We start from the raw sequence: 454,848 nt of genomic DNA, 5'->3' as shown, positions 1-454,848 counted from the left end.
TCTTCGATCGCATTCGCGTCCCCGCACCCGCGGCGAGCACGATGACGGCGATACCCGATCTCCCGACCGGCCTGCGGCCTGCCCGCAACGGCATACGTCTCCTCTAATTCACGTACAGAGATGTCGGCTCCGCCGCTGCGCGAACAACGGCTCCGCCGCCAGGACTCGAACCTGAACTATCTGAACCAAAATCAGAGGTGCTGCCATTACACCACGGCGGATTGCCGCCCAGAGGTTACGTGCGAGCAGGTGAAAGCCCACACCAACTGAGCGCGTCGATACTCGCACGAGAGACAGGGCCACGTCGAACCACCGCGCCCAAGCCGGGTCGCTCGCAAGCTCCGCGCCCAAGCCGGGTCGCTCCGCAAGCTCCGCTCGTGCCGTCTGACAGGCTTGACCCATGACGACCGGCGACGCGGTGCCCGAACGAGCCACCCGTATTCGGATGACGGGCACGCAGCGGCGCGAGCAACTGATCGAGATCGGGCGCACGCTCTTCGCCGAGCGCGGGTACGAAGCGACATCCATCGAGGAGATCGCCCAGCGCGCCGCGGTGTCGAAACCGGTCGTGTATGAGCACTTCGGCGGCAAGGAAGGCCTCTACGCGGTGGTCGTCGACCGGGAGATGTCGACGTTGTTGGCGATGATCACCGCGTCGCTGACCGGACATCGCTCGCGGGTGCGCGTCGAAGCGGTTGCGCTGGCCCTGCTCACCTACGTCGAAGAGCGGTCCGACGGCTTCCGCATTCTGGTGCGTGACTCTCCGGTCGCCGCGCCCGACGGCACGTACTCGAGCTTGCTGAACGACGCGGTGGGTCAGGTCGGGCACATCCTGGCCGGCGATTTCGAACGGCGGGGATTGAATCCGGCGTTGTCACCCCTTTACGCCCAGGCACTCGTAGGAATGGTGTCGATGACTGCGCAATGGTGGCTCGACGACCGCACACCACCGAAGGAAGTCGTGGCCGCGCACGTCGTCAATCTGTGCTGGAACGGCCTGACCAATCTGGAAGCCGATCCGCAGCTCGGGGCCTGACGAGGGAATAGCATCGGACATCTGTACTCGGGTCCGCTGCGGGCTTTGCGTACGACACGATGCGCAAACTCTTTACCAGTTGCCCCCGCCGTCAACTGGTGCGGTGGTACCGTTCACCCGATATTGGAAGATCGGTAGTCCTTTACTCTTGAGGCGGATGGCATGGTTAGACAGGCACGCGCCGAGATCACTCGGGACACGGTACTGGCTGGCGCAGCCAATGTTTTCCTTCGTCTGGGCTACGCCAACGCCAGCCTGAGCGAGATCATTTCCCAGTCCCAGGTCACCAAGGGCGCTCTTTACTTCCACTTCGGATCGAAGGAGGAGCTCGCCCGCGCAGTCATCGACGAGGGGACCACCCGGCTCACCGCGGCGTGGACTGCGTTGGACGACGGCCGGATTCCGGCGCTCGAGGCCACCATCGGCATCTCGTACGCGACGGTCGACCTCGCAGTTGCCGATCCCATGGTGGCGGCGATGTTCCGGCTCAAGCACCAGATCGGCGACTACCGCGGGACCGACGGCAACGTCGTCGCGTCCTGGAGCGAGTCCTACCTCGACCTCGCGACGCGAGCGGTCGGCCAGGGCGACGTGTTCCCCGACGCCGACCCGGAGACCGTCGGCACGCTGTTTCTCGAAATGATCATCGGCGCGCACATGGTCGCGGTGGCCACCGACTCGACGGACGACCTGGCCCCGCGCATGGAGCGGCTCTGGTACTACCTGCTGCCGTCGTTGGTTCCGTCTCAGAAGCTTGACTACTTCCGTGAGTTCGCTGCTCGCCGGGTGTTGCGCTACGGGACCTGAGTTCTCGAGTCGCCCCTGTTCTCGAGAAGCCTGAGTACCGCGTTGTCGGCGTGACCTCCTAGACTTGGAGCCGTTCCAGCTCTCGCGTCAGGAGTACAGCCGTTGTCCCCGTCCTCCCATGCCCCGTTGATCTCGTCGCGGGCCTCGGACGTCCGCATGGCGGCTCTCGCTTCTCTTGCGCTCACCGACAGTTCGCTGCGCCAGGTGTCCGACATGGTCGGGCGCTCCTCGGCCACCCTCGTTGCGCCGGTCGCCGCTCGTAGCTTCGTTTCTGCTGCCATTGCCCAGAACGCGCCCGTGCTCGTCGTCACCGCTACCGGCCGTGAAGCCGACGACCTCACCGTCGAGCTCACCGAGATGTTCGGCGGTGCTGTCGCTCAGTTCCCGTCCTGGGAAACCCTTCCCCACGAACGTCTTTCGCCCGGCGCCGATACCGTCGGTCGACGGCTCGAAGTACTGCGCCGTCTCGCGCGACCCGACGACGCCGATTACGGTCAGCCGTTGCGCGTCATCGTGACCACGGTTCGCTCGGTGCTTCAGCCCATGGCTCGCGGTCTCGGCATGATCGAGCCGATCGCCTTGCGCGTCGGTACCGAGATCGACTTCGACGAACTGCAGCAGAAACTGGTCGAGCACGCGTACTCGCGTGTGGACATGGTGGGCAAACGCGGTGAGTTCGCCGTGCGCGGCGGTATCCTCGACGTCTTCTCGCCCACCGCCGATCATCCTGTGCGCGTTGAGTTCTGGGGCGACGAGGTCACCGAAGTGCGTGCGTTCTCCGTGGCCGATCAGCGCTCGCTCCCCGAGGTCTCGATCGACGGTGTCATCGCCCCGCCGTGCCGGGAAATGATTCTCGACGAGGAAGTGCGGGACCGCGCTGCGCGCCTGGCCGCGGACAACCCCGCCGACGCCGCGCTCGTGGAGATGCTCGAGAAGATCTCGGCCGGAATACCCGTCGAGGGTATGGAAGCGCTCCTCCCAGTATTGAAGGCGGGCGGACTCGAACTGCTCACCGACGCGTTGCCCGCCGGTGCACACGTGCTGATCTGTGACCCCGAGAAGGTACGAACCCGCGCCACCGACCTGGTGCGTACCGGGCAGGAGTTCCTCGAGGCGTCGTGGACCGCGGCATCCATCGGCGGGTTGGCACCCTTGGACACCAGCACCCTCGACACGTCCGGCGTCGGCGCTCCGGAGCTCGATCTCAGTGCGTCGGCGTACAAATCGCTGCGGCAGGTGCGTGAGAGCGCGGAGGCCGCGGGCCGTCCGTGGTGGACCGTCAGCCCGCTCGCATCGGGCAGCGACGAGGAGACTGTTCTCGACATCGACTCGGCACCCGACGTGCGCGGATCCGAGGAACTGCTCGCGGCGCTCTTCGCGATGCTGCGCGCACACGTCAAGTCCGGTGGTCGCGCGGCCATCGTCGTCGCCGGGTCCGGTACCGCGCAGCGCACCGTCGAACGCCTCCGTGAGGCCGACGTGTCCGCCGTGCACGTCGACACCGAGTCCGAGCCCATCGCCGGCTCGGTGAGCGTTCTCTGCGGCTCTCTGCACGACGGCCTGGTGCTGAAGGACGCCGGACTCGTCATCGTCACCGAGGCCGATCTGACGGGTAACCGTGTCGCCGCGACGGGCGACGGCCGCCGCCTCCCGGCCAAGCGGCGCAACCAGGTCGACCCGCTGGCGCTCACCGCCGGTGACATGGTGGTGCACGAGCAGCACGGCATCGGCCGGTTCGTCGAGATGATCGAACGTACCGTCGCAGGTGCGCGGCGCGAGTACCTCGTGATCGAGTACGCACCGAGCAAACGCGGCCACCCCGGTGACCGGTTGTTCGTGCCGATGGAGTCGCTCGATCAGCTCTCCCGGTACGTCGGCGGAGAGATGCCCAGCCTCAGCAAGCTGGGCGGGTCCGACTGGACCAACACCAAACGCAAGGCGCGCAAGGCTGTTCGCGAGATCGCGGGGGAGCTGGTGCAGCTCTACGCCGCTCGCCAGGCTGCTCCCGGCCACGCCTACGGTCCCGACACGCCCTGGCAGACGGAGATGGAAGACGCGTTCGCCTTCACCGAGACCGTCGACCAGATGACGGTCATCGCGGAGGTCAAGGCCGACATGGAGAAGGCCGTCCCGATGGACCGCGTGGTGATCGGCGACGTCGGTTACGGCAAGACCGAGATCGGCGTCCGGGCCGCGTTCAAGGCCGTGCAGGACGGCAAACAGGTGGCCGTACTGGTGCCGACGACTCTTCTTGCGCAGCAACACCTTCAGACGTTCCACGAGCGGATGGCCTCGTTTCCGGTCACCATTCGCGGGCTCTCGCGCTTCTCCGACGCGAAGGAATCCAAGGAGACCCTCGCCGGTCTCGCGGACGGCACCGTCGACATCGTCGTCGGAACGCACCGCCTCCTGCAGACGGCGGTGCGGTGGAAGGACCTCGGTCTGGTCATCGTCGACGAGGAGCAGCGGTTCGGCGTCGAGCACAAGGAGCACATCAAGGCGCTGCGCACACACGTCGATGTTCTGACCATGTCCGCGACACCGATTCCCCGCACGCTCGAGATGAGCATGGCCGGCATTCGCGAGATGTCGACCATCCTCACGCCGCCGGAGGAACGGCATCCCGTCCTCACCTACGTCGGCGCGTACCAGGACAAGCAGGTGGCCGCGGCCATCCGACGCGAGTTGCTGCGCGATGGTCAGGTGTTCTACGTCCACAACCGCGTCAGTTCCATCGACAAGGCGGCCGCACGCATCCGCGGCATGGTGCCCGAAGCTCGCGTCGTGGTCGCCCACGGGCAGATGAACGAGGACACGCTCGAGAAGACCGTGCAGGGATTCTGGGAGCGCGAGTTCGACATTCTGGTGTGCACCACCATCATCGAGACCGGCCTCGACATCTCCAACGCCAACACGCTGATCGTCGAGCGTGCCGATTCGCTCGGCCTCTCGCAGCTGCACCAGCTGCGTGGACGTGTGGGCCGCAGCCGTGATCGCGGGTACGCCTACTTCCTGTATCCGCCGGAGAAGCCGCTGACCGAGACCGCATACGACCGCCTGGCCACCATCTCGCAGAACTCCGACCTCGGCGCCGGCATGGCTGTCGCGATGAAGGACCTCGAGATCCGTGGCGCAGGAAACGTGCTCGGTGCCGAGCAGTCCGGGCACGTGGCCGGCGTCGGGTTCGATCTCTACGTTCGGTTGGTCGGTGAGGCCGTGGAGGCGTACCGCGCCGCCGCGGACGGCACGCCGATCACCACCGACGAGCCGACGAAGGAAGTGCGGATCGACCTCCCCGTCGACGCCCACATCCCGCCGGACTACGTGACCAGCGATCGCCTGCGTCTCGAGGCGTACCGAAAGCTGGCGGCGGCCTCCACCGACGCCGAGATCGCGGCGGTGATCGAGGAACTGGTCGACCGCTACGGTCCGGTTCCGGCCGAGGTCGGACGCCTGGTCGCGGTCGCGGTGCTACGCATTCTGTGTCGTCAGTACTCGCTGACCGACGTCTCGATCGCGGGCACGATGGTCAAGTTGGCGCCGATGGATCTGCCCGATTCGAAGCAGATCAGGTTGAAACGGCTCTATCCGAGTGCCCAGTATCGGGCGACAACAGGTACCGTCCAGATTCCAGTGCCGCGTGTCGCCGGGGGAGGCGTGGGTTCGGCGCGCGTTCGCGACGTGGAGCTGCTGCAGTTCGTTGCCGACGTGCTGCTGGCGCTGGACGGCAAGCCGGCCGGCTCGGTGCGCGTGGAACAACCTTTGGGGGTGTGAACGGGTGACGGTGCTCTTGCTGGATCCGCTGCGCCCCACGATGGTGCCCGTGCAGGCGGTCAAGCTGCTGGAGAACCCGATTCTGTTCACCGAGGAAGTGCCCGTCGCCATTCGCTGGCGTCTGTCCGGCATGACGACCGACGACAGCGACGGCGAGACGGTCCTGATCAGTACCACCCGCGACAACCCGGACGTGCAGGAACGGATTGCCCGCGGCGAGGACGTCGTAGAGGTGCCCGTGCCCGAAGCGGGAAACCTCGACGAGGCCGTGTTCATCATGGACCGGTTGCGGTCGCGGGGTGGATGGGAAGCCACCCAGACGCACGACTCGCTGCGCACGTACCTCCTCGAGGAGACGTACGAACTGCTCGACGCCATCGCCTCGGGCGACCCCGACAACATCCGGGAAGAACTGGGCGACCTCCTGCTCCAAGTCCTCTTCCACGCCCGGATTGCGCAGGACGCTCCGGACGGCGCGTTCGGCATCGACGACGTTGCCGCCGGTCTCGTCGCCAAGCTCACGCACCGCAGCCCGCACTTGACCGACGCGTCGACGGGGCCGATCGACATCGGGCAACAGGAACGGGCGTGGGAGGAGCGCAAGGCCGCCGAGAAGTTGCGAGCGTCGTGCATCGACGGCATCGCGATGGCGCAACCGTCGCTCGCGCTTGCCGAGAAGGTGATGGCTCGGGCGTCCAGAGCGGGCCTGCCCGACGAATTCGTACCGGACACCTTGCGCGTGGTGCGTCTCGACGTGGGCGGGGATCACGGCAGTGATTCCGCCGAGGATCGGCTGCGCAGAGACGTAAACGATTTCGTCGCGGACGTGCGCGCCGCCGAGCGAGCCGCAGCCATGGACGGTGTGGTCCCCGGAACCCTCGATGCTGTTGCGTGGAAACGCTATTGGCCGGGCGCTGAGCCGAGTGCGCACGGCCACGAGGGTCAGGCGAACAGCGTCGACCCCCAGTAGGCGTTGTCGTCACCGTCGGGCACGCCGGGCGGGCAGGCGAACAGTGCCGACCCGACGTGTGAGATGTATTCGTTCAGCAAGTCCTTGCGGGCGAGCGCTTGCTGCATCGGCACGAACTGTGTCATCGCATCACGACAGAAGGCGACGAAGAACAACCCTGCGTCGAGGTGCCCGAATCCGTCACTACCGTCGGTGAAATTGTATCCGCGCCGCAGAATCTTGATGCCGCCCAACGATTCCGACGACGCCAGTCTGATGTGTGCGTTCTTCTCGATCTGGTTCGACGACAGATCGACGGTGTCGAACTCGGCCGCCGATCCAAGCGGTGCGCCGGTGGCCTTCGATCGACCGATCACCCGTTCCTGCTCACCGAGCACGGCGCGGTCCCACGGTTCGATCTTCATACGAATGCGCCGCGCGACGAGGTAACTGCCGCCGGCCATCCAATCCGAACCGTCGGATCCGTTCGCCCACACGTAGTCGTCGACGGATGGTTGGTCCTCGGACTTGATGTTGTTCGTTCCGTCCTTGAATCCGAACAGGTTTCGCGCCGTGGCCTGAGTGGTGGACGTCGAGGACGTGCGTCCGAACCCGAGCTGCGACCAACGGATCGACGCAGTCCCGAACGCGATGCGGGCGAGGTTGCGGATGGCGTGAACCGCAACCTGAGGGTCGTCGGCGCACGCCTGGATCGCGATGTCGCCGCCGCTGCGGGCGGGGTCCAGATCGTCGGCCGGAAAACGCGGAAGTTCTTCCAGTGCAGCCGGTTTACGGTCGACGATACCGAAGCGGTCGTTGTCCGCGGTCCCGAACAGGGACGGCCCGAAGCCGATGGTGAGGGTCAGATTCGACGAATGCAACCCGTACGCCTCGCCGGTATCGCCGGGGGGCTCGTACTGACCGCCACCGACCACGCCGCCGGGTACCGATTCGGCGCCGACGGTCAGCCGTTCGGCCATCGTCGTCCACTTCTTCAGCATCGCGACGAGTTCGTCCCGCGAGTCGGTGGTCACGTCGAAGGTCGCGAAGTGCATGCGATCCTGGGCGGGGGTGACGATGCCCGACTGGTGCGCGCCGCGAAACGGCACCACGGATTCGGCTGCCGCGGCGGCGGTGTCGAGAGTCGGGGCAGTGGAGCGGCCCACCACCACGCCCGCACCGACGGCAACGGCACCCGCTCCGACGCCGCCGAAGAGTCGACGGCGCGAGAAGCGTTTTCCGCCGGTATCAGTTTCCGGCAACGACACCCTGAACCTGGCTCACTGACGCCGACAATGCGTCGATCTTCTGGGACAGTGCTTGGCGCTGCGGTTCGGTGACGGTGTCGTAGAAGACGAATCCGTCGCCCTGGCGGTATTTGCCCAGTTCGGTGTCGAGATCGGCGAAGCGTGCTTGAATCTCTTTCTCCAAGTCCGGGTTTCGCTCTGCCAGGATCGGTTGCAGCGCAGCGACCGCGGCCTGCGATCCGTCGACGTTGGCCTGGAAGTCCCACAGGTCGGTGTGCGAGAAGAAGTCTTCTTCACCGGTGATCTTGGTCTGCGCGACCTCGTCCAGCAGACCCTGAGCGCCGCCGGCCACCTGTATCGGATCGACGGTGAAGTCGGATGCCTGTACGCCCGTGGCCAATTCGTTCACGTCTGCCACCAACTGATCGGCGATCGCGTTGGTGTCGGGCTGCAGGCCCTGCGCCCACAGGTCTTTCTCGAGGCGATGGAAACCGGTCCACGACGCGCCCGGCTCGACGTCCGGTTCACGCAGATCGATGCGCGGATCGAGATCGTCCGGGAAGCTTTCGGCCACGGGTTCGATGCGCTCGTAGTAGGTACGCGCGACAGGGAACTGCGCCTTGGCGGCGTCGATGTTCCCCTCCTTGATCGACGCGGCGAACGCTCCGGTGGTCTCCTGGAGTGCGGTGATCTGGCTGAGAACGTATCTCTTGTATCCGTCTGCGGCGTCGGCCAATTGGCCGGTCTCGTCGGTCTGGACGGAGTCGCCCGAGACGACGAAGTCGGCGCGGATTCCGTCGCCGACCATGCCGGGCTTGCACGCGGTCTGGTAGGTGGCCGCTTCGGGGAGCGCGACGATCAGCTGACGGGAGACACCGGGCCCGATGTTCTCGATTTCACCCATGACGCGGTCGCCGGCGCCGTAGACGTAGAACTCGGTGGTCTTGCTGCCGTTGTTGGTGACCTGGAAGGTCGACTGTCCGGTGGTTCCGGCGGCGGCGGACACCTCGCAGGAGTCGTCGGTCGCGGTGACGGCGATGTCACCGTCGGCGGACGCCTCGGGTGTCGACTTCGCTGTGCAGGCGGCGAGGGCAACCGGAAGGGAGGCGGCTGCGATCAGGGCGCGGGTGGTGCGGCGCATCAGTGTTGCCTTTCGAGTGCGGGTTCGGCCGGCGCGGTGTTCCTCGACGGCCGCAGGAACAGAGTCAGAACGACGGCGAGATAGAGGACCCACGCCACTGCTTGCAGGAGTGTCGGATCCGGGCGGACGTTGAAAATTCCGGCGACGAGGGTGCCGTACCAGCTCGACGAGTCCCAGCTGCTGCTGATGTCGAACGCCAATGTGGATCCACCGGGCAGAACGCCGCCCGTCTGCAGGGCGCGGAGGCCGTAGGCGAGGATCCCGGCGGCGACGAAGACGAGAAGCACACCCGTGTACTTGAAGAACTTTGCGAAGTCGATGCGGATGGTCCCGAAGTAGAGCAACACGGTGAGAACCGCGGCAACGACGACACCGAGGAGCAAACCGAGCAGTGGCCAGTTACTGCCGCCGGTGTTCTCGGCGTAGCCCACCATGAGCAGCGCCGTCTCGACGCCCTCGCGCCCGACGGCCAGAAACGCGAGCAGCAGGATCGAGGCAGGTCCGAGTTCGAGAGCTTTGGCCATGCTGTTCTTCAGGTTGCCGGAGATCGATCTCGCGGCGTTGCGCATCCACAGGACCATGCCGGTGACGATCACCACGGCCAGAAGCGACGCCGCACCGGCGATCACTTCTGCGGTCAGGCCCGTGACCGTCGACGTTCCGTAGTGGATGCCGAAGAAGATGACCGCGACCATGAGGACGGCGGCGGCGACACCGGTCCACACCCACTTGAGCGCATCCCGCCGATCGGATTTGACCAGAAAGGCGACCAGGATCATGACGACGATGCCGGTCTCGAGTCCTTCGCGGACACCGATCAGGCCGCTGCCGAACATCTGCGTCGCGATCGAGGGTGCCGATGCACCTGCGGCGAGAACGGACACGTCGGGTGACTCCTGCTTCTAGGTTGGTCAGGCTGGCCTCGCCAAGGCTAGGCGACCCTCAGTTCTTTCGAGGTGAACATACCCCGGGTTCCGGGCACTCCCTATCGCGATGACCAGCACTTTTGCAAGACTTTAATGTTTTATTACCTTCGTTCTGGATGATGGACGGCGTGACCAACCGACGTCCCCGCGCCATCGTCGGGTTCGCGATGAGCGCCGCACTTCTCGTCGCCGGTTGCTCCCAGGCCGCCCGCGTCGACATTCCCGAGGGCATCCCACCCGGGGCGGGCACGCCGGTCCCGATCATCGACGTCGACGCACCCGGGCGCACCGCGGATCTGCTGAACGGTTGGGCGGCACCGCAATCCGACGCCCTGGGGATCTCGGTCACCGCACTGGAGTCCTACGGATACGCCGCACAGGTGATGGCACGCGCCCAACCGGGATGCGGCATCACCTGGACGACGCTGGCCGGTATCGGATCGATCGAGAGCAGGCACGGCACGTTCCAGGGTTCGAGCGTGGCACCGGACGGAACGGTCGACCCGCCCATCCGAGGTGTCCAGCTGGACGGAACCGCCGGCAACACCACGATCCCCGATTCGGACGGGGGCGAACTCGACGGTGACCCGGTGTTCGACCGGGCGATGGGCCCGATGCAGTTCATCCCCGAGACCTGGCGCAAGTGGGGAGTCGACGCGAACGGCGACGGCGTTGCGAGTCCCGACAACATGGACGACGCAGCGCTGAGCGCCGGCCGCTATCTGTGCGATCGCGGCGGCGACCTGACCACCGCCGAGGGGTGGCAGCGCGCGCTCAACGCCTACAACCTCTCGGGGAAGTACCTGCGGGACGTACGCGATCGTGCCGCGGCGTATTCGGTGGGCGTGAGCGGATAGGCCCTGCGCGTCCCGAGCGACGACACCCTCCCGGCGGCTACGCTGTCTCCGGGCGTGACCACGCCCACCTTCTGTTCCCGGTATTGAGGAGTGCACACGTGGCCATCATCGAACAGGTCGGAGCTCGCGAGATCCTCGACTCCCGTGGCAACCCCACGGTCGAGGTCGAGGTCGCGCTCGAAGACGGCACGTTCGCGCGTGCGGCTGTTCCGTCCGGCGCATCCACCGGTGAGCACGAGGCCGTGGAGCTGCGCGACGGTGGCGATCGCTACGGCGGCAAGGGCGTCGAGAAGGCCGTCGAAGCGGTGTTGGGCGAGCTCGCCCCCGCCGTCATCGGCATCGACGCGTCGGACCAGCGTTCCGTCGACCAGGCGCTGCTCGACGCCGACGGCACCCCCGACAAGTCCCGCCTCGGAGCCAACGCGTTGCTCGGCGTCTCGCTGGCCGTTGCCAAGGCGGCTGCCGACTCGGCCGGCCTCGACCTCTTCCGCTACATCGGTGGACCGAACGCCCACATCCTTCCGGTTCCGATGATGAACATCATCAACGGCGGAGCGCACGCGGACAGTGGCGTCGACGTCCAGGAATTCATGATCGCCCCCATCGGTGCACCCACCTTCAAGGAAGCGCTGCGCTGGGGTGCAGAGGTGTATCACTCCCTGAAGTCGGTTCTCAAGGCCAAGGGCCTGTCGACCGGTCTCGGCGACGAGGGCGGTTTCGCTCCCGACATCGCCGGCACCAAGGCGGCTCTCGAACTCATCAGCGAGGCAATCACCAAGGCCGGCTACGAGGTCGGCACCCAGATCGGGCTTGCGCTGGACGTCGCTGCGACCGAGTTCTACACCGCGGGAACGGGTTACGCGTTCGAAGGTTCGACCCGCACCGCCGAGGAGATGTCCGCGTTCTACGCCGAGATCCTGAACGACCACCCGCTCGTCTCCATCGAGGATCCGCTCGACGAGAACGACTGGGAAGGATGGGTTTCCCTGACCGAGGCCATCGGTGACCGCGTACAGATCGTCGGCGACGACCTGTTCGTCACCAACCCCGAGCGTCTCGAGAAGGGCATCATGGAGGGCGCCGCCAACGCCCTGCTGGTCAAGGTGAACCAGATCGGCACGCTCACCGAAACCCTCGACGCCGTCGACCTCGCTCACCGCAACGGATACCGCACGATGATGAGCCACCGCAGCGGCGAGACCGAGGACGTGACGATCGCCGACCTGGCCGTCGCCGTGGGCAGCGGGCAGATCAAGACCGGTGCACCCGCTCGAAGCGAGCGCGTCGCGAAGTACAACCAGTTGCTCCGCATCGAGGAAGCGCTCGGCGATGCCGCGCGCTACGCCGGAGATCTCGCGTTCCCGCGACTGGACTTCGGCAACAAGGACGCATAACCGATGACCGACCGGGACAGGCAGCGGCCGGGGCCGCGGCCGGGTAGTCGTGCGAAAAATCGCAGTGACCGCCCCGGCCGCTCGGCTCGGCGTGGCAGCGGCATTCCGCCGTCAACCGATGCTGCTGCCTCCCCGGTCGACTCGTCTTCTCTCGCGGACGATTCGGACTCGTCGCAGCGAAGGATCCGACCTCGTCGTGACAAGCGTGCGAAGAAGGAGCGGACCTTTCTGGGCTTGTCGACGGGCAAAGCCGTCATCCTGGCTGTGGTCGTCTGCGCGTTGGCGCTCACCCTCGCAGTCCCGCTCCGGACGTACATCGGACTGCAGAGTGACGCCCGCGCGGCTGCGGCCGACAGGCTCGCCCTCGAAGATCGCGTGGAGGACTTGACGATTCGCAAGAATCAGACCGACGATCCCGCTTACATCACCGCCCAGGCGCGCGAGCGGCTCGGGTTCGTGATGCCCGGCGAGACTCCTTATCAGGTCCAATTACCCGGTGCGCGTGCACGTTCCGATGCCGAGAACGACGCACCCGCAGCGGCGACCGGGCCGTGGTACAGCACCTTGTGGTCGACTGCCACGGAAGCGCGATGAGCTCAGCAGTTCCCGATGCAGACCTGCAGGCGGTGGCGCAGCAACTCGGGCGCGAACCGAGGGGGGTCCTCGCGATCGCCTACCGCACGCCGGACGGCAGACCCGCCGTGGTGAAGACCGCTCCCAAGCTGCCCGACGGAACCCCGTTCCCGACTCTCTACTACCTGACCGACCCTCGGTTGACGGCCGAGGCGAGCCGCCAGGAATCTGCCGGTGTGATGCGGGAGATGACCGAACGCCTCGGTGTCGACGAGGACCTCGCCGCCGCGTATCTGCTTGCGGCACAGTCGTACCTGGCCGAGCGGGACGCCATCGAGCCTCTCGGCACAGACTTCACCGGTGGAGGAATGCCCGACCGCGTCAAGTGTCTGCACGTCCTGATGGCTCATTCGTTGGCCAAGGGTCCCGGTGTGAATCCGCTCGGCGACGAGTCGGTGGCGCTCGCAGCAGAGGGACCGTTGCGCGGAACGGCCTTGCCCGCAGACTGGCCCACCATCGAGGAGCTACACGCGTGAAGGTTGCGGCAATCGACTGCGGGACCAACTCGATTCGGTTGCTCGTCGCCGACATCGTCGACGGGAAGCTGACCGATCTGGCGCGCGAGATGACCATCGTGCGGCTGGGCCAGGGCGTCGACGCGACGGGTGCCTTTGCTTCGGAGGCGATCGAGCGCACCCGGCTGGCGCTCGAGAAGTACGTTGCCCAGATCCTCGACCTCGGCGGAGTCGACGCCGTTCGAATGGTGGCCACGTCGGCCACCCGCGACGCGAGCAACCGCGACGTGTTCTTCGACATGACGCGCACAGTCCTGGCCCCGATCGCCGAAGGTGCTGTCGCAGAGGTCATCACGGGGGACGAAGAAGCGCGGCTGTCGTTCGCCGGCGCCGTCGGTGACCTCGACCCGTCGGCGGGGCCGTTCCTCGTCGTCGACCTCGGAGGCGGGTCGACAGAACTCGTTCTCGGTGACGCCGACGGTGTGCGGGCGGCGTTCTCGGCCGATATCGGGTGCGTGCGGTTGACCGAACGGTGTCTGCCGTCGGACCCGCCCTCGGCCGAGGAGATCTCCGACGCACGTTCGTTCGTCCTCGATCGTCTGTCGCCGGCGTTCGCGGCTGTTCCCGTCGCCGAGGCGAAGACGTGGGTCGGCGTCGCCGGAACGATGACGACGTTGTCGGCCATCGCGCAGGACCTATCGGCCTACGATCCGGATCGGATTCATTTGTCCAGCATCGGGTTCGAGCAGCTGAACGACGTCTGCGCTCGACTGGTATCGATGACCCGCGAGGAGCGAGCCGCCCTCGGTCCGATGCACCCCGGCCGCGTCGACGTCATCGGCGGCGGCGCCATCGTCACCGGTGTGCTGGCCGAGGAGATCGGCCGCGCCGCAGGAATCTCGTCGTTGATCGTCAGCGAACACGACATTCTCGACGGGATTGCGCTCAGCATCGCCTGATCGACCTCTGATCTGGGCTGATCTGCATTCCTGCACACCCGGTCTGCGGCGATTTGTCTTGCTTCGTCCGCTCTCGCCATGAAGTCTATGTGGTCGGGGCCACACGACTGTCGAAGCGAGGATTCACTTTCATGACGACGCAGGACGCCACCGCACCCAAGGAGAAGGGCCTGGCGCGCACAGCTCAGGCGCTCGCACGAGGCACCGAGAAATGGTTCCCGGACGCCTACATCTTTGCGCTCGTCGGAGTACTCGTGGTGGCCGTGGCGGCGTTCGCGAACGGTTCGTCCCCACAGAACGTCGTCGACGCATTCGGTAACGGCTTCTGGGATCTGACCGCGTTCACGCTGCAGATGGCGATGGTCGTGCTGACCGGGTACGTGGTAGCGACGTCGCCGCCTGTGGCAAAACTGATCACCCGCTTGGCGCAGATACCCAAGTCTCCGAGCACCGCAGTGAGTTTCGTTGCGCTGCTGTCGTGTTCGGTGTCGTTTCTGAACTGGGGTCTGAGCCTGGTGTTCGCCGGATTGCTCGCACGCGCCATCGCGCGACGCACCGATCTGCGCGTGGACTATCGGGCGTTGGGGGCGGCGGCCTTCATGGGACTGGGCGCAGTGTGGGCGCTGGGGATGTCGTCGTCGGCGGCGCAGCTGCAGGCCACCGCGGCGTCACTTCCGCCCGCGCTTCTCCAGATCACCGGTGTACTGGATTTCGGCACCACCATTTTCACCTGGCAGTCGCTGGTGATGCTGGTGGTCATCGTCGTGCTGACGGTCATCATCGCGCACCTGTCCGCGCCCAAGGGAGCCGCGATCAAGACTGCGGATGAGATGGACATCGACCTCGACGACACCATCGACGAGCCGGCTCCTCGAAGCCGGCCGGGGGAGTGGCTGGAATACAGCCGACTGCTCCCGATCTTCGCCGGTGCCATGACACTCGGTTGGCTTGTCTCGCAGTTGCTTACCAAGCCCGTGCTGTCGGTGGTCAGTAGCTTGAACGGTTACCTACTCGTGTTTCTGATGCTGGGATTGGTCTTGCACGGGACGCCGCGCCGCTTCCTGGACTCGGTGGCCAAGGCTGTGCCTGCAACCGCCGGCATCCTGGTCCAGTTTCCGCTCTACGCGGCGATGGCCGCCATCTTGACCAAGGCCGCCGGGCGCGGCGGAGTGACGATCTCGGAGCATCTCGCCACCTTCTTCACCAACATCGGCGGCGGCGGCGCGTTCGCCGTGGTCATCGCCGTCTACACGGTGATCCTGGGCTTGTTCGTACCCTCCGGCGGAGGCAAGTGGCTGGTCGAGGCGCCGTACGTGATGCAATCGGCGACGGACGTGCAGATGAACCTGGGCTGGACCGTGCAGATTTACAACGTGGCCGAGGCGCTGCCGAATCTGATCAACCCGTTCTTCATGCTGCCGCTCCTCGCCGTACTGGGTTTAAGGGCGCGGGATCTGATCGGATTCACGTTCCTGCAGTTCATCTTTCACTTCCCGGTCGTCCTGCTCCTGGTCTGGCTGCTGGGCATGACGTTCGAGTTCGTGCCGCCGGTGGTGTGAAGATTCTGCGGTGATCACCGCGGGGGTAGGCGATTCCCATTCGGTGTTCTACCGTGGCTGCCATGCCAGAGATTGTGATCACCGCAGCGGGGCTGTCGCAGGCACTCGAATCGTCGAACCCACCGGTTCTTCTCGACGTTCGCTGGGCACTCGGAGATCCCGATGGTCACCTGCACTATCTCGACGCCCATATCCCCGGCGCCGTGTTCGTGGATCTGGCGACGGAGTTGGCGGGTCACGGCGAGCCGACCGACGGTCGACATCCGTTGCCCCGCATCGACGATCTGCAAGAGTCCGCGCGGCGCTGGGGAATCGACGCGGGTACGGCCGTCGTCGTGTACGACGCCACCGGGAACATGGCGGCCGCACGGGCTTGGTGGCTGCTGCGGTGGGCAGGATTGGCCGACGTGACGATGCTCGACGGCGGCTTCCCGGCCTGGGAGCGAGAGGAGTTACCGGTCGCGTCGGGGGAGGAGTCGGCACGTCGGGCGGGAACGGTGACGCTGTCGGGCGGCCACCTTCCGGTGCTGTCCGCCGACGATGCCGCTGAGCTCTCGACTACCGGTGTTCTCTTGGACGCTCGTGCGGGTGAGCGGTACCGGGGGGAGGTCGAGCCGATCGATCCCCGCGCCGGACATGTTCCCGGTGCAGTCAGTGCCCCGACGTCCGAGAACCTGGTGGACGGGCTCTTCGCGAGTCCCGAGGATCTGCGAAAGCGGTTCCACACGTTGGGCGTTCACACGGGGGACACGGTGGGTGTGTACTGCGGGTCCGGAGTGACCGCTGCTCACGAAGTTGCGGCGCTGGCGCTGGCAGGCATCGACGCGGCCCTCTTTCCGGGATCATGGTCGGCCTGGTCGTCGGACCCGGCCAGGCCGGTCGCGACCGGCGTCGAAGGCTGATGGTGCGGCCGATAAAGTAGCCGTGTCAGGGACGCCCCCATAGCCCAATTGGCAGAGGCAGAGGACTTAAAATCCTTGTGTTGTCGGTTCGAGTCCGACTGGGGGCACCGAGAACCGTTGTCGCCCGCTCCTACTCGGCCACGACCGGCTGAACTGACAACTGGGTGATCGACGGGTCGTCGGTGCCGCATCCCGTCGAGACGTACGGCAGAAACACCACTTCGGTGGTATTGGGCGAGTAGACGTCGATGCCGGAGACCGATGTCGGCTGACACGCGTCCTGCGAGAAATTCTGTACTTGAGTTGCTTTCACCGCGGCGACGGCCGACTCGCCGGGTGCCACCTGCACCGGTACGACCGTCGATCCGGTTCGAACTGCAGCCTGTCCTACTTGCGGACCACCTGGATCGGAGACGTAGGAGATTCCCGGGTATCCGTCGAGTGTGCAGGTTCGGTTTCCGGTGTTCGTAAATCTGATGGGCAGTTGCCTCGAACCGGCTGCGCCCGTGGTGCTTCCGAGAGTGACCGAGAGTTCCGCTGCTGCGCAGTTTGCGTCGTTGTCCGCGGTACTTGCTGCGGTGGCCGTCGACGACGATGCAGACGACGGGGCAGCGCTGGATGTGTTCGTCCCTGCGGCACTGGCGGAGGAGGTCGGTGCAGACGTCGGAGTCGGGGAACTTGTCGACTCGGACGAGCACGCGACCAAGGATCCTACGGCGACTACTAACATTGCCTGTGCGCAGAACCCGGATCGCCTCATAGTAAGCAATGCTACCGATATCTGATGGACGGTGGCCATGGTCTCGAGGGGGGGGTTCCGAGGCCGTATCCGTGAGTGCGATCGGCGGCGCGAAATACACTGATCGACATGGCTGTCTACCGCTCGCCGGTCGCGACGATCGATCCTGTCGCCCTCTACAAGATCCTGAGACTGCGCACCGAGGTGTTCGTTCACGAACAGAGAATCGTCGACGAGCAGGAGTTGGACGGTCGCGATCTCGAAGACACCACCACGCTGTACTGGTACGAGGAGGACGGTTCGGTTCTGGCGACACTGCGCGTCCTCGACGAGGTACCTCACACTCACATCGGGCGAGTCGCGACTGCGGCGTCGGCGCGTGGCCGTGGGATAGGCGGGCGGTTGCTGACCGCCGCTCTCGAGCAGTGTTCCGGCACCGTCGACATCTCCGCGCAGGCATACCTCGAACGCTGGTACGAGGCATTCGGATTTGTGCGAGTCGGATCGAACTACACCGAAGCGGGAATCGATCATGTCGCGATGACTCGCACTGTGTGAGACCCGACGGAAGCGACGTGCATGCCCGTTCGGCGATGTCCGACGCGAAACGGGTGTCGGTCAACAGAACCATGAAATCGCTGAGCTCCCGCCCGCGTCCCGAGCTCAGTAGCCTCGAACCCAAAGACTTCGTTCGATGCAGCATAGGAAGGTGGGCATGAACACCGTTGTGGCGCTCGCACTTGCTCTCGTCGGCTTCGCCGTTGTTCTCGCCGGGTTCGTCATCATTGCGCGCTCACTTCGCGGCCGCATGCGACGCGGGCGGTTCCACGGAATCGACAGCGCCGTAGGCGGATCTGCGTTCATGGGGGCGCCGCGCGAGCATGGCATCGCACCACCGGATCATCGTCACCCGGGCGCGGACACCGGTCAGACGAAGCCGTAACCGGCGGTGGTTTCCGCTCGAACGCCTAGTCTTCGCCTGCCCCGCATCTCGCCGCTTCCGATCACTCGGGCCGAGGACTGCCACTAGTCTCGAGCGGTGACAGATCCAACGTGGGACGGGTACGTGCGAGTGCGCGGTGCCACCGAGCACAATCTGGCAGCCGTCGATGTCGACATACCCCGCAACGCATTCGTCGCGTTCACGGGCGTGTCGGGGTCTGGAAAGTCGTCCCTGGCGTTCAGCACCCTGTACGCCGAAGCGCAACGACGCTACTTCGAGTCGGTGGCCCCCTATGCCCGTCGACTGCTTCAGCAAGTGGGCGCACCCCATGTCGCGTCGATCACCGGCCTCCCTCCGGCCGTCGCGCTGCAGCAACGTCGGGGCGGGCCCAGCTCACGCTCGAGCGTCGGCACTATCACCACCATGTCCAACCTGCTGCGCATGCTCTTCTCGCGCGCCGGCGCTTATCCCGACGGCGCGTCCCTACTTGCGGCAGAAGCGTTCTCGCCCAACACTGTTGTCGGTGCCTGTCCACGATGCGGCGGGCTCGGGGACTTCCATGATGTGACGACGGAACTGCTGGTTCCCGACCCCTCGCTGAGCATTCGCGAAGGAGCGATCGCGGCGTGGCCCGGTGCCTGGCAGGGCGCCAACCTGCGCAGCATCGTCAGCGGAATGGGTATCGACATCGACGCGCCGTGGCGCACGCTGAAAAAGAAGGACCGGGAGTGGCTCCTCTTCACCGACGAGCACCCCAAGGTGTGGATCGAACCCGAAGAGGGCCGAGTCGACCACAGTTACGAAGGCAAGTTCTGGAGCGCACGCAGTCACGTCATGCATGTTCTGTCGGACTCGAACAGCGAGCGGATGCGGGAGCGCGCTTTGGCGTTCACCGAGACCGTCCGCTGCCCGACGTGCTCCGGCACCGGGCTGCGCGCCGACGCGCTGGACGTCACTGTTGCCGGGCACTCGATCGCGGAGATCAACGCGCTTTCGCTGATCGAGCTCGCGGAAGTGTTGCGCCCCATCGCAAATGAGTCGGTGGAGACCACGGAGGTGGCGGTTCGTATCACCGCCGACCTATTGGCCAGGATCGATGTGCTGCTCGAGTTGGGTTTGGGATACTTGGCCCTCGGGCGCAGCTCGACGACGCTGTCGCCCGGCGAGACACAGCGGTTACGGATTGCCACGCAGCTACGTTCCGGACTGTTCGGGGTGGTGTACGTGTTGGACGAACCCTCTGCGGGCTTGCATCCCGCCGACGCCGAGCCGCTCCTCGACGTCCTGGACCAGCTGAAGGCGTCGGGCAATTCCTTGTTCGTCGTCGAGCACGACATGGACGTCGTCCGGCGAGCCGACTGGGTGGTCGATATCGGCCCCGCGGCGGGGGAGGGCGGCGGACGGGTCCTCTATAGCGGGCCGGTCGCCGGCCTGGAGGAGATCGAGGAATCGATCACCAGCACACACCTGTTCGGGAGGGCGGAATCCCTGCACCGCGAGGCGCGTCCCACCCAAGGCTGGCTCACTCTGACCGGGGTCACTCGGCACAACCTGCGGGAGTTGACGGCGGAGTTCCCACACGCCGTGTTGACGGCGGTGACGGGTGTGTCGGGTTCCGGGAAGTCGACGCTCGTCAGCCAGGTCTTGTTCGAAGTGGCACGCCACCGACTCGAGACCGCGGCAGACGAGGATGACGACGCTGAGATCGAGGTCGACGTGGCCGACGTCTCCGGGATCGAGATGTTCACCCGACTGGTCCGGGTGGATCAACGCCCCATCGGCCGCACCCCGCGATCGACACTGGCCACCTACGTCGGAATGTTCGACATCGTTCGCAAACTGTTTGCCGCAACCGATGAGGCCAAGGCCCGCGGATGGGCACCCGGACGATTCTCCTTCAACGTCGCCGACGGACGATGCCCCACGTGCCAGGGTGACGGTTTCGTCGAGGTCGAACTCTTGTTCCTCCCCGGCACCTATGGCCCCTGCCCCACCTGCCACGGTGCCCGGTACACCCCGGAAACACTCGAAATCACCTGGCGCGACAGAACCATTGCCGAGGTGTTGAACATGTCGGTGGACGAGGCAGCGGTATTCTTCGCGGACATCGCGGGAGCTTCCCGGAGTCTGGAGACCTTGCGCGATATCGGGCTCGGCTACCTTCGGCTCGGCCAACCAGCCACCGAGCTCAGTGGCGGTGAAGCGCAGCGCATCAAGATCGCCACCGAATTGCAGCGCACCCGCCGCGGCACTGCCCTCTACCTACTCGACGAACCGACCGCCGGCCTGCACCCCTCCGACGTCGCCCTGCTCATGCGCCAGCTGCACTTGCTCGTCGACGCGGGCAACACCGTGGTGATGGTGGAACACGATTTGGATGCCGTGGCCTCAGCCGACTGGGTCATCGACCTCGGCCCCGGCGGCGGCGACAACGGTGGCACCGTGATCGCGACCGGGACACCCGCCGAAGTGGCGGCGTCCCCGGACAGCATCACGGGACCGTATCTGGCCCGGCGGCTCCGATCCTGAACTGGTGCACTCGGTTTTTCTCGATCAGGACTCGGAACTCCGGCCGTCTGCGAGCAGGGCATCCCGCATCCACGAGTACACCCGCTCGTCGTTGAGGAGGGTGAAGTGGTGAGCGCTGTTGATCGCCAGACCGTCGTCCGGTCGTAACCCGATGTTGCGCAGCTTGTTTCGGCCGCCGGCGCTGAGGGTGCGCACCAGGCCGTCGCCTACGAACACTCCGACCGGGTTCTGCGGGCTCGCGGTGACGACAGCGGACGCGTGATAGTGCCGTACCGTCTCCGGAACCGAGATGTCGCTGGGCGCACCGACATCGAACCCGTCGAGGTCTCTCGCGTGCCCGTCTTCGTGAGTGATCGAACCGTGGACCAGGTCGCGAACCCCCGCGCTCCGACGCGCCAGCAACCGTGCGAACGGCCGCGTCTCCGGTGCCACCGCCAGCGCCGCTGCGGCGACGTGAACGCCGTGTGCAATCGGCGCACCCAGATGCGGTGTCCCCAAGGTGAACACGTCGGTCATCAGGTCGACCCATCTGCGGTCGCTTTCGGCGGCTTGGTGCGCTGCACTGCGCGAGACCAGGCCGCCCATCGAATGCCCGACGAGCGTGATCCGCTTGACCCCGACCGGCCACGCCATCACCAATTGCTCGATCAGGGTGGACAAGTCGGCGCCGTTCGTCGCGATACGCCGACCAGTGTTGTAGCGCAGGAAGACTGCGGTGGTTCCGGCATCCGAGCCCAACCGTTCACCGTAGGTCGGTCGCCCACCGAGTCGCCATGCGGACTCGGTCTCGAAGAGGCCGTGCAGGAACAGCACGAGGTGGGCGCCCGCGTTCGGGAAGGCGGCAGCCAGAGCGCGGTACTTCACGGGCACCGCGCGTCCGTCGACGCGGATCGACATCGGGAACGTCAAGGTCCGGCCGGTGCGTTCCATGTCGTCGCCGATCAGTCCGTGCAGGATCGCGATGGTCTGAGCACCGCGGGCGGTCTGCGAGGGCGACGGTCGATCGTCGTCGCCGTCCGACGTGTCGCCGAAGTCTGTCTCGTCCGAGCGGGTCAGGGCGCCGACGGCTTTGCTCGCGCCGATGCAGGCGGCGGCGATGGTGGCGTAGGTTCCGGCGGCGATCGCGTCGTGCGTGAGCTGAGTCGGCGTCACGGCAGGTCCGACACCGAGCCGCACAGCTGCGAAAGTACGTCGCGCGATCGCGGAGTGCACCGCGCGTACCCCACCCGCGGCCGACGCCAACTCGGCCAATGCGAGTTCCCCGAGTTCGCCCAGTTCTTGTGTTCGTCGACTTCTCCCCACGCGCCAAGTGTACAAGTGTTCACCGAAACAGCCTGCTGATGCTCTCTCAGCTCAGGCGGTCCAACCAGTCGCCGAGCAGGGCTCGCTCGTTGTGAGACAGGCTGTTCGACTCTGCCAGACTCATCTTGAGCTGCATCGCCGCGCCGGACCGTGTCACGGCCGGTTCGATGGCCGCGTCGGTGAGGATCGCCGACAGTGCGGCCTCTCGGCCACGCTCGGACAGGCGTATGTCGCGTGCGGCGGCCGGCATCGCGACGAGCGTGAAGACCACTCCTGTTCCGATCGCGCGCAGCATCTTCACGGCGTCCGAGATCGGAACCGCCAGGTGGCCTGCGGCAGCCGCGTGTTCGATCAGCGTGCGCAGGATCGCGTCGATGGCGTCTGCGGCGGGAGAGGACCGTCCCGGGTGCGGCCCGGCGTAGGCGATCGAATAAACGTGAGGGTTCGCCACGCCCCACTCGATGTGCATGTCCCATCCGCTTCGGATTGTCTCGATGGGGTCGGCGCCCGGCACCCATCCCGTCCACGTCCCCAAGTGTGTCGTAAAGCCATGCAGGGCAACGGCATCGAGTAGACCCTGTTTGTCTCCGAAAATGCGGTAGATCGTCGGGGCTTGAATGTGCAGAGCTGACGTGACCGCCCGAGTCGACACGGCTTCTCGTCCGCCGTCGCTCAGTAAACGTAGTGCAACGTCCAGAATGCGCAGGCGCATCTCTTCCGACTTCGCCATCCGTCGATCCTAAACTGCGCAGCCGCGAGCCCTCTCGTGCTGTGTCCGGCGACTCCCGGTCACCCGACTTCGAGGGCTCGACCGACGCGGTAGAGGGTCGCCTCGTCGAAATGGCGACCGATCAGCTGCATTCCCACGGGTAGCCCGTCGACTCTGCCGCACGGGACGCTCAGTGCCGGGTGGTGGGTGATGTTGAACGGAGTCGTGTTGGCGGACATCTCGATTGCCGCCTGGATCGAGGTGCCTGCGCTCGCGGCCGGGTCGGGAAGTGGTTGCGCGGTTTGCGGTGTCGTGGGCGTGAGAAGTACGTCGAACCGTTGCAGTGCGCCGTCGTAAGCAGCACGGAGTGTACGGGCGCGATTCACTGCCTTGGCGTAGTTGAGTCGCCCTTGCTTCTGGTCGACGTAACGGCCCACCAGAGTGAAGAGCACCACGTTGGCTGGGCGCCCGCCCACGTTGTCGCGCTGCCCGAGCAGGTGTTCCATCATGTCGACCGGGTAGTAGTCGGCTCGACCGAACCCGAAGCCCTGATTGCGGAGCACGGTCTCGGCCATCCCCTCGATCGCGATCGCCGTCCAGAGAGCCGCGCCGAGAGAATGCATGGGCACCGAGACGTCCTCGACGGAGGCCCCGAGGCCCCGCAGAGATTCGGCCGCGGCTCGCACGGTGCGGTCGACGGCGGCGTCCGCGTTCTGGCTGCCGAACCCTTCCGTCAGGATCCCGACTCGCAGTCCGCGAACCCCCGAATCGAGGGTCCTGAGGTAATCACCTGAACGGATGTCCCGTTGTCGTGGGTCGATTCCGTCCGATCCCGCGAGAACGGTGAGAAGTCGAGCGTTGTCGTACACGGTTCGGGTCATCGGACCGACATGGTCGAAATACCCATCCAGAGCGGCGATCCCGGTGTACGGCACCAGACCGTAGGTGGGCTTCAAGCCGACGACGCCCGACCAGGACGCGGGCATCCTGATCGATCCCGCTTGATCTGCGCCGAGTGTCATGTCGGCATCGCCGGTCACCAGCGCGACGGCGCTCCCGCTGGATGACCCACCCGCAGAATGGCCTTTGCGGTGCGGGTTGTGCACGACACCGCTCGATGCGGTGTGACTGCCACCGGACATGCAGAAATACTCGTTCGTAGTCTTGCCCACGATTTCTGCACCGGCCTCGAGCACACGACTCACCACCGTTGCATCGTGCGCCGGTCGGTACCCGGAAAGGACGTCTGTTCCGTTGGTCATCGGCAGACCGGCGACCATGATGCTGTCCTTCACCCCGACTCGCACGCCGGCGAGCGGCCCTGTCGAAGACCCAGCGATCGACGCGCGCACTTCCCATGCGTGGTTCGGGTCTTCTTCCCGAGTGGGTACGTAGTACGAGACCGGCTCGCGGTCCGGCAGAGGTTTCGGCTCCGGGATGGCGTCGAGGGCGTCGTAGATCCCCAGCATGCCTGCGATCATCTCGGTGTACTCGTCCGCGCTGTCGGACACTGCGGTGTAGCCGAGTTCCCCAGCCAGCTGGCTGATTTCGGTCGCGGTGGGTGCGGGTACGGGCATGGTGATCCTTCCGAGTGACGGGGTCGACCACCGATCGAGCCAACCTGCTAACAAAATAAAGTTAGCACGTCATTCGTGCTTCGTCAGAGGTCGAGGGTCAGCGTCGCTGTCACTGCGCGCGAGACGCACAACATGACGTACTTCCCGTCTGCCTGTTCCTCGGTGGTCAATACCGAGTCGCGATGGTCGGGAACGCCCGCGAGAACGGTGACTTCACACGTCCCGCACGTTCCCACTCGACACGACGTCGGTACAGCGACACCGGCGTCGTCCAGGACGTCGAGAATGCTGCGGTGTGCCGGTATCCGATGGGTGGTGCCTCGGCGCTCGAGGTGGACCTCGAATTCACGGTTCGCCACGGTGCCGAACTCCTTGGGCACGAACCGTTCCACGTGCAGGGACTGCGCAGGCCAGTGTGCTGTCGCGGCGGCAACTGCATCGAGCAGAGGCGGGGGACCGCAAGCAAATATCTTGGTGGCCGGCCGGACGTCGGTCAGCAACTCGGACAGGGGGATTCGGCCGACTTGATCCTCCGGGTACAACGTCACCCTGCTCTCATGATCTGCGAGCTGGTCGACGAACGCCATCGATGCTCGAGATCGCCCACCGTAGTGCAGTTCCCACGTTGCGCCCCGATCGTTCGCTGCTGCGATCATCGGGACGATGGGCGTGATGCCGATCCCGCCCGAGACGAAGACGTAGCGATCGGCGTCGACGAGCTCGAAGTGGTTGCGAGGAAGAGAAATACCGACCTGATGACCGACCTGAAGCCTGTCGTGAACGTATGCCGAGCCTCCTCGACCGCTCGGTTCGTTCAGGACTGCTACCTGGTACCCACCGTGGCCACCAGTACTGCCGCAGAGGGAGTACGAGCGCACGAACGGACCGATGAACAGATCGATGTGGGCGCCGGCGTCCCACGTCGGCAAGTCGGCTCCCGCACCCGACAGTTCCAGCAGTACGACACCGTCGGCCATGTACTGCTTGTTCGTGACAGTCACATACAGGTCAGGGGTTGTCGTCATGACACTCCGGAACGTCGCATCACGACTGGTAGGGAGGTCAGTGCCGGAAAGATCAGGTCCGGGAATCGAACTCCTGGCTCCACCTGCTCGATCCGGTCGAAGTGCGACGCCAGGCCCTTCAAGGTTTCCTGGATCTGAATGCGCGCGATGGGTGCCCCCAGGCAGTGGTGCAGTCCGCCGCCGAACGCCTGATGCTGACCTGCGTTGTGACGGCCGAGGTCGATCGAGTCCGGATTGTCGAATGCCGCCTCGTCGCGGTTCGCCGCTGCCAGCATGAGGATCACGTGTGCGCCCACGGGAAGTTCGATGCCGTCCGACGTGGTGAACGGCTCGGTGAGATACCGCTCCCGCACGTGCAGCGGTGTTCGAAACCGCAGGAACTCCTCGGTTGCCGAATCAGCAAGGCTCGGATCGGCTTCGAGTGCGTCGAAAACCCCCGGGTGCGTCGCCAGAATCTCGACAATGTTGGAGATGGACGTGCGGGTGGTCTCGTATCCGGCGTCGAGAATGGTGTGGGTAAGCGACAACACCTCGGTCCGAGACAGGTCGCCGCGGGCCTGAGCCTCGAGCAGGAGTCGGACGTACGGACTGTGCTGCTCGGTGGGTCGGCTGTCGAGAAACTCCTCGAAGTAGTCGAGGTAGAAACGTGTTATCGCGTCGAGCGACTTCTTGCCCTGGTCGTCGAGTGGAACGGGGGAGAAGATCTGTAGGAACTCGTGCTGGTTCTCGGTGAGGCGTCCCCAATCGTCCTCGGGGATGCCAAGAAAGTGGCAGATGACTCCTCTCGGGATGTCGACTGCGAGCTCGTGTACCGCGTCGATCGCGTGTCCGTCCGGTACTCGCGTCAGCGCCCGAGCTACCGACTCCGCGGCAATCTCGCGGAACTGCGCGACGCGGCGTGGGATGAAAAGCGGACCCACCACGTTGCGCAGCCTGCTGTGATCGGGCTCGTCGACCTGAACCAGGTTGGCGCGCAATCGATCGCGTGCGGGTCCTGCGTCCATCCAGGGCGGCGCTGTCGTCCCCTCGGGCTGAACTCGGGTGCTCGTGAGGCGAACGATATCCCGTATGTCCTCGTGCCGGCTGACGACCCAGGTCGATTCCTGGTGGGGCCACGGAATGGTTCCCATATGGCGGAGGCGGCGATAGGACTCTGTCCGGTCACCGGTCAAGAACTCGGGATCGGAGAAGTCGATGGGAAACGTCGGTGTCGAAGTGGTCATGGTCGATGCTTTCCGGTGGAGGTGAGTAGGTCGGTGAGTCCGTAGACCTTCGCCGCGGTGCCTGCGAAGATCGCTTCTCGTTCCGCTTGCGAACACGTCGCTGTCAGGCGTTGATAGGCGTTGCATACGTGCCCGAACGGGCCGGAACCGTCGGTGGGAAGGTTGCTCTCGAACATGGTGCGATCGGCTCCGAACAGTTCGATCGTGGTCTCGACGTAGGGGCGCCACTCGGCGGCCAACTGCTCGGAGCTCGCGGGTGGATGGGCCAGAAACGTCGGTGAGCCGGACATGAAGGACCCGAGACCGCCCATCTTCACGGTCACGTTCTTGCACAGAGCAATTGCCCGCATGTCGGCTTCCCATTGCGGGCGCTCCTCCTCCATTCGTCCCGTGTGGCGACCGATTCCCAAGGGATGGCCCAGGTGGTCGAGAACGATGGATGTGTCGGGAAATGTCCGCGCCAGATCGACGATGTCCGGCAATTGCGGCGCGAGGACGAACGCGTCGAAGGTCAAGCCCAGGGGAGCAAGATGAGCGAACCCACGACGAAAGCTTTCGCCCAGATACATACCGGGACCGTGGTCGAAGACCCCGGCCAGGATCGACGGGTCCTCGTCCCAGAGAGCCTCTTGCCGAACACCTTTGAACCTCGCTGGCGCCGCCGCGATGTGAGCCTTCAGTGTGGAGAGTGTCGTGGGCATCGAGAGATCGATCGGCCCGACTATGCCCGCCGCCACCCTGATCCCACGGTATGAGCCACTGGCACCCATCGCCCCCAGTCCGTTGTGGAACTCGGTCTGCCCCACCGCACGCAACTCGTCCGGTCCGTCGGCGCGGTACATCGACTGCGATTCCACGACGACGGACGCGACGACGTTGTGACCGTCGTCCAGGTAGTCCGTGTACTCGTCCACGAAGAACCGTGTGCGTCGCATGACGTGTTCGACGATCGGATTCGCACGGTCGAACAGGTGATGGTGTGCATCGATGATCGGGATGTCCGAATCGATCGGTGCTTCGATTTCGGTTGCCATTGACTCTCTTTCGGAATCGGTGTACCTAGTCTTCGTCCCAGTTGCGAGGCGCGACGTATCCGGTCTGGCCTGCTTCGGTACCCAGAGCCAGAATCGGGCCGTCCATCTTCTCCTGCCACACAAGAGATTCCATACCGATATGCAGAGGATGGTCCTGCACGGTGTACGCGCTGACACCGGTTTCGCTCGGGTAGTGCGCGTGCTCGCGCCACGACGGTGCGGACAGTAAGAGGTCGCCCGGTTCCCAGTCGATACGCTGCCCGTCGACGATCGAGTAACCGGAGCCCTCGAAGTGGTAGTTGATCGCCACCGAGCTGTGCCTGTGCCCCCGGCCCTCCGGGTGAGGCGTGTGGCCGGGTGGGATCTGAGACAGTGTCACGAAGAAGCTGCTCGTCGCTCCTTGCTTGCGCCGGGTCGAGGGGTTGTACAACGCCATGATCGTGCGTTCGCCGTCACCGGGAGTCTGTGACATCAATGCCGATGTCGCGTTGTGTGGCCAGTGCAACGGCCGGTCCGGGATCGGTTCGATGTCGACGAGGTACTCGTAGCCGCGCAGCCGGGCGCCCTCGGGGGAGACGACGTGGTCCGGTGCAGTACCGGCCGCGACCGCGACGGGTTCGTCCATGTCGATCGGCCCGTCGACCGGTGCCGTGGGGATCCATTGCGCCGAGACAGCTTCGAAGTAGTGAGTGCCGAGCTGCGCCAGGAGCGGAGCGTTGGAGTAGGCCAGTCGAACCCACCGTTCGTCGGAGTCGTTGACAAAGATGAAGGGCTTCATCGACGGGATCGTGCACACGTCGTGTTCCTCGAGACGGAAGTCGACGCCGTCTGCCGACACGGATCCGTTACCGCGAATGCCGATGTGCACCTGGGTGGAGTTTCGCCGGATGCGCTGGGTCTGCTCGCCGGGAAGCAGCACTTCGACGGCCACGTCGATGCCGGGTGCGAAACCGCGGTGTGTCGACTCCGGGTGGATCAGCATCGCGGCGCGTCGTCCGTTCGCCGGCGCAGGGCCGTCGGACAGCCGGTCGACGAGAGCGTCAATCTCGTTGCGCGACACTTTGATCGGCGCCCACGGCATGGGCAGGTCGAGATCGACTCCGCTGACGTCGGCCATCCTCACACCCGACTGCGTGATTGCAGCGCGACCGCCCGATTCTGTGACCGTCATCGGTCGTCCTCCTTGTGTGGTGTACGTCTCTGATCTGAGCCGCTGTCCAGGACGCTAAGCCGATCGGTGACGAACGTCCAAGACACGTTTCGGCATCGGGGCATAAGAGATTCGCTATCCCGCAACGGAATCGCACCACAGACGTTTCGCACGGAGGGGCCGTGGTCGCCTTCGGAGAATTGTGACTACTCCCGGTGATCCCGCGGCGGCGCCATGCGGCTCAGTCCCGACCGTATCGCGCCGAGCGCGGCCTCCTGTAGCGGCGAGAAATGCTTGTCTCGACGGTGAACGAGGACGATCTGCTCTTCGATCCTGAAATCGGGCACATCGACCGGCCGCAACGGGCCGCCCGCGCCGACGGCGTATTCCGGCGCGATGATGGCCCAGTCGTGCTCGACGGCGGCCCGAACCATCGCTTCGGAATGGCCCAGCCGGATGACGAAGTGGGGTTCGTCGTGACCCAGGTTGCGCAGTTGTGCAACCAGATTGCGTTGATACACGACCTCTCTGGGAGCGCCGACCAACGGTAGCGACAAGGCCTCGCCAAGGCTGAGGGTGGCGCCGTCGGCAACCAGGTCGGTGGTGGCGTAGACCGAGAGCTGCACGCTGCTGAGAACTTCCGACGTCGTAGCGTCGGAGAACTCGCGCTCGTCCCAGTTGAGGACGGCGAAGTCGAACTCGCCGGTCTCGACTCCGCGCACCACCTCTTCGGGACGGGAGATGGACACCGTGATCTCGGCCTTGGGTCGCTCCTTGCCTACGGTCGCGAGAATCGGTGCGAGCAAATAGGTTCCGACCGCCATGCTCGATGCCACCAGGACGCGGCCGGTGTCGCCGGATGCCAGATCCCCGACATCACGGCGGACCTGTGCCGCGCCGGCGAGCACGTTCTTGGCCCACTCGTTCGTTCGCTCTCCCGCTTCCGTCAGAACCAGGCGATTTCCACGGCGAACGAACAACGTTGCGCCTACCCAGGATTCGAGCGCGCGAAGCTGCGCCGACACTGCGGGCTGCGCAACCATCAGAATTTCGGCGGCACGCGTGACGCTGCGTTCGTCCACGACGAGCCGGAACACTTCCAGCCGACGGAAGGACAGTTGACTATCCATTCTCACCCCATAAGCAACGGGTTATTCCTACATCCAGAATTCGATAATTGATTTATAGCAGAACACGCACCACTGTTGGTCACATCACACCGATGCTCAGTCCGGCCCGAGAGGTTGTCATGTCAGCACCCCCCGAGACAGCCCAAGTCTCGGTCTTCACCGACGAGCAGGTCGTCGACATCGTCGACCGCCGCGAGGCAGCCCGCGCTCTTCGCGACGTCCTCGTCTCGGCGCATCGGGGCACCGCCCACTCCATCCCGAAGACCATGGCGCAGTTCGACGACGCCAGCACCGCCCACTCGCTCGGCGCCATCGACCTCGCACAGCACATCGTTGCGTTCAAGAGCTGGGTGAACACGCCCAACGGCGCTTCTGCGATGCTGACGCTCTTCGACTCCGTCGACGGACGGACGCTCGCCGTCATGAGCGCCGGCGCCCTCGGGATGTTGCGCACAGCCGCTGCAGCCGCGGTGGCCACCGACCTCATGGCGGACCCGGCCGCGGACCGGCTCGCCATTCTCGGCACCGGGCGACAGGCATTGCATCAAGTCGCGGCAATTCACGACGTTCGGCCACTCGAAGTGGTGCGCGTGTGGAGCCCGAGGGAGAGAAGTCGCATCGAATTCGCCGAGCGAATCGAATCGACTTTGGGAGTCCGAGCCGAAGCCGCTCGATCGGCGCAATCGGCGGTCGCCGATGCTCCGATCGTCACCGCCGTCACCCGTGCGACAGAGCCGTTCCTCGAGGGCCATTGGCTCGCGCACGGGGCTCATCTGAACGCAGTGGGTGCCATCCTGCCGAGCACGGCGGAACTGATGCCGTCCGTTCTGAGGCTCAGCACCGTTACTGCCGTGGACGACATCGACAACGCACGACGCGGATCGCGTGAACTACGAGAGCATTTCGGGCCAGATTTGGGTGGTGTGATCACTCTCGGTGAGATCGTCCACCGTGCGGTGAAGCGCCCCGACAATCCGCGCCTCACCGTCTACAAGGGCCTCGGATCCGGTCTCACCGACCTCGCCGTTGCGGCAATGGTATGGCGCAACTCCACTATCACGAAGGACCTTCGATGACCTATCGCAGCGATCCGTCCCGGATCACCGGCTCCATTGCACCGCTCATCACACCCTTCACCGACGACGGCGATCTCGACGTGGACAGCTTGCGCCGACTCGTCAAGTGGCACATAGCGGCTGGGACACATGGTATTTCGATCGGCGGCTCCACCGGCGAACCGAGCGCGCAGACGGTAACCGAGCGCATCCTCGCCATCGAGACCGTCGCGGATGCGATCGGCGGGCGCGTGCCGTTCATCGCAGGCACCGGATCGGCCAAACTGGATGAAACCATCGAGTTGACGACGGCCGCCGAACGCGCCGGCGCCGATGCGGCTCTGGTCATCACGCCCTATTACGCGCGGCCCACGCAGCAGGCGCTTGTCGAGTGGTACACCCGCGTCGCTGCGTCGACGCCGAACCTTCCGATCATCATGTACAACGTCCCGTCGCGGACTGCCGTGGAACTGGCTCCCGACACCGTCGCCCGCATCTACCGTGACGTACCCAATGTCGTCGGGATAAAGGAAACCACGAAAGATTTCGAACACTTCTCACGCGTGATCGAGACAGCCGGTGACGGGCTCCTCGTCTGGTCCGGAATCGAACTGCTCTGCCTGCCGTTGCTTGCGCTCGGCGGTATCGGCTACATCAGCGCAACGTCGAACATCGCACCGCGGGCGTGCGCCGAAATGTACGAGTACTGGATGGCCGGCAAGCACGACGACGCTCGGCGCATCCACTACGCCCTGCACCCCCTGGTGGATCTTCTCTTCGTGGAAACCAACCCCACTACGGCCAAGTGGGTGCTCGAACGAGAAGGCAGGATCGCCTCCGCCCACGTCCGACCGCCCTTGATCGAGACCACGGACGCCGGAATCGCCGAAGTGCAACGACTTCTCGGCAGTGCATCCGAACTCATGGCACGCGAACGCGAAGTCGGATGAGACTCGGCACAGTGGTACGCGGCAGCCAGGCGTCGACCGTCGCCAGCGTCGACGGCGCAACCCTCCATGACATCTCGGACTACGCCGGTCCCGACGGGCTTGCGGGGTTGCTGCGATCGGTGGATGTCGACGACATCATCGGCATCGACCTGGCTCGGTACCCGGTCGTGGCCGAGGCGGCTGTCCGCTGGCTTCCTCCCGTACCAGCGCCGAGCAAGATCTTCTGCGTCGGACTCAATTTCAGCACGCATGCCGCCGAAGTACTCGCCGACGTGTCCGACCACCCGACGTTGTTCACGCGATTCTCGTCGACCTTCGTCGGGCATCGGCAACCCTTGCTTCGGCCGACCGTGTCCGACACCCTGGACTGGGAAGGTGAGGTCGCTGTCGTCATCGGGCGCGGCGGACGTAACATCCCCGCCGCGGATGCACTCGCACACGTTGCGGGGTACACGGTGATGGGGGAGAACAGCATTCGGGAGTGGCAGCTTCACTCCAAGCAAGCCACCGCGGGCAAGAACTTCGACGGCACCGGCTCGTGGGGACCGTGGATAGTCACTCGCGACGAGATCCCGGACCCCGCAGCGCTGGAAATAGTGACCGAGCTCAACGGGGTGCAAGTGCAACACGGCACGCTCGCCGATCTGGTGTTCGACGTCGGTTCGATCATCGAGTACATCAGCACTTTCACGCAACTGGCGCCCGGCGACGTCATCGCCACCGGCACACCCGCCGGGATCGGCCACCGGCAGGATCCGCCTCGTTACCTGAAGCCCGGTGACACGCTCACCATCCGGATCCCGGGTTTCGTCGAGCTGACGAACGACGTCGCCGACCCGCCCGCCTAGTTCGGCTGTGCCCCGAACAGTCCCGCCTGGTCGGGACAGAAGTTGGTGACGATCGCGACGGCCCCCGGGTCGGCAGCGAGCGGGTTGGTTTCCTTCGTGAGGGTGGGCTGCGTCGCGCTCAATCCGCACACGTCGAAGGTCGTGCCGAGGAGCAACGAGACCGGGTGGCTCGTCGAAATCGAGGCCAAGCCCGCCCGTATCTCCGGTGCCCCGTCGGTGGTGTCCGGCACGGAGGCGGCGATGGCCTGGTCGAGTCGCTGAGTCATTCCGGTGGACAGCGCCTCGTCGGTGCAGAACTGCGATGAGAGGCGTTCGAGCGCACCCCCCGGCGCCTGGTCGAGGATCGACACCTGCTGGTCGGTCAACGTCGCTTCCGTAGGAGCGGGCGACGGGTTGCCGAGTGCTGCGCTGTAACGCGCGTAGAGGGCGTTCTGATCGGCAGCCAGGGCGCTGATGTCGCTCTCGACTTCTTCTTGCGAAGGATTCGGCCCACTGAACGCGACTGGGCACGGCGAATCGGCAGCTGCGGCTGTCGAGGTCGAAGTCGAGGTCGGAGCCGCGTCTGCCGTGGTGGCCGGCTCGCTCGAGCATCCCGCGACGGTGATCGCCACGACCCACGACAGAGCAATGCAGGCAGCCGTCGAGCCAAGGTTGTTCTTCTTCACGATGTTCGGGAGTCTTTCGCTGTGACGAGAGGACACGGCCCGCTCGAAGATGGTCGTCGTACGACTGGAAGTGTGGCGTCCCGAGCCCGTACGTGTCTAACGCGATTTGCCCCGAATGTCTCGTAAAACCAACTGTGCGTTCGCCGTTCACGATTCGTTCACGTGAATGGACAAGTTCGCCGCTGCGTTTGCGGACACCGGTCAGTGGTGCTCCACCACGAGATTCATCACCGTCACAACGAGACCGATGAGGGCCGCGGCGCCCGCACCGACGACGGCTCCGAGCCATGGCCGGCGCGCGACATGCCATCCGCTGACCGCACCGACGACGAGTAGGAACAGCAGTCCGAGATCGGCGACCGTATCGAGAGTCGTTGCTGCCGACCACCATCCCGTCGCTCGGCCGATCGACAACAAGACGAGCGGAACGATGGTCAGGAGGAGAAACTGCGCGGAGTGCCAAGCGTCGTCCGCGAATTCGCCACGGGTCGGCAAGCTTCGGTGATGCTTCACGTGGCCGAGAACCGTCGCGAACAGGTGGGCCAGAGCGGAGGCGACCATGGGGCCGATCACCACACTGGCGGCGTCACCGAAGTCGTTGATGCCGTCGTCCGTGGACACGATGAACACTGTCATCAAGGTGACGGTTCCGTAGATCAGGGGCTCGAATTCGAGGCGTGGCAACCTGCGTGCTGTCGACTTGTCCATGCTATTGATCAGCCTTCCGATTCCAACGCCTCCGCCAGCATGTGCATCGCCGCCGTGGTGGACAGTGCGCGCACACTTGCACGGTCCCCGGGTAGTCGGAGCGTGCGGGCGACGGTAGCCCGCCCGGCAACTGCGATCCCGAAACACACCGTGCCGACCGGTTTGAGTTCGGTGCCGCCGCCGGGTCCCGCGATACCGCTGGTGGAGATGGCGATGTCGACGCCGACGCGGTTCAGCGCGCCTTCCGCCATCGACGCAGCCACCGGTTCACTCACCGCTCCGTGCTCGTCGATGATGTCGGCGGGGACGTCGAGCAGACCCGTCTTGGCTTCGTTCGCGTACGACACCACTGCGCCGATGACGTACGCAGACGAGCCGGCGCGATCGGTGAGACGCGCCGCGATCATTCCGCCGGTGCACGACTCGGCGGTGGCAATTCGTTTGCCGGACAGGCGTAGTGCGACGATGTCGTCGATCGTGGACCCGTCGGTCGAGAAGATCTTCGAGCCGTGTCGACGGTCGACGATGCTCGCGAGGTTATCGTAGTCGGCTGCGGCCGACTCGGCGAAACGGGTCACCATTTCGAGCTCACCGAGGCGCAGGCAGGTGGTGATCTCGAGTTCGCCGAACCCGGATACGTCTTGCTCAGCCGTACGCAACGTTGCCGCGAGGTCGGCCTCGGAAAGGCCGTACGCGCGGATCGTCTCCTGCCGGACGTCCGCTCGGCGCAACAGAACTCGGGCAATCGGTGCGCTTTCGAGAGCCTCGTGCCACATTGCCTGCAGTTCGCGAGGCGGGCCCGGCAAGATCAGGACCGTCGGCAGCGTTCCGGATTCGTTGGCCGCGATCGCGACGCCAGGGGCTGTTCCCGTGGGCGAAATGGAATACGCACCGTCCGGAACCATCGCCTGTTTGCGTATGCCCGCCCGTAACGGTTCGGAGTCGGCCGCGGAACTGAGGCGACCACGCCAACGCTGCACGATCGAGTCGATACGTCGCTCCAGCTCGGCGTCGAGACGAAGGTCGAGACCGTAGAGAGCGGCGACGGTGGCGACGGTGAGATCGTCGGCGGTCGGTCCGAGGCCTCCGGTCGTGACGATCAGGTCGACGCGCTGATCGGCGAGAAACTGCAGTTGTGCAGTCATGTCGTCCGGGCGGTCCCCGCACACCGTGATGTGCGCGACGTCGACTCCCATCTCGAGCAGTCGCTGAGATACCCACGGTCCGTTCTGGTCGGACACCCGACCGGCGAGAACCTCGGTTCCCGTGACCACCACACCCGCTCGTAACGCCATTGCTCGACCTTACTGACAACCAGGCCCCGGACTACGTCGGATTGCCGACCTGGTCGCACGGTGCCACGTGCCCGTCGTCGATGAGCTGCAGTGTCACTCGCATCTCGTCGGGTTGAATACTGCCGGCCCAGCCGGAATAGGGGTGGTCCAGGAACATGACCACCACCAGCGCAGACGCTACGAGTGCCGATACGAATGCGATCGGGATCGCTTGCACGACTGCGCTTTCGCGCTTGTCCGCCTGCACGCACATGTACGTCAGGATGGCCGATGCCCCGATGCCCAGTACGATCCACAGGGGGAACGGGACCGACGGTGTCGCCTCGGCAGCACGAGCGCGGCGACCGTCTCGGCGTTCGGCCTGCTGGTCGAACCACTGCCCGTACGCAGCCTCCTGGGACGCGCCCTGCGGCGACGTGGCAGCGAAGTCGTCGACCATCGTGTCGACCCAGTCGGTGACCACGGGGGACATCTCACCGCGGGACATGGCGGGCCACTCGTCGGAGATCACGGCGCGGCTGTAGCAGATGAGGTCACCGTGGAGGCGTTCACCATCGCGCCCTTCGAGAACTTCGGACACGCTGTGCAACTCGGTCACGGCGACGGCCTCCACGCTGGCTCCGTTCCGCGCAGCCTGATAGCTCTGGAGAGCGAAGAAGATGGTGAACGCCAACAGCACCGCGAACATGGTTCCGATTACAGTCAGCGCCCCCGCCGCGCGGGTGCTGTCGATGAACCAGCCCGGGTCGGGCGCGCGGGTACGCACTGCCAGTTTCACGGTGACGGCCATCGCCACGACGACGACCACGACAAGACCCAGTATCCAGCTCGACACCGGGCAACTGTAGGCGCGTGCGCGTCGCAGCGTGAGTGGAAACGAATCCGAATCATGTTGCGGGAGAATTACATACCGAAGGATGGCACCGAACCCCGTAACGGTGTCGAGGATTGTTTGACGTGATGTGCTGCGCCTGGTGTCGCCGCACCTTACTGTCATGCACCAGAGCAGCTACCGCTGTGTCGACCGGGCAGGGGCGGTGCTGTGATGTCGAAGGTCAGAACGTCCCTCAGGCTCGCCGGGATGCGTCCTCTCCCGACGTGGCGCGCGGGGACACCGGTGGACGTGCGGGGTAAGCGGATCCTGATCACCGGCGCATCCTCCGGAATCGGCGCCGTCGCCGCCCGCAAGCTCGCAGCAGAAGGCGCAACCGTCATTGCGGTCGCACGTCGGCAGAGTCTCCTGGACGAGGTCGTCGACCGGATCACGGCGGCGGGTGGCAACGCCGTTGCCGCCCGCGCGGACCTGTCCGACCTCGCCGAGATCGATGCACTGGTGGAGCGCGTCGGCCGCGTGGACGTCCTGATCAACAACGCGGCCAGGTCGATTCGGCGGCCGCTCTCGGATTCCCTCGAGCGCTGGCACGACATCGAGCGAGTGATGGCCCTGAACTACTACGCGCCGCTCCGGCTCGTTCGCGGACTGTCGCCCGGAATGATCGAACGCGGAGACGGGCACATCGTCAATGTCGCGACGTGGCGCGTCCTGCCGGAATCGTCGCCGATGTTCGCCGCGTACAACGCATCCAAGGCGGCGCTGAGCGCGGTCAGCCGCGTCATCGACACCGAGTGGGGATCGGCAGGCGTGCACTCCACCACGATCTACTACCCCTTGGTGTCGACACCCATGATTGCGCCCACCCGGGCCTACGACGGGATTGCTGCACTGAGCGCAGACGAGGCAGCCGACTGGATGGTGACCGCCGTGAGGACACGACCCGTTCGAATCGCGCCCCGCAAGGCCCTCGCGCTCCGAGCGCTCGACGTCGTGGCACCGCGCACGCTCAACTCCATCCTCCAACGAGAGACCGATCGTATGAACGCGAGAAGCATTGCGGCGCAATCATGAACAAGTCCCTACTCGGAGCGGCCGTCGCTGCCGTGCTGCTGCTCGCGGGTTGCTCGCAGTCCGAGCCCACCGCCGCGCCCACCGCCGAGCCGGCGGTATATCCCACGGGACCGGTCACCATGACGGCGGGAGCCACGACGGGTAGTGGGTTCGACCTCACCATCCGTTCGGTCGTCGATGCGCTGCAGAAGGAGAAGATCGTCGATGTTCCCCTCCCGGTGGAGAATCGACCCGGCGGCAGCGGAGCCGACTTCCTCGCCACGATGATCGCGGACCACCGGGGCGCCGGCGACCAGGTCGCGGTGACATCGCTGTCGATGATGGTGAATCAGTCGCGCGGCACCTCGAAGTACGGCTACGACGATGTCACGATGATCGCCCGGCTGATGACCGAGTACTACGTCGTCGTGACTCGTCCCGGTTCTCCGTTCGCCGATCTCGGCGACGTCCTGGCGTCCATGGCGTCCGATCCGTCGAGCGTGACGGTCGGGGCCGCTTTCGACGACGAGCTGCCTTTTGCTCTCCTGGTGTCCGCAGCCGGAGGCGACCCGTCCACCGTGCAGTACGTCACGCAGGAAGGCGGTGGCGACCAGAACGCGGCGCTGCTCAGCGGAGAGGCCGACGTGGCGATCGGCGGCGTCAGCGAGTTCGTCGACCAGGTGACGTCGGGAAGCCTCGACGCACTCGGCGTGCTGGCCGACAACAGGCTGCCGGGCCTCGACGTCCCGACCGCGCGGGAGCAGGGACTCGACGTCACCCTGTCCAACTGGCGGGGTCTCTACGGGCCTCCGGACATGCCGGCGAATGCCGTCGAGTATTGGCAGTCGGCGCTCGCACGGATGGTGGAGACACCCACCTGGATGCAGACCGCAGAGCGCAGCAAATTCACCACGACCTTCATGATCGGTGACGACTTCCAGAGTTTCCTGGCCGAGACGCAGGCGGCCGTCGAGACCGGATTGCGCGCGGCGCCGCGGTGACGCAATCATCGAGGGACGCAACGTCGTCCGCGCTCGGTGTGGGACACAGACCGGAGAACTTGGCACTGGGCGCAGCACTGACCACGGCGGCGTTCTTCTGCGTCTCTCTGGTCGGCGCCCTGGCGAAGCAGGGCGGTACCTACACGTCGACGGGCGTGCTGCTGCTCTTCCAGAACGCGATCGGTCTGCTCTTCGTGGTTCCGGTGGCGCTGCGCGGCGGCTGGGTTGGGGTGAGAACGCGCAGGATCGGTCTGCACGTGCTGCGGGCGGCGACGGGAACGGCGTGTTGGTACTCGTTGTTCTTCGCCATCACCGAGATTCCGCTCGCCAATGCGACTCTGCTGACGTACAGCGCGCCGCTGTGGATGCCGCTGATCGCGTGGGCGGTGACCCGGCAGCGCGTGGCGAGGCCGACGTGGATCGGTGCGGGGGTGGGCTTCGTCGGAGTGCTGCTGGTGCTGCAACCGCAAAGTCAGAGTGTCGGATTCGGCTCGCTGGCTGCGCTCGCCGGGGCGTTGTTCCTGGCGACCGCGATGATGTCGGTGCGCTGGCTCGGGGCGACCGAACCGATGATCAGGGTCCTTTTCTACTACTTCCTTCTGTCGACCGTCATCTCGATTCCGATTGCAGTAGCCGACTGGCGCCCGATTCCACCGCAGGCGTGGTGGTGGTTGGCAGCGTTGGGGTGCGCGCAGCTGGCGTCGCAGGCGCTGATCGTGCTGGCCTACCGGTACGCGCCGGCCGAGAAAGTCGGTCCGTTCATCTACTCCGTCATCGTGTTCACGGCCCTGATCGACTGGGTTGTCTGGAACCACCGGCCGACGTTGTTCGCCTGTCTCGGAATGGTTCTGGTGATCGGAGGCGGGTTGGTAGCGGTCCGCGCACGACGTTCTCTAGGTGTGCGTGATCGCCCGTGACGCGTATCGGGACGCGGCATCGCGTAGGGCGCGAGTGATGGCGTGCATACTCGGCGTGAACTTTCGTCGAGCGAGCGTCGCGATGTAGATCGACCGGGTGGGTACGGCGTCCTCGGCGCGGAACTCGACGGCGGACACGTCGGGTCGGTGATGCGCCACGGCCAACCGCGGGACCATGGCTATGCCGACTCCGGCTGCAACCATGGCCTCGATCTCACGGTAGTCGTGTGCTTCGTACACGACCTCGGGTACGAAGCCGGCCTCCTTGCAACTGCGATAGAGCACGTCCGCCGCGGGATGATCGGCACTTCGTACAATCCACCGCGCACCGCGCAGGGACGAGATGGACACGGAGTCCACGGCCAAAGCGCTCTCGGTCGGGGCCAGCAGAAGCGTCGGATCTTCCATCAGGGGATGCAGAGTCAGGGACTGGTCGGCCGACTCCGTCCAGTCGTAGCTCCACAGCAACGCCAGCTCGATTTCACTCGAGTGCAGCATCTCCAGGAGTTCGGGACGTACGGCCGACCGGGCTCGCACCTCGATTCCCGGCCATCGTGCGTGACAGTCCTTGAGGGCATCGGACAGAAGTGTCGCACTGACCGTCGGGAAGGAACCGAGCCGAACCGAACCCCGTTCCAGCCCGCTCAGAGCTTCCAGATCGCCGCGGGCGGCGCGCATCTCCCGACGGAACAGGCGCGCGCGGTCGGTCAGGACTTCTCCGGCTTCGGTCAACTTCACTCCACGGGGCAGACGGACGAGGACTGGTTGGCCGATGCTGTTCTCCAGCTTCGAGATTCGTTGCGATGCTGCCGACGGCGTCATGTTGGCCGCCTCCGCTCCCGACGTCAGTGATCCGGCATCGGCAATGTCGAGCAGCAGAAACAACGTGACCACATCGAATGTGCTCTGCACCGTGCCTCCTCGTGACTTCAGTTGAACTGAAGGGCAGCGTAGCAAATGCACATTGTCCTGAACGGAGGTTGCTTCTAGCGTGATGTGCGACACGATCGACGGTGGGATCTCCGGCCGTCACGATCGTCATCCGAATCCCTCGACCGCAGCAGAAGGACCGAAGACCATGACCTCCGTAGAAATACTTCCGCTCCTGGCACTGGTGGCGATGTTCGCCATTGCCACCATTTTCCCGATCAACATCGGGATCCTCGGCTTCGTCGGAGCCTTCGTGGTCGGTGCATTCGTCCTCGGGTACGACGACAAGGAGATTCTTGCGTCGTTCCCCGGATCGATCGTCCTGACCATCGTCGGCGTCACCTACTTCTTCGGCATGGCAAAGCAGAACGGGACCATCGACCTGCTGGTCAACGCCTGCATTCGAGCTGTGCACGGCCGGGTGGCCATCGTCCCCTGGGTGTTCTTCGGATGCGCGTCCGTCCTCACCGCACTCGGCACGTTCAGCCCTGCCGCGGTTGCGCTCATCGCTCCGGCCGCACTGGCCTTCGCCGCCAAGACGAAAATGAGCCCTCTGGTCATGGGAATCATGACGATCAACGGTGCCCACGCCGGCGCCTTCTCGCCGATCTCGGTCTCGGGCGTGCTCGTTCGAGACCTCGTCGAATCCAATGGTCTCACCATCGCGCCGTGGACACTCTTTCTCGCCAGCTACGGAATCAACACGCTTCTCTCGGTGATCACGATCGTCGTGTACTCGGTCCTCGGACGTATGCGCCCCCTGGAGTACTCCGCACTCGGTACCTCGGATCGCCCGTCGCCGGATGCATCCGGGGCAGGAGCGGACAACTCCGGATCCGGCGGAACCGGCGCCGGCGGAACGAAGACGCTCGAGCGCACCACCGTTCCCACGCTCGGGGTGATGGAGCGAGTCCAGGTCACGATGACGCAGAAGCTGACACTTGCGCTCACCGCAGTCGTTCTCGTCCTGGTGCTCGTGTTCCACCTTCCGATCAGCTTCGTCGCAATCGCCGCAGGGTGCATCCTGGCCTTCACCGACATGTCGAAGCAGAACGACGCGATCGCCGGAATCAGTTGGTCCACGGTTCTTCTCGTGGCCGGCATGATCACCTACATCTCGATGCTCGAAGAGCTCGGGACCATCGACCACCTTGCCGAAGCTGCCATCACCATCGGCGCGCCCATCATCGTCGCGGTGCTGCTCTGCTACGTCATCGGAGTCACCTCTGCGTTCGCGTCGTCGACAGCCCTCCTCGCGGCAGTCATCCCGCTGGCGATGCCGCTGCTCGAGACCGGTGCGCTCCCCGTGGTGGGCGTGGTTGCCGCCTTGGCCATCTCGGCGACCGTCGTCGACGTGTCCCCGTTCTCCACGAACGGTGCGCTCGTGCTGGCGAGCGCGCAGAACATCGAACGCCGTGCCTTCTACCGGCAGCTGCTGATCAACGCCGGCATCGTCGTGGCAATCGCACCGGCTCTGTGCTGGACGCTGCTGGTGGTCGTGCCAGAAGTCTTCTGAGTTAAGTGCAGCGAAACATCACTGCACTGATTCGTAATTGTGCTCCACGCAGGTGGGGCGCACTCTGGAAGTACCCAAGACCGCCGGTTCCCGAGCGGCGCACATTCTCTCGAAACGATTCCTAGGTGGTAGTTGTGTTCACTCTTCACGGAACTTGGATGCGGGGCGGCACCAGCAAGTGCTGGCTGTTCAACGCAGTCGATGTCGACCCCTTGATCGAGGTCGCCGGCGGGCTCGACGCCATTTTGTCGTCGGCTTTCGGATCCGGTGATCCCCGGCAGTTGGACGGAGTCGGCGGAGGCAGTTCGACAACCTCCAAAGCGGCGATCGTGCGCCGATCGTCGGAGCCCGGCGTCGACATCGAGTACCTGTTCGCTCAGGTCTCGATCGGTGCGGAAACCGTCGAGTGGGGGAGTAACTGCGGGAACTGCGCAACCGCCATCGGGTTGTACGCGGTGCAGACCGGGTTGGTGCCGGCCGGCGGTGTCAGCACCACGGTCCGCATGCGCAACACCAACACTGGCGCCCTCCTCGTAGCCGAGATCGCGACGACCGGTGGCGTGGTGCCCGCAGAAGGATCGGCCGGAGTTCCCGGCACCACGGCGCTGGGCGTTCCTGTCGCACTGACCTTCGTCGACGTTGCCGGTGGCACCGCCCTGCTGCCGACGGGGAATCCGATCGACGAACTCGAGCACGACGGGCGAACCGTGCGGGCAACTCTGGTGTCGGCGGGCGCTCCGTCCGCCTTCTTCGACGCCGATGATCTCGGGCTCACCGGTTCCGAAACCATTTCCGAACTGGCGCAACATGTTCCGGACCTGATCGGCTTGCGGCGGCAGGCTGCAATTCGAATGGGACTGTGCGGGGAGAACGACCCCGTGTCGAATGCGATCCCGAAGGTGGGCATCGTCGGATCCCCGGTCGACTACCGCACGACTGACGGGACCATGATCGCCGCCGCAGACTACGACGTGTCCGTGCGCATGCTGTCCATGATGGCTCCGCACCCGGCAATCGGACTCACCTCCGCCGTGGCGGTCGCGGCGGCGGCCAGCGTCGCCGGTAGTGGGGTGACGGCGCGTGCTCACGTCGGATGGCCCGGTTCCCTGCGCGTCGGAACGGCGGCCGGTGTGATCCACCTGGACATGGTGTGCGACGACGCGGGCAGCATCACGTCGGTGACTCTGCACCGGGCAGCGCGACGAATTGCTCAGGCCGACCTGTTCGTCACGACGCCGGCCCGTGCGCTGGCCGGGGCAGCCACGTAGCTCAGCCGTGTCCGCGACGGCGCAACACGACGAACACGCATGCGCGCGGCTTATCTTCGAACCACGCGTGCCAGCTCGTCGGCCGTCGACCGGTAGATCTCGCCCAGGTCCGCGTTCTCTCCACCATCGATGCGTTCGGCCCAGTCGTCGAAGGCGACGCGGACAGCCATTCCGGCGCCTTCGACGAGAAGCCGTGCATGAGTTCGGGATTCGGTGCCCGACAGGGCCTGTGTCACTCGGTCGGTGATGCGGCACAGCGCCATGGCTTCTGCGGCGAACGCGGCGGCGCGTAGATGTGCATCGCCGCCGATCAGCCTTCTGGTCCGCAGCAGGCGGTCCCGCGCATCGGGGGACGACGACACCCGCTCGATCGACCGGGCGTAGACCTCTTGGATTCCGGTCATCGTGATCTCCGCAGCGAGTGTCGAGTCGAGCCATCCGCCCAGATCGGACTCGAGGTGGGCGTCGATCTCGAGCACCGATTCCTCTTTCGACGGGAAGCATCGGAAGAATGTGCTGGGTGAGATGCCGGCCTCCGCGGCGATCTGGTCCACGGTGGTTGCGGACGATCCCTGTCGCTCGAAGAGATCCAGCGCAGCGCAGGCGATGTCGAACTTCGTCTCCTGCCGACGGCGCTCCCGCAAGTCCGGGGCCCGCTTCACACTCGCGGTCGATCGCTGCTCGCTCATGACCCTCCTTCCGATGCTGCCAGGTTAGCACTCGATACCAAGTTGACAGTGACTGTCAGAGTGGATGACAATATCAACAAGGCAGCCGCATGCGCTGGTGGTCCCACTTCGACGAAGGTTCACGATGCAGACACACGACACGAACGCCGACGCCCGCCCGGCCGACAGCGCACTTCCACCTGGGAGCAAGCTGCTGATCGGCGTGTTGGTCGTCGCGGCCTTCGTGATGATTCTCAACGAGACGATCATGTCTGTGGCACTGCCGAGTTTGATGGTGGACCTGTCCATCAGCGCAACCACCGCGCAATGGCTGACGACCGGCTTTCTCCTCACGATGGCCGTCGTCATTCCGACCACCGGATATCTGTTCCAGCGTTTCACGTTGCGCCAGGTATTCATCGCCGCGATGACGCTCTTCAGTCTCGGAACGCTTCTGGCCGCGTCGGCGCCGGGATTCGAGATACTTCTTGCCGGACGCGTGGTGCAGGCCGCGGGTACCGCAATCATGCTGCCGCTGTTGATGACCACCGTCCTCGGCGTCGTGCCCGCGAGTCAGCGAGGACGGATGATGGGCGTCATTTCCATCGTCATTGCTGTCGCCCCCGCCGTCGGCCCCACCATCTCCGGAATCATCCTCGACCTGTCGAACTGGCGCTGGATGTTCTGGCTGGTGCTGCCGATCGCGCTCGTCGCGTTCGGGGTCGGAGCCAAGCTCGTCGTCGACATCAACGAATCGCGCAAGGCGCCGCTGGACGCGCTGTCGGTCATGTTGTCCGCGTTCGCTTTCGGGGGCATCGTGTACGGACTGAGCACCATCGGTCACTCGTCCGGAGATTCGTCCGTCCCGGTGTGGGTTCCCCTTGCCGTCGGTGTCGCTGCGCTGGTCGTATTCGTCCTGCGGCAGCTCTCGCGCCAGGAAAGGGGCCTGGCGCTCCTCGATCTGCGTCCGTTCTCCACTCCCGCCTTCAGCATCGGGCTCGGGATGATCGCGATCTCGATGATGGCGCTGTTCGGCGCCCTGATACTCCTGCCGATGTATCTACAGAACGTTCGCGGTCTCGACACCCTGACCACCGGCCTCATGCTCCTGCCTGGTGGCCTGCTGATGGGGCTGCTCGCACCGTTCGTCGGCCGCGTGTTCGATCGCGTCGGTCCACGACCGCTGGTTGTTCCCGGCTCGGTCGTGGTCAGCGCCGCACTGTGGCTGATGACGGTCCTCGACTCGCAGAGCGCCCTCGCCCTCGTGATCGGTATCCACATGCTGCTGTCGGCGGGTTTGGCCCTGATCATGACGCCGCTGATGACGTCCTCGTTGGGATCGCTTCCAGCTGAACTGTATTCGCACGGAAGTGCCATCTTCAACACGATCCAGCAGCTGGCAGGCGCAGCGGGAACTGCGTTGTTCGTGACGGTCATGTCGAACACGGCAGCGTCGCGTCTGGCCGGTGGCGCACCCGACGTCGACGCAAGTCAGTCGGGTATCCACACCGCATTCCTGTGCGGCGGTGCGGTGTCGCTCGTTGCGGTGGCGGCGTCGCTCTTCGTTCGCACGCCGGCCGCGACCGGCGCACCGGAGCCGAAGGCGTCGGACGAGGTTCTGTCGGCGTCGTAGGCTGGCGCCCGTGTTCCTCCTCTTCGGCTTCGGTACCAAACGCAGACACATCGGCATGGGTGCCACCCGGACGTGTCCGCGATGCCACAACACGACGCAATGGGCACGTACGAAGCAGTTCAAGCAGTTCACGGTGTTCTTCGTCCCGTTGGCTCGGTGGAAGCGCGAGCAGTTCGAGCAGTGTGGGATCTGCGGGACGGCAGTGCAGGGCTAGACCCGTCGCGACGCCGGTCGTTGCCGACTCGGCCGAGGGCGTGCACTGTGGGGTCATGAGCGAACACGAAAAGGTCACTGTCGAACGCACCATCGAAGCGCCCGTCGACGCAATTTTCGACGTGCTGTCCAACCCCGAGCGACATCAGGCTCTCGACGCATCGGGCTTCGTTCGCGGAGTGGATCACGCCGATCGAATCCAGAAGGTCGGCGAGGTGTTCACGATGAACATGCAGGGCGACCACATGGGCGGCGAGTACAAGACCGACAACCATGTCTCCGGATACGCCAAGGACAAGCTTCTGGCGTGGAAGACCGCTCCTGAGGGCACCGAGCCTCCCGGATGGGAATGGCTGTGGGAGCTCGAATCACAGGGTCCGAACGAGACGTTGGTTCGTCACACGTACGACTGGTCCAAGGTCACCGACAAGGAGCTCTTGTCGCAGGTGAAGTTCCCGCTGGTCACCAAGGACCAGCTGACCGACACGCTCGGCAGACTCGCAGCAGAGGCAACCGCCTGACCTGACGCCGTCGGCGGGGTTACCCACGTCACAGACGGGTATCCGGCGCGTATGAACCTGACAGCGCTGTTCGCGCCCGCCGAGAAGGCGTCCCTGCTCGATCCGGTCAGCGATGCGGTGGCCTCGTCCCTGCGCTCCGTATTGGAGGGGTCGCCGGTCGACGGTCTCCTGCGCGGAACTTTCGTGGGCCACCCGATCCACCCCATCATGGCCTACGGCACGGTCGGATTGTGGAGCAGCGCAGTGCTTCTCGACCTCACTGGTGGAAACGACGGTGCTGCACGCCGCTTGATCGGGGCCGGGGTGCTGACCGCGCCGACAGCCTTGGCGACGGGGTGGGCCACGTGGTCGACGCTGACCGTCGAGCAGCGACGGGTGGGACTGATCCACGCCGGCACCAATGCTGTTGCGCTGGGGCTGTTCGCGGCTTCCTACCGTCGACGCGCCAAAACCCCCGACGCGCCCGCCGACGGGGCGGCCAAAGCACTGGCGGTGGCCGGGTTCGCGGTTGCGGGTGTCGGTGGTGCGCTGGGTGGTCATCTCGGCTACAACATGGGCGCTGGAGTGTCCGCTCGTGCGATTCCGGCCGGACTGTGAGTACCCCCGAAGCGTTCGCCGAGCTGAAGGTCCGCGGCGTGACTGCAGAGGGGGCCCGTTGCTTCGTCGACGGTAGTTCGGAGAACCTCGATCCCGGCGTACTGGCTGCGTTGACGGACGCGAACCTCACCGAATCACAGCTGCACGAGTACGTCGCCTGGGTCGGCGAGTGATCGGATAACCGAAACCGACGGAACGGTACTGGAGGTAACGATCCGCTAACCTGTGACGTAAGTGGCTCGTGATGCGTGGGAACGTCATGGATACTGCACGCGTGACGTCGACTCGAATGTCCCGCATCTCAGCCGTGTCGGTGGCACTGCTCGTACTCCTCGCCTCGGCACTTGCGACCCCCGCGGCCGGCAACGCGGAGCCGTCCTGGCGCTACACGATGGTCGCGTTCAGCAACGTCAGCGACCGTGACATGGACGTGTACCAGTCAGCGGACGGCACCAACTTCGAGTCGCTGCAGCGTCCGGCCTACCGACCCCCCACGGGACTGGTGCGGGATCCGAGCATCTTCCGGAACACCGACGGAATGTACTACCTCACGTACACCACGGCCGGCGGAGCGAACATAGGTTTCGCGCGCAGCAGTGACCGTGTGAACTGGACCCATCTGATGGACTACCCGGTTCCCTTCTGCTGCATCTTCATGCCGGGTACAGGCGACGGTGTCGGACTCGCACCGGGCTCGGTCGGTTCGGCCGGGTCGTCGGACGGACCGTCGCTCTCGCCGTTCGTCACCAAAGCATGGGCACCGGAATGGTTCGTCGACGGCAACTCCGTCAACGTGATCCTCTCCCTGTCGACCGGCGGTGGGTTCGTTCCCTACGTCATGACAGCCATGGACCCCTCGCTGAGCATGTTCAGCATGCCTGTACCGCTCGTAGGACTCGGCGCGGATCGCATCGACACCACGGTCGTCAAGATCGGCTCGGACTATCACGCGATCACCAAGAACGAAACCAAAAAGGTGATCGAGCACGCCATCGCCCCGACCCTCGCAGGGCCGTACCGATTCATCCCGGGCGGCGCCGACTGGGGGACGTTCCGTGAGGGCCCGTCGCTGGTCCAGCTGCCGAACGATGTGTGGCGCTTGTACTTCGACGGATACACCGATGGAAAGTACTTCTACACCGACAGTTCCGACGGTCTGCGGACGTGGACACCGGTGCAGGAGCTTCCCGGTGTGTCCGGCACCGTGAGGCACTTCGGCGTGATGCGGGAACCGTCGTAGGTGAGGATGAGACGCCGCCCTCCACTTCTCGTTGCGCTCGTCGCACTGTCGCTGGCCGTCGCCGGATGCGCCGAAGACGCTCAGCCGCCTGCGGATCCGCCACCGCCGCCGAACCCGATGATTGTGTCGTTCGACGACGGCGGGGGTCAGATCTTCGTGATGGACGCCGACGGCAGTGGCGTCCGGCAGATCACGCGCACCACCGACCCGCAGGCACCCGACGACAACTACGCCGGTTCGGCCGCCCTGTCCCCGGACGGCTCGCACCTTGCATACACCAGGGGTGGCCGTTTCATCGACGTCGTCGACCTCGAATCCGGTGACTCCACGACGGTGCACGAGGGCGGTTACGACCCCGAGTTCTCCCCGGACGGTTCGACCATCGCCTTCAGCGACGGAACCGGAATCAGCCTGATGAAGGCCGACGGCTCCGATGTGCGGACGCTCGTGAGCGAGGAACAAGCCTCCGCCGCAACGTTTTCGCCCGACGGGTCTCGAGTGCTGTACATGACGGCGGGATACATCATGGAGGTACCCGCGACGGGTGGGGAACCCACTCTCGTTCTGCGCGACCAGTTCTACAACGCCGACCCCGTGATCTCACCGGACGGTTCCACCATGGTGTTCGCCAGCAACCGCGGCGGACGCAACGGTTCCGAGATCTACGCGATGCCCGTCGGTGGTGGGGAGATCACGCCTCTCACGGATACTTACGCGGTGCACCCTACGTTCACCCCGGATGGTTCGACCATCGTCTACACCCGAGTTCGCAACGCGGCGGGCGACGTGGCACCCGACGTGTCCGACCAGGTCCGGTCGGAGCTGGCATCGATGAATTCCGATGGTACGAACCAGAAGACGCTCACGCCCCGGTCGATCACGGCGCAGATACCGAGTGTGGGTGGGGGACAGTGAGAGGAGTCCCGACGTGATCATCACTGGACTGTTCTTCGCCGAGTACGCCCGGGCGTCGTCGGACATGCTCGACGTACTGGGCGCGGTATGGGACACCTGCACCGTGCCGCGGGACTCCCGTATGCTCGAATGCCGACTCGTGGCGCTGCTGCAGACCGGACCCGACGACATCGGGAAGGACTTCCCGGCCGGTCTCGAAGTTCTCGACGCGTCCGGAAATCATGTGGTGAATCAGCGAGGGCTTCAGATCCCCGGAGCCGGTTTCACCGGCGAGAACCGATTCTGGTTTCTGCCGATGCAGATGGTGTTTCGTGACGAGGGGCGTCACAACTTCATTCTCAGCGCGGGAGGATCACAGGCGAGCGTGGGCCTGCGCGTCCTCTTCGGTTAGGAACGAATGTCGGTGCGCAGCGGACCCAGGCGTGCCAACTGGGTGACATGGCTCGGGTTCAGCTCGTCGAGCGAATTCACCTGCAGCAGTTGCATGGTGCGCGCAACTTCGCCGGACAGAATCTCGATCATGCGGTCCACCCCGGCCCGACCACCGGCCATCAGGCCGTACAGGTAGGCCCGCCCCACGAGGGTGAACGTGGCACCCATCGCGATGGACGCGACGATGTCCGATCCGTGCATGATGCCGGTGTCGATCACGATGTCGAGATCGCGCCCGACCTCACGTACGACATCCGGGAGAAGATGGAACGGGACCGGAGCGCGATCGAGCTGTCGGCCGCCGTGGTTGGACAACACGATCCCGTCGACGCCGAGGTCCGCCAGCCGCTTCGAATCCTCCACGTTCTGAACACCTTTGACGACGAGGCGCCCTGGCCAGATGTCGCGTACGACAGTCAGGTCGTCGAACGAGATCGACGGGTCCATGGCGGATCCGACGAGATCGGCGACGGTACCGCCTGTCGACGACAGCGAAGCGAATTCCAGCTTGTCGGTGGTGAGGAAATCCCACCACCACCAGGGTCGCGGAATGGCGTTCAACACCGTCGACGCGGTCAGCTGCGGAGGGATGGAGAAACCGTTGCGGTTGTCGCGTAGGCGGGCGCCCGCCACCGGGGTGTCCACGGTGAAGAGCAGCGTGTCGAATCCCGCACGCGCGGCACGCTCGACGAGCCCGAAGGAAATTTCCCGCTGTTTCATGACGTAGAGCTGAAACCAGTTGCGGCCATTCGGGTTGACGGCCTTCACGTCTTCGATGGACACGGTACCGAGGGTGGAGAGGCTGAACGGAATTCCGGCCGCTCCGGCGGCGGCCGCACCGGCGTACTCACCTTCGGCCTGCATCAGACGAGTGAAACCGGTCGGCGCGATGCCGAACGGGAGTGCCGAGGGCCCACCGAACACCGTCGTCGAGGTGTCGACGTGTGACACGTCGCGAAGTATCGACGGATGAAATTCCACGTCCTGGAATGCCTGACGCGCGCGGGCGAGCGATATCTCGGCGTCGGCGGCGCCGTCGGTGTAGTCGAACGCAGCTCGCGGCGTGCGCCGTTTGGCGATGGTGCGCAGGTCCGCAATCGTCAGCGCGGACGCCAGGCGGCGGCGACGGGCGTTGAAATCGGGCCTCTTGAACGACACCAGCTCGAGCAGTTCGGATGGTTTGGGAGCCTGCCTACGTAACGCCATGGTTCATTGTCTCTCCCGGCGGACAACGGCACCGAGCAATGGGCCACATGACATTTGTCATCGCCCACTCGTGACGCTGTCATCGCAGCTCATGCACCTGCGCACTGGTGTGTAACCGCTGCTCGCCGAACAATCGTAAGCATGAAACAACCGGACGAAGGAAACCTGTTCACCGACCTCATGGAGCTCGGGCCGGCTCCCACGATGTCACGCGAGATCGTCGTTGTCGTCATCTCGTTGGCCATTGTCGCAGTGCTCTTCGCAATCGTCGGGCCGAGCGTGCCGGCGCTGGCAGCCACGGCCGCGATCGTCGTCTTTCTGGCCGTTCGATTTGCCATCGGCCTCCGCAATTGGGGGAAGCAGTCATGAGCATCATCGACGTGTCGGGCATGACCCGCCGCTACGGATCGGGCAAGAATGCGTACGAGGCAGTCAAGAGCCTGGACCTGCAGATCGCCGAGGGTGAGCTCTTCGGGCTGCTGGGCACGAACGGCGCCGGCAAGACGTCGACCCTCGAAGTGATCCAGGGACTCTCCACGCCGAGTGCAGGGTCGGTGCGCATCATGGGCATGGACCCGGTCGCCGATCGCCGAAAAGTGCGTCCCGCACTGGGGATCATGTTGCAGAAAGGCGGCCTGCCACAGGATCTCACCGCAGAGGAGAGTCTGCGAATGTGGGCCGGTACGTGCAGCGACCCGCTTGCGGTCGACGAGGTTCTCGCGAAAGTAGATCTGTCGGACCGCGCCACGACCCGCGTGAAGTTTCTCTCCGGCGGTGAGCAGCGACGGCTCGACCTGGCGTGCGCGATCATCAGCCGTCCTCGTGTGTTGTTCCTCGACGAACCAACCACCGGACTGGACCCCGAGAGCCGACGGAACACGTGGCGTCTGATCCAGGAGCTCAAGGACTCCGGCGTGACGATCATGTTGACTACGCACTACCTCGACGAAGCCGAGTCGCTCTGTGACCGGTTGGCAATCATGCACAAGGGCAACGTCGTTCGCAGCGGAACCGTCGACGATGTTGTTGCCGACCACCCGGCCAGGATCGACTTCACGGTTCCGGGAGTGGCGTTGCCGCAGCTTCCCGGCGTCGACATCGACGTCCACGGTGACACCGTGACCATCACTACCTCGTCGGTGCAGGACACCCTCACCGAACTGCTGATGTGGGCGCGCGAGCACCGAGTGACCCTGCACGGCCTCGATGCGCGAGCGGCGTCCCTCGAAACGGTGTTCCTCTCCATCGCAGACGAATTCGACCAAAGGATCAGCGCATGAGCACCATGACAGCATTGTCGAAGGCCGAGTTCACGCTTCTGGGCCGCAACCGTGTCCTCCTGTTCAACGCCGTCGTGATGCCGTTGATCTTCCCCGTCGTGCTGCTGGTCGTCGGCAGTCGGGGCGGTAGCCTCGAGGCCGCGGGTGTCTCGGCGGCACTGGAGATCTTCGCCCTCTTCCTTCTGGTGTTCCTCGTCTATTACAACCTCCTGTCCGTCTACGCCACGAGACGAGACGAATTGGTGCTCAAACGACTTCGCACCGGCGAAAGCACCGACCTCCAAATCCTTCTCGGACCGGCGGTACCGTCGCTTCTGCTGACCGTGATCCTGACGATCGTCGTCGGTGGTGTGGTCGTCGCGCTGGGTGGAGGTGTTCCGGTCAACATCCTGCTCGTGACGGTCGCTCTCGTCGGCGGTGCTGCACTCTTCGCCGCGCTGGCGTTGATCACGTCGGCGTTCACCCGAAACGCCGAGGCTGCGCAGATCACGAGCCTTCCGGTGATCCTGTTGGCGATGGTCGGTTCGTCTCTGCTGCGCAGCGTCGTTCCCGACTCGCTTGCACGGGTAGTCGACCTGACACCGATGGCGGCAGTATCCGATCTTCTCAACCTCGGATGGTTCGGCAACACGACCGCCGGCGACGCATCCGTCGGGTTCGCGTCCACCTTCACCGAGGCCGGTATGCCGGCACTGGTCATGCTGTCGTGGGTTGTGGGAAGCCTGGTGATCGCCCGCACCCACTTCCGGTGGGAACCCCGGTCCTGACCGTACGTCTGCAAGGCTGCAGCGTATGAGACTGCGGGATTACCTCAACCCGATGCACGGCTGGAACGACAGCAGTGATGTCGACAAGGTACGCGTCTACACGCGGCAGTCGTTCCTGGTGATCGTGGTGGGTTTGGCCGTGGCCATGCTCTCGCAATCGGTCGCGGAGAAGAACACCGTGACAGCGGCGGCGGCACTCGCGGGTACTGCCGCCGCTGCCGTGATTCTGCAGCGCACCGAGAGCATGGGCGGACCATCCCGTCGCTCCCGCCGACCTCCGCTCGTCGTTCTCGTCGCAGCGAGTGCCGTGATGGTTGCCTTCGGCAGTGTCCAGAACATTCTGTGGACGTCGATTCTCATGACCACAGCGGTTGCAGCGCTTGTGACACTGCGGTGGGCAGTGGCCGCGGCCGTTGTCGTCGTCGTGATTGCCGGCCTTCTCGGCGCGGAGGCCGTTCAGATCGTCCTCCTCGGCATGTTCATCGTCCTCATGGCGTTCACGGTGCGGCTGTCGATGTGGTTGCTGCGCTTGGTGGTCGAGCTCGAGGCCACTCGCGATGCGGCCGGCGCCCTGTCCGTTGCCGAAGAGCGACTGCGCTTCTCCCGCGACCTCCACGACGTGGTGGGACGCGCGCTCTCCGCCATTGCGGTCAAGAGCGAACTGGCCGCGACCTTGGCCCGGCGCGGTGACGATCGAGCAGCGGCGCAGATGGACGAAGTCCGCGCGCTCGCACAGGAATCGATGAGCGAGGCGCGCGAGCTGGTGCGCGGATACCGGTCGGTCGACGTGGCCTCCGAACTGGTGGGCGCTCGATCGTTGTTGTCCGCCGCGGGGATTCGAACAGAGTTGATCGGGGACGTCTCTGCCGTTCCCCACCGTGTGGCCGAGCCGGCAGCCTGGGTGGTGCGAGAGGGAGTGACCAACATCTTGCGTCATTCGAGTGCGTCGTTCTGCCGAATCGAGTTCGACGTGAACACGATTCGCATCGTCAACGATGAACCGGCATTCGGGAAGTCCACGGGAGACGGCACCGGACTCAGCGGGCTGCGCGAGCGGCTGGCGGCGGTCGGTGGGGTGCTGACCGTGGAGTCGAACTCCGATACCTTTTCCGTCACAGCAACCTTTCGGACCGGGAGAGACACGTGATCAGAGTTCTGTTGGCAGACGACGAAAACCTGATCCGAACGGCATTGGCAACGATGCTCGATCTCGAAGACGACATCGACGTCGTCGCACAAGCAGACTCGGGTGAAGCTGCGGTCGTCGAAGCGGTCAAGCACGCACCCGACGTCGCCGTTCTCGACCTGCAGCTCGGCGGAATCGACGGGATCGAGGCGGCTGTGCAGATCGCGTCGGCCCTGCCGGGCTGCGCATCCATCATCGTCACCAGTCATGGCCGCCCCGGCTACCTGAAGAAGTCGCTCGCGGCGGGAGTACGGGGATTCCTCCCCAAGACGACGTCGGCCGCGACCCTCGCCGAGGTGGTGCGCACCGTCCACGGTGGTGGTCGGTACGTGGATCCAGCTCTGGCGGCGGAGGCGATCGGTGCCGGTGACTCCCCGCTGACACCCCGCGAGGCCGACGTTCTCGAATTCGCCGCAGACGGTGCGTCCATCGCCGAAATTGCTCAGCGCGCGCACCTCTCAGCTGGTACGACTCGCAACTACCTCTCTGCTGCGGCCGCAAAACTCGGAGCAGCAAATCGGCACGAGGCGTGTGCGATCGCTCGCCGACACGGCTGGATCTGAAACCGGCACGCTTGAAGTCGGGGAAGGCGGGGCATTCCGACCCGAGCACGCACGTTCCTACGAGGAGGAGTTTTCATGACCATGCCCAGCGACGCAGCCGACGCAGTCGAGTCCGCAGGCAGCAACGACGGCCCACGCGACCAGAACGTCGACACCGACACCACCGCGTACGTCGACGAGAACAACGTCCCGCATCCGGGCGACGACAACGAGACGAGCTGAGCTGCCCTACGCCGACAGGGGTGGCGTCGGAGCATCACCGATCTCGTTGATGCCGCGGACGAATTCGCTCAGCGCTTCCGCCGACGAGTAACGCGGCTCCCAGCCCAGCTCGGACCGTGCGCGCGTCGTGTCCATGACGGGGATACGGAGAACAGCGTCGAGTAGGTCCGGGCTCGTGGGGACGATACGGAGCTTCCACAGCAGCGCCAGAAGTGCGCGGACCGGGAAGACGGGTATCGGAACCACTCGGGCGTCGAGAACGTCGGCGAGGACCTGTGCCGTGACCGGCGGCTCGGCGGCAATGTTGAAGGCCCCCTGCGCTTTCGTGGTCGCTGCCTTCGAGAACGCCTCTCCCACGTCGGCCGAATGCACGGCCTGGAACACCAGACCCGGCATCGAGGGCACGAACGGAACGAACGCCGGCCGCACGATCTGCGGTGGCACGAAAGGTCCCGCGAACAAACGCCGCTGCTCGGTCGATGCTTCGTGTTTGAATACGAATCCGGGTCGCAACCGCACGACGCGCATGTCTGGATTCTCGAGTTCGAAGCTGTCGAGGGCGCGCTCGAGATAGGACTTCTCACGGGTGTACGCGGCACCGGGCCAGCCATGTGTCGGCCAATCCTCTTGCACCGGAATATCTTTCGGGCCCGGAGCATACGCTCCGACCGAAGATGCGTAGACGAGAGACGGCACCTGCGCTTTCGCGGCAGCATCGAAGACTCGCAGCGCGCCCAGAACGTTGACGTCCCACGTCCGAGACGGCTCGTAGGTGGGTTGGAACTGCCAGGCAAGGTGAATGACGACGTCGACACCGGCGAACGCGGAGACCAGGTCGTCCTCCGCGATGTCGGCTTCGACGAATGTCGTCCTGGCGGGTTGCCAAGTCGGCGCTCGGCGGGAGAGTCCGATGATCTTCGCGACGCCCGGGTTGCGGGTGAGGGCATCGACGACGCTGGTACCGAGGTTGCCGGTGGCGCCAGTGACCAGCACGGTGAGGTTGGTCGAATCGTTCACGTTCGTATCCTTCGTGCACCGTCGACGGAGAAGGAAACTGCGTGACGGTGCGGGTAGGCTCGAGTATGCGAGCAGGTCGTGATGCTCGGTTACCCTGGTTCCTACGACGCAAACAGTCTGTGCGACAACCGTTTCGGCTCTAATATGGGGTCGACCGTGCCCGAGTGTGCGCTGCCTCGTTCAGTCCCGGTTACTGTGCGGGAGCCAGAACGATGTCGAATCGAACCCGCGACCACTCTCGACCGCCGATATCTCGCCCGTCCGGTGTAGGGGTGTCGGACGGCTGCTCGACGAAGTCCTTGACCAGAGAATCCTTCACCCCGAAAACCGAATCGCGGTCGAGCAATTCGTCCCCGCGGACGAAGATGTGAGTGATCAGCGTTCGCTTGTCCGCCGCGGCCACCATGAAATGCAGGTGCGACGCGCGCATGGGGGAACGCCCGACAGCGTCCAGCATCCGACCCACCGGCCCGTCGAACGGAATGGGATAGGGCGTGGGTGTGAGCCCCCAGAAACGGAACCGACCTGCTTCGTCGGAGAACAGATGTCCACGGGCAGCCACACGGCCGTCCGGGTACTGAACGTCGTAGAACCCGTCGTCGTCTGCCTCCCACACGTCGATTCGTGCGTTCGGTATCGGGTTACCGTCGACGTCGGTCACCGATCCCTCGACCCAACACGGTTGTCCCGGAGCGCCACCGGAGATGTCGCCGCCGAGGGGGACGGCGGGTGCATCGTCGACGAAGAACGGGCCGAACACTGTCGACTCGGTTTCGCCCGCGATCGCCTCGTTGTTGACGGTCACGGTCTGCATCGAGGCCCCGAACACGTCGGACAGCAGGATGAATTCCTGGCGCTTGTCGTCGGTGATGTGCCCGACCTCGGTCAAGAACTCGATTGCGGTATTCCACTCTTCCTGCGTCAGGCGCACGTCGCGTATGAAGGCGTGCAGATGTTCGGTCAGGGAGCCGAGAACATGACGAAGTCGGGGATCGGGCGCTCCGGCGAAACTGGCCACGACCTTGTCGGTCAGCTCGCGTTCCCGTGAAGACTGCTCGTCGTGCACGGCGGTCATCGGCTGTTCTCCGATCCGGAAGTCGACCCTGCCCAGGCATCGTGAAGAAGGGAAGTGAGGGATCCGATCGTCACCGGGCGGGGATTCGACGCCGGCACCGCCGCCAGGATCAGTGAGGCGGCCTCGGGGAGGTCCGATTCCTTCAGCCCGTAGTCCCGGAGGGCTCGTGGTGCATCGAGGTCGGCTCGCAGAGCCGACAGGCCACCGACTGCGGTGTCCGCCGCGAACGCGGTGGCAATGCGCTGTTCCGCGTCGGGCGCGAAGGGTCCGTTGTATTCGAGTACGTACTGCAGGACGACGGCATGGGTCTGCGCGTGCGGCAGGTTGTACGCGCCGCCGAGAACGTGGCAGATCTTGTGGTGCAAACCCGAGCCGGCCGACGCGAAAGCGACCGCCGACAGGTACGCCCCGTACAGGGTTTGCTCGTGTCCGGCCTGGCTTGCCGAGTCGCTCTTTATCTCACGCAGTCCACCGGAGAGTGCCGTGATGGCCTCGACGGCAAGAGTGGAGTTGATCGGATCCGCTCGGGGTGCCCACATCGAGTCGACGGAGTGCGCCAGCGCATTGAGGCCGGACGCGACGCTGAGCTCCACGGGGAGCGTGAGGAGAGACAACACGTCGTAGATGACGGTGGTGGGCAGCACTCGTGCGTCGACCCCGGTCGTCTTACGGGACGCCTCGGTCATACCCCACACGTTCGTCGCCTCGGAGCCGGCGTACGTCGTGGGAACGGCCACGATGGGGATACCGGTGGTGAGCGCTATCGCTTTAGCCAAGCCTGTCGTCGATCCGCCACCGATGCTGACCACGAGGTCGATGTCGTGTTCGAGCGCAGCGGCGCGGGCCTTCTCGGCTATCTCGACCGGAACATGCGGCGCTACATCGGAATACCGCAGGCGAGGGGTGATCTCACGGGTCACTGCGTCAGCGAGGTTGCTTTCGGCGGGGCCCGCGATCACCATCACCGAGTCCGCGCCGAGTCGCTCGACCTCCGCAGCCAGATTGGAGGCGGCTTTACCCGCGCCGAACAGGACGCGCTGCGCCAATGTGTCGTGGTCGAATTCGAGCACGGAAGCCTCCTCGATGATGTGCGTGAAAGACGGTCAGGACGCCGGGCGAGGCGTCGGTTGGTACGCCAGCAGTAGCCAGGTGCCGTTCTCGCGAACCCAGACGGCGATGGAATTGTTCACCAACTCCTTGTCCTTGCCGTTCGCCGTGATGCTCGCATTCATTTCTCCGACCACGACGGCCGTGTCGCCCGCCACCAGAACGTCCTCGGTGGGGTGATCGATGCGGTGGTAGACGTAGAAGCCTGTTTCGACCTTGTTCACGTACGACGCGACCGTGTCGCGACTGCCGTCCGAGTGCGTGTAGACGAGGTTCGGGTGACAGAAGCTGCGGAACGCGTCGAGGTCACCGTCGACCACTGCCTGGTAGCGCTTCGTCTCGAGGTCGAGGATCTCCGCTTTGATTGCGTCGACGTCGAGTACCTGTGGTTCTGTCATGGGTTCTCCTGAGGTGAGTCGATCGGCCGTACGCGCGCCGGTGGTGTCGACGGTATGGAGCCGAACGACGAGTGTCAACTGTCACAGAACACCTGAGATTTGGCTTCAGGCGCCCTCGACCCTGTGACCTGCGGCTCATCGATGTGGCTCGGCGGATCAAACCTGCTGTTCAGCTGCCATCTCGGTTCTGATGATGTGTTGTAGGTTTGGGCTCCTTGACAAAGTGACACACCGCACAGTTCAATCAGGACAGGACAGCATGCGGTCTTACTGCACATGCGTGTCAACCGCATAGGCGTCATTCACCCCTTTCGCGCGATCAACGGAGAATTCTCGTGGCAACAGACGGTCAGTCGGGCACTGGTTCACCCCCCGCGGGCGCACTTCGCACCATGATGAGCGGGCGCGCGCGGGGCGCGGTCGCCATCGGAATCGCCACCGTGGCGCTGTTCGTGATCAGCGCGATCGTGGCGCCTCAAAGTGTCAGCGGCGGAGCGATTTCGGCGATGCTCCCATTTGCCGCAATTCTGGCCGTCGTCGCGATCGGACAAACGCTCGTCGTGCAGCAAGGCGGCATCGACCTGTCGGTCCCGGGTGTCTTCTCACTGTCCGTTGTCGTGGTCACCAAGCTGGCAAGCAGTGGGACCCCGGGGGCGATCTTCCTGGCTCTCGTTGCCGCGCTGCTTATCTCGGCGGCAGCCGGCGCGGTGTCCGGGTTCGTGGTTGCCCGGTTCGATGTGGCGCCCATCGTGGCGACGCTGGGTGTCAATGCACTCCTCATCGGTACCACCTGGGCGGTGTCCAGTGGAGCCGCCCGCCGCACGCCGGCGGGGTTGTCGAACATCATCGGGTCGTCCTTCGCCGGTGTGCCCGTCACGGTGATCGTCGCCGTGGTCCTGACCGTCGTCGTGGGCCTTTTCGTCCGACTCTCTCCCGCCGGACGAAAGTTCGAAGCGGTCGGAGCCAGTCCCCGCGTGGCCACCGCGGCCGGCATCCGGCCCCTGGGCTACACGCTCACCGCGTACTCAGGTGCCGCGGTGCTCTACGCCATTGCCGGAATTCTCCTGACCGGCATTGTCAACACCCCGGGAATCAATGAGGGAAACACGTATCTTCTCCCGTCGGTGGCCGCAGTGGTCCTGGGTGGGACATCGCTCCTGGGCGGTAAGGGCAGCGTGCTGGCTTCGCTGATCGCTGCCCTGTTCTTCACTCAAGTCGACCGTCTCGCATCGACTCTCGGCCTCAGCTACGGATGGCAGATCGTCATCCAGGCGCTCGCGCTCGGCCTCGGCGTCGCATTCCACAGCGGTCTCCGGCCGGGGGCCACACGCAGGCGCCGCACCATCGAAAAATCGCGTGAGCTGGTGCCGACCGAATGACACACCGGACGAGGAATCCATCCATTACCCGACGTTCAGGACACAGCGAATGACACGAACCACATATCGGACTCGGGCGTTGACCCTGCTCTGCGCCGCGTCCATGCTCGCGGGTTGCTCGGTCGGTGGTTTCGACACCGTGTCCGCCGACGAACCACGACCGGATTGGTGCGGTCCCGATCAGGCCGTCATCGGATTCGCCGACGGAAGTGGTGGAAACAGTTGGAAGCGAACCAATTTGGAGGAACTGAAGGAGGAGCTGGCGAAGTGCTCGTCGGTCACGGACTTCATCACCACCGACGCGCAGGGTGACACGCAGAAGGCGATCGCCGACATCAAGAGCCTCGGCGCCCAAGGCGTGGACGGCATGCTCGTCTTTCCCGATTCCGGCAAGGCGGTGCTGCCGGCTCTGCGCTACGAGTACAAAGCCGGCGTCGACGTCGTGCCGTACCGCGTCTCGCCCGGTGGCGCAGAAGGGTCGGAGTACACCACGTTCGTCGCAGCCGATTTCGTCGCGCTCGGCCGTATCTACGGCGAATGGCTCGTGAAGTCGCTGCCGAACGGTGAGGGCAACGTGCTCTTTCTCGGCGGACCACCCGCGAACTCCCAAGACCTGGCGGAATACCAAGGCCTGCAGGAAGTGTTGGTCGATCACCCGGGAATCAAGCTGATCGGGGACCAACCGTTCACCGTGACCAACTGGACACCCGCCGAAACTCAGCAGGCGACGTCCACCATGCTCTCGCGTTTCCCGCAGATCGACGCGGTACTGACGGACTTCGCCGCGACCAGCATTCTGACGGCATTCCAGCAGGCCGGCCGACCGTTGCCGCTGATCGCATCGGCGGATGTCAACGGATTGTCCTGCCAATACGAGCAATTGAAGGCCGCGAACCCGGGATTCCAGTTGTTGACGGTCACGTCGCAGACCTACATGGTCCGGCTGGCCGTGCAGCACGTCGTAGCCGAGGCAACCGGTGGCGTCGCGCCCGAATCGAAGGTCGACGTTCCCGTTGCGTTCGAGGACTCGATCAGCGGGACTCCGTCCGTACCCAAGTGCAATCCGGACCTTCCCGAGGATGCACTGCTCTCCAGCTCACTCGACCCGCAACGCATCGGAGAGGTTCTCCAGTGACCGACACCATTCAGCCGAACGCCGCCGCTCTCGCGACCCCGTACCTGCAGGTGCGCGGAATCGGCATGACCTTCGGACCCGTCACCGCTCTGTCCGGCGTCGACATCGACGTGGTACCTGGCCAGGTTCACGCCCTGCTCGGAGAGAACGGCGCCGGCAAGTCCACGTTGATGTCGATCATCTCCGGAACATTGACCCCCACAACAGGTTCGGTCAGCGTCGACGGTGTCGAGCACACCGGACTGACGCCGGCCCAAGCACTCGAGCTGGGGATCTCGATCGTGCATCAGACCCCGGCGCTGCTGCCGGATCTGACGGTCGCGGAGAACATGGTCCTCGCGATTCCCCGCAGTCTTCGACCGTCCGTGTTCCAGATAGGTCCCTGGGTGAGCGAGAAGTTGGCTGCCGTGGGGTGCGCAGTGCATCCGGACACGAAGTGCGGCGACTTGCCGATCGCCGAGCGTCAGCTGATCGAGATCGCCAAAGCCCTTGCCACGGACACCAAGGTGCTCATTCTCGACGAGCCGACCGCGCCTCTCGTTCAGGACAAGGTCGACCTGCTGTTCGATCGTGTCCGCAGTGTGGCCGCCGCCGGAGTGGCAGTCGTCTACATCACCCACCGCATCCCCGAGGTGCGGGAACTGGCCGACACGATGACGATTCTGCGTGACGGTCGGGTCCGCGGGTCCTATGACCCGCAGACCCTCACCGACGACGAGATCATCACGCTGATCGCCGGGCGTGACGTCGATGCAGTGTTCCCGCCCAAGGGGCACGGTCCTATCGGCGACGGGTTGGTGGTGACGTCGCTCTCGGGTACCGACTTCGACGACGTCTCGTTCTCCGTCGCTGCGGGTGAGATCGTCGGTCTCGCCGGTGTCGCGGGGAACGGGCAGGTCGCCCTGCTCCGGGCGCTGGCGGGTCTGACACCGTCGACCGGCATCGCACGTCTCGACGGCACCACGCTGAAGCTGAAGTCCTCCGCCGATGCCCACAAGGCGGGGATCGCGTTCATGCCTGCGGACCGTGCGGGTGAAGGTGTTCTGTCGGAGTTCTCGATTCGAGAGAACTCGGCCCTCGGTGCCTTCGGCCGGTTCGTCCGCAACGGAATCATCGACCGCAGCAAGGAGGCTCGACTCACCACAGAGATGTCTTCGGCGCTGACGGTCAAGGCGCCGAGTGTCGAGACCCTTGTCGGCAACCTCTCCGGCGGTAACCAGCAGAAGGTGGTCCTGGCGAGGGCGCTGCTGGCAGAGCCTAAACTCGTTCTCGCGGAGGAGCCCACCCAGGGTGTGGACGCCGGCGCACGCGCCGAGATCTACGCGCAGTTGCGGGCAGCCGCCGACGATGGCATGGCCATCGTCGTACTGTCCTCGGATGCTCTCGAACTCGAGGGGCTCTGCGACCGCGTGCTCGTGATCTCACGAGGCTCCATCGTCGAATCGCTGACCGGTGACGCAGTGACCGAACGAAACATGATGCACGCCATGGTCTCGGCCACGGGACACCGCACCGACAGGACGGATGCCGCCACCAAGACCGTCGCGAGCGCGCCGAGTCGCATTGCTCGTTCCCTTCCGAGTTACATACTGCTCGGCGCCATCGTCCTGTTGGCCCTGATCGCGACGACGCAGAACATCCGGTTCCTCGGCGAGGCCAACATCTCGTCGATCCTCCTCACCACCACGGCCCTCGGCTTCATTGCTCTGGGCCAGATGCTGGTAGTGATGACGGGCGGGATCGATCTGTCGGTCGGGCCGCTCACCGGCCTCGTCCTGGTGATCATGTCGTTCTTCTGGTACGACGGTGCATCGGTCGCCCGGCTGTTCGGCGGCATCGTGATCGCCGTCGTGGCGGCGGTTCTCGTCGGGGCCGTCAACGGCGGTTTGATTCGCGGTCTGAAGTTCACCGCTGTCGCCGCTACATTGGTGACCTACATCGGGATTCAGGGCGTGTCATTGCTGCTTCGCCCGGAGATCGACGGTTATGTCGACTTCACGATCCTCGACGTCATCAACTACAGCGTGGGTCCCGTTCCCGTCGCCACGGTCGTCGTGGTCCTCGCCGCCGTCGGACTGGGATTCGCGCTGAAGTTCGCGCGTCCCGGCATCGCGTTGCGCGCGACGGGGTCCGACGCCACGATTGCCGAGAAGTTCGGTGTGAAGACCGGACTCACCGTCACCGCGGCGTACGTCGGCTGTTCGCTGCTGACCATGTTCGGCGGAATCATGCTGGTCGGACAGGTCGGCGTCGGTGATCCCAACCAGGGAATCTCGTTCACCCTGGCCAGCATCACCGCCGTCGTCGTCGCCGGAACTCTGCTGCGCGGCGGTAGCGGTTCGCCGATCGCGGTGCTGCTCGGCGCGCTTCTGCTGCAGGTGATTCTGGCCATGGCCAACTTCCTGCGACTGGGTACCGCCTGGCAGTACTGGCTTCAGGGCGCCATCGTCATCGTCGCCGCCGTGCTCTACATCGGTCTGCAGCAGCGTCAAGCCAACCGGCACCACTGATCGCGTCACAATCGACCGACACATCGACAGGATAGGCACGTCATGAAAGCACTGAGATTCGTCGCGGAGAACACCGCCGAGGTTCAGAACATCGAGATTCCCGAGATCGCGGCCGACGAGGTCCTGATCGCGGCTCGATCGGTCGGAGTGTGTCACTCCGACATCGAACTGCTCGAAGGCCGCTACATCATTCCGTTCGAATATCCGATCATCCCGGGGCACGAATGGTCCGGCGAGGTGGCCAAGATCGGTGCCGACGTGACGGAGTTCGTGGTCGGTGACCGCGTGGTCGGTGAGTGCGTGATCGGTGACGATCACTTCGGATTCTCCATCAGCGGCGCCGCGGCAGAGTTCTTCGTCGTCAAACCCGCATGGCTGCACAAACTTCCGGACGAAGTCTCCTTCACCAGCGGTGCGTTGGTGGAGCCGTTCAGCTGTGGTTACTACGGACTGATGCGGGCCGGCAACGTCAATGCAAGCGACGTCGTCGTCGTTCTCGGCGCGGGACCCATCGGCCTCGGTGTCGTGGCAGGAGCAGCGGCACTGGGGGCCACCACGCTCGTGGTCGAACCGTCGGAGGGCCGCCGCGCTGCTGCGCTCGAACTCGGGGCGGACCGTGCGGTCGCACCGGACGACGTCGAGGCGGTTCTTCGAGACCACAGCGGGGGGCGAGGTGCCGACGTGGTGGTCGAGGCCACGGGCCGTCCCGAGGTGATGGCTTCCGCGCTCGAGCTTGCCGGGTACCGTGCACGACTGGTGTACATCGGCATCGACGTGGGCCGGTCGGCGCCCGCGAAACTCGGGTTGATCCAGTCCAAGGAACTCGACATCCGCGGTGCCATCGGTTCACCGGGTGTCTGGCCGGCGACGCTCCGCTTCATCGCCAAGAGCGGACTCGATCTGGGCCGCTTGGTAACTCGGGAGTTCGCGGCCGACGATGCGGTTACCGCACTCGCCGAGTCTCGCAAGACCGCCGAGAACATCAAAGTGCACATTCAGTTCGACGCCGAACTCTGATCGACGACTCAGTAGGGACCCGTATGCCTCGCCTGCACGACAAAGTAGCCATCGTCACCGGATCCGGAAACGGCATGGGACGCGCCATGGCCACGCTGTTCGCCGCCGAGGGCGCGGCGGTGGCCGTCACCGACGTGTCCGAAGCGGACGGACGCGACACCGTCCGAATGATCGAAAGCGAAGGGGGACAGGCGAAGTTCTGGCGCCTCGACGTCAGCAACGAGGCCGACGTCTCCGACGTCTTCGACGCAGTGCGTCGGCAGTGGGGCAAGGTCGACATCCTGGTGAACAACGCCGGGATCTCGGGTGTGGACAAGCCCACGGACGAGGTCACCGAATCCGAGTGGGACGCAGTCTTCGCCGTCGACGTCAAGGGCGTCTTCTTCTGCACCAAGCATGTGATTCGGCATCTGCGTGACAACGGCGGCGGAAGCATCGTCAACATATCGTCGATCTACGGACTCGTGGGTTCGCACGAGATGGCGCCGTATCACGCGGCAAAGGGTGCGGTGACGATCATGACCAAGAAGGACGCGGCGACGTACGGGCGCGACCACATTCGCGTGAATTCCGTTCACCCCGGCACTATCCTCACCCCGTTCGTGCGCGAGCTCGCCGAGCGCAGCGACGGTGGACTGCGGGGCTATCTCGACATCATGGAGCCCAAGCACCCGATCGGCCATGTGGGTGAGCCGGAGGACGTGGCGCAGGCTGTGCTGTTCCTGGCCAGCGACGAGGCGCGTTTCGTGCACGGCTCGGCACTGGTGGTCGACGGCGGCTACACTGCCGTCTGAAGTACCGCCACAACGTATTTCAGTGTTGTCGGCCGACCACGAACCACATCGCGACGCACGTTTCGTCGTGGGGGTTGCTCAGCCGGTGTGGGATCGAGGAATCGAAGTGCAGGCTGTCGCCCGGACCGAGTACTTGCCGAGCGAACGCCACCTGAATCTCGAGGCGACCGGACAAGATGTGGATGTATTCCTTGCCGCCGTGGTTCATCAGGTTGTCGGCCGGGCACGATTCTGTCCCCGACGGGTACGTGACCCGGAGAAACTCGACGTTCGGGTCGTCGTCCGGTGTCAAGCGCTCCCACCGGACTCCGCCGAGGTAGAGCTCGGGGCGTTCGTCGGCTCGCTGCAATCCGGGGAGTGACCCGACCTCCGGCAGTGGTACCACACGCGAGCGCTGTACTCCCCCGAGTGCGTGCGACACCCCCGTGATGTCGTCTGACGTCGAAACCGGTTCCGGCGCCGCAGTTTCCAGATCGTGGGGAGCCACGTCCTCGGCCATGAGGGAGTCGAGCGAGAGCCCGAGCTCGGTCACGATGGCGTACAGGGTGCCCACCGACGGGGCGGTGCGTCCCAATTCGACTTGCGAGATGAAGCTGGGGGAGAGGTTGACGCGTCGCGCCATCTCGCGCAACGACATTCCTGCGCCTTCGCGGGCGCCGCGCAGTCGAAGACCCATCTGTACGTTCATCTGGGCAGCCGAGTCGGTTGTCCCGACTTCGATCGCTGCTTCGCTCATCTTCCGTCCTCCCCTGCTCTTCCCCCGACACCACCGGTGTGTACGCACGTCGGTGTGTACCTACACAGTCGGCGCGTCAACTACTTCGTCGAAGTATCGCACCTCGCGGCGAGAAGTCACGGCAGAACACCACCCTCTTTCCACTGAACATGTGCAGTGATACTCTACATTGAGTTGCCTGCATCACACCTGGAGCGCATTTTAGGAGTTCTGTGTCTCACACCATGAAGGCCGCCGTGTTCCACGGTGCGCACGACATCCGTATCGAGGACGTACCGCTTCCGGAGCCGTCGGAGCACGACGTGCTCCTGCGCGTGCTGCGTTCCGGCATCTGCGGCACCGACGCATCGGAATGGGTCGCGGGGCCGAAGACGTTTCCGGTCACCCGGCGCCACCCACACAGCGGCCACATGGGCCCGTTGATCCTCGGACACGAGTTCGTCGGCGAGATCGTCGAGACGGCGGCAGGGTCGTCGTGGGCGGTCGGTGACCTCGTGGCCACCGGTGCAGGAATCTGGTGCGGCGAGTGCCGCCGCTGCCTCGAAGGCCGGACCAACCAGTGCGCGACCTACAAGACCTTGGGCCTCAACGTGAACGGCGGCATGGCCGAGTTCGCGGCGGTCCCGTCGAAGACGTTGCGCGCCATGCCGGATGGTCTCTCCGTCGACCACGCGGGCCTGGCCCAGCCGCTGGCCGTCGGAATCCACGCGGCTCGTCGATCAGGGGCACGATCGGGGGACAACGTCGTGGTGATCGGTGCGGGTGCCATCGGTTCGTTCGTCCTGTCCGGCCTGAAGTACCTCGGCGACGTGAACGTCACCGTTGTCGACTTTCCCGGTCCGCGACTCGACCGAGCGGCACGCCTAGGCGCCGACCGCACCCTGAGCCCATCCGACGATATCGCCGCCGACGTGATCGAAGCGTTGGGCGGGACGAAACCGGATGTGGTCATCGAGGCCAGTGGCGCACCGGGCCAACTGGTCTCGGCGCTGCAGATGGTTACCGACGGCGGACGCGTACTGGCGGTGGGCATTCCCAAGGAGAAGCCCGCTCTCGACATGCATTCCATCGTGTTCCGCGAAATCACGCTCGAGACCACGTTGGCCCACGTGTGCGATACCGATCTACCGGCCGCGCTGGACATCCTGGCCGCAGGGCGTCTCGGGCAGGAACTCGCCGAAGCTCCTGTCGGCCTGGCCGACCTTCCCTCGTCACTCGACCGTCTGTCCTCAGGGCAGGTCGAAGGCAAAGTCCTGATCGATCCCGCGAAATGAGTGCACCCGTGTCTCGAGAATCCACCACCCCTACCGCGCTCGTCGTCGGTGCCACCGGCATTGCGGGCCAAACGATCTCCCGTCAGCTCGTGGACGCAGGCTGGACCACCTATGGACTCTCTCGCGGAGGCTCCAACCCCGTCGAGGGAGTCGTCCCGGTTGCGGCTGACCTACTCGATCCCGAATCGCTGACGTCTGCCCTCGGCGAGGTGGACCCCGAGATCGTGTTCATCACCGCCTGGATGAAGCAGGATTCCGAAGCAGCCAACATCGAGGTCAACAGCGCCACCGTTCGCAACGTCCTCACTGCCCTGAAAGGCAAGTCCGCACTGCGTCACGTCGGACTGCTGACCGGTCTCAAGCACTACCTCGGACCGTTCGACAACTACGCCACCGGAGTCATGGCGGACACCCCCTTTCACGAGAACGAACCCAGGTTGGACAGCCCCAACTTCTACTACGCGCAGGAGGACGAACTGTTCGCCGCGGCGACGAAGCTGGGATTCACCTGGAGCGTGCATCGCGCCCACACGGTGTTCGGGTTCGCGGTCGGCAACGCCATGAACATGGTTCTGACCCTGGGCGTGTACGCCGAGATTTGCCGGGAGACCGGTGCGCCCTTCGTTTTCCCGGGGTCGCAGACCCAGTGGAACGGGCTGACCGACATCACTGACGCCGACCTCCTGGGTGAGCAGATGATCTGGGCCGCAACTCGTCCCGAGGGCGCGAACGAAGCGTTCAACATCGCCAACGGCGACGTGTTCAGGTGGCGGTGGATGTGGCCCAAGATCGCGGAGGTGTTCGGCGTCGATCCCGTCGGCTTTTCGGATACCCCGCAGCCTTTGGCGGACCGCATGGACGATGCGCCCAAGATCTGGGCAGAAATCGCGGCGAAGAACAGCCTCGCTGTGGACGACGTCGATCGTCTCGCATCCTGGTGGCACACCGACAGCGATCTGGGACGCAATATCGAGTGCCTGACCGATATGACGAAGAGTCGGCAGGCGGGGTTCCTCGGCTTCCGCTCGACCTTCGACAGTTTCGTGAACAAGACGGAGCGTTACCGCTCCGCCGGAATCCTGCCGACGCGATGACCGCGACGAGTTCGTTCGCGGGCAAAGGCGCCATCGTCACCGGTGCGGGGAGCGGAATCGGCCGCGCCGTCGCGCTGCACCTCGCTGCGGCGGGAGCGCGGGTGCTGGCGGTGGACATGAACGCGGAGAGCGCCGAGCGTGTGGCGTCGGAGGCGACTGGAGAGGTTCACCCCTTCCAGGCCGATGTTTCCCAGTATTCGCAAGTAGAAGCGTATGCAGCAGCAGCAAACTTGCTGCTCGGTGACACGCGCCTGTTCTTCAACAATGCCGGCGTCGAAGGCGTGCACAAGTCGATCGTGGAGACCACCGAGAGCGAATGGCGGTCCGTAGTGGACGTCAACCTGAACGGAATGTTCTTCGGGCTCAAGCACGTCCTGCCGCTGTTACGACGGTCCGGTGGTGGCGCCGTCGTCAACACCGGGTCGATACTGAGCCTGAAAGCTGCCCCCGATCGCTCCGATTACGTGGTGACCAAACACGGCGTGCTGGGTCTGACGCGGACGGCCGCAGCGGAATCGGCTCCGTACGGAATTCGAGTGAACTGCATTTGCCCCGGACCCGTCGATACACCGTTGATGACGAGATCCGAGACGCTCGTCAACCCCGACGACCCGGGGTTCGAGCGCGACCGGTTCATGGAGGGAACACCTCTGCGGCGTTACGGGACACCAGAGGAGGTAGCCGAACTGGTCGCATTCTTGTTACGCGAAGACGTTCTCTACCAAACAGGCTCCGCTGTCACGATCGACGGCGGCATCACCGCAGTCTGACGCCGATACCGGAGCGAAAGACATTCGAAGCACAGGAGATTGACATGCGCGCCGCTGTATTTCATGATCGCCACGACGTCCGAGTCGAGGACGTCACCGCACCGACCGTGGTGGGACCGGACGAGGTTCTTCTGCGCCCGTTCTTCTGCGGTATCTGCGGAACAGACCTGCACGAGTACGCTTTCGGGCCAATCGTCATTCCGACGCAGCCCCACGCTCTGACCGGTGCGAGCGCCCCGCAGGTGTTCGGGCACGAGTTCTCGGCGCGAGTCGTCGAACTCGGTTCCAACGTCAGTTCCGTCTCGGTGGGGGACCGCGTCTCGGTGATGCCCCTCATCACCTGCGGAAAGTGCTATTACTGCCGTCGAGGTCTGAATCACCTGTGCGTGGTGATGGCATGCACCGGCCTCAGTTGGGGCGGCGGAGGTATTGCCGAACTCGTTGTCGTGCAGGAACAGCAGGTCTCGGTGCTTCCGGATTCCGTGAGCGATGTCCAGGGCGCTCTGATCGAACCCGCTGCTGTGGCAGCGTACGGAGTCGACCAGACCGGGCTCGGTGCAGGCGACACCATCCTCATCACCGGCGCCGGCCCGATCGGGGCACTCTCTGCTCTGTATGCGCATGCGGCGGGTGCATCACGCGTCATCGTGTCCGAACCGAACGCCAAGCGGCGCGCGCTCGTCGAGGCATTCGGTATCGCAGATGTCCTCGACCCGACGGTGGTCGACGTACCAGCTGTTGTCAGGGAGATGACTGGTGGCATCGGAGTCGACGCCGCCGCCGAATGCTCGGGCAACCAACACGGTCTGACCGCCGCGCTCGCCAGCGTCCGGTCCGCAGGAACCGTCGCTCAGGTGGGTCTGCACGTGAAGCCGGCCACCATAGATCCGATGGAGCTGTCGAACAGAGATCTCACGTTGGTGGGAACCTGGTGCTACCCCGTCTTCGACTGGCCGCGGATCATCGCTCTGGTTGCGTCGGGCCGCTTTCCGGTCGAGAAGGTCGTCACGGAAATCATCGACGTCGAGAACATCGTGAGCGGCGGATTCGACCGTCTGCTGGACCCGGACGGCGACGCCCAGAAACTTTTGGTCCGAGTAGGAAGAACGTCATGAGCGATCGGGGACCACACATGCACATCGGGTTCGCAGGTATCGGACGAATGGGCGCGCACATGGTGCGCCGTCTCATCGACGACGGTCACACCGTCACTGCCTACGACTTGTATTTGAACGCGGACTCCCTTCCCGACGGTTTGGACGCGGTCTCTGTCGCCACGTCACCGGCCGATCTCGCTCGAACCGACATCTCCTTCAGCATGCTTCCGGACGCCGCCGCGACCGATGACGTGCTGTTCGGAGAGAACGGCATCGTGCCCGCCGCGTCGGCCGGTCACCTGCACGTGGTGATGGGAACGGTCGGTCCCACGGCAGTGCGCGAATTCGCCGAGCGCGCAGCAGAATCGGGCGTTGCGGTCGTGGATGCGCCGGTGTCGGGCAGCGTAAGCCTCGCGGAAACCGGGCAGATCAGCACCATGGTCGGTTCCGACGACGACCAGTTCGCCCGCCTCCAGCCCGTTCTCGCCGCCATGACCAAAGCGCAGTTCCACACCGGCACAGTGGGGACGGCGTCGGTGGCGAAGTTGGCCGTCAACTCCGTGCTCGCATCGCTCAACCAGGGTGTGGCGGAAGCGCTGCTTCTGGCCGAAGCCGACGGACTCGACGCCTCGACGCTGTACGAGGTACTGGGGTCGAGCGCTGTCGCGGCGCCGTACGTGGGCTACAAGAAGGAACATTTTCTCGATCCCGCAGGTGCCGGCGTCGCGTTCCCACTGTCGTTGTTGCACAAGGACGTCGGCCTCGGCCTCGAGTTGGCTCGCTCGCACGAGCTGGATCTGCCGCAGGCGTCGACGGTCGGTCGCGTTCTCGACGAAGCCCTCGATGCAGGGCTCGGCGCGAAGGACATGGCGGCGGTGCTGGAATACCTGGGTTCACGTTCCGCTCAGGACGGTCCTGTCGAGTGACGCCAACGACTCCTGGAGGAACGACGTGCCGACCGACGGCATCCCGCCGATCTCGGCACGGGTTTCTTCGGGGGTATCGGTCCAGTCGTAGGACAGGGTGACGACGGTGCCGGCTGTGCACGGTGTCAGGTCGTAGCGCCAGACCCAACCGCCGTAGCCGATATCGCCTGTGTCCGAACGTGATCCGGGCATCCATGCGATCGCTCGGTTCGGCAGGAACGTGGTGACGAGGTTGTGCATGACGTAGTGACCGCCCGCCGCCTCGATGAACATGTTCATGGCGAACACCTGGCCGACCGCGGTGATCGGAACGGTGTCCACCGCGTTCCGAACCCAGTCGGTCGGTTCGGTGTCCTGGTGGCGGGTGGGGTCCGTGAGGACCGCGAATATCTGCTCGGGTGCCGACTCGATGGTGCGCCGAACCACGAGTCGTTCGCGCCGACCGACGGGGGTCACGTCCACGACGAGATCGGCCGCAAGAACGACCGTGTTACCGGACGGATCGGTGAGCGTAGCGAGCCGAAACTGCCCCGACGGCACCGTGAATGCCTCCCCGGTGATGCCTCGGGTCGCCAGGTCGGACAGTGCGGCGTCGACATCGTCGACACCGATGACGATGTCGGTTCCGCCGGCGTGCTCGGCATCGTCGTAGACCTGCACCGCGGTCTCCGGGCCCAGATCCCATTCTGCCGCCGCAGGCATCGGTGTTCGCTCGGGATCTCGATCGAACAGAGTGGTGTACCACTGAACCGCTGCGTCGTGGTCTCGGACCTTCATCACCGACGTGGTTCTCGTGATGCGCAGGGCAGCTCCGGTGCTCATGCCAAGACCTCCCGCAGCTTCGCGGCGAACTCGGTCGGCTTGCCCGTTTGGCCGAACTCGCCGCCGAGAAATCCTTGATGGGCTCCGGGGAAGACGACCGGCGGGGCGCCGAGCAGTGCGGCCACGGCGTAGCCCCCACGACCGGCCATCTCGCCGTCGACCGGCCCGCCGGATTCTTCACCCACCGCCAGCACGATCTGTGTCGGCGCGGACTTCAGCGCATCGATGTCGGGCGCGAACCCTGCTCCGTTGCCACGCATGTTTGCCATCAACGGGTCGGTGCGGGAACCGTCGTCCTCGGTGGGGAGACCGAACATCGCCGGATCGGGCGCCGGTTGCGTCAGGTACGTGCTGTCGAGCTCGCCGCGATGCATCACCAGCGCGATGAACTTGGCCATGGCCGGGCCCAGTCCCGACGAGTCGTACGTGGCGACCATGTCGGCGCACACCGCGCTGAGAACCTCGCGATCGGGAAGCACGCCGCCGGCGGGCGGCTCGTGGGCCACGAGCAGCCGGGCGTCGTTCGGGTAGGCCGCCACCAGAGCGAGCGCGTTGACGGCGCCGCCACTGGAGCCGAACAGATCCACCGGACCCGTGCCGAGGGCCTGCAACACCGCGTGCAGGTCGTCCGCGTGCTGCTGAGGTGTCAGCGGCGCCGTGGCATCGTCACGCACGCTTCGGCCGGCGTTGCGGGGGTCGTAGGTCACCACCGTCCGATCTGTGAAATGCGATGCGAGAGTGCCGAACCCGCTTGCGTCCATCGGTGATCCGATGAGAACCAGGGGAACGGTATCGGGCGTCAGATCGCCGTGGACGTCGTAGGTCAGTGTCGCGCCGGTGACGGTCGCAGTGTGGGTGCTCATGGATGGACTGACCACGACGATGGCCGAAACTCACCGCAGATCGGACATGTCCAGACTGAACCGGTAGCGGACGTCGCCCCGCCCCAGCCGCTCGAGTGCGTCGTTGACGCGTGCCGACGCCATGACCTCGACGTCTGCAACGATGCCGTGCTCGCCGCAGAAGTCCAGCATTTCCTGCGTGTACGGACGGCCACCGCTGCCCGCCGAGCTGAAACTCTTGCGTCCGACGAGCAGGTCCATCGCGTCGACCTGTGTGGGGCCCAGGAACCCGACTTGGCACAGCGTTCCGTCGAGCGCGAGGCACCGTAGGTACGGGGCTGGATCATGCTGCACTGGAACGCAGTCGACGATGAAGTCGAGTGTCCCGATCTGCGCGTCCATCGCACCGTCGTCGGTGGAGACCACGACGTGATGAGCACCGAGTGCGGTCGCTGCGGCGCTCTTGTCGCTCGTGGTGGTGAACACGGTGACGTCGGCGCCCAGTGCTGCTGCGAACTTGACGGCCAGGTGTCCGAGGCCACCGATGCCGACGATGCCGACACGCGTTCCGGGTCCGACCTTCCAGCGCCGCAACGGTTCCCACACGGTGATTCCCGCGCACATCAGCGGGGCGACGGCGGCGGGGTCGAGGCCTGCCGGTCGGTGGTAGACGAAGCTGTCGCGGACGACGTACTCGTTCGAGTAGGCCCCGTGGGTCGTCGACCCGTCGCGGCGGTCCTTTCCGCCGTAGGTCAGTGTCGGAAACTCGCGGCAGAAGTTCTCCTGCCCGGCTCTACACATGTCACACACCCCGCACGAATCGACGATGTTGCCGACTGCGACGGGATCGCCGACCGCGAATTCCGTTACGGCCGAGCCGATGTCGACGACGGTGCCGACGAACTCGTGACCCGGTACGAGGGGAGTGGGATCCTGCGATTCGGGCCATGTTCGGACCGCATGCAGGTCGGTGAAACAGACCCCGCAGAAGTCGACGGCCACGACGACGTCGTCCTCGCGGGTGTCGCGTCGCTCGAAGGCCCACCGCTCGACGGCGCCCGCGGCCGTTGCCCGATATCCGACAGCTGGTCTCATGTTTGCTCCTGCTCTTTTCAACTAACTGGTTGGAAATTCGACTGTAGACATTCCCATCGAAACTTTCAACCAACCGGTTGGAAATGTATGGTCGATGCCATGGGCGATTCAGCGGCGACGAGGCAGCGACTGATCGACGCCGGTACGGCCGAGTTCGCCGAACGCGGCATAGCCGGCGCGCGGGTCGACCGTATTGCGGCCGCCGCCCAGTCGAACAAAGCGCAGATCTACACCTACTTCGGCAGCAAGGAAGCTCTGTTCGATGCCGTGTTCGAGGCGCGAGTGGCGTCGAACATGGAAACGTTGCCGCTCACCTCCGACGATCTACCCGCCTACGCGGTGAAGCTGTACGACATGTACCTTGCCGATCCGGCTCTGGTGCGCTTGTTGACGTGGCAGCGACTCGAGCGCAAGCCCGTCGGATCGTTGTTCCCGTCCGGAGCCGACGACGCGGTCGAACGGGACCTCGCCGACGCGCAATCGCGCGGCGTGCTCGTGTCCGATGTCGCACCGGCGGAGATGTGGTCCATGCTCATCGCCCTCGCGGGCAGCTGGGCTCAAGCTGCGATCGTGTATGCCGCGGGTTCGGACGAACGGCCCAGAGATCACACGCGGCGACGAAAGGCGTTGGCTCGCACGGTCGAGCGCGCCTTCTGCGCGGGTACGGAGAGCGGTGCCCGCCTCGAGCTAGCCTGACAGTGTGGACCGACGCACCGTTCTTCGTCTCGGCGCTCTCGCCACGCTCCTCACCGCCTGCGGAAAGGATCTACCCGTGCGAACACCCGACCGGCCAGGTGAGGGACGACGCACCTACGGCGACGATCCCAGTCAGTTCGGTGAACTGTATCTACCGACCGGCACGCCGCGTGGTGTCGTGGTCGTGATTCACGGTGGGTTCTGGCGAAGCCGGTACGACTACACTCTGGGCTCCCCGCTCGCGACCGATTTGTCCGAGAGGGGTTGGGCAGCACTGAATCTGGAGTACCGACGCGTCGGAAACGGAGGGGGCAGTCCGGCCACCTTCGACGATGTCGCAGCGGGCATCGACATGCTCGCCGAGACCGACCTCGACCTGTCGACCGTGGTCACACTCGGCCATTCGGCGGGTGGCCACCTTGCCACCTGGGCGGCGTCGCGAGGGCGGGAGGCTCGGTGGTCCGGCGGAGTTGCGGTCACGCACGTCATCTCGCAAGCGGGCGTGCTCGACCTTGTCACCGCCGCGCGCGACGACCTCGGTGACGGTGCGGTGCAGGCGCTTCTCGGCCGATCGCCGGGCTCATCGGATTCGATTCTCGATCCGCAGCAACAGATCCCGCTGGACGTTCCGGTGTGGTGTGTTCACGGCGACAGAGACTCCAACGTGCCGATCGGCCAGTCGACGTCGTATGTCGAGGCGGCGACGAGCGCCGGTGCGCGCGCGGAGATGGTGAGGGTGACCGGTGACCACATGATCCTCATCGACCCGACGTCGGAACCCTGGGCGCGCACGACGCAGATTCTCGATACGATCGGCTGACGTTCACGCTTCGGCGATTACGGCCCCAGGGCTCGTTTTCGGCGTCGTCGCTTTTCAACCGATCACGGCTGATGACCCGTATCGCCAGGTTTCCTCCAGCTCGTGCGAGCTTTGCGGAACGCCGAAGAAGTAACCCTGCATCATCTGGCATCCGGAGGCCTCGATGACACGCGCCTGCTCGTCGGTTTCGATTCCCTCAGCTATGACCTGAATATCGAGCGCTTTCGCCATCGCCATGATTGCCTCGACCACTCGGGCGTTGCGCTTGTTGGGAAGTCCGGTGATGAAGGATCGATCGATCTTGGCGAGAACCGCGGGGAATTCCAGAAGCCTGGACAGAGACGAGTAGCCGGTCCCGAAGTCGTCGATGGACAGCGGGTGGCCTAGATCGTGCAACTCGAGCAATCGGGCGATCTGAATCGGATCGGACAGGTCGTCCTCCACGATCTCGATGCCGATGTGTGCCGCGTCGATGCGATGCGCGGCCAACGATCTGCCGAGTGCGTAACCCAGCGTCGGATCGAGCAGTTCTCTCGCACTCAGATTGATGTACGCGGTGGTGGGACCCGTGTCGCCGAATTCGTCCATCCACGTCCGCATGGTCTTACAGACCTCGTCGATGACCCACCGACCGACGGTGTTGACGACTCCGGTGCGCACCGCGATGTCGATGAACGCGGCCGCCGGCAGCAGTCCGTCACGCGGGTGGTTCCACCGAACCAACGCCTCGACAGCCACGGTCCGGTGTGAGAGTGTGTCGACGATCGGTTGGTAGTAGACGGTGAATTCGTCGTTCAGAACAGCACGGGCGAGATCATGACCGAGTTGACGCGCGTACCCGATGTCGACCCCGGTGGAGTGATCCCGCACCACCGTTCTGCCACGACCCGACTGCTTCGCCGAATACATGGCCGTGTCCGCGTCGGCGATGAGTTCGCGCGCGGAGGGTGCGCGTTCGTCCTGCCCTGCGATCGCAATACCGATCGACGCGGTGACGACGATCTCGACCGAATCGACCTCCAGAGGCCGTGAGATCGCGGCCCCGACTCGCTGCGCCAAACTGGTGACTCGGGCGGCGAACGCGGCCCGGTCTTCGGCCACTACTCCCTCGCACACGAGGACGAACTCGTCACCGGCGAAGCGCGCGAGAGTATCCCCGGCGCGCAACGACTTTCGCATGCGAACGGCCAGCTCCGTGAGGACCGCGTCTCCCACGGAGTGGCCGAAGCTGTCGTTGACGGACTTGAAGAGGTCGATATCGACGAACACGGCAGCAGTCTGCGCACGCGTGCGGACTGCCACACTCAGAGCGTGCTCGAGGCGATCCATCAGCAAACCGCGTGTAGGAAGTCCAGTCAGATCGTCATGCATGGCCCGGTGCGCCAATTCGTCTTGCGCGAGACGAGCCTTGTCACGATCGTGGGCCATGACCAGGTAGGACACCGCGACGTCGGCCAATATTTTTGCACCCGCGACCTCGTCGACCGTCCAGGGCCGAGCCGCCACCCGATACAGATCCAGCACGCCCCAACCCTTGCCGCGGCTGAGCAGCGGTACCGCGGCTACGGCGGACAAATTCTGGTCGCGCGCCAGCGCGGTGAACGGGGGCCAGCGATCTTCGAGGCTGAGGTCGGGCACGAGTATGGGCGCTTCGTTCGCAACCGCTTCCGCACACGGACCCGACCGCATCAACTCCTGGTACACCTCGAGCGGGCGAACTTGGTCGGAGGTGGCTTGGACGAACACGTTCTGGTCGTTGCGGACGATCATCACGCCCGCGCCGTCGACGTCGAACGCTCGCACTGCGACGACGCACAACGAACCCAGAAGTGCCTCGGCCGAGAAGTTACCGGTTGCAACCTGGGCCAGTTCGGCGACGGCTTCTACGAGGATCTCAGAATTCATGAGAGGCGGCTTGGAGGGAAATGAACGAGAACATTGTCTGTTCCTGACGTGCCATTCGAGACCTGCGGGCCGTCATGGCTGACGGCGGTGCACGCACCGGCACCGAGAGAGTGCAGGGTACGTACGCGTTGCAAGCGGGAGAGTCGAGCCTGATCGCGCAACGGTCACGGCGATGTCTGCACCGGCTTGCTGGTGGGGGGTTCCCCGCGACATGACACATGAACCATGGGCCGGTGCCGCACTGGACGGGCGCGCACGATCCATGGCCGGTCGTACCGTTCACCCGTTCGAAACCAGGCTACCCGCATTCCCGTCGAACGGTCTGTTTCAGGTCGTTACTACCCGTGGGCGTGCAGCGGCCGGCCCGCCAGCGCGAGGTGCGCTTCGCCGAAGGCTTCTCCCTGAGTGGGGTGCGCGTGGACCAACGCGGCCACCTCGTCGGGGAACGCCTCCCAGTTCACGACCAGTTGCGCTTCGCCGATCGACTCGCCCACACGCTCGCCGACGATATGGACGCCGACGACCGGACCGTCGGTCACTCTGATCAGCTTGACCCCGCCGGCGGTACCGAGGATCTGGCTCTTGCCGTTGCCGGCCAGGTCGTAGACCGTGGTGCTGATGTCCGAATACTGTTCGCGTGCTTGCGCTTCGGTCAAGCCGACCGACGCCACCTCGGGGTTGCAATAGACCACGCGCGGAATGTTGTGATCCGCCACGAGCGTCGGGTGCGAACCTGCGATCTCGTCGGCCACGAAGAGGCCGTGCTGGAACCCACGGTGCGCCAGTTGCGGACCCCTCACGATGTCGCCGACCGCGTACACGCCGGAGACGCTGGTGCGCAGCCGGTCGTCCACGGCCACGAAGCCGCGTTCGTCGAGTTCGATCCCGTTGTCCGCGAACCCTGTTGCGCCCGTCCTCGGGCCGCGGCCCACGGCAACGAGCAGCACGTCCGCTTCGAGAACGTCACCGGCCTCGGTGGTGACGGTGACGGTGTTCTCGTCCTGTGTGGCGCGGGCAAACCGGGTGCCGGTCCGGACGTCGATACCCCGCTTGCGAAACGCTCGGGTGAGTTGCTTCGACGACCACTCGTCCTCGGCTGCGACGAGCCGGGGGAGTGCCTCGATGACCGCGACCTCGGCTCCGAGCGACCGCCAGATACTCGCGAACTCGACGCCGATGACACCGCCGCCCAATACGACGACCCGCTCCGGCAGTGTCGGGTACGTCAGCGCTTCGTCGCTTGTGAGGATCCGACCACCGATGTCGAGGCCGGGGATGCTCTGGACCTGCGACCCGGTGGCGAGCACCAGGGACGTGCCCGTGATCGTGCGCCCGCCGACCTCCACCGAGGTGCCCCCGACGTATCGGCCGACGCCCTGCACCAGTTCGATCCTGTGACTGCGAACGAGGCCGTGCAAGCCCTTGTAGAGGCGGTCGACGATGCCGTCCTTGTATCCGTGCACGGCGTCGAGGTCGACGCCGACCATGGTCGCCTTGATACCGACTGCAGAAGCGTGGGCGATCGTGTCGGCGACCTCGGCTGCATGCAGCAGGGCCTTCGTGGGGATGCAGCCGCGATGCAGGCAGGTTCCGCCGACCTTGTCCTGTTCGACAAGGGTGACGGTCAGTCCGAGCTGGGCCGCACGGAATGCGGTGGCGTAACCACCGGATCCACCGCCGAGGACGAGTACGTCGGGGCCGGTCATGTTCGTGGTGCTCCTCGAGAAGTAGATGTCAGCTCAGGGCGATCAAGCTGATGGGATCGGACAGAACGTCCGCGAGCGTCGCCAGGAACCGCGATCCCTGTTCGCCGTCGACCAGCCGATGATCGAAAGACAAGCTCAAGGTGGTGATCGAGCGCAGCGCGATCTCGCCCTGGTACTCCCACGGCCGCCGCCGGATAGAACCGAAAGCAAGAATCGCTGCTTCGCCCGGATTGAGAATAGGTGTGCCCGAATCGATTCCGAACACGCCGATGTTCGAGATGGTGATGGTGCCGTCCGCGAGATCACCGGGCCCGGTCTTGCCATCCTTGGCGGTCGACGTCAAAGTGGCCAACGACTGCGCCAGTTCCCGGAGCCCGAGGCTGTGAGCGTTCTTGATGTTGGGCACCATCAGCCCGCGCGGTGTGGCGGCCGCGATTCCCAGGTTGACGTATTTCTTGACGACGATCTCTTGGGCTGCTTCGTCCCAGTGGGAGTTCAGACTGGGATTGCCGCGCAGCGCAACGAGTACCGCTTTCGCGACGAGGGCCAGGGGCGTCAGCCGTAGTCCGTCGACGTTTTTGTTGGCGCGCAACCGATCCAGCAGTTCCATCGTCGGGGTGACGTCGACGTCGACGAATTCGGTGACGTGCGGGGCGGTGAATGCACTGGCGACCATGGCAGCCGCCGTGTGCTTACGGACACCCTTGATGGGTATGCGCTCTTCGTCCGGCCGCGAGATCGTCTGTGCAACAGCACTTTCCTCTGGCGACGGGCTGCTCAGGTAGTTCTCGAGGTCGGTGCGGGTGACCTGCCCGCTCGCGCCGGTGGCGGGCACCTCCGCAAGGTCGACGCCGTTCTGCTTGGCCGCGAAGCGCACGGGCGGTGCAGCTTTCGGCTTGGTGCTCACCGTCGCCGTCACAGCGGCCGGCTCCGGAACGGGTCGACGCCGACTGGCGTTCTCCTCCGCGACGCCGTACCCCACGAGAACTGGGGTCCGTTCGGCGACAACGGGCTCGGTTGTCTCCGCGGACGCCACCTCGATGTCGATGAACGCGCTTCCGACGTCGACGCTGGTTCCCTCGGCGGCGTGCAGAGTGGTGACCGTTCCGGCGTAGGGGGACGGGAGCTCCACCGACGCCTTCGCGGTTTCGACTTCGGCGATGATCTGGTTGAGCTCGACGGTGTCGCCGACCGAGACCGTCCAGGTGAGCAGCTCGGCTTCGGTGAGCCCCTCGCCGAGGTCGGGCAGGACGAAGGTCTTGATGGTGGCCATGTGGTTCGAGGTCTCCTGCTACGCGATGAAGGTGCGGTCGACGGCGTCGAGGATGCGGTCGACGTCGGGGAGGAAGAATTCCTCGAGCTTGGCCGGCGGGTACGGGATGGTGAACCCGCCGACACGACCGACGGGGGCCTCGAGGTGAAAGAAGCAACGCTCGGTGATGCGGGCGGCGATCTCGGCGCCGATGCCGAGGAACACAGGTGCTTCGTGCGTGACGACGAGACGCCCGGTGCGCGTGACCGATTCCGCGACGGTGTCGAGGTCCAGCGGCGAGATGGATCTCAGGTCGACGACCTCGATCGAACGGCCTTCCGCCGCAGCGACTTTCGCGGCCTGCAGTGCGGTCGTCACCAGCGGTCCGTAGGTCAGCAGGGTGACGTCGGTGCCCTCGGTGAGAACGCGCGCCTTGTGCAGCGGGAACTGCTCTGCCGACGTATCGAGCGTGCCCTTCTCCCAGTACCGCCGCTTGGGCTCGAAGAACAGCACCGGATCGTCGGATGCGATGGCCTGCTGGATCATGGTGTACGCGTCGGACGCGTTGCTGCAACTGACGACTCGCAGACCTGCGGTTGCCGCGAAGTAGCCTTCCGGTGATTCGGAATGGTGCTCGATCGCGCCGATTCCGCCGCCGTACGGGACGCGAATGGTGATGGGCATCTTGACGTTGCCGCCGGTGCGGTAGTGCAGTTTGGCGACCTGCGAGACGATCTGGTCGAAGGCGGGGTAGATGAAGCCGTCGAATTGAATCTCGACCACCGGGCGGTAGCCGCGCATCGCGAGACCGACTGCCGTGCCCATGATGGCGGATTCGGCCAGCGGGGTGTCGATCACGCGGGTGTCGCCGAAGTCCTTCTGCAGCCCCTCGGTGATGCGGAAGACGCCGCCGAGTGTGCCGATGTCTTCGCCCATCAGGACGACCTTGGGGTCGTTCTCGAGCGCCCGTCGCAGGCCTGCATTGATGGCCTTGCCCATCGGGAGGGTCGTGGCGGTCATCGGGTGGTTCCTTCCAGGGAGTCACGGTAGGTCACGAACTGGCGCCGTTCCTCGTCGATCAGAGGATGCTCCTCTGCGTAGACATGGTCGAACATCGACAGGGCAGTGGGCTCGACGGTGCCGAGGCATCCTTCACGCAGTGCAGCTGCGGTGCGGTCGGCCTGGCGCTGAACCTGCGCGAGGTAATCGTCGTCGAGAGCGGCGGAGGCGTCGAGAAGCCTGCGAATGCGGTCGAGTGGATCCTTGGCCTTCCATTCCTCGTCGAGCGCCGCGGGCCGGTACTTGGTCGGGTCGTCGGAGGTGGTGTGCGGTCCCATGCGGTAGGTGTATGCCTCGATCAGGGTGGGGCCGCTGCCTTCTCGTGCGCGGGCGATGGCCGCGCGCGTCACGGCCATGACGGCGAGCACGTCGTTACCGTCGACGCGCACCGACGGGATTCCGAAACCGCGGCCTCGCGCTGCGATGCTGACCGACGTCTGAAGACTGACCGGTTCGGAGATCGCCCACTGGTTGTTCTGACAGAAGAAGACCACCGGTGCGGAGAAGCTCGCCGCGAAGTTGAACGCCTCGGAGATGTCGCCCTGGCTGGTGGCTCCGTCGCCGAAATAGGTGATCGCAGCGCCGTCGACGCCGTCGAACTGCATGCCCATGGCGTAGCCGGTGGCGTGCAGAGCCTGCGCGCCGACGATGATTGCGGGCGTAGTCATGTTGTACTGCAACGGGTTCCATCCGGAGTGGGTCGACCCGCGCCAGAACCGCAACATGTGCGTCGGGTCGACGTCGCGGCAGTACGCAACTCCGTGCTCGCGGTAGCTGGCGAAGACGAAGTCCTCGGATCCGAGGGCTCGCGCGGACCCGACCTGTGCGGCTTCCTGCCCGAGAAGTGGCGCCCACAGGCCAAGTTCGCCCTGGCGCTGGAGCGCGGTGGCCTCGGCGTCGATGCGCCGGACCACTACCAAATCCTCGTACAGCCTGCGGATCGCGTCGATGTCGATGTCGGCGACCCACGGCGACCAGTCGGAATTCTCGACGCGCTCGCCCGTGGTGGACACGAGTTGGACGAGGTCGTCTCCGGCGAACATGGTTGCCTCCAAGGGCTTGTCGGTCATCAGAAGACCTTTCCGGGATTGAGGAGTCCCCACGGATCGAGTGCGCTCTTGACGGCGCGGTGCATGGCGAGCACGGTGGGGTCCAGTTCCTTGGCCAGTCCGGACATCTTGAGCAGTCCGACGCCGTGTTCACCGGTCACCGTGCCGCCGAGTTCGAGCGCGGCGTCGATGATGTCGTCGAAGGCGGCCTGCGCTCGGACGCGCGCGGCGTTGTCACCGGGTTGCGTGATGAGAAGCGGGTGCAGGTTGCCGTCCCCTGCGTGTGCGATGTTCGCGATCACGATGTCGTGGCGTCGGCCTATCTCCTCGATACGCCCCAGCATCTCCGGAACGTTCCGCTTGGGGACGCAGACATCCTCTGTCAGAACGGGTCCGAGACGTTCCATCGCCGGGTAGGCGAGTCGACGCGCATCGAACAGTGCCTCGGCCTCTGCCTCGTCGGTGGACGTGGCGGCCCAGGTGGCCCCCGCATCTTCGAAGCAGCGCTGCATCCGTTCGGCTTCGCGGTCACCGACCTCGCCGGGGGTGTCGGTGCGGCCGAGCAGGACCACGTTGGCCTCGGTCGAGATGCCCATGTTCTTCCACGCATCGACCGCTTCGAGGCACGGTCGGTCGATCAGCTCGAGGGCCGACGGGGTAAGGCCTGCCTCGGCGACCGCAGCGACCGCGCGCCCGGCGTCGACCAGAGAGTCGAAGTACCCGGCAACAGTGCGCTGCGGTGGTTGCATCGGGCGTAGTTTCACGGTGATCTCGGTGATGATGCCCAGGGTCCCCTCGGAGCCCACCATGAGGCCGGCGAGGTCGTAGCCGGCCACGCCCTTGGCGGTCTCGCGTCCGAGTCTGACGAGTTCTCCTGTGCCGGTGACGATCTGCACGCCCAGTACATAGTCCTTGGTGACGCCGTACTTGACGCAGCAGAGTCCGCCCGCGTTCGTTGCGACGTTGCCGCCGATGGTGGACCAGGGAGCGCTGGCCGGGTCCGGCGGGTACCACAGTCCCACCTCGGCGCACGCGGCACGGAGGTGATCGTTGACCACGCCGGGTTCGACGACGGCGATGCGCTCGAGGCGATCGATCCGCTTGATCGACGCCATGGCCTCCATCGACATGACGACCGAACCCTCGGTGGCGTTGGCACCCCCCGAGAGTCCGGTGCCTGCGCCGCGTGTCACCACAGGAATGCGCCGGAGTGCGCATTGCTGAACGACGGCCTGCGCCTCGTCCGCCGTCTTGGGCCGGACCACCATGAGGGGAGGGGCGAAGGGAGCCCACTCGGCCTGGTCATGGTGGTACGACGCGACGACGTCGGGATCGGTGACGAACCGATCGGCAGGGACGCGGCCGCGGAGTGCGCTGATGAGGGCGTCTGCACGAGAGACGAGAGCTGTTACTGCGTTCACCCTTCGAAAGTTACTGTGATGCGAGTCTCCTCTCTATGTAGGATCTCTCCAGAGAACGTGCGTTGTTGTGTAGATGGGATCTCCGGTGTCGAAATCCGATGAAGCGGCGGGGTGGCTGCAACTACTACTCGGCGATGCATCCTGGTCGTCGATGAACACCGAGCGCACCGCCGTGCTTCTCGACGCTCGCGGCGCGGAGCGGGTTCGCGCCGAACGTGATGCGGACGCCGCCTACGAGCTGCGAGCAAAGCTCGATCAGCGGCGCGACCGAGCCGCGGAACTGGCTGCTCTCAACGACATTGCGGTGCGGCTGACCACGGTGCGCGACCTGAATGTGCTCCTGCAGACCGTGGTGGATCAGGCCCGAAGTCTGCTGCGCGTGGACCTGTCCTACGTGGGAACGGTCGACGGCGACGACTTCACGGTGCGCGTCACCAGCGGCGCGCTGACGCCCAAGCTGCCCGGTCTGACCTTCGACAAGAACGAAGGAATGGCCGGACTGATTCTGCGCGAGCAGGCCCCGGCGTGGACAACCGACTATCAGGGTGAGCCGGCGTTCCGACACATGACCGGAGGAGACAGCGCTGCTGCCGCCGAGAACATGCGCGGTTTGCTCGGGGTTCCGTTGCAGGTGGGTGGTCAGGTGCTCGGCGCGTTGTTCGCCTGCAAACGCACCGAACGGCAGTTCACCGAATCCGAGGTCGGTCTGCTGTCGGCACTGGCGGCTCACGCGGCGGTGGCGATGGACAATGCCCGATCGTTCGAGCGCTACCACCAGGCGGTCGCCCGACTCGAGCGCGCCAACGACGAGTTGTCCACTCGAACACAGCAATTGGAGACCGCCATCGAGTGGGATCGCACGCTCGCCGGCGTCGTGTTGGACGGGGGAGGGGTACCGCGGCTGATCGCGGACGTCGGACGCCTGATGGGCAAACCCGTTCACTTGGTCACCGGAACATCGACGGGTCCGTCTGATATCGGTTCGGTGGCACAGTCGATCGTGCAGGACTTCACGAACGATTCATCGCTGCGCGACAAGCAACTCGAACGTGAGGGAGCAGGGTCACTGGTGGTGGCCCAGTGCATCCACACCTCGGATCGCGTCTTGGGCGCCGTCGTCGTCGTGACGGCCGAGAACTCCCCGCTCGGCGATGCCGATCGAATTCTGTTGGGGCGCGTGGCCCCTGCGGTCGCGCTGCTGCTTGCGGCGGACCAGTACGCCGGCGAGAGTTCACGCCGGTCTCGCGACGCGTTCGTCGTCGATCTCATCACTCGTCCCGCGAGCGCCGACGACAGCGACCGGCAGTGCAGGTTGGCCGGCGTGAACCCCGACCGCACGTATTGCGTGGCCGTCGCGGAAACTCGGGACGGCGGGGTAGATGCCCGCCGTGTGCTCGAATCTGCTTCGTTGCCAACCGGTTCGGTGGTGGCACAGCACGGGTCCCGCGCAATCGCCGTGGTCCCTACCGAACGTCCGAAGCACGTGCTCGACTCGCTCCCGTCGTCGGACACGGTGACGACGGTCGGGGTGTCCGCACCCGCTCGGGGAGCCGCGGCCCTGGCCGACGCGTACCTCGAGGCGCAGCAGACGTGCGATGTCCTCGCCACCCTCGGGCGCCCGGGGGACAAATCCGCGTCTTCGGATCTGGGTATCTACGGCGTGCTGCTCAGTCGTACCGGTCGGCAGGAGTTGGACGCGCTGACCCGTCGGCTGCTGGGACCGATGATCGACGAGGAGGCCAAGCGTGGCACACCTCTGATCGAGACGCTGTCGACCTACCTCTCCCAGGGGCGTCGTCACGCGCAGGCGGCCACCGCCCTCAACGTGCACGTCAACACGTTGTACCAACGTCTGGATTCGATCGACAGATTGATCGGAAAGCAATGGCGGGAACCTGATTCGGCTCTCGACCTCCAGGTGCTGTTGCGGCTGCGGCGAAGTGGCATGTTGCTCGCCCCGTGAGACGACGAAGAACCCCGGCGACGTGGGCCGGGGTTCTTCGGTCGAGAGGATCACGTTGCTTGATGCACCCGCGGCGCGAGGTCGGGTGAGGCGTTCTGCAGACCTTCGTCGTCACGGGTTCGACCGAGCTTGTAGACGATTGCGGCGGACAGGAGCATGAACCCGGCGACCAGGAACATGCCGGCCTTGTAGTTGCCCGTGAGGTCGTGCAGCCAGCCGGTGAGGTACGGGCCGACGAATCCGCTCAGGTTGCCGAACGAGTTGATCATTGCGATACCACCGGCCGCGGCGGTCCCGGTGAGGAAGGCGCTCGGCAGTTGCCAGAACACGGCGAGTGCGGCGAAGATGCCCGCGGCACCGACGGAGATCGCGACGACAGTGGTCGACGGCGAACCGAGGTTCATCGCCACGGCGATGCCCACTGCACCGACCACGACCGGAATTGCGGTGTGGAATCGTCGCTCGGAGGTCTTGTCCGAGTGCCATGCGTTCAGGAGCATCGCGACGGCACCGATGCCGAACGGAATTGCGGTGACGAGGCCGATCTGGAGCAGGCTGAGCTTCGAGCCGAAGCTTTCCTGGAATCCCGAGATGATCTGCGGAAGAAAGAAACTCATGGCGTAGAGGCCGTAGGTGATACCGAAGTACGTGATGGCCAACCCGACGACCCGCGAACTCGTCAGTGCGCGCTTCAGCGGCATGTGACCCCGACCCTGGACCTGCTGGGCGTCTTCGGCGTCGATGACCTGAGTGAGTTCGCTCTTCTCCTCGGCGGTGAGCCATTTCGCGTCACGGGGACGGTTGGGGAGCAGGAACAGGGTGCAGATACCGATGATGATCGGGGGGATTCCCTCGAGGAAGAACATGACCCTCCAGCTCTGCTCGAATCCGAGCCAGCCGCCGCCGTGCTGCAGCAGCAGAGAAGACACCGGGGCGCCGAAGACGGACGAGAGCGGGATGGCCAGGATGAACATGGCGGTGATCTTGGCGCGCCGAGCGCGGGGGAACCAGTAGGTGAGGAACAGGATCAGCCCGGGGAACAGCCCAGCCTCGGCTATGCCGGTGAGGAAGCGGACGAGGTAGAAGGTCTCGGAGCTGTTCACGAACGCCATGCAGGTGGCGAGAATGCCCCAGGTGATCGCGATGCGGGCGATCCAGACTCGCGCTCCCACCTTGTGCAGCATCAGGTTGCTGGGGACCTCGAAGATGAAGTAGCCGATGAAGAACAGTCCGGCGCCGAGCCCGTACGCCGCGCTGCTCAGGCCGAGGTCTTCGTTCATGCGGAGGGCGGCGTACCCGACGTTGACTCGGTCGAGGTAGTTGAAGAAGTACAGCAGGCCCATGAGCGGCAGGAGCCGCACGGTCGCCTTCTTGATCGCCCGCAGTGTTGCCGGGGAGTATGTGGTCACTATGGTCACGTCTCTTTCTGCTGGTGAGAGCCATGGGGCTCGCTGCTGAGACCATTCGACCACCCGCACTGTGACGGCAACCACGGTGGTTTTCTCTACATCGAAGTGACCTTCTGTAGAGAGAACTTCCACATCACCGGCGTCGGTCGCCCCCGCGCTTGCTGCGAAACGCGTCGACACCGTTGCGGCGCACCGTGGTGACCACCGTCCGCAGAATGGATCGATCGGGATCAGGGTCCTTGCCGGCGCCCATCAGGTGCAGCTGGTCCGTGTGCCATTGCAGATCGAGGGCGCCGTCGAGCGCCTTCACCGCGGGCGCCGACCGCAGCTTCGCGGGGAGTTTGAGCGACACCGACGGTGCGGCAAGCGTCTCCGCGCCGTCGTCGAGTAGGGCAGCTCCGGCGGTGGGTGTGATGGCAGCGGGTCGACCCAACCCGACGACGTCGCAGTCACCGGATCGGAGAGCCTCGGTCATTCCCGCGCGAGTTCGAAAACCGCCGGTCACCGCGAGCGGAACGGAGCCTGCCGCGTGACGCACCGTACGGGCGTACTCCAGAAAGTATGCCTCGCGCGCTCGGGTGCTGTCGGATGCAGTTCCCATCATGGCCGGGGATTCGTAACTGCCGCCGCTGATCTCGATCAGATCGATGTGCTCGTGGGCCAGGCGTTCGACGACGGCCTGCGATTCGTGCTCGCTGAATCCGCCCCGTTGGAAGTCCGCGGAGTTCAACTTGATGCCGACCGCGAATCCGGGGGACACGGCCGAGCGGATTGCGCGGACCACGTCGAGGAGGAATCGCATTCGGCGGTCGGCGTCACCGCCCCAGGCGTCGGTTCGTGTGTTGGACAGCGGGGAGAGGAACTGCGAGACCAGGTATCCATGTGCGCCGTGAATCTGTACGCCGTCGAATCCGGACGATTCGGCGACGACCGATGTCGCTGCGAAACGCTCGACGATGTCGTGGATCTCTGTATCGGTCAGCTCACGTGGAGAGGGCAGCCCCGGAATGTTCAGCGCGATTGCCGACGGCGCGACGGGTCGGGCCTTCGTTGCCAGCGGATTCGCTTGTCGGCCAGGATGGTTGATCTGCATCCAGATCGGGGTGCCGCCGTCGCGGGTGGCTTTCGCCCACCGCGTCAACTCGTCCCGGTGTCGGTCGTCCTCGACCACGACGTTGCCGGGCTCACCGAGGTGGTCACGGTCGACCATCACGTTGCCGGTCACCACGAGACCGAACCCGCCTGCGCCCCAACGTGAGTAGAGGCGTTCGAGGCGCGTGTCGGGCCCGTGGTCGTCGGTGGCCAGCCCTTCGCTGAGTGCCGACTTCATCAGGCGGTTGGGAAGCACCTGTCCGCACGCCAAGGCGAGGGGAGAGCTCAGTGACACGTTGGATGAGTCCACGTCGCCAATGCTACTGGCCCCTCGACTGGTCGTCGGAGCCGTTCTATGGACCCCGGCGGTAGGCTCTTGCACCGATGACCGACGTCCAGCTCTTCCCCTCGACCGTCGTCCGCATCGACGGGGCAAGAGACGTCGGTCCGTCCGAGCACGGTGGTGTGTACGCACGTCGGCTACCGGTGTGGACGCGTGCGCAGTATCCCGACGTCATGACCGATTTCGTGATGAGTGCAAGCGGCGGCATCCGGTTGGCGTTCCGAACCACGTCGACCACCCTCGCGCTGCAACTGCACACCACCGTCCTCGAAATGCGAGGGGAGACTTCGCAGTTGACCACCCAGGTGGTCGATGTCGTAGTCGACGGTGTTCACGTCCGGCGGTGTCCGGTCGGCATCGACGCCGCGATCGTCGTGGCGGAGGACGGCTCGATCGGTGCTCGCGAAGGTGGTCCCACGACGACAGTCGTCGACCACCTCGGCGACGGTGACAAACAGGTCGAGCTGTGGCTGCCCAACGGGACGGCGACCGCGGTGTTGTCGCTCTCGGCCGACGGTGAGATCCGTCCGCCTACGCCCGAGACACGCCCACGGTGGATTCACTACGGCTCGTCGCTGAGCCAGGGTTTGGAAGCGGCAGGGATCGTGTCGACGTGGCCGGTACGCGTGGCGCTGTCTCGGGGTCTGGCCATCTACGACCTGTCCTTCACCGGGAACGCGATGCTCGACCCGTTCGTGGCTCGGTCCATCGCCGCGGCTCCGGCTGATCTGATCACGCTCGAACTCGGTGCCAACATCCACAACGGAGCGAGCATGACTGCACGTACGTTCGGTCCGGCCGTCGACGGGTTTCTCGACACCGTCCGTGACGGTCACCCCACCACGCCCATCACGCTCGTCTCGCCGACGCCGTTCCCGGTCGCCGAAGATCGACCGGGGCCTGTCGTCCGCGGCGACGACGGCAACTACGTCGTCACGAGCGACGAGGCGGCCGTTCTCTTCGGCGCGCTGACGGTGCAGAACATACGAGACACGCTGCGCGACATCGTCGATCGTCGCTCTCGGGACGACCACCACCTGCAGTACATCGACGGCCGCGATCTCTTGCACGCCGACGAGGCCCCGTATCTGGTGGACGGTCTACATCCCGGCGACGCAGGACACGAGGTGATGGCCGCGCGATTCGACGCGCTGTGGACGAGAAATGGGGACTGGGAGACGGCGACGAGCCCGTCACCATGAAGCGGTACTACTCGAACGTCCGCGACATCTACGTCGAACCGCTCAGCGGCAGCCTGGTTTCCGGACAGGAGACGCCTTATCAGTACTTCGCGCGCGATCCGAAGCTCCCGGAGGTGTCGATCTTCAAGGCATCCCTGAGTCTCGACGACACCGGTCGGGCCGAACAGGTTGCCCGTGCCAAGGATTCGGCCGACAAGCTGACATGGGTGACGGTCCGTGGCCCCGTTCTCGCGGCGGCTGTCGGCGGAGTGTCTCTCGTTGTCGGGTCGGCGCTTGCCGTAGGCCGACGGAGCAGACATACGCCGACACTGCACCGCGCGCCCATGTCTGGCCAGTAGGCGTATCGGACGCGCAACACAGCAGGTGCGCGGTGGACAACTCGGTTAATCACGGTTTACTATTCGTTCAGTTACTCGCCTTTAACTGAACTGCCGAGATCGAGGTCATCGCATGGAGACAGCGTCGTACCGCGCCGACCACGAATTGCTGACCAGTCAGCTCGCCGAGCGCATCGCCCTGGCCGCGCTCGGCGGGAGCGAGAAGTCCCGCGAACGGCACATCTCCCGCGGAAAATTGCTACCGCGCGATCGCGTCGACGAACTGCTCGATCTGGGCAGCCCGTTCCTCGAGATCGCACCGCTGGCGGCCAACGGGCTGTACGACGACGAGTGCCCCGGCGCGGGCGTCATCGCGGGAATCGGACGCGTCTCGGGCCGTGAATGCGTGATCATCGCAAACGATGCGACGGTCAAGGGCGGCACGTACTACCCGATGACGGTGAAAAAACACCTACGCGCGCAGGAAATTGCACTACAGAACACGTTGCCGTGCATCTACCTCGTCGACTCGGGCGGTGCGTATCTGCCACGCCAGGACGAAGTCTTCCCCGACCGTGAGCACTTCGGCCGCATCTTCTTCAACCAGGCCACCATGAGCGCCAAGGGGATAGCTCAGATTGCGGCGGTGATGGGCTCGTGCACCGCAGGCGGCGCCTACGTTCCCGCCATGAGCGACGACGCCGTGATCGTCAAGAACCAGGGAACAATTTTCCTGGGCGGGCCACCCCTGGTGAAAGCGGCGACGGGTGAAGTCGTGACCGCGGAAGACCTCGGCGGCGGCGATTTGCACTCGAAGGTCTCCGGTGTGACGGACCATCTGGCCGACGACGACCGCGATGCCCTCGCCCGAGTGCGGAAGATCGTCTCGACACTCGGCCCCCGCACCCCGCGTCCGTGGGACGTCGTACCGACACGCGACCCGATCGCAGATCAGACGGAGCTGTACGACGTCGTCCCGATCGACCCGCGCACCCCGTACGACGTGCGCGAGGTGATCACACGGGTCGTGGACGCCGGCGAATTCGACGAATTCAAGGCGGAATACGGCAGAACTCTGGTGACCGGCTTCGCGCACCTGCACGGCCACCCCGTCGGGATCGTCGCCAACAACGGAGTGCTCTTCTCCGAATCGGCGCTCAAGGGCGCGCACTTCATCGAGTTGTGCGACAAGCGCAGCATCCCCCTCGTATTCCTCCAGAACCTGTCCGGATTCATGGTCGGACGGGATTACGAAGCCGGCGGTATCGCGAAACACGGCGCCAAGATGGTCACCGCGGTGGCCTGTGCTCGTGTCCCCAAGCTGACCGTCGTGATCGGCGGATCCTATGGCGCAGGCAACTATTCGATGTGCGGTCGCGCCTACTCGCCCCGGTTTCTTTTCATGTGGCCCAACGCCCGCATCTCGGTCATGGGCGGAGAGCAGGCCGCATCGGTCCTGGCCGCCGTCCGCGGTGAGCAGGAGGGTGAATCCTGGACGGACGAGGAGCAGGAGGCGTTCAAGGCGCCGATACGCGCCCAGTACGAGACGCAGGGCAATCCGTACTACTCGACGGCTCGGTTGTGGGACGACGGGGTCATCGATCCAGCCGACACCCGGCAGGTTCTCGGACTGGCGTTGTCGGTGTGTGCGAACGCGCCGCTCGAGCCGGTCTCCTACGGCGTCTTCAGGATGTGACAGAGATGATCGACACTGTACTGATTGCCAACCGCGGCGAAATAGCAGTTCGTGTAGCAGTGACGTTGCGGCGCATGGGGATTTGGTCGGTTGCTGTGTACAGCGACGCAGACGCCGGAGCACGCCACGTCGCCGAGGCCGACACCGCCGTCCGGCTCGGCCCGGCCAGCGCTCGTGAAAGCTACCTGTCGATCCCGAAAGTCATCGATGCCGCGAAACGCACCGGGGCGCAGGCCATTCACCCCGGCTACGGCTTCCTGTCGGAGAACTCGGAGTTCGCTGCAGCGTGCGAGGACGCGGGAATCGTGTTCCTCGGACCGCCCGTGCGTGCCATCGAAGTCATGGGCGACAAGATCGCCGCCAAGGCCGCGGTGTCGACGTTCGGTGTTCCTGTCGTACCGGGTATCTCGCGTCCGGGACTGACCGACGACGACCTGATTGCCGGCGCCGAGGACGTCGGCTTTCCGGTGCTGGTGAAGCCGTCGGCCGGCGGGGGCGGCAAAGGTATGCGGCTGGTCGAGCGTGCCCGGGATTTGCCTGCTGCCCTTGCCAGCGCACGCCGCGAGGCCGCCTCGTCGTTCGGCGACGACACGCTCTTCCTGGAACGGTTCGTGTTGCGTCCCCGGCACATCGAGGTCCAGATTCTCGCCGACACCCACGGCAACGTGATCCACCTCGGCGAACGCGAATGCAGCCTGCAACGCCGCCACCAGAAGGTCATCGAGGAGGCGCCGTCACCGTTGCTGGACGAAGCGACGCGTGCTCGTATCGGACAGGCGGCGTGCGACACCGCCCGCAGTGTCGACTACACCGGAGCCGGGACGGTCGAATTCATCGTCTCCGCCGACCGGCCGGACGAGTTCTTCTTCATGGAGATGAACACACGTTTGCAGGTCGAACACCCCGTCACCGAGATGGTCACCGGGTTGGACCTCGTGGAATGGCAGGTTCGCGTCGCCTCTGGTGAGACGTTGTCGCTGACACAGGAGGATGTCCGCATGACCGGGCATGCCATCGAGGCGCGTGTGTACGCGGAGGATCCGTCCCGCGGCTTCCTCCCCACCGGCGGAACCGTTGTCGGACTGCGGGAGCCGTCCGGCGAGGGAGTCCGCGTCGATTCCGGTCTCTCGGTGGGTACCGACGTCGGCAGCAACTACGACCCGATGCTGTCGAAGGTCATCGGCTACGGCGCAGATCGCTCCTCGGCTCTGCGGACGCTGGACCGCGCTCTGTCGGAAACTGCAGTCCTCGGTGTCGTCACCAACATCGAGTTCGCACGATTTCTGCTCGCCGACAACGACGTTCGTGCAGGCAAGTTGGACACCGGACTTCTCGACCGGCGCGTCGACGAGTTCACGGCGGCCGAGGTCAGCGACGGCGCATTGACCGCAGTGGCTGCCGTGTCGTGGATTCACGCATGGCGCCGCGCGGGTACCGATCTCTGGTCGATGCCGTCCGGGTGGCGAGTCGGCGGGCAGGCTCCCTACGTCGTCCGGCTCGTGTCCGCTGACACCGCCGTTCACGTGGCGATCACGGGCACGCCGAATTCGGCGCAGATCGTGATCGGCGATCACCCGCCCCGGTCGTTGACCGCCGACGTGCACGACGCGACCGTCACGATTGTCGTCGACGGTATCCGCGAGTCCCTGACGTTCGCGCGGGACGGGGCCCAGACCTGGGTCGCCGGTGCCGGCGGTACGTGGGAGGTACGCGAGGTGCCGGAGCCGAGCGTTCGAGCGGACGAGGCACAATCGGGTGATGCCGAGATCCTCAGCCCCATGCCCGGTTCGGTCATCGCAGTCGATGTCCGGTCCGGTGATTCGGTGACCGCCGGCGCCGCCGTCGTCGTGGTCGAAGCGATGAAGATGGAGCACACCCTGACCGCCCCGATCGACGGGACGGTAGAAGTTGCCGTGAAAGTCGGCGACCAGGTCCACGTGGACCAAGAACTCGCACGCATTGTTCCCAACGCAGAACACGAGGTTCAGCAATGACCGATTACCTGTCGTCCGCAAACTTGCCCGAGGAATACCAGCAACTGATCAAGTCGGTCGCGGACTTCACCCAATCGGTGGTGGCACCCGTCTCGGCGAAACACGACAAAGAACACTCGTTCCCGTACGAGGTCGTGGCGGGTATGGGCGAGATGGGCCTGTTCGGACTCCCGTTCCCGGAAGAGTACGGCGGCATGGGCGGAGACTACTTCGCCTTGTGCCTCGCGCTCGAGGAACTGGCCAAGGTCGACCAGAGTGTGGCCATGACGCTGGAAGCCGGTGTGTCGCTGGGCGCGATGCCGGTGTACCGGTTCGGCAACGAGGAGCAGAAGCAGCAGTGGCTGCCGAAACTCACCGCCGGGACGGCACTTGCAGCCTTCGGTCTGACCGAGCCCGGCGCCGGTAGCGATGCCGGCGGCACCAAGACCACCGCGAAGGTGGACGGCGGCGATTGGATCATCAACGGCAACAAGCAATTCATCACCAATTCCGGAACGGACATCACCGAACTGGTCACCGTGACGGCCGTGACCGGTGTCGACGAGGCGTCGGGCCGCAAACAGATTTCGTCCATCCTCGTTCCGACGGACACTCCGGGATTCGAGGCCGGGCCCGCGTACGACAAGGTCGGCTGGAACGCATCGGACACGCACCCGTTGAGCTTCACCGACGTTCGGGTACCGCGCGAGAACCTGTTGGGGGAGGAGGGCCGCGGATACGCGAACTTCCTGCACATCCTGGACGAGGGTCGCATCGCCATCGCGGCGGTTGCGGTCGGTGTTGCTCAGGGGTGTGTCGACGAAAGCGTGAAGTACGCCAAGGACCGGGTGGCCTTCGGGTCGCCCATTGCGACGAACCAGGCGATCTCCTTCAAGATCGCGCGGATGGAAGCGCGGGCACATTCCGCTCGCGCGACGTATTACGACGCCGCGGCGTTGATGTTGGCCGGCAAGCCGTTCAAGAAGGCAGCCTCGATCGCCAAGCTGGTGGCGTCCGAAGCGGCGATGGACAATGCGCGTGATGCGACGCAGATTCACGGTGGCTACGGCTTCATGAACGAATACGTCGTCGCACGGCACTACCGGGACAGCAAGATTCTCGAGATCGGCGAGGGCACCACCGAGGTGCAGTTGATGCTGATCGCGCGCGGGCTGGGAATGTGACCGAGAAGCGAGTCCGCCAGCGCGGCTTGTGGTTCGAGGAGATGGAGCTCGGCACGGTCTACGAGCACCGTCCGGGCCGTACGATCACCGAGGCGGACAACACGCTGTTCACCACGCAGACCATGAACACGCAGGCGCTGCACCTCGATGCGGCGTACAGCGAAACCACGGCGTTCGGTCAGCGACTGGTCAATTCGATGTTGACGGTCTCCACCCTCGTGGGGTTGTCCGTCGCCCAATTGACGCAGGGAACCATCGTCGCCAACCTCGGGTTCTCGGAGGTGACGTTCCCGAAGCCGTTGTTTCACGGCGACACGCTCTACGCCGAGACGGTGATCTCCGAGAAGCGGGAATCGAAGTCGAGGCCCGGCGAAGGCGTGGTGACGTTCGCCCACACCGGCCGCAATCAGCACGGTGATATCGTCGCCGTCGCCGTGCGAAAGACGTTGATACAGATGATTCCGACGGGGGAAGCGTGAAAAACGGGCAGGCCGGAGGCCGGTCGGAATCGTGGCTACCACCGGGGCCCGCGTGGTTGTTCTGCCCTGCTGATCGTCCCGAGCGGTATCAGAAAGCTGCGGACCGTTCGGACGTCGTCATTCTCGATCTCGAGGACGCCGTCGCGCCGACCGACAAGGCCGCCGCGCGGGACGCGCTGATCTCCACACCGCTCGATCCGGAGCGAACGGTGGTGCGTGTCAATGCCTTCGGTTCCGAGGATCATGCGCGAGACCTCGAAGCGGTGGAGCGGACCGAGTACCGGACGCTCATGCTGGCCAAGACCACGAGCGCTCAGCACATCGCGGAGTTGGCGCCGCGTGGCGTCATTGCACTCGTCGAGTCGGCGCTCGGCGCCGTGAATGTCTTCGAGACGCTGTCCGCCGAGAACGCAGTCGGCGCCATGTGGGGGGCCGAGGACCTGACGGCGTCCCTCGGGGGAAACGCCAGCCGTACGCTCGACGGAAAATATCGGGACGTGGCCAGACATGTGCGCTCGCAAGTATTGCTGGCAGCCAAGGCCCGAGGACTGCTTGCGCTGGACTCGGTGTACGTCGACATCGGTGATCTGGACGGTCTTCGGGTAGAGACCGATGACGCGGTGGCAGTCGGGTTCGATGCCAAGGTGGCGATTCACCCCAGCCAGGTGCCGGTGATTCGCGACGCGTACAAGCCCACGCAGAACGAAATCGACTGGGCAGAAGGTCTCCTCGCTGCCGTGTCGTCCAATCGGGGAGTCTTCACCTATCGGGGACAGATGGTGGACGAACCGGTTTTGTTACAGGCTCGTCGAATCATCGCGCGCAGCAACTGATGTGTTATGGGCCGCGTCCGCCGCCCAGCTGGAGAGAAGTCTGAGTCCGTCGTGCGACGGTGACCCGACGGCCGCGGTGAAGGCGATCAGCATCAGGCCCGGGGCCGAGTTGACGGCGAAGGCCTCGTACGTGAGGTCGAGGCTTCCGACGACCGGATGATGCACCCGTTTGATACCCGTTTCGTGTATGCGAACGTCGTGGGCCGCCCACAGTTGCCGAAACTCCTCGCTGCGCGTTGACAACTCACCGACCAAGTCGGTGAGCGCGCGGTCGTAGGGAGCGCGTCCGGCCTCCCCGCGCAGCAGGGCGACGATTTGCTCTGCCGAGTCGTCCCAGTCACGGTAGAACGGACCCGCGCTGGCGTCGAGGAAGACGTAGCGCGCGAAGTTGGGCGAGTCCTCACCGCCCCGAAACATCGGCGCGAACAACGCGCGCCCGAGAGCGTTCGCGGCCAGCAAGTCGAAGCGTCCGTTCTGCACAATCACCGGAACATCGGTCATCGAATCGATCGTCTGACGAACCGCCTCGCTGATGTGCTGCGCCGGTGTGGGTTTGCGTCGTCTGCGGGTGTTCGGTCCGTCGTTCACCGTGCGGACCATCTCGAACAGATGGGTGCGCTCGGCGTCGTCCAGCTTCAGGGCACGGCAGATTCCGTCGAGGATCGATTCCGAGATCCCGGTGGCGTTCCCGCGTTCGAGACGGATGTAGTACGCAGTGCTCATTCCCGCCAGGAGTGCCACTTCCTCACGCCGCAGGCCCGGAACGCGTCGAGCACCGCCGAACTGGGGGAGGCCCGCCGCCTCCGGAGTAACACGGGCCCGGCGGCTCGTGAGAAATTCGCGGATGTCGTCTTTGGTGCTCACGGCTCGAATCTAGAACATCGGCGGCCATTGTGGGGGTCACGGGTTTTACCCCTAAACACCGGGACTCCCCGGGTGCGAGATAGGAAACAACAATGAGCAAGGTCATTGTCGTCAAATTCAAACCAGAGCTGAAAGAGAGCAAAACCAGATGAAAACTGCACACCTCGGTGACTTGTCGGTGTCACGTATCGGCTTGGGCGCGATGACGATGGCCGGAACGTACACGACCGGAGCGGCTTTGGACGACGACGAGTCCATCCGCACCATCAACCGGGCGCTCGATCTCGGTGTCACGCACATCGATACTGCCGAGATCTATGGGCCGTACCACAGTGAAGAAGTAGTGGGTCGCGCAATCCGCGGGCGGCGCGACGAGGTCGTCGTCGCCACCAAGTACGGTCTGGTCTCGCACGCCGGGGGCGGGCCCGGCAACGTCGACAGCAGCCCGAGCAACGTCCGTACCGCCGTCGAGGGATCGTTGTCACGGTTGGGCGTCGATCACATCGACCTGTACTACCAGCATCGTGTCGATCCGAATGTCCCGATCGAGGACACCATCGGTGCGGTCGCGGAGTTGGTTGCGGCCGGGAAGGTGCGACACATCGGTTTGTCCGAAGCCAGCGCTGCCACGGTTCGGCGAGCGCACGCCGTGCACCCGATTGCAGCTTTGCAGACCGAGTTTTCGCTGTGGAGTCGTGAGCCCGAAACCGAGTTGTTTCCCACTCTCCGTGAGCTGAACATCGGTTTTGTTCCGTATTCACCGCTCGGTCATGGGTTGCTGACCGGGCAGATCCGGAGCGTCGACGACTTCGCAGACGACGACTGGCGCAAGGACAACCCCCGGTTCGTCGGGGAGAATTTCCGGCGGAACCTGGCGCTGGTCGACGAAGTGCGTCAGATCGCCGATCAAGCCGGCGCGACACCGGCGCAGGTTGCTCTCGCGTGGATTTTGCTGCAAGGCAACGACATCGCGCCGATTCCCGGTACCCGTCGCCTCGATCGAGTGGAGGAGAACACCGCCGCCGACCAGCTCGCGCTCTCGGCGGAGCAGGTGGAGCTTCTGAACAATCTCACGCCCGCCGCGGGAGCCCGTCACAACGAGGCGAATATGGCGAGGATCGACGGGTGACGTCGACCGCTCCTAGACGAGCTCGGCCCCCGTCGCGGCCAGCACGTCTTCCCGACTGACGCCCGGTGCCAGTTCTACCAGTGCGAGGGTCCCGTCGCCGACGACGTCGATGACGGCGAGGTTGGTGATGATGCGGTCGACGACGCCCTGCCCGGTGAGGGGGAGGGTGCAGGCGTCGAGGATCTTCGGGTTTCCGTCGCGGTCGGTGTGTTCCATGATCACGATGACACGGCCGGCGCCGTGCACGAGGTCCATCGCCCCGCCCATGCCTTTGACCATCTTGCCGGGGACCATCCAGTTCGCGAGGTCACCGGTGCGCGAGACCTGCATGCCGCCGAGCACTGCGGTGTCGATGTGGCCGCCGCGGATCATCCCGAACGAGAGCGAGGAATCGAAGTACGCCGCACCGGGGTTGACGGTGACGGTTTCCTTGCCGGCGTTGATGAGGTCGGGGTCGATCCTGTCCTCGGTGGGGTAGGGGCCGGTGCCGAGAATGCCGTTCTCCGAGTGCAGGGTGACGTCGATGTCGGGGGAGAGGAAACCGGGAATCAGGGTGGGCAGCCCGATTCCGAGGTTCACGTATTCTCCGTCGATCATCTCGGCGGCGGCGCGTGCCGCCATCTCCTCGCGTGACCATCCGGTCATGATGTGGCTCCCTGGGTGACGGTGCGCTTTTCAATGCGTTTGTTCTGGGGTCCGGTGTGCACGATGCGTTGGACGAACACTCCGGGCAGGTGCACGGCGGCGGGGTCGATGTCGCCGGGGTGGACCAGGTTTTCGACCTGGGCGATGGTGATGCGTCCGGCCATTGCGGCGAGCGGGTTGAAGTTCATGGCGGTTTTGTCGAAGACGAGGTTGCCGTCGGTGTCGCCGGTGTGTGCGTGCACCAGCGCGTAGTCGGCGTTGATGGCTTCTTCGAGGACGTAGCGCTTGGTGCCGAACACGCGGGTCTCTTTCGGCGGTGATGCGATGGCGACCGTGCCGTCGCCGTCGTAGCGCCACGGCATGCCTCCGTCGGCGATGGGGCTGCCGACGCCGGCGGGGGTGAAGAACGCGGGTACGCCGACACCGCCTGCGCGCAGACGCTCGGCGAGGGTGCCCTGCGGGGTGAGCTCCACTTCGAGTTCGCCGGCGAGGTATTGGCGGGCGAATTCTTTGTTCTCTCCGACGTAGGACGCGGTGACGCGCCGAATGCGGTGGGCGGAGAGCAGAATTCCGAGGCCGTGGTCGTCGACGCCGCAGTTGTTGGAGAACACTTCGAGGTCGGTGGCGTCGCCGTGGGCGATCGCGTCGATGAGGACGTCGGGGATTCCGCACAGCCCGAACCCGCCGACGGCGAGACTGGCGCCGGTACCGATGTCAGCGACTGCTTCGGCCGCCGACTGTGAGACTTGAGTAGCCACTGTCCGAGCTCCTGTTCGGTGAGTAAACGCTGCGCTCAGTCAACCTCAGCTGCGGATTCCAATATGGAAAACCGTTGAACTGCTCACGACGTGAACATCGACCGACGATACGTCCGCTCAGTGAACGCTTCTACCGAATGAACGCTACGGTCACGCCATGAGCGAAGAGTCGTCCACCGTCATCGGTCGAGTCAGCACGCTGCTGCGTGCGGTCGGGTCGTCCGAGCCGGGCGGTTCCTCCACCACGTCCCTGGCGAGAGCGACGGGGCTTGCTCGGCCCACCGCGCACCGTCTCCTCGCCGCACTCGCGGCGGAAGGTTTCGTCGACCGTGACGGAGCGTCCGGGCGATGGTTTCTGGGCCCGGAAATCTATCTGCTGGGGTCCATGTCGTCGGCTCGGTACGACGTGACGGACCACGCTCGTGACATCGTCCGTGCTTTGGCGGCCGACAGTGGTGAGAGCGCGTTCCTCTCCGCACGGCGCGGCGACGAGACGGTGTGCCTGCTGAGGGAAGACGGGAGCTTTCCGCTTCGGTCACACGTGCTGCACGAAGGTATTCGTTTCCCGCTCGGTGTTGCCTCGGCGGGTTTGGTGATACTCGCGCACCTACCCGATGCCGAGCTGGACGCGTATCTGGCGGGGACGGATCTGGTGACGCAATGGGGTGTCTCGCACTCGAACGAAGCTGTGCAACAACGTGTTCAGGCTGTTCGCCGTGAGGGTTACGCCGTCAACCCCGGCTTGCTGGTGGAAGGAAGCTGGGGCATGGGCGCTGCCGTGTTCGACCGCGCGGGCCGTCCGGCATGGGCGCTCAGCCTGACGGGCGTCGAGACTCGGTTTCGAGCAGAACGACGTCCGGAATTGGGACGGCTGCTGCTCGAACAGGCGCACGTGTTGACCAAGACGTTGGGACGTAGGAATTAGGGCGTTAGTGGGCAACCCGGGATGTAATCATGGCCGGGTTCGTCCTCCATCGCCCACAAAATCGTGAATGACTTCGACCACCGCATGTGCGTTGTCGGCCATCATGTTGTGCCCCGCATCGTCGATTCGCTCGATGCGGACTCCTGCTCCGCGTATCGTTTCGACGCTGTTCGGTGCACCGGTGAGCTCGCCGTAGATGTAGACGCATCTCGTCGTCAGCTTCAGGAGCGAATCGAGAACCGACGAGGTACACAGACCCACGGCACTCCGGTGCAAGGCACGCGGGTCGCAGATGCGTAGGGTCGCTGCCCATTCCGTGTCCACATCTGACAGCAACTCTGCGAAGCCGGTGTCGACGAAACCCTCCTCGGACTGCTGCGCGATCAGTACGCTGGCGCCTCCGTCCCACGGCTCGAGGTTGGGTTCGAGAACCGCCAGACTGCGCACGAGATCGGGTCGGCGAGCAGCCAACTCGACAGCTATCGACCCGCCCATGCTGTGCCCGACCACATCCACGTCTCGAAGGCCACTGTCGTCCAGTAGATCTGCAACGGTAACGGCGTGCGAGACCAGCGAGTAATCGAAGTCTCGCGGGCGGTCACTGAATCCGAAACCCAGAAGATCGGGTAACAGTCGAAGCCGTCCTTCGAACGCACGGTCGGTCGCGACCTCGCCGAACGCAGGAACACCGGCTGCGCCCATCCCGTGCAGGAACAGCATGGGCCGGGACCGATCTCCGGGCAAGGTGAATGCGCGAATCACACCGCAATCCCCAAGAAATTGCCCAGCGCCTCCGCCTCCCGCGCCCCCTGCGCGCGACCCGCCGTCACGGACGGTGTGCGCGTCGCGGGGTCGAGAGGATTCTCGCCGAAGGCGGCGACGGACACTTCGTCCGCGAACACGGTGTGGACCGCGGAGCCGGTCAGGCTCGCGGCTTCGTCGGCCACGGTGCCACCGAGAAGGAAATTACCCGGCGCCTCCGACGGAACGAGAACGACGATCCGCGCACACTCCTGCGCCACTCCACAATTGGTGCTGCTTCCCACTCCACCGTCCATGAAGTGGCGTCCGTCGATGGGCACCGTCGGCCAGACGCCCGGCACCGCGCAACTCGCTGCGACGGCGTCGACGAGATCGACACCGCTGTGGCGGTCGAACACCACGAGCTCTCCGGTCGCGACGTCGAGTGCGGTGATTCTGACGTCGCGGTCGGGCCAGGAATGTGACGGGAGGCGCGACGCGATGACCGCTCGGCGAACGTCCGAGCTCACTGTCGGCGCCGCCGCTGCCATGGCGCCGATAGTGCGCAGTCGTTCGGTTGCGGTGGCATCGGGGTTGGCGAATGCGGCGGTGAACGATTCGACCAATCCGGTCAGGTCCACCGCGGGGTCGATCTCGGTCGACGTGGGCGACAGTTGTTGCGCTACAAGCTCGTCGAGCGACGTACCGCTGGTGATCTGCGCGGCCACCGAGGATCCCGCCGACGTCCCCACGATCACGTCCGACGCCAGCAGAGCCTGCGCCAACTCTTCGGAACGGTCGCGGACGCCGAGCAGGAAGCCCAACTCCCATGCGATACCGGCGACGCCACCACCTGCGAGAACCAACCCCTGTGTGCTCATGATTCGCGATGCTACGCGCGGATCAGGCCAGTCCCGTCGGGTAGTGCAGCGGTAGGCCCGCCTCGCCCACGCCGAGCTCGAGGATGGCCCACTGATGCGGGTCGATCGCGAGGAGGCCGTGATTCGTCACGATCAAGGACGTGCCGCGGAACGCGACCGACGCAGGTGTCGAATACGGGATCGACCGTGTGATGCGGTCCGCCGGGGACGGCAGGGAGTCGACGACCGAACGGGTTGCCGGATCGACTACCTCGACACCGTTGTCGACGGGATTGGAGATCGGCAGGTAGATCTTGCCGCTGGCGCCGATGGCGAGACCGTCGCCCAGACCGGTCACCGCCACCTGTTCGAGTGGACCGGGGGAGCCGCCGGCGGTGACGGGTAGCCGATACACCACTCCGTGCCCGATCGTCGACGGCGTCAGCGACATCGTGACGACGAACGTCAGGCGCCCAGCGGAGTCGAACTGCATCCCGTTGACACTGTAGAGCGAGGCGAAATCGACGTTCTGGTACCAGATCTCGGCTGGTCCACCGCCCGGTGGGACCCGCCAGATCGTGGCCTGGTTCAAGTCGCTCACGTACATGGTGCCGTCGGGGGCAAAGCTCGCCCAGTTGGGCCACGCCGGTCGATCGACGGGGGACGGTTCGCATTCGGTAGCCGACGCGGACGCGCACGTAGGCAGGTCGGCGAACGTCGCATAGACGGACTGGGTTCCGGTGTCCGGATCTATTCGTACGGCCCGCGCACCGGAGTAGTCGAGGGCGTAGGCCCGCCCGTCGCCGTCGAGCGTGATGCCGTTGACTCCGTGCTCGGCCGGGACGTGGTCTGTCAGCGAGTACGTGCGCAGCAGGTGACCGGTCGCGTCCCAGTGCCACACGTCGGCCGCGGCGAAAGGCCGGTTGGATCCGGACCACAGGCTTCCGTCGACGGGGTCGACGGCCATGCCCTCGGGTTGACCGGGCAGCGGCACGACCGTGATGTCTCGCGTCTGGCCGTACCCGAGTGGCGGAAGCAGTTGCGCAGCAGCGGGTATCGAGTACAGGGCGGGTATCGAGTACAGGGCGGTGGCTGCAGCCAGTGCGGCGACCGCGAGGCGCCTGCTCACACGCCGGCCGTGATCGGCCCGAGGAACGATGTGGTCCAGATGGCCGAATTGGCCGATCCGGCAGCATCGTTCACGGGGACGAGTCCGTTGAGTGTGACCTGGCCGCCGGTCAGGCCGCGGTCGAACTGCGGCGGGAGGGTGAATCCGCACGACTGCTGCACGGTTCCCGGCTCGACGGCGAGGGGCACCCGTCGGCACTGTCCGACCGACGTCGAGGTGAGTGGGGGAGTGACCCCATTGGTCGTGATCGACAGCGAAGCGCCGAAGTCAGGCGCACCGGGGTTCTGATAACAGATCGACGCGGTGGCCGCGACGTCCGACGATGGTTCGCCGTCGACCGCGCCGGTTGCCGGATCGACCGAGATGGCGTGAATCTCCGTGCTGCGCAGGCCGCCGGGGCACGCGGACGTGCGCCTGTTCGAGACCGAATTCACCTCGCGCCCCACGCTGTACTTCACCGAACCGGTCGGTTGTGGCGAGCCGGGTCTCGGCGTGGACACCGGTGCTGTGCCCTCTCCCAGGGTGTAGAGCGTCCACAGGGAGCCGGTGCGGCCGTCGGGCAGGCGAGCCGGGTTGGCCACCGAGTTGGACGTCGCGACACCACCGGTGACGCCGGATGCGTTGGGCGCCATGGTCAGAACGCAGTCGACCGCAGCGCGCCCTGGTTGTCCGATCATGAACTCGAGTCCGCAGGGGCCGTTCATGGTCAGTGTTCCCAGACCGGGGGCGGTCAGTCGGCCCCACTGATCCAGGAGCGCCCGTCCGTCGAGTGTCGGTCCGTCGCACACGTAGATGGGACCGATGTCCTGCGCAGTGGGATCGGTCAGAAACCCAGTGGTCGAGTCGTTTTCGAACGTGTACATCCGCGCGTCGAGGCGCTCGACGACAGCAAGCGAGCGGGGCGTTCCGTAGTAGTCCTTACACGCTGCGTTGTCTGCCTCGGTGGGTCGCTGTCCACTGTCGACCGTGCGTACGACGTGGAAGGTGCCGGGTCCGTCGTCGATGGACCCGAGAACGGTGGCGGGCGCCGGAGCCGGCGCCGCGGAGGCGCTGGGTGTTCCGATCGCGCAGACCAGTGTTGCTGCGGCGAGGACCGTGAGCATGCGGTACCTGTGTTGGTTCATGTGATTCCCCCGAAAGATGTGCGCCCCGTGCGCTTAGTAGACCATAGTCTACTAGTGCGAACGGCGATATAGTCGCCCATGGCCAAGGTCGATTTCAAGCGACTCTGAGCGCCTGGTCGAAGGATCTTGCGTGCAAACGATGCATGTCGGGTCGTTCGACGACGAAGCGCCGCTTCTACATCGACTCCACCACGAATTCCTGCCGGAGCACGGACTGACTCCGACGGGACGGCACCACGAGATCTACCTGAGCGATTTTCGTCGAACGGCACCGGAGGGACGGCGAACCATTCTCCGACAGCCGGTCACCTAGTGCCGTGACGGTCGGTGTCGACGTTTTCGCTGTGCACCACCTGGTGACCACCTCGACGTTTCGCTTCGTACATCGCGGCGTCGGCGCGCGACGACAAGACGGTCAATGCGTGCCCCCCGTCGGTGGGGAGCAGTCCGGCCGGTGACACGGCCAGGCCGAGCGACGCCGTCACGGGCGTGTCGTCCTCGTCGTCGAATACCGTCGTCATTATTCGGTCGGCGCAGTCCAGACCGATTTCCTCGGAACCGCTTCCCACGACGGTGAATTCCTCTCCGCCCACTCTCGCCGAGAACGCCGTCGACGGACATGCGTGTTCGATGCGGGCTGCGGTACGCCGCAGGACGGTGTCGCCGTGGTCGTGGCCGAACCGGTCGTTGATGGACTTGAACCCGTCCAAGTCGATCACGACGCACCAGATGGACGAGGCGGCGCGATTCTGCTCGTGGAACAGGCTGCTCATCGCGTCGAGAAGACCACGCCTGTTCCGCAACCCTGTCAGCGGGTCGAAGTACGCTCCGGCGGCGTCCCGTCGGAGGTAGGAGACAAGTGCCTGCACGATGACCGATGATGTGAACAGAACCACGCCGGCCGCTCCGGCGGCAACGAGAACCGTTGTGAGCGAGAACGATCCGTCGATCGCAGCGCGGAATACGATTGTACCGAGCGTGAGGAGCACCAGGCAGTAGTGGGCGGCGAGCACGCGGGCCCCGTGAAACGATGCCGCATAGTTCCCGATGCCGGTGAATATCGTGGTCGCGAGTACCGCGAGCGGGGAGGGAATCAGGCAGAGCAGCACCGCTGCAGTTCCGATGTCGCCCGAAGCGACGAAGGCCAGTGAGGAGCGCAGGCTGTCGACACGACGTGACGCGGCGAACACCGACATGAGCCCCGCGATGACCGCGCAGGACGCGACGACCGCGTGCTCGACGGCGCCGCGCACGAGATCGGCATCGACGAGCAGTCCGAGACACAGCGCGGTGTAGAAGACGGCGTACACACTGACGAACTTCTCGGCGTGCCTCAGGAACGGGTGCGCCCGGTGATACCGCATGAGCCAGTCGTAATCGACGGTGTCGTTCCACCACTGTCGCAATCCATCCACGGTGAAGCCAGCCTTCGGGTCGAGAAGAGTCCTCTGCGCCCCCCGCCGCTGTCGAACATGTGTACCGGAGAATCATCGCTGATGAATGGACGGTAGTTGCGGCATTGAGCAGGTTTGCCTGCGTTTGTTGCCATTCACAAAGGTTTTGGGGCGACTTTTCGTCGACCGGTCGGTTTGCTCAGCGAGCGGAGCGATCGGTCAGCGCAGTTCGGCAACTTCCGAGGTAGCGCCGTAGCTCGTCACGCTCCCGATCGGACAGATCGGCCAGCATCTTCTCTTCCAGCTCTTCGATTGCAGCGTCGTACTCGTCGAGCATGGCGAGCGCCGCGGAGGTGAGGTGTGTGAGCATCCTGCGACGGTTGGTGGGATCGCTGGTCCGCGTGACCAATCCGCGCTTCTCCAACGTCGCGACCAGTTCGCCCATGGTCTGAGCGGTGACGAACGAATTGCGAGCGAGTTGGGCCGACGACAGACCGTCGCGCTGACGGAGAACGGTGAGTGCCGTGTACTGCGAGACCGTGATGTTCAGCGGCCGCAGCATCTTGTCCATACCGGCCCTGACCGCTAGTTCGACCTGTTTGATCGCGTAGAGCAGCGTGGGTCCCGCGGTGTCTGCCATGGGTAGGCGATGTTAGTCGACTGTGAACACGTCGATCTCCACCGTGGTGGGGTAACGCTCGCCGCGTGCGACGAAGAGCCTGTCGTTCATCCACGCCAGACGCGGCACGCTGGTCTCGAGCCGGACGAAGCCGCGGAAATAGACTCGGGCTGCATCGACCGTCCTGCCCTCGGCGAGCGACGCCGTGTCCTCCGCGCTTGCGACACGAATGCCTCTGTTGCGCACATACACTCGCTCACCGTCGGTTGTCAGGATGGCGTACGCGGCATCGATGTCGGTGTGGGTCTCCGTTCGTCTGATCTGTGTGTCGACCGCCCCTGGTACGACGAGCCCGCTCAGAACGGCGCCGGTTGCGCGACCGCCGACGATGGGAACGAGGCGGCGGGCTCCGTCGGGTGTGTCCGCCAAATCGATCGGATCGCCGACGTCGACGGACAGATGCGTCACGTGGGTCGTGGACAGCGGCGCAACCCCCATGGAAGGGGACCTTACACAGAAATTCGGGGCGACCGGGTCATCGCGCGGTGAATCCGCCGTCCACATTGTGGTGGCTTCCGGTCACGAAGGCGGCCCGGTCGGAGAGCAGGAACGCGATCAGTTCGGCCACTTCCGTCGCCCGGCCGATCCGTCCCACCGGGTGCAACGCGTCGAGGACAGCCCGCCCCTCGTCGTCGATGTGCGACAGAAGCGGCGTGTCCACGAATCCGGGACCGACCGAATTGATCCGAACACCGTGCTTCGCCGTCTCCAGCGCTGCAGTCTTCGTCAGTCCGATCACGGCGTGCTTGGCGGCCACGTACGCCGCCTGCCCTTTCTGCCCGACGGTACCCAGAATGGACGAGAGGTTGACGATGGCCCCGCCACCCGACGCGGTGATGGCAGGTATCTCGGCACGCAACGAATAGAAAACACCGTCGAGGTCGACGCTCAACACGCGGCGCCACACGTCGGTCGGGTACTTGCCGACGGACGCATCGGCACCCGCGATGCCCGCGTTGTTGACTGCCAAGTGCAACCCGCCCATGGTGTCGACCACCGCGCCGACGGCGGATGACACAGCGTCCTCGTCGGTGACATCGACTTCGAAAGCCTCTGCGCCCTTGCCGATCTCGTCGGCGAGGGCCCGTGCGGCGGCAACGTCGACGTCGAGAATCGCCACGCGCGCACCGCGGTCGGCGAGGAGCCGGGCGGTGGCCGCACCGATTCCGTGGCCGGCTCCGGTGATCAGCGCTGTTCTACCGTCGAACTCGGTCATTGCCCCGCCCCCGATCGTCTTCCGTGGCACCGGATCGAGACTGTATCAACGGTTGCGCCTCGATGGCCCCGCGTAGCATCACGACAGTGATGTCCGCCCAGTCCGTTGCCGACGCGGTTCGGCGCGCCGGAGTCTCGGACGTACGCGTCGACAGCACCTCGCGCGCGGCGTATTCCTCCGATGCATCCCTCTACAGGGTCACGCCGATGGCCGTGGTGTGTCCCACCGGACCGGACGACGTTGCCGCGGTTCTCGAGGTCTGTCGGGGCGAGGGTATCCCGTTGACGGCGCGCGGTGCGGGTACCTCGGTGGCCGGCAATGCCGTCGGGGCAGGCGTGATTCTCGACTTCGGTCGACACATGAATCGGATCGTCTCGCTGGACCCGCAATCGCGGACAGCGGTGGTCGAGCCGGGGGTGGTGCAGAGCGACCTCCAATCCGCGGCGGCGTCGCACGGGTTGCGGTTCGGACCGGATCCGTCGACCAGCAACCGATGCACCATCGGCGGCATGATCGGCAACAACGCCTGCGGTTCGAGGACGCTGGGGTACGGGCGCACGTCGGACAACGTCGTGGGTACGGACGTGCTGACGGGAACGGCCGAGCGTGTGCGGCTCGGTTCCACGACCACGTCGCCGATACTCGACGACCTTCGCGGCATCACCGCATCGGGCCTGGCCACCATACGGACGGAGTTCGGCCGGTTCGGTCGGCAGGTCTCGGGCTACGCGCTCGAACATCTGTTGCCGGAGAACCGATTCGACGTTGCTCGCATGCTCGTCGGCAGCGAGGGGACGCTGGCCGTGGTCACCGAGGCGACGGTCAGGTTGGTCTCGGACCCGGCGCATCGGGTGTTGGTGGTCCTCGGATACCCCGACATCGCTGCAGCCGGAGATGCCGCCCCGGTGGTTCTCGAACATTCGCCGACGGCATGCGAGGGCATCGACGCACGAATAGTCGATGTCGTGCGCGAACGACGCGGTCCGAGTTCCGTTCCACCGCTTCCGCGGGGAGCGGCCTGGCTGTTCGTGGAAGTCGTCGGAGACACGCTGGGCGACACCCTGTCTCGCGCCGAAGCAGTCGGAAGAGGGTGCGGCGCACTCGATCATCTCGTCGTCACGGATCCGGCGCGCACCGCCGCACTGTGGAGAATCAGGGCAGACGGGGCCGGTCTCGCGGGCCGCAGTCCGGCCGGACTGCCTGCGCACTCCGGATGGGAAGACGCCGCCGTGCCGCCCGCTCAGCTGGGTGACTACCTACGCGACTTCGATGCCCTCATGGACGACTTCGGATTGACGGGGCTGCCCTACGGCCACTTCGGAGACGGGTGCCTGCACGTCCGCATCGACATGCCGCTCGACAAGCCGAACGGGACCGCAGACTTTCGTCGATTTCTGGTTGCCGCAGCGACTTTGGTTGCACAGTACGGCGGTTCTCTTTCCGGGGAACATGGGGACGGGCGGGCGCGCAGCGAGCTCCTTCCCCTGATGTACTCGCAGGACGCACTGAGATTGTTCGCGGCGGTCAAGAACGCGTTCGATCCGCAGGACATCCTGAACCCCGGCGTGGTGGTCGATCCTCGACCGCTCGACGCCGATTTGCGAGTTCCCGCCGCACCGATCGTGCGCCGCAACCTTGCACTGGCGTATCACGACGACGGAGGCAACTTCACCCAAGCGCTGCACCGGTGCACGGGCGTGGGAAAGTGCCGGGCGGACAACACCTCCACGGGCGGCGTGATGTGTCCGTCGTACCTGGCGACGCGGGAGGAGAAGGATTCCACCCGCGGACGGGCTCGGGTTCTGCAGGAGATGATCAACGGAACGACCGTGACCGGAGGGTGGCGGTCACCCGAAGTGCACGACGCGCTCGATTTGTGTCTCTCGTGCAAAGGGTGTGCGTCGGACTGCCCGACGGGGGTCGACATGGCGTCCTACAAGGCCGAGGTCTTGCACCAAAGCTATTCCGGCAGGCGGCGTCCGGCGTCGCATTACTCGTTGGGCTGGCTTCCCCGTTGGGCCGCGATCGCCAGTCGGCTACCACGTATAGCAAACGCGGCGATGCGACTTCCGGGTGTGGCACCGCTTGCTCTGTCCGCCGCGGGGGTCGACCGTCGCCGGCAGATTCCGGCGTTCGCCACCCAGACGTTTCGGTCCTGGTTTGCCGACACGAAGCTCGATCGGCGCCGAGACGGCGATCCGGTCTTGCTCTTCGTCGACTCGTTCACGAACTTTTTCACGCCCGAAGTCGGCGTTGCAACCGTGGCAGTCCTCGAATCCGCCGGAATGCGAGTGGAACTCACGGACAAGCAGGTGTGTTGCGGTCTGACGTGGATCACGACGGGCCAGCTCACCGCCGCCCGGAAAATTCTCGGTCGCACGGTCGACACGCTCGATCGCGGCGTTCCGGTCGTCGGAATGGAACCGTCGTGCACCGGCGTGTTGCGTTCGGACGCAATCGAACTCGTCGACACCGACGGCGCTCGACGGGTGGCGGCCACCACCCGGACGTTGGCCGAAATACTCACCGAACGAGGATGGTCCCCGCCGTCGTTGACAGGTTCGGCGATCGTTGCGCAGCCCCACTGCCATCACCACGCGGTCATGGGGTGGGGAGCGGACGCGGCGCTGCTCGAGAAGGCCGGCGCCGACGTCGAGCGCTTGGGCGGATGTTGCGGACTGGCCGGGAATTTCGGGGTCGAGAAAGGGCACTACGAGGTTTCGGTGTCCATCGCCGAACAACAGCTACTGCCCGCAGTTGCCGCAGCGCCGCAGGACACGACCGTTCTGGCCGACGGATATTCTTGCCGCACACAGCTGTCCGACCTGAGCGATCGCCGTGGTGTGCACCTCGCCGAACTGTTGGCGGAGCGCATTCACGACGCGTGAAAGAGCATCGTCTCTGCCGTCAGGCCCGGTCCGAAGGCCATTGCGCACCCGCTTCCGGTGTCTCCGCGGTCCATCATTTCCGCAAGGACGAAAAGGACCGTGGCAGAGGACATGTTCCCGTAATTGTCCAGCACCTTGCGCGACGCCGACAGATCCTCCGGGCCCAGTTCCAACGCCCCCTCGACTGCGTCGAGGATCGACCGTCCGCCAGGATGCACGGCCCACATGTCGATGGACGACGTCTCGGCGCCCGACAGCACGATCTTCATCGTGTCCGCGTCCAAGGCACGCGCCAGTGATCCCGGGACCTTCCCCGACAGTTTCATGTCGAAGCCGACACCGCCGATGCGCCACGTGATGAGTTCGCGGGAGTCTTCGATCATCAGCGCTTGGAAGGAGTCCATCGCCAGGCCGCTCTCCTCGGCGGTCACCAGCACCGCCGCGGCGCCGTCGCCGAAGACCAGGAAGGACAGCATGGTCTCCAGATCGTCGGTCTTCTGCATGTGCAGCGAACAGAGTTCGACGCTGACCACCAGAACGCGGGCCGCCGGTTCCGATCGCACGATATGGTGCGCGAGCTTGAGGCCGTTGATGCCGGCGAAGCATCCCATGAACCCCACCTGGGTGCGTTCCACCGTCGTCGGAACTCCGCACCGTGCCATGATCTCGAAATCGATTCCCGGAGTGACGAAACCGGTACACGTCAGCACGATGAGGTGAGTGATGTCCGAAGCCGCGTCACCGAGGTCCAGGCCATCGACGGCCCGTACCGCCAAATCGGGTGCGGTGCGCTCGAATTCGCGCATCCGCGTTGCCGTGTCCACCGAATTGGGGTCGTCGCCGTAGAAGTCGGCAAGCGAGGGGAACGACGACCAGCGGTGCGAGATCTGGGCGCGGTCGGCCATCCGGCGGAACAGCAGTTGCTTGCGCCGCAGATCGAACGTGCTGTCCGCATAAGCGACGAAATCTTCGTGAACGTCGTGCTCGGGTACGACGGTCGAAATCTTGTTGATGTACGCGGTGCGCGGTGCGAAGTCGGTGCTCACAGTTGCCTCTCGAATGAATCCCCATCGAGCGGGTACCCCACCGCATGATCCTCTACTCGGAACTGCCGGCGGGACGAACGCGTCAGGTGGCGTCGGACCTGTTGATGTTGGTGTGGACCGTGGTCTGGATCCGCATCGGTGCTGCTCTCGACAATACGGTGATGGGCCTCGCTGCGCCCGGTCGCGAGATCGCGGACGCCGGTACGTCGCTGGAGAACAACCTGCGCGCTGCCGGCGACAAGGTGTCGAACATCCCGCTGGTCGGTGACGACGTGCGATCCCCGTTCGACCGTGCCGGTGGCGCCGGAGCAGCGCTGCGGGGTGCGGGGGAGGCGCAAGCGAATGCGGTCGATCTGCTGGCGACCTTCCTCGGGGTCACCATCGCTGCGATTCCGATCGTCCTGTTGCTGGGGCTGTGGTTGCCTCGGCGCGTCAGGTTCGTTCGCCGGGCCACTGCGGCGCGCAGGCTGGTTCGGTCGGATGCCGGCATGGACTTGTTCGCATTTCGTGCGCTGACCCGTCGACCGATGGCACAACTCCTCCGCGTGCACGATGATCCGGCGGGCGCGTGGCGTGACGGTGATCCTGCCGCGGTGCGCACGCTCGCCGAGCTGGAACTCGCGGCAACAGGATTGAAGCTGCCACGAGCGTGGTGATTTCACAGCTCGAATTGCACGCGCGCCACGTCGTCGCAAACCTCGACGATGCTTCTTCGGTAGACATTGTGTTCGGGGTCGAGGTCGTAGACCCGATAGCTCTCGGCGTCCTGCCAATCGTTGGTGATCGCGAATGTCCAACCGCCGCCGCGTAATCCGGCATCGAACCCGGTGTGATTGGACAACAGGCCGGGGAGCTTCAAGGCCGCGATACCGGCGAGCGCGGTCTCGAGCTGCATGCGGTCGGCTTCGTGACGGAGGCGTCCCATGACGACGTTGCGAATCATGATGTCGGTTGTACACCATGGGCCGTCAGCTCGGGACGGTGAAGTAGTGATGTCCGAGCGGGTCGGTGAGATGGAAGGTGCCGTCGGGTAGACGTGAGTGACTCCAGAGCTTGTCGGTCTTGTGGTTGTGATGGCGTCGGCACAGCGGCGCGAGGTTCGCGCGGATGGTCCACCCGCCTCGTAGCGGCGTCCTCTTGTCGAACTCGACGGTGTGGTCGAGGTCGCAGCGCTGCGACGGCACGGTGCATCCGGTGTGGATGCACGTGGGGTGGTCGGCGCGCACCAGGGCGGCGAGTGCGGCACTCGGTGCGTACGTCAGGGCTCCCGGTGGAGGGGACACGAACCCGCCGCGGCCGTCGGACGGTGGAGGTATATCGCCGTCGGCGAAGCGTCGGACCCAGTACGCGATGACGTCGGCGGCGGTGTTGTCGCGCGTAGTTGCTGTTGTTGTTGCTGTCGGCGCAGTCGGTACCGGGTGGGGCATCGTGGCCGCGGCGAGGGGTCGGCTGCGACCCAGTGTGACCGTGTCGTCGAGGTAGCCCTTGGCTTCCTCGTTCTCGGCGTGATGCGCAAGTTGCTCGATGTCGTGTTGTTGCCGCTGGTCGTCGGTGAGTGTGATTGCGGCACAACCCGGCCGGCCGCACCGGCACCGGCACGATGCGAAGGGCGATCGATCCGGTGGCGGTCCGTCGTCCCCATAGTAGGGATCACCGCCGGTGAGGGTGTCGAGGTAGCGGCGGGACGCCAGGAAGAGTGCTTGCCACGTCGCATTCGCGGCCAGGGCTCGGCAGGTGTGGGCGTCGATGGGGCCGTACCCGTCGAGTTGCGCTCCCGCAGAACCGATTCCGAGGATCAATTCGAGGTCGCAGCTGATTCGAACTTGAACGGCAGCGGGTTTCGCGTCGCACACGACCACGTCGCGGGGGTCGGTGACGGTGCCGTCGGCTGCCGCGGTGAACGGAGCCGACCTCTTCGCGGGTGCGGGGTTCCTGCAGTCGGGTCGACCGCAGTTGCAATAGAGCTGCCCGCCGCGCATGACGGCAACGAACGCCTGTGCACGCAGGTAGTTCACGGTGGTGGGGTCGGGGTTGCAGATTCGTCGAATCTGGTCGGTGACGGTCTGTCCGATGGCGGCAGCATCGACGGCGGGGACGATGGCGACGACTTTGCGAAGACCTCGCGGCATCTTCGTGATGCGGACCGAGGTCTCGGTGAGGGCGGCGCGTTCTCGGGTGCGCTTGTCCCATTCGGCGTCAGCTTCGGTCAGGAGCCTGTCGATCTCGGTACCGAGCGGTCCGGGCGCGAGTGCCTTTGCGGCGCAGACGATATCGGACTCGAGGCGATCGAGGGTGGCGGTCCGGGCGTCGGCGGTGTGGTTCTTGACGACCCGAGCGATGACCAGCGAGATGTGCCCGGCGACGAATGCTGCGCGAACGGCGGGAAGCATCGACCACCACAGGGTCAGGAGGCCGCCCACGACGGCGTCGGTGCTGTTGGTGGCAGCAGCGATCTCGGAGACGATGGACGCGTGGGTGGGGATGGAACCGCCGGGGTCGGCGTTTCGGGCGTGGTAGTAGGCGTCGAAGGTGGCGATGCGTTCCGCGTCGGCGGCATTTGCCCCGCGGTGGTGGTCGATGACGGCGGCATGCAGCAGTGATGCAGACAGGTACATCACCCCCCGGATCGATGTGATCGAACATGTGTTCGAACAAGACACATGTTAGTACGGGGTACCGACAAAAAGTTCGGAGAGAGTCAGGCCGTCAGCGATGCCGGCGGTGCTTGGGAACAACGTTCGGCGGCCGTCAGTCCGCCCCACACACCGTGCGGCTCAGCGGATCCGATCAGTCGTCCGACTCGGCCTCTTCGTCGGCAGCCAATTCCCGCGATGCCATTCCGCCGCTTCCGTTGTGGTCGGCAGGACCCGGGCGCCCACCCTTCGGCTCTGTGCTTTCGGTACCCGGATCTTCGGATGCGGTCTTGTCGCTCAACGTGTCTCCTCGGTTGCGGTAGTGACTCAAACCTAGACGTTGCCGCCCGCTATCGTGAACACTCACAAAGAGAACGCAGACTTCGACGTGAAGGACCCCAACGATGCGCCTGCTCGCCCGCACAACACTGGCCGCTGCAGTGTGCATTCCACTGTCGTTGGCCGTCCCAGCGGTGGCCTCCGCGGTAGGGCCGACCGACGTGAGCTTTGCCTTCTCGTCGGACGGGTCGACCGTGACCAACACGATCACGAACAACTCGGGCACACCGTTGACGTGCTCGACCTCGGTTGCGGCGGCTCCCGGTGGCGTCCTTCCGGCTGTCACCGAGCTCAGCACCGAGCAGCTGTACGAGTCCGGCACGGTGGCGACCGGTACCTCGACTCAGACGGTTCGGGACATTCCCGACGGCTCCTACGTCGCGCTCGGAAGCTGCGGCCGAGCGGAGTCCGACCCGGCGCTGTGGGTATCGAGCTATCCCGGGGTGAACGACGTACTCCGGCTTTACCCCTACCCGGCCTACGAAGTGCAGGAAGCATCTCCGATAGTCGTCTTGCCCGCCGGTGGGCCGGTGCAGATCGTCACCGACTTCCTGCGGCAACTGGGCGCTGCGTTCGGAAGCTGAGCGCCGCTACTTCGAGTGCTCGGCCTCGAACCTCACCGTGACGTCGTCGACCACTTTCATCGATCCCATCAGCTGAGAATACGGCTTGATTCCGTAATCCGTTTGTTTGACCGTGTTCTCGGAGCGTATGCGCCACGAACGGCCCTGGTCCTCGACCGCAACGTCGACGACGACCTTCTTGGTCTTGCCGTGAATTTCCAACGACCCGTTCAACGTGTAACCGGAGCCGGACTCGGTGACGTCGTCCGAGCGGAACTTGATCTCGGGGAATCGATCGGCGTCGAATGTCTTCAAGGCGTTCGACTTCGCCACCATCTTCTCTGGTCCGATGAGGGGCGTGACTCCACCCTCTCCGCCCAACACCTCGATGGACGGGACTTCGGCCGTCAGAGTCACCGCGGTGGGTCGACGGCCGTCCCATTCGACGGTCGCGTGCCACTTCGTCACGCCGATGGTCAAGCGATGGCCCATCTTCGACGCCCGGCCGGTGACCCCGGTTCTGATCGACAGAGTGCCGCCGCTGGAAGCGTCGAGTGCCCACACGGTCGATGTCATACATCGACTGTAGCCACCGACTCATCAGCCCCGTCCTCATCGACCCCTGTCGCGCATGAAGAAGCCGGCCTTCAAAGCTGCGGCAGCGATCAGGACGGCACCGAGAATCCAGAAGGCGACGCCGTTGATCCCTCCGTCGGACTCGGCAGGTGCCGCTGACTCCTGGCCAGTCGCCACACTCGTAGCCGCAGTTCGGGTCGGAGCCGTGTTCTGGGCTGGAGCCGTGTTCTGGGCTGGAGCCGCGACTGCGGTCAGGGTGAACAGTGTCGTGCCGGTGATGGGATGCCCGTCCGCGGACGTCACCCTGTAGCCGATCGTGTAGGCGCCGGCCGGCATCGAATCGGTCGTGGACACCACTGCGTCGGCACCGTCGGTAGTGGTGTTCGGTTCTGCGTATTGCGCGCCATCGGGACCCACGACGCTGATCGTCGCGAACGAAGTGGATATCGCTTCGCTGAACGTCAGCCGAACGGTGGTGGGTGCCGCGTCGAGAACCGCGTCAGCGCTCGGATCGGACGCAACGAGCCTGGTGTGCGCCGCGGCCGGCGCCGCTCCGAGCAGAACGATCATGATGCTCAGTGCGATCGAAGTCGCAGTACGTCTCATGTGGGCCAGTTTCTCACGGCGACTTTCGCTCACCGTGATTCGAATTGTTTCCGCATTTCAACGGCACCCTCGGAACCACAGCGTGCAAATGGTCGGTGAATCCGTGGATAAGCTCCCGCCCGACGACGAGGGAGAATTGTGAACTTGGGAAACTATCTTCAGGGGCGAGAGGGATTTCTCGCGTTCCTGACCTATCAGCATGCGTCGCTAGCCTTTCAGACCGTTCTCGTCGGCACGATACTGGCCGTCCTGGTCGCCGTCGCGGTGTATCGACTGCCGTTGTTCGCCACCCTGACGCTGACGACGAGCCGCATCGCGTTGACCATTCCGTCACTGGCATTACTGGCGCTCCTGATCGTGCCGTTCGGTCTCGGTGTGGTGCCGTCCTTCATCATGCTGGCATTCTTCGCCGCCATGCCCGTGGTCGGTAATGCAATCGTCGGCCTGAGATCGGTCCCGGAATCGGTGATCGAGTCCGCGAAGGGAATCGGTTTCTCGCAACGGCGCATTCTGGTCCAGGTCGCTCTGCCGATGGCGTGGCCGGTCATCCTGACCGGTATTCGCGTGTCGACGCAGATGGTGGTCGGTGTCGCAGCCATCGTCGCGTACGTTCTCGGCCCCGGCCTGGGCTCGCTCATCTTCAACGGTCTGTCGCGACTCGGTGGTACCAATGCCCTCGAAATGGCCGCCACCGGAACAATTCTCATCGTCGTCATCGCCTTGGTGTTCGACGCCCTGCTCGTCCTTCTCGGGCGCCTCACGATTGCCAAGGGACTCCGATGACCGCCACCACGACCTCAACCACCGAGCGCACCGTCACCGGGGCGTCGATTCGCCTCGACGGCGTCGTCAAGCAGTACCGCGGTCAGGACAAACCTGCCGTGAAGAAGCTCGACCTCGAGATCGACGCCGGGGACATCGTTGCGTTCGTCGGACCGTCCGGCTGCGGAAAGACGACCACGCTCAAGATGATCAATCGGCTGATCGAGCCGAGCGAGGGCCGCATCTTCATCGGGGACCGGGACGTCACCGGAGAGGATGCCGACAAGCTGCGTCAGTCCATCGGTTACGTCATTCAGTCCGGCGGACTGTTCCCACACTGGTCGGTCGGCAAGAACATCGGCGCCATCCCTCGCGTTCTCGGCTGGGACTCGAAGCGTATCGACGAGCGCACCGAGTACCTGCTCGACCTCGTCGGACTCGACGCTCGAACGTTCCGTGACCGACTGCCGAAAGACATGTCGGGTGGCCAGCAACAGCGTGTCGGTGTCGCGCGTGCACTCGCCGCGGATCCGCCGGTTCTGCTGATGGACGAGCCGTTCGGTGCGGTCGACCCGATCACTCGTGTTCGGCTGCAGGACAAGCTCATTGCCATTCAGCACGAGCTCGGGAAGACCATCGTCATCGTCACCCACGACTTCGAAGAGGCGACCAAGCTCGGCGACAAGGTGCTGATCCTGTCCGAGGGCGGTCATGTCGAGCAGTACGCCGCGCCGGCAGAGATTCTTGCCAACCCGGCCACACCGTTCGTCGAAGAGTTCGTCGGATCCGGCGCCACCCTGGCGCATCTCACGCTGTCGCGAGTCAAGGACGTCGACCACGACCCGGTGGTGACGGCGCGCGTCGGGGACTCGTCGCAGGAGGTGATCGCGCGAGCCAAGGCCCGCGGCGCAACGTGGATCGTCGTCGTCGACGCCGATGGGCAGGCGCGTGCCTGGCCGTCACTCGACGAGGTGGGTACCAAGGATCGCGTCTCGGACTACGTCGACTCACGACTGCCGGTGGTGGCGCCGTCCTCGACGCTCAACGACGCGCTGGACACCATGCTCGCAGCCAGCCAGGGCGGTGTTCTCGTCACCGACGGGCGCGGTGCGGTCACCGGTGCGCTGACGATCTCGACCGTGATGGCAGTGATCCGAGGCCAGCTGTCCGAGGCTCGCCCGGACGACACCACGTCGTACTCCACGCACACCGAAGGTTCCGCGTCGTGAGTAGATTCCGGAGCACGCCCATCGACGTGTGGCTCGAACCGCTCGTGGTGCTGGTGCTCGGCATCGCCTACGTTCTCTGGTACCGCTCGACCACGCTCACCTCCACCGAGCAGGCGTCGCTGGGATGGGACAACCTCCGAACCACGTTGGCGTCGCACGTGATTCTCACGTTGACGGCAACCGTCATCGTCGTCGTCATCGCAGTCCCTCTGGGCATCCTGCTGACGCGAGAGAAGGCGAAGAAGCTCAACCCGATCGTGGTCAACGTCGCCAACATCGGCCAGGCGGCTCCCGCCGTCGGCTTGATCGTGTTGCTCACCATGTGGCTCGGAACCGGATTTCGCACGGCGGTAGTGGGTCTCGTCGTCTACGCGATCCTGCCCATCCTGCAGAACACCATCGTGGGACTTCAGCAGGTCGACCAACGCACCATCGAAGCGGCACGAGGAATCGGGTTCTCCGGTGTGCGCACTCTGGTTCAGGTGGAGCTACCTCTCGCGGTTCCGGTGATCCTGAACGGAATTCGGACCGCACTGGTCATTCTGGTGGGCACCGCCACACTCAGTACGTTCATCGGGGCCACCAGCCTCGGCACGCTCATCACCACCGGCGTCACGCTGTTCCTGCCGAAGCTGCTCATCTCCGGGGCGATCCTGGTCGCACTTCTGGCACTGACCATCGACTGGCTCGGTCGCCTCGTCGAACTGGTCGCAACACCCAAGGGAGTGGCATGAACCGCCTGCGTCGCCGACTTTCCGCTTTCGTCTCGATCGGAGTGATCGCGACGACCGTCGCCGGATGCGGACTGGTCTCGTCGTCGGGAACGTTCAAGTCGGCTTCGTTGGCCGACGGTCAGCGCCCGCTCGACGGCGCGAGTCTGGTGGTCACGTCCAAGAGCTTCACCGAGGGTGTCATTCTGGGCAAGATCACGGCGACCTACCTCGCGGCCGCCGGCGCCGAGGTGTCCGACCTGACCGGCGCCCCCGGCTCTGCGTCGTCGCGGCAAGCGCAACTGAACGGTGATGCCGACATTCTGTGGGAGTACACCGGAACCGGCTGGGTGAACTATCACGCCGAGACCGAGACCATCTCCGATCCCGGCGAGTTGTGGCAGAAGGTTCACGACATCGAGAAGGCCGACCACGATCTGGAATGGTTGCCACCGGCCAACTTCAACGACACCTACGCGTTCGCGGCATCGGCCGCAACTGCGGAGCGGTTGGGCGTGACGTCGTTGTCCGACGTCGCGGCACTCCCGGTCGCCGAGCGAACCTTCTGCGTCGACGACGAGTTCTTCTCGCGAGCAGACGGATTCGTGCCCATGCTCGACAAGTACGGGATGCCGCTGAACGGTCCGAACGGGGTTCCGACCGAAAACATCACGCGTATGGACGCAGGCGTGATCTACCCGTCGACCGCACAGAGCTCGCCCTGCAACTTCGGCATGGTCTACACCACCGACGGTCGAATCAAGAATCTGGATCTCACCGTTCTCGACGACGATCGGAAGTACTTCCTGCCGTACAGCGGAACGGCCGTGCTGCGCAGCGCGATCTACGAGCAGTATCCGGCTGTCACCGAGCTGCTGGGACAGGTGTCCGAACGTCTCACCGACGACCTGATGCAGGACCTGAACGGGCGCGTCGACATCGACGGACAGGACCCGGCGAACGTTGCGTACGACTGGCTGAAGAGCGAGAACCTTATCAGCTGAGGTCTCTGCGCATGATCAGCCGCGGCATCTTCGACGCCACCGCGTCCGTGGTGCCCACCACCTCGAAACCGGCGTGGGCGAACATCTTCCGAGTCCCGACGAACGCCATCGTCAGGTCCATTCGTCCCTCGGGATCGACCGGGTACGACTCCACCGCGGGTGCGCCGTTGGACGCGGCGTAGGCGAGCGCGCCCTCCAGCATCGCCGTCGTCACGCCCTTCCTACGGTGGCCGCCCCGCACCACGACGCAGATGATGCTCCACACCGCGGTGTCGTCCAGCGGACGGATGAGACGACTCTTCACCAGACGTGGGATGTCCGATCGCGGCCCGATGCTGCACCAGCCGACAGGAATACCGTCCAGGTAGGTGACGACTCCGGGTGGACGGTTGCGTTCGGTGAGCTTGCGCATCGCGGTCTCGCGGCTACCCTCACCGAGCGATTCGATGTCTTTGACCTGCAGGCGATGCGACAGGCACCAGCAGTGCGTCGTCCGGCGGTTCGGGTTGATCACGTCGGCGAAGTCGTCGAACCGGTCCGGTGTGACCGGATGGGTTTCCCAGGTCATGGCAGGACTGTACCGGCGTGCACGGTCCTCGACCTGTCGAACGTGAGCATTGAGACCTCGGGTCGATGTGGTTAGCCTAAGCTCATGCGCGACAGAGGATTCTATTGGGCCGAAGTGCTGTCGACCGAGCAGTTGACACCCAGTTTTGTGCGCGTTCGGTTCGGCGGGCCGGATCTCGACGACTACGACGCCCACGAATCACCCGACGAATCCGTCGCCATCTACTTTCCGAATCCCGGTGAGGATCGCCCGCCGGCAATGACGAACATCGACGGTGTCTGGTGGTTCCACGACGAGTCGGACCGGCCGGAGGGGCGCAACTACACGGTGCGACGGATCGAACCGGACGGAACTCTCGTCGTCGATTTCGTTGCGCACGAAGGCGGCGTCGCGGCGTCGTGGGCGCAGTCTGCTTCTGCCGGTGACACCGTGCTGTTCTCGATGCCACGGGGGTGGTACGCCGTGCCCGAGGACACCGACTGGCAGCTGCTGGTCGCAGATCTCGCGGGCTTGCCGGCCCTCGCGCGCATCGTGGAAGGGCTGCCGAAAAGTGCTCGCGCACATGTGATCGCGGAAGTGTTCGACGAGCGGGACGTCCTGCACTTCGACACGGTCGGTGCTGTCACCGTCGACTGGCTCGTGGGCAGCGGCAACGGTCACGGACCCGGCGCCGTGGTGGACGCGGTGCGCGCGTGGCCGATCCCCGAGGGCAACGGGTACGTCTGGTTCGCGGGTGAGGCGGCCGACTCTCGGGCCGTGCGCAAGTTCGTGCGCCGGGAGCGCGGCATGGGCGCCGACCGGTTCGACATCATCGGGTACTGGCGGGTGCGGGCCGAGCAGTGGCTGGCGAGGTACGAGAAAGTCGAGTCCGTGGTCGCCGCCGCGTACACGACCGCCCTCGAGCAAGGTCGTACGGAGAAAGAAGCCGCTGAGGCCTACGACGAAATGTTGGAGAAAGTGGGGCTCTGATCGGTCCGTCGGCTACCGTCGAACCATGTCACAGCCGCTTCCCGACATCGCCACCGCCGACATCACCTCGCTGATCATGGACGACCACGAGTGGTTCCGACGCGCCTTCGCGCGCCTCGACGATGCGCAGACCGCTGAGGAACTGTCCGCCGTGTGGGGTCCGCTCGGGGAACGACTCGACACGCACGCTCAGGCCGAGGAGGAGGTCTTCTATCCGTCGCTCCTGAAGAAGGGGAGCGACGACGCAGAAGAAGAAACGGACGACGCGATCGGGGACCACAACAAGATTCGTGACGCGGTGGCGAAAGCTGCGGAATGCGAAGTGGGAAGCCATGAGTGGTACGAGGCCGTGGGTACGGCACGCGCGGAGAACTCGGAGCACCTCGCCGAGGAGGAAGACGAAGTACTACCGGACTTCCGGAAGAACGCACCTCGCGAACTGCGTGCGGAACTGGCGCAGCAGTGGATTGCGTTCTATGCCGCGCATCCGGGCGGAAAGGGTATCGACACGTCGGACCGCGATCCGCAGGAGTACATCGAGGAGCACAGCGCCTGAGTCACAGCGCCTGAGTCACAGCACCGGAATCAACGGTCGGACTTCGGTTTTCCTGCATCGAGTCGGGCGATGAACACTGCGGACACCAGTGCGCCGACGAACATGCCGACACCGATCCCGATGCTCGTGTTTCCTGCTACCGCACCGATGACGACGCCGAGGACGAGCCCGGCTACGACACCGATGAGCAGATACGTTCCCGCAACTGACGATTTCGATCGTTCGGTCATGATCGAATAGTAGTCACTCCGACGCTCACAGCTCCAGTACCAATCGAGGACTGACCGACCGAGACACGCAAATCATCATGCAGCTGTTGTCGGCCTGTTCTTCCGGCGTGAGAACAGAATCACGGTGGTCCGGTTCGCCGTCGACGACGCCGGTTTCGCATGTCCCACAAGTACCTTCACCGCATGACGACAGAACGTTCACGCCCGCCGCCTCGACGACCTCGAGTATCGTCCGGTCCGGTGGCACCGTCAGGGTGACGCCGCTGTCGGTGAGAACCACCTCGAACGAATCGGACCGAACGGGTGCACCCACGTCCTTGGGCGAGAATCGCTCCAGGTGCAGCGCACCCGACGGCCATGGCGCGCACAGCTTCTCGACGGCCACGAGCAACGGTTCGGGGCCGCAGCAGTACACCAGGGTGTCGTCACGGGGCTCGGACAACAGGCCGGGAAGGTCGATCAGACCGTGGGTGTCCTGCGGCCAGATCGTCGCCCGTGAGCCGATGTCGGAGATCTCGTCGAGGAATGCCATCGACGCCGACCGGCGTCCGCCGTAGACCAGAGTCCACTCGGCACCGGCCTTCTGGACCGCTCCGATCATGGCCAGTATCGGGGTGATGCCGATTCCGCCCGCGACGAAGAGGTATCGCGGCGACTGGTGGAGGGGGAAGTGGTTGCGGGGCCCGCGACCGGACAGCGCCGCGCCAACCTTCAGTGCGTCGTGTACCCAGACGCTGCCGCCTCGCCCGGCGGGTTCGTTCAGAACGCCGATCCGATAGACGCTCCGATCGTCGGGACTCCCGCAGAGGGAGTACTGCCGCGTTGTCCCGTCACCGACGGTGATGTCGATGTGCGCACCGGGTTCCCAGGACGGTAGTGGGTCTCCGGAGGCGTCCGCGAGCGTGAGCGACACGACATCCTCGGCGGCGTCGAGCCGTTCTACCACAACGAGATTCAGGTCCGCCTCGGTCATGCTCGTCCTCTCTGGAACGACACGGGCAGGCGATCGAGACCTGCCGCGTTGGGCGTACTCGCGTACCTACGCACGGTACCGGCGATCTCGTACTGACCGAGGCGGGGGAGCGCAACTTCCAGCGCGATCTTTGCTTCGAGCCGGGCAAGGGGGTTGCCCAGGCATCCGTGCAAGCCCTCACCGAATCCGAGGTGCCGAACCGCCGGCCTGAGCGCGTCGAATTCGTCGGCGTCCTCGAACTGGCGGTCGTCGTGGTTGGCCGCGCCGAGGACCATGGCTACCCGACTACCGCGTGGAATGGTGACGCCGTGGAGGGTGACCTCGCGGCTCGAGGTTCGGACCACCAGTTGCAGAGGCGTCTTGTACCGAAGACCTTCCTCGACTGCGTTCGGAATCCCGGACGGGTTCTCCCGGAGAGCTTTCTGCTGTTCGGGGTGCGTGCCGAGCTGGTGGAACAGCGTGGTGAGCAGGCCGGAGGTGGTTTCGATGCCCGCAAGATACAGCCCGAAGACCAGGCCGACGATCTCCGACGCCGCGTCGATCTCGCTCTCTGCCAACGGAACTCCGCCGATATCGGCCTGCACGATGTGGGTCAGCAGGTCCGCCTTGGGTTCGCGGCGACGGCGAGCCAGCATCTCGGCCAGGTAATCGCGTGACCGGGTCGTCGATTCGATGGCAACGGGCGTGAGTTCCGCGCTGTCCGGCACACGATCCTTGAGCCCGTGCGACCAGGCCTTCAACTGTTCACGATCCTCGCCGTCCGGCAACCCCAGGAAGTCGAAGAAGATCTCGTACGGGAGGGGCCAGCACAACTCGTCGGCGAGGTCCGCGGTGCCTCGATCGGCGAACGAGTCCACCAACGTGGTCACCACGGTCCGAATGTCGTCTTCGAGTTTCTTGATGCTGCGCGGCATGAACTGTCGCTGCACCACGCCGCGTATCTCGTCGTGGCGGGGATTGTCGAGAACGGGGATGTTGCCCGCGCCGCCTTGAGAATTGGTGTCGTCGAGATCGATTCCCTCGAAATTGAGGTAGGTCTCGGAATCTCGGATCGCGTCGCGCACGTCGTCGAATCGAGACAGGGCGTAGAAGTTCCATTTTTCGTTGTAGTACACCGGTGCTTCGTCGCGCATACGGCGGTAGACCGGGAAAGGATCGTCGTGAAACCGTGCATCGAACGGGTCGTAGACGACCGGGTTCGCAAAGCCGCTCATGAGTGACAACGCTCACATGACTTCTGTACATATGTCAAGACATATGCACAGGCGACATCACCCGCCGATCGTCGCGTGCATCTCCCAGACGATGACCTCGGCACCGTTCGACGTGCTCAACGTCTGTCCGCCGCCGCCGCGAACCCGCACCGCGTCGCCTTCGGCCAGTCCGCCGACCCCCTCCAGTGTCGCGTCGCCGCGTGCCACGAAGACGTGGAGGAATGGCGCGTCGGGCAACGTGACCGCGGGTGTACCGGGCTGCAGCCGCGCGACGTGCATAGCTGCGTACTTGTTCCGGATCCGGATCGCAGAATGGTCCGCGTGTGCGGGCATTCCGGAGGCAACCGGAACGAGGCCGCCCGAGAGGAGCTCGTGATCGATCTCGAGCTGCTCGTACCCGGGGGTGATCCCGGCTTCGTCCGGAAGAACCCACATCTGGACGAAGTGCACCGGTTCGGCGTGCTCACCGCCGTGTTCGGTGCCCAGACGCCAGGAGTCGTTCTTCTCCGAGTGCAGGATGCCGGTACCGGCGCTCATGCGTTGCGCGAGACCGGGATAGATGACCCCGGTGTGCCCGATCGAGTCCTGATGGACGAGCGATCCCTGAAGTACCCAGGTGACAATTTCCATGTCTCGGTGCGGGTGAGTGTCGAATCCTTGGCCGGGCACCACGATGTCGTCGTTGTTGACCATGAGCACGCCGTGATGGGTGTTGCCCGTGTCGTAGTGGTGGCCGAAGGAGAACGAGTGCTTCGAATCGAGCCACCCGATGTTGGTCTTGAACCGATCGTCGGCGCGGCGCACGTCCAGCGCTGCAGCTGCAGTCATCACAGAACCTTCTCTCCGTACATCTCGCCGAGCGGATCAGCGATCAATTCGATGCGGGCGCCGTCGGGATCCCGAAAGTACAGCGACACCTCGCTGTGTTCGACGAACTCGACTCCCGCCTCCGTCATCTTCTCTCGCAACTGCTCCCACCGCGAGGTCTCGACACTGATGGCCACATGGTGCAAGCCGCCGAGCACCTCTTGATAGGGGCCGACGTCGAGGCCGGGAAAGTCGAAGAACGCCAGCAGGTTTCCGTTGCCGATGTCGAAGAAGAAGTGGGACGAGCCCGGGTAGTCGCGGTTCTCGATCAGTTCGGTCAGCGGGAACTCCAGCAGATCCTGATAGAACCTGATCGTGGTTTCGACATCACTGCTGACGAGGGCGGTGTGGTGCAGGCCGCGCGCGGACGACGCCGGACGAGACGAAGCAGGCTTCAGGTGCTGATCTCGAATGCGGTCGCGCTGTGTAGCGAAATCGGTGGTCATGGCCGGTACCTTTCCCGATGGAGAAAAATGGTTGCGTCTTCAACTACTTGAACCGTACTCGCTTTAGTTGCTTTGTCAACTAACTGGGCTATCCTGTGTTCATGACCGACACGCGCTGGCTCGACGACGACGAGCAGGAGGCGTGGCGCGCATACCTGGACGCAACCCGATTGCTGCTGCACACGTTGGATCGTCAGCTCGCCCACGACGAAGGCATCTCCTTCACGGATTTCGAACTCCTGGTGGTGCTCTCGGAGTCTCCCGGTGGTCGGCTTCGCATGAGCGAACTTGCCGACGCGGTGACCACGACTCGCAGCGGCGTCACACGAGCCATCACACGGTTGGTCGACGCCGGCTGGGTGGTGCGGGCCGAGTGCGAGGACGACCGGCGTGGAACGCTGGCCGAACTCACGGGCGCGGGACGAGACAAACTGTCGTCCGCGAGCCCCGGGCACGTGAAAGCGGTGCGCGCCAACATGTTCGATCTCATGAAACCCGAAGATGTGATGGCGCTGAAGAACACCTACTCGGCGATGCGCGCCCACATGACGTAGGCGGTCGACGAACCGGAAACGCCCCCGCACTCACGAGGAGTGCGGGGGCGCTGCTGGTCGTGTCAGGTCACTCGACTCCGGCTGCCTCGCGGGCAATCGATGCGACGTGGGTCTGTGCTGCGGACACCACGCCCTGACGGTTCTTGTTGCGCTCTTCGTACGCCACGATGGTGCGAACGTCCTGCGTGTCGGTGAGCTCACGAATGGCGGCGACCGCGTTGTTCACGGTGAGGTCGTCGTAGCCCTCGATCGGCAGTTCGTCGGCCTCGAGCGAACCTGATGCGGCGCGTGCCTTGTGCAGTGCCTCGGCAGCGTTGCCCTTACCGGCGTCGCGAACCGTGGACTCTGCGGCTTCGAGCGCTGCATCGCGGCTCGCGGCCGCGGTACGTGCGGCAACCTCGGTGATCTCGGCGCCACGTCCGACGAGACGACGTACGGCCTCGGGGGTCTCCTGCGCAGTGTTGATGGCGCGATCGATCGCGTTGGTGGCAACCGTGATCGGTGCGTTGATGGCACCGACGACTGCTCCTGCCACCGCCTGCGTCGGCGTACGACGCAATGCTGCCGGGCCGCCCAACGCGTCCTCGGCGAGGACGGTGATGAGCCAATCAACAGTGGCGGTGTGCGCGGTGATGAGGCGCTCGGCGAGACGTTCGACGTCCTTCTGCGAGTCGCTCGTCGACAGCGCCTTCAGGTAGCGCGAGCGGTCGAGCAGCTGGTGCTCGAGCGCGAGGTCACCGAGAAGTGCCTCGTCGAACGGCTGTGCCTGCTCGGCTGCCGCCTTGAACGCCGCGGTGATGCGGCCGACAGCCGGCGCGATGACGGACGGTGCGCCGCCGAGTTCGCGGAGAACGGTCTTGATCGCTTGGGCACGATCTTCGCCGTTGGAGGCGTTCTGCTGGAGTTCCTTGCGCACGGCTTCGGTTCGTGCCTGCGCGACGCGAGTCTGCGCGACCTGAATCTCGGTGTTGGTGAGCGTGAGCAGGGCACGCAGCTGAGCGATGATCGTGGAGGTGGTGGCGGTCATGATGCTCCCTTCGTGGTTCGCGTTTTCGAGTTCGATCTCGTGTACAAAACTTCTTCGAACCCGACTTGCCATGCGGTTACCCGCAGGTAACGAGGGAAAACGTGAAGTGCGCCACGAACGCTAGGCCAGGCCTTTCAAGATCAAACGCCAATAGACGACGGGGAGCACGAAGCGGTCGAACGCCCACGCCCACCTTCTCGGTTTCAGGGCGTCCATGAACGACGGCAGCGACGACATGACGGCACCGGATCGGTCGTACTCGCCCAGGACCAACGTGTGTCGCCCCACTGCGATCGGAGCCACGGTGTACCCCTCGTAGTTCGTCGTCTGGCCGCCGGACCTGACGGCCAGCAGGTTGGACACCATGACCGACGCCTGTTTGCGGAGTCCACCGCCCGACGGGTCGGTCTCGACGGCGGCACCGTCTCCGAGTGCCCAGATGTTCGCAAAGATTTTGTGCTGCAACGTGTGTGGGTCGATGTCGACCAAGCCGTGAGCCGTCGCCAATCCGGACTCCTCGACCCAGGTGTGACCTCGATACGGAGGAACGAGGTGCAGGAAGTCGTAGTCCAACCGCTCGGTTCCGCCGTCGGCGGCCGTCACCGTGATGGCCTGCTCGCCGGGATGAAGCTCGCTCACCGCGGTGCCGCGCAGCACGCGCACACCCCACTCGCTGAGTTCGTCGAAGAGCAAGGAGTCGAGATCGGGCACGCCCAAGATCTCACGCCGGTCGACGACCAAAGTGATGTCCATTTTTCGCCCGTGCCGTTTCCAATGGTCCGCGGCGAGGAACAGCGGCTTGATCGTGGTTCCCGTACAACTGACCGGCGGGCGGGGAACGGTGAACACTGCCTTGCCGCCGTCGTGCAGCGATTGCACCGACGCCCACGTCTTCTCGGCCCGATCGAGGTAGTTGCTCGCGACGGACGACGTGGCCAGCGCGTCGTACACGCCCGGAAGGGCAGCTGTGTCCGGAACAAGGCCGGTGCCCAGGACGAGATCGTCGTAGGTGTAGACGAGACCGGAGGCGCACCTCACCTCACGCAAGCGAGCATCGACGGCGACAACGGTGTCCTCGAGCCAGGTGCAGCCCCGTGGCGTCACCGACCGCTGTGTGCGCTCGGCCGAGCGCAGCGGCGCCTCACCGGCGCCGACGTAGGGCAGAAGCGGCCGATACGTGTGCACCTTCTGGGGCTCGATGACGGCGACGTCCTTCACGCCCTGACGCATCAGCCGTCCCGCCGCGGATATGCCGGCGTTGCCGCCGCCGACGATCAACACATCGAAATGGGACTTACCGCTCATCTCTCGACGCTACGCGCGGGTGTGGATCCCGACTGCCGGCGATCAGCGCGTCGAGGTCGATCCGCACCCGACCCGACGGAGGCGGTGTGCCCAATGCGAAAGCCCGGATCACGGCCGCGACGGACGCGCCGCCGAGTGCAACGTCGCTTCCCAGTTGCGGCCAGGACGACAACGTCGTGCCGATCTCGGGCACCGACGCAAGCATGCGGGCCGTCACCTTCGTCGGGTCCAGGATCTGCGCCGCCATCGACGCCTTCTGCGCGGCAGTCATCGACGTCAGTGACGCATGGTCGATGTCGCCCAGCAGACCGTGGAACAGCGGACGCTCGGGGTCCAGATCGAAACGTTCCACGTCGAGAACGCCACCGTCGCTCGTCTCCATCACGACCGGAATTCCGCGTCGCCGCGCGTGGTCCCGAATCATGACCTTGGCGTCCATGGAGTCACACTCCTCGACCACCACGTCGAGGCCGGCCAGGAAGTCGTCGACGGTGCCGGGCGTGATTCCGTCCGTGAACGTGTGAACGGTCAGATAAGGGTCGATCTCGGCGATCCGTCGGGCAGCGAGCACGGCCTTGTTGACGCCCAGGTCGAACACGGTGGCCGGCACGCGGTTGAGGTTCGACAGGTCGAGGTCGTCGAAATCGGCCAACCGGAGTTCACCGCACAAACCTTCGAGCGCAAGAGTGTGCGCCACGGCGTGACCCACGCTGAGGCCGACCACACCCACACTCAATCGGGCAACGGAGTCCTGCTCGGCCGCCGTGATCTTGTTTCGGTTGCGATCGAGACGAAGACGGCGAAACGAAGTCGGTCCGAGCAGGTGAACCAGTGCGTGTCGCCACGGATAGTGCACCCATCTCGTCGCCTCGGCCCGCGCGTCATCGTCGAGCGGTGGGAGCAGCGCGTCGAGTGAACGCGTCTGCTCGTTCGTCGTATCCAGCACGACGGTTTTCTGATCCGATGTCAGCCGCTCGATCTCGGCGCTGTCGACAGTGATGAATCGGTCGAGAATGCGGTGTTCGGGCACGTCGTGCTCGCTTCCGTTCGCGCGGGTGGCTAGGTGAGGAACGTAGCGAATCCGGTGAAGTCCGCGCGAGGCATCCCGTAACGAAAGACCTTTTGCTGCACCGAAAGTTGTGAATCGGCACGCAATTCGGCGGTTATCAAAACGGTGGAAAGGTTTTCGTTGTGTCGTCTCACCAATTTCGGGCCGTTCGCTGTGATGAACGGTAGTCGGTGGGTGAAACGGCCGGGAGAATGGCTCGTGTTGCCGTCGGGGCGCTCAGGGCTCCGACCCTATGCGTGAAGGAGTCGACCGTGGTCGACGTATTTCAGCCGCCGACCCCCGAAGCGGTTCGACCCGGCGTCGTGCATCGCCTGCGATTCGGTACTCGTCCCACCCGCGTTTCGGAACCGTGGACCGGGCCCTGTTTCGCAGTCGACGACAGCGCCGGCGCCCTCGTGGCGGCCACCCCGTCTGCGGCACCGGATCTGTGGTCTCGCTACGTCGACGGTGCCGTCCGCACGTACGAACGCCACGGCGTGTCGATCGCAATCGACATGGACGAGTTGGCTTCGGGGGCGACGACCACGCTGTTCTTCGTCGCGCTCGACCACGACGGTCGCATGCTCGGCGGGTTGCGCGCGCAAGGCCCGTACACGCACGTCGAGCAGTCGCACGCACTCGTGGAGTGGGAACATTCCGATGGTCTCGAACTGGTGCAGAACGAAATCCGGGCCCGTCTCCCGCACGGTGTCGTCGAGATGAAGACGGCCTGGGTCGACGACGACGCACCGTCGAAAGTGGTGTCGTCGCAACTCGCGCGGGTCGCATTGCCGACCATGAACATCACCGGCGCGCGCTTCCTCCTCGCCACCGCAGCGGATCACGTTCTTCGGCAGTGGCAGTCGTCCGGCGGCCGCATCAGCGAGAGCATCCCGCCGGCCGCCTACCCAACCGACAAGTATCGGACCCGCCTGATGTGGTGGGACCACGACACCGTGGCAGAGGACGCTCGCCCCGACGTCTGGGACAAAATGTTGGCGGAGTCCGCGGACATGCAGATCAGCCGACGCGTCGCCTAGGGGGTTCGTCGGTCAGGATCTTGATGGGGATGGCGGACTCGGACTTCCACCGAAATGCCTCGGCGCGCGCCTGGACACCCCGGTCTCGGCCCTCGTTCTTCGCCGCGTACAGCGCCCGATCCGCCACTCGGATGAGTTGGTCGACGAATGCCTCGACGTCCCTCGATTCACCGTCTCCGTGCACGACGAGCGCGTGCACCGCGCCGATGCTCACGGTCACCTGGCAGTGGGTTCGGACGCGCTCCAGGATCGCGGACTGTAGGTCCGTCGGTGTGACGTGGCGACACAGTACGACGAACTCCTCGCCGCCGATGCGGGCGACCACGACGTCGTCGGCGGGCACCGAGCCGCAGACGGCTGCCGAGATTGCTTCCGCCACGGTCACGAGCACCGTGTCACCCGCAGCGTGACCGTACTCGTCGTTGACCGTCTTGAAGTGGTCGACGTCGATGACCAGGACGGTGACAGGATCGTCGGACGACGCTGCTGCATCGAGCATCGTCTCGACGCCGGTCAGCATCCCGCGGCGATTGAGCAGACCCGTCAGTGGATCGGTATAGGCAAGCGTTTCCAGTCGTTCGGTGACCGCGACGAGGGACCGGCGCATCGTGGCTATCAGCAGCACGGGAACCAGCACGATCGTGGCGGCGGCGCCGACCGCGACGAAGGTGACGGCACCGGATGTTGCGCCCATGAACGTCAGACCGGTTGCCATCGCGACCGACGCGGCCGTGAGTGACACGGTGACTTTCGGGGGCGACCCGGACGCGGCAATGGCAGGAACTACGGCAAGCATCGAGGTCACGGCTCGGGCGCCCGATGGGTCCGCGATCAGGTACGCCGAGATCGCGACTCCGATCATTCCGCCTGATCCGAGAACGGTGAACTGTGGATCGGTGAGACGACCGGCGCGCACGCTGATCAGAACGGTTACCAGGGTGAACGCGACGATGGCCGTGAGAACGGGAAGTGCACCGGCCTTGAGAAACGTCGGAGACACCACACCCAGGACGAGCAGGGGCAGCGCGCCGGACGCGCTCGCGATGACCGTTCCCGTGCGTGCGTCGAATCGGTCGACAGCGAGGAGGGAGCGAACCGATCGATTCCGCCTCTCCATCGACTCACTCTCTACTGTTTCGATCGCAGGTCGGTCTGCCCACGCTTGTCGATCACCAGGGTAGGTCACCCGACAGGCAATCGGAGTTGCCGACGACTTCGAGTTCTGCGGCCGCACCGGACCGTCGGCCGACTACGACGGCGATATCCGGCGAATGAGAGATCTTCCCGCTGCGACCACCAGTTCACGGTCGTGTGTCAGGACGAATTCGAACCGTTCACCACGACCGGACTCGCCGTCGCTGCAGTCGCGGGCTATGAGGGCGACTGCCGTGCTCGGGCCCACCACGACGATCGTCCATTCGTCGGCGAACGGATCGCTCGGGTCGATGACCGCCGAGTGCACGGCCGGGTGAGCACCGAGAACCGGCACACCAAGCAACGCGACGAACGGATGTTTTCGGGCGAGATGCGAGTACCGGTCCGTCAGCTCGGGGATCAGCACCGCAGGGGTGAGAGACGCCGCCGTCAGCACCGACAGCGGTTCCGTCGAGATGCGGGCCTGGTCTTCGAGGACCACCGAGAGTGCACTCAGGAGTTCGGCACGGGCAGTGCGCGGACGTGCGTGCGCGAACAGGTCGGACGGTAGGGCCGGAATCTGCGGGTTGGGTCGAAACTCGAGCAGGACGCCGGCCCCTACGTCCGCGACGGCGTGCGAGATGGAGTCGCGGCCCGGGTCACTTCGTGGCAGAGCCGCTGGCCTTCCGAGCAAGTATCCCTGACCGTACCGAGCGCCCAGCGACAGAGCCTGTTCGAGGTGTCGATCGGTTTCGATTCCCTCGGCGACGATCACGGCACCTGACCGTTCGACGTGTTCGAGCGCGAACTCGAGGGCGCGGGCGCCCTCGGCGGAGGGCGGGCTCTGAATCAGAGTGCGGTCGAGTTTCACGACGTCGGGGTCGATGAACGGAAGCAGTGCCAACGATTGTGGGTTCGCTCCCACGTCGTCCACCGCGATTCCGGCCCCGTCCCGGCGTGCCCATTCCACGGCGGCAAGCAGCTCTGCGGGGTCCGTCAGAAGACCGCGCTCGGTGATCTCGAGGATCACACGCAGATTGGATGACGAGTCGGCCAGAACGGTGAGCGCCGATTCCGGAGGCGGCCAGGATTGAGCACCCCCCGACGGTTCGAGATTGACGAACAGGACCATCCGCGTCCCGAGGTCGGCCTCGAGCGCCCCGCGGGCCGCGGCGATCAGACACGCCCATTCGATCTCTCTCGCGACACCGCCTGCGCGTGCTGCCGCGAACACGTCCTCGGGGCCGACAGTGCCGATTCCCGGCCAGCGGGCAAGCGCCTCGAACCCCACCACGGAACCGGAGGCGAGATCGACGATGGGTTGGTATGCGGATTGGACGGCGGAGATATCGGCAACCGTGGCGGCCACGGCAAGCTGGACGAGATCGGGGTCGTTCGACGCCACTTCGAACCCTCCCGTGTCCGCTTCTCACGCTTCTGCACTCCCAGCGTCTCGTCATTGAACCACCACTGCAGCCCCCGGTTGCCGGAGTCGGTTCACACGGTGTGAGACTCGTCAGTTACCGGCCGTCACACATACGTACTGGAGTCGCCATGCCCTCGGTCCACAACAAAGTCGTGCTCATCACCGGCGGTGCGCGGGGTATCGGCGCCGCCACCGCACGCGCGCTGTCCGCCCGCGGCGCGGAGCTCGTTCTCGTCGACGTGGACGAGGCGCCTCTGCAGGAGATCGGACGCGAACTCGACGCAGTGACCGTCACGGCGGACGTCCGACACCTCGCCGAGATGGAGGCCGCCGTCGCGGCCGGAATCGAGCGCTTCGGCCGTATCGACCTCGTCCTCGCGAACGCCGGCATCGCCAGCTACGGATCGGTCCTCGCCGTCGACCCGGAGACGTTCAAGCGCGTCGTCGACATCAACCTGCTCGGTGTGTTCCACACCGCCCGCGCGGCACTGCCCGCGCTCATCGAGAGCAAGGGTTACATCCTGGTCGTGTCCTCGCTGGCCGCGTTCGCTGCGTGCCCCGGACTGACGTCCTACAACGCCAGCAAGGCAGGCGCCGAGCACTTCGCGTCGGCGCTGCGTCTCGAAGTGGCCCACCAGGGCGTGGGTGTCGGCTCCGCCCACATGGCGTGGATCGACACACCGTTGGTGCAGGACGCCAAGGCCGACCTGTCCGCCTTCGGCGACCTGCTCGCCGTGATGCCCGGACCCCTCGGCAAGACGTCGTCGGTGCAGGCGTGCGTGGATGCGTTCGTGGCGGGACTCGAGGGCCGCAAGCGCCGAGTCAACGTCCCCGGGTGGGTGGGACCGATCGGGTGGCTCAAAGCCGTCGTGACGTCCAGGGTCGGTGACCGCCGCACACTGAAGCACGTTCCGCGAATTCTGCCGAAGATGGACCGCGAGGTGGCCGCACTGGGCCGATCCACCAGCGCCCGAAACAAGATGCAGTAGAAGGGTTCCGACACAGTATGACCGCACCACAGCAGCACCACGTCGACTTCCTCGTCATCGGAGCAGGACTGTCGGGAATCGGTGCAGCGCACCACTTCCAGGCGAAGTTTCCCGGCAAGACGTTCACGATTCTGGAAAGCCGCGGAGCGATCGGCGGTACCTGGGATCTGTTCCGCTATCCCGGTATTCGCTCGGATTCCGACATGTACACCCTCGGATACGTGTTCAAGCCGTGGAAGGGGGAGAAGTCGATCGCCGACGGTGCCTCCATCCGCGACTACATCGTCGAGGCCGCACGAGACACCGGCATCGACAGGCACATTCGCTTTCACCACAAGGTGACGTCGCTCGAGTGGTCGAGCGCCGACAATCGCTGGACGGTGCACGCGGAGCACGACGGCGCCGATGTGGCCGTGACCGCGTCGTTCGTGATGTCGTGCAGTGGGTACTACCGTTACGACGAGGGCTTCACCCCGGAGTTCGACGGCCGAGAGTCGTTCGCAGGGCAGGTGATTCATCCCCAGCACTGGCCCGAGGACCTCGACCTCACGGGCAAGAAGGTCGTGGTGATCGGAAGTGGGGCAACCGCGATCACTCTCGCTCCGAACCTGGCGGAGAAGGCCGACCACGTGACGCTGCTCCAGCGTTCGCCGAGCTACATCATGTCGCTGCCCGCGAAAGACCCCATTGCACAGAAGCTTCGCAGGTTCCTGCCCGCCAAGCTCGCGTACTCGGCGATACGGCTGAAGAACGTGTCGGTGGCCGTCGCGATGTACGAGCTGTGCCAGAAGTACCCGACGTTCATGAAGGGTCGTATCCGGAAGCTCCAGGAGGGGTGGCTGCCGAAGGGGTACGACCTCGACACCCACTTCACCCCGCGCTACGACCCGTGGGATCAGCGGCTGTGTCTGGTCCCCGACAACGACATGTTCCGGGCGATTCGCAAGGGAACGGTCTCGCTCGTGACCGATCGAATCGCGAGGTTCACCGAGTCCGGCATCAGCCTCGAGTCGGGGGAGGAGCTCGAGGCCGACGTCATCGTCACCGCGACCGGGCTCAACCTGACGGCTCTCGGTGACGCGTCGTTCCAAGTCGACGGGCGCGACATCGAGCTGTCGAAGACCATGGCGTTCAAAGGCATGATGCTCTCCGGCGTTCCGAACTTTGCCTTCATCGTCGGGTACACCAACGCGTCGTGGACTCTCAAGGCGGATCTGGTGTGCGACTACGTGTGCAGACTGCTCGAGCACATGGACACCAATCACTACGCGAAGGTCGAACTGCAACGCGATCCGTCGGTGGGCGAGGAGCCGTTCCTGGACTTCGCTGCCGGATACGTGCTTCGCGCGGTGGACAGCTTCCCGCGGCAGGGATCCGTCGCACCGTGGCGGCTGCGCATGAACTACTTCCGCGATCTGCCGATGCTCAAGTTCGGCAAGGTCGTCGACGACGCAATGGTGTTCGAGCACGCGTGACCGGGTGAACGACAGCGACGGCGCACCGAATGGTGCGCCGTCGCTGTCGTATCGGTTGTGGGGCTACTGCTTCTTCGTGACGTCCACGGTGTCCGCTGTGTCGGCTGTGCCCGCTGTGTCGATCGCGGGTTCGGTCGAGTCCTTCGGGGGCCGCTTCAGGCTCAGGACGATCGAGCCGGTGAGGACCACCACGATCACTGCCAGGGACACCAGCGACGGGATCTCGGGGATCGAGGTGCTGATGACCTTGTGGCTCGCCTGCAGCACCAGCTTCACACCGATGAACGCGAGGATGATCGCAAGGCCCTTGCCCAGGTAGTGGAACTTGTCCAGCAGACCCGACAGCAGGAAGTACAGCGCACGCAGGCCGAGGATGGCGAATGCGTTCGACGAGTACACGATGAACGGATCGTCACTGACGGCAAGCACTGCGGGGACGCTGTCGACCGCGAACACCAGGTCGGCGGCCTCGATGGCGACGACAACCGCGAGCAGCGGTGTTGCGACGCGCTTGCCGGCCTGCTTGACGAAGAACTTGGTGCCGACGTACTCGTCCTGAACCGGCACGATCTTGCGGAGCAGGCGAACGGCGATGGACTTGCTGGGGTCGTACGAATCGTCTTCGTCCTTGAGCAACTTCCAAGCGCTGTAGAGCAGGATGGCGGCGAAGACGAACAGGACCACGGTGAACTTGCTGACCACGGCGACGCCGAGCGCAAGGAAGATGCCGCGGAAGATCAGTGCGCCGACGACGCCGAAGAACAGAACGCGGTGCTGGTACTCACGCGGGACCTTGAAGTAGCCGAAGATCAGCGCGAAGACGAACAGGTTGTCGACGGACAGACTCTTCTCGAGCAGCCAGGCGGTGGTGAATTCCACGCCTGCGTTCGCTCCGAAACTGAAGCCGACGATGATGGCGAAGACGATCGAGATGCCGACCCAGATTGCGCTCCAGGTGGCAGCTTCGCGAAAGCCGATGATGTGGGCGCCGCGGTGACCGAGAAGGTCGATCAGCAGCATCACGACGATGACCGCGGCAAGGGCGGCCCACGCCCAGATGGGGACGTCGAGCATGACTTCGGGCTCCTATCGGTACGAATGGATTCTGCGGTGCCCCGTGGCTCCGCTCCTCCAGTGTGCCCTGCCGGAACTGCGCAGCTTCAGTCGTAATCCGGACAGCTTTGCGATATTTTAATTGCCGGTATCCGGCAATTACTCGCTCTCGGAAGCAGACTTCGGCCAGTCGAGGAGCTTCGCGCCGAGAACGGCGGTGTTCAACGCGAAACGACCGGCGGGATCGTCGACATCGCATCCGGTCAGCTCTCGCACTCGGGCCAACCGATACGTGACCGCCCGGACCGACAGATGCATTGCTCGCGCCGTCGACGCCGTGTTCCCGCCCGACGCGAAGTACGCGTCGAGGGTGTGCAGAAGTGGTTCGGCGCCACCGCGCGCCTCCTCCAGCGGGCGCAGCAGGGTCTCGACCAGATCGTTGATCGCATCCCGGTCGCGCAACAGGACGTGGTGGACCAGTAGATCGCGGGCGTCCACCACGCGCGCGGTCAGCTCCAGCCGAACTGCGAGGTCGAGCGCCTCGCGTGCCTGCCGGTACGAGCCGACCACACCGCTCGCGCCCGGAGCGGACCGTCCGACGCCGATCTGCCACTCGCTGCGGACGCTGTGCCGGGCAAGGTCGACCGATGCCTCGCTGGGCCGAGAACCCAGCGCGGCGCCGACGGCGTCCACCACCTGGTCGACCGCGAGACGGTCGGGAGCGGGAAAGACCACGACGAGCCGGCCGTCCTTGCTGGCCACCAAGGCCTCCGCATCACCCTTGGTTCCTGCGGTGGCTCGCTCGATGACACGGGCAACGGGGGTGCCGTCGGTGAACGGGACTTCCGCTCGCACCACGAGCACGCAATGCGGCCCGGACAGGTTCAGCCCGAATTCGGCCGCGCGAGAGGACATGTCGGCGACGTTTCCGCCACCCATCAGCAGGTCGTCGACGAATTCGCGACGGGCCGACTCCTCCATGCGAACGATGGACCGGCGGGCGAGCTGAAAACCTTCGGTCAGCTCGGCAACCACGTCATCCGCGGCGCGCAGCATCACCTCACCGGCCGCGACCACCGCGGCGACGACCACTTCGCCGCCCCGCGATTCCTTCACGACCGGCAGTTCGCGCCACATCCGCCACGTCGAGGACAGATAGAGATCGAGCAGCGCACGTAGGGCAATGCCACGTCGAGCCGCGTCGACGGCCTGCGTGCGGTAATTGCGCAGTTCGCGTCGTTCCAGCGGTTCGCCCCGCGCGACGGCGTCGGCCAGGACGGTGAGAAAGTCGCCCAGCAATTCCGCGGGAGCCCCCGCGTCGTCGGCTGCGGCCTCCGCAACTCGATCGGCATCCGACGACGGACGAGGGGAGGACGCGACCACGGCACCAGCTTTGCACGGCGACGTCGCGTCGCGGATCGGAGCGCGCATCGAGCCTGGCTTCTTCCCTATACTTCGGCGTGCGCAATTCGGCGCGGGCGGGTCCACCGAGCGGTCGGAGGTGTCGGGGTCGGTGCTGGGTGAGCTTCGTGAGCGCCGTGCGTGGTGGCGCCGGAAGGCCGTGGGCGCAGACCCCGTTCGACTGGACGTGGTGGCCGTACAGGGCATGTCCGCCGCCACCTTCATCGTTGCTGCCGCGTTCGCGTGCATGTTCGTCGTCACCGCGCAGACACCCGGTCTGCGGTTCGGGGTGTGGCCGGCGGTCTACGACCTGCTCGTTGCGGCGGTGGCGACGGCGACGTGCGTCGCCACCCACACTCGATGGGCACTGGTCCTCTATCGCAGCACCGACGCCGTCACGGTGATCGCGTCGGTCCTGATCCTGTGCAGCCCCATGATCGGCATGTGGAATCTCGGTACGGCGTATCCGGGCACCGGAATGGTTCTCGCCATCGTGGTCGCCGCGGGGTTCCTACGGCGCCGCGTGCACATGTTGGCGATCGTCGGGTCGGCCGATCTGGCCTGGATCGGGCTCGCCGCCGCAGTGGGAACCAACGGGGTGAGCGCCGCGACGTTCGCGTTCGTCGTCCTGCGGGTCAATCTGGTGGCGTTGTTGCTCAACTACATTCGTCTGCGCACGTTCGCCGAGTTGATCCGGGCCTACCGACGGCTCGAGACGGCGCACGATCGCGCGCAGACCTTCGCGGTCACGGACGAGCTGACGGGACTGGCGAATCGACGTGGGCTTATCGCGGCCGCGCGCACTGCACTGGACCGATGCGCGGCCGAGGGACGCGCTGTGTCCGTCGTCTACTTCGACGTCGACGGGCTGAAGACGATCAACGACCGTCTCGGACATGCCTCCGGTGACGACGCGCTGGCCAGGGCAGCTCGAATCCTGCGGTCCACCTTCGGTCCGGACGCCATCGTCGCCCGGATCGGGGGCGACGAATTCGTGGCCGTGCTGCCGGAGGTGACGGCCGGCCCGGCGACCGAACTCGGAACGAGGGCCGTCGACGCGTTGACCGCTGTGAACGTCGACGTGTCGGCCGGCCTGGCCGTGTGGACGCCCGGCGAGGCACTTCCCGACCTCGACGACCTCGTCGATCGGGCCGACCGAGCGATGTACGACGCGAAGACCGTGCGCCGGCACACGGGTTAGTCGACACGGGGTAATTGTCGACAGGTGTTGGCGCACCGTCCATTCGGGATACACCGGAGACCGATGACCGGACGCGACAATGCGGACATGCGCATCGTCCAGGTCGCCAATTTCTACGGCCCGCGATCGGGTGGATTGCGGACCGCCGTGGATGCACTCGGTGCGGGGTACGTCCAGCGTGGGCACGACGTCACCGTGATCGTCCCCGGGGCGGCGGCGTCGGAGCAGCTTCTCCCGTCCGGGGTTCTCCGCATCACGGTTCCGGCGACGAAGATTCCCTTCACCGGTGGGTACCGGGCGGCCGACCCTCGGTCCGTGACGGACATCGCCTCCGCCCTCCGGCCGGACGTGGTCGAGGTGTCGGACCGGCTCACTCTGCGCGGACTGGGAGCGTGGGCGGGTCGGCGCGGAATCGGCAGCGTGATGATCTCGCACGAGCGGTTGGACAGGCTGCTCGGACAGGTACTTCCTCCGGCGGTGGCTCGCGCAGCCGCGGACGTGGCGAACCGTCGGACCGCGGCCAGCTACGACGCCGTCGTCTGCACCACCCAGTTCGCCCGCGACGAGTTCGACCGAGTGGGAGCCGCCAACGTACGACGGGTACCCCTCGGGGTCGATCTGGATCTGTTCCGGCCTGTCCCGGTCGCCGCGGGCAGAACCACTCGGCTGCTGGTGCACTGCGGCCGATTGTCGGTGGAGAAGCACGTTGAGCGCAGCATCGATTCACTTGCGCACCTGCGGTCGACCGGCCACGACGTTCGGTTGGTGATCGCCGGGGACGGTCCGCGACGGGCCGTGCTCGAGCGTCGAGCCGGCGGCCTCCCGGTCGACTTCGCCGGTTTCATCAGCGACCGTGAGGAGGTTGCGGCACTTCTCGCGGACGCGGACGTCGCTCTCGCCCCCGGTCCGCACGAGACGTTCGGTCTCGCAGCGCTGGAGGCGCTTGCGGCAGGGACGCCCGTCGTGGTGTCCGGCACTTCGGCGCTCGCGGAGATCGTGACGCCCGAATGCGGCGCCGTGACGGCGAATTCGACAACCGGGTTCGCCGACGGTGTGCGTGCGGCGTTGGAGCTGCCGGGGGGAGGCCGAAGCGCGGCGCGTCGCCGAGCGGAAGGGTTCGCGTGGTCCCGGTCGGTGGACGGAATGCTGAGGGTACTGGCGGGCTAGTCGGACCGGTCGGTAGCGCGGGCGCGCCGCGCAAGTTCGACTGTGGCGGAACGCAACTCGTCGATGCTTGCTATCGGTGTCGCGTATCCCACTCGGGTGTAGGCGATCCCGCGCCCCGTCGTGACCCTGAGGTCGAGACCGTACCGATCGGCTCCGGTGCACTCGGCGCCGGTCGCGTCGGGAAAGCCCCCGAGGTGGTGCGCCATGGCGAGCAGTGACGCACTGTGGTCGTCGTTGAGATGGGTGATCGCGCCGGCGGCGTGCGGCTGGACCGGATCTTCGGCCGCCGCGGCGTAGTCCTCTGCGGTGGCGGAATCCATTCGTCCGTAGCCGCCCACCCATCGCACGCGCTGTACCCGCAGTATCCACAGTGTGAAGTCGCTGTAGTCCACGTAGTACTTCGCCGCCGGAACAGCTGCGAGATGCGCGTCTCGCGCTGCAGTCAGTTCTGCACCGGTCGGTCTGTCGACGGTCCCCGCCAACGTGATCCGGGCACTGGCGAGTGGATCCGCGTCCGCGTTCGGGGTGACGATCGCAAGGCTCGCACGGGGGTCGCCTGCCAGATTGCGTCCGTGCTCGGCCATGTGGGACACGCAGAGAACGGGTTGCCCGTCGAGCAGGCCGTAGGTGACGAACGACGCCCAGGGGTCGCCCTCGGATGTCAGGGACGCGAGCGTCGCGACGTTCGTCGTGCTCGCCAGCGTGCGGGCTTCCTCCGCGGCCGTCGGTCGGGTGGATTCCGCGATGTCGGTCAGAGGAGCGGGCACGGAGGGGGCGTCACCGGGGTCGCCGTGGTCGAGGGTGGCCATGGCCGAACGATACGCGGGTGATGATTACGGACGGGGCTCACTGGGCATTACCCGGTCATGGCCAATTATCGAGTACTCGACCCCACCGCGACCGTCGTCGCGACGAAGACGATCGACAGCGCGCAGGATGCGCACCAGTGGTTCATCGAGACGAAAGCCGACAACGATCCGCTCGGATGGCGCCTCGAGGTGCAACACGACGACGATTCGTGGAACTTCGCCAGCGACTCGGACTGATCGATCTGCCGGCCTCGACACCGAGAGAGGAGTGATTCTGTGTCCTACCTGCTGTACGACTTCCTGATGCCTTACCTCGGACAGGACGCGTCGACGTACTGGGCGACGCTGCTCGTCGTCGACCCGGTCTGACGAATCACCGGTCTGAGGAATCACCGGTCCGACGAACCCTCGACTCGCCGCCGCACTTATCGAAGTGCGGCGGCGTTCGTCGTTGTAACGTGACTCATGACACACCGCGGATCCGACAACGGAGGTCTCGTGAGCGCACTGCCCGACGTCGACGACAACGACGCCCAGGCCATGGCGGCCATGTCGTGCTGCCCCACCGGAGCGCTCGTCGTTCTGGGTCAGGTCGTCTTCGACGCGGTGTCGAGGTGGTGGTCGTCGAGGCGTAGTCGACTGTGCCGTGAGCGCGAAATCGTCATGCTGCACGACATGTGGAGTCGTTAGGTCTGCTGATTCACCGACGGCGCGACTGCGGTGACCAGCAGCTCGGAGAGCCCGCCGCTCAGCTCACGGCGTCGTCGGTCGTCATCCCGGTGGACGACAGCGCGGTCTCGATGTCGTCGTGCCGGAAGATCGACGTGATGTGATCGTGCACCACCCGAAACGAGGCCGCTTCGGTCGCGGAACCGGTCACGGCTTCCTCGACCACGACGACGCCGTCGCGGTAGTACATCTGTCCCGGCGTCAAGGTCACTTGCGGATCACTCGCCCACTCGCGCAGCGCGGCGAGTCCCTGTGAAGCGCCGTCTGCGGACGCCACCTCGATGTCGTCGCTGGCGAGCGTGAGGACGGTGTCGACGTCCGACGCGTTCAGGGCGTCGTGCCAGGCGAGGACGGTGGCAATTTCCGAGGTGCTCATAGGACGAATATAGATTGAGCCGATGGAGTCACGCCTGGGCGGATGGTTGCTCGCCGACATCACCGAGGAACCGTCCGGCCATCTCGGCCCACACCGCAAACCGACGAAGGTCGAGCACACCCATCCGTGGTGGAAAGTCATGTGTCTGACGGGTGTCGACTACTTCTCGACACTCGGCTATCAGCCGGCCATTGCCGCACTCGCGGCGGGAACGCTTGCGCCGATAGCGACGGTCGTTCTCATCGTGCTCACTTTGTTCGGTGCGCTTCCGGTCTACCGCCGCGTGGCGCGCGAGTCGCCGCGAGGTGAGGGCTCGATCGCGATGCTCGAGAAGCTCCTGCCGAAGTGGGGCGGCAAGATCTTCGTGCTCGTTCTCCTCGGATTCGCAGCGACGGACTTTCTCATCACCATCACACTGTCGGCGGCCGACGCGTCCGCGCACGTGATCGAGAACCCTTTTGCGCCTGCAGGTCTGAGCAATCAGCAGGTCGTCATCACCCTGGTCTTTCTGGCGCTGCTGACTGCGGTGTTCCTCAAGGGGTTCACCGAGGCGATCGGAATCGCGGTCACCCTGGTCACCATCTACTTGACGCTCAATTTCGTCGTGGTCGTCGCCGGGTTCGTCGAGATCGCGCAGGCACCGTCGAAGATCACCGACTGGACATCGGCGATGACGACCGAGCACGGCAATCCGCTCATGATGATCGCGATCGCCCTGGTGGTGTTTCCGAAGCTGGCGCTCGGACTGTCCGGCTTCGAGACCGGTGTGGCCGTGATGCCGCAGATCGAGGGCGATGCCGACGACACCGACAAGCGGCCGACCGGCCGCATTCGCGGGGCGCGCCGATTGCTCGCGACCGCCGCCATCATCATGTCCGGCTTTCTTCTGTGCTCCTCCGTCATCACGACCATCCTGATTCCACAGGAGGAGTTCCAGCCGGGTGGGGGCGCCAACGGCAGAGCGTTGGCGTATCTGGCGCACGAACATCTCGGCGAGATCTTCGGCACGGTGTACGACCTCAGCACCATCGCGATTCTCTGGTTCGCCGGCGCGTCGGCTCTGGCCGGATTGCTCAACCTCGTGCCGCGTTATCTTCCGCGGTACGGGATGGCCCCGGAGTGGGCCCGTGCGGTCCGACCGCTGGTTCTGGTGTTCGCCGCCATCGCGGTGACGGTCACGATCTACTTCGGCGCCAGCGTCGACGAGCAGAGCGGGGCCTACGCGACCGGTGTTCTCGTGCTCATCACGTCCGCGTCCGTCGCGGTGACACTCTCGGCGAGGCGTCACCGTCAGCGGGCACTGATGTACATGTTCGCGACCATTGCCGTCGTCTTCGTCTACACCACCATCGCAAACGTCATCGAGCGTCCCGACGGAGTGAAGGTGGCTGCGTTCTTCATCTTCTCGATCCTGTTGATCTCCTTCCTCTCGCGCGTGAACCGCGCCTTCGAACTGCGCGCGACGTCCATCGAATTCGATTCCACAGCACAGCGTTTCATCGACGAGACGTGCCGACTCGGAACCGTCGAAATCGTGGCGCACGACGCCGATCGCCTCGACGTCGACGAGTACACCGAGAAGGCGCGACAGCAACGAGCCGACAGCCACCTTTCCGATTCGGCGCCCATCCTGTTCCTCGAGGTCAACGTGGTCGACTCGTCCGATTTCTCGACCGATCTCTACGTCCACGGGCGGCAACGCGGGCCTCATCGCGTGCTGTGGGTGAACAGTCCCGCGGTGCCCAACTCGATAGCCGCTGTCTTGCTTGCCATCCGCGACGACACCGGAATCAACCCGAACGTCTATTTCGAATGGTCGGAAGGCAATCCGTTGATCAACCTGCTGCGGTTCCTGTTCATCGGAGCCGGTGAGGTGGCACCCGTGACCCGAGAGGTCCTACGCCGTGCGGAGAAGGACCTCTCGCGTCGGCCCCGCGTCCACGTCGGCTAGCCCGAGCACGGCGGCTCCGCCGCAGCCGACCATGGCCAGCACGTCACCGGCGCGGATGTCGCCGGGAAGCGTCGTCGCACCCAACGGCGTTCGTGCCGAGACGATGTCGAACAGGGCAGTGAGCCCGACCGGGTGCCGATTGCTCACGGCCGCCGCAGCAATCGGCGTCCGGCCGCTACCGCCGTCGACGAGGACCGTCGAGCCGCTGACCGCGAGCACGCGGGTCACCGTCACGGCCGGGGAAGCCCCCGATCGCAGCACCGCCACCCCGAGCGTGTCGACGACCTCCTCGAGGTCCATGCCGCCGACCCGCATCGCGCCGTGCACGCACTCCGTCGTAGGCGGCCAGAGTTCGGGGTCGAAGCGCACCGGCGCCGCGGCACGAAGGGAGGGGAGGACGTCGAGGATGCTCACGGGTCCAGAGTGCGGCCGCCGCCGGGTGAGCGTCGACGGTCTTGACGCGATGTTGACGTACCGAGGTGCCGTTCTGACGACATCAATAGAGTGACGCCGGTGAGCACCGAACCTCCTCTCGACGTCCTGGTCGTCGGCTCCCTGAACGCCGACCTGATCGTGCGCACCGAGCGATTTCCTCGCGGGGGTGAGACCGTGCACGGCGACGACCTGATCGTGGGCGCAGGCGGCAAGAGTGCCAACCAGGCGGTCGCGGCGTCGAGACTCGGGAGTCGCGTCGCGATGATCGGCGCGGTAGGGGACGACGCTCACGCCGACATCGTGCTGGCCTCGCTCGACGCCGCCGCCGTCGACATCACCCGAGTCGAGCGTATCGAGGACGCGGTCACCGGCACCGCGGTGATCACCGTCGACGCGGCGGGCGAGAACACCATCGTCGTGAGCGCAGGCGCGAACGGCCGACTCGCTCCCGCGTCGCTCGACAGACACTTGGACGCGTTCGACGGAGTGCGGGTGGTCTGCCTGTGCTTGGAGGCGCCGCTCGAGGTGGTGCGCGATGCCGCCCGCCGGGGGCGCGACGCCGGGGCGCGAATCCTCGTCAATCTGTCGCCGTTCGAGGCCGTCACCGACCTGCTCGAACCGGGTGACGTGCTGCTGGTGAACGAGCACGAACTCGAGCTGCTCGTCGACGGGCCCGTGCACGACTGGACAGATGTGGTCTCGACGCTGGCCACGCTCTCGATACGAACCGCCGTCGTCACGCGCGGCGCCCGAGGAGCGGTGGTTCTGGACGCGGACGGTGATCCCACCGTCGTGATCGTTCCGGCGCCGTCGGTCGAGCCGGTGGACACCACCGGTGCCGGAGACGCCTTCACCGGCGCGCTGGCCGCACGTCTCGCGGCAGGCGAAAGTCTCTCGGACGCAGCAACTTACGCCGCCAGGGTGGGCGCCTACGCCACTCTTCGGGTGGGCACGCAGAGCTCGTACCCCGATCTCTCGACCCTCGAAGGCTGGGCCCCGGAGGCGCCCTGACCCCGATGTGAGAATTCACAGCCGTTTCGGCATCCGTATCGTCCGCGAGCGGGGGCTGCTGGAACGACAAAAGGGGTTCACGGTGAAGACAACGGCAGACAAGCTCGCGGAACTGCGCCACAAACTCGACCTGGCCGACAACGCCGGCAGCGTGAAGGCGATCGCCAAACGTAAATCGCTCGGACTGCCCACGCCACGTGAGCGAATCGACATGATTCTCGACCGGGGCAGCTTCGTCGAGTACGGCGCCCTCGTCAAAGCCGTCGGGAGTCCCGACTACGCGTACGGCGACGGCGTCGTGACCGGCCGCGGAACCGTCGAAGGGCGTCCCGTCGTCGTGTACTCGCACGATCAGACCGTCTTCGGCGGCAGCCTCGGCGAGATGTTCGGCCGCAAGGTCTGCGCCATCATGGAACTCGCGGTGAAGATCGGGTGCCCGCTCATCGGCATCAACGACTCAGGCGGCGCCCGGGTGCAGGAATCGGTGAACTCCCTCGCGTTCTACGCCGAGATCGGGAAGCGGCAGGCCATGATCTCCGGTCTCGCGCCCCAGATCTCGATCATGCTGGGCAAATGCGCCGGCGGCGCCGCCTACTCACCTGCCTGCACCGACTTCGTCGTCGCCGTCGAGGACCAGGCGTACATGTTCGTCACCGGTCCGGAGATTCTCGAGAGCGTTACGGGCGAGAAGATCTCCATCGAAGACCTCGGCGGTGCACGCGCCCAGGCCAGTTACGGAACCGTCCACCACGTCGCCAAGACGGAGACGGACGCGTTCGAATGGGTGCGGACGTTGCTGGGCTACCTGCCGACCAACTGCCACGAGGACACCCCGCTCGTGAACCCCGGAATCGAGCCCACCGTCACCGACTCGGACCGCGGCCTGAACACCTTTCTGCCCGACTCCGACAACGCGGCCTACGACATGCACGACGTCCTGATCCGCCTCTTCGACGACGGCGAGTTTCACGAGGTCAGTTCGGAGTACGCCCCGAACGTGATCACCGGCTTCTCCCGCGTCGACGGACGCACGGTGGGCGTGATGGCGAACCAGCCGCTGTACCTCAGCGGGGCGCTCGACATCAAGAGTTCGGAGAAGGCGGCCCGCTTCCTCCTGATCTGCGACGCCTACAACATCCCGATCATCTCGGTGGTCGACATTCCGGGGTACCTGCCCGGCCTCGAACAGGAGAGCGGCGGTGTGATCTACCGCGGTGCCAAGTTGCTAGCGGCCATCATCGAGGCCACCGTTCCCAAGGTCACCGTGGTGATCCGCAAGGCGTACGGCGGCGGTTACGCGGTGATGGGGTCGAAGAACTTGGGCGCCGACATCAACTTCGCATGGCCGACGGCGCGCATTGCGGTGATGGGCGCCGAGGGTGCGGTCGCGCTGCTCAAGAAGAGGGAGATCGAAGCGGCCGGGGACCGTGGACCCGAAGTGCGGCAGGGCTTCATCGACTTCTACAACGAGTTCATCGCTACCCCGTACATGGCTGCCGAGCGTGGCTTCATCGATGCTGTCATCGAACCGGCCGACACCCGACTCGAATTGCGTCGAGCGCTGCGGCTGCTGCGCGACAAAGAGCCCCAGTACGTCCCGCCGCGGCGACGTTCGTTGCTTCGTCCCGTCTGAATCGCCCGCGCTCTCGGTAAAGTCGGCTCGTGGGTGTCGACGAACAGTGGTACCGAATTCTCTTCGAGTGCAGTCCGGTAGGAATTGCGCTCGCGGACGAGGACGGTCTGCTGGTGATGATGAACGAGGCGTATTGCACGGTCCTCGGCCGCAGCGAAGCCGAGCTTCTCGGCATGTCGTCCCGCGGGTACACCCATCCCGACGACCTCGCGCAGCACGCCGCCATGGAACAGACCATGTCCGATGCGCGGGCACGCGGCGAGCAGTTGCGCGTCGAGAAGCGCTACATCCGTCCCGACGGGTCGGTGCGGTGGGGGTGGGTCGCAGCGGAAGCCGTCGTCGGCCCGTCGGGGGAGCGGTGGACGATGGCCGTGGTCAACGACACCACCAGCCGCCGTCTCGCCGAGGACGAACTGAACACGCTGGCCTCCACCGACCCCTTGACCGGGTTGCTCAACAGGCGGGGTTGGCGTGATCGGCTGCGTCTGCTGGCGTCGACCCCTGATCGAGGACAACCGCTGACGCTCGCGGTCCTGGATCTGGACCACTTCAAGTCCTACAACGACGCCCACGGCCATCACGCCGGCGACGACCTGATCGTGGCGTTCGCCCATCGGATGCAGGAGGTAGCCGGCGCGCGAGGACTGTGCTCACGTTGGGGCGGTGAGGAATTCGTGCTAGCGCTTCCTCGGTCCGACGCACCCGTCGCTGCCGCGATCCTGGACGAGTTGGCGGCCGTCGCCGCGTCGATGCCCGGGTGGGTCACGTTCTCCGCCGGGTACTCGACGACCCGACCGGGCGAGAGCTTCTGGGAGTGCTTCGACCGCGCCGACATGTTGCTGTACCGGGCGAAGCGGGAGGGTCGAGGGCGCGCTCTCACTGATGAGGCAGTGTGATTTTCGATAGAGGCAGTGTGATCTCGAACGACGAGCCGACGTCGGGTTCGTTTCCGACACAGACGATCTCGCCGCCGTGCTGACGTACCAGCGTGCGCGCAATGGCGAGACCGAGGCCGGATCCGTCCGATGACGACCGCGCGTTGTCGAGTCTGACCATGCGGTCGAACACACGCTCGCGGTCCTCGGGCGCGATGCCGAGGCCGTTGTCGCGCACGACGATTCGAGCGCCGTGGTCGGTTCCTTCGACGGACACGGTGATGTCCGTGCCGGGTGGGTTGTGCCGGCGCGCGTTGTCGGTCAGGTTTGCGAGCACCTGCGCCATCCGCACCCGGTCGACGTTCGCGACGACCGAGTCGCCGACGACGGTCACCGCGGTCTCGGGTGCGAGCACCCGCACCCGGTCGGCATCGGCGCGCACGAGTTCCACCAAGTCGACGGGCGCCGTGGTCAGATCTGCGGTCGTCTCGATCCTCGCGGCGGCCAGGAGGTCGTCGATCAGCCGAGCCGCGTGGCGAGCCTCGCGAACCATCAACAGCTGCAACCTCTCCCGCACGTCCGCGTCGGCCTCCGGGCCGGCGCGCAACAGCGCCTCGGCGGCCGCCGCGACACCCGCCACCGGTGTGCGCAGATCGTGGGCGGCGTCGTCGAAGAATCGGCGCGTACGGGCGGCGCCGTCACGTTCGCGGACTTCCGCCCCCTCGAGTGCATCGAGCATCTCGTCGAAAGCCGCTGCCGTCTCCCCGAGTTCGGTGCGTGCGTCGTCGGGCTTCAGCCGGTGCCCCCGGTTGCCGGTGGTGATCGAGCGGGCGACAGCAGTCATCGCCCGTAACGGCCGAAGACCCCGAGAGACAGCCAGCGACAACGCAAGTGCGGCCAACGCCGCCGCGGCGAGCACCACGGGAACGAGGATCAACAGAAGCTGCCGTCGAATATCGGAGATGGCCGACGCGTCGACCGCCACTGTCAGGACCGAGCCGTCGGACAGCGTCGACGTCGACACCTGCGTTTCCGTCACCTCAGCGGGAGGTGCGGGATCAGGGGGAGTCGGCGCACCCGACGGCGTACCGGGACCACCGGAGGGGGGAGACGGCGGCTTCGGTGCGTCTGCTGCAGGACGGAGAGCGAGATTGCCGTACACCCTTCCGTCCGTCGTGATCAGCTGGGCCGCAATGTTGGGTCCGGTTGCGGCAGCGACGATTTCCGCCGGCTCGGAGCCGCGGTCGAGCATCTGCTGTGCGGTCGATGCTCGGCCCGCCAGACCGCTGGTGGCCGATGAACGGAGCTGCGCTTCGAGAAGAACGCTCGTGGCCACCACGACGACGACGAGGACGATCGCCATCACTGACATCGCCGAGAGAATCAGCCGACGTCGCAGCGATGCCGTGTGCAGGGTGGACGACTCGGTCATGCGGTGAGCACGTACCCGATGCCGCGACGCGTGTGCACCACCCGCGGACCGTGGGCCTCCAGTTTTCGTCGGAGCGCACTCACGTGAACCTCGACCAGGTTTGCGTCGTAGTTGTCGTAACCCCACACCTGCGTGAGGATCTGCGTCTTGCTCACCGTTCTCCCGCGCTGCGCGGCGAGATACGACAGGAGGCGCCACTCGGTGGTGGTCAGCTCCAGGTCGTGCCCTCCGCGCGTTGCGTCGCCGGAGTTGGTATCCAGCACGATGTCACCGACCGTGACCGCACTGGGGACGCGGCCCATCCGCCGCAGGACCGACTCGACTCGCGCCAGCAGTTCGGCCATCGCGAACGGCTTCACCACGTAGTCGTCGGCACCGGCGGCGAGCCCGTGAACGCGGTCCTCCACGGCGTCACGCGCGGTCAGCAGGATGACTCCGGCGCTGCTGGTCCCGCGGACCACCTTCATCAGTTCGATCCCGTCCCGCCCCGGAAGCATGATGTCCAGGATCACCAGGTCGGGCCGAAACGAGTCCAGGAGCTTCTCGAGCTCGCGGCCGTCGGAGCATTCGTGGACCAGAGCTCCCGAGGCATCGACGTCCGCCGCCACCGCAACGCGAATGGACTCGTTGTCCTCGACGACCAGGACGCGCGGACGGGGTGGGCTCACGGACACCATCATGCGGGTCGGGCCTGAAGAGTTTCTGAAGACCACGCCCTCTTCAGGTCGGCTTCAGGTTTCCTGCCAATGCTCGGGTCAGTCGGTTCCGCACCAGTCGGAGCCGGAAACGTCACGAGGAGGAATTTTCATGAACGGACTATCGACTGCCCGCCGGACTCGCGTCCTGATCGGGGGCGGCGTGCTCGCCCTGGGTATCGCCTGCGGCGGATCGGCCGTCGCCCTCGCCGATGGGGGTGGCGGCAGCAGTGCCCCCTCCACGACGGAGAGCCAGGCGCCGAGCAGTGACGCGCCCCAGGCAGATTGCCCCACTCCGCCCGCACCGCCCGCCGGTGGTCCTGCGGGAGGACCCGCCGCAGGAGGGCCAGCGGCTCCGCCTGCACCGCCTGCTGATGGATCGACGCCGCCGGCTCCGCCTGCTCCGGCGGATGGTTCGACGCCGCCGGCTCCGCCTGCTCCGGCGGATGGTTGCCGCCGGCTCCGCCTGCTCCGGCGGATGGTTCGACGCCGCCGGCTCCGCCTGCTCCGGCGGATGGTTCGACGCCGCCGGCTCCGCCTGCTCCGGCGGATGGTTCGACGCCGCCGGCTCCGCCTGCACCTCCGGCTGCCGGGTGCACCCCGCCGGCACCGCCCGCAGGATGCACGCCGTAGGACCCATCGAGTAGAGCGCACACGGGTTTCGTCGACCGCACACACCCTGCAGTCGACTGGAACCCGTGTGCGGTCGCCACAACCGGTGTGCGCTCCAGCGAATCGTTCGGACGGCGCGCGTACTTCGAGTCTCGATCGTGTGTAGAAAAGAAGGGTGCCAGAACTTCCCGAAGTCGAGAACGCCCGACAGGTCGTCGAGAAGGGTCTGCATCGAGTCATCACCGACATCGACGACCGCGACACCTACGAGTGCCGCCCGCACCGGCCAGGAGAGATCGCCGACGCCCTCGTCGGCGGGCAACTGGTGCAGGCCAACCGCCGTGGCAAAGCGATGTGGTGCGACACGGTCACGGCCGACGGTTCCGCCGGGCCGACACTCGGCATGCACCTCGGGATGGGCGGCCGGATCATCGTCACTGCACCCGAAGGGGATCAGCAGTCCTCCTACGGCGGTGGCGATCCGCACGTCGGCGTCCGCGACACCGACAAGCCGGAGTGGACTCGATTCACGATGACCTTCGACGACGGTGGCCAGCTGCGGTTGTTCGACAAGCGCCGTCTCGGGCGGGTGCGGCTCGAGCCCGACATCGACGCACTCGGTCCGGACGCCGCAGAGATCGACCGCGATCAGTTCCGCGAACGCATCGGCAAGAGCACCACCGCGCTCAAGGCACGACTGCTGGATCAGGCGGTGCTGTCCGGTGTCGGGAATCTGCTCGCCGACGAAGTCCTGTGGCAGAGTGCGCAATCGCCGTCACGTCGCGCGAACACGTTGACCACGGAGGAGCTCGACGACCTGAGAAAGCAACTGCGCAAGTCGATTCGGGCCGCAATCAAGCACGGGGGCGTCCACACCGGCGAGATCATCCCGTCCAGGAAAGCGGATGCGACGTGCCCACGATGCGGTGCACCGATGGTTCGCGGCACCGTCGGCGGACGTACGACATGGTGGTGCTCACGAGAGCAAGCCTGACCACTCGTCAGAGCGCAGCGGCCACGTCCTGCGCGACGAATTCGACGAAGCCGACCGGATCGGGTTCGTCCGGCGTCGGTTCGAGAACGACCGAATCTGCTCCGGCCGCAGCGTATTCGCGCACGACCGCCGCAATGGCCGCTGCGGTCCCGCCGGCAGTGACTCCACCCGATTCCCGTGCACTGCTCACGTACACGACGAGGTGAACCGGATCGGTGCGGCCCACCGCGTCGCGTCCTCGCTGAACGGCAGTGCGCGCCGCGGTGACACCGTCGGGCGTGGTCTCGGACGTCAGGACGGTCCAGTCCCCGATGCGTCCGGTCGCCTCGAGGGTGCGCGGTCCGGTGGCGGCCACCCCGATCGACGGCACCACTTGCGGTGGCCAATCGAGGGTGACGGACGCGAGTTCGACGTACCTGCCACGAACGTCGACGGTCTCCCCGCGCAGCAGCGCCGATACCGCCCCCACGTATTCGTCGAGGAGAGTGAGGGGTGACGCTACGCGAGCGCCCACCTGGCCCATCCAGTCCTGCACTCCGTGTCCGAAGCCGGGGTGAAACCTGCCGGGGAACATGCGAGCCAGCGTGGCGACTTCCATCGCCGCAAGAGCAGCGTTGCGTAGCGGGACCGGAAAGACGCCGACGTGGATGTTCAGGTTCTCCGTCCACGCGAGAGCGGTTGCGGCGGTAGTGAATCCGCCTTCGAGAAAGCAGTCCTCCCAGAGCCACAGCTGGTCGAGCCCGGACCGGTCGGCGGCGGTGGCTACACCCCGCAGGTCCTCCGGAGGCAACTGCGGACGGAACACGACACCGAGTGCGGGAGAAGTCATACCGCAAATGTAGCCAAGGTCGAGGCCACCGCGTCGGCGATTTCGCGCCAGAACCTGGCCCTCACCCGCAGCCCCTGTTCGAGCTGCAGGGAACCTTCGTCGCCGGCGCACAACCGGTTCACGATGTTGCGGGGATCGCGGCCGCTGTAGCGGCTCTCGGGTTCGGCGAGAACCACCGGGAAACCGAACGGACCCACGACTGCCGTGACCGCCTGTGCGACGGCCCGTCGTACCGTCGACGGTAACGTCCCACCGACGACCACCCCGTCGAACGAGCAGCCGTGGAAGGCGACGGTGCGCTCGAAACCCCTGTCCATCAACGGTTTCAGGATGGGAAAGCAGTCGGGGCTCAGGCGGGTCGACGGCACGTGCCACCGTGCGAACGCAGCAGTCGGGGACCACGCCCGAGCCGACCAGGCGGAGGCGTTGCCCAGCACTGCGGCCAGTCGCTCGGCCTGCGCATCCGTAGTCGGTTCGATGTCACCTCCGTGCGGCGCGATGGCGATCAGCGACCGACGGTGCCCGTCGTCGACGATCCGTTCGACCATCTCGAGCTGCGCTCGCGCTTCGTCGTCAGTGAGAGACGATGCGGTACAACAGGAGTCGAGTAATGCGGTGGTTGCGTCGAGCCGGGCGAACCGCGTCGGCGACACCACGGCGCAATCGGATCGTGTCAGTGCTGAATCCACGGCCACCGTCACGAGCATCGGTCCGTAGGAACGGGTGATCACCCGTATCTGTCGACCGGAGGTGACACCACGGCCCGCGCCGATGCGCACGACATCGGCCGGGCAGTCGGCACTCGCCCGCAACGTGACGTCCATCGACCCAGTGTGGACCCGGCGGTACCGGGTCCACACTGCGGCCTCACGACGTCACGCGGGTGGCGCCAGCACCACCGCGGAGTTGTGCCCTCCCATTCCCAGTGACGATTTGAGCGTCAGCCCGTCCTGGAGTTCGGTCGGCCCGTCGAGAAGCCGTGGGTGTCCGGCCGACACCATCGGCGGGGCGGGGATGACGCCGTGCTCGAACGCGAGCGCTGTAGCTGCGATCTCGACCGACGCCGCCGCTCCCTGGCAGTGGCCGACCAGCGGTTTGACCGAGTAGATCTCCGGGATCGACGAGAACACCGTGTCGAGGATCGTGGCCTCGGCGCGGTCGCACTGGGCAGTTCCGGGACCGTGAGCGTTGATGTAGCGAATGCTCTCCGCAGCGACCCCCGCGTTGTCGAGGGCGTCGATCACGCACCGCCGGACGTGCGTGAGTTCGGGATCGACCGACGTCACGTGGTACCCGTCGTGGGACATCGATCCGCCGAGAACGTCGAGGTAGGGGCGCTCCACGTCGCGGGAGAGAACGAACGCGACCGACGCCTCGCCCGCGGGGAACCCCCGACTCCCCTCTTGGAAGGGCCGGCACGCGTCGAGCGGTTCGGCGTCCACCACACTGACGCCGAGTGCGGTGAAGTGTTCGACGTTCTCCGGCGTGGTCGACAGATCCGTCGAGACGAACACGACGTCGTCGGCGATGCCCGCGTCGAGCCACATCTTCGCGGTGATCAGACCGGCGTTCCCGGACGAGCACATGGCCGACAGGTTCATCGCAGGACCGTGAAAGTCGAACTCACGCATCAGCTTCGACACCGTGGTTGACGGCATGAGGGTGAGGTAGTCCCGCACCCGCCGATGTCCACCTTCCTCGCCGAGGAAGCTGCGCCATTCATCGGCTTCCGACAGCACCACCGCGTGCAGGAATCCCACCGTGCGGCCGGGGGTCCACCCCCGCCCGCGGGCGTCGGTCAAGGCTTCGCGCACCGCGGCTGCCGTGGCCCGTCCCGACCGACTGCCGTCCCGCTCCTCACCGCCGTGCGGAACCCGCGACAGCCACACTTCCTCGTCGCGCTCGACCCCGTACCCACCGACCAGCTGGGCGGCGGGCTTGCCGCTGACGAGTCCGTTCCACAGAACGTCTCGACCCCATCCGTATCCGGTGACGGTTCCGAGTCCCGCGACGGCCATTCCTCGATCTATCCGTTGTGCCTGCATCGTGTCCTCCTGTAGGGGGTCGCCTCCTGCGGGCGACCACACCTTGATTAACGCCGATGGACACGGCATTCTGCAGCCCGTACCGGGACCGAGAACCGACTCTCAGGTTTCTAGGTCATGATGTAGTTCACAGACGGGCCGGAGCGGGGAGCAACATGAACGATCGGGGTGCCGACGAGCGGTATCGCCGGCTCGTCGACCACAGTCCCGACGCCATCTGCGTGCACGAATCGGGGCGCGTGGTCTACGTCAATCCGACCGCTGTGCGGTGGATGGGAGCCCAGTCGAGCGACGATTTGGTCGGGCGGTCCATCAGCGACGTCATCGCACCGGAATCCGTCGCGGCAGTCGTCGCCCGCATCGCCACGTTGCGCGAGGAGGGAGATGCGTCGGAGCCTTCCGAAGCCGACCTCCTGCGCCTGGACGGGCAGACCATCACGGTCGAAGCCGTCTCCGTTCGCACCGTCTGGGAGGGGCGACCCGCCTACGAAGTGGTGTTCCGCGATCTCACCGCGCAGAAGGCCGCCGAATCGACCCTGCGCTTCCAAGCCGCGCTCGTCGAACACGTCAGCGACGCCATCATCTCGACCACCTTCGACGGGACCGTCACCAGCTGGAACCCGGCCGCGGCAACCATTTACCAACTGACGGCGGCCGACGCGATCGGCCGGCCGATTTCCGACGTGGTCGGCGCAGACCTGTCCCCGGCGTCGATCGTCTCGGGAGGCGGTGTCTCCCACGAGGTACACAGCACCGCCGACGGGTCCACCCGTGTGGTGCGGGTGTCGGCCGCGCCGATGGCCGACGGTTACGTGCTGATCTGCACCGACTCCACGGCTCTGCATCGGGCCGAGCAGCATTTCCGCACCGTCGTGACCTCGCTCGACGAGGGAGTGGTCGTCATCTCGCGGGCCGGCACGGTCGAGAGCGCCAACCCGGCTGCGTGTCGGATCCTCGGTCTGCCTGTCGCCGACGCCACGAACTCCGCGCGTTGCGAGGACTTCAGCCTGCCGATGTTCACCGCCGACGGACAGCCTCTGGACATGCTCGATCATCCGGTGATGCAGACCCTGCGCAGCGGCCGCGCCAATCCGGGCTACGTGATCGGAGTGGCGCGAGCCGACGGACAATTCGTGTGGCTGGCGGGAAGTTGCTCCCTCCTCAATCCGGACGACCCCGAGCACTCGTCGCTGGTGACCTCCTTCACCGACATCACCGCCGAACGCGACGCCACCCAGCGTCTGGAGTTCCGGGCCACCCACGACGTGCTCACCGGTCTGCCCAACCGCGCTGCCGTCGTGTCGGCGATCGGGTCGGCGCTGACGGTGCCGTCCGCGTTGTCGGCGGCGGTGCTGTTCATCGACCTGGACCGGCTCAAGACCGTGAACGACACGTTGGGTCACCGAGCGGGAGACGCGGTGCTGCGGACGGTGGGAGATCGTCTGCGCCGTGCGGTCCGTCGAGTGGACGTCGTCGGCCGTCTGGGCGGGGACGAGTTCGTCGCGTTGCTGCTTGGTGGGGTCGACCGAGTCGATGTCGACCGTCTGGCGGACCGTCTGCACGCCGCGCTCGCAGGCGTGACCGAAGTCGACGGCTCCGACGTCACGCTCGGCGCGAGTATCGGCGTGGTGATGTTCGCCGGTGGCGACTCCCGCACCGCCGAACAGATTCTCGAGGACGCCGACTACGCGATGTACGAGGCGAAGGTGGCCGGCGGTGGACGCACCCGCCACCTCGACCCGCAGACCAGAGCCCGGGTCGGTCGGCACTGAGCCGCGGCCGGGGTCGTCGAGTCTCGAGGCCGACGAGTACCGGTCCCGGGGTCGCCGAGCTGCGGCGGGTCGCGCCTAGTGTTGAGCTCATGGCCAAGACTGCGATCGACCAATGGGACACGATGCATCAACGTCGTCGCGTTGCCCTGTTCCACAACCCGTCCGTCTCCAGTGAACTGGTCGACACGATCGAGGTCCGCAAGGCCGCCCGGCAGGCCTGGTTCGACGGCCTGACCCCCGCTCAGCAGACGGTGATGATCGAGAGTCGACATGGAGATGTCCCGCCGGAGCTGTACTCGGTCCTCGATCAGGAATCGGTGGACGGCAAGGCGCTGGTTCTCGACAGTGAACTCGTCGACTTCCTCGAGTACGTGGCTCAGCGAGACGGCCTCGCCCCTCGCCCGTGACGACGGCGAAGACGAGCGCAGGGATTTTGTTGTATCGCACAGCATCCGGCGACGTCGAGGTGCTGTTGGGTCACCCCGGTGGACCGTACTTCGCACGCAAGGACGACGGATCGTGGTCCGTCCTCAAGGGCGAGTTCACCGACGAAGACCCGTGGGACGCCGCGTGTCGCGAGTTCCGCGAGGAGGTGGGAAGCGACGTGCCCGCCGGTCCGCGCCTCGACCTGGGCTCGGTGAGGCAGAAAAGCGGAAAGACGGTGGTGGCCTTCGCCGTCGAGGGTGACCTCGACCCCGCGACGTCCGTCAGCAACGACTTCGAGATGGAGTGGCCACGAGGATCGGGGCTGATGAAGTCGTTCCCGGAAATCGACCGCGTCGAGTGGTTCGCCCTGGACGACGCACGACGGAAGATGTTGCCCGCGCAGGTGGCCTTCCTCGACGCTCTTGGGAACCAGCTGTGACGGCTCCGGGGCGCCTCACCGTCGAGCTGGATCGTGTCACCCTCGAGGCGTTGACGTGGGGACCGGTGGACGGCCCGTTGGCTGTGTGCTTGCACGGCTTTCCGGACACCGCGCACACCTGGCGGCATCTCGGCCCGGCGCTTGCCGATGCGGGGTGGCGGGTGGTGGCGCCGTTCACAAGAGGGTATGCGCCGTCGTCGATTCCGACCGACGGGAGTTATCACGTCGGGGCGCTCATGGACGATGCCATCGGGGTGCACGCTGCACTCGGCGGTGACGAGCGAGCGGTGGTGATCGGGCACGACTGGGGCGCGGTGACCGTCAACGGCCTTGCTGCCTTTGCCGATTCGCCGTTCGCGAGGGTGGTGTCGATGTCCGTTCCGCCGACGCCGGCCATCGCTGCTGCCGGCGGCCGCGCGGGACTGAGCAAGGTTGCGTTGTTCGGCGAGCAGGCCCTCCGCAGTTCGTACATGGCGTTCTTTCAACTGCCGTTCGCTCCGGAACAGGTGTTCCGGCGACTCATGCCTGCGCTGTGGTCGTGCTGGTCGCCGACGTACGATGCGTCCGACGACATCGACGCGGTGCTCGACTCCCTGGGGTCCCGCGAACACCGGACTGCGGCGCTCGGGTATTACCGCGCCCTGCGGCGGCCGAACGTACCCGCGCGGTACCGAGCGGCCCAGCAAGTCTGGGGTCACTCGCCGCGGGTCCCCATGCTCTATCTCCATGGCGGCGACGACGGATGCTTCTCGGCAGACTTCGCCGAGGGGATGAACCGTCTGTTGCCCGAGGGCAGTGACGTCGTCGTGGTGCCGTCGGCCGGCCATTTCTTGCAGCTCGATCGACCCGACGCCATCGAGCATCACGTCACGGCCTTCCTGTCGAGGTAGCCGAGTGACGCCCGTCGACAGGACATGGCAGCATCTCGACGATGAGCGTTTTGGTTTGTTTCCACGCACATCCCGACGACGAAGTGTTCAACACCGGGGGAGTGATGCGTCTCGCGGCCGATGCCGGGCATCGTGTGGTCCTCGTGACGGCAACGGACGGTGCGCTCGGCGAATACCCCGAGGGAATTCTGGCGCCCGGTCAGTCGCTGGCCGACCGTCGCCGTCTCGAACTCGAGGAATCCGCACGCGTTCTCGGCGCCGACCGCGTCGTCATGCTGGGGTACGCGGATTCCGGAATGGCTGGGACAGAAGATAATTCGAACCCCGTAGCGTTCGCGAACGTCGATCGCGACACCGCGAGTCGGCGCCTCGCCGACATCCTGACCGAGGAGCGCACCGACGTCCTGACCATCTACGACGCGAACGGTGGGTACGGACACCCGGACCACATCCGCGTCCACGACGTCGGTGTGCGCGCCGCGGAAATCGCAGGAATCGAGAATGTGTACGAGTCCACTGTGAACCGAGACCACTTTCGCGAACTCGTCAAGGCAAACCCGGCATGGGAGGAGAACGATTCCTCGGTGCCCGACATCGAGCAGATGGGTCTCCCGGCGGACCAGATCACCACCGCGGTGAACGTGGTCGCGGCGATGCCGGCGAAGCGTGCGGCAATGCACGCGCACGCGACTCAGATCGGTGACTTCGGCCCGTTCCGGGACATGCCCGACGAGCAGCTCGCTGCAGCCTTCGGCACCGAGTGGTTTCGCCGCGTCGGCGCTCCTGCCGGCACGAAGGAAACCGCGCTGCCGTTGTGAGTGCTACTCCCGCAACCCGTCGGCCAGCTCGAGGATTCGGCCCTGGTAGCGGCGTACGAAAGCGTCGCGCGCACGCCGTTCGGCGGTCTCTGCCCGTGCCTTGCGGAACTCGAACTCGAGTTCCGCAAGCCTGAGTCCGATCTCGACACGGCGGCGGTCGATGTCGGTCAATTCGCTGATCAGACCGGACAACTCGTCGGTGTTACCCGGGGTATTCATGACGCTGTGGTGTTCATGACGGTGACCTCCGCGCTCGACTCGACCTGTCGACCGACTCTAGCACCGATTCGAACATACGTTCGACCGTTACAAGGCTAGCCGAGCAACCCAGGCCTCGACGTCGTCGGCGCTGCGCGGGAGGCCGACGGACATGTTTTCCGCGCCGTTGGCCGTGACGAGAATGTCGTCTTCGATCCGCACCCCGATCCCGCGGTACTCCGCGGGAACCGTCAGATCGGTCGACTGGAAGTACAGGCCCGGTTCGATCGTGAAGATCATGCCCTCCTCGAGCACGCCCTCCTGGTACAGCTCCAGTCGCGCCTGCGCGCAGTCGTGGACGTCGAGTCCGAGGTGGTGGCTCGTGCCGTGCACCATGTATCGGCGGTGCGGCTGATTGTCGCGTTCGAGAGCCTCCTCGACGCTCATCGTGAGCAGGCCCCACTCGTCGAGCCTCGCCGCGATCACTGCCATCGCCGCCTCGTGGACGTCGAGGAAGCGCACCCCGGGCCGAGTGACCGCGAACGCCGCATCGGCGGCGTCGAGAACCGCCTCGTACACCTGCCGCTGAACCGGGGAGAAGTGTCCGTCGACCGGAACGGTTCGGGTGATGTCGGCGGTGTAGTAGCTGTCCATCTCCACACCGGCATCCACCAGGAGGAGATCTCCGGCGAGCACCGGTCCGTCGTTCTTCTCCCAGTGCAGCACGGTGGCATGGTGACCCGAAGCGGCGATGGTCGCGTACCCCACGTCGTTGCCCTCGAGACGTGCGCGCGAGTGAAACACGCCCTCCACCAGTCGTTCTCCGCGAACGTGACCCGAGCTGATGGGAAGGCCCGTCACGATGTCGTCGAATCCGCGCGCGGTGGCGTCGATGGCGCGGCGCATCTGCGCGATCTCGTAGTCGTCCTTGACCAGGCGGATCTCGGACAGTGTCCGGAACAGGTCGGAGTCGAGTGTGCTTGCGACGGAAGGTGTTCGAGAGAGGAGTTCGTTCACTTCGGGGTCGGCTTCGGTCACGACGGCAGTGTCGTCACCGAGCGAACTCAGGACCTCGGGCAGTTCCGACAGAGGGCGCGTGCGCAGTCCCAACTCGGCTTCGACATGGGCAAGCGACGGGCGCGGACCGGTCCAGAATTCACCCGTACGCGCGTCGGTGAAGAACTCGGTGGTGTCGCGGCCCGGCGCGGCGGGAAAGAACAAAGTTGCCGAATGTGGTCCTTCGGCAACGGGTTCCAGGACAAGGACCGAACCCGGGATGGTGTCCGCTCCCCATCCGGTGAGGTGTGCGAAACCGGAGTGTGCGCGGAAAGGGTAGTCGGTGTCGTTGGATCGCTGGACCAGATCGCCGGCCGGAACGACCAGCCAGTTTCCGGGGTGTCGCGCGGACACCGCGGCCCGGCGGCGGGCTGCGAACACTGCCACCTCGCGCTGATCCGGGCGCCGATCGGGTACGTCGTCCCAGCCGGTCGACATGTACGTGCCGAACTCGGGGGTGCTGGGTAACGTCGATCTCCGCTTGCGGACGGGTGTTTCGCTCATGCAAACACCGTACGACGACAACCGGCCCGGAGGGTCACTCCGGGCCGGTCGAGTCTGCGTTTCGAGCTAGCGCGTGCCGCCCTGTGTCGACTAGCGCGTGCCGCCCTGTGCAAGTTCTGCGATTGCATCGATGTTGGACGCGTCGATGAACGACGGTCCGGTCAGGACCGGCTGGCCACCACCGATGATGTTCTTGTTGTTGAGGTAGAGCCACAGCTGGTCGACGGCCAGGTAGCCCTGCAGGTAGGGCTGCTGGTCGATGGCCCACTGGACGTCTCCACCCTTGATGGCGTCGACGAGGGCAGCGTTGGTGTCGAAGGTGACGACCTTGGCGTTGCTGTTGTTCGACTGGATCGACTGCACCGCGGTGAGTGCGATCGGTGCGCCGAGGGTGAGCACGGTGTCGATGGACGGGTCGGACTGCAGCTTGGCGCTGATGGTCGCCTGAACGGACGGAAGATCGGTTCCGTTGACGTTCAGGTTCTCCATGCTTCCGCCGGTGAAGCCCTGCTTGGCGCCGGCGCAACGAGCCTCCAGCGCGACCGATCCCTGCTCCTGCACGACGCAGATGGCCTTCTTGGCGCCCTCCGACGTGAGACGCTGACCGGCCGTGGTGCCCGCAATGTTCTCGTCCTGACCGAAGTAGCTGATCGCGCCGGCCTCGAGCCCTTGATCCTTGCCCGAGTTGAACACGGTGACCGGAATTCCGGCGTCCGTCGCGGTCTTGACCTCGGGTGCGATGGCATCGGGGAACGCCATGGTGACTGCAATGCCCGCGACCTTCGAGTCGATGGCCGACTGCACGAGCGTGGCCTGGCGGGGACCCTGGTTGTCGTTGGAGTACTTGAGGTCGATGTTGTCCTTGGCTGCCGCGGCCTCGGCGCCCTTACGAATCAGGTCCCAGAACGTGTCGCCCGGTGCCTCGTGGGTGACCATGGCGATCGTCACGCGCGGGGTGTCCGCGGTGCCGGCGTTGCCGCCGCTGCCGCCCCCGGTGTCCTGCGCACCACCGGTGCTCGAGCAACCGGCAACGACCGTTGCGGTGAGGGCCAAGCCGATCGCTGCGGACAGGGCGCGGCGATTCTTGTGCAGTGTCATCTGGTCTCTTTCTCGGACGCGCGGTCGGTTACGACCGGCGAAAGGTGCATCGGGCTCGTGCTGTTCATGGTGCGATCAATGTGTAATCCACATCACAAGCAATGTCAAGAGTTTGTCTGGACATATGCACTTATGGATCGATCTTGCGACGACTTCTGGCCCCGACCGGGATGTCCGGTGGGGGCTGAGTCGTGTTGTCGGGGTTCAGGTGGTGAGGAGGTATTCCTCGGGGTGGTGGGCGTGGTTGATGCGGCCTCGGGTCATGGTGGGGTCGGTGGTGTTGTGGTGCCAGAGGGTCCGCCCGGACTGCGGGTGTTCCGGCGGGGCGACGGAGGTACGGAACTGGTGGGGTTCGGTTCCGTGCAGGCGGTGGTGTTTGGGGCAGGCGAAGGCGAATGCGTCGCCGTCGGAGTTGCCGCCGTCGGCCCAGTCGTCGATGCGGTGGTGCGCTTCGCTGTAGTACGCGGTGCCGGTGCAGCCGGGAAAGGTGCAGCCGCGGTCCAACCCGTGCAGGACGTAGCGCTGTTCGGGTGAGGCGGTGCGGCGGGTCCGTCCGAGGTACAAGGGTTTGCGGGTGTGTTCGTCGAACACGACGAGGTAGTTGTCGCTGTGAGTAGCCATGCGTCTCAGGTCGTCTCGGGTCAGTCGGGTGCCGCCGCCGGTGCGGACGTAACCGCATGCTTTGTCGAGGTCGGCGAGGGCGGTGGTGATGACCACGGAGACGGGGATGCCGCGGTGAGTGCCGAACTTCCCCGACATCAGTGCGGTGCGGAGGACGAATTTGAGTGCGTCGTGGCGCCGTTTTCCGGCGGTGCGGGTGTCGCGGGCGGCGGCGGTGTCGCGGCGGGCTTGCTGTTCGGCCGATTCGGCTGTGGGCGTGCTTGATTCGGGGTCGCCGGGCGCGGTGTCGGTCTCGTCTTCGGTGAGGTCGCCGTCGACCCGATCGTTGTCGGTGTCCTCGCTGTCGGCAGCATCGGCGTCGGCGGTGCTGGCATCGGGGTCGGTGATCGGGGTTGCGTCGTCGGGGTTGAGCATGCCGGGGGCGGAGTATTTGGCCATGTACGGTTCGAGGTAGGCGTGCAGTTCTGCCTCGATCAACCCCACGATGCGGCGCAGCCCGTCCTCGCGTGGGGGTGAGATGGTCAGGAACGGAACGTCTTTGGTGTCCTTGTCGGGGAATCCGTCGGGGAGGAGTCGTTCGGAGTATTCGCGGGCGGCGAGGGCCAACTCGTCGGCGGTGAGGTGGCGGGTGAGGTACCCGAGAGCATCGACGGCGTGAGCGAGGTCGTCGGGGTCGACGCTGTCGGCGTCGGCGCGAGAGAGGTAGCGGCGGAAGTCGTCGATGACTCTGAGGTGTTGGCGGTTCGCGGACCCGTCGGCGACCGCGGCGCACAACCGCGGGTGCTGCGGCGGGACGGGGACACCGGCGGGGGTGGTGTTCACGGTGACGTCGCGGGCGCGGTTGCGTCGTTGGTTCGCTTCGCGCGGGGTGCAGCGGGTGAGGTCGACGATGATGTCGTTCGTCTTGGTCAGCCCGGACGACACATAGCCGGGCTGTTCGGTGAGTTGCTGGATCAGCGGGTACTGCAACGCGAGGGCGCGGTTGGCGAGAGTGTCGAGGCGGCGGATCAACTCGGCCCTGTCGTTGTTCTCACCGAGCGCGGTGTTCAGTGCGGCGAGTTCGGTGAACTGCTCCTCGATACTGCTCAGGTGCTGCGCGTAGTCGGTGATCATGATCCCCCCGGACCCACTGTCGAACTGGTGTTCGAACGATGAGATGAAGGTAGCAAGTAGCTCCGACATTTCTCTGGGCGCAGAGGGTGGGGACTGCCCGAAAGCCTGCAGCCGAATCGAAACGACTCGATACCCGCGACACTTTCGCTTCTGCAAGTAATACTTGCGGCCATGTCGCCAGAGAAGATCGGTTCGATCATCGGCGGAGCCTTCGGACTCGTGTTCGTGCTCGTCAACACTGGGTCACTTCCGGGCGCAGTCGCGATGGCGCTAGGGCTCCTGGCAGTTCTCGCCTTCGTCGCTGTCGTCGTGGCAGTGTGGCGTGTTCCTCGGGCACGACCGAGCGGGCCAGTGCGCGGTGGTTTCGGCAAGGGGTACTGGATCGTCGTCGCGATCGAGGTTGTTGCGATTTTCGGGGGGCTGCGGCTGATCAGCGGCCCCTTGAACGTCCCCGACGCGGCGGTCGCGTGGATCGCGTTCGTCGTGGGGGTGCACTTCTTCGCATTGGCTGCAGTATGGAAGTTGTCGTTCTTCCGAGTATTGGCGATTGGCCTGACGGTATGCGGAGTCGCTGGTCTCGCAGCAGCTTTCGCGGGAGGCCCGGTCGCGCTGATCGACGTGATCGGCGCGGTGATTCCTGGAGCGCTCCTTCTCGGATTCGCGTTGTGGGGTAGTACCCGCGCATTACAGGCGAGGTAGCGACTGCAGTGCTTCGAGCAGGGCGGAACGGTCCACTTTGCCGCGCGCGGTGCGGGCAAGGGTTGGCGCTCGGCAGAGAAGCGCCGGCATCAAGGGTTCGGGAAGAAGTCGACGCAGGTGGGCGCGGAACCGTCGGGGTGTCGAGTGCTGAGTCGGTCGTCACGACAACGGCAACGGGAATCTCTCCCCGGTGCGCGTCCGGAACGCCGACGCATGCGGAGTCGCGGATTCCGTCGCACGACATCAACGCCCGTTCCACCTCTGCTGGTTCGACCCCTCTCTCGGTCAAGTAGCCCTCGAACAGCATGTCTCTGTGGGAAGTGCGGCGACCCGATCGGCGCCGCTCACCACCCGAGATACCGTCGAGACGGCGTCACCGAGTTCGCGATACGAGTACACGCCGGCCGCTGTGACCACGGCGAGGGCGTCGGGTGCATCCGAGACCCAGCGCAAATTCGGTGGGTGAGAAGGTCAGTCATCGTCGACGCCGCGCGCGAGCAGCGAATCCCCGAGGGCGTCCGCTGTACGCAGGGCACGAACGATGACCGGGGTGGCGAGTGCGGTCAGCGACCATTGCAGCCCCCGTGCCTTACGAGCGTCCGAGACGTCGCGCACGATCCCGGCCAGCAATGGAACGCACCGAATGGTCAGCGCCAGAAGCAAACCCACTCGATCCGGGTCGACGCCGAACCTCCGCAACGGACCGAGTACGCGAGAGGTGGTGTCGAGCATGGCGGTGACCCGCGTCGTCAGGGTCACGACGCTGGCGAGCGCGACGGACAGCAGCAGGCTGCCGCACACGACCACCGCGCGCGACGGCGACGTCAGGATCACCTGAAAGATCGCGATGACGGCGAGCATCCACACCATCGGACGTAGTTGCGCGAGAACGACCTTCGGACGTATACGCGCCACCGCGAACAGTGCGGCCACGCCGACGGCGGCGACACCGACGTCGAGCGGGCGCCGAACGAACAACAGGAGTGCGATGATCGTGATCATCAACCCGAGAAGCTTGGTGCCGGCCGAAAGCCGATGCAGGAGCGACGTCCCCGGCTGGTAGAGCCCGATCACGCCAGCAACTTCTCGTATGCGGGTACTGCATCGGTGGGTGTGCCGTCGTGGACGACGGCCCCCTCGTGTATCACGACAACCCGGTCGAATCCGTTCAGCAGCGCCAGTTGATGGGTCACCACGATGACTTGCTGGTCTACCGAGGTGAGTACGTCCGTCACCATCCGCGCGTTCCGAAGATCGAGCAACGTGGTCGGTTCGTCCGCCACGATCACTTCTGGTTCTCGGATCAGGACCGCCCCGATGGCCAACATCTGTTTCTGCCCACCGGACAGGAGATGCGCAGGGTGATCGGCGTGACCGTCGAGCCGGAACCGCTCCAGCATGCTCTGAACGCGTTCGGCAACCACGCTTCTGGGTAGTTTCGACCGACGGAGCGAGAAGGCCAGATCCTCACCGACAGTGGGCATCACGATCTGATTGTCGGGATCGGTGAAGACGAACCCGACCTTGCGTCGCACCTCGCCCCCCTTGCGGGAGACGTCGAGGCCGTCGACTGTCACCTTCCCCGACGACGGTGTGACCAGACCGTTGATCATGCGAGCCAGAGTGGACTTGCCCGAACCGTTCGAGCCGATGATGCCGATACGGTGCTCGGTGAGTTCGAGATCGATCCCGGACAGAACGCGTCGCTCGCCGTAGGCGTGGGAGACACCGTCGAACCTGATGACGCTCATGCGGCAAGTGTGCCCGTCGGGCCGTCCGTCACACGTCTGCAGGCCGCAGCGACGACGGTGCCGACCGAATCAGTCCCGGGTAGGCACGGTGCACACCCTTGGCGACCACGGCTGCGATGACGACCTTCACGAGATCACCGGGGATGTACGCGAAGATGGACGTGGTGGCTGCTGCGACTCCGAGGTCGGTGCGCAGGACCACGCCGAGGACGCCGAAGAAGTAGATGACGACGATTCCGCCGATCACGTTCACCACCAAGCCCGCCCAGAGCGGGTACTTCGGCAGGATACGGGCGGTCAGTAGGCCGATCACCAGAGCGCCGAACACCCAACCGACGAGATACCCGACGGTGGTGCCGGCAAATACTCCGAGACCCCCGCGTCCGCCCGACAGCAGTGGAAGGCCCATGGCCACCAGGGCCAGGAGTACCAGGACGGCAGCCGTGCCCTTGCGAGGGCCGAGGATTGCTCCGGCGAGGATGATGCCGAGCGACTGCACCGTGATCGGCACACCACTGATGCCGACGGTGATGGAACCGGGAAGCCCGAGCGCCGCGATGAGTGCCGCGAAGACAGCGACCTGCGCGATGTCGCGTGCCGAGAAACGAGACTGTGACACGAATACTCCTTCGCCGGACTTGAACGGTGTTCAAGTTCTGTGGCCGTAAGTTAGCCCGGGCGCCGCACGTGGTGCAAATAACGCCGGCCGGCCTCCGGACTCCCGCGGATATTGCCGGCCGGCCTCCGGCCTTCCCGCGGCTGCGCAAGAATGTGTCGGTGGCCGACCTCGAGACGATCTTCTCCCAACTCCGACGGGCTCCCGATGTCGAGGCGGTCAATTTGTTCGCCTACGACGCGTCGGACCGGTTGATTCTCGCCGCAGCCGGTGACGCGGTCCTGGGCGCCGACGCCGGGTCGGTGGTGGTGATCGGCGACCGCTACGGCGCGCTGACCCTCGGAGCCGCCGGCACTCTGGGCGCGACCGATGTACGCGTGCACCAAGATGCCCTGACCGGCGAGATTGCGTTGGCACGCAACGCGTCCGCGACAGGCGTCGTCGGCGGATACCGTAATCTCCCTCTCGGAGAAGAACTCGTGGCCGGAGCAGAAGTGGTCCTGCTCCAATTGCCCAGGGCGCTCGCGGAATTGACCGAACTTGCCGAGACCGTCGCGCGATGGGCATCGCCGACGGTTCGGCTGTACGCGGCCGGCCGCGTCAAGCACATGACCCGATCGATGAACGATGTTCTCGCGCACAGTTTCACGGACGTACAGGCCACCAGGGCAGCGCAGAAGTCGCGCGGGTTGATCGCGTCGGGTCCGATCGTTCGGACGGATTTCTCGTATCCGGTCACGTCGAGAATCGACGAACTCGATCTCGACGTGGTGGCACACGGCGCAGTGTTCGCCGGCGACAAATACGACGTCGGAACCAGATTCCTGATGAGTTTTCTCGACACGATGCGCCCCGACGCACACATCATCGTCGACCTGGGTTGTGGGACAGGGATTCTCGCAGTCGAGGCCGCCCGTCGCCGACCCGCGGCCACCGTGGTGGCTACGGACCGGTCGTCGGCGGCGGTGGCGTCGACACTCGCCACTGCGACCAAGGCGGGCGTCGCCGTCGAGGTGATGCGCGACGACGCGATGGCGTCGATGTCGGACAGTTCCGTCGACCTGATCCTGTGCAATCCGCCGTTCCACGAGAACGCGGCCGTCCACACCGGCGGCGCCGAGAAACTGTTCGCCGCAGCAAAGAGAGTCCTACGGCCCGGCGGCGAACTCTGGACGGTGCACAACGCGCACCTTCACTTCCGCCCGATGCTGGGCCGAGTGGTCGGCCCCACCGACACCGTGGGTCGGAACGCGAAGTTCACCGTCACCCGATCGGTGCGGTGAGGACCTAGTCGAACAAGGACTCTCCGTCTTCGGGAGATCCGTCGATCTGGCCGCGGTCGACGCGCGAGTCCTCGACAACCACACCGTCGACGACGTCGGCTGCCTTGCTTCCCTCGATCGGGTCCGGATCGGCGATGTAGTCGTCCTCGTCGTCGCTGTCGACGACCCGGTCCACGAGGTCTTCCGTCAACTCGTCGTCGGGCGTGACGGCGACCGGCACATCGAGGTCTTCCTCGAGCGCGATGTCGGGCTCTTCTTCGGCCAGCTTCATGTCGAGGGACTCACCTTCGAGCGCCTCACGCTCGGTGGTGCCGAACTTGTCCGCCTCCGACCAAGAGTCGGGAGGAGTGACCACGTCGTCCCCGTCGGCGTTGCGCACCTCGTCGGAGTCGACGCTTTCGCTCGGGTCGAGGGTGTCACCGGGTCCGTCTTCGATACTCATGGTCCTATTCTGCCCGCTGGCACGAGGGGCGAAACGTGCCGCCCGCGCGGTAGAGTCCGATTTGTCCGATCGACTCGGCGGCGGCGGGAACTTTTGTCCGGATGTCGAGCGTTCACTGATCACACGCTCCAGAACCACTTCGAGAAGGGACGAGACACGGTGCGCACCTCCAGCAACCCGGTGTTCCGCAATCTGCCCAAGCAGCAGGGCGGCGGCTACGCCACGTTCGGTTCGGCCACCGCCGGTGCCGCCCAGGCAACGCAGTTCGGTCAGCCACAGGCCCCACAGCCGTACCAGACCGGCAACGCGCAGCGCGCAATGACGATCGACGATGTCGTCATGAAGACGGGCATCACCCTCGGTGTCCTCACCGTGGCTGCCGTCATCTCCTACCTGCTCGTCGGCAACGATCCGGGCCTCGCGGCTCCGCTGGTCATCGGCGGCGGACTGATCGGCTTCGTGCTGGTCCTCGTCGCCACGTTCGGCCGCAAGATGGACAACCCGGCCATCGTCCTCACGTACGCCGCAGCCGAAGGTGTCTTCCTCGGTGCACTGTCGTACCTGTTCACCGGCATCGAGTTCGGTGGCGCCGGCGGCAGCGCCCTCATCGCGCAAGCCGTCCTCGGCACATTCGGTGTGTTCTTCGGAATGCTGGTCGTCTACAAGACCGGCGCGATCCGCGTCACGCCGCGCCTGACCCGCATGATCGTCGGCGCACTCATCGGCGTCGTGGTCCTGATGCTCGGCAACCTGGTCGCCAGCTTCTTCACCGCGGGCGGACTCGGCCTGCGTGACGGCGGCACCATCGCCATCATCTTCAGCCTCGTCTGCATCGGCATCGCCGCATTCAGCTTCCTTCTCGACTTCGACGCCGCCGACCAGCTCATCCGCGCGCAGGCGCCGGAGAAGGCAGCCTGGGGCGTCGCGTTCGGCCTGACCATCACCTTGGTCTGGCTGTACGTCGAGATCCTGCGACTGCTGAGCTACTTCAACAACGACTAGTACCAACTGAAGAAGCCCCGGACGGTTAGCCGTCCGGGGCTTTTTCGCATCTCGGACCTAGTGCAGTACCGCCCGACCCATCGGAAGGCTCCGACCGCCCGTTGCCGCCCCCATCGCATCGACGAACAGGTACGCGCCCACCAGAGTGAACGAGAAGACGAAGTACCCACCGATCTGTGTCGCGGTCGTGCTCGCATTGGCCGTGCCGATGAACACGAACAGCAGCGCGAGGTCGATGAGCGTGAACAGCACCGTGAACGCGAGGGGCATGTGCAGGGTCGAGAGGGTCAGCAGCACGATGACGATCAGCCAGGTCAGCAGAAACAACTTCTGTGCGCCCACCGCGTCCTCCTCCGACAGGCCGAACCAGTTGTTGGTCAAGCCCAGAACCAGCACGGCGTAGCTGAGCCAGAACCCGGCGAAGGTGCCGAAGATGGCCGCCAACGCATTCTGCGCCAACGATGCGGCCCAGATGGCGGCAACAAGCTGGCCGATCGCCGTCGTGGACAGAATGATCGGAATCGACGCTGCGGTGGCCGTGCCGGGGACGTAGCCGGTCAACACCAATCCGAGGGCGAGCGCGCCCACCACGAACGTGGGAACCCCGATCAAGGCGGGGTTTCCCGGTGGCGCGACCTCGGGCGGGACTGCGGCCGCAGCGCGCGTCGAGTCGGAACGAATGTCGGTGGAGGTCATGGTATTTCCTTAATCACGCCGGCCGTGCAGGTTTGTGCACGGTTGAACGAAATTAGGCTAACTGTGACGCACGCCACGTTGCACTGGTCGAAACCTGCCCATTATGAGGGGGCATTCCTATCCCCTCACGAGCGAAGCCCCCGGCGAATGTTCGCCGGGGGCTTCGTCGACAACCGATGTGTCAGCTCAAGCGCTCGAGCACCATCGCCATACCTTGCCCACCGCCGACGCACATGGTTTCGAGACCGAACTGCTTGTCGTGCGCCGTCAAGTTGTTGAGCAGCGTCGCGGTGATGCGCGCACCGGTCATGCCGAACGGGTGGCCGAGGGCGATGGCGCCGCCGGAGACGTTGAGCTTGTCCTCGTCGATCTTCAACTCGCGTGCCGAACCGATGACCTGGACGGCGAACGCTTCGTTGATCTCGACGAGGTCGATGTCGTCGATCGTCTTTCCGGCCAGTGCGAGTGCCTTCTTGGACGCTTCGATGGGCCCGAGGCCCATGATCTCGGGCGACAGGCCGGTGACGGCCGTCGACACGATGCGGGCGAGCGGGGTCAGGCCCAGCTCCTTGGCCTTGGTGTCGGACATGATCACCAGGGCGGCTGCGCCGTCGTTGAGCGGACATGCATTACCGGCGGTGATGGTGCCGTCCGGGCGGAAGATCGGCTTGAGGCCGCTGACCTTGTCGTACGTCGTCCCGGCGCGCGGTCCGTCGTCCGTGCTCACCACGCTTCCGTCGGGGAGGGTGACCGGGGTGATTTCCTTCTCGAAGTGACCGTTCTTGATGGCCTCTTCGGCGCGGTTCTGCGAGCGGACGCCCCAGTGGTCCTGCTCTTCGCGGGTGATGCCGGTGATCTGGGCTACGTTCTCGGCGGTCTGGCCCATCGCGATGTAGGCGTCGGGCAACTGTCCGGCCTCGCGGGGGTCGACCCAGGTCTTCCCACCGGCGAGGAACTCGGCGCTGGTGGCCTCGGCGTCGGCGTAGATCGGGTTGTGGGTGTCGGGCCAGGAGTCGGACGTGCCCTTGGCGAAGCGCGAGACGGTTTCGACTCCGGCGGAGATGAACACGTCCCCCTCGCCGGCCCGGATGGCGTGCATGGCCATGCGGGTGGTCTGCAGTGAGGACGAGCAGTAACGCGTGATGGTGGTGCCGGGGAGGAAGTCGTAGCCGAGTTGGATGGCAACGTTGCGGCCGATGTTGAAGCCCTGCTCGCCGCCCGGAAGACCGCAGCCCATCAGTAGGTCGTCGATGTCGGTGGGATCGAGCGCGGGAATCTTCTCCAGGGCCGCAGCGACCATCTGAGTAGCCAGGTCGTCCGGGCGCATGCTCACCAGGGAGCCTTTGCCGGCGCGGCCGATGGGTGAACGGGCGATGGAGACGATTACTGCCTCGGGCATGAACTGTCCTGTCGTCGATGAAGGTGTGAGTACTGCGAATCTATCCCTCGCCCGGCGGGGCGGGTGTGGCGCGTACGAATCTGTTCGCGGCGTGTGTCAATCGCGCTGCCAGGCGCCGCGACTCGGCGGCCTGGGACACCGCGGGCAGCGTCGGCAACGGGCCACCGTTCCATTCGCCCAGTGCCGCGGCCAGCACCGGCAACAGTTGCTCGGCCGCGAGCGCGTACCCGGCGGCGGACGGGTGGAAGTTGTCGGCGGACAACATCCGCTCCGGCGCCGCGAGGAACTCCGGTGCCAGCAGATCGGCCAGGGCAACCGGGTGACCACCGGCTTTGAGCGTCGCCTCCGTCTGAGCTCGCGCGAGCTGGTGCCCCCACGTTCGGACGACGGCTCGCAAGGGCTGCGGAATCGCAAGCACCACCCCGAGGTCGGGACACGTCCCGACCACCACGACCGCCCCGCTCCGGCGAAGGCGTCCGACGGCCTCGCCGAGACGGGCGGCGGACGATCCCACGGAGAACTTCTTGGTGACGTCGTTGGCCCCGACGAGGACGACGGCTGCGTCGGGCGGCGGACCGGCGACGAACATCGCGTCGACCTGGCCCTTCAGTCCCTTGGACGTCGCACCTGGAATTGCCTTGGTGCTGAGCCGGATTCGCTTTCCGGACTCCTCGGCCAAACCGCGGGCGACGAGCACACCCGGTACCTCGTCGGCCACCGTGCAGCCCATGCCGGCTGCGGTCGAGTCGCCGAAGATCATCAGATGCAGATCGGCGTGACTGCCGAGTCGCCACGGTTCGGGCCGGTCGTTGCCTGCGGTGTAGACACCGTCGGCTTCGGGTGGTTTCTCGGTGCTGCGCCCGATGACGCCGCGCGCCGCGGCAGCTTGCGCCATGAGGTGGCGGTAGGCGGCCCACGACAACGTTCCGGCGCCGGATCCGGCAAGCACCGTCGCGGCACCGGCGACCGCGGCGTTCTGCCATCGCTGTGTCGGCACACCTCGATCGTATGACGGCCGGGAATCTGGGAGTATGGAGACATGCGCATCGCAAGCCACATCACCGACCTCATCGGCAACACCCCGCTGGTGAAGCTCAGCTCCGTCGTCGAACCCGGATCGGCCGTCGTCGCGGCCAAGGTGGAGTACCTCAACCCGGGCGGCAGTTCGAAGGACCGCATCGCCGTCAAGATGATCGACGCCGCCGAGGCGTCCGGTGAGCTGAAGCCCGGTGGCACCATCGTCGAACCCACGTCGGGCAACACCGGAGTCGGCTTGGCTCTGGTGGCGCAGCAGCGCGGCTACAAGTGCGTGTTCGTGTGCCCCGACAAGGTCGGCGAGGACAAGCGAAACGTGTTGCGGGCCTACGGCGCACAGGTCGTCGTGTGCCCCACGGCGGTTGCGCCCGAGGACCCCACCAGCTACTACCAGGTCTCCGATCGGCTGGTCCGCGAGATCGAGGGCGCCTGGAAGCCCAACCAGTACGCCAATCCCGGTGGTCCGCAGTCGCACTACGAGACCACCGGCCCCGAGATCTGGGCCGACACCGACGGCAAGATCACGCACTTCGTCGCGGGCGTCGGCACCGGTGGCACCATCACCGGCGCCGGCCGGTACCTGAAGGAAATGTCGAACGGCGCCGTCAAGGTCGTCGGCGCCGACCCAGAAGGCTCGGTCTACTCCGGCGGCACCGGACGCCCGTACCTCGTCGAGGGAGTCGGCGAGGACTTCTGGCCGTCCGCGTACGACCCGTCCATTCCCGACGAGATCATCGCGGTGTCCGACGCCGATTCGTTCGAGATGACCCGTCGACTCGCGCGCGAAGAGGGACTGCTCGTCGGTGGATCGTGCGGAATGGCGATGGTGGCCGCACTCGAGGTGGCCAAGCGTGAAGGGCCGGACGCGCTCGTGGTGGTCCTGCTTCCGGACGGCGGACGCGGATACCTCGGCAAGATCTTCAACGACAAGTGGATGTCGTCCTACGGGTTCCTTCGCACGCCCCTCGAGGGCAAGAAGGCAGAGCCGATGGTGGGCGACGTTCTGCGCGGCAAGTCCGGCAACCTGCCCGATCTCGTGCACACCCACCCGTCCGAGACGGTGCGTGATGCGATCGAGATTCTCGGCGAGTACGGCGTCTCGCAGATGCCGGTCGTCGGCGCGGAGCCACCGGTCATGGCCGGAGAGGTGGCCGGCAGCGTCAGCGAACGAGACCTGCTCAGTGCCGTGTTCGAAGGCCGCGCAGCGCTCTCGGATGCCATTTCCTCGCACATGAGCACACCGTTTCCCAATGTCGGTGCGGGCGAGCCCGTCTCCGCGGCCACCAAGATGCTCGGCGAGACCGACGCGTTGATGGTGATCGAGGACGGCAAGCCCGTCGGCGTCATCACCCGTCACGACCTTTTGGGATTCCTCAGCGCCGGAGCGTGAGCCCCGCCGTGGTGCAGATCGTGTGCGCCGACGGCGTCGTCATCGACGCGACGGTGTTTCCTGCGGAGAAGCCAGTTGCGGTCGTGGTGATCAACTGCGCCACGTCGACGTCCGCGCGGTACTACCGTCGATATGCAGAATTCCTGTGCGAGAACGACATCACCGCGATCACGTGGGACTGCCGCGATATCGGCGAATCCCGACGGGGGAGCTTGCGAGGGTCGCGAACTCGGTGGCGCACGTGGGGCGAGGTGGATTTCGACGCGGTTCTCGGTTGGGTGCGCGATCGGTATCCGTCACTCCCGATCATGGTTGTCGGGCACAGCTGGGGCGGATTCATGGTCGGTTTCGCGCCCAATTCGGTTGCCGTGACACGCATTCTGACGGTCGGAGCGCAACACGCCTACTGGCCGGACTACATCCGCAGCAGACGGGTGTCGATGCTGATCAAGTGGCACCTCGTGATGCCGGCCGTCACAGCACTCGTCGGCTACTTCCCCGGGAAGCGGTTGGGGTGGTTGGAGGACACCCCGGCGCGCGTCGTCTACGGGTGGGCGTTCAGTAGATCCGATTTCACGGCGTGGTTCCGTGACGCAGCCGACGTGCGGGCACGGTTCGCGGCGGTGGCGGCGCCGATCCGTGCGTACGGCACGACCGACGACGAATTCGGTACTCCTGCAGCGATCGTCCGCGGATTGGCACCGTACGTCGGCGCGCGGCGAGAGCGAATCGAACTGGTGCCGTCGGAGCTCGGTTACGAGTCCATCGGGCACTTCGGACTGTTCCACTCTCGCCACCGTGACGACTTCTGGGTGCAGACGCTGGAGTGGCTGACTAGCGGAATGCCCCGACGCCCGTGAGCGCCTGACCCACCACCAGCTGATGCACCTCGGACGTGCCCTCGTAGGTCAGCACCGACTCCAGGTTGTTTGCGTGACGCAGCACGGGGTATTCGAGCGTGATCCCGTTGGCAGCCAAGATGGTTCGGCACTCCCGGGCGATCTTGATCGCTTCGCGCACGTTGTTGAGCTTGCCGACGCTCACCTGTTCGGGCTTCAGACCGCCGGCGTCCTTGAGCCGCCCGAGGTGAATGGCAAGCAGTTCGCCCTTGCCGAGTTCGAGCGCCATATCGGCGATCTTCGCCTGCGTCAGTTGATATCCGGCGAGCGGCTTGTCGAACACGTTGCGTGTGAGCGAGTACTCGATGGCCGATTCGAGGCAGTCACGCGCTGCACCCATCGCGCCGAAGATGATCCCGAAGCGGGCCTCGGACAGGCAGCTGAGCGGTCCGCGCAATCCCGTCACCTCGGGCAGCACCGCATCGGCGGGCAGCCGCACGCCGTCGAAGACCAGCTCTCCGGTGATCGACGCACGGAGAGACAGCTTGTGCTGCACCGTGTTTGCCGTGAACCCCGGTGTGTCCGTCGGTACGACGAAGCCTCGAACCTTTTCGTCCGTCTGCGCCCACACCACGGCGACGTCGGCGATGGGGCCGTTCGTGATCCACATCTTGGAGCCGTTGAGGATCCAGTCGTCACCGTCGCGCTTGGCGTTGGTGCGCATGCCGCCCGGGTCGGACCCGAAGTCGGCTTCGGTCAGACCGAAGCACCCGATCAGCGACCCCTCCGCCATGCCCGGCAGCCACTGCTGCTTCTGTTCCTCCGACCCGAATTTCCAGATCGCGAACATGGCCAGCGAGCCCTGCACCGACACCAGACTGCGTACACCGGAATCGATCGCCTCCAGCTCCGAGCAGGCGATGCCGTAGGCAGTCGCGGACGTACCGGCGCACCCGTAGCCCTCGAGGTGCATCCCGAGCAGGCCGAGAGAGCCGAGTTCCTTCGCCAGATCGCGCGCGGGCAGAGTGCCGTCCTCGAACCATCCCGCGATGTGCGGGCGAATGCGCTCGGCGCCGAACTTGCGAACCGTGTCACGGATGTCGCGTTCCTCGGGTTCGAGCAGACCGTCGATCGCAAACAGTTGCTCGACGCTGACCGGTGACGTATCCGCCATGAGATGACTTCTTTCTTCCACTGACTCGCCGTTGCCTCGACGTTAACCGACGCGGCGTGGTGGGCGACCCATTGCCCGATATTCCTGCACGTTTACCCTGGAGATCATGAGTGAACAGCGCAGCAAGGCCGACGGTTCGTCCTGGCAGGGGTTCTCCACCCGAGCGATTCACGCCGGGTACGAACCCGACGCGCTCACCGGTGCCGTGAACGTTCCGATCTACGCCAGCTCCACCTTTGCGCAGGACGGTGTAGGCGGTATGCGCAGCGGTTTCGAGTACGCGCGCACCGGTAACCCGACGCGCCGCCCGCTCGAGGCGAACCTCGCGTCCATCGAGTCCGGCCACTACGGGCGTGCGTACTCGTCGGGCATGGCTGCCACGGACTGCCTGCTGCGGACGGTTCTGCGGCCCGGTGACCACCTCGTCATCCCGAACGACGCGTACGGCGGCACTTTCCGGCTCATCGACAAGGTCTTTACACAGTGGGGTATCGAATACTCCGTCGCGCCCGTGTCCGACGTCGACGCAGTGCGGGACGCGATGCGCCCGAACACCAAGCTGGTCTGGGTCGAGACCCCCACCAACCCGCTGCTCAACGTCGGAGACATCGAGGCGCTGTCCGCCGTCGCCCACGACGGTGGAGCCAAAATAGTGGTGGACAACACCTTTGCGTCGCCGTACCTACAGCAGCCCCTGACTCTCGGCGCCGACATCGTCCTGCACTCGACCACGAAGTACATCGGCGGTCACTCCGACGTCGTGGGCGGCGCCCTGATCACCGACGACGAGGAACTCGACACCGGCTTCGCATTTCTCCAGAACGGTGCGGGGGGCGTGCCTGGGCCGTTCGACGCCTTCCTCACGCTGCGCGGCATCAAGACCCTCGCCTTGCGGATGGAGCAACACAGCACGAACGCGGAGATGATCTGCGATCTGCTCGTGGGGCACTCGGCGGTGTCGCAGGTCATCTACCCCGGACTGGCCGAGCACCCCTCGCACGACGTCGCCTCGAAGCAGATGCGACGCTTCGGCGGCATGGTGTCGGTGCGGCTGGCCGGCGGACGACAGGCGGCGCTGGACCTGTGCGCGAAGACCGAGATCTTCACCCTCGCGGAATCGCTGGGCGGTGTCGAATCGCTCATCGAGCACCCCGGTGCCATGACGCACGCGTCCACAGCCGGGTCTCTTCTGGAGGTGCCGGACGACCTCGTCCGGCTGTCGGTCGGAATCGAGGACGGCGCCGATCTGGTGGCCGACATCGAGCAGGCGCTGGCCTGACCACCTAGGCTCGTTCGATGGAGCTACTCACCCGGGACCAACTCGACCAGGCGCTGGACATGCTCGCGCCCGTCATGCGCAGGACGCCGCTGGTCGCCTCGCGTGTGCTGTCGGACCGGTGCGGCCGCCAGGTGTGGCTGAAATGCGAAAACCTCCAGCGCACAGGGTCGTTCAAGCCGCGCGGTGCCTACAACCGCATCGCGAGGCTCACCGACGAGGAGCGTTCGCGCGGGGTGGTGGCGGCGAGCGCCGGCAACCACGCGCAGGGAGTGGCGTGGGCGGCGGCCGAACTCGGCGCCACGTCGACGGTGTTCATGCCCACCGGAGCGCCTCTCCCGAAGCTGGTGGCAACCAAGGCGTACGGCGCCGACGTGCATCAGATCGGCACGACGGTCGACGAGGCCCTCACCTCCGCCATTGCGTTCTCCGAGCGAACCGGTGCCGTGCTGATCCACCCGTTCGACCACATCGACGTGGTGGCAGGTCAGGCCACCGCCGGTGTCGAGATCGTGCAGCAGATGCCCGACGTCGGGACCATCGTGGTTCCGACCGGAGGCGGAGGCTTGGTCGCCGGTATCGCTGCGGCCGTTGCGTTGTCCGGCAAGGACATTCGAGTCGTCGGTGTGCAGGCGGAGAAGGCCGCAGCCTGGCCGGAATCGCTGCGCGTCGGGGAACCTGTTCCGGCGCAACACATGTCGACGATGGCCGACGGCATCGCGGTAGGTAGACCGGGTGTGGTCCCGTTCGCGCACGTCCGTCAGCTGGTGGACAGTGTGGTGACGGTGAGCGAGGACGCACTCTCACGTGCGTTGCTGCTGTGCATGGAGCGAGCCAAACTGATCGTCGAACCCGCGGGCGCCGCGGCTGTGGCAGCCCTCATGAACCTGCCGACCACCGAGTTGGCCGGGGAAGACGACGGTCGGCCCATCGTCGCCGTGCTGTCCGGCGGCAACATCGACCCGCTGCTTCTGACCCAGGTCGTCACGCACGGATTGCGTGCCGCAGGCCGGTATCTTGCTGTGCGCGTCGTGATTCCCGACCGCCCGGGTGGTCTGGTGAACCTGCTCGGCGTCGTCCGAGACACGAAGGCGAGCGTGGTCGACGTCCTGCACACGCGCACCGCCGGGACGCTGGCGATCGACGAGGTCGACGTACTACTCACCGTCGAGACGCAGGGTCCTACGCATCGCGAAGAAGTGCTCGAGGCGCTGCGCAGTCGCAACTACGATCCGCGGGTCCAGGTCTGAGAGACGACAACGGCGCCGCCCGAAGGCGACGCCGCTGTCGGTTCGACGGTCGATCTATTCGATGGTCGATTCAGTTGTGGTACGGCTCCGCGCTGACGAGCGTGACCTTCATCGACTTGCCGTTGGGCAACGCGTACTGACGCGTGTCGCCGACCTTGGCATCGATGAGCGCACCGCCGAGCGGCGAGTTCGGCGAGTAGACCTCGAGCTTGCCGTCGCGCGCGCCTTCTTCGCGGGTCGCGATCAGGAACGTCTCGGTGTCGGACTCGTCGCCGTCGTAGTACACCTTCACCACGGAACCGGGCAGTGCGACGCCCGACTGGGTGGGCGCTTCGCCGACCTTGGCGCTGTTGAGAAGCTCCTGCAGTTGGCGAATGCGTGCTTCCTGCTGGCCCTGGTCTTCGCGGGCGGCGTGGTAGCCGCCGTTCTCCTTGAGGTCGCCTTCTTCACGCCGTTCGTTGATCTCTGCGGCGATGATCGGACGATTGGCGATGAGTTGGTCGAGTTCGCTCTTGAGCCTGTCGTGGGATTCCTGGGTCAGCCAGGTCACCTGAGTCTCGGTCATCTCGATCACTCCCTTGTAGTCGAAGCCGGTAGTCGGCTCCCTGTCGCAGTGAGTGCCGGGTCCCGGCACTGCCTGCATATGCAGCAATACACGGCTCCAATCCGAAGCCGTGCATCCGGCCATTTTAACACGAGCTGGTTCCGTGCCGACGGAGTCGAGACTCTGCTCCGACGTAGCCGAGCTGCTGCGTCGCCCGGAGTCAGGTCCCGGTGAGGTATCCGGGGACGTTGAGACTGCACCCGTAGAGGTCGCCGAGAGCAGGCGGTTGCGACGCGATCACGAACGTCTGCACGTCGACGGTATTGCTGGTCGAGGCCGGAATCAGGACCTCGCGTCGGCCGGTTTCGGTACCGTCCTTCGACCTGGCGCGCACGATGCACACTGCAGGCAACGACGGGTCCGCGCGCGAGACGCTGAGCCTGATGTCCACTCGGGCGTCGTCCACGAGCACGAACGAGACCACGTCACCGTCGACATCGGGGGTCGTGAACTTCTGATATCCCAGGTAGGCGACGGCCACACCCAGCGCGATGACAAGGGCTCCCAGCACCAGAGCCAGCGCCTTCGAGGCGGAGAATCGGCTGGGCGTCGGGTATCGGCCCTCGGGGCGCGTGGTGGTGGTCATCGCAGCCCAAGACTAGTTGCGAGGACGGGATGGACTGCGGCGGGCCGGGTGTTGTGCAGGTGGGGCAAGGTGAAACCATTGTCGTGAAACCCTTGCCGGGAACAGCCAGCGAATCGAGATGAGGACACAACGTGAGCGGACTACGTCTGATGGCAGTACATGCCCATCCCGACGACGAGTCCAGCAAGGGTGCCGCAACGATGGCGCGCTACGCCGCCGAAGGACACGAAGTCCTCGTCGTCACCCTGACCGGCGGTGAGCGGGGAGACATCCTCAACCCGGCCATGGATATCCCCGGCATCGCCGATCGGATGAGCGAGGTGCGCAAGGAGGAGATGGCTGCGGCTGCGGCCATTCTCGGTGTGCGGCAGACCTGGTTGGGATTCGTCGACTCCGGCCTGCCGGAAGGCGATCCACTACCGCCCCTTCCCGAGGGCTGCTTCGCGCTGGTTCCGCTAGAGATCTCCACCGAGGCGCTCGTGAAGGTGGTCCGCGACTTCAAGCCGCACGTGATGACGACGTACGACGAGAAGGGTGGCTACCCGCACCCCGATCACATTCGCTGCCACGAGGTGTCCGTCGCGGCGTACGAGGCGGCAGGTGACGCGGAGAAGTTCCCCGACGCGGGCGAGCCCTGGACTCCGTCGAAGCTCTACTACTCGCACGGGTTCATCCGCAAGCGCATGCAGTTGTTCAACGACGAAGCCGAAGCGCGCGGCGTCAAGCCGGGACCGTTCACCGAGTGGCTCGCCAGATGGGGTACCGAACGCGATCAGATCATGGAGCGCATCACCACCCAGGTCGAGTGTGCCGAGTATTTCCCGGTGCGTGACGAGGCGTTGCGGGCGCATCGCACCCAGATCGACCCGAACGGTCAATTCTTCTCCATGCCGATGGATGTTCAGCAGAAGCTCTGGCCGACGGAGGAGTACGAGCTGGCCCGTACGCGGGTGCGGACGTCCATCCCCGAGAACGACCTCTTCGCCGGCCTCGAGGAGTCGTGATGTTGCTGGCACAAGCGAGCCTGTTTCTGACCGAGACCCAACTTCTGGCTCAGACGCAGAACGACACCGGTCCGGAATTCGGCAAGGCGTCACCGTTCGGTTTGGTCGTCATCGTGGTTCTGCTGATCGGCACAGCGCTGTTGATCCGGTCGATGAACGGTCGACTCAAAAAATTGCCGCCGTCCTTCGACCCGAAGGACCCACTGCCGGATCAGGCGGCGGACGAGGGAACCGACAAGGGAGCGGTCGACCGGCCGTCGTCGTGACCGCCGACGATCGCAATGCGCTGGGCGACGCCACCAGCCCCTATCTGCGTCAGCACGCGGACAATCCCGTGCACTGGCAGCAATGGAGCGAGGCGGCGCTGGACCGCGCGCGCGAGCGAGACGTACCGATCCTGTTGTCGATCGGATACTCCGCGTGCCACTGGTGCCACGTCATGGCGCACGAATCCTTCGAGGACGATGACACCGCAGCCCTGATGAACGAGAACTTCGTGTCCATCAAGGTGGACCGCGAAGAGCGCCCCGACATCGACGCCGACTACATGAACGCCACCGTCGCGATGACGGGTCAGGGCGGGTGGCCGATGACGGTCTTCCTGACGCCCGACGGCGAACCGTTCTACTGCGGAACGTACTTTCCCCGAACGCAATTCGGCCAATTGCTGAACGGTATCACCGACGCGTGGACCTCACGGCGCGCCGAGGTCACGTCGGCGTCGGCGGCAGTGGTTGCCGAATTGCGCCGCACCTCGGCCGGTGTCCCGGTGGGGGAGCACCCGATCGGGCAGGAGCTCCTCGATCATGCTGTGGCAGCAGTACTTCGAGACGAGGACGTCGACCGCGGCGGTTTCGGCGGTGCGCCGAAGTTTCCTCCGTCCAACCTGCTGGAAGGGTTGGTGCGCTCGTTCGAGCGCACCGGTTCGGCCGCGGTCTCCGACGCGGTGGACCGCACGGCACAGGCCATGGCGCGCGGCGGGATGTACGACCAGTTGCGCGGGGGGTTCGCTCGGTACTCCGTGGACGCGGACTGGGTGGTTCCGCATTTCGAGAAGATGCTCTACGACAACGCGCTGTTGCTCCGGTTCTACGCGCACTGGTCCCGGCGCACGGCCACGGCGCTGCCGCGACGGGTGGCGGAGGAAACGGCACAGTTCTTGCTCGATGATCTGTCGACGGACGCAGGATGTTTCGCGTCGGCGCTCGACGCCGACACCGATGGCGAAGAGGGCCTCACCTACGCCTGGACGCCCGATCAGCTGACCGAGGCCCTCGGATTCGAGGACGGTATCTGGGCCGCCGGCCTATTCGCGGTCAGCTCGGCCGGCACGTTCGAGCACGGCCGGTCCGTGCTGCAACTTCCGGCCGATCCCGACGACCTCGATCGATTCGAGTCGGTCCGAAACACGCTGCGATCGATCCGATCTGCGCGTCCACAGCCCGGGCGCGACGACAAGGTGGTCACCGCATGGAACGGGTTCGCCATCACCGCACTCGCCGAAGCCGGTGCCGCACTCGACAAGCCGGGTTGGGTGGACGCCGCTGCGCGATGCGCCGATCGATTGCTCGCCACCCACGTCGTCGACGGCCGGTTGCGTCGAGCGTCCCTCGCGGACACCGTCGGCGACGCTCCCGGCATCCTCGAGGACTACGCGGCGTTGGCCACCGGCCTTCTCGCTCTGCATCAGGCGACGGGAACGATGCGGTGGCTCCGGGCGGCCGAAGACATCTTGGACGTGGCCGTCACGCACTGCGGAGCCGAGGAACCGGGTACGTGGTTCGACACGGTCGACGACGCGGAAACGCTGTTCACCCGCCCACGAGATCCGCTCGACGGTGCCACCCCGGCCGGCGCATCCCTGCTGGCCGAAGCGTTGCAGGCCGCCGCTGCACTCACGACCGTCGAACGGTCGGCGCGATACGGGGAAGTGGCGTCCGCCACGCTCGGGCGCGCGACGATTCTGCTGGAGCGGGCACCACGGTCGGCGGGACATTGGCTCACCGTGGCAGAGGCTGCCGTACGCGGACCCCTGCAGATCGCCGTCTCGACGGACGGGCCGTCGGAGCTGATCGACGTCGCGCGACGCGACGCACCGGGTGGGTCCGTCGTCGTGGCGGGGGCGGCCGATTCGCTTCCGCTGCTGCAGGATCGACCGTTGGTGAACGGCGAGTCGGCGGCCTACGTGTGCCGAGGGTTCGTGTGCGACCGACCGTCGACGACGGTCACCGCACTTCGTGCTGCGCTGCAGAGCTAGCCGAACACGACCAGAAAGATCGCAATGTAGTGAGCGAGCGCCGCCACGACCGTGGCGGCGTGGAAGAACTCGTGATGGCCGAACGTGGTCGGCCAGGGGTTGGGCCATTTGGTCGCGTAGAGGACGGCACCGACGCTGTAGAAGACCCCGCCCAACAGCAGCAGGACCATCGGGGCAACACCGACGTTGTGCGTCAACTGGCCGGCGACGGGAACGATGGCCCACCCGAGCAGCAGGTAGAGCGGTACACCGACCCAGCTCGGTCCGGTGGGCCACAGCATCTTCAGGGCGACGCCCGCCAGCGCCCCCGCCCACACGACGATCAGCACCTTCGTGGCGGTCGCCGACGACAGACCGAGAACGGCGAAGGGTGTGTAGCTGCCGGCGATGAACAGGAAGATCATCGAGTGATCGGCACGCTTCATCCACGTCCGGCTCGCGACGGTCTTCCACTGCACGCGGTGGTAGGTGGCGCTGATGCCGAACAGGCCGCAGATGGTGACTGCGTAGACGGTGGTCGCGAACCCTGCGCTTGCGGACACGAGCGAGTACGACAGCGCGATCAGCACGACCCCGCAGACGACAGCGACAGCGAACGCGTACAGATGGATCCAGCCCCGCATCCGAGGCTTGCCCAGCACCGGCTTCTGTCCCGTCGACGTCACGAACCTACGGTACCGTAAGTTAGCGGACGGGTGTCGACCTCCGGGCCGCCGCAACTGCGGGCGTAAAGTGAGTCATCGTGTCGGAGACAGAACTGTTGGGGCGTTGAGTGAAGGCCCGCGGTCTGCTGTACACGCTGTACGAACGCCGGTTGTTGGCGCAGCTCGAGGGAGCGCAGCAACCCCGGCACGTGGCCGTGATGTGCGACGGAAACCGACGGTGGGCCCGCGAGAACGGTTTCACCGACGTGGCTCACGGTCACCGCATGGGTGCGCTGAAAATCGCCGAACTGCTGACGTGGTGCGACATGGCCGGCATCGAGATGGCCACGATCTATCTGCTGTCGACGGAGAACCTCAGCCGCGATCCGGACGAGCTCGAATCGCTGCTCGAGATCATCACCGACGTCGTCGAGGAAATCAGCGGTCCGGGTAAGAACTGGAGCGTCAAGATCGTCGGGACCCTCGATCTGTTGCCCGCCGAGTCGGCCCGCCGGTTGAAGGAAGCATCCTCCGGCACGGCCGGTCGATCCGGCACCCACGTGAATGTGGCCGTGGGGTACGGAGGTCGCCAGGAGATTGCCGACGCGGTGCAGTCCCTGCTGGCCGACAAGATCGCCGACGGTGAGACGGGCGAAGACCTGCTGCGGGAGATCACCGTCGAGGGGATCGACGCGCACCTCTACACCTCGGGCCAGCCGGACCCTGATCTCGTCATCAGAACGTCGGGTGAACAGCGCCTCTCCGGATTCTTGTTGTGGCAGAGCGCCTATTCCGAAATCTGGTTCACCGAGGCGTACTGGCCGGAGTTCCGCCGCGTCGACTTCCTACGCGCGCTGCGAGACTTCGCGGCCCGGCACAGGCGGTTCGGAATCTAGGCGCACGCCGGTTCAGAGCTTGCGCAGACGCAGTCTGTTGATGGCATGATCGCCGTCCTTGCGCAGCACCAGCGTGGCCCGCGGACGGGTCGGCAGGATGTTCTCCACCAGGTTCGGGCGGTTGATCGAATGCCAGATGTCCTCTGCCGCAAGACGGGCGTGTTCGTCGTTCAGCCCCGAGTAGTGGTGGAAATGCGACGACGGGTCGGCGAAGGAGGTCTTGCGCAGAGCCAGGAACCGCTGCACGTACCAGTGTTCGATGTCCTCGATACGCGCGTCCACGTAGATGGAGAAGTCGAACAGGTCCGACACCATCAGGCGCGGGCCCGTCTGCAACACGTTCAGTCCCTCGATCACCAGGATGTCGGGCTGGCGAACCACGTGGAATTCACCCGGGATGATGTCGTACGAGATGTGCGAATACACCGGCGCCGCAACGGCTTCCGTACCCGACTTGACCTCGGTGACGAAACGCAGCAACTTGCGACGGTCGTAGCTCTCGGGAAAACCCTTGCGGTGCATGATGCCGCGTTTGGTCAGCTCGGACGTCGAGTACAGAAATCCGTCGGTGGTCACCAGATCGACCCGCGGGTGGTGTTCCCATCGCGCCAGCAACGCCTGAAGAACGCGGGCCGTGGTCGATTTTCCCACCGCGACACTGCCCGCGATGCCGATGACGAACGGAACCTGACGGTCGGGCGTCTTCTCACCCAGGAAGGTTGCCGTAGCCGCGAACAGTCGTTGGCGGGCAGCGACCTGCAGATGAATCAGGCGAGCGAGAGGCAGATACACCTCGGCGACTTCGTCGAGGTCGATCTGCTCTCCGAGGCCTCGCAGACCCTTCAGCTCGTTCTCCGTCAACACCAGAGGTGTCGAATTGCGCAGAGTCCGCCACTGACGCCGATCGAACTCGACGTACGGGCTGGATTCGCCTACTCGTGACACGCGCAACCGCTCGCCGGCGTCGACGACCGCAGGGGATCCATGCAGCGATTGTGCTTGGTGGCGCTGCCATCCCACCAATCGGGGTCCGCCGACTTCCGGCCGCGTAGGGTTCTCCGACGTGAACGCCGACGACTTCGTGCGCGAGTATCTGCTCCTCGGCCTGGCCTTCGACCGACTCGAATCAGGGTTCGTCGACGCCTACACCGGTGACCCGGCACTGCGTCGCCGGATCGAGAACGATCCGGCTCCCGAGCCCCGTTCTCTCGCGACGAGGGCCGCCGAACTACGCACGGAACTGGCGTCGACCGACCTCGCCGAGCACCGAACTCGCTTCCTCGACGCGCACTTGCGAGCACTGGAATGCTCGGGCCGCACGTTCGCGGGTGAGAGCATCACGTTCGTCGACGAGGTGGAGGCGTACTTCGACGTCCGTATCGCCACGGGGGACCCCGAGGACTATCGGTCGGCGCATCGCCTCATGGACGAGGTGCTGGCGGGCAGCGGTCCGCTGGCGGAACGCGTTCGGGCGCATCGCGCGGCCGACGTGATCCCGCCGGAACGGTTGCAGGAATGTGTCGACGCGTTCTCCGGCGCACTCCGCGAGCTCGTCCGCGCCGAGTACACCCTTCCCGACACCGAACGCGTCGAGTACGAAGTGGTGGGGGACAAGCCGTGGTCCGGCTTCAACTACTACCTCGGGAACTACCGCTCGACCGTGGCGATCAACTCCGACCTGCAACAGCACATGGCGCATCTGCCACACCTGATCGCCCACGAGTCGTACCCCGGCCACCACACCGAGCACTGTCGCAAAGAAGCCGGACTCGTGCACGGCGGGGAAACCGAGCAGACGCTGTTCCTCGTCAACACCCCGCAGTGCCTGATGGCGGAAGGTCTCGCCGACCACGCCCTCGGGTCCATCGTCGGACCGGGGTGGGGCCGCTGGGCGCAGGACATCTACGCCGACCTCGGCCTTCGATTCGACGGCGACCGCGCCGAAGCGCTCGCGAACGCGTCGGCTGCACTGCTCGGGGTTCGCCAGGACGCTGCGCTCCTGCTGCACGATCAGGGCCGCAGCCACGACGACGTCGCCGCATTCCTGCAGCAGTGGTCGCTCGCCACTCCCGAACGTGCGCGGCAGATGCTGAGGTTCCTCTCCTCACCGTTGTGGCGGGCTTACACCAGCACCTATGTCGAGGGGTATCGGCTGCTCGGTACGTGGCTCGATCGCGGTCGCTCGCCCGGTGAGCGCAGCGAGCTGTTTCGGCGCCTCCTGGATGAACCGCTCATCCCGTCGTCGCTGCGCTGACCTGTTGCCAATAGGATGACCGTAGTTCCCGCACTCGTGACCTCTGGAGAAGAACCGATGACCGCTGCACCCGTCACGTCCGCACTCACCGCCTCGCTCGGCGAGGTCGATCCCGAGGTCGCGGCGGCGCTTGCGGGTGAACTCGGCCGTCAGCGCGACACGCTCGAGATGATCGCGTCCGAGAACTTCGTCCCGCGCGCGGTGCTTCAGGCTCAGGGCAGTGTGCTGACCAACAAGTACGCCGAGGGATACCCGGGTCGCCGGTACTACGGCGGCTGCGAGCATGTCGACATCGTGGAGAACCTCGCGCGCGAGCGCGCGAAGGAACTGTTCGGCGCCGAGTTCGCCAACGTGCAGCCGCACGCCGGTGCGCAGGCCAACGCCGCCGTGCTCATGGCGCTCATCAACCCGGGCGATAAAATCATGGGTCTCGACCTCGCTCACGGTGGCCACCTCACTCACGGCATGAAGCTCAACTTCTCAGGCAAGCTCTACGAGGTCGAGTCCTACGGCGTGTCGAAGGAAGACCACCGCATCGACATGGACGAGGTGCGCAAGCAGGCGATCGCCGCCAAGCCTCAGGTCCTGATCGCCGGCTGGTCCGCCTACCCCCGATTCCAGGACTTCGCCGCGTTCCGGTCCATCGCCGACGAGGTCGGCGCGCTGCTCTGGGTCGACATGGCGCACTTCGCGGGACTCGTTGCGGCAGGGGTGCATCCGTCGCCCGTGCCGTACGCCGACGTCGTGTCGTCGACAGTGCACAAGACCCTCGGCGGACCCCGCTCCGGCATCATCCTGGCGAAGAAGGAATGGGCCAAGAAGCTCAACTCCGCCGTGTTCCCCGGGCAGCAGGGCGGGCCGTTGATGCACGCGATCGCAGCCAAGGCCGTCGCGTTCAAGATTGCCGGCACCCCGGAGTTCCGCGAACGTCAGGAACGCACCCTGCTCGGCGCGTCGCTGCTCGCCGAGCGGTTGACCGGTAAAGACGTTGCGGACAAGGGTGTTTCGGTTCTCACCGGCGGCACCGACGTCCACCTCGCGCTGGTCGACCTGCGGAACTCGCAGCTCGACGGACAGCAGGCCGAGAACCTTCTGCACGAAGTCGGAATCACGGTGAATCGCAACGCCGTTCCGTTCGACCCGCGCCCGCCGATGGTGACGTCCGGCCTGCGGATCGGTACGTCGGCGCTCGCCACCCGCGGCTTCGGCGAGGAAGAGTTCACCGAGGTCGCCGACATCATCGCCACCGCCCTGGCTACGGGTGAGGCATCCGATTCGCTCCGCTCGCGGGTCACCACGCTGGCGCAGAACCGCCCGCTGTACGAGGGCCTCGAGGACTGGGGACTGTTGGGCTAACTCGTCGGCAGGCCTGAGTCTTTCAGGAACGTCAGCACGTCGCCGATCACGTCGTCGGAGTTCGTCTCGTTGAAGATCTCGTGCTTGGCGCCGGGGTAGGTCTTCTCCTGGAACTGCGGTCCTCGCAGGGACGGCATGGCGGCAGCGGTGGTGTCGTACGGCACCAGAGCGTCGTCGCGCCCGTGAATCCAGAACGTGGCCTGCTCACCGAGGGTCCCGCCGCCGGACACGAGGGGCATCGCCTTCTTGAACGCTTCGAGGGTCTCGCGGGCGAACGGGCCGTGATAGATCAGCGGGTCGGCCATGTACGCCTCGCCCACCTTCGGATCGCGCGAGAGCGTCTCGGGATCGACGGGGATCTCGGGGATCGGGTCCATGTCGAGCAACGCCAACGCGGGGTGTTCGCCGAGGAGGGGTCCCGACAGGACCAGGGCAGACAGTTCGCCGCGGTAGAGCTGCGCGAATCGGGTCGCGACGAGACCGCCCATCGAGTGTCCGACAAGCACGACGGGGATGCCGCGATTCTCGCGTCGAGCGATGTCGGCGACCGTGTGCAGGTCGACCGCGATGTGATCTGCGTCGGTGACGACCGCGCGGGCGCCGTCGGACTTTCCGTGGCCGAGGTGGTCCGGCGCGTACACGACGGCGCCGATGCCGACCAGCGCTTCGGCGACGTGCTGGTAACGCATCGCATGTTCGCCGAACCCGTGTGAGATCAGTGCGACGAACGTCGGATCGCTGGTTCGCCACACCAAGTACTCGACGGTGCCCTCGGTACCCTCGAAGTTCGCGTTGTCCACAGCCTGAGTCATGTGAGGGACGCTAACACCGCCGGGCTCGACCTTTCCGGAGAACGAACGGCCTTCTGTCTTTACCTGTTGTTCACCGACGCTCGTCGTGTCCGACGCGCCCTACGGCACCTTTCGCAGTAGCGTCCATCTCACCGGCAGCGGGGAAGCTGACGGTGCGGGAGGTCCTGATACGTGACTGAGTCATTCAGTGCGAGAGGGCCGGTGCCCGGCCCTCGTGTCACCTGACACATCGGGACGGACCGGTCCAGCGATCGACAGCGTGTGCGGGTACCGCCCACGCCGAGGAGCTCCACGTGACTTCTGCTCGCTCCGTTCGTACTTATGTCTTGGACACTTCTGTTCTGCTCTCCGACCCCTGGGCGGTCGTCAGGTTCGCCGAGCACGAGGTGATTCTTCCGCTGGTCGTCATCAGCGAACTCGAGGGCAAACGCCACCACCACGAGCTGGGCTGGTTCGCTCGCGAGACGTTGCGCATGCTCGACGACCTGCGCATCGAGTACGGGCGCCTCGATCAACCCGTCCCGATCGGCTCCGACGGCGGGACATTGCAGGTCGAGCTCAACCACACGGATCCGTCGGTGCTGCCGGTGGGATTCCGCACCGACTCGAACGACTCCCGAATCCTTGCCTGCGCACTGAATTTGGCTGCCGAGGGCAAAGACGTGGTTCTCGTCAGCAAGGACATCCCTCTGCGAGTCAAAGCCGGTGCCGTCGGCCTGCCCGCCGACGAATACCGCGCTCAGGACGTGGTGCCGTCCGGGTGGACGGGTATGGCCGAGGTGGACGTGTCGAAGCAGACCGTCGACGCGTTGTTCGCCGAAGGCGTTCTGGACATCGAACAGGCGCGAGAATTGCCGTGTCACACCGGTGTTCGCCTACTCGGCGGCACGTCGAGTGCGCTGGGACGCGTCACCGCGGACAAGCGGGTACAACTGGTCCGAGGGGAGCGCGAAGCGTTCGGCCTGCACGGTCGTTCCGCGGAACAGCGTGTGGCACTGGACCTCCTGCTCGACGAGAGCGTCGGCATCATCTCCCTCGGCGGCAAAGCGGGAACCGGCAAGTCGGCCCTCGCGCTCACGGCCGGCCTCGAAGCAGTCCTCGAGCGGCGGACGCACCGCAAGGTCGTCGTCTTTCGTCCGCTGTATGCGGTCGGCGGACAGGAACTCGGATACCTACCGGGTAGCGAGAGCGAGAAGATGGGCCCGTGGGCGCAGGCGGTGTTCGACACCCTCGACGGGCTCGCCAGCCCCGAGGTCATCGAGGAAGTCACCGCGCGGGGCATGCTGGAAGTGTTGCCGCTCACGCACATTCGCGGTCGATCACTGCACGATTCGTTCGTGATCGTGGACGAGGCGCAGTCGCTCGAACGCAACGTCCTGCTGACCGTGCTGTCGCGGCTCGGAACCGGATCGCGGGTCGTGCTCACCCACGACGTGGCGCAGCGTGACAACCTGCGGGTCGGTCGGCACGACGGTGTTGCCGCTGTCATCGAGAAGCTGAAGGGTCACCCGCTCTTCGCGCACATCACGCTCACCCGTAGCGAGCGATCGCCGATCGCGGCTCTCGTAACGGAGATGCTGGAGGAGTTCGGCCCCAACTGAGTTCTCTCTCCTGGTCACCCTGCCTCGTCCGCGGGGCAGGGTGACCCCGAACCTTCACCATGGACATTTCTGGAAAGCACTTCATTGTCGTCGGTGCGAGTGGCGCGCTCGGATCTCTGATCGCGCGCGGTCTCGCCGACGCGGGTGCCACCCTCACGCTCGCCGGCCGTAACGAGCACTCACTCAACGGTCTCGGTATCGACGGTGCGCACGTGGTGACCGGTGACCTACGACAGCCCGATGCGCCCCGATCGATGGTCGACAAGGCCAATGCCGACGGCGGTCGCCTCGACGGCGTCGTGATCGCGTCCGGCATAGCTGCATTCGGATCGGCAGCGGACGTCGACGACGACACAGTCGACGATCTCCTCCTGGTCAACTATCTCGCCCCGCTCCGACTCACTCGCGCGGCTCTCGGAGTCATGGAGAAGGGTGCGGTGATCCTCAACATCAGCGCTGTCCTCGTCGAAACGCCGACGGGCAACATGGCTGCGTACTCCGCCAGCAAGTCGGCGATCAGCGCGTTCTTCACCGCGGTTCGTCACGAAGCGCGCAGAAGCAAAATCCGCATCGTCGATGTGCGCCCGCCGCACACCGAAACCGGCCTGGTCGACCGGGCGATCGCGGGCAGTCCGCCGAAACTGCCCACCGGTCTCGATCCCGCACGGGTTGCAGATCGCATCGTGGCCGCAATTCGTGACGACGAGACCGAGGTCGCGAGCTCCGACTTCTAGGCTCTGTGAGCGGTCACACCGCGACGGTAGTGAGAGGTCACACCCCTGGGGCGGTCGTTATGCTTGCGCCCATGACGTCACCGAAGACCGATGCCGAGTTGCTTGCTGCTCTCGAAGAGGTCGCCGAGGAAAATTACGACCGCCACGTGGGCGCCGCACAGGACTGGGAGTCGCACGACTTCGTCCCGTGGGCCGAAGGGCGCAACTTCGCGTTCCTCGGCGGCGAGGACTGGACCGCCGCGCAGGCAGGACTGACGGACGTCGATCGCATCGCGGCGACGGTCAGCGTGCTCATCGCCGACAATCTCCCGGCGTACCACCGCGATCTCGCCTTCTCGCTGCGCAAGAAGGGTGTGTGGTGGAAGTGGATCGGCCGCTGGACCGCCGAGGAGAATCGCCACGCGATCGTGTTGCGGGACTTCCTGATGACCACCCGCGCCGTCGATCCGGTCGAACTCGAGCGGGTGCGTATCGAGTACATGACCGAGGGATACTCCGCGCCCTCCCTGCACGTGGTGGACATGCTGGTCAAGTACGCACTCGACGAGACAGCGGCAGGCCTGCGGCACCGGCGTGCGGCCGAGTTGGCGACGGAACCGCGCCTCGCCGCGATCTTCTCCCGCATCGCGCAGGACGACGAGCTTCAGGCGACGTTCTTCCGCAACCTCGTCAGCGCCGCGCTCGATATCGAACCGGATCTGTCCATGCGCGCCATCGCCGACCGGGTGGCCGACTTCGCCGTGCCGGTCGTCGAACTGCCGGGCCAGGGTAGTAGCTCCACGTTGCTCGAGAACGCCGGGATCTATACGCCCGAGATGCAGAGCGAGCAGGTGGTCAAGCCGCTGCTGCAAGAGTGGAACGTGTTCGAGCGCAACGATTTCGGTGCCGATGGCACAGCCGCGCGGGACGAGATTGCGTCGTCCGTCAGCTGATTGTCTGCCACCTGCGTACAGAAAACCCCTCGCAGCGACAGCTGCGAGGGGTTTTCCGTTTCGACAGCGAGAATCAGTCGGTGACCTTCGCCATGGCGAGAACGTCGAGTCGCTTGTCCAGCTCCTCCTCGGACAGCTTGTCCGGGACCAGACCGCGCTCGACGACGACCTGACGGATCGTCTTCTTCTCCTTCAGTGCCTGCTTCGCGACGGCCGCCGCCTCTTCGTAGCCGATGGCACTGTTCAGCGGCGTGACGATGGACGGCGACGATTCGGCGAGCGTCTTGAGGTGATCCACGTTGGCCGTGAGTCCGACGACGCACCGATCCGCGAAGAGCCGAGAGACGTTGGCCAACAACTTGAACGACTCGAGAACGTTGCGAGCCATCATCGGAATGTAGACGTTGAGCTCGAACGCACCCGAAGCTCCACCGAAGGCCACGGCGGCGTCGTTGCCGATCACCTGCGCGGCGACCTGCGTGACCGCCTCGGGCAGAACAGGATTGACCTTGCCGGGCATGATGGAGCTACCGGGCTGAAGGTCGGGTAGCGCGATCTCGCCGAGGCCTGTGAGCGGACCCGATCCCATCCACCGAATGTCGTTGGCTATCTTGGTCAGCGACACCGCGATGGTGCGCAGTGCGCCCGACGCCTCGACGAGTCCGTCGCGCGCGGCTTGCGCCTCGAACGAGTCCTTTGCCGGTGTCAGGGCGTCGATGCCGGTCGACTTGACAAGTTCGGCAACCACTTTGGCGCCGAAACCGTCGGGTGCGTTCAAGCCCGTGCCCACCGCGGTGCCGCCGATCGGCAGCTCACCGAGCCGCGGCAAGGTCGCCTCGACGCGCTCGATTCCCGCTTCGATCTGGCGGGCGTAGCCGCCGAATTCCTGACCGAGGGTGACCGGCACGGCGTCCATGAGGTGGGTGCGCCCGGATTTGACGACGGTCTTCCATTCGGTCGCCTTCGCGGCCAGCGCCTCGTGCAGATGACGCAGTGCCGGAACGAGATCGGTGACGGCTGCCTCGGTGGCCGCGACGTGCGTCGCCGTCGGGAAGGTGTCGTTGGAGGACTGAGACATGTTGACGTGGTCGTTCGGGTGTACCTCGACGCCGGCATTCTTCGCGATCGAGGCGATGACCTCGTTCGCGTTCATGTTCGAACTCGTGCCGGAGCCGGTCTGGAACACGTCGATGGGGAACTGATCGTCGTGCTGTCCGTCGGCGATCTCACCCGCAGCGGCGATGATGGCGTCGGCCTTGTCGGCATCGAGCAGTCCGAGGTCCTTGTTCACCTGCGCGCACGCGGCCTTGAGCAGGCCCATCGCGCGGATCTGGGTGCGCTCGAGCGGTCGGCCCGAGATCGGGAAGTTCTCGACGGCGCGCTGAGTCTGAGCCCGCCACAGCGCGTCGACGGGGACCTTCACTTCGCCCATGGTGTCGTGTTCGATCCGGTACTGCTCTGTCATAGAAGCAACTCTTTCGGTAGTCGAAATCGGGTACGCAAGACGGTTAAAAGGATGGAATCGAGCCGGAGGTGTCGCCGTCGAAGTCGACGGACGAGAATTCCTTGAGCTTGTTGAGCTGGTGGTATGCGTCGATCATGCGGACGGTGCCGGACTTCGAGCGCATCACGATCGACTGCGTGTACGCACCGCCGCCGGCGTAGCGCACACCGCGCAGCAGATCGCCGTCGGTGACACCCGTCGCGGTGAAGAACACGTTCTCGCCCGAGACCAGGTCTTCGGTGGTGAGGATGCGATCGAGGTCGTGGCCGGCGTCGACCGCTTTCTGCCGCTCGGCGTCGTCCGTCGGCGCGAGTCGGCCCTGCAAGGCACCACCCATGCATCGCATCGCTGCCGCGGCGATAATGCCCTCCGGGGTGCCACCGGTTCCGATGAGGATGTCGGTGCCGGAATCGGGACGGGCCGCGGCGATGGCGCCGGCTACGTCACCGTCGGAGATCAGGCGGATACGGGCACCGGTGTCCCGAATTTCCTGGATGAGCGAATTGTGGCGGGGACGATCGAGAACACACACCGTCACGTCCGACGGCGACCCCTTCTTGATCTTCGCCACGCGCTTCAAGTTTTCGGCGACGGGCGCCGTGATGTCGATCGCGTCGGCGTAGTCGGGACCGACGGCGATCTTGTCCATGTAGAACACGGCGGACGGGTCGAACATGGCACCGCGCTCGGCGACGGCGAGTACAGAGATGGCGTTGGGCATGCCCTTGGCCATCAACGTGGTTCCGTCGACGGGATCGACGGCGAAGTCGACGTCGGGTCCGTTGCCGTTGCCGACCTGCTCGCCGTTGTAGAGCATCGGCGCTTCGTCCTTCTCGCCCTCGCCGATCACGACGACGCCGCGCATGGAGACGGAACTGACGAGTTGGCGCATCGCGTCCACCGCAGCGCCGTCACCGCCTTCCTTGTCGCCGCGGCCGACCCACCGACCAGAGGCGAGTGCCCCCGCCTCGGTGACGCGCACCAGTTCGAGCGCGAGGTTACGGTCGGGAGCCATGTGAGTCCGGGTGTCGGTGGGAATCGTCATGAAGCTGTGCCTCCTTGCACGTGGCCTACAGACGTGCGTTCGCAGTGGGATCTCGACGGTGATTGTCGCACTGTCACGGCCTCGGCGGTGCCGGTGGGATAGTGGATGGTGTGGCCGACAAGAAACCCAGGATTCTGCAGAACAACAAAGACATGGCGTGGTCGTTGATCCCGCTGCTTCTCGCGTGCCTGGTGATCGCCGCCGTCGCAGGTCAGTGCTCGCTTCGTGTGGGTGGACCCTCGCAGGGAGAGGTCCCTCGGGTGGATCTCGGTGCGTCTCTGCAGGCGGACGCGGCAGCACTGCCGTTCCCTGTTCGGCAGCCGCAGATTCCGGAGTCCTGGATCCCCAACTCCGCCAGTCGGCCCACGGTCACCGGAGACAAGGTGGCCAGCATGGTGGGATTCATCACCGACAAGGGCAACTTTCTGGGTCTGACGCAGAGCGACGCAACCGAGGATCAGTTGGTCGAGTTCGTCGCGAAGGGGTCGCGTACGGCCACCGGTAGTGAGAACCTCGGCGGGACGAACTGGGTGGTCTACGGGGGAGACGGCGTGGAATCGATCTGGGTCGCCGATTTCGGCCGAACTCACGCGGTGGTGACCGGCAGCGGCACCAGCGACGAGTTCGTGACGCTGGCCACCGCCGTGTCGTCGGCCCGGCCGCTGGCGTCCTAGTCTGCGTCCTCGTCGGAGGACAGCGCCTTCTCGATACGAGTGCGGGCGCCGGCGAGATGTTCCTCGCATCTCGTCGCCAGCGCCTCGCCGCGCTCCCACAGGGCCAGCGATGCGTCGAGGTCCAGCCCGCCCTGCTCGAGCAGTCTGACCACGTCGAGTAGTTCGTCGCGAGCAGCTTCGTATCCGAGTTCGGTTGTCGGGGTGTCGCTCATGAGCCGAATTCTTTCAGATCCCGTGCCGGTGGCCGCTGCATCACGAGCTTCTGCCCATCGCCACTGCGCTGACGGCCCCGTCCGCGACACGGACCCGTAGCTGAGTTCCCGGCGGGACCTCCTCGATCGAGCGCACCACCTCGGGGCCCGACCCGGCTACGACGCGCTGCACGACGGAATAGCCCCGTGCAAGCGTGGCGGCCGGACCGAGGGTGGACAGACGTGAGCGCAGATGCTCCACCGAAGTCGATTGCCGGGCAACTTCGCGCTCGACGTCGCGCCGGACCACCCGCAGAGCCTCTGCCACCTCGGCGTGTCGGCGATCGACGATCGACGACATCGGGTCGGCCAGGGCCGGGCGCTCACGGAGCATGTCCAGGCTTCTTACTTCGCGCGCAACCCACGACCGCAGGGCGGCGGCCGATCTCGCCCGCAGATCGGCAACCAACTCCATCTCGGCGACCGCATCCGGAACGACCAGCTTGGCGGCGTCGGTCGGTGTCGCGGCGCGAAGATCGGCGACGTGGTCGCTGAGGGGGCTGTCGGGTTCGTGACCGATGGCACTGACGACGGGAGTGGTGGCCGACGCAATGGCGCGGCACAACGCCTCGTCGCTGAAGGGCAGCAGATCTTCGACGCTGCCGCCGCCGCGAGCCACGATGATCACGTCGACGTCCGGATCGTCGTCGAGACGGCTGAGCGCGGACAAGATCGCCGGAACAGCCGTCGGTCCTTGAACGGGGGTGTGGCGTACCTCGAATCGCACTGCGGGCCACCGTCTTTGGGCGACGCTGATGACGTCACGCTCGGCCGCACTCGCTCGGGCCGTGATCAACCCGATCGTGCGGGGCAGAAACGGGATCGGACGCTTGAGGCGAGGATCGAACAGTCCTTCGGCTGCCAGCAGGGATCGAAGCCGTTCGATGCGCGCCAGCAGCTCGCCGACCCCCACGGCTCGAATCTCGGTGGCGCGCAGGGAAATCGTTCCACGACCGGTGAAGAAGGACAGCTTGCCGAACATGATGACGCGAGCGCCCTCGACCAATTGCACCGGGGAGTTCTGGATCAGAAGCGGCGAACACGTCACGGACAACGACATGTCGGCCGACGGGTCACGCAGAACGATGAAGGCCGTCCGGGTCCCCTGGCGCACGTTCAGCTGGGTGATCTGGCCTTCGACCCAGACGCTGCCCAGACGGTCGATCCACCCGGCGATCTTGGTGGCGACCGTGCGCACCGGCCACGGTTCTTCGGCCGTACTGGGTCCGCTTCGGGGTGAAGCGGAGGTCACTTGGCCTGCGCGGTGGTGATTCGGTTCGTGAGCATCGTCAGGAACGGAGCTCGCGAGGACGTCGCCGTCTCGTAGTCGAGCAAGGTGGTCAACTCGTCCACCGAGAGGGTGCGCAGACGTGCGCGCAGCTGCGCCAGCGTGAGCGAGTCGTAGTCGAGGTACTCCGCAATCTCCGGCGCCTTCTTCGATGCGCGCTTCGCGGCCTTCTTCGGCGCAGGTGTGGCGGGAACTTCGATCTCGGACGGCGGGGTCGAGTACAGCGCGAAGCGGCCGGCAGCGGCCCCGGACTCGGGGGTCGCTGTGTTGGTGGCCTCGGGTGCAGGCTGGGCCTGCTCCGGCTCCGGAACGTCGATCTCGCCGCCGGTGTCGCCGAGCAGTTCGGGCTCGACCGACAGTGCGGCGCCGGCGTCGGCATCGTCGTCGAACGTCGCCCAGGACGGCTTCTCTTCCGGTGTGCTCCCGATGAGGGCGAAGATCTCGTCGCCCCTGATGGCGAGCTCGGTCACGGTTTGCTGGAAGCGCATCGACGTCTGTAGCACTTGGCTGATCGCGGTCATGGGGAGCGAGATCGCGGTGCTGGGCAGGCGGCGCGCTTCGTCGACGACCGTGACGGCCAGGCCGACGGCGACACGGGCGGCGAACGGGGGACGGATCATGAGCCCTAGCCTGCCGCACGCCGACTCGTTTGGGTAGCCGACGTGCGGGGGAGGCCGCGACTCCCGCAGACACGTATCCTGGGGTCATGTCGTCTGCTGTGCCCTTGAACCTCGGGATCGCCCAATCCACCACGTCGGCGCAGGACTACGACGGTGAGAAGCGCATCCTCCTCGCCGAACCGCGCGGGTACTGCGCGGGCGTCGACCGCGCCGTGGAGACGGTGGAGCAGGCCCTGGACCAGCACGGAGCTCCGGTGTACGTGCGCAAGGAGATCGTGCACAACCGCCACGTCGTCGACACCCTCGCCGAGCGCGGCGCCGTGTTCGTCGACGAAACGGACGAGGTGCCCGAAGGCGCTCTGCTCGTGTTTTCGGCCCACGGTGTGTCGCCCGCGGTGCACGAGGCCGCGGCCGAGCGGAACCTGCGCACCATCGACGCCACCTGTCCTCTGGTCACCAAGGTGCATCAGGAAGCGAAAAGATTTGCGCGCGATGACTTCGACATCCTTCTGATCGGGCACGAGGGTCACGAGGAAGTCGAGGGAACCGCAGGTGAGGCTCCTGATCACGTGCAGCTGGTGGACGGGCCCGACTCCGTGGATGCCGTCACCGTGCGTGACGAGTCCAAGGTCATCTGGCTGTCGCAGACCACTCTGAGCGTCGACGAGACGATGGCGACCGTCGCCCGTCTGCGTGAGAAGTTCCCCACACTGCAGGACCCGCCCAGCGACGACATCTGCTACGCCACCCAGAACCGTCAGGTGGCGGTCAAGGCCATGGCGCCCGAGTGCGACCTGGTGATCGTGGTCGGGTCGACCAACTCGTCCAACTCGGTTCGGCTGGTCGAGGTGGCGCTCGCCGCGGGCGCTCGGGCGAGCTATCTCGTCGATTACGCGCGCGAGATCGATGTGGCGTGGCTGGACGGAGTGCGCACTGTCGGCATCACGTCCGGCGCATCGGTGCCCGAGATCTTGGTGCGCGGGGTCATCGATCTGCTGGCGGAGCACGGATTCGGCAAGGTGCAGTCCGTCACGACCGCGAACGAGACGCTCGTGTTCGCGTTGCCCCGCGAGCTCAGGCACGCGGCCCCCACGTCCTGATCGGGCGGCGCCGCCTCCGAGCTCAGTCGCGGTCGCGGTATCGCACCCGGGGCGCCGGATGCGGGGTCAGCGCCGGATTGTCGGCGCCTGCCCGGCGTGACGGTGTCCGCGGTTCGTAGGCCCGTCGCTCGTGCTCGCGCGGTTCCCATGTGCGGTCCTGGCCGTACGACGTGGCCGGTTCGCGAAGGTGGGAGGGTTCCCGCGTTGCTTCCGTCGGCGCGTAGATGCCTCTTCGGGACGATTCGCGAGGCTGCTCTCGTGGACTGCGACCCGGTTGAGACGTCCGGCTGTGCTGGCCGGACCCATCGCCGAACGACGGGTCGGCCTCCCGCGACGTGGACCGTTCCGCGCGGCGCGGTGCGTCCTGGGCGCGCGTGCGCGGCGCGTCCTGGGCGCGCGTCCGCCGAGGCGCCTCCGCATCTCGTTCTCGCCGGTCCGATCTCGCCGAGCGCGCGCCGCGCGGCGGTGCGTCCTCCGAGCGGGGACGGCGCCACGGTGACGCGTCGGAATTCTCTTCGTGCACTCGTTCCCTGGACGCGGCCGCGGTGGCGGGCGGCTTCGTTTCGGCTCGTCGACGCGGGGACTTGGCCGGCTTCTGCGGTTTGCGGTCGAGCAGTAGACGGGCGCCACCGATCAGCAGCACCAACAGTGTCGCCGAAATCATCAGTGGGAAGCGGTTCACCAGGGGTATCGCCACGTTCAGGACGATGTCCTTGATGGACGTTCCTGCGTCGGTGGTGAGGAATTGGTAGGCGATGGGAACGCCGAAGAAGACGATGAGCGGCGGCTGCGCCATGGCTGTGAACAGTCCCCGGTGGCGCACGAGCAGAACTGCCGCCAAGCACCCGACGATGTACAGCGCTGCGAAGGTCGAGGTGAGTTCGCTGCCGCCGAACGAGTCGACGACGAAGCCCAGAACCGTGGCGCCCACGGCAACAGCGACGGCGCCCCACGCCGGTATGCCGGGGATCGACGGCACGACGGAGCGCTGATCGAGAGGCACTCCGGATCGGGCGCGTTGTGTGGATGGCACACAGCGAGATTAGCGTCTAGTGCTCACGTTGCACCGTTGGCGTGACCGGACGGAGCGGTTTCGGTGTTCCTCGGTGCAGTTCGGGGCCATGCGTCGATGCGGGTCACACCGGGTACCTCGCCGTCGAAGACATCGAGTTCGTGAAGCTTGCGCGCGGTGACGAACACCCGTGAATCGAGGGATCCGGCCGCCGAATTGAACGACTCGACCGCCTTGCCCAACTGGGCGCCGAGCTTGTCGACGTGGGCCGAGGCCGTGCCGAGTCGTTCGTACAGTTCGCGTCCGAGGGTGTGGATGGTGGCGGCGTCTCGTGCGAGCGCATCCTGCTTCCAGGTGTACGCCACGGTGCGGAGCAGGGCGATCAGCGTGGTGGGAGTCGCCAGGATCACACTCCGGCCGAAGGCATGTTCGAGGAGGCCGCTGTCGTGGGTGAGCGCGGCGTCCAGAAACGAATCCCCCGGGACGAAGAGGACCACGAACTCCGGGGACGGTTCGAACGACACCCAGTACTGCTTGTCCGCCAGTTGGTCGACGTGGGTACGGAGGTGGCGCGCGTGCCGCATCAAGTGCCGAGCCGCCACGTCGGTGTCCGTGGCAGCGGCCGCGTCGAGGAACGCCGTCAGCGGAACCTTCGCGTCGACCACGATCTGCTTTCCGCCTGCGAGGCGCACCACCAGATCGGGGCGCACACTGCCGCGTGCTACCTGGGTGTCGAAGTCGCAGTGACGTGTCATCCCCGACAACTCGACGACCCGTTCGAGCTGGATTTCTCCCCACCGTCCACGTACCTGCGGGGCCCGCAACGCGGTGACCAGTTCCGACGTCTGCGACGACAGGTGCTGCGACGCGCGGTGCATGTCGGCGACTTGCTCGGACAGGCCGGCGTAGGCATGGATCCGGGTGCGTTCGACGTGCTCGACCTGCTCGCTCAGCGTGTCGACCGCCTCGCGAAGCGGTTCCACCAGGTGCGACATTTGCTGACCTATCACTCGAGAGTGACGACGCGCGGAGTCCTCGTTCAGCAAGCCGAGGGAGCGGTGCAGCGTGTCCTCGTTCTCGGCCGACACGGCGAGGCGCTCGCGGGTACGCACCAACTCCTGATCGCCTCGTGAGGAATGCAGCAGCCAGCCCAGTGCGACGCCCAACGCCAAGGCGACGACGAGGCCGACGGCGGTGATCATGGTCATGGCCGAGATTGTGCAACGAGGCACCGACACGTTTCGGCGGGCCCGGATCCGGTGCGGCGAAACGCCGCTCGGGGATCGGGGTTTGTCGGAGGTCTCGGTTAGCGTCGCCGACATGAGAATCCTGCATACCTCCGACTGGCACATCGGGCGCACCTTCCACGGTGTCGACCTGCTGGCCGATCAGCGGTCCGTGCTGGATGCACTCGCGGCGCTCGTCGCGGACCACGCAGTGGACGTCGTGGTCGTTCCCGGCGACATCTACGACCGCGCCATCCCGAGCGCGGACGCGGTTCGTGTGTGCAACAGAGGCTTCGAGAAGATTCGTGCGGCGGGGGCAGTCATCGTCGCCACCTCCGGGAACCACGATTCACCGGCTCGTCTCGGGGCGGGGTCGTCGTTCTCCGCGGCCGGCGGGCTGCACCTGTTCACCACCGTGTCGGACGTGGCCGAGCCGGTGATCGTGGAGGATGCGCACGGCAGCGTCGCGTTCTACGGGATCCCGTACCTCGAGCCCGAGACCACGCGCGCGGAGCTGGACGTTCCGAACGCACGGTCGCATGCCGACGTGTTACGCGCGGCCATGTCCCGGATTCGCGGCGACGTCGCTCGGCGTCGTTCCGACGGTTCGTCGGTGCGCTCGGTCGTTCTCGCGCATGCGTTCGTCGTCGGCGGCGAGAGCACGGGCTCGGAGCGTTCCATTGCGGTCGGTGGTGTGGAAACCGTGCCGGCGTCGGAATTCTCGGGAGTCGACTACGTCGCGCTCGGACATCTGCACTCGCCGCAGACGATCGACGACCGCATCAGATACTCCGGATCGCCATTGCCGTACTCGTTCGGTGAGCGTTCACACCGCAAGGCCGCGTGGATGATCGACCTGGACGCGACCGGCAACATCGACGTCACCCGGATGGAGCTGCCTCTCGTTCGTGGGCTCAGTGTCCTGACGGGTAGTCTCGACGAGCTCTGCACCGCAGCCGAATTCGAAGAGCACGTGTCGAACTACGTGTCCGCTGTGCTCACCGATCCGGTACGTCCGGTCGACGCGATGCGTCGCCTGCAGGACCGCTTCCCGCACGCCGTGCACCTCGAGTGGCAGCCTCCGGTTCGGTCGGGCGACGCCGGATACCGCGAGAAGGTCGTCGGCCGGTCGGACCTCGAAGTGATGACGAGCTTCCTGTCCGACGTGCGGAGCGACCCGACCGCGTCGGAGACCACGCTGCTCGAACGCGCCGCGCGGTCGGCCGCCGCCGAGCCCGAGACCGTCACGACGGACGAACCCCGATGGGAACGCACGGCATGAGGCTTCATTCGTTGACGGTCACCGCGTTCGGGCCGTTCGGCGGCACGGTGAGCGTGGACTTCGACGAACTCGGCGCCGATGGACTGTTCCTGTTGCACGGTCACACCGGAGCGGGCAAGACGTCCATCCTCGACGCCGTCGCGTTCGCGCTGTACGGCGTCGTGCCGGGTGCGCGCCGGGACACGAAGAGGCTGCTGTCGGATCACGCCGCGCCCGGTGTCGTGCCCTCCGTACAGCTCGACGCGACCCTGGGCGGACGACGATTGCGGCTGACGCGAAGCCCGGAGTACGCGCGCCCCAAACTCCGCGGCGAGGGCACCACGAAACAGAACGCGAAGGCGACGTTGACCTGGCTGGACGGAATCGGCCAGAACCTCACCCGCATCGACGAGATCGCGCTCGAAGTCGAACGGCTGCTCGGGATGCGGGTGGATCAGTTCTTCCAGGTGGTGTTGCTCCCGCAGGGCGACTTCGCCCGGTTCCTTCGCGCCAAGAACGACGAGCGCGGACAGCTGCTCGAGCGACTCTTCGACACCGATCGGTTCTCCGACATGGAGTCGTGGTTCGCCGATCGGCGTCGGGAGAGTGCAGAGGCGCTGGCCGGCAAGACGCAGAACGCGGATCGGATCGCCGCAAAGGTGGCCCAGGCCGCCGGGGTGGAGCAGTGCTCGGACCCCGAGGTTCTGCCGTGGGCGACCGCATTGCTCGAGACAGCGCGTGATCGTGCCGTCACCTGCGCGATCACCCTCGAATCGGCGCGCGCCGATCACGCAGCGGCGTCCGAGTCGGTACGGGCGGCGCGTACCGTCGCCGAAGCACGATCGCGCGGACTGGCTGCACGACAACGACTTTCGGCACTCGACAGCACGGCGGACGCGCGGACCGTGGATCGCCTCGAGCTGGAGCGAGCTCAGTCTGCCGCACCCGTGCAACGTCGTCGGCTCGAACTCGACGAAGCGGTCCGGCGTAGTGCAGATGCTGCCGCCGTCGTCGCGTCGAGAACCGTCGTGGCGCAGGGCACCGTCGCCGCCGACGTGGCCGGCGGGCTGTCGTGGCCACCCTCGCCCACGGACGCCGACGCGGTCGACGCGGCCGTGCAACGGTGGAGCGGTGAGAGCGCCGTGCTCGACGGTGTCGCCGCGGACGAGGTCGCCCGTGAGCAGCTCACGACCGAGCTGTCGAAGTGCACCGTCGCTGTCGAGTCCGTCGAGCGGGACGTCGCCGCGCTGGTCGAGCAGGAGCGAGCGCTGCCGGCCGAGACTGCGGCACTGGACGCCGAGTACACCGCGTGCGTCCACGCGCGCGCGTCGGTGGAGTCGGTGCGTACCCGCCACGCCGCAGCTGTCGATGCGGTGACCGCAGCCATCGAGCACAAGCGGGCCGTCGCGGCCGCGGGGGAGGCCACGGCCCGTCACTCCGCGGCGATCACGCGACACCAGGACCTGCGCCAGCTGTGGCAGGACCTGCGCGAGCAACGCCTCGACGGGATGGCGGCGGAGTTGGCGAGGCAGTTGCGCACCGGCCGACCGTGCGAGGTCTGCGGCTCCCTGGTGCACCCGTCGCCCGCGACCGCCGGCGACGATTCCGTCACGCGCGACGACGAGGAACAGGCTCGCCACGCGATGAACCTCGCGGAGCAGCGTCGCGACGAAGCGCGCGCCGAGGTGGAGTCTATGCAGCGCGAGATCGACGCACTCGCGGCCCGCGGCGGCACCCGGCTCACCGCAGAACTCACCGAGGCGCTGGACACGGCCAGTGCCGAATTGCGCACCACCACTGCGCTGGCCGATCGCTTGCCCGGTGTCGAATCCGCGCGCGGCGCGCAGGAGACCAAGGCCGAATCCTTGCGTGCGAGCATCGCCGCGCGTACGGCCGACGCGGAGCAACTACGGGCAACGATCGACACCCTGCGCGCTCGCATCGCCGACGCCGCAGCACGGATCGACGCGGCACTGGGGTCGGCAGGTTCGGCGCGTGCCCGGCGTCGCGAACTCGACGCCGGCATCGCGGCCCTGGTGTCACTTCGGGACGCCAGGATCGATGCTCTGGCGGCCGAGCGCGCGGCGGCCGACCTCGAAACCCGGGTGCGGCAGGACGCGTCGGACGCGCAGTTCGACGACGTCGAAGCCGCGCTCGCCGCGGTGCGCGATCAGCAGCGCATCGCGGTACTCACCCGACGCCTCGCCGACGCCGACGCCGAGCGCGTGGCTGCCACCGCAATTGTGGCCGACGCCGACGTCACCGCTGCCCTGGCCGCCGAGGCTGTCGACGCCGGGCCGCTGACAGCAGCCGAGGACTCCGCCCGCCAGGTTGTGGAAGACGCACTCACCGACAAGAAGCTGGCCGACGACCGGCGGGTTCAACTCGAAGATCTGGTGACGCAGCTCTGGGCGGTGGCGCAGCGGCTCGAACCCCTGCGCGCTGCCCACGCCGAATTGCACGAACTCGCCGAGGTGGTCAGCGGCAAGGGGCAGAACAGCCGGAAGATGTCGTTGCGCTCGTACGTGCTCGCCGCGCGCCTCGAAGAGGTTGCGGTGGCGGCGTCGGTGCGGTTCCGCCGAATGACCGGCGGCCGATACGAGTTCGTCCACTCCGACGACGTCGGTCCGCGAGGCACCCGCGGCGGTCTCGGGTTGGAGATCCGCGACGAGTACACCGGCGTCGTACGCGCAGCGGGCACGCTGTCCGGCGGGGAGGCGTTCTGCGCCTCGCTCGCACTGGCCCTCGGCCTCGCCGACGTCGTCGCCGCGGAGGCCGGCGGGATCACCCTGGACACGATGTTCATCGACGAAGGCTTCGGCAGCCTCGACTCCGAGTCCCTCGACTCGGTGATGGGCGTTCTCGACGAACTACGCTCCGGTGGCCGGACCGTAGGAATCGTCAGCCACGTCGACGAGATTCGAGACCGCGTGCCGTCGAGGTTGCACGTGATTCGGGAGCGGCACGGCTCGACCGTTCGGATGCATGCCGGGGTCTGACCCGACCACATTCTGACTCGCAGCCGGTGTCACTTCTTCGGCTCCGGAGCATCGGCATCGGCCTTGGCGTCGGCGTCGGCTTCGGGATCGGCAGCGAAGAAGTCGGGAGAAGACGGTTCGTGGTGGACCACCGTCGGGGCGTCGTCGCCCGGTGTGCCCTGATTCTCGTACACCTTCGCGGCGATCGTGTTCGCATCCGGATCCTCGTCGGACCGCAGCTCGACCTGCTCGTTCAGGTACCGCACCAGGACAGCAGCGGCAGCTGCAACAGGCACGGCGAGAAAGGCGCCGATGATGCCGAACACCGAGCCGCCGGCCGTCACGGCCAGCAGTACCACCGCCGCGTGCAGGTTCATGGACTTGCTCTGCAGGATCGGTTGAAGGATGTTGCCCTCGATCTGCTGCACGGCGAGGATGATTACCAGCACGATGAGAGCGGTGGTGAAGCCGTTGGCCACCAGAGCGACCAACACGGCGAGTGCACCGGCGACGAACGCACCGATGATCGGAATGAAGCCGCCGAGAAATGTCAGCGTCGCCAGAACAGGCGCCAGCGGCACACCCAGGATCAGCAGTCCGGCGCCGATGAAGAGTGCATCGATCAGGCTGACGATGGCTTGGGTTCGAATGAAACCACCAAGCGTGTTCCACATCCGGGTGAGGACCTCGGCCAGATGACCGCCGACCTTGCCCCCGGCGAGTCCGTGCAGCCACGGGAGGAATCGCGGACCGTCCTTGATGAAGAAGAAGCTCAGGACCAACACCAGACCCAGCGTGACCAGGATGGACCCGGCCGTGCTGACCCCGGCGAACACACCCGACGCGATCGCGCTTCCGCTGTCCTGAATTCGCGTGATGATGACGTTGGTCGCGTTGTCGATCTGGTCTTGGTCCAGGTTGATCGGCGGACCTTCGATCCAGTCCTGAACCTGGGACACGCCCTGCGCGGCGCTGTCGGCGAGTTCGGGCGCCTGGCTCACGACGGACGGCACGATGAACGCGACGACGCCGGCGAGGATCCCGAGGAACAACACGAGCGACGCGATCGCGGCCACCGCCGGGGGCGCTCCGATCCTGCGTAGGAACCGGGTGGGCGGCCACAGCACGGTCGCGACGATCAGGGCGAGAAGGACCGGAAGGACGATCACCCACATCTGGCCTATCAGCCATCCGAGGATCCAGGTTGCTGCTGCGATGGCCACGACGACGGCCGCTCCCTTGGCGAGCCACACCGCCCCGCTCGCGATCAGCGAACCTCGCTCACGGAAGCTGCGTGAGCCCGTCGACGTGTCGGTGGCGTTCTCGGTCACAGGGGTGTCCTTTGCGTGTCAGCGGGCATGCCGGGTCAGGACGGTGGGTCGGATGTGGTCGGTGCAACCGGGATTCGGCGCGCTGTGACTGTACCCGGGAACCGCACACCCTCACACGAGTGCCGTCACGGGTAGACGCCACGCGCCGACAACGCGACACGCCACAGGTGCATCGACACGTACGAGCGCCAGGGAGACCAGCGCTCGGAGTTCGACAGGTCGACGTCGAGGACGGCCGCGCCCTGCCGGACGACGAGGTCGGTGTCGAGGAGGACGTCGGGATCGCGGAGCAGCCGCATCGAGACGTAGCGAGCGGTCCACGGTCCCACTCCCTTCAGGTCCGTCAGCGACTTCTCCTGCTCGTACGCGGACCGGTCGTGACGGATGTCGAGAGCGCCGTCGGCCAGTGCGCCCGCGGTGGCCGCGATCGCGGTGATGCGCCGGGTCGGACCCGTGAGAACCTCGGCACCCCGGGCGGCAACGGCCGCGTCGGTCGGGAACAGGTGCGTGATCCCGTGGTGGCCGACGCCCTCGTCGTCGCCGACCGGTTCGCCGAGGGCAGCCACCAATCTCGCAGTGTGTGTCGCGGCGGCACCCAGGGAGATCTGCTGGCCGATCATGGTGCGGAGCAATACCTCCGACGAGTCGAAGGCACCCGGAACACGGATCCCGGGTACGGCGCGGACGCAGGGGGCGAGGGCGGGATCGGCGGCGAGCGCGCGGTCGATCGGTTCGGCGTCGACGTCCAGGGCGAGGACAGACCGAACTCGATCAAGGGCCACATCGAGATCCGCTTCCGCCCGCGCGCGGACCTCCGTGCGAGCAACCCCGGACCCGCCGCGGCCGGGAACGAAGCGCACCGTGATCACCGCGGGACCGTGGGGGAGTCGAAGGGACCGCCGGTAGACACCGCCCCGATGCGTCTCCATTCCGGGCACGGCGTGCCCGGACAGGAACCACTGCATCCAACCCACGTCGTAGGGAGCGCGATACGGCAGGTCGATCGAGGCGGCGCTCCAACGCGGTGTGCTCACCGCCCCATCGTGCCTGGCCTCATGAGTGGGCGGCTCAGCAGCAGCGAGGACCGGGGTTGGCGTCGGCCTCGGCGTGGCGGTTACGCCAGTACTCGCGTTCGGTGGGGATGACGGCGTCTGGGTGACGCCGCTGCAGATGCGCGACGTAACGGGCGTAATCATGGTCGCCCATCACCGAGGTGATCCACCACAGTGCCCCTCGCGCTGCTTTCGTCAGGGTGGTCATCCGTGCGCTCCAGGCGCACGAACCTTGCCCTCGGCGATCAGGACGTCCCACTCCTTCTGTACCGACTTCTCTGCTTCCGTCGCGATCATTCCGCTCGGTGCGAAGATCTTCGACGGGACGTCGGGTTCCTCGTTGCCCGGCAGGCCACCCTCGCGAACTGCCTTGATGCACACCATGATTCCCGCCGCCGCCACGATCAGCACGAGCACGGCGAAGACGATGGACAGTGTTCCCTGAATGAACGTGTTGCGAATGACGGCGTCGATCGCATCAGCGGAGGTCGCGTTCCGGAACTCGGTGAGGCCCTCCGACTTCGCCACCTTGAAGTCGCTGTGCTGAGCCCAGTAGCCGATGGCCGGAACGGACGAGAAGATCTTCTGGTACGAGGCGGTCATGGTCACCACGAGGTCCCACGCCAGTGGAACGCCGGGTATCCAGGCCCATTTGAACAGGCCCTTCTTCATCACCACGGTCAGCACGACGGTCAGGGCGATGGCCGCGAGCAGCTGGTTGGCGATGCCGAAGAGCGGGAAGAGCGTATTGATGCCACCGAGCGGGTCGGTGACGCCCATGAGCAGAATTGCGCCCCAGGCGCCGACCACGATGATCGAGCAGATCCAGGCGCCGAGACGCCATGACGGATCGCGGAACTTCTTCGAGCCTCCGCCGAGGTTGCCGATGGAGTCCGAGAGCATGAACCGGGCGACGCGAGTGCCGGCGTCGACGGTGGTGAGGATGAACAACGCCTCGAACATGATCGCGAAGTGGTACCAGAACGCTTTGAGCGACTCGCCGCCGAAGACCTGGTGCAGAACCTCGGACATGCCGAAGGCAAGGGTGGGGGCACCGCCCGTGCGGGAGATGATCGATTCCTCGCCGACGTCCGCCGCGGCTCTCGACAGTTCTGCTGCGGTGACGTCGCCGCCCGACAGTCCGAGACCGTTGACGTACGCGGCTGCGGTGTCGGGGGTTCCGCCGGTGAGCGCGGTCGGGGCGTTCAGCACGAAGTAGATGTGTTGGTCGAGGATGCAGGCGGTGATCAGCGCCATGATGGCCACGAACGACTCGGTGAGCATGCCGCCGTACCCGATCATGCGCATCTGCTTCTCCTTCTCGAGAAGCTTCGGCGTGGTGCCGGAGGAGATCAGTGCGTGGAAGCCGGAGAGCGCGCCGCAGGCGATGGTGATGAACAGGAACGGGAAAAGCGATCCGGAGAACGCGGGCCCGTTTCCGGCGCTCGCGAACGAGGTGACGTCCGGCATCTGCAGAACCGGTCGAGCGATGAGTATGCCGACTGCCAACAGGACGATGGTGCCGATCTTCATGAACGTCGACAGGTAGTCACGCGGGGCGAGCAGAAGCCACACCGGGAGGATCGACGCGGCGAGACCGTATGCGATGAGCAGCCAGGCAACGGTGACCTTTGAGAGGGTGAACCAGTCGACACCCCACTCGGTTTCCGACACCCAACCACCGGAAATGATCGCGAGCAGCAACAGCACCACACCGATGAGCGATACCTCGGACACCTTGCCGGGACGCAGGTAGCGCAGATACACACCCATGAACAACGCGATCGGAATGGTCAGCGCAATGGAGAACACGCCCCACGGGCTTTCGGCCAACGCGTTGACCACGACCAGTGCGAGTACGGCGATCAGAATGATCATGATGACGAACACGGCGATGATCGCCGCGGTTCCGCCGACCACACCGAGTTCCTCGCGGGCCATCTGCCCGAGGCTGCGACCGTGACGCCGGGTGGAGATCCAGAGCACGAGGAAGTCCTGCACCGCGCCGGCGAACACGACGCCGATGATGATCCACAAGGTGCCGGGGAGGTAGCCCATCTGGGCGGCGAGGACGGGTCCGACCAGAGGGCCGGCGCCGGCGATCGCCGCGAAGTGGTGCCCGAAGAGCACCCGCCGATCCGTCGGCATGTAGTCCTTGCCGTTTTCCAGGATCTCGGCGGGAGTCGCCCGGTCGTCGCGCGGATGGACGATGCGGTTCTCGATCAGCCGTGCGTAGAACCGGAAGGCGAAGATGTACGTGCACACGGCAGCGATGACGAACCAGACGGCGTTGGGGTTTTCCCCACGCACGATGGCCACGACCGTCCAGGCGATGCCGCCGAGGACTCCGATGATCACGAAGAAGATGCGCTTGGGCATCGACATGGGTGTGCGATCGACGATCGCGACCGGAGGGAGATCCGGGTCGTTCTTCGTCAGCTCGACGTGCGGGTTGCCCCGGTCCGATACGGCGGTCATCGTCGATCTCCTCGCGGCTCGGTCTCTATGACTCGCATCACCTTAGGCACAGCGACCGACATTGCGCGGACCTTCGGCCGTGGTGCGCCGGGCGGTCGTCGGTGTGCGGTGACCGGATTGTTGTGTCAACGAGCTCGACGGACGGGCTACGGCACTTAGGGTGTCCGCATGGCCGACAACGACCCCTACAGCTCCCCGAACCTGTCGAAGGGCGACGACGCCGCGCAGGCTCCCGGCTACGACCAGTCAGGCGGCTACCAGCAGCCGCCCTCGGGTTACTCCACCCAGGGTTTTCCCGGGCAGGGGTACGACCAGCAGCCGATCTACCCGCAGCAGTCCTACGGGCCGCCGCCGCTGCCACCGACCAATGCGGGCTGGGCGGCGGCCGCACTGCTCTTCTTCTGGCCGCTCGCCTTCGCTGCGTTCAACCATTCGTCGACCGTCTTCCCTCGCTGGTCGATGGGGGATTACCAGGGCGCGCAGTACGCGTCGGACCGAACGAAGCAGCTGGGTAAGTACGCACTCTGGATCTTCGCCGCGTTCTTCGTGGTCTTCATCCTCTTCTACATCGTGATCATCGCGGTGGCGGTCTCGGTGGGGTCCGGCAGCAGCACATTCTGAGAACGTAGACTCCTCTCTCTGTGAGCCTTACTCTCGGAATTGTCGGCCTGCCCAACGTGGGCAAGTCCACCCTGTTCAACGCGCTGACCAACAACGACGTTCTGGCTGCGAACTACCCGTTCGCCACCATCGAGCCGAACGAAGGCGTTGTCGCGCTTCCCGATCCGCGATTGAACGAACTCGCGAAGATCTTCGGCTCGGAGAAGATCCTTCCCGCGCCGGTGACCTTCGTCGACATCGCCGGCATCGTGAAGGGTGCGTCCGAGGGTGCAGGGCTCGGCAACAAGTTCCTTGCCAACATCCGCGAGGCCGACGCGATCTGCCAGGTCGTCCGCGTGTTCGCAGACGACGACGTCGTTCACGTCGACGGACGCGTCGATCCTGCCGCAGACATCGAGGTCATCGAGACCGAACTCGTCATCGCCGACATGCAGACGCTCGAGAAGGCGATTCCGCGGTTGGAGAAGGAGATCAGGACGCAGAAGGATCGCGCCCCGATGCTCGCCGCCGCCAAGGAAGCGCAGACCTACCTCGACCAAGGCAAGACGCTCTACTCGGTCAAGGACAAGCTCGACAACAGTCTGCTGCGCGAGCTGAACCTGTTGACCACGAAGCCGTTCCTCTACGTCTTCAACGCCGACGAGTCGATCCTGACGGACGAGGCGAAGGTGGCCGAGCTCAAAGCCTCTGTCGCACCGGCCGATGCGGTGTTCCTCGACGCCAAGATCGAATCCGAGCTCGTCGAACTCGATGCCGAATCCGCCATGGAACTACTGGAATCCATCGGTCAGGCCGAGCCGGGCCTGGACGCTCTTGCGCGCGCCGGGTTCCATACGCTCGGACTGCAGACGTACCTCACCGCGGGTCCGAAAGAGTCGCGCGCGTGGACGATTCACCAGGGCGACACCGCACCGCAGGCCGCCGGCGTGATCCACACGGACTTCGAGAAGGGCTTCATCAAGGCCGAGGTCGTGTCCTACGACGACCTGGTCGCCACCGGTTCGATGGCCGCCGCGAAGGCTGCGGGCAAGGTGCGGATCGAAGGTAAGGAATACGTCATGGCCGACGGGGATGTGGTGGAGTTCCGCTTCAACGTCTAGTTCCACGGTCGTGGGTCTCGCCCACAACGTGTGTGGCCGCTAGCGTCTGACTCCATGGCAATCAAGCTCGAGAACATCGGTATCGCCGTGCGTGATCTGGAGGCGGCCGTCGCGTTCTTCGTCGACCTTGGACTGACGGTGATCGGACGCGACACCGTCAGCGGTGAATGGACCGACACCGCAGTCGGTCTCGACGGAAACCACGCGAACATCGCGATGCTGCAGACTCCGGACGGTCACGGCCGGATCGAGCTGTTCGAGTACATCCACCCCGAAGCCGTCGAGTCGAGCCCGACGGTTAAGAACGAAATCGGCATGCATCGAGTCGCCTTCTCGGTCGACGACATCGACGACGCGTTGGGGATCGCAGCGAAGCACGGGTGCTTCCCGCTGCGCGGCGTCGCCAACTACAACGACGTCTACAAGCTCACGTACGTTCGCGGTCCCAGCGGGATAATCGTGATGCTGGCAGAGGCCATCGGCGCCTGAACCTACGATCCGGTGCAGCTGACCGCGGTGGGCGCGGTCGACGGCACCGGATTTCGGACCTACCGCCAGCCGAGCTCCGGTGCGACGTGGGTCAGCACCGACTCCAACACGTGCGCGCAGTACTCGACGCCCAACTGGTTCGGGATGGTCAGCAGAAGGGTGTCGGCCGCCGCGATCGCCTCGTCCTTCGCCAAGTCCTCGATGAGCTTGTCCGGCGTGCCCGCGTAGGTCTTGCCGAAGCGAGCTTTGCCGCCGTCGATGTAGCCGACCTGATCGCCGCTGCCGCTCTCGCGACCGAAGTAGGCGCGATCGACGTCGTTCACTATCGGGAAGATGCTGCGGCTGACCGACACTCGCGGCTCGAAGGTGTGCCCCTCGTCCGACCAGGTCTTGCGGAACCGCTCGATCTGCTCCGCTTGCAACTCGTGGAACGGAACCCCGGTGTCCTCGCTGAGCAGGGTCGAGCTCATCAGGTTCATGCCCTGCCGAGCGGTCCATTCAGCGGTCGCGCGGGTACCGGCGCCCCACCAGATCCGCTGGCGCAGACCCTCGGAGTGCGGCTCGAGCCGCAACAGCCCCGGCGGGTTCGGGAACATCGGTGACGGATTGGGCTCTGCGAAACCCTTGCCCTCGAGGAGGTCGAGGAAGACTCGGGTGTGGTCGCGGGCCATGTCGCCGCCGTCGCCGCCCTCGGCCGGTTGGTAGCCGAAGTGGCGGTAACCCTCGATGACCTGCTCGGGTGATCCCCGGCTCACCCCGAGCTGCAACCTGCCACCGGAGATGAGGTCGGCCGACCCTGCGTCCTCCGCCATGTAGAACGGGTTCTCGTACCGCATGTCGATGACACCGGTACCGATCTCGATCTTGGACGTCTTGGCACCGACCGCTGCGAGTAGCGGAAACGGTGACGCGAGCTGATTGGCGAAGTGGTGAACGCGGTAGTACGCGCCGTCTGCTCCGAGTTCTTCGGCTGCGACTGCGAGATCGATGGACTGCAGCAACACGTCGGACGCGGAGCGCGTCTGCGAATGCGGTGAGGGCGACCAATGCCCGAACGACAGGAACCCGATGTTCTTCATGCTTCAACCAACGCTGGGAGGCTCGGAATGTTTCCCACCGGGATCGGCGACCCGTCTCATCGTCACCGGTACCCCGTTGAAGACCGCCGCGCCAGTGACGTTCTCGGTGACCGTCTCGTCTGTCAGGTCGTTCGCGCTCGGACCCGTCAGCGTTGACGCCACGGACAGGCGCACACCACCGCGCCGGTGGCCGTAACCGTGCGGAATGCTGACCACTCCGGGCATGAGGTCGTCCGATGCGTCGACTTCTATCGTGATCTCCCCACTCGCCGACGTGACACACACGGTGTCGCCCGCGGCCAGCCCGCGTGCAGCGAGATCGGACGGGTGAGCCAGAAGGTGATGACGGGCCGCGCCTTTCACCAGCCGCGGGGCATTGTGCATCCAGGAGTTGTTGCTTCGCAGGTGCCTGCGTCCGATCAGAAGAAGTTGATCGGCCGTGGGTACATCGGCTGTGGCCAGACGATCTCCAAGCGTCGTGATCTCGTTCTGGATCAGCTCGGGGAGCAGATCGATTCTCTTGTCCGGCGTGTGCAGTGATTGGGGAAACGACGGCGTCAGAGGTCCGAGGTCGATGCCGTGCGGCGCCTTCCGCAGTTTCCGGAGGGTCACCCCACGACCGCTCAGACGCAACAGCATGTCCAGGCTGCGTACCGGAGACATCCGCAGTCGCACGGACTCCACCATCGACGCGATCCCGAACCGCCGACCGAGCGCGCGCCGGTACCGCAGGGCGACATCCCGATATATCTCCCAGTCGTGCTTCTCACCCACGGCTTTCGGTATCACGGCAGGGGTGAAGCGGCTGGTGTTGCGCACGGCGAAGTGATGGTGGAACAAGTCGTAATGATCACGCGTGACCGCCGGCGCCGGCGGGAGAATGACATCGGCGTGACGAGTCGTCTCGTTGACGTAGAAGTCGAACGCCACCATGAAGTCCAGGGATAGCAACGCGTCGTCCAATCGAGATCCGTTGGGAGAGGACAACACCGGATTCCCCGCCATCACCACCAGCGACCGGATCTGCCCCGGCCCGGGCGTCACGATTTCGTCCGCCATCGTCGCCGTAGGCAGCTCACCGCCGAACTCGGGGAGGCCGCGGACTCGGCTGCGCCACCGGCCGAGTTCTCCCCTTTTCATGACCTTGGTGCGAATCAGATCGGCGGCGGGTGCGGCGACCAGCGCACCACCCACGGAGTCGAGGTTGCCGGTCACGATGTTCAGCGCCTGAATCGCCCACTGGCACAACGCTCCATGTTGTTGGGTCGACACTCCCATGCGTCCGTGCGCGACGGCCGACGGAGCAGCGGCGAAGTCGTGGGCGATCGCTCGGATGTCGTCGGGTGACATTCCGGTGTGCGGCGCCACCACTTCGGGCGTGAACGGCTCCACGATCTCGGCAACGGCGTCGATCGAATCGACGTAGGGCCGGGCCCGAGCACGATCTTCGACGAGGACACTGCGCAAGACGGCCAAGAGGAACAGCGCGTCGGTACCGGGCCGCACGTAGAGATGGCGGTCTGCGATACGCGCGGTTTCGGTGCGCCGTGGATCGACGACGACGAGGGTGCCTCCTCGGTTTCTCAACGCCTTCAACCGGTTTGCGATGTCCGGCACGGTCATAGTGCTTCCGTTGGACACCAACGGGTTCGAGCCGATGATCAGAAAGTACTGCGTGCGGTCGATGTCGGGAACGGGTGCGAGCAGTTGATGTCCGTACAGCAAACGGTGAATCACGAAGTGCGGCAACGTATCGAGCGAGGTGGCCGAGAATCGATTGCGCGTGCCCAGCAGTGGTGAGAACCCTCCGATGCCGTGCGTCAAGGCTCCGAGGCTGTGCGCCATCGGATTCCCCCAGTACACACCTACCGCGTCCGGTCCGTGAGTGCGTCGGGTTCGAACGAGGCCGTCGGCAACGAGGTCGAATGCCTCGTCCCAGCCGATCTCGACCCATGTGGTGCCGACACGCTTGATCGGCCGGCGCAGCCGATCGGGGTCGGCGTGCAGATCCCCGAGCGCGAGCGCCTTCGGACACAGGTGCCCACGCGAGAGTGGGTCGTCCGAATCTCCCCGAGTGGACGTGATCGCGCCGCCGTCGACAGTGAACGTGAGGCCGCACATGGCTTCGCACAGGTTGCAGCCGCCCAGCCGATGCGTACCCGTCGTCGCGGTCATAGGGTGATCCTCCATGAGTCGGTCCACCACGCTGACCACCGGTACGTTCGTGCTGCTGGCGTCCCTGTACTTCGTTCAGGGTGTGCCGTTCGGATTTTTCACCCAGGCTCTCCCCGTCGTGCTGCGGCGTTCGGGTTTCTCGCTCGTGACCATCAGTGCCACCGGTATCTTGTTCGCCCCCTGGGCCCTCAAATTCTTGTGGGCGCCCTACGTCGACCGGTACGGATCGCGGCGCCGATGGTTGCTCGTCCTCCAAAGCCTCTCTGCCGCAACTGCTCTCGTCTTGGCCTGCCTCGATCTTTCGTCGACGCTGCGGTGGTTGTTCGTCGGGATCGCGGCCGTGAATCTGGTGTCGGCGACCCAGGACGTCGTGACGGACGGTCTGGCGGTGCGCCTGTTGGGACCTCGGGAGCGCGGGATCGGCAACGGTATCCAAGTCGGTGCCTACCGCATCGGAATGGTCGTCGGCGGCGGCGCACTGCTCTGGCTGTTCTCGATCGCGGGGTGGCGCGCGTTGTTCGTGGCAATGGCCGTCCTGTTGATCGCATCGACTGTTCCGGTCTGGATGCTGAGGACACATCTCGAGGCCGCCGACGCGGCGGGAGCAGCAGCGGACCGACCGTCGGCGCGTCGTCTGTCCGTGGTTTGGCTCGATCGCCTCCGTCGTCCGGGGATGGTGGCAATCGTTCTGCTGGTGGCGGGGTACAAGTTCGGAAATTCGATGGGATCGGCGCTGGTGGGGCCGTTCCTGTCCGACTTGGGCCTCACGCTGGCGCAGATCGCGCTGATCGAAGGCGGTCTGTCCTCCGTATCCGCCTTGGTGGGCGCAGCGCTCGGGGCCTGGTACGCGCACCGATTCGGTCGCCGACGCGCCCTCCTGGTCGCGGGAACGACACAGACCGCCGCGCTCGCCCTGTATGCCGCGGTATCCCTCGGCGCGGACGGACTACCCATGATCGTCACTGCCGGCGTAGCGGAGCACGTGTTCGGTGGGGCTGCCACGGTGGTGGTGTTCACCCTGATGATGGACGCGTCGGATCGCGAGTACGCGGGGAGCGACTACACGCTGCTGGCCTGCGCGGTCGTGTTCTCGCAGGGGATAGCCGGACTTGCAGCCGGGGTGGTCGGGCACACGTTCGGATACACGGCACTGTTCGGGACGTCGCTGATGCTGTCGGCTCTCGGCTGCATCGTGATGGTGTCGGCGCTCGCGCGTGGTGTCGGTCCGGCAGGCCTGAAGGGCGTCGTTTCCGTCGGTCGACCGGCCCCGGGTCGGTGAGCCCGGCACACTGGGAGTCATGACCGACATCGCTGCTCAGTCCGTCGCCGATCGACTCGGCCGTCACCTCACGACGTGGGGCGGCGCCAGTGTCGTGCTGGGAGGTGCGCTCGGAATCGCAGGTCGTTCACCGTCGATCAGGGCTTTCGGTGTTCAAAGTGCGGGGTGGGGCGCCATCGACCTCCTGATCGCAGGCGCGGGGGCGCTGTCGAAGAAGCCCCCTACGACGTCCAAACTACGAAAGACGTTGTGGGTCAACGCGGGCCTCGACGTCGGCTACATCGCTGCGGGCGCGCACGTGGCGGTGCGCAAGCCTCGGTTCGGAGGACGCATCACCGTGGAGGAGGCAGCGGGCCATGGCGTCGCGGTCGTCGTGCAGGGCGCCGCGCTGCTGCTGTTGGACACTGTGCACGCTCGCGCCCTCGGCTAGCTGGATCCACGAAAGCTACGGCGTACGAGTCCTGCTCTTCGAGGCACGAGCCATCACGTCGTCGACGACCTTGGTGAGCGCAGGGTCGATCGTGGCACCGGTCTGCGCCATGAAGGTCGTCCTGGTGGTGACCATCGGCCTACCGTTCTGGTCCGTGATGTCGTTCTTGACCACGATGATGTCGCTCCCGGCCAACTGTCGGAACGACTCGAGATACAGGTCGGAGGTCAGTCGGTCGCCGACGCGGATCTGATTGTGGATCTTGAACCCCTGGTCGATCTGAAGAAGGCTTCCGGGGTCGTAGTCGCCGATCACGTGCTCGAACAGATTCTCCAAGGCGATGCCGCCGAGAACGCTGACGAAGGTGGGGGAGGCGATGATCGTGTCGTGTCCGAGTTCGGCGGCACCCGCCTCGGTGTGGTGCGCCGGGTGCGCATCCTGAACTGCAGTGGCGAACTCGCGGATCTTCTCGCGACCGACCTCGTAGAAGTCAGGCATCCGAAAGTGCTCGCCGACCAGGCTGTGCATGTGCGCGGCGACATCTCGTTGCACCGCTGCAGGACGGTCGACCATCGTTTGGGACATTTCACTAGATTACCGCGCATCGTTGTGCTGCCACTCCACCCTGGACGCAGGTCGGACTGCGAAATTAGTCTCACCGGTATGACGACACCCGCGATCGAGATGGATTACACCGTGCTGGACTGCCCCGATCCGGGTGCGCTGGCGGCCTTCTACAGCGGCGTCCTGGGATGGAGTGTGGCGCGCGACGAGGGTGACTGGGCCGAGATTCGCGGACCCGGGCAGCTGCGATTGGCGTTTCAGCTCGCCCCCGAGTTCGCACCGATCGCCTGGCCGGATTCGGGCGTGCACGCACACCTCGACCTGGTGGTCGACGAGTTCGAGACCACCGAGCGGCACGTCCTGAGCCTGGGAGCCGAACTCGTCGACGCATCGGACGCGCACTCGACGTTCAGGGTCTATCGAGACCCCGCCGGTCACATCTTCTGTCTGTGCATCCGGACGTGACCTACGATTCGCTGTCATGTCGTCGAACACATTTCTGGTCGAGCGGTCCACCGTGGTGGAAGCAACCCCGGAGACTGTCCACGCGTTGATCGACAACTTCCACCGGTGGGAATCGTGGTCGCCCTACGAGGGAGTCGATCCGGATCTGACCAAGACGTTCACCGGGCCGGAAGCGGGTGTGGGGGCGTCGTATTCCTGGTCGGGCAACCGCAAGGCCGGTGCGGGGACCATGACCGTCACCGAATCCGTGCCCGGCCGCACCGTGGTACTGGACCTGCACTTCACCAAACCTTTCACCGCGCAGAACGTCACCACGTTCTCCATCGAGCCACAGGCCGGTCACACCGTGCTGCGCTGGCAGATGACCGGACAGCAGAACGCGTTCTTCCGACTGTTCGGGTTTCTCTTCAGCATGGACAAGCTCGTAGGCAAGGACTTCGAGAAGGGTCTGGCTTCGCTGAAGGCGCGGGCCGAGGAAGCCTGACCGGACATTCGACGATCGGCTGATGCCGTGCCGCGCATGAATGCATCCGATGCGCAGATGCTGTGGATGTCCGCAAAGATCCCGAGCGATCAGTTTCTGCTGTTCTGTTTCGACGGCGCCGTGGGCGCAGCAGCGGATGTTCGTGCGACGGTCGTGGCGCGGGCGCACACCATCGACACTCTGCAACTGAAGTGCCGGGAGGTCCCCTTCTCGCTCGACTACCCGATCTGGGTACCGATGGCAGTGACGCCGGCGCACGTGGTCGACCACCGGTTGCCGTCAGCCCGCTGGGTGGACTGCCGGTCGGCGATCGAGAAGTTGATCACCACGGCGGTCGACGTTCACGACACACCCTGGCTCGTACATATTTTCGGACCCGTGTCCGACGCACCCCGCTGCGGCGAATCGGCGCTCGTGATCGTGCTTCAGATATCGCACGCCCTCGTGGACGGGCGCGGCGCGTCCGACGTCGCTCGGGCGTTGTTCGGGACGGACGACCGGGAGCAGCAATCACCGCCACGGCGATCACGGACATGGCACTGGCAGGCAAGGTTCCCCGTCGTGCCCGCCGTAGCGGGTTTCCCCGGTCGCCTCGTCTCCCTCGTGCGACGCGGACGGACCGCGCAGCGAGCGAGCGTCCGACTCGATCGAGACACGAACGCAGGACTCGTTCCCGGGCCGACGCACGGGAGGACACGCCTGCCGATCAACTCTCCGCCGGGGGAGCGTCGCAGCGTCCGGCCGATCGTGTGCGAGGCGTCCAACCTCCGCCGTGACGGTGTGACGGTGACCGCTGGAGCGCTGACCGCAGTGTCGTCGGCGCTTGCTCGGTACCTGGAACACCACGGTCACGACGTGCCGGGCGATCTCTCGGCAGAGACGACGTTGGGTAAGGACACAGCGATGTCCGCCAACAACTTTCGTAACGGCTGCGTCGACCTTCACCCGCGCGTCACCGATCTCGTCGAGCGCGCCCGTGCGATCACGGAGTCCATGGGTGAACGCCGCCGGCGTTTCGCGCACCCGGCTTTCGCCGCCGCCGACCGTGCCACCGAGCTCGTTCCCGCGCCGCTCATGAAGTGGGGGATCCGCCAATTCGACGCGAATGCGGTGCCTGAGCGAGTCACCGGCCACACCGTTCTCTCGAGCGTCAACCGAGGGCGAGCGGACCTCATGGCAGGCGGAGGAACCGTTGCGTGGACGGCCGGCTTCCCGGCGTTGTCGCCGGTGATGGGCTTGACCCATGGTGTGCACGGCATCGGCGACACCGTGACGCTGACGATCGTGACCAGTCCCGCGGTGATGCCGGACGTCGACTTCTACGAACATCTCCTCCGAGCGGCCGTGTCGGACGTCGAACGGGCGTTCCGGGCCACCTGACGCCGGCGCCTATCCTGGCGACCATGCCGATGCGAACTGCAGTGCGACCCAGCCCGGTGTTTCTGGGCGTGATCGCCATCGCCGCAGTCGGTGGCGCCCTCGCGTGGAATGCGGTGCCGGGGAGCGCGTTGTCCTACGCGGGCGTCTTCGTGTTGGTGGTCGGGGGCTGGGTGGTGTCGTTGTGTCTGCATGAATTCGGGCATGCCGTCACCGCGTGGCGCTTCGGCGACCACGACACCGCGGCGCGCGGATACCTCAGCTTGAACCCGTTCAAGTACACCGTGCCGTCGTTGTCCATCGTGCTTCCGCTCGTGTTCATCGCGCTCGGCGGCATCGGATTGCCCGGCGGCGCAGTCTGGTTGAACACGGCCGGGATGACGCGACGGCAGCGCACGATCGTCAGCCTGGCCGGGCCGTTCGCGAACGCCGTTCTGGCGGTGGTGCTTCTGATCGTGATCAGCTCGTTCGGACTGACGGGGGACAACCCGTCGTTCTGGTTCGGATTGAGTTTCCTCGCTCTGCTGCAGGTCATTGCGGTGGTACTGAATCTGATACCGATTCCGGGCCTCGACGGCTTCGGCGCGATCGAACCGTACCTGTCGCCGTCCACCCGCCGATCTTTCGCGCAGGTCGGGCCCTACGGCATCCTGATCGTCTTCGCCTTGCTTTTCGTCCCGGCCGTGAACCGCGTGTTCTTCGACGCGGTCTACGCGCTGTTCGGAGTGTCCGGTGTGCCGTCTCTGTGGGCTCAGTACGGCAGCGCTCTCACCCGGTTCTGGACCCAGTGGTACTGAAACTTCCAGCTACCGGGACGTTTTAGCTAAGGGTCGACGACCGAGCGGCCCTCTTCGTAGCGCGCCGGCGCCCCGCCCGAACGAGGACGAAAGTCAGGAGGACGAAGATCACGACGGCGACGATCGCGCCGGTGGCGGTGGCGCCGCGGAACCCGGGTGCCTCGGTGTCGAGCGTGCGTTCGCCGGCGTGCGCCGCGTTGCTTCCGCCCAGGACGATGGACAGAGTCAGCAGGTTGGGAATTGCCGTCACGACGGCGAGTACGACCGACAGGATTGCGACGAATTTCGCGCCCCGCCGCTTACGCCCGGACCAGGCGGAGTAGAAGAACAGCAGGGGGAGAAGGGTGCAGACGACGCCGAACACCAATCCCCACAGAATGCCCTTGTGGAAGGTTCCCGTGGCGAGATCCGCCACTCGCAGGCTCCACCAACGCGGGAGGAACGCCGCCAGTACGAAGTACGCGATAACGAGGACCACGAGACCGACCAGGACAACAATGGCTTTCCGCATTGCGGTCGACCCGGTCTTGGGCGCGGGCGAGGTCGTATCGGCTGTCATGATCGACAGTGTAGAGGGGACAGGTGCTCGGCCACGGTGAAGCCGCAGGTCGGTGGCGATACTGTGACCATCGTGGCGACCAGGAATCAACCGACCGGCCGTACCCGATGGCAGAGCGAACGCACGGCCGACGAATCGCGTGACTACGTGGCCCGGTTCCGTGAGTTGGAAGAGAAGAACGTCGACACCGACGGGGAAGCCCGGTTTCTGGACGCCGTCCTCGCCCGAGAGTCGACGGTTCTCGACGCCGGATGCGGGACGGGACGCGTCGGTGCGTCGCTGGCTCGTCGCGGGCACCGGGTCACGGCGGTGGACCTGGACCCGATTCTGGTGGCGGAGGCGCGGCGGCACGACAACGTGGAAGTGCACGAGGCCGACCTGTCCACCATGGATCTCGGCGACGCGAGGTTCGACGCCGTGATCGCGGCGGGAAACGTCATGGTTTTCCTCGGTCCGGGTACGGAAAGCGCTGTGCTGCAACGCTTTCATGCTCATCTGCGGCCGAGTGGTGTGCTCGTCTGCGGGTTTGCCACGGACCGGGAGTACACGACGGCGGACTATCTGCGGGACGCGTCTGCGGCCGGATTCGTCGACACTCAGCTGTTCTCGACCTGGAATCTCGATCCGTGGACTGCCGACGCCGACTGGGCCGTCGTGGTCGCGCGCGTGCCGGGATAACCGACCTGCTGGGCCGCCTGCAAATGACAGCGGTGCAAGTTACTTATGGGTTTTTTGGTGACTAGCGTGGTTCATGTGGTGTGTGGTGCAATGCGTGGGCAAACAGTCGAACGTAGCAGCGACCTCGCATCGAAACGGTGAGGCACGCCGGGGTGCGCGACGAAACGAAGTGAGGGTGGCAGTGCCAGGAATTGCAGATGTCTCGCGTCGAGACCTGTTCAGGATCGCCGCGACCGGGTCGGCCGTGGTCGGGTTAGCTGCGCTCGGATCGCGTGCACGTGCGCACGCCGATCCTGCCGTCCTCGGGACGGTCGTCGACTTCGCCGGTGGCGTTCCGACCGCGCTGTCGATCATTGCCGACGGCCATGTGGGCGCTGTGCGGTACGTATCGGATCGTCGTCCGGGCGCGGAGTGGATGGTCGGCAAACCCATGACTGCGGACGAGGCGGCCGGCCTGAAAGCCGTGGGCGCCGAGGTGGTCTCGTGCTACCAGTTCGGCAAGGGCAAGACCGCGGACTGGCGCGCCGGGCTCGAGGGCGGCAAGAAGCATGCAACGCGCGGTCTCGAATTGCACAGGGCGGCAGGGGGACCCGACGACCGGCCGATCTACGCGTCCATCGACGACAACCCGACCCCCGTCGAGTTCGCGACGATGATCGCCCCGTATCTGATCGGGTGGCAGTCCGTGGTCGGTGCCGAGAACCTGGGTGTCTACGCGAATTCGCCGACGATCGACCTCGCGAATGCCGCCGGTCTCGGCGCATTCTTCTGGCAACACAACTGGGGTACGCCCAAGGGGTACGTGAATCCTGCCGCACATCTTCACCAGGTGCGGATCGACAAGGACACCATCGACGGTGTCGGCGTGGACGTCAACAACATTCTGAAAGCGGACTACGGGCAATGGTCACTCGCGTGATCGCCACCGCCGCAACGACATAGGAGACACCGTGAACGAGATCATCGACCTCTTCTACACCGTGCTAGACAGCCTGTACACGAGCTTCTCGAGCATGTTCGGTTCCTGAGAAAAGCAATTCGGCCGTGATCACCGCCTCCCGGGCGGTGATCACGGCCGAATTGTTGTAATACCTGGATGTGCGAACGATCCCCGCCGTGATAACCGCGGATCAGGATCAGACGACGAACATCCCGACCGTGGGGAAGAAGGTGCAGGGAAGGCCCGCCTGCGTCGAGACGGATCCGGCGATCGCAGCCAGAACGCGTCCCTTACCGGTGTCGGCGATCGCGGACAGGGTGGACGGGCCGTCGGGGTTGATCTTCGCGGCACCGGTCAGGGTCTCCGTGCCGGTCTTCAGGGTGTCGACGTTGATCCACGAGACCGTCATCGGCGCGGTCTGTTCCGCGGCGAGCGGCGCGGTGCCCAGCGCTGTGAAGACGAAGCCGGCTTGCGCGGCACCCGGTCCCGGGGGCGGAAGCTGCGCCGGGCCGGGAACGGCGAGGGCGGTTCCGACGCTGTCGGCAGTCGGCGAGATGCACCCGCGACCGAGGGTGGGGTAGAGGAACTGCGCGATGACCGGCCCGTTCTCGGGGATGTCCGGTCCGCCACCGGCGCTGCCGTCGAGGAACGTGATCACCGACGACAGGGTCGTCTTCAGCTGCGGTGAGAGCGGCGCGGTGGCGAGCACAACACGAGCCTGTGCCAGAAGCGCGTTCGACGTGCCGGCAACCTCCGTGGGCGCGGCGACGGCGGCGTACACGGCGGGAGCGAGGAAGGACAGCGGCAGAGCCGACTCGCCTTCGGGGATCGGTTGCGGCACAGGCGCGGCCGACGCGGTCGTCGGTGCGGCAAGGGCGCAGGCGGCTGCCATGGCGATACCGACCAGTGCTGAACGCGTTACACGTCTGCGGTGCACCGTGCCCCCATCTCGTATAGGTGGATCGAGCCGGAGATCGCTGACCCCCGGCACAACTACGGAACCGCCGAAAGGCGAAGGCGCTCACGGTGCCCGGCTCCGGGTGGTCACTCTATGTACACAGCGCAACCGTTGTACAGCCGCCCGATGTCCCGATTGACCGTGTCGTTTCCGACCTTTTGAACCATATCCTGTTAAAGGAGTGAAAATTGAGGTTGTTGATACAAATGTTATCGATCTGGTTGTGGTAGCCGCCCAACGCGGGCTGTGTTCACGAGGTGCGCTCACAGGCGGCTAAGCTCCCGGGCGAGGAACGTCCATGTCCTGACCGTTTCGACGTCCCGACCATTTCGACGAGGAGCGCGCGGACAGTGACATCGGTACCGCGTGAGCGTCTCCATCCTCTCCTTCGCGCCGCGCCCTACCTGCTGGCCGTGACCCTGCTGTTCCGCCTCGTCTGGACGTTCTTCACCGCCAACGGCATGAACTGGGTCGATCTGCACGTCTACGTGGACGGGTCCGCATCGCTGGTCGGGGGAGATCTCTACCGATTCGTCTACGCCGATCAGACTCCGGACTTTCCGCTTCCGTTCACCTATCCGCCGTTCGCGGCCGTCGTGTTCTTCCCGCTGCACTTCCTGCCGTTCACGGTCGTCGGAATTGCCTGGCAGGTAGCCACCATCGCCGCCCTGTACGTGGTGGTTCGGATCAGCCTTCGGTTGGTGGTCGGCGACCGCGCCGATCTGCCGTCGTGGCGCCGCGCGGCACTGCTGTGGACTGCGGTGGGGATCTGGACCGAGTCCATGCGTACGACGATGGATTACGGGCAGGTCAACGTGTTCCTGGTGCTCGGCGGCATGGTGGCGGTCCGTAGTTCGCGATCGTGGTTGTCCGGCGGCATCGTCGGCTTCGTGGCCGGAATCAAGCTGACGCCGGCCATCACGGGGTTGTACTTCCTCGCGCAGCGGCGTTGGAAGGCTGCCGCGTTATCGGCGGTCGCATTCTTCGCAACCGTCGCGGTGAGCTGGTTGATTGCGAGTGAACAGGCACGGCAGTACTTCACCGAGATTCTCGGCGACGCCAACCGCATCGGTCCGGTCGCCTCGGTGTGGAATCAGTCGCTGCGCGGCGCGCTGAGCCGAATCATGGGGCGCGACGTCGGCAACGGCCCGCTCTGGTTGATCTGCGCGGTGGTGCTCCTCGCCCTCGCGTTCCTGGCCTGGCGCGCACTTCGCCGAGACGACCGCCTCGGCACGATGCTGATCGTCCAGTTCGTCGGTCTGCTTCTCTCACCCATCTCGTGGTCGCACCACTGGGTATGGGTGGTTCCGCTGTTCGTTTGGCTCCTGCACGGGCCGTACGGAACCTACCTCGGTACTCGCATCGTCGCCGGATACTGGCTCGTGACAACCCTCGTGGGTGTGCCGTGGATTCTGAGCTTCTTCCAGCCGTCGATCTGGGAGGTGCAGCGGCCCGCGCTGCTCGCCTGGCTCGGAACCGTCGACGTCGTGGGAAGCGTGCTGTTGTTCGGGTGGATCGCGTACGTCGGCCGGCGAACTACCGGCCCTGTGCCAGCCGATCGATCGCGCCGGCGAGAACCACGTCCAAGCTCGTAATGCCCCCCGACGAGTGCGTCGACAGTGTGTAGGTGACCGATCGCCACCGAATGTCGATGTCGGGGTGGTGATCCATGGACTCCGCCTCGTGCGCCACCGCGTCGACCAACGCGATCGCGGCGGGAAACGTCGAGGACGTGATGGTTCGGGACAGCGCATCACCGTCCCTCGTCCACTCGGTGAGCCGGGTGAGTGCCTCGTCGATCTGCGCGTCGTTCAGTAGTTCGGCCATGCCTCCATGGTCCTCGGGAAGAATGGGTGCGGTGTCGGAATCACGAACAGTCGTCGCGGGGGCCGTGATCGTGAACGCGCGGCTCCTGCTCGCTCAACGCGCGCACCCGGCCGAGCTGGCCGGTCGGTGGGAGCTGCCGGGTGGGAAGGTCGAACCGGGTGAACAGGACACGACCGCGTTGGTGCGCGAACTCAGGGAAGAACTGGCTATCGACGTCGTCGTGGGCGATCCGGTCGGAGCGGATGTCGACCTCGGCGGCGGACTCGTCCTGCGCGCCTACCGGGTGAACGTCGTCTCGGGCACACCGGCTCCGCTCGAACACTCGGCCTTGCGCTGGGTGGACGCTGCGGAGCTGCACACCATCGATCTGGTCGCCGCGGACCGGCAGTGGATACCGGATCTCGTGGCGTTGCTCTGACTCAGGCTGCGCGAGCCTTCTTCAGGCCCTTCTTCAGATCCTTGCCGCACACGCCGGCGCTTTCGAGCTTCTTCATGCGCATCACCACGACCGGACACGTCATGCAGCGAACGTCCTTGCGGCAACACTTCTTCTTGGGCTTCAGGCTCGCAACCTTGGCCGCAGCTGTCTTCTTCGACACAAAGGTAAGGGTAACTTGGCTCCCTGGCCTCGGGGAAGGCAACCCTCACTCCCGCGCGTGACATCGGTCACCCCAGAACTACCGCTAAACTACAGCGGTCGCTCTTTTGCTCGCGACGCAGCGCGCTCTCCGGGAGAGTAAGCCGCTAGCTTTCACCCCGCATACAACCGACGGAGAAGTTTTCGCGTGACCACGCCAGCCCCCACGACCTTCCGCAACGTAGCCATTGTCGCCCACGTCGACCACGGCAAGACGACGCTCGTCGACGCCATGCTCCGCCAGTCCGGTGCCTTCGAAGAACGCGCCGAAGCGATCGACCGCGTGATGGACTCCGGTGACCTGGAGAAGGAAAAGGGCATCACGATCCTGGCCAAGAACACGGCCGTCCACAAGCGCAACGCCGACGGCAGCACCACCGTCATCAACGTGATCGACACCCCCGGCCACGCCGACTTCGGCGGTGAGGTCGAGCGCGGCCTGTCCATGGTCGACGGAGTCGTCCTGCTCGTCGACGCGTCGGAAGGTCCGCTGCCGCAGACCCGTTTCGTGCTGCGCAAGGCGCTCGCCGCCTCACTGCCCGTCATTCTGGTCGTCAACAAGACCGACCGTCCCGATGCGCGCATCGAGGAAGTCGTCTCCGAGAGCCACGACCTTCTGCTGGACCTCGCGTCCGATCTCGACGACGAGGCCGCCGAGGCCGCCGAGCTCGCTCTCGACCTGCCGGTCCTGTACGCGTCGGGCCGCGAGGGCAAGGCGAGCATGAAGCAGCCCGAGAACGGACACGCCCCGGACGCGGAGAACCTCGACGAGCTCTTCGAGATCCTCCTCAGCTACATCCCGGCCCCCAAGGGAAACGTCGACGCGCCGCTGCAGGCCCACGTCACCAACCTCGACGCGTCGGCCTTCCTCGGCCGCCTCGCTCTGGTCCGCATCCACAACGGCGAACTCAACAAGGGTCAGACCGTCAGCTGGATGCGCGAGGTCAACGGCGAGCCCGTCGTCCAGAAGGCCAAGATCACCGAGCTGCTCACCACCATCGGTGTCGAGCGCGTGCCCGGTGAGAAGGGTGTGGCGGGCGACATCGTCGCCGTCGCCGGCTTCTCCGACATCATGATCGGTGACACGCTCGCCGACCTCGAGAACCCGGTCGCGCTCCCGCGGATCACCGTGGACCAGCCCGCCATCTCGGTCACCATCGGCACCAACACCAGCCCGCTGGTCGGACGCGTCAGCGGCCACAAGCTGACTGCGCGCATGGTGAAGTCGCGGCTCGACCAGGAGCTGGTCGGCAACGTCTCGCTCAAGGTTCTCGACGTCGGACGGCCGGACGCCTGGGAGGTGCAGGGTCGTGGAGAGCTCGCGCTCGCCATCCTCGTCGAGCAGATGCGCCGCGAGGGCTTCGAGCTCACCGTCGGCAAGCCGCAGGTAGTCACCAAGCAGGTCGACGGCAAGCTGCACGAGCCGTTCGAAGAGCTGACCATCGACACCCCCGAAGAGCATCTCGGCAACGTCACCCAGCTCCTCGCAGCCCGTAAGGGAAAAATGGTCCAGATGGCGAACCACGGCGCAGGCTGGGTTCGCATGGAGTTCATCGTTCCCTCGCGCGGACTGATCGGTTTCCGAACCGAATTTCTCACCGACACCCGAGGAACGGGCATCGCCAACGCCGTCTTCCACGGTTACGCCCCGTGGGCCGGCGAGATCCGCGCCCGCCACACCGGATCGCTCGTCTCCGACCGTCATGGCAGCGTGACCCCGTTCGCGATGATCCAGCTGGCCGACCGCGGAACGTTCTTCGTCGAGCCGGGTGCGGACACCTACGAGGGCATGGTCGTGGGCATCAACCCGCGTCAGGAAGACCTCGACATCAACGTCACGCGCGAGAAGAAGCTGACCAACATGCGTCAGTCGTCGGCCGACGTCATGGAGACCCTCGCCAAGCCGAAGAAGCTGGACCTGGAAATGGCGATGGAATTCTGTGCCGGAGACGAGTGCGTGGAGGTCACTCCCGAGGTCGTGCGCGTCCGCAAGGTGCACCTCGACTCGAACGAGCGCGCCCGCGAGCGCTCGCGCAGCAAGTCGCGCGACAAGGCTGCTCTGTAGTCGGCGACGAGACGAACTGACGGTGGGTCCGTCGATCCCGACCGGCCTCCGGCCCGATCGCTGCCGGCGCCGCGCGTATCGATTCTCCATCGGACTGGTGGGTCTCGTGGTCGTCCTGTCCGGATGTACCGCGGACCCACCGCCGGCGATTCAGAGCACCGAGACGCCCGAGTCGACGCCGGCTGTGGCGGCGCCGACGGGCAACCCGGTGGTCGTCGCCATCGACGACGTCGGAACCGGGTTCAATCCACATCTGCTTGCTGACCAGTCGCCGGCCAACGTCGCGGTCAGCACACTGGTGCTACCGAGTCCGTTCCGCCGACTGGCCTCGGCCGACGGTGCATCCACATGGGGCCTCGACTCGGCGCTCATGGTGTCCGCGGACGTCACGTCCCTCGCACCGTTCACGGTGACCTACGTTCTTCGCGACGATTCCCAATGGTCCGATGGCGCCCCGATCGCGGCGGAGGACTTCAGATACCTGTGGCAGCAGATGATCACCCAACCGGGCGTCGTCGACCCTGCCGGATACAGCCAGATCGAGGACGTGCAGTCCTCCGGTGGCGGCAAGACCGTTGCGGTGACCATGAAGTCGGCGTATCCGGCGTGGCGGGAACTGTTCACCGACCTGCTCCCGTCGCACCTGGTCAAGGACTCGCCGGGCGGGTTCGAGCAGGGGCTGCGCGACAACGTTCCCGTCTCGGGTGGGCAGTTCCGTATCAAATCGATCGACAAGGGTCGCGACGAGATCCTGCTCGAACGCAACGACCGGTTCTGGGGCGCTCCTGCGGCGCCCGATCAAATCCTGTTGCGCCGCGGGGGATCTGCGTCCCAGCTCGCGGATTCGATGCGCTCCGGTGATGCACAGGTCGCCCAGGTTCGAGGCGGGGCGGCCACCCGCGCGCAGCTGAGCGCAATTCCGAACGTGCGGACCGACAGCATCTTTCAGCCCCGGTCACTCCAGTTCGTCATCAACGGCCGCGTTCCGGAACTGACCGATCCGAACATCCGTCGCGGAATCATGGGTCTTCTCGATCAGAACCTCCTCGCGATCGTTGCCGCCGGCGGAGAGTCGGCCGTCCGCTCCGCAGGCGCTCAGGTCCTCTCGCCGTCCCAACCGGGCTACGTCAGCACCGAACCGGCCCCGATAGGGCGAACCGCTGCGATCCAACTGCTCAGCGCCGCAAACGTGTTCGCGGGTGCACCCGCGCCGACCCCCACGCCGACGACGACGCCGACGCCGACGGCCACCCCGACTCCGACGGGCGACGGACCGGTACTTCTCGATTTCGTCATCGGAGCACCCGAGGACGACGACGTCGCGCTGGCGGTGGCCAACACGGCCGCCGACCAGCTTCGGGCAGCAGGCGTGGAAGCCAGTGTGGCTCCGACGGATCCGGCCGAGCTGTACGGGACTGCGCTCACCACCGGGGCGGTCGACGCGGTGGTCGGGTGGAATCGCGCGGTGTCCGACCCCGCCACGGTGATGGCGTCGCGGTTCGGATGTCCGCCGATCGGATCAGCTGTCGCGGCTCCGTCGAGTGCGACCGAGACGACCGAAACGGCCGAACAGCGAGCACCCGAACCGCTTCTGCTGAGCAATGTCTCGGGGTTGTGCGATCCAAGTCTTCAGGCGTCGTTCGAGCTCGCGCTGGCGGGTGTCACCGACGTCGGCAGGGTCGTCTCCGAAGCGGAACCGAAACTGTGGGCGCTCGCCGCTGTGCTGCCGATCGTGCAGGACACCTCGGTTGTCGCCGTCGGTCCCGGTGTGTCCGGGGTGTCTTTGGCCGGTCCGCCGGAGCTCGGGGTGTTCTCCGACGCCGCGCAGTGGATGCGAGCGGACCGGTGACCGAGTCGGCCACGCGTCGAGTGCTTTTCGTTCATGCACATCCGGACGACGAAACCATCACCACCGGCGGCACCATCGCGGTGGCCGCCCGCTCCGGCGCCGAGGTGACGGTTCTGACCTGTTCGCTCGGCGAGGAAGGCGAAGTCATCGGAGAGGAGTGGGCCGGGCTGGTCGCCGACCGCAGCGATCAGCTCGGCGGGTATCGCATTCACGAATTGAGTTGTGCGCTGGCCGAACTCGGTTGTTCGAAGCCGAGGTTTCTCGGTGGAGCAGGTCGGTGGCGTGACTCCGGCATGGTGGGCACACCGGCGGCCGACCACCCGCGTGCGTTCGTCCGTGCCGACCGGGACGAGGCCGTCGGAGCGATGGTCGCCGTCATTCGGGACCTCCGCCCACACGTCGTGGTCGCGTACGACCCGGTCGGCGGCTACGGCCACCCGGATCACCAGCAGGTCCACCTTGTGGCCTCCGCGGCTTTCGACGCGTCCGGTGATCCCGCCGCCTTCGTGGGCGTCGGTCAGGCATGGGCTCCGTCGAAGATGTACTGGACGGTGACCGGTGCAGCCCAGTTGGCAGACGGACTGACCGATCTCGGGGAGTACCCGGCGCAGTGGACATTCCCGCAACCCGGCGAACTGCCGTCCGTACCGGATGCCGACGTGACCACCTCGATCGACGTCCGCAGCGCGGGAGAGGCGAAACGAGCAGCTCTGCGGGCCCACGCGACGCAGGTCACCCTCGCGAGCGGGGGCCGGGCCTATGCGTTGTCCAACAACGTGGTTCAGCCGGTTTTCGAAGACGAGCAGTACATCTTGGTACGAGGGAACCTTGGTGACACCGATGCCGACGGACGGGAGAGCGACCTCTTCTCCGGCATCGGGTGAAAGTGGTCGTCGCACGTCCCCGTATGCTGTGAGCGTCATCACCGAACGCTGTCGGACGGTGAGCGCGACCGAAGGGATGACCCATGATATTCAATTACGACATTCAGAACGCAATCGCAGCGTTCGTCGACTCCATCCGTCCGATGGGTGACGCGCAGGCTGCTCTGTACGAGTCAATCCTGTCTCAGTTCGCCAATGGTGTAAGCGGATTCCTCACGTCCATCGGCTTCCCTCCCCGTTGACGGAGCCCTCCACACAGACGTTCGCACGAGGTAGGTCCGTACTCGAGGCGGTGTCGGTCGCAACCGTTGCCGCACTGACTTTCGACGGGTTTCTGTCGGCGGTAGTTGCTGCCCTTTTTCTTCCCCTGTACGCCGGGTCCACTCCCTTCCCGATCAGCGCTCTCGCGGCGGGGGCGCTCAACGTCGTGCTCGTACGATCGGCCATGGCTGCATCGGGAAGCATCGGCCAGGGCTCGCTCCCTCTGGTCGGGTTCTTCGTCGGGTTGGTTCTGTGTGCGCTGGGCGGTCCGGGTGGCGACGTGATCCTTCTCGCCGACTGGCGAGCTGCGCTCCTGCTCGTCGCAGGTGTTGCCCCGCCGGCCGTGCTGCTCTACTCCGCGAGGATCAGGGCGCTCACCCGGGGTTGACCGTGTCCCAGAGGTTGCAGTGGTGCTCGGTGCGGTGGTCGACGAGATGGACCCCGGATCCGGTGATTGGATTGTCGAACTGCATTACGGGGGTATCGGTGCCGGTGGTGACCGGCCAGTCGACATTCTCGATCGGACCCGGTGTGCCGGTACGAGCGAACGACGCCCATGCCGCCACCATGTCTGAACCGAGCTCGTGCTGCCCCGGTCCGGTGAGCAGGTCTTCGCCCCCGAGATCGAACAGATAGGGCAAGTCGGTGGCGTGCGCCGCGCCCTGAGGTATACCCGACGACGCCACTCCACTCACGTCGTGCGCGCTCCGATCGGCGAACTCGTAGCTGTAGACCGGAGTTCCGTCGGCGGCCAGATCGCGCGCGCCGTGCGCGGTGGTGCATGCCCAGGCGACGTCGGTGACGAGGGTCGCCCAGGCGACCGGCGCCGAATCGTAGGCGGTCAGCGGGTACTGCGCGGTCACCGCTGCGGCGTCGGCGGGAAACGACGCTTGGACCAGTGAGCCGTAGTTGTCCGCGGTCACCGCGGTCGGATCGGTGAGCAGTAGTCCGCCGATGAAGGACCGGTGTTCGTCGCGGTTGCCGCCGGACAGAACAGGCACCTTCAGCCAATCCCCGTCCTCGACGGCGCGCGCGGGATCGCGTGGCAGCAGAGCGGTGCCGTAGGCCAACGGGTTGCCGAACAGCACCGCCTGCCCGAGCAAGGCGTCGACCGGTTGTGCGCGCAGACAGGCCAGCGGCTCGGGAGCGGTGCACCCGAGGGTCGCCGCCGCCGCTGCTCCCTGAGTTTCGCTGTCGGACAACGCAATCAAGGATGACGACGCAGGTAGTCCGGGAAACAGCGTGCCGGGAGGCCACGCGAGGCGGCAGGAGCCTGACGAGAAGGCAGCCCTGTCGATCAGTCCCTCGGCCGCCGGCGAGGTCAGCGCTGCGCAGGTCGATGTTCCGCCGGCCGACTCGCCGAACAGGGTGACGGCGTCGGGATCGCCGCCGAATGCTTCGGCGTTGTCGTTCGCCCAGCGCAGAGCGGCCAGTTGGTCCGCGAGCCCGAAGTTCCCGGACCCCGCGAGTCCGGGTAGTCCCAGGTATCCCAGCATTCCGAGTCGGTAGTTCGCCGTCACGACTATCACGTCGCCTTGATCGGCAAGCCGCTGGGCGTCGTACTGAGAGCCGGCTCCGCTGGTGAAACCGCCGCCGTGCCACCACACCATCACCGGTCGGGGTTCATCGCTCGCGCGGGCCGGAACGGTGACGTTCAGAAACAGGCAGTCCTCGTCCGTCGACGAGACCGATTGGGCAGTCTCACCCGTCTGCGGGCACGGTGAGCCCGCTCGGGTGGCGTCGAGCACGTCGTCGGTGTCGGGGAACGGCTCGGGAAGGGTCCACCGGCGGTCACCGGTCGGCGCCAGCGCGTACCGAACGCCGAGGAACTGGTGTGTGGCGCCCACGTCGACTCCCTGCAGAGTTCCCGTCGTGGTGTCCACCAGCAAGTCCGATCCGGCGTCCGGTTCGTTCACCGCCGACGAGCATCCGGCAGCGACCAGCACCGTCGCAGCGACGACTGCGAGTGCGCGCTTCATGGGATCACCCGCGTGGCCGCGTCGATGGTGCGCACGAGTTCGTCCGCCAGTGCCTCGGGCTCGGCTCCCGCGGCGGTCAACCCGACCGCGGTGTCCAGGACGGCGCGGATGGTCAGCGCCATGAGGGTCACGTCGAACTCACGCATCTGACCGGCTACCTGACCGTCCCGGAGCAGGCCGGCCGTGGTCATCATCTCCGCCGCGTGTTCTTCTCGCTCGTCCCGTCGCAGGCTGTCCTCGGTACGACTGGTGTAGAGCGCGGTGAGGGCTCGAAGGTGACGCGGACAGCGGGCGTAGAACATGATGCTGCCGCGGACGAACGACGCCACGCTGTCTCGGGGCGACTGCGCCGACAGGGTGTCCGGGTGCACCTCCTGGCGGCCCAGGTCGTAGATCGAGTCGACGGCCGCTTCGAACAGTTCGCGCCGGCCGCCGGGGAAGTGGTAGTTCACAACCCCACGGCTGACGCCGGCGCGTTCGGCAATGCGGACCAACGACGCCTGCTCGGCACCGAGGTCTGCCAGCGCATGTATCGCTGCGTCGACGAGTTGGGCGCGACGAGCCGATTGCAGGAAGGTCTGGGCCATGCCTTCGAAGTTAGCAGCCCAGACCAGATTCTGACACCCGTGTCAGATCTAGATGATTCCCGCCGACTCTCCGGCTCGCGATAGCACCTCTTCGACCATGGCCGGTGTCAGTCGTCCGGTGAAGGTGTTCTGTTGGCTCACGTGATAGCACCCGAACACGTGCAGCGGTTCGAGCGCCGTGGTCGGGGTCAGGACGACGTGCGCTCCGTGACCGAACTTGGGTCGCGGTCGGGGGACGAGCCACCCCGACGTACCGAGAATGGGAAGCAGGGCTTGCCAGCCGAACCCGCCCAGAACGACCACTGCGCGGATCGTCGGCGCCAAGAGGTGCAGTTCGGTCTCGAGCCACGTACGGCAGCGATCACGCTCGTCGGGCGTGGGCTTGTTGTCGGGTGGCGCGCAGTGCACCGGGGCGGTGATCCGGGTGCCGTGCAGTGCCAACCCGTCGCCGATGTGCGTCGCTGTCGGCTGATTCGCCAGACCGACCGCGTGCATGGCCGCGTAGAGCACATCACCGCTGCGGTCACCGGTGAACATGCGGCCCGTACGGTTGGCGCCGTGCGCCGCGGGGGCCAACCCGACGACGAGCAACCGTGCGTCCGCGGGTCCGAAACCGGGAACGGCTCTGCCCCAGTACGTCTGGTCACGAAAGCTTGCCCGCTTCTCCCGCGCGACCTGCTCGCGCCAGTCCACCAGTCTGGGGCAGGCGCGGCACGACGAGATCCGGGAATCCAGCTCGGCAATCGACGTCGGGCCACTCACCGGCGTGCCCAGACGTCACCTGCGCCGGGCTGAGCAGCCTCGACGATGGACCACGCACGCTCGACGGGAACGTCAACGATGTCGTAGTGCCCCTGCCCGGCGGCGGTCGCGGCGACGATGGTGGCGACACCTGCCCGTCGCTGAAAGAAGCTCTGCCGCACCGTCCACCCGAGGATACCGTCGGACTCCACCGTGGCCCGCCGTCGATCGAGGCTTCCGTACTGCGTGACGAGCCACCCGGTGTCGGCCGCGTGGCCCAGCCCGCGATAGCGATCCACGGCGAGCGCGGTGGCAGCGACGAGCGCAACTACAGCCCCCACCCAGACGACCGACGGGATCACGCCAGTGGCGAGTTGGACGACGACGAGAACGGCCACGACCGCCAGGACAGGAGACAGCGCGCGAGTCAGTCTGCGTCGCAACGCGATACGGCCGTGTGGGACCAGCGGGACGAGCGCGGCGTCGGGTGGACCGATGTCGGCGAGAACCGCCGTCATGACCCGCGTCGCCTCCCGGAGCGGTGCGGCCGGCAACACGAGCGAGGAATCCGACTTCTGGGCACTGACGCCGGTCATCACGGCATCGAGTTTGGCGCCACCGGCCCACCGCAGCACGAGGGGCCGCCGCAACATGGTGCCGCGCAAACGATCTCGGTCCAGCGTCGTATGACGAGTGCTCAGCAGACCGTGTCCGACGCGGAGTCGGTGCCCGTCGTCCGTTACTCGAAGATTGCCGTAGACCACCAGGTAGCGCACGCACGCGAGCACGCTGGTGACCACCAGGAAGACCACGATTCCCAACCCCACCAGAGCAACGATGCCGAGGCGGGCGGCGGAGTCGACGCCGCTGCGCGCCGCGTCGGAGTCGGCGATCGTTCCGCCGAGTCCGGACTGAAAGATCAAACCGGCGACCGCGGCAACGATCACGACGCCGGTGGCGGTGAACGGTGCGAATCGGACCCAGGAATTACTGAAGTGGGCGATCTCTACTTCCGGCGACGGTGGCGCAACCGCGACGTGGTGCTGTCCGTCAGGTCCCGGACGCTCGGGCGCCGCGGCGGGGGAGGTGTCCATGAGGTCGTCGCGCAGGGCAGGTACGAGACCGGCGTCGAGTGCATTCAGCTCGAACTGTTCCCGCTTGTCCACCTTCTGCCCCGTCCCGATGCGGACGATCGACAGACCCAGCAATCGGTGCATGACCTTCGATTCGACGTCGACGCTGCGAATCCTGCTGCGTGGCACCGACAACAGCTTCTTCTGGAACAGTCCGGTTCGCAGCTGCACGTGCACGGGACCGATCCGGTAACTGGTAGTGAACCACCGCAGGATCGCGAATACGACCGTCAGCCCGAGAACGGCGAGGCTCCAGATGTGGTTTCCGCTCTGGGCTCCCAGGAACGTGGTGGCGACCAGTGCGGGAAGGAAACGGACGACCTCGGTGACGGGATGGATCAGCAACATGCGTTTGTCCAGCCGCAGCCACGGTTGCTCGCTCTCCGCCGCGACCGCGTCGGGGCCCGCTGCGACGGCTGGGACGTCGCCCGGACTCGTCACGTCGCGTCGCCGCGGGTCCGAGCGGCGATCTCGGTCAGAAGGGCCACCGTCTCGTCGGCCACTACCTTGTCCAGAGCCGAGATCTTGACCGCTCCGGCGGAGGACGCGGTGGTGATGGTGACTGTGGACAGCCCCAGCGCCCGGTCGATCGGGCCGCGTTCGGTGTCGACGGTCTGCACGCGCGAGATCGGAGCCACCCGCCACTCCTGATCGAACCACCCGGTGCGCGAGTAGACCGCCGTCTCGCTGATCTCCCAGCGGTGCACTCGGTACCGCCACGAGGGGACCACTGTGATGTGCACCACAGCAAGAATGATCGTCACTGCAGCGACGGACAGGTTCGGCCACCATGCCGGGTCGTCGGAATTCACCGACAGCACGACTGCCCACACGATCTCGGTGATGGCAACGACAGCCCACATGAGCGCGGCATTGATCGCCCACAGCGTCCTGGCCTTGGGGCTGGGTGTACGAGTCGGATCGATCATGGTTACGACGGGAGCGGGCGGTTCTTGGCTCATGGTGTCCTTGTCCAGGAGTCGACACGACAGGTCGTCTGTTCGCACTGCTACGGACTTGTGGCAACACTGTGACTCAGCGACCCCTGCAGTGGCAAGCACACAGTCCGAAGGCGCATGATCGAACCGTGACTTTTCTGCCCGATCCCACAGTGTCATCGCCGTCGTCGTCCGTTGCACCCAGTGCGGAACCGGAGCCGTCCGCCTCTGCCGTTCGTCGTGCGCTTCGGCGTGCACGAGACGGTGTGGTGCTCAACGTCGACGAGGCCACTGTTCTTCTGCACGCCCGCGGTGACGATCTGGTGGATCTGACGACGTCGGCCGCTCGGGTGCGTGACGCCGGGTTGCTCGCGGAGCGTCGCCCGGGAACGGTGACGTATTCGCGGAAGGTGTTCATTCCCTTGACGCGTCTGTGCCGCGACACGTGCCACTACTGCACGTTCGTCACGGTTCCGGGCAAACTGCGCGCCGAGGGCCATTCGATGTTCCTCGAAGCCGACGAGGTGCTCGACATCGCTCGCCGCGGGGCCGAACTGGGGTGCAAGGAAGCACTGTTCACCCTCGGCGACCGTCCCGAGGCGCGGTGGCCGGAGGCGAAGGAATGGCTCGACGCGCGGGGGTACGACTCCACGCTCGACTACCTGCGTGCGATGTCGATCCGGGTGCTCGAGGAGACCGGCCTGTTGCCGCACCTGAATCCAGGCGTCATGAGCTGGGAAGAGATGTCACGACTCAAGCCTGTGGCGCCGTCGATGGGCATGATGCTCGAGACCACCTCGCGGCGGCTTTTCGAGGAGAAGGGCCAGGCTCACTACGGAAGTCCGGACAAGGATCCGGCTGTCCGGCTGCGCACCCTGACCGACGCGGGTCGGCTGAACGTTCCGTTCACCACCGGAATCCTGGTGGGCATCGGGGAAACGATCCGTGACCGCGCCGAGTCGATCATGGCAATACGTTCCTCGCACAAGGCTTTCGGGCACGTCCAGGAAGTGATCGTCCAGAATTTTCTGGCCAAGGACGACACCGCCATGCGCGGCTCGCCCGACGCCGGGCTGGAAGAGTTCACGGCGACGATCGCCGTGGCGCGATTGCTGCTCGGACCGTCGATGCGTATCCAAGCGCCGCCGAATCTCGTTGCGGCGGAGGAATGTGCGGCGTTGCTCGCCGCCGGCGTCGACGATTGGGGCGGTGTGTCCCCGCTGACGCCGGATCACGTCAATCCCGAGCGCCCGTGGCCGAACCTCGATTCGCTCGCCGAGATCAGTGCCGGCGCCGGATTCATCCTCACCGAACGCACTGCGGCGCAACCGAAGTACGTGCTCGCCGGGTCACCGTGGATCGATCCCAGAATTTCCGTCCACGTCCGTGCGTTGGCCGATCCGGTCACCGGGCTCGCGCGGCCCGACACGATGCCGGCGGGTCTGCCGTGGCAGGAACCGGACGAGGTGTGGGAATCGACCGGACGGGTCGATCTGAACACCGAGATCGACACCGACGGCCGCAACACCGACACGCGTTCGGACATCGGATCGGCGTTCGGTGACTGGGAATCCATCCGCGAACAGGTAGCCGGGCTGGCCGCGCTCGAGACTGTCGACCGAGACGTCGCATCGGCGTTGCGGGCTGCGGAGAAGAACCCCGGCGGGTTGACCGACGATCAGTACCTGGCACTCGCCACCGCCGAGGGATCCGCGCTGGACGCGGTCGCCGCGTTCGCCGATCACCTGCGCAAGGACGTCGTCGGCGACGATGTCACCTACGTGATCAACCGGAACATCAACTTCACCAACATCTGCTACACCGGGTGTCGGTTCTGCGCGTTCGCTCAGCGCAAGGGCGACGCCGACGCGTTCTCCCTGTCCTCCACAGAGGTGGCGGACCGGGCGTGGGAAGCGCACGTACTCGGCGCCACCGAGGTGTGCATGCAGGGAGGTATCGATCCCGAACTCCCCGTGACGGGGTACGCGGACCTGGTGCGCGCGGTCAAAGCGCGCGTACCGGAGATGCACGTGCACGCGTTCTCACCGATGGAGATCGTCAACGGCGCCTCCCGCGGCGGGCAGTCGGTGCGCGATTGGCTGATCGAGTTGCGGGCCGCCGGACTGGACACGATTCCCGGAACCGCGGCGGAGATTCTCGACGACGAGGTGCGGTGGGTGCTCACCAAGGGCAAACTGCCGGCGCAGACATGGATCGACGTCGTCACCACTGCGCACGAGGTCGGGCTCAGATCGTCGTCGACGATGATGTACGGCCACGTCGACAATCCGTCGCACTGGGTCGGACATCTCAACGTGCTCAAGGGGATTCAGGACAAGACCGGAGGCTTCACCGAGTTCGTCCCGCTTCCGTTCGTGCATCAAAGTTCACCGCTCTACCTTGCGGGCGCCTCGCGCCCCGGTCCGACGAACCGTGACAACCGGGCGGTGCATGCGCTGGCGCGCATCATGCTGCACGGGCGCATCGACAACATTCAGACGTCCTGGGTCAAGCTGGGCGTCACCGGAACGCAGGTGATGCTGAACGGCGGCGCCAACGACCTGGGCGGAACGTTGATGGAGGAGACCATCTCCCGGATGGCAGGATCGCAACACGGATCCGAGAAGACCGTCGAAGAACTGCACGCCATCGCGAACGGCATCGGCCGCCGCGCCGTCCAACGAAGCACCGCCTACACCGACAGGAGCACCGCTGCGTGAGCCCCGATCGCCTCGGTGACGAGAAGGTGGCCGCCGCACTCGGCGCCGCCGTCCGCGTCATCGTCCCGACCCTGACTCTGCTGGCCGAACGTGACCCCTTCGGGATCAAGAAGCGCACGTTCCGCACCGCATCCGATACCGACACGCGACTCGATCAGGCACTCGACGCGGTCGCCTGGGTCTTCGACGCCACCGACGTCCCCGGCACCGAGGCGTGGTCGACCATGTCGCTCGACAAGCGAACGTCGTGGTGGGTCAACCGCGTCGGTGCACTCGGGACGATTGCGGTGGCCTTTCCCGGCTTCTTCGGAGTGCTGGCGCGTCGTCTGCCGCTGCAGGACATCCTTGGCTTCTCCAACCAGGCCATGGTGATCGTGGCCGTCGCACGCGAATGCGGAGTGACGGACCACGACGAGCTGGTCCGTCTGCTCGCAGCAGTGCTCTGCAAGCGAAATCTGCCGAGCAGAGCGGTGGACGAAGCGAAGGCGGCGGGAAGGCCGGACGCCGGTCGAAAGTCTCTCGAGACCAGAACGGCGGAGGCTGCGACCGAGGACAGACCGCGTTCGCCGTCCGCAGTGCTCTCTGCATTGTGGTCGGTCACGAAGATCCTTCGAGGCATCGCAGACGAGTTGGACAAGCGACCCGACGCCCGTACCGTTTATCGGTGGCTCGGCAACGTGCCTGTCGTCGGCGCCGTAGCCGGCTATTTCGGAGAACGCGGTGCGCTGTCGCGCGCAGTGAAACTTGCACGAAAGTGGATACGCACCGAGGGTCTGTCCGCCGCCTAGCGGTCAGGGCACCCTCAGCGCGAAACGGGGCAGTGGTCGGGTGATACTTGAGCTTCGGTTCGGGTAGTACCTACTCGCCCCACAAGCTCGAGAAAGGTCAAGGAGACACCAGTGCCCTACACGATTGCAGAACCGTGCGTCGATGTGCTGGACAAGGCATGCATCGAAGAATGCCCTGTCGACTGCATCTACGAGGGCGGCCGCATGCTGTACATCCACCCCGACGAGTGTGTGGACTGCGGCGCGTGTGAACCGGTGTGCCCCGTCGAGGCGATCTTCTACGAGGACGACGTTCCCGATCAGTGGTCCGCGTACGTCGGTGCCAACGTCGACTTCTTCGACGATCTGGGTTCCCCGGGTGGCGCGGCCAAGGTCGGCAAGACCGACTTCGATCCGCCCTTCATCAAGGCCCTGCCGCCGATGGGCGAGAGCTGATCTTGCCGGTCGCAACATCGAACCGAATCCCACGGGCAGCCGGATTGCCGGACTTCCCGTGGGATTCGCTCGCCGACGTGAAGGCGACTGCCGCGTCGCACCCGGACGGCATCGTCAACCTGTCGGTCGGAACGCCCGTCGACCCGGTCGCACCCGTCGTTCGGGACGCACTGCATGCAGCCTCTGCCGAGCCGGGTTATCCGGCGACGGTGGGAACCTCGGCCCTTCGCGCCGCGGCCGTGGCGGCGCTCGAGAGAAGGTACGGCGTCACCGGTCTTGCCGACGACGCCGTGTTGCCGGCCATCGGCACCAAGGAAATGATTGCGTGGTTGCCGACGCTTCTCGGTTTCGGGTCCGACGACCTCGTGGTGATTCCGGAACTCGCGTATCCCACGTACGAAGTCGGTGCGCTACTGGCACATTCGAGCGTCGTCCGGTCCGACGACACGGTCGGGTTCGGTCCGCAACGGCCGTCGATGATCTTCGTGAACTCGCCGTCCAATCCGACAGGTCAGGTGCTCGGTGAGGCGCACCTGCGCAAGGTCGTCGACTGGGCACGTGAACGCGGCACCATCGTCGTGTCGGACGAGTGCTACCTCGGGCTGAGTTGGGACGGGCCGGCGCTGTCGGTTCTGGACCCGCGGGTCTGCGGGGGCGACTTCACCGGTCTGCTTGCGGTGCATTCGTTGTCGAAGACGTCCAACCTCGCGAGCTACCGTGCCGGCTTCGTCACCGGCGACAGCGCCCTGGTTGCGGAGCTCCTCGAGGTGCGCAAGCACGCGGGCATGATGGTGCCGTATCCCATCCAGGCCGCCATGACCGCCGCGTTGTCGGACGACGAGCACGAGAACGAGCAGCGCGAGCGGTACCGGCGCCGTCGCCAATCGTTGCGGTCCGCGGTGTCCGGAGCCGGATTCACCATCGATCATTCCGAAGCGGGCCTGTACCTGTGGGCGACCCGCGGTGAGGCATGCCGGGACACGGTGGCGTGGTTCGCCGAGCGCGGCATCCTGGTTGCGCCGGGAGAGTTCTACGGACCGCGCGGATCGAAGCACGTGCGTATTGCGCTGACTGCCACCGACGAGCGGATCGATGCCGCGGTCGCGCGGCTGGGTTCGAACTGAGGTCCGACCGTGGGTGCACTGGACCGAGCACAAGAGGACATCGCCTGCGGTGAACCGTGGCGCGCCCGCAACCGACTGAGCTCGGTTCTGGAGCAGGAGCCGGCTTCCCAGGGCGCACTCGACCTGCTCGGCTACGCGTACCTGGCGATGGACGATCTCGCGGCCGCGGGTGCGGCGTGGTTCCTGACGGACCGACCGGACGAGGACCCCGACGTGACGCCTGCGCTGAAGGCGCTGGCGACGGCGTACCCGGATCCTCTGGCACTGGCTCGTGCGTTGCCGATCCGGGCGCCGTCGTCCGCCTATCCGCCTCGTGCCCGCCGACGCCTCGCGATTCTGGGTTCGAGGGTGCGGGCGAGCGGTCAGGAGTGGGAACCGCCCGGTGAGGTGCACTTCTTCGAGCAGGACGGAGTCGACGTCGAGGCGTTCCGTGAGTGGCCCACCACGGTCGCGACCACTCGATCCGGAATACGAGTGGTCGCGGCCGTACTGGTCGTCGCAATGCTGGCCGGAGCGTCGATCGCCGCTGTGATCACGCTCCTGCTGTGACGGTTATCCGCCGCTGGTGTTCAGTTCCCCGTTGACGCCCGCGGGGTAGAAACCGCCGGAGCGCACCGGCTTCGGGTTGAGGTAGACGATGTTGAGAACCTGGCCGGGGGTCCGGCTGAAGGTGATACCGCTGGGATCGGTGGGCACGAGGTTCGCACCGCCGTTCAACGTGAGGCCCTGATCGAGATCCGTCGGTCCGTCGAGGCTGTCGCGTGCATCGGAGATGGCGTTCGCGGCATCGATCAGCCCCAGGTTGTAGAGCGATGTGCGCACGATCCCGGCGTGATAGGCCTCGACGGACAGGATGCCGGCCGCGGCTTCGAGGTAGGTCTTGTTCGAGATCAGCGGCGCCGCACCCTTGTATGCCGTGACGCCCACGTCCTCGAAGATGAAGGCGCCCAAGAGGAAGCTCTTCTCGTCGGCGAACGGGTCGAACGACCCACCGGCCTCGATCAGACCGGCGGCAGTTGCTGCAGCGTTGAAGCTGGCGACGAGATCGATTGCCGGACGCGAGACGGCTGCAGAGCCGAGAGCACCTCGGAGAAAAGCAACGTGAGCCCGCTCGTCGTCCGCGATCTCCTGCGCGTAGGCCTTGATGGCAGGCGTGTCGAACTTGACCTGCTTACCGCCCGTGACTCCGCCGGGTGTTCCGGTTCCGCCCACCAGGTCGTCGCCGAGGCCCGCGCCGGTGACTGCGCGAAGGTAGAACTCGGCCTCGAGGTACTCCAGGTTCAGCGCGAAGTTGAGGATGGCGCTGTCACTGGGCCCTTGACCGGGAAATCCCGGAAACTGGGGGAGACCGGGGAAGCCGGGACCCGAGGATCCGAACTCCTGGGCAGAAGCCAATCCGCTTCCTGCGACCATAGTGGCGCCGACTCCGAGGCCGGTCATTCCTGCTGCCCGGAAGAAGCGGCGGCGATCGAGAGCGTTTTCGGAACTTCGGTCGATGGCATTCTTGATGAAGAGACGATCGAACATGCGGGGTCCTTTTCGACGTGGATGGTCGCGACCCCCCGACGAGACTTCGTTACCGTAGCGCGACCTGATCGAGATGTTCGGCCAGACACGAATATTCGTCGTCCAATGTTCACGTCGAGCGTGCAGGACCGGCCGAGGTACCCGAAAGCCAGGGAATGCCCGGTTTGTGTCTGCCGAAGATGCAAGAAACCCGTTAGTGGCACACGCCGTGTGCGACAAGCCGTGTCGGAGGCCGGTGGTAGTACTGAGGGACATCGAGAGAGAGGACAGTGACACGATGAAGTGCAGAGACTGCGCCCGCGCCGTCGACCATTGCCACGGAACGCTGATCGTGCACGCGTCGAATGCCGTCGAATGCACCGAAGGCAATTGTGCGGAATTGCAATCGGTTCGCCACGTGTTCGTCGTCGACTGCTCCGCCGTTGCCGGTGGGTGCGAGTGCGTGGACGGCCCGGATCGCATCTTGCTGGCGTCGTGACACACTTCTGACGTGCTTCTCAGGTCTCTGAACTCGTACACCGTCGCCCGCGGGGACGACATTGCCGACGCGGTCACCATCGGCGACGACGTGCTTTCGCGCAGCGACATCCTCGGCGCGGCCACATCGGTGGCGGAACGCATCATGGGGGCGCAGCGGGTGGCCGTGCTCGCTCGCCCGACAGTCTCCACGGTCATCGCCGTCATCGGAGCGCTCATCGCCGGAGTTCCTGTGGTGCCGGTTCCGCCGGACTCCGGGCCTGCCGAGTTGGACCACATCCTGGCGGATTCCGGGGCGCAGGCCTGGCTGGGTGTGGCTCCGGAACACGACGGCGGCGTGCCGTCGGTCCCGGTCCGGCTTCATGCCCGATCGTGGCACAGCTATGCCGAACCTCCCGTCACCGCAACGGCTTTCGTTCTCTACACCTCCGGAACCACCGGCCCTCCGAAGGGCGTGCTGCTCAGTCGCGGTGCGATCGAGAACGGCCTCGACGCGCTTGCCGAAGCATGGGCGTGGACGGCCAACGACGTTCTCGTGCACGGACTCCCGCTCTATCACGTGCACGGTCTGATCCTCGGAATCCTCGGTCCGCTCCGCATCGGATCCCGCGTGATACACACCGTGAAGCCGACGCCCGAGAGCTACGCGGCGGCACCGGGGACGATCTACTTCGGAGTTCCCACCGTCTGGTCACGCATTGCCGACGATCCTGAGGCGGCCGGGCACCTGCGGGGTGCCCGGCTCTTGGTGTCCGGCAGCGCCGCACTCCCGGTTCCGGTGTTCGAGAAGCTGACCGAGTTGACCGGATTGGCGCCCATCGAGCGCTACGGCATGAGCGAAACGCTGATCACGATCAGTACGCGGGCGGACGGTGAACGACGCCCCGGCTGGGTCGGCGTACCGGTGCGTGGGGTCGAGACCCGGCTGCGTGACGAAGCAGGCAACGACGTGCCCCACGACGGCGAAAGCATCGGTGGGCTTCAGGTCCGTGGACCGATGACGTTCGAGGGTTACCTGAACAACGCCGACGCCACCGCGAAATCGACGACGCAGGACGGGTGGTTCGTCACCGGAGACGTGGCCGTCATCGGACCGGACGGGTTCCACCGCATCGTCGGACGCGAATCGACCGATCTGATCAAGACCGGCGGATTCAGGGTCGGTGCCGGTGAGGTGGAAACGGCGCTTCTCGGTCATCCCTCGGTGCGCGAGGTGGCGGTGGTCGGAGTACCGGACCCGGATCTCGGGCAAAGAATCGTCGCGTACGTCGTGGGGGAGGACGTGATCGAGAAGGACCTGATCGATCACGTCGCATCGCAACTGTCGGTGCACAAGCGGCCGCGAGAGATCAAGTCGGTCGAGTCACTTCCGCGCAATGCGATGGGTAAGGTGCAGAAGTCGCGCCTCGAGTGACTCGGTTCGCCAGATGTTCAATGTTCCATTACTTTGGAATTACTGCTGATGGTCAGCCGCACGAACCGCTCGGAGAGTCACCACGATGAGAAGAACATTCTCCGGAACACGGCGTCTCGCCGCAGTCGCGGCTCTGGTCGCACTTCTTCCGCTCGGTGCCGTCGCCACCGCGTCTGCGCAACCTGCGAGCGCGCGTCCGTTGCCCGCCGATTTCGCCGGAGTGCCCTCTCGGACGGCGCTGGTACTCGACTGCGCCGGCACGCGCATCGCCACACCGAATGCGGCCGAGAGCCGGCCCGGTCTCTCCGAAGTCAAGCTGTTCATCGTCGATTACGCCATCCGCCGAGGTGACGGCTCGGCCGGTGACCGCGACCTCGCGGCAGACATGATCACGTCGAGCGATGATTACGCCGCGTCGCAACTCGACCGTAAATACCCCTCGGCCATCGATTCGATCGCCGACGAGTACGGCCTGACGTCCACGTCGCGCGGGTCCTTCTGGGGCGACTCCTACACCAGTGCCGCAGATCTGGTTACGTTCCTCGAAGGTGTGAAGAGGCTGCACCCGGACAGCCCGATTCCCGGGTGGATGGCCGCAGCCACGCCCGTCGCATCCGACGGAACCGACCAGAACTGGGGAACCTCGCAGCTGATCGGCGTGCAGGGCACCAAATGGGGGTGGGCGGACGACATCTCCACCGCAGTGGCGTCGGCGTCCATCGGCCCCGGCTTCTCCGTCGCGGCAATCACTTTGGGTGGACCGAGCGATCAGAACGAGGACGTGCAGGCCGCGCTCGGCGGAGTCGATCTAGCCCGATCGCAGCCCACCGCGCCGGCGCTTCCCGAGTGGAAGCCCGGCGAGACGCTCGAACAGATCGTGCGCTCCATCCTCGGCAGCTAGACACACCAAGGCGAAACGCCCGTTTTCGGAGAGCGGTCTTCGCTCGCGTCGCCCATCATGATTCGATGAGCTCGATGGATACCGCCCACGGCGAGTACGGCACCCGCGTCATTGCAGTCGAGCCGGGTGGGAACGAACCCATTGCCGCTGAACATCGGCACGGTCGGCCGCGCCAGCTCTTCTGGACGTGGACTTCGCCCAACCTCGAGTTCGCGACCATCTTCGTCGGCGTTCTCTCGGTTGCCGTGTACGGCATGACATTCTGGCAGGCCGTGCTCGGACTCGCCGTAGGAACAGGCCTCGGCGCCGGAGCGCATTACGTGTTGTCCGCCCGCGGACCGCTGCACGGTGTTCCGCAGATGGTGCTCGGGCGCTTGGGCTTCGGATACCGCGGCAATGCGCTGCCGGCAGCATTCATGTCGATCATGTGCGGGGTGGGTTGGTTCGCCACCAACAGCGTCAGCGGTGCGTTCGCGCTGAGCACGTTGTTCGGGATCGGTCCTCTGCCGTCGCTCGTCATCGTCGTTCTCGCGCAGACGGCGTTCGCGTTCTTCGGCCACAACTTGGTGCAGGCGTTCGAGAAGTTCGCCTTCCCGGTTCTCGCCGTGGTCTTCGCCGTCACCGCGGTGGTCGTTCTGAGCAAGTCGGACCCCGGCGCTGCGGCCGTGCCCGACGGAGTAGGGGGAATGGGCGGGTTCCTGCTCACCGTCGGTACCGCCTTCGGATACGCCGCGGGCTGGACCCCGTACGCAGCCGACTACACCCGTTACCTCCCCGCCGACACGAACCGGCACCGCACCGGGCTTTTCGCGTCGGCCGGATTGTTCGTGTCGTGTGTGCTTCTCGAACTCGTCGGTGCCGCCTCGGTCACGATCGGTCCCGCGACGTCCGACAACCCGACGGATGCCTTCACTTCCAACCTTCCATCTCTGCTCGGAGATCTCACCCTGCTCGCCATCGCGATCGGTGCAGTGGCCGCTAACGCCCTGAACGTCTATTCCGGAGCGATGGCATTCACGACCATCGGGTTCACGTTGCCGGTGAAGACGCAACGCGCCGTGGTCGTCGTCGGATTCGGCGTCCTCGGTTTCCTCGTCGCCTGGTGGGCCCTCGCCGATGCCGCCGCGAGTTACGAGGCGTTCCTGCTGGTGGTGGCGTACTGGATCGGCCCGTGGCTCGGTGTCGTCCTGGTCGATCAGTATCTGCGACGGGGCAAGCCGATCGCCGGGTTGCTCTACGACAAGAGCTACTCGAACTGGGGTGGGTTCGCTGCGTTCGTGATCGCGCTGGTGGTGTCGGTTCTGTTGTTCTCGAATCAGGAACGGTTCGTTGGTTACGCGGTGCGAGCGGTCCCGGAGCTGGGCGACATCACCTTCTTCGTCGGGTTCGTCGTCGCTGCCACCGTATACGTCGCGATCGCGGGTAAGACCGTGTCAGGGCAGGAGTCCGCACGATGAACGAGCGGATGTTGGACGTGGCGGTGGACGAAGCTCGGGCGGGACTGCGCGAGGGCGGAATTCCTATCGGTGCCGCGCTTTTCGCCGCAGACGGCACCCTTCTCGGCCGAGGCCACAACCGTCGAGTGCAGAACGACGACCCGTCGATTCACGCCGAGACCGATGCCTTCCGTGATGCGGGCCGGCAGCGGGACTACCGGTCGACCACCATGGTCACCACTCTGGCCCCCTGTTGGTACTGCAGCGGTCTGGTCCGTCAGTTCGGCATCGGTTCGCTGGTGGTGGGGGAGAACCGGACCTTCGACGGTGGTCTCGACTGGTTGATTTCGGCCGGTGTCACGGTGACTGTGCTCGACGACGACAGGTGCGTCACCATGATGTCGGAATTCGTTGCAGCACAACCAATTCTGTGGAACGAGGACATCGGGGTTCCCGAATGAGGAACTAGTCGTTCTTGTGCAGCGCGGCGTTGAGCTCCACGCCGGTGCCCTTCCACGGAACCACCTCGACGGTGCCCGAAACGGAGTTGCGACGGAACAGCAGATTGCTGTTGCCGCTCAGTTCGGACGCCTTGATCACCGTGCCGTCCGGCCCGGTCACCTTGGTGCCGGCAGTGATGTACAGACCGGCCTCGACCACGCAGTCGTCGCCCAGCGAGATCCCGACGCCCGCGTTGGCGCCGAGGAGGCACCGTTCGCCGACGGAGATGACGGTCTTCCCGCCGCCGGACAACGTGCCCATGATCGACGCACCGCCGCCGACGTCGGAACCGTCGGCCACCACGACACCTGCCGAGATGCGTCCCTCGACCATGGAGTTGCCCAGCGTGCCGGCGTTGAAGTTCACGAATCCCTCGTGCATGACCGTCGTGCCGCTCGCGAGATGAGCGCCCAGGCGAACCCGGTCGGCGTCACCGATGCGGACGCCGGTCGGCACCACGTAGTCCACTAGGCGGGGGAACTTGTCGACGCTCAGCACGGTCACGTGACCGCGGGCGCGCAGCTTGGCGCGCGTGGCCTCGAAGCCCTCGACCGCGGCCGGTCCGAAGTTCGTCCACACGACGTTCGCCAACAACCCGAACTGGCCGTCCAAATTCACCCCGTGCGGCTCGACCAAGCGGTGCGAAAGCAGGTGCAGCCGGAGGTAGACATCGTGGGCATCGGTCGGGGCGTCCTCGAGCGAGACGATGGTGGTGCGGACGGCCACCTTCTCGAGGTCGCGCGCCTCGTCCGGTCCGACGAGATCGCGAAGCTCCGCGGGGATGTCGTCACCGTGCAGGCGAACGGTTCCCGCGTCGTCGAACGGTCCGAGTTCGGGCGACGGGTACCAGGTATCGAGGACTACCCCGCCCGTTGTCACGTGTGCAATGCCGACTGCCGATGCGCCTGTGGTCACGGGAGGTGATCTTAGGCTGGCGCGGACGCGGTGACCCGGTGGGGTAGTGGATCACTTAGGGTAGGCACAGCTTGGTCCACAACGAGAAACGAGTACGTATGCGCTCCGTCTTCCTGCGCCCCGCGATCGGCGCGGTCGCACTGATCCTGACCGCTGCCGCCCTCGGCGGGTGCAGCTCCACCGACGACGCCGCCGACGTGGACGCCACCGGTGTCGACGCCACCGCCACCGCCACCTCGGCATCGGACCAGTTCCCGGTCACGATCGGAGGCCTGTTCGGCGACGTCACCGTGGATACCCAGCCCGAACGCGTCGTCGCACTCGGTTGGGGAGACGCCGAGACCGCCCTCGCGTTGGGTGTGCAACCGATCGGTGCTTCGGACTGGCTCGACTTCGGCGGAAACGGGGTCGGTCCGTGGGCCGACAGCCTCTACCAGTCACCGCCGAAACTCATCGCCACCAACGAGCCCAGTATCGAGGAGGTCGCCGCACTCGAACCGGACCTGATCCTCGATACCCGTGCGTCCGGTGATCGGTCGCGCTACGACGCCCTGTCCGGTCTCGGAGTTCCGGTCGTCAGCGTGCCCAGCGACGGAGCGAACTACGTGACCACCTGGCAGCAGCAGCTCGACATCGTCGGCAAGGCGCTCGGGCTCAGCGACAAGGCTGCGGACCTCAAGTCGCAGCTGCAGTCGCAGTTCGACGCAGTCAGATCCGACAATCCGCAGTTCACCGGGAAGACGGTCGCGGTAGGCGCCAAGTTCGGCGGAACGTACGGCGCCTACGTCACAGGTGACGGCCGGGTCGACCTCATGACCGCCCTCGGATTCGTCAACAAGCCCGAACTCGACGCCCTCGCAACCGGCAGCTTCTACGTGCCGATCTCCAACGAGCAAGTCGTCGCATTCGATGCCGACCTGACAGTGATGTTCCCGATCGGTGCTCCGGCGTCGTCCATCACCGAGGACCCGGTCTACGCGGCGGTGCCGTCGGTGCGGGCCGGACACGACGTCGTGTTCGACGACACCACCCTCGCGAACGCATTCTCGAGCGGCACCACGCTCGGACTGTCCTACGCACTCGACACAGCTGTACCGCGATTCGCGGAGGCCCTGGCCCGCTGACGTTCCATGACGTCGGCTGGTAGACATCAGTACATGACACGCATACGCACACTGGCCTCGCTTGCGGCAACGGTGTTGGCTGCCGGACTGATTTCCGTACTGGCTCCCTCGTCTGCCGGTGCGGCCCCCGGCGTGTGCCCCGGTACCGGGCAGGCCCCCGTGCGAGTGGGACAGGTTCCCGGTGCGTCGCTCGAAGGTGTGGTCGTGGACCGATCCGGCCGCCTCTACACGACGGACCTCGTCAGCGGCCGCGTGTTCCGAATGGACTACCCCGGTGGTCCCGCCTACCCCATCGCCACGGTTCCCAGCGGCGGCGGTGGCGCACTCGCCTTCATGCCCGACGGTCGACTCCTCGTCGGGTACGGCGCCGACCCACGGGTGTTCGCCGGCGACGTCCTGCGTTCGGCGGGCATCGTCGCACTCGACGTCGACACCCTGGCCGTGACGCCCTTCGCATCCGGACTCAGTGCAGCCAACGGCTTGGCCGTGACACGGGACGGAACCGTGTACGCCACCAACGACTTCGCGAGCCTGATCGGGCAGGTGCTGCCGAACGGCGCGGTGAACCCGGCCTGGGCCAGTTTCCCTAGCGCCAACGGTGCGGCACTGAGCGCAGACGACCGCTACCTCTACGTCTCACGCAGTTTCGTGAACCCCGGTGTGTCTAGGATCCCGATCGCGAACCCCGGTGCGCCGGAATCGCTCGTGAACTTCGCCGGCCTCGACACCATCTCGATCGCGGACGGTCTGACCGTCGACGCCAACGGATCGGTCGTGGTTCCCACCGACATCACCGGCGACATTCTGCGCATCGACGCGCCTGGAACCTCCTGCACCATCGCGAGCGGACTGCCCCTGTCCAGCGTCATCACCTACGGCAACGGTGCGCAGGGATTTTCCGAGGGGCGGTTGTTCCGAGCCGGGTTCGACGGCGCGATCTACGAGATCCCCGGCGGTAGAACATAAACTCGACCCCGTGACACTGGATCTGCATGCCGACCCCATCGAACTGACGGCGGCGCTGGTCGACATCCCGAGCGTGAGCCGCGACGAAGCGGCGATCGCCGATGCCGTGGAATCGGCTCTGCGAGAACAGACTTCCGGGTTCGAGATCGTCCGGCACGGGCACTGCGTGCTGGCCAGAACCGACCGAGGTCTGCCCACGCGGGTCATGCTCGCGGGGCACCTCGACACCGTGCCGATCGCGGACAACGTCCCGTCCCGGCGGGACGGCGACACCCTGTACGGATGCGGAACCGTCGATATGAAGTCGGGTGACGCGGTGTTTCTGCACCTCGCCGCCACCGTGGCAGAACCGAACGCCGACATCACCCTCGTCTTTTACGACTGCGAGGAGATCGAGGCGTCCGCGAATGGACTCGGGCGTATCGAGCGCGAGCTGCCGGAGTGGTTGGCGGCGGACGTGGCCATCCTGGGGGAGCCTTCCGGAGGGTTCATCGAGGCGGGTTGTCAGGGGACCCTGCGTGTTCGTCTGACTGCGCACGGGACCCGAGCTCACTCGGCGCGATCGTGGCTCGGAGACAACGCGATTCACAAACTCGGTGCCGCGTTCGACCGACTCGCCGCCTACCGGCCGCGTTCGGTGGACATCGACGGGTGCGTCTATCGCGAAGGGTTGCAAGCGGTCCGGGTCAGCGGTGGAGTGGCGGGCAACGTCGTGCCGGACGAGGCGCAGGTCGACGTCAACTTCCGCTTCGCGCCCGACCGGACGGTCGACGCCGCGATCGAGCATGTTCGCACCGTCTTCGCCGGACTCGCGCTGGAGTTCGAGCTCACCGACAGCTCGCCGGGAGCACTGCCCGGTCTCACCGCGCCACCGGCCGCGGCTTTGATCGAGGCTGCAGGCGGACAGTTCCGCGCAAAGTACGGGTGGACCGACGTGTCCCGGTTCTCCGCGCTGGGCATCCCCGCTGTCAACTACGGCCCGGGCGATCCGAACCTCGCACACAAGCGAGACGAGCACGTGCCGGTGCAGCAGATCACGGACGCGACCGACGTGCTTCGGCGTTACCTGAGCTGACTAATCTCTAGACGCATGGGACCGCACTCGGATCGACCGACCACCAACTACCGCGGGCCGATTCTGGATCGTCGCCAGCGCGAGGAGACGACGACGGACCAGCGTCTGTTGGACTCGCGCGGGGCCAGCGATTGGCTGCACACCGACCCGTGGCGCGTGCTGCGGATTCAGAGCGAGTTCGTCGAAGGCTTCGGCGCCTTGGCCGAAATGCCCAGTGCTGTGACGGTATTCGGGTCGGCTCGGACACCGGTCGATTCCGACGAGTACGAGTTGGGGCGCCGGGTGGGCGGTGAGCTCGCAAAGGCGGGGTACGCGGTGATCACCGGCGGCGGCCCGGGGGCGATGGAAGCCGCCAACCGAGGGGCGAGCGAGGCGGGAGGCTTCTCCGTCGGCCTCGGCATCGAGTTGCCGTTCGAACAGGGCCTGAACGATTGGGTCGACCTGGGCGTCAACTTTCGATACTTCTTCGTGCGCAAGACGATGTTCGTGAAGTACTCGCAGGCGTTCGTCTGTCTGCCGGGCGGGTTCGGCACCCTCGACGAGCTGTTCGAGGCGCTGACCCTGGTCCAGACGCGGAAGGTGACACGCTTCCCGATCATCCTGTTGGGCACGGCCTACTGGAGTGGGCTGCTCGACTGGATCCGCGGGACGTTGGTCGAGAGCGGGAAGGTCTCGGCCACCGATGTCGACTTGCTGCAGTGCACCGACAGCGTCGAGGACGTGTTGGCGGCCATCTCCGCGTCGCGCCGTGAGGACGCCGACTCGGCGCGCGTCGAGGGTGATCCGTCGTGACCGCCCCCTGGACCATCTGCGTGTACTGCGCGTCCGGGCCCGTGGACCAGCAGTACCTCGACTTGGCCGCCGCGGTGGGAGAGGAGATCGGACGCCGCGGGTGGCAACTGGTGTCGGGAGGCGGAAACGTCTCGATGATGGGCGCGGTGGCCAGAGCGACCCGTGCGGCGGGCGGTCACACCATCGGCGTCATACCTACCGCGCTCGTGGACCGGGAGGTGGCGGACGTCGACGCGGACGAACTGGTCGTGACCGCCACGATGCGTGAACGCAAACAGATCATGGACGACCGCGCGGACGCCTTCATCACCCTGCCGGGCGGAATCGGAACTCTCGAAGAGCTGTTCGAGACGTGGACCTCCGGGTATCTGGGCATGCACGACAAGCCGGTGGTGATTCTCGACCCGACAGACCATTTCGCGCCGTTGTTCGGCTGGTTGCGATCATTGGCCGGAACCGGATTCGTGTCCGCGGCGTCCCTGGATCGCCTCGTGACGACCGGCGACGTGGGCGTCGCCCTCAACGCGTGTGGACCGGTGCGAACGGTGAACATTACCAATCAGTAAGGTAAGCACCGTCACAGCCGGCCCCGACATGGCCGGCTCGCCAGGGGAGGGAAACCGCATGGGTGCCGAGGCTCGTCACAAGGTCGGACTGCTGGAGATCGCCACAACGCTGCCGAGGATGACCACGGCTCTGCCGAGCGTGATCCGGGGAGTTCCCGGCTTGCTGCGCAAGCCGGACGACAAGGAATCCATCGGACACATCTTCCAGCGAGTCGCCGCCAAGACGCCGAACCACCCGTTCGTCCGGTTCGAAGGTGACACCTTGACGTACGGGCAGGCGAACAACCTGGTCAACCGCTACGCGAGCGTCCTCACCGATCGCGGTGTGCAGCGTGGCGACGTGGTCGGCGTGCTTGCCAAGAACTCCATGCGCACGCTCCTGGTCGCACTGGCCGCCGTCAAACTCGGCGCGACCGCGGGGATGCTGAACTTCAACCAGCGTGGCGAGGTTCTCGAGCACAGCCTCGGAATCCTCGATTCGCGGGTTCTGGTCGTCGACCCCGATTGCGTCGAGGCGCTCGAATCGCTGGACGAGGCGCTGCCCGAGAAAGTGATCCTGCACGCCGACGAACTGGACGAGAAGGCCGCGTCCGCGAGCGCCGAGAACCCCGCGGCGACCACGCAGATCAAGGCCAAGGAGAAGGCGTTCTACATCTTCACCTCCGGCACCACCGGGATGCCGAAAGCCAGCCTGATGAGCCACTTCCGGTGGCTCAAATCGATGTCCGGACTGGGCAGCATGGGTGTACGCCTGCGCAAGGACGACGTTCTCTACTGCTGCCTTCCGCTCTATCACAACAACGCCCTCACCGTGTCGCTGTCGTCGGTGCTGTCCTCGGGCGCAACGCTGGCCATCGGCAAGCAGTTCTCGGTGTCGAACTTCTGGAAGGACGTCCGGGAGAACGAAGCGACCGCGTTCACCTACATCGGCGAGCTCTGCCGCTACCTGCTGACCCAGGACGAGAAGCCGAACGACAAGGACAACACCATTCGCCTGATCGTCGGCAACGGCCTGCGTCCGGAGATCTGGAAGGAGTTCACCGGCCGGTTCGGCATCGAGCGAGTAGCCGAGTTCTACGGCGCCAGCGAGTGCAACATCGCGTTCATCAACGCCTTCAACATCGACCGCACAGCCGGTTTCTGCCCCCTGCCGTATGCCGTCGTGGAGTACGACGACGAGACGGGCAAGGCCAAGCGCGACGGCAAAGGACGCCTGCGGAAGGTCTCGACGGGTGATGTCGGCCTGCTGCTCTCGAAGATCACCGACCGAGCACCGTTCGACGGCTACTCGGACGAGGAGGCCACCAAGAAGAAGCTGCTCCAAGACGGGTTCGACGACGGCGACTGCTGGTTCGACACCGGAGACCTGGTGCGGCAGCAGGGCTTTCGTCACGTCGCGTTCGTGGACCGGCTGGGGGACACCTTCCGCTGGAAGGGCGAGAACGTAGCGACGACCCAGGTCGAGGGCACCCTCAACTCGCACCCCGACGTGGACCAGGCCGTCGTGTTCGGCGTCGACATTCCGAACGCCGACGGCAAGGCCGGCATGGCGGCGGTGACGCTGCGCAGCGGCAAGTCCTTCGACGGTCAGTCGTTCGCCGCGGCCGCCTACAAGTCGCTGCCGGGTTACGCGGTCCCGCTCTTCATCCGCGTCGTCGACTCGCTCGAAGCCACGTCGACCTTCAAGAGCAAGAAGGTCGAGCTCCGCAAGGTCGGGTACGACACGGACGCCGAAGGCGATCTCTACGTGCTCGAGGGCAAGTCGAAGGGTTACGTCCCCGCGTACGACGAGTACGTCGAGGCTGTGGGTGCCGGGAAGCTTCCCAAGAACTGAGCGCTGGCAAGCTGTTCGTATGACAGCTGTGACTCCGGCGGGCACGTTCTGCGGACGCCCGGTCGCCACCGACCGGGCGTTGGTGATGGCGATCGTCAACCGCACACCCGACTCCTTCTACGACGGCGGCGCCAACTTCACTGACGCCGCGGCCATGGCGTCGGTGCACCGAGCGGTCGACGAAGGCGCGGACGTCGTCGACATCGGCGGGGTCAAGGCCGGCCCTGGCGCGACGGTGGACGCGGGCGAGGAGTCTCGTCGTGTCGTGCCCTTCGTCGCCGCCATTCGCGCCGCCTATCCCGACCTCGTCATCAGCGTGGACACCTGGCGCGGTGAGGTGGCCCGGCAGGCGTGCGCGGAGGGCGCCGATCTGATCAACGACACCTGGGCGGGAGCGGACCCGACACTCGTTCAGGTGGCCGCCGAGGCGGGCGCGGGAATCGTCTGTTCGCACACCGGCGGAGCCGTACCCCGAACCAGGCCGCACCGCGTCCGCTACGACGACGTGGTCGCCGATGTCGTCTCGGAGGTGACGCGGGCGGCCCGTAATGCTGTCGAGCTCGGGGTGCGCCGCGACGGAATTCTCATCGATCCGACCCATGATTTCGGAAAAAACACCTTCCACGGGCTCGAACTGTTGCGTCGCGTCGACAGTCTTGTAAACACCGGATGGCCTGTCCTGATGGCGCTGAGCAACAAGGATTTCATCGGGGAGACTCTGGGTGTAGGACTCGCCGAACGGTTGGAGGGAACGTTGGCCGCAACAGCATTGGCTGCCGCACAGGGTGCACGGATGTTCCGCGTGCACGAGGTAGCGGCAACCAGACGGGTCGTGGACATGGTCGCAGCGATCGCCGGAACCAGGGCGCCCGCTCGAACGGTGCGAGGTCTCGCATGACACTTGCCGAGATGAGCCCCGCAACGAATCCGGACGTGAACTGTGTTCGTGAAGCGCGTCGGTGGGACGACCCGTGGTGGACGGTGGAAGAACTCGAACTGGCCAAGGGCACGCGCACCGTGTCGGTGGTGCTGCCCGCGTTGAACGAAGAAGACACCGTGGCGTCGGTGGTCGACTCGATCTCGCCGTTGGTGGGTCGAATCGTCGACGAGCTCATCGTTCTGGACTCCGGATCGACGGACCGCACGGCCACGCGTGCGCGCGCTGCCGGTGCTCGCGTGGTCTCGCGGGAAGAAGCCGTCCCCGAGGTGGCTCCCGCGCCGGGCAAGGGTGAGGTGCTGTGGCGATCGCTCGCCGCAACGACGGGGGATGTGGTGGCGTTCGTCGACTCCGACCTCATCGACCCCGACCCGCTGTTCGTGCCCAAGCTTCTGGGTCCGATGCTGACCGGCGACGGGATCGAGCTGGTGAAGGCGTACTACCGTCGTCCGCTCGCCGGATCGTCGGAGGCGCACGGGGGAGGCCGGGTCACCGAGTTGGTCGCGCGCCCCCTTCTCGCTGCACTCCGTCCGGAGCTCGGGCAGATCATCCAGCCCCTCGGCGGCGAGTACGCCGGGACGCGAGAGCTTCTGACCTCGGTTCCGTTCGCCCCCGGATACGGAGTCGAGATCGGCCTGTTGATGGACACGTACGACAAACTCGGAATCGGTGCGATCGGACAGGTGAACCTGGGGGTGCGCAAGCACCGCAACCGTCCTCTGGTCGAGCTCGGTGCGATGAGCCGGCAGATCGTGGGGACCATGCTCAGCCGGGCGGGGATCGACGACTCGGGCGCCGGACTCACGCAGTTCGTGCTGGACGGCAACGGTTTCGTCCCGTCGGTCACCGAGGTCTCGCTCCTCGACCGGCCACCGATGAAGACGCTGCGCCCCTGACGAGAGTGTGCGTGACAAGATCGACGCATGCTGACGGTCCTGACCTACGTCGTCGTGATCGCCGTGGTGGCGGCAGTTCTGTTCTTCGTCGCCTCCGCGGTGTTCGGGCGCGGTGAAGAACTCGAACCGCTTCCGAAGGGCACGACGGCCACGGCGCTGCCGGCGTCCGGGGTCACCGGTCGTGATGTTCGCGCACTGAAGTTCCAGGTCGATCTGCGGGGGTACGACTCCACCGAGGTGGACTGGGCCCTGGACCGGGTGGCCACGGAGATCGACTCCCTGCGCATCAGGCTCCGTGATCTCGAGGCGCGAATGGGCCCCGAGATCACGGAGGACAACGAGGACGCGCATCCGTGACCGTCGACGATCGGGTGCGGTGCTCGTGGGCGCAGGGGTCGGGAGGACCGGCCGACGAGCTATACCGGGAGTACCACGACACGGAGTGGGGACGGGCGGTTCACGGACGGGATGCGCTGTTCGAGCGACTGTGTCTCGAAGCGTTTCAGTCCGGCCTGGCCTGGATCACGATTCTGCGCAAGAGGGAGTCCTTTCGTGCCGCGTTCGACGGCTTCGATCCCGACACGATTGCCGGTTACACCGACGCGGACAGAGAGCGGTTGATGGCGGACGTGTCCATCGTGCGCAACCGCGCGAAGATCGACGCAGTCGTATCCAATGCTCGGGCGGTGCTGGACCTGGGCGGCACCGATCTCGACACGCTGCTGTGGTCGTTTGCCCCCGAGCCGGCACCGCCCCGCCCGGCGACGGGAAACGACGTACCCGCGATCACCGCCGAATCCACCGCAATGGCAAAGGAACTCAAGCGTCGGGGGTTTCGTTTCGTCGGACCCACCACCGCGTACGCGTTGATGCAGGCGACGGGAATGGTCGACGACCACATCGCCGATTGTTGGGTCCCGCGGCACTGAACCGGCAGTCCGATTCCCGCCTCGAGCGGGGATAGGGAAGAATGGACGAAGGACCTCGTCGCGCGTCGGCGGGAGAGAAATGAGCAACAGTCGAGGCGCAGAGCAGGTTCGCGCAGATCTGGAGGTAGCAGCGAATGGCGGCCATGAAGCCCCGGACCGGGGACGGTCCCCTCGAGGCAACCAAAGAAGGACGAGGAATCGTCATGAGGGTTCCACTCGAGGGTGGAGGACGTCTGGTCGTCGAACTGACACCCGAAGAGGCAGCAGCACTGGGCGACGAACTGAAGGGCGTGACCGGCTGACGGTACGTCCGATCGACAACACCCCACCGACCGTTCGCGGTCGGTGGGGTTTGTTCTTCGCCGAGCTCGGTGACGCGTGTTAGCCGACGCGGTGGACCTGCTCGCGTGCCCGCACTGCGGCGCCGGTCTCGAACTCGACACCCCTGAATCGACGGCAGCCGAACTCGTCTGCGAGCGCGGGCACACCTTCGACGTGGCCAGGCAGGGATACGTCAGCCTGCTCCCGGGCTCGGCGGGCAAGATCGTGGGCGATTCGGCGGACATGGTGGCCGCGCGCGGCGACTTCCTGGATTCCGGACACTACGACCCGCTGATGAGTGCGGTCGCCGACGCCGTCGCCGAGTCGCCCGCAGTGGGCCGAGTACTCGACGTGGGGGTCGGCACCGGTCACTATCTGGCGCGGATCCTCGACACCTCGACGGAGACGACCGGACTCGGTATCGACGTGTCGAAGGCTGCTGCGCGTCGGGCGGCCAGGGCGCACCCACGTATCGCGTCGGTCGTGGCCGACGTGTGGCAGCAGCTACCGGTCCGGGCCGGGGTGATCGACGTGGTCACGTCGGTGTTCTCCCCGCGCAACACGGCGGAACTGCGCCGAGTTCTGCGCGACGACGGGCGCCTCGTGGTGCTGACACCGACCGAGCATCACCTCGAAGAACTGGTGGGCGCTCTCGGCCTGGTGCGCGTGGACTCCGAGAAGAACCGACGCCTCGGTGATTCCATGGCCGGGGTCTTCGAACGCGTCTCCCGCCGACCCGTGACCTTCACGGTGTCGATGGACCACCGGGCGATCGAGGGTGTCGTGGCGATGGGACCGTCCGCGCGCCACATTTCACCCGCGGAGCGGTCCGATCAAATTCGCTCCCTGCCCGACCCGTTCGCCGTGACGGTCTCGGTGGTCATCGGGGTCTACGTAGTAGTCCGGTGAATCGACAAGTGTGAATCAGCGCTGAGCTGCTTCGTACACCTCGACGGTTTGCTGCGCGATCGATTCCCAGGAGAACTCCGATACCGCCCGCTCGCGCCCTGCGACGCCCATCTTCGTGGCTGTGCTCGTGTCCGCGGCGAGCGAGTTGACGGCGTCGGCGAGATCGTGTTCGAAGGCCGCGGTGTCGGATTCGCCGTAATGGACCAGGGTGCCGGTGCTGCCGTCCACGACCACCTCGGGGATACCGCCCACGTCGGACGCCACGACCGCGGTTTCGCAGGCCATGGCTTCGAGGTTGACGATTCCGAGCGGTTCGTACACCGACGGGCACACGAACACCGTTGCTGCCGAAAGGATTTCGCGAACCTGTTCCGTGGGTAGCATTTCCCGGACCCAGAAGACGTTGCCGCGCTTGTCGGACAGCTCGGCGACGGCCCGTTCGGTCTCGGCCGCGATCTCGGGGGTGTCGGGGGCGCCGGCGCACAGCACCAGCTGGATCGACGGATCGAAATCGTGTGCCGCGGCCACGAGGTGACCGACACCCTTCTGCCGGGTGATCCTCCCGACGAACGCGACGATCGGCGCCGACGGATCGACGCCGATCTTCTGCAGGGACGACGCGGACGGGTCGGCGGGGCCGCCCGCGTGCCACACCTCGGTGTCGATTCCGTTGCGCACCACATGAACTCGGCCGGGATCGATGTTCGGATAGCAGTCCAGCACATCGAGCTTCATGCCGTCGCTGACCGCGATGACGGCGTCGGCGTATTCCATCGCGTTGCGCTCGGACCACGACGAGATGCGGTAACCACCGCCGAGCTGTTCGGCCTTCCACGGCCGGCGCGGCTCGAGCGAATGTGCGGTGAGAACGTGGGGAACGCCGAACAATTCGCCGGCGAGGTGGCCTGCGAGCCCGGTGTACCAAGTGTGTGAATGCACCACGTCGGCGCCGTCCGCGGCCGCGGCCATCCTCAGCTCGGTCGACAGCGTGACGAGCGCGGAGTTCGCGCCCTCGAGCGCCGGGTCCGGTTGGTGCACGGTGGCGGTGTCACGGGGGGCGCCCATGCAATGCACGTCGACTTCGCAGAGATTCCGAAGGCGGTCGACCAGTTGGGTAACGTGAACTCCCGCACCGCCATAGATCTCGGGCGGGTATTCCTTGGTCATCATGGCAACTCGCATGGGTAGAAACGTAACGCTTCACAGGCTCTGTTGGGCTATATCCGACGCGGGCCGCTCGAAACGGATAGGTTGTGAGATGTGAGGACCCAGCCGCATGTGCTCGGAATCGTGCTCGCCGGAGGCGAGGGCAAACGCCTGTATCCGATGACGGCGGACCGGGCAAAACCCGCAGTCCCCTTCGGTGGCGCTTACCGGTTGATCGATTTCGTACTGAGCAATCTCGTCAACGCCGGATATCTACGATTGTGTGTGCTGACGCAGTACAAGTCGCACTCGTTGGACCGGCACATCTCCCAGACGTGGAGACTGTCCGGCTTCGGTGGTGAATACATCACTCCGGTTCCTGCGCAGCAGCGTCTCGGACCGCGGTGGTACACCGGCAGCGCAGACGCCATCTTCCAGTCGATGAACCTGGTGTACGACGAGGACCCCGAGTACATCGTGGTGTTCGGTGCCGATCACGTGTACCGGATGGACCCGGAGCAGATGGTGCAGCAGCACATCGACTCCGGCGCAGGAGTCACGGTGGCGGGTATCCGCGTTCCCCGTGAGGAAGCGTCGGCGTTCGGGTGCATCGATTCCGATGCGTCGGGCAACATCACGCAGTTTCTCGAGAAGCCGTCGGACCCGCCGGGCACTCCGGACGACCCCACCATGACGTTCGCGTCCATGGGCAATTACGTGTTCACCACGAAGGTTCTGATCGACACCATTCGTGCCGATTCGGAGAACACCGATTCCGATCACGACATGGGCGGCAACATCATTCCCGCTCTCGTCGACGCGGGAATGGCGTCGGTGTACGACTTCAAGGACAACATCGTTCCGGGTGCTACCGAGCGGGACAAGGGCTACTGGCGTGACGTCGGAACCCTCGACGCGTTCTACGACGCGCACATGGACCTGGTGTCGGTGCACCCGATCTTCAACCTCTACAACAAGCGGTGGCCCATACGCGGTGCCGCGGAGAACCTCGCGCCCGCGAAGTTCGTGCAGGGTGGCCTCGCTCAGGAGTCGATCGTCGGTGCGGGATCCATTCTCTCCGCGGCCACGGTCCGCAATTCGGTACTGAGCTCGTCGGTCATGATCGACGCCGGCGCGACGGTCGAGGGCAGCGTCATCATGCCCGGAGTGCGCATCGGCAAGAACGCGGTCGTCCGCAACGCCATCCTGGACAAGAACGTCGTGGTCGGTGACGGTGAAATCATCGGTGTCGACCTCGAGCGCGACAAGGAACGGTTCGCCGTGTCCGCCGGTGGAGTCGTCGCCGTCGGCAAGGGCATCTGGATCTAGCCCCTCGGAATCAGCCCTCGTTCACGCGCGACGCGCAGAGCAGGCCGTCGCCCAGGGGTAGCAGCACCGGCGTCAACCGCTCGTCCTCGGCGATCAGCCGTGCGGCGGCGCGGACGGCGACGGTGGCTGCGTCCCGCTGCGACGCATCGGCCACCCGCCCGCCGAGGAGTGCGCCGTGCAGGATCAGCGCGCCGCCGGGCCGAAGCAACCGCACGCCCTCGGTCACGAACGCCACGTGGTCGCGCGGCGAGGTGTCGACGAAAACCAGGTCGTAGCCCGCATCCGCGAGTCGCGGCAGCACGTCGGATGCGCGGCCGTTGATGAGTCGGGTCCTCGAGGCGCTGATGCCGCCGGCCTTGAATGCTTCCCGCGCCGCCCGCTGGTGTTCGGGTTCGGAGTCGATCGTGGTGAGCACCCCGTCGCTGCGCATGCCGTCCAGCAGCCACAGCCCGCTCACGCCCGCGCCGGTTCCCACCTCGACGACGGTACGAGCGCCGAGCATCTGAGCGAACATCGACAGGACGGCGCCGACAGCCGGGGGGACGGGCGACGCACCGAGGTCGACGGCCCGTTCGCGCGCGGCGACGAGGACGTCGTCCTCGACGACGGAGTTCTCGGCATAGGACAGCATCTTCTCGGCGTCGGCAGGCACGTCACGAGGCTATCGCGCTGCTCGGCAAGATTCTCAGGGCACGCTCAGCTTGCTCATACTTCGGCCACATCATGGTCGGACATGATCGGTGACATCGCGATCAGGCGAGACGTTGACCGTCTCCGAGTACCAGCAGCGTCAGGAACAAACCGGTTTTTCCTACGGTTGTACCGGGTATTGCTTCACCCTCGGGCCACGGACCATCAGCGGCCTTCGAGTAGGAGGAACCACCGATCCACATGATCAATGCCCCCCGCGATCACGCAGAACTGCCCGCGCCCGTCACCGCAACCCAGTCACCCGACACCGACGATCTGTCCGGCACGGCAGTCTTCGACGCCACCGGTGATCAGTCCGCCATGCCGACGTGGGACGACCTCGTCCGCGAGCACGGCGATCGTGTCTACCGTCTTGCTTACCGCCTGTCCGGCAATGCGCAGGACGCAGAAGATCTCACGCAGGACACCTTCATCCGTGTGTTCCGTTCGCTGCAGAACTACCAGCCGGGAACGTTCGAGGGCTGGCTGCACCGCATCACCACCAACCTGTTTCTCGACATGGTCCGTCGCCGCAACCGCATCCGGATGGAGGCGCTGCCGGAGGACTACGACAGAGTTCCGTCCGATCGGCCCGACCCCGAGCAGATCTACCACGACGCGCGTCTCGACCCCGAACTGCAGGCCGCGCTCGACTCGTTGGCCCCGGAGTTCCGCGCCGCCATCGTGCTCTGCGACATCGAAGGCCTGTCGTACGAGGAGATCGGTGCGACCCTCGGTGTGAAGCTCGGGACCGTCCGCAGCCGCATCCACCGCGGACGTCAAGCCCTGCGTGATCACCTCGCCGCTCATCAGGGCGTCCAGGATCGCGCGTCGTACGTCGCACGCTGACCCCGACGCGGCGGTACATTCGTAGTGGACCGCGGTGACGGATCGTCTCGCGCCGGATTCGATCGGAGGAGGAGTGAATGACACAGGCACGCAAACCTCGTCAGTTCAGCCCTACCGAGCATCTGGCGAGTGAGGCCGTTGCGGCCTACGTCGACGGCGAGCTGCGCATGAACGCCTACCTGCGCGCCGCTCACCACGTGTCCGAGTGCCCTTCGTGTGCGGCCGAGGTCGATGCACAGCAGCAGGCACGGGGTGTCCTGCGGGCGTCCGCGGAAGTCTCGATGCCGCATTCGCTCCTCGGCGTGCTCAATCAGATTCCACATTGCACCCCGCACAATTCCGGCGACCGCGCGCTCGGCGATCCCACGTCGAGGTTGCATGGACTCGGCTCCGTCGTGAGTGCGCGATTCCGCCGCAAGTAGAGTCGGCTCAGGGCGTGTTTCGACGCCGACACTGCGGATGAGGGAGTACGTGCGCGCGTGAGTTCCGACGACTTCGACGGCTCCTCCGGCACGAGTTCGGTGCGTGAAGATCCGCCCCGGCTCCCACCGCGGCCCGTCTACCGTCCGTCCGTCGATGCACACTCCGCCCGTGCCTTCGCACGTCCCAGGGGCGTCGACGGCTCGTTCGCCGGGCCGTCTGCCCGCCGGTCCCCGTCGGGTTCGATTGCCGTCGCACCACCTGACCCGGTTCTCGAGCAGGCGTTCGGCAGACCGGAGGGTGTGCACGAATCTCTTGTGCGCGAACCGAATTCGGACAGTGTCGCCACCGTCGAGCAGGCGCCGGAGGATCCATGGCGGGACCCGAATTCGCCGGTGACTCTCGGACGACCGGGCGCGCCCGAAGAGGCGGAGCCGGAGCGCACGCCGGGGCGCAAACTCGGGGTGCGCGAGGTCCTGTTCGGCAACCGCGTCTCTCCTCGTGCACTGGCCGCGCTCGGAGTGGTGGCGTTGGTCATCGCCCTGGTCGGCGGTCTGGTCGGTAGCCTCACGGCCGGTCTCGGCGGGTCGCTGACCAGCTCTCGCGTATCGCTCACCCAGGACACGGGAGAAGCGCCGCAGGGCCAGGTTGCGCGCGTCGCCGAAGCGGTACTGCCCGCGGTCGTCTCGATCCAGGTGACGTTCGGTGACGGTGCCGGAACCGGCTCCGGTGTGGTGATCGACCCCGCGGGTTACATCGTCACCAACAACCATGTGATCTCCATGGCCGCCACCAACCCGTCGGCCACCCTGTCGGTCACCTTCTCCGACGGAACGAAGGTGCCCGGGAGCATCGTCGGGCGCGACACCAAGACCGACCTCGCCGTGATCAAGACGGACGTGGCCGGCCTGACCGTCGCACAACTCGGCACGTCGTCCGACGTTCAGGTGGGCGACGAGGTCGTGGCGATCGGCTCCCCACTGGGGCTGAGCAAGACCGTCACCAGTGGCATCGTCAGCGCGCAGAATCGTCCCGTCAGCCTGTCCGGCGAGGGGACCGACACCGACGCCGTCATCGACGCCGTCCAGACCGACGCGGCCATCAACCCCGGTAACTCCGGCGGCCCGCTGGTCGACTTCGAGGGCCGTGTCATCGGGATCAACTCCGCGATCCGGAGCGAGAGCGGTGGATCCGTAGGCCTCGGCTTCGCCATCCCGATCGACACCGTGACCCGCGTCGCCCAGACCCTGATCCGTGACGGCGAGATGCACCACGCCACCATCGGCATCAACGCTCGAACCGTGGTCAACGACGCGCTGAGCGGTGCTCAGGTCGCGAACGTCGTGGCGGGAAGCCCGGCTGCGCAGTCCGGCATCGTCGAGGGCGACGTCGTCGTCAAGGTGGGCGACCGCACCGTCGCGAGTTCCGACGAGCTCATCGTCGCAGTGCAGGAGCGCGCCATCGGCGAGACCGTACCGATCCAGCTGGTGCGGTCGGGGCGCGTAGTGGACGTATCGGTCACCACGATCTCCGACTGAGACGCCGGAGGTGAGGACCACGTAGTCTTGCGGTGTGTTCGCCAACATTGGCTGGGGCGAGTTGATGGTTCTACTCGTCGCGGCACTCGTGATTCTCGGCCCGGACCGGCTGCCCGGCGCAGTCAGCTGGGTGACTCAGACGATGCGTCAGGTGCGTGAGTACGCCAGCGGAGCCAGTCAGCAACTCAAGGACGAGCTCGGTACCGACTTCGACGACTTCCGCAAGCCACTAGCGGATCTCAACCAACTTCGCGGCATGACACCACGCGCGGTGATCACGAAACACCTTCTCGACGGCGACGATTCGATCTTCACCGGTAATTTCGAGAAGGGTCAGACGCCACCGAAGTCGACCGGTGGCAACGCCGCTGCGGATCTGACCAAGAAGCCGCCGAGCGCATCACTCTCGGCCGGCGAGCGTCCACCGATCGATTCCGACGCGACCTGAGCGAGGCTTCTCAGAGGTGCCGCGTGGTGTCGATTCCCAGCGACATACCCACCAGCCCGCGACTGCGCACCGACAGCTTGTCGGCCACGCCCCGAAGCGCCACCGATGCAGGCGAATCCGGTGCACTGAGCACGATCGGGACGCCGTTGTCGCCCGCTTCGCGGACTGCGGTGTCCAGCGGGATCTGACCCAGCAACGGCACCGGCGCGCCGACGGCGACGGTGAGCCGCTCCGACACCGCCTGGCCGCCGCCGGTTCCGAAGATGTCCATGCGTGATCCGTCGGGCAGTTCGAGCCAGGACATGTTCTCCACGACACCCACCACCCGCTGACGCGTCTGCAGGGCAATGGCGCCGGCACGCTCGGCGACCTCGGCGGCAGCCTGCTGCGGCGTGGTGACCACGAGGATCTCCGCGCCGGGGATGAGCTGTGCGACCGAGATGGCCACGTCGCCGGTCCCCGGGGGGAGGTCGAGCAGCAGCACGTCCAGGTCACCCCAGAACACGTCGGCCAAGAACTGCTGGAGTGCCCGGTGGAGCATCGGCCCGCGCCACACCACCGGGGTGTTCCCCGTCGTGAACTGCGCGATGGAGATCATCTTCACGTCGTGCGCCACCGGCGGCATGATCATGCGTTCGACCTGTGTGGGCTTTGCGTCGGTTCCGAGCATGCGCGGGACCGAGTGCCCGTAGATGTCGGCGTCGAGCACTCCTACCGACAACCCGCGGGCGGCCATGGCTGCGGCGAGATTGACCGTCACACTGGACTTTCCGACTCCACCCTTACCGGATGCAACCGCGTACACGCGGGTGAGCGATCCGGGCTGTGCGAACGGAATGACCGGTTCGGCGGAGTCCCCGCGCAGGGACTTGCGGAGTTCGGTGCGCTGCTCGTCGTTCATGACGTCGAGTTCGACTCGGATCTCGCCGACACCGGCCACGTCCGCGACGGCCTTGCGAACACGCTCGCTGATCTCGGTGCGCATGGGGCACGCAGCGGTGGTGAGGTAGATGCCCACGTCGACCGACGAGTCGTCGCCCAGTCGAACGCTCTTGACCATGCCGAGGTCGGTGATGGGCTTGCGAATCTCGGGGTCGTTCACGCGCGCCAGAGCGCTGCGGACGTCGGTTTCCGTTGGTACTGCCATACCGTCGATGGTAGGCGGGTGCGGATCAGTGAATACGCGGCAGGTCCGATGCCACCGGTGCAATTCCGGTGGAGTAGCCCACGGACCAGGCGAGCACGTTGGCCACATAAGCCATCGAATTGTTGTAGCGCAGGACGGCTTTGGTGGCCTGGATCGGGTCGCGCATGTTCAGCCCGCCGTCACACAGGTACTTTCCCGTGGTCACCGCGCTGTCGAACAGATTCTGCGGGTCGGCCTTGCCGTCTCCGTTACCGTCCGTGGCGTAGCGCTTCCAGGTCTGGGGGAGGAACTGCATGGGTCCGACGGCGCGGTCGTACGTCGCGTTCCCGTCGAGTTCTCCGCCGTCCGTGTCCATGATCACGTTGTTGCCGGACAGGCTGCCGTTCAGAACCGGTCCCAGGATCGGCTGGAGGAGGGTGCCGTCCGCCGCCACCTGCCCGTCGTTGGCGTGCGTGGACTCGACACGGCCCACGCCGGCGAGAAGCGCCCAGTACATTCCGCACCCGGGATCGGAGACGGCGAGCATGCTCTCGGCGTTCTTGTACGCGGTGACGTTGATGCCGGGCACGCCGAGTGCGCCCGCCAGCACGCTGTCGGGTAGGGCGGGTTCGGCCGGCGCCGGGGGAGCGGCGACCGGTTCGGGGGCGGTTGCGGCCACGGCGATCGGAGCCGCGGAGGTCGTCGTGGTGGCGGCAGTAGCGGACTGCGTTGCGTCCGTCTCCTTCGCCGTGTTGACCGACTGCAGGAACGGGATGTCCGCACTGGCGCCGTAGGCGGTGGCGCCCGCGATGACACCGGCGGGTACGAGACCGGTCAGCACGATCACCGAATTCCGACGGATCCGGGAACTCGATGGTTTTCTGTGCCGACCCACTACTGTGCCTCCTGATTCCCCGTACGACTGCCGGAGACGAGGCTACCCGATTCGTTGCAGTTCCGTTACCGCGCTGTGATCTGTAACCGCGGTCACAACGCGGAGGTCACGGTCGAACCACGCAGTGGCACCATCGAGGTATGCCCACTGTGACCACGGACGACGACGTGACCCTCAGCTACATCGACCGGGGCAGCGGTCCGGTCCTGCTGCTCGTCGCCGGGTTCTGCGCACCGGCCACGTCGTGGGCACTGCAACACGACGCCTTCGTCGACGCGGGATATCGCGTGGTGGCCCTCGATCGGCGTGGGCACGGAGACTCGCAGGCCCCCGAGCACGGGGCAACGATGATGCGCCACGGTCGCGACGTCGCGAACGTTCTCGACGCGTTGGACCTGACCGACGCGGTACTGATCGGTGGGTCGATGGGTGCCAGCACCAACTGGTCCTATATCTCGCAGTTCGGCACCGATCGCGTGCGCGCTGTCGTCTCGGTGGATCAGACCCCGAAGATGGTGAACGGTGCGGGATGGTCGAACGGCTTCTACGGGTTGACCGAGGCCAACGAGTCGACCTTCTTCGACAACGGGATACCCGACACGAAACGAGGACTGCCCAGACGCAAGGCGTTGCTGTCGATGGTCAAACTGGTGGTGGCTCTGCGGGGTATGCCCGAGATGGCGTCACCGGACACGGCGCCCATGAGAGCGCTGCTGGGCGATCACGCCCGGCAGGACTGGCGCGGAACCGTCACCGCCATGGACCGACCGTTCCTCATGCTGGCGGGGCGGGAGAGCCAGTTCTGGCCCGCTGCACATGCTTCCGATTCCGTCGGCGCGAATCCGCTCGGGAAGTCGGTGGTTCTGGAGGACTGCGGTCACGCCGCGAACATGGACCGTCCGGCGGACTTCAACGCTGCCGTGCTGGAGTTCGTGGGCAGTTTCTAAGGGGCTGCCACGGGCGGGCAGAAGACGAGGCAGGGCAGCACCGGCAGCGGCGGCAGGCCCGGAATGCCGAAAGCCGGTGGCGCAGAGGGCTGATCGGGCGCCGCATCCGCAGCGGTTGCCACGGCGGCTGCTTCGACGGCCAGCGAATCCGTCGGCGCCGGAGTCGGAATCGGGGCCGGTGATCCGATCTCACCCGGCACCGAGCTGGCGCCCGACGCGTACGCCGACGCCCACCCGAGCACATTCGCCGCGTAGGCACCGGAATTGTTGTAGCGCAGGACCGCAGTGGTGGCCTGCGCCGGATCGGCGAGATCGAGGCCGCCGGAACAGAGGTACTTCCCAGCCGCCAGAGACGCGTCGAACACGTTGTTCGGATCGGCGGTCCCGTCGCCGTTCCCGTCGGCTCCGTACTTGGCCCACGTGCCCGGAATGAACTGCATCGGGCCCACCGCGCGATCGTGGGTGGCGTCCCCGTCGTACTTCCCCGCATCGGTGTCGGTGATCACCGCGTCGCCTGCGCCACGCCCGTCGAGGACGGGCCCGAGGACAGCGGTGGTCGTGGTGCCGTTCACGTCGGTGCGCCCACCACCGGCGTGACCGGATTCGATGCGTCCGATGCCCGCGAGCAGGCTCCACGGCAGATGGCAGCCGGGCATGGTGCCGGCGAGCGACGTCTCGGCCGACTTGTAGGCGGTGAGTACGAGATCGGGAATGCCGAGAGCGCCGATCGTGACACCGACCGCCGCGAGTGGGGTCGTGACGAGCGCGGCGGGTGCCGGGACCGGGGACGGTGCGGGCTGCGCCTTCGGCGACTTCAGCGTCAGCGGTGCACGCGGTGTGGAGTCGACGAGCTCGAAGGAGCGTGTGTCGGAAGCAGTTGCTGCAGTAGCGAGTTGCACCTGCGGAGGCAGTGCTGGTCCCGACGCGGCCGATCCGGTGGCCATCGCCGCGGCGGCGATCACCACGGCTGACACTGCGACAATTCCCACGACACGCACGGCGTTCCCCTAGGGGCAATCGATGGTGCGCACACGTTCTGTGCCCGACGCGCTCCCGACTCCGACGTTACAGAACCGTGTCGCCGCTGTTGTCGGAACGAGTTGTTTCATCGACCTGCTTCTTGCGCGGCTTCTTGCGCGGTCGGGGAGTGTCGTCGTCGGTGATCGAAGACGGGTCGGCGAGAAGGGATTTGAGGTCGTCGCGGAAGTCGTCCAACTCGCGTCGAAGGTAGTCGCGAGTGGCCACTTCACCCACCGCAATGCGGAGCGCAGCCAGTTCTCGAGCCAGAAACTCGGTGTCCGCCTTGGTTTGTGCCGCCCGGGAACGATCCTCCTCGAGCGAGACCCGGTCTCGGTCGTCCTGCCGGTTCTGAGCCAGAAGGATGAGCGGGGCCGCATAGGCTGCCTGCGTCGAGAACGCAAGGTTGAGAAGGATGAACGGGTACGGGTCCCACTGCAACTTCACCGCGAAGACGTTGAGCAGGATCCAGATGATCACGATGACGGTCTGGATGGTCAGATACCGTCCCGTGCCCAGGAATCGAGCGACGGTCTCTCCGGTTCGTCCGATGGCCTCGGGATCGAAGGTTATCTTGAACCGGCTCGTACCCCGCGGGGTGTCGAGGCGCTGACGGGCTGCCTGGGAGGTTTTGTCGCTCATTGGCCGAGATGCTCCTGTTCGCGCCAGTCGTCGGGGAGCAGATGGTCGAGTACGTCGTCGACGGTGACCGCGCCGAGGAGGTGATCTTCCTCGTCCACCACCGGACCGCACACCAGGTTGTAGGCGGCGAAGTAGCGCGTGACGGCGGCGAGGCTGTCGTCGGGGGAGAGCTGGGTGAGCGTGGTGTCGATGACGCCGCCCACCAGGCTGGCCGGTGGCTCGCGCAGCAGCTGTTGGAGGTGGACGCAGCCGAGGTAGCGGCCGGTCGGGGTGGCCGTCGGCGGTCTCACCACGAAGACGAGAGAGGACAGAGCCGGAGTGAGGTCGGGGTTGCGGGCGCGCGCCAACGCCTCGGCGACCGTGGCCGAAGCGTTGAGCACCACGGGCTCCGGTGTCATCAGACCACCCGCGGTGTCGGGGGAGTGCTCGAGCAGTCGGCGGACCGGCTCGGAGTCCTGCGGATCCATCAGGCGCAGCAGCGATTCCGCCTCGGAGTCGGGCAACTCACCCAACAGGTCGGCCGCGTCGTCCGGATCCATGGCTTCGAGGACGTCGGCCGCGCGTTCGAGTTCGAGGTGTTTGAGCAGGTCGATCTGGTCGTCGTCGGGCATCTCCTGTACGACGTCGGCGAGTCGCTGATCGTCCAGTGCGAGAACCACTTCGAGTCGTCGCTTCTCGGGGAGATCGCGGATGGCGTCCGCCACGTCGGCCGGTCGCATTCCTTCGAACTGCTGCAGCAGCTGCGACACGCCCTGGCCGGGCATCGCCAGGTCGGTCTGCGTCAGACCCACCACGTGCTGCCAGTCGATCACGTGCAGCACACCACGGCGCCCGAGCCGAGCGCGGTGCGCTCGGACCGCGACCCGCGAGACGACCCAGTCGCGGGTGCGTGTCTGCTCGATCCCGAGATCGACGACGATCGCGTCCGTCTCCAGCAGCTCCGGCAGTTCCGGATCGTCGCTGCGGACCCGCGAATCGAGTACCTGCGCGAGCGCCAACACCTCACCGGGCCGCTGGCCGAACCGACGCATACTGATGTTCCCGGTGGTCAGAGTGACCGAGTTGGGCTCGACCGCCGTGACGCGAAGCATGGGTACGAAAATCTTCCGGCGCGTTGCCAATTCGACGACCAAGCCGAGAACCCGTGGTTGCAGGCGGCCGACGCGAACGGTGATCACGATGTCGCGAACCCGCCCGATGGATTCACCGTCCGGTCCGAGAACCACCAGGCCCGCGAGCCTGGCGGCAAACACTTTGCTCACAGCAGCCATGCCCGACAGACTAGACGGGGGTTGGCGTGCGCTCCGACACCAGTGGTGGAGCGGCGAGCAGGTCAACGGGCACAATGGACACCATGACGAACCCCATGTCTCAGTCCGGCCGCGCAGGCCAAGGTCTCCCCACCCCGCCGTCCGGCTGGCCCATCGGCTCCTACCCCACGTACGCAGAGGCGCAGCGCGCCGTCGACTACCTCTCCGACGAAGAGTTCTCCGTGCAGGACGTCACCATCGTCGGCGTCGATCTCATGCAGGTCGAGAGGGTCATCGGTCGCCTCACCTGGGCCAAAGTCATTGGTGGCGGCATCATTTCGGGCGCCTGGCTCGGTGTGTTCCTCGGGCTGGTGCTCGGCATCATCACCAACACCAACTACGTCAGCGCATTGATCGTCGGTGTGCTCGGCGGCATCGTCTTCGGTTTGATCTCGGCGTCCATCCCCTACGCGGCCACCAAGGGCCAGCGGGACTTCGCCTCGACCATGCAGCTCGTGGCCGGTCGTTACGACGTACTGTGCGAGCCGAAATCCGCCGAGAAGGCCCGCGATCTGCTGGCAAAACTCGCCATCTGAGCCCCAGAACGTTATTGGGTCTCATTGCGGATACGGAATTCGATCAAGCTGCCCACTTCGATCCCCCTATCCGCTAGGTTCACCTCCGCAGGGTAAAGCGTGTCCAACGGAGTGCACGCTGCGGAGTCGGGCCAATCTGCGGCCTCCTTCGCAGCGGAGGAGGCGGAAGTGCCATCGAAGTCCAATTGCGCTGCGACAAAGCGCACGAGGTTCGACGCGAGGAAGCTCGGGCTGATCGCCGCCGCAGCGATAGTGGCGAGTCCACTTGTTGCTGCGTGCGGATCCTCGAGCGACGAGGTCGTCCTCAGTTTCTACACAGCGGCCGACGGTGCGGAGCAGTACGCCGCCGCGGCGGCGGCGTGCACCGCGCAATCGGGCGGTGAATACAAGGTGGAGCAGCGGACGCTGCCGAAGAGTGCGAACGACCAGCGACTGCAGCTGGCACGGCGGCTCGCGGGTAACGACAAGACCCTCGACCTCATGACGCTCGACGTGGTGTGGACGGCCGAATTCGCCGAGGCGGGTTGGGCTTTGCCGGTACCCGAGGACCTCGAGACCAAGCTGCGCGACGGGTCCACGCTCGCCGGCCCTCTGGCCACCGCCGAGTGGCTGGACCCGCAGACCGAGCAGAAGGACAAGCTCTTCGCTGTCCCGCTGAACTCGAACACCCAGTTGCTCTGGTATCGGCCCGATTTGGTGCCGAACGGAACGCCGCCCGCCACGTGGGACGAGCTGATCGCGAACGCGGCAGCCAACCAGGCAGCCGGCCAGCCGGCGGCGATCGGTGTCCAGGCGAAGCAGTACGAGGGCTTCATGGTCTGGTTCAACACGCTGCTCGAAAGTGCCGGTGCGTCCGTGGTCGGTGACGACGGCACCACGGTGACGTTGAACGACACCCCTGAGCACCGCGCGGCCACCGAGAAGGCGCTGTCGATCATCAAGTCGGTTGCCACGGCGCCCGGCGCCGACCCGTCGGTCTCCCAGAGCGACGAGGGAACTGCTCGACTGGGAGTCGAGGCGGGCACGATGTTCGCCGAGGTCAACTACCCGTTCGTGTTGCCGGGTCTGAAGGAGAACGCCGCCGCCGGCGGCGTGTCCTTCCTCGATCTGTCGAACGTTCCTGCCGACCAGCAGGACGCGAAGGTGAACGAGGTCTTCAAGAGCGCCCCGTACCCGTCGGTCAAAGCCGGTGAGCCCGCGAAGGTGACCATCGGTGGGTTCAACATCGGTGTCGCGAAGACGACGCAGCATCCGGATCTTGCGTGGAAAGCGGTGGCGTGCTTGACCGATCGTGAGAATCAGCGCAACAACGCCGTCGACGGTGGTGTTCCTCCGGTTCTCGCCGATCTCTACCAGGATCCCGACTTCCAGGCGGCCTACCCCGCATGGGAGGGAGTCTTGGGTTCCATCGAGTCCGCCACGGTGCGCCCGGTGTCTCCCGCGTACCAGTCCATCTCGATTCTGCTGACCGATGCGCTCAATCCCCCGCAGAACATCGATCCCGTCGGTGACGTCGACAAGTTGGCCGACCTGGTGAAGCAGGCCGTCGAATCGAAAGGGCTGATTCCATGACCGCGACAACGTCTGCGTCGCCGGCGCACGCGAAGCCGGACGAGCCCGTGCCGCACGGACTTTCCGACGGCAAGAAGGCGGAACGTCGCCTCGGTCTGCTGTTGGTGGCGCCCGCCGCCATCCTGATGCTGGCCGTGACCGCCTATCCGATCATCTACGCGCTCTGGCTCAGTCTGCAGCGCTACAACCTGGCCTTCCCCGACGACAAGGCATTCGTCGGGCTGTCCAACTACGCGGCCGTCCTGAGCGACTCGTACTGGTGGACGGCGTTCGGCGTCACGGCAGGCATCACGATCATCTCGGTAGCCATCGAGTTCGTACTCGGTCTGGCCGTCGCACTCGTGATGCACCGCACCATCTTCGGGCGCGGCGTGGTCCGCACGGTGGTCCTGATCCCGTACGGCATCGTCACGGTGGCAGCTGCCTACAGCTGGTACTACGCGTGGACACCGGGAACCGGTTACCTCGCCAACCTGCTTCCGACCGGAAGTGCTCCGCTGACCGAGCAGATCCCGTCGCTCGCCATCGTGGTGCTCGCCGAGGTGTGGAAGACGACGCCGTTCATGGCGCTGCTGCTCCTCGCCGGTCTGGCACTCGTTCCCGACGACCTGCTCAAAGCCGCGCAGGTGGACGGTGCAGGAGCCTGGACACGGCTGTTCCGCATCATCCTCCCGCTGATGAAGCCCGCGATCCTCGTTGCACTGCTGTTCCGCACGCTCGACGCGTTCCGCATCTTCGACAACATCTACGTGCTGACCAAGGGCAGCAACGGAACCGGGTCCGTGTCGATCCTCGGGTACGACAACCTGTTCGGGGCGTTCAACCTCGGAATCGGATCGGCGATCAGCGTTCTGATCTTCGTGTGTGTGGCGATCATCGCCGTCATCTTCATCAAACTGTTCGGAGCTTCGGCGCCCGGATCCGACGCGGAAGGACGATAGGCCGTGGCGAACACCACCAAGCAGAAAGCCGGTTGGTCCATCGTCAACCTGCTTGTTCTGCTCTACGCGCTGATCCCGCTGGTCTGGATCATCAGCTTGTCCTTCAAGCCGGTGGCCAACATCGCCGACGGCAGCTTCATCCCGAAGCAGTGGACGCTGGAGAACTACAAGGGCATCTTCTCGACCTCGCAGTTCACGAGCGCCCTCGTCAACTCCATCGGTATCGGTCTGATCACCACGGTCATCGCCGTGGTCATCGGAACCATGGCGGCGTATGCCGTTGCACGGCTGGATTTTCCCGGCAAGAAAGTTCTCGTCGGCGCGGCACTGCTGATCGCGATGTTCCCGCAGATCTCGCTCGTGACACCGTTGTTCGACATCGAGCGTGCGCTCGGACTGTTCGACACGTGGCCCGGCCTGATCATCCCGTACATCACGTTCGCCCTGCCGCTGTCGATCTACACGCTGTCGGCCTTCTTCCGCGAAATCCCGTGGGAGCTCGAGAAGGCCGCGAAGATGGACGGCGCCACGCCGGCTCAGGCGTTCCGCAAGGTCATCGCCCCGCTCGCAGCACCCGGCATCGTCACCGCCGCGATCCTCGTGTTCATCTTCGCGTGGAACGACCTGCTGCTGGCCATCTCGCTCACCGCGACCGAACGCTCGGTCACGGTACCGGCAGCGATCTCTCAGTTCACCGGTTCTTCCCAGTTCGAGGAGCCGACCGGGTCGATCGCCGCAGCAGCGGTGGTCATCACCATCCCGATCATCATCTTCGTGCTGTTCTTCCAACGTCGTATCGTGGCGGGCCTGACGTCCGGCGCAGTGAAGGGATAAGTCAATGGCCGAAATCGTTCTCGACAAAGTGACCAAGTTGTACCCGGACGGCGCCAAGGCGGTGAGCGACGTCGACATCACCATTGCCGACGGCGAATTCATCATCCTGGTCGGACCCTCCGGCTGCGGTAAGTCCACGACACTCAACATGGTCGCCGGGCTCGAAGACATCTCCACCGGCGAACTTCGCATCGGCGGCGAGCGCGTCAACGAGAAGGCGCCCAAGGACCGCGACATCGCGATGGTGTTCCAGTCGTACGCGCTGTATCCGCACATGACGGTCCGCGACAACATCGCGTTCCCGCTCACGCTGCAGAAGCTCTCCAAGGACGAGATCAACAAGAAGGTCACCGACGCGGCCAACATCTTGGATCTCACGCAGCACCTCGACCGCAAGCCCGGCAACCTTTCCGGTGGTCAGCGTCAGCGCGTCGCGATGGGACGCGCGATCGTGCGCAGCCCGAAGGCGTTCCTGATGGACGAGCCGCTCTCGAACCTCGATGCGAAGCTGCGCGTGCAGATGCGTACCGAGATCGCGCAGCTGCAGCGCCGATTGGGCACCACCATGCTGTACGTGACGCACGATCAGACCGAGGCCATGACGCTCGGCGATCGCGTCGTCGTCCTCCGCGGTGGCCTCGTTCAGCAGATCGGCTCACCGCAGGAGCTGTACGACCACCCGCGGAACCTGTTCGTGGCCGGCTTCATCGGCTCCCCGTCGATGAACTTCGTCCCGGGCCAGCTGACGCAGGCCGGCGTCGACACCCCCTTCGGTTCTATCGAACTGCCGGACGATCGTCGTCAGCTCATCTCGCAGAAGAACCCGAGCCGCGACGTCGTGGTCGGTATTCGGCCCGAACATCTCGAGGACGCGGCGCTCATCGACTCGTACCAGAAGATGTCGGGATCGACCTTCACCGCGCAGGTCGACGTGCTCGAGTCCATGGGCTCGGACAAGTACGTGTACTTCGGTGTCGACGGCGGGCAGGTCGATTCCAACGAGCTGCGCGAGCTGGCGGCCGACTCCGGCGGGGCACGCACTCAGATGGTGGCACGCGTGGCCGCGGAATCGGCTGCGCGGCAGGGGCAGTCGCTCGAGCTGTGGTTCGACCCGAAGCGCGTGTCGGTGTTCGACGCGGCCAACGGAGACAACCTGACGCTCTGACTGCACTGATTTTCGAACCGAAGAAAGGGCCGGCGCCGACGCGTCGGCCCTTTCTCAGTTCGGCGCGGTCTCCTTGAGTTGCGCGATGATTTCGTCGTTCCACGTGTGGCTGCGCACGAGCCGGTAGCGCTCGCGTTCGATCCACATGTACGCCTCGGCGTCGGTGTGACGGGTCATCATGCCGCCCACCGACCGCACCATGCGCACGACGGGCAGGAACTCCTCACCGAACCACCGGCGGGCGACGGTGCGGCGGTCGACGAACTCGCCCAGTTCCTGCATCAGACGAAAGCCCCATGCCTCGACGGCCTCGCTGAGTTCGGCGTACTGCCACGGGTCGGAGAACTCGATGGCGTCGCGCGCCTTGCCGATCAGCGGAACTCGACTGAGGAAGATGCGCCGGTGGTCCTTCACCAGAAGGTCTGCACGACTGGTGATTCCGTCGGGGGAGATCCGGGTGGTGATCTCGGTGACGTAGGCCTCGATCAGCGTGTTGTGCACGGAGCAGGCGATCGACACGCGGTGATGGCCGTCGATGACGAAGTGCATGGGTCCGACGCGGTAGACGTCGATCGGTGGCATGGCCTCACCGCGTCTCGTGGCCGTGGCGATGCGCTGCCAGCGCTCTCGTGTCCGAGCCGACGTCGGCCGGAAGTAGCGGTCGAAATCGCGTGTGCGGTCGACGCTTCCGACGATCGAGTCGACGCGAATCACTTCGAGTCCGACCCGCCGCTCGCCCGTCTTGCCCAGGGCCGCAACGACTTCGTCGAACGGCAGGATGGTGTTCACGTCGTCGGGTTGCCGACGCAGCCACCCAACCAGCCTGGCGACGTCGGCTCGACGTCGCTGTCGGGTGAAGTCGTTCTCGGCGTCAGCGGCCGGAAATCCGGTGTCACGTGCCATAGCGTCGTCTTCCGATCGTAGGGGCGGTCCCTCCGGGAGTGACCTCGATGAGTGCGTAACCGACCGTGTTGACCACGGTCGCTCCACGGAGTTCGAGGTCCGGGGGGCGCTGTCCGTGTGGATGAATGTGCCCGTGCACGAACAGTTGTGGAGTGAGTTTCTCTACCAGAGAGTCGAAGCATTCGAAGCCCCGATGCGGCCCGTCCTCACCGTCGCCGACGCCGCGAGCAGGACTGTGCGTGAGCAGGACGTCGACCCCCTGCCCGCGGAGCGTCGGATGCCACGAGTTGGTGCGTACGAGGGACGCCGCCCGGCGACGCTGCTGCCGTTCGGTCCATTGATTGGGTCCGTCGTTGTAGCGGATGCAGCCACCGAGTCCGGCGATGCGTAGTCCGGCTGCGGTGACGATCCTGCGGTCCGCGTTGATCGCTCCCACCGGTCCGGGCCAGGTCGCCGGAAGGCCTGCGCGCATCCATCCCGCACGGCCGGCCGAGTAGCCGCTCAAGTCGGCGTCGTGGTTGCCGGGGACGAACACACACGGAGCATTCACCATGTCGGTGACGTACTCGACGTAGTCGAACGGGAGATCACCCGCCGCCAGCACCAGGTCCACGTCGAGAGTGCGTGCCTGCGCACTCCACAGACTTTCGACCACCTCGTCGGAGATCGTCAGCACGGAAACCACGGCATGAACGGTACCTGTCGCGCGGGTGGTTGTATGGAGAGGTGAGCCGAGACGTCGCCGCCCTGGTCCGAGCCCATCTGATCGCGGCGTTCGACGACGATGCCCCCGGCACGGCGTCGGTGACCTTCCTCGGCCTCGAACCGATGGACGTGCTGCGTTTCGGCCCGGAGGCCGACGGCTCCGTCCGCTACACGACGGTCGGGTGTTCCCGGCATCCGATGGGTGATCCCGGTGCGATGGTGACCGATCCCGATCGGGGCCCGCGGGCGGAGTTGATTCTCACCGTGCGCGGGAACGCGCCCGGTGTCCACAAGAAGATGGCCGTCCTCGCGGCGTCACCCGCCGTCGAGGGTGTGGTGTTCGTGGCCGACGCTCTTCTGGACGCGGGCGAATCGCTCTGGGACGGTGCGCCTTTCACCGCGGTCCTTCTCGGTCGGAGCCACGAGGTGGACGACCTCGCGCTGGCCGAACCCGCCGATCCCGTCGCCTTCTTCGACGCGGTACCGATCACCCAGACCGAAGCAGCGTGGGTGCGGCTCAAGGGCGCGCAGGCGCTGCGTGAGGCGTGGGCGGAGGCCGGAATCGATGTTCGCGACCCGTCGCGGGCGGCGGCGTCGTTCTGACGTCCGACGATCATCGCGCGATGTTCTTCAGTGCTTCCCGTCTCGACAAGCCCGAGAGCCGTGACCCGAGCTGATCGACCTCGGTGACGACCCAATCGGGGTCCGTCTTCGCGTACTCGCGGAGCGCCCAGCCTATCGCCTTGCGCAGCCAGAACGTGGTGTCGTCGATGTTCGAGGAAATGGCGTGCCGGAGCAGGTCGGTATCGGTGGCGCTGCGGGCGCGCAGTTGCGATGTCACCGCGGCGCGGCGGATCCACGGATGGTCGTCGGTCGCCCAGCTCCACAGGATCGCAGTGGCCTCGGGCCGATGATGCAGAAGGACGTCGCCCACCGGGTGCGATGACAGTTCGTCCACCACGTCCCACCACGCTCCGGTCTCGATCGTGTGCCGCAACAGGGTGAGAGCGTCCGGGTCGAGCCACTCGCGCGCCGCGCGGTGCCGGAGAAGGGCGATCGCGACGTACCACTCCTCGCGGTGGGTCACCTCGTCCCACAGGGTCGACACCGTGTCCTCGTGCTCGGCGCGGCTGCGGGGCGCGTATGCCTCGACGAACGGCTTCGTCACGCGCCGCAGCTCGGGAGCAGTGATGCCGTGGTACGGCAGCTCCGACTTCATGTAGGCCTGTTGCGCGAGCGCACGGTCGGGATTGCCGGCTGCCGCGAGAGCTTTCCGAATTCCGGAGATCAGAGCGTCGTCGCGCATGGCCCTACAGCCAGTGATTACGGCGGAACGTCCTGAAGAGCGCGACACAGACGACTGCGAGCCCGCCCACCACCGTGGGGTAGCCGTACGTCCACTGCAGCTCGGGCATGTGTTCGAAGTTCATTCCGTAGATACCGGCCACCATGGTGGGTACGGACGCGATCGCAACCCACGACGAGATCTTGCGCATGTCCAGGTTCTGCTGCATGGTCACGCGCGCCAGCGCCGCGTCGACCAGCGTGCTGAGCACCTCGTCGAATTCGCCGATTCGCTCGGCGACGGCCGTGTGGTGGTCGGCGACGTCGCGCATGTAGCGCCGGACCGCCTTCGGTACCGGTGACTCCAGCTCCTGGACGAGGCGGGCCAGCGGGGCCGACAAGGGACTCACGGCACGCCGCAACTCGACGATCTCGCGCTTGAGCATGTAGATCTGCTCGATCGGAACGTGATGGTTGGGACTGAAGACTTCTTCCTCCATGACGTCGACGTCGCGTTCGATCTTTTCCGTCACGTCGAGGTAGGTGTCGACCACGTGGTCGGAGATCGCGTGCATCACCGAGGACGGACCGAGCGCGAGTCGGTCGGGATTCGCTTCCATCAGTTGGCGGGTGGTGGCGAGTTCGGAGTGCTGGCCGTGGCGCACCGTGATGACGAAGTCGGTGCCGAGGAAGATCATGATCTCGCCCGTCTCGACGATCTCGTTCGTGGTCGTCACCGAATCGTGTTCGACGTAGTTGACGGTGCGCAGAACGAGGAACAGAACATCGTCGTAGCGTTCGAGCTTGGGTCGTTGGTGGGCGTGTACGGCGTCCTCGACCATGAGCTCGTGCAGCCCGTAACACGATGCGACGCTTTCCATCTGACCTTCGTCGGGGGCGTGCAACCCCACCCAGACGAATCCCTCGCCGCGCTTGCGCACCTCGGCTAGAGCAGCCGAGTGGGTGTACTTGCCCGGCAAGCGCTGTCCGTCGATGTAGACCGCGCAGTCGACGATGGCCCGCGCGGTAGGAATGGGGAGACGATGCATCGGCTCGGCCACGCGCGCAGATGGGCGCAGCGAGGGCAGCGAGGGCCTGGTGGGCACGAGGGACACGTCCTTTCCGGTTCAGCGGCTCAATCGTACGTCCGTCCGACCTGCCTCCGTGGGGCGACGACCGACCCGGGCGATTCGCGAAGATCGGCCCTGGACCTGGCGCGCGACGCAGGGGTGACGACCTGACAGACTGGCCCCGTGCTCATCGATCTGCATACCCATTCGACCGCGTCGGACGGAACCGAGTCGCCGTCCGAGCTCGTCCGCACGGCGATCGCGGCCGACCTGTCGGTTCTCGCGATCACCGATCACGACACCACCTCGGGGTGGTCCGAAGCGGTGTCCGAGCTGGAGCAATCAGGGTCGTCCATGCGACTCGTGCGCGGTATGGAGATGTCGTGCACAGGGCGCGGCGCAGACGGTGACCCGGTGCCGGTGCATCTGCTCGCGTACCTCTTCGACCCCGATCACGAAGCATTCGCGATCGAACGCGAACGCCTGCGCGACGAGCGTCGTAAACGCTTGCGTGCCATGGCCGCTCGATTTCAGGCAGACGGAATCCCGCTCGACGCCGACGCGATTCTGGAGGCGGCGGGACCGTCGGCCGGACGTCCTCATCTCGCACGCGAGCTGGTCCGACTCGGGAAGGTGTCGAGCGTGTCCGAGGCGTTCGAGTACTACCTGAAGACCGGGGGCACCTACTACGTCGAGAAGCAGGACACCCCGCTCGACGACGCCGTGGCGATGGTGGCGTCGGCCGGAGGAGTGCCGGTGATCGCCCACGCCCGCGCTCGCAAACGGGGTCGGATCCTCGCGGCCGATCACATCGAGGAACTCGCCGCAGGCGGGTTGCTGGGCGGGCTCGAGGTGGATCACCCGGACCACGATGCGAAGGACAAGGACTGGCTCCGCGCAGTGGCGGTGTCGCACGGCATCGCCGCGACCGGATCGTCGGACTACCACGGCACCAACAAGACGACGCCCATCGGCGCGTTCACCACCGATCCCGAGCAGTTCGCATTCGTCGTCGCCCGTGCGAACGGCGTCCCGGTGATCGGATAGCTGCTGTGGACGTGACCCTCTATCTCACCGTCGTCGTGACGCTCTTCGTCATCATGGATCCACCCGGTGCGATCCCGATCTTCCTCTCGCTCGTCGGCCGGAAGTCGCGCGAGGTTCGCAACCGTGCCGCATGGCAGGCCCCCGCGGTCTCGCTGACGGTGATCTCGGTGTTCGCCATCGGTGGGCAGGCCATTCTGAGTTACCTGCACATCGGGATTCCTGCGCTACAAGGCGCCGGCGGCTTGCTCTTGCTTCTCATCGCGCTCGAGTTGCTCACCGGTCGAGAGCCGACGAGGTCGCCCGGAAACGACGACGTCAACGTGGCACTGGTTCCGCTCGGAACACCGCTGATGGCGGGTCCGGGAGCCATCGCGGCCGTGATCGTCTACGTCAGTCAGTCCGACGGCAAGGCGGCGTCACTGCTCGCCATCGCCGCGGGCATCCTCACCATCCACGTGGTGTTCTTTCTCGTCCTGCGTTTCTCGACTGTCCTCATTCGGCTGTTGGGACAAGGCGGCATCACGCTGCTGGCGCGCATCGCGGGTCTGCTCCTCGCCGCCATCGCCGTGCAGTTGATCGCCGAGTCCGTGCGCGGTTTCGTGGCGGGAGGGTGAGCATGCTTCGTGGTCTGAGCGGCAGCGTCGTCGCCGGTTTGGTGGTGCTGACGGCGGTGGTGATCGGCACCGAGATTCTCGGCGGCGAACGCGGGTTTCCCGGGCCAGGGGTGTCGACTGCGGTCTGGCACGTCGTCGCCACGGTAGTGGCTCTGTTCCTGCAGCGTCTCGCAGATCACCGCGGCCGTCTGCTGTCCGTGGCCGGATCTCTGGGTGTGTTCGTGGTGACGGGCGTTCTCCTCTGGACGCAATGGTGGAATTAGGCACCGTAACGGGATGAGGCTGTTTGCCTCTTCGTTCGGCGCGGTGGCACACTGGCACCATTCAGCGACCGCGCCACCGCGTTGTCTGCTCCTGCCAGGTCTGCGATGTGCGTGGCTCACCAGCCGCCCGCGACCTGATGTGACTACCGTTTCTCGTCCGCTGCACTCGATGTGTGCGGATCGACCCAGGAGTGTCCCGTGAGCACCGATATCGAACGCACCGATCAGGTCACCGCCGACCTGACCACGATCACCGACGACGAGATCTTCCGCAGCCACGAGGGTGGCAAGTTGAGTGTCGAGCTCACCGCCCCTCTCGAGACCAAGCGTGACCTGTCGATCGCGTACACCCCCGGCGTGGCGCAGGTCAGCCGCGCGATCGCCGCCGATCAGGAACTCGTGAAGAAGTACACGTGGACCGACCGCCTCGTCGTGGTGGTGAGCGACGGTTCGGCAGTTCTGGGTCTCGGCGACATCGGACCCCGTGCCTCCCTCCCGGTCATGGAGGGCAAGTCCGCGCTGTTCAAGAAGTTCGCCGGACTGAACTCCATCCCGATCGTGCTCGACACCAACGACCCCGACGAGATCGTCGAGACGCTCGTGCGCCTGCGCCCCAGCTTCGGTGCAGTGAACCTCGAGGACATCTCTGCGCCGCGCTGCTTCGAGATCGAGCGCCGAGTCATCGAGGCCCTCGACTGCCCGGTGATGCACGACGATCAGCACGGCACCGCGATCGTTGTCCTGGCTGCGCTCCTCGGCGCGGTTCGGGTGCAGTCCCGTGACATCGCAGGTCTGAAGGTGGTGATCTCGGGTGCGGGCGCAGCCGGAGTCGCGTGCGCGAACATGCTGCTTCTCGCCGGTATCGACGACGTCGTGGTGCTCGACTCGAAGGGCATCATCTCCGCGGGCCGCGACGGACTGAACGACGTCAAGGCCGGCCTCGCCGACCGCACGAATCCGCGCGGACTGTCGGGCGGCGCCGCCGAGGCGCTGAGCGGAGCCGACGTGTTCCTCGGGTTGTCGGCGGGAAAGATCGCCGAGGAGCTGATCGCCTCGATGGCGCCACGATCGATCGTGTTCGCGCTGTCGAACCCCGACCCCGAGATCGCGCCCGACGTTGCGGCGCAGTACGCGGAGATCGTCGCCACCGGACGCAGCGACTTCGCCAATCAGATCAACAACGTCCTCGCGTTTCCCGGCGTGTTCCGCGGCGCGCTCGACGTCGGCGCTCGCCGGATCACCGAACGCATGAAACTGGCTGCAGCACATGCGATTCTGTCGGTGGTGGCCGACGACCTGTCACCGACGATGATCGTGCCGAGCCCGCTCGACCCCCGTGTCGAACCGGCGGTCGCCGCCGCGGTGGCGGCTGCGGCGAAGGAGGACGGGGTCGCCTAAGCCCTGGCCACAGTTGTATCTTCCGCAGTTGTGAAGCATCTACCGCGCCTGGCGCGGCCTTTCCTTCACAACTTCGCCGGGGCTCCGCTTCGGAACTTGAGCCGCCCCGTCCCTGGCTGTGACAACCACACCGCCAGCGCGAGGATGCCGTCGATGATCAGAGCCAGAACGGCAACGAGGATGGCGCCCACCACCACTCGGTCGTAGCGGTACAGCGCTAGGCCGTCGAAGATGTACCGGCCCAGACCGCCGAGGTTCACGTACGCGGCGATCGTGGCGGTGGCGATCACCTGCAGCGTCGCGCTGCGGATGCCGCCGAGGATCAACGGCATCGCGTTGGGCACCTCGACGCGGAAAAGCACCTGCCGCTGGGTCATTCCCATCGAGTTGGCCGCATCGACAACCGTACGGTCGACGTTCGCGATGCCGGCGTACGTACCGGCCAGAATCGACGGAATACCCAGCAACACAAGGGCGATGACGGGGGAGATCAGTCCCAACCCGATCAGCAGAACCAGGAATGTGAGCAGGCCCAGGGTGGGAATGGATCGGAGCGCGTTGACGATTCCGACCAGGATCACCTCACCCTTGCGGATGTGCCCGATCGCGAGTCCCATCGGCACGGCGATGATCGCCGAGAAGAACACGGCGATGGCGCTGTACCAGAGCTGCTCCAGCAACCTCGCGACAATGCCGGTGGGTCCCGACCAGTTGGCGCCGTCGACGAAGTAGTCGAACGCCTGCGAAAAGATGTTCATGCGCGCGCCGCCTTGGATCGAGTGCCGACGCGGGTCCACGGCGTTGCCGCCCGTCCGAGGACGTAGAGCACCGCGTCGAAGAACAGCGCCAGGACGACGATCGCGATGATGCCCGCCAGGATCTGATCGGGATAGTCACGCTGGTAGCCCTGGGTGAACAGCTGTCCGAGCCCGCCGATACCGATCACGGACCCCACGGACACCAGCGAAATATTCGTCACGGCTACGACGCGCACGTTCGCGACGAGGACCGGAAGGGCAAGGGGGAGTTCGACGGTCAGTGATCGGCGCAGACCGGTGAAACCCATCGCCGTCGCCGCGTCCACCACTGCGGGCGAGACCGAGTCCAGCGCTTCGGGAACCGCGCGGACGAGCAGTGCCGTCGAGTAGACGGACAGCGCGATCACGACGTTCAGAGGGTCGAGAACGCGCAGTCCCACGATCAGGGGCACGGTGACGAACAGCGCCAGCGACGGAATGGTGAACATGATGCTCGCGACTACGAGAGTGGTGCGGCGCAACCACGACACCGATCGCACGGCAGTGCCGACGGGTATCGAGATGAGGAGACCGATCAGCAGTGGCACGAGCGCCAGGTACAGGTGCGTCTTGGTCAGATCGACAACCGTCCCGATGTTGTCGACGAGGTAGTTCATCGCCCCTGCGCCCCTCCGCCGTGAGACATCCGATCGCGATCTTCCTGCTTGCGTTGCTTGGCAAGGAGATCGATGATCTCGGTAGCGTCGACACCACCGACGACAACGCCCGATTTGTCGACGGCGACACCGATTCCGGACGGCGACGAGATGGCCGCATCCAGCGCTTGGCGCAGATCGCCCCCGGGGACGAACAGCGACCCGCCCGCCGACGTGCACTCGTGAAGGCTGCGTCCGTTGCGATGCGCCTCCAGGCCGCCCGCATCCATCCACCCGTCGGGAGCGCCGTTCTCGGTCACCATCAGGACCCATTCGCCGTGTTCGAGTCTCAGCGAAGTGAGCTCCGCTTCGACGGCGGTGCGGATCGGATGGAGTTCGACGTCGGCGGCCGTTCGGAACGACAGGCCGCGGTACCCGCGGTCGCGTCCGACGAACGACGCCACGAAGTCGGTCGCGGGGGAAGCGAGCACGGTCTGCGGATCGTCGTACTGCTGCAGCCGGCCTCCTGTACCGAATACGGCGACACGGTCGCCGAGTTTGACAGCCTCGTCGATGTCGTGGGTGACGAAGACGATGGTCTTCTTCAGATCCGCTTGCAGCCGTTGCATTTCGGCTTGCAGATCTTCACGGACCACCGGATCCACGGCGCTGAAGGGCTCGTCCATCAACAGGATGGGTGGGTCGGCAGCCAACGCGCGGGCCACACCCACACGCTGCTGCTGACCACCCGAGAGCTGTGCCGGGTACCGGTTGGCAAGTGACAGGTCGAGGCCCACCCGTTCGAGGACGCCCAGCGCCGCCTTGCGAGCCTCGCGCCGCGAGTCGCCCCGCAGCACGGGAACCGTCGCGACGTTGTCGACGACCGTCCGGTGGGGGAGAAGGCCGGCGCTCTGGATCACGTATCCGATGCCGAGCCGCAACTTGACCGCATCGACGCCTCTGATGTCCTTGCCGTCGACCGTGATGGTGCCGGACGACGGCTCGATCATGCGGTTGATCATCCGCATCGACGTCGTCTTGCCGCATCCGGACGGGCCGACGAAGACGGTGAACGACTCCGGCTCGATCGTCAGGTCCAACGAATCGACCGCGGTCGTTCCGTCCGGGAACTGCTTGGTGACGTTCTGAAACGAGATCACGAGACCGGCTGGTCGAGACCCTGTTCCTTCACCCAGGCCTGGGCCGCGGCGAGCGGCTCGGTCTTCGCGTCGCCCGACACCTCGGTGTTGAGGGCGATCAGCTCTTCGGTGGTGATCTTCGACGAGACGGCGTCGAGGACCTGCGTGAGCTTGTCCGACTTCTTGCTCGCGTTGTAGAGCGGCACGACGTTCTGTGCAGCGAAGACGTTCTCGGGGTCCTCGAGAACGACCAGGTCGTTCTGCGCGATGGACGGCGCCGTGGTGAAGATGTCGGCCGCGTCGACCTGACCACCCACGAGCGCCTGAACCGTTGCGGGGCCGCCACCGTCGGCGATCGTGACGTAGTTGGCGGTCGAGACGTCGACGCCGTACTTGTCCTTCAGGCCTGGAAGACCCGCAACACGTTCGGTGAACTCGGGTGTCCCACCGAACTTGAGCTGGGCGGAGTACTGGGCCAGATCGGCGATCGACTTCAGGTTCCACCGCTCCGCGGTGGCCCGCGTGACGACGACGGCGTCCTTGTCCTCACCGGGTGCGGGCGTGGAGATCGCGAGATCCGATCCCAGCGCTGCCGGAAGGGCGGCGTCGACATCGGACGCGGACGACGCAGTGGCCGACGGGTCCAAGTACTGCAGCAAGTTGCCGGTGTAATCGGGGATCATGTCGATCGACCCGTCCCTGACGGCGGGCACGTATGCCTCACGGCTGCCGATGGAGAGCTTGGTGCTGGCGTCGAAGCCGTTGGCCTTCAACGCCTCGGCGTAGATGTTGGCGACGATCTCGGATTCGGTGAAGTTCGCGGAGCCGACGACGATCGAGTTGGTGTCGGTGGACGTGGAGCCGCCGCCGCTGCTGAGCGGGTCGGAATTCCCACCGCATGCGGTGAGCGCCGCCAGCGACAAGGCTGCAAGGGCAGCGACGGACACACGAGTGAGACGAGACATGGGGGAAGGTCCTTCCATCGGTTCCGGCATTAGCACTGGACTGGTTGCTGCGGCGTCGACAAGCCGGATCTCTCGGCCGCTCTGGGATGGTATCGAAGATCAGTGTAACGATAGGTCCGACACGTGCCCCTGGTACCGCGAAAGAGGTGAGCCGACATCACGATCGGTCGCAGATGGTTCGGCGCAGCCGTGACTGTGCTCGTGCTGGCGGGGTGCACGTCGGCGCCCCCCACGGGACAGGTGACGACCGGCCCGGTGGTGGTCGGGTCGGAGGAGTCCGTCGTGTCCGCGGTTCTCGCCCGCGTCTACGCCGGCACCCTGCGGCGAACCGGCGTGGAGGTGACTCTCGCTCCGCCGTCGGCCTCCCTCGCGGAGGTGGTGTCCGCCCTGGACCGAGTTGCGGTGACGTTCGTCCCCGATTTCTCCGGTGCCCTGCTTACCGAACTCGATCCGGATTCGACGGCGTCCACGTCGGAGGAGGTGTTCGAGGCGCTCAATCGATCGCTGCCGGAGTGGCTTTCCGTCTCCGACGCCGCAGGAGCGGAGAATCGCGAGAGCGTCTCCGTGACCGAGGCGACGGCCGAGTCTCTCGCCGGGGCAACTCTCGCCGATCTCGCGCCGCTGTGTGCGCAGTCGGCGGTCGCGGTCACCGGTGACGTCGAGGCAGTCCTTGCGCCGTTGCGCGCAGCGTACGGCTGCTCCTTCGCGGCGGTGACGTCCGTGGATCCCGTAGAGGCACGTGAGTTGTTGCGCCGCAACGAAGTTCAGGCGGTGATCGTTCCGGCGACCGACGTCGGGACGGACGACTCCGGAAGGCGAGACGTCACCCTCGCCGACACCGACAACGCGTACCGCGCGCAGAATGTGGTGCCGCTGTTCCGTAAGAACTCTCTCGGCGAAGCGCAGACGACAGCTCTCGGCGTCGTGGCCGGTGATCTCACCACCGCGGACCTGGCCGACATGGTCGCCCGAGTCCGCGGTGGTGCTTCCCCGGACGCGGTGGCCGAGGGGTGGCTGGGAGAACGCAGCTACTGAACGGTCTGCAGGTGATCGACGAGGAACGACGCGAGATGCTTGACGGCGTCGTCCGCTTCCTTCATCAACGTCGCCTGCAGGTGTGCGACGTGCCAGAGCTTGTCGTACTCGACGTAGGTGAGGTCGACGCCGGCGACACGCAGCTTCTCGCCGAACGCTCGGACCTGCTCGTAGAGCACCTCGGTGGTCCCGATGTGCATGACCGTCGGCGGTAGGCCTTCCAACGGGCCGTGCGAGGGGGCGAAGCCGGGATCGAATCGATCGCCCGAGCCCAGGTACGCGTCGGCGGAGGTGTACGACCACCCGGTATTGACCAACAGGTCCCGGTCGAACGGCGCGTCGCGGTCGCCCGGATCGACCCACGGCGAGATCAACGCCAGCGCGGCCGGGCCTCGGCCCTTGTCGACCATCCGTCGCGCGAGGGCCACCGTCATGCCGCCACCGGCCGAGTCGCCGGCGATCACGATCGAGTCCGGCGTGATGCCGAGATCGTCGACGAGCGAGTCGTACACCGCCGCCGCGTCGTCGAGTCCGGCCGGGAAGGGATGTTCCGGTGCCAGCCGGTAATCCGGAACGATCACGACACTGCCCGTGTACTTCGCGAGCGACGCCGTGAGAGGGCGGTGGGTGAACGGCGATCCCATGGTGAAGGCGCCGCCGTGCAGGTACAGCACGACGGTCTTGCGTTCGGTGGCCCCCACGGTGACGCGCTCGACCGGAACCCCGCCGATGCTCTGCTGACGGAAGACGCTTCCGTCAGGGACGGGCTGCGACTTCGCCGACAGCTGCATCAGCGCGCGTTGCGTACGGAACGAGAACCGCGGGTTGAGCATGACCCGGTAGATCGGGCGCAGGGTCGCCGCGACCACCGGCAGCGGAATCGTGGTCGGCCGCATCAGGAGGGCTTCGGCATGACGCGCGTCGCGACTCGGGCGATGACGTTCTGGTACTTGGAACCGGTGACGCGGGTGAGCAGATCGAGAGCGATGGCGTCGCTGCCGATCAGTACGCGGCCCTTCCCCTTCTCCACGCCCTTGAGGATCACCTCGGCGGCCTTCTCCGGAGTGGTCTTGGCCAGCTTGCGGTCGAAGAACTCGGCGACCGTCTTCTGGTCGTGTCCCTCGGCGACGGTGGAGTTTCGGGCGATGGCGGTCTTGATGCCGCCGGGATGGATGACAGTGACCTTGACCGGATGCTTGGCGATCATCATCTCGAGCCGCAGGGCCTCGCTGAACCCGCGCACGGCGAACTTCGCCGCGTTGTACGCCGCCTGCGAGGGCATGGCCAGGATGCCGAACAGCGAGGACACGTTGACGATGTGCCCGTCACCGGACGCGATCACGTGCGGCAGAAAGGCTTTGGTGCCGTTCACGACTCCCCAGAAGTCGACGTCGACGATGCGCTCGATGTCCTTGAACGGGGTCACCTCGACGTCACCGTGGTAGGCGATACCGGCGTTGTTGTAGACCTGGTTGACCTTGCCGAAGTGCTGGGCGACGGCCTCCGCGTAGTCCAGAACGGCTTCGCGTTCGGTGACGTTGAGGTGATCGCTCTTGACCTCGGCGCCCAACGCACGGACCTTCTCCACGGTTTCCGCGAGACCGATGTCGTCCATGTCGGACAGCGCGAGTTTCGCTCCGCGTCCTGCGAGATCGAGAGCGAGGGCGCGGCCGATGCCCGAGCCTGCTCCGGTGATGACGACTACTTTGCCGGCGAACGTACTCACAGTGCTGCCACCTTGTTCTGTGCGGCCGACGAGGCGTCGGCGGTCGGGACGCTGTCGTACGCGTCGAGGTCGAATTGCTTGGTGATGCGGCGGAAATCGAAGGTGAATCCCGGCCACAGCGTGGTGTTGTTACCGTGCTTGTCGAGGTACCAGCTGGCGCAGCCGCCGTTCATCCACACGGTGGTCGACATGCGCTTCTGGAGGTCCGCGTTGTACTGGTCCTGCACGTCGCGACGCACCTCGACCGTGCCGATGTCGTGCTTGTCGATGGTGTCGATGGCGTCGATGACGTAGTTGAGCTGCGACTCGATCATGAACACCATGGACGTGTGTCCCAGGCCGGTGTTGGGGCCGACGAGGAAGAACATGTTCGGGAAACCCGCGACGCTGGCGCCCTTGTATCCCTGTTGACCGCGCTCGTCGAAGACATCGGCCAGCGACCGTCCGTCCTTGCCGAAGATGCCCTGGAACGTCGGGGAGTCGGTCACGTGAAAACCGGTGGCGACGACGAGAGCGTCGATCGGCCGCTCGGTTCCGTCCTTGGTCACGATCGATCCGGCCCGCACCTCGGCGATGCCGTCGGTGACGAGGTCGACGTTCGGCCGGTCGAGAGCCGGGTAGTAGTTGTTGGAGATCAGCATGCGCTTGCAGCCGATCTGGAAGTTCGGGGTGACCTTCTCGCGCAGGCTCTTGTCCTTGATGAGGGTGGCGATGTGCCGACGCGCCGCGAGCTCGATCGGCTTCATGAACATCCGCGACTTGGTCAGGCCGATCACCTGAGTTTCGCGGGTGGCGTAGATGCCGGCGCGTGAGAGGCGCTGGAAGCCCGGAACGTGCTTGAAGGCGAAGCGCTCGATCTTGGTGTACTCGCGGTCGGCGCGGGGGAGTACCCACGGTGCGGTGCGCTGGTAGACGTCGAGGTGCGACACCTTCTCCGCGATGGCGGGAACGATCTGGATCGACGACGCGCCGGTTCCGATGACGGCGACGCGCTTGCCGGTCAGGTCGGCGTCGTGGTTCCACTGCGCGGAGTGGAAGACCTCACCCTGGAAATCTTCGATCCCCTTGATGTCGGGCAGGTTCGGCTCGGCGAGCGCTCCCACTGCGGACACCACGATCTTCGCGGTGAAGTTGCCCTTGGTGGTGTCCACATCCCAGCGGGACGTGTCGGCGTTCCACCGTGCGCGCTCGACGGCTGCGCCGAAGACGTGCTTGTCGTACACCTTGTACTTGCGGGCGACGGACTCGATGTACGCGCGGATCTCGGGTTGCTTCGAGAAGGAGCGGGTCCAGTCCGGGTTCAGTGCGAAGGAGTAGGAGTAGAGGTGCGACGGCACGTCGCAGGCCGCTCCCGGGTAGGTGTTGTCGCGCCAGGTCCCGCCCACGTCGTTGCCCCGCTCGAGGACCAGGAAGTCGGTCTTGCCCTGCTGAGCGAGCTTGATCGCGGCACCGAGGCCGGCGAAACCGCTGCCGATGATCAGCGTGCCCACGGTCGTCGTGGCGGCAGCCGATTTGTCTGTGACTGGAAGACTCATGAACCAGAGATTAGACGCCTACTGAGTCGCAGTCAATAGCTATTGACCAATATTCAATAACCTGTTCTGATGGAAGCGTGAAGAGAACGAGACTCACTCCCGAGCAGCGTCGGGCGCAGCTCATCGAACTGGGTCTGGAGATGCTCGCCGAGCGGACACTGGATCAGATATCGGTCGAGGACATCGCCGACAAGGCGGGAGTGTCCAGGGGACTGCTGTTCCACTATTTCGCCACCAAGCACGAGTTCCACCTGGAAATCGTCCGTCACAACTCCCGCGAGATGCTCGAACGCACCGAACCTCCGGCCGGCCTCGACGCCATCTCCACATTGCGTGCAGCCATGACGTCCTACGTCGACTACGTCGAAGCGCAGCGCAGCACGTACGTCTCACTGCTGCGCGGCACCGCGAGCGGTGATCCGGACATGCGTGCCGTCTTCGAGGAGACACGCAGCCTCATGGCCCAGCGCACCCTCTCGCAGTTGCCGCGACTCGGGATCGAACGCACGGCCCAGATCGACCTCGCCGTTCGGGGATGGATCGCATTCGTCGAGGAAGTCACCATCACGTGGCTCAGCGATCCGCATCTGACGAAGCAGGAGCTCATCGACCTCACCGTGCGTGCGCTGCCTGCGGTTGCGTTACCTCCGGAGCTCTCGGCTGCGCTCCTGAGCGCGACCACCGACATATCGGCAGGAGTCGTCCCAGTAACGTGATGCGCACCGCTCGGGCCGACGCCCGAGGGAGCGGCACGAGAGGACGGCTGGACGATGAGCGCGCAGATCAAGGTCACGACCGACACGAGGCACTCGGGAATTCTCGGTCTGGGTGCGTACCGGCCGGAGCGAGTGGTGACCAACGAGGAGATCTGCCAGACGATCGACTCGAACGACGAATGGATTCGTACCCGAACCGGCATCGAGAGCCGTCGTTTCGCCGCCCGCGACGAGACCGTCGTGTCCATGTCGATCGAGGCCGGGCGTCAGGCCCTCGAGAACGCCGGCGTCGACCCCGCCGACATCGGTTGCGTCATCGTCGCGACGTCCACCCACCTCCTTCTCTCCCCGCCCGCGGCACCGATCGTCGCGAACGCCCTCGGCACCGGCGGGCCCGGGGCCTTCGACCTCGGAGCCGGCTGCGCCGGGTTCTGCTACGGACTCAGCCTCGCCTCCGACATGATCCGCAGCGGCACCGAAGACAAGATTCTGGTCATCGGAACCGAAATTCTTTCTGTCACAACACGTCCCGACGATCGCGGAACCCGCATGATCTTCGGCGACGGTGCTGGTGCCATGGTCGTCGGACTCACCGACGAGCCCGGAATCGGACCCGTCGTGTGGGGATCCGACGGCTCGCAGTCCGACGCCATCACGCAGGACAAGGACTGGCTGCAGTACTTCGACGATCTGAAGGAAGACCCCAAGGCCGACCGCCCGTGGATCAAGATGACCGGAATCGCCGTGTTCCGTTGGGCGGCCTTCGAGATGGCCAAGGTTGCCAAACTGGCGCTCGACAAAGCCGGTGTGGCCGCATCCGAACTCGACGTCTTCGTTCCGCACCAGGCCAATTCGCGTATCACCGATCTCCTCGCCAAGAGCCTCGAACTCGGTGAAGACATTCCGGTGGCCCACGACATCGCCGAGGCGGGCAACACGTCGGCGGCGTCCATTCCCCTTGCGGTGGAAGAGGTTCTACGCACCGGTAAGGCGAAGAAGGGCGACACGGCCCTGCTCCTCGGCTTCGGCGCCGGCCTCTCCTACGCCGGCCAGGTCGTGACGCTGCCGGCGGCGCCGAAGTAGGCGCTCCGCACACGGGTGCGAAAAGGAGTACCCCGACACTCTTTTCCGCACCCGACTACAGGTGACGCAGAAACCTCTCGGGCGAGTCGAAGAAGTTCGACCAGTTGCGCACCATGTCGGTGTCGGCCCACGCCGTCGAGGTGAGCCCGTCGTCGCCCAGTTCGAGAACGTCGGCGCCGGGAAATGCGGCGAGCAGCGGTGAGTGGGTTGCCATGATCACCTGCGAACCTTCGTCGACGAGGTCCTTCATCACCGCCAGCAACCCGAGGCACGACGAGAACGACAGTGCCGCTTCGGGTTCGTCCAGCAACCACAGCCCGACCCCGACGGGTCGGTCCGCGACGTACTGCAGAAACGACTGCCCGTGGGACATGGCGTTGTAGACCGTGTCGGTGCCCCGGACGGGCGTCGCTCGTTCGAACATCGAATGCATCGTCTCCGCCCGCAGGAAGCACCCGCCGTACGGCTGTGGTCTCGTCCCCGAACACGTGAGGTGCCGCCCGAAATCGGTGTCGTGTTCACCGCCGCCCGCCGACCACAGCGCGTCCTCGGCGCCGTGAAACCCACTGGTCCACGCCGAGGCCAACGCCTCCATCAGTGTCGACTTACCCGATCCGTTCTCGCCGACGACGACGGTCACCGGATTGTCGAAATCCATTCCGAGACGGACGATCTCGTCGACCACCGGTAGTTCCAGATACCACGAAGCCGGGTCGAACCCTCTCCGTGGAGTGAATTCGACCCGGCTCAGTGGAAGAGGCAAGACTATCCGTTGAACGCCTCTTCGATGATCTCCTGTTGCTCCACCGCGTGCACCTTGCTGGACCCCGAGGACGGCGCCGACATGGGACGACGCGACACGCGCTTGATCCCGGTCAGCAACTCCGGCAACAGCTCCGGGAAGGCGAGGCCAAAGGTGGGCCACGCTCCCTGGTTGGCCGGCTCCTCCTGAACCCAACGGAACTCCGTCGCGTTCGGGTAGGTGTTCAGCGTTTCGCGGATGCGGCGCGCCGGAATCGGGTAGAGCTGCTCGATGCGCACGATGGCGATGTCTTCCCGATTCTCTTTCTGCTTGCGCGCCACCAACTCGTAGTACAACTTGCCGCTGACCATCAGGACGCGCTCGACCTTGTTGCGGTCGCCGGTTCCCGATTCGTAGGTGGGCTCGTCGAACACCGAGTGGAACTTGCCGTCGGTGAAGTCCTCGATGTTGCTGACCGCAGCCTTGTTGCGCAGCATGGACTTCGGCGTGAAGACGACCAGCGGACGCTGAATGCCGTCACGCGCGTGCCGACGCAGCAGGTGGAAGTAGTTGGCCGGTGTCGACGGAACTGCCACCGTCATCGACCCTTCCGCGCACAGCTGCAGGAACCGCTCGATGCGGCCGGACGTGTGGTCCGGGCCCTGTCCCTCGTGACCGTGCGGCAGAAGCAGCACGACGTCGGAGAGCTGACCCCACTTGGCTTCACCGGACGAGATGAACTCGTCGATGATCGACTGTGCACCGTTGACGAAGTCACCGAACTGCGCCTCCCAGAGCACCAGTGCGTTCGGGTTGCCGACCGAGTAGCCGTACTCGAAGCCGACGGCCGCGAACTCGCTGAGCGCGGAGTCGTAGACGAGGAACTTGCCGCCGGACTTCCCGCCGATGTTGCGGAGCGGGGTGTACTCCTCGCCCGTCTTGCGGTCGATGATCACCGAGTGGCGCTGGGTGAACGTGCCGCGCCGGGTGTCCTGGCCGGAGAGGCGCACGAGCTTGCCCTCGTCGACGAGACTTCCGAGCGCCAACAGTTCGCCGTAGGCCCAGTCGACCTTGCCCTCGTACGACATTTCGCGGCGCTTCTCGAGCACCGGCTTGACGCGCGGGTGCACGTTGAAGCCCTCGGGGACGTTCAGGTGGGCGTCACCGATGCGGTGCAGAACCGACTTGTCGACGGCCGTGTCGAGCTTGGTGGGAAGCTGCTGGTCCATCTCGACGGACTCACTGGGCTCCGGGGTGTACTTCTCGAGCTCGCGCACTTCGTTGAAGACGCGTTCGAGCTGGCCCTGGTAGTCGCGGAGCGCGTCCTCGGCTTCCTTCAGCGAGATGTCCCCACGACCGATGAGCGACTCGGTGTAGCTCTTGCGGACGCTGCGCTTGGTGTCGATGACGTCGTACATCGACGGTTGGGTCATCGACGGATCGTCGCCCTCGTTGTGACCGCGGCGGCGGTAGCAGATGAGGTCGATGACGACGTCCTTGCCGAACTTCTGCCGGTAGTCGACAGCGAGCTGAGCAACCCATACGCAGGCCTCGGGGTCGTCGCCGTTCACGTGGAAGACCGGTGCCGCGATCATCTTCGCGACGTCGGTGCAGTACTCGGACGACCGTGAGTGCTCCGGCGAGGTGGTGAAGCCGACCTGGTTGTTCACCACGACGTGGACGGTGCCACCGGTGCGGTAGCCGCGCAGCATGGACAGGTTGAGCGTCTCGGGGACGACTCCCTGGCCGGCGAACGCCGCGTCACCGTGCAGCATCAGCGGGAGGACGGAGAATCCGCCGGGGCCCGTGCCCTTGTCGAGCAGGTCCTGCTTGGCGCGGACGAGGCCTTCGAGAACCGGATCGACGGCCTCGAGGTGCGACGGGTTGGCCGTGAGCGAGACCTTGATGTCGTTCTCGCCGAACATCTGGATGTAGTTGCCCTCGGCGCCGAGGTGGTACTTCACGTCACCGGAGCCGTGCGCGGCCGCCGGGTTCATGTTGCCCTCGAACTCGGTGAAGATCTTCGAGTACGGCTTGCCGACGATGTTGGCGAGCACGTTCAGCCGGCCACGGTGCGGCATGCCGATCGCGACCTCGTCGAGCTCGTGCTCCGCGCTCTGGTCGATGACTGCGTCCATCAGCGGGATGACCGCTTCGGCGCCTTCGAGCGAGAAACGCTTCTGGCCGACGTACTTGGTGCCGAGGAAGGTCTCGAAGGCCTCGGCGGCATTGAGCTTCGACAGGATGTATTTCTGTTGCGCGACAGTCGGTTTGACGTGCTTGACCTCGATACGCTCCTGCAGCCAGGCCACCTGATCGGTCTCGAGGATGTGGGTGTACTCCACACCGACGTGCCGGCAGTACGCGTCTCGCAGTGCACTGAGCACGTTGCGCAGCTTCATCTTCTCGTTGCCCTGGAACCCGCCGACGTTGAACTCGCGGTCGAGGTCCCACAGCGTGAGGTCGTGGCTGATGACGTCGAGGTCCGGATGCATCCGGAACTTGTCCTTCTGCAGCATCAACGGGTCGGTGTCGGCCATGAGGTGACCGCGGTTGCGGTACGCGGCGATCAGCTCGAGGATCCGGGTGCTCTTGTCGACCGTGCCCTTGGGCAGGTCCTGACGCCAGCGGATGGGCTCGTACGGGATGGCCAGACCGTGGAAGATCTGGTCGTAGAACTCGTCGCTGATCAGCAGGTTGTGAATCGTGCGCAGGAAGTCGCCCGACTCGGCGCCCTGGATGATCCGGTGGTCGTACGTCGACGTCAGCGTCATCAGCTTGCCCACGCCGATGTTGGCGATGCTCTCGTCGCTCGCACCCTGGAACTCGGCGGGGTACTCCATGGCGCCCGCGCCGATGATCGCGCCCTGACCCTGCATCAGACGCGGCACGGAGTGCACGGTGCCGATGGTGCCGGGGTTGGTGAGCGAGATCGTGACGCCGGCGAAGTCGGCAGCCGTGAGCTTGCCGTCGCGTGCGCGCCGGACGATGTCCTCGTAGGCAGCGTGGAACTGATTGAAGCTGAACTCTTCGCAGCCCTTGATGGCGGCGACGACCAACGACCGGCTGCCGTCCTTGCCGGGCAGGTCGATGGCGAGACCGAGATTGGTGTGCGCGGGAGTGACGGCGTTGGGCTTGCCGTCGACCTCCGCGAAATGTCGGTTCATGTTCGGGAAGCTCTTGACCGCCTGCACGATCGCGTATCCGAGCAGATGGGTGAACGAGATCTTGCCGCCGCGTGTGCGCGCGAGGTGGTTGTTGATGACGAGGCGATTGTCGATCATCAGCTTGGCCGGAATGGCGCGCACCGACGTCGCCGTCGGGATCTGGAGCGATGCGGACATGTTCTTCGCGACGGCTGCAGCGGCGCCGCGCAGAATCTTGTTCGTGTCCTCGGTGGGCTTGTCGCCTGCCGACTTGTCCTCCGACGGCTTCGCGGCGGCAGCCTTGACCGGAGCTGCTTTCGCGTTGGAGTCGTTCGCCATTGCGGAGACCTTGGGGGAATCTGCCTTGGGGGCCTCTGCCTTGGGAGTCTCTGCCTTCGGCTTCTCCGCCTTCGACTGGTCTGCCTTGGGTGCAGACTTCTGAGCCTCCGCTTTCGGTGCGGCCTTCGGCGGCGCGGGCGCAGCGGGAGGGGTCTTGGTCTCGGGCTTCGGGGCGCCCTTGTCAGGCGTCGACCCGTTGGTCCCGTTGGACGTCTCGCCGGTGGTGCCGGCTGCGTCAGGTGTGTAGGTCGTCAGGAATTCGTGCCAGCTGGCGTCGACCGACGCCGGGTCCTTCTGAAACCGCTGGTACATTTCGTCGACCAGCCACTGGTTCTGTCCGAATTCTGTTGTAGAGCTGCTGCTCACGGCAGGTTTTCGCCTCGTTTCCTTCTTCGTCCTCGCTCAGCGCACGGCACCGTCCAGGCTAGACCTATCGCGCGACGCTCGTGCCCCGGTTCTGGGTCTGTGATAGGTCTCACCGGGCGTGTGCCCGGTGTCACCGGTAGAAGCCTCCGCGATGTCCCATAGGCGCGAGTAGAACCCGTCCGACGCACGCAACTCTGCGTGGGTGCCGCTCTCCACGATACGACCTTTGTCGACAACCAGGACAAAGTCGGCACGCGCCGCCGTCGCGAGCCGGTGCGCGACTATGACCGCCGTCCTGGACCGCGTCACGGTTCGGCTCGCATCGAGCACCGCCTTCTCCGTCGCCGGGTCCAGCGTGGCCGTCGCCTCGTCGAGGAGAAGGATGTCGGGGTCGACGAGTTCGGCCCGCGCGAGGGCCACGAGTTGGCGGGCACCGGCGGACAGGCCCTGGCCCCGCTCGCCGACCGGAGTGAGCATGCCCGAGCTCATCGACCCGATCAGGGGGAGAGCACCGACGGCGCGTGCTGCCGCGTCGATCTCGGAGCGCGTCGCGTCGGGACGGCCGTACGCGATGTTGCTCGCGACGGTTCCGGTGAACAGGTGCGCCTCCTGCGGCACCACTCCGAGTCGATGCCGGTACGGCAGAAGCGAGTAGTCCCGCAGGTCGACATCATCCGCCCGCACCGACCCGTCCGTCGGGTCGTAGAAGCGTGCGATGAGCTTGACGATGGTCGACTTTCCGGCACCGGTGCGGCCGACCAGCGCCACGGTGGTTCCGGCCTCGATCGTCAACGAGACGTTCGACAGCGCATCGGACTGGGCACCCGAATACCGAAAGGTGACGTCGTCGAAATCGATGCGACCTCGGAGGTGCTCGTCGACGATCCGGCCGCCCTTCGTGGACGCGGCCTCGATGGAACTGGGCGTCCGCAGCAGGTCCGCGATGCGGCTCAGGCCCACCGACGCCTGCTGGTATCCGTCGAACACCTGCGAGAGCTGCTGGATCGGCCCGAACAGCAACCCGAGGTACAGCACGAACGCGACCATCGTTCCCGGCGACGTCTGACCCGTCGCGACGCGGCTGGCTCCGACGAGGACGATCACCGCCAGCGAGAGGTCGGACAGCAAGGTGATCGACGGGAAGAACACGGAGATCGCCCGCTGGGATCGCATGCGGCTGGCGCGATACAGATCGGAGCGGTCGGCGAACCGTCGTGCGGCCACCGGCTCGTAGCGGAACGCCTGCGCCACCCGCAGTCCCGCGATGTTCTCCTGGAAGTCCGCGTTCACGGACGAGATGCGCTCACGCGACACCGAATACGCCCGCGAGGAGATGCGGCGGAAGACGAGGGTCGCGACGATCAGGGGCGGGACGACGCTCAACGCCACCAGCCCGAGAATCGTGTCGGTCAGCACGAGCGCCACCGAAATCCCCGCGACGGTGAGCACGCTGACGATCGCGGTCGACATCCCGGTCTGCATGAAGGACGACAGGGCGTCCACGTCGGTGGTCATGCGCGTCATGATGCGGCCGGACAGTTCGCGTTCGTAGTAATCGAGACCGAGGCGTTGCAGGTGCGCGTAGCTGCGCACCCGTAGGCCGAACAGAACGCGCTCACCGGCGCGGGCGGTGATCACGGTCATCAATCGCACCACGGCCCAGTCGACCGCCACGAGCGCCACGGCGACACCGGTGATCACCCACAGGGTGCTCGACGAGTCGGCGGCAACTCCGTGGTCGACCGCGAATCGGGCCACCGAGGGAAATGTGATGCCGATCAAGGAATCGAGGGCGAGGCAGACGACCACCGCGGCGAGAAGCCACCGAACCGGTCGTAGCAATCGCGCGAGCCGGAACTCGGGGTCGGGCGTGCGCAACGTCGCCGAGTCGAGTGTCGGCGATTCGCGAGCAGGCGGCAGCCGGTCGACCGACGCTTGCAGCGCCGCGGTCGGGGCGACGCTCCCGAGCGCCCCGGACACCGCTCCGTGGCCACCGACGGACGGGGTGCCGACCGCCTCACGGGAGCCGACCACCTCGGACGTCTCGGGCCACAACTGCGCCTCCAACGGTTCGGCGCGTGCATCTTCGGGCTCGTCGTCGGACCCGGAGAGCAACTGCCGGAACAGCAGACACCGAGCGTCGAGTTCGGCCACCGTTCCGACGTCGACGATGTGTCCGTCGTCGAGAACGGCGACTCGATCGGCGAGGGTGAGAGTCGAACGTCGATATGCCAGAACGACAGTCGTGGATGCAGTTCGCCGCCGGAACGCGTCGAAGATGGCGGCCTCCGTCTCGGCGTCGACCGCGGAAGTGGCGTCGTCGAGCACCAGGACACGCGGAGCGGCGAGCATCGTGCGCGCCAAAGCGACCCGCTGGCGCTGGCCACCGGAGAGCGTCAGCCCGCGTTCGCCGACGACGGTGTCGTACCCGTCGGGCAGTTCGGAGACGAAATCGTGCGCCATCGCCATTCGCGCCGCATCCTCGATCGCGGCCGCGCCGGCTCCCGGCCGGCCGAGTGCGATGTTTGCGGCGATGGTGTCCGAGAACAGAAACGGATCGTCGAACGCGACACCGACCGCGCTGCGCAACGACTCGGTCGACACGGTCGCGATGTCGATCGCGGTACGTTCCGGCGTCGTCAACGCGATGGAGCCGCTCTGGGGCGAGTAGAAGCGCGGAATCAGGAGCGAGAGCGTCGACTTGCCGGATCCCGAGTGTCCTACCATCGCCAACGTCTCGCCCGGCCGCACGGTGAGGTCCAGGCCGCGCAGGATCGGCTGCTCGGGATCGAAGCCGAACGTGACCGAGTCGAGCTCGAGACCCAGCGGGCCGTCGGGCAGGTCCACGGGATGGGACGGCAGAGGGATCGACGGCTCGGTGTCGGTGACGTCGTAGACCCGTTCGACTGCGGCGCGCGAGAGCTGCGCCATCACCAGGACCGAGGTGATGGTGCGTGCGACGGCCGACATCGTCGCAACGTAACTCGCGAAGGCGAGGAACGTTCCGATGCTGATGGAACCGCGCAACGCGAGATAACCGCCGAGCCCGATGATCCCTGCGAGACCGAGTTGCGGAAGAGCGGCCATGGTGGGAGCGAATCGAGAGTTCACGACGGCAGCGCGAAGGCGTTCGGCGTAGAGCACACGGCTGTGCGTTTCCAACTGATCGATCGCTCGTGATTCCTGCCCGAACCCCTTCACGACGCGCACGCCCGTGACCGTCTCCTCGACGTGTCCGGCCAGCTCCGCTGCGCGTTGTTGAGCCGACCAGGTGGCGGCGAACAATTGCGGTCGCAGACGCACCACCACCACGGAGATCGCGGGAACCACGGCCAACGCGACCAGGGTGAGCAACGGCGACAGGTACGCCATCACGCCGAGCGCCAGGACGAACTGCAAGAGGGCGCCGGCCGACAACGGAACCATGGCCAGCAGTCCCTGCACCAATTGGAGATCGGTGATCGACCGCGAGACCACCTGGCCGGTACTGATCTCGTCCTGCCGTTTCCCGTCGAGGCGCTGCAGGGCGCCGAGAAGTCGCAGTCGCAGATCGTGCTGGACATCGATCGACAGTCGACCGGCGAGAAGGCGGCGTCCGAACTGGCACGCGAAGCGGACAACGCCGAGGCCGGCGATGGCCAGTGCGATAGCGCCGATGGTGTCCGTGCGAGATGCGGTGGCGTCGTCGATGGCAGCGCGGGTCAGTAGAGGAAAGGTGATGTCGATCCCGGCGGCGACGAACGTCACCAGCAAAGCTCCGACGGCAGTGCGGCGATGCGCGAAACAGTCGGCTGCCAGCCGTCGAATCCAGCCCGGCTTCTTACCCTCGCTCACCACTGAATTCAGAGTAGCCCTGTCCGAATCGGCGAGCGGCGCGGTGTTTTCCATGCTCGCCGAGAGGCGATCCCGTCGGCGTGTCGACGGGTGCTCATCCGCGTCCGACGTACGGCATCCGGTTGGCCATGATCGTGAGGGTTGGAACGGTGACGTCGAGTGGCAGATCCACCAGGTGAACGATCGTGTCTGCCACGTGCCGGGGGTCGAACGTGGGTTCAGCGCGGGTCGAGCCGTCCGGCTGAAGAACCGCGTGACCGATTCCCGACGTCATGTCCGTGGCGGCATTGCCGATGTCGATTTGAGTGCAGCAGATGTCGAATGCGCGCCCGTCCAGTGAAATCGACTTCGTCAACCCCGACACCCCGTGCTTGGTCGCCGTGTAGGCAGCGCTGGACGGCCTCGGCGTGTGAGCGGATATCGATCCGTTGTTGATGATGCGTCCGCCGCGAGGGTCCTGCGCCTTCATGATTCGCATTGCTTCGCGGGCGCAGAGGAAGACGCCGGTCAAGTTGACGGCAACGGTGGTGTTCCATGCGTCGACATCGAGGTTGTCCACGCTTGCGGCCGGCCCGAAGGTGCCCGCGTTGTTGACGAGAACGTCGAGTCGTCCGAACCGTTCGACCACCGTGGCGAACAGAGAGCAGACGGACCGGTCCGATGTCACGTCGGCGACGGCGATGTCCGCGTGGCCTCGACCTGCAGCCGTCTCCTCCAGAGTGCTCCGGTTGCGTCCGACCAGCACGACGTGATGACCGGCGTCGAGCAAGGCCACCGACATCGCACGCCCGAGGCCGGAACCGGCGCCGGTCACGACAACGACCTGGGGCCCGCGTTCGGAATCCGTCATGATGTTCTCCATGGCACCGCGATCTTGGTTCTAGGCGATGTCGCGCTGCTGGGTGCGCAGCCACCCCGCGCCGCCGAACACGATCGCCCACACGAACAGCACCACGGTGCCTGCCACCGAGCCGAGGAACGGGTCACCGTCCTCGATCGATCCCGCAGCCAGCGTGGAAATCGTCGACATCCCGGGAAGAAACTGCGCCAGGGGTTGAACGTCGAGGCCGCTCAGGATGGCCACCACGATGGACTCGCCGACCGGGATCCACACCACCAGCGTCACCGCTGCCCAGGTCGGTGAGGCGAACAGCAGTCCGAGGCCCGCGCCGATCACCGTCCAGACGGTGGTGACGAGCAAACCGAGGAAGAACACCTCCACGACGAATCCGGTGATCTCGAAGGTGCCGATGCCGAACAGCAGCATCGAGATGACGCTGATGACCTGTGCCACCAGCGCGTACGCGAGGCCGAAGAGCGCGGTCACGGCCAGTTTGGCCCCGATGACCCCACTACGCCCGGAGGACGACAGGAAGGATGTGGTGATCGTGTGGTGCCGAAGTTCTCCCGCGGCGTTGACGGCTCCGAAGACGGCAGCGAACAGGGTGGTCGCGGCAATCGTGACGAAGAGTCCCACCATCGAGATCTCGCCTTCGATGCCGAGTTCGGTTACCGAGGAACTCGAGGCGATGCTGGCGTAGATCGCGCTTGCGAAGCCGCCGATCACGACGGGAGCGATCAGCAGCGCCCACCAGAACTTGAGCGAGGTGACCTTGCGGACTTCCGACTGAAGGAGGCCGTTCATCCCTGGCCCCCGTTCCACTGACCCGGCTGAGTCGGCGGTTGCTGGTTCGGCGGCGGTCCCCATTGCTGAGGCGGTCCCCACTGCTGGGGCGGTGGCCCGTATTGCTGGGCTGGCGGCCCGTATTGCTGGGGTGGCCCGTATTGCTGGGGTGGCCCGCCCCACTGCCCCTGCGGCTGGTTGGGCCCGACCGGCGCCGAGACGTACTGACTGGTGGTCATCGACAGGAAGACCTGCTCGAGATCGATGTGCTCGGCGGTCGTTCCGAACACGGTCACCCCTGCGTCGGCTGCGGCCGAGGAGATGTCCGGTTCCGACGATCCCGTCACCACCAGACGTCCGTCCGGGCCGATGCGCGTGTCGGTCACTCCGCGCGCCGCCAAAGCCACTGCGAGGGCGGGCGGGTCGGACGCGGCGACGAGCACATGGCCGGGCCGCATCTGTCGAAGCTGGTCGATGCTGCCCTGGTAGACCAACGATCCGTAGCTGAGGATCACCAGGTGGTCGACGATTTGCTCGACCTCTCGGATGATGTGGCTCGACACCAGCACGGTGCGCCCCGACCGGGCGTAGGACCGCAGGAAGTCACGCAACCAGGCAATGCCTTCCGGGTCCAAACCGTTGGCGGGCTCGTCGAGAACCAGAATCTCGGGGTCGCCGAGCAACGCCGTGGCGAGGGCCAGTCGCTGGCGCATGCCCAGCGAGAACTGGCCGGCCGGACGATCCGCCGCCTCGGTGAGACCGACCAGTGCGAGCACCTCGTCGGCGCGCTGATCCGGCAGTCCGAGAACCGGCGTGAACAGCCGAAGATGATGGCGCGCAGTACGTTTCGGGTGCACGCTCTGTGCGTCGAGAACCGCGCCCACGACCCGCGACGGGTGCGCCAGGCTGGTGTACGGAACGCCGTTCACCACCGCGTCGCCCGTCGTCGGACGCACCAGTCCCAGCATCATGCGCAGTGTCGTGGACTTGCCCGATCCGTTGGGTCCCAGGAAACCGGTGACGGAACCCCGCTGAACCGAGAACGAAAGTTCCCGGACCGCCTGGATGGACCCGAAGGTCTTGCTCAACCCCCGTGCCTCCAGTGCCGGGGCAGACGGTGGTCCGTAACCGGGGTAGCTCAACGCGGGTCTCCCGTAATCGAGGTTGGGATCGAGGATCGGGTGGTTCTCCGTGCAGGCTACTGCGTCCGCACCTGAGTTCTCAGCGGCCCCCGATGACCTCTGCGAGTCGTCGTAGATCGTCCGATGGGTCCTTGTCGTCCGGAAGAACGTGCAGCGCAACGTGATCGGCGCCGGCGGTGAGGTGTTCGGTGACCGCGTCGACGATGTCGGTCTCACTGCCGTGTGCGACGAGAGCGTCGATCAGGCGGTCGCTGCCGCCGTCGGCGATCTCCTCCGGCGAGTATCCGAGCCGCTCGAGATTGTTGGTGTAGTTGCGCAGGTGAAGATACGGATTGTTCACCGGCGGGCGGCCGATCTCACGGGCACGCTCGGGGTCGGCCTCGAGCACCAGTTTGTGCTCGGGCGCCAGGATCTTGTCGGGCCCAAGGATCTCGCGTGCTCCCCGCGTGTGCTCGGGAATCGTCAGATACGGGTGCGCCCCGGCCGATCGATCGGCGGCGAGCTGCATCACGCGCGGCCCCAGAGCGGCGAGTACGCGTCCCTCCGCCGGCACGCCTTCCTCGTCGAGAACGTCGAGATACTCGACCATCGCGGCGTACGGCTTCTTGTATTCCTTGGTCGCCTCCGGGTGGCCGGTGCCGATTCCCAGGAGGAATCGTCCCGGAAAGCGTTCCGCCAGTCGGTGATACGACGCAGCCACCTCGCGCGCGTCCGCGGACCAGATGTTGACGATGCCGGTGGCGACGGTCAGCGAGGTGGTGGCCTCGAGCGCCGTCTCGACGATGGCGAGGTCGGCGTCGGGGGACCCGCCGATCCAGAGGGTGCCGAATCCGAGCTGCTCGACGGTGGACGCGAGGTCCGAAGTCACACCGGGCGCGGCTCGCCAGAGTCCGTACGTGCCGAGTGGTGGTGTCGTGGTGGTGGTCATTGTCATGCCTCCAGTTCCGTGGTGCCGGTCGGGTCGGTCGAGCGGTCGTCGATCACACCGGGAGCGGTCGCCCACGTGGTCGGCGGCGGCCCGAATGTCTCCCGTGCGTTCTTTACGACGCCCTTGCCGAGCGAACGATTCCCGGCGCCGCCGACGACGGCACCGATCCCCGCCGGGAGCATGGTGCCGAGGAACAGTGCGCCGCGTCTGGCTGCGTATTTGGTGATGAACTTCTTGATCAGTCGTTTGTTGAGTCCGGAGAGGCCGCCTGCGCCCGGAATCTTGCCGGTGATGAGCTTGCCGATGTTCCCGGATTTGGTGCCGAGCGTCTTCTGGACGATCTCGCGGCCGGTCTCACCCAGCGCGACGGCCAGAACGAGGGCTTTGCGTTGCTCCTGATCGTGGACCGGAATCCCGTGCACGGACGCCACCGCGAGGGTCAACAAAGCGGACGCCTCGACGAAGAACGCGGTCTCGGCGCCCACAGCGGCGACGGACGCGACGGTGCCCACGCCCGGAACCGCCGCGGTTGCGCCGGCTGCGCCGCCACTTCCGGTCACCGCGGTGAGGAAGGTCTTCTCCATGCGCTCGATGATCTGAGCAGGGGATTCGTCGGGGTGCGCACGGCGGATCCGCCAGACGTACTTGTCGACGGCGGGGCCCTGCAGCCTGCTGCCGTTGTCCAGAATCGACACGAGTGTCTTCTCGATGCGTCCCTCATCGGTTGCCATAAGTCTTATCCTATTGACCTGCACCGATGGCTCTGGATGTTCGCAGCTCGAGGACTTACCGTGGGCGCATGGCAGGAGTGTCCAGCGGAGCGACGGCGCGTCCGTGTCCCGCACTGCGCCCGTTCGTGAAGTCGTACGACGGCTATCGCATGAGCGGCTTCGACGCCGGCACCCACGTCGGCATGCCGTCTCCGGACATCACGGTCGTCATCCCCCTCGACGATCCGCTCGAACTGGCGTGGCCGGGGGAGACGTCGTCGCGATTCGGGTCCTTGGCCAGCGGACTCGGGACGACCCCGATCACGATATTTCACACAGGCGCCCAGCACGGGATCCAGCTCGCCCTGACTCCGCTCGGCGCACGCACGCTGCTGGGGGTGCCGGCGTCGGAAATCTCGGACGTGGTGGTCTCGCTCGACGACCTGCTGGGCGGCGTGGTTACCGAGATCGACCATCGCATCGCGTCGGTGTCGTCCTGGCGCGAACGATTCGACGTTCTGGACGAGGTACTGATCAGGCGGCTCGACGCCGATACCCCGCGCCCGGACGACAGGGTGGCCGGTGCATGGCATCTGCTCGTCGGCGGTTCCGACGCCAGAGTGCAGTCCGTCGCCGACGCGGTCGGGTGGAGCCGTCGGCACCTGAACACCAAGTTTCTCTCGGAGTACGGCGTCACTCCCAAAGACGCAGCGAGAGTGGCGCGGTTCGACCGGTCGCACCAGCTGCTGAAACGGGAGCACCCACTTTCTCTCGCCACCATTGCAGCGCAGTGCGGTTACTACGACCAGGCGCACATGGCCCGCGAGTGGCGGGAACTCGCGGGATCCGCCCCGTCGGTCTGGCGGGCAAATGAGCAGTTCGCATTTGTCCAAGACTCGGCAGACCTCGCGACCGAATACTGGTCCGCATGACAAACACACTTGTATGGCCGGCCCTCCGCTACGACGACGCACGAGCAGCCATTCGTTGGCTCGTCGACGTGCTCGGGTTCGAGGAATCGGCCGTGTACGGCGAGGGCGAACGCGTCGACCACGCCCAACTGAACAGGCCCGGCGGCGGGGGAGTGATGCTCGGCAGCGTGCGGGAGGACAGCTCCATCTCTCAGGTTCCCGCCGGTGTGGGGTCCGTGTACTTGGTGATCGACACCGAGGGGGAGCTGACCGGGATCTACGAGCGGGCCGTCGCGGCGGGCGCGACGATGACGCAGGAACTGCGCACCGAGGACTACGGCGGCAGCGGCTTCGTGTGCCGTGACCCCGAGGGTGTGCACTGGAGTCTCGGCACGTACCGCGGTGAGGAGACCGGCGGCGAATAGCCGGGCGAACCTCGGTGGGGTGTCGTATCGTCGTCTCAGCGAGCCCTGCCGAGGTCGGTCCGGGGTTATTTGGACTGGCCCGCGAAAGCCGGTAGCATGGATCGTCGGTGCGTTTTGACGTGCCGGTCGTCTGTGTGTCCTTGTGCTCGTTTCTGCGCATCCCACTCGATGGTCGGCCCGAGCACCTGCAGGTAGAGGTACGAAGTCAATCAGGTGTGACAAGCCAGGATCGCGGAGGATATGGCAAAGAAAGACGGCGCAATCGAGGTCGAAGGCCGAGTTGTCGAGCCCTTGCCCAATGCAATGTTTCGCATTGAGCTGGAGAACGGTCACAAGGTTCTGGCCCACATCAGCGGCAAGATGCGGCAGCACTACATCCGCATCCTCCCCGAGGATCGCGTCGTGGTCGAGCTGTCTCCCTACGACCTGTCACGCGGACGCATCGTCTACCGCTACAAGTAACACCCGTCCCCGGCTGGGTCATCAGTCGGGGATCAACCATGTTCGGAAGGTTCCATTTCTCCCGAACACACGACCAGGAGATCTGACAGACGTGAAGGTCAAGCCCAGCGTCAAGCCGATCTGCGAGAAGTGCAAAGTGATCCGCCGTAACGGCCGGGTCATGGTGATCTGCGAAAACCTGCGTCACAAGCAGCGTCAGGGCTGATTCACCCTTTTCTCGACGATCCACTTGGCATGAACCGGTAGCACCGGCGACAAAGAAGACCTCTCAGCACCAGCTGCTCATTCGCGAGCAGTACACCCCCGGCCGCGGAGGCCGAGGCCCCGAGCATCACACGTGGGGACGGACTGGGAGAAGACCTCCGCTTACAACAAAGGAAACCGCCACATGGCACGTCTAGCCGGTGTGGATCTTCCGCGCGAGAAGCGCATGGAGATCGCACTCACCTACATCTACGGCATCGGCCGTACCCGCTCACACGAGATCCTCGCCGCCACGGGTGTCAACCCCGATCTGCGCAGCAAGGACCTCTCGGACGAAGACCTGACGAAGCTCCGCGAGTACATCGAGGAGTCGCTCAAGGTCGAGGGCGACCTGCGCCGCGAGGTTCAGGCCGACATTCGTCGCAAGATCGAGATCGGCTGCTACCAGGGCCTTCGCCACCGTCGTGGTCTGCCCGTACGTGGACAGCGCACCAAGACCAATGCGCGTACCCGTAAGGGCCCGAAGCGCACCATTGCCGGCAAGAAGAAGGCGAAGTAATGCCCCCCAAGTCACGCACCGCCGGACCCAAGAAGACGCAGAAGACGCGTCGCAGGGACAAGAAGAACGTCCCGCACGGGTCCGCCCACATCAAGAGCACGTTCAACAACACGATCGTGTCGATCACCGACCCGGCCGGAAACGTCATCTCCTGGGCGTCCTCGGGCCATGTCGGCTTCAAGGGCTCGCGTAAGTCGACTCCGTTCGCCGCACAGCTCGCCGCCGAGTCCGCTGCCCGCAAGGCGCAGGAACACGGCGTCAAGAAGGTCGACGTGTTCGTGAAGGGTCCCGGCTCCGGCCGCGAGACCGCGATCCGTTCGCTCCAGGCGGCAGGCCTCGAGGTCGGCACCATCTCCGATGTCACCCCCCAGCCCCACAACGGCTGCCGTCCGCCCAAGCGCCGTCGCGTCTAGCGGGAAGGAACAAATAAAATGGCACGTTATACCGGACCCATCACCCGCAAGTCGCGTCGACTTCGCGTCGACCTCGTCGGAGGCGACCAGGCTTTCGAGCGTCGTCCCTACCCGCCGGGCCAGCACGGCCGCGCACGCATCAAGGAGAGCGAGTACCTGCTCCAGCTGCAGGAGAAGCAGAAGGCTCGCTTCACCTACGGCGTCATGGAGAAGCAGTTCTCGCTGTACTACAAGGAAGCGAACCGCCTCAAGGGCAAGACGGGTGAGAACCTGCTCCGCATCCTCGAGACTCGCCTCGACAACGTCGTCTACCGCGCCGGGCTCGCACGCACGCGCCGCCAGGCTCGTCAGCTCGTCTCGCACGGCCACTTCTTGGTGAACAACAAGAAGGTCGACATCCCCTCCTACCGCGTTTCGCAGTACGACATCATCGATGTCAAGGAGAAGTCGCTGGCGACGCTACCGTTCCAGATCGCCCGCGAGACCCAGGGTGACCGCCCGATTCCGGGTTGGCTGCAGGTTGTTCCGAACCGCCTCCGCATCCTGGTTCACCAGGAGCCGGAACGTGCGCAGATCGACATCGCGCTGACCGAACAGCTGATCGTCGAGTACTACTCGAAGTAGGCGCTGCGCGCTCGGGCGTGAAAAAGGGTGTTCCCACACTCTTTTTCACACCCGAGCGGCTCGCCGCCCATCGAGCGTCAAATAGCGGACGCTCCTACAGGAGGACATCAATGCTCATTTCTCAGCGACCCACATTGACCGAAGAGGTCATCGCTGACGACCGCTCGAAGTTCGTCATCGAGCCTCTCGAGCCTGGCTTCGGGTACACCCTCGGCAACTCGCTCCGTCGCACGCTGCTTTCGTCGATCCCCGGCGCTGCTGTCACCAGCATCCGCATCGACGGCGTTCTGCACGAATTCACCACCGTCCCTGGAGTCAAGGAAGACGTCACCGACATCATCCTGAACCTCAAGGGCCTCGTCGTGAGCTCCGAAGAGGACGAGCCGGTCACCATGTACGTCCGCAAGCAGGGCCCCGGCACTGTCACTGCAGGCGATATCGTGCCCCCGGCCGGCGTCACCGTGAACAACCCCGATCTGCACATCGCCACTCTGAACGACAAAGGCAAGCTCGAGATCGAGCTCGTCGTCGAGCGCGGCCGCGGCTACGTTCCCGCCGTTCAGAACAAGGCGTCCGGCGCCGAGATCGGCCGTATCCCGGTCGACTCGATCTACTCGCCCGTGCTCAAGGTCACCTACAAGGTGGAGGCCACCCGCGTCGAACAGCGCACCGACTTCGATCGGCTCGTTCTCGACGTGGAGACCAAGAACTCCATCACTGCGCGGGACGCGCTCGCATCTGCGGGCAAGACCCTGGTTGAGCTCTTCGGCCTCGCCCGTGAGCTCAACGTCGAAGCAGAAGGCATCGAGATCGGACCCTCGCCCGCCGAGGCCGATCACATTGCTTCCTTCGGACTGCCGATCGAGGATTTGGACCTCACCGTCCGCTCCTACAACTGCCTCAAGCGCGAAGGTGTTCACACCGTCGGCGAGCTGGTCGGCCGCACCGAATCGGACCTGCTGGACATCCGTAACTTCGGACAGAAGTCCATCGACGAGGTGAAGGTCAAGCTGCATTCGCTCGGCCTCTCGCTGAAGGACAGCCCCGCAACGTTCGATCCCTCCACCGTGGCCGGCTACGACGCCGCCACCGGTACTTGGAGCGACACGGACAACACCGTGGGCGACGCCGACAGCGCCGAGCAGGATTACGCCGAGACCGAACAGCTCTAGGACGTCGAAAGACGTCCTGGTAGCACCTACCAGGAGAATTGATCATGCCCAAGCCCACCAAGGGTCGCCGTCTCGGCGGATCGGCGTCGCACCAGAAGGCGATTCTCGCCAACCTGGCGACGGCGCTCTTCGAGCACGGCCGCATCACCACCACGGAATCGAAGGCCAAGCGCCTCCGCCCGTACGCCGAGAAGATCATCACGCATGCGAAGGCCGGCACGCTGGCTCACCGTCGTGAGGTCATGAAGGACATCCGCAACAAGGATGTCGTCCACACGCTGTTCGCCGAGATCGGACCGCAGTTCGCGGATCGTCCGGGCGGCTACACGCGGATCATCAAGACGATCCCGCGTAAGGGCGACAACGCCCCGCAGGCCATCATCGAGCTCGTTCAGGAGCAGACGGTGTCCAACGAGGCCGATCGTGCGCGTCGCGTGCAGTCCTCGCAGGCTGCGCCCGCAGCAGCACCCGCGGAGAACGTCGTGGAGGCCGTCGAGGCCGACGCGACCGACGCCGAGGTTGCCAACGCGGACAACGTCATCGAGAACATCGAAGAGTCGGACGCACACGCGTCCAACGCCGACGAGGCCGAGTCGACTGCGGACACGTCCGCAGCAGGCAGCCACGCCGTTCTCGACGATGGCAGCCAGCCGGAAGGCTTCCCCATCAAGGGCAACGCCGATTCGATGCTGTACCACACGCCCGGAACCCGTTTCTACGACACGACGGTGCCCGAGATCTGGTTCGCCACCGAAGCCGACGCCGAGGCCGCTGGCTACCAGCTGCCGAAGTCGCAGCAGAAGAACGACGACGCCTGATCAGGTGATCGACGGAATCACATCCGCAGACGAGCCCGTCACCCCTTGGGGTGGCGGGCTCGCCCGTTTGCGGCTCGATATCGCCTACGACGGAACCGATTTCGCCGGCTGGGCCCGTCAACCCGCCCAGCGCACCGTCTGCGGCGAGATCGAGGACCGGTTGTCGTCCATCTTCGGAGTGCCGCTGCAGCTGACGGTAGCCGGGCGCACCGACGCCGGTGTGCACGCCACGGGACAGGTGGCGCACGTCGACGTTCCGATCACCGCCTTGCCGCGTGTCGACCCGCGCGGCAATGACACCCGAGTGTCCAACCTGGTGCGCCGCCTGGCCCGCTTCCTCCCGCCCGACGTCCGCGTTACCGCGGTGAGCGAAGCCCCCCAGCATTTCGACGCCCGCTTCTCCGCGCTGCGTCGCCACTACGAATATCGCTTGTCGACGGCTCCCTACGGCGTGGATCCGCTCCGTGCGCGCGAGGTGGTGCCGTGGACGAGGCCGGTCGACTTGGGCGCGATGCGCGAGGCGTCGCAGAAGCTGTTGGGCCTGAACGACTTTGCGGCGTTCTGCAAACGCCGCGAGGGCGCGACGACAGTCCGCGAGCTGCAGCGTTACGACTGGGAGCTGGACGGCCATGCCCTCACTGCGTACGTGAGTGCCGACGCGTTCTGCTGGTCGATGGTGCGCTCGCTCGTCGGCGCCGTCCTGGCTGTGGGGGAGGGACGCCGGACCCCACAGTGGTGCGCGGAACTGCTGACCGCGGGGGCGCGATCGAGTTCTGTCACGGTGGCTCCCGCGCACGGCCTCAGCCTCGTTCGCGTCGACTACCCGGCGGATTCGGAATTGGCCGATCGGAACGTCACCACGCGGGAGACGCGCGGCCCGACGGGATGCTGCGGCGGTTAGTGTCGAAGCATGTCCTTGCGTCTGGAAATCATCATCGGCAGTGTTCGGCAGAAGCGTTTCGGCCCGGTCGTCTCGGACTGGTTCACCGACAAAGCCCGTACACACGGCGAATTCGACGTCGGGGTGATCGATCTGGCCGACTTCGATCTTCCGGTCGATTTCTCCGCGTCCGAATCGAAGGACGCGTTCACGGCCCGCATCGGCGCTGCCGACGCATTCGTGGCGGTGACGCCGGAGTACAACCACGGCTATCCGGCGGCGCTGAAGACGGCGTTCGACAGCGTGAAGCCGGAGTGGAAGGCCAAGCCCATCGGCTTCGTCTCGTACGGCGGGTTGTCGGGCGGCCTGCGCGCCGTGGAGCAGCTACGTCTGGTCGCGGCGGAGGCGCACATGGTCTCGATTCGCGAGACGGTCAGCTTCCATGTGGCGAAGGAGCGTTTCGACGCGAACGGGCAAACGGAGGACGGCGCGGCGATCGACGCCGCCGCGCGTCTACTCGATCAATTGCTTTGGTGGGCAACCGCGTTGGCGGACAAGAGAGCGAGCTACCCGCGCTGAAGTTCGGCCGGGGGTCTGGGTCGACCGATGAACGTGGTCTCCTGTCCGACGGTGACCAGGGTGAGCATCTCGGTTCCCGATCGACTGGTCACCACGACGTCCTCGCCCCGGCAGCCCGGCTGCACGATCGTGATGTCGGCCGCGTCGGGCATGGCCCCGTCCGGAGTGTCGCGGAGGTACATCGTCGTGGAGGACGGGCTCGGGGGTCTCGACGAGTGCCCGTCGACCACCACGAGATCGAACCCCTGCGCGGCGATACCCGACAGCCGCTCCGAAGGGTCGGTAACCGTGAGACTGCGCGGGTCCGCAAGCGAACGGGCAAGTTGTCGCCACTCGACGTGACGTTCCGTGGACACCAGAACCGTCGCCCCGACGCCGACGGCCCTGAACACCAGTTGCCGCGCGAGGAACAACTCGCCCCGGACGTGAACGGTCGACGTGCCCGTGCCCCAGAGCCGCGCACAGACTGCTCGGCCGGTGGCATCGGAGCCGATCAGCTGGCCACAGCCGGCCACCGGCAGGGCGAGCGCGTTCACGGACGACCCGAGCACTCGGTCCAGAGGCGTCGACTCGTTGTCCGCACCCGTTCGGCTCGGCTCCTGAGATCGCAGCAAGCGCCTCCAGTATGCGTGCAGTGGGACCGATTTGGATAGGGGCGGGTGGTCGGGCTCGACATCGTCGGTGACCGTATACATCGCTGAAAGCCGTACGTGTCCATCGTATTCCGAGTGCCGCAATGCGACGGTCACCGTGGATGCCGCGCACGGCGTCGCCCAGAGTTGCCCCAGAGCCGCGGCGTCGACTTCGCGCCCACGAAGGCTCCAGCCGAAGACGCGCCGCGTTCCCCCGGATCGCACTCCCGCAGCGAAGTACCGTGCCACAGCAGAGAATTCGGACGCCGTGAGGATGCGAGATTGCACACCCGTCCCCCAAAGCGCGCGCTCGACCCGCCCCAGCGCAACCGTGAATGCCTTCGCGGCTCCGTCGAAACCGCCGCCGCGCCGCGTCACCGCGTCAGCAGTGCGAGCGACGTCGACGGTGACGGTGACGAACGTCGACCGAACGGCCACGGCCGGAAGCGGGCCGATCAGCCGGGCGTAGACGTCGGCCGCGTGCTTGTCGATACCGAGACGCCGACCGTGAGAGGAGATGTCGATGGACACCGGACGCAGATCATGATGGGCCAGCGCGGATTGCAATCGGTCCAGCGGCAATCGCACGTCCGGAACGGATGCTCCCCGCCCGATCACGGACGTGCCGCTGACAATCGGAGACACTTCCATCGTCCCGCTCAGGCGGCGACCGTCCCATCGCACCCCGATGGATCGACTTCGTTCGAACGACAGAGACGTCACTCGTGATCTGTCGCCGCGGTCCCGCGCCCACCTGTCCCGCATTCGCGCCGGCAATCGACGGCCGGCCATCCCACGGCGGGACAGGATCATCACCGCAACTGCGACCGACGCACCGAGTGCAGCACTCCATGCGACGTCGATCCCCGCTACGCCCGCGAGGAGAAACACCACGAGTCCGACAAGCTCGGCCGTCACCACGCGTGCGGACACCACGTTCGAGACGACGAAGTACTGACGCATCATCGCGGATTCCTCCCCCGAAGAATTGACGAGAAGCGGACTGTACTGTGTGGCCACACGGTTCGTGTGCGACGGGTTGGGGGACTCGGGTGGGGGCTTCGCCGACGACTCGCTGGCAGGTGGGCGGACACCGCTTCCTCGTCCGGCGACTCGAACATGCGCTGGTGCGACGCGAGAGTCGCATGATCAACGAACCGTTGCGGTCGCGATCGCGCGCGCTGATGGTGGGCGCCGTGATCGCAGCGCTCGGCCTTGCCGCGTCCGCGGCTCTCGCGTTCGTCCGGCCACAGGACAAGATGGGCGACGCCGTCATCGTGATCGGAAAAGACTCGGGCGCAATGTATGTCGTCGACAACGACGTCGTACACCCGGTGATGTCTCTGGCCTCGGCGCGATTGATCGCCGGACAGCCGGACGATCCGGTGACCGTGAAGGAATCGGAGCTGGCGACCCGCGCTCGCGGGCCCTTGGTGGGAATTCCCGGGTCGCCCACCTCCCTGGCGGTGGACCCCGGTTCGGCGACAGCGACGTGGACGGTCTGCGACAAGGTGGATCCGGACGCTTCCGCTGTCGCGACAACCGCTGTGCTGGTGACGGATTCGCCTGTCGACGCACGGGGGGAGATGGTGCCACTCGGGGCGGACGGAGCGCTGCTGTGGGAGTACGAGGGAACTACGTTTCTGGTCTACGGCGGTGTCCGGGCGCGTATCGACATGGCGAACGCGGCGGTCACTCGCGCACTCGGTGTGGACGGCGCCGTCCCGTCGCCGGTGAGCGCCGCGTTGCTCGACTCCGTGCGCGAGGTCCCGCCCTTGGTTCCCCCGGTCGTGACCGGCGCAGGTCAGCCCACCCCGTACCGGTTCGGAGGACTGACGGTGGGGTCCGTCGCCTCGGTTGACCTGGGCGATCGGGAGCAGTACTACGTGGCACTCGTCGACGGTGTGCAACCGATTGCGCCCGCCACCGCACAGTTGCTTCGGTTCGCCGACTCTCAGGGTCGTGTCGGCTTGGAATCGATCACTCCCGACACCTTGGACTCGGCACCGCAAACTCGAAACCCGTTGCCTGTAACGACCTTTCCAGAGAATATTCCCCGGCTCGTCGATGTGGACGCAGCACCGGTGGCCTGCCTCAGTTGGCGGGCGCAACCTGTGGAGAGCGACCAGGCATCCACCACCGCAACCGTCGAGATCACGACGGGCCGCACGCTGCCACTGGACGACGACGAACGAGCCGTCGATCTTGCAGGAGCAGACGGTCCGGGTCCGGCGTTGGACGCGGTGTTCGTGAAACCGGGATCCGGGTACTTCGTGCAGACCACTGGTGTCGGAGAGGACATCGCGCGTCGCGATGCCATGTTCTACGTGGCCGATACCGGCGTCCGGTTCGGGATCCCGGATCTGGAATCGGCGAAGGCGCTCGGCTTCGACGATGCTGCTGTGGCGCCGTGGGCCATCGTGTCCCTCTGCGCCCAGGGCCCGGCGCTGGGTCGGTCGCAGGCACGTGTCGCTCACGACGGGGTCGACCCGGACCGCGACGCGTCGGAGCTCGGCGGCGGCTGACGGCGCCGAAACACCCCTGCGCCGGTTGCGATTGCCGCGGTGACGAACACCACCGCACCTACGCCGGCCAGAGCCGCTCGCTCCGATCGTCGATCCGGAACCGCTGCGACAGCCGGAGGCTCCAGCGTCGCGGACGCCGCAGAGATCGGCGCGATAATCGAGTCGGTTCCCGAGTTCGTAACCGCTGCAACGGGATCGATAGTTCCAAACCCTACGCGGGCGTTCCACCCCTCGGCGGGTCGGTGCGCCGTCTGCTCGATGCGCTCGATCACCTGAGCGGCCTTCAGTTCGGGGTACCGCGCCCGCACCAGCGCGGCCGTCGCCGAAACGAGCGGCGCGGAGAAACTCGTGCCGTTGATGGCGACCGTCCGTCCATCGTCGCTCGACGTTCCGATCGCGAGACCCGTTCCAGCCGGGTCGAGCGACGTCATGTCGGTACCCGGGGCCGCAACGTCGACCCATGGTCCGGCGAGGCTGAAGTCGGACGGGCGGCCGTCCGGGTCGACCGATCCGACCGTGAGGACGTAGTCGTCGAACCATGCGGGTGACGCCACGGTGGAAACCGTCGACCACGGGTCCGCGTCGGGCGAGGCGGGGCTCGGGGACATGTTCTGTTCCTCGCACGCACCCGAACCCAGGTTGCCCGCGGCTGCGACGACCACCACGTCGCGTTCGACCGCTGCGTATCGCACGGCTGCACCCAAGGGGCCGTCTCCGAGCGCCGATCCGGCCGGACCACACGCCACTTCGGAGATGTTGACCACGGTGGCGCCGGAGTCTGCGGCCAGGCGAACCGCGCGCGCCATGGTGGCGACGTTTCCGTAGCCGGACGAGTTCTCTGCGTCGGTGTCGTCACCCTGCCGGGCATCGGCTTCGGCGAACGCGCTGCTGGACTGGCGGATCGACAGAATCGCCGCGTCGGGGGCGCCACCGGCGAAACCACTGTCGGGGGCGGGACGCGCCGCGATCAGTCCCGCCACGAACGTTCCGTGGGCATCGCAGTCACCGATGCCGTTTCCGGTGGACACGAAATCTCCGCCCGCGATCACGTCGGGCAATCGCGCGTGGCGTGCCACACCGGTGTCGATGACGGCGACCACCTGGCCGGCCCCACGCGTCGTGGCCCACACGTCCGCGAAGTCGAGTGCGGCTTGCGCCGTCGGAACGGTGACTCCGGAGCCGCCGGGCACGGCGACTGCGCACTGCGTCCGTTGTTCCGTCGGTTCGTCGGGAGCGGGTTCGGAGACCGTGGGCAGGTCCGCGGGGTCGATGGACGGTGGTAGCACGCTCGCACCGGCAGCGGCGCGAGACAGCGCCGACAGGGCGAGTACCACAGCGGAGAGGTACACGACGGAGGCGCAGCGTCCGGAGCGGGTCACAGCGCGCGGACGAGGGCGAAGAGATCGACCACCCAGCAGACCAGCGGAATGATCGCCGCAATCGCAGCGAACTCGACGAGCTCGGTCGTCCGCCGAAGTACGGGCGAGAACGTGCGGGTAGGAGCCATCACGCCGAGGACGAGCGCGGTCAGCCCGAAAAGGGCGAAACCTGTGCACCAGAGTGGTGATCGTTCGGGAAAGCTGAGCGCCGCACCGACCAACAAACCGGCAGGAACAACCGAACCGGCGACGATCGAAACGGACGCCTGGACGCGGTCGACGTACGTCCGCCCGCGGAGAGCGAGAACGAGACCCACCGAGAGTGCCAGCACGATACTGATCCAGTCCACGGCGCCGGACCGCCCGGCGGACACGGCCAGGAGTGCAGCAGCCGCCGCAGCGGTGGACAGGCCTGCGACGTAGCCCGTCAGAAACTGTTGTGCTGCAACGGTTCGGGAACGAATCGCATCGAACGACGCACTGACGGCGGGCTCGGTGTGGTCGAACAGAGCGGGGGAGTCGGTCACGGGAACGTGCGGCAACGGCATACGTGAATGAAGCATGGCCATCCGCGGTGCCCACGTGAAGGCCAGCACGCAGGTGGCTGCGGCCACCGCGGCGATGTCGGCCCGAGGCACCGCCGTGGTCGCGCCCCACAGGCAAGCGAGAGACAGAACGACGCACGCCACCGCCACTGCGGTGAAGATCGGCCGCTCGACATTGCCGAAGCGAAGCGTGAGGAGTGCGAGGGCCGCGCTGACCGCGGAGCCGAGAGCACAGTCGGACGCGATGTCGTTGCCCGGCACGACGAGCATTCCCGCCGCGAACGCCACCGGAACCGCGCCCCCACACAGGACCACGGCGGTCCTCGGGTCGTCACGGATCAGGCCGACAGCGCAGCCGACGACGGTGAGCGCAACTGCCACTGCGATTCCGACTGCACCGCCGACGATTCCGGCAGTCGGATCCAGGACTGCTGTCGCTGCGCCTGCAGTTGCCGCAACCACTGCAGCGACAGAACCGACGACGCGTGCCGATTCCGGTGTCCATCTGTCGCAATCCGCGGACGTGGACACGGCGTGGACGACGTCGTCGAACAACGGCGGAGGAGGCGCTGCGTCGTCGTCGTGCAGAACCAACAGATCTCCGTCCTGCACACCGAATTCCGCTAACGAGCGGCCCGGGTCGAGAGGCGTACCCGCCAGCGTGGTGAGCGTGGGAGCGATCGTCGACATCGCGTGCTGGTCGCCGTCGGACTCGCCTCGCGCAGCCCGATGTTCGGCAATCAGCGATGCGATACCAGGTAACAGCGAGGCAACGACCGTATCGCTCGGCAGTGAGAGGTCGACCTCGACACCCGGCGCGAGCACGGTCACTCTGCACACCGCGGGAATCGGTCGGGACGGGCGCGAGTCCGATGCGGACTCGGCATCGACCGAACGTGACATGACCATGTGCGTACAGCCCCCCGTACCTGTGCGCGCCGCACCCCCACGGTCGACTCGCGTGAGAGCACTCTACGACAGGGCGCCGACAACGACACCGTCTCCGGAGGTTGTCCACAGGTGCCGTCTCGGGGCCTCCCGAGTGTCGGTCTCTCGAGTTACGGTCTGAGCCGACGCATGCCGGGGGGCTGCGTGGTGCGGAAGCTGGGGGGAGCACCGTGACAATCACGTCGAGCGCAGTGCGGTTCGAACGCGGGGACAGGCGTGATGCTCCACGCGTGCCCGGTGGCGAGGTGGCGGTGGAGGCTCCGCCGGAGATTCCCCGCATCGTTCCAGGCAACATCCTGCTCAAGCTCCTGCCGGTCGTGATGGTGGCGGCCATGATCGGGATGGTCGCGCTCATGTTCACGTCCGGTGCCGCCTCGAACCCGTTGGCTCTGATGTTCCCTGCCATGATGGTCATCTCCATGCTCGGCATGTTCGCGGGCGGCGGTGGCCGAGGCGGAGGCACCCGCTCCGCGGAGATCGACGAGTCGCGCAAGGACTATCTGGCCTACCTCGATCGGCTGCGAGCCGAGGTGAGCGACACGGCGTGCGCTCAACGGAAGGCGCTGGAGTGGGCGCACCCTGCGCCCGCGGGTTTGTGGACCATGGCGGGATCTAATCGGATGTGGGAACGGCGCACCACCGATCAGGATTTTGCTCACGTGCGCGTCGGAACGGGCAGCCAACGGCTCGCCACGCGGCTCGTTGCGCCCGAGACCGGTCCGGTCGACTTGCTCGAGCCGGTTGCCGCGGTGTCGCTCCGCTCGTTCGTTCGTACGCATTCCATCGTTCCCGATCTTCCGACCGCCGTGTCGCTGCGCGGGTTCGCGGCGGTCGGCTTCGACGGTGACCGCGAGCAGGTGAGGTCCTTGGTGCGCTCGATCGTGATGCAGCTGTGTGTATTTCACGGTCCGGACGACCTGCTCGTGGCTATCGTCACCGGTCGGGACGAGGAGGAGTGGGATTGGGCGAAGTGGTTGCCGCACAACCACCATCCCGACCAGGTGGACGGCGCGGGCAGCTCGCGGATGATCTATCGGACCGTCGCTGCTGCCGGGGTCGGTCTGGGAAGTCGGGTGACCTCGCGTGGACGATTCGTGCGACACGCGCCTGGTACGCCCGGTGTGCCGCACGTCGTGGTGATCCTGGACGGCGCGATCACCGAGGGTGGTATCGGAGCAGAGGTGGCGCCGTGGATTTCGGGCGGGACCGACTCCGTGACGGTGCTCGACCTCGCCGACGGGGTCCCGAATCTCGTTGCAGCACAGGGCTTGCAGTTGGTCGTGGACGGGCGGTCGCTGCGGGCGCGCAGCGCTGTCGGTGTAGAGGTGTTCGGACAGTGTGACGAGGCCGGAATCGACGACGCGCGTGTTCTCGCACGTTCGCTCGCGCGGTACACGATCAGCGAAGACGTCGGAACGCGCGGCGAGACGTCGACGGATTCCAAGGGATGGAACAGACTGCTGTCGATCGGGGATCCGGGAGCGGTGAACCCGGATCGGACGTGGACCCGGAGGCAGGGGCGCGATCGTCTTCGAGTGCCGGTGGGAACGAGTCCCGACGGGCGTGCTGTCGAAATCGATCTCAAGGAAGCAGCCGAAGGCGGAATGGGGCCGCACGGATTGTGCATCGGTGCGACGGGTTCGGGGAAGTCCGAGTTCCTCCGCACGCTCGTACTGGGTCTGATCGCCACGCATGCGCCCGACGTGCTCAACCTCGTACTCGTCGACTTCAAAGGTGGCGCAACCTTTCTGGGCTTGGAGCACGCGCCGCACGTTGCCGCCGTCATCACCAACCTCGAAGACGAACGCGCGCTGGTCGAGAGAATGCGCGACGCCTTGGCAGGGGAGATGAATCGCAGGCAGGAGGTGCTCCGCTCACGGGGCAACTTTGCGAACGTCTCGGACTACACCAGGGCGCGCGACAACGGCGCCGAGCTCGAACCGCTTCCTGCCCTGTTCGTCGTCGTCGACGAGTTCTCCGAGCTGCTGAGCCAGTACCCGGACTTCGCCGACCTGTTCGTCGCCATCGGTCGCTTGGGACGATCGCTCCACATGCACCTTCTGCTTGCCAGTCAACGTTTGGACGAGGGGCGACTTCGCGGGCTCGACTCCCATCTCTCTTACCGAATTGGATTGAAGACGTTCTCTGCCAACGAGTCTCGATCCGTGCTGGGTGTTGCCGATGCATACCACCTGCCGGCTCGTCCGGGATCGGGGTATCTCAAGACGGATTCGAGCGACATCGTCAGATTCTCGGCCGCGTACGTCTCGGGGGAGTACCGCGCTGCGGCCTACCTTCCGGCCCGGACGGTGGGTGATCGATCGGGCGACGGCATCGTGCGGTTGTTCACTGCGGCCGAGGTCCCGGCGGCCTCACGAGTGGTGCACACCGAACCGACTGCACCGAGTGATGCGGGATCGACGTCGGTGCCGACGATCCTCGAGACCGTGGTGGGCCGACTTCAGGGGCACGGCCGACCCGCACACCGAGTGTGGTTGCCTCCGTTGACGGTTCCGCCGTCCCTGGACGAGCTCCTCGACAGGATGCAGGCGGAGGGAGGTTTCGGTTCGCTCCGTGCGCCCATGGGTGTCGTCGATCGCCCGTTCGATCAGAGGCGCGATCTGTTGACCGTGGACCTCACAGGTTCGACGGGAAACGTCGCGATCGTGGGTGGACCGCAGTCGGGAAAGTCGACGGCGCTACGCACCATGGTCATGGCGCTCGCTTCGACCCACACCGCGCAGGAAGTCCAGTTCTACTGCGTCGATTTCGGTGGGGGCACGCTGGCATCTCTGGAAGGGCTTCCTCATGTGGGGTCGGTGGCGAACCGCCTCGACATCGATCGGGTGCGTCGGACGGTGGCCGAGATGACAGCCCTGATACGCCGGAGGGAGCGGTCGTTCCGGACGTGGGGAATCGAGTCGATGGCCGAGTTCCGGTCGCGCAGAGGAAACCGTCGCGAGGAATCGGGGAGTCCCGGCCCGTGGGACGACCCACACGGCGACGTGTTCTTCGTCCTGGACGGGGTGGCAACCGTTCGCTCCGATTTCGAGTCCGTGGAGCCTGCGCTCGTCGAGCTTGCCGCGCAGGGTCTCTCGTACGGAGTGCATGTGGTGATCACCGCTTCTCGCTGGGCCGAGATCAGACCGGCGTTGCGGGACCTTCTGGCCACGAGGGTCGAACTGCGACTCGGAGATCCGACCGACTCCGACATCGGGCGAGCCAAGGCGATGCTGGTTCCCGAAGGTCGGCCGGGACGCGGAATCACCAAGGACGGGCTGCATCTGCTCACGGCCCTACCCAGACTCGATCGGCGTGGCACCACCGACGCGCTCGGTACTGCAGTGGGTTCAGCGGTGGAGTCGATTGCGCAACGCTCGACGGTTCCACCGGCACCGCCGGTCCGATTGCTCCCGCAGACGTACCGTCGCGACGACCTGCTGGAAGCCGTGCGAGGGGTCTGGCCGCCCGCTGCGCCGAGACGGCGCGTTCCGATCGGAATCGACGAATCCGAGCTTGCTCCGGTCTATGTCGATTTCGACAACAGTCCGCACTTCGTCGTCTTCGGAGACGGCCAGTGCGGCAAGACGACGTTTCTACGCAGTGTGTGCGCCGGCATCGTGGAGTCGAATCCGCCGTCACGAGCCAAGGTCGTCCTCGCCGACTATCGACGCACCATGCTGGGTGCGGTGCAGGGCGACCATCTCGGCGGCTACGCGTCGTCGTCGACGGTGCTTGCGACGATGATGTCGGAGTTGGCAGGGGTACTGCGGAGTCGACGGCCGGGACCGGAAACGACGCAGGACGAGCTGCGCAACCGTTCGTGGTGGAGCGGCCCCGACATCTGGGTCGTGGTGGACGATTACGACCTCGTGGTGACACCCGCCGGCAATCCACTCGCCGAGCTCGTCGAACTGTTGCCGCAGGCGCGCGACGTCGGTCTGCACGTCGTTCTGGCTCGGCGTGCGGGTGGATCTGCCCGTGCGATGTACGAGCCGGTGATGTCACGACTGAAGGACCTCGCGTCGGCGGGTCTGATCATGAGCGGGTACCGGGACGAGGGCGCGTTGTTGTCGGCGATACGCCCGTCCGAGCAGCCGCCGGGCCGCGGCACGTTGGTCACTCGCAGTGCATCCGAACTGATCCAGACGGCGTGGATGCCGCCGCTGTGACGGCGCCCGAGCACATCGATGCGGGTGCCGATGGGGTTGCCGCCGTGCACATCGCCGGCACCGCGGTGTGGTGCACCGCGCGTACCCGCCGCGGTGGGCAGCATCGGGTGTCCCGGACCCCGGTGGAGGTCGATCCACTGCGTTACGTGGACGACGACGTGATGCTGATCGACGGTATCGAGATCACGACGCCCGAAGCCGTCCGGAACGTGATTCGACAAGCGTTGTCGGACAACGGGTTGGTGGAGCGGCCGTCCCTGCTCATCTTGACGCATCCACCGCACTGGGGCGAGATTCGCCGCGGAGTCCTGTACTCGGCGGCGCGTCCGCTCGCCGCCGAGGTCGCGGTCGTCGACTCGGCTGTGGTGGCCACGGAGTGCGCTGCATCCGTCGGCCGTGACACCTCGTCGGTCGTCGTCGTGGACGGCTGCAGCCGCAGGGCCACTGCGACGGCCGTGACGGGACACGCGAGACGAGGAGCGTGCAGGTTGATCGACGGTGTCGCCTCCGACCCCGAAACGATTCCATCGGCGCTGCGGGTGGCAGTGCAGGAGGTGGTGGACTCCAGTCACCCCACGCTGGCGGTTCTGCACGACGGCTCCGATGCGGTCTCGCGCGAGCAGGTGGGACTGTTGTCGAAGCTGCCGGTCGTCGAGGTCGGAGGCAGCGACCTGGTGTCCGCGCTCCTCGACACGGAACCGCAGACGGAGACGCCACGCGCGCCGACACGTCTCGACACGAGGCCGCCCGTCATCACTCGTGCGCCCGCGTGGCTCGAAGCCCGGACCCTGCCGAAGACGCGAGGGCAGCGAGCGCGAGAGGCACTCGCGTCGGCCAGGGTGGGGCTCGTCACCGCCGGGGCGGTCGTTCTCGTCGCATCGGTGGCTGCCGCCTGGTGGGTCGGCGGCCGCCCGGACAGTGTCGCGCCCGCCGCTTCTCGGTTGCCGCACGCTGCGGTCACGACCACTCGGATCACGGAGACCGCCGATGTTCTCGCCACTACCGCAGCGCCGCCCAGCGCCGCTCCGACGCCCTCGGCCCTGCCGACCACGGGCGATGTGGCTCCGGCGCTCCTCACGCTGGGCCGGGTGACCGTCGCGGTTCCCGAGGGGTGGCACACCGAACCGGGGCCCGAACGGGTCAACCTGTTGCCCGACAACGGTTCCGGGATACGGGTCCTTGTGGTGACCCGAGAGCTGGGTGACGGGCTCGGTAGCAACGACGTGATCGCCACCTTGCAACGGCAGTTCGCCGGCACGGACAACGGCGGGCGCTTCGACGAACTGCGGACCGATGTGTCGGTGGCGGGACGGCCCGGCCTCACGTACGTGGAGAGCCCGACGGACGGATCGACGGTCGCGTGGTCCGTGGTGGTGTCTCCTCGACTCCAAGTGAGCCTGGGGTGCCAGAGCACGGACGAGCGCCGGGACGAGATGAACACCGTGTGCACTTCGGTTCTCGGATCGCTCGCGGTGGCCGATGCATGAAAGTCGCCGGCTGTGGAACCGTCCGCGCCGTTAGCGCGTCCAAGTTGATGCGGGGGATTCTCCCTGGCACATCACACCGAGGAGGTATTCACCAGTGTCACAGATGAAGACAACTGTCGAAACCATGCAGGTCACCGCCGCCAAAGTCGACGGGTTGACCGCAGAGATCAAGTCACTGCTCGATCAGCTGCGCGGTGACGTGCAGGCGGTGGGCGGGAGCTGGGAGGGTGCGGCCGCAGTGGCGTTCCAGAGTGTGATGGATCGGTGGGACACCAGTGCCAACAAGCTGCAGCTGGCTCTGGGCGCCATCGGCGATTCGATCAAGTCGAGCGGAACCGCCTACGGCGCTGCCGAAGAGGACAACACACGCTCGATCAGCAACGCCGCGGGCACCCTCAACCTCTGACCTTCCCCCACCACAACTCACTTCGAAAGCAGGACACATCGTGCGCTATGTATTCGGGGCCATCGACGACTTCTTGGTCTGTCGACAACTGATGTAGGCTCAGCTCGTTGACCAGCACAAATAGCCTACTTGGGAGCCACGATGAGCGCCGGTATCTACTGCCGAATCTCCAAGGCCAAGAAGAACGCCGAAGATTCGGTGGACACCCTTGGTGTGGAACGCCAGGAATCGATGTGCCGAGAGTTGGCTACCCGTCTAGGTCTCGACGTGTCAGATGTATACGTAGACAACAACTTGAGCGGTAAGGCCGGTGTCCATCGTCCCGAGTTCGAACGTCTGAAGACCGACATCATCGCTGGCACCATCAGTGACGTATTGGTGTGGAAGACAGACCGTTTGAGCCGTGACCGTCTGGCGATCCAACTGTTTTACGGTCTACTCAAGGACCACAGCGCGAACCTCCACACCGACCAAGAAGGATCGATCAACCTCGAGACCCCAGATGGTGCTCTGATGGCCGGTATCCGAGCCGAGATGTCCCAGTACGAACGAGCGGTCACAGCCGAACGGGTCAAGGCTCAGAAGAAGCAACGGGCACATGCTGGAACGTTGGCCGGTGGCAAGACCCGGCTCTACGGTTACGCCGACAAGCAGCGCACCGCGCTCCATCCCGACGAGTCCAAGATCGTGAAGTCCATCTTTGATGACTTCCTGGCGGGTAAGACGATTGCCGGGATCACGAACAAGCTCATAGCATCCGGTGCGGTCCACGTGACCGGTTCACCGATCAGGGCGTACCACGTCAAGCGAATCTTGAAGAACGGGAACTATGCGGGTATGCGGGTGTTCCACGGTGAGTTGGTTGCCGAAGGAACCTGGCCCAAGATCATCGACCGGCAGACCTTCGACCGGGCACAAGCCAAGCTTGCTACCCGTGATGCGGCGAACCGGAGCAACGGGCGTAAGTACCTGTTGACTTCAATCCTCTACTGCGACATATGCAAAGCCAGACTGGTGGGCGGTGTGTCCAAGATCGGACCGGTATATCGCTGTGAAGCACCCGCAAACGGTGGGTGTGGTCGTCTGAGCCGGAACGCCGAGAAGATCGATGCCCAGGTGCTCAAGCTGGTAGCCGAAGCCATCGAGAAGCTACCGGCCAAACCAGCCAAACCCGTGGATACCTCCGAGCTGGATGCGTTGACCGGAGACATGGCGTTGTTGCAGCAAGCTCATGCTGATGGAGACCTACCCACAGCGGTGTTCATCGAGCAGTACAAGGCCATGAACGAACGAAAAACCGCGCTGACGAAAGTATCCGTCAGCGCGGCTGTATCGGTTGCTACGACCAAGGAGAAGTTCCTGAAGGATGACACCGACGGTCAGCGGGAGGTCGTCAGGGCTTTCTTTCCGGCCATCGGGGTCAAGCCAGCCGGTAAGGGTATTCGTTTTTCTTTGGAGCAATTAGTCTTTGAGTAATCCGTGTACTTTTTGGATCAATTCGTCGGTGTAATTGATTTTCGCCAGTATTTGTAGTTCCAGTTCTCTGGTTTGTTCGTCGGTCATCCGTCATGCAGTCCTCCTGTCTACCGTCGTGGTTGGTTCGAACATTCTATCGAATCAGCAGACGTTTAGCTTTGCGTACGAGTTGGGTCTTGACGAACGAGGTCGGGTCCCATAACGTCGCCGGGCCGGGCAGTTCTGAGGCACTGAAACAGGGTCTTGACCTGGGGATCAGTCCGTGATAGGCTACGCCAACGCTCAGGGTATTTCCTGAGCCGGCACCACCCTTTGATCCACGATTTCACCACCGATTGATCGACCACTACTACTGAAAGCTGTACCTGCTATGACCACACCTATCTCTGACGACTCTCCACGCTTTGATGCCGTTGCTCCTTTCGGGGAGAATGCGGTCATCAGCTACGACGCCAAGCGGGACTGTTTCGTATCCTCTGCCAAGGTCTCTCATTCGGACTTCATCTGGCTTCCGGACTGGGAGTTTGGTCCACGTATTCTCGCGGACCTATTCGAACAAGACCTCATTCTCGAAGCAGATTTGGGGGAGATAGTTCAGGACTCCTGGGTTATGGCAGACCGCCCGACGGCGAATGTATCTTCTGATCGCTGGATTCGGATATGGAGCGCGGCCAACACCACTATCCCTACCGTTCCAGAGAAACTATTCAGAGGTGGCATCAGTTACCGAGGGATGTCATGGACCGCATCGTACGAGGTTGCGGAAGAATTTGCGTGGAGTGAGATGCGCCCCGGAGATGACCCTTCGCACGGGAAAGTCTTCTCCTACAGCTTTAGCCAACAGCATGTGATCGGTTACATGAAGGTGAAATCAGAGGATGAGTACATCATCGATCCCCGCATATTCGATGATGCCACAATCATTCCTGACGTCGAAGACAATTGACCTGGCGTAGGAACATTCTTCGACCGTTCTTGCTATACTAGTACCAATGAAGTTCAGTATTCCTACAACTACTGGAAACGGAATCTAAAACCTATTTTGTAATACAATTAGAAGCCCGGTAATCGAGAGTTGTAGCTTGATTGCCGGGCTTTCTATATTACAAATAGGAGATTTATTGACAATGAGTAAAGCATACGCACTTACTACCGACATATTCGGCATCGAACTAGGAATCTGGCTATGGGAGAACAAAATGATTTTCCCAGTTGACGATCAGAAACAGCCAGCAATCAGAGGGAGTTGGAAGGACTACAACTCCGAGAAAATCCCAAGCAACTTCGCGGGTCTAGCGGTCAGAACAAACGACAAGCTACACATCGTGGACATCGACCGCCCCGATTGGGTCCAAGGCAATCCTAATATTCTGACAACCAAGGGTGCTCACTACTGGTACACGCCGGTAGATGGGGTCAAGAACACACGTCAGGGTGACTTCGATCTGTTGACCAATGCCTATGGTGTGTTCTGGGGCAAAGGTAAAGAGTTCCAACATTCGGAGCTACACGAGTGGGGAGACTTGACCAAGATGTTCCCTGCTATCGAAGCTTTTAGAAGCTCTTCTAATACTATCAATGAGTTATTTGATGGGATTACCTATGGGGATTCACTGGGAGGATTAACTAAAGGGATTAACTGTAGAACACTTCCTAACACAGATACATCGATCTTCTCCAAGAAGGTAGGGAAGAAGAAAGAAATCACCTACCCAAGATTGGTAGAGGACTCGACGGGTTTCGTAGTCGATGTCAACCGATACCGCCAGGCCCAAGTCACACAGATGGAGAACGTCGAAGCGGGGAAGCGCAACAACCGCTTGTTCCGCAGCAGTCTCGAGTTCCATCGTCTGGGTCTGGACACCACGGAGTTGGAGAAAGCAGCTCTGGTTGCAGGTCTGGACCAACGAGAAGCCAGCAGGACCATTGCCAGCGCCTATGCCCGTTGGGAGGACGACGAGGGGACTAGCCCCTTGGATCGTGTGGCTGTGTGGTTGGGGGCGGTGGAAGCTACAGACCCAACCGATTCTCAATGGGACGTTGCGCAGTACGTCGCCAGGTGTGCGTTGGAGCAGCACTCCCTAGCTCCCCAGGTCAGTCAGACACGAGCAGCCAGGGACAACGAGCTTCTGAGTCAGCGATACGCCGGGACCGTCTTGAACACAACGTTGGTCAAGCGTGGGTTGGTCAAGAAGATTGTTCGACCAGGGAAGCAGGCCAACGGTCTAGATCACTGCAACAACTATCACTTGCTCATCGATGGGATTCCGTTGGAGTACATAGATGTCGAATGCAGCACAGGAGCCGGCCAAATCGATGGTAGGGAATCCGCTGGAGCAAATGAAAAAGCGGGGGGCGAGCAATGAGTACCCCTGAGGAAAATAAAAGCCCCAGGCAATACACAGAGGCATTAATCCACTGGTGCAATCAATGCCGAACCAGAGTTCAAGCAGACCATGAACACGAAGCGCAGAGTTTCGGCACGATCCACAAAATAGTTGTATAATAGAGGAGTTCATTACTTACTCCTATTAGTAAGATAGCTTAAGTGCCACCAAGTCTTTTAATCCTTTTCTTGGTGGCACTTTTGTGCGCAAAAGAACTGTTGATAAATGTTATAATTGAATAAGGTTGCTTGCGTCTTTCCATAGTAAGAAGATACCTCCCGTATCCGCAGGCAACCGTAAATTCCTAAGGAGCGATCAATCAGTAAATGAAAAGCAATACCCCAGAGTTGAAACTCTGGATGTGTACGGCGATAGCTGTGGTGAATCAGAATGTGAACGGTGCGTACCGCACGCGCTCTTACACAGCGATCACTCTGCTTGCGTCGAAGTACGAGCACAACGGAAACGGGTTCATTTTTGTAGGGAAAGACCTGTCGGCTCTGACTGGAACTTCACTACCCACCGCATACAAGAGACTTGGGGAACTTGAGAGGTGGGGCCTCGTCACGCGAACCCTGGTGACCAACGGGTCAGCCAAGAATTCCTACTACGTCTACACACTGACAGTCGATACGGTGGCAATCAGGGCGGTAGCCCATGTCTGACATCAAGAGCAAACGATGGCAGAAGCTCAGAACCGAGATACTGCAACGTGATTCGTACGAGTGCGGAGTAGCCGGCTGTGAAGTAGTGGCCACCACCGTTGACCACATCATCCCAAGGTCAAAGGGTGGAGCGATGTGGGACACAGACAACCTCATCGCCATGTGTGCCCATCACAACTACTCCAAGGGACCAAAGCTCGAGACCGAAGTACGACGTGAGTGGTTCAGCTTTTGGTTCGATGACATCGACCTCACGGATTTGGCGGGGTGAATAAAGAATAGATGCTGTTAACAAACAAGAATTACACAAACATCCAACTGAACAAGACAACAACAATAACCCTCACAGTAAACGATGACGGATTAACCAATGTCCTACTCGAAGACGAAGACGGAATACACACAGTAGTAAATGCACAAGACATATCGATGACCATAAGCACGATGTCACCCATGCAGGATAATGAATGATCATGCATGAACCGATGGGGGTGGGTTTTCTCAAGGGGGTTAGCGACGCCGCCGGGTTCGTCAACTTTTCGAAAATCTGCGCTCCAGAGGTCCATGTTATGCGTGAACCACTGCATATTATGCATAGTTCATGCATGGTGCCGGCTAACCGATTAATCCCAAACAGAAAGGAAGTGTCAAAATGTCAGTAGCAATAAACAGCAATTACGAGTCGAGTATCGATCTTTATGTGTCAGTCAACAGTGATTGGCTATCGGATACGCACACACCATATGTAACCCAGCTCTACAAGATCGCACAAACACTCGATACGAGTACGCGAATGTCAGTAGGACTCACAACGGAGTTTCGAATGACCCTCACAGCATTGAACAATTTGAAACCTTCACAAGAAGAGACCGAAAAGAAAAGTAGTGATGATGAATTTCTAGCAGCAATGGGTCTCTAGACGTAGCAGCGTGGCCACCGGTCGAGTGGACCAAGCCCCTGGGCGATGTGCTCGTATCCGCAGTGACGGACAAGGACATCGCACTGGTCAACCGGTTCTACATGGGGCCGGACGAAGAGCTGGACCAGTGGCAAGTAGAGCTGATCAAAGCCGTGATGGAGGTGTACCCACCAGATTGGCCGGTAGAGGCCCTGAGCGGCACGCTCCGCTACAAAGACGGTGTTCTAGTGCTCGTACCCCGCCAGGTGGGCAAGACGACCATAGCGGGTGCCATCGAGTTCATTTCGTTCTTCAAATCCATTGCAGTACAGGGCAGTAGAACCAACATCGGTATCGTGGCGCAGCAGACGACGAACGCCAAAGTGCTCTTCGACCGCTTCAAGCAACCGTTCATCAACAACAACGCTCTGGAAGCTCGTTTCAAGGTCACCGGGTATCGAGGGGTCTACCCCAGAGACAAGAAGCTCGTAGCAGAGTGCAAGGTCCACGCATCGGACCGACCGGAGAAGCTACAGTCCATACCCTTCAACAGCGAAGGAGGAGTAGCCCTCACGTTGGACGAGCTACACCTCCAGAAGCTCGAGACCTACACAGCGTTGAAGCTAGGCATCCAAGCCCAACGCAACACCACCATGTTGATGATCAGTACCGCCGGTGACGAGAACAGTCACACGCTCCACATCCTCCAGCAGTACGGAGAAGAAGCCCTCTTAGGCCAACACCCAGAGTTCGGGTACTTCCGTTGGTACTCACCAGACCAGTACGACAACTTCGACCCGGTAGGGATCAAGCTGGCCAACCCCGCGGTGGCATGTGGCCGTCTCAGCGTGGCCAAGGTGCTCGACTCCAACCGCATGATTCCCGAGTACGAGTTCACCCGCTACATCCTCAACCGCAACGGTCAGTCCGAGAACGTCTACCTCAGAGCTTCCGTGTTCGCCAACGCCGGGGGAGACGAAGGGATACCAGAAGAAGACCGTCAACGCTGTGTCATAGCAGTAGACCGTACATCGAACTGGGAATATGCGACTCTGGTTGCAGCCAGGAAGATCGATGGCGTAATACACGTAGAACTATTGGCCCAGATCAAAGACCCCACCAGTCCGAACTTGGTCAGAATATGCAAGAAGCTCTACAAGAAGTACAAGTGTGAGTTCGTCATGGATGCAGCCATGCTCAAAGATGTATGGACCGCTCTACGCGAGAAAGAGCGTGTTCCAGTCGAGTTCTACAACACCACACAAATAGCCAATGCCACGTCTCAGACCTATGCACTGTTCGCTGACGATCGTTTGGTACACGTCAGTGATCCCATAATGGTAAACCAACGCAAACACGCGATGACCAAAGCCCTGGGTGAGCAATATGTACTGAGTGTCAAAGATTCCACGGGGGACATCGACTCTATCCGAGCAATGGTACTTGCAGCACACAAGGCAGAAACAACAGAACGCAACAAACCTTCGGTAATATCTGTTCAATAATAAGCATAAACAACTGAATAATGGTACAATTGATAGTAACAATATGGGTAAGATTAGTGAGTTTTTTGGTTTCGAACCAGAACAAATAAGAGAAGAACCAGTTAATACGGGCGATTATGTATCGTCCGTTTCGGTATTTCCGAGCACCTATGCAGCATGGCGTGCCGGTGACCCCAAGTCGCTCATGCGAATCAGTTCCGTCAGCCGTTCCATCCAGATCATCGCCACGATGGTCTCCTCATTGGAACTTGCGTTGTACGACAACAAGTTACAAGTCGAACCCAGTGCATTCATCCGTAGACCGGACCCTTCCACACCTCGCAAGTTGTGGGTCCAAGAGCTGGTCACGTCGATGGGGATGTACGGCAATGCCTACGCCAAGGTTGTCCGAGATGGCAGGGGAGCCGTAGCAGCCCTCACGATCTTGGAACCCTCTCGTGTCACTGTGACGAAACCATCCGATGTCACCAAGTACACCGTAGACGGCAAGACAATCGCCACCAAAGACATCGTGCACTTCAAGCTTGACCGCTTGCCGGGGGAGCCAGAGGGATACGGTCCCATCCAGTACGCATCGGAAGTCTTCGAACTTGCCTTGATGCTCGAACGCTATGCAGCAACACAGTTTAACGTGGACACCATCCCCAGGGGCAAGGTCACCACGAACGCGTCGGTCAACACTGATGATGCCGCAGAAATCGCGGAGGGCATCAAGAAGTTCATCCAGGACAACTCCGGGATTCTGGTTCTCACTGACGGTTTCGATTACGAACAATTCGTCGGTGATCCCAACAAGACACAATTCTTGGAAGTACAGAAGATGGTCGATTTGAAGATTGCCCGTGTGTTCGGGGTACCAGCAGAAGCATTGCAGATGGGTACCGACAATTCCAGCACCTACCAGAACACTCAAGACCAGAACATGCGGTTTCTTCAAAGCACCCTCAGTAGATATTTGACGGAAATCGAAGAACAACTAACCGAGCTATTGCCCTACGGCAAATCAGCCAAGTTCATCGAGGAAGACTTGTTCCGCTTGGACGTAAAGGGCAAGTGGGAGGTAGTAGAGATTCAGGAGCGTGTCGGTTACACCAACGGTGACGAACTACGCGCAGAAGAGGGTAAGGCACCACTACCCAAGCTTGACAAATCCACAGATAAGGAACCACCAGTGAAAGATGGAGATTAGACAAACAGAAGTCGTAGAAGTACGAGCAGACGCACGAGAAATAGTAGGAATAGCAGTTCCTTACGGTCAGACGACGGTAATCCGAAGTTCGGCCGGCTCTTACAACGAGCAATTCATTGCTGGCAGTATCCAAGAGAACATCGAGGTACCGGTCTACTACCGCCACGATTGGCGTAGCAACGGTCTCAGTGTCGGATACATCAGCCAAGCACGTTCGGAAGAATCGGGTTACTACGTAACCGCCAAGATTCACCGCAACGCCAAAGGCGACCAGCTACTCAACGATGTAGTCCAAGGTCGCGTAAAGAACTTTTCCGTGGGATTCACACCCATCGAAGACAAGCAAGACGGCGATATCGTCGTCAGAACCAAAGTCGATTTGCAAGAAGTTTCTTTGGTTGAACAGCCCGCTTACATCGGGGCAACAGTCGCGGAATACGCGAACAAATAACACAGAAAGAAGATGATGAAAACACAATGTCAGACATTGAAACCCTTTCTAGCGAGTTCACGGAAGTACGCGACTCCCTAGAAGAAGCCAACAGAAAAATTGCGGTACTCGAAAGCCGTGAAACAGAAACAGAAGTACGTTCAGAACTAACCGTATCGGAAGCTCTAGTAAGAGCGTTCAACGGTGAAAAGGTCGAGACCCGTGCCATCCAAAGCACAGCGGACAACGCTAAACAGAACATCTGGGCGAACAAGCCCCTAGGTTTCGTGGAGCAACGCAGACCACTCAAAGCAGTGTTCGGTTCTTCACCCATCCCCGGTGACTCAGGCACATCCATCGAGTACGCCAGAGTCGGAACACGTACCGGATCAGTCGCCAAGCAAGCAGCAGAAGGGGACGCGCTCACCTACAACAAGGTGACCATCGTGTCCGACTCAGCACCCATCGAGACCTTCGGTGGATACGCAGAGTTCTCGGTACAAGCCTTGCGCTTCGGTAAAGCACCACTCTTGGAGACCACAGTCCGTCACCTCGAGGTCGAGTACGCCAAAGCAGCGGAAACCAAGGTACGCAACGCGCTTACCGGGATCATCAATGCCAACTTGAACGTCGTGACCCGTGGAGCCGTAACCGGTGCCGCAGCAGGGTCAGCATGGATCGGTGCCGTAGAAGACGGCCTAGCCATGATCGAAGACAACTCACGTGGTCTAGCAGGCAATGCCATCGTGGTCTCACGTGACATACACAAGTTGCTTTTGACCACAACAGACACCAGTGGTCGTCCGTTGTTCGAGGTCAACCGAGACGGGTCCAACACCTTCGGTTCCGTAGCGGTCAACGCAGGAGCCAACGTAGCCGGTCTACCCGTGGTCTCAGTACCTCAGCTAGCAGCCAACACGTTCTACGTAGTCAGCTCAGACGCACTCTGCATCTGGGAAGAAGGAATCTTGGAGTTGACGGACAAGAACATCGTCAACTTGACCGAACTTCGCAGCCTCTACGGATACATCGCAACCGGTGTGTTCGACGGCAAAGGCGTAGCAAAGGTCACCTGGGCGTAATCATGGCCGATACCTACTTGGACACATACACAGAGCTATACGGAATCGGCGGGGTGGACTTACAAGAGTTTCGTACTTTTGTCGGTGCAACTTCCAAGAAGAGCGATGACGAAATAGCCCGTGTGTTGTTGCTTTCCTACGAACTGGTCAACAGATTTTGCGGTACTCGTATCGCCAAGGTCCCGCAAACAGTTCTCAATGAAGCAGTTCTCCAAGTAGGTCAAGCTCTGTATTTCCGAGAACGAGACGCAAGCGACGGTAGACAAAATCAGTACAGCACAGATGGAGAATACCTCAGTACGTTACCTCGTAAAGATGTCATGTACTTTGCCTATCCGCTATTACGTCCGTTCGTGGGGTGGTTCTAGATGTTCGAGGAACTATCGCTCAGCGAATACCGCGAACAAATATTGGACGAGTTCCGTGCAGTCGATGTCACAGCATATTTGTGGACGGACTACAAGAAGGAAAGTCCGTGCGTGGTGTTGTTCAACGACAGCACTCTGATAGAGGATCCAGACATCGAACGCTTCTTACCGGGGGTATGGAAAGTAAACATGTATGTAGTGCTCAAGGCAGAAAAGTTAGACGGAGATTTGGCTACAGCACAACTGGACAACTTAATAATCACAACGCTCGGCATTGTTGGTGAACTGGACGACGTACAAGTCGGAAGCATCGGGACTGTCGAGAACGAGAAGAACACGTACGCATGTGTGGTGTCTTTCTCCAAAACATTCAAACTAAGAAAGGAAGACATATAGGAAAATGGCAATAGCAAACGGAAAATTGAAGAGCGTATTTGCGCTCAAAGTAGGAGGTACCGATTATGTGACCGACATCGTTTCGTTCGAACTGACATCAGACGAAGCAGATCAAGACTCACAAACATTCGCAGAATACAACGCCGGTACCAATCGTAAGTGGACCTTGACGGTTACAGCAGCATGGGATGGCGGTTCAGTAGGTTCTCTCCACGATTACCTCTGGGTCAATGCCGGCTCAAGTGCAACATTCGATATCGCTCCTCTAGCGGGAACTACTTCGACTACGAAGCCTCGTTACACCGGTACGTTGCGTATCCCTACCAGACCTGACATCAGTGTTGAGGCCGGTACAGATGCAACGTTCGATTACGACTTCGAAGTAGTCGGAACACCTAACAAAGTGACATCGGGAACCGGTCTCTAAGTTGATCATCATTCGTATCGATGTCGATGGGGCACAGGAGATAATCGGCAAGCTCAGCGTATTGCAAGCAAGCTTGAAGAGTTTCCGCTCAGCGTTCGATGGCATCGGACGAATCATGCAGAACAACGAAGAAGACACGATCCCAGTTCGTGGGGGAGGTGCCCGTGCATCGATTCGTACGGTCACCTCCTCTATGTCGGCTATTACCAGTGCCGGTAACGCAAACCGTAAGAGCCATGCAGGTGGTGTCTACGTCCACAAGCTCGAAGAGGGCGGTGGAGCAACAGGCTCGTATGGGCCACACAGAATAAGCGCAACACACTTCGCACTGCGAGCACTGGAAGAATCGGTGCCCTTTGCGATACAACGCATTGAAGCAGAAATAACAACAAAGATTGCTCAAGCAGGGCTTTAGGAAGAGGAAATCATGGAAGCATTAAAACTAGCAGAACTGAACATCATCCAAAAACTCGGGGGAGTATTGGAAGACGGAGAAAAACCCAGCACAGAATACATCGCAGCTATTGGTTACGTATTGAGTATTCGTGGTGACAAAGACAAGCAGCGTATCGGTATCAACACGCATCGTCAGAATTTCGATGAGTACATGTGGAACATAGACAACGAGGACTTGAACGCAATTATCAAGGAATCCGGTCTGTTCGACGTGGAAGAGGGCGACGAAAAAAAAGATACAACGAAGTAGACGATACGTACATCAGGCAGAAGTTTATATTCAGTCACACGTACAACATTGATTACTTCAAGTTAGACGAGATGAGTCTCACCGAGTGGAACGTCGGATGGGACTTGATCAACGAGACACACAAAGAAAACGAGAGGAACACCAAACGAAAATAGATGGCCGGAAACATAGTAAAAATTCAGATCAAAGCTGATGCTGACACAAGAGCAATTGAGACAGTCAAAGCACAACTAGCTTCACTTCGAAACAAGACCGTCAAGGTAGACATCGACGTTGACCAGGACGCTTTGCGCTCACTGGATCGCCTTGGGGATGGACGTAGACGACTGTCCTTCGATCTGGACATCGACGAAGCAGCGTTCAGAGAACTAGGGGGACGTACAGCCACCATCGAGGTGGATGCAGACGCAGCAGGCGCAGAGGGCGAGATAGACGCAGCAGCCCGTGACCGAACCAGCACCATCACAGTCCGTACCAACCGTTCAGACGTGGACCGCTTTGCAGATTCGGTGTCATCAGCTACCCGCAGTGTCGGCAACCTCGGGGACTCGTTCTCCAGCTCAGCCGCGGGCGGTGGTCGCTTCTTCAACCGCATGTCTCGCATGTTGCCCGTGATGACAGCACTGGCACCCGCCGTAGCAACGTTGGCCTCTGGTGGTGTCGCTACCGGTGTCTACGCCGTAGCCGGTGCCCTCGGAACAGTGACCGGAATCGCCGGGGGACTGGGAGCAGCCGTAACCCTCGGGATCGGTGCTATCCCCATAGCCGCAGCAGCAGCCAGCCAGGAGGTCAAAGACCACTTCTCCTACATGGGCAAAGACGTGGTGAGCACGATGCAGGACATCGCAGTACCCGTTCGTAAGCCCTTGGTCGATCTAGCTACCGCAACCGGTGCAGCTTTCCACCAGATGAGACCAGCCCTCGAATCCATCACCCAGGGCACAGCCGGTCTGGTCAACACACTCTCAAGCTCCATGCCAGCGATAGCCGGCAAACTGGGTCCAGCTCTCCAACAGGCATTCCAGGCCGGTGTTCCTCACGTAGAGAACTTGATTGGTGCTATGCCACGACTCTCGGAGTCGTTCGGAAACTTCTTCTCATCTATCGGTTCACCCTCAGTGGTCGAAGGTGCCAAGCGCATCTTCGAGAAGACCATCCCCAACATGATCGAAGGAGCCGGTCGAGGCATCGAGAAGATGGCCGGTGGTTTCAACTCAGTCATGGGATTTTTGGACTCCGGTCGTATGGATGGGTTCGGTGAAGGTATCTCCCAGTTCTTCGACAACATGGCCGGTACCGACTGGTCCGGAGTAACGACAGCCATTGCCAATGCAGGTAATGCATTCGGTGAATTTGTCGGAGGTATCAACGGTGACGCGCTAGCCGGAAACATCGAAGGATTGACCCAGTTTGCAGCAGACCTAACCGGTGTTGCTTCCAACATCGGTTCATCGTTCAACGCCATCAACGAAGGATTCACCGGACTCAATAAGAACATTGGCGGTGGCCCAGTCGAATGGGGAGCAGGTCTGGCCGATGCGTTGGCAGGCATTGCCGCAACTGTTTCCGGCAACCCAATCAAGATTCCCGTCCAGCCAGAAATAGCCGGTGAAGTTGCCTTACCGCCAGATATTGCAGCTCAAGGTATCGACATACCCGTACGTCCCAAGATCGAGGGATCACTTGATCCCATCGCAGGACAGATAGCTCGTAACGGTGGAGGCCAGGCCATCGAGATTCCGGTGACACCCAAGCTTGAGAACGGTGTAGCCGATCCCATTGCAGGCCAGATAGCTCGTAACGGTGGTGTCCCCATCCCTGTGACCCCAGAACTATCAGGAGAGCTTCCGAAGCTTCCAGAAGCTCAGCTACCAGTCACTCCAGAGCTACAGGGCGATGTTCCAGCACTGCCACCGGTCACTCAGCCCGTGAACCCTGAACTACAAGGCGATGTTCCGGCGATACCTCCGGTGCCGGTCGATGTTCAAGTGGCCAACGGAGAGATTGCCGTACCACCTCCACCACCGGTTCCCATCACTTTCGATGTCACACAACCGACTCTGGTGTTGACACCCCCACCTCCGGTGAAGATCGAGTTCTTGGTTGCGTTACCGACCATCAACATTCCCCAACCACCACCACTCACGGTGTTGGTCAATGTGCCGACTATCGATATTCCGATCCCTCAAGGTCTCACAGTGACCGTGACCGTCAGTAGCAATGCCAGTGCGGTGGCCGGGGAAATCGCCGGTCTGGGTGGTTTGAACACAACCAGTACCCACACAGTCACAACCAACGCAGCATCGGCGGCAGCAGAAATCAGTTCGCTCAACGGTCGTAATACTTCGAGCACTCACACAGTAAACGTCGTAACAACAGGCTCCACACCTTCCGGTGTACCGATGCCGAGATAGGAAAATACATGAATAAATTGATAAACGGTTTCAACACCACACGACTACAGATCGAAGCGAACAGACAAGACTTGTACTCACCTGGGCAACTGGCCCTGAGCAACGGTGTCCATGACATCTTGATTTCCGATAGTGCTACCCAAGCTCGTATCGGTATGAGCAAGGCCGGTACTCAGACGGTCAATCGAACGGATTGGCAAGTAGTCACAGGCTTTACAGCAGACGCACGTTACCCAGGAAGCACCCTCAGCGGTGACAAGCTCGTAGTACCTACAACCCACAGAGGGATCATCTCGGGGACATTGTATTTCTTGTCCCAGTCTTCTGGTATCCAGACAACCATCTGGGCACGCTTGAAGGTCAACAACACCGTGGTACGAGTCAACAACGTGTCCAACGGTTACAAGTTCCGCTACGCCAACCAGTCCGTTCAAGCTGTACGCATCAACTTTGTCTACGACTTGAATGCCGGGGATGAAATCAGCATAGAAACAAAGTACGAAGGTAAGAAGAAAGCCGGTGGTTTGTTCGGTGCCAAAGTAGACACTTTCTACGATGGAACGTTGGTAGCAGGATCATCCGTTGACGAACAAGTATTCGATCGTAAGACGCAAGACTTCGCTTACGATATGGCTTTTCCCAATGACTCGGAGTTCTATTACAACTCGAACAGTCAATTCTTCTGTCCTGACTTCGGTAAGAAGATGCTCAATGTCTACGACGTGACCGGTGGCGACACAACCAATGCCAATCCAGTGGAGGGAAGATCGTGGGGACCGATACTGGTTCAATCCAAAGTTCCAATCGATGTGGACACAGATTCCGATGTATGGATTTCCGGTACTTTCAGATTCCGCAACTTTGCGGCAGCTCAGAAAGAAACTGGCACTGTTGTAGCCAAGGTGGCTCTGTGGGGTAGGGGCTACACAGAAGATGCCTACGGTAAGAACGACGTAGACCGTGAACTGTTGGTGTGGGAAGTACCCATGACAGCAGGAGCGACGGTCACTGATTTCACTGTGCCCGAACATGATCCGACAACGATCACCCCAGACATCAAGCAGGTCTACTTCGTGGTGTACCTGTACTCCACAACTCAGAACAAGCAGGTCTCAGCCAACTACAAGAAGGTTGGGTCCACCGGCAACGAAGAGTCCGTCTTCGGTTGGTACAACGACAGACCGTTGAAGATCAGCGTTCGTCTGCCCTCCGAGAAGCAGACCCAGGAGCACAAGCTTTCCAGTACCGGTGTCGGGTTCCTCGACAGACGCTTCTTCGCCAACGTCGTGGGAACCAAGAAACTCACCTACATGGGTCTACCGGGCCAGGCCACAGCGTTCAGTGTCTACCAGTACAACGGGACCAGGGGAGCGCTCATAGGTAGCTACACCGCACTGGCCGACGAACACAAGCAGGTCTCCATAGCTTCACCTACGGGACAGATCGAGATTGTCGGCAACTCCACGACGGTCAACCCAGCAGCGCAGTCCAAGACCAAGACCGTTGCTCAGTCGTTGACCAGCTCGTACGCCGAACTAGTGATGACAACCGCCAATGCCTACACAGCCACCCATACCGGGACTATCAACTTCGCGTGGTCGATGACTCTGAGTGATGACGATGGTGGCCGTATGGCCGGATTGTTCGTCAACGGTGTCATGGTGAAGGAGTGGACCATTGCCTCTGCAACCACCGCCAGCGACTCAGCTTCCGTAGCGGTCAATGCCGGGGACTCGGTGGTCCTCACAGTCAGGCGTACCAGCATCTCCAGCTCATCGGTCAACACAGCGAACACATCGATGACGTACCAACCCATCGTGACCACACAGCACTACTTGATCGAGTCTCTACTACCGGTCCCAGCAGATACCTACACCCAGACCACAACGCTGGCCGAGCGCATTACGTGGCAGAACGTAGCCGATGAGTTGACCAACGTGACCTTGGAACGAGAAGAGTTCAATGCAGGAAAACTGAAGTTGCGCTTCAAGTCTGATGCTCTAGCCGATGGCTCGTTGATCAGAGCCGGCAAACGAGTACGACTGGTGACGGTCAACTACGGCAACACAGCCGGCGCCAAGCCAGGTACGGCACCAGAGCAGTACGTCGTGGTGTTCACCGGAACCATCCGTGACTACAAGACCGAGTACGACTACAACGCGGTTCCCTACATCGAAGTGACCGTGATGGACGCATTGCAACAACTGGACGAAACCAGAGCAGGGTTCTTCTACGACCGACCGGTCCAGTATGCCCAGCAGCTCCATGCATCCGGCAAACAAGCCAAGATCGATGCGCTGGACGTGACCGGAAAGTACGTCGATGGTGTGCAGTCCTACAAGCTTCAACCCAGTGCCTACCAGGAGTCAGCTCGAATCAAAGACTCATTGGAAGCCATGCGTAACAGCAACAAGGGTTTCGTCTACGTGGACCGCTACGACTACCTCCGCTATCAGAGCCAACTGGATCAGACCATCAAGCTCACGGTCAGCGACGACTACCAGAACGCGGACTTGTCCTACGGAAGGATCGAGAAGTCCACGGACACGGAATCAATCATCAACGTGGTGGAACCAGAGGAATACTCACTCAATTACAAGGACTTGGAAGAACGTAGTGCTTCGGGGGAGACCCCGGTGAAGCTGGAGCCATACGCAACCGAGACCAAGGTAGCCACGTATTACTACAGACCGGAAAGCATCGATGCCTACGGGGAACGTAAAGAACAGTTTCCGGTAGTTCGCGGGACGGGCCAGAGACAGGACATCAACCTCCAACAACTAGGTTCTGACTTCTCGGAGTGGTCCAGAGGTATCTTGAACGACTACGACCTAGACACGAACACGGTCACCAGAGTCATGGTCATTCCGCAGAACTGGTTCGACATCAAACGCTTGTCCGGGCTGGAACTACTGGACAAGGTGTGCGTATTCGTGAAGGGTGAGAAGCACGTGATGCGAGTACGTCACATGGAGTGGTTCATCGATGCTGGACATATACGAGTTGAGCTGACCTTCTCGAGAAGCAAGAGACAATCAGCCTGGGGAGCAGTGCCTACGTTCGAATACGTCGGTACGGACAACTACACCGATGTTTATGGATCGACCTACTAGCCTTTCGCATTACATGCGATTTTCAGGCTTCCACGGGGGTAATATCTTGCGCTTATGCGGTGGAAGAAAGAGGTTTTTCAACCGAATAAGTTCGCGCCTTCTGATTTCGGACTTCGACGGGCGGTAGGTATCGGGGTCGTCTCCACTCCCCAAAACTTTGGCGAACTTTTCGCTCAAGGGTTTGCGCTGGTGCAATTTGAGTTCGACGGTGAGTTCGTAGATTAGCTCCCTGATGTTGATCTTCATCATCTCATCTTGCTTCTGGAGCTCTTTGAAATTTCCCTCTTCGAGGGAGCCGTCAGGATTGAAGTCGCCGTTCGCGTCGATTCCGTCGAGAAAGTCCTTGAACCGCTCCGTTCCCATTTTGAGATAGATCAAACGCATCTGAAAGTCGTCCGAGACGCCGAGATGTGAAAGTAAAACCGTGTAGTAGTCCATGTCTGCGAGAATTGAATCGGATTTCAATCGAGACTCTCTCAGGGAAATCGAGCGTGCGGCCTCGGCCATTTGCTGAGTAGTGGTGGCGATCATGGATCGACGCCAGTCTTGGAGTGCTCGCGATTCAGCATCTCGATGATTTCGATCCCATCCACGTACTACAAACCATGCAGCAATGCCTGGACCTAGCGCGGTAGCCAATAGTTGTGCGAAAGGTATCCAACTCATGATCGTCGTTCTCCTACTTCAACTCCGGTAAACTACTGGATCAGAAAATCGGCGGGGGCCACAAAGTAAGATGCTAATCTCGTTTGAAGTCGTTTTGGTTTGGGGCAAGGAATGGATGAGCAAGCGCTGCATTTATAGGGGGTGAGTGATTCTCTTTGAAATCCTTGATTCTGCTGTGATGAACAGTCCCGTACTTCATAAACGCAACCATTTCAGATACGAGCAAGTGGTAGTATTCCCCCGTTTGATCATAGAGGATTTTCGTGCTTATCGAGTTCGTAGCGCTCTCTTTAGATTTAAATCTAAATCCTTCCCTTTTGGGTTTTTCTTTGCTGAGCGCGTCTATCAGCTGAATTAAACAGTCTTGATACTTAGCAACAAAAATGCTGAGTCTTGGGACTATCTGCTTGATTAGCAAAATCGTGCCGTATATTTCGGTCGATTTTTCTAGTAATGTCTTCGTGTCCTCGAACGCGGAAGCCCGACCGCCATCAAGAAGCGAGTCGATTTCCCGCATTGCATTATTAAGTGAAATTGACAGATCTGCAAGTAGTGTGCGTTGCCAATTTCGATAGTCGCGTTCAGAACTTAATTCGTGGGTTCTGCTCCAACCGATCCAAACCAGCAACCCAGCAACACACGGACCGACTAGCGGGAACCACGGTGTGATTGCACCGAGAATCTGAGAGTAGTCGTACATCTGGAACAGGTATAGGGCCAGGACGACGGCCGCAGGGCGGGACAGACGAGCCAAGGCTTCCAACGAGCAGCCCTACGGACCAGCCCCGTCTTGCCGAGGAATCGAGCAGTCAACGCCTTCAGGGTGTTCACGAGGGCACCTTAGGTGTGTTGGCAATCCGAAGGGACGGCGGGATAGGGGTGTGGATGGGGTGTGGAAGGGGTGTGGAAGGGGTGTGGAGGGCCGCATTATGTCGGCGTGCGCTAGTTGCGTCAAACCTAGACTTATCCACAATTTATCCACAACCTCGGTTTGGTTTGTCGGAGGTGTGTGGTATGGCCTCGTCTGACCTGGGCAAACGATGCATAAGTCTTTTTATTTGCCGCCTAAGCTTGCCAAGTCTGCAACCCATGTGTTGTGCACCCTGCACGAAAATGTGAGACGGAGAGAGCGCCTGAGGGCGAGTTGCCGTGAGTTACACGAAGGGAATTCCGTAACATGATCGTTACAATCGATATTCACAGCGTTCTGAGCAGCGGCTGAGAGGGCTGGAGGGTGGCCATTCACCGGGTATCCCGTCGATTCTCGGCCTTGATCGCCTTTACATCGGGCGAAAGCCCGGGAGACTTGATCTAGTTCGGCGAACCGTCCGGACACAAATTGAGAAGAGGCCCAACCAGTACGTGACCGGCTAGACCTCTTACCCAACAATGCGACTTGTAGGGTTCAGGTTACATACAGGGTTTGCACTAGTGCAAGCACCCTGTGGCTTGTCACATTTCTGGGTCGGTCGATTCTCCTAGCAGTACAGGAGAACAAACATGGCAGCGAACTCTGCGCATGTGGTTTGGGTCAGCAGCAGTTCTTGGTGGAAGGTCACCTTGAACGGAATCGCTCGTGACCACAAGCCGGTCAAGGCAGAAGCCATCGCGAGCGGCCGCAGGCTGCTCAAGTCCGTCGGCGGGGGTGAGTTGGTCATCCACAACATGGATGGCTCGATTGCCGAGAAGGACACCATCGCTCCCGGCAACGATCCCAGTCGGATTCCGGGCTAATCGCGATGGCTACGAAGCGCATCACCATCAAGCCCGGCCAGAAGAAGACCATCAAGGTTCCCGGTCCGATTCGCAAGATTACGATTCAGCCCAAGCCCCGGTAGTCGGGTAGCTGCGAAGACCCCCAACCCCACCTGGTTGGGGGTATTTCGTGCTCTAAAGGTATGCTTCAGCCGGACTATGTAAGAGGTCAAGGCTCAGATCGACGTCAAGCAGGCAACTCTGAACGGCAAGCTCGACGAACTCAAGAACATCATCGCGCCATTGGTGGCCGATTGGGAGGGTTCGGCGTCCGAGTCGTACCAGGACAAGCAGCGCCAGTGGGACAGCGCGGCGGTCGAGCTCAACCAGGTGCTGAACACCATCGGTACCGCCGTCGGACAGGGCAACGCGGACATGCAGGCCCGAGAGGCCGCAAACCGGGGGATGTTTGCCTGAACCATCCTCGAACACAACTGAATACGAACGAAGCGCCCGCAGGAGGAGAGCCTGCGGGCGCTTCGTGTGTCCGCACGTTCACCGCCGAGGGGAGAAGTCGTCGGCCACGATGGCGGCCAGCTGCACGAACGCCCGTCTGGTCTTCTTGTTCATCAACTCGAGGTCTATCTCGGACCCTTCCGCCAGGTGATCGTCGAACGGGATCACCTGTACTGCGCGGCACCGGCTGAGAAAATGTTGTTTCAACTGATGTAGATCCAGCGTCGACGATCCGGGGCGGGACGAACTGATCACCACCACCGAGCTTCGAACCAGATGGTCCCATCCGTGCAACGAGAGCCAATCCAGAGTTGCCGCTGCACTTTTGGCCGCATCGATCGCGGGGGAGCTGACCAACACAACGCTGTTCGCCAACCCGAGCACGCCATCCATGGCCGAATGCATCAGACCGGTTCCGCAGTCGGTGAGAACGATGTTGTAGAACCGTTGGAGAATTGCCACGGCACCGCGGTAGTCGTCGGCGCTGAACGCTTCGGATACTGCCGGGTCACGTTCGCTTGCAAGCACTTCGAGTCGGCTCGGCGCCTGCGACGTGTAGGGGCGGACATCGGAATAGCGATCGATGTCGTTGTCCATCAGCAGATCTCGCACGGTCGCTCGTGTCTGCTGCGGAACTCGTTGTGCGAGCGTACCGAGGTCGGGGTTGGCATCGACTGCGATCACCCGGTCTCCCCGCAGCGATGCGAACGTCGATCCGAGTCCGATCGTGGTGGTGGTCTTTCCGACTCCACCCTTGAGCGACAGAATGGCGATCCGATAGTCCCCGCGCACGGGCTGGTTTATTCGTTCGGTCAGCAGACGCAACGCAATCGAGTCGGGCGACTCGCCGGGGTTTATCGTGCCCGCCGACGCGACGTGAACCGCCCTGCGCCATCCGCTCTGCGGGACGGGCCGCGTCCTGCGCGGCGAATCCAGCTCGTCGATGGACGGCATTCGGTGTCGACCGCCGTCGTCCTCCTCGACGTCGACGGCGTCTGTGTCGACAGGGGCAGGTGCTTGGTCGGCGGCCGGCTCGGGTTCGTGCTCCGCGAACTCGTCGCGCAGCCACAGTGGCGGCACCGACGCGGTCCCGTTCTCTCGGCTCACGATTTCCCCCCGGAAGTCATCAGGTCAGCCAGACCTGCTGCGAAGATTACCGCCCGGTGGTTCCATTCGTTCATGACGGACGCGGAGGAACACCTGCACGACCAGCGGCGCGTCGTCGCCTCCCGAATTGCCTCGCTCACCGCCCAGCACGCCGCCATCCTCGAAGGTTCCAGGCTCACCACGGACGACGACGAACACGACCCCGAGGGCTCGACCATCGCCTTCGAGCGGGCAACCGTCGCGTCGCTGCTGAAGGATGCCCAGCAGGAGCTCCGCGAGCTCGACGCGGCGGACCTCCGTGTCAGTGCGGGCACCTACGGCATCTGCGAGGTATGTGGCGAACCGATCGCGGACGCCCGCCTCGAGGCCCTGCCGACGGCGCGAACGTGCATCGCACACGCGTCCGCACGACGCCGGTGACCGGCGTTTTGACCTGCCACGCGTTGTTTCGGTACTGTTCACCGTTGGCGTTCGGTATATCGCGCGGTTCCCTCGCGCGCTGAACACGGTTCTTCGGGTCTCCACTGGCCGCCGAAGAAGCCCGCGCCGCACGCTCGGCCAGCAGCGATACGGCGAGCAATCGCCACGATGATGAAGGAAGTTCTGTGTCCACCTACACGCCCAAGGCCGGGGATGTCACCCGGAACTGGCACGTGATCGACGCTACTGACGTCGTTCTCGGCCGCCTTGCCGTCCAAGCAGCCACGCTGCTCCGCGGCAAGCACAAGCCCACTTATGCACCCAACGTCGATGGCGGAGACTTCGTCGTCATCATCAACGCCGAGAAGGTTGCTCTCTCCGGCAACAAGCTGACCGACAAGGTCTACTACCACCACTCCGGTTTCCCCGGTGGTCTCCGCGGCCGCAGCTTCGGTGAAGTTCTCGAGAACGCCCCCGACCGCATGGTCGAGCGAGCGATCAAGGGAATGATCCCGAAGAACAAGCTCGGTGCGCAGATCATCAGCAAGCTCAAGGTCTACGCCGGACCCGACCATCCCCACGTGGCTCAGCAGCCCGTTCCTTACGAGATCAAGCAGGTGGCACAGTGACCTCTCCGGAAGACACCACTCCCGTTGTGGAGAACGCAGCCGAGGAGCTCTCGACCGACAACGTCGAGATCGCATCCGACGAGTACGTGGCCGTCGAAGAGCCCGACGCCGTCGAGGAGATCGAAGCTGCCGCAGCACCGGCCCCGATCAACTTCGGTGACCGCCCGGTTCTGACCGTCGGACGTCGTAAGGAAGCTGTCGTCCGCGTGCGGATGACCCCCGGCTCCGGTCAGTTCACCCTGAACGGACGGTCCATCGAGGACTACTTCCCGAACAAGGTGCACCAGCAGCTCATCAAGGCACCGTTCGTGCTCGTCGAGCGTGGCGACACCTTCGACATCACGGCACTGCTGCACGGTGGCGGCCCGTCGGGACAGGCCGGCGCATTGCGTCTGGCCATTGCCCGCGCGCTCATCGAGGTCAGCGCGGACGATCGTCCGGCCCTCAAGAAGGCCGGCTACCTCACGCGTGACCCCCGCGCCGTGGAGCGCAAGAAGTACGGCCTCAAGAAGGCCCGCAAGGCGCCCCAGTACTCCAAGCGCTGATCGCTTTCGCTCACGGGGCAGGCGCTCCGGCAGTTCGTTTCTCGGACTGCCGCGAGCGCCTGCTTTCGTTTCACGGTGGAGGGTAGGAAAGAATGGGCCGTCTCTTCGGCACCGACGGAGTGCGCGGATTGGCCAATCGCGAGCTGACTCCCGAACTGGCTCTGAGTCTTGGGAACGCCGCAGCGCACGTCCTTGCAGACGGCGCGGCGACTGCTCGGCCGGTGGCCGTCGTCGGCCGCGACCCGCGCGCGAGCGGCGAGATGCTCGAAGCTGCCGTCACTGCAGGTCTGACCGCAGCCGGAGTGGACGTGCTGCTGGTCGGTGTTCTGCCGACTCCTGCGGTCGCCTTCCTGACCGACGCGTACGACGCCGCTCTCGGCGTCATGATCTCCGCATCGCACAACGCCATGCCGGACAACGGAATCAAGATCTTCGCCGGCGGTGGTCACAAGCTGGACGACACCGTCGAGGACCGTATCGAGCAGCAGATGAGCACCACCGGCACACGTCCGGTCGGAGCCGACATCGGCCGGGTCCGCACCGCCGACGACGCGCTCGAGCTGTATCTGAAGCACCTCGGAACGGCCGTCCGCACGTCCCTGACCGGCATCACCGTCGTGGTCGACTGCGCACACGGCGCCGCGTCCATCGCGGCACCCGAGGCCTATCGAGCGGCCGGTGCCACCGTGATCGCGATCAACGCAGATCCGGACGGCATCAACATCAACGACGGGTGCGGGTCGACGCATCTCGACGTTCTCCAGCGTGCCGTCCTGCACCACGGAGCCGATCTGGGGTTGGCACACGACGGCGATGCGGACCGCTGCCTCGCCGTCGATTCTGGCGGTGACATCGTCGACGGTGACGCCATCATGGCCGTTCTCGCGTTGGCCATGCGCGACGCCGGAGAACTTGCCGAGGACACCTTGGTCGCGACCGTCATGAGCAACCTGGGGTTGCACATTGCCATGCGCGAGCAAGGAATCACGTTGCGCACCACGGCAGTCGGCGACCGCTACGTGCTGGAAGAACTGCGTGCAGGAAACTTCAGTCTCGGCGGCGAGCAGTCCGGCCACATCGTGTTGCCGTCGTCCGGCACCACCGGTGACGGCATCCTGACCGGCCTGTCGGTGATGTCCCGGATGGCCCAGACGTCTCGCTCCTTGACCGAGCTCGCGTCCGTGATGCGCACGCTCCCACAGGTTCTCGTCAACGTCACCGTCGGAGACAAAGCTGCAGTGGCAGCCGCTCGGGACGTACTCGACGCCGTGACGACGGCGGAGAAGGAACTCGGCGACGAGGGTCGAGTCCTGTTGCGTCCGTCGGGAACCGAGCAGCTCGTCCGCGTGATGGTGGAAGCCGGCGAGCAGAGTACCGCTCGCCGGCTCGCCGACAGCATTGCTGCCGTCGTCCAATCCGTCTAGATCCTCAGGGCAGAAGGGCTTTCAGCTTCTCCACCTGATCCACCCGGCCGGCGGTGTCTGCCGCCAACGGCGTGATGTTCAGCGTGGTCGCCCCGGCCTTCTCGAATGCGACCAGACGTTCCTTCACGTAGTCCTCGGTACCGATCAGCGACACCGAGCGCACCAGCTCGTCGGGAACCGCGGCAGCAGCTTCGTCCTTCTTGCCGCCGAGGTAGAGGTCCTGAATCTTCTCGGCTTCTTCCTCGTACCCGTACCGGACGGCGAGGTCGTTGTAGAAGTTCTTGCCCTTCGCGCCCATGCCGCCGATGTAGAGGGCCAGGTGCGGCTTGATCCACGGCAGGTACTGGTCGGCGTCCGCGCCGATGGCCACCGACGGGCTGGCGTACACGTCGAGCGGCGGCAGCGACGCATCACGCTTCGCGCCGCCGGCGTCGAGCGATTCACCCCACACCGTGTGCGCCTTCTCGGGATGGAAGAAGATCGGCTGCCATCCCTCGGCGATCTCGGCGGTCAACGCCACGTTCTTCGGACCGATTGCGGCGATGACGATCGGAATCTTGTCGCGCACAGGGTGATTGATGAGCTTGAGTGGCTTGCCGAGGCCGGTTCCCTTGTCGGCGGGAAGCGGCACCTGGTAGTACTTGCCGTCGTACTGCACCTTCTCGCGCCGCCACACCTGGCGGCAGATGTCGACGATCTCGCGAGTGCGGCCCAGCGGTGCGTCGTACTTCACGCCGTGGAAGCCCTCGATGACCTGCGGACCGGAGGCGCCCAGCCCCAACGTGAACCGCCCTCCCGACACATAGTCGAGACCCGCGGCCGTCATTGCGACGAGCGAAGGGGTGCGGGTGTAGATCTGGAAGATGCCCGACGCGATGCCGATGGTGGAGGTCTTGGCCGCGAGGTAGCCGAGCTGGCTCACCGCGTCGAACGAGTACGCCTCGGGTACGAAGATGATGTCCAGGCCGGCCGCTTCGAGCTGGCTCACCTCGGCGACGGTCTCCTCGAAGCCTCCCGAGTAGTTGAGCATCATTCCGATCCGCATGAATTCTCCCGGTGTCGTTGGCGTCGACGATCTCTTTTTGCAACGTATCAGCGTGTACCGCGAACGGAACCGATACCCCGTACGCTGCGTCCAATCCGTGGGGGGATACATGAGTGGCGATATGCAGAGCGCAGCGGTAGGTCTCGAGCAGGAGGGCGCCTTGGCGGCCGCAGCCGATCACCGACGGGGTGCCGATTCGTTGTCCGGCATTGCCGAGACGATCGGGCGCGTGTTCGACGAGTCAGCGGTGGGTGATCACTACGCCGACCTCGGCGCGGCGTTGACCACGGGCATCGAATCGGCGAGTGCGGCGATCGGTCGTTGGTCGGCATCGTCGGCCGCCGTGGCGGATGCCGTTCGGACGAGCGTCCTGGCATCGTCCGCCGTGGACGATTCCTCTGCCACTCCGTTCGGGGAGGCGGGAGCGTGATCGACGATGTTCTCGAGACCGGTGCGGTGGGCCTGACGTATTTCGACACCTTCCTGGGCCGCGCGAACTCGGCAGGTGCAGGTCTCGATGTCACCTCACGCGCCATCTCCGACCGCTACAACGAACAATGCGGCATCGACGTCCAGGCAATCTCGGCGGCAGGCACCTCGTTGCTCACGGCGTCCCGAGATCTGGGCGCAGTGGTGGCGGATCAGCGCGCCTCGCTCTCTCGTCTCTCCGGAAACTGGTCGGGAAGTGCAGCAGACGCAGCGTCGGCCATGATCGACGCCCAGCTCACGCAAGCGGACGCAGACATTGCCTCCCTGCGGACGGCAGGCGACGCCCTCGCCGCAGCAGCGACAGCAGTCGTGTCGACGGTGACCGACAAGGCCGCCGCTGCGGCGACTTTCGGGCGCCCGGACGTGGACGGCCGCTCGGCCGATCAGGTCGACGCCGTTCTCGCCGCGTCGCGACTGTGTCCCGATCTGACGTCGCAGCAGCTCATGTCACTTGCTCCGTTCCATCCGGAGACCGCCCCGGGCGCAGCGCGCTCGGACCCCACCTCCTTGATCTCCCTGTCCGTGGAATGCGCGTCCTGGTTGAGCAACGTCTTCGTCCCAACGGTCCAAGAGCGGGTATCCGCGTTCCTGGAGATGTGTGCGGCGACGGACGACGCGGTGCGCGATATTCTTTCCGTTGCAGCGTCGGCATTCGACGGGTTCGCGCAGTCGCAGTACCCGTCCCCCGAGCGGGAACGAACCGCGGAGGACTGTGGGTGCCTACCGTCGCAAGCTGCGGATATCGTTGCGCAGCAGCATGATTCGGAGAGCACTGCATCGGCGGCTGCGACCACGCCTGTGACGACTGCGCACCCAGAAGCAGCTTCGACCTCGGGCGGCGCCTCAGGGCCGATGCGCACCATTGTGGACGCAGTGCGAGATATTCTGGCAGCAGAAGTGCGCGATCCGATAGTGCAGCCGACAATCGAAACACCCTCGACTGCAACGGAATCGGCACCGTCTCCGGAACGCGCGCACGTCGAGGCCGAACTCGACGGGCACGGGATCCGGTTCGCGCTGTCCGCCGACGGCACGATCAGTGTCGAGCTCGGCGACACCGGTCACGACGGGGCGCACTGCGCGACCGACACTGCCGATCCGCCTCCGGAGACACCGACAGCCGAGACACCGACAGCCGAGACACCGGCAGCTGAGACACCGACAGCCGAGACACCGATAGCAGGGCCACCCGAACCCGAGACACCAGCAGCTGACCCACCCGAACCCGAGACACCAGCAGCTGACCCACCCGAACCCGAGCCGCCGGTAGCGGACACACCCGAACCGGCTCCAGCGCAACAAGAACCGGACGACACCTCTTCGGTATGTGTGGTGCCGCCCGCGCCCGAACCGGAACCGGCACTCGCGTCCGCGGAGCCCATACCGGCTGAGGTGGCAACGCCCGATCTGGCCGAGGCGGGTCGACTGTGACCGACGCTCTCGGACGTATCGATGCAATCGTTACCGGGCACAGACAGACATTGGCGGACATCCGTCGCCGCGTTCAGGTGATCGACGACCGATCGTCGCGAACTCCTGGCGCCAAACCGCAGAATGTGCCCGCGCCACGTACGCAACGAATCATGCGCCGTGTCGACGACGTCGATGCGGTCTCGGACCAACCCATACCGGAGACGCGGGACGATCAGCGACCGAGAAGCTGGCTGACCTGACGGATCCCGCTTTTCTTCGGGGGCGCCGGCATGGGCTGCGACGGGTCGAGCACCAGAGTCTTCTTGATCTCGGCTTCGGCATCGGAGAACTCCGCGTACGCGTCGCCGCCCGTCAGGTGGAAGAGCAGGAAGCCGGTGAGGAGCGCACGCACGGTTTTGGCCGTCTTCTTCTCGAAGTCGCCGCCCACACCGATCTTGCCGAGCAACCGACGGCCCTCCACCATTCCGTCGCGCGACGACTTGGTGACGGTACGCAGAACTGCGTGGCCGGCGAACGACGCGGCGAGTTCGACCGGATCGGAGGCCATGGACACCAGTTCCAGGGGGCTTCCGACCACGAGTGCGGGGGACTTCACGTCCGCGGCGACGGATTCTGCGGTGGGCGCTGTGGGTGCCGGGAACAGGCAGGCCAGTGCCGCGATCTCGGGTCGTCGTGCCGCGGCGAGCACGGCCACTCCAGCGCCCATTCCGTGGCCGACCACACCGAGCCGGTCCTGGCGCACCGAAATCTGGCCGGGCCCCAACCGCACGCCGGTGCAGATGTCGAGTGCCACGCTCACATCGTTGGCGAAGTTGATGTGCGAGGGAATCGGCCCGCGCTCGGTGCCGGGCGCCGCGACGACGATGCCCCACGACGCGAGGTGCCGCAGCGTCTTGTCGTAGTTGGCGGGACCGACCAGCCACCCGTGGGCGAACGCCACTGCGGGAAGGTTCAATCCTTCGGCGGGGGTGTAGACGACGCCGGGCAAACCGGCGAGTGCAAGGTCTCCGCGCAGAACACGGTGTGGGCCCGGCTTGGACAGGTCGGATACCAGCTTCTTCGTGTTCGGCACGCTTATGACCGTATCGGATTGCCCAGTAGGCTGACGCGCATGTGTGGAATCGTCGGGTACGTCGGCCATCGGCAAGCACTGCCAGTCGTGGTGGAGGCATTGCGGCGAATGGAGTACCGCGGATACGACTCCGCCGGGGTTGCCATTCTGGACGGTGCGGGCCAGACCGCCGTCGAACGCAAGGCAGGTCGGCTCTCCAATCTCGAAGCCGAACTCGACGACATCGGCCGCGACACCTTCACGGGTACGTCCGGCATGGGCCACACCCGGTGGGCCACTCACGGGCGACCCACCGACCGCAATGCGCACCCCCATCGTGACGTGAGCGGCGCGGTGTCCGTCGTCCACAACGGCATCATCGAGAACTTCGCTCCGCTCCGCGCCGAGCTCGAGGCCGCGGGTGTCGAGTTCAGTTCCGACACCGACACCGAGGCCGCCGTGCACCTGGTGGCGCGGGCGTACGCAGACGGACCGACCGCAGGTGACTTCGTCGCCAGTGCTCTGTCGGTGCTGCAGCGACTCGACGGCGCGTTCACCCTCGTGTTCACGCACTCCGATCACCCGGACACCATCGTCGCGGCGCGGCGGTCCACGCCGCTCGTGGTCGGAGTCGGCGAGGGCGAGATGTTCGTCGGATCCGACGTCGCGGCGTTCATCGAGCACACCCGCAACGCGGTGGAACTCGGCCAGGATCAGGTCGTGGTCATCACCTCGGCCGGCTACGACATCATGAACTTCGACGGCACCTCCGCCGAAGGGCGCCCGTTCCGTATCGACTGGGACCTCGCCGCCGCCGAGAAGGGTGGCCACGACTACTTCATGCTCAAGGAGATCCAGGAGCAGCCGACGGCCGTCGCCGACACCCTCCTCGGTCACTTCACCGGCGGCAAGATCGTGCTCGACGAGCAGCGACTGTCCGACCAGGAACTGCGCGACGTCGACAAGGTCTTCGTGGTCGCCTGCGGAAGCGCCTACCACTCCGGACTGCTGGCGAAGTACGCGATCGAACACTGGACCCGGCTCCCCGTCGAGGTGGAGCTGGCGAGCGAGTTCCGCTATCGCGACCCGGTCCTCGACCGTTCGACCCTCGTCGTTGCCATCTCGCAGTCGGGCGAGACCGCCGACACGCTCGAGGCCGTGCGACACGCCAAGGAGCAGAAGGCGCGAGTGTTGGCCGTCTGCAACACGAACGGCGCGCAGATCCCTCGTGAGGCCGACGCGGTTCTCTACACGCGGGCAGGACCGGAGATCGGTGTCGCGTCCACCAAGGCGTTCCTGGCCCAGGTCACGGCGAACTTCCTGGTGGGCCTGGCGCTCGCGCAGGCCCGCGGCACCAAGTACCCGGACGAGGTGGCTCGCGAGTACGCCGACCTCGAAGCGATGCCCGCGTTGGTCGAGCGCGTGCTCGAGTCGGTCGAGCCGGTCCGGGCGCTGGCACGCGAGCTGGCGTCGTCGCCGACCGTGTTGTTCCTGGGCCGTCACGTGGGTTATCCGGTGGCACTCGAAGGCGCCTTGAAGCTCAAGGAACTCGCGTACATGCACGCGGAGGGATTCGCAGCGGGCGAGCTCAAGCACGGGCCGATCGCGCTCATCGAGGACGGTCTTCCGGTGATCGTCGTGATGCCGTCGCCCAAGGGTCGCGCGGTGCTGCATTCCAAGCTGCTCAGCAACATCCGCGAAATTCAGGCGCGTGGTGCGCGCACCGTCGTGATTGCCGAGGAGGGTGACGAGGCGGTGCGGCCGTTCGCCGACCATCTGATCGAGATACCGGCTGCCCCAACGCTTTTCCAGCCGTTGCTGTCGACGGTTCCGCTGCAGGTGTTCGCCGCGGAGGTCGCGCAGACCAGAGGGTACGACGTCGACAAGCCGCGAAACCTGGCCAAGTCGGTCACCGTCGAGTAGCCAGCGGGAAGGCCGGAGGCCGGTCGTCGAATTGTCAGCGGACGATGACCACGCCCGTCATGTCCGGGTGCACGGTGCAGACGTAGTTGTAGGTCCCGGGGGCGTCGAACGTCGCGCTGAACTGCCCGGAGGAGATCAACGGGCTGTGGATCAACGCCGTCGCGTTGCCTTCGCCGATCACGTTGTGCGCGACACCGCGATCGTCGAAGAACCAGGTGACGGTCTCGCCGGCGTCGATCGTGACCGATCGCGGCGAGTAGGTCATGTCCGACACGGTGACCACGTTCGGCCCGGTCGGCTTCTCGGCCTGTGCGGAGGATGATTCGGAGCATGCTGTGGCGGTGAACGCCAGGGCGGCGACCGCCAGCATCGGTAGGAAACGGCGGTGCATCACTTCACAGTAGCGCCGCGTCCTCTAGCGTGACTTCGGTGCAGCACTACTACACCGCCGACGAGGTCCGCAGCGCCGAAGCCCCGCTGATCGACGCACTCCCCGAAGGGGTGCCGATGCGCCGCGCAGCGCACGGTCTGGCGGCCGCGGTGGTGTCCGAATTACGTTCCGTCGCAGGCGGAGTGAACGGTCGGCGAGTCGGGATCATCGTCGGTTCGGGAGACAACGGCGGTGACGCGCTGTGGGCGGGCGCCGCGCTGCGCCGCCGCGGAGTCGCCGTGGAGGCATTTCTGCTGACGCCGGATCGTGTCCACTCCGACGGGCTCGCGGCGTACCGCCGAGCGGGCGGACGCGTCGTCACCGAACTCACGAAACCGGATCTGGTCCTCGACGCGATCGTGGGACTGTCCGGCCGGGGCTCCCTACGGCCCGACGCGGCACGGGTCGTCTCCGAGATCACTGCCCCCATCGTCGCCGTCGACCTCCCGTCCGGGGTGGATCCCGACACCGGTGCCGTCGATGGACCGGCGGTCAACGCTGCTGTCACGGTGACCTTCGGGGCGCTCAAACCGGTGCACGTTCTTGCCGGTGATCGCTGTGGCCGAACGGTTCTCGTGCCCATCGGCCTCGACCTGGCGCCCTCGGCGATCACCGCGTTCACGGACGACGAGGTGGGCGCACTGTGGCCCGTTCCGGGTCCGCAGGACGACAAGTACACCCAAGGCGTCGTCGGTGTCGTGGCCGGTAGCGATACGTTCCCCGGCGCCGCCGTGCTGTGCGTCGGGGCCGCGACCACGGCGACGTCCGGAATGGTGCGGTACGTCGGAACCGGACGCGACGAGGTGCTCAGGCACTGGCCGGAGGTCGTGGCCACCACCGAGCTGGCGGACGCCGGGCGCGTGCAGGCATGGGTGATCGGTCCGGGCGCCGGTACCGACGGCGAGGCCCTGGACACACTCCGATCGCTCCTGGCGACGGATCTGCCGGTCCTCGTCGACGCCGACGGTCTGACCCTTGTCGCCGAGCACCCCGAACTGGTCCGGGACCGGTCGGCTCCGACCGTGTTGACGCCGCACGCCGGGGAATTCGAGCGGCTCACCGGGCGCTCGCCCGCACCGGATCGCATCGCCGCGACACGGACCTTGGCCGCAGACTGGGGCGTGACGGTGCTTCTGAAGGGTCGTGCGACGGTGATCGCGGACCCGGACGGACAGGTCGTCGTCAACGACGCCGGTTCTTCCTGGGCGTCGACTGCCGGGTCCGGCGACGTGCTGTCCGGAATGCTCGGCGCTCTGCTGGCTGCGGGGCTGAAACCGAATGTTGCCGCGGCGGCAGCGGCGCGGGCACACGCGGTCGCGGCCGGTCTCGCTGCGAGCGGTGCGCCCGTCTCGGCGAGCCCGCTGCTGCAGGCCGTGCGCCCGGCCATCAGGTCGCTGAGGCACAATCGGTAGCCGTGGACCTTGCCCAGACGACTCGCCGTCCGCAGGCCGAGGCGCAGATCGACCTGAACGCGATCGCCCACAATGCCCGCATCCTGGTCGACGCGGCCGCAGGTGCCGCGGTGATGGCAGTGGTCAAAGCGGACGGATACAACCACGGTGCCGTCGAGGTAGCACAGGCTGCGCTGGCTGCCGGGGTGTCCGAACTCGGAGTGACCACCGTCGGTGAGGCACTGGCGTTGCGTCGCGCGGGAATCGTCGCCCCGATCCTGGCGTGGTTGCATTCGGTGGACACCGATTACGACGCGGCGATCGGCGCGGACGTCGAACTCGGCATCTCCTCGCACACCCACCTCGAGGCAATAGTCGATGCGGCGCGCCGGGTGGGCGCCGCGGCAACGGTGTCGGTGAAGATCGACACCGGGCTGAATCGCAACGGTGTCGGCCCTGCCGACCTCGACTCTCTGTATGCCGCGCTGGCCGCCGCGGTCGCCGACGGTTCGGTGACCGTACGGGCTCTGTTCTCGCACCTCGCGTGTGCGGACGTCCCGGATCACCCTGTGAACGACGCGCAGAAAGCGCGATTCGACGACGCGGTCGAGCGCGCACGGCGAGCCGGTCTCGAACCGACCGTGTTGCACCTCGCGAACTCCGCAGCCGCGCTGACCCGCCCGGACATGCATTACGACATGGTGCGACCCGGTATCGCCCTGTACGGCCTCTCGCCTGCGCCCGAACTGGGGACGTTCGGTCTGCGGCCGGCCATGACCCTGAAAGCGCGTGTCGCACTGGTGAAGTCGGTGGCCGCGGGGGAGGGGGTGTCGTACGGACATCTGTGGGTCGCACCTTCCGACACCACCGTCGCGCTGATCCCCGTGGGATACGCCGACGGGGTTCCGCGGACGCTGACCGGCCGGTTCGACGTGACGGTCCGCGGCGTCCGTCGCCCCAGCGTGGGTCGGGTCTGCATGGACCAGGTCATGATCGATCTTGGCCCCGGCGACACCGACGTCCGCGACGGCGACGACGCATTTCTGTTCGGTCCCGGCGACGCGGGTGAACCACACGCCCAGGAATGGGCGGATGCTCTCGGCACCATCCACTACGAGGTGGTCACGGGTGTGCGCGGACGCGTCGAACGCACTCACGTAGGGGAACGCGGATGACCGACTCGAAGTGGTCCGGATTGGTGGGCGGCGTGGCCAGCATCGCCGCGATCGGCGCTGCGGCGGGCGCCACCGCCCTTCGGCGGGCCGTGCGCAGGCAGGGTCCGGATCCGTTGGTACGCGAGGACTTCGCTCTGATGAACGTCGACCGGGGGAGCATCGTCGCGGCCGACGACGGCGTTCCGCTCGCGGTGCGCGAAGTCGGTCCCGTCGCGGCTCCGCTGACGGTCGTGTTCGTACACGGATATTGCCTGCGGATGGAGAGCTGGCATTTCCAGCGGCGCGAACTCGAGCGTCGGTGGGGCCAGGACGTGCGCATGGTGTTCTACGACCAGCGCGGTCACGGCCGTTCCGGGCGCGGTCAAGCGCAGTCGTGCACCATCGCTCAACTCGGCACCGACCTCGCCGCGGTGATACGCGCGGTGGCGCCCAAGGGGCCGGTCGTGCTTCTCGGTCACTCGATGGGCGGCATGACCGTACTCGCCGCCGCCGGGCAGTTCCCGGATCTGTTCGCCGAGAGGGTGATCGGTGTCGGACTGCTGTCGACCACGGCTGCCGGACTGGCGCAGACCGGCCTCGGCCGCAACCTCGAGAACCCGGCAATCGACGCCTTCCGCCTGGCGGTGCGGACCGCGCCCGGTGTCGTCCAGTTCGGGCGCGGAGTGGTGCGGTCCCTGATCTCGCCGGTGTTGCTGGCCGCCTCGTACGGAACCGACGTGAGTCCGGCTCTGGTGCATTTTTCGGAGTCCATGATCAACGGCACATCCGTCGTGACGATGGTGAACTTCCTGAAGTCGCTCGAACTGCACGACGAGACGGACTCGCTGACCGTCCTTGCCGACACCCCCGCGCTCGTCCTGTGCGGCGACGACGACTGGGTCATCCCGTTCCGCAAGTCCGAGGAGTTGGCCGACGGGTTGCCGTTGGCGGAGATCGTTCGGGTGCGCCGAGCCGGGCATCTCGTGCAACTGGAATTCGCGCCCGAGGTCGACGATGCGATCGACCGGTTGGTCACCCGCGCTCTCGCCGCTGCCCCGGCCGAAGGCCGGTCGGATTCAGGCGGGCAGGCCGAAGGCCGGTCGGATTCAGGCGGGCAGGCCGGAGGCCGGTCGGTATTCGGCCGCCGGGTTGCAGAACCGAGGAGGCGGACCGTTGGCTGAGCTCACGCTGACCACCGTCGACGACACCGAAGCGTTGGGCGAGTCGTTGGCGCAGCAGCTGAACGCGGGCGACCTCGTGGTTCTCGACGGGCCTCTCGGCGCCGGCAAGACCGCGCTCACTCGGGGCATCGCACGGGGACTCGGTGTGCGCGGGCGCGTCACGTCACCGACGTTCATGATCGCGCGTACCCACGCTCCCGGCGAGCGACCGGGAGGAGGCGCGTCCGTCGGCCTGGTCCACGTCGATGCGTACCGCCTGGGCACGACGGGTGGATCGCCGCTCGACGAGTTGGACGCCCTCGACCTCGACACCGATCTCACCGACTCGGTCGTGGTGGTCGAGTGGGGCGACGGGTTGGCCGAGACGCTCGTCGACCGCCATCTTCTGGTCAGCCTGCGGCGGCTCCCCGACTCCGACGTCCGAAGCGCCTCGTGGCGTTGGGTAGCCTGACTGACCGTGCTTGTACTCGCCGTCGACACGTCGACTCCCGCGGTCACAGCCGGCTTGGTGCTGCTCGACGACGGCGGACCGCACACCATCACCTCGCGCCTGACGGTCGATGCGCGCCTGCACGCCGAAGTTCTGACGCCGCACATCCTCGACTGTCTTCGGGAAACCGAGCACACCGCGGCCGATCTCGATGCCGTGGTCGTGGGCACTGGCCCCGGCCCGTTCACCGGTCTGCGCGTGGGAATGGCCACCGCGGCAGCGTTCGCCGACGCGCTGCACATCCCGGTCCACGGCGTGGACAGCCTCGACGCCATTGCCGAGGGTGTTCAGGGACACCGAAACCTGTTGGTGGTCACCGACGCTCGCCGTAAGGAAGTCTACTGGGCTCGCTTCGACGGCACTGGTCGTACCAGTGGGCCCCACGTCGGCGCACCGAGCACCGTCGACACCTCCGGGTGCGATGCGGTCGCGGGATCACCGCAGCACGTCGACCTGTTCGATCTTCCGGTCGAACCTGTGGAGTCTCCGTCACCGCGGAGCCTGGTACTGCTGGCCGCCGACGCCCTGTTGCGCGGCGACACACCCGAACCGCTTGTTCCGCAATATCTTCGACGTCCGGACGCAGTAGCCATGGCAGACCGAAAACGATGACGCACGTGGTGGAGCCGATGACACGAGCGGACGCACCGCGGTGCGCCGAGCTCGAGACCGTCCTGTTTCCGGGTGACGACCCCTGGTCGGCCGATGCGTTCCTCGCGGAACTGTCCACGCCGCACAATCGCTACGTCGTGGTCCGCGGCGACGATGGCGTCGCGGTGGGGTACGCCGGCATATCGTTGCTCGGATCACCGGGCGGCGCAGGCGAATCCGAGGTGCACACGATCGGAGTCGATCCGAACGCGCAACGGCAGGGGATCGGCGGGTTACTTCTGGGCGCCCTCCTCGATGTCGCGGACCGCCACGGCGGGCCGGTGTTTCTCGAGGTCCGTACGGACAACGACGCAGCCATCGAGCTGTACCGACGTGAGGGGTTCGAGATCGTCGGAACGCGGACGGGTTATTACCGGCCGAGCGGAGCAGACGCGTACAGCATGGTGCGGCGAACGGGTGGTGACGCATGATCGTGATGGGAATCGAAAGCTCTTGTGACGAAACCGGAGTCGGGATCGTTCGGTACCACGAGTCCGGACCCGACGCGGGAACGTGCGAGGCGATGGCGGACGAGGTCGCGTCCAGCGTCGACGAACACGCACGATTCGGCGGCGTCGTACCGGAGATCGCGTCACGGGCACACCTCGAGGCCATCGTCCCGACCATGCGGCGCGCGGTGGCGGCCGCCGGCATTGACAAGCCGGACGCCGTTGCCGTCACGATCGGCCCCGGCCTGGCCGGGGCGCTGCTGGTGGGTGTTGCCGCGGCGAAGGCGTACGCCGCTGCGTGGGGCGTGCCGTTCTACGCGGTGAACCATCTCGGTGGCCACGTCGCCGTCGACACCCTCGAGCACGGCCCGATGCCGCCGTGCGTGGCACTCCTGGTATCGGGCGGCCACACTCACCTTCTCCATGTCGACGACCTCGCCGCGCCGATCACCGAACTCGGCAGCACCGTCGACGACGCCGCCGGTGAAGCGTTCGACAAGGTGGCTCGGTTGCTCGGCCTCGGATACCCGGGCGGTCCGGTCCTCGACAGCATCGCCCGCACCGGAGACCCGACTGCGATCGCGTTTCCCCGCGGGATGACGGGTCCTCGAGACTCGCGGTACGACTTCTCGTTCTCCGGTGTGAAGACGGCCGTGGCCCGGTACGTCGAATCAGCCGAGCGCGCCGGAAGGACGGTGAACATCCCCGATGTCGCCGCGTCGTTCCAGGAGGCGGTGGCCGACGTCCTCACCATGAAAGCGGTCCGTGCGGCGGCGGATCGAGGCGTCGACACTCTGGTGCTCGGGGGCGGTGCCACGGCCAACTCACGTATCCGCGCACTTGCCGAAGAGCGGTGTGCTGCAGCCGGTATCACCCTGCGCGTGCCCGCGCCGCGACTGTGTACGGACAACGGAATCATGATCGCCACGCTGGGAGCTCACATCGCGGCGACGGGGGCAACACCGTCGCAGTTGTCCGCCGCGACCGACCCGGGACTGTCGGTGTCGACCAGCCAGGTGTTCGCCTAGCAGCCGGGTTCGCCTAGCGAGTGGTGGTCTCAGTTTCGGAAGATCGGTCCGTGGTCACCGACTGCGGCACAGGGGACGACTGCGGGACAGGGGAGGCGAGCGTGGCTCCGGGAGTGACGGCCGGTGTCTCGGGCACGGTGGTCACCGCAGGGGGAACGGTCGTCGTCACCTCGGGGGTGGTCGACGGCGGCGCAGTGGTGGCGCTGACGTCGGGAGGTGTTGTCGTCGGGACCGATTCGACGCCCGGTCCGCGGGTGGGGAGTCCGGGAAGGTTCGTCAACCACGGTGGCAGCACGATCGACGGCAGCCCGGGTGCCGGACGAAGGCTCGGCGTGGTGGTCGCGGGGGCGACGGTCGTGTCGTTCACCGGCGCCGCGGTCAGCGGGTACTGCGTGTCGGCGGTGGGCGCCCAGGTATCCGAGCCGCTCTCGTACGTCTCGAGGTCGGACGTTCCCATGTCCACCGGTGGGTAGGTCGGCGCGACGACGGACGAGTCGGATGCGGGTGCACCGGTCCCGGTTTCATCGGGTGAGGCCGTCGCGGCGGGGGACACCGCGGTGTCGTCCGTCGGCATCACGGCCTGCACTCCGTACGCCATGACGAACGCGGCAACCGTCAGCCCTGCTGCGAGGACGCCGAGGGTGCGCAGTATCGACCCTGCTCGGGGACGGGTGACCGATCGGTGAATCGGGAACTCTCCGGTCGGCGACGAACGCACCAGTAGCGCCGCGCCTTTCGCCAGCACAGCGTCAGGTTCTCCGGTGCGGACGATGGGAAGACCGAGGGCGTCCGAGGCGGCGTCGACGACGGCGGGTACGTACGCGCCGCCTCCGATCAGCGCCACGGCGCACGGAGTCCGGCCGGAGGCGTCCACCACCACGCGAAGGAAGTCGCGGAATGCGTCCAGTTCGCCGTCGATGGATTCGACGAACTCACCACGCGTGACCGTGATGGGTTCGTCCGCAATGTGTTCGACGGTCACGGTGTCCGCGCTCGACAGGTGTTCCTTGGCGGTCCGGAGGCGGGCCGTGACGATGCCGCGATCGCTCTTGCCGGTGTCGACCGGGGAGGGCGACTTGGACGAGACCACGCCCGACAACCGTCGGTCGAACGCATCTCCGCCGACGTCGTGAGTGCGCTGCGCAGCATGTACTGTGCCGTCGATCTGGTCGACCACGGCAACACTGGTTCCGGACGCTCCGACGTCCACGACGACGACGTTCGTGAATCGGGCGACTTCGCCGGTGTGGCGTAGATAGCTCAGGGCCGCCGAGATCTCGGGCACCAGCGTGATGTCGTGACGACGTGCGGCGAGTCGTACGGCTTCGGCTTGCTGTTCGGAGCGGTACGTCACTGCGATCGAGTCGATCTGGTCGTTCTCGGCACTGTCGACCATGTCGATGGACGACACCACCAGATCGCCGACGTCCGTGTGTGCGCTGTCGGCGGTGACGGTTCGATAGTCGAAGGTGTCGAGTCCGTCGGGAGCGGTGGTGAGCAGCGCGGTGCAGACCACGTCCGAACCTGCCGATAATCCTATCGTCCTGCGCATTGCTCACCCCCTCACATATTCAGGCCGGTACCGATCTCATGGCCGTTACGAGAATGTTATCGAAGTGAAGAGGCGTTTCGTAACAGCTTTGTTCTGGAGCTGCCGCCTCACGGCTCGTGAAAATCGGCATGACCAGTACGTTTCCGGGAAAGAAATGCACGAAAATTTTTTGCGCAAATCTGCCGGTTGGGTGTCCTCGGGCCCCGAACCGGCGTTCGCGGGCAGCGGAACGAACAAGCACTCGCAGATGCTTGAGTGCTGGCACTCGCATGTATAGAGTGCTAGTTGGCACCGACCCGGTCCCGGCACCCGCGACGACGGGAACCGGTCAGGAGCTTCCTGATCTACCCAGCAGCAGGCATCCGAGGACCAGCCTCGGGGCCGAGAAAAATCGTGAAAGTGGAGGGCTCATCGTGGCGAGCGTGAACATCAAGCCGCTCGAGGACAAGATCCTCGTCCAGGCCATCGAGGCCGAGACGACGACCGCCTCCGGCCTGGTCATCCCCGACACGGCCAAGGAGAAGCCCCAGGAGGGCACCGTCGTCGCCGTCGGCGAGGGACGCGTGACCGACAAGGGCCATCGCATCCCGGTCGACGTCAAAGAAGGTGACACCGTCATCTACAGCAAGTACGGCGGCACCGAGGTCAAGTACGCCGGTGAGGAGTACTTGATCCTGTCCGCACGCGACGTGCTGGCAGTCATCTCCAAGTAAGTATCGCGCCCTCCGCCCCGGTGTCCTCGGACCCGGGGCGGATTGCGTTCCAGCCGAAGACCTTCCTCCCAAAGGAGTTGTGCGAAGCCACATGTCCAAGCAAATCGAATTCAACGAGACTGCCCGCCGCAGTCTCGAAAGGGGCGTCGACAAGCTTGCCGACGCCGTCAAGGTCACACTCGGCCCCCGTGGCCGCCACGTGGTGCTCGCCAAGGCGTTCGGCGGACCGACGGTCACCAACGACGGTGTGTCGATCGCCCGCGAAATCGATCTCGAGGATCCGTTCGAGAACCTGGGCGCGCAGCTCGTCAAGAGCGTGGCAACCAAGACCAACGACGTCGCAGGCGACGGAACGACCACGGCCACCGTGCTGGCCCAGGCCCTCGTTCACGTCGGTCTGAAGAACGTCGCGGCTGGTGCGAACCCCATCGCACTCGGTGTCGGAATCAGCAAGGCCGTCGATCACGTGTCCGAGGCGCTGCTGGCCGCCGCCGTCCCCGTCGACGGCAAGAAGGCGATCTCCCAGGTCGCGACCGTGTCGTCGCGCGACGAGCTCATCGGCGAGATGGTCGGCGAGGCGCTGACCCGCGTCGGAACCGACGGAGTGGTCACGGTCGAGGAGTCGTCGACGCTGGAGTCCGAGCTCGTGGTCACCGAGGGCGTCCAGTTCGACAAGGGCTACCTGTCACCGTATTTCGTGACCGACGTGGACAGCCAGGAAGCTGTGCTCGAAGACGCCTATGTGCTGCTCTACCGCGACAAGATCAGCTCTCTTCCGGATTTCCTTCCGCTGCTCGAGAAGATCGCCGAGTCCGGTAAGCCCGTCGTCATCGTCGCCGAGGACGTCGAGGGCGAATCGCTGTCGACACTCGTCGTCAACTCCATCCGCAAGACCGTCAAGGCAGTGGCCGTGAAGGCTCCGTTCTTCGGCGATCGTCGCAAGGCGTTCCTCGAAGACCTGGCCGTCGTCACCGCCGGCACCGTCATCACGTCCGACCTCGGCCTGACGCTCAAAGAAGCCGGACTGGACCTGCTGGGCCACGCCCGGCGCGTCGTCGTCAGCAAGGACGAGACCACCATCGTCGACGGCGACGGGACCGAAGCGGCGATCGCCGATCGCGTCTCTCAGCTCCGCCGTGAGATCGAGGCCACCGATTCCGATTGGGACCGCGAGAAGCTCGAAGAGCGTCTGGCGAAGTTGTCCGGTGGCGTCGCGGTCATTCGTGTGGGCGCTGCCACCGAAACCGACCTCAAGGAACGCAAGTTCCGCGTCGAGGACGCCGTCAACGCAGCAAAGGCAGCGGTCGAGGAAGGCATCGTCTCGGGCGGCGGCGCAGCTCTCGTTCACGCGAGCCGCGGTCTGGAAGGCGGCCTGGGCCTGACCGGTGACGAGGCGATCGGCGTTGCCGCCGTACGCACCGCGCTGCGTGCACCGTTGTTCTGGATCGCGAGCAACGCCGGCGTGGACGGCTCGGTCGTGGTCGGCACCGTCGTCGATGCCGGCGACAACACCGGTTTCGACGCGGCCACCCTGCAGTACGGGGATCTGGTCGCCGGAGGCGTCATCGACCCCGTCAAGGTGACCAGGTCGGCGGTTGTCAACGCGGCGTCCGTCGCGAAGATGATCCTGACGACGGAGAGCACCATCGTCGACAAGCCCGAGGACGTTCAGGAAGACCACGGGCACGGTCACAGCCACTGACCCGCTACCGACACGGACAGGGCCCTGCCGAGGATTCTCGGCAGGGCCCTGTCACGTTCTCGGGGTCGCGGCGTGAGGGTCGTGGCGTGAGGGTCGTGGCGTCAGGACGCCAGACGGCGCCGGTTGTGTCGTGCGTGCATCTCGCGTTCGGTCTCCGACATTCCGCCCCAGATTCCGTACGGCTCGCAGACCGTCAGAGCGTGGCTGCGGCACTGAGCGAGAACCGGGCACCGTCGGCACATTTCCTTGGCGCGCATCTCGCGCTGGGCGCGTGCGCGTCCGCGTTCGCCGTCCGGGTGAAAGAACATCGAGGAGTCGACACCGCGGCACAGGCCGTTCATCTGCCAGTCCCAGATGTCGGCGTTGGGACCCGGGAGGTGGTTCGGCTGAGGCATGAGTACTCCTAGGTGCGTGTGTGAAATCCGCGTGCGTGAAAATCGTGTGCTGGAGACCGTGTTCTAGAGACCAGGGCCCGCGAGAAACCAGGTCGTCGTCGACCGCCGGTGTTTCGCGAACCAAGGCAACCGTAGGTCGCACCGGGAAATCGAGTCAATAGTTGTTCACGGTGGTCATTTGCATAGATCGTGATTCAAGATTTAACGACGCCGACATTTACTTTCGACAATTTCCGTGATTGCAGTACGTGTTGAAAAAAGGCATGGGTCACGAGACCATTGACCGGTGCGCAGCGCTGACGGTTCGCCCCTCGGGTCGAGTTCTGCGTCTGTCGTCGCGTCGGCTGGACTGCGAATGTCTGTTTCCGCGTTGGCTTTTCGTCTCGGAGTGGCCCCCTCCACACTCCGCACGTGGGAGCGTCGGTACGGCATCGGGGCGTCCGATCACGAGTCCGGCCATCACCGCAGATACACCGCGGCCGATGTCGAGCGGCTCGAATGCATGCACCGCGCCGTGCAGGAGGGAGCGCCCCCCGCAGAGGCGGCCCGATACGCACTTAACGCGATCGCCACACGGCCGACAGATGCCGATAACATCGAGCAGCGGAATCAGGTGTGGAACCATCCTGTTAATTCGATGAAAACAGATGGCAGCGAGGGCGCCTCAGCATCTCCTGCGGCCCCGGCCTCCCTCGGCACCGACGACGACGTTCGCGAACTGGCCGCGGCAGTGGACATCCGAGACACCGTGTCCATGCATCGCATCTTGGACCGTTCCATCGACGGGCGGGGGGCGGCGGACACCTGGTCCGGTGTCGTCCTGCCTCTGCTGAGGTGGCTCGACGCCGGCGGCAGCGCCGACGAGGCCACGTCGACGAGAGCCGAGTCGTTCTCCTGCTGTGTGTCGTCCGCGATGGCCACAGCCATGGTGGACTCGCCCGTTCCCACCGGCTCGCCTCGTGTTCTGCTGGCGTCGCCGCCGGGCGAGAAGCCCGATCTGGAACTGCGGGCTCTCGCTGCGGCGTTGGCGCGGGCAGCGGTGGACGTGCGGCTGCTTCCCCGAGCCATCGGAACGGGTTCCCTGATCTCGGGCGTCGTCGACGCTCGACCCGACGTCCTCGTCTTCTGGCTGCCGGAACGTGAGGTGAGCGTTCTACCCTGGGTCCGTGCCATTCGACGACGCTGCACCGGCCTGCACATCCTCGTTGCGGGCAGAGGATGGACGCCCGAGTCGCTTCCCCGAACGATCCCTCGCATCGGGGGAGTCGACACCGCGTTCGGAGCCGTGTACGACGCCGTCAGCTGAGCATGCGTTCGGAGTGCGACCCGAGCAGCGAGTCGTACTCGACCGGTCGGCTGGTCCGAGCGAACGCTGGCTCGCGGCGGTCGCTCTCGGCGGGCAGGGCCGCTACGCCGCGGCGCGCGCAGTTCTACGACCGCTGCGGCGCTGCCCGGATCCGGTCGTGCGATCACTGGCCGCCAGTACAGAGGGATCGCTGTGGCGGCAGTTGGGCTGGCACCGTCTCGCGGGCATTCACGACGGGCGCGCACTGCTCGAACTCGGCGGATCGGGATCGGGTCACCTCGACGCCCAAGCCGACGCGCTGATCGGTCTGGCGGCGGACTCGATCGGCGCGAATCGGCTCGAGCGCGGCCTGACGCTCCTGTCGCGGTGCGCACTGCTGCTCGACGGATCGGACGGCGCGGAACGGCCTCGCATTCGCATGCAATGGGTGCACGCCGAGATCGCACTGGCGCAAGGACGGTGCACCGATGCCCTGCAGCACGCCGAGCACGCCGCGGCGCTGAGTCGCTCGTACCCGTCCGTTCGGCACGCCGTGAAATCGGATCTACTCGTCGCAGCCGCGCAGATGGCGTCGGGCCGGTCCGCCGAGGCGGCGCGCGACGTGCGGTCGATCACGTCCCGAGCGGACGTCCACGGGTTGCTTCCCCTCGCGTGGGCGTCGTCGATGTTGGGTGTTGCGCTCGGAGACGAGGCGTCGAGCGGGGCCCGAGACCGGTATTGCGCAACGATTCGGCAACGAGGCGGTGTTTTCCGAAGCGAATGACTCCAGGACCTACCGGTCCGGTTTGCAGCGAGGAATGGATCGCTATCCTAGTTTCTGTTCCGTCTGCATTCGTCGAATGCGGGGGAAGCACGCCTGCTCAGTAGGTGGTGCCACTGTAACGCGGGGACTTGTTCGGGCGATGACTGTAACGGGTGAGGGTTTGGACTCGGCCGTCGCTGCAGCAGCAGCGGGCGACCGGGGTGCTCTCTCTCTGGTGCTGGAAAGCATCCGTCCCGTGGTTGTCCGGTATTGCCGAGCGCGGGTCGGATCTGCCGAGCGTGGACAGCTCTCGGCGGACGATGTGGCGCAGGAAGTCTGCATGGCAGTCATGACTGCGCTGCCGCGTTACCAGGATCAAGGTCGACCGTTCATGGCTTTCGTGTACGGCATTGCCGCACACAAGGTCGCTGATGCACATCGGAGCGCGTCCCGTAACAAATCGGAACCGATGGCAGATGTACCGGATGTCATGTCCACCGATCACGGGCCGGAGCAAATGGCTCTCGATTCGGAGGCAGGACGCCGGATGAATGCACTGCTGGCAACACTGCCGGAGAAGCACCGAGAAATTCTGGTGCTCCGGTTGGTTGTCGGGCTGTCGGCCGAAGAGACCGCAGCCGCCGTGGGTAGCACGGCCGGCGCAGTACGTGTGGCGCAACACCGAGCAATAGCGAAGCTGAAGAACGAAGTAGTGGGAGCAGGTGACAAGTATGGCTAGGGACAGCAACACGTTCGGACACGATCCCTACGCCGAGACGGGCCCGATCGACATCGCAGCAGTTCGTCGTGACGACATGCTGATCGATGCGATCGCAGGGGACGGCCCGGTCGCGACCGACAGTGCGGACGAATACCGCCTGGCAGCTCTGCTCGCCGAGTGGCGCGCCGAGATCGTGTCGCCCGCCCTTCCCCAGAACCCCGACATCGACGCAGTGTGTGCCGCTCTCGAGACAACGCTGGCCCGCGACGAGTCGAACAGGCGTACCGCGAGCCGGATGCGACTGTTGCGCCCGATCGCCGGAGCCGCCGCAGCCGTGGCGTTCGTGATCGGTGGAGTCACGGCCATCTCGTACAACGCAATGCCCGGCGATCCGCTGTGGAAGGTGAAGGAAGTCGTCTTCACCCAGCAGGCCGATTCGACTGTCGCACAGGTCGACAGCACGACCACCTTGCAAGACGCCGAGAAGCTCATCGCCGCGGGCGACGTCTCCACGGCCAAGGCCAAGCTGGACGAGGCTGCCAGAACGGTTCCTGCCGTCGGAGACGCGGCCGAACGTCAGCAGCTCACCGACTGGTGGAACCGCCTGCTGGACGAACTCGACAAGTTGCTGAACCCCGCTCCGGCACCGGCGCCGGCGCCGAGCAGCACCAGCGCTGAAGCCACGACGACCACCGGTTCGGCGCCGACCACGACGCCGTCCTACCAGCTGCCGACTCTGCCGATTCCGACGGAGTTGCCCCAGTTGCCGACGGAGCTGCCGTCCTTCACGTTGCCGTTCCCGCTCCCGAGCCTGCCGTTCCCGATTCCGGGTCAGGCTCCGGCCCCCACGAGCGAGCCGTCGGCTCAGCTTCAGGCGCCGGTCACCACCACGCCCGCCGCTCCGACGTCGGCAGCAGCCCCGACCGAATAGCGCACTCGCACAACGAAAACGACCCGCACAGACGATCTGTGCGGGTCGTTTTTCGCCAAAGGGGGGTGGGTCAGGATTCGAAGCCGTCGCCCTGCAGCGCATCGTTCATTGACGCGTCGGCGTAGCCACGGCAGTAGTCCCATGTGACGTACGTGTCGGGAACCGGATCGTACGCGGGCTCGTGGGGCCGCACGGTTCCGTCGACAAGAAGCTGAAGCAGGTTGGCGCGCAGCATGTCCCAGTCGTGATAATGATCTTGTTGGCAGTCCTCACAGCACACCACCAGTCCGCGGACGCCTCGGTGTGCCAACAGTGCCTCGTACACGGCGAGGTCGGCTAGGTCCTCCTCGACCGCGAGACGTTCCTGCGGGTCGAGAGGCTGACCGGGCTCGATTGCGTCGAGAGCGGCCGAAGGGTCGGTGGGGTCGCCGGCAAACGGATCCGGCGGCAGACCTGGAGGCAGTTGATCGCGCACACGACCACGGTACGCAGTGGGGGTGGGTCCGCGCCAGCGCTACCGATAAGATGACCACCCATACATCACCCGTGCTCCAGGAGGGCCAGAGAAGTCCATGACCAGTCCGAACAGGCCCACCGAATCCGGAGCGTTCGTGCGAACCGGCGGTGACGACCCGAACAAGGTCGCCATGCTCGGACTCACGTTCGACGACGTCCTGCTCATCCCGGCCGCGTCCGACATCGTTCCCAGCACCGTGGACACGTCCAGCCAGCTCACCCGTGACATTCGACTGCGTGTTCCGCTGGTGAGTTCGGCCATGGACACGGTGACCGAGGCGCGGATGGCCATCGCCATGGCTCGTGCGGGCGGCATGGGTGTGCTGCACCGCAACCTCTCTGTCGCCGATCAGGCGGCACAGGTGGAGATGGTGAAGCGCTCCGAAGCCGGGATGGTCACCGATCCGGTCACGTGCAAGCCCACGGACACCCTCGCCGAAGTGGACGCGATGTGTGCGCGCTTCCGCATCTCGGGTCTGCCGGTCACCAACGAGATGGGTGCCCTGGTCGGTATCATCACCAATCGCGACATGCGCTTCGAGGTGGACCAGAGCCGCACCGTCGCCGAGGTGATGACCAAAGCGCCGCTCATCACCGCGCGCGAGGGTGTCACGGCCGACGCCGCGCTGGGCCTGCTGCGTCGACACAAGATCGAGAAGCTTCCCATCGTGGACGGTCAGGGAAACCTGACCGGTCTGATCACGGTGAAGGACTTCGTCAAGACCGAACAGCACCCGTTCGCCACCAAGGACCGCGACGGACGTCTGCTCGTCGGCGCAGCAGTGGGAGTGGGCGACGACTCCTGGGCGCGTGTGATGACGCTCAGCGACGCCGGCGTCGACGTGCTTGTGGTCGACACCGCGCACGGCCACAACACGATGGTTCTCGACATGGTCAGCAAGGTCAAAGCCGAGGTGGGCGACCGAGTGCAGGTGATCGGCGGCAACGTGGCCACCCGTTCGGGTGCGCTGGCCCTGGTGGAAGCCGGTGCCGACGCCGTCAAGGTCGGCGTGGGACCCGGATCCATCTGCACCACCCGCGTCGTCGCCGGAGTCGGCGCCCCGCAGATCACGGCCATCCTCGAAGCCGTCGCAGTGTGCAAGCCCGCTGGAGTCCCGGTGATCGCGGACGGTGGTCTGCAGTTCTCGGGCGACATCGCGAAGGCGCTCGCCGCGGGCGCGTCCACCGCGATGCTCGGGTCACTGTTGGCCGGCACGGCGGAGTCGCCGGGTGAGCTGATCCTGGTGGGCGGCAAGCAGTTCAAGAGCTACCGGGGCATGGGATCGCTCGGGGCGATGCAGGGGCGCGGAGGAGCGAAGTCCTTCTCGAAGGATCGCTACTTTCAGGACGACGTTCTCGCCGAGGACAAGCTGGTGCCCGAGGGCATCGAAGGGCGGGTGCCGTTCCGCGGTCCGCTCTCTCAGGTGATCCACCAGCTGACCGGCGGACTTCGCGCCGCCATGGGCTACACGGGATCGGACAGCGTCGAGCACCTGCAGGAAGCGCAGTTCGTTCAGATCACGGCTGCGGGCCTCAAGGAGAGCCACCCGCACGACATCACGATGACCGTCGAGGCACCCAACTACACGGTTCGCTGAGTTTTTCCCGGCCGGCCTCCGGCCTTCCCGCTCGCTACACACCCTCGAAGAAAGGACGCGCGTGCGCGACCTCGTCGAAATCGGCATGGGCAGAACTGCCCGCAAGACCTACGAACTCGACGACGTGGACATCGTCCCGTCGCGGCGGACCCGCTCGTCGAAGGAAGTGTCGACGGCGTGGCAACTCGACGCGTACCGGTTCGACATCCCGATTCTGGCGCATCCGACCGATGCGCTCGTGTCACCGGAATTCGCCATCGAGATGGGCAAGCGTGGTGGCCTCGGCGTCGTCAACGGTGAGGGCTTGTGGAGTCGGCACGCCGACGTGCAGTCCAAGATCGACGAACTGATTGCCATCGCCGAATCCGACGTCGATGCCGACGCCCCTGTGGCATTTCTGCAGAAGCTGCATGCCGCACCCGTTCAGCCGGACCTGCTCGCCGCTGCCGTCGCTCAGGTGCGAGACGCAGGTGTCACCGTCGCGGTGCGCGTCAGTCCCCAGAGTGCGCTCACGCTGACACCGGCGCTGCTGCAGGCCGGGGTCGACCTTCTCGTCGTGCAGGGAACGATCATTTCGGCTGAGCACGTGGCGCACAGCAGCGAGGAACCGCTCAACCTCAAGACGTTCATCGCCGATCTCGACGTCCCCGTGGTCGCGGGCGGCGTCAGCGACCACCGCACCGCCCTGCATCTGATGCGGACGGGTGCAGCCGGGGTCATCGTCGGGTACGGATCCACCGAGGGGGCGACCACCACCAACGAAGTGCTCGGCATCGGTGTCCCCATGGCGACGGCCATCGCGGATGCGGCAGCGGCACGTCGTGACTACCTCGACGAGACCGGCGGTCGATACGTCCACGTGATCGCCGACGGCGACATCACGACGTCCGGCCAGTTGGCGAAGGCGATCGCGTGCGGCGCCGATGCGGCCGTGCTCGGCGCACCGCTGGCCGCGGCAGCGGAGGCGCCGGGTCGTGGGTGGTACTGGCCGTCTGCTGCCGCGCACCCGTCGATGCCGCGCGGCGCGTTGATGCCGGTGTCGTTCGACGAGCAGCGACCGTCGCTCGAGCGGGTGCTGACCGGGCCCTCCGACGACCCCTTCGGTTCACTCGATCTCGTCGGGGGACTGCGTCGGTCGATGGCCAAATCCGGCTACTCCGATCTCAAAGAGTTCCAGAAGGTCGGACTGAACGTCCGCGCCTGAAAAAGAAATGCGATTTTCGTGTTACTCGCCGGTACACATACGATAATCTGGCGTGATGAACGATTACGACGTGCTGGTCATCGGATCGGGCTTCGGCGGCAGTGTGACCGCGCTGCGGTTGGTGGAGAAGGGCTATCGGGTCGGTGTACTCGAAGCCGGACGCCGCTTCGAGGACTCGGAGATGGCCACCACCAGCTGGGACCTGAAGAAGTTTCTCTGGGCGCCCAAGCTCGGCTGCTTCGGGATCCAGCGCGTCCATCTGCTGCGTGACTGCCTGATCCTGGCCGGAGCGGGGGTCGGCGGCGGGTCGCTGAACTACGCGAACACCCTGTACCAGCCACCGAAGTCGTTCTTCGACGACACGCAGTGGGCGCACATCACCGACTGGCACGGCGAGCTGACCCCGCACTACGAGCAGGCGCAGCGCATGCTCGGCGTGGTGCAGAACCCGCACATGACGCCGGCGGACCACGTGATGAAGTCCGTGGCCGACGACATGGGCGTCGGTGACACGTTCATCCAGACTCCGGTCGGCGTGTTCTTCGGCGACGAGCCCGGCAAGACCGTTCCGGACCCGTACTTCGGCGGAGCCGGCCCCGACCGCACCGGGTGCATCGAGTGCGGCGAGTGCATGACGGGGTGTCGTCACGGCGCCAAGAACACGCTTCTCAAGAACTACCTGGGTCTGGCCGAGCGGGCCGGAGCTGACATCGTCCCGATGACCACCGTGACCGACCTGCGCGAGCAGCCCGACGGGTCGTGGAGGATCGACACCGAGCGCACCGGGTCGTGGATTCGCAAGGGACGCAAGACCTTCACCGCCGACAACGTCGTCCTGGCCGCAGGAACCTGGGGAAGCCAGCAGCTTCTGCACCGTCTCAAGGACGAGGGCAGCCTGCCCCGTCTGTCCCCGAAACTGGGTGAGCTCACCCGCACCAATTCCGAGTCCATCGTGGGCGCGGGGAAGATGAAGGTCGATCCGAACGTCGACCTGACCAGAGGCGTCGCCATCACCTCCTCGTTCCACCCCACCAGCGACACCCACATCGAGCCGTGCCGCTACGGCAAGGGATCGAACGCGATGGGTCTTCTCCAGACGCTGATGACCGACGGCGGCGGGCGGGTTCCGCGGTGGATGCGGTTCCTCGGTGTTGCGCTACGTCATCCTCTGCTGTTGGTGAGGATGCTCAGCGTCAAGGACTGGAGTCAGCGCACCATCATCGCTCTCGTGATGCAGAACCTGGACAACTCGATCACCACCTACACCAAGCGAGGACCGTTCGGTCGCCGCGTCACCTCTAAACAGGGTCACGGACAACCGAACCCGACGTGGATTCCGGCCGGCAACGACGCGACCCGTCGCATCGCGAAGAAGATCGACGGTGTCGCAGGTGGAACGTGGGGTGAGGTCTTCAACATTCCGCTCACCGCGCACTTCCTCGGTGGTTGCGTCATCTCCGAGGACGCGGCGCACGGTGTCATCGACCCCTACCACCGCGTACACGGTTACCCGACGCTGAGCATCGTCGACGGCTCGGCGGTGTCGGCCAACCTCGGCGTGAACCCCTCGCTCACGATCAGCGCGCAGGCCGAGCGGTCGGCAGCGCTGTGGCCGAACAAGGGTCAGGAAGATCTGCGCCCCGCGCAGGGGCAGCCCTACCGCCGCCTCGACCCCATCGCACCGCGCAGCCCGGCCGTGCCGGCAAGTGCGCCGGCAGCGCTGCGACTTCCGATCGTGGAGATCAGGTCGTCGGCGCCGGTGGCGTGAGCGCTCTCTAGACTGACCGCGTGACCGACACAGCGCCGCAAGCTCCCGTTCTCGTCGTCGACTTCGGCGCGCAGTACGCGCAACTGATCGCCCGACGGGTTCGTGAGGCGCGGGTGTTCTCCGAAGTCGTTCCGCACACGATGTCCGTTGCGGAGATCGCCGCGAAGAAACCTGCCGCCGTGGTGCTGTCGGGCGGACCGTCCAGCGTCTACGCCGACGGTGCGCCGCAACTCGATCCGGCCCTGTTCGACCTCGACATCCCGGTGTTCGGCATCTGCTACGGCTTTCAGGCGATGGCGGGCGCGCTGGGAGGAACGGTGAGCCACACCGGGACTCGTGAATACGGCCGCACCGAACTGGACGTGACCGGCGGGACACTGCACAACGGGTTGCCGTCGACGCAGCCGGTGTGGATGAGCCACGGTGACGCGGTCACCGCAGCACCCGACGGCTTCGAGGTCGTCGCGACCAGTGCAGGCGCCCCGGTCGCCGCGTTCGAGAACCGTGCGCGCCGCCTCGCGGGCGTGCAGTACCACCCCGAGGTGATGCATTCGCCCCACGGTCAACAAGTACTCAGCCGGTTCCTCCACGAGATCGCCGGTATCGAACCGACGTGGACCGCCGCCAACATCGCGGACGCGTTGGTCGAGCAGGTGCAGGCGCAGGTCGGCGACGGTCGAGCCATCTGCGGCCTGTCCGGGGGCGTCGACTCCGCGGTGGCGGCCGCCCTCGTGCAGCGCGCCATCGGTGACCGTCTGACGTGTGTGTTCGTCGACCACGGTCTCCTCCGCGCCGGTGAGCGTGAGCAGGTGCAGCAGGACTTCGTCGCCGCGACTGGTGCCAGGTTGGTCACCGTCGACGCCGTCGACAAGTTTCTGGGTGATTTGGACGGCGTGAGCGACCCCGAGACCAAGCGCAAGATCATCGGCCGCGAGTTCATCCGGGCGTTCGAAGGAGCTGTCACCGAAGTGCTCGGCGAGGCCGAGGGCACCGTCGACTTCCTGGTGCAGGGAACGCTGTATCCGGACGTCGTAGAGTCCGGCGGCGGCGCGGGCACGGCGAACATCAAGAGCCACCACAACGTCGGCGGGCTGCCCGAGGACCTGGAGTTCTCGCTGGTCGAACCCCTGCGCCTCCTGTTCAAGGACGAGGTCAGGGCCGTGGGCCGCGAACTCGGACTGCCCGAGGACATCGTGGGTCGTCAGCCGTTTCCCGGCCCTGGCCTCGCGATTCGCATCGTCGGCGCCGTCACCCCGGACCGGCTCGCCACCCTGCGCCAGGCAGACGCGATCGTGCGCGAGGAGCTGACCGCCGCGGGCCTCGACGGCCAGATCTGGCAGTGTCCGGTGGTCTTGTTGGCCGACGTTCGCAGTGTGGGCGTGCAGGGCGACGGCCGAACTTACGGGCATCCGATCGTGTTGCGGCCGGTGTCGAGCGAGGACGCGATGACCGCGGACTGGACGCGGGTGCCCTACGAAGTTCTCGAACGTATCTCCACTCGGGTGACGAACGAGGTCTCGGAGGTGAACCGGGTGGTGCTCGACGTCACGAGCAAGCCACCCGGCACCATCGAATGGGAGTGACCAGCGGATAGAAGTTCAGTCGCGGTGCCGTCGTCCGATCATCGGCGCGAGCACCAGGCCCAGGCCGATCACCACCGCCGCCACCACGAGGATCCAGCCGATCTGCACCGTTCCGACGGCGTTCAACGGATTCCGCTGCAGTAGTGCACTCACGGAGACCACCATCGCGGCGATCCCGGCGAGCAGAAGCAAGACCGACGGACGCTTCTTGGTTTCCGGTCGTTCAGTCACGGTGCACCTCCACGTCTCCGAGCGAGTTGTCGATCGTCAGCGTCAGCAACGGACCGCTGGTCTGCGCCGAATCGCCGGTGAGGCAGTCGGTGTCGCCGAGTCCGGACGTGCACACCGCGCGCACGTTCATTGTCTTCGGGACGTCCACCTTCACGTCTCCCGCCCCGGAACTGATTGCAACGGTTCGATCGGTGGTGAGGGTCAGATCGGTGAGATCGAGCGTCAGGTCACCGAGACTCGACGAGTACGACGGCAGAAGTTCCGACATGGTGGCGGGAGTGAAGTCCTGGTCCCCGACAGAGGAGCGGTCGAAGTCGGACGAATCGACTGCGCCGGTCAGAATGACGAATCCCGCGAGCGGAGTCGCGACGATCAGCAACCCGTATCCGCGCCGGAAGAATGCGCCGACAAGCAAGCCGGTGGCGATCACGGCCAAGCCGACGGCGGCAACGCGGACAGGATCCCAGTCGGTACCCGACCCGACGGCGGCGGTGACGGCGGAGGCGATGATCGCCAGTCCGATGACCACCGAGGTGAAGTGCGACTTCTTCTCGGCCTTCGGGGCGACGGGCGGCGGGCCGGACGGATCGGGCAGATCCCAGGCGAACGGAGCCACACCGAGCGGATCCCATGCCGGAGGTTTCTTCTGCAGGTCGACGGGCTGCGCCCGCTGGTCGGCGACATATGCCTTCGGCAGCGTCGAGTAGGGGCCCCACTGGGTCGTCGTGGTGACCGCAGTGGTGGCGGGGAGCACCGGCACGGTGGGTGGAACCGGTGTGCGCTGGTGCAGCAACCACCAGCCCCCGAGCATGAGAGCGATCGACACCGGGCCCGATCCGCCGAGGCCGACTCCGAGGGCCACCAGTGAAACGGCCAGCGCGACAGCCAGTACGACGGCGGCGGTGTTGGTGCCGGACGTTCGTCCGCGACCGAAGAGGCCGTCGGCCGGGGAGAACTGCTCACCGGGTTTGGTGAACGTCAGCCAGCACGCGATGTAGAGCGCAATACCGGTGCCGCCGAACACCGTTGCCACGGCGAACGCGACTCGCACGATCACCGGATCGATGCGATAGCGGTAACCGATACCGGCGGCGACACCGGCGACCGGTCCCTGGTCGGGGAGTCGGACCGGCCGAGTGCGCCACAACTCGGCCGCCTGATCGGGGATAGTCGGATTGGTCATGGACACATCCTGAACCCGAGGTGCGACGGCGCGCATCGGGTGAAACCCTGATCTTTCACCCCGATGCCCTTCGGGACTTTTCGTGTCAGTATCGAAACGTGCCCTCCGCCTCACTGGTTTCCTACCCGACGCCGACGCTGACCCGTCGCGCCGGCGGTCGAGTCGTGGCCGGGGTGTGCGGCGGTATTGCCGACCACCTCGGGGTCGACGTGTTCAAGGTGCGCCTCGTGTTCGCGGTGCTCTCGGCTCTCGCGGGGGCAGGTATTGCCGCCTACGGTGCCCTGTGGATCTTCACCTCGGCCGGCTCCGACACGGTGAGACCCACTGCGGCCGAACGGCAACGGGCCTACGGCCTGGCCGCCATCGGTATCGGGCTCGCCGTTGCGCTCGGGTGGGTGCTGAGCGATCTCACGTCGTCCTTCCTGGGTCCGATCGTGGTGGTGACGATCGGTGTCGCCCTGGTCTGGCGCGAATTCGATTCCGCCGGAACACGTTCCGCAGCCGTCCCTACCAAGCGCACCTCGGTCTTGGGTTGGGCGCGCATCGCGTCCGGTGCCACCCTCGTCGTGATCGGTCTGGCCGTGGTGGTTCTGGCCCGTGTCGACATCGCGTCTCTGCGGTCGTCGTTGTTGGCCGTGGTGGTCACGCTGGTCGGTGCCGGCCTGCTGACCGTCCCGCTCTGGATGCGGTTGTGGCAAGCGCTCGGTGCCGAGCGCGCAGCCCGCATTCGCAACGACGAACGTGAGGAGATCGCTTCGCACCTACACGATTCGGTGTTGCAGACCCTCGCTCTCATTCAGAAGCAATCCGACCGCCCGGCCGAGGTTGCGCGACTGGCGCGCAGTCAGGAACGCGAGCTGCGTCGGTGGTTGTTCGGCGGGAGCGAGGCCGACCACTCGTCTCTCACCCGTGCGCTGGCAACCATCGCAGGAGAGGTGGAAGACCACTACGCGGTCACCGTCGACCCGGTCACCGTCGGCGACGTGAATCTCGAGGAGTCGGAGGAACATTCGGGCCTGAGCAGGGAGGCCCTCACAGCCGTGTTGGGGGCGACCCGCGAAGCTCTGGTGAATGCGGCCAAGCATTCGGGCAGCACCACCGTCGATCTGTTCGCCGAGGTCGAGCCGGAGCAGGTCTCGGTGTTCGTGCGCGACCGCGGCACCGGCTTCGCCGTCGACGAAGTCCCCACGGACCGGCAGGGGTTGGCGAAATCGGTGCGCGCGCGCATCGAGCGGCGCGGCGGGTCCGTCGAGGTACGCTCCACCCTCGGACGCGGCACGGAGATCAGAATGTTCATGCCGCGCACGCACGATCACCGGACGGAGGATCAGAGCGCGTGAGTGAACGGTTGTCGGTGTTTCTCGTGGACGACCACGCGGTGTTCCGGTCGGGGGTGCGGGCCGAACTCGGCCGCGAACCCGACATCGACGTCGTCGGCGAGGCAGGTGCCGTCGCAGAAGCTGTGCGCGGAATCGACGCGACGAAACCTGACGTCGTCCTTCTCGACGTGCACATGCCCGATGGCGGCGGTGTCGCGGTGCTCTCCGGAATCGCCGACGGGCCGGTGTGCTTGGCGCTCAGCGTGTCCGACGCCGCCGAGGACGTGATCGCGGTGATTCGGGCGGGGGCCCGCGGGTACGTCACCAAGACCATTTCCGGTGCCGAACTCGCCGACGGGGTTCGCCGAGTTGCCGGGGGAGACGCGGTGTTCGGTCCGCGTCTGGCCGGTTTCGTGCTCGACTCCTTCACTGGAAAGTCGGCGGTTCCCGAGCCGCCCCTGGACCCCGAACTGGACTCGCTGACGCCACGCGAACTCGAGGTTCTCCGGTTGCTCGCCCGCGGATACACCTACCGCGAGATCGCCGAAGATCTGGTGATCTCGATCAAGACGGTCGAGACACACGCGTCCAACGTTCTGCGAAAGACGCAGCAGTCCAACCGAAATGCCCTCACGAGGTGGGCGCATACCCGTCGGATCGATTGACGCCACCCCGACCGACCCGGTGGTGTCGGGCTGGATCTGCGCGGGTCCAGTCATCTAGGCCCGATGGATGGAAGAAGCGCCGGAACTACAACGGTCCCAGTGGAACCCCGGTCGAGGAGATCACACGGTGGAACATCGGAGGACCGACCGAACGATCGGCACAGCTCGTCACGGAACTGTTCGTGGCCCGATGGCCCGTGCGAACTGGTCGAATACGTCCCCGCGGTGACGTGAGGACAGGTAACGAACGCTGAGGCCGAGGGAAAGCCCGTCGTCAGAGAGCAAACAGCAGAACGATCAGCAGGATCACGGCCACCACCGCGATCGCCACGTACACGGGGGTCTGCGACTTCTTACGCGCCGGCTCGAAAGCCGGTGGGGCATACCGCGTCTTGGGCTTGGCGGTCTCGCTCGCGTCACCGGGTCGCGGCACCCGATCGAGAGGCGTTCCCTCGTTGGCCGCCGGAAGGCCTGTCATCGTCTGTCCGTGAATGCGCTCGGCTCGGCGGGTGGTGGAGCCCGCGCCGCGTGCTCCGCGGCGCGCCCAGAACGGGACGGCGCCGTCCGCTCCGCGCAGCGGCTGATTGAGCACCGAACTCGGGCTGCCGTTCTTGCCGACGGCCAGGGTGACGAGACGTTGACGCACCTGCTCCATGCTCGGGCGCCTTGCCGGGTCGGGTTCGAGCATATGCAGCAACGTCGCCGTCATCGCCCCGCTGCGACGCGGGGGAGTGATGCGTGCGCCCGCAACCTTGTGCAGCAAAGCGATGGAGTCCGAGTCCACGCCGAACGGCGGCTGGCCCTCCGTGGCGGTGTAGAGCGTCGCGCCGAGGGAGAACACGTCCGAGGCTTCGGTGGGATCCGCGCCGCGTGCCACCTCGGGAGCGAAGTAGGCCGGCGTTCCGGTGATGACGCTGCTGTTCTCCTCGTGGGTGTCGTTCTTCGCCCGGGAGATGCCGAAATCGCTGATCTTCACCATGCCGATGCCGCTCCCACGATCGGCGATGAGGATGTTGCCCGGCTTGATGTCGCGGTGCACGATGCCGGCGGCATGCGCGGCCGTGAGCGCATCGGCGACCTGAGCGCCGATCTGGATGACCTCGTCGGGTGGAAGCGACTCGGTGATGTTCAGGGCCATGGCGAGGCTGCGGGAGGGCAGGTACTCCATGATGAGCCACGGCTCGCCGCTGTCGAGTGCCACGTCGTGCATGGCGATGGCGTGCGGGTTGGCGAGCTGAGCTGCGATACGGCCCTCGCGCATGGCTTGTTCGCGGATCGCCTTGGCGGCGTCGGGAGTCAGGTCCGCGGTCGATGTCGCCTGCTTGACGGCCACCTTGCGGCTGAGGAGGGTGTCGACCGCCAGCCAGACCGCACCCATGCCGCCACCACCGAGTTTCGAGTCCAATCGATATCGCCCGGCAAGAAGGTAGTCCGGTCCGACGACCGCCCGCGCACGCTGTTGCTCCGTCACAGTGCCGAGGTTATCCCGGGTGATTTCCGGCTGTCTTGACGACGGAACGGGGAGCGGCTTTACTGTGAGATGTGTTCGAACAAGCGTTCGAATGCAGGGCGGGAAGGCCGGAAACCGGTCGTGATCGTGCGCGTCGAATGGAGTGATCATGCCGGTTCAAGTGGACTTCGAGATGCTCGAGGGTCTGTCCCGAACCGAGCGTGTCGAGCATATTCGTCGCCGGATCGCCTCGTCGCCGACCGCCGAGAAATCCGTTCTGCCGGTGCCCTCCGCGCTGGCCTCTCTGCTGCCGCACGGCGGTCTGGTGCGCGGGTCGGTGGTGTCGGTATCGGGTGCGGGGTCGCTGTTGGTGGGGATGCTCGCGTCCGTCACCGGGTCGGGACGGCACGCCGCGGTGATCGGGTGCCCGCGGCTCGGTCTGCTCGCCGCCACCGAACACGGCGCCGATCTCTCCCGCTGCGCCTGGATCCCCGATCCCGGTGACGATCCCGTGGAGATCGCGGCCGTTCTGCTCGACGGTCTCGATCTGGTCGTCCTCGGCCTCGGGGGCGCCTCGGTTCCGCCGTCGCGAACCCGAGCGGTGATCGCACGCGCCCGGAACAAGGGGTCGACGCTCATCGTCACCGACGGACAGTGGGACGGCGCGGAACTGCGTCTCGATGCGCGGGTGGACGGATACGGCGGTCTCGGCGCAGGCAACGAGGTGGGGCACGGCCGGGTGCGGTCGCTGCGTCTGGCAGTGCAGGTGTCGAGCCGGTCGTCGCAACCCCGCATCGGTCATTTCGACGTGGCGTCCGCGGGCGGCCGCGTCGAGTGGACCGAGAACCGACGTCCACAGCTTGCCGCGATATGACCGCCTCTTCTCGTGTTGCCGCGCCCTCTCGTGTTGCCGCGCCCTCTCGTGTTCTTGCGCTGTGGTGCCCGGACTGGCCTGCGGTGGCTGCGGCAGCCGCCGCGAGCCTGCCCGCGTCCGCTCCGGTGGCGGTGATCGCGGTGGGCCGCGTGATCGCCTGTTCCGCCACGGCGAGAACGGACGGCGTTCGCCGCGGGTTGCGCAAGCGTGAGTCGCAGGCGCGCTGCCCGGATCTGTATGTGGCACAGGCGGACCCGGATCGGGACGCCCGGCTCTTCGAACCCGTCGCCGCCGCGGTGGACGAGGCCGTTCCCGGCATCGAGGTGCTGCGACCCGGTCTTCTGGTGCTCCCGGCGCGAGGGGCCACCCGGTACTTCGGTTCCGAGGACGCGGCGGCCGAGCGGTTGGTCGACACGGTGGCGGCCGCCGGCGTCGAGTGCCAGGTGGGTATCGCCGACGAGTTGTCCACCGCGGTCATCGCGGCGCGACACGGAGTTCTGGTTCCCCGCGGTGCGGGCGCGCAGTTCCTCGCCCCGCTGCCGGTGGAGGAGCTGTCCGCCGAACCCAGCCTGGCCGCGCCGGAGCGTGTCGAACTGGTGGATCTGCTCAAACGGCTCGGCTTGCGCGCCATCGGTGATTTCGGCGCGCTGTCCCCGGTCGACGTGGCGTCGCGGTTCGGGACGGACGCAGTGGCCGCGCATCGCAGTGCCCGCGGCGAGTCGGAGCGTCCTCCGTCGGCTCGGGTCCTTCCCCCGGATCTGGACGTCGAGTACCTGTGCGACCCGCCCATCGATCGGGTCGACGCGGCGGCGTTCGCCGGTCGCGCCTTGGCCGAGAAGCTGCACATCACCCTCTCCGCCGCGACCGTCGCCTGTACTCGGTTGCTGGTTCAGGCGAAAACAGCCAACGGAGAACATCTTTCGCGAACCTGGCGCTGCGCGGAACCGTTGACCCCCGAGGGCACGGCGGACCGGGTGCGGTGGCAGCTCGACGGGTGGCTCACCGGACGCAGCGAGAACAAGCCCACGGCAGGCATCACCGTGCTGCGGCTGGAACCGGTCGAGGTGGTGTCCGCCGGCGCCCTGCAGCTGGGCCTGTGGGGCGGCGTCGGCGACGAGGACGAACGCGCCCGCCGCGCGTTGGTTCGTGTCCAGGGTCTGCTCGGGGGCGACGCCGTTCAGGTGGGTGTGCTCAGCGGGGGACGCGGCCCGGCGGAACGAATCACGTTGCTGCCGTTGGGTGACGAGCTGGTTCCCGAGGCCGACCCGACCGCGCCGTGGCCCGGACGGTTGCCGGAACCGTCGCCCACCGCGCTGATGCCGTCGCGGCCGGAGGTGACGATGACGGGTACGTCCGAGCAGTCGGTGCACGTCACAGAGCGCGGCGGCTTCGACAGTGTCCCGGCTCGGGTGCGTTGGGGCAAGAAGGACTGGGCGCTGCACGGCTGGGCAGGACCGTGGTCCGTGGACGAGCGGTGGTGGGACATCGGTGCCACGTCGTCGGCGCGGCAGATCGCCCGCGCGCAGGTTCTGCTCGAGGACACCAGGGCGTTGCTGCTCGTCTACGACACCGGACGCTGGTTCGTGGAAGGAATCTACGAATGACCCGCGCTTCCGAGGCAACCGTGCTGCACGCAGATCTCGACGCGTTCTACGCCTCCGTCGAGCAGCGTGACGACCCGAGACTGCGGGGACGGCCCGTCATCGTGGGTGGCGGTGTGGTGCTCGCAGCGAGTTACGAAGCCAAGGCCTATGGGGTCAAGACCGCCATGGGTGGGCGCCAGGCACTGCAGTTGTGCCCCCACGCCATCGTGGTTCCGCCGCGCATGTCCGCCTACTCGCAGGCGAGCAAGGACGTGTTCGCGGTGTTCCACGACATCACCCCGCTCGTCGAAGGCATCTCGATCGACGAGGCGTTTCTCGACGTCGCGGGTCTGGCCCGATTGTCGGGAAGCCCCGTCGACATCGCCGCTCGATTGCGGAAAATGGTTGCGGACCAGGTCGGTCTGCCGATCACGGTCGGCATCGCGCGCACCAAGTTCCTGGCGAAGATCGCCAGTGCCGTCGCCAAGCCGGACGGGTTGCTCGAGGTACCGCCCGACGGCGAGCTGGCCTTCCTGCATCCGCTTCCCGTCGAACGGATGTGGGGCGTCGGCAAGATCACGGCCGAGAAACTGCACGCGCAAGGTATCCGAACCATCGGTGATCTGGCCGCGCACCGCGAGGGGGCGTTGTCGGCCGTTCTCGGCAAAGCCGCGGGCGGGCATCTCCACGCGCTGTCCCACGGGGTCGACCCGCGGCCTGTGCACACACGTCGGCGCCGCAAATCGGTCGGCGCGCAGCATGCGCTGGGGCGCAACCCGACGTCCGCCGAGGACGTCGACGCCTCGCTCACCGCTCTGGTCGATCGAGTGACGCGGCGCATGCGCACCGCCGGCAGGGTGGGCCGCACGGTCACCCTCCGACTGCGATTCGACGACTTCACCCGCGCCACACGGTCCCGTACCGTTTCCCGGTCGACGGCCGAGACTCAGGTCGTCCTGAACGCGGCGCGAGGACTACTGGAGGCCGCGACACCCACCATCGAGGCCAAGGGCATCACGCTGATCGGGATCGCCGTGTCCAACATCGAAGACGACGCGAACCTGCAACTCGAGCTGCCGTTCGACACGGTGAACCCACTCTCGCTCGACTCCGCGTTGGACAGTGTTCACGACAAGTTCGGGTCGACAGCGTTGACACGAGGTGTCCTGCTCGGGCGCGATCCCCACCTCACCGTCCCGATGCTCTCGGACTGATCGATTCCGGCCGGCCTCCGGCCTACCCGCAGATCGATTCCGGCCGGCCTCCGGCCTACCCGCAGACCCACTACCCTCGGAACTCGTGCACATGATCGAGGCGACTCACATCGTCGACGGACAACCGATGGCCTTCCGCGATTCCGGAGGAGACGACCCGGTTCCCGTCGTCCTGGTGCACGGCATGGGAGGGGACGGATACACCTGGGATCGTCTCGCGGGGGACCTCGTCGGCCACGGTCGTCGAGTGATCGTTCCGGACCTGCGTGGACACGGACGCAGCGCGCATACCGCCTCATACGAATTCGCCGAGTTCGGTAAGGACATCGAGCGCCTGGTCGACCACCTGGGTGTGGACCGGTTCGACATCGTCGGACACTCTCTCGGTGGCTACGCCAGCTCGCTCGTCGCGCAGTGGAGGCCGTCCGCGGTGCGCCGACTGGTGATCGAGGAGTCGCCGCTGCCCATCTCGCCGGGCGATCCGCCGCCCACGATCACCAACCGGTTTCCAACGGTCCGCGAGTTGATGCACGCCACCACCAGTGCGTTACGGCACCCGAGGGCAGTTCTGGCGTTCGACCGTTCCATGACGTCGTCGGCGCTGGCGCAGTTCAGAACGCCGAACGCCGAGTGGTGGCACGCGTTGCGGCGCATCGAGGCAGAGACCCTGGTGGTCGTCGGCGGCCCGTCCGGAATGATGGACCCGACACGACTAGTCGCGATGAGCACCGGCATCGCGCACTGCGAGGTGGTCACCATTCCCATCGGGCACAGCGTGCACCGCGACGGTTACGACCGGTTCGAGGCGGCCGTCGTTCCCTTCCTGATGCGGGGCTAGCTCGTCACCAGTGTGTGCCGGGCACCAGGCGACCCAGACGGCGTGCCAGTTTGGGAACCTTGATCTCCTTGGCGTGCACCGGTTTCGCCGACTTACTGTCGGTGGAAGCCTCACCCTTCGCGGCCGCCGAGTCGTCGAACGCACGGAAGAACTGATGCATCACGCGGTCCTTCGCGCGAGGGTTCACCATCGCTCCCCACTCACCGAGGGTGCCCAACGGCACGTCGATTCGCTTGGGTCGCTCGACCAGAGCCCGAATCACCATGGCAGCGGCCTTTTCCGGTGTGGCGATCGGCCCGGCGTTGCCGTCCTCGGTCGGTGCGATCATGGGCGTGTCCACGAGCGGCATGTGAATGGTGGTGAACGTGATGCCGTCGCCCAGGGTCTCGGCTGCGGCTACTTCGGTGAACCCGTCCAAGGCGGACTTGCTGCCCACGTACGCGGCGAACCGCGGCGTGTGCCCCTGAACGGCGGCACTGGAGATGTTGACGACGTGGCCGTATTTTCGCTCGGTCATGTGGGGGAGCAGCGCCAGAATCAGCCGGACCGCCCCGAAGTAGTTCACCGCCATCGTTCGTTCGAAGTCGTGGAGCCGATCGGTGGAGCGCAGCAACGATCGACGGATGGATCGCCCGGCGTTGTTGACGAGCATGTCGACGTGATCGTGTTCCGCCAGAATGGCTTTCACCGTCGAATCGACGGACTCGGAATCGGTGATGTCACAGACGTACCCGTACGCCGTTCCGCCGAACGCCCTGATGTCCTGCACGGTCTTCTCCAACTCGTCACCGCTGCGAGCGAGCAGAAACAGGACGGCGCCCTTGCGTGCTGCGGCGATGGCCGTCGCTCTGCCGATGCCGGACGACCCGCCGGTGACGAGGATGTGGCGCCCCATCAGTGGCCCCGCCGGATTCTGCCGACGTGCGCGGAGAGGATCGAGATTCTCGGTCCAGTAGGCCCACAGCGCCGGAGCGTAGGAGCCGAAGTCCGGTACGTCGATTGCCTTTCCGCGCAGTGCATCTCGCGTCTCGCTGGTGTCGAAGTCGAACGGAAACGTGAGTTTGTCGGCCATCACCGAAGGAATCCCGAATTGACGCAGCGCGACCTTGCGCACCGCCGCCACGCGCGGATTCCTCGACCGCAGAAAGGCGTCTGCAGGTTTTCCCGGCAGGTTTGCGCGCGCATCCGGGGCGCCCGCGGCGCGGGCGAGAGCGGAATACACGTCGCGAATCTGTTGCGGCCGAGCCGAACCCAAGTGGAATGTCCGTCCGTCGAGACCGGGCTCGAGGGCCAGTGCGGCAATCGCTGCGGTGACGTAGTCCACCGGAACGATGTTCGTGGACCCCAGGGCCGGGACGGCCATCGGAAAACCCTTGGGCAACTTTGCGAGTGCAGCGATCATCCCGAACAGGTAGTACGGACCGTCGATCTTGTCGATCTCGCCCGTCACCGAATCGCCGACCACCGCCGAGGGGCGATAGATCCGCCACGTGAGTCCGGCGCTCTCTCGCACCAGCTTCTCCGCCTCGAACTTGGTGCGGTGATACGGCGTCGGGAACTGTTGTCCGCGTTCGAAATCCGATTCCCGGAAGGTTCCCGTCGTGTCACCGGCGACGGCGATGGTCGAGACGTGGTGCAGGGTGGCGCCCGTGGCCAGGGCCACGTCGATCACGGCGCGGGTTCCGTCGACGTTGGTGGCGGCCTGTTCCTCGCCGGCGCGCAGGTCGTAGACGGCGCCGAGGTGGATCACGTGGTCGAGTCGATCCGGTAGGTCGCCGGGAGACAGTCCGAGGCCGGGTGCGGTGAGGTCGCCGATCACGGCGGTGATGCGAGGGTCCGAGGGAACGCGGGAGGCGGAGGCCGCCCTCACCAGCACGTGGACGTGGGCGTCGGGTGCTCGCTCGAGCAGCTGCGCCAGCACTCCTCGACCGAGAAATCCTGTCCCACCGGTCACGAACACGTTCGTCTCCGACCGGCCTCCGGCCTTCCCGCCACTCATGGCGACAACTTACTCCAAAGTAAGCTAGTGACCGATGCCCACCTTGGAGTGGATGCGCTTCATCCACGCCGGTGCCCACCAGTTGGCGTCACCCATGAGTTTGACCAGCGACGGAACCAGCAGCATGCGGATGATCGTGGCGTCGATGATCAGCGCCAGGATCATGCCGACGCCCAGGAATCGCATGATCGACAGACCGGAAATGGTGAACGCGCCGGTCACGATGATCAGGATCAGAGCCGCCGCCGTCACGATGCGGCCGGTCCGCTGCGTCCCGACCTTGACCGCTTCCTCGGTGCTGGCGCCCTGATTGCGAGCCTCGACCATCCGGGACATCAGGAACACCTCGTAGTCCGTCGATAATCCGAACACGACGGCGAGGATGAGCACCACGAACGTCGCCTCCAGCGGTGCCGGTGAAACGCCCAGCAGACCCGCACCGTGGCCTTCCTGGAACACGAACGTCAACACGCCGAACGTGGACGCCATGCTCAGCGCCGCCATCAGAACGGCCTTGACCGGCAGCACCACCGAGCCGAACGCGAGGAACAGCAACACCAGGGTGGAGATCACCATGATGGCAATCATCACCGGCAGCCACGTGGTGATGGCGTGGTTGCTGTCGAGCAGGAGTGCTGCGCTGCCGCCCACTTCGATGTCGGTGCCTGCCGGCGCCTGCAGAGCGCGCAGGCTTCGCACCACGTCCTGGGTTGCAGCCTGGTCGGCGCCTTCGCTGTAGATCGCCTGGAGAACGACGAAATCGTCTTTCGCCGTAGTGAATTGGACGCTGTTCACGCCCTCGACAGCTCTCATCTCGTTGGTCGCAGCGCTGATGGCTGCGCCGTCGGGCCGCGTGCCGTCGCCCTGCAGCACGACGACGGCACCGTCGCCCGTGCTGGGGAAGTCCGCGGCCAGTGTCTCGAAGGCAATACGCGCAGGATCGCTGGACGGTAGCGCCTTGTAGGAAGCATCACCCAGCTTCACCCCGAGCAGCGGGAACGCCAGCACCAGTAGGCCTACGACGATGACGGTGGCGACGGCGACGGGACGGCGCATCACCCGGGTGACCACGGCGCCCCAGAATCTCTGAGCGCGTTCCTCGCCTCGATCGGACGCCGTGCGGGACCACGTGATCGCGTTGATGCGGTGGCCCAGAATGGCCAGAACGGCAGGGACCGCGGTCAGTGACAGGATCGCGGCGCACGCTACCGCGGCCATGGCGCCGTACCCGAGCGAACGGATGATCGCCTGCGGAAAGACCAGCATTCCGGCGAACGCGCAGATCAGCAGCAACCCCGAGAACGCGATGGTCCGCCCGGCGGTGAGGACGGTTCGGATCGCGGCCTCGGACGGGTCGGCCCCCGTTCTGAGTTCTTCCCGGAACCGGCTGACGATGAACAATCCGTAGTCGATCGCCAGGCCCAACCCGAGCAGGGAGGCGACGTTGATGGCGAAGGAACTGATGTCGGTGAAATAGGTGAAGGCGTGCAGAACCGCCAGTGCGCCCAGAACGGACAGGGCTCCGACGACGACGGGAACCAAGGCAGCGACCAGACCGCCGAAAATGAACACGAGCAGGATCAACGTGATCGGAATGGCGATCAATTCGGCGCGCACCAAATCGTCCTGCAGCGTGGTGTTCAACGAGACGGCGACGACGGACTGTCCCGCGAACTCGGCCTGGACACCTGGGACCTCGAGCTTGGTCAGCAGATCGCCGAACGTTGCGAGCGTGACGCCCGTGTTGTCGCCGAGTGTGATCGCTGCCAGACCCATGGTGCCGTCGTTCGAGACCAGTAGCGGCTTCTCGAGGGCAGTGGCGGTCCAATAGGACGTGACCTTGGCAGGCTCGATGTCGCTTTGGAACGTGTTCAAGGTCTGCTCGACGGCGCTGCCGATCGACTCGAGCGACTGCCCGTCGGGGGCCTTGTAGATGGCAACGATGTCGGGAGTGGCCGTTCCGAGATCCGCCACCTTCAGCGCGACCTGCGCGGACTCGCTGTTCAGGTCGACGTAACCGCCGGACCCCAGTTTTCCGAAGACGCCGAGACCCCAGATGCCGCTGATCACGACGATCAGAACGGCAGTGGTCAGTACCCACCATTTACGTCCGACGGCGAATGCGGCCCAGCGTGTCATGCCGATAATCCTAAGTGTCTGCAGCTATCTGCTTTCCCAACGCGGTACCGGACATCCAGGCGCTTTCGACGCGCGGAGAACCGCTGGGGCACCACTGGTCGCCGGCGAAACCGATGATTCGCCCGTTCTCCCTCGAGTACCCGAAAGACGACTCGTGCTGTGCCGCGGGCTTGGCGAACGTCCATCTGTGGGCGTGGGTCCACACGGGATCGGCCACGTCGAGAACGTCTTTCAGTGCCCTCAGAACCGGGTCGATCGCGCTCTGCGGGTCGTCGAGATGCTTACCTGCCCGCTCCGCCGTGGTGTGTGCGACCAGAACCGGCGCACCGTCTCCGCGACGCGCACCGTCGTCGGCGACGAAGTTGATGTCGGGGTGATCGTTGACGAACGCCGCATTCTCGAACGGCCATGCGCGCGAGCCGAATTCGGCAACAACGGCGATGACGGGGTCGTAGTCGACCGCATCCGGAACGCTGACGAGTCGTGCTGCCTGAGGGTCCGGCATCGCGATCACCACGTCACCGTCGGGAAGGTGGTCGATGGTCTCGGTGACGACGTCGAACCCGTCGAGGAGAGATCGCACCAACGACCGCAATCCGTTCGCCGTGGCCCAGCGCATCGGGCCGGTCTTGGTCTCCGGGTCGGAACCGGCCGCGACGACGCCGAACGTGTCCGTCCACTCGTGCGCCAGGCCGGCCTTCGCCCAGCCGTCGACGATCGAGGCGAAACCGTCGTCCTTGACGGTGAAGTACCCGGCGCCGGTGTCGACCCGTCTGCCGTGCAGTTCGGGGGAGGCCATGCGTCCACCCGGCGCCCTGCCACGGTCGACGATGCGGACCGCGAGGCCGGCGTCGCGCAGCGCGACTGCGCACGCGGCTCCGGCGATTCCTGCACCGACGACGGTGACGTGTGGGGTTGTCATGGCTCCACTACTACCCGACGAGATTGCTGCGTGTCGGTGCCGCGGTGTCTAATGGGAACAAGTGTTCGAACACATCAGGAAAGTGGTGCTCGGTGGGGTGGAACGACGGTCCTCCGACCTGGACGGAGATGGAACGCGTTCTGTCCGGTCGTCCCGGCCGAGTCGTCGATCCGCTGGCGGGAGACGGCGGTGACAGTCCGGCCTGGTCCCGCAAACGGGCGGAGTATCGCGGTTCCGTCGAACCCAACGAACCCGTGTCCGTGCCCTACGCAGAACTGCACGCCCATTCGGCGTTCAGCTTCCTCGATGGTGCCTCCCTGCCCGAGGAGATGGTCGAGGAAGCGGCCCGGCTGGGTCTGGAAGCCATCGCCCTCACCGATCACGACGGCATGTACGGCGTGGTGCGTTTCGCCGAAGCCGCGCGTGAGCTCGGCATGCGCACGGTGTTCGGATCGGAGCTCTCGCTGGGCAACGGTGGGTTCTCCGATCCGCGCACCGGAACACCCGATCCCGGTGGCGACCATCTGCTGGTTCTCGCCCGCGGGCAGGAGGGGTACCGGCGGCTGTCGCGGGAAATCGCGACTGCACACATGGCCGGCGGAGAGAAGGGCAAGCTCCGCTACGACCTGGATCGGCTCACCGACGCCGCGGGCGGGCACTGGCAGATCCTGACCGGGTGCCGCAAGGGAAGTGTGCGCCGGGCCCTGGCCGAGAACGGTTCGGTCGGGGCCGAAAGGGCCCTCGCGGAGCTCGTCGACCGATTCGGATCGGATCGGGTGGCGGTGGAGCTGACACGGCACGGCGTTCCCGAGGACGACGAGCGTAACGACGTTCTCGCGCACCTTGCCGGGAAATTGGACCTGCTCACGGTTGCCACCACGGCAGCGCACTATGCGGAACCGAGCCGGCGCCGGCTCGCGATGGCCATGGCGTCCGTGCGCGCTCGGCGCAGCCTCGACGATGCAGCGGGATGGTTGGCACCTCTGGGCGGGGCGCATCTGCGATCCGGGGCGGAGATGGAGACGCTGTTCGCGCGATATCCCGGTGCGGTGGCGGCAGCAGCGCAGCTCGGCCGAGACTGTGCGTTCGATCTGCATCTGATCGCTCCGCAGTTACCGCCCTTCGACGTACCGGAGGGGCACACCGAGATCAGTTGGCTGCGCGAGATCACCCTGCGCGGCGCAGAAGTCAGGTACGGTCCGCCGCAGTCGAATCCGGCCGCTTATCGGCAGATCGAGCACGAGTTGCGCACGATCGAGGGGTTGGACTTTCCCGGGTACTTCCTCGTCGTCCACGACATCGTCACGTTCTGCAAAGAGAGTCGCATCCTGTGCCAGGGTCGAGGGTCGGCCGCGAACTCCGCCGTGTGTTACGCCATCGGCATCACCAACGTCGATCCGGTCAAGAATGCGCTGTTGTTCGAACGCTTCCTGTCCGTGGAGAGGGACGGGCCACCCGACATCGACGTCGACATCGAATCGGACCGCCGCGAGGAAGCGATCCAGCACGTCTACGCCAAGTACGGACGGGACTACGCGGCGCAGGTCGCGAACGTGATCACCTACCGCGGCAAGTCGTCGGTGCGAGACATGGCTCGCGCGTTGGGTTTCTCGCAGGGGCAGCAGGATGCGTGGAGCAAGCAGATCGATCGGTGGTCCAGCAAAGGGCATCCGAAGGTCGACAACGACATTCCTGCGCCGGTGCTCGATCTCGCCGCACAGATCGAGAACTTCCCGCGCCACCTCGGAATTCACTCCGGCGGAATGGTGATCTGCGATCGTCCGATCGCCGACGTGTGCCCGGTCGAGTGGGCACGGATGGAGAACCGGAGCGTTCTGCAGTGGGACAAGGACGACTGTGCCGCAGTCGGTTTGGTCAAGTTCGACATGCTCGGGCTCGGAATGCTCTCGGCGTTGCACTACATGATGGACATGGTCGAGGAGCACAAGGGCATCACGGTCGATCTGGCGCAGCTGGACCTGTCCGAGATCGCGGTGTACGAGATGCTGCAACGTGCGGACTCGGTGGGCGTGTTCCAGGTGGAGTCGCGAGCGCAGATGGCAACGCTGCCTCGGCTCAAGCCCCGCGAGTTCTACGACCTCGTCGTCGAGGTCGCGCTGATCCGCCCCGGACCCATCCAGGGCAACTCGGTGCACCCGTACGTCAAGCGTCGCAACGGACTCGAAGAAGTCACCTTCGATCATCCGTCTCTGGAGAACGCCCTCAAACGCACACTGGGGGTGCCGCTGTTCCAGGAACAGCTCATGCAGATGGCGGTGGACGTCGCCGGGTTCTCGGCAACCGAAGCAGATCAGCTCCGTCGAGCAATGGGATCCAAGCGCAGTCCCGAGAAGATGGAACGGCTCCGCAGCCGGTTCTACGACGGCATGCGCGACCTGCACGGCATCACCGGGCAGAAGGCGGACCGAATCTTCGACAAGCTCTACGCCTTCGCCAATTTCGGCTTCCCCGAAAGCCATTCGCAGAGTTTCGCGGCGCTGGTGTTCTACTCGTCCTGGTTCAAGCTGCACCATCCGGCGGCGTTCTGTGCCGGACTGCTGCGCGCACAACCGATGGGGTTCTATTCGCCGCAGTCGTTGGTCGCCGACGCGCGACGGCACGGTGTGCCGGTCCACGGACCCGATGTGAACGCCAGCCTCGCCGAGGCGACGGTCGAAGCCGGGGGAAACGAGGTACGCCTCGGCCTGGCGGACGTACGCAACGTCGGGAAGCCGTTGGCGGAGAGGATCGTCGACGCGCGCGCGACCGGCGGTGCGTTCACGAGCTTCCTCGATCTCACCGGCCGGATCGAACTGTCCGTGGCGCAAGCAGAATCGTTGGCAACGGCCGGTGCTCTCACCTGTTTCGGGGTGACGCGCCGAGAAGCGCTGTGGGCGGCGGGAGCCGCCGCGGCGGAACGGCCCGATCGGCTGCCCGGGCTCGGTGCGTCCACACGCTCACCGTCGCTTCCCGGTATGAGCGCGTGGGAGCTGGCCGCCGCCGACATCTGGGCAACCGGAGTCTCACCCGATACCTACCCCACCCAGTTCCTGCGCTCACGGCTCGACGAGATGAAGGTGGTGCCGGCCAACCGTCTGCTGAGCGTCACCGACGGAGACCGGGTTCTGGTGGCGGGGGCGGTGACACATCGACAACGTCCCGCGACGGCCGCCGGCGTCACGTTCATCAACCTCGAGGACGAGACGGGAATGGTCAACGTGGTGTGCTCGATCGGCCTGTGGTCCAAGTACCGCAAGCTTGCGCAGCTGTCCACGGCGCTGTTCGTGCGAGGCAAGGTGCAGAACGCCGAGGGCGCGGTCACGGTGGTGGCCGATCAGCTCGAGGCACTGGATCTGCGAGTGATTCTGCGGTCCCGAGACTTCCGATGACCGTCAGCAGCGGCGGTCAGACTCCGCCGTCGAAGCCGATCTGGCGCCACGCCTCGTACATGACGATCGAGGCGGCGTTCGCCAGGTTCAGCGATCGGCGGCCCGGCACCATGGGGATGCGCACCCGGTCCGTCACATGGCTGTCGCTCAACACTTCCGGAGCGAGCCCGGTGGGCTCGGGACCGAACAGCAGGACGTCTCCCCGCCGGTATTCGAGCGACGCGTACGAGGTGTCGGCGTGTGCGGTGAAGGCGAACACACGATCCGGGGCCAGTGCAGTCCACGCCGACTCGAGGTCGTCGTGCACGGTCACCGACGCAAGATCGTGGTAGTCCAACCCTGCCCGGCGCAGTTTCGGCTCGGACAGATCGAATCCCAGCGGGCGCACCAGGTGCAGTTCGCACCCGGTCACGGCAGCCAAGCGGATCGCGTTTCCGGTGTTCTGCGGAATGCACGGTTGGTGGAACATCAGTCGAAACACCGGTCCAGAGTGCCATGTGAAAAACTCGTCCCGTGACCGCGCTGCGACTCGATGGCAAACTGACCCGCGACGAAATCTTCGTCGATCTGACCGCGCGGGTCGCTGCGCTGCGCGAGCAGGGCATCACGCCCGGGCTGGGCACCGTTCTCGTCGGGGACGACCCCGGCTCGGCTGCCTACGTGCGCGGTAAGCACAACGACTGCGCGAAAGTCGGTATCGAGTCCATTCGACGCGACCTCCCCGCCGACGTGTCGTCGGACGAACTCGACGCCGTCATCGACGAACTCAACGCCGATCCTGCGTGCACCGGCTACATCGTGCAGCTGCCGTTGCCGAAACACCTCGACGAGAACCGTGCTCTCGAGCGCGTCGACCCCGAGAAGGACGCCGACGGTCTGCACCCGGTCAACCTCGGCCGACTGGTGTTGGGCGCGACCGGTGCGCTGCCGTGCACTCCGCGCGGCATCGTGCACCTGCTCCGCCGATACGAGGTCCCGATCGACGGCGCACACGTCGTGGTGATCGGACGTGGCGTGACGGTGGGCCGGCCGATGGGGCTGATCCTCACGCGCCGCAGCGAGAACGCAACAGTGACGTTGTGCCACACCGGAACTCGCGATCTGGCCGCTGAGGTCTCTCGGGCCGACATCGTGATCGCGGCGGCCGGGGTTCCGGATCTGATCACTGCCGACATGGTCAAGCCCGGTGCCGCGGTGATCGACGTGGGCGTGAGCCGCACCGACGCCGGACTGCGCGGGGACGTCGCCGCCGATGTCGCCGAGGTGGCGGGTTTTCTGTCCCCGAACCCGGGTGGCGTCGGACCGTTGACGCGCGCATTCCTGTTGACCAACGTGGTCGAACGGGCAGAACCTCAGCTGTGAGGCGTCAGGGCGTGGTCGGCCGCAGCATCCCGGTCGTCATGGTGCTGGCGATCATGGCGGCGGCGGCCGTGCTCGTCCTGGCGGACCGGTGGCGCCGAGGATCGTTGCTGTTCGGTGTCGCCATCGTGTTCGCGGCACTGCTTCGGTTGTGTCTTCCGTCGGACCGCGTCGGCATTCTGGCCGTGCGCTCCCGTGCGTTCGACACGGTGTCACTCGCCGCCGTCGGTGGCGCGATCGTGTGGTTGTCGATCTCGATCGACCCTCTGGGTACGGGCTGATTCAGGACCGGGCCAGTTCGCCCCGCGCCAGGTCCATGGTCCGGCCGAGCATCGACGCCACGGGAACGGCTTCGGTCAGGAATCCGTCGTGACCGTCTCGGGACAGCACGACGTTCAGGCCCTCGCAGTTCGGGAGCGCGTCGGCGATGATCTGCTGCTGCCGAATCGGGTACAGGCGGTCGGAGTCGACCCCCCCGACCACCGTCGGAACCGTCGTCGCCCGCAGCGCTTCTTCGACGCCGCCGCGTCCGCGGCCCACGTCGTGCCGGTTCATCGCCTCGGAGAGCAATACGTAGGTGCCGGCGTCGAAACGGCCGACCAGCTTGGCTGCCTGATGTTCGAGATAGCTCTGCACCGCGTACCGGCCGCCGTCCAGGGCATTCTCGTACTGCTGTGACCGGTTGCCGAAGCGGGTTTCCAACTCCTGGTCGGTGCGATACGTCAGGTGCGCGATCCGCCGGGCGATGCCGAGTCCGGCCTCGGGCAACCGGCCCGTGCCGTGATAGTCGCCGTTCTGCCAGTTCGGATCGCTCGTGATGGCCGCGATCTGGGTGGTCTGCGTCCCGATCTGATCGGCCGACGCGCGTGCACCGACTGCGAGGACGAGTGCCGAGGCCACGCGGTCGGGATGGCCGACGATCCATTCGAGCGTGCGCATGCCGCCCATGGAACCACCGACGACGGACGCGAACTTCGCGATGCCCAGCGCGTCGGCGAGCTGTCGCTCGGCGGTCACCTGATCGCGAATGGAGATGGCGGGGAAGCGCGATCCCCACGGATTACCGTCCGGCGCAAGCGAACTGGGCCCCGTAGTACCACTGCACCCACCGAGTACGTTCGTCGCCAGGATGCACCACTCGTCGGTGTCGAGCGGAGCGCCAGTACCGACGGCAGCGTTCCACCAGCCGGGCGAGGGATGGTCCGGACCTGCCGGACCGTGTACGTGCGAATCGCCCGTCAGAGCGTGCTCGACCAGAACGACGTTGCTTCGATCGGGCGACACCTCGCCCCACCGCTGCACTGCGATCGACACATCGGGGATGGTCTCCCCGTTCTCGAGCTCGACCGTGCCGATGTCGACGAAGCCCAGACGCCCGTCCGGCGGCGGAAACGCCGCCGGACGAGCGACCGGAGTGGAACTGAGGGTCAAGACGCCGCCGCACCGACCGAGGCCGCGCTCGAGGCGGCGCGAAATCCGCCGTCGAGGTCGGCGAGGATGTCGTCGATGCCCTCGATACCGACGGCCAGCCGCACGAGACCGGGAGTGACACCGGACGCGAGCTGCTCCTCGGGACTCAGCTGCGAGTGGGTCGTGGACGCGGGGTGGATGACGAGAGAACGCACGTCTCCGATGTTAGCGACATGACTGTGCAGAGTGAGCGCATCGACGAACCGTTTGCCCGCGTCGACCCCTCCGGTCAGCTCGAACGCGACGATTGCGCCGGCACCCTTCGGGGCGAGTTGCCGACCGCGCTCGTACCACGGTGACGACGGAAGGCCGGCGTAGTTGACCGTCACCACGTCGTCGCGCCCGATGAGGTAGTTCGCGACCTTGACCGCGTTCTCCACGTGCCGTTCCAGACGCAGGCTGAGCGTCTCGATTCCCTGACTGATGAGGAAGGCGTTGAACGGCGACACGGCGGCGCCGAGGTCGCGCAGCAACTGCACCCGAGCCTTGAGCGCGAAGGCGGGTGCTCCGAGCTCGGCGAACACCACGCCGTGGTAACTCGGATCGGGGGTTGTGAATTGCGGGTGGCGCCCCTGCGTCCAGTCGAACGTGCCGCCGTCGACGATCACGCCGGCCACTGCGGTTCCGTGCCCGCCGAGGTACTTCGTGGCCGAATGCACCACGATGTCCGCGCCGTGCTTCAACGGCTGGATCAGGTAGGGGGTGGCCACGGTGTTGTCGACGATGAGCGGCACGCCCACGCTGTGCGCGACGTCTGCGACGCCCGGGATGTCGAAGATGTCGTTCTTCGGATTCGAGATGGTCTCGCCGTAGAACGCCTTGGTGTTCGGTTGGACCGCGGCCCGCCAGTGCTCGAGGTCGTCGGGGTCCTCGACGAAGGACACCGTGATGCCGAGCTTGGGCAGCGTGTAGTGGAACAGGTTGTACGTTCCGCCGTACAGGCGCGGGCTCGAGACGATGTGATCGCCCGCCTGTGCGAGGTTGAGGATGGCGAGGGTTTCCGCGGCCTGGCCGGAGGCGAGGAGCAGCGCCGCGACTCCGCCTTCGAGGGCAGCGATGCGCTGCTCGACGGCGTCTTGCGTCGGGTTCATGATGCGGGTGTAGATGTTGCCCGGCTCGGCGAGTCCGAAGAGCGCAGCGGCGTGATCGGTGTTGTCGAACGTGTATGACGTGGTCTGGTAGATCGGCAGCGCACGGGCGTGCGTCGCGGCGTCGGGAGTTTGCCCGGCGTGGATCTGCTTGGTTTCGAAGCTCCAGTTCGCGGTGGGGTCTTCGAGTGCAGCGTCGTCGGGGAAGGTGTCGGTCATTGTCGAATGTCCTTCGAGGTCGCTTCGACACCGTGGCCTCGGGGGCGACGGTGTCGGGAAGAGAAGAATGTGGTGTCGGGGCCTATCGGGGACAGCTACACATGGAATGAACCTCCGATGGGCGCTCGGGAAGAGCACCCGGTCAGTGGGCCCGGCGTCCGGACCCGCGCTTGTTCTCGATCGGGTCGATCGAGTAACCCGGTCAATCACCCGGGGCACCCCACCGCGGTTGGAGGGTTGCCGGCCAGCAAGCCGGGGCTCGATGCTGGCACTCATGACCTTGGCGGCGATATTAGCCGAGGCGTGCCGTGAGTGGAATCACGGCGCCACGATTCGTGAATGGGCGGCCATGGGTAAGACAATGGTTGCTCTGCCTACTGAATCGAGAAAGTGTCATGACCCAGGTTGTCGAGCGCGACGTTGTCGCCTCCACGGACGTCACGTCCCGGAGTAGGCGAGGCGCGATGCTCGCGCTTGCTCTCGGCGGCTTCGGAATCGGCACCACGGAATTCGTCTCGATGGGCCTTCTTCCCGAGATGGCCGCAAGCGTCGGGGTGACCGAACCGGTCGCCGGCCACTTCATTTCCGCCTACGCACTCGGTGTCGTCGTCGGTGCGCCCACCATCGCGGCCCTCGCGGCCCGGGTCGAGCGCAAGACGTTGCTGATCGGGCTGATGGTCGCCTTCACGATCGGCAACCTCGCCACCGTTCTGGCCCCGTCCTACGGAACGCTCGTCGCGGCGCGGTTCGTCGCCGGCCTTCCGCACGGTGCGTTCTTCGGTGTCGCGGCGTTGGTCGCAGCGCACCTCGCCGAACCGGGGAACAGGGCCAAAGCCGTTGCGATGGTGATGATGGGGCTCTCGGTGGCCAACGTCGTCGGCGTACCTGCGGCGTCCTTCATCGGACAAAGCTTCGGCTGGCGTTCGGCCTTCGCCGTGGTCGTGGGGATCGGCCTCGTGACCGTTGCGGCGCTGTGGAAGCTGGTCCCGCGTCTGGACGGACTGCACCTGAGCAACCCCGTCAAGGAACTCGGTGCGCTGCGCCGTGTGCAGGTGTGGATGACGCTCCTGTTCGGCATGGTCGGATTCGGCGGCATGTTCGCCGTCTACACCTACATCAGCTCGACGTTGACCGACGTGTCCGGCCTGCCGCGCAGCGCGGTCCCGGTGGCCTTGATGATCTACGGGCTCGGCATGGTCGTCGGCAACGTCCTCGGCGGTCGCATCGCCGACAGGGCTCTGATGCCGGGACTGTTCGTCTGCATGATCGCGCTCGTCTCCGTTCTCGTGGGCTTCGTCTTCGCTGCCCACAACCCGGTCACCGCGTTGCTCTTCGTGTTCCTCATCGGTGTCTCGTGCTCGGCCATGATCCCCGGGCTGCAGACACGGTTGATGGATGTCGCGGGCGACGCACAGACGCTGGCGGCAACGCTGAACCACGCTGCGCTGAACCTGGCGAACGCCGGCGGCGCCTGGATCGGCGGCCTCGTCATCGCTGCCGGCTACGGATACACCGCGCCCGCGGCGGCCGGTGCCGTTCTCGGTGTGCTCGGACTGGTCGTCCTCACCGTCGCCGTGATCCTGGCTCAGCGGGAGAAGTCCTCGTCCCAGCTGTGAGACGGGTCGGCGGGGATGCGGCCGGTCCAGACGACCACCGCACGTAGGGGCGAGCCGATCGCCTCGAGCTGATCTCGGACTCGAACGATCTGAGGCCATCGTGCGCTCGCCGTCTCGATCACCAGAATCGACACGCCTGTCGTGGTCAGCAGGACCTCGATGTCGCCCAAGCCGAGCGCCGGAGCTCTCAGGCTGCGCAGAAGTGGCTCACCCACTCGCGGGTCCGGGGTGATCGGGCTGCCCGGTGTGACATCGTGACGCCGCCGAGGGTCACCGATGATCGTCATCGCGGTGTGCAGATCGACGGTGATGTCGCACGCGCTCTGGCGGGACAGCTGGACCACCGTGACGGTGGGTTCTCGGCGTACATCGGCAGCCACCTTCAGAAGCGCCAACGCCACGGTGGGTTCGGCCGCGCGCATCTCGACAGCCGTGACCCCGAGACGACGCGTGATTCGCGTAGCCGGGTCGGACTCGGTGAGCTTGTGCTGTGACGCTCGAACGCCCGACACGAGCACCACGGACACGAGCGCAGTCGCGGCAAAGGCACCGATCGCGAACGCCGGGCCGACGAGGAGGTACACGCCGAGTGCGACGGCGGCCGAGACTGCCGCGATCGGTACCCGGCGGATCCACGCCGCCGCACCGCACGTCCGTGCGGCGTCCGCGACAGGTGACACCCGCCGCGGGAGGGGGGTCGGAGCACTCTGTTCGGCGGCCACTTCCTTCGGTGCGACAACGTCTTTCGGTATCGGCACCAGGGTGCCGATGCCGGGCCAGGTCATACCGGCACCCCGACGGCGGCATGCACTTCCTGGTCCAGGATCGCCGAGGCCCAGTCGCTCCGGTAGATCGTGTCCACGTACCGCTCGCCGAGGTCGGGGGAGATGGCGACGCACTTCAAATCGTGCGAGTCGTGCTCGTCGAGCCAGCGCACCGCGCCGCTGACCACCGTTCCGGTGGACCCACCGAACAGGAAACCCCGACGAGCGAGGAGATGACACATCCGCACGGTGTCCGGTTCACCGACCATCACGACGTCGTCGATCACCGATTCGTCGACCATGTCGGGGCGGATACTGGTGCCGAGTCCGGGGATCATCCGGACCCCTGCAGGGCCTCCGAAGGTCACCGATCCGACGCTGTCGACCGCGACGATGCGCACGTTCTCGTTCCACCCCGCGAACCACCTCGCGCACCCCATGAGGGTGCCGGTGGTGCCCGCGCCGATGAACACGACGTCGACATCGGGAAACGCACGGGCGATGGACGGCGCGGTGAGAGTGAAGTGGGACAGCCAGTTGTTCTCGTTCGCGTACTGGTCGAGCCAGACGTACCGGCTGTCCGATGCGCACAGTGCCCGCACGCGGTCGATCCGTGCGCCGAGGAACCCGGTGACGGGGTTGGGTTCGGTGATCACCTGAACCGTCGCGCCCAGTGCCGTCATGGCACGTTCGGTTGCCCGGTTGCACCGGTGGTCGGTGACGCAGACGAACCGGTAACCCTTGCTCGCCGCGATGACGCTGATCGCCACCCCGAGGTTGCCGGACGAGGATTCGACCAGGGTGGATCCCGGTGTCAAACGCCCTTCTCGCTCGGCGGCTTCGACCATCGCCAGGGCTGGTTTCAACTTGACCGAGCCGGCGAAGTTGAAGCCTTCGCACTTGAGGTAGAGGGACGAGTCGACCATGGCGGAGAGGTCGACGTAAAGGTCGTTCTCGATGTACTCGTAGGGAGAGGTGATGACGGTCATGACAGGTTCCCGATCTCGTGAAAGTTGGTGCGGCCTCAGCCGAATCGACGGCGTTCGTGGAAGAAGTCCTCGACGACGTTCAGGTCGCCGGTCCGAGCCAGCGCATCGTGGACGAACGCGCCGACGGCGAGATCGAGTACGCCCAGTCCGAAGGGAGAGAACACGATCGGGCGGCCGACCGGAACGGACACGGACCCCGACAACACGTCGGGCAGGGTCGCGTGGACGAAATCTCGGTGACCGACCATCTGCTCGGCGAGATGCGGTGACGTGTCGGCCTTGAGGCAATGATCGACGTCGTCCACGACGTTGGTCGACGCCAGCACGATCTCGGGCGACAGGTCGCGCAACGACACGTGCAGAACCAGCGGGTTGTGGCCGAACCACGCCGGATCGTGCACGTGCGGAGCGGCGGCGATCGTGGCGAACACGACGATGTCGCTGGCGGCGATGAGATCGCGCGCGCTGGTGTGTTCGGTGACCGTTCCGGTTTCGCCGGCACCGTCGAGGTACCCGTGGAATGCGGCCGCGCCCTCCGGCGCCACGTCGTAGAGGCCCACCGAATCGAAGTCCCACCCGGTTGCCGCCAGGAAGCGGTGAATGTATCGGGCGATCAATCCTGTTCCGACGAAACCGATTCGGTTGGGCCGCTGCACGCGCCCTCGGGTGAGCACGTCCGCGGCGAGCGCGGCCGACGCAGCGGTGCGGGTGGCACTGATGATGGAGCTCTCGAGGCAGGCGAAGGGATAACCGGTCTCGACGTCGTTGAGTATCAGCACCGCCGAGGCGCGGGGAATCCCGGCGGCGACGTTGTCGGGGAAACTGGAGATCCATTTGATTCCGTCCACCCGGCGACGCCCGCCGACGATGGACGCCGGCAGCGCGATGATGCGCGACCGGGGCCGGTCGGGGAAACGAAGAAAATACGAGGGCGGATTGACCGTCGCACCCTCGCCGTGCGCGCGGTAGGTGTCGCCGATCAGGTCGACGACCTCCTGCTCGCGGCCGGTCAGGACAGCGCTGACCTGGGCGCCCGAGATCACCGAGAACGTGCCGATGCCGTCGCCTTCCACGGTGGTCACGACCGGTCGCCGATTCCGCTGTGGCGCAGGGGTGCACCCATGCCGACGACGACGTCGCGGTCGCCGGTGTACGCCTCGCGTGAGTGCGCCGTCCGTACGTTGTCGACCACCACCAGGTCTCCGGCGCTGAGCGGTACTCGTTCGGTGTGCTCGTCGTACACACCGGCAATGGTGTCGATGACATCCTCCTCGATGGGGTCGCCGTTGCCGTACCGCGTCGAGAACGGCAGCGAATCGAGCCCGTGGGCGTCGGCGACGAACTCACGTACGTCGGCGTCCATGGTCCATTCGCTCAGGAAGGCAACCTGATTGAACCAACAGAGCATCCCGTCGGCGGGATGCCGGACGACTGCGGAGCGGTGCTGGCTGGTATGCAGGACGGCGCCGGTCCACCGTGCGTCGATTGCGTTGGCGCGGCAGTACCGGTCGACGTCGGCACGGTCGCTCGTGCCGAACGCCTCGGCCACCGAGGCTCCGATCTCACCGGTGAAGGCGCGGCGCAGGATCCACCCCTGCTGACCGAACCGCTCGACCAGCCGTCGCGGAAGAGCTCGTAGTACCCGGGCGGAATCGGCGAGCCCCAGTGCACCGCCAGACTCCGGCGGCGTACGGCACGAGAACAGCAGCAGTGTGGGCACGTCGAGCGAGTAGCTGGACTCGTGATGCATGCACATCGCTTGTCCGGCAGGCCAGGTCGTGGACGAGTACACACCGTCCGCGTAGCGGCGTCGGTGTGCGAACGGCTCCCGGTCGGTGGTCGGAGCGGCGCCCAGGACCGACAGCGCCTCGGTGACCTGATCCGCCCCCGGCGCAGCGAGGCCTCGAATCACGATGCTGCCGCGTTCGGCCAGCGCGTCACGAACGTCGTTGCGATGCTTGGTGATCCACTCGGTCACGCCAACGCGATCGGCGGCGAGCACGGTCACGTCGCCGCACCGTTCGTAGAGGCCGGTGCGGACACCAGTGCGGACAGATCGGCGAGCGTGGCGCACTCCTTGATGTCGGCGAGGGTGATGCCGTCCCCGAGCGCGATGGCCAGTTTGACTGCGGACAAGGACGTTCCCCCTCTGTCGAAGAAGCTGTCGGTGGGTTCGAAACGGCTCGCGTCGCCACCGAGAATCCGTGCCCAGACCTCGGCGATGCGACGCTGCGACGGAGAGTGCTCGACACCGCTCGCAGCCTCGGTCCGGCGGTCTGCTCCGAGAAGCTCCGTAGCCCGAACGGTCAGCACTTTTCGGTCGATCTTGCTGTTGGCCGTGAGCGGCAGGGTGTCGCAGGGATGGAGCGCTGCCGGCACCATGTAGTGCGGCAGGGTATCCGACAGCCGGCTTCGAACATAGTCCGGCGCAATCGGTTCCGTCGCCGTGTAGAACGCGACCAGGTGCGCGCCACCGTCGGGGGACTCGGCGACCACGACGGCGCCGTCCCGGATTCCGGGGACGTGGAGCAGAGCGTTGTCGATCTCGCCGATCTCGATCCGGTAGCCCCTGATCTTGACCTGAGTGTCACGACGACCGAGAAAGTCGAGTTTGCCCTCGGGCAACCAGCGACCGAGATCGCCACTGCGATAGAGTCTCTCGCCGGGTCGATGTGGATCGTCCAGGAAGGCCAGTGCCGAGCGTTCCGGATCGTTGACGTACCCACGGCCGACACAGACCCCCGAGAATACGATCTCACCATGCGAGCCGAGGGGGACCGGGGCCAGCGCGTCGTCGACGAGATAGATACGCACGTTTCGGATGGGCCGGCCCAACGGGACCCGGTCGCGTTCGGGAACGTCGTGCATCACTTCGTGATTGGTGTCGTCGGACGTCTCGGTGAGTCCGTAGGCGTTCACCATGGTGATGCCCGTCGTGACGGAGAAGAACCGTCGCGTCAGGTCCTTCTTCACGGCCTCACCCGTCACCGAGACGCATCGAAGGTGCGGCAGCGCCCGAGGTGCCGATTCGAGGTAGGTCAGCACGACGTCGAGGTACGACGGAACCACCTGTAGAACGGCAACTTCCGCGCTCCCGAGGGTGTCGACGAAGCGCTCGACATCGAGGATGACGTCCTGCGGGATCAGAACCGTTCGGCCACCGACCATCAGTCCGGCCAGCAGTTGCCACAGCGAGATGTCGAAGCACTGGGGCGCCGTCTGGGCCACCACCGCTCCGTCTGCGATGTCGAGGTCGTCGATTTTGGCGAGAATGTGATTGACCATGCCGGCGTGCTCGCACATCGCGCCTTTCGGCAGTCCCGTCGACCCGGAGGTGAAGTAGATGTAGGCAGGTCCATCGGCGGAGACCGCCACGTCGGGCCGCAACGCCGCCCACTGCTCGAGCTCGGACTCGGACGGAGGCAGGGTCGCGGCGTCGATGCACACGGTCGCCGCGCCGACGCGTACCACCGCTTCTCGTACGGTGCTCGAACCGCGTCCCTCGACGGCAACGACCCTGCACTCCGCTCGTTCCAGGGTGGACGCGATGCGATCGGTCGGGAAGTGCGGCTCGACGGGGAGGTACACGGCGCCGACCTTGAATACCGCGAGCACCGTCGCCAGCCAGCCGAGCGTTCGTTCGGTGGCCACCGCGACGACGTCGCCCGATTCGACATCGAAGGCGCGCAACCCGGCTGCGATGCGATTGGCCGCGGCGTCGAGCCGGCGATAGGTCCACGATTCCTCGCCCGAGGTCGCCGCCACGGCGTCGGGGCTCAGATCCACTCTCTCTTCGATGAGCTGGTGAACTCGTTTGTCCGGCAGTGCTTTCGACTCGCCTGCCATGCCGCCGAGCTGCAGCTCGAGCTCGGCGGGCGAGAGGAGGGTCGACGCAGCGAGGTCGGTGTCCGGATCGGTCGACATCAGCGTGAGCGCGGTGTGGTGGTACCCGGCGATGCGCGCTGCCGCGCTCGCGTTCAACGCCTCGGTGCGGAACCGCAGCCGGAGTGTGTTACCGGAGTGCCCCAGGACGAGAACGGCCCCGCCGGGAACGGTGGGCATCGTGTCGTCTCCGTCGAACGCCGCATCCGTGACGGGACCTGCGTCGACCGTGTGCTTCGAAAACCTCTCCGCGCGTTCGCGGGTGAGGTCGACACGGTGGATCAGTTCTCGCCACGTGGCGTCGGCGGTGTCGACGGCGAACGGGACCGTCTCGCCCACGGATTCGACGTGATACGCAGTCGAGACGTACGACTGGCGCGTGATCGCCGCCAGCACAGCGCAGTGCGCCGCGAGCAGCACCGTTCGCTCGGCGGTTCTCGTGGACAGCGCGACGTCGGAGAGAGCGCGCGGCAGTTCGACCGACGTGGAGTCGACCCCGACGGGGGCGGACGGCAGCGACCATCGAGGAACGGCGGTCACGCCGCCGCGGTCGATCACCCCCCGCCAGAAGCGCTCGGTGGCGTCGCGTCCGTCGGCGACCTGCATCGCGGGATTGCCCGCCCACACCGTGCCGGGAGGCACCTGCTCGCCCTTCATGAGAAAGCTGTCCGGTGACAGACGCGCGTCCGTTCCGATCGTGGTTCCGTAGTGGACGAAGGCAGCGAGGCCGAGGGTGCTTCGATCGTCGATCGTCACACGATCGGACTTGAACGTGCCGTCCTCCTGCGAATGACACTGAATCACGCTGTGCCCGTTGAGCGTGACGTCGTCGCCGAGCGTGACCAGCGTGCGTTCGGTGATGGAGCACCCATCGTCGAACACTCGTCGGCCCATCGTCACGCCCAGCATTCTCGACACGAGGTTCTTCCACGGCGTGCCGCCGAGCGTGCGGTCCCAGTCGGGCACGACGAACTTCCAGTACCGCTCGTGGCGCCAGAAGTCGGGGTGATAGATCGAGCAGAACTGGGGTCGAAGGCGCCGGAATCGTGCCCCGGCGCGCTCGAGAACGACGAACCACAGCGTCGTGAAGATCAGGAACCCGAGTGCCTGTCCCGCGAAGGCCAACGCACCGAATCTGGGAATCTGCAGAGCGGTGACGGTGGTGAGCACCGTGACTCCGAAGAAATAGGCCCACCGCGCCAACACCGCCAGTGCCATGCTGCGCCGATTGTGTCTGTTCTTCGAGACGAGTCGGCGATGCAGCTCCACCCCGCGAGTCCAGTGGTCGAAGCGGTGATCGCGTTCGACGGTGCGCGGGATCTCGAAACTCGGTGAACCGAGCAGCCCGACGCCGGACCGGACCGCACCGTCCACCGGAACCATGACTTTGGTTGCCAGCAAACAGTTTTCGCCAATTCGACCGTTGGGGGGATAGACGATTCGGTTTCCGATGAAGCTGTCGGCCGGAATCCGAACCGGCGATACACGGAACGACACCGCGTTGTATTCGGCGTTCATGATGGACAGGCCGTCGGCGACCATCGTGCCGCTGCCCACGGTGGTCGCGAACGGATTCTCGTGCTTGACCGCCGTGCCGAAGTTGGACCCGGTCTGGGCAACTCGGCGCATGCGATATCCGACCCACCGCAGGTAGCCGAGGACGTACGAGCTGTCACCGAACAGGTAGAGGTAGTACTTGACCGACGTCAACCGGGCAATGGTCCGCGCCGCCGTGTAGTGGAACCCGTAGAGCGGGTAGATCTTGCCTACCTCGACCGCCGGGGAGAGCAGTCTCGGCACGACGGCCACCACCACGAGGCCGCCGAAGAAGACTCCGAAGAACCACACGGCGGAGATCTCGAGCGCCTCGACGTAGAACGCCGCGGAGGTGAGTGAGATGTCGTCGAAGGCAAGGGCTTCGACGGTGGGGAACATGGAGAGCAAGACGTCCGCTCCGCCCACGAACAGCGGAAGGTACACGGCCAGAAGGAAGAACAATTGGGCGACCGAGTAGCGGATGCGGCGAAGGCGTCGATTCGCATGTGGTCCGTCGAGCCGGATGTCCATCGTCGATCTCTCGGCCGGTGAGCCGGCCCAGGTCTCCCCGGACGGAACGTGTTGGCCGCCGTGCAAACTCGACTGGTGTCCCAGCGAACTGCCCTCGCCCATCGAGGATCCGATGTCGACGACGGTGGATTCACTGACGAGGACGTCTCGGCCGAGGGTCACCGGCCCGATTTCCACGCGGCCGCTTCGAGCGCGGTAGCCCAGGACGATCGCATCCTTGCGAACGACGGTGTCGTCTCCGATCGTCAGCAGATCGGTGGCGATGGGAACGTTCCGCGAGAGAATCACGACACCTGTGCCGATGCGTGCACCGAGGGCGCGCAGATAGAAGGTGTAGAGCGGCGAGCCGACCGCGAGAAGAACCAGCGGGTTGGTTCTGATCAGAGTGCGCACCGTCCAGAACCTCAGATAACCGAGACTCCAGATGCGAATGCTGCCCTCGCGCCAGCGGCCGATCAGCAACCACTTCGCCGCGATCGGCGCGGCCGACATCGCCGCGAAGGCGACGGCTCCCGCCAGGACGGACCGCGTGTAGTACCCGAGTGGCCCGGACGCGCCGGTGACCCAGTCGTATCCGAGCGACGCGACCCAGCCGACGACCACGACGTACGCCACGAAGATCGTCAGTTGCGCTGCGGCGCAGAACAAGTACTCGGCCGTGCCGGCTCGGCCGGGATCCGGCTCCACTTCCGCGGCAGCTCGAACGTTCGCGGGAACTCGGTCGGCCCGGTCCGGCGGCGATCCGAGCGCGTCCGGACGCGTCCGCGCCGCCAGGGCGGTGGCGGTGAGCGTGTCGTAGACGTCGCGCATCGAGACGTCCGGCAGCTCGGCACGGTCGCGCACACGTGCGCAGAATCGGGCCATGATCAACGAGTCTGCGCCGAGATCGTGGAACCAGTGGGCGTCGATCGGCACCGTCGGCACGTCGAGGATCTCGGCGAGAACGTCGGCGTATCCGCGTGCGGTGTCGGCGGAAAGAGTCATAACGCTTGTCGGCTGCCCATGAAGCCGACACAATCCCCCATATGGAACACAGACCGAGCGTAACGGTCGGTTTGTCGGTTGTCCTGCTGTTCGTCCGTTTTGTTGTGCGATTCCTCGAGCTGTCCCCGACTGGCACACTTCGACCATGCCGGAACTCGACGCGACCGACGCTCGCCTCCTCCTCGAACTGTCCGAGAAACCGAGGGCCTCGGGGGTGGAGTTGGCGCACTCCCTCGGATTGGCCCGCAACACCGTGCAGTCGCGACTCGCCAAGTGGGACACCGGTGGTCGACTGGGTTCGATCGACCGGCGCGTGAACCCGAGTGCGCTGGGCTACCCACTGCTGGCGTTCGTGACCATTCGCGTCGATCAGCATCGTCTGTCCGCCGTGACGACCGCCCTGGCCGCGATCCCCGAGGTCGTCGAGGTGTTCGGGCTCTCCGGGGCGTCCGACCTTCTGGTGCGGATCGTCGCGGTCGACGCGGACGATCTGTATCGCATCGCGGGGCTGATTCTCGACATCTCGGGTGTCGAGCGGACCAACATGGCCATCGCGATGCGCGAGCTGGTGACCTACCGACTGACGCCGGTGCTGGAACGAGCCGCGGGGACGGCCTGAGCCCGGGTGCATGGAATGATCGGTAACCATGTCGAGCGCTCGTGTTCTGTCCGGTATTCAGCCCACCGCTGATTCCTTCCATCTGGGGAATCTCCTGGGTGCGCTCCGCCAGTGGGTGGCGTTGCAGGACGATTTCGACGCCTTCTACTTCGTTCCCGATCTGCACGCCATCACGCTCCCTCAGGAGCCGAAGCAGTTGCGCGCGCGCACGCGCATCGCCGCTGCGCAGATTCTGGCGCTCGGTGTGGACCCGTCCCGCTCCACTCTGTTCGTGCAGAGCCAGGTTCCCGAGCACGCCCAGCTCGCGTGGGTCCTCGACTGCATCACTGGTTTCGGTGAGGCGAGCCGCATGACGCAGTTCAAGGACAAGTCGTCCAAGAACGGGTCCGAGCAGTCCAGCGTCGGCCTGTTCGCGTACCCGATGTTGATGGCCGCCGACATCCTTCTCTACCGCCCGGCGCTGGTGCCGGTCGGCGAGGATCAGCGTCAGCATCTCGAACTGACGCGAGATCTCGCTCAGCGCTTCAACTCTCGGTTCGGTAAGACGTTCGTGGTGCCCGAGGGACACATCGTCAAGGAGACCGCCAAGATCTACGACCTGCAGGACCCGACGTCGAAGATGAGCAAATCGGCATCGACCCCGGCCGGACTGATCAACATCCTGGACGAGCCGAAGGTCTCGGCCAAGAAGATCAGGTCGGCCGTGACCGACAACGAGCGGGAGATTCGATTCGATCCGGTGGAGAAGGCCGGCGTCAGCAACCTGCTCGTCATCCAGTCGGCACTGTCGAACACCCCCGTGCAGACGTTGGTGGAGAACTACGAGGGGAAGGGATACGGCGATCTCAAATCCGACACGGCGGACGTCCTCACCGAGTTCGTGGTGCCGCTCAAGGCGAAGGTCGACGAGTTCCTCGCGGACCCGGCCGAGCTGGACCGCATTCTCGCCGACGGCGCCGAGCGGGCGCGGTCCATCGCGTCGGCGACACTCGCTCAGGTCTACGACCGCGTGGGCTTCCTCGCACCGTCGGCGGGGTGACTAGATGCCCGACTTCGCCGCCATCCTCGACCGACGCCGCAAGGCTTGGCCCTGGCTCGACCACGCGGTTCGAGCGGGTTCGGTGTACACCCAGCAGAAAGGCGACTACTACGCCGCCGGCATCACGTACTTCAGCATTCTGGCGTTGGTGCCGCTGCTGATGGTCGCCTTCGCGATCGTGGGTTTCGTGCTCAGCTCACGGCCGGACCTCCTCGACCAGTTGCAGACCGCGATCGCCGACAACGTCCCGGGTAGCTTCGGCACCACCATCAGCGACCTCGTGGAAACGGCCATCGAGTCGCGTACCAGCGTGGGCGTGATCGGCCTCGTGGGCGCCCTGTACGCCGGGCTGGGGTGGATGGCCAACCTGCGCGAAGCGCTCACTGCGATGTGGGAGAGCCAGCACGAGCGCTCGAACTTTCTGGTGACCAAGCTGAAGGACCTCGGCGCCCTGATCGGGCTCGGGCTCGCGTTGGCCGTGTCGCTGTCACTGTCCGCTCTGGGTAGCAGTGGCATCACCGACCGCATCCTCGAGTTGCTGAACGTCGACAACATCGTGGGCGTCGGCATCTTCGTCCGGGTTGTGTCGATCCTGGTGTCCATCGTCGCCACCTGGGCGGTGTTCATCTGGGTAATCGCCAGGCTGCCGCGTGAACCGGTCACGGCGAGGAGCGCAGTGCGCGCCGCGTTGATCGCCGCGGTGGCCTTCGAGGTACTCAAGCAGGTCGGCGCCATCTACCTCGCGTCGGTCACCAGTGGCCCCGCCGGCGTGGCGTTCGGACCCATCATCGGTCTGCTGGTCTTCGTCTTCATCACGTCACGGCTCCTGCTTTTCTGCACCACCTGGGCCGCGACGTCGCACGAGAACCTGGCGCTCGCGCACACCCCACCGCCCGACTCGGCCATCATCGCCCCGCGCGTGGAGGTCCGCGAAGGACTGTCCGGGGCCGGTGTCGCCGCGGTCGTCGGAGCCGGTCTGCTTGCGGCGGTTGGTCTGAGCGGTCTGCGAGACCGACTGCGGCGCTGAGAACATCACACATTCACGTTCGACCGGGAGAAAGTCACGCATGTGCGCATCGCTCTACTGTCCTACCGCAGCAAACCGCACTGCGGTGGCCAAGGTGTCTACGTCTCACGTCTGAGCAAGGCACTGGTCGACGACGGCCATCACGTCGAGGTGTTCTCTGGACAGCCGTACCCGGACCTTGATCCGCGCGTGATTCTGACGAAGGTTCCCAGTCTCGATCTCTACCGTGAGCCCGATCCCTTCCGGACCCCGAGGCCCGGTGAGATCCGGAACTGGATCGACGTTCTCGAGGTGCTGACGATGTGGACGGCGGGATTCCCCGAACCGCTGACCTTCAGCCTCCGCGCGGCGCGGTTGCTGCGAACTCGACTGCAGGACTTCGACATCGTGCACGACAATCAGTCGCTCGGATACGGATTGCTGTTCCTGCGTCGGCGTGGGCTGCCTCTGGTCGCCACGATCCATCACCCCATCACTCGTGACCGCAGCGTGGACTTGGCCGCGGCGCCGTGGTTCCGCAAAGTCACGGTTCTGCGGTGGTACGGGTTTCTCACCATGCAGAAGCGTGTCGCGAAACGCATTCCCCGTGTGTTGACGGTGTCGTCGTCGTCGGCAACCGACACAGTGGACGCGTTCGACGTCGATCGCAGCGTTATCGACGTTGTGCCGTTGGGTGTCGACACTCAGACGTTCCGACCGCCTACCGGGCCGCGCGTCGCGGGACGCATCGTCGCGATCGCCTCGGCCGACGTTGCGCTCAAAGGCGTCCGGCACCTGCTCGAAGCCGTGGCCAAGGTGCGAACGGAACGGACCGTCGAACTGCAGTTGGTATCGAAGTTCGACCCGCAAGGACCGACCGGACGCCTCATCGACCAACTCGGCATCGGCGACATCGTGCACACGCCCACCGATCTCGACGACGACGAACTGGCGGCGCTTCTCGGATCCGCCGAGATTGCCTGCGTTCCCTCCTTGTACGAAGGCTTTTCGTTGCCGACGATCGAGGCGATGGCCTGCGGGACCCCGCTGGTGGTCAGCCGTACGGGGGCAATTCCGGAGGTGGTGGGTGACGACGGAGCGTGCGCCGACCTGGTGCCGCCGGGAGACAGCGACGCGCTGGCGGTGGCCCTGACCCGAGCGCTGGGCGACGACGACCGACGTGCCCGAATGGGGGAGCGAGGCCGTGCCCGCGTTGTCGAGAACTTCAGCTGGCCCGCGGTCGCATCCGCAACCGTCGACTGCTATCGCAAGGTGAGTGAGCAATAAGGTGAGTGAACAATAAGGTGAGTGAACAATGCTGACAATGAATTTCGACCGTCTCGGGTTTCGGGCGGGGCAGACGGTCGTCGACATCGGCGCCGGAGCTGGGCGCCATTCGTTCGAACTCGCGCGTCGCGGCGTCGACGTTGTCGCCTTCGATCAGAACAAGGAAGAGCTGGATACGGTCGCGGACATGTTCACCGCCATGCGCGAGGCGGGCGAGATACCGGTCGGCACCGACGCCGAGGTCGTATCGGGAGACGCACTGGCCCTTCCCTTTCCGGACCGACACTTCGACGGAGTGATCGTGTCCGAAATGCTCGAGCACATCCCGTCCGACGCCGATGCGATCTCCGAGATCGCTCGCGTGGTCAAGCCCGGAGGCACCGTTGCGGTGAGCGTCCCCCGCTGGTTACCGGAGCGGGTGTGCTGGGCGCTGTCGGATCAGTACCACGCGAACGAGGGTGGGCACGTGCGGATCTACCGTGCCAACGAACTGGCCGCGTCGCTCACGGCTGCCGGTCTGGTCGAGACTCACCGTCACCACGCGCACGCCCTCCACGCCCCGTACTGGTGGATCAAGTGCGCGGTCGGGGTGAACGAGGAGAACAACGTCCTCGTCCGCAAGTACCACTCGTTCCTGGTGTGGGACATGATGAAAGCGCCGAAAGTCTCGCGCACCCTCGAGCGGGTTCTCAACCCGGTGATCGGCAAGAGTGTCGTCATCTACCTCAGAAAGCCGACCGAATAGCATGCGCCGTGTGGACGTACCGGAGGTCGCCGGTGTTCTGAGCACCGACGACGCAATCCGTAGCGCCGAATCCATTGCTGCGGTGCAGGAACGGTCCGGCGCCATCCCGTGGTCACCCACCGGTCACACCGATCCGTGGGATCACGTGGAGTCCGCTATGGCGTTGTCCGTCGTCGGCCTGCGGGAGGAAGCGACCCGCGCGTACGAATGGATGCGTAGAGAGCAACGTGCCGACGGGTCATGGCCGATGCAGTACCGCGGAGACGTCGTCGAGGACGCGGGATCGGACACGAACTTCTGCGCGTACGTGGCAGTCGGTGTCTGGCACCATTTTTCGATCACCCGCGACGAGGACTTTCTCGCACGGATGTGGCCGACCGTGGCGGCGGCGATCGACTTCGTGCTCGACTTCCAGAGTGACCGTGGTGAGATCGCATGGGCGGCCGGACCGAATGGACGCGCGGAAGCTGCTCTGCTGACCGGCAATTCGAGCATTTTTCACAGCCTGAGGTGCGCGGTCGCCATGGCGGAACACCTGTCCGACCCGCGGCCCGAGTGGGAGATCGCGGCGGACCGGCTCGGGGCAGTCCTCCGTCATCACGAGCACGCGTTCGTCACCAAACCCGCGCATTCGATGGATTGGTACTACCCGATCCTCGCCGGGGCGCTGCGGGGCAGCGCCGCAGTCGAGAGAATCGATCAGCGGTGGGACGATTTCGTCGTCGACGGCCTCGGCATCAAGTGTGTCGACCACCAACCCTGGGTCACCGGGGCGGAGACATGCGAGTTGGTGATGGCCCTCGATGCGGTCGGGCGACGCGATCACGCCGTGGAGCAGTTCGCCAACATGCAGCATCTCCGCGATCCGGACGGTGCGTACTGGACCGGTCTGGTGTACTCGGACGGCAAACGGTGGCCGGTCGAGCGCACCACGTGGACTACCGCGGCGGTCATTCTTGCGGCCGACGTCCTCTGCGGGGCCACACCCGGCAGCGAGATCTTCCGCTAGGTGCGGATCAGGACCCGAAGTGACCCGACCACGGTTTTCTCCGCGAAATCGCCGCTGTCGAGAGCTCGCCGATAGATCCGGTACGGCGCCTGACCACCGTCGTTCGGGTCGGGGAACACATCGTGAATCAGCAGCGCGCCACCGGGTTTCACCCACGGAGACCACCCCTCGAAATCGGTGGACGCCGCCTCGTCGGTGTGACCGCCGTCGATGAACAACACGTCGATGGGCGTGTTCCACAACGACGAGACTGCACCGGATCGCCCGACGATCGCGATGACGGTGTCGTCGAGTTCCGCTTCGGAGATCGTCCGTCTGAATCGGCCGAGGGTGTCGAACTTCCCGTCCGAGGGGTCCACGAGGGTCGTGTCGTGATACTCCCACCCCACCTGATGTTCTTCCGAGCCACGGTGATGATCGACCGTGACGACACGGCCACCGGTGATCTCGGCTGCGCTGCCGAGGAACACGGTGGATTTGCCGCAGTAGCTTCCGATTTCGACGGCAACACCGTCACCGAGGTGAGCGACGGTGGCGTCGAACAACCCGAGCCCCTCGTCGGTGGGCATGAAACCCGTGGCGTGCTCGGCGATGCGGAGACGATGCTCGGGCATGGTGATGGGATTCGGCACAGAACGATCCTGTCAGGGCAATTCTGCGGGCCTAGCGCCGGGACAACTTACGTGCCCACGTGAGCAAGCCGCCGACCGCGATCAGGGCCACGATGCCGACGCCCACCCGCACCGCGAGATCCCCGTCGGCGGAGTCCGAACCCGAAGCCAGAGGTCGGTTCGGCACCGCGGTCGAGGTCGGCGACGACGGGGTTGCCGTCTTGGTCACCGCCCTGTCGGAAACCGAGTTCGCGTCGACCAGCGTCCCGACCGACGTGCCGGCGGGGAGCGCGAAGCCGTAGTCCAGCAGTCGTGCAACCTGTTCCCAGGGCCGGATCGGAAGCACGTCCGCGTCCATCACACTGACCGCCAGCCGGCGCCCGTTCTTCTGCGCCCCACCGACGAAGGTCTGGCGGGCGTCGTCGGTGTATCCGTTCTTGCCACCCAGTGCGCCGTCGTAGTTGTACAGAAGCTGGTTGTCGCTGGCGAGCGTGAACCCGGGGTGGTCCTTGTCGTCCGGAACTGCCGGGTCCTTGGGATAGCCGGGGAACGGAACCGACTCCGTTGAAATCAGCTGGGCGAACGTCGGATCCGCGATCGCAGCTCGGAAGATGAGCGCCAGGTCGTACGCCGAGCAGGACATACCGGGGCCGTCCAGTCCCGACGGGGTGACGACACGGGTGTCCAGGGCGCCGAGCGCGGCTGCTTCGTCGTTCATCTTCTGCACGGCGACGTCCACACCGCCGAGTTGCACGGCAATGGCGTGCGCCGCGTCGTTGCCGGACGCCATCACCAACCCCTGCATCAGCTGACGGATCGTGTAGACCCCACCCTTGCCGATGCCGACGGCACTTCCTTCCGCCTGCGCGTCCTCGGCAGTGCCGGTGACGGATGCGTTCAGATCGAGTTCTTTCAGGGCGACCAGCGCCAACAGTGTCTTGATGGTGCTCGCCGGACGGTAGCGGCCGTGCGGGTCCTTCGCCGCGATCACGTCGCCGGTGTCGAGGTCGGACAGAACCCACGCCGTGGCGGAGATGTCTGCCGGAAGCGGAGGGGTGCCCGTGGCCGTGACGACGCCGCACGCGTCGAGTTCGGGACCTCCCACCGCGTCGGCGGGAACCGGCGCCGGAGACGGGACCGTTCGACCCGGTTCGGGAACTTCGGACGAGTCGATGGCCGGCGGCGGGCTGGTGCGATTCGGGCAGTTGTCCGTGTTGGGCGTCGTGAATGGTGTTGACGTGACCGACGTTTCGGGAGGTTGGGCCGCGGCAGGTGCCGCGAGGCCGAGCAGGATCGCGGACGTGGCGAGCGCGGCGGCGATCGAGTGTCTCATCGTGGAAGAAGGGTAAGCGAACGCCCCCGTCGGATGAGCGACGGGGGCGTTCGGCGTGTCGAGCAGGCTCAGCTGTTTTCAGGGCTCAGCTGTTTTCAGGGAAGCCGAGGTTGATGCCGCCGTGGCTGGGGTCGAGCCAGCGGCTGGTGACGGCTTTGCCGCGGGTGAAGAAGTGGACGCCTTCGGTGCCGTGGGCGTGGGTGTCGCCGAAGAGGCTGTTCTTCCAGCCGCCGAAGCTGTAGTACGCCATGGGAACCGGGATCGGGACGTTGATGCCGATCATGCCGACCTCGACCTCGTTCTGGAACCGCCGCGCTGCGCCGCCGTCGTTGGTGAAGATGGCGGTGCCGTTGCCGTACGGGTTGGCGTTGATCAGCTCGAGCGCTTCGTCGTAGGTGTCGACGCGCACCACGGAGAGGACGGGTCCGAAGATCTCGTCGGTGTAGATGGACATGTCGGTCTTGACGTTGTCGATCAGCGTCGGGCCCAGCCAGAAACCGTCGTCCCCGCCGTCGGCCTTCACTCCGCGACCGTCGACGACGATGGTGGCGCCGTCGGCTTCGCCTGCGTCGACGTAGGAGGCGACCTTGTCACGGTGGGCCTTGGTGACCAGTGGACCCATGTCCGAGTTACGGGTGCCGTCGCCGGTGACGAGCGGGGTGGTGCGCTCGACGATCTTGGCGACGAGGTCGTCGGCGATGTTTCCGACGGCGACGAGCGCGGAGATGGCCATGCAGCGCTCACCGGCGGATCCGAAGCCGGCGTTGACCATGGCGTCGGCGGCGAGGTCGAGGTCGGCGTCGGGCAGGACGATGGCGTGGTTCTTCGCTCCGCCGAGGGCCTGGACGCGTTTGCCGTTGGCGGTGCCGGTGGAGTAGACGTACTGCGCGATGGGGGTGGAGCCGACGAAGGAGATCGACTTGATCTTCTTGTTCTCGAGCAGTTCGTCGACGGCGAGCTTGTCGCCTTGCAGGACGTTGAACACGCCGGGGGGCAGGCCGGCTTCCTCCCACAGTTCGGCGAGCCAGATGCTGGCGGTGGGGTCCTTCTCCGAGGGCTTGAGCACGACGGTGTTGCCGCAGGCGATGGCGACGGGGAAGAACCACATGGGGACCATGGCGGGGAAGTTGAAGGGGGAGATGATGCCGACGGGTCCGAGGGGCTGGCGGATGGAGTACACGTCGACGTTCGTCGAGGCGTTCTCGGTGTAGCCGCCCTTGAGCAGATGCGGAATGCCGCAGGCGAATTCGACGACTTCCTGGCCGCGGCTGATCTCGCCGAGTGCGTCGGAGAGAACCTTGCCGTGCTCGCTGGTGATGATCTCGGCGAGTTCGCCCTTCTTGGCGTTGAGCAGTTCGCGGAACTTGAAGAGCACCTGGGTGCGCTTGGCGAGAGAGGTGTCGCGCCAGGCGGGGAATGCGGCGGCGGCAGCGTCGATGACGGCGCGTGCGTCGTCGAGGTTGGCGAGGGCGAGCTCGCCGGTGACCTCGCCGGTGGCGGGGTTGGTGACGGGAGCGGTCTTGTCGGAGGTTCCGGCGAACGGCTTACCGTCGAGCCAGTGAGCGATCGTGTTGGGACTCATGTGGATTCCTTAGTTGTCAGGACGGGGAATGCTTGGAGACGTACTCGTTCATCGTCTGGAGTTGGTACCGCGAGACTTCGTGCGCGTTCTCGTTCTCGGCGAAAACACTCGAGACCATGACGGTGTCGTCGCGGTCGTAGAAACCGAGTTTGCCGAGGCCGCCGAAGAACTGGTCCCAGTCGACGTCGCCGTCACCGATCTTGAGGTGTTGGTGGACGCGGACCGCGTTGCCGGGCGGGTTGGTGATGTACCGGAGTCCGTGCGAGCGATGATGATCCATCGTGTCGGCGACGTGCACGAGCCGAACGAGGTCACCGGCCGCTTCCATGATCCCGGCGAGGTTGCCCCCCATGTGGAACTGATGGCACGCGACGATCACCATGCCGATGTTCTTGGAATTGACTCCACGAATCATACGGATGGCGGCGAGGCCGTCCTCGACGAAATCGTCCGGATGCGGGTCGATTCTGACGTCGATTCCTTCACGCTCGATGATCGGAACCAGTTCCTCCATCGACCGGTAGAACGCGCGCTCGGATTCTTCCGCCTTCTCCGGCCGGCCGCTGAACTCGGTGTTCATCACGTGCACACCGAGATCGACCGTGATCTGGATGGCACGTTTCCAGTACCGCACGGCCGCTTCGCGGGAGTCTTCGTCGGGACCGGACCACCGCAGAACGGGCAGCACCGACGCGATCCCGACGCCCGCGTCCGAGCACGCCTTCTTGAACTTTCCCACCAAGTCGTCGTCGGCCTTGGGGTGGTTGAAGAACGGGATCATGTCGACGTGCGGCGTCAGCTGCATCCATTCGTATCCCAGATCGGCCACGACGCCCGGAAGTTGGAGCAACGAATAGTCGTGATGGAACGGGGTGGGATCGAGCGCGATCTTCATCTCACGCTCCCGCAATGCTGCTGCGCTGCACCATGTCCACCGCCACCCGCTCGCCGGATTCGAGTGACTTCACTCCGGCGGCACACACGGCGGCTGCGGCATATCCGTCCCACGCACCCGGACCGTCGATGTAGTTGCCGGTCTCGGCTCCGGCGACGACGGCGTCGACCCAGCGCTGGATCTCGGAGTCGTACGCCTGACCGAAGCGCTCGACGAACGACGGGGTGATCTGCCCACCCCACGTGCCCGGCGCGGTCTTGCGAACCAGACCCACGTCGAGTCCGATCATCGCGGAACCGAGTTCGCCGACCACCTCGGTGCGAACCTCGTAAGCCACACCGGTGGTGACGAACACCTCGGCGTCGACGTGCTTGCCGGACTCCGTCGAGAACAGAGCGATCTGTGGATCAGCAAGGCCCTGCGGCGCAGCAGGATTGGCGGACGGCTTGATGATCTGCACCGAGGTGATCTCTTCGTCGAGCAGGAACCGGGTGACGTCGACCTCGTGGACGAGCGAGTCCTTGACGATCATGGCGCTGTCGAAGTGCGGCGGAACGGCCGGATTGCGGTGCGCGCAGTGTACGACCAGCGGTCGGCCCAGCTCACCCGCCACGATCAGGGCCTTGAGCTGCTCGTACTCGGTGTCGAACCGGCGCATGAAACCGACCTGGATGAGCTTCTTGCCCAGCTCGGCTTCGGCCTTGACGACCGCAAGGGAGGTCTCGACGTCGGTGGTCAACGGCTTCTCGCACATCACCGGTTTGCCGTGCTCGATGCACGCGAGAAGCTGCTTCTCGTGCGTCGGGCCGGGGGTGGCGAGCAGGACTGCGTCGACGTCGGGATCTGCGATCGCGTCGATCGGGTCGCCCACCACGCGGCAGCCGGGAATGGTGGCGGCAAGCGCCTCGGCCTTGGAGCTGTCGTAGTCGTTGATGACGGCGACGCGGGCGCCGGCGATGGCACCGGTGATGCGGCGAACGTGGTCGGCGCCCATCATGCCGACGCCCAGTACTGCGATGCGAAGTTCGGTGCTGCGAAGTTCGTTGGACATTGTGGAAGGTCTCCTACGGGTCAGCTGAATCGGACGGATGGAATCCCGCAGGACCCCAGGTATTTACGGGTGCGCTGGGCAATGGGCAGCGGCGCGTCGACGTCGCACGGGTACATGTCCTGCTCGACGATCGCGAAGACGTCGATGTCCAACTTCTCGATGGCGGCGAGCAGCGGCGGCATGTCCGGAATACCGAGAGGCGGTTCGGTCATCGCGCCGAGCTTGACGGCTTCGCCGAAGGGCAGGTCCTCGGCCGCGACCTTGGCCCGGACCTCTTCGTTGACCTGCTTGAGGTGCAGATAGCCGATGCGCTCGGGTGCGCGTTCGATGATGGCGATGTTGTCTCCGCCGCAGTAGCTGATGTGTCCGGTGTCGAGGCACAGGTTCACGAACTCACTGGAGGTGCCGTCGAGGAAGCGGTACACGTTCTCCTCGGTGTCGACGTGCGAGTCGGCGTGCGGGTGGTACTGCGCCTTGACGCCGTACTGCTCGAACATGCGCTTACCGAGTTCGTTCATGCCTTCGGTCTTCTTGCGCCACTGTTCGGTGGTCAGGTTTCGGTCTTCGAGTACGGCGCCGGTGCTGGGATCGCGCCACATCTCCGGGATGACCACGACGTGCTTGCCGCCTGCCGCCGCGGTGAGTTTGGCAACGTCCTCGATCTGCGTCCAGACCGCATCCCACGCGTCGTCCTGGTGCAGGTGCTCGAAGACCGTTCCCGCGGACAGCTTCAGGTTGCGAGAACCCAACTCGTCCAGCAACTTCTGCGGGTCCGTGGGCAGATACCCGAAGGGGCCCAGCTCGATCCACTCGTATCCGGATGCGGACACCTCGTCGAGGAATCGACCGTACGGCGTCTGTCCCGGGTCGTCGGGGAACCACACGCCCCAGGAGTCGGGTGCGGAACCTACGAGGATCTTGCTCATTGTCGATACCTTTCGAGAAGTAGTGGTTGTGCGGTGTGAATCAAGCGGAGGTCGTGTGTTCGTGGTCTGCGGGCACGAATTCGGAGTCGCGGAACTGGTCTTCGAGTTCTTCGAGGGTGCGGCCCTTGGTTTCGGGGACGTACTTTCGGACGAAGACGATGGATGCGATGTTGATGATCACGAAGATTCCGAAGGTTCCGGTCGATCCGAGGGCGGAGTTGACGACCGGGAACAGGAACGAGATGGCGGCGTTGGTGGACCAGAGTACGAACACCGCGATACCCATGGCGAATCCACGGATGGCAAGCGGGAAGATCTCCGAGAGCAGCAGCCAAACGCAGGTGCCGATGAAGCACTGTACGAATGCGACGAACACCATCATGGCCGCAAGAATGACGTAGCTGCGGAAGTCGGATTGCGGCAGCAGGAACACGAGGGCGAGCGCGGCTTGCGAGGTGGCGACGCCCACGAAGCCGATGGTGAGCATGCGGCGGCGAGAGACGAATCCGAGCAGGACGATTCCGACGATGGTCATGATCACGGACGTCACGCCGACGGCGATGGTACTCACCAGCGAGGCGCTGACGCCGAGGCCGGATTCTTCGAGGATGGTCGGCGCGTAGTAGTTGACGGAGTTGATGCCGGTGGCCTGCTGGACGACGGCGAGGCCGATGCCGGTCCAGAGCAGACGTCGCATCCAGGGGTAGTAGTGCAGGTAGCGGATTGCGGCGCCGCGGTCCTCGTTGCGTTCGCGTTCGGCGTTCTGGGCGATCTCGGTGAGCTCGCGATCCACGTCGGAGGCGGGGCGGCTCTGGACGAGCACGGCGCGGGCATCGCCGAGCCGCTCTTGTGCGGCGTACCACCGAGGCGAGTCGGGAAGTGCGAACATGCCCACGAAGAGCGCGATCGCGGGGATGGTGGCGACCGCGAGCATGTACCGCCAGACGTGGGGATCCTGGATGACGGCGTCGAGGGCGGCGTTGATGGCAAAGGCGAGCATCTGCCCGGTCACGATCATGAGTTCGTTGATCGTCACCATGCGTCCGCGCCGTTCGGCCGGCGCCATCTCGGCGAGGTACAGCGGGCACGTGACGGCGGCGGCTCCCACGCCGAGGCCGAGGATGATGCGCGCGGCGACCATGACCTCGACGTTTGGTGCGACGGCGCATCCGAGCGCGCCGACGAGGAACAACATTGCGCAGACCAACAGGGTTCGCTTGCGGCCGAGTACGTCGGACAGGCGACCGCCGAGGAGCGCACCGAATGCAGCGCCCGGGAACAGCAGCGAACTGACCACGGTGGCTTCGCCGAACGCGCTGAGCCCGAGGTCGTCCTTCATGTAGAGGAGGGCGCCCGATATGACGCCTGTGTCGTAGCCGAACAGCAGGCCACCGAGGGTGGAGATCACTGTCAGCTTGGTCAGGAACCGACTTCCCGACTTCGTCGTGGAGGGCATGAGGCGCCAATCTGGTTGCCGTAGGTAGTGGACTAACGCGCTTAAGTAACGCGCGTGAGTACTACTATGAGCTGGATCACCATGGGTGTCAAGAAGCGCCCTGTGACAGCATCGGGCACGCCCGACGGCAAGAGATGAGGTGTGGTGACCGGAGCACGAGCACGAAAGCCGACGATGGACGACATCGCGGCGCGGGCCGGTGTCTCCCGCACGTTGGTGTCGTTCGTCCTGCGCGGTAAAGCGGGAGCCGGCGAGCAGACACGACAGCGGGTGCTGCAGATCGCGGACGAACTCGGATACCGGCCGGACGCTGCCGCGCAACTGTTGGCCCGCGGTCGCAGCCGCACTCTGGGTGTTCTGATCGACGTCGAGCAGCCGTTCCACGCACAGTTGGTCACGCGGATCTACCCGATCGCCAAGACGGTCGGATACGAGGTGCTGTTGTCGGCGAGTGCGCCGGGGCGTGACGAGATCGCCGCGATCGAGTCCTTGATCGGGCACCGATGCGAGGGTCTGATTCTGCTCGGTCCCGGTTCGGACCAGAGCTATCTCGAGGAGCTGGAACAGCGCGCCGTGGTCGTGGTGGTGGGCAAGCCGGCGCCCCCGAGTGCGTTCGACAGCGTGCGCAGTGCCGACGACAGCGGAATTCGTCAATCGGTGCAGCACCTGGTCGAACTCGGTCACCGCGCCATCCATCACATCGGCGGGGGTGCCGAGTCGAGCGCCGCGGTGCGGCGCGACGCCTACATCGATGCCATGCACGCGCACGGTCTCGACGAGTGCGTTCGCGTGATCGACGGAGCGCACGACGAAGCGTCCGGGGCTGCGGCGGGACGACGCATGCTCGACGAGGGGACGCTGCCGACTGCGGTGCTCGCCGGAAACGACCGCTGCGCACTGGGCTTGATGGATTCGCTCGATCGCGCCGGAGTGCTTGTGCCCGAAGACGTTTCGATTGTCGGATACGACGACAGCGACATCGCGCGGCTCTCGCGCATCGACCTCACCACCGTCCGGCAGAACGTGGACGGCTTGGCCGAGAACGCCGTGGCCTTCGCGGTGGCGCGCCTCGAAGACGACGAACTCCGAGCCACGGAAATCGTCGTTGAACCGCATCTCGTCGTGCGGGGAAGTACCGGGCCGGTGCGCACAGAAGTTCGAGCGCGACAGCGGTAACGGCGACCGGGCAGGGCGCACCTCGCCCGGTCGGTTACCGCTCACCCTCGACGCTTCGAGTCGAAGCGCCGGAGGGGCGAAGGAACGGACGCTGGATCTTCTTCCACTTCTCGTACGTCGCGTACGCGGTTTGCGTCGACTCGAGCGTCGACGTCGCGCTCACGGGGACGTCCCACCAGGACTGCGAGTCCGGTGCCGGGATGCGGGGGTCCGTCTCGACGTGGATCACGGTGCTCACGTCGCTCGCCTTGGCCGCCTTCACGGCCTGAGTGAATTCCGACGCGTTGTCGACGCGAACGACGTCGACACCGAGGCTGGCGGCGTTGGCAGCGAGATCGACCGGTAGCACGTCGCCCTGCAAGCGCCCGTTGTCGCTTCGGTAGCGGTAGTCGGTGCCGAATCTCTGCGACCCCAACGATTCCGACAGCGAGCCGATCGACGCGAAACCGTGGTTCTGTACCAGGATCATGATGATCTTGACGCCTTCCTGCACGGCGGTCACCAGTTCGGTGGCCATCATGAGGTACGAGCCGTCGCCCACCATGATGAACACGTCGCGGTCGGGCTCGGCCATCTTGGCACCGATGCCGCCGGCGACCTCGTATCCCATGCAGGAGAACCCGTATTCGACGTGGTATCCCTTCGGATCGCGAATGCGCCAGAGCTTGTGCAGATCACCCGGCATCGAGCCGGCGGCGCACACCACGACGTCGCGGGGATCGGACAGGGTGTTGGCCAGCCCGATCACCTGGTTCTGGTTCAACGGCACCGTGTCGTCGTCGATGCGGTAGACGGACGCGACCGTCGTGTCCCACTCTTTCGCGAGTTCGGTTGTGCGCGTGCGATAATCATCGCTTACCTGGTAGCCGTCGAGAGCGATCGTCAGCGCATCGAGGGCCTCACGAGCGTCCGAGACCACGCTTACGCCGCCCTGCTTGACGGAGTCGATGGACGCGACGTTGATGTTGACGAACTGCACGTCGGGATTGTTGAACGCGGTGCGGGATGCGGACGTGAAATCACTGTAGCGCGTACCGATTCCGATGACGACGTCCGCATCGGTCGCGAGAGCATTGGCCGCGGTGGTTCCGGTCGAGCCGATGGCGCCGACCGATTGCGGGTGGTCGTACGGCAGCGAACCCTTGCCGGCTTGGCTCTGCCCCACCGGAATTCCGGTCGCGGCACAGAATACAGCCAGTGAATCGGTTGCGCCGGAATAGATCACACCTCCGCCGGCCACGATCAGCGGCGTGCGCGCTGTACGAATGACCTCTGCTGCACGGGCGATCACCGACTTCTCCGGTAGCGGCCGAGCGACATGCCAGGTCCGAGGTGCGAAGAGCGATTCGGGCCAGTCGAAGGCTTCGGCCTGAACGTCCTGCGGGATGGCGACGGTAGCTGCGCCGGTCTCCACCGGATCGGTGAGAACACGCATGGCGCCGAGCAGTGCGCTCGGGAGCTGTTCGGGGCGCCACACGCGGTCGAAGTAGCGGGAGAGCGGCTTGAAGGCGTCGTTCACCGTCACGTCGCCGCTGGACGGAAGCTCCAGCTCCTGCAGTACGGGCGAGCTGGCCCGCGTCGCGAAAGTGTCTGCGGGGAGCAGCAATACCGGAAGTCGGTTGATGGTGGCGAGCGCGGCCCCGGTGAGCATGTTGGTCGACCCCGGACCGACGCTGGCTGTGACGGCCCACGTCTGCAGTCGGTCCTTCTGACGCGTGTACGCCACCGCGCTGTGGACCATCGCCTGCTCGTTACGTCCGAGCACGTAGGGAAGCTCGGGTTCGGTTCCGGCCTCGACCGCGTCGATCTCCGCCTGCAGCAGAGCCTGACCGAGTCCGGCGACGTTGCCGTGGCCGAAGATGCCGAAGGCACCCGCGAAGAACTTGCTGCGTACCCCGTCGCGTTCGACGTACTGGTTCGCGAGAAACTTCACGACCGCCTGCGACACCGTGAGATGCACTGTGCTTTCGGTGTTCTCGGTCTTGTCAGCCGAGATGGGCGCGGTGGAGACCACGGTCATGCTCCTTTGCGGGTAGGCCGGAGGCCGGTCGGGTCGTTGCTGTGGAGAGGTAGGCGGGGATCGATGTCCTGGTCGGACCACGTGCCACGAATCCAGGTGTGTTCGGGGTCGTCGACGATGTTCCAGGCGCGTTCGGCGCCCGGTCCGGCCATGACGTTGAGGTAGTACATGTGGTAGCCGGGCGCCGCGACGGACGGCCCGTGGTACCCGTGCGGTACGAGCACGACATCGCCGGTACGCACCTCTTCGAGCACCTCGATCGGCCGGGCCGGCGTTCCGTAGACGCGGTGGTAGCCGAATCCGTTGCTGTCGTCGGGTCCGTCGGCGATCTCGAAGTAGTAGATCTCTTCCAGTGCCGATTCGCGCTCGGTGTTCTCGTCGTGCTTGTGGCCGGGGTACGACGACCAGTTGCCACCCGGTGTGATGACCTCGCAGGCGATGATCGAATCGGCCTCGAACGTGTCCGCGGTGCCGAAGTTGTGTACCTGCCGGCTGCAGTTCCCGGCTCCGCGGAGCTCGACGGACACGTCGGCGGCGGGGACGTAGCGAAACGCGAGCTTCTCGGCCGCCCGCGCGCCGCAGAGTGCGAACCGTCCGCCGTCGACGCTCGAGACGGTGTAGGAGGAGTCTCTGCCCACGTAGACGAAGTCGGACGGACCGTCGAACACCGAATGACGTCCTGCGAGTTCGAACTTGGTGCCGTCGCTGGTGACGGTGGCCGAGCCGGACAGAGGAACGACCATGATCTCGTCGTCGCCCGAGGTGAGGTCTACCGACTGGCCGGGGGTCAGCTTCAGGATGTGCAGGGTCGACTCGGTCCAGCCTGCCGACTCCGGGGTGACCGAGGTGGCGAACGGACCCGAGGCGCCGCTGCCCGCGGGGATGTAGTACTCGCTGTTCATTGTCGACTACCGCACCATGTCGACTGCGGTACCGACGGCCGCTGCGACGTCACCGTCGGGCGGGTAGAGCAGGGTGCGTCCGACGATGAGACCGCGGACAGCCGGAATCTCCAGTGCGCGAGCCCAACTGGCGTAGGTCTCGTCCGGAGCGGTTTGTGGGTCGCCACCGAGCAGGAGGGTCGGGAGCGTCGTCGCGTCCATGACGCGTTCCATCTCGTCGACGACGGGAAGCTTCATCCACGTGTACGCGGAGGTGGACCCGAGGCCCTGGGCGATGTGAATGGATTTGATGACGGCGTCGGCGGACAGGTTGTTGGTGACCTTGCCGTCGACACGTGAGGAGAGGAAGGGTTCGACCATCGCCATCAGCCCCTCGGCCGCGAGTTCGTCGATCGCGTTGGCGCAGGCGGTCAGGGTGCCCAGCGTGCCCGGATCGTCGAAGTCGATGCGCGTCAACATCTTTGCACCGTTCATCCGTGCCTTGGCCGTGGAGGCCGCGGTGGCTCCGGTCATCCGGTCGTCGAGCTCGAACGACGCACCGGCGAGTCCGCCGCGGTTCATCGAGGAGATGACCACCTTGTCGTGCAACGCGCCCATCAGGACCAGGTCGTCGAGAATTTCGGACGTGGCGAGCACGCCGTCGACGCCGGGGTTCTCCAACGCGGTCCGCAGTCGGTCGAGCAACTCGGATCGGCTGTTCATCGCGGTGGCGTGCGATCCGACGGCGAGCGCTCCACGGGCGGGGTGGTCGGCGGCGACGATCATGAGTCGGCCGTTGCCGCGAATGGTCTCGCGAGTGGCGCGGGTGGCCCAGGCTCGCTCGATGGCGCCGGGGTCGGCTGCGCGCACGGCGGTGACTTCGGCGTAGGAGGCGCAGGTGGCCGGCTGCGAGGCGAGGACGGTGTCAGACATTGACGGCTCCGGAGGTGGTGGTGGACGCAGCGTCCCCGAGAGAGGGCACGTCGGAATTCGCGAGAGCGGATACTTCCGCTTCCGTCGGCATGGCGGTGGAGCACTCGAGGCGCGAGGCCACGATGGCTCCGGCGGCGTTGGCGTACCGAAGAATCTTCTCCAGCGGCCAGCCGGCAAGTAGTCCGTTGATCAACGAACCGCCGAAGCTGTCTCCGGCGCCGAGTCCGTTGACGACGTCGACGGTGTTGGGGGGAACCTCGACACGCTCGGTCCTCGTCTTGCCCAGCACCCCTCGCGGGCCCTGCTTGACGATGGCGAGTTCCAGTCCGAGATCGAGGAGAGCATCGGCAGCGCGATCGGGATCGGTTTCCCCGACGGCCACTTCGCACTCCTCGCGGTTGCCCACCGCGACGGTGACATGGCGCAGGGCGCGCTGCACCTGCTCGGTGGCAGCGCCGGGGGACGACCAGAACATCGGTCGGTAGTCCAGATCGAGAACCGTCAGCGGTGCGCGGTCACGGGCTTCCCATGCGGCGAAATGCGCACTGCGGCTGGGCTCTTCGGACAGTCCGGTCACGGTCGACCAGTACAGCGACGCAGCTTTCACGGCATCGGTGTCGATGTCCTCGGGCCGGATCTGCAGATCCGGCGCCGTCGGCTTGCGGTAGAAGTAGAGCGGAAAATCGTCGGGCGGAAAGATTTCGCAGAACGTGACCGGCGTTGCGTAGTTCTCGTCGGTGATCACATAGCGATTGTCGACGCCGAGTCGCTCGAGTTCAGCGCGAACGTAGCGGCCGAAAGGATCGTCACCCGCACCGGAAATCAACGCGCTTCGACGGCCGAGACGGGCGGCGGCCACGGCGACGTTGGCCGCGCTGCCGCCGAGAAATTTGCCGAAGGTGTCGACCTCGTCGAGGCCGACTCCGACCTGCAGTGGGTAGATGTCGACGCCACTACGCCCGATGGCGAGGACGTCGAATCCTGCTTCGGCTCGTGCTGCGGGGGTGGACACATCGGCTCCAAACGTCGGAAGTGGTCGGCTTGCTCATACTGTGCTCCAGGCCACAGGGGATGTCAATAGTTTGTCCTGACATTCTAACTTGACGTCATCAAGTTGACCATCACCTACACTCGTCCCACGGCACGCGGGGTCGTCGCAGCAGGAAGCGCCGTCGTCAGATCGGAGTCACGTATGAGCCAGCAGCTCGCCGTCGAGCTCGACAGGTCCAGTCCAGTGCCGTTGTACTACCAACTCGCGCAGGCGATCGAAGGGTCGATCCTCGGCGGTACGTTGGCGCCGGGCGACCGGTTCGAGAACGAGCTGGCGCTGGCGAAACGTCTCAACCTGTCGCGGCCGACCACGAGGCGAGCGATTCAGGAGCTGGTCGACAAAGGGTTGCTGGTTCGTAAACGGGGTGTGGGCACGCAGGTGGTGCAGAGCCCGGTCCATCGCCCGGTCGAGCTCACCAGTCTGTTCGACGACCTTGCTCGCGCAGGCCAGAACCCCAGTACCAAGTTGCTCGAATACACGGTCGGGTTGCCGGGTGAGGAGGTGGCGCGCGAGCTCAACGTGTCACCGGACTCGGAGATCGTGACGATCAGGCGGCTCCGCAGCACCAAAGGCGAACCGCTCGCCCTGATGACGAACTATCTTCCCGTCGATCTAGCGCCCGATCCTGCCGAGCTCGAAGGTCAGGGTCTCTATCAGTCCTTGCGTACCAAAGGAGTTCACATCCGGCTGGCCAGGCAGCGCATCGGAGCCAAGGCCGCCGAGCGTGACGAAGCGCAACTGCTCGACGAAAAAGTACGGGCGCCCTTGCTGACCATGAACCGCACCGCCTTCGACGACTCCGGCAAAGTCGTGGAGTACGGGGCCCACGTCTATCGGGCGTCCCGGTACTACTTCGACACGACGCTGGTGGATCGATAGGCGCGCGCAGTCACGTCCCGATCGAGGTGAGGAACGGAGTGACCTGGTCGAGCGCGTAGTCGATGGACAACGGGCTCGGCGTGTTGAGGGCCACCACGGTGGCGTAGTCCGTGACGAACATGCCGCCGGACTTCACGGACGGCAGATCCCCGTACCCGGGCAACCGCTCGAGGTCGGCGGCCGTACCGCCGTTGACGAGCATGATCACGAGATCCGAACTCAGAACGTCGAGCCGCTCCGGACTCGTCACCACACGTCCGCCGGTCACGTCGCCGTCGACGACCGGCAACGACATCCCCAACTTCTCGTAGAACGCCGAGGCGGAATCGTCGGGATCGGCCACCAGCACGAGTTGCTGTGTTGCCGGAATGTATTGCGAGAGCAGCGCTGTCCGGTCCTTCAGCTGGGGCAATCGCGTAGCCGTCTCGGCCAGGCGCGTGTCGACCGCCGCCACGACGTTCTCGGCCTTGCTTTGCTTGTCGACGATTCTGCCCAGCGCCCTGGTCAATCCGTCGTAGGTCGAGCCGTCACCGGTCCCGAGTTGGGGGATCGTCGGCGCGATCGCAGACAGTCGGTCGTAGTCGCCCTTGGTCGCCGCACCCCAGTCGGCAAGTATCAGGTCCGGTTCGTACGACGCGATCCGCTCCGCGGGCAGGGCGGCGCCGTCGACGGAGTCGATGCGCGGAACATCGGCGGCGAGAGCGCTCTCCCAGGGGTATCGGCCGTCGGGTGCGCCGGTGACGTCGGCCATGTACGCAACCGGTTGCAGTCCGAGTGCCAGTACGGCGTCGGTGGCCGGCGCCGTCAGGGTGACGATTCTGGTCGGGTTTCCGGCCACGGTGGTCGTTCCGAACGTATGGTCGACGGTGGTGGTGCGATCCTGGATCGACTCCGTCGGCGCGTCTGTCGAACAGCCGGTGACAGCGGTGGCGATCAGAGCAGCGGCGAGCAGGACACGTTTCATGGAGCGGAAGTATGCCTTACCTAACTCCCACGATGGGGAGCTACGTGTCGCGAATGGGGGCAGAGGTGGATCCGCGGATGTGAAGCCTCGGATCCACCAGTTCGAGTGCGGCGGGGGATCCGGGTTCGTCGATGCGGGCCAGCAGCGCTCGCGCGGCGCGCACGCCGAGGTCGGCGCTCGCGTTGTCCACACTCGTGAGCCAGACGTGTCTGAGCTGCGCAACGGAGGTGTTGTCGTACCCGACCACCGACACATCCTGCGGCACAGCAACTCCGAGCTCCTGGCACGCCGTCATCGCCCCGACGGCCGCAATGTCGTTGACCGCGTAGAGCGCGGTGGGCTTCGTCGGTGCTGCGAGCGCGCGTACGGCCGCCCGGTACCCGCCTTCTTCCGTCATGTCACAGAGTTCCACGGCGACACGAGAGCCGAGACCGTGCGACTCCATGACCTCTCGATATGCGCCCGCGCGAATGGCGGCCACTGCACCGAACGATCCAGCGATGTGGGTGATCTGCCGATGGCCGAGCGCGAGGAGGTGCTCGACGGCGAGTCCGGTGCCGGCTCGATCGTCGTTTGCCACGACGTCGACATGAGGTAGTTCGAGATCGCGGCTCGCGACCACGACGGTCGGAATGGCTGCGGCGGCTTCGGTGATGATGGACGACGGTTCGCGGGTGCCGACGAGGACGAGACCGTCGAGGCGCATTTCCAGAAAGCTGTGCAGCAGAGATTCGTCGGAACTTCGGTCCAGCCGACCGTCGCCGAGGAACATCTTGAGATCGTTCGAATCGAAGACGGTGTTCATCCCGTCGAGACAGTCGATGAACCATGGATTGCGCAAGTCGTTGACCAGGATGCCGACGATGTGTGTGCGTTGCTGTGTCAAGCTGCGAGCACTGAGATTGGGCCGATATCCCAGGTCCGCGATGGCCCGCTCCACCGCCGCCCGCTTGTCCGCACTCACGTTCGGAGATCCGCGAAGGACAAGGGAGACAAGCGACTTGGACACGCCCGCGTGCGCGGCCACGCTTCGAATGGTCGGAGTTCGCCGAGTGTCCGTCATCGACTTCCTCCCTGTGGACCGGTACAACCTGCCGTCTTGCTCGCTTGGCTGACGATAACAGCAGGTTGACACCGATGCGTCACGTCCAGCACACTCGGTCCATCGGTTTGGACCGGTCCAAAGTCTATCGATTTCCCTCCCTACTTCTCGAGAAGGCACTCACCATGAATGCACCCCAGGAAATCCGCGTCGGCGTCGCCGGCTTCGGTTGGATGGGTCGCGTACACACGCAGGCCTACGCCCGGCTGCGTCACCACTACCCGAATCTCGCGTTGGTGCCCGTCCTGGCGGCAGTCGCCGACGAGGTCCCCGGCCGCGCAGCGGAAGCCTCAGATCAGTTCGGCTTCGCGTCCGCGCTCGTCGACTGGCACGACATCGAGAACGATCCGTCGATCGGCGCGGTCTCCATCACGGCACCGAACTTTCTCCATCGCGAGATCGGGACGGCCATGGCGAGCGCGGGCAAACACATCTGGATCGAAAAGCCCGTCGGATTGTCCGCAGCCGACGCTCGGGCGGTTGCCACGGCAGCCGACTCTGCCGGCGTGCGCGCGGCGGTGGGCTTCAATTATCGCAACGCGCCGGCCGTCGAGGCCGCACGCGACATCATCTCGTCCGGCGAGATCGGTTCGATCACGCATGCTCGGTTCCGTTTCTTCAGCGACTACGCAGCGCACCCGGACGGTGCGCTGTCCTGGCGATTCGAGACGGCACGCGGCGGCAACGGTGTTCTCGGTGACCTGGCCTCGCACGGTGCCGATCTGGTCCGATACCTGTTGGGAGACATCGACTCTCTGGTCGCAGACACCGCGGTGTTCATTCCGCAGCGGGCGAGACCCACCGGTGCGACGAGCGGGCATAGCCGCGCAACGGGTGGGGAGACGGGCCCGGTGGAGAACGACGATTTCGTCAGCGCGCAGATGCGGATGGCGTCCGGCGCACGATGCACACTCGAGGCCAGTCGGGTGTCGGTGGGGGAGCAGAACGCCTACGGGTTCGAGATCCATGGCACCTCCGGCGCGGTGTTCTGGGACTTCCGCCGTATGGGGGAGCTGGGCGTCAGTCGCGGTACGCAGTACCAGGACCAACCAGTGTCGACGGTGTTCGTGGGACCGGGCAGTGGCGATTACGCCGCATTCCAGCCGGGGTCGGCGTCGGCCATGGGGTACGACGATCTGAAGGTGATCGAGGCCCGCAACTTCCTGGTCTCCATCGAACGCGGCACGCCGGTCGGCGCCACGGTATGGGACGCGGTGCGCGCGGCCGAGGTGCTCGATGCGATGGTCGAATCGGTCGACACCGGCCGCTGGGTCGCACCCTTGAAGTGATCTGCAGTCTTAATGTTAAGACAAATGGTTGACATCCGGGTGTGACCGGTATTACATAGAGGCCGAGCGGCGGTCACTGCCGCAAACGCAACCGGTCACCCCGGAAGGAACATAATGGTCACTCAGGCGGATCTGGATCTGTCGAAGCACACGGTTGTCACCGACGAGCGGGTGAAAAAGCAGAAGCCGTTCCAGCGGTTGCTGATTCGCCCCGAGATCGGTGCACTCTTCGGCGCCATCATCATCTTCATCTTCTTTGCCATCGTCGCCCCGCCGTTCCGGTCTCCCGAGGCGCTCGCGACGGTGCTCTACGCCTCGTCCACGATCGGCATCATGGCCATCGGCGTCTCGCTGCTGATGATCGGCGGGGAGTTCGACCTCTCCACCGGTGTCGCGGTGACGTTCTCGTCGATCTCGGCCTCGATGATCGCGTACAACCTGCACCTGAACATGTGGGTCGCCGCGGCATTGGCCTTGGTATTGGCGCTGGCGGTGGGATTCTTGAACGGGTATCTGGTGATGAAGACCAAGATCCCCTCGTTCCTGATCACGCTGAGCTCGTTCTTGATGCTCACCGGCATCAACCTGGCGGTGACGAAGCTGGTCACCGGTCAGGTCGCGACCCAGAACGTCTCCGACATCCAGGGCTTCGATTCGGCCAAGGCCGTGTTCGCCTCCTCGATCAGCATCGGCAGTGTCTCGCTGCGCATCACGGTGCTGTGGTGGGTCCTGTTCACTGCCATCGCGACGTTCGTGCTGATGAAGACCCGCATCGGCAACTGGATCTTCGCCGTCGGCGGTAACCAGGACTCGGCTCGCGCCATCGGCGTCCCGGTCACGAAGGTCAAGATCGGGTTGTTCATGTTCGTCGGGTTCTGCGCCTGGTTCGTCGGCATGCACCTGCTGTTCGCGTTCAACACCGTGCAGTCCGGCCAGGGCGTCGGAAACGAGTTCCTCTACATCATCGCCGCGGTCATCGGTGGCTGCTTGCTCACCGGAGGATTCGGCACCGCGGTGGGTGCGCTGATCGGAGCGTTCATCTTCGGCATGGCCAACCAGGGCATCGTCTACGCCGGCTGGAACCCCGACTGGTTCAAGTTCTTCCTCGGCGCGATGCTGCTGTTCGCGGTCATCGCCAACAACTCCTTCCGCACCTACGCAGCCAAGCGCTGAGAACCGAAGAGGCACTGACATGACCACAACTGCTGAGCCGACTACCGAACCCACCTCGGGTGGCGGCGGGACCCCGCTGATCGAACTGAAGAACGTCGGCAAGTCCTACGGCAACATCATCGCTCTGTCCGGGATCAACCTGCGCGTCGGCGCCGGTGAGGTCACCGGTGTGCTCGGCGACAACGGCGCCGGCAAGTCCACCCTCATCAAGATCATGGCCGGCCTGCACCAGCAGACCGAGGGGGAGCTCCTCGTCGACGGGGTCGACACCAAGTTCTCCTCTCCCAAGGACGCGCTCGAGCAGGGCATCGCCACGGTCTACCAGGACCTTGCCGTCGTGTCGTTGATGCCGGTGTGGCGCAACTTCTTCCTCGGTCAGGAACTGCGGAAGAAGGGGTTCCTGCGTCAGCTCGACGCGAACGCAATGCGGGCGACGACGAAGGAAGAGCTGCACAAGATGGGCATCGACCTGCCCGACGTCGACGCCCCGATCGGGTCGCTGTCGGGTGGTCAGCGCCAGTGTGTGGCGATCGCGCGTGCCATCTTCTTCGGCGCTCGCGTGCTGATCCTGGACGAGCCCACCGCGGCACTGGGTGTGAAGCAGTCCGGCATGGTGCTGCGGTACATCTCGGCGGCGAAGGAGCAGGGCTTCGGCGTCGTGTTCATCACCCACAATCCGCACCACGCGTACATGGTGGGCGATCACTTCGTGCTGCTCAATCGCGGCAAGCAGAAGCTCGACTGCAAGTACGACGAGATCAGCCTCGACGACCTGACCAAGGAAATGGCCGGCGGCGATGAACTCGACACGCTGACCCACGAACTGCGTCGCTGACGCACACAACCCACACGAGCCCCGCGCCGAGACGGTGCGGGGCTCGTCTACCTCCGAACACCACTCGAGAAGGATCTGTCATGACCTACATCGTCGACACCTGCGGCACCGCCGTGAAAATCGTTGCAGCCGCGGTAGCGCTCACGATGATGCTCGTCGCACTGCCCATCGGAATGACCGCCTCTGCCATCGCGGGTCTGGCGACCTCGTTGCGCGATTGATTCGGCCACCCGGGGTCCACTCGAGTCAATCGCCCAGCGCGAGAATACCTTCGGCGGATGCCACACAGATGGCGTCGAACTCGCGCGGTATATCGTCGCCGACCATCGGTCGGATCAGTCCGTAAGGACCTTGCCGCGTCGCGAGAACTGCGAGGCGGTATCGGCGGTCGGTGAGCCGACCGTATCGTTTCTCCGTCACCGTACGCAGCGCACCGTCGACCGCGTCGTTCACCGTCGCGACCCGCTCACGCATCGACGCCGGCACGAGATCCACCAGATCCCCCTTGCGGTACAGCGTCATGGCCTTGGCGTCGTGGGGGTTGGCTCTGCAGAACCGAGGAATGTGCCGCGCCAGGCTCGCCATGGCTTCTCGCGGGTCGTCGATCTGGGCCGCGTCCAGCAGACCGACGTGAAAGCGGTCGATCGACCGCAGCCAGAGCGCGCCGAACAACGCGTCTCGTGATTCGAATCGGTGATAGATCGATCCTGTGGGAGCCCCGACTGCACGGGCGACGTGGGCGATCGTGGTGTCCCGCCAGTGCTCCGCGCATGCGGCGGCCGCCGCGTCCAGTATCTGGTCGACGGAGAACTTCTGAGGTCTTGCCACGGTAGCGACCGTAACGTAGTTTGCGAACATGACAACTAGAACAGTTCGTCTAGAACGTCGTCCGCCGCGGTGGCTGATTCGCGTCGCGTGGACCGCGTTCGCAGTCACCGTCCCCTCTGCCGTGTGGCGCGTGCTGATGATCGTCGGTCTGATGCCGGGGACGGCCGACTTACGCGCCTTCGAACTCGGCGACGATCACACCGTGAACTATCTGTGGGTGTTCGGGCTCAGCGTCGTACAACTGACCGCGGCGTTCCTGACGGTCGGTCTGGTCAGGCCTTGGGGGACAGTCTTTCTGGGGCGTCGGGTACCTCGCTGGCCGGTGATCGCGGTGGCGACGGCAGGCGGGCTCGCCGTCACCTGGCTGTTCACGGTGTCGTTGCCCGCGCAGATCGCCACCGGGCACCGTCCCGACGCCGGCCATGTCAGCGGGCTTCCGCTCGTGGTGATGTTCGCGTGCTACGCGCCGATCGTGCTGTGGGGCCCACTCGAACTCGTGGCTACGTACGGCTACCGGAGATTCACCGGGCGCGGGCATCACCCGTCCACGAACGCCGTGGCGGACCGGTACGCCTCGGACAGTGCCTCCCGGTAGGGAAGTCTGCGGTAGTCCTCCGACAGCATTTCGACGCCCCACGTCCCGTCGTACCCGATCTCACGCAGTGTGCTCACCAGTCCGGTGAGGTCGAAGCAGCCGTCTCCTGGATACCTGCGTCGCAACACCGTGTCTTCGAACAGGGATCCGATCACGGTGGGGTCGGCATCGTTCAACTCGACGCCGATGATCATCTCGGCGGTGAGGCTGCTACGAAGCTCGTCGAACGTGGTGCCGGCACGAAAGACGTGCCACGCGTCGACGATCACACCGAGGTTCGGCCGGCCTGCCTGCCTCACCAGTTCGGCGCCCATCGGAATGGTCGAGATCGCAGAGAACGGCATCGGCTCGATGGCAATCTTCGTTCCATGCTCGGCAGCTTCATCGGCAAGCCGACGTAGAGGGTCGACGAGCGGCGCGAGGGAGGTGAGTGCTTCGCCCGGTCTCGACCCTATCTTGATGTGCGTCGGAGCCAGGGCGTCCGCAGCATCGAACAACAACTCGCGCGTGCCGTAGGAGTGTCCCTCTTCGTGGCGCGGAATCCACCAGTGCTCGAGCAGTTCGATTTCGGTGTAAGTCATGCCGGCGTCGGCGATGATCCCTCGCAGTGCGGTGAACCCGATCGTGTCGCGGAGATGACGCAGGTCGTCCTGCGCGAGACCCATTCCGACCCAGCCGGTCTCGACGACCGCACCGACGCGCTCGCCGATCGGAATCGGGCTGATCGCCGGCAACTCCATCGGCGACGTGTCACCGGCCGTGGTCCAGCACGTCGCAATCATCCGTGTGCTCACGACGCGAGTGCGACGACACGGTCGATCATGGCCATGTTCGCCACGGCGTCATCGGCGTCGAGCGGCAGTGGTGCCCCGGTGCGGATGTGCTCGGCGAACGCCTCCAGCTGATAGGTGTACGAGGATCGAGTACCGAGATGTTCCGTCCTCGCGTCGCCGTCCACGGTGATCGTGACCCGGTCGTCCGAGTTCGGCTTGATGAAGTTGTGTGCGAACGCTTCCCCGCGTGTACCGACGACCCGTATTCGGAAGTCGTACTCCGATCCGGTCATGGACCCGGTGGCCCGTCCGATCACGCCGCTCGGGAACTCGAGGCCGACGTCGAACGCGGCATCCACTCCCGACGGGTGCGCCTCGAGGCGGGCCTCCGCAACGGTGGGCTCACCGCCGGCGAAGGATCCGAACAGGCGCTGCACGTGCACGCCGTAGCAGCCGAGGTCCATCAGGACGCCACCCGCCAGGTCGGGGGACCATCGCGGATCGCCCTCGGCGGGTGCGGGCATGTGCGTGATCGACTCGACGCGCACCAACTCGCCCAGGGTCCCGTCGGATACCAACTGCTGCAGTCGCTTCGTCACCGGATGGAAGAGATAGTGGAAGCCCTCCATCACCGTGACACCGGCGCCGGCGGCAGCTCGGCGAACCTGATCCGCTTCGACGGCATCGGAGGCGAACGGCTTCTCGCTGAGCACGGGTTTGCCCGCTCGGACGGCGGCCAGATTCCAGGGTGCGTGCAGCGAATTCGCGAGCGGGTTGTAGACGACGTCGACATCGGGGTCGTCGATCACGTCTTGATAGGAGTCGACAACTCGCTCGACAACGTGCTTCTCGGCAAAGCGGTCTGCCCGGCTGCGATCGCGTGCCGCGCAGGCCACCAATCGGTGGCCCAGGATCCGGGCGGGCTCGACGATGGCCTGCTCGGCGATTCGCGACGCGCCGAGGACTCCGATCCTCATCGCATTCATACAGATGCGGCGACGCGAGCGTCGACGACGCTGCGAAGAAACGCGACACTCTTCACGACATCGAGAACGGGACCTTCGTCGACGGGCTCGTCGCCGAGAATGGTGTCCTGCTCGAGCACGAACCAGCCGTCGAAGCCCGCGTCGAGCAACGTGTTGACGACGGAGGAGATGTCGACGTCACCGGTGCCGAGCGGGGTGTACATGCCCTGTGCGACGGCCTCCGTGTAGGTGAGCTCGCCCGACTGCACCCGTGCAGCCAACGGCAACGACACGTCCTTGAGGTGCGCGTGGGTGATGCGGTGCGGCGCGGCCGTCACCAACTCCATGGGGTCGGTGCCGCCGATGAGGAGGTGTCCGGTATCGAGGCACAACGGGATGACAGATCCATCGAGCACCCGGAACACCTCGTCGCGCTGTTCGATCATGGTTCCGACGTGCGGATGGAGAACGGCACGGATACCGCGGTCGGCGGCGGCCCTGTGCAGCCGATCGAGGTTGCGCAGCAACGTCTCCCACTGACTGTCGTCGAGAACGGGACGCGAGTCGTACCCGTCGACGCCGGTCACGGCGGCCAGCACGAGTACCTCGGCGCGCGATGCCACGAACGCGTCCAGCAACGGCTGGACTTCGGGGACCGGGTCGTGGTCGGCATCGTGCAGCAACACCGGTACGAACCCGCCGACACACGTCAGGCTGAAGCGGTCCAGCGTCGCGGCGAGTTCCGACGGCTCGGTAGGCAGGAATCCTTCCGGACCCACCTCGGTCGCCGTCAATCCGGCGTCGCGCATCTCGGCGAGCACGCGCTCGGGGGAGATCTGATACCCCCAACCGGGTACTTCGCAGACTCCCCACGAAATGGGGGCTCCTGCGACACGAATGGTGCTCATTGACGTACCTCGTCGATCCGCACCGGGCGGTGCTGTTGAAGGGAAAGTGTTGCCGCCTCGGCAATCCAGGCGACTTCGAGCGCATCCTGCGCGGTGCACGGAGAGGGAATGCGGCCCTCGATCACCTGGAGGAACGCGGCGAGCTCGGCCCGGTAGGCCGAGGTGAATCTGTCCATGAAGAAATCATGAGGAGTCGAACCCGGAAAGACTGCGCCCGGTTCGAGGTTGCGGACGGGCACTCGTTCGTCCCAGCCGGCCACCACGGTGTCGTCCCGTCCGTGAACTTCGAGACGGCAGTCGTATCCGCGAGCGTTGTAGCGGGTGTTCGACACCACTCCCAACGTTCCGTTCTCGAAAGTCAGTGTGGTGGTTGCGGTGTCGACGTCGCCGACGGCGGTGAACTCGGGATCGCCCTGGTTCGACCCGGCGGCGTAGACCTCGGCGACCTCGTGTCCGACGATCCACCGGACGATGTCGAAATCGTGCACACTGCAGTCGCGAAAGATGCCCCCGGATCCGGCAATGTAGGACATGGGAGGGGGAGCGGGATCGAGTGTCGTGGACCGAACGGTGTGGAGCCAACCCAGTTCACCGGCGGCCACTGCATTCTTTGCGGCCACGAACGCTGCGTCGAAGCGTCGGTTGTAGCCGATCTGGACCGGCACCGAGCTGCCCGAGATACCCTGCACCACAGCGTGACTCTCCGCTGCGGTGGCGGCGATGGGCTTCTCGCAGAACACCGGGATGCCGGCGTCGACGCACTCGAGGACGAGTGATGCGTGTGCAGGAGTGGCTGCGGCAACCACGATTCCGTCGACGCCCGAGGCAAGCAGTTCTGCGGCGGACCCGACAGCTTTCGCGCCGAACGTCGTTGCCGTCGACTCTGTCACGTCGGCACGCTCGTCGGTGATCACCAGTCCGTCCACACCGTCCAACGCGGACAGGGTGCCCACGTGGAACGCGCCGATTCGCCCGAGTCCGATGACGCCGATCGTCGATCCCATCAGTCCTGCCCTCCGATGACGGTCTGGTCCCAGTCGATGACGGAACCGGTCACCACGCCGCTGCGCGATGACAACAGAAACACGACGAAATCGGCGATCTCGTCGACTTGGCCCAGTTTGCCCATGGGCACACTGTCATTGGCGTCGGCTACCCAATCGTCGTCGGCGCCGTGGAAGCGCTTCTGGGTCAGGGTTTCACCCTCGGTCTCGGTCCAGCCGATGTTCAGGCCGTTGATGCGGATACGGTCCCAGCGATGCGCGTACGCAGCGTTTCGAGTCAACCCGGCCAGACCTGCTTTCGCGGCCACGTACGGCGCGAGAAACGATTGGCCACCGCGTTCGGCGATGGACACGATGTTCACGATGGTTCCCACTGCGCCGCGCTCGGTCATGTCGCGTACGGCGGCCGCCATGGTGAAGAACGGACCCCGGAGGTTCACCGCGATGTGCTGATCGAAGAGTTCGGGGGTGGTGTCGAGCAGGGTGCCACGGGTGGTCAGCCCGGCCGCGTTGCACAGGGCGTCGATGCGTCCGAAACTCTCGACGGTGCGCTCGACCGAACGCCGCGCGGAATCGGGGTCCGAGACGTCGGCGTCGAGAAACACCGTGGTGTGCCCGGCAGCGTTCAATTCGTTCGCGAGGGCGGAGCCGACGTCGTGTCGTCGTCCGCTGAAGGCGACCTGCGCGCCCTCGCGCACCGCCGCACGCACGACGGCGGCGCCGACACCCTGCGTACCGCCGCTCACCAGGACGACAGCGTTTTGAAGCAGTGGTGTGTTCACCGACTCAGTCTGGCGTTCGGCCACGTTACGATCAACACCCGAAACACATCAAAAAGACCTCACAAGGGGCTGCAATGAAACATCGGTACAAGGTCCGTGAGATCGCCCAACAGGCCGGTCTCAGCGAAGCCACCGTCGACCGCGTCCTCCACGGGCGACCAGGAGTGCGTGAGGACACCAGAGCCGAAGTGCAGCAGGCCATCTCGGACCTGGACAAACAGCGCTCACAGCTCCGCCTCAACGGTCGGAAGTTCCTCTTCGACGTGGTGATGCAAACGCCGCCGCGTTTTTCCGCCGAGTTCCGCACCGCACTCGAGGCCGAGCTGCCCATGTTGTCGCCCGCGCTCGTACGGTGCCGGTTCCACTTCCGGGACACCGAGTCCGTACCCGCGATGGTCGACACACTCGGCAAGCTGACCGCGCGCGGAACGCACGGCGTGATCCTCAAGGCACCGGATCATCCGGAGGTCGTGGCCGCCGTCGATCGCCTGGTCGACATCGGGGTGCCGGTGGTGACCTACGTGACCGACGTGCCGACGTCGGCTCGGCTCGCCTACGTGGGTATCGACAACCGCGCTGCCGGCGCGACCGCTGCGTACCTCGTCGATCAATGGCTCGGAGACGTCGACAAGGAAGTACTGATCACGTTGAGCAGCAGCGTGTTTCGAGGTGAGGGCGAGCGGGAGATGGGGTTTCGCACCACCCTCAGGGCGCTGGCGGCCGAGCGGGGAACCGACACGGGTCGAACCGTCGTCGAGATCGCCGGAACCGACGGAATGGACAGCACCATCGAGACGCTCGTACTCGACGCGCTCGTCGAGCACCCGAACGTCGAGGCGGTGTACTCGATCGGCGGGGGCAACACGGCCATCGCTCGGTCCTTCGCCGAACTCGGTCGTCGGTGCAGGGTGTTCGTGGGGCACGACCTCGACGAGGACAACCGGGTCCTGCTGCGGTCCGGCACCCTGTCGGCCGTGCTCCATCACGAGCTCCGTGCCGACGCGCGATTGGCCTGCCGCATGCTCATGCAGGCTCGCGGAGCACTCGAGGGAGTGACGAACGTCAGCTCACCGATCCAGGTTCTCACTCGGTTCAACAGCGTCTGACCGATCGACACTGTCCGATCGGCCGACGGTGCGCGACCGAAAGGTGAACCACACCGCAAGGGCGAGCAGGGCAAGCGCTGCACCGATTGCGCACAGTGCGTTCCATCCGCCGACCGAGAATCCGACCGACGCTGCAACGGATCCGACGACACCGCCGAGAAAGTAGCTCACCATGTACGCGGTGTTGAGCCGACTGCGCGCTGGCGGGTCGAGGGCGAACACGACGTTCTGGTTACTCACCTGAGTCCCCTGGACGCCCGCGTCCAGCAGGAAGATACCGACGATCAGCGCGATGATCGCCCACACGGAGGAACTCGATCCGCCCAGGGCCAGGAACGCCCAGCTCGCGAGCAGGGCACTCAGAAAACCGGGCACCGCGACGTGTCCGCGACCCCGATCCGCCAGCTTTCCCGCCAGAGGCGCGGCAAGCGCACCAGCGACGCCGGCAATTCCGAACAGCCCGATGGTCGCGTCGTTCATGCCGAAGGGCGGTCCGGCGAGCAAGAACGCGAGACCGGTCCACATCACCGAGAACCCCGCCATGATCAGGGCACCGAGGGCCATCCGCAGACGCAGTTCCCGCAGGTGCGCGATCAACGACACGACGGACCGCAGAATCGACCCGTAGGTGGCGTCGACGTCGGGTCTGGCCGGGGGAACGGACCGCCATAACGCCGCCGCGAGCACGGTCAGCGCCACGGCGGCGAACCCGAACACCAGACGCCACCCACCGAGCTCGGACAGGAACCCACTCACGGTGCGCGCCAACAGAATTCCGACCAGAAGACCGCTCATCACGGTCCCGACCGTCTTGCCTCGATCCTGCGGTGCCGACAGGGCCGAGCTGAGCGGAACGATGACCATTGCCGCGGACGCTCCCACCCCGGCGAAGATCAACGCACCGGCGAGAACCGAGAACGACGGCGACACGACGGCGACGGTGTTCGCGGCCGCGCAGAACACGGTGGCGGACACGATCAGCCGACGCCGTTCGACGAGGTCGCCGAGCGGCACGAGGAACGCAAGTCCGACGGCATAGCCGATCTGGGCGGTGGTGACCAGAACTCCGGCCGTGCCCTCGCTGACGCCGAACGAACCACCGATGGTGCTGAGCAACGGTTGCGCGTAGTAGAGATTCGCAACAAGGGTGCCGCAGGCGACCGCGAGGAGGAGGACCAGACGTCTGCTGATCGGGGGTGCTTCGGCGTCTGTGCTCATCGTCCTCGTGTCCGTTGGGGTGGGTCAGATCTGGTGGCGGCGGGTCTGTTCGCGGAGGGCGTCCGACAGATCCGCAGCACCCATGTTCGTCGCCAGGGCACGTGTGACCAACTCGGCCTGCGTCTCGGCGGCCAATCCGGTCACCGGCTGATCGAGATCGAGGTTCGTCGGGAACGCGTACCCCTCCGCCGACGCTGCGACGACGTTGCGCACCGAGCGTTCGTCTCCCGACGCAGCGAGCGCCACCAACGAGGGATAGATTGCCTCGACGATGGTCTCGCGATTCACGCTGTCCATGGCCCGCCCGAACGCCGAGGACACCTGCAGCAGGTTGGCCATGCGGTAGATGTCGGAGGAGGTGTTGTGGCCGGCAGCGTGGAAGAGGGCCGGGTTGAAGAACACGGCATCGCCGGCCGCCAGCGGGAGCTGAACGTAGTTGTCCGCGAAGTACTCCCGGAACTCGGGGAGGTTGAACGCGATGTACCCCGCCTCGTACTGCTGGGAGAAGGGCAGATACATCGTGGGTCCGCTCTCGATCGGCATGTCGCAATGTGCGACGGCGCCCTGCAGTGTCAGTGCGGGGGAGAGGCGGTGGACGTGCGCGCGGAACTGCGCCGCGGTGTCGGTGGACATGAACCCGAGGTGGTAGTCCCGGTGCGGGTTCTGGGCTCCACCACCGGGATTGACCACGTTGACCGACGAGGTCACCTGATACATCGGTCCGAGCCACGCTTCGGACACGAGCGCGAGGATGTCGTTCGAGTAGTACTTCGTGTAGACCTCGGGATCGCCCAGCGCGAGCTTCTGCAGGGCAGACCAGATGCGGTCGTTCGCACCCGGCTTGGCGAAGTGGTCGCCGTTCTGCACTCCCGAATCGTGTTGACGAGCGATGGTGTCGGCGAAGTGGCGGGTGGCGTCGCCGAGGGCGTTCTCCGCGGTGAACGCGCCCTGGAACACCACGATGCCCGGACCGTGCATGAGCGCGCGAGCCAGCTCGTCCTGAAGCTCGGCGCGCGTGGTCACGTCGGCGCCCAGCAACCGGACGGTCTCCGCGTCGTACAGCAGGACATTACGTTCGGTACCGGATGCGAACGGGTAGTCCGCGGAATCGGTCTGCTGCGAGACCAATGCCCGAAAGTCGTCTATGTCGCAGTCCGCCTCGCTGAGCCGTCCGCTGCGTGGGGTGCCGATGGAGGTCGTCATGATGGGCCTTTCGGAAGTGGTAGTCGATGTTTCGCTAAGACGAGCATGACCGGTGGCTCGCAGCCGACACAACCCCAAAAAGACATCAAGAACACCTCAGTGTCAGACGCTGATCCCCAGCTGAGCGCGCATCTCGTCGATGATCGCGAGAGTGCGGACCGCGTCGACTACGGGGTGCACAGCGGATTCGGTACGACCGTCGGCAATACACCTCGCCGCATCCACGGCCGCGTAGTGCAGACCGTCCACCTGCGTGCCCGGGTCCTCGGCGTAGGTCAGGACCGTGCCGTTGCGCAAGGACACCGTGAACGGTCCGGGCATGAAGAAGGGCCCGGCGATCTCGAGAATCCCGTCCTCGCCGCAGACCGTCGCCGTCGTGGGGGTGTTCGTCAGCATCGTCGTGTTCAGGACGGCCTGATTGCCCCGGGAGTCGGCAAGGACCGCTGACACCTGCCCGTTGATGTGCTCGTTCGCCGGTTGTCCGATCGCTGCGACCGTGGTCGGTACGCCGAGAACGGAGTACGCGAAACCGGCGACGTACGTACCGAGGTCGAGCAGCGGACCGCCGGCGAGCGCGGGGTCGTAGATGCGGTGGTCGGGAGTGAAATGCTCGCCGTGGTCCGCGAGGACCGTTCGCACCGGGCCGAGCATCCCGATATCGATAATCTGCTGCACCACATCGAATTTGGGGAGGAACTTCGTCCACATGGCCTCTCCCGCGAACAGGCCCGCTCGGGTTGCGGCGGCACCGATCTCGGCCGCCTGCGCCGCATCCACCCCCAAGGGCTTCTCCACGAGCACGTGTTTGCCCGCCGCGAGTGCAGCGAGCGCGCACGCATGGTGCTCGGTGTGCGGCGTTGCGACGTACACGATGTCGACATCCGCCCATGCGAGCAGAGCGTCGTAGGAGTCGAACGCCGCGTCGATCGAATGCGTGTGGGCGAACGACTCCGCTCGGTCCCGGTTCCTCGATGCCACTGCCATCACCCGTTGCCCGGTGCGGGCGGCCAGTGATTCGACGAACCGGTGTGCGATCCATCCGGGCCCGAGGATTCCCCAGCGCAGGACGGGGGCGTCTCGTGGGTCGCGCACCCGTGATGTCGGCAACGTCGTCATGGGGAAACTGTAGATCGCCAAATGCCTATTTGTCAGGACAATCTGATGTCATACTTTTTGTCGTGACTATCAGGGTGGGAATTGTCGGCGTCGGAGTCATGGGCGCCGACCACGCACGCACCATCGACCGACGGATCGCCGGTGCGTCCGTCGTCGCGATCGCCGACTTCGACCACGCGCGCGCGGTCGCGGTGGCGTCCGAGATGCGCGACGCGGTGACCTTCGCTGACGGACGAACGCTGATCGACGACGACGGCGTCGACGCGGTGATCATCGCCTCGCACGACTCCACACACAAGGAACTGGTTCTCGCAGCGTTGGCCGCGGGCAAGCCGGTCCTGTGCGAGAAGCCATTGGCGCCGACGGCAGTCGAATGCCGCGAGGTGATCGACGCGGACGCCGGCCGAGGGTTGGTGAGTGTCGGGTTCATGCGCCGGTTCGACCCGTCCTACATGGAGCTCAGGCGACGCGTTCTGTCGGGCGAGATCGGCGACGCACTTCTCGCGCACTGCGTGAGCAGAACCGTCGACACCTGGCCGGGTGGTGATTCGGCATCGACCATCACCAACTCCGCCATCCACGAACTCGACGTCGTGCCCTGGTTGCTCGACTCGCCTATCGCCGAGGTGAGCTGGCACGCGGGGCGCACGTCTCGCAACTCCGGGTCGCGACAGGACCCGCAGATCATGCTGCTACGTACCGAATCCGACATTCTGGTGACCGTCGAAGTATTCCTGAACGCGCGCTACGGATACGACACCCGGTGCGAAGTGGTCGGCGAGATCGGCACTGCCGCACTGACATTGCCGTCGCAGGTCGTCGTCGACCGCGATCGCACGAGATCGGTCGCGTACCCGGCCGATTGGATCCCCAGGTATGCCGACGCGTACCGCATCGAGCTGCAGGAATGGGTGGATTCCATCGACGGTGGTCGGCCGTCGGAGCTCGCCTCCGCGCTCGACGGTCTCGCCGCGGGTCTGGTGGCGGACGCGCTGGTGATCTCTATGAACGAGCGTCGGACCGTCCGTGTCGAACGGTGAATCGGCCGTGACGGAGAAGATCGTTTCGCAGACGTAAGGGGTGCGCACCCGTCAGTCTTGTGGGTAGTCGTCGACATGTTCGACGTGACCGACAGACGAAGGAGTCTCCTCGATGAGCAAGCACGAACCCCTCGAACCACTGAGCCCCGACTTCCTCGACGCCGATCTGTTCGGCTATCAGGATGCCCTGACCGACGACGAGCAGAAGATCATCCTGAAGGTCCGTGCGTTCCTCCGTGACGAGGTGGCGCCGCGCGCCAACGAGTTCTGGGAAAAGGGCGAGTCGCCGGTGCACCTTCTGCCCCGGTTGGCCGAACTCGACATCGTCGGCCTCGGGTACGACTTCGACGGGCGCAAGCCGGCGCGCAAGGTCCTGACGGGGTGGTTGGGGCTCGAATTCTCGCGGGTGGACCCGTCGACGAGCACGATGTTCAGCGTGCACAGCGGCTTGGCCATGAGCAGCATCGCCATCCTCGGCTCCGACGAGCAGAAGGACAGGTGGCTTCCGCCGATGCGCCGCATGGAGAAGATCGGCGCCTTCGGGTTGTCCGAACCACATGGCGGCTCGGACGTTGCCGGTGGCCTCGAGACGACGGCACGGCGCGACGGTGACGACTGGGTGCTGAACGGTCGCAAACGGTGGATAGGCAACGCGACATTTGCAGACCTCGTCATTATCTACGCCAAGGACGAGGAGGACGGCGAGGTCAAGGGATTCGTCGTGGAGAAGGAATTCGCCGGATTCGGGGTCGAGAAGATGGAAGGCAAGTACTCACTGCGGGCCGTGGAGAACGCCGACGTCTACCTCGAGGACTGTCGGGTGCCCGCCGCCAACAAGCTCGAACACGCGAACACGTTCGCAGATACCTCGAAGGTCTTGCGGCTCACCAGAGGTGGCGTTGCCTGGGGCGCGGTCGGCGTCATGATGGGGGCGTACGAGCGTGCCGTCGCCTATTCGCGCGAGCGCGTTCAGTTCGGGGAACCGATCGCGTCGTTCCAGTTGATCTCGGATCTCATCGCGCGGATGGCCGGCAACATCACCGCATGCATGGGAATGGCACTGCGCGTGTCACAGCTCCAAGATCAGGGTGTGCACCTCGACGAGCACGCCGCGTTGTCCAAGACGTACTGCACCACGCGCCTGCGCGAAGTGGTGGGCTGGGCCAAAGAGATCATGGGCGGCAACGGAATTCTGCTCGAACACGACGTGATCCGGTACTTCATGGACGCCGAGGCGCTCTACTCCTACGAGGGAACATCGCAGATGAACAGCCTGATCGTGGGGCGAGGCATCACCGGGTACTCGGCCTTCGTCTAGAAACGCCTGTGCACCTTTAAGTACCGTCGTAGGTACTTAAAGGCGCACAGGCGGCGCAGCCGGCTATCGAGCGAACAGCAGCGCTCTCTTGACTTCCTGAATCGCCTTCGTGACCTGAATGCCGCGGGGGCACGAGTCGGTGCAGTTGAAGGTGGTGCGGCAGCGCCACACACCCTCGACGTCGTTGAGGATGTCCAGACGCTCCGAGGCACCCTCGTCACGGCTGTCGAAGATGAAGCGGTGCGCGTTCACGATCGCGGCGGGGCCGAAGTAGCTGCCGTCGCTCCAGTACACCGGGCACGAGGTGGTGCAGCAAGCACACAGAATGCACTTGGTGGTGTCGTCGAAACGTGCGCGGTCCGTTGCGGACTGGATCCGCTCGCGGGTCGGCTCGTTGCCACTGGCCATCAGGTACGGCTTCACGGCGCGGTACGCGTCGAAGAAGGGCTCCATGTCCACGATCAGGTCCTTCTCCACGGGCAGTCCGCGGATGGGCTCGATCGTGATGGTGATCTGCTTGGAATCATCCTTCGGCAGCAGGTCGCGCATGAGCACTTTGCATGCCAACCGGTTGACGCCGTTGATGCGCATCGCGTCGCTGCCGCACACGCCGTGTGCGCACGAGCGACGGAATGTGAGCGTCCCGTCCAAGTAGCTCTTTGTGTAGAGCAGCAGGTTCAGCAGACGGTCGGTCTGCAGACTGGGGACCTGGAAACTGTCCCAGTGCGCACCCTTGTCGTCTTCGGGGTTGAAGCGAGCGATCTTGAGCGTGACCATGACCGCACCCTCGGGAACCTCGGGCAGGTCGCTGGTCGGCTTGTCCATGACGGGGGCACTCATGTCAGTACTTACGCTCCATCGGCTCGTAACGGGTCTGCACAACAGGCTTGTAGTCGAGGCGGATATCCGACAGGAGGTCGGTTCCCTCCTTGTACGCCATGGTGTGCCGCATGTAGTTCACGTCGTCGCGATCGGGGTAGTCCTCGCGAGAGTGCCCACCGCGTGATTCCTTGCGGTTCAGCGCACCGACCACGGTGACCTCGGCCATCTCCAACAGGAAGCCCAGCTCGATGGCCTCGAGCAGATCGCTGTTGTAGCGCTTGCCCTTGTCCTGGACCGTGATGTGCGCGTAGCGCTCCTTGAGGCTCTGGATATCGGTCAGCGCCTGCTTCAGCGTGTCCTCGCTGCGGAAGACGGACGCGTTGTTGTCCATCGACTGCTGCAGCTCGGTGCGGATGGTCGCGACCTTCTCGTGGCCGTGATCCGACAGGATCAGCTCGAGCCAGTTCTCGACCATCTGCTGCGGTGCCTCGGGCAACGGCGTGAAGTCGACGCTGTTGGCGTGCTCGGCAGCGGCGATTCCGGCGCGACGACCGAAGACGTTGATGTCGAGCAGCGAGTTGGTGCCGAGTCGGTTCGAGCCGTGCACCGACACGCAGGCGCACTCGCCGGCCGCGAACAGACCGGGAACGACGTCGTCGTTGTTGCGCAGTACCTCACCGCGGATCTTGGTGGGGATGCCGCCCATGACGTAGTGGCACGTGGGGTACACGGGCACGAGTTCGGTCACCGGGTCGACGCCGAGGTAGGTACGCGAGAACTCGGTGATGTCGGGGAGCTTCTCCTCGAGAACGTCGGCGCCGAGGTGAGTCACGTCGATGTAGACGTAATCCTTGTTCGGTCCGGCGCCGCGACCTTCGAGCACCTCGAGCACCATCGAACGCGCGACGATGTCGCGGGGAGCGAGGTCCTTGATGGTGGGGGCGTAGCGCTCCATGAATCGTTCGCCGTCCGCGTTGCGGAGGATTCCGCCCTCGCCGCGCACCGCTTCCGAGATCAGAATGCCCAGACCCGCCAGACCTGTCGGGTGGAACTGGTGGAACTCCATGTCCTCGAGCGGCAGACCCTTACGGAAGATGATGCTCATGCCGTCGCCGGTCAGGGTGTGGGCGTTGGACGTCGTCTTGTAGATACGTCCCGACCCGCCCGTGGCGAACACGATCGACTTGGCATGGAACACGTGAAGTTCGCCCGTGGCCAGCTCGTACGCGATGACGCCGGTGGCGACGGGTCCGTTGTCCGTCTCCGTGAGCGCGATGTCGAGCGCGTAGAACTCGTTGAAGAACTCCACGTCGTGCTTGACGCACTGCTGGTACAGCGTCTGCAGGATCATGTGTCCGGTGCGGTCCGCGGCGTAACACGCACGGCGGACGGGGGCCTTGCCGTGATCACGGGTGTGCCCACCGAAACGGCGCTGGTCGATCTTGCCTTCGGGGGTGCGGTTGAAGGGCAGCCCCATCTTCTCGAGGTCGAGCACCGCGTCGATGGCTTCCTTCGCCATGATCTCCGCAGCGTCCTGGTCGACGAGGTAGTCGCCGCCCTTGACCGTGTCGAAGGTGTGCCACTCCCAGTTGTCCTCCTCGACGTTGGCGAGGGCGGCGCACATGCCGCCCTGAGCCGCGCCGGTGTGGCTGCGTGTGGGATAGAGCTTGGTGAGAACTGCGGTGCGAGCGCGTGGGCCGGCCTCGATGGCGGCACGCATGCCTGCTCCACCTGCGCCGACGATGAGCACGTCGTAACGATGTTCCTGCATGTGGTTTGTCTCCCCTAGCTGGCGGTGATGTTGGGGTCGAACGTGAAGATGACGTACGTGCCGAGACCCATGATCAGAATCATCGACAGGACCAGGAGCGTGGTGAGCCAGAACCGCGTCGAGTCCTTGCGCGAGTAGTCGGCGATGACCGTGCGCAGGCCGTTGCCGCCGTGCAGCTGAGCCAGCCACAACATCGACAGGTCCCAGACCTGCCAGAACGGGCTGGACCAACGGCCGGCGACGAAGGCGAAGTTGATGCGGTGCACGCCCTCGTCGAGCAGCAGCATGATCGACATGTGGCCGAGCACCAGCACGATGAGTGCGAGGCCCGAGAAACGCATGAACAGCCAGGCGTACATCTCGAAGTTGCCACGGTTGGCGCGTCGAGGCGCTCGGGGGTTGTCTAGGGCGGCCGGGCGATCGTGATTCGTGCCGATCGTGCGGGCGAGGTTGTTGCCGGCTTCTTGGGTTGCCATGTCTCAGTGCCCCGCGAACGTGTTGTAGAGGATGCGTGCCGCACCCGGAATCATGACCACGAGCCAGATGGTGGCAATGGCCCACAGCATCTGACGCTGGTACTTCGGACCCTTGGACCAGAAGTCGACCGCCATGATGCGGATGCCGTTCAGTGCGTGGTAGAGCACGGCAGCGACCAAGCCCAGTTCCATCAGACCGACGATCGGCGTCTTGTACGTGTCGATGACGTCGTTGTACGCCTCGGGGTTGACGCGGACGAGTGCCGTGTCGAGGACGTGAACGAAGAGGAAGAAGAAGGTGACGACACCGGTGATTCGGTGCAACACCCAGGACCACATGCCGGGGTCCCCGCGGTACAGCGACCGTGTGCGCTCCCGCGTGGGAGCGACTTCTGTCGTACTAGCCATCGAGTGCAGTGCCTCCAACATCATTGATGGACGCGACGACAGTGAAAAGGCCCGGATGATCGTCGCCCCGCTGTTGGTGCGGCAAGTCTCGGATCCATCTCGTCGCGAAGGGTGAATCCACTAGTTGAAACTGTAAACCCATGCGGATCGGGGTACAGCGCCGACACGTGGTTCCCAAGGGCGGCAACCCTTTTCTTAGGTTTGCCTTCCCAAAATCGGCGGGCGTGGGGAATGGAATGGGTGCATGGTCGACCGCAACGTGACAGGATTGCCCGCCATGGTGGAAATCGACTGGAATTTGTTGCGGGACAACGCCCATGAAGCTATGCAACACGCCTATGCCCCCTATTCGAACTACCCCGTGGGAGCAGCTGCCCTGGTGTCGGACGGTCGGATCGTCTCGGGGTGCAATGTGGAGAATGTCTCATACGGTTTGGGTCTGTGCGCGGAGTGTGGATTGGTGTCCGCGCTGAATTCCTCGGGTGGTGGGCGACTGATCGCATTCGCCTGTTGCGACAGCCGCCGGGCAGTTCTGCTCCCGTGCGGGCGATGCCGACAAGTGCTGTTCGAATTCGGAGGCGGAGAGTTGTTGATCGACACCACGTCGGGACCGAGGACACTGTCGTCTCTGCTGCCCGATGCGTTCGGACCCGACGATCTGGCGGCAGGGCAGGTGAATCATGCCTGACGCCGTATCCATCATCGCGACCAAACGTGACGGTCATGTCCTGAGTTCGGAGCAGATCGACTGGGTGGTCGACGGCTTCACGCGCGGCACGGTGGCCGACGAGCAGATGTCCTCACTCGCCATGGCGATCCTGCTGCGCGGGATGAATCGCGAGGAGATCTCGTCGTGGACGAACGCGATGATCGCGTCCGGAACGCGCCTCGACTTCTCGTCGTTGCCGCGACCGACCGTCGACAAGCACTCCACCGGCGGTGTCGGTGACAAGATCACGCTCCCCCTCGCCCCGCTCGTCGCGTCGTGCGGCGCCGCGGTTCCGCAGCTCTCGGGTCGCGGTCTCGGCCACACCGGGGGCACGCTGGACAAACTCGAATCCATTGCGGGGTGGCGCGCAGACCTGACGAACGACGAAATCCACTCCATCCTGGCCGATCCCGCGGTGGGCGGAGTCGTCTGCGCGGCCGGAGCCGACCTCGCACCGGCCGACAAGCGGTTGTACGCGCTGCGTGACGTCACCGGCACCGTCGAGTCCATCCCGTTGATCGCGAGTTCGATCATGAGCAAGAAGATCGCCGAAGGCACGTCGGCACTCGTGCTCGACGTCAAGGTGGGCACCGGGGCTTTCATGAAGACCGCCGAGCAGGCGCGCGAATTGGCCGCTGCGATGGTCGATCTCGGCACCGACGCCGGCGTGCGGACCATCGCTCTGCTGACGAGAATGGACACACCACTGGGCCTGACCGCCGGCAACGCCCTCGAGGTCGCCGAATCCGTCGAGGTACTGGCCGGCGGAGGTCCGGACGACATCGTCGAGTTGACCGTCGAACTCGCCGCCGCGATGTTGGCCGCCGCTGGTATCGACGACGTCGATCCGCGGGAGCGTCTGCGTGACGGGCGGGCCATGGACCGATGGCGGGCCATGATCTCGGCGCAGGGCGGGGACCCCGACGCTAACTTGCCGGTTGCCCGCCACACGCACCAGGTGACTGCAGGCTCCGACGGCGTCCTCACCCGCCTCGACGCCATGGCCGTCGGCGTGTCCGCCTGGCGCCTCGGCGCCGGTCGGGAACGGCAGGGTGAACCGGTGCAGTTCGGTGCGGGAGTGACGATGCACGCGAAGCCCGGTGATGCCGTCCGCGCAGGCCAGCCGCTGTTCACCCTCTCGACCGACACCCCCGAACGGTTCGACTCGGCGATCGACGCCCTCACCGGCGGGTGGGACATCGGTGCGGACGCGCCGCCCACCGCGCCGTTGGTCATCGACACGGTGCGTTGACGGGCTATCTTTCGGTGATGCGCCGCAGAATTGCTCTCGTCGTCGCGGCCGTGCTGGTGGCCGTCGCGACCGTCTCGTGTGGGTCGTCGTCCGGCCCGCTGATCGATTCGGTTCAGTCCGACGGGGTGCTCGTCGTCGGCACCGAGGGGACGTACAGCCCGTTCAGCTTCCAGGGGAGCGATGGCACCCTGACCGGGTACGACGTCGACGTCGTACGCGCCGTCGGGGAGAAGCTGGGCGTCCGCGTCGAGTTCGTGCAGACGCCGTTCGACTCGATCTTCGCGGGACTGGAATCGCAGCGCTTCGATTTGATCGCGAACCAGGTGACGATCAACGCGGACCGGCAGTCGAAGTACGACCTGTCGTTGCCCTACACGGTGTCCGAGGGGGAAATCCTCACCCGCACCGACAACACGTCCATCTCCTCGATCGCGGACCTGGCCGGTAAGACCACCGCACAGTCGTCGACCAGCAGCTGGGCGCAGGTCGCGCAAGACGCGGGAGCGAACGTCGAGGCCGTCGAAGGTTTCGTGCAGGCGGTCACCCTCGTCAAGGACGGTCGCGTGGACGCGACGGTCAACGATTCGTTGGCCATCGCCGAGTACCAGAAACAGACTGCGGACCCGGCGGTCAAGGTGGCGGCACAGACCGGCGACACCAGCGAGCAGTCGTTCGCCGCCCGCAAGGACAGCGGCCTGATGGACGCGGTGAACTCCGCCCTGATCGACCTGCAGGCAGACGGAACGCTGGCCCAGATCGGTGACCGATACTTCGGCAGCGACGTCTCGGCTCCCGATCTGGCGACGGCGCAGCCGCCCACCCAGACCACGGCGGCGGCGGAAGGGCCGTCGAAATGGTCGCTCATCGGCGACAACCTGGTGCCGATGCTGAAGGCGACCGTGACCACGACGCTGCCGCTCACCGCGATCAGCTTCGTCATCGGTCTGGTCATCGCATTGGCGGTGGCGTTAGCGCGCATCTCCTCGATCCGCCCGCTCTCGTTGCTGGCCCGGTTCTACGTCTCGATCGTGCGCGGGACTCCGCTTCTGCTGCAGTTGTTCAT

At 65.3% G+C, this 454,848-nt stretch carries 445 protein-coding genes, 2 tRNA genes, 3 pseudogenes and 1 riboswitch (2 of these 451 cut by a window edge); of the genes and pseudogenes, 254 read left to right on the top strand and 196 right to left on the bottom strand.

Going from position 1 to position 454,848, the window contains the following annotated elements:
* Both glmU and IEW02_RS16825 read right to left on the bottom strand, forming a co-directional pair.
* Positions 1 to 94, bottom strand: the 5' end (the start) of a protein-coding gene (gene glmU / locus IEW02_RS16830) for a bifunctional UDP-N-acetylglucosamine diphosphorylase/glucosamine-1-phosphate N-acetyltransferase GlmU (RefSeq protein ID WP_188545958.1). The gene continues 1,406 nt to the left of window position 1, outside the view; the window shows 94 of its 1,500 coding nt (coding positions 1–94); its start codon is at positions 92 to 94; its stop codon lies beyond the left edge, outside the window.
* 56 nt (positions 95 to 150) lie between these two features.
* A tRNA-Gln gene (locus IEW02_RS16825) sits at positions 151 to 221 on the bottom strand.
* A 179-nt stretch (positions 222 to 400) separates the two neighbouring features.
* On the opposite strand from IEW02_RS16825, the gene IEW02_RS16820 reads away from it, so the two are divergent.
* The 4 genes from IEW02_RS16820 to IEW02_RS16805 all read left to right on the top strand — a co-directional run bounded on the left by IEW02_RS16820 (position 401) and on the right by IEW02_RS16805 (position 6,587).
* Positions 401 to 1,036 (top strand): TetR/AcrR family transcriptional regulator, encoded by a 636-nt coding sequence (locus tag IEW02_RS16820; protein WP_229746092.1) that lies wholly within the window; start codon positions 401 to 403, stop codon positions 1,034 to 1,036.
* Positions 1,037 to 1,198: 162 nt separating this feature from the next.
* On the top strand, positions 1,199 to 1,843 hold the full coding sequence (locus IEW02_RS16815) for a ScbR family autoregulator-binding transcription factor (protein ID WP_188545957.1): 645 nt from the start codon (positions 1,199 to 1,201) through the stop codon (positions 1,841 to 1,843).
* A gap of 156 nt (positions 1,844 to 1,999) precedes the next feature.
* Complete coding sequence (gene mfd, locus IEW02_RS16810; RefSeq protein ID WP_188546187.1) at positions 2,000 to 5,617, top strand: transcription-repair coupling factor; 3,618 nt, start codon at positions 2,000 to 2,002, stop codon at positions 5,615 to 5,617.
* A gap of 4 nt (positions 5,618 to 5,621) precedes the next feature.
* The gene (locus tag IEW02_RS16805; RefSeq protein WP_188545956.1) at positions 5,622 to 6,587 is read left to right on the top strand and encodes a nucleoside triphosphate pyrophosphohydrolase; all 966 of its coding nucleotides are present in this window, start codon (positions 5,622 to 5,624) and stop codon (positions 6,585 to 6,587) included.
* On the opposite strand, the gene efeB is transcribed toward IEW02_RS16805, so the two are convergent.
* The 3 genes from efeB to efeU are packed head-to-tail and all read right to left on the bottom strand — an operon-like array spanning position 6,560 to position 9,838.
* The gene (efeB, locus tag IEW02_RS16800; protein ID WP_188545955.1) at positions 6,560 to 7,834 is read right to left on the bottom strand and encodes an iron uptake transporter deferrochelatase/peroxidase subunit; all 1,275 of its coding nucleotides are present in this window, start codon (positions 7,832 to 7,834) and stop codon (positions 6,560 to 6,562) included. The genes IEW02_RS16805 and efeB overlap by 28 nt on opposite strands.
* Positions 7,815 to 8,954, bottom strand: a complete 1,140-nt coding sequence (gene efeO / locus IEW02_RS16795) for an iron uptake system protein EfeO (RefSeq protein WP_188545954.1) — start codon at positions 8,952 to 8,954, stop codon at positions 7,815 to 7,817. Before efeO ends, efeB begins: the two co-directional genes overlap by 20 nt.
* Entirely contained in the window at positions 8,954 to 9,838 is an 885-nt protein-coding gene (gene efeU / locus IEW02_RS16790) for an iron uptake transporter permease EfeU (RefSeq protein WP_188545953.1), read from the bottom strand. The genes efeO and efeU overlap by 1 nt, the downstream gene beginning before the upstream one ends.
* 209 nt (positions 9,839 to 10,047) lie before the next feature.
* Between efeU and IEW02_RS16785 the strand changes: the two genes are divergently transcribed.
* The 8 genes from IEW02_RS16785 to IEW02_RS16755 all read left to right on the top strand — a co-directional run bounded on the left by IEW02_RS16785 (position 10,048) and on the right by IEW02_RS16755 (position 16,746).
* Positions 10,048 to 10,737: a lytic transglycosylase domain-containing protein gene (locus tag IEW02_RS16785; RefSeq protein WP_229746125.1), complete on the top strand. Its 690-nt coding sequence runs from the start codon at positions 10,048 to 10,050 to the stop codon at positions 10,735 to 10,737.
* 98 nt (positions 10,738 to 10,835) lie between these two features.
* Positions 10,836 to 12,131 (top strand): phosphopyruvate hydratase, encoded by a 1,296-nt coding sequence (eno, locus tag IEW02_RS16780; RefSeq protein ID WP_188545951.1) that lies wholly within the window; start codon positions 10,836 to 10,838, stop codon positions 12,129 to 12,131.
* 3 nt (positions 12,132 to 12,134) lie between these two features.
* Complete coding sequence (locus tag IEW02_RS16775; protein WP_188545950.1) at positions 12,135 to 12,725, top strand: FtsB family cell division protein; 591 nt, start codon at positions 12,135 to 12,137, stop codon at positions 12,723 to 12,725.
* Entirely contained in the window at positions 12,722 to 13,240 is a 519-nt protein-coding gene (locus tag IEW02_RS25165) for a DUF501 domain-containing protein (RefSeq protein ID WP_229746091.1), read from the top strand. The genes IEW02_RS16775 and IEW02_RS25165 overlap by 4 nt, the downstream gene beginning before the upstream one ends.
* Positions 13,237 to 14,178: a Ppx/GppA phosphatase family protein gene (locus tag IEW02_RS25160; protein WP_229746090.1), complete on the top strand. Its 942-nt coding sequence runs from the start codon at positions 13,237 to 13,239 to the stop codon at positions 14,176 to 14,178. Before IEW02_RS25165 ends, IEW02_RS25160 begins: the two co-directional genes overlap by 4 nt.
* A 131-nt stretch (positions 14,179 to 14,309) precedes the next feature.
* Positions 14,310 to 15,737 (top strand): short-chain fatty acid transporter, encoded by a 1,428-nt coding sequence (locus IEW02_RS16765; protein ID WP_188545948.1) that lies wholly within the window; start codon positions 14,310 to 14,312, stop codon positions 15,735 to 15,737.
* Between the two features lie 62 nt (positions 15,738 to 15,799).
* Positions 15,800 to 16,639 (top strand): sulfurtransferase, encoded by an 840-nt coding sequence (locus IEW02_RS16760; RefSeq protein ID WP_229746089.1) that lies wholly within the window; start codon positions 15,800 to 15,802, stop codon positions 16,637 to 16,639.
* 33 nt (positions 16,640 to 16,672) lie between these two features.
* Positions 16,673 to 16,746, top strand: a tRNA-Leu gene (locus IEW02_RS16755).
* Positions 16,747 to 16,769: 23 nt separating this feature from the next.
* Here the strand turns inward: IEW02_RS16755 and IEW02_RS25155 are convergent.
* Positions 16,770 to 17,126, bottom strand: a pseudogene (locus IEW02_RS25155) (DUF4232 domain-containing protein); the annotation flags it as partial.
* 34 nt (positions 17,127 to 17,160) lie between these two features.
* Here IEW02_RS25155 and IEW02_RS25150 point away from each other — a divergent pair.
* The 4 genes from IEW02_RS25150 to IEW02_RS16735 all read left to right on the top strand — a co-directional run bounded on the left by IEW02_RS25150 (position 17,161) and on the right by IEW02_RS16735 (position 20,850).
* A complete protein-coding gene (locus tag IEW02_RS25150; protein WP_229746131.1) occupies positions 17,161 to 17,424 on the top strand; it encodes a hypothetical protein in 264 nt (87 codons plus the stop codon).
* A gap of 83 nt (positions 17,425 to 17,507) precedes the next feature.
* A complete protein-coding gene (locus IEW02_RS16745) occupies positions 17,508 to 17,936 on the top strand; it encodes a GNAT family N-acetyltransferase (protein ID WP_188545946.1) in 429 nt (142 codons plus the stop codon).
* A gap of 157 nt (positions 17,937 to 18,093) precedes the next feature.
* Complete coding sequence (locus IEW02_RS16740; protein ID WP_188545945.1) at positions 18,094 to 18,321, top strand: hypothetical protein; 228 nt, start codon at positions 18,094 to 18,096, stop codon at positions 18,319 to 18,321.
* 96 nt (positions 18,322 to 18,417) lie between these two features.
* On the top strand, positions 18,418 to 20,850 hold the full coding sequence (locus IEW02_RS16735; RefSeq protein WP_188545944.1) for an excinuclease ABC subunit UvrA: 2,433 nt from the start codon (positions 18,418 to 18,420) through the stop codon (positions 20,848 to 20,850).
* Between the two features lie 24 nt (positions 20,851 to 20,874).
* Here the strand turns inward: IEW02_RS16735 and IEW02_RS16730 are convergent, their stop codons facing one another.
* The 8 genes from IEW02_RS16730 to IEW02_RS16695 form a co-directional block, all read right to left on the bottom strand.
* Positions 20,875 to 22,152 (bottom strand): esterase/lipase family protein, encoded by a 1,278-nt coding sequence (locus tag IEW02_RS16730; RefSeq protein WP_188545943.1) that lies wholly within the window; start codon positions 22,150 to 22,152, stop codon positions 20,875 to 20,877.
* 46 nt (positions 22,153 to 22,198) lie between these two features.
* On the bottom strand, positions 22,199 to 22,882 hold the full coding sequence (locus IEW02_RS16725; RefSeq protein ID WP_188545942.1) for a TetR/AcrR family transcriptional regulator: 684 nt from the start codon (positions 22,880 to 22,882) through the stop codon (positions 22,199 to 22,201).
* Positions 22,883 to 22,941: 59 nt separating this feature from the next.
* The gene (locus IEW02_RS16720) at positions 22,942 to 24,438 is read right to left on the bottom strand and encodes an amidase (protein ID WP_188545941.1); all 1,497 of its coding nucleotides are present in this window, start codon (positions 24,436 to 24,438) and stop codon (positions 22,942 to 22,944) included.
* Positions 24,439 to 24,521: 83 nt separating this feature from the next.
* The gene (locus tag IEW02_RS16715) at positions 24,522 to 25,463 is read right to left on the bottom strand and encodes a PDR/VanB family oxidoreductase (RefSeq protein WP_188545940.1); all 942 of its coding nucleotides are present in this window, start codon (positions 25,461 to 25,463) and stop codon (positions 24,522 to 24,524) included.
* Complete coding sequence (locus tag IEW02_RS16710; protein WP_188545939.1) at positions 25,460 to 26,686, bottom strand: cytochrome P450; 1,227 nt, start codon at positions 26,684 to 26,686, stop codon at positions 25,460 to 25,462. Before IEW02_RS16710 ends, IEW02_RS16715 begins: the two co-directional genes overlap by 4 nt.
* The gene (locus IEW02_RS16705) at positions 26,683 to 27,720 is read right to left on the bottom strand and encodes an amidohydrolase family protein (protein ID WP_188545938.1); all 1,038 of its coding nucleotides are present in this window, start codon (positions 27,718 to 27,720) and stop codon (positions 26,683 to 26,685) included. Before IEW02_RS16705 ends, IEW02_RS16710 begins: the two co-directional genes overlap by 4 nt.
* Positions 27,721 to 27,745: 25 nt before the next feature.
* Positions 27,746 to 28,891, bottom strand: a complete 1,146-nt coding sequence (locus IEW02_RS16700; RefSeq protein WP_229746088.1) for a cupin domain-containing protein — start codon at positions 28,889 to 28,891, stop codon at positions 27,746 to 27,748.
* A 185-nt stretch (positions 28,892 to 29,076) separates the two neighbouring features.
* Positions 29,077 to 30,000 carry a LysR family transcriptional regulator gene (locus tag IEW02_RS16695; RefSeq protein WP_188545937.1) on the bottom strand — a complete coding sequence of 308 codons (924 nt, stop codon included), beginning with the start codon at positions 29,998 to 30,000 and terminating at the stop codon, positions 29,077 to 29,079.
* A 119-nt stretch (positions 30,001 to 30,119) separates the two neighbouring features.
* Between IEW02_RS16695 and IEW02_RS16690 the strand changes: the two genes are divergently transcribed.
* The 3 genes from IEW02_RS16690 to IEW02_RS16680 are packed head-to-tail and all read left to right on the top strand — an operon-like array spanning position 30,120 to position 32,853.
* On the top strand, positions 30,120 to 31,076 hold the full coding sequence (locus tag IEW02_RS16690; RefSeq protein ID WP_188545936.1) for an ornithine cyclodeaminase family protein: 957 nt from the start codon (positions 30,120 to 30,122) through the stop codon (positions 31,074 to 31,076).
* Positions 31,073 to 32,005 (top strand): 4-hydroxy-tetrahydrodipicolinate synthase, encoded by a 933-nt coding sequence (gene dapA, locus IEW02_RS16685; protein ID WP_188545935.1) that lies wholly within the window; start codon positions 31,073 to 31,075, stop codon positions 32,003 to 32,005. The genes IEW02_RS16690 and dapA overlap by 4 nt, the downstream gene beginning before the upstream one ends.
* Positions 32,002 to 32,853, top strand: a complete 852-nt coding sequence (locus IEW02_RS16680; RefSeq protein ID WP_188545934.1) for a fumarylacetoacetate hydrolase family protein — start codon at positions 32,002 to 32,004, stop codon at positions 32,851 to 32,853. The genes dapA and IEW02_RS16680 overlap by 4 nt, the downstream gene beginning before the upstream one ends.
* Here IEW02_RS16680 and IEW02_RS16675 read toward each other — a convergent pair.
* The 4 genes from IEW02_RS16675 to IEW02_RS16660 form a co-directional block, all read right to left on the bottom strand.
* On the bottom strand, positions 32,850 to 33,518 hold the full coding sequence (locus IEW02_RS16675) for a hypothetical protein (RefSeq protein ID WP_188545933.1): 669 nt from the start codon (positions 33,516 to 33,518) through the stop codon (positions 32,850 to 32,852). The two genes, IEW02_RS16680 and IEW02_RS16675, sit on opposite strands and share 4 nt — an antisense overlap.
* A gap of 201 nt (positions 33,519 to 33,719) precedes the next feature.
* On the bottom strand, positions 33,720 to 34,226 hold the full coding sequence (locus tag IEW02_RS16670) for a hypothetical protein (protein WP_188545932.1): 507 nt from the start codon (positions 34,224 to 34,226) through the stop codon (positions 33,720 to 33,722).
* A gap of 8 nt (positions 34,227 to 34,234) precedes the next feature.
* A complete protein-coding gene (locus IEW02_RS16665; RefSeq protein WP_188545931.1) occupies positions 34,235 to 35,521 on the bottom strand; it encodes a competence/damage-inducible protein A in 1,287 nt (428 codons plus the stop codon).
* 31 nt (positions 35,522 to 35,552) lie between these two features.
* Positions 35,553 to 36,356, bottom strand: a complete 804-nt coding sequence (locus IEW02_RS16660; protein ID WP_188545930.1) for a bestrophin-like domain — start codon at positions 36,354 to 36,356, stop codon at positions 35,553 to 35,555.
* Between the two features lie 210 nt (positions 36,357 to 36,566).
* Between IEW02_RS16660 and IEW02_RS16655 the strand changes: the two genes are divergently transcribed.
* The 3 genes from IEW02_RS16655 to IEW02_RS16645 are packed head-to-tail and all read left to right on the top strand — an operon-like array spanning position 36,567 to position 39,324.
* Complete coding sequence (locus IEW02_RS16655; protein WP_188545929.1) at positions 36,567 to 37,427, top strand: SDR family oxidoreductase; 861 nt, start codon at positions 36,567 to 36,569, stop codon at positions 37,425 to 37,427.
* Positions 37,424 to 38,407: a tripartite tricarboxylate transporter substrate binding protein gene (locus tag IEW02_RS16650; protein ID WP_188545928.1), complete on the top strand. Its 984-nt coding sequence runs from the start codon at positions 37,424 to 37,426 to the stop codon at positions 38,405 to 38,407. Before IEW02_RS16655 ends, IEW02_RS16650 begins: the two co-directional genes overlap by 4 nt.
* Entirely contained in the window at positions 38,404 to 39,324 is a 921-nt protein-coding gene (locus IEW02_RS16645; RefSeq protein WP_229746087.1) for a DMT family transporter, read from the top strand. Before IEW02_RS16650 ends, IEW02_RS16645 begins: the two co-directional genes overlap by 4 nt.
* On the opposite strand, the gene IEW02_RS16640 is transcribed toward IEW02_RS16645, so the two are convergent.
* Positions 39,301 to 40,236 (bottom strand): LysR family transcriptional regulator, encoded by a 936-nt coding sequence (locus tag IEW02_RS16640; RefSeq protein ID WP_188545927.1) that lies wholly within the window; start codon positions 40,234 to 40,236, stop codon positions 39,301 to 39,303. The genes IEW02_RS16645 and IEW02_RS16640 overlap by 24 nt on opposite strands.
* Positions 40,237 to 40,402: 166 nt before the next feature.
* Here IEW02_RS16640 and IEW02_RS16635 point away from each other — a divergent pair, with 166 nt between their 5' ends.
* The gene (locus tag IEW02_RS16635) at positions 40,403 to 41,770 is read left to right on the top strand and encodes an SLC13 family permease (RefSeq protein WP_188545926.1); all 1,368 of its coding nucleotides are present in this window, start codon (positions 40,403 to 40,405) and stop codon (positions 41,768 to 41,770) included.
* A 158-nt stretch (positions 41,771 to 41,928) separates the two neighbouring features.
* On the top strand, positions 41,929 to 43,038 hold the full coding sequence (locus tag IEW02_RS16630; RefSeq protein WP_188545925.1) for a PrpF domain-containing protein: 1,110 nt from the start codon (positions 41,929 to 41,931) through the stop codon (positions 43,036 to 43,038).
* 50 nt (positions 43,039 to 43,088) lie between these two features.
* Here IEW02_RS16630 and IEW02_RS16625 read toward each other — a convergent pair whose 3' ends face one another.
* Positions 43,089 to 43,727 (bottom strand): TetR/AcrR family transcriptional regulator, encoded by a 639-nt coding sequence (locus IEW02_RS16625; RefSeq protein ID WP_188545924.1) that lies wholly within the window; start codon positions 43,725 to 43,727, stop codon positions 43,089 to 43,091.
* Positions 43,728 to 43,851: 124 nt separating this feature from the next.
* Here IEW02_RS16625 and IEW02_RS16620 point away from each other — a divergent pair, with 124 nt between their 5' ends.
* From IEW02_RS16620 to IEW02_RS16585, 8 genes are all read left to right on the top strand, one after another.
* On the top strand, positions 43,852 to 45,339 hold the full coding sequence (locus IEW02_RS16620; RefSeq protein ID WP_188545923.1) for an MDR family MFS transporter: 1,488 nt from the start codon (positions 43,852 to 43,854) through the stop codon (positions 45,337 to 45,339).
* Positions 45,340 to 45,349: 10 nt separating this feature from the next.
* Positions 45,350 to 45,553, top strand: a complete 204-nt coding sequence (locus IEW02_RS16615; protein WP_229746086.1) for a zinc-ribbon domain-containing protein — start codon at positions 45,350 to 45,352, stop codon at positions 45,551 to 45,553.
* A 55-nt stretch (positions 45,554 to 45,608) separates the two neighbouring features.
* A complete protein-coding gene (locus IEW02_RS16610) occupies positions 45,609 to 46,073 on the top strand; it encodes an SRPBCC family protein (protein WP_188545922.1) in 465 nt (154 codons plus the stop codon).
* A gap of 51 nt (positions 46,074 to 46,124) precedes the next feature.
* A complete protein-coding gene (locus IEW02_RS16605) occupies positions 46,125 to 46,670 on the top strand; it encodes a DUF2231 domain-containing protein (protein WP_188545921.1) in 546 nt (181 codons plus the stop codon).
* Entirely contained in the window at positions 46,667 to 46,843 is a 177-nt protein-coding gene (locus IEW02_RS16600; protein WP_188545920.1) for a hypothetical protein, read from the top strand. Before IEW02_RS16605 ends, IEW02_RS16600 begins: the two co-directional genes overlap by 4 nt.
* A 101-nt stretch (positions 46,844 to 46,944) precedes the next feature.
* The gene (locus tag IEW02_RS16595; RefSeq protein WP_371829964.1) at positions 46,945 to 47,910 is read left to right on the top strand and encodes a glycoside hydrolase family 43 protein; all 966 of its coding nucleotides are present in this window, start codon (positions 46,945 to 46,947) and stop codon (positions 47,908 to 47,910) included.
* A 6-nt stretch (positions 47,911 to 47,916) separates the two neighbouring features.
* Complete coding sequence (locus IEW02_RS16590; RefSeq protein WP_188545918.1) at positions 47,917 to 48,825, top strand: TolB family protein; 909 nt, start codon at positions 47,917 to 47,919, stop codon at positions 48,823 to 48,825.
* 13 nt (positions 48,826 to 48,838) lie between these two features.
* On the top strand, positions 48,839 to 49,216 hold the full coding sequence (locus IEW02_RS16585) for a hypothetical protein (RefSeq protein ID WP_188545917.1): 378 nt from the start codon (positions 48,839 to 48,841) through the stop codon (positions 49,214 to 49,216).
* Here the strand turns inward: IEW02_RS16585 and IEW02_RS16580 are convergent.
* Positions 49,213 to 50,463 carry an alpha-hydroxy acid oxidase gene (locus tag IEW02_RS16580; RefSeq protein ID WP_188545916.1) on the bottom strand — a complete coding sequence of 417 codons (1,251 nt, stop codon included), beginning with the start codon at positions 50,461 to 50,463 and terminating at the stop codon, positions 49,213 to 49,215. The genes IEW02_RS16585 and IEW02_RS16580 overlap by 4 nt on opposite strands.
* Before the next feature lie 141 nt (positions 50,464 to 50,604).
* Here IEW02_RS16580 and IEW02_RS16575 point away from each other — a divergent pair, with 141 nt between their 5' ends.
* The 6 genes from IEW02_RS16575 to IEW02_RS16550 all read left to right on the top strand — a co-directional run bounded on the left by IEW02_RS16575 (position 50,605) and on the right by IEW02_RS16550 (position 54,481).
* Positions 50,605 to 50,832, top strand: coding sequence for a hypothetical protein (locus IEW02_RS16575; RefSeq protein WP_188545915.1), 228 nt, complete (start codon positions 50,605 to 50,607; stop codon positions 50,830 to 50,832).
* Positions 50,829 to 51,743: an ABC transporter ATP-binding protein gene (locus tag IEW02_RS16570; protein WP_188545914.1), complete on the top strand. Its 915-nt coding sequence runs from the start codon at positions 50,829 to 50,831 to the stop codon at positions 51,741 to 51,743. Before IEW02_RS16575 ends, IEW02_RS16570 begins: the two co-directional genes overlap by 4 nt.
* Positions 51,740 to 52,510: an ABC transporter permease gene (locus IEW02_RS16565; RefSeq protein ID WP_188545913.1), complete on the top strand. Its 771-nt coding sequence runs from the start codon at positions 51,740 to 51,742 to the stop codon at positions 52,508 to 52,510. The genes IEW02_RS16570 and IEW02_RS16565 overlap by 4 nt, the downstream gene beginning before the upstream one ends.
* A 25-nt stretch (positions 52,511 to 52,535) precedes the next feature.
* A complete protein-coding gene (locus IEW02_RS16560; RefSeq protein ID WP_188545912.1) occupies positions 52,536 to 53,657 on the top strand; it encodes a sensor histidine kinase in 1,122 nt (373 codons plus the stop codon).
* Positions 53,654 to 54,259, top strand: a complete 606-nt coding sequence (locus IEW02_RS16555) for a response regulator transcription factor (RefSeq protein ID WP_188545911.1) — start codon at positions 53,654 to 53,656, stop codon at positions 54,257 to 54,259. The genes IEW02_RS16560 and IEW02_RS16555 overlap by 4 nt, the downstream gene beginning before the upstream one ends.
* Positions 54,260 to 54,334: 75 nt before the next feature.
* A complete protein-coding gene (locus IEW02_RS16550; RefSeq protein ID WP_188545910.1) occupies positions 54,335 to 54,481 on the top strand; it encodes a hypothetical protein in 147 nt (48 codons plus the stop codon).
* Between the two features lie 6 nt (positions 54,482 to 54,487).
* Here IEW02_RS16550 and IEW02_RS16545 read toward each other — a convergent pair whose 3' ends face one another.
* The 4 genes from IEW02_RS16545 to IEW02_RS16530 form a co-directional block, all read right to left on the bottom strand.
* Entirely contained in the window at positions 54,488 to 55,498 is a 1,011-nt protein-coding gene (locus IEW02_RS16545; RefSeq protein ID WP_188545909.1) for an NAD-dependent epimerase/dehydratase family protein, read from the bottom strand.
* 190 nt (positions 55,499 to 55,688) lie between these two features.
* The gene (locus tag IEW02_RS16540; protein WP_188545908.1) at positions 55,689 to 56,573 is read right to left on the bottom strand and encodes a hydroxyquinol 1,2-dioxygenase; all 885 of its coding nucleotides are present in this window, start codon (positions 56,571 to 56,573) and stop codon (positions 55,689 to 55,691) included.
* Complete coding sequence (locus tag IEW02_RS16535) at positions 56,570 to 57,643, bottom strand: maleylacetate reductase (protein ID WP_188545907.1); 1,074 nt, start codon at positions 57,641 to 57,643, stop codon at positions 56,570 to 56,572. The genes IEW02_RS16540 and IEW02_RS16535 overlap by 4 nt, the downstream gene beginning before the upstream one ends.
* Before the next feature lie 33 nt (positions 57,644 to 57,676).
* On the bottom strand, positions 57,677 to 58,078 hold the full coding sequence (locus IEW02_RS16530) for a nuclear transport factor 2 family protein (RefSeq protein WP_188545906.1): 402 nt from the start codon (positions 58,076 to 58,078) through the stop codon (positions 57,677 to 57,679).
* Between the two features lie 335 nt (positions 58,079 to 58,413).
* Here IEW02_RS16530 and IEW02_RS16525 point away from each other — a divergent pair, with 335 nt between their 5' ends.
* Genes IEW02_RS16525 through IEW02_RS16505 form a run of 5 tightly spaced genes read left to right on the top strand, consistent with a single transcriptional unit; the run spans position 58,414 to position 64,913 of the window.
* Positions 58,414 to 59,457, top strand: a complete 1,044-nt coding sequence (locus IEW02_RS16525) for an ABC transporter permease (protein ID WP_229746085.1) — start codon at positions 58,414 to 58,416, stop codon at positions 59,455 to 59,457.
* Positions 59,458 to 59,506: 49 nt separating this feature from the next.
* Positions 59,507 to 60,592 (top strand): ABC transporter substrate-binding protein, encoded by a 1,086-nt coding sequence (locus tag IEW02_RS16520; RefSeq protein ID WP_188545905.1) that lies wholly within the window; start codon positions 59,507 to 59,509, stop codon positions 60,590 to 60,592.
* Positions 60,589 to 63,102 (top strand): ATP-binding cassette domain-containing protein, encoded by a 2,514-nt coding sequence (locus tag IEW02_RS16515; RefSeq protein ID WP_229746084.1) that lies wholly within the window; start codon positions 60,589 to 60,591, stop codon positions 63,100 to 63,102. Before IEW02_RS16520 ends, IEW02_RS16515 begins: the two co-directional genes overlap by 4 nt.
* A gap of 42 nt (positions 63,103 to 63,144) precedes the next feature.
* Positions 63,145 to 64,119, top strand: a complete 975-nt coding sequence (locus tag IEW02_RS16510; RefSeq protein ID WP_188545904.1) for a zinc-dependent alcohol dehydrogenase — start codon at positions 63,145 to 63,147, stop codon at positions 64,117 to 64,119.
* 23 nt (positions 64,120 to 64,142) lie between these two features.
* The gene (locus IEW02_RS16505) at positions 64,143 to 64,913 is read left to right on the top strand and encodes an SDR family NAD(P)-dependent oxidoreductase (RefSeq protein WP_188545903.1); all 771 of its coding nucleotides are present in this window, start codon (positions 64,143 to 64,145) and stop codon (positions 64,911 to 64,913) included.
* Between the two features lie 19 nt (positions 64,914 to 64,932).
* Here the strand turns inward: IEW02_RS16505 and IEW02_RS16500 are convergent, their stop codons facing one another.
* The gene (locus IEW02_RS16500; RefSeq protein ID WP_188545902.1) at positions 64,933 to 65,649 is read right to left on the bottom strand and encodes a helix-turn-helix domain-containing protein; all 717 of its coding nucleotides are present in this window, start codon (positions 65,647 to 65,649) and stop codon (positions 64,933 to 64,935) included.
* Positions 65,650 to 65,861: 212 nt separating this feature from the next.
* On the opposite strand from IEW02_RS16500, the gene IEW02_RS16495 reads away from it, so the two are divergent.
* From IEW02_RS16495 to IEW02_RS16475, 5 genes are read left to right on the top strand one after another with little or no spacing between them, the layout of a single operon-like run.
* On the top strand, positions 65,862 to 66,923 hold the full coding sequence (locus IEW02_RS16495) for a zinc-dependent alcohol dehydrogenase (protein ID WP_229746083.1): 1,062 nt from the start codon (positions 65,862 to 65,864) through the stop codon (positions 66,921 to 66,923).
* An 8-nt stretch (positions 66,924 to 66,931) separates the two neighbouring features.
* On the top strand, positions 66,932 to 68,017 hold the full coding sequence (locus IEW02_RS16490) for an SDR family oxidoreductase (RefSeq protein ID WP_229746082.1): 1,086 nt from the start codon (positions 66,932 to 66,934) through the stop codon (positions 68,015 to 68,017).
* Positions 68,014 to 68,787 (top strand): SDR family NAD(P)-dependent oxidoreductase, encoded by a 774-nt coding sequence (locus tag IEW02_RS16485; protein ID WP_188545900.1) that lies wholly within the window; start codon positions 68,014 to 68,016, stop codon positions 68,785 to 68,787. Before IEW02_RS16490 ends, IEW02_RS16485 begins: the two co-directional genes overlap by 4 nt.
* A 44-nt stretch (positions 68,788 to 68,831) precedes the next feature.
* The gene (locus tag IEW02_RS16480) at positions 68,832 to 69,902 is read left to right on the top strand and encodes a 2,3-butanediol dehydrogenase (RefSeq protein WP_188545899.1); all 1,071 of its coding nucleotides are present in this window, start codon (positions 68,832 to 68,834) and stop codon (positions 69,900 to 69,902) included.
* On the top strand, positions 69,899 to 70,810 hold the full coding sequence (locus tag IEW02_RS16475; protein WP_229746081.1) for an NAD(P)-dependent oxidoreductase: 912 nt from the start codon (positions 69,899 to 69,901) through the stop codon (positions 70,808 to 70,810). The genes IEW02_RS16480 and IEW02_RS16475 overlap by 4 nt, the downstream gene beginning before the upstream one ends.
* Here IEW02_RS16475 and IEW02_RS16470 read toward each other — a convergent pair.
* The 3 genes from IEW02_RS16470 to IEW02_RS16460 form a co-directional block, all read right to left on the bottom strand.
* Positions 70,778 to 71,266, bottom strand: coding sequence for an SRPBCC family protein (locus IEW02_RS16470; protein ID WP_188546178.1), 489 nt, complete (start codon positions 71,264 to 71,266; stop codon positions 70,778 to 70,780). The two genes, IEW02_RS16475 and IEW02_RS16470, sit on opposite strands and share 33 nt — an antisense overlap.
* Positions 71,267 to 71,628: 362 nt before the next feature.
* Positions 71,629 to 72,495, bottom strand: a complete 867-nt coding sequence (locus IEW02_RS16465; protein WP_188545898.1) for an alpha/beta fold hydrolase — start codon at positions 72,493 to 72,495, stop codon at positions 71,629 to 71,631.
* 30 nt (positions 72,496 to 72,525) lie between these two features.
* On the bottom strand, positions 72,526 to 73,569 hold the full coding sequence (locus tag IEW02_RS16460; RefSeq protein WP_188545897.1) for an NAD(P)-dependent alcohol dehydrogenase: 1,044 nt from the start codon (positions 73,567 to 73,569) through the stop codon (positions 72,526 to 72,528).
* 99 nt (positions 73,570 to 73,668) lie between these two features.
* Between IEW02_RS16460 and IEW02_RS16455 the strand changes: the two genes are divergently transcribed.
* Both IEW02_RS16455 and IEW02_RS16450 read left to right on the top strand, forming a co-directional pair.
* The gene (locus tag IEW02_RS16455; protein ID WP_188545896.1) at positions 73,669 to 74,265 is read left to right on the top strand and encodes a TetR family transcriptional regulator; all 597 of its coding nucleotides are present in this window, start codon (positions 73,669 to 73,671) and stop codon (positions 74,263 to 74,265) included.
* A 4-nt stretch (positions 74,266 to 74,269) separates the two neighbouring features.
* Positions 74,270 to 75,085, top strand: a complete 816-nt coding sequence (locus tag IEW02_RS16450) for an alpha/beta hydrolase family protein (protein ID WP_229746080.1) — start codon at positions 74,270 to 74,272, stop codon at positions 75,083 to 75,085.
* Positions 75,086 to 75,139: 54 nt separating this feature from the next.
* Here the strand turns inward: IEW02_RS16450 and IEW02_RS16445 are convergent, their stop codons facing one another.
* The 6 genes from IEW02_RS16445 to IEW02_RS16420 all read right to left on the bottom strand — a co-directional run bounded on the left by IEW02_RS16445 (position 75,140) and on the right by IEW02_RS16420 (position 83,477).
* The gene (locus tag IEW02_RS16445; RefSeq protein WP_188545895.1) at positions 75,140 to 76,990 is read right to left on the bottom strand and encodes a putative bifunctional diguanylate cyclase/phosphodiesterase; all 1,851 of its coding nucleotides are present in this window, start codon (positions 76,988 to 76,990) and stop codon (positions 75,140 to 75,142) included.
* Between the two features lie 338 nt (positions 76,991 to 77,328).
* Positions 77,329 to 78,696 carry a dihydrolipoyl dehydrogenase gene (gene lpdA, locus IEW02_RS16440; RefSeq protein WP_188545894.1) on the bottom strand — a complete coding sequence of 456 codons (1,368 nt, stop codon included), beginning with the start codon at positions 78,694 to 78,696 and terminating at the stop codon, positions 77,329 to 77,331.
* Positions 78,697 to 78,724: 28 nt separating this feature from the next.
* Positions 78,725 to 79,969, bottom strand: a complete 1,245-nt coding sequence (locus IEW02_RS16435) for a dihydrolipoamide acetyltransferase family protein (RefSeq protein WP_188545893.1) — start codon at positions 79,967 to 79,969, stop codon at positions 78,725 to 78,727.
* Between the two features lie 18 nt (positions 79,970 to 79,987).
* Positions 79,988 to 80,968 (bottom strand): alpha-ketoacid dehydrogenase subunit beta, encoded by a 981-nt coding sequence (locus IEW02_RS16430; protein WP_188545892.1) that lies wholly within the window; start codon positions 80,966 to 80,968, stop codon positions 79,988 to 79,990.
* Positions 80,965 to 82,050, bottom strand: coding sequence for a pyruvate dehydrogenase (acetyl-transferring) E1 component subunit alpha (gene pdhA, locus IEW02_RS16425; RefSeq protein ID WP_188546176.1), 1,086 nt, complete (start codon positions 82,048 to 82,050; stop codon positions 80,965 to 80,967). Before pdhA ends, IEW02_RS16430 begins: the two co-directional genes overlap by 4 nt.
* Positions 82,051 to 82,076: 26 nt before the next feature.
* A complete protein-coding gene (locus IEW02_RS16420; protein WP_188545891.1) occupies positions 82,077 to 83,477 on the bottom strand; it encodes an FAD-binding oxidoreductase in 1,401 nt (466 codons plus the stop codon).
* 85 nt (positions 83,478 to 83,562) lie between these two features.
* Between IEW02_RS16420 and IEW02_RS16415 the strand changes: the two genes are divergently transcribed.
* A complete protein-coding gene (locus IEW02_RS16415) occupies positions 83,563 to 85,440 on the top strand; it encodes a helix-turn-helix domain-containing protein (RefSeq protein ID WP_308933190.1) in 1,878 nt (625 codons plus the stop codon).
* Positions 85,441 to 85,490: 50 nt separating this feature from the next.
* Here the strand turns inward: IEW02_RS16415 and IEW02_RS16410 are convergent, their stop codons facing one another.
* Both IEW02_RS16410 and IEW02_RS16405 read right to left on the bottom strand, forming a co-directional pair.
* Entirely contained in the window at positions 85,491 to 86,858 is a 1,368-nt protein-coding gene (locus IEW02_RS16410) for an MFS transporter (protein ID WP_229746079.1), read from the bottom strand.
* Positions 86,859 to 86,982: 124 nt separating this feature from the next.
* The gene (locus IEW02_RS16405) at positions 86,983 to 88,179 is read right to left on the bottom strand and encodes an NADH:flavin oxidoreductase/NADH oxidase family protein (protein ID WP_188546174.1); all 1,197 of its coding nucleotides are present in this window, start codon (positions 88,177 to 88,179) and stop codon (positions 86,983 to 86,985) included.
* Positions 88,180 to 88,325: 146 nt separating this feature from the next.
* On the opposite strand from IEW02_RS16405, the gene IEW02_RS16400 reads away from it, so the two are divergent.
* From IEW02_RS16400 to IEW02_RS16370, 7 genes are all read left to right on the top strand, one after another.
* Positions 88,326 to 89,486: an SGNH/GDSL hydrolase family protein gene (locus IEW02_RS16400; RefSeq protein WP_188545889.1), complete on the top strand. Its 1,161-nt coding sequence runs from the start codon at positions 88,326 to 88,328 to the stop codon at positions 89,484 to 89,486.
* Positions 89,438 to 89,824: a porin PorA family protein gene (locus tag IEW02_RS16395; protein WP_188545888.1), complete on the top strand. Its 387-nt coding sequence runs from the start codon at positions 89,438 to 89,440 to the stop codon at positions 89,822 to 89,824. The genes IEW02_RS16400 and IEW02_RS16395 overlap by 49 nt, the downstream gene beginning before the upstream one ends.
* A 112-nt stretch (positions 89,825 to 89,936) precedes the next feature.
* On the top strand, positions 89,937 to 91,499 hold the full coding sequence (locus tag IEW02_RS16390) for a carboxyl transferase domain-containing protein (protein ID WP_188545887.1): 1,563 nt from the start codon (positions 89,937 to 89,939) through the stop codon (positions 91,497 to 91,499).
* Positions 91,496 to 93,493 carry an acetyl/propionyl/methylcrotonyl-CoA carboxylase subunit alpha gene (locus tag IEW02_RS16385; RefSeq protein ID WP_371829963.1) on the top strand — a complete coding sequence of 666 codons (1,998 nt, stop codon included), beginning with the start codon at positions 91,496 to 91,498 and terminating at the stop codon, positions 93,491 to 93,493. The genes IEW02_RS16390 and IEW02_RS16385 overlap by 4 nt, the downstream gene beginning before the upstream one ends.
* Complete coding sequence (locus IEW02_RS16380) at positions 93,490 to 94,656, top strand: acyl-CoA dehydrogenase family protein (protein WP_188545885.1); 1,167 nt, start codon at positions 93,490 to 93,492, stop codon at positions 94,654 to 94,656. Before IEW02_RS16385 ends, IEW02_RS16380 begins: the two co-directional genes overlap by 4 nt.
* Entirely contained in the window at positions 94,653 to 95,135 is a 483-nt protein-coding gene (locus tag IEW02_RS16375; RefSeq protein ID WP_371829962.1) for a MaoC family dehydratase, read from the top strand. The genes IEW02_RS16380 and IEW02_RS16375 overlap by 4 nt, the downstream gene beginning before the upstream one ends.
* Positions 95,132 to 95,968, top strand: a complete 837-nt coding sequence (locus IEW02_RS16370) for an HpcH/HpaI aldolase/citrate lyase family protein (RefSeq protein ID WP_188545884.1) — start codon at positions 95,132 to 95,134, stop codon at positions 95,966 to 95,968. The genes IEW02_RS16375 and IEW02_RS16370 overlap by 4 nt, the downstream gene beginning before the upstream one ends.
* Here IEW02_RS16370 and IEW02_RS16365 read toward each other — a convergent pair.
* Entirely contained in the window at positions 95,933 to 96,841 is a 909-nt protein-coding gene (locus tag IEW02_RS16365) for a helix-turn-helix domain-containing protein (RefSeq protein ID WP_229746123.1), read from the bottom strand. The genes IEW02_RS16370 and IEW02_RS16365 overlap by 36 nt on opposite strands.
* 139 nt (positions 96,842 to 96,980) lie before the next feature.
* Between IEW02_RS16365 and IEW02_RS16360 the strand changes: the two genes are divergently transcribed.
* Entirely contained in the window at positions 96,981 to 97,961 is a 981-nt protein-coding gene (locus tag IEW02_RS16360; RefSeq protein ID WP_188545882.1) for an aldo/keto reductase, read from the top strand.
* Between the two features lie 12 nt (positions 97,962 to 97,973).
* Here the strand turns inward: IEW02_RS16360 and IEW02_RS16355 are convergent, their stop codons facing one another.
* Positions 97,974 to 98,606 (bottom strand): 3-oxoacid CoA-transferase subunit B, encoded by a 633-nt coding sequence (locus tag IEW02_RS16355; RefSeq protein WP_188545881.1) that lies wholly within the window; start codon positions 98,604 to 98,606, stop codon positions 97,974 to 97,976.
* Positions 98,603 to 99,364, bottom strand: a complete 762-nt coding sequence (locus tag IEW02_RS16350; RefSeq protein WP_188545880.1) for a CoA transferase subunit A — start codon at positions 99,362 to 99,364, stop codon at positions 98,603 to 98,605. The genes IEW02_RS16355 and IEW02_RS16350 overlap by 4 nt, the downstream gene beginning before the upstream one ends.
* Before the next feature lie 157 nt (positions 99,365 to 99,521).
* On the opposite strand from IEW02_RS16350, the gene IEW02_RS16345 reads away from it, so the two are divergent.
* Positions 99,522 to 100,289, top strand: a complete 768-nt coding sequence (locus IEW02_RS16345) for an IclR family transcriptional regulator (RefSeq protein ID WP_188545879.1) — start codon at positions 99,522 to 99,524, stop codon at positions 100,287 to 100,289.
* Positions 100,290 to 100,316: 27 nt separating this feature from the next.
* Here IEW02_RS16345 and IEW02_RS16340 read toward each other — a convergent pair whose 3' ends face one another.
* From IEW02_RS16340 to IEW02_RS16325, 4 genes are read right to left on the bottom strand one after another with little or no spacing between them, the layout of a single operon-like run.
* Complete coding sequence (locus IEW02_RS16340; RefSeq protein WP_188545878.1) at positions 100,317 to 101,051, bottom strand: alpha/beta fold hydrolase; 735 nt, start codon at positions 101,049 to 101,051, stop codon at positions 100,317 to 100,319.
* Entirely contained in the window at positions 101,048 to 101,914 is an 867-nt protein-coding gene (locus IEW02_RS16335; protein ID WP_188546172.1) for a patatin-like phospholipase family protein, read from the bottom strand. The genes IEW02_RS16340 and IEW02_RS16335 overlap by 4 nt, the downstream gene beginning before the upstream one ends.
* 19 nt (positions 101,915 to 101,933) lie before the next feature.
* Positions 101,934 to 103,019, bottom strand: coding sequence for an SMP-30/gluconolactonase/LRE family protein (locus IEW02_RS16330; protein WP_188545877.1), 1,086 nt, complete (start codon positions 103,017 to 103,019; stop codon positions 101,934 to 101,936).
* Positions 103,016 to 104,143, bottom strand: coding sequence for a hypothetical protein (locus IEW02_RS16325; protein ID WP_188545876.1), 1,128 nt, complete (start codon positions 104,141 to 104,143; stop codon positions 103,016 to 103,018). Before IEW02_RS16325 ends, IEW02_RS16330 begins: the two co-directional genes overlap by 4 nt.
* Positions 104,144 to 104,249: 106 nt before the next feature.
* Between IEW02_RS16325 and IEW02_RS16320 the strand changes: the two are divergent.
* A pseudogene (locus IEW02_RS16320) lies at positions 104,250 to 104,456 on the top strand (GyrI-like domain-containing protein); the annotation flags it as partial.
* Here the strand turns inward: IEW02_RS16320 and IEW02_RS16315 are convergent.
* From IEW02_RS16315 to IEW02_RS16300, 4 genes are all read right to left on the bottom strand, one after another.
* Positions 104,449 to 105,558, bottom strand: coding sequence for a GGDEF domain-containing protein (locus tag IEW02_RS16315; RefSeq protein ID WP_188545875.1), 1,110 nt, complete (start codon positions 105,556 to 105,558; stop codon positions 104,449 to 104,451). The pseudogene IEW02_RS16320 and the gene IEW02_RS16315 sit on opposite strands and share 8 nt — an antisense overlap.
* Before the next feature lie 178 nt (positions 105,559 to 105,736).
* Complete coding sequence (locus IEW02_RS16310; protein WP_188545874.1) at positions 105,737 to 106,177, bottom strand: MarR family winged helix-turn-helix transcriptional regulator; 441 nt, start codon at positions 106,175 to 106,177, stop codon at positions 105,737 to 105,739.
* A gap of 12 nt (positions 106,178 to 106,189) precedes the next feature.
* A complete protein-coding gene (locus IEW02_RS16305; protein WP_229746077.1) occupies positions 106,190 to 106,654 on the bottom strand; it encodes a DUF3237 family protein in 465 nt (154 codons plus the stop codon).
* 37 nt (positions 106,655 to 106,691) lie between these two features.
* Entirely contained in the window at positions 106,692 to 107,462 is a 771-nt protein-coding gene (locus IEW02_RS16300) for an SDR family NAD(P)-dependent oxidoreductase (protein WP_229746076.1), read from the bottom strand.
* A 32-nt stretch (positions 107,463 to 107,494) separates the two neighbouring features.
* Between IEW02_RS16300 and IEW02_RS16295 the strand changes: the two genes are divergently transcribed.
* Positions 107,495 to 110,320, top strand: a complete 2,826-nt coding sequence (locus IEW02_RS16295) for an FAD-binding and (Fe-S)-binding domain-containing protein (protein WP_188545872.1) — start codon at positions 107,495 to 107,497, stop codon at positions 110,318 to 110,320.
* Here the strand turns inward: IEW02_RS16295 and IEW02_RS16290 are convergent.
* Positions 110,308 to 111,366, bottom strand: a complete 1,059-nt coding sequence (locus IEW02_RS16290; RefSeq protein ID WP_188545871.1) for a type III polyketide synthase — start codon at positions 111,364 to 111,366, stop codon at positions 110,308 to 110,310. The two genes, IEW02_RS16295 and IEW02_RS16290, sit on opposite strands and share 13 nt — an antisense overlap.
* 44 nt (positions 111,367 to 111,410) lie before the next feature.
* On the opposite strand from IEW02_RS16290, the gene IEW02_RS16285 reads away from it, so the two are divergent.
* Positions 111,411 to 112,022: a hypothetical protein gene (locus IEW02_RS16285; protein WP_188545870.1), complete on the top strand. Its 612-nt coding sequence runs from the start codon at positions 111,411 to 111,413 to the stop codon at positions 112,020 to 112,022.
* Positions 112,023 to 112,024: 2 nt separating this feature from the next.
* On the opposite strand, the gene IEW02_RS16280 is transcribed toward IEW02_RS16285, so the two are convergent.
* The 3 genes from IEW02_RS16280 to IEW02_RS16270 form a co-directional block, all read right to left on the bottom strand.
* Entirely contained in the window at positions 112,025 to 112,309 is a 285-nt protein-coding gene (locus IEW02_RS16280) for a Dabb family protein (RefSeq protein WP_188545869.1), read from the bottom strand.
* Positions 112,310 to 112,334: 25 nt separating this feature from the next.
* Positions 112,335 to 113,981 (bottom strand): HNH endonuclease, encoded by a 1,647-nt coding sequence (locus IEW02_RS16275; RefSeq protein WP_188545868.1) that lies wholly within the window; start codon positions 113,979 to 113,981, stop codon positions 112,335 to 112,337.
* 172 nt (positions 113,982 to 114,153) lie between these two features.
* Positions 114,154 to 114,300: a hypothetical protein gene (locus IEW02_RS16270; protein ID WP_188545867.1), complete on the bottom strand. Its 147-nt coding sequence runs from the start codon at positions 114,298 to 114,300 to the stop codon at positions 114,154 to 114,156.
* Between the two features lie 103 nt (positions 114,301 to 114,403).
* On the opposite strand from IEW02_RS16270, the gene IEW02_RS16265 reads away from it, so the two are divergent.
* Positions 114,404 to 114,922 (top strand): hypothetical protein, encoded by a 519-nt coding sequence (locus IEW02_RS16265; RefSeq protein ID WP_188545866.1) that lies wholly within the window; start codon positions 114,404 to 114,406, stop codon positions 114,920 to 114,922.
* Positions 114,923 to 114,928: 6 nt separating this feature from the next.
* On the opposite strand, the gene IEW02_RS16260 is transcribed toward IEW02_RS16265, so the two are convergent.
* Positions 114,929 to 115,477 carry a YceI family protein gene (locus tag IEW02_RS16260; protein WP_188545865.1) on the bottom strand — a complete coding sequence of 183 codons (549 nt, stop codon included), beginning with the start codon at positions 115,475 to 115,477 and terminating at the stop codon, positions 114,929 to 114,931.
* 36 nt (positions 115,478 to 115,513) lie between these two features.
* Positions 115,514 to 116,083, bottom strand: coding sequence for a copper resistance CopC family protein (locus IEW02_RS16255; RefSeq protein ID WP_188545864.1), 570 nt, complete (start codon positions 116,081 to 116,083; stop codon positions 115,514 to 115,516).
* 138 nt (positions 116,084 to 116,221) lie between these two features.
* Here IEW02_RS16255 and IEW02_RS16250 point away from each other — a divergent pair, with 138 nt between their 5' ends.
* From IEW02_RS16250 to IEW02_RS16235, 4 genes are read left to right on the top strand one after another with little or no spacing between them, the layout of a single operon-like run.
* On the top strand, positions 116,222 to 116,866 hold the full coding sequence (locus IEW02_RS16250) for an ABC transporter permease (RefSeq protein WP_188545863.1): 645 nt from the start codon (positions 116,222 to 116,224) through the stop codon (positions 116,864 to 116,866).
* On the top strand, positions 116,863 to 118,074 hold the full coding sequence (locus IEW02_RS16245) for an ABC transporter ATP-binding protein (RefSeq protein WP_188545862.1): 1,212 nt from the start codon (positions 116,863 to 116,865) through the stop codon (positions 118,072 to 118,074). Before IEW02_RS16250 ends, IEW02_RS16245 begins: the two co-directional genes overlap by 4 nt.
* Positions 118,071 to 118,808 carry an ABC transporter permease gene (locus tag IEW02_RS16240; protein ID WP_188545861.1) on the top strand — a complete coding sequence of 246 codons (738 nt, stop codon included), beginning with the start codon at positions 118,071 to 118,073 and terminating at the stop codon, positions 118,806 to 118,808. The genes IEW02_RS16245 and IEW02_RS16240 overlap by 4 nt, the downstream gene beginning before the upstream one ends.
* A complete protein-coding gene (locus tag IEW02_RS16235) occupies positions 118,805 to 119,788 on the top strand; it encodes a glycine betaine ABC transporter substrate-binding protein (protein WP_188545860.1) in 984 nt (327 codons plus the stop codon). The genes IEW02_RS16240 and IEW02_RS16235 overlap by 4 nt, the downstream gene beginning before the upstream one ends.
* On the opposite strand, the gene IEW02_RS16230 is transcribed toward IEW02_RS16235, so the two are convergent.
* Positions 119,781 to 120,356, bottom strand: a complete 576-nt coding sequence (locus tag IEW02_RS16230; RefSeq protein ID WP_188545859.1) for a GNAT family N-acetyltransferase — start codon at positions 120,354 to 120,356, stop codon at positions 119,781 to 119,783. The two genes, IEW02_RS16235 and IEW02_RS16230, sit on opposite strands and share 8 nt — an antisense overlap.
* Positions 120,357 to 120,440: 84 nt before the next feature.
* Between IEW02_RS16230 and IEW02_RS16225 the strand changes: the two genes are divergently transcribed.
* Together IEW02_RS16225 and IEW02_RS16220 are read left to right on the top strand one after the other, a co-directional pair.
* Positions 120,441 to 121,325, top strand: coding sequence for a siderophore-interacting protein (locus IEW02_RS16225; protein ID WP_188545858.1), 885 nt, complete (start codon positions 120,441 to 120,443; stop codon positions 121,323 to 121,325).
* Between the two features lie 25 nt (positions 121,326 to 121,350).
* A complete protein-coding gene (locus IEW02_RS16220) occupies positions 121,351 to 121,881 on the top strand; it encodes a hemerythrin domain-containing protein (RefSeq protein WP_188545857.1) in 531 nt (176 codons plus the stop codon).
* Between the two features lie 29 nt (positions 121,882 to 121,910).
* Here IEW02_RS16220 and IEW02_RS16215 read toward each other — a convergent pair whose 3' ends face one another.
* Genes IEW02_RS16215 through IEW02_RS16195 form a run of 5 tightly spaced genes read right to left on the bottom strand, consistent with a single transcriptional unit; the run spans position 121,911 to position 125,611 of the window.
* The gene (locus IEW02_RS16215) at positions 121,911 to 122,111 is read right to left on the bottom strand and encodes a hypothetical protein (RefSeq protein WP_188545856.1); all 201 of its coding nucleotides are present in this window, start codon (positions 122,109 to 122,111) and stop codon (positions 121,911 to 121,913) included.
* 25 nt (positions 122,112 to 122,136) lie between these two features.
* Entirely contained in the window at positions 122,137 to 123,084 is a 948-nt protein-coding gene (locus IEW02_RS16210; RefSeq protein ID WP_188545855.1) for a PDR/VanB family oxidoreductase, read from the bottom strand.
* Complete coding sequence (locus IEW02_RS16205; protein WP_188545854.1) at positions 123,081 to 124,298, bottom strand: cytochrome P450; 1,218 nt, start codon at positions 124,296 to 124,298, stop codon at positions 123,081 to 123,083. Before IEW02_RS16205 ends, IEW02_RS16210 begins: the two co-directional genes overlap by 4 nt.
* A 57-nt stretch (positions 124,299 to 124,355) precedes the next feature.
* On the bottom strand, positions 124,356 to 125,126 hold the full coding sequence (locus tag IEW02_RS16200; protein ID WP_188545853.1) for a pirin family protein: 771 nt from the start codon (positions 125,124 to 125,126) through the stop codon (positions 124,356 to 124,358).
* Positions 125,126 to 125,611, bottom strand: a complete 486-nt coding sequence (locus tag IEW02_RS16195; RefSeq protein ID WP_188545852.1) for a VOC family protein — start codon at positions 125,609 to 125,611, stop codon at positions 125,126 to 125,128. Before IEW02_RS16195 ends, IEW02_RS16200 begins: the two co-directional genes overlap by 1 nt.
* Positions 125,612 to 125,712: 101 nt before the next feature.
* Here IEW02_RS16195 and IEW02_RS16190 point away from each other — a divergent pair, with 101 nt between their 5' ends.
* Positions 125,713 to 126,165, top strand: a complete 453-nt coding sequence (locus IEW02_RS16190) for a MarR family winged helix-turn-helix transcriptional regulator (RefSeq protein WP_188545851.1) — start codon at positions 125,713 to 125,715, stop codon at positions 126,163 to 126,165.
* A 67-nt stretch (positions 126,166 to 126,232) separates the two neighbouring features.
* Here the strand turns inward: IEW02_RS16190 and IEW02_RS16185 are convergent, their stop codons facing one another.
* The 3 genes from IEW02_RS16185 to IEW02_RS16175 form a co-directional block, all read right to left on the bottom strand.
* The gene (locus tag IEW02_RS16185) at positions 126,233 to 127,192 is read right to left on the bottom strand and encodes a ferritin-like domain-containing protein (RefSeq protein ID WP_188545850.1); all 960 of its coding nucleotides are present in this window, start codon (positions 127,190 to 127,192) and stop codon (positions 126,233 to 126,235) included.
* 120 nt (positions 127,193 to 127,312) lie between these two features.
* The gene (locus tag IEW02_RS16180; RefSeq protein WP_188545849.1) at positions 127,313 to 128,497 is read right to left on the bottom strand and encodes an NAD(P)/FAD-dependent oxidoreductase; all 1,185 of its coding nucleotides are present in this window, start codon (positions 128,495 to 128,497) and stop codon (positions 127,313 to 127,315) included.
* A complete protein-coding gene (locus IEW02_RS16175) occupies positions 128,487 to 129,527 on the bottom strand; it encodes an Rv1355c family protein (RefSeq protein WP_188545848.1) in 1,041 nt (346 codons plus the stop codon). Before IEW02_RS16175 ends, IEW02_RS16180 begins: the two co-directional genes overlap by 11 nt.
* A 290-nt stretch (positions 129,528 to 129,817) precedes the next feature.
* On the opposite strand from IEW02_RS16175, the gene IEW02_RS16170 reads away from it, so the two are divergent.
* On the top strand, positions 129,818 to 130,585 hold the full coding sequence (locus IEW02_RS16170) for a hypothetical protein (protein WP_229746075.1): 768 nt from the start codon (positions 129,818 to 129,820) through the stop codon (positions 130,583 to 130,585).
* Here IEW02_RS16170 and IEW02_RS16165 read toward each other — a convergent pair.
* Both IEW02_RS16165 and IEW02_RS16160 read right to left on the bottom strand, forming a co-directional pair.
* Positions 130,566 to 131,702, bottom strand: a complete 1,137-nt coding sequence (locus IEW02_RS16165; RefSeq protein ID WP_188545847.1) for a GGDEF domain-containing protein — start codon at positions 131,700 to 131,702, stop codon at positions 130,566 to 130,568. The two genes, IEW02_RS16170 and IEW02_RS16165, sit on opposite strands and share 20 nt — an antisense overlap.
* A 132-nt stretch (positions 131,703 to 131,834) precedes the next feature.
* The gene (locus tag IEW02_RS16160; protein ID WP_188545846.1) at positions 131,835 to 133,124 is read right to left on the bottom strand and encodes a sensor domain-containing phosphodiesterase; all 1,290 of its coding nucleotides are present in this window, start codon (positions 133,122 to 133,124) and stop codon (positions 131,835 to 131,837) included.
* 149 nt (positions 133,125 to 133,273) lie between these two features.
* On the opposite strand from IEW02_RS16160, the gene IEW02_RS16155 reads away from it, so the two are divergent.
* Together IEW02_RS16155 and IEW02_RS16150 are read left to right on the top strand one after the other, a co-directional pair.
* Positions 133,274 to 134,134 (top strand): SDR family oxidoreductase, encoded by an 861-nt coding sequence (locus IEW02_RS16155; protein ID WP_188545845.1) that lies wholly within the window; start codon positions 133,274 to 133,276, stop codon positions 134,132 to 134,134.
* 17 nt (positions 134,135 to 134,151) lie between these two features.
* Positions 134,152 to 135,609, top strand: a complete 1,458-nt coding sequence (locus IEW02_RS16150; RefSeq protein ID WP_188545844.1) for a flavin-containing monooxygenase — start codon at positions 134,152 to 134,154, stop codon at positions 135,607 to 135,609.
* Between the two features lie 63 nt (positions 135,610 to 135,672).
* On the opposite strand, the gene IEW02_RS16145 is transcribed toward IEW02_RS16150, so the two are convergent.
* Together IEW02_RS16145 and IEW02_RS16140 are read right to left on the bottom strand one after the other, a co-directional pair.
* Positions 135,673 to 136,683, bottom strand: a complete 1,011-nt coding sequence (locus tag IEW02_RS16145; RefSeq protein ID WP_188545843.1) for a TerC family protein — start codon at positions 136,681 to 136,683, stop codon at positions 135,673 to 135,675.
* 138 nt (positions 136,684 to 136,821) lie between these two features.
* Complete coding sequence (locus IEW02_RS16140) at positions 136,822 to 138,093, bottom strand: PucR family transcriptional regulator (RefSeq protein ID WP_188545842.1); 1,272 nt, start codon at positions 138,091 to 138,093, stop codon at positions 136,822 to 136,824.
* Between IEW02_RS16140 and IEW02_RS16135 the strand changes: the two genes are divergently transcribed.
* The gene (locus IEW02_RS16135; RefSeq protein WP_188545841.1) at positions 138,056 to 139,264 is read left to right on the top strand and encodes a GGDEF domain-containing protein; all 1,209 of its coding nucleotides are present in this window, start codon (positions 138,056 to 138,058) and stop codon (positions 139,262 to 139,264) included. The two genes, IEW02_RS16140 and IEW02_RS16135, sit on opposite strands and share 38 nt — an antisense overlap.
* Before the next feature lie 87 nt (positions 139,265 to 139,351).
* On the top strand, positions 139,352 to 140,431 hold the full coding sequence (locus IEW02_RS16130) for a glycosyltransferase (RefSeq protein WP_188546168.1): 1,080 nt from the start codon (positions 139,352 to 139,354) through the stop codon (positions 140,429 to 140,431).
* On the opposite strand, the gene IEW02_RS16125 is transcribed toward IEW02_RS16130, so the two are convergent.
* On the bottom strand, positions 140,428 to 141,240 hold the full coding sequence (locus tag IEW02_RS16125; protein WP_188545840.1) for a HugZ family pyridoxamine 5'-phosphate oxidase: 813 nt from the start codon (positions 141,238 to 141,240) through the stop codon (positions 140,428 to 140,430). The genes IEW02_RS16130 and IEW02_RS16125 overlap by 4 nt on opposite strands.
* Before the next feature lie 57 nt (positions 141,241 to 141,297).
* Between IEW02_RS16125 and IEW02_RS16120 the strand changes: the two genes are divergently transcribed.
* The gene (locus IEW02_RS16120; protein WP_188545839.1) at positions 141,298 to 141,477 is read left to right on the top strand and encodes a hypothetical protein; all 180 of its coding nucleotides are present in this window, start codon (positions 141,298 to 141,300) and stop codon (positions 141,475 to 141,477) included.
* Positions 141,478 to 141,738: 261 nt separating this feature from the next.
* A complete protein-coding gene (locus IEW02_RS16115; RefSeq protein WP_188545838.1) occupies positions 141,739 to 141,930 on the top strand; it encodes a hypothetical protein in 192 nt (63 codons plus the stop codon).
* Between the two features lie 58 nt (positions 141,931 to 141,988).
* On the opposite strand, the gene IEW02_RS16110 is transcribed toward IEW02_RS16115, so the two are convergent.
* A complete protein-coding gene (locus IEW02_RS16110; protein WP_188545837.1) occupies positions 141,989 to 142,345 on the bottom strand; it encodes a nuclear transport factor 2 family protein in 357 nt (118 codons plus the stop codon).
* Between the two features lie 22 nt (positions 142,346 to 142,367).
* Between IEW02_RS16110 and IEW02_RS16105 the strand changes: the two genes are divergently transcribed.
* Positions 142,368 to 144,296, top strand: coding sequence for an APC family permease (locus tag IEW02_RS16105; protein WP_188545836.1), 1,929 nt, complete (start codon positions 142,368 to 142,370; stop codon positions 144,294 to 144,296).
* Here the strand turns inward: IEW02_RS16105 and IEW02_RS16100 are convergent.
* Positions 144,243 to 144,710: a hypothetical protein gene (locus IEW02_RS16100; RefSeq protein ID WP_188545835.1), complete on the bottom strand. Its 468-nt coding sequence runs from the start codon at positions 144,708 to 144,710 to the stop codon at positions 144,243 to 144,245. The genes IEW02_RS16105 and IEW02_RS16100 overlap by 54 nt on opposite strands.
* Before the next feature lie 99 nt (positions 144,711 to 144,809).
* Here IEW02_RS16100 and IEW02_RS16095 point away from each other — a divergent pair, with 99 nt between their 5' ends.
* The 3 genes from IEW02_RS16095 to IEW02_RS16085 all read left to right on the top strand — a co-directional run bounded on the left by IEW02_RS16095 (position 144,810) and on the right by IEW02_RS16085 (position 148,271).
* Positions 144,810 to 145,742 carry a ribokinase gene (locus IEW02_RS16095; RefSeq protein ID WP_188545834.1) on the top strand — a complete coding sequence of 311 codons (933 nt, stop codon included), beginning with the start codon at positions 144,810 to 144,812 and terminating at the stop codon, positions 145,740 to 145,742.
* Positions 145,743 to 145,824: 82 nt separating this feature from the next.
* Positions 145,825 to 147,375, top strand: coding sequence for an acyl-CoA carboxylase subunit beta (locus IEW02_RS16090; protein WP_188545833.1), 1,551 nt, complete (start codon positions 145,825 to 145,827; stop codon positions 147,373 to 147,375).
* A gap of 29 nt (positions 147,376 to 147,404) precedes the next feature.
* Entirely contained in the window at positions 147,405 to 148,271 is an 867-nt protein-coding gene (locus IEW02_RS16085) for a GGDEF domain-containing protein (protein ID WP_188545832.1), read from the top strand.
* Here IEW02_RS16085 and IEW02_RS16080 read toward each other — a convergent pair.
* Both IEW02_RS16080 and IEW02_RS16075 read right to left on the bottom strand, forming a co-directional pair.
* Positions 148,252 to 149,682 (bottom strand): HAMP domain-containing sensor histidine kinase, encoded by a 1,431-nt coding sequence (locus IEW02_RS16080; RefSeq protein WP_188545831.1) that lies wholly within the window; start codon positions 149,680 to 149,682, stop codon positions 148,252 to 148,254. The two genes, IEW02_RS16085 and IEW02_RS16080, sit on opposite strands and share 20 nt — an antisense overlap.
* On the bottom strand, positions 149,679 to 150,359 hold the full coding sequence (locus IEW02_RS16075; RefSeq protein ID WP_188546167.1) for a response regulator transcription factor: 681 nt from the start codon (positions 150,357 to 150,359) through the stop codon (positions 149,679 to 149,681). The genes IEW02_RS16080 and IEW02_RS16075 overlap by 4 nt, the downstream gene beginning before the upstream one ends.
* 284 nt (positions 150,360 to 150,643) lie before the next feature.
* Here IEW02_RS16075 and IEW02_RS16070 point away from each other — a divergent pair, with 284 nt between their 5' ends.
* Both IEW02_RS16070 and IEW02_RS16065 read left to right on the top strand, forming a co-directional pair.
* Positions 150,644 to 151,024: a hypothetical protein gene (locus tag IEW02_RS16070; protein WP_188545830.1), complete on the top strand. Its 381-nt coding sequence runs from the start codon at positions 150,644 to 150,646 to the stop codon at positions 151,022 to 151,024.
* A 140-nt stretch (positions 151,025 to 151,164) separates the two neighbouring features.
* Complete coding sequence (locus tag IEW02_RS16065; RefSeq protein WP_188545829.1) at positions 151,165 to 151,983, top strand: Fpg/Nei family DNA glycosylase; 819 nt, start codon at positions 151,165 to 151,167, stop codon at positions 151,981 to 151,983.
* A gap of 7 nt (positions 151,984 to 151,990) precedes the next feature.
* Here the strand turns inward: IEW02_RS16065 and IEW02_RS16060 are convergent, their stop codons facing one another.
* From IEW02_RS16060 to IEW02_RS16050, 3 genes are read right to left on the bottom strand one after another with little or no spacing between them, the layout of a single operon-like run.
* Positions 151,991 to 152,812: an LLM class flavin-dependent oxidoreductase gene (locus tag IEW02_RS16060; RefSeq protein WP_188545828.1), complete on the bottom strand. Its 822-nt coding sequence runs from the start codon at positions 152,810 to 152,812 to the stop codon at positions 151,991 to 151,993.
* On the bottom strand, positions 152,809 to 153,636 hold the full coding sequence (locus IEW02_RS16055) for a poly-gamma-glutamate hydrolase family protein (protein WP_188545827.1): 828 nt from the start codon (positions 153,634 to 153,636) through the stop codon (positions 152,809 to 152,811). Before IEW02_RS16055 ends, IEW02_RS16060 begins: the two co-directional genes overlap by 4 nt.
* A 51-nt stretch (positions 153,637 to 153,687) precedes the next feature.
* On the bottom strand, positions 153,688 to 154,857 hold the full coding sequence (locus tag IEW02_RS16050; RefSeq protein WP_188545826.1) for a beta-ketoacyl synthase N-terminal-like domain-containing protein: 1,170 nt from the start codon (positions 154,855 to 154,857) through the stop codon (positions 153,688 to 153,690).
* 155 nt (positions 154,858 to 155,012) lie between these two features.
* Here IEW02_RS16050 and IEW02_RS16045 point away from each other — a divergent pair, with 155 nt between their 5' ends.
* From IEW02_RS16045 to IEW02_RS16025, 5 genes are all read left to right on the top strand, one after another.
* The gene (locus IEW02_RS16045) at positions 155,013 to 156,629 is read left to right on the top strand and encodes a sensor domain-containing protein (RefSeq protein WP_188545825.1); all 1,617 of its coding nucleotides are present in this window, start codon (positions 155,013 to 155,015) and stop codon (positions 156,627 to 156,629) included.
* Between the two features lie 89 nt (positions 156,630 to 156,718).
* Positions 156,719 to 157,036, top strand: coding sequence for a hypothetical protein (locus IEW02_RS16040; RefSeq protein WP_188545824.1), 318 nt, complete (start codon positions 156,719 to 156,721; stop codon positions 157,034 to 157,036).
* Between the two features lie 29 nt (positions 157,037 to 157,065).
* Positions 157,066 to 157,494: an NUDIX hydrolase gene (locus IEW02_RS16035; RefSeq protein ID WP_229746073.1), complete on the top strand. Its 429-nt coding sequence runs from the start codon at positions 157,066 to 157,068 to the stop codon at positions 157,492 to 157,494.
* Positions 157,491 to 158,384: an alpha/beta fold hydrolase gene (locus tag IEW02_RS16030; protein ID WP_188545822.1), complete on the top strand. Its 894-nt coding sequence runs from the start codon at positions 157,491 to 157,493 to the stop codon at positions 158,382 to 158,384. Before IEW02_RS16035 ends, IEW02_RS16030 begins: the two co-directional genes overlap by 4 nt.
* A 41-nt stretch (positions 158,385 to 158,425) precedes the next feature.
* Positions 158,426 to 159,202, top strand: coding sequence for a PIG-L family deacetylase (locus tag IEW02_RS16025; RefSeq protein ID WP_188545821.1), 777 nt, complete (start codon positions 158,426 to 158,428; stop codon positions 159,200 to 159,202).
* 3 nt (positions 159,203 to 159,205) lie between these two features.
* On the opposite strand, the gene IEW02_RS16020 is transcribed toward IEW02_RS16025, so the two are convergent.
* From IEW02_RS16020 to IEW02_RS16005, 4 genes are all read right to left on the bottom strand, one after another.
* The gene (locus IEW02_RS16020) at positions 159,206 to 159,421 is read right to left on the bottom strand and encodes a hypothetical protein (RefSeq protein ID WP_188545820.1); all 216 of its coding nucleotides are present in this window, start codon (positions 159,419 to 159,421) and stop codon (positions 159,206 to 159,208) included.
* Between the two features lie 87 nt (positions 159,422 to 159,508).
* A complete protein-coding gene (locus IEW02_RS16015; protein WP_188545819.1) occupies positions 159,509 to 160,960 on the bottom strand; it encodes an aminopeptidase P family protein in 1,452 nt (483 codons plus the stop codon).
* Positions 160,961 to 161,050: 90 nt separating this feature from the next.
* On the bottom strand, positions 161,051 to 162,058 hold the full coding sequence (locus IEW02_RS16010) for a substrate-binding domain-containing protein (protein WP_188545818.1): 1,008 nt from the start codon (positions 162,056 to 162,058) through the stop codon (positions 161,051 to 161,053).
* Between the two features lie 204 nt (positions 162,059 to 162,262).
* Positions 162,263 to 163,792: an HNH endonuclease signature motif containing protein gene (locus tag IEW02_RS16005; protein WP_188545817.1), complete on the bottom strand. Its 1,530-nt coding sequence runs from the start codon at positions 163,790 to 163,792 to the stop codon at positions 162,263 to 162,265.
* Positions 163,793 to 163,963: 171 nt separating this feature from the next.
* On the opposite strand from IEW02_RS16005, the gene IEW02_RS16000 reads away from it, so the two are divergent.
* Complete coding sequence (locus IEW02_RS16000) at positions 163,964 to 164,491, top strand: hypothetical protein (RefSeq protein WP_188545816.1); 528 nt, start codon at positions 163,964 to 163,966, stop codon at positions 164,489 to 164,491.
* A gap of 163 nt (positions 164,492 to 164,654) precedes the next feature.
* On the opposite strand, the pseudogene IEW02_RS25360 reads toward IEW02_RS16000, so the two are convergent.
* The 4 genes and pseudogenes from IEW02_RS25360 to IEW02_RS15980 all read right to left on the bottom strand — a co-directional run.
* Positions 164,655 to 164,798: pseudogene (locus tag IEW02_RS25360) on the bottom strand (AMP-binding enzyme); the annotation flags it as partial.
* A 164-nt stretch (positions 164,799 to 164,962) separates the two neighbouring features.
* A complete protein-coding gene (locus IEW02_RS15990; protein ID WP_188545815.1) occupies positions 164,963 to 165,565 on the bottom strand; it encodes an energy-coupling factor transporter transmembrane component T family protein in 603 nt (200 codons plus the stop codon).
* Positions 165,562 to 166,242, bottom strand: a complete 681-nt coding sequence (locus IEW02_RS15985) for an energy-coupling factor ABC transporter ATP-binding protein (RefSeq protein WP_188545814.1) — start codon at positions 166,240 to 166,242, stop codon at positions 165,562 to 165,564. Before IEW02_RS15985 ends, IEW02_RS15990 begins: the two co-directional genes overlap by 4 nt.
* Before the next feature lie 28 nt (positions 166,243 to 166,270).
* On the bottom strand, positions 166,271 to 166,861 hold the full coding sequence (locus tag IEW02_RS15980; RefSeq protein WP_229746072.1) for a biotin transporter BioY: 591 nt from the start codon (positions 166,859 to 166,861) through the stop codon (positions 166,271 to 166,273).
* A 158-nt stretch (positions 166,862 to 167,019) separates the two neighbouring features.
* Here IEW02_RS15980 and IEW02_RS15975 point away from each other — a divergent pair, with 158 nt between their 5' ends.
* Positions 167,020 to 168,141 carry a class I SAM-dependent methyltransferase gene (locus IEW02_RS15975; protein WP_188545813.1) on the top strand — a complete coding sequence of 374 codons (1,122 nt, stop codon included), beginning with the start codon at positions 167,020 to 167,022 and terminating at the stop codon, positions 168,139 to 168,141.
* A 4-nt stretch (positions 168,142 to 168,145) separates the two neighbouring features.
* Here IEW02_RS15975 and IEW02_RS15970 read toward each other — a convergent pair whose 3' ends face one another.
* Positions 168,146 to 168,583: a hypothetical protein gene (locus tag IEW02_RS15970; RefSeq protein ID WP_188545812.1), complete on the bottom strand. Its 438-nt coding sequence runs from the start codon at positions 168,581 to 168,583 to the stop codon at positions 168,146 to 168,148.
* A 159-nt stretch (positions 168,584 to 168,742) separates the two neighbouring features.
* Here IEW02_RS15970 and IEW02_RS15965 point away from each other — a divergent pair, with 159 nt between their 5' ends.
* Complete coding sequence (locus IEW02_RS15965; RefSeq protein WP_188545811.1) at positions 168,743 to 169,585, top strand: Bax inhibitor-1/YccA family protein; 843 nt, start codon at positions 168,743 to 168,745, stop codon at positions 169,583 to 169,585.
* A gap of 57 nt (positions 169,586 to 169,642) precedes the next feature.
* Here the strand turns inward: IEW02_RS15965 and IEW02_RS15960 are convergent, their stop codons facing one another.
* The 3 genes from IEW02_RS15960 to IEW02_RS15950 all read right to left on the bottom strand — a co-directional run bounded on the left by IEW02_RS15960 (position 169,643) and on the right by IEW02_RS15950 (position 172,677).
* A complete protein-coding gene (locus tag IEW02_RS15960) occupies positions 169,643 to 170,281 on the bottom strand; it encodes a GPR1/FUN34/YaaH family transporter (protein ID WP_188545810.1) in 639 nt (212 codons plus the stop codon).
* A 181-nt stretch (positions 170,282 to 170,462) separates the two neighbouring features.
* Positions 170,463 to 171,680: an acetyl-CoA C-acetyltransferase gene (locus IEW02_RS15955; protein WP_188545809.1), complete on the bottom strand. Its 1,218-nt coding sequence runs from the start codon at positions 171,678 to 171,680 to the stop codon at positions 170,463 to 170,465.
* Between the two features lie 40 nt (positions 171,681 to 171,720).
* The gene (locus IEW02_RS15950) at positions 171,721 to 172,677 is read right to left on the bottom strand and encodes an SGNH/GDSL hydrolase family protein (RefSeq protein ID WP_188545808.1); all 957 of its coding nucleotides are present in this window, start codon (positions 172,675 to 172,677) and stop codon (positions 171,721 to 171,723) included.
* 42 nt (positions 172,678 to 172,719) lie between these two features.
* On the opposite strand from IEW02_RS15950, the gene IEW02_RS15945 reads away from it, so the two are divergent.
* Complete coding sequence (locus IEW02_RS15945) at positions 172,720 to 174,105, top strand: cystathionine beta-synthase (RefSeq protein ID WP_188545807.1); 1,386 nt, start codon at positions 172,720 to 172,722, stop codon at positions 174,103 to 174,105.
* Positions 174,102 to 174,965, top strand: coding sequence for an alpha/beta hydrolase family protein (locus IEW02_RS15940; protein WP_188545806.1), 864 nt, complete (start codon positions 174,102 to 174,104; stop codon positions 174,963 to 174,965). Before IEW02_RS15945 ends, IEW02_RS15940 begins: the two co-directional genes overlap by 4 nt.
* Here IEW02_RS15940 and IEW02_RS15935 read toward each other — a convergent pair.
* Entirely contained in the window at positions 174,940 to 176,118 is a 1,179-nt protein-coding gene (locus IEW02_RS15935; protein WP_188545805.1) for an acyl-CoA dehydrogenase family protein, read from the bottom strand. The two genes, IEW02_RS15940 and IEW02_RS15935, sit on opposite strands and share 26 nt — an antisense overlap.
* A 106-nt stretch (positions 176,119 to 176,224) precedes the next feature.
* Here IEW02_RS15935 and IEW02_RS15930 point away from each other — a divergent pair, with 106 nt between their 5' ends.
* Entirely contained in the window at positions 176,225 to 177,397 is a 1,173-nt protein-coding gene (locus IEW02_RS15930) for a cystathionine gamma-synthase (protein ID WP_188545804.1), read from the top strand.
* Between the two features lie 17 nt (positions 177,398 to 177,414).
* Entirely contained in the window at positions 177,415 to 178,644 is a 1,230-nt protein-coding gene (gene ilvA / locus IEW02_RS15925; protein WP_188545803.1) for a threonine ammonia-lyase, read from the top strand.
* Positions 178,645 to 178,714: 70 nt separating this feature from the next.
* Here ilvA and greA read toward each other — a convergent pair whose 3' ends face one another.
* A complete protein-coding gene (gene greA, locus IEW02_RS15920; protein ID WP_188545802.1) occupies positions 178,715 to 179,209 on the bottom strand; it encodes a transcription elongation factor GreA in 495 nt (164 codons plus the stop codon).
* A 199-nt stretch (positions 179,210 to 179,408) separates the two neighbouring features.
* Positions 179,409 to 179,834, bottom strand: a complete 426-nt coding sequence (locus tag IEW02_RS15915; RefSeq protein ID WP_188545801.1) for a DUF4307 domain-containing protein — start codon at positions 179,832 to 179,834, stop codon at positions 179,409 to 179,411.
* A gap of 149 nt (positions 179,835 to 179,983) precedes the next feature.
* Here IEW02_RS15915 and mca point away from each other — a divergent pair, with 149 nt between their 5' ends.
* From mca to IEW02_RS15900, 3 genes are read left to right on the top strand one after another with little or no spacing between them, the layout of a single operon-like run.
* Complete coding sequence (gene mca / locus IEW02_RS15910; protein ID WP_188546165.1) at positions 179,984 to 180,838, top strand: mycothiol conjugate amidase Mca; 855 nt, start codon at positions 179,984 to 179,986, stop codon at positions 180,836 to 180,838.
* The gene (locus tag IEW02_RS15905) at positions 180,838 to 181,104 is read left to right on the top strand and encodes a hypothetical protein (protein WP_188545800.1); all 267 of its coding nucleotides are present in this window, start codon (positions 180,838 to 180,840) and stop codon (positions 181,102 to 181,104) included. Before mca ends, IEW02_RS15905 begins: the two co-directional genes overlap by 1 nt.
* Positions 181,101 to 183,095 (top strand): thioredoxin domain-containing protein, encoded by a 1,995-nt coding sequence (locus tag IEW02_RS15900; RefSeq protein ID WP_188545799.1) that lies wholly within the window; start codon positions 181,101 to 181,103, stop codon positions 183,093 to 183,095. The genes IEW02_RS15905 and IEW02_RS15900 overlap by 4 nt, the downstream gene beginning before the upstream one ends.
* Here IEW02_RS15900 and trhA read toward each other — a convergent pair.
* Positions 183,092 to 183,718, bottom strand: a complete 627-nt coding sequence (trhA, locus tag IEW02_RS15895; RefSeq protein ID WP_188546164.1) for a PAQR family membrane homeostasis protein TrhA — start codon at positions 183,716 to 183,718, stop codon at positions 183,092 to 183,094. The genes IEW02_RS15900 and trhA overlap by 4 nt on opposite strands.
* 149 nt (positions 183,719 to 183,867) lie before the next feature.
* On the opposite strand from trhA, the gene IEW02_RS15890 reads away from it, so the two are divergent.
* Positions 183,868 to 184,635, top strand: a complete 768-nt coding sequence (locus IEW02_RS15890) for an isoprenyl transferase (RefSeq protein ID WP_188545798.1) — start codon at positions 183,868 to 183,870, stop codon at positions 184,633 to 184,635.
* Positions 184,636 to 184,647: 12 nt separating this feature from the next.
* On the opposite strand, the gene coaA is transcribed toward IEW02_RS15890, so the two are convergent.
* Entirely contained in the window at positions 184,648 to 185,580 is a 933-nt protein-coding gene (gene coaA / locus IEW02_RS15885) for a type I pantothenate kinase (protein WP_188546163.1), read from the bottom strand.
* A gap of 118 nt (positions 185,581 to 185,698) precedes the next feature.
* Here coaA and IEW02_RS15880 point away from each other — a divergent pair, with 118 nt between their 5' ends.
* Positions 185,699 to 186,889, top strand: a complete 1,191-nt coding sequence (locus IEW02_RS15880) for a DUF885 domain-containing protein (protein WP_188545797.1) — start codon at positions 185,699 to 185,701, stop codon at positions 186,887 to 186,889.
* A gap of 57 nt (positions 186,890 to 186,946) precedes the next feature.
* The gene (glyA, locus tag IEW02_RS15875; protein ID WP_188545796.1) at positions 186,947 to 188,245 is read left to right on the top strand and encodes a serine hydroxymethyltransferase; all 1,299 of its coding nucleotides are present in this window, start codon (positions 186,947 to 186,949) and stop codon (positions 188,243 to 188,245) included.
* Here the strand turns inward: glyA and IEW02_RS15870 are convergent.
* A complete protein-coding gene (locus IEW02_RS15870; RefSeq protein ID WP_188545795.1) occupies positions 188,242 to 189,057 on the bottom strand; it encodes an alpha/beta fold hydrolase in 816 nt (271 codons plus the stop codon). The genes glyA and IEW02_RS15870 overlap by 4 nt on opposite strands.
* Positions 189,058 to 189,350: 293 nt before the next feature.
* On the opposite strand from IEW02_RS15870, the gene phoH2 reads away from it, so the two are divergent.
* From phoH2 to IEW02_RS15855, 3 genes are all read left to right on the top strand, one after another.
* Entirely contained in the window at positions 189,351 to 190,658 is a 1,308-nt protein-coding gene (gene phoH2, locus IEW02_RS15865) for an RNA 5'-3' helicase PhoH2 (protein ID WP_188545794.1), read from the top strand.
* 59 nt (positions 190,659 to 190,717) lie between these two features.
* A complete protein-coding gene (locus IEW02_RS15860) occupies positions 190,718 to 191,392 on the top strand; it encodes an SDR family NAD(P)-dependent oxidoreductase (RefSeq protein WP_188545793.1) in 675 nt (224 codons plus the stop codon).
* A 71-nt stretch (positions 191,393 to 191,463) separates the two neighbouring features.
* Positions 191,464 to 192,324 carry an acyl-ACP desaturase gene (locus tag IEW02_RS15855; protein WP_188545792.1) on the top strand — a complete coding sequence of 287 codons (861 nt, stop codon included), beginning with the start codon at positions 191,464 to 191,466 and terminating at the stop codon, positions 192,322 to 192,324.
* A 73-nt stretch (positions 192,325 to 192,397) separates the two neighbouring features.
* On the opposite strand, the gene IEW02_RS15850 is transcribed toward IEW02_RS15855, so the two are convergent.
* Positions 192,398 to 193,789: a class II fumarate hydratase gene (locus IEW02_RS15850; RefSeq protein ID WP_188545791.1), complete on the bottom strand. Its 1,392-nt coding sequence runs from the start codon at positions 193,787 to 193,789 to the stop codon at positions 192,398 to 192,400.
* A gap of 43 nt (positions 193,790 to 193,832) precedes the next feature.
* The gene (gene glpX, locus IEW02_RS15845) at positions 193,833 to 194,873 is read right to left on the bottom strand and encodes a class II fructose-bisphosphatase (protein ID WP_229746071.1); all 1,041 of its coding nucleotides are present in this window, start codon (positions 194,871 to 194,873) and stop codon (positions 193,833 to 193,835) included.
* Between the two features lie 110 nt (positions 194,874 to 194,983).
* Here glpX and IEW02_RS15840 point away from each other — a divergent pair, with 110 nt between their 5' ends.
* Positions 194,984 to 195,547: a DUF4245 domain-containing protein gene (locus IEW02_RS15840; protein ID WP_188545790.1), complete on the top strand. Its 564-nt coding sequence runs from the start codon at positions 194,984 to 194,986 to the stop codon at positions 195,545 to 195,547.
* On the opposite strand, the gene IEW02_RS15835 is transcribed toward IEW02_RS15840, so the two are convergent.
* Genes IEW02_RS15835 through IEW02_RS15825 form a run of 3 tightly spaced genes read right to left on the bottom strand, consistent with a single transcriptional unit; the run spans position 195,544 to position 197,706 of the window.
* Positions 195,544 to 195,759: an exodeoxyribonuclease VII small subunit gene (locus IEW02_RS15835; RefSeq protein ID WP_188545789.1), complete on the bottom strand. Its 216-nt coding sequence runs from the start codon at positions 195,757 to 195,759 to the stop codon at positions 195,544 to 195,546. The two genes, IEW02_RS15840 and IEW02_RS15835, sit on opposite strands and share 4 nt — an antisense overlap.
* Positions 195,760 to 195,799: 40 nt before the next feature.
* The gene (gene xseA, locus IEW02_RS15830; RefSeq protein ID WP_188545788.1) at positions 195,800 to 197,050 is read right to left on the bottom strand and encodes an exodeoxyribonuclease VII large subunit; all 1,251 of its coding nucleotides are present in this window, start codon (positions 197,048 to 197,050) and stop codon (positions 195,800 to 195,802) included.
* Positions 197,047 to 197,706, bottom strand: coding sequence for a lipid droplet-associated protein (locus IEW02_RS15825; protein WP_188545787.1), 660 nt, complete (start codon positions 197,704 to 197,706; stop codon positions 197,047 to 197,049). Before IEW02_RS15825 ends, xseA begins: the two co-directional genes overlap by 4 nt.
* Positions 197,707 to 197,792: 86 nt before the next feature.
* Between IEW02_RS15825 and IEW02_RS15820 the strand changes: the two genes are divergently transcribed.
* The gene (locus tag IEW02_RS15820; RefSeq protein WP_188545786.1) at positions 197,793 to 198,806 is read left to right on the top strand and encodes a 4-hydroxy-3-methylbut-2-enyl diphosphate reductase; all 1,014 of its coding nucleotides are present in this window, start codon (positions 197,793 to 197,795) and stop codon (positions 198,804 to 198,806) included.
* 22 nt (positions 198,807 to 198,828) lie between these two features.
* Here the strand turns inward: IEW02_RS15820 and IEW02_RS15815 are convergent, their stop codons facing one another.
* Positions 198,829 to 199,839 (bottom strand): DUF6542 domain-containing protein, encoded by a 1,011-nt coding sequence (locus IEW02_RS15815; protein ID WP_188545785.1) that lies wholly within the window; start codon positions 199,837 to 199,839, stop codon positions 198,829 to 198,831.
* Between the two features lie 23 nt (positions 199,840 to 199,862).
* Complete coding sequence (locus tag IEW02_RS15810; protein ID WP_188545784.1) at positions 199,863 to 201,026, bottom strand: DNA recombination protein RmuC; 1,164 nt, start codon at positions 201,024 to 201,026, stop codon at positions 199,863 to 199,865.
* 112 nt (positions 201,027 to 201,138) lie between these two features.
* Here IEW02_RS15810 and IEW02_RS15805 point away from each other — a divergent pair, with 112 nt between their 5' ends.
* Together IEW02_RS15805 and IEW02_RS15800 are read left to right on the top strand one after the other, a co-directional pair.
* On the top strand, positions 201,139 to 202,326 hold the full coding sequence (locus IEW02_RS15805; RefSeq protein WP_188545783.1) for an exonuclease SbcCD subunit D: 1,188 nt from the start codon (positions 201,139 to 201,141) through the stop codon (positions 202,324 to 202,326).
* Positions 202,323 to 205,304 carry an AAA family ATPase gene (locus IEW02_RS15800; protein WP_188545782.1) on the top strand — a complete coding sequence of 994 codons (2,982 nt, stop codon included), beginning with the start codon at positions 202,323 to 202,325 and terminating at the stop codon, positions 205,302 to 205,304. The genes IEW02_RS15805 and IEW02_RS15800 overlap by 4 nt, the downstream gene beginning before the upstream one ends.
* A gap of 29 nt (positions 205,305 to 205,333) precedes the next feature.
* On the opposite strand, the gene IEW02_RS15795 is transcribed toward IEW02_RS15800, so the two are convergent.
* The 4 genes from IEW02_RS15795 to IEW02_RS15780 form a co-directional block, all read right to left on the bottom strand.
* Positions 205,334 to 206,614, bottom strand: coding sequence for an AI-2E family transporter (locus IEW02_RS15795; protein WP_188545781.1), 1,281 nt, complete (start codon positions 206,612 to 206,614; stop codon positions 205,334 to 205,336).
* Positions 206,615 to 206,739: 125 nt separating this feature from the next.
* Positions 206,740 to 207,648 carry a DNA-3-methyladenine glycosylase family protein gene (locus IEW02_RS15790; RefSeq protein ID WP_229746070.1) on the bottom strand — a complete coding sequence of 303 codons (909 nt, stop codon included), beginning with the start codon at positions 207,646 to 207,648 and terminating at the stop codon, positions 206,740 to 206,742.
* 34 nt (positions 207,649 to 207,682) lie between these two features.
* On the bottom strand, positions 207,683 to 207,874 hold the full coding sequence (locus IEW02_RS15785) for a YbdD/YjiX family protein (protein ID WP_188545780.1): 192 nt from the start codon (positions 207,872 to 207,874) through the stop codon (positions 207,683 to 207,685).
* Positions 207,871 to 210,144 carry a carbon starvation CstA family protein gene (locus IEW02_RS15780; RefSeq protein WP_188545779.1) on the bottom strand — a complete coding sequence of 758 codons (2,274 nt, stop codon included), beginning with the start codon at positions 210,142 to 210,144 and terminating at the stop codon, positions 207,871 to 207,873. The genes IEW02_RS15785 and IEW02_RS15780 overlap by 4 nt, the downstream gene beginning before the upstream one ends.
* 168 nt (positions 210,145 to 210,312) lie before the next feature.
* Here IEW02_RS15780 and IEW02_RS15775 point away from each other — a divergent pair, with 168 nt between their 5' ends.
* Genes IEW02_RS15775 through IEW02_RS15765 form a run of 3 tightly spaced genes read left to right on the top strand, consistent with a single transcriptional unit; the run spans position 210,313 to position 212,354 of the window.
* Complete coding sequence (locus IEW02_RS15775) at positions 210,313 to 210,765, top strand: CD225/dispanin family protein (RefSeq protein ID WP_188545778.1); 453 nt, start codon at positions 210,313 to 210,315, stop codon at positions 210,763 to 210,765.
* Positions 210,766 to 210,785: 20 nt separating this feature from the next.
* A complete protein-coding gene (ychF, locus tag IEW02_RS15770) occupies positions 210,786 to 211,865 on the top strand; it encodes a redox-regulated ATPase YchF (RefSeq protein ID WP_188545777.1) in 1,080 nt (359 codons plus the stop codon).
* A gap of 54 nt (positions 211,866 to 211,919) precedes the next feature.
* On the top strand, positions 211,920 to 212,354 hold the full coding sequence (locus IEW02_RS15765; protein ID WP_188545776.1) for a VOC family protein: 435 nt from the start codon (positions 211,920 to 211,922) through the stop codon (positions 212,352 to 212,354).
* Positions 212,355 to 212,413: 59 nt separating this feature from the next.
* On the opposite strand, the gene IEW02_RS15760 is transcribed toward IEW02_RS15765, so the two are convergent.
* Together IEW02_RS15760 and IEW02_RS15755 are read right to left on the bottom strand one after the other, a co-directional pair.
* Positions 212,414 to 213,433 (bottom strand): LLM class flavin-dependent oxidoreductase, encoded by a 1,020-nt coding sequence (locus IEW02_RS15760; protein ID WP_188545775.1) that lies wholly within the window; start codon positions 213,431 to 213,433, stop codon positions 212,414 to 212,416.
* Between the two features lie 3 nt (positions 213,434 to 213,436).
* On the bottom strand, positions 213,437 to 215,608 hold the full coding sequence (locus tag IEW02_RS15755) for a molybdopterin-dependent oxidoreductase (RefSeq protein WP_188545774.1): 2,172 nt from the start codon (positions 215,606 to 215,608) through the stop codon (positions 213,437 to 213,439).
* 13 nt (positions 215,609 to 215,621) lie between these two features.
* On the opposite strand from IEW02_RS15755, the gene IEW02_RS15750 reads away from it, so the two are divergent.
* Together IEW02_RS15750 and IEW02_RS15745 are read left to right on the top strand one after the other, a co-directional pair.
* Positions 215,622 to 216,887: an MFS transporter gene (locus tag IEW02_RS15750; RefSeq protein ID WP_188545773.1), complete on the top strand. Its 1,266-nt coding sequence runs from the start codon at positions 215,622 to 215,624 to the stop codon at positions 216,885 to 216,887.
* Positions 216,888 to 216,906: 19 nt separating this feature from the next.
* A complete protein-coding gene (locus IEW02_RS15745) occupies positions 216,907 to 217,317 on the top strand; it encodes a DUF6992 family protein (protein ID WP_188545772.1) in 411 nt (136 codons plus the stop codon).
* 15 nt (positions 217,318 to 217,332) lie between these two features.
* On the opposite strand, the gene IEW02_RS15740 is transcribed toward IEW02_RS15745, so the two are convergent.
* Positions 217,333 to 217,902: an FAS1-like dehydratase domain-containing protein gene (locus IEW02_RS15740; RefSeq protein WP_188545771.1), complete on the bottom strand. Its 570-nt coding sequence runs from the start codon at positions 217,900 to 217,902 to the stop codon at positions 217,333 to 217,335.
* Positions 217,903 to 217,980: 78 nt separating this feature from the next.
* Here IEW02_RS15740 and IEW02_RS15735 point away from each other — a divergent pair, with 78 nt between their 5' ends.
* Genes IEW02_RS15735 through IEW02_RS15720 form a run of 4 tightly spaced genes read left to right on the top strand, consistent with a single transcriptional unit; the run spans position 217,981 to position 221,004 of the window.
* Positions 217,981 to 218,346: a VOC family protein gene (locus IEW02_RS15735; RefSeq protein WP_188545770.1), complete on the top strand. Its 366-nt coding sequence runs from the start codon at positions 217,981 to 217,983 to the stop codon at positions 218,344 to 218,346.
* A 16-nt stretch (positions 218,347 to 218,362) separates the two neighbouring features.
* On the top strand, positions 218,363 to 218,830 hold the full coding sequence (locus IEW02_RS15730; RefSeq protein WP_188545769.1) for an SRPBCC family protein: 468 nt from the start codon (positions 218,363 to 218,365) through the stop codon (positions 218,828 to 218,830).
* 36 nt (positions 218,831 to 218,866) lie between these two features.
* A complete protein-coding gene (locus IEW02_RS15725) occupies positions 218,867 to 220,210 on the top strand; it encodes a WS/DGAT domain-containing protein (protein ID WP_188545768.1) in 1,344 nt (447 codons plus the stop codon).
* A gap of 23 nt (positions 220,211 to 220,233) precedes the next feature.
* Positions 220,234 to 221,004, top strand: a complete 771-nt coding sequence (locus IEW02_RS15720; RefSeq protein ID WP_188545767.1) for a site-2 protease family protein — start codon at positions 220,234 to 220,236, stop codon at positions 221,002 to 221,004.
* Positions 221,005 to 221,026: 22 nt separating this feature from the next.
* Here the strand turns inward: IEW02_RS15720 and IEW02_RS15715 are convergent, their stop codons facing one another.
* The gene (locus tag IEW02_RS15715) at positions 221,027 to 221,563 is read right to left on the bottom strand and encodes a permease (RefSeq protein ID WP_188545766.1); all 537 of its coding nucleotides are present in this window, start codon (positions 221,561 to 221,563) and stop codon (positions 221,027 to 221,029) included.
* 72 nt (positions 221,564 to 221,635) lie between these two features.
* Between IEW02_RS15715 and IEW02_RS15710 the strand changes: the two genes are divergently transcribed.
* Both IEW02_RS15710 and IEW02_RS15705 read left to right on the top strand, forming a co-directional pair.
* Positions 221,636 to 222,241, top strand: a complete 606-nt coding sequence (locus tag IEW02_RS15710) for a class I SAM-dependent methyltransferase (RefSeq protein WP_188545765.1) — start codon at positions 221,636 to 221,638, stop codon at positions 222,239 to 222,241.
* Between the two features lie 181 nt (positions 222,242 to 222,422).
* On the top strand, positions 222,423 to 223,160 hold the full coding sequence (locus IEW02_RS15705) for a DUF1906 domain-containing protein (protein WP_229746069.1): 738 nt from the start codon (positions 222,423 to 222,425) through the stop codon (positions 223,158 to 223,160).
* Positions 223,161 to 223,377: 217 nt separating this feature from the next.
* Here the strand turns inward: IEW02_RS15705 and IEW02_RS15700 are convergent, their stop codons facing one another.
* Positions 223,378 to 224,073, bottom strand: coding sequence for an Rv1157c family protein (locus tag IEW02_RS15700; RefSeq protein ID WP_188545763.1), 696 nt, complete (start codon positions 224,071 to 224,073; stop codon positions 223,378 to 223,380).
* A 416-nt stretch (positions 224,074 to 224,489) separates the two neighbouring features.
* On the opposite strand from IEW02_RS15700, the gene IEW02_RS15695 reads away from it, so the two are divergent.
* Positions 224,490 to 225,734, top strand: a complete 1,245-nt coding sequence (locus IEW02_RS15695; protein ID WP_229746068.1) for a mannosyltransferase — start codon at positions 224,490 to 224,492, stop codon at positions 225,732 to 225,734.
* Here the strand turns inward: IEW02_RS15695 and IEW02_RS15690 are convergent.
* The gene (locus IEW02_RS15690; protein ID WP_188545762.1) at positions 225,676 to 225,966 is read right to left on the bottom strand and encodes a 4a-hydroxytetrahydrobiopterin dehydratase; all 291 of its coding nucleotides are present in this window, start codon (positions 225,964 to 225,966) and stop codon (positions 225,676 to 225,678) included. The two genes, IEW02_RS15695 and IEW02_RS15690, sit on opposite strands and share 59 nt — an antisense overlap.
* Before the next feature lie 22 nt (positions 225,967 to 225,988).
* Between IEW02_RS15690 and IEW02_RS15685 the strand changes: the two genes are divergently transcribed.
* Complete coding sequence (locus IEW02_RS15685; protein WP_188546160.1) at positions 225,989 to 226,384, top strand: (deoxy)nucleoside triphosphate pyrophosphohydrolase; 396 nt, start codon at positions 225,989 to 225,991, stop codon at positions 226,382 to 226,384.
* A 1-nt stretch (position 226,385) separates the two neighbouring features.
* Here IEW02_RS15685 and IEW02_RS15680 read toward each other — a convergent pair whose 3' ends face one another.
* Positions 226,386 to 226,565 carry a hypothetical protein gene (locus IEW02_RS15680; protein ID WP_188545761.1) on the bottom strand — a complete coding sequence of 60 codons (180 nt, stop codon included), beginning with the start codon at positions 226,563 to 226,565 and terminating at the stop codon, positions 226,386 to 226,388.
* A gap of 186 nt (positions 226,566 to 226,751) precedes the next feature.
* On the opposite strand from IEW02_RS15680, the gene typA reads away from it, so the two are divergent.
* From typA to IEW02_RS15660, 5 genes are all read left to right on the top strand, one after another.
* Positions 226,752 to 228,668 (top strand): translational GTPase TypA, encoded by a 1,917-nt coding sequence (gene typA, locus IEW02_RS15675; RefSeq protein WP_188545760.1) that lies wholly within the window; start codon positions 226,752 to 226,754, stop codon positions 228,666 to 228,668.
* 22 nt (positions 228,669 to 228,690) lie between these two features.
* A complete protein-coding gene (locus IEW02_RS25140; protein ID WP_371829961.1) occupies positions 228,691 to 230,517 on the top strand; it encodes an ABC transporter family substrate-binding protein in 1,827 nt (608 codons plus the stop codon).
* The gene (gene mshB, locus IEW02_RS15670) at positions 230,514 to 231,401 is read left to right on the top strand and encodes an N-acetyl-1-D-myo-inositol-2-amino-2-deoxy-alpha-D-glucopyranoside deacetylase (RefSeq protein WP_229746067.1); all 888 of its coding nucleotides are present in this window, start codon (positions 230,514 to 230,516) and stop codon (positions 231,399 to 231,401) included. Before IEW02_RS25140 ends, mshB begins: the two co-directional genes overlap by 4 nt.
* An 83-nt stretch (positions 231,402 to 231,484) precedes the next feature.
* The gene (locus tag IEW02_RS15665) at positions 231,485 to 231,643 is read left to right on the top strand and encodes a hypothetical protein (protein WP_188546199.1); all 159 of its coding nucleotides are present in this window, start codon (positions 231,485 to 231,487) and stop codon (positions 231,641 to 231,643) included.
* A gap of 50 nt (positions 231,644 to 231,693) precedes the next feature.
* Positions 231,694 to 232,050 (top strand): hypothetical protein, encoded by a 357-nt coding sequence (locus IEW02_RS15660; protein WP_188545758.1) that lies wholly within the window; start codon positions 231,694 to 231,696, stop codon positions 232,048 to 232,050.
* On the opposite strand, the gene IEW02_RS15655 is transcribed toward IEW02_RS15660, so the two are convergent.
* The 5 genes from IEW02_RS15655 to IEW02_RS15635 all read right to left on the bottom strand — a co-directional run bounded on the left by IEW02_RS15655 (position 232,037) and on the right by IEW02_RS15635 (position 237,064).
* Entirely contained in the window at positions 232,037 to 233,641 is a 1,605-nt protein-coding gene (locus IEW02_RS15655; protein WP_188545757.1) for a carboxylesterase/lipase family protein, read from the bottom strand. The two genes, IEW02_RS15660 and IEW02_RS15655, sit on opposite strands and share 14 nt — an antisense overlap.
* Positions 233,638 to 234,228, bottom strand: coding sequence for a TetR/AcrR family transcriptional regulator (locus tag IEW02_RS15650; RefSeq protein WP_188545756.1), 591 nt, complete (start codon positions 234,226 to 234,228; stop codon positions 233,638 to 233,640). The genes IEW02_RS15655 and IEW02_RS15650 overlap by 4 nt, the downstream gene beginning before the upstream one ends.
* A 48-nt stretch (positions 234,229 to 234,276) precedes the next feature.
* Positions 234,277 to 234,990 carry a uracil-DNA glycosylase gene (locus IEW02_RS15645; RefSeq protein ID WP_188545755.1) on the bottom strand — a complete coding sequence of 238 codons (714 nt, stop codon included), beginning with the start codon at positions 234,988 to 234,990 and terminating at the stop codon, positions 234,277 to 234,279.
* Positions 234,987 to 236,450: a PH domain-containing protein gene (locus IEW02_RS15640; protein ID WP_188546158.1), complete on the bottom strand. Its 1,464-nt coding sequence runs from the start codon at positions 236,448 to 236,450 to the stop codon at positions 234,987 to 234,989. The genes IEW02_RS15645 and IEW02_RS15640 overlap by 4 nt, the downstream gene beginning before the upstream one ends.
* A gap of 89 nt (positions 236,451 to 236,539) precedes the next feature.
* Positions 236,540 to 237,064, bottom strand: coding sequence for a PH domain-containing protein (locus tag IEW02_RS15635; RefSeq protein WP_188545754.1), 525 nt, complete (start codon positions 237,062 to 237,064; stop codon positions 236,540 to 236,542).
* Positions 237,065 to 237,189: 125 nt separating this feature from the next.
* Between IEW02_RS15635 and IEW02_RS15630 the strand changes: the two genes are divergently transcribed.
* From IEW02_RS15630 to IEW02_RS15610, 5 genes are all read left to right on the top strand, one after another.
* Positions 237,190 to 239,760, top strand: a complete 2,571-nt coding sequence (locus tag IEW02_RS15630; protein ID WP_188545753.1) for a bifunctional FO biosynthesis protein CofGH — start codon at positions 237,190 to 237,192, stop codon at positions 239,758 to 239,760.
* Positions 239,757 to 240,548: a hypothetical protein gene (locus tag IEW02_RS15625; protein ID WP_188545752.1), complete on the top strand. Its 792-nt coding sequence runs from the start codon at positions 239,757 to 239,759 to the stop codon at positions 240,546 to 240,548. The genes IEW02_RS15630 and IEW02_RS15625 overlap by 4 nt, the downstream gene beginning before the upstream one ends.
* 111 nt (positions 240,549 to 240,659) lie before the next feature.
* Positions 240,660 to 240,983, top strand: a complete 324-nt coding sequence (fdxA, locus tag IEW02_RS15620) for a ferredoxin (protein WP_188545751.1) — start codon at positions 240,660 to 240,662, stop codon at positions 240,981 to 240,983.
* A 2-nt stretch (positions 240,984 to 240,985) separates the two neighbouring features.
* Positions 240,986 to 242,107 carry a succinyldiaminopimelate transaminase gene (dapC, locus tag IEW02_RS15615; protein ID WP_308933189.1) on the top strand — a complete coding sequence of 374 codons (1,122 nt, stop codon included), beginning with the start codon at positions 240,986 to 240,988 and terminating at the stop codon, positions 242,105 to 242,107.
* Between the two features lie 9 nt (positions 242,108 to 242,116).
* Positions 242,117 to 242,656 (top strand): DUF6584 family protein, encoded by a 540-nt coding sequence (locus IEW02_RS15610; protein ID WP_188545750.1) that lies wholly within the window; start codon positions 242,117 to 242,119, stop codon positions 242,654 to 242,656.
* A 3-nt stretch (positions 242,657 to 242,659) separates the two neighbouring features.
* On the opposite strand, the gene IEW02_RS15605 is transcribed toward IEW02_RS15610, so the two are convergent.
* Complete coding sequence (locus IEW02_RS15605; protein ID WP_188545749.1) at positions 242,660 to 243,634, bottom strand: ferritin-like domain-containing protein; 975 nt, start codon at positions 243,632 to 243,634, stop codon at positions 242,660 to 242,662.
* A gap of 277 nt (positions 243,635 to 243,911) precedes the next feature.
* On the opposite strand from IEW02_RS15605, the gene IEW02_RS15600 reads away from it, so the two are divergent.
* The 5 genes from IEW02_RS15600 (at position 243,912) to IEW02_RS15580 (ending at position 248,323) form a co-directional block, all read left to right on the top strand.
* The gene (locus tag IEW02_RS15600; RefSeq protein WP_188545748.1) at positions 243,912 to 244,112 is read left to right on the top strand and encodes a hypothetical protein; all 201 of its coding nucleotides are present in this window, start codon (positions 243,912 to 243,914) and stop codon (positions 244,110 to 244,112) included.
* A 12-nt stretch (positions 244,113 to 244,124) separates the two neighbouring features.
* The gene (locus IEW02_RS15595) at positions 244,125 to 245,525 is read left to right on the top strand and encodes an acyl-CoA synthetase (protein WP_188545747.1); all 1,401 of its coding nucleotides are present in this window, start codon (positions 244,125 to 244,127) and stop codon (positions 245,523 to 245,525) included.
* A gap of 85 nt (positions 245,526 to 245,610) precedes the next feature.
* Positions 245,611 to 246,426 (top strand): serine hydrolase family protein, encoded by an 816-nt coding sequence (locus tag IEW02_RS15590; protein WP_188545746.1) that lies wholly within the window; start codon positions 245,611 to 245,613, stop codon positions 246,424 to 246,426.
* 65 nt (positions 246,427 to 246,491) lie between these two features.
* Positions 246,492 to 247,883 (top strand): purine-cytosine permease family protein, encoded by a 1,392-nt coding sequence (locus IEW02_RS15585; RefSeq protein WP_188545745.1) that lies wholly within the window; start codon positions 246,492 to 246,494, stop codon positions 247,881 to 247,883.
* The gene (locus tag IEW02_RS15580) at positions 247,880 to 248,323 is read left to right on the top strand and encodes a nucleoside deaminase (protein ID WP_188545744.1); all 444 of its coding nucleotides are present in this window, start codon (positions 247,880 to 247,882) and stop codon (positions 248,321 to 248,323) included. Before IEW02_RS15585 ends, IEW02_RS15580 begins: the two co-directional genes overlap by 4 nt.
* Positions 248,324 to 248,327: 4 nt before the next feature.
* Here IEW02_RS15580 and dapD read toward each other — a convergent pair whose 3' ends face one another.
* On the bottom strand, positions 248,328 to 249,278 hold the full coding sequence (gene dapD, locus IEW02_RS15575; protein WP_188545743.1) for a 2,3,4,5-tetrahydropyridine-2,6-dicarboxylate N-succinyltransferase: 951 nt from the start codon (positions 249,276 to 249,278) through the stop codon (positions 248,328 to 248,330).
* A gap of 98 nt (positions 249,279 to 249,376) precedes the next feature.
* On the opposite strand from dapD, the gene IEW02_RS15570 reads away from it, so the two are divergent.
* The 12 genes from IEW02_RS15570 (at position 249,377) to IEW02_RS15515 (ending at position 259,627) form a co-directional block, all read left to right on the top strand.
* On the top strand, positions 249,377 to 250,402 hold the full coding sequence (locus IEW02_RS15570) for an iron-siderophore ABC transporter substrate-binding protein (protein WP_188545742.1): 1,026 nt from the start codon (positions 249,377 to 249,379) through the stop codon (positions 250,400 to 250,402).
* A gap of 33 nt (positions 250,403 to 250,435) precedes the next feature.
* Positions 250,436 to 251,368, top strand: a complete 933-nt coding sequence (locus tag IEW02_RS15565; protein ID WP_188545741.1) for an SMP-30/gluconolactonase/LRE family protein — start codon at positions 250,436 to 250,438, stop codon at positions 251,366 to 251,368.
* Positions 251,369 to 251,378: 10 nt separating this feature from the next.
* Positions 251,379 to 252,443 (top strand): succinyl-diaminopimelate desuccinylase, encoded by a 1,065-nt coding sequence (gene dapE, locus IEW02_RS15560; RefSeq protein WP_188545740.1) that lies wholly within the window; start codon positions 251,379 to 251,381, stop codon positions 252,441 to 252,443.
* Between the two features lie 15 nt (positions 252,444 to 252,458).
* Positions 252,459 to 253,235: an LOG family protein gene (locus IEW02_RS15555; protein WP_188545739.1), complete on the top strand. Its 777-nt coding sequence runs from the start codon at positions 252,459 to 252,461 to the stop codon at positions 253,233 to 253,235.
* Complete coding sequence (locus IEW02_RS15550; RefSeq protein WP_188545738.1) at positions 253,232 to 253,801, top strand: LOG family protein; 570 nt, start codon at positions 253,232 to 253,234, stop codon at positions 253,799 to 253,801. Before IEW02_RS15555 ends, IEW02_RS15550 begins: the two co-directional genes overlap by 4 nt.
* Positions 253,802 to 253,859: 58 nt before the next feature.
* Entirely contained in the window at positions 253,860 to 255,635 is a 1,776-nt protein-coding gene (locus IEW02_RS15545) for a long-chain-acyl-CoA synthetase (RefSeq protein ID WP_188545737.1), read from the top strand.
* Positions 255,636 to 255,654: 19 nt separating this feature from the next.
* Positions 255,655 to 256,533: a dihydropteroate synthase gene (gene folP, locus IEW02_RS15540; RefSeq protein WP_188545736.1), complete on the top strand. Its 879-nt coding sequence runs from the start codon at positions 255,655 to 255,657 to the stop codon at positions 256,531 to 256,533.
* An 11-nt stretch (positions 256,534 to 256,544) separates the two neighbouring features.
* Entirely contained in the window at positions 256,545 to 257,468 is a 924-nt protein-coding gene (locus IEW02_RS15535) for a glucosyl-3-phosphoglycerate synthase (RefSeq protein ID WP_188545735.1), read from the top strand.
* A gap of 27 nt (positions 257,469 to 257,495) precedes the next feature.
* Positions 257,496 to 257,825, top strand: a complete 330-nt coding sequence (locus tag IEW02_RS15530) for a DivIVA domain-containing protein (RefSeq protein WP_188545734.1) — start codon at positions 257,496 to 257,498, stop codon at positions 257,823 to 257,825.
* A complete protein-coding gene (locus tag IEW02_RS15525) occupies positions 257,822 to 258,397 on the top strand; it encodes a DNA-3-methyladenine glycosylase I (protein ID WP_308933188.1) in 576 nt (191 codons plus the stop codon). The genes IEW02_RS15530 and IEW02_RS15525 overlap by 4 nt, the downstream gene beginning before the upstream one ends.
* 134 nt (positions 258,398 to 258,531) lie before the next feature.
* Complete coding sequence (locus tag IEW02_RS15520; protein ID WP_143768304.1) at positions 258,532 to 258,699, top strand: DUF3117 domain-containing protein; 168 nt, start codon at positions 258,532 to 258,534, stop codon at positions 258,697 to 258,699.
* Between the two features lie 76 nt (positions 258,700 to 258,775).
* Positions 258,776 to 259,627 carry a methyltransferase domain-containing protein gene (locus tag IEW02_RS15515; RefSeq protein WP_188545733.1) on the top strand — a complete coding sequence of 284 codons (852 nt, stop codon included), beginning with the start codon at positions 258,776 to 258,778 and terminating at the stop codon, positions 259,625 to 259,627.
* A 15-nt stretch (positions 259,628 to 259,642) separates the two neighbouring features.
* Here the strand turns inward: IEW02_RS15515 and glgA are convergent, their stop codons facing one another.
* Positions 259,643 to 260,809, bottom strand: coding sequence for a glycogen synthase (gene glgA / locus IEW02_RS15510; protein WP_188545732.1), 1,167 nt, complete (start codon positions 260,807 to 260,809; stop codon positions 259,643 to 259,645).
* A 78-nt stretch (positions 260,810 to 260,887) separates the two neighbouring features.
* Here glgA and glgC point away from each other — a divergent pair, with 78 nt between their 5' ends.
* Positions 260,888 to 262,102, top strand: a complete 1,215-nt coding sequence (gene glgC / locus IEW02_RS15505; protein WP_188545731.1) for a glucose-1-phosphate adenylyltransferase — start codon at positions 260,888 to 260,890, stop codon at positions 262,100 to 262,102.
* 10 nt (positions 262,103 to 262,112) lie between these two features.
* Here glgC and IEW02_RS15500 read toward each other — a convergent pair whose 3' ends face one another.
* Positions 262,113 to 262,733: an O-methyltransferase gene (locus IEW02_RS15500; RefSeq protein WP_188546155.1), complete on the bottom strand. Its 621-nt coding sequence runs from the start codon at positions 262,731 to 262,733 to the stop codon at positions 262,113 to 262,115.
* A 260-nt stretch (positions 262,734 to 262,993) separates the two neighbouring features.
* On the opposite strand from IEW02_RS15500, the gene sigE reads away from it, so the two are divergent.
* The 4 genes from sigE (at position 262,994) to tatB (ending at position 266,047) form a co-directional block, all read left to right on the top strand.
* Positions 262,994 to 263,641 carry an RNA polymerase sigma factor SigE gene (sigE, locus tag IEW02_RS15495; protein WP_229746066.1) on the top strand — a complete coding sequence of 216 codons (648 nt, stop codon included), beginning with the start codon at positions 262,994 to 262,996 and terminating at the stop codon, positions 263,639 to 263,641.
* Between the two features lie 77 nt (positions 263,642 to 263,718).
* Positions 263,719 to 264,063, top strand: a complete 345-nt coding sequence (locus IEW02_RS15490; RefSeq protein ID WP_188545730.1) for a hypothetical protein — start codon at positions 263,719 to 263,721, stop codon at positions 264,061 to 264,063.
* A 57-nt stretch (positions 264,064 to 264,120) separates the two neighbouring features.
* Positions 264,121 to 265,599 (top strand): S1C family serine protease, encoded by a 1,479-nt coding sequence (locus IEW02_RS15485; protein WP_188545729.1) that lies wholly within the window; start codon positions 264,121 to 264,123, stop codon positions 265,597 to 265,599.
* A 34-nt stretch (positions 265,600 to 265,633) separates the two neighbouring features.
* Complete coding sequence (tatB, locus tag IEW02_RS15480; RefSeq protein WP_188545728.1) at positions 265,634 to 266,047, top strand: Sec-independent protein translocase protein TatB; 414 nt, start codon at positions 265,634 to 265,636, stop codon at positions 266,045 to 266,047.
* A gap of 10 nt (positions 266,048 to 266,057) precedes the next feature.
* On the opposite strand, the gene IEW02_RS15475 is transcribed toward tatB, so the two are convergent.
* Positions 266,058 to 267,194 carry an Mrp/NBP35 family ATP-binding protein gene (locus tag IEW02_RS15475; RefSeq protein WP_188545727.1) on the bottom strand — a complete coding sequence of 379 codons (1,137 nt, stop codon included), beginning with the start codon at positions 267,192 to 267,194 and terminating at the stop codon, positions 266,058 to 266,060.
* Between the two features lie 25 nt (positions 267,195 to 267,219).
* Complete coding sequence (locus IEW02_RS15470; RefSeq protein ID WP_188545726.1) at positions 267,220 to 268,068, bottom strand: lytic transglycosylase domain-containing protein; 849 nt, start codon at positions 268,066 to 268,068, stop codon at positions 267,220 to 267,222.
* A 140-nt stretch (positions 268,069 to 268,208) separates the two neighbouring features.
* On the opposite strand from IEW02_RS15470, the gene IEW02_RS15465 reads away from it, so the two are divergent.
* A complete protein-coding gene (locus IEW02_RS15465; protein ID WP_188545725.1) occupies positions 268,209 to 269,015 on the top strand; it encodes an alpha/beta fold hydrolase in 807 nt (268 codons plus the stop codon).
* Here IEW02_RS15465 and IEW02_RS15460 read toward each other — a convergent pair.
* The 3 genes from IEW02_RS15460 to IEW02_RS15450 all read right to left on the bottom strand — a co-directional run bounded on the left by IEW02_RS15460 (position 269,012) and on the right by IEW02_RS15450 (position 271,945).
* A complete protein-coding gene (locus tag IEW02_RS15460) occupies positions 269,012 to 270,004 on the bottom strand; it encodes a lytic transglycosylase domain-containing protein (RefSeq protein WP_229746065.1) in 993 nt (330 codons plus the stop codon). The genes IEW02_RS15465 and IEW02_RS15460 overlap by 4 nt on opposite strands.
* Before the next feature lie 76 nt (positions 270,005 to 270,080).
* Positions 270,081 to 270,674, bottom strand: coding sequence for a DUF1003 domain-containing protein (locus tag IEW02_RS15455; protein WP_188545724.1), 594 nt, complete (start codon positions 270,672 to 270,674; stop codon positions 270,081 to 270,083).
* Complete coding sequence (locus tag IEW02_RS15450; protein WP_188545723.1) at positions 270,671 to 271,945, bottom strand: magnesium transporter MgtE N-terminal domain-containing protein; 1,275 nt, start codon at positions 271,943 to 271,945, stop codon at positions 270,671 to 270,673. Before IEW02_RS15450 ends, IEW02_RS15455 begins: the two co-directional genes overlap by 4 nt.
* A gap of 83 nt (positions 271,946 to 272,028) precedes the next feature.
* Here IEW02_RS15450 and IEW02_RS15445 point away from each other — a divergent pair, with 83 nt between their 5' ends.
* The 5 genes from IEW02_RS15445 to IEW02_RS15425 all read left to right on the top strand — a co-directional run bounded on the left by IEW02_RS15445 (position 272,029) and on the right by IEW02_RS15425 (position 277,032).
* On the top strand, positions 272,029 to 272,520 hold the full coding sequence (locus IEW02_RS15445; RefSeq protein ID WP_188545722.1) for a YflT domain-containing protein: 492 nt from the start codon (positions 272,029 to 272,031) through the stop codon (positions 272,518 to 272,520).
* Positions 272,521 to 272,751: 231 nt separating this feature from the next.
* Positions 272,752 to 274,092 (top strand): extracellular solute-binding protein, encoded by a 1,341-nt coding sequence (locus tag IEW02_RS15440; RefSeq protein ID WP_188546151.1) that lies wholly within the window; start codon positions 272,752 to 272,754, stop codon positions 274,090 to 274,092.
* Entirely contained in the window at positions 274,089 to 275,033 is a 945-nt protein-coding gene (locus IEW02_RS15435; protein ID WP_229746063.1) for a carbohydrate ABC transporter permease, read from the top strand. The genes IEW02_RS15440 and IEW02_RS15435 overlap by 4 nt, the downstream gene beginning before the upstream one ends.
* Positions 275,034 to 275,036: 3 nt before the next feature.
* Entirely contained in the window at positions 275,037 to 275,867 is an 831-nt protein-coding gene (locus tag IEW02_RS15430; RefSeq protein WP_188545721.1) for a carbohydrate ABC transporter permease, read from the top strand.
* 4 nt (positions 275,868 to 275,871) lie between these two features.
* Positions 275,872 to 277,032, top strand: a complete 1,161-nt coding sequence (locus tag IEW02_RS15425; RefSeq protein WP_188545720.1) for an ABC transporter ATP-binding protein — start codon at positions 275,872 to 275,874, stop codon at positions 277,030 to 277,032.
* Between the two features lie 54 nt (positions 277,033 to 277,086).
* Here the strand turns inward: IEW02_RS15425 and IEW02_RS15420 are convergent, their stop codons facing one another.
* Both IEW02_RS15420 and IEW02_RS15415 read right to left on the bottom strand, forming a co-directional pair.
* On the bottom strand, positions 277,087 to 277,935 hold the full coding sequence (locus IEW02_RS15420; protein WP_188545719.1) for a chromosome partitioning protein ParB: 849 nt from the start codon (positions 277,933 to 277,935) through the stop codon (positions 277,087 to 277,089).
* Positions 277,925 to 278,620: a metallophosphoesterase family protein gene (locus IEW02_RS15415; RefSeq protein ID WP_188545718.1), complete on the bottom strand. Its 696-nt coding sequence runs from the start codon at positions 278,618 to 278,620 to the stop codon at positions 277,925 to 277,927. Before IEW02_RS15415 ends, IEW02_RS15420 begins: the two co-directional genes overlap by 11 nt.
* Before the next feature lie 41 nt (positions 278,621 to 278,661).
* Between IEW02_RS15415 and IEW02_RS15410 the strand changes: the two genes are divergently transcribed.
* Positions 278,662 to 279,243 carry a suppressor of fused domain protein gene (locus IEW02_RS15410; RefSeq protein ID WP_188545717.1) on the top strand — a complete coding sequence of 194 codons (582 nt, stop codon included), beginning with the start codon at positions 278,662 to 278,664 and terminating at the stop codon, positions 279,241 to 279,243.
* A gap of 10 nt (positions 279,244 to 279,253) precedes the next feature.
* Here the strand turns inward: IEW02_RS15410 and IEW02_RS15405 are convergent, their stop codons facing one another.
* Both IEW02_RS15405 and IEW02_RS15400 read right to left on the bottom strand, forming a co-directional pair.
* Positions 279,254 to 279,946: a DNA alkylation repair protein gene (locus IEW02_RS15405; RefSeq protein ID WP_188545716.1), complete on the bottom strand. Its 693-nt coding sequence runs from the start codon at positions 279,944 to 279,946 to the stop codon at positions 279,254 to 279,256.
* Between the two features lie 4 nt (positions 279,947 to 279,950).
* A complete protein-coding gene (locus tag IEW02_RS15400; RefSeq protein WP_371829960.1) occupies positions 279,951 to 281,030 on the bottom strand; it encodes a magnesium and cobalt transport protein CorA in 1,080 nt (359 codons plus the stop codon).
* 147 nt (positions 281,031 to 281,177) lie between these two features.
* Between IEW02_RS15400 and IEW02_RS15395 the strand changes: the two genes are divergently transcribed.
* The 4 genes from IEW02_RS15395 to IEW02_RS15380 all read left to right on the top strand — a co-directional run bounded on the left by IEW02_RS15395 (position 281,178) and on the right by IEW02_RS15380 (position 284,316).
* A complete protein-coding gene (locus IEW02_RS15395) occupies positions 281,178 to 282,041 on the top strand; it encodes a PHP domain-containing protein (protein ID WP_188545715.1) in 864 nt (287 codons plus the stop codon).
* Between the two features lie 5 nt (positions 282,042 to 282,046).
* Positions 282,047 to 282,655: a MarC family protein gene (locus IEW02_RS15390; RefSeq protein ID WP_371829959.1), complete on the top strand. Its 609-nt coding sequence runs from the start codon at positions 282,047 to 282,049 to the stop codon at positions 282,653 to 282,655.
* Between the two features lie 2 nt (positions 282,656 to 282,657).
* Entirely contained in the window at positions 282,658 to 282,918 is a 261-nt protein-coding gene (locus IEW02_RS15385) for a hypothetical protein (RefSeq protein WP_188545714.1), read from the top strand.
* Positions 282,919 to 283,116: 198 nt separating this feature from the next.
* On the top strand, positions 283,117 to 284,316 hold the full coding sequence (locus IEW02_RS15380) for an NAD(P)-dependent malic enzyme (protein ID WP_229746062.1): 1,200 nt from the start codon (positions 283,117 to 283,119) through the stop codon (positions 284,314 to 284,316).
* A gap of 65 nt (positions 284,317 to 284,381) precedes the next feature.
* Here the strand turns inward: IEW02_RS15380 and IEW02_RS15375 are convergent, their stop codons facing one another.
* The 4 genes from IEW02_RS15375 to IEW02_RS15360 are packed head-to-tail and all read right to left on the bottom strand — an operon-like array spanning position 284,382 to position 287,813.
* Positions 284,382 to 285,074: an ABC transporter permease gene (locus tag IEW02_RS15375; protein WP_188545713.1), complete on the bottom strand. Its 693-nt coding sequence runs from the start codon at positions 285,072 to 285,074 to the stop codon at positions 284,382 to 284,384.
* Positions 285,071 to 285,730: an ABC transporter permease gene (locus IEW02_RS15370; protein ID WP_188545712.1), complete on the bottom strand. Its 660-nt coding sequence runs from the start codon at positions 285,728 to 285,730 to the stop codon at positions 285,071 to 285,073. Before IEW02_RS15370 ends, IEW02_RS15375 begins: the two co-directional genes overlap by 4 nt.
* Complete coding sequence (locus tag IEW02_RS15365; RefSeq protein ID WP_188545711.1) at positions 285,727 to 286,869, bottom strand: ABC transporter ATP-binding protein; 1,143 nt, start codon at positions 286,867 to 286,869, stop codon at positions 285,727 to 285,729. Before IEW02_RS15365 ends, IEW02_RS15370 begins: the two co-directional genes overlap by 4 nt.
* On the bottom strand, positions 286,866 to 287,813 hold the full coding sequence (locus tag IEW02_RS15360; protein ID WP_188545710.1) for an ABC transporter substrate-binding protein: 948 nt from the start codon (positions 287,811 to 287,813) through the stop codon (positions 286,866 to 286,868). Before IEW02_RS15360 ends, IEW02_RS15365 begins: the two co-directional genes overlap by 4 nt.
* A gap of 189 nt (positions 287,814 to 288,002) precedes the next feature.
* On the opposite strand from IEW02_RS15360, the gene IEW02_RS15355 reads away from it, so the two are divergent.
* Positions 288,003 to 288,848: a glycine betaine ABC transporter substrate-binding protein gene (locus IEW02_RS15355; protein ID WP_188545709.1), complete on the top strand. Its 846-nt coding sequence runs from the start codon at positions 288,003 to 288,005 to the stop codon at positions 288,846 to 288,848.
* On the opposite strand, the gene IEW02_RS15350 is transcribed toward IEW02_RS15355, so the two are convergent.
* From IEW02_RS15350 to IEW02_RS15340, 3 genes are read right to left on the bottom strand one after another with little or no spacing between them, the layout of a single operon-like run.
* Positions 288,842 to 289,744, bottom strand: a complete 903-nt coding sequence (locus IEW02_RS15350) for an alpha/beta hydrolase (protein WP_188545708.1) — start codon at positions 289,742 to 289,744, stop codon at positions 288,842 to 288,844. The two genes, IEW02_RS15355 and IEW02_RS15350, sit on opposite strands and share 7 nt — an antisense overlap.
* Entirely contained in the window at positions 289,744 to 290,574 is an 831-nt protein-coding gene (locus IEW02_RS15345; protein WP_188545707.1) for an SDR family NAD(P)-dependent oxidoreductase, read from the bottom strand. Before IEW02_RS15345 ends, IEW02_RS15350 begins: the two co-directional genes overlap by 1 nt.
* The gene (locus tag IEW02_RS15340) at positions 290,571 to 292,109 is read right to left on the bottom strand and encodes a flavin-containing monooxygenase (RefSeq protein ID WP_188545706.1); all 1,539 of its coding nucleotides are present in this window, start codon (positions 292,107 to 292,109) and stop codon (positions 290,571 to 290,573) included. The genes IEW02_RS15345 and IEW02_RS15340 overlap by 4 nt, the downstream gene beginning before the upstream one ends.
* A 77-nt stretch (positions 292,110 to 292,186) precedes the next feature.
* Between IEW02_RS15340 and IEW02_RS15335 the strand changes: the two genes are divergently transcribed.
* Together IEW02_RS15335 and IEW02_RS15330 are read left to right on the top strand one after the other, a co-directional pair.
* Complete coding sequence (locus IEW02_RS15335) at positions 292,187 to 292,825, top strand: TetR/AcrR family transcriptional regulator (protein WP_229746061.1); 639 nt, start codon at positions 292,187 to 292,189, stop codon at positions 292,823 to 292,825.
* A 54-nt stretch (positions 292,826 to 292,879) separates the two neighbouring features.
* The gene (locus IEW02_RS15330) at positions 292,880 to 293,908 is read left to right on the top strand and encodes a beta-ketoacyl-ACP synthase III (protein ID WP_188545705.1); all 1,029 of its coding nucleotides are present in this window, start codon (positions 292,880 to 292,882) and stop codon (positions 293,906 to 293,908) included.
* Between the two features lie 55 nt (positions 293,909 to 293,963).
* On the opposite strand, the gene IEW02_RS15325 is transcribed toward IEW02_RS15330, so the two are convergent.
* The 8 genes from IEW02_RS15325 to IEW02_RS15290 all read right to left on the bottom strand — a co-directional run bounded on the left by IEW02_RS15325 (position 293,964) and on the right by IEW02_RS15290 (position 306,760).
* Entirely contained in the window at positions 293,964 to 294,593 is a 630-nt protein-coding gene (locus tag IEW02_RS15325) for an AAA family ATPase (RefSeq protein ID WP_229746060.1), read from the bottom strand.
* An 80-nt stretch (positions 294,594 to 294,673) separates the two neighbouring features.
* Entirely contained in the window at positions 294,674 to 298,501 is a 3,828-nt protein-coding gene (locus IEW02_RS15320) for a multifunctional oxoglutarate decarboxylase/oxoglutarate dehydrogenase thiamine pyrophosphate-binding subunit/dihydrolipoyllysine-residue succinyltransferase subunit (protein WP_188545704.1), read from the bottom strand.
* A 36-nt stretch (positions 298,502 to 298,537) separates the two neighbouring features.
* Positions 298,538 to 302,338 carry an ABC transporter ATP-binding protein gene (locus IEW02_RS15315; RefSeq protein ID WP_229746059.1) on the bottom strand — a complete coding sequence of 1,267 codons (3,801 nt, stop codon included), beginning with the start codon at positions 302,336 to 302,338 and terminating at the stop codon, positions 298,538 to 298,540.
* A 91-nt stretch (positions 302,339 to 302,429) separates the two neighbouring features.
* Entirely contained in the window at positions 302,430 to 303,185 is a 756-nt protein-coding gene (locus tag IEW02_RS15310) for an SDR family oxidoreductase (RefSeq protein ID WP_188545702.1), read from the bottom strand.
* Positions 303,186 to 303,215: 30 nt separating this feature from the next.
* Entirely contained in the window at positions 303,216 to 303,980 is a 765-nt protein-coding gene (locus IEW02_RS15305) for an ABC-2 transporter permease family protein (RefSeq protein ID WP_188545701.1), read from the bottom strand.
* Positions 303,977 to 305,101: an ABC transporter ATP-binding protein gene (locus IEW02_RS15300; protein ID WP_188545700.1), complete on the bottom strand. Its 1,125-nt coding sequence runs from the start codon at positions 305,099 to 305,101 to the stop codon at positions 303,977 to 303,979. The genes IEW02_RS15305 and IEW02_RS15300 overlap by 4 nt, the downstream gene beginning before the upstream one ends.
* Positions 305,102 to 305,180: 79 nt before the next feature.
* Positions 305,181 to 306,035: an LLM class F420-dependent oxidoreductase gene (locus IEW02_RS15295; protein ID WP_188545699.1), complete on the bottom strand. Its 855-nt coding sequence runs from the start codon at positions 306,033 to 306,035 to the stop codon at positions 305,181 to 305,183.
* Complete coding sequence (locus IEW02_RS15290; protein WP_229746058.1) at positions 306,032 to 306,760, bottom strand: hypothetical protein; 729 nt, start codon at positions 306,758 to 306,760, stop codon at positions 306,032 to 306,034. The genes IEW02_RS15295 and IEW02_RS15290 overlap by 4 nt, the downstream gene beginning before the upstream one ends.
* A 68-nt stretch (positions 306,761 to 306,828) precedes the next feature.
* Here IEW02_RS15290 and IEW02_RS15285 point away from each other — a divergent pair, with 68 nt between their 5' ends.
* The 11 genes from IEW02_RS15285 to IEW02_RS15235 all read left to right on the top strand — a co-directional run bounded on the left by IEW02_RS15285 (position 306,829) and on the right by IEW02_RS15235 (position 313,786).
* Entirely contained in the window at positions 306,829 to 307,671 is an 843-nt protein-coding gene (locus IEW02_RS15285) for an AraC family transcriptional regulator (RefSeq protein WP_188545698.1), read from the top strand.
* The gene (locus tag IEW02_RS15280; RefSeq protein ID WP_188545697.1) at positions 307,668 to 308,075 is read left to right on the top strand and encodes a VOC family protein; all 408 of its coding nucleotides are present in this window, start codon (positions 307,668 to 307,670) and stop codon (positions 308,073 to 308,075) included. The genes IEW02_RS15285 and IEW02_RS15280 overlap by 4 nt, the downstream gene beginning before the upstream one ends.
* A gap of 240 nt (positions 308,076 to 308,315) precedes the next feature.
* Complete coding sequence (infA, locus tag IEW02_RS15275; RefSeq protein ID WP_003418601.1) at positions 308,316 to 308,537, top strand: translation initiation factor IF-1; 222 nt, start codon at positions 308,316 to 308,318, stop codon at positions 308,535 to 308,537.
* A gap of 91 nt (positions 308,538 to 308,628) precedes the next feature.
* Positions 308,629 to 308,742: a 50S ribosomal protein L36 gene (rpmJ, locus tag IEW02_RS15270; protein WP_026917227.1), complete on the top strand. Its 114-nt coding sequence runs from the start codon at positions 308,629 to 308,631 to the stop codon at positions 308,740 to 308,742.
* Positions 308,743 to 308,925: 183 nt separating this feature from the next.
* Complete coding sequence (gene rpsM, locus IEW02_RS15265) at positions 308,926 to 309,300, top strand: 30S ribosomal protein S13 (protein WP_188545696.1); 375 nt, start codon at positions 308,926 to 308,928, stop codon at positions 309,298 to 309,300.
* The gene (rpsK, locus tag IEW02_RS15260) at positions 309,300 to 309,713 is read left to right on the top strand and encodes a 30S ribosomal protein S11 (protein ID WP_188545695.1); all 414 of its coding nucleotides are present in this window, start codon (positions 309,300 to 309,302) and stop codon (positions 309,711 to 309,713) included. Before rpsM ends, rpsK begins: the two co-directional genes overlap by 1 nt.
* Positions 309,714 to 309,731: 18 nt before the next feature.
* Entirely contained in the window at positions 309,732 to 310,337 is a 606-nt protein-coding gene (rpsD, locus tag IEW02_RS15255) for a 30S ribosomal protein S4 (RefSeq protein ID WP_188545694.1), read from the top strand.
* Positions 310,338 to 310,447: 110 nt separating this feature from the next.
* A complete protein-coding gene (locus IEW02_RS15250; protein ID WP_188545693.1) occupies positions 310,448 to 311,509 on the top strand; it encodes a DNA-directed RNA polymerase subunit alpha in 1,062 nt (353 codons plus the stop codon).
* 44 nt (positions 311,510 to 311,553) lie between these two features.
* The gene (gene rplQ, locus IEW02_RS15245; RefSeq protein ID WP_188545692.1) at positions 311,554 to 312,327 is read left to right on the top strand and encodes a 50S ribosomal protein L17, sunset domain variant; all 774 of its coding nucleotides are present in this window, start codon (positions 311,554 to 311,556) and stop codon (positions 312,325 to 312,327) included.
* Between the two features lie 67 nt (positions 312,328 to 312,394).
* Positions 312,395 to 313,228 carry a tRNA pseudouridine(38-40) synthase TruA gene (truA, locus tag IEW02_RS15240; protein WP_188546145.1) on the top strand — a complete coding sequence of 278 codons (834 nt, stop codon included), beginning with the start codon at positions 312,395 to 312,397 and terminating at the stop codon, positions 313,226 to 313,228.
* Positions 313,229 to 313,237: 9 nt separating this feature from the next.
* Positions 313,238 to 313,786 (top strand): NADPH-dependent FMN reductase, encoded by a 549-nt coding sequence (locus IEW02_RS15235; RefSeq protein ID WP_188545691.1) that lies wholly within the window; start codon positions 313,238 to 313,240, stop codon positions 313,784 to 313,786.
* Here the strand turns inward: IEW02_RS15235 and eccE are convergent.
* Entirely contained in the window at positions 313,774 to 315,438 is a 1,665-nt protein-coding gene (gene eccE, locus IEW02_RS15230) for a type VII secretion protein EccE (protein ID WP_188545690.1), read from the bottom strand. The two genes, IEW02_RS15235 and eccE, sit on opposite strands and share 13 nt — an antisense overlap.
* 32 nt (positions 315,439 to 315,470) lie before the next feature.
* Between eccE and eccB the strand changes: the two genes are divergently transcribed.
* Positions 315,471 to 316,943 (top strand): type VII secretion protein EccB, encoded by a 1,473-nt coding sequence (eccB, locus tag IEW02_RS15225; protein ID WP_188545689.1) that lies wholly within the window; start codon positions 315,471 to 315,473, stop codon positions 316,941 to 316,943.
* Here eccB and mycP read toward each other — a convergent pair.
* Positions 316,892 to 318,292: a type VII secretion-associated serine protease mycosin gene (mycP, locus tag IEW02_RS15220; RefSeq protein ID WP_188545688.1), complete on the bottom strand. Its 1,401-nt coding sequence runs from the start codon at positions 318,290 to 318,292 to the stop codon at positions 316,892 to 316,894. The genes eccB and mycP overlap by 52 nt on opposite strands.
* A gap of 26 nt (positions 318,293 to 318,318) precedes the next feature.
* Positions 318,319 to 319,770, bottom strand: a complete 1,452-nt coding sequence (gene eccD / locus IEW02_RS15215) for a type VII secretion integral membrane protein EccD (RefSeq protein WP_188545687.1) — start codon at positions 319,768 to 319,770, stop codon at positions 318,319 to 318,321.
* Between the two features lie 215 nt (positions 319,771 to 319,985).
* Between eccD and eccCa the strand changes: the two genes are divergently transcribed.
* The 19 genes from eccCa to IEW02_RS15120 all read left to right on the top strand — a co-directional run bounded on the left by eccCa (position 319,986) and on the right by IEW02_RS15120 (position 342,936).
* Positions 319,986 to 323,987, top strand: coding sequence for a type VII secretion protein EccCa (gene eccCa / locus IEW02_RS15210; protein WP_308933187.1), 4,002 nt, complete (start codon positions 319,986 to 319,988; stop codon positions 323,985 to 323,987).
* Positions 323,969 to 325,474, top strand: a complete 1,506-nt coding sequence (locus IEW02_RS15205) for a type VII secretion-associated protein (RefSeq protein ID WP_188545686.1) — start codon at positions 323,969 to 323,971, stop codon at positions 325,472 to 325,474. The genes eccCa and IEW02_RS15205 overlap by 19 nt, the downstream gene beginning before the upstream one ends.
* A 103-nt stretch (positions 325,475 to 325,577) precedes the next feature.
* On the top strand, positions 325,578 to 325,880 hold the full coding sequence (locus IEW02_RS15200) for a WXG100 family type VII secretion target (protein WP_188545685.1): 303 nt from the start codon (positions 325,578 to 325,580) through the stop codon (positions 325,878 to 325,880).
* A 141-nt stretch (positions 325,881 to 326,021) separates the two neighbouring features.
* Positions 326,022 to 327,356, top strand: a complete 1,335-nt coding sequence (locus IEW02_RS15195; protein ID WP_188545684.1) for a recombinase family protein — start codon at positions 326,022 to 326,024, stop codon at positions 327,354 to 327,356.
* Between the two features lie 370 nt (positions 327,357 to 327,726).
* Positions 327,727 to 328,302, top strand: coding sequence for a hypothetical protein (locus IEW02_RS15190; protein WP_188545683.1), 576 nt, complete (start codon positions 327,727 to 327,729; stop codon positions 328,300 to 328,302).
* A 136-nt stretch (positions 328,303 to 328,438) separates the two neighbouring features.
* Entirely contained in the window at positions 328,439 to 329,722 is a 1,284-nt protein-coding gene (locus IEW02_RS15185; protein ID WP_188545682.1) for a hypothetical protein, read from the top strand.
* 347 nt (positions 329,723 to 330,069) lie between these two features.
* Positions 330,070 to 330,408 carry a helix-turn-helix domain-containing protein gene (locus tag IEW02_RS15180; RefSeq protein ID WP_188545681.1) on the top strand — a complete coding sequence of 113 codons (339 nt, stop codon included), beginning with the start codon at positions 330,070 to 330,072 and terminating at the stop codon, positions 330,406 to 330,408.
* Positions 330,401 to 330,679, top strand: a complete 279-nt coding sequence (locus IEW02_RS15175; RefSeq protein ID WP_188545680.1) for an HNH endonuclease — start codon at positions 330,401 to 330,403, stop codon at positions 330,677 to 330,679. Before IEW02_RS15180 ends, IEW02_RS15175 begins: the two co-directional genes overlap by 8 nt.
* A gap of 710 nt (positions 330,680 to 331,389) precedes the next feature.
* Entirely contained in the window at positions 331,390 to 332,811 is a 1,422-nt protein-coding gene (locus IEW02_RS15170; RefSeq protein WP_188545679.1) for a terminase large subunit domain-containing protein, read from the top strand.
* A 43-nt stretch (positions 332,812 to 332,854) separates the two neighbouring features.
* Positions 332,855 to 334,000 carry a phage portal protein gene (locus tag IEW02_RS15165; protein WP_188545678.1) on the top strand — a complete coding sequence of 382 codons (1,146 nt, stop codon included), beginning with the start codon at positions 332,855 to 332,857 and terminating at the stop codon, positions 333,998 to 334,000.
* Positions 333,990 to 334,451 carry an HK97 family phage prohead protease gene (locus IEW02_RS15160; RefSeq protein WP_188545677.1) on the top strand — a complete coding sequence of 154 codons (462 nt, stop codon included), beginning with the start codon at positions 333,990 to 333,992 and terminating at the stop codon, positions 334,449 to 334,451. The genes IEW02_RS15165 and IEW02_RS15160 overlap by 11 nt, the downstream gene beginning before the upstream one ends.
* Positions 334,452 to 334,477: 26 nt before the next feature.
* A complete protein-coding gene (locus tag IEW02_RS15155) occupies positions 334,478 to 335,512 on the top strand; it encodes a phage major capsid protein (protein ID WP_188545676.1) in 1,035 nt (344 codons plus the stop codon).
* 2 nt (positions 335,513 to 335,514) lie between these two features.
* Complete coding sequence (locus IEW02_RS15150) at positions 335,515 to 335,880, top strand: hypothetical protein (RefSeq protein WP_188545675.1); 366 nt, start codon at positions 335,515 to 335,517, stop codon at positions 335,878 to 335,880.
* Positions 335,881 to 336,276 carry a hypothetical protein gene (locus IEW02_RS15145; RefSeq protein ID WP_188545674.1) on the top strand — a complete coding sequence of 132 codons (396 nt, stop codon included), beginning with the start codon at positions 335,881 to 335,883 and terminating at the stop codon, positions 336,274 to 336,276. It begins immediately after the preceding gene.
* 4 nt (positions 336,277 to 336,280) lie between these two features.
* Positions 336,281 to 336,703 carry a hypothetical protein gene (locus IEW02_RS15140; RefSeq protein WP_188545673.1) on the top strand — a complete coding sequence of 141 codons (423 nt, stop codon included), beginning with the start codon at positions 336,281 to 336,283 and terminating at the stop codon, positions 336,701 to 336,703.
* A gap of 1 nt (position 336,704) precedes the next feature.
* Positions 336,705 to 337,118, top strand: coding sequence for a hypothetical protein (locus tag IEW02_RS15135; RefSeq protein ID WP_188545672.1), 414 nt, complete (start codon positions 336,705 to 336,707; stop codon positions 337,116 to 337,118).
* A gap of 12 nt (positions 337,119 to 337,130) precedes the next feature.
* Entirely contained in the window at positions 337,131 to 337,409 is a 279-nt protein-coding gene (locus IEW02_RS15130; RefSeq protein WP_188545671.1) for a hypothetical protein, read from the top strand.
* A gap of 155 nt (positions 337,410 to 337,564) precedes the next feature.
* Positions 337,565 to 339,823: a hypothetical protein gene (locus IEW02_RS15125; protein WP_188545670.1), complete on the top strand. Its 2,259-nt coding sequence runs from the start codon at positions 337,565 to 337,567 to the stop codon at positions 339,821 to 339,823.
* 8 nt (positions 339,824 to 339,831) lie between these two features.
* Entirely contained in the window at positions 339,832 to 342,936 is a 3,105-nt protein-coding gene (locus IEW02_RS15120; protein ID WP_188545669.1) for a hypothetical protein, read from the top strand.
* Positions 342,937 to 342,945: 9 nt separating this feature from the next.
* Here IEW02_RS15120 and IEW02_RS15115 read toward each other — a convergent pair whose 3' ends face one another.
* A complete protein-coding gene (locus tag IEW02_RS15115; RefSeq protein ID WP_188545668.1) occupies positions 342,946 to 343,467 on the bottom strand; it encodes a hypothetical protein in 522 nt (173 codons plus the stop codon).
* 208 nt (positions 343,468 to 343,675) lie between these two features.
* Entirely contained in the window at positions 343,676 to 344,365 is a 690-nt protein-coding gene (locus tag IEW02_RS15110; RefSeq protein ID WP_188545667.1) for a hypothetical protein, read from the bottom strand.
* A gap of 737 nt (positions 344,366 to 345,102) precedes the next feature.
* Here IEW02_RS15110 and IEW02_RS15105 point away from each other — a divergent pair.
* On the top strand, positions 345,103 to 345,336 hold the full coding sequence (locus IEW02_RS15105) for a DUF2188 domain-containing protein (RefSeq protein WP_188545666.1): 234 nt from the start codon (positions 345,103 to 345,105) through the stop codon (positions 345,334 to 345,336).
* 201 nt (positions 345,337 to 345,537) lie between these two features.
* Entirely contained in the window at positions 345,538 to 345,774 is a 237-nt protein-coding gene (locus IEW02_RS15100; protein WP_188546143.1) for a WXG100 family type VII secretion target, read from the top strand.
* 78 nt (positions 345,775 to 345,852) lie between these two features.
* Here IEW02_RS15100 and IEW02_RS15095 read toward each other — a convergent pair whose 3' ends face one another.
* Positions 345,853 to 346,920 carry a MinD/ParA family ATP-binding protein gene (locus IEW02_RS15095; RefSeq protein ID WP_371829958.1) on the bottom strand — a complete coding sequence of 356 codons (1,068 nt, stop codon included), beginning with the start codon at positions 346,918 to 346,920 and terminating at the stop codon, positions 345,853 to 345,855.
* A 72-nt stretch (positions 346,921 to 346,992) separates the two neighbouring features.
* Between IEW02_RS15095 and IEW02_RS15090 the strand changes: the two genes are divergently transcribed.
* The 4 genes from IEW02_RS15090 to glmM all read left to right on the top strand — a co-directional run bounded on the left by IEW02_RS15090 (position 346,993) and on the right by glmM (position 349,938).
* On the top strand, positions 346,993 to 347,340 hold the full coding sequence (locus IEW02_RS15090; protein WP_188545665.1) for a TraR/DksA family transcriptional regulator: 348 nt from the start codon (positions 346,993 to 346,995) through the stop codon (positions 347,338 to 347,340).
* Positions 347,341 to 347,525: 185 nt separating this feature from the next.
* Positions 347,526 to 347,969, top strand: a complete 444-nt coding sequence (gene rplM / locus IEW02_RS15085; RefSeq protein WP_188545664.1) for a 50S ribosomal protein L13 — start codon at positions 347,526 to 347,528, stop codon at positions 347,967 to 347,969.
* Positions 347,966 to 348,514, top strand: a complete 549-nt coding sequence (gene rpsI, locus IEW02_RS15080) for a 30S ribosomal protein S9 (protein ID WP_188545663.1) — start codon at positions 347,966 to 347,968, stop codon at positions 348,512 to 348,514. The genes rplM and rpsI overlap by 4 nt, the downstream gene beginning before the upstream one ends.
* A gap of 92 nt (positions 348,515 to 348,606) precedes the next feature.
* Positions 348,607 to 349,938: a phosphoglucosamine mutase gene (gene glmM / locus IEW02_RS15075; RefSeq protein ID WP_188545662.1), complete on the top strand. Its 1,332-nt coding sequence runs from the start codon at positions 348,607 to 348,609 to the stop codon at positions 349,936 to 349,938.
* A gap of 4 nt (positions 349,939 to 349,942) precedes the next feature.
* On the opposite strand, the gene IEW02_RS15070 is transcribed toward glmM, so the two are convergent.
* Positions 349,943 to 350,983: an LLM class F420-dependent oxidoreductase gene (locus IEW02_RS15070; RefSeq protein WP_188545661.1), complete on the bottom strand. Its 1,041-nt coding sequence runs from the start codon at positions 350,981 to 350,983 to the stop codon at positions 349,943 to 349,945.
* Between the two features lie 109 nt (positions 350,984 to 351,092).
* On the opposite strand from IEW02_RS15070, the gene IEW02_RS15065 reads away from it, so the two are divergent.
* Positions 351,093 to 351,413: a hypothetical protein gene (locus IEW02_RS15065; protein ID WP_188545660.1), complete on the top strand. Its 321-nt coding sequence runs from the start codon at positions 351,093 to 351,095 to the stop codon at positions 351,411 to 351,413.
* Positions 351,410 to 352,903: a hypothetical protein gene (locus tag IEW02_RS15060; protein ID WP_188545659.1), complete on the top strand. Its 1,494-nt coding sequence runs from the start codon at positions 351,410 to 351,412 to the stop codon at positions 352,901 to 352,903. The genes IEW02_RS15065 and IEW02_RS15060 overlap by 4 nt, the downstream gene beginning before the upstream one ends.
* A gap of 214 nt (positions 352,904 to 353,117) precedes the next feature.
* Here IEW02_RS15060 and IEW02_RS15055 read toward each other — a convergent pair whose 3' ends face one another.
* Positions 353,118 to 353,978 carry a dienelactone hydrolase family protein gene (locus IEW02_RS15055; protein ID WP_229746056.1) on the bottom strand — a complete coding sequence of 287 codons (861 nt, stop codon included), beginning with the start codon at positions 353,976 to 353,978 and terminating at the stop codon, positions 353,118 to 353,120.
* 39 nt (positions 353,979 to 354,017) lie between these two features.
* Here IEW02_RS15055 and glmS point away from each other — a divergent pair, with 39 nt between their 5' ends.
* Positions 354,018 to 355,880, top strand: a complete 1,863-nt coding sequence (gene glmS, locus IEW02_RS15050) for a glutamine--fructose-6-phosphate transaminase (isomerizing) (RefSeq protein ID WP_188545657.1) — start codon at positions 354,018 to 354,020, stop codon at positions 355,878 to 355,880.
* A 34-nt stretch (positions 355,881 to 355,914) separates the two neighbouring features.
* Here glmS and IEW02_RS15045 read toward each other — a convergent pair whose 3' ends face one another.
* Positions 355,915 to 356,271 carry a plastocyanin/azurin family copper-binding protein gene (locus IEW02_RS15045; RefSeq protein ID WP_229746055.1) on the bottom strand — a complete coding sequence of 119 codons (357 nt, stop codon included), beginning with the start codon at positions 356,269 to 356,271 and terminating at the stop codon, positions 355,915 to 355,917.
* Between the two features lie 38 nt (positions 356,272 to 356,309).
* Here IEW02_RS15045 and IEW02_RS25135 point away from each other — a divergent pair, with 38 nt between their 5' ends.
* Genes IEW02_RS25135 through tsaD form a run of 7 tightly spaced genes read left to right on the top strand, consistent with a single transcriptional unit; the run spans position 356,310 to position 362,654 of the window.
* On the top strand, positions 356,310 to 357,722 hold the full coding sequence (locus tag IEW02_RS25135) for an NAD(P)H-hydrate dehydratase (protein WP_229746054.1): 1,413 nt from the start codon (positions 356,310 to 356,312) through the stop codon (positions 357,720 to 357,722).
* A 2-nt stretch (positions 357,723 to 357,724) separates the two neighbouring features.
* Positions 357,725 to 358,876 carry an alanine racemase gene (gene alr / locus IEW02_RS15040; RefSeq protein ID WP_229746053.1) on the top strand — a complete coding sequence of 384 codons (1,152 nt, stop codon included), beginning with the start codon at positions 357,725 to 357,727 and terminating at the stop codon, positions 358,874 to 358,876.
* Positions 358,873 to 360,036: an alpha/beta fold hydrolase gene (locus tag IEW02_RS15035; protein WP_371829957.1), complete on the top strand. Its 1,164-nt coding sequence runs from the start codon at positions 358,873 to 358,875 to the stop codon at positions 360,034 to 360,036. The genes alr and IEW02_RS15035 overlap by 4 nt, the downstream gene beginning before the upstream one ends.
* Positions 360,029 to 360,487 (top strand): tRNA (adenosine(37)-N6)-threonylcarbamoyltransferase complex ATPase subunit type 1 TsaE, encoded by a 459-nt coding sequence (gene tsaE / locus IEW02_RS15030; protein WP_229746052.1) that lies wholly within the window; start codon positions 360,029 to 360,031, stop codon positions 360,485 to 360,487. The genes IEW02_RS15035 and tsaE overlap by 8 nt, the downstream gene beginning before the upstream one ends.
* A 6-nt stretch (positions 360,488 to 360,493) precedes the next feature.
* A complete protein-coding gene (gene tsaB, locus IEW02_RS15025; protein WP_188545654.1) occupies positions 360,494 to 361,138 on the top strand; it encodes a tRNA (adenosine(37)-N6)-threonylcarbamoyltransferase complex dimerization subunit type 1 TsaB in 645 nt (214 codons plus the stop codon).
* Positions 361,135 to 361,608, top strand: coding sequence for a ribosomal protein S18-alanine N-acetyltransferase (rimI, locus tag IEW02_RS15020; protein WP_188545653.1), 474 nt, complete (start codon positions 361,135 to 361,137; stop codon positions 361,606 to 361,608). The genes tsaB and rimI overlap by 4 nt, the downstream gene beginning before the upstream one ends.
* Positions 361,605 to 362,654 carry a tRNA (adenosine(37)-N6)-threonylcarbamoyltransferase complex transferase subunit TsaD gene (gene tsaD, locus IEW02_RS15015; protein WP_188545652.1) on the top strand — a complete coding sequence of 350 codons (1,050 nt, stop codon included), beginning with the start codon at positions 361,605 to 361,607 and terminating at the stop codon, positions 362,652 to 362,654. The genes rimI and tsaD overlap by 4 nt, the downstream gene beginning before the upstream one ends.
* Positions 362,655 to 362,667: 13 nt before the next feature.
* On the opposite strand, the gene IEW02_RS15010 is transcribed toward tsaD, so the two are convergent.
* Positions 362,668 to 364,170, bottom strand: a complete 1,503-nt coding sequence (locus IEW02_RS15010; RefSeq protein ID WP_188545651.1) for an Hsp70 family protein — start codon at positions 364,168 to 364,170, stop codon at positions 362,668 to 362,670.
* A gap of 449 nt (positions 364,171 to 364,619) precedes the next feature.
* On the opposite strand from IEW02_RS15010, the gene groES reads away from it, so the two are divergent.
* Entirely contained in the window at positions 364,620 to 364,919 is a 300-nt protein-coding gene (gene groES / locus IEW02_RS15005; RefSeq protein ID WP_188545650.1) for a co-chaperone GroES, read from the top strand.
* A gap of 91 nt (positions 364,920 to 365,010) precedes the next feature.
* Positions 365,011 to 366,621 carry a chaperonin GroEL gene (gene groL, locus IEW02_RS15000; protein ID WP_188545649.1) on the top strand — a complete coding sequence of 537 codons (1,611 nt, stop codon included), beginning with the start codon at positions 365,011 to 365,013 and terminating at the stop codon, positions 366,619 to 366,621.
* Positions 366,622 to 366,722: 101 nt separating this feature from the next.
* On the opposite strand, the gene IEW02_RS14995 is transcribed toward groL, so the two are convergent.
* Positions 366,723 to 367,016, bottom strand: coding sequence for a WhiB family transcriptional regulator (locus IEW02_RS14995; RefSeq protein WP_188545648.1), 294 nt, complete (start codon positions 367,014 to 367,016; stop codon positions 366,723 to 366,725).
* A gap of 355 nt (positions 367,017 to 367,371) precedes the next feature.
* Here IEW02_RS14995 and IEW02_RS14990 point away from each other — a divergent pair, with 355 nt between their 5' ends.
* From IEW02_RS14990 to IEW02_RS14975, 4 genes are all read left to right on the top strand, one after another.
* Complete coding sequence (locus IEW02_RS14990; protein ID WP_268236739.1) at positions 367,372 to 368,322, top strand: MerR family transcriptional regulator; 951 nt, start codon at positions 367,372 to 367,374, stop codon at positions 368,320 to 368,322.
* A gap of 13 nt (positions 368,323 to 368,335) precedes the next feature.
* Entirely contained in the window at positions 368,336 to 369,085 is a 750-nt protein-coding gene (locus IEW02_RS14985) for a hypothetical protein (RefSeq protein WP_188545646.1), read from the top strand.
* A 139-nt stretch (positions 369,086 to 369,224) separates the two neighbouring features.
* Positions 369,225 to 369,803: a sigma-70 family RNA polymerase sigma factor gene (locus tag IEW02_RS14980; protein ID WP_188545645.1), complete on the top strand. Its 579-nt coding sequence runs from the start codon at positions 369,225 to 369,227 to the stop codon at positions 369,801 to 369,803.
* Positions 369,796 to 370,716, top strand: a complete 921-nt coding sequence (locus IEW02_RS14975; protein ID WP_229746051.1) for an anti-sigma-D factor RsdA — start codon at positions 369,796 to 369,798, stop codon at positions 370,714 to 370,716. Before IEW02_RS14980 ends, IEW02_RS14975 begins: the two co-directional genes overlap by 8 nt.
* Before the next feature lie 70 nt (positions 370,717 to 370,786).
* Here IEW02_RS14975 and IEW02_RS14970 read toward each other — a convergent pair whose 3' ends face one another.
* Positions 370,787 to 371,191: a DUF5319 domain-containing protein gene (locus IEW02_RS14970; protein ID WP_188545644.1), complete on the bottom strand. Its 405-nt coding sequence runs from the start codon at positions 371,189 to 371,191 to the stop codon at positions 370,787 to 370,789.
* A gap of 97 nt (positions 371,192 to 371,288) precedes the next feature.
* Between IEW02_RS14970 and guaB the strand changes: the two genes are divergently transcribed.
* The 4 genes from guaB (at position 371,289) to guaA (ending at position 377,385) form a co-directional block, all read left to right on the top strand.
* Entirely contained in the window at positions 371,289 to 372,830 is a 1,542-nt protein-coding gene (guaB, locus tag IEW02_RS14965; RefSeq protein ID WP_308933186.1) for an IMP dehydrogenase, read from the top strand.
* A gap of 61 nt (positions 372,831 to 372,891) precedes the next feature.
* On the top strand, positions 372,892 to 374,034 hold the full coding sequence (locus tag IEW02_RS14960) for a GuaB3 family IMP dehydrogenase-related protein (RefSeq protein ID WP_188545643.1): 1,143 nt from the start codon (positions 372,892 to 372,894) through the stop codon (positions 374,032 to 374,034).
* Between the two features lie 55 nt (positions 374,035 to 374,089).
* Positions 374,090 to 375,802 carry an FAD-dependent oxidoreductase gene (locus IEW02_RS14955; protein ID WP_308933185.1) on the top strand — a complete coding sequence of 571 codons (1,713 nt, stop codon included), beginning with the start codon at positions 374,090 to 374,092 and terminating at the stop codon, positions 375,800 to 375,802.
* 20 nt (positions 375,803 to 375,822) lie between these two features.
* Positions 375,823 to 377,385: a glutamine-hydrolyzing GMP synthase gene (guaA, locus tag IEW02_RS14950; RefSeq protein WP_188545641.1), complete on the top strand. Its 1,563-nt coding sequence runs from the start codon at positions 375,823 to 375,825 to the stop codon at positions 377,383 to 377,385.
* A 15-nt stretch (positions 377,386 to 377,400) separates the two neighbouring features.
* On the opposite strand, the gene IEW02_RS14945 is transcribed toward guaA, so the two are convergent.
* The gene (locus tag IEW02_RS14945; RefSeq protein WP_188545640.1) at positions 377,401 to 377,616 is read right to left on the bottom strand and encodes a hypothetical protein; all 216 of its coding nucleotides are present in this window, start codon (positions 377,614 to 377,616) and stop codon (positions 377,401 to 377,403) included.
* The gene (locus IEW02_RS14940; protein WP_229746050.1) at positions 377,609 to 378,799 is read right to left on the bottom strand and encodes a PspC domain-containing protein; all 1,191 of its coding nucleotides are present in this window, start codon (positions 378,797 to 378,799) and stop codon (positions 377,609 to 377,611) included. The genes IEW02_RS14945 and IEW02_RS14940 overlap by 8 nt, the downstream gene beginning before the upstream one ends.
* 98 nt (positions 378,800 to 378,897) lie before the next feature.
* On the opposite strand from IEW02_RS14940, the gene IEW02_RS14935 reads away from it, so the two are divergent.
* Both IEW02_RS14935 and IEW02_RS14930 read left to right on the top strand, forming a co-directional pair.
* Entirely contained in the window at positions 378,898 to 380,139 is a 1,242-nt protein-coding gene (locus IEW02_RS14935) for an ATP-binding protein (protein ID WP_188545638.1), read from the top strand.
* A complete protein-coding gene (locus IEW02_RS14930; RefSeq protein WP_188545637.1) occupies positions 380,136 to 380,783 on the top strand; it encodes a response regulator in 648 nt (215 codons plus the stop codon). Before IEW02_RS14935 ends, IEW02_RS14930 begins: the two co-directional genes overlap by 4 nt.
* Before the next feature lie 274 nt (positions 380,784 to 381,057).
* On the opposite strand, the gene IEW02_RS14925 is transcribed toward IEW02_RS14930, so the two are convergent.
* Positions 381,058 to 382,254 carry a serine/threonine-protein kinase gene (locus IEW02_RS14925; RefSeq protein ID WP_229746049.1) on the bottom strand — a complete coding sequence of 399 codons (1,197 nt, stop codon included), beginning with the start codon at positions 382,252 to 382,254 and terminating at the stop codon, positions 381,058 to 381,060.
* A 148-nt stretch (positions 382,255 to 382,402) separates the two neighbouring features.
* Between IEW02_RS14925 and imuA' the strand changes: the two genes are divergently transcribed.
* The 4 genes from imuA' to IEW02_RS14905 all read left to right on the top strand — a co-directional run bounded on the left by imuA' (position 382,403) and on the right by IEW02_RS14905 (position 386,742).
* On the top strand, positions 382,403 to 383,107 hold the full coding sequence (gene imuA' / locus IEW02_RS14920) for a DnaE2-dependent mutagenesis accessory factor ImuA' (RefSeq protein WP_188545635.1): 705 nt from the start codon (positions 382,403 to 382,405) through the stop codon (positions 383,105 to 383,107).
* Positions 383,104 to 384,711 (top strand): DNA polymerase Y family protein, encoded by a 1,608-nt coding sequence (locus tag IEW02_RS14915; RefSeq protein WP_188545634.1) that lies wholly within the window; start codon positions 383,104 to 383,106, stop codon positions 384,709 to 384,711. Before imuA' ends, IEW02_RS14915 begins: the two co-directional genes overlap by 4 nt.
* The gene (dinB, locus tag IEW02_RS14910) at positions 384,708 to 385,904 is read left to right on the top strand and encodes a DNA polymerase IV (protein WP_188545633.1); all 1,197 of its coding nucleotides are present in this window, start codon (positions 384,708 to 384,710) and stop codon (positions 385,902 to 385,904) included. The genes IEW02_RS14915 and dinB overlap by 4 nt, the downstream gene beginning before the upstream one ends.
* 91 nt (positions 385,905 to 385,995) lie before the next feature.
* Entirely contained in the window at positions 385,996 to 386,742 is a 747-nt protein-coding gene (locus IEW02_RS14905; RefSeq protein WP_188546138.1) for an alpha/beta fold hydrolase, read from the top strand.
* Between the two features lie 4 nt (positions 386,743 to 386,746).
* On the opposite strand, the gene IEW02_RS14900 is transcribed toward IEW02_RS14905, so the two are convergent.
* The 3 genes from IEW02_RS14900 to IEW02_RS14890 are packed head-to-tail and all read right to left on the bottom strand — an operon-like array spanning position 386,747 to position 391,802.
* Complete coding sequence (locus IEW02_RS14900) at positions 386,747 to 388,741, bottom strand: SDR family oxidoreductase (RefSeq protein WP_188545632.1); 1,995 nt, start codon at positions 388,739 to 388,741, stop codon at positions 386,747 to 386,749.
* Between the two features lie 24 nt (positions 388,742 to 388,765).
* Positions 388,766 to 390,880, bottom strand: a complete 2,115-nt coding sequence (locus tag IEW02_RS14895) for an MMPL family transporter (protein WP_188545631.1) — start codon at positions 390,878 to 390,880, stop codon at positions 388,766 to 388,768.
* Positions 390,881 to 390,890: 10 nt separating this feature from the next.
* The gene (locus IEW02_RS14890; protein WP_188545630.1) at positions 390,891 to 391,802 is read right to left on the bottom strand and encodes an NAD(P)/FAD-dependent oxidoreductase; all 912 of its coding nucleotides are present in this window, start codon (positions 391,800 to 391,802) and stop codon (positions 390,891 to 390,893) included.
* A gap of 92 nt (positions 391,803 to 391,894) precedes the next feature.
* Here IEW02_RS14890 and IEW02_RS14885 point away from each other — a divergent pair, with 92 nt between their 5' ends.
* Positions 391,895 to 395,191 carry an error-prone DNA polymerase gene (locus tag IEW02_RS14885; RefSeq protein WP_188545629.1) on the top strand — a complete coding sequence of 1,099 codons (3,297 nt, stop codon included), beginning with the start codon at positions 391,895 to 391,897 and terminating at the stop codon, positions 395,189 to 395,191.
* 16 nt (positions 395,192 to 395,207) lie between these two features.
* Here the strand turns inward: IEW02_RS14885 and IEW02_RS14880 are convergent, their stop codons facing one another.
* Complete coding sequence (locus IEW02_RS14880; protein ID WP_188545628.1) at positions 395,208 to 395,672, bottom strand: tRNA (cytidine(34)-2'-O)-methyltransferase; 465 nt, start codon at positions 395,670 to 395,672, stop codon at positions 395,208 to 395,210.
* A gap of 32 nt (positions 395,673 to 395,704) precedes the next feature.
* On the opposite strand from IEW02_RS14880, the gene IEW02_RS14875 reads away from it, so the two are divergent.
* A complete protein-coding gene (locus IEW02_RS14875) occupies positions 395,705 to 396,553 on the top strand; it encodes a bifunctional methylenetetrahydrofolate dehydrogenase/methenyltetrahydrofolate cyclohydrolase (RefSeq protein ID WP_188545627.1) in 849 nt (282 codons plus the stop codon).
* Between the two features lie 38 nt (positions 396,554 to 396,591).
* A complete protein-coding gene (locus IEW02_RS14870; RefSeq protein WP_188546137.1) occupies positions 396,592 to 396,831 on the top strand; it encodes a DUF3017 domain-containing protein in 240 nt (79 codons plus the stop codon).
* A gap of 1 nt (position 396,832) precedes the next feature.
* On the opposite strand, the gene metX is transcribed toward IEW02_RS14870, so the two are convergent.
* Entirely contained in the window at positions 396,833 to 397,981 is a 1,149-nt protein-coding gene (metX, locus tag IEW02_RS14865) for a homoserine O-acetyltransferase MetX (protein WP_229746048.1), read from the bottom strand.
* A complete protein-coding gene (locus IEW02_RS14860) occupies positions 397,978 to 399,327 on the bottom strand; it encodes a bifunctional o-acetylhomoserine/o-acetylserine sulfhydrylase (RefSeq protein ID WP_188545626.1) in 1,350 nt (449 codons plus the stop codon). The genes metX and IEW02_RS14860 overlap by 4 nt, the downstream gene beginning before the upstream one ends.
* 161 nt (positions 399,328 to 399,488) lie before the next feature.
* Positions 399,489 to 399,607: riboswitch (SAM riboswitch) on the bottom strand.
* A gap of 115 nt (positions 399,608 to 399,722) precedes the next feature.
* On the opposite strand from IEW02_RS14860, the gene IEW02_RS14855 reads away from it, so the two are divergent.
* A complete protein-coding gene (locus tag IEW02_RS14855; RefSeq protein WP_188545625.1) occupies positions 399,723 to 400,943 on the top strand; it encodes an MFS transporter in 1,221 nt (406 codons plus the stop codon).
* On the opposite strand, the gene IEW02_RS14850 is transcribed toward IEW02_RS14855, so the two are convergent.
* The 5 genes from IEW02_RS14850 to IEW02_RS25130 are packed head-to-tail and all read right to left on the bottom strand — an operon-like array spanning position 400,913 to position 409,629.
* Positions 400,913 to 401,728, bottom strand: coding sequence for a hypothetical protein (locus IEW02_RS14850; protein WP_188545624.1), 816 nt, complete (start codon positions 401,726 to 401,728; stop codon positions 400,913 to 400,915). The two genes, IEW02_RS14855 and IEW02_RS14850, sit on opposite strands and share 31 nt — an antisense overlap.
* Entirely contained in the window at positions 401,725 to 402,696 is a 972-nt protein-coding gene (sbnA, locus tag IEW02_RS14845) for a 2,3-diaminopropionate biosynthesis protein SbnA (protein WP_188545623.1), read from the bottom strand. Before sbnA ends, IEW02_RS14850 begins: the two co-directional genes overlap by 4 nt.
* 35 nt (positions 402,697 to 402,731) lie before the next feature.
* Positions 402,732 to 403,778, bottom strand: coding sequence for a 2,3-diaminopropionate biosynthesis protein SbnB (gene sbnB / locus IEW02_RS14840; protein ID WP_188545622.1), 1,047 nt, complete (start codon positions 403,776 to 403,778; stop codon positions 402,732 to 402,734).
* Entirely contained in the window at positions 403,775 to 404,704 is a 930-nt protein-coding gene (locus IEW02_RS14835; RefSeq protein WP_188545621.1) for a TauD/TfdA family dioxygenase, read from the bottom strand. The genes sbnB and IEW02_RS14835 overlap by 4 nt, the downstream gene beginning before the upstream one ends.
* Positions 404,701 to 409,629 (bottom strand): Pls/PosA family non-ribosomal peptide synthetase, encoded by a 4,929-nt coding sequence (locus IEW02_RS25130; RefSeq protein WP_229746047.1) that lies wholly within the window; start codon positions 409,627 to 409,629, stop codon positions 404,701 to 404,703. The genes IEW02_RS14835 and IEW02_RS25130 overlap by 4 nt, the downstream gene beginning before the upstream one ends.
* A 145-nt stretch (positions 409,630 to 409,774) precedes the next feature.
* Here IEW02_RS25130 and IEW02_RS14820 point away from each other — a divergent pair, with 145 nt between their 5' ends.
* Genes IEW02_RS14820 through IEW02_RS14795 form a run of 6 tightly spaced genes read left to right on the top strand, consistent with a single transcriptional unit; the run spans position 409,775 to position 415,334 of the window.
* A complete protein-coding gene (locus tag IEW02_RS14820; RefSeq protein ID WP_188545620.1) occupies positions 409,775 to 410,248 on the top strand; it encodes an Lrp/AsnC family transcriptional regulator in 474 nt (157 codons plus the stop codon).
* 28 nt (positions 410,249 to 410,276) lie between these two features.
* On the top strand, positions 410,277 to 411,287 hold the full coding sequence (gene trpS / locus IEW02_RS14815) for a tryptophan--tRNA ligase (RefSeq protein WP_188545619.1): 1,011 nt from the start codon (positions 410,277 to 410,279) through the stop codon (positions 411,285 to 411,287).
* Between the two features lie 4 nt (positions 411,288 to 411,291).
* Complete coding sequence (gene yhjD / locus IEW02_RS14810; protein ID WP_188545618.1) at positions 411,292 to 412,314, top strand: inner membrane protein YhjD; 1,023 nt, start codon at positions 411,292 to 411,294, stop codon at positions 412,312 to 412,314.
* Positions 412,315 to 412,356: 42 nt separating this feature from the next.
* Positions 412,357 to 413,580: a glycosyltransferase family 4 protein gene (locus IEW02_RS14805; RefSeq protein ID WP_188545617.1), complete on the top strand. Its 1,224-nt coding sequence runs from the start codon at positions 412,357 to 412,359 to the stop codon at positions 413,578 to 413,580.
* A 28-nt stretch (positions 413,581 to 413,608) separates the two neighbouring features.
* Positions 413,609 to 414,325: a class I SAM-dependent methyltransferase gene (locus tag IEW02_RS14800; protein ID WP_188545616.1), complete on the top strand. Its 717-nt coding sequence runs from the start codon at positions 413,609 to 413,611 to the stop codon at positions 414,323 to 414,325.
* A 1-nt stretch (position 414,326) separates the two neighbouring features.
* Entirely contained in the window at positions 414,327 to 415,334 is a 1,008-nt protein-coding gene (locus IEW02_RS14795) for a prenyltransferase (protein ID WP_188545615.1), read from the top strand.
* Here IEW02_RS14795 and IEW02_RS14790 read toward each other — a convergent pair.
* The 7 genes from IEW02_RS14790 to IEW02_RS14760 all read right to left on the bottom strand — a co-directional run bounded on the left by IEW02_RS14790 (position 415,331) and on the right by IEW02_RS14760 (position 423,188).
* Positions 415,331 to 415,948, bottom strand: coding sequence for a class I SAM-dependent methyltransferase (locus IEW02_RS14790; RefSeq protein WP_188546134.1), 618 nt, complete (start codon positions 415,946 to 415,948; stop codon positions 415,331 to 415,333). The two genes, IEW02_RS14795 and IEW02_RS14790, sit on opposite strands and share 4 nt — an antisense overlap.
* 49 nt (positions 415,949 to 415,997) lie before the next feature.
* Positions 415,998 to 417,278: a D-alanyl-D-alanine carboxypeptidase family protein gene (locus IEW02_RS14785; protein ID WP_188545614.1), complete on the bottom strand. Its 1,281-nt coding sequence runs from the start codon at positions 417,276 to 417,278 to the stop codon at positions 415,998 to 416,000.
* 85 nt (positions 417,279 to 417,363) lie between these two features.
* Positions 417,364 to 418,860 (bottom strand): CoA-acylating methylmalonate-semialdehyde dehydrogenase, encoded by a 1,497-nt coding sequence (locus IEW02_RS14780; RefSeq protein WP_188545613.1) that lies wholly within the window; start codon positions 418,858 to 418,860, stop codon positions 417,364 to 417,366.
* A 16-nt stretch (positions 418,861 to 418,876) separates the two neighbouring features.
* Positions 418,877 to 419,755, bottom strand: coding sequence for a sugar phosphate isomerase/epimerase family protein (locus tag IEW02_RS14775; protein WP_188545612.1), 879 nt, complete (start codon positions 419,753 to 419,755; stop codon positions 418,877 to 418,879).
* Position 419,756: 1 nt separating this feature from the next.
* Positions 419,757 to 420,806, bottom strand: coding sequence for a Gfo/Idh/MocA family protein (locus tag IEW02_RS14770; protein WP_188545611.1), 1,050 nt, complete (start codon positions 420,804 to 420,806; stop codon positions 419,757 to 419,759).
* 20 nt (positions 420,807 to 420,826) lie between these two features.
* Complete coding sequence (locus IEW02_RS14765) at positions 420,827 to 421,732, bottom strand: sugar phosphate isomerase/epimerase family protein (protein WP_188545610.1); 906 nt, start codon at positions 421,730 to 421,732, stop codon at positions 420,827 to 420,829.
* Positions 421,733 to 421,772: 40 nt separating this feature from the next.
* On the bottom strand, positions 421,773 to 423,188 hold the full coding sequence (locus IEW02_RS14760; protein WP_188545609.1) for a sugar porter family MFS transporter: 1,416 nt from the start codon (positions 423,186 to 423,188) through the stop codon (positions 421,773 to 421,775).
* 174 nt (positions 423,189 to 423,362) lie between these two features.
* Here IEW02_RS14760 and IEW02_RS14755 point away from each other — a divergent pair, with 174 nt between their 5' ends.
* The gene (locus tag IEW02_RS14755) at positions 423,363 to 424,364 is read left to right on the top strand and encodes a LacI family DNA-binding transcriptional regulator (RefSeq protein WP_188546133.1); all 1,002 of its coding nucleotides are present in this window, start codon (positions 423,363 to 423,365) and stop codon (positions 424,362 to 424,364) included.
* Positions 424,365 to 424,398: 34 nt separating this feature from the next.
* On the opposite strand, the gene iolD is transcribed toward IEW02_RS14755, so the two are convergent.
* Genes iolD through iolC form a run of 4 tightly spaced genes read right to left on the bottom strand, consistent with a single transcriptional unit; the run spans position 424,399 to position 429,210 of the window.
* Positions 424,399 to 426,384 carry a 3D-(3,5/4)-trihydroxycyclohexane-1,2-dione acylhydrolase (decyclizing) gene (gene iolD / locus IEW02_RS14750; RefSeq protein WP_188545608.1) on the bottom strand — a complete coding sequence of 662 codons (1,986 nt, stop codon included), beginning with the start codon at positions 426,382 to 426,384 and terminating at the stop codon, positions 424,399 to 424,401.
* Positions 426,381 to 427,286 (bottom strand): 5-deoxy-glucuronate isomerase, encoded by a 906-nt coding sequence (gene iolB, locus IEW02_RS14745; protein WP_188545607.1) that lies wholly within the window; start codon positions 427,284 to 427,286, stop codon positions 426,381 to 426,383. Before iolB ends, iolD begins: the two co-directional genes overlap by 4 nt.
* 6 nt (positions 427,287 to 427,292) lie before the next feature.
* Complete coding sequence (locus tag IEW02_RS14740; protein WP_188545606.1) at positions 427,293 to 428,198, bottom strand: Cgl0159 family (beta/alpha)8-fold protein; 906 nt, start codon at positions 428,196 to 428,198, stop codon at positions 427,293 to 427,295.
* Positions 428,191 to 429,210, bottom strand: a complete 1,020-nt coding sequence (gene iolC / locus IEW02_RS14735) for a 5-dehydro-2-deoxygluconokinase (protein WP_188545605.1) — start codon at positions 429,208 to 429,210, stop codon at positions 428,191 to 428,193. Before iolC ends, IEW02_RS14740 begins: the two co-directional genes overlap by 8 nt.
* A 180-nt stretch (positions 429,211 to 429,390) precedes the next feature.
* Between iolC and IEW02_RS14730 the strand changes: the two genes are divergently transcribed.
* Positions 429,391 to 430,128 carry a GntR family transcriptional regulator gene (locus tag IEW02_RS14730; RefSeq protein ID WP_188545604.1) on the top strand — a complete coding sequence of 246 codons (738 nt, stop codon included), beginning with the start codon at positions 429,391 to 429,393 and terminating at the stop codon, positions 430,126 to 430,128.
* Between the two features lie 10 nt (positions 430,129 to 430,138).
* Here the strand turns inward: IEW02_RS14730 and IEW02_RS14725 are convergent, their stop codons facing one another.
* Positions 430,139 to 431,092, bottom strand: coding sequence for an ABC transporter substrate-binding protein (locus IEW02_RS14725; protein ID WP_188545603.1), 954 nt, complete (start codon positions 431,090 to 431,092; stop codon positions 430,139 to 430,141).
* Positions 431,093 to 431,132: 40 nt separating this feature from the next.
* Positions 431,133 to 432,155 carry a LacI family DNA-binding transcriptional regulator gene (locus IEW02_RS14720; RefSeq protein ID WP_188545602.1) on the bottom strand — a complete coding sequence of 341 codons (1,023 nt, stop codon included), beginning with the start codon at positions 432,153 to 432,155 and terminating at the stop codon, positions 431,133 to 431,135.
* Between the two features lie 164 nt (positions 432,156 to 432,319).
* On the opposite strand from IEW02_RS14720, the gene IEW02_RS14715 reads away from it, so the two are divergent.
* From IEW02_RS14715 to IEW02_RS14700, 4 genes are all read left to right on the top strand, one after another.
* Positions 432,320 to 433,483, top strand: coding sequence for a Gfo/Idh/MocA family protein (locus tag IEW02_RS14715; protein WP_188545601.1), 1,164 nt, complete (start codon positions 432,320 to 432,322; stop codon positions 433,481 to 433,483).
* A 114-nt stretch (positions 433,484 to 433,597) separates the two neighbouring features.
* A complete protein-coding gene (locus IEW02_RS14710; RefSeq protein WP_188545600.1) occupies positions 433,598 to 434,656 on the top strand; it encodes an ABC transporter permease in 1,059 nt (352 codons plus the stop codon).
* Between the two features lie 19 nt (positions 434,657 to 434,675).
* Positions 434,676 to 435,491, top strand: coding sequence for an ATP-binding cassette domain-containing protein (locus IEW02_RS14705; RefSeq protein ID WP_188545599.1), 816 nt, complete (start codon positions 434,676 to 434,678; stop codon positions 435,489 to 435,491).
* 80 nt (positions 435,492 to 435,571) lie between these two features.
* Positions 435,572 to 435,712, top strand: coding sequence for a hypothetical protein (locus tag IEW02_RS14700; protein WP_188545598.1), 141 nt, complete (start codon positions 435,572 to 435,574; stop codon positions 435,710 to 435,712).
* A gap of 25 nt (positions 435,713 to 435,737) precedes the next feature.
* On the opposite strand, the gene IEW02_RS14695 is transcribed toward IEW02_RS14700, so the two are convergent.
* The gene (locus IEW02_RS14695; RefSeq protein ID WP_188545597.1) at positions 435,738 to 436,319 is read right to left on the bottom strand and encodes a TetR/AcrR family transcriptional regulator; all 582 of its coding nucleotides are present in this window, start codon (positions 436,317 to 436,319) and stop codon (positions 435,738 to 435,740) included.
* Positions 436,320 to 436,347: 28 nt separating this feature from the next.
* Here IEW02_RS14695 and IEW02_RS14690 point away from each other — a divergent pair, with 28 nt between their 5' ends.
* On the top strand, positions 436,348 to 436,914 hold the full coding sequence (locus tag IEW02_RS14690) for a hypothetical protein (RefSeq protein ID WP_188545596.1): 567 nt from the start codon (positions 436,348 to 436,350) through the stop codon (positions 436,912 to 436,914).
* Here IEW02_RS14690 and IEW02_RS14685 read toward each other — a convergent pair.
* Genes IEW02_RS14685 through IEW02_RS14665 form a run of 5 tightly spaced genes read right to left on the bottom strand, consistent with a single transcriptional unit; the run spans position 436,857 to position 441,346 of the window.
* Positions 436,857 to 437,708, bottom strand: a complete 852-nt coding sequence (locus tag IEW02_RS14685; RefSeq protein WP_229746046.1) for a sugar phosphate isomerase/epimerase family protein — start codon at positions 437,706 to 437,708, stop codon at positions 436,857 to 436,859. The genes IEW02_RS14690 and IEW02_RS14685 overlap by 58 nt on opposite strands.
* Positions 437,705 to 438,673, bottom strand: a complete 969-nt coding sequence (locus IEW02_RS14680; protein WP_188545595.1) for a Gfo/Idh/MocA family protein — start codon at positions 438,671 to 438,673, stop codon at positions 437,705 to 437,707. The genes IEW02_RS14685 and IEW02_RS14680 overlap by 4 nt, the downstream gene beginning before the upstream one ends.
* Complete coding sequence (locus IEW02_RS14675) at positions 438,670 to 439,560, bottom strand: sugar phosphate isomerase/epimerase family protein (protein ID WP_188545594.1); 891 nt, start codon at positions 439,558 to 439,560, stop codon at positions 438,670 to 438,672. Before IEW02_RS14675 ends, IEW02_RS14680 begins: the two co-directional genes overlap by 4 nt.
* On the bottom strand, positions 439,557 to 440,564 hold the full coding sequence (locus IEW02_RS14670; protein ID WP_188545593.1) for a Gfo/Idh/MocA family protein: 1,008 nt from the start codon (positions 440,562 to 440,564) through the stop codon (positions 439,557 to 439,559). Before IEW02_RS14670 ends, IEW02_RS14675 begins: the two co-directional genes overlap by 4 nt.
* A complete protein-coding gene (locus IEW02_RS14665; protein ID WP_188545592.1) occupies positions 440,564 to 441,346 on the bottom strand; it encodes an SDR family oxidoreductase in 783 nt (260 codons plus the stop codon). Before IEW02_RS14665 ends, IEW02_RS14670 begins: the two co-directional genes overlap by 1 nt.
* A 74-nt stretch (positions 441,347 to 441,420) precedes the next feature.
* Between IEW02_RS14665 and IEW02_RS14660 the strand changes: the two genes are divergently transcribed.
* Complete coding sequence (locus IEW02_RS14660; protein WP_188545591.1) at positions 441,421 to 442,452, top strand: LacI family DNA-binding transcriptional regulator; 1,032 nt, start codon at positions 441,421 to 441,423, stop codon at positions 442,450 to 442,452.
* Here the strand turns inward: IEW02_RS14660 and IEW02_RS14655 are convergent.
* The 3 genes from IEW02_RS14655 to IEW02_RS14645 form a co-directional block, all read right to left on the bottom strand.
* Positions 442,414 to 443,670 (bottom strand): MFS transporter, encoded by a 1,257-nt coding sequence (locus tag IEW02_RS14655; protein ID WP_188545590.1) that lies wholly within the window; start codon positions 443,668 to 443,670, stop codon positions 442,414 to 442,416. The two genes, IEW02_RS14660 and IEW02_RS14655, sit on opposite strands and share 39 nt — an antisense overlap.
* A 24-nt stretch (positions 443,671 to 443,694) precedes the next feature.
* The gene (locus IEW02_RS14650; protein WP_188545589.1) at positions 443,695 to 444,873 is read right to left on the bottom strand and encodes a phytanoyl-CoA dioxygenase family protein; all 1,179 of its coding nucleotides are present in this window, start codon (positions 444,871 to 444,873) and stop codon (positions 443,695 to 443,697) included.
* A 102-nt stretch (positions 444,874 to 444,975) separates the two neighbouring features.
* Positions 444,976 to 445,989, bottom strand: coding sequence for a Gfo/Idh/MocA family protein (locus IEW02_RS14645; RefSeq protein ID WP_188545588.1), 1,014 nt, complete (start codon positions 445,987 to 445,989; stop codon positions 444,976 to 444,978).
* Between the two features lie 62 nt (positions 445,990 to 446,051).
* Between IEW02_RS14645 and IEW02_RS14640 the strand changes: the two genes are divergently transcribed.
* Both IEW02_RS14640 and IEW02_RS14635 read left to right on the top strand, forming a co-directional pair.
* Positions 446,052 to 447,029, top strand: coding sequence for a Gfo/Idh/MocA family protein (locus IEW02_RS14640; protein ID WP_188545587.1), 978 nt, complete (start codon positions 446,052 to 446,054; stop codon positions 447,027 to 447,029).
* Positions 447,030 to 447,141: 112 nt separating this feature from the next.
* Positions 447,142 to 448,347, top strand: a complete 1,206-nt coding sequence (locus IEW02_RS14635) for an acyl-CoA dehydrogenase family protein (protein WP_188545586.1) — start codon at positions 447,142 to 447,144, stop codon at positions 448,345 to 448,347.
* A 63-nt stretch (positions 448,348 to 448,410) separates the two neighbouring features.
* Here IEW02_RS14635 and IEW02_RS14630 read toward each other — a convergent pair whose 3' ends face one another.
* Genes IEW02_RS14630 through sdhC form a run of 4 tightly spaced genes read right to left on the bottom strand, consistent with a single transcriptional unit; the run spans position 448,411 to position 451,824 of the window.
* Positions 448,411 to 449,187 (bottom strand): succinate dehydrogenase iron-sulfur subunit, encoded by a 777-nt coding sequence (locus tag IEW02_RS14630; RefSeq protein WP_188545585.1) that lies wholly within the window; start codon positions 449,185 to 449,187, stop codon positions 448,411 to 448,413.
* A gap of 1 nt (position 449,188) precedes the next feature.
* The gene (sdhA, locus tag IEW02_RS14625) at positions 449,189 to 450,940 is read right to left on the bottom strand and encodes a succinate dehydrogenase flavoprotein subunit (protein ID WP_188545584.1); all 1,752 of its coding nucleotides are present in this window, start codon (positions 450,938 to 450,940) and stop codon (positions 449,189 to 449,191) included.
* Between the two features lie 14 nt (positions 450,941 to 450,954).
* On the bottom strand, positions 450,955 to 451,416 hold the full coding sequence (locus IEW02_RS14620) for a succinate dehydrogenase hydrophobic membrane anchor subunit (RefSeq protein ID WP_188545583.1): 462 nt from the start codon (positions 451,414 to 451,416) through the stop codon (positions 450,955 to 450,957).
* Positions 451,417 to 451,419: 3 nt separating this feature from the next.
* Positions 451,420 to 451,824, bottom strand: a complete 405-nt coding sequence (gene sdhC / locus IEW02_RS14615) for a succinate dehydrogenase, cytochrome b556 subunit (RefSeq protein WP_188545582.1) — start codon at positions 451,822 to 451,824, stop codon at positions 451,420 to 451,422.
* 280 nt (positions 451,825 to 452,104) lie between these two features.
* Here sdhC and IEW02_RS14610 point away from each other — a divergent pair, with 280 nt between their 5' ends.
* The 3 genes in view from IEW02_RS14610 to IEW02_RS14600 are tightly spaced (at most 17 nt apart) and all read left to right on the top strand, a layout consistent with a single transcriptional unit that may run on beyond the window.
* Entirely contained in the window at positions 452,105 to 452,512 is a 408-nt protein-coding gene (locus IEW02_RS14610; RefSeq protein WP_188546131.1) for a cytidine deaminase, read from the top strand.
* Positions 452,505 to 453,785 (top strand): thymidine phosphorylase, encoded by a 1,281-nt coding sequence (locus tag IEW02_RS14605; RefSeq protein ID WP_188545581.1) that lies wholly within the window; start codon positions 452,505 to 452,507, stop codon positions 453,783 to 453,785. The genes IEW02_RS14610 and IEW02_RS14605 overlap by 8 nt, the downstream gene beginning before the upstream one ends.
* Positions 453,786 to 453,802: 17 nt before the next feature.
* Positions 453,803 to 454,848: the 5' portion of an ABC transporter permease subunit gene (locus tag IEW02_RS14600; protein WP_188545580.1), read on the top strand. It continues 445 nt past the right edge of the window; the window shows 1,046 of its 1,491 coding nt (coding positions 1–1,046); its start codon is at positions 453,803 to 453,805; its stop codon lies off the right edge, out of view.

The organism is Rhodococcoides trifolii (assembly GCF_014635345.1).
Taxonomy (GTDB): Bacteria; Actinomycetota; Actinomycetes; order Mycobacteriales; family Mycobacteriaceae; genus Rhodococcoides; species Rhodococcoides trifolii.
Note: the sequence above shows the minus strand (reverse complement) of the source record. Positions and strands in the feature narration are given on the sequence as shown.

Bases quoted from the DNA above. Each gene is read 5' to 3' on its own strand.
- IEW02_RS16820 (WP_229746092.1), top strand. From the start codon at position 401: ATGACGACCGGCGACGCGGTGCCCGAACGAGCCACCCGTATTCGGATG.
- IEW02_RS16815 (WP_188545957.1), top strand. From the start codon at position 1,199: ATGGTTAGACAGGCACGCGCCGAGATCACTCGGGACACGGTACTGGCT.
- mfd (WP_188546187.1), top strand. From the start codon at position 2,000: ATGGCGGCTCTCGCTTCTCTTGCGCTCACCGACAGTTCGCTGCGCCAG.
- efeO (WP_188545954.1), bottom strand. From the start codon at position 8,954: ATGCGCCGCACCACCCGCGCCCTGATCGCAGCCGCCTCCCTTCCGGTT.
- IEW02_RS16785 (WP_229746125.1), top strand. From the start codon at position 10,048: ATGAGCGCCGCACTTCTCGTCGCCGGTTGCTCCCAGGCCGCCCGCGTC.
- IEW02_RS16775 (WP_188545950.1), top strand. From the start codon at position 12,135: ATGACCGACCGGGACAGGCAGCGGCCGGGGCCGCGGCCGGGTAGTCGT.
- IEW02_RS25165 (WP_229746091.1), top strand. From the start codon at position 12,722: ATGAGCTCAGCAGTTCCCGATGCAGACCTGCAGGCGGTGGCGCAGCAA.
- IEW02_RS16765 (WP_188545948.1), top strand. From the start codon at position 14,310: ATGACGACGCAGGACGCCACCGCACCCAAGGAGAAGGGCCTGGCGCGC.
- IEW02_RS16760 (WP_229746089.1), top strand. From the start codon at position 15,800: ATGCCAGAGATTGTGATCACCGCAGCGGGGCTGTCGCAGGCACTCGAA.
- IEW02_RS16745 (WP_188545946.1), top strand. From the start codon at position 17,508: ATGGCTGTCTACCGCTCGCCGGTCGCGACGATCGATCCTGTCGCCCTC.
- IEW02_RS16740 (WP_188545945.1), top strand. From the start codon at position 18,094: ATGAACACCGTTGTGGCGCTCGCACTTGCTCTCGTCGGCTTCGCCGTT.
- IEW02_RS16725 (WP_188545942.1), bottom strand. From the start codon at position 22,882: ATGGCGAAGTCGGAAGAGATGCGCCTGCGCATTCTGGACGTTGCACTA.
- IEW02_RS16720 (WP_188545941.1), bottom strand. From the start codon at position 24,438: ATGCCCGTACCCGCACCCACCGCGACCGAAATCAGCCAGCTGGCTGGG.
- IEW02_RS16715 (WP_188545940.1), bottom strand. From the start codon at position 25,463: ATGACGACAACCCCTGACCTGTATGTGACTGTCACGAACAAGCAGTAC.
- IEW02_RS16710 (WP_188545939.1), bottom strand. From the start codon at position 26,686: ATGACCACTTCGACACCGACGTTTCCCATCGACTTCTCCGATCCCGAG.
- IEW02_RS16705 (WP_188545938.1), bottom strand. From the start codon at position 27,720: ATGGCAACCGAAATCGAAGCACCGATCGATTCGGACATCCCGATCATC.
- IEW02_RS16700 (WP_229746088.1), bottom strand. From the start codon at position 28,891: ATGACGGTCACAGAATCGGGCGGTCGCGCTGCAATCACGCAGTCGGGT.
- IEW02_RS16695 (WP_188545937.1), bottom strand. From the start codon at position 30,000: ATGGATAGTCAACTGTCCTTCCGTCGGCTGGAAGTGTTCCGGCTCGTC.
- IEW02_RS16690 (WP_188545936.1), top strand. From the start codon at position 30,120: ATGTCAGCACCCCCCGAGACAGCCCAAGTCTCGGTCTTCACCGACGAG.
- dapA (WP_188545935.1), top strand. From the start codon at position 31,073: ATGACCTATCGCAGCGATCCGTCCCGGATCACCGGCTCCATTGCACCG.
- IEW02_RS16680 (WP_188545934.1), top strand. From the start codon at position 32,002: ATGAGACTCGGCACAGTGGTACGCGGCAGCCAGGCGTCGACCGTCGCC.
- IEW02_RS16670 (WP_188545932.1), bottom strand. From the start codon at position 34,226: ATGGACAAGTCGACAGCACGCAGGTTGCCACGCCTCGAATTCGAGCCC.
- IEW02_RS16665 (WP_188545931.1), bottom strand. From the start codon at position 35,521: ATGGCGTTACGAGCGGGTGTGGTGGTCACGGGAACCGAGGTTCTCGCC.
- IEW02_RS16655 (WP_188545929.1), top strand. From the start codon at position 36,567: ATGTCGAAGGTCAGAACGTCCCTCAGGCTCGCCGGGATGCGTCCTCTC.
- IEW02_RS16650 (WP_188545928.1), top strand. From the start codon at position 37,424: ATGAACAAGTCCCTACTCGGAGCGGCCGTCGCTGCCGTGCTGCTGCTC.
- IEW02_RS16635 (WP_188545926.1), top strand. From the start codon at position 40,403: ATGACCTCCGTAGAAATACTTCCGCTCCTGGCACTGGTGGCGATGTTC.
- IEW02_RS16630 (WP_188545925.1), top strand. From the start codon at position 41,929: ATGCGGGGCGGCACCAGCAAGTGCTGGCTGTTCAACGCAGTCGATGTC.
- IEW02_RS16625 (WP_188545924.1), bottom strand. From the start codon at position 43,727: ATGAGCGAGCAGCGATCGACCGCGAGTGTGAAGCGGGCCCCGGACTTG.
- IEW02_RS16620 (WP_188545923.1), top strand. From the start codon at position 43,852: ATGCAGACACACGACACGAACGCCGACGCCCGCCCGGCCGACAGCGCA.
- IEW02_RS16610 (WP_188545922.1), top strand. From the start codon at position 45,609: ATGAGCGAACACGAAAAGGTCACTGTCGAACGCACCATCGAAGCGCCC.
- IEW02_RS16605 (WP_188545921.1), top strand. From the start codon at position 46,125: ATGAACCTGACAGCGCTGTTCGCGCCCGCCGAGAAGGCGTCCCTGCTC.
- IEW02_RS16590 (WP_188545918.1), top strand. From the start codon at position 47,917: ATGAGACGCCGCCCTCCACTTCTCGTTGCGCTCGTCGCACTGTCGCTG.
- IEW02_RS16580 (WP_188545916.1), bottom strand. From the start codon at position 50,463: ATGGCGTTACGTAGGCAGGCTCCCAAACCATCCGAACTGCTCGAGCTG.
- IEW02_RS16575 (WP_188545915.1), top strand. From the start codon at position 50,605: ATGAAACAACCGGACGAAGGAAACCTGTTCACCGACCTCATGGAGCTC.
- IEW02_RS16570 (WP_188545914.1), top strand. From the start codon at position 50,829: ATGAGCATCATCGACGTGTCGGGCATGACCCGCCGCTACGGATCGGGC.
- IEW02_RS16565 (WP_188545913.1), top strand. From the start codon at position 51,740: ATGAGCACCATGACAGCATTGTCGAAGGCCGAGTTCACGCTTCTGGGC.
- IEW02_RS16560 (WP_188545912.1), top strand. From the start codon at position 52,536: ATGAGACTGCGGGATTACCTCAACCCGATGCACGGCTGGAACGACAGC.
- IEW02_RS16550 (WP_188545910.1), top strand. From the start codon at position 54,335: ATGACCATGCCCAGCGACGCAGCCGACGCAGTCGAGTCCGCAGGCAGC.
- IEW02_RS16540 (WP_188545908.1), bottom strand. From the start codon at position 56,573: ATGACCGCCGTGCACGACGAGCAGTCTTCACGGGAACGCGAGCTGACC.
- IEW02_RS16530 (WP_188545906.1), bottom strand. From the start codon at position 58,078: ATGACAGAACCACAGGTACTCGACGTCGACGCAATCAAAGCGGAGATC.
- IEW02_RS16520 (WP_188545905.1), top strand. From the start codon at position 59,507: ATGACACGAACCACATATCGGACTCGGGCGTTGACCCTGCTCTGCGCC.
- IEW02_RS16510 (WP_188545904.1), top strand. From the start codon at position 63,145: ATGAAAGCACTGAGATTCGTCGCGGAGAACACCGCCGAGGTTCAGAAC.
- IEW02_RS16505 (WP_188545903.1), top strand. From the start codon at position 64,143: ATGCCTCGCCTGCACGACAAAGTAGCCATCGTCACCGGATCCGGAAAC.
- IEW02_RS16500 (WP_188545902.1), bottom strand. From the start codon at position 65,649: ATGAGCGAAGCAGCGATCGAAGTCGGGACAACCGACTCGGCTGCCCAG.
- IEW02_RS16485 (WP_188545900.1), top strand. From the start codon at position 68,014: ATGACCGCGACGAGTTCGTTCGCGGGCAAAGGCGCCATCGTCACCGGT.
- IEW02_RS16480 (WP_188545899.1), top strand. From the start codon at position 68,832: ATGCGCGCCGCTGTATTTCATGATCGCCACGACGTCCGAGTCGAGGAC.
- IEW02_RS16475 (WP_229746081.1), top strand. From the start codon at position 69,899: ATGAGCGATCGGGGACCACACATGCACATCGGGTTCGCAGGTATCGGA.
- IEW02_RS16465 (WP_188545898.1), bottom strand. From the start codon at position 72,495: ATGAGCACCCACACTGCGACCGTCACCGGCGCGACACTGACCTACGAC.
- IEW02_RS16460 (WP_188545897.1), bottom strand. From the start codon at position 73,569: ATGAGACCAGCTGTCGGATATCGGGCAACGGCCGCGGGCGCCGTCGAG.
- IEW02_RS16455 (WP_188545896.1), top strand. From the start codon at position 73,669: ATGGGCGATTCAGCGGCGACGAGGCAGCGACTGATCGACGCCGGTACG.
- IEW02_RS16445 (WP_188545895.1), bottom strand. From the start codon at position 76,990: ATGAATTCTGAGATCCTCGTAGAAGCCGTCGCCGAACTGGCCCAGGTT.
- lpdA (WP_188545894.1), bottom strand. From the start codon at position 78,696: ATGACCGGCCCCGACGTACTCGTCCTCGGCGGTGGATCCGGTGGTTAC.
- IEW02_RS16435 (WP_188545893.1), bottom strand. From the start codon at position 79,969: ATGGCCACCATCAAGACCTTCGTCCTGCCCGACCTCGGCGAGGGGCTC.
- IEW02_RS16430 (WP_188545892.1), bottom strand. From the start codon at position 80,968: ATGACCGCCACGACCCTCCCGATGGGCAAGGCCATCAATGCAGGCCTG.
- pdhA (WP_188546176.1), bottom strand. From the start codon at position 82,050: ATGTTCGCCGGAGACGACCTCGTCCAACTCGTGTCCACCACGGGCGAG.
- IEW02_RS16405 (WP_188546174.1), bottom strand. From the start codon at position 88,179: ATGAAGTCGGCACTCAGCGAAGGGCTGGCCACCGACGACCACGGGCCC.
- IEW02_RS16400 (WP_188545889.1), top strand. From the start codon at position 88,326: ATGACCGACGTCCAGCTCTTCCCCTCGACCGTCGTCCGCATCGACGGG.
- IEW02_RS16390 (WP_188545887.1), top strand. From the start codon at position 89,937: ATGGAGACAGCGTCGTACCGCGCCGACCACGAATTGCTGACCAGTCAG.
- IEW02_RS16380 (WP_188545885.1), top strand. From the start codon at position 93,490: ATGACCGATTACCTGTCGTCCGCAAACTTGCCCGAGGAATACCAGCAA.
- IEW02_RS16360 (WP_188545882.1), top strand. From the start codon at position 96,981: ATGAAAACTGCACACCTCGGTGACTTGTCGGTGTCACGTATCGGCTTG.
- IEW02_RS16355 (WP_188545881.1), bottom strand. From the start codon at position 98,606: ATGACCGGATGGTCACGCGAGGAGATGGCGGCACGCGCCGCCGCCGAG.
- IEW02_RS16345 (WP_188545879.1), top strand. From the start codon at position 99,522: ATGAGCGAAGAGTCGTCCACCGTCATCGGTCGAGTCAGCACGCTGCTG.
- IEW02_RS16325 (WP_188545876.1), bottom strand. From the start codon at position 104,143: ATGAACCAACACAGGTACCGCATGCTCACGGTCCTCGCCGCAGCAACA.
- IEW02_RS16310 (WP_188545874.1), bottom strand. From the start codon at position 106,177: ATGGCAGACACCGCGGGACCCACGCTGCTCTACGCGATCAAACAGGTC.
- IEW02_RS16305 (WP_229746077.1), bottom strand. From the start codon at position 106,654: ATGGGGGTTGCGCCGCTGTCCACGACCCACGTGACGCATCTGTCCGTC.
- IEW02_RS16295 (WP_188545872.1), top strand. From the start codon at position 107,495: ATGGCCCCGCGTAGCATCACGACAGTGATGTCCGCCCAGTCCGTTGCC.
- IEW02_RS16285 (WP_188545870.1), top strand. From the start codon at position 111,411: ATGATCCTCTACTCGGAACTGCCGGCGGGACGAACGCGTCAGGTGGCG.
- IEW02_RS16280 (WP_188545869.1), bottom strand. From the start codon at position 112,309: ATGATTCGCAACGTCGTCATGGGACGCCTCCGTCACGAAGCCGACCGC.
- IEW02_RS16275 (WP_188545868.1), bottom strand. From the start codon at position 113,981: ATGTACCTGTCTGCATCACTGCTGCATGCCGCCGTCATCGACCACCAC.
- IEW02_RS16265 (WP_188545866.1), top strand. From the start codon at position 114,404: ATGCGCCTGCTCGCCCGCACAACACTGGCCGCTGCAGTGTGCATTCCA.
- IEW02_RS16260 (WP_188545865.1), bottom strand. From the start codon at position 115,477: ATGACATCGACCGTGTGGGCACTCGACGCTTCCAGCGGCGGCACTCTG.
- IEW02_RS16255 (WP_188545864.1), bottom strand. From the start codon at position 116,083: ATGAGACGTACTGCGACTTCGATCGCACTGAGCATCATGATCGTTCTG.
- IEW02_RS16245 (WP_188545862.1), top strand. From the start codon at position 116,863: ATGACCGCCACCACGACCTCAACCACCGAGCGCACCGTCACCGGGGCG.
- IEW02_RS16235 (WP_188545860.1), top strand. From the start codon at position 118,805: ATGAACCGCCTGCGTCGCCGACTTTCCGCTTTCGTCTCGATCGGAGTG.
- IEW02_RS16230 (WP_188545859.1), bottom strand. From the start codon at position 120,356: ATGACCTGGGAAACCCATCCGGTCACACCGGACCGGTTCGACGACTTC.
- IEW02_RS16225 (WP_188545858.1), top strand. From the start codon at position 120,441: ATGCGCGACAGAGGATTCTATTGGGCCGAAGTGCTGTCGACCGAGCAG.
- IEW02_RS16220 (WP_188545857.1), top strand. From the start codon at position 121,351: ATGTCACAGCCGCTTCCCGACATCGCCACCGCCGACATCACCTCGCTG.
- IEW02_RS16215 (WP_188545856.1), bottom strand. From the start codon at position 122,111: ATGACCGAACGATCGAAATCGTCAGTTGCGGGAACGTATCTGCTCATC.
- IEW02_RS16210 (WP_188545855.1), bottom strand. From the start codon at position 123,084: ATGACCGAGGCGGACCTGAATCTCGTTGTGGTAGAACGGCTCGACGCC.
- IEW02_RS16205 (WP_188545854.1), bottom strand. From the start codon at position 124,298: ATGAGCGGCTTTGCGAACCCGGTCGTCTACGACCCGTTCGATGCACGG.
- IEW02_RS16200 (WP_188545853.1), bottom strand. From the start codon at position 125,126: ATGACTGCAGCTGCAGCGCTGGACGTGCGCCGCGCCGACGATCGGTTC.
- IEW02_RS16195 (WP_188545852.1), bottom strand. From the start codon at position 125,611: ATGACCACCGATTTCGCTACACAGCGCGACCGCATTCGAGATCAGCAC.
- IEW02_RS16190 (WP_188545851.1), top strand. From the start codon at position 125,713: ATGACCGACACGCGCTGGCTCGACGACGACGAGCAGGAGGCGTGGCGC.
- IEW02_RS16185 (WP_188545850.1), bottom strand. From the start codon at position 127,192: ATGACCGCCACCACCTCCACGATCATCGCTCAGCTGCGTGCCCTGCTC.
- IEW02_RS16180 (WP_188545849.1), bottom strand. From the start codon at position 128,497: ATGAGCGGTAAGTCCCATTTCGATGTGTTGATCGTCGGCGGCGGCAAC.
- IEW02_RS16165 (WP_188545847.1), bottom strand. From the start codon at position 131,702: ATGGAGAGGCGGAATCGATCGGTTCGCTCCCTCCTCGCTGTCGACCGA.
- IEW02_RS16155 (WP_188545845.1), top strand. From the start codon at position 133,274: ATGCCCTCGGTCCACAACAAAGTCGTGCTCATCACCGGCGGTGCGCGG.
- IEW02_RS16150 (WP_188545844.1), top strand. From the start codon at position 134,152: ATGACCGCACCACAGCAGCACCACGTCGACTTCCTCGTCATCGGAGCA.
- IEW02_RS16145 (WP_188545843.1), bottom strand. From the start codon at position 136,683: ATGCTCGACGTCCCCATCTGGGCGTGGGCCGCCCTTGCCGCGGTCATC.
- IEW02_RS16140 (WP_188545842.1), bottom strand. From the start codon at position 138,093: ATGCGCGCTCCGATCCGCGACGCGACGTCGCCGTGCAAAGCTGGTGCC.
- IEW02_RS16130 (WP_188546168.1), top strand. From the start codon at position 139,352: ATGCGCATCGTCCAGGTCGCCAATTTCTACGGCCCGCGATCGGGTGGA.
- IEW02_RS16125 (WP_188545840.1), bottom strand. From the start codon at position 141,240: ATGGCCACCCTCGACCACGGCGACCCCGGTGACGCCCCCTCCGTGCCC.
- IEW02_RS16120 (WP_188545839.1), top strand. From the start codon at position 141,298: ATGGCCAATTATCGAGTACTCGACCCCACCGCGACCGTCGTCGCGACG.
- IEW02_RS16110 (WP_188545837.1), bottom strand. From the start codon at position 142,345: ATGAGCACCTCGGAAATTGCCACCGTCCTCGCCTGGCACGACGCCCTG.
- IEW02_RS16105 (WP_188545836.1), top strand. From the start codon at position 142,368: ATGGAGTCACGCCTGGGCGGATGGTTGCTCGCCGACATCACCGAGGAA.
- IEW02_RS16080 (WP_188545831.1), bottom strand. From the start codon at position 149,682: ATGACCGAGTCGTCCACCCTGCACACGGCATCGCTGCGACGTCGGCTG.
- IEW02_RS16075 (WP_188546167.1), bottom strand. From the start codon at position 150,359: ATGGTGTCCGTGAGCCCACCCCGTCCGCGCGTCCTGGTCGTCGAGGAC.
- IEW02_RS16060 (WP_188545828.1), bottom strand. From the start codon at position 152,812: ATGACTTCTCCCGCACTCGGTGTCGTGTTCCGTCCGCAGTTGCCTCCG.
- IEW02_RS16055 (WP_188545827.1), bottom strand. From the start codon at position 153,636: ATGGACGTCACGTTGCGGGCGAGTGCCGACTGCCCGGCCGATGTCGTG.
- IEW02_RS16050 (WP_188545826.1), bottom strand. From the start codon at position 154,857: ATGCAGGCACAACGGATAGATCGAGGAATGGCCGTCGCGGGACTCGGA.
- IEW02_RS16045 (WP_188545825.1), top strand. From the start codon at position 155,013: ATGAACGATCGGGGTGCCGACGAGCGGTATCGCCGGCTCGTCGACCAC.
- IEW02_RS16040 (WP_188545824.1), top strand. From the start codon at position 156,719: ATGGCCAAGACTGCGATCGACCAATGGGACACGATGCATCAACGTCGT.
- IEW02_RS16025 (WP_188545821.1), top strand. From the start codon at position 158,426: ATGAGCGTTTTGGTTTGTTTCCACGCACATCCCGACGACGAAGTGTTC.
- IEW02_RS16020 (WP_188545820.1), bottom strand. From the start codon at position 159,421: ATGAATACCCCGGGTAACACCGACGAGTTGTCCGGTCTGATCAGCGAA.
- IEW02_RS16015 (WP_188545819.1), bottom strand. From the start codon at position 160,960: ATGAGCGAAACACCCGTCCGCAAGCGGAGATCGACGTTACCCAGCACC.
- IEW02_RS16010 (WP_188545818.1), bottom strand. From the start codon at position 162,058: ATGACACTGCACAAGAATCGCCGCGCCCTGTCCGCAGCGATCGGCTTG.
- IEW02_RS16005 (WP_188545817.1), bottom strand. From the start codon at position 163,792: ATGATCACCGACTACGCGCAGCACCTGAGCAGTATCGAGGAGCAGTTC.
- IEW02_RS16000 (WP_188545816.1), top strand. From the start codon at position 163,964: ATGTCGCCAGAGAAGATCGGTTCGATCATCGGCGGAGCCTTCGGACTC.
- IEW02_RS15985 (WP_188545814.1), bottom strand. From the start codon at position 166,242: ATGAGCGTCATCAGGTTCGACGGTGTCTCCCACGCCTACGGCGAGCGA.
- IEW02_RS15970 (WP_188545812.1), bottom strand. From the start codon at position 168,583: ATGAGTATCGAAGACGGACCCGGTGACACCCTCGACCCGAGCGAAAGC.
- IEW02_RS15960 (WP_188545810.1), bottom strand. From the start codon at position 170,281: ATGACCTCCACCGACATTCGTTCCGACTCGACGCGCGCTGCGGCCGCA.
- IEW02_RS15955 (WP_188545809.1), bottom strand. From the start codon at position 171,680: ATGCCCGAGGCAGTAATCGTCTCCATCGCCCGTTCACCCATCGGCCGC.
- IEW02_RS15945 (WP_188545807.1), top strand. From the start codon at position 172,720: ATGCGCATCGCAAGCCACATCACCGACCTCATCGGCAACACCCCGCTG.
- IEW02_RS15935 (WP_188545805.1), bottom strand. From the start codon at position 176,118: ATGGCGGATACGTCACCGGTCAGCGTCGAGCAACTGTTTGCGATCGAC.
- IEW02_RS15930 (WP_188545804.1), top strand. From the start codon at position 176,225: ATGAGTGAACAGCGCAGCAAGGCCGACGGTTCGTCCTGGCAGGGGTTC.
- ilvA (WP_188545803.1), top strand. From the start codon at position 177,415: ATGGAGCTACTCACCCGGGACCAACTCGACCAGGCGCTGGACATGCTC.
- greA (WP_188545802.1), bottom strand. From the start codon at position 179,209: ATGACCGAGACTCAGGTGACCTGGCTGACCCAGGAATCCCACGACAGG.
- IEW02_RS15915 (WP_188545801.1), bottom strand. From the start codon at position 179,834: ATGACCACCACCACGCGCCCCGAGGGCCGATACCCGACGCCCAGCCGA.
- mca (WP_188546165.1), top strand. From the start codon at position 179,984: ATGGCAGTACATGCCCATCCCGACGACGAGTCCAGCAAGGGTGCCGCA.
- IEW02_RS15905 (WP_188545800.1), top strand. From the start codon at position 180,838: ATGTTGCTGGCACAAGCGAGCCTGTTTCTGACCGAGACCCAACTTCTG.
- trhA (WP_188546164.1), bottom strand. From the start codon at position 183,718: ATGCGGGGCTGGATCCATCTGTACGCGTTCGCTGTCGCTGTCGTCTGC.
- glyA (WP_188545796.1), top strand. From the start codon at position 186,947: ATGACCGCTGCACCCGTCACGTCCGCACTCACCGCCTCGCTCGGCGAG.
- IEW02_RS15870 (WP_188545795.1), bottom strand. From the start codon at position 189,057: ATGACTCAGGCTGTGGACAACGCGAACTTCGAGGGTACCGAGGGCACC.
- IEW02_RS15860 (WP_188545793.1), top strand. From the start codon at position 190,718: ATGGACATTTCTGGAAAGCACTTCATTGTCGTCGGTGCGAGTGGCGCG.
- IEW02_RS15855 (WP_188545792.1), top strand. From the start codon at position 191,464: ATGACGTCACCGAAGACCGATGCCGAGTTGCTTGCTGCTCTCGAAGAG.
- IEW02_RS15850 (WP_188545791.1), bottom strand. From the start codon at position 193,789: ATGACAGAGCAGTACCGGATCGAACACGACACCATGGGCGAAGTGAAG.
- glpX (WP_229746071.1), bottom strand. From the start codon at position 194,873: ATGACGATTCCCACCGACACCCGGACTCACATGGCTCCCGACCGTAAC.
- IEW02_RS15835 (WP_188545789.1), bottom strand. From the start codon at position 195,759: ATGAGCGACACCCCGACAACCGAACTCGGATACGAAGCTGCTCGCGAC.
- IEW02_RS15825 (WP_188545787.1), bottom strand. From the start codon at position 197,706: ATGATCCGTCCCCCGTTCGCCGCCCGTGTCGCCGTCGGCCTGGCCGTC.
- IEW02_RS15820 (WP_188545786.1), top strand. From the start codon at position 197,793: ATGTCGTCTGCTGTGCCCTTGAACCTCGGGATCGCCCAATCCACCACG.
- IEW02_RS15810 (WP_188545784.1), bottom strand. From the start codon at position 201,026: ATGACCATGATCACCGCCGTCGGCCTCGTCGTCGCCTTGGCGTTGGGC.
- IEW02_RS15805 (WP_188545783.1), top strand. From the start codon at position 201,139: ATGAGAATCCTGCATACCTCCGACTGGCACATCGGGCGCACCTTCCAC.
- IEW02_RS15800 (WP_188545782.1), top strand. From the start codon at position 202,323: ATGAGGCTTCATTCGTTGACGGTCACCGCGTTCGGGCCGTTCGGCGGC.
- IEW02_RS15785 (WP_188545780.1), bottom strand. From the start codon at position 207,874: ATGACCACCCTGACGAAAGCAGCGCGAGGGGCACTGTGGTGGATCACC.
- IEW02_RS15780 (WP_188545779.1), bottom strand. From the start codon at position 210,144: ATGACCGCCGTATCGGACCGGGGCAACCCGCACGTCGAGCTGACGAAG.
- IEW02_RS15775 (WP_188545778.1), top strand. From the start codon at position 210,313: ATGGCCGACAACGACCCCTACAGCTCCCCGAACCTGTCGAAGGGCGAC.
- IEW02_RS15765 (WP_188545776.1), top strand. From the start codon at position 211,920: ATGGCAATCAAGCTCGAGAACATCGGTATCGCCGTGCGTGATCTGGAG.
- IEW02_RS15760 (WP_188545775.1), bottom strand. From the start codon at position 213,433: ATGAAGAACATCGGGTTCCTGTCGTTCGGGCATTGGTCGCCCTCACCG.
- IEW02_RS15755 (WP_188545774.1), bottom strand. From the start codon at position 215,608: ATGACCGCGACGACGGGTACGCATCGGCTGGGCGGCTGCAACCTGTGC.
- IEW02_RS15750 (WP_188545773.1), top strand. From the start codon at position 215,622: ATGAGTCGGTCCACCACGCTGACCACCGGTACGTTCGTGCTGCTGGCG.
- IEW02_RS15745 (WP_188545772.1), top strand. From the start codon at position 216,907: ATGACCGACATCGCTGCTCAGTCCGTCGCCGATCGACTCGGCCGTCAC.
- IEW02_RS15740 (WP_188545771.1), bottom strand. From the start codon at position 217,902: ATGTCCCAAACGATGGTCGACCGTCCTGCAGCGGTGCAACGAGATGTC.
- IEW02_RS15735 (WP_188545770.1), top strand. From the start codon at position 217,981: ATGACGACACCCGCGATCGAGATGGATTACACCGTGCTGGACTGCCCC.
- IEW02_RS15730 (WP_188545769.1), top strand. From the start codon at position 218,363: ATGTCGTCGAACACATTTCTGGTCGAGCGGTCCACCGTGGTGGAAGCA.
- IEW02_RS15725 (WP_188545768.1), top strand. From the start codon at position 218,867: ATGAATGCATCCGATGCGCAGATGCTGTGGATGTCCGCAAAGATCCCG.
- IEW02_RS15720 (WP_188545767.1), top strand. From the start codon at position 220,234: ATGCCGATGCGAACTGCAGTGCGACCCAGCCCGGTGTTTCTGGGCGTG.
- IEW02_RS15715 (WP_188545766.1), bottom strand. From the start codon at position 221,563: ATGACAGCCGATACGACCTCGCCCGCGCCCAAGACCGGGTCGACCGCA.
- IEW02_RS15700 (WP_188545763.1), bottom strand. From the start codon at position 224,073: ATGGCAGCCGCCTGCGCCCTTGCCGCACCGACGACCGCGTCGGCCGCG.
- IEW02_RS15690 (WP_188545762.1), bottom strand. From the start codon at position 225,966: ATGGCCGAACTACTGAACGACGCGCAGATCGACGAGGCACTCACCCGG.
- IEW02_RS15685 (WP_188546160.1), top strand. From the start codon at position 225,989: ATGGGTGCGGTGTCGGAATCACGAACAGTCGTCGCGGGGGCCGTGATC.
- IEW02_RS15665 (WP_188546199.1), top strand. From the start codon at position 231,485: ATGATATTCAATTACGACATTCAGAACGCAATCGCAGCGTTCGTCGAC.
- IEW02_RS15655 (WP_188545757.1), bottom strand. From the start codon at position 233,641: ATGAAGCGCGCACTCGCAGTCGTCGCTGCGACGGTGCTGGTCGCTGCC.
- IEW02_RS15650 (WP_188545756.1), bottom strand. From the start codon at position 234,228: ATGGCCCAGACCTTCCTGCAATCGGCTCGTCGCGCCCAACTCGTCGAC.
- IEW02_RS15640 (WP_188546158.1), bottom strand. From the start codon at position 236,450: ATGTTGCTGATCCATCCCGTCACCGAGGTCGTCCGTTTCCTTCCCGCA.
- IEW02_RS15635 (WP_188545754.1), bottom strand. From the start codon at position 237,064: ATGAGCCAAGAACCGCCCGCTCCCGTCGTAACCATGATCGATCCGACT.
- IEW02_RS15605 (WP_188545749.1), bottom strand. From the start codon at position 243,634: ATGTTCGATCGTCTCTTCATCAAGAATGCCATCGACCGAAGTTCCGAA.
- IEW02_RS15600 (WP_188545748.1), top strand. From the start codon at position 243,912: ATGAAGTGCAGAGACTGCGCCCGCGCCGTCGACCATTGCCACGGAACG.
- IEW02_RS15590 (WP_188545746.1), top strand. From the start codon at position 245,611: ATGAGAAGAACATTCTCCGGAACACGGCGTCTCGCCGCAGTCGCGGCT.
- IEW02_RS15585 (WP_188545745.1), top strand. From the start codon at position 246,492: ATGAGCTCGATGGATACCGCCCACGGCGAGTACGGCACCCGCGTCATT.
- IEW02_RS15580 (WP_188545744.1), top strand. From the start codon at position 247,880: ATGAACGAGCGGATGTTGGACGTGGCGGTGGACGAAGCTCGGGCGGGA.
- IEW02_RS15570 (WP_188545742.1), top strand. From the start codon at position 249,377: ATGCGCTCCGTCTTCCTGCGCCCCGCGATCGGCGCGGTCGCACTGATC.
- IEW02_RS15565 (WP_188545741.1), top strand. From the start codon at position 250,436: ATGACACGCATACGCACACTGGCCTCGCTTGCGGCAACGGTGTTGGCT.
- IEW02_RS15555 (WP_188545739.1), top strand. From the start codon at position 252,459: ATGGGACCGCACTCGGATCGACCGACCACCAACTACCGCGGGCCGATT.
- IEW02_RS15545 (WP_188545737.1), top strand. From the start codon at position 253,860: ATGGGTGCCGAGGCTCGTCACAAGGTCGGACTGCTGGAGATCGCCACA.
- folP (WP_188545736.1), top strand. From the start codon at position 255,655: ATGACAGCTGTGACTCCGGCGGGCACGTTCTGCGGACGCCCGGTCGCC.
- IEW02_RS15535 (WP_188545735.1), top strand. From the start codon at position 256,545: ATGAGCCCCGCAACGAATCCGGACGTGAACTGTGTTCGTGAAGCGCGT.
- IEW02_RS15530 (WP_188545734.1), top strand. From the start codon at position 257,496: ATGCTGACGGTCCTGACCTACGTCGTCGTGATCGCCGTGGTGGCGGCA.
- IEW02_RS15520 (WP_143768304.1), top strand. From the start codon at position 258,532: ATGGCGGCCATGAAGCCCCGGACCGGGGACGGTCCCCTCGAGGCAACC.
- glgA (WP_188545732.1), bottom strand. From the start codon at position 260,809: ATGCGAGTTGCCATGATGACCAAGGAATACCCGCCCGAGATCTATGGC.
- IEW02_RS15500 (WP_188546155.1), bottom strand. From the start codon at position 262,733: ATGCTGTCCTATGCCGAGAACTCCGTCGTCGAGGACGACGTCCTCGTC.
- sigE (WP_229746066.1), top strand. From the start codon at position 262,994: ATGATCAATGCCCCCCGCGATCACGCAGAACTGCCCGCGCCCGTCACC.
- IEW02_RS15490 (WP_188545730.1), top strand. From the start codon at position 263,719: ATGACACAGGCACGCAAACCTCGTCAGTTCAGCCCTACCGAGCATCTG.
- IEW02_RS15475 (WP_188545727.1), bottom strand. From the start codon at position 267,194: ATGGCAGTACCAACGGAAACCGACGTCCGCAGCGCTCTGGCGCGCGTG.
- IEW02_RS15465 (WP_188545725.1), top strand. From the start codon at position 268,209: ATGCCCACTGTGACCACGGACGACGACGTGACCCTCAGCTACATCGAC.
- IEW02_RS15455 (WP_188545724.1), bottom strand. From the start codon at position 270,674: ATGAGCGACAAAACCTCCCAGGCAGCCCGTCAGCGCCTCGACACCCCG.
- IEW02_RS15450 (WP_188545723.1), bottom strand. From the start codon at position 271,945: ATGGCTGCTGTGAGCAAAGTGTTTGCCGCCAGGCTCGCGGGCCTGGTG.
- IEW02_RS15445 (WP_188545722.1), top strand. From the start codon at position 272,029: ATGACGAACCCCATGTCTCAGTCCGGCCGCGCAGGCCAAGGTCTCCCC.
- IEW02_RS15435 (WP_229746063.1), top strand. From the start codon at position 274,089: ATGACCGCGACAACGTCTGCGTCGCCGGCGCACGCGAAGCCGGACGAG.
- IEW02_RS15425 (WP_188545720.1), top strand. From the start codon at position 275,872: ATGGCCGAAATCGTTCTCGACAAAGTGACCAAGTTGTACCCGGACGGC.
- IEW02_RS15420 (WP_188545719.1), bottom strand. From the start codon at position 277,935: ATGGCACGTGACACCGGATTTCCGGCCGCTGACGCCGAGAACGACTTC.
- IEW02_RS15405 (WP_188545716.1), bottom strand. From the start codon at position 279,946: ATGCGCGACGACGCTCTGATCTCCGGAATTCGGAAAGCTCTCGCGGCA.
- IEW02_RS15385 (WP_188545714.1), top strand. From the start codon at position 282,658: ATGCTTCGTGGTCTGAGCGGCAGCGTCGTCGCCGGTTTGGTGGTGCTG.
- IEW02_RS15375 (WP_188545713.1), bottom strand. From the start codon at position 285,074: ATGAACATCTTTTCGCAGGCGTTCGACTACTTCGTCGACGGCGCCAAC.
- IEW02_RS15370 (WP_188545712.1), bottom strand. From the start codon at position 285,730: ATGAACTACCTCGTCGACAACATCGGGACGGTTGTCGATCTGACCAAG.
- IEW02_RS15360 (WP_188545710.1), bottom strand. From the start codon at position 287,813: ATGTCTCGTCTCACTCGTGTGTCCGTCGCTGCCCTTGCAGCCTTGTCG.
- IEW02_RS15350 (WP_188545708.1), bottom strand. From the start codon at position 289,744: ATGCGGCCGACCACGATTCCGCTGCCGGTGGTCGCGGCGACCCTGCGC.
- IEW02_RS15340 (WP_188545706.1), bottom strand. From the start codon at position 292,109: ATGAGTCTTCCAGTCACAGACAAATCGGCTGCCGCCACGACGACCGTG.
- IEW02_RS15330 (WP_188545705.1), top strand. From the start codon at position 292,880: ATGAGCGCGCAGATCAAGGTCACGACCGACACGAGGCACTCGGGAATT.
- IEW02_RS15310 (WP_188545702.1), bottom strand. From the start codon at position 303,185: ATGACGGATTCCGAACGCGGGCCCCAGGTCGTTGTCGTGACCGGCGCC.
- IEW02_RS15305 (WP_188545701.1), bottom strand. From the start codon at position 303,980: ATGAACGGCCTCCTTCAGTCGGAAGTCCGCAAGGTCACCTCGCTCAAG.
- IEW02_RS15295 (WP_188545699.1), bottom strand. From the start codon at position 306,035: ATGACAATGACCACCACCACGACACCACCACTCGGCACGTACGGACTC.
- IEW02_RS15290 (WP_229746058.1), bottom strand. From the start codon at position 306,760: ATGGCAACCGATGAGGGACGCATCGAGAAGACACTCGTGTCGATTCTG.
- IEW02_RS15285 (WP_188545698.1), top strand. From the start codon at position 306,829: ATGGCAGGAGTGTCCAGCGGAGCGACGGCGCGTCCGTGTCCCGCACTG.
- IEW02_RS15280 (WP_188545697.1), top strand. From the start codon at position 307,668: ATGACAAACACACTTGTATGGCCGGCCCTCCGCTACGACGACGCACGA.
- infA (WP_003418601.1), top strand. From the start codon at position 308,316: ATGGCAAAGAAAGACGGCGCAATCGAGGTCGAAGGCCGAGTTGTCGAG.
- rpsM (WP_188545696.1), top strand. From the start codon at position 308,926: ATGGCACGTCTAGCCGGTGTGGATCTTCCGCGCGAGAAGCGCATGGAG.
- rpsK (WP_188545695.1), top strand. From the start codon at position 309,300: ATGCCCCCCAAGTCACGCACCGCCGGACCCAAGAAGACGCAGAAGACG.
- rpsD (WP_188545694.1), top strand. From the start codon at position 309,732: ATGGCACGTTATACCGGACCCATCACCCGCAAGTCGCGTCGACTTCGC.
- IEW02_RS15250 (WP_188545693.1), top strand. From the start codon at position 310,448: ATGCTCATTTCTCAGCGACCCACATTGACCGAAGAGGTCATCGCTGAC.
- rplQ (WP_188545692.1), top strand. From the start codon at position 311,554: ATGCCCAAGCCCACCAAGGGTCGCCGTCTCGGCGGATCGGCGTCGCAC.
- IEW02_RS15235 (WP_188545691.1), top strand. From the start codon at position 313,238: ATGTCCTTGCGTCTGGAAATCATCATCGGCAGTGTTCGGCAGAAGCGT.
- eccD (WP_188545687.1), bottom strand. From the start codon at position 319,770: ATGTCACGTTCGGTCGATGCCGAGTCCGCATCGGACTCGCGCCCGTCC.
- IEW02_RS15200 (WP_188545685.1), top strand. From the start codon at position 325,578: ATGAAGACAACTGTCGAAACCATGCAGGTCACCGCCGCCAAAGTCGAC.
- IEW02_RS15195 (WP_188545684.1), top strand. From the start codon at position 326,022: ATGAGCGCCGGTATCTACTGCCGAATCTCCAAGGCCAAGAAGAACGCC.
- IEW02_RS15190 (WP_188545683.1), top strand. From the start codon at position 327,727: ATGACCACACCTATCTCTGACGACTCTCCACGCTTTGATGCCGTTGCT.
- IEW02_RS15180 (WP_188545681.1), top strand. From the start codon at position 330,070: ATGAAAAGCAATACCCCAGAGTTGAAACTCTGGATGTGTACGGCGATA.
- IEW02_RS15175 (WP_188545680.1), top strand. From the start codon at position 330,401: ATGTCTGACATCAAGAGCAAACGATGGCAGAAGCTCAGAACCGAGATA.
- IEW02_RS15165 (WP_188545678.1), top strand. From the start codon at position 332,855: ATGGGTAAGATTAGTGAGTTTTTTGGTTTCGAACCAGAACAAATAAGA.
- IEW02_RS15160 (WP_188545677.1), top strand. From the start codon at position 333,990: ATGGAGATTAGACAAACAGAAGTCGTAGAAGTACGAGCAGACGCACGA.
- IEW02_RS15155 (WP_188545676.1), top strand. From the start codon at position 334,478: ATGTCAGACATTGAAACCCTTTCTAGCGAGTTCACGGAAGTACGCGAC.
- IEW02_RS15150 (WP_188545675.1), top strand. From the start codon at position 335,515: ATGGCCGATACCTACTTGGACACATACACAGAGCTATACGGAATCGGC.
- IEW02_RS15145 (WP_188545674.1), top strand. From the start codon at position 335,881: ATGTTCGAGGAACTATCGCTCAGCGAATACCGCGAACAAATATTGGAC.
- IEW02_RS15140 (WP_188545673.1), top strand. From the start codon at position 336,281: ATGGCAATAGCAAACGGAAAATTGAAGAGCGTATTTGCGCTCAAAGTA.
- IEW02_RS15130 (WP_188545671.1), top strand. From the start codon at position 337,131: ATGGAAGCATTAAAACTAGCAGAACTGAACATCATCCAAAAACTCGGG.
- IEW02_RS15125 (WP_188545670.1), top strand. From the start codon at position 337,565: ATGGCCGGAAACATAGTAAAAATTCAGATCAAAGCTGATGCTGACACA.
- IEW02_RS15120 (WP_188545669.1), top strand. From the start codon at position 339,832: ATGAATAAATTGATAAACGGTTTCAACACCACACGACTACAGATCGAA.
- IEW02_RS15115 (WP_188545668.1), bottom strand. From the start codon at position 343,467: ATGATCGCCACCACTACTCAGCAAATGGCCGAGGCCGCACGCTCGATT.
- IEW02_RS15105 (WP_188545666.1), top strand. From the start codon at position 345,103: ATGGCAGCGAACTCTGCGCATGTGGTTTGGGTCAGCAGCAGTTCTTGG.
- IEW02_RS15090 (WP_188545665.1), top strand. From the start codon at position 346,993: ATGACGGACGCGGAGGAACACCTGCACGACCAGCGGCGCGTCGTCGCC.
- glmM (WP_188545662.1), top strand. From the start codon at position 348,607: ATGGGCCGTCTCTTCGGCACCGACGGAGTGCGCGGATTGGCCAATCGC.
- IEW02_RS15070 (WP_188545661.1), bottom strand. From the start codon at position 350,983: ATGCGGATCGGAATGATGCTCAACTACTCGGGAGGCTTCGAGGAGACC.
- IEW02_RS15065 (WP_188545660.1), top strand. From the start codon at position 351,093: ATGAGTGGCGATATGCAGAGCGCAGCGGTAGGTCTCGAGCAGGAGGGC.
- glmS (WP_188545657.1), top strand. From the start codon at position 354,018: ATGTGTGGAATCGTCGGGTACGTCGGCCATCGGCAAGCACTGCCAGTC.
- IEW02_RS15045 (WP_229746055.1), bottom strand. From the start codon at position 356,271: ATGCACCGCCGTTTCCTACCGATGCTGGCGGTCGCCGCCCTGGCGTTC.
- IEW02_RS15035 (WP_371829957.1), top strand. From the start codon at position 358,873: ATGACCGACTCGAAGTGGTCCGGATTGGTGGGCGGCGTGGCCAGCATC.
- rimI (WP_188545653.1), top strand. From the start codon at position 361,135: ATGACGCACGTGGTGGAGCCGATGACACGAGCGGACGCACCGCGGTGC.
- tsaD (WP_188545652.1), top strand. From the start codon at position 361,605: ATGATCGTGATGGGAATCGAAAGCTCTTGTGACGAAACCGGAGTCGGG.
- groL (WP_188545649.1), top strand. From the start codon at position 365,011: ATGTCCAAGCAAATCGAATTCAACGAGACTGCCCGCCGCAGTCTCGAA.
- IEW02_RS14995 (WP_188545648.1), bottom strand. From the start codon at position 367,016: ATGCCTCAGCCGAACCACCTCCCGGGTCCCAACGCCGACATCTGGGAC.
- IEW02_RS14990 (WP_268236739.1), top strand. From the start codon at position 367,372: ATGTCTGTTTCCGCGTTGGCTTTTCGTCTCGGAGTGGCCCCCTCCACA.
- IEW02_RS14980 (WP_188545645.1), top strand. From the start codon at position 369,225: ATGACTGTAACGGGTGAGGGTTTGGACTCGGCCGTCGCTGCAGCAGCA.
- IEW02_RS14975 (WP_229746051.1), top strand. From the start codon at position 369,796: ATGGCTAGGGACAGCAACACGTTCGGACACGATCCCTACGCCGAGACG.
- guaB (WP_308933186.1), top strand. From the start codon at position 371,289: ATGACCAGTCCGAACAGGCCCACCGAATCCGGAGCGTTCGTGCGAACC.
- IEW02_RS14955 (WP_308933185.1), top strand. From the start codon at position 374,090: ATGAACGATTACGACGTGCTGGTCATCGGATCGGGCTTCGGCGGCAGT.
- IEW02_RS14940 (WP_229746050.1), bottom strand. From the start codon at position 378,799: ATGACCAATCCGACTATCCCCGATCAGGCGGCCGAGTTGTGGCGCACT.
- imuA' (WP_188545635.1), top strand. From the start codon at position 382,403: ATGCCGGTTCAAGTGGACTTCGAGATGCTCGAGGGTCTGTCCCGAACC.
- IEW02_RS14915 (WP_188545634.1), top strand. From the start codon at position 383,104: ATGACCGCCTCTTCTCGTGTTGCCGCGCCCTCTCGTGTTGCCGCGCCC.
- dinB (WP_188545633.1), top strand. From the start codon at position 384,708: ATGACCCGCGCTTCCGAGGCAACCGTGCTGCACGCAGATCTCGACGCG.
- IEW02_RS14905 (WP_188546138.1), top strand. From the start codon at position 385,996: ATGATCGAGGCGACTCACATCGTCGACGGACAACCGATGGCCTTCCGC.
- IEW02_RS14900 (WP_188545632.1), bottom strand. From the start codon at position 388,741: ATGAGTGGCGGGAAGGCCGGAGGCCGGTCGGAGACGAACGTGTTCGTG.
- IEW02_RS14895 (WP_188545631.1), bottom strand. From the start codon at position 390,880: ATGACACGCTGGGCCGCATTCGCCGTCGGACGTAAATGGTGGGTACTG.
- IEW02_RS14890 (WP_188545630.1), bottom strand. From the start codon at position 391,802: ATGACAACCCCACACGTCACCGTCGTCGGTGCAGGAATCGCCGGAGCC.
- IEW02_RS14870 (WP_188546137.1), top strand. From the start codon at position 396,592: ATGGTGCTGGCGATCATGGCGGCGGCGGCCGTGCTCGTCCTGGCGGAC.
- IEW02_RS14860 (WP_188545626.1), bottom strand. From the start codon at position 399,327: ATGACCGACACCTTCCCCGACGACGCTGCACTCGAAGACCCCACCGCG.
- IEW02_RS14855 (WP_188545625.1), top strand. From the start codon at position 399,723: ATGACCCAGGTTGTCGAGCGCGACGTTGTCGCCTCCACGGACGTCACG.
- IEW02_RS14850 (WP_188545624.1), bottom strand. From the start codon at position 401,728: ATGACCTGGCCCGGCATCGGCACCCTGGTGCCGATACCGAAAGACGTT.
- sbnA (WP_188545623.1), bottom strand. From the start codon at position 402,696: ATGACCGTCATCACCTCTCCCTACGAGTACATCGAGAACGACCTTTAC.
- IEW02_RS25130 (WP_229746047.1), bottom strand. From the start codon at position 409,629: ATGACTCTTTCCGCCGACACCGCACGCGGATACGCCGACGTTCTCGCC.
- IEW02_RS14820 (WP_188545620.1), top strand. From the start codon at position 409,775: ATGCCGGAACTCGACGCGACCGACGCTCGCCTCCTCCTCGAACTGTCC.
- trpS (WP_188545619.1), top strand. From the start codon at position 410,277: ATGTCGAGCGCTCGTGTTCTGTCCGGTATTCAGCCCACCGCTGATTCC.
- yhjD (WP_188545618.1), top strand. From the start codon at position 411,292: ATGCCCGACTTCGCCGCCATCCTCGACCGACGCCGCAAGGCTTGGCCC.
- IEW02_RS14800 (WP_188545616.1), top strand. From the start codon at position 413,609: ATGCTGACAATGAATTTCGACCGTCTCGGGTTTCGGGCGGGGCAGACG.
- IEW02_RS14795 (WP_188545615.1), top strand. From the start codon at position 414,327: ATGCGCCGTGTGGACGTACCGGAGGTCGCCGGTGTTCTGAGCACCGAC.
- IEW02_RS14790 (WP_188546134.1), bottom strand. From the start codon at position 415,948: ATGCCCGAGCATCGTCTCCGCATCGCCGAGCACGCCACGGGTTTCATG.
- IEW02_RS14785 (WP_188545614.1), bottom strand. From the start codon at position 417,278: ATGAGACACTCGATCGCCGCCGCGCTCGCCACGTCCGCGATCCTGCTC.
- IEW02_RS14780 (WP_188545613.1), bottom strand. From the start codon at position 418,860: ATGAGTCCCAACACGATCGCTCACTGGCTCGACGGTAAGCCGTTCGCC.
- IEW02_RS14775 (WP_188545612.1), bottom strand. From the start codon at position 419,755: ATGAAGATCGCGCTCGATCCCACCCCGTTCCATCACGACTATTCGTTG.
- IEW02_RS14770 (WP_188545611.1), bottom strand. From the start codon at position 420,806: ATGTCCAACGAACTTCGCAGCACCGAACTTCGCATCGCAGTACTGGGC.
- IEW02_RS14765 (WP_188545610.1), bottom strand. From the start codon at position 421,732: ATGAGCAAGATCCTCGTAGGTTCCGCACCCGACTCCTGGGGCGTGTGG.
- IEW02_RS14760 (WP_188545609.1), bottom strand. From the start codon at position 423,188: ATGCCCTCCACGACGAAGTCGGGAAGTCGGTTCCTGACCAAGCTGACA.
- IEW02_RS14755 (WP_188546133.1), top strand. From the start codon at position 423,363: ATGGACGACATCGCGGCGCGGGCCGGTGTCTCCCGCACGTTGGTGTCG.
- iolD (WP_188545608.1), bottom strand. From the start codon at position 426,384: ATGACCGTGGTCTCCACCGCGCCCATCTCGGCTGACAAGACCGAGAAC.
- iolB (WP_188545607.1), bottom strand. From the start codon at position 427,286: ATGAACAGCGAGTACTACATCCCCGCGGGCAGCGGCGCCTCGGGTCCG.
- IEW02_RS14740 (WP_188545606.1), bottom strand. From the start codon at position 428,198: ATGTCTGACACCGTCCTCGCCTCGCAGCCGGCCACCTGCGCCTCCTAC.
- IEW02_RS14730 (WP_188545604.1), top strand. From the start codon at position 429,391: ATGAGCCAGCAGCTCGCCGTCGAGCTCGACAGGTCCAGTCCAGTGCCG.
- IEW02_RS14725 (WP_188545603.1), bottom strand. From the start codon at position 431,092: ATGAAACGTGTCCTGCTCGCCGCTGCTCTGATCGCCACCGCTGTCACC.
- IEW02_RS14720 (WP_188545602.1), bottom strand. From the start codon at position 432,155: ATGACGGACACTCGGCGAACTCCGACCATTCGAAGCGTGGCCGCGCAC.
- IEW02_RS14715 (WP_188545601.1), top strand. From the start codon at position 432,320: ATGAATGCACCCCAGGAAATCCGCGTCGGCGTCGCCGGCTTCGGTTGG.
- IEW02_RS14710 (WP_188545600.1), top strand. From the start codon at position 433,598: ATGGTCACTCAGGCGGATCTGGATCTGTCGAAGCACACGGTTGTCACC.
- IEW02_RS14705 (WP_188545599.1), top strand. From the start codon at position 434,676: ATGACCACAACTGCTGAGCCGACTACCGAACCCACCTCGGGTGGCGGC.
- IEW02_RS14700 (WP_188545598.1), top strand. From the start codon at position 435,572: ATGACCTACATCGTCGACACCTGCGGCACCGCCGTGAAAATCGTTGCA.
- IEW02_RS14690 (WP_188545596.1), top strand. From the start codon at position 436,348: ATGACAACTAGAACAGTTCGTCTAGAACGTCGTCCGCCGCGGTGGCTG.
- IEW02_RS14680 (WP_188545595.1), bottom strand. From the start codon at position 438,673: ATGAATGCGATGAGGATCGGAGTCCTCGGCGCGTCGCGAATCGCCGAG.
- IEW02_RS14675 (WP_188545594.1), bottom strand. From the start codon at position 439,560: ATGAGCACCATTCGTGTCGCAGGAGCCCCCATTTCGTGGGGAGTCTGC.
- IEW02_RS14670 (WP_188545593.1), bottom strand. From the start codon at position 440,564: ATGGGATCGACGATCGGCGTCATCGGACTCGGGCGAATCGGCGCGTTC.
- IEW02_RS14660 (WP_188545591.1), top strand. From the start codon at position 441,421: ATGAAACATCGGTACAAGGTCCGTGAGATCGCCCAACAGGCCGGTCTC.
- IEW02_RS14655 (WP_188545590.1), bottom strand. From the start codon at position 443,670: ATGAGCACAGACGCCGAAGCACCCCCGATCAGCAGACGTCTGGTCCTC.
- IEW02_RS14650 (WP_188545589.1), bottom strand. From the start codon at position 444,873: ATGACGACCTCCATCGGCACCCCACGCAGCGGACGGCTCAGCGAGGCG.
- IEW02_RS14645 (WP_188545588.1), bottom strand. From the start codon at position 445,989: ATGACGACGTTGCCGACATCACGGGTGCGCGACCCACGAGACGCCCCC.
- IEW02_RS14635 (WP_188545586.1), top strand. From the start codon at position 447,142: ATGAGCAAGCACGAACCCCTCGAACCACTGAGCCCCGACTTCCTCGAC.
- IEW02_RS14630 (WP_188545585.1), bottom strand. From the start codon at position 449,187: ATGAGTGCCCCCGTCATGGACAAGCCGACCAGCGACCTGCCCGAGGTT.
- sdhA (WP_188545584.1), bottom strand. From the start codon at position 450,940: ATGCAGGAACATCGTTACGACGTGCTCATCGTCGGCGCAGGTGGAGCA.
- IEW02_RS14620 (WP_188545583.1), bottom strand. From the start codon at position 451,416: ATGGCAACCCAAGAAGCCGGCAACAACCTCGCCCGCACGATCGGCACG.
- sdhC (WP_188545582.1), bottom strand. From the start codon at position 451,824: ATGGCTAGTACGACAGAAGTCGCTCCCACGCGGGAGCGCACACGGTCG.
- IEW02_RS14605 (WP_188545581.1), top strand. From the start codon at position 452,505: ATGCCTGACGCCGTATCCATCATCGCGACCAAACGTGACGGTCATGTC.